General features: G+C 69.0%; 416 protein-coding genes, 6 tRNA genes, 5 pseudogenes and 2 riboswitches (2 of these 429 running past the window's edge). Of the genes and pseudogenes, 281 read left to right on the top strand and 146 right to left on the bottom strand.

The window, feature by feature from the left end; all coding sequences use genetic code 11:
* A protein-coding gene (locus tag ABI214_RS04790) for a helix-turn-helix transcriptional regulator (protein WP_348606650.1) crosses the window boundary here: on the bottom strand, positions 1 to 44 show its 5' end (the start). 823 nt of this gene lie to the left of the window's left edge; only the first 44 of its 867 coding nucleotides appear in the window; it begins with the start codon at positions 42 to 44; its stop codon lies beyond the left edge, outside the window.
* Between the two features lie 103 nt (positions 45 to 147).
* Between ABI214_RS04790 and ABI214_RS04785 the strand changes: the two genes are divergently transcribed.
* Entirely contained in the window at positions 148 to 1,773 is a 1,626-nt protein-coding gene (locus ABI214_RS04785) for an AMP-binding protein (RefSeq protein WP_348606648.1), read from the top strand.
* 139 nt (positions 1,774 to 1,912) lie between these two features.
* A complete protein-coding gene (locus tag ABI214_RS04780; protein WP_348606646.1) occupies positions 1,913 to 2,689 on the top strand; it encodes an SGNH/GDSL hydrolase family protein in 777 nt (258 codons plus the stop codon).
* 179 nt (positions 2,690 to 2,868) lie between these two features.
* On the opposite strand, the gene ABI214_RS04775 is transcribed toward ABI214_RS04780, so the two are convergent.
* On the bottom strand, positions 2,869 to 3,996 hold the full coding sequence (locus ABI214_RS04775; protein ID WP_348606644.1) for a TIGR03364 family FAD-dependent oxidoreductase: 1,128 nt from the start codon (positions 3,994 to 3,996) through the stop codon (positions 2,869 to 2,871).
* A 97-nt stretch (positions 3,997 to 4,093) separates the two neighbouring features.
* Between ABI214_RS04775 and ABI214_RS04770 the strand changes: the two genes are divergently transcribed.
* Complete coding sequence (locus tag ABI214_RS04770) at positions 4,094 to 4,624, top strand: HD family phosphohydrolase (protein ID WP_348606642.1); 531 nt, start codon at positions 4,094 to 4,096, stop codon at positions 4,622 to 4,624.
* On the top strand, positions 4,624 to 5,325 hold the full coding sequence (locus ABI214_RS04765; protein WP_348606640.1) for a GntR family transcriptional regulator: 702 nt from the start codon (positions 4,624 to 4,626) through the stop codon (positions 5,323 to 5,325). Before ABI214_RS04770 ends, ABI214_RS04765 begins: the two co-directional genes overlap by 1 nt.
* Here the strand turns inward: ABI214_RS04765 and ABI214_RS04760 are convergent, their stop codons facing one another.
* Entirely contained in the window at positions 5,326 to 6,165 is an 840-nt protein-coding gene (locus ABI214_RS04760) for an IclR family transcriptional regulator (protein WP_348606638.1), read from the bottom strand.
* On the bottom strand, positions 6,162 to 7,337 hold the full coding sequence (locus tag ABI214_RS04755; protein WP_348606636.1) for an acyl-CoA dehydrogenase family protein: 1,176 nt from the start codon (positions 7,335 to 7,337) through the stop codon (positions 6,162 to 6,164). Before ABI214_RS04755 ends, ABI214_RS04760 begins: the two co-directional genes overlap by 4 nt.
* A 385-nt stretch (positions 7,338 to 7,722) precedes the next feature.
* Between ABI214_RS04755 and ABI214_RS04750 the strand changes: the two genes are divergently transcribed.
* From ABI214_RS04750 to ABI214_RS04740, 3 genes are read left to right on the top strand one after another with little or no spacing between them, the layout of a single operon-like run.
* On the top strand, positions 7,723 to 8,181 hold the full coding sequence (locus ABI214_RS04750) for a nuclear transport factor 2 family protein (RefSeq protein ID WP_348606634.1): 459 nt from the start codon (positions 7,723 to 7,725) through the stop codon (positions 8,179 to 8,181).
* Positions 8,182 to 8,237: 56 nt separating this feature from the next.
* Entirely contained in the window at positions 8,238 to 9,011 is a 774-nt protein-coding gene (locus ABI214_RS04745) for an SDR family NAD(P)-dependent oxidoreductase (protein ID WP_348606632.1), read from the top strand.
* A gap of 59 nt (positions 9,012 to 9,070) precedes the next feature.
* A complete protein-coding gene (locus tag ABI214_RS04740) occupies positions 9,071 to 9,439 on the top strand; it encodes a nuclear transport factor 2 family protein (RefSeq protein ID WP_348606630.1) in 369 nt (122 codons plus the stop codon).
* A 204-nt stretch (positions 9,440 to 9,643) separates the two neighbouring features.
* Here ABI214_RS04740 and ABI214_RS04735 read toward each other — a convergent pair whose 3' ends face one another.
* Positions 9,644 to 9,973: a hypothetical protein gene (locus ABI214_RS04735; RefSeq protein WP_348606629.1), complete on the bottom strand. Its 330-nt coding sequence runs from the start codon at positions 9,971 to 9,973 to the stop codon at positions 9,644 to 9,646.
* A 176-nt stretch (positions 9,974 to 10,149) separates the two neighbouring features.
* Here ABI214_RS04735 and ABI214_RS04730 point away from each other — a divergent pair, with 176 nt between their 5' ends.
* Entirely contained in the window at positions 10,150 to 10,803 is a 654-nt protein-coding gene (locus tag ABI214_RS04730; RefSeq protein WP_348606628.1) for a hypothetical protein, read from the top strand.
* A gap of 69 nt (positions 10,804 to 10,872) precedes the next feature.
* On the opposite strand, the gene ABI214_RS04725 is transcribed toward ABI214_RS04730, so the two are convergent.
* Both ABI214_RS04725 and ABI214_RS04720 read right to left on the bottom strand, forming a co-directional pair.
* Entirely contained in the window at positions 10,873 to 11,895 is a 1,023-nt protein-coding gene (locus tag ABI214_RS04725; RefSeq protein WP_348606627.1) for a patatin-like phospholipase family protein, read from the bottom strand.
* A 685-nt stretch (positions 11,896 to 12,580) separates the two neighbouring features.
* Positions 12,581 to 13,597 carry a zinc-dependent alcohol dehydrogenase family protein gene (locus tag ABI214_RS04720; RefSeq protein ID WP_348606625.1) on the bottom strand — a complete coding sequence of 339 codons (1,017 nt, stop codon included), beginning with the start codon at positions 13,595 to 13,597 and terminating at the stop codon, positions 12,581 to 12,583.
* A gap of 88 nt (positions 13,598 to 13,685) precedes the next feature.
* Here ABI214_RS04720 and map point away from each other — a divergent pair, with 88 nt between their 5' ends.
* Both map and ABI214_RS04710 read left to right on the top strand, forming a co-directional pair.
* A complete protein-coding gene (gene map / locus ABI214_RS04715; RefSeq protein ID WP_348606623.1) occupies positions 13,686 to 14,543 on the top strand; it encodes a type I methionyl aminopeptidase in 858 nt (285 codons plus the stop codon).
* Between the two features lie 8 nt (positions 14,544 to 14,551).
* Positions 14,552 to 16,072, top strand: a complete 1,521-nt coding sequence (locus ABI214_RS04710; protein ID WP_348611267.1) for a cobyric acid synthase — start codon at positions 14,552 to 14,554, stop codon at positions 16,070 to 16,072.
* Here the strand turns inward: ABI214_RS04710 and ABI214_RS04705 are convergent.
* From ABI214_RS04705 to ABI214_RS04695, 3 genes are read right to left on the bottom strand one after another with little or no spacing between them, the layout of a single operon-like run.
* Positions 16,053 to 16,802: an ABC transporter permease gene (locus ABI214_RS04705; RefSeq protein WP_348606621.1), complete on the bottom strand. Its 750-nt coding sequence runs from the start codon at positions 16,800 to 16,802 to the stop codon at positions 16,053 to 16,055. The genes ABI214_RS04710 and ABI214_RS04705 overlap by 20 nt on opposite strands.
* Positions 16,799 to 17,719, bottom strand: a complete 921-nt coding sequence (locus ABI214_RS04700; RefSeq protein WP_348606619.1) for an ABC transporter ATP-binding protein — start codon at positions 17,717 to 17,719, stop codon at positions 16,799 to 16,801. Before ABI214_RS04700 ends, ABI214_RS04705 begins: the two co-directional genes overlap by 4 nt.
* Positions 17,716 to 18,078, bottom strand: coding sequence for a GntR family transcriptional regulator (locus ABI214_RS04695; RefSeq protein WP_348611264.1), 363 nt, complete (start codon positions 18,076 to 18,078; stop codon positions 17,716 to 17,718). The genes ABI214_RS04700 and ABI214_RS04695 overlap by 4 nt, the downstream gene beginning before the upstream one ends.
* A gap of 247 nt (positions 18,079 to 18,325) precedes the next feature.
* Here ABI214_RS04695 and ABI214_RS04690 point away from each other — a divergent pair, with 247 nt between their 5' ends.
* The 7 genes from ABI214_RS04690 to ABI214_RS04660 all read left to right on the top strand — a co-directional run bounded on the left by ABI214_RS04690 (position 18,326) and on the right by ABI214_RS04660 (position 26,975).
* The gene (locus ABI214_RS04690) at positions 18,326 to 19,549 is read left to right on the top strand and encodes a serine hydrolase domain-containing protein (protein ID WP_348606617.1); all 1,224 of its coding nucleotides are present in this window, start codon (positions 18,326 to 18,328) and stop codon (positions 19,547 to 19,549) included.
* A 41-nt stretch (positions 19,550 to 19,590) separates the two neighbouring features.
* Positions 19,591 to 20,157 (top strand): alpha/beta fold hydrolase, encoded by a 567-nt coding sequence (locus tag ABI214_RS04685; RefSeq protein WP_348606615.1) that lies wholly within the window; start codon positions 19,591 to 19,593, stop codon positions 20,155 to 20,157.
* Between the two features lie 157 nt (positions 20,158 to 20,314).
* Positions 20,315 to 23,053, top strand: a complete 2,739-nt coding sequence (locus ABI214_RS04680) for an aminotransferase class I/II-fold pyridoxal phosphate-dependent enzyme (protein ID WP_348606613.1) — start codon at positions 20,315 to 20,317, stop codon at positions 23,051 to 23,053.
* Positions 23,054 to 23,427: 374 nt separating this feature from the next.
* Complete coding sequence (locus ABI214_RS04675; protein WP_348606611.1) at positions 23,428 to 24,426, top strand: isopenicillin N synthase family dioxygenase; 999 nt, start codon at positions 23,428 to 23,430, stop codon at positions 24,424 to 24,426.
* A gap of 31 nt (positions 24,427 to 24,457) precedes the next feature.
* Positions 24,458 to 25,291 (top strand): MetQ/NlpA family ABC transporter substrate-binding protein, encoded by an 834-nt coding sequence (locus tag ABI214_RS04670; protein ID WP_348606609.1) that lies wholly within the window; start codon positions 24,458 to 24,460, stop codon positions 25,289 to 25,291.
* Positions 25,291 to 26,310, top strand: coding sequence for a methionine ABC transporter ATP-binding protein (locus ABI214_RS04665; RefSeq protein ID WP_348606607.1), 1,020 nt, complete (start codon positions 25,291 to 25,293; stop codon positions 26,308 to 26,310). The genes ABI214_RS04670 and ABI214_RS04665 overlap by 1 nt, the downstream gene beginning before the upstream one ends.
* Positions 26,307 to 26,975, top strand: a complete 669-nt coding sequence (locus ABI214_RS04660; protein WP_348606605.1) for a methionine ABC transporter permease — start codon at positions 26,307 to 26,309, stop codon at positions 26,973 to 26,975. Before ABI214_RS04665 ends, ABI214_RS04660 begins: the two co-directional genes overlap by 4 nt.
* Positions 26,976 to 27,148: 173 nt before the next feature.
* Here the strand turns inward: ABI214_RS04660 and ABI214_RS04655 are convergent, their stop codons facing one another.
* On the bottom strand, positions 27,149 to 28,417 hold the full coding sequence (locus ABI214_RS04655) for a lipase family protein (protein ID WP_348606603.1): 1,269 nt from the start codon (positions 28,415 to 28,417) through the stop codon (positions 27,149 to 27,151).
* Between the two features lie 310 nt (positions 28,418 to 28,727).
* Here ABI214_RS04655 and ABI214_RS04650 point away from each other — a divergent pair, with 310 nt between their 5' ends.
* Positions 28,728 to 29,009, top strand: a complete 282-nt coding sequence (locus ABI214_RS04650) for a hypothetical protein (RefSeq protein ID WP_348606601.1) — start codon at positions 28,728 to 28,730, stop codon at positions 29,007 to 29,009.
* A gap of 16 nt (positions 29,010 to 29,025) precedes the next feature.
* On the opposite strand, the gene mtr is transcribed toward ABI214_RS04650, so the two are convergent.
* Both mtr and ABI214_RS04640 read right to left on the bottom strand, forming a co-directional pair.
* Entirely contained in the window at positions 29,026 to 30,414 is a 1,389-nt protein-coding gene (gene mtr, locus ABI214_RS04645) for a mycothione reductase (RefSeq protein WP_348606598.1), read from the bottom strand.
* Positions 30,411 to 31,460 carry an alpha/beta hydrolase gene (locus ABI214_RS04640; RefSeq protein WP_348606596.1) on the bottom strand — a complete coding sequence of 350 codons (1,050 nt, stop codon included), beginning with the start codon at positions 31,458 to 31,460 and terminating at the stop codon, positions 30,411 to 30,413. The genes mtr and ABI214_RS04640 overlap by 4 nt, the downstream gene beginning before the upstream one ends.
* Before the next feature lie 221 nt (positions 31,461 to 31,681).
* On the opposite strand from ABI214_RS04640, the gene mqo reads away from it, so the two are divergent.
* The 7 genes from mqo to ABI214_RS04605 all read left to right on the top strand — a co-directional run bounded on the left by mqo (position 31,682) and on the right by ABI214_RS04605 (position 40,557).
* Positions 31,682 to 33,217: a malate dehydrogenase (quinone) gene (gene mqo / locus ABI214_RS04635; RefSeq protein ID WP_348606594.1), complete on the top strand. Its 1,536-nt coding sequence runs from the start codon at positions 31,682 to 31,684 to the stop codon at positions 33,215 to 33,217.
* Positions 33,218 to 33,333: 116 nt separating this feature from the next.
* Positions 33,334 to 33,427: riboswitch (adenosylcobalamin-variant (AdoCbl-variant) riboswitch) on the top strand.
* Between the two features lie 51 nt (positions 33,428 to 33,478).
* Positions 33,479 to 35,389 (top strand): magnesium chelatase subunit D family protein, encoded by a 1,911-nt coding sequence (locus tag ABI214_RS04630; RefSeq protein WP_348606592.1) that lies wholly within the window; start codon positions 33,479 to 33,481, stop codon positions 35,387 to 35,389.
* A 40-nt stretch (positions 35,390 to 35,429) separates the two neighbouring features.
* Positions 35,430 to 36,044 (top strand): cob(I)yrinic acid a,c-diamide adenosyltransferase, encoded by a 615-nt coding sequence (gene cobO, locus ABI214_RS04625; RefSeq protein WP_348606590.1) that lies wholly within the window; start codon positions 35,430 to 35,432, stop codon positions 36,042 to 36,044.
* A 13-nt stretch (positions 36,045 to 36,057) separates the two neighbouring features.
* Positions 36,058 to 37,437, top strand: a complete 1,380-nt coding sequence (locus ABI214_RS04620; RefSeq protein WP_348606588.1) for a cobyrinate a,c-diamide synthase — start codon at positions 36,058 to 36,060, stop codon at positions 37,435 to 37,437.
* The gene (locus ABI214_RS04615; RefSeq protein ID WP_348606586.1) at positions 37,430 to 37,804 is read left to right on the top strand and encodes a cobalamin biosynthesis protein; all 375 of its coding nucleotides are present in this window, start codon (positions 37,430 to 37,432) and stop codon (positions 37,802 to 37,804) included. The genes ABI214_RS04620 and ABI214_RS04615 overlap by 8 nt, the downstream gene beginning before the upstream one ends.
* 33 nt (positions 37,805 to 37,837) lie before the next feature.
* Entirely contained in the window at positions 37,838 to 39,064 is a 1,227-nt protein-coding gene (gene cobA / locus ABI214_RS04610) for a uroporphyrinogen-III C-methyltransferase (RefSeq protein ID WP_348606584.1), read from the top strand.
* A gap of 86 nt (positions 39,065 to 39,150) precedes the next feature.
* On the top strand, positions 39,151 to 40,557 hold the full coding sequence (locus ABI214_RS04605; protein ID WP_408586782.1) for an MFS transporter: 1,407 nt from the start codon (positions 39,151 to 39,153) through the stop codon (positions 40,555 to 40,557).
* On the opposite strand, the pseudogene ABI214_RS04600 reads toward ABI214_RS04605, so the two are convergent.
* A pseudogene (locus tag ABI214_RS04600) lies at positions 40,456 to 40,917 on the bottom strand (DUF6226 family protein); the annotation flags it as partial. The gene ABI214_RS04605 and the pseudogene ABI214_RS04600 sit on opposite strands and share 102 nt — an antisense overlap.
* 145 nt (positions 40,918 to 41,062) lie before the next feature.
* On the opposite strand from ABI214_RS04600, the gene ABI214_RS04595 reads away from it, so the two are divergent.
* The 3 genes from ABI214_RS04595 (at position 41,063) to ABI214_RS04585 (ending at position 43,145) form a co-directional block, all read left to right on the top strand.
* The gene (locus ABI214_RS04595) at positions 41,063 to 42,019 is read left to right on the top strand and encodes a carbon-nitrogen hydrolase family protein (protein WP_348606583.1); all 957 of its coding nucleotides are present in this window, start codon (positions 41,063 to 41,065) and stop codon (positions 42,017 to 42,019) included.
* Positions 42,016 to 42,459, top strand: a complete 444-nt coding sequence (locus ABI214_RS04590) for a hypothetical protein (protein WP_348606582.1) — start codon at positions 42,016 to 42,018, stop codon at positions 42,457 to 42,459. Before ABI214_RS04595 ends, ABI214_RS04590 begins: the two co-directional genes overlap by 4 nt.
* Positions 42,460 to 42,572: 113 nt before the next feature.
* Complete coding sequence (locus ABI214_RS04585) at positions 42,573 to 43,145, top strand: TetR/AcrR family transcriptional regulator (protein WP_348606581.1); 573 nt, start codon at positions 42,573 to 42,575, stop codon at positions 43,143 to 43,145.
* Positions 43,146 to 43,200: 55 nt separating this feature from the next.
* Here ABI214_RS04585 and ABI214_RS04580 read toward each other — a convergent pair whose 3' ends face one another.
* Positions 43,201 to 44,421 (bottom strand): FAD-dependent oxidoreductase, encoded by a 1,221-nt coding sequence (locus tag ABI214_RS04580; protein ID WP_348606579.1) that lies wholly within the window; start codon positions 44,419 to 44,421, stop codon positions 43,201 to 43,203.
* Positions 44,422 to 44,540: 119 nt separating this feature from the next.
* On the opposite strand from ABI214_RS04580, the gene ABI214_RS04575 reads away from it, so the two are divergent.
* A complete protein-coding gene (locus ABI214_RS04575; protein ID WP_348606577.1) occupies positions 44,541 to 46,163 on the top strand; it encodes an FAD-dependent oxidoreductase in 1,623 nt (540 codons plus the stop codon).
* Positions 46,164 to 46,186: 23 nt separating this feature from the next.
* A complete protein-coding gene (locus tag ABI214_RS04570; RefSeq protein WP_348606575.1) occupies positions 46,187 to 47,425 on the top strand; it encodes a cytochrome P450 in 1,239 nt (412 codons plus the stop codon).
* 11 nt (positions 47,426 to 47,436) lie between these two features.
* Here ABI214_RS04570 and yaaA read toward each other — a convergent pair whose 3' ends face one another.
* From yaaA to ABI214_RS04555, 3 genes are all read right to left on the bottom strand, one after another.
* Positions 47,437 to 48,180: a peroxide stress protein YaaA gene (gene yaaA / locus ABI214_RS04565; protein WP_348606573.1), complete on the bottom strand. Its 744-nt coding sequence runs from the start codon at positions 48,178 to 48,180 to the stop codon at positions 47,437 to 47,439.
* An 83-nt stretch (positions 48,181 to 48,263) separates the two neighbouring features.
* Positions 48,264 to 49,616, bottom strand: a complete 1,353-nt coding sequence (locus ABI214_RS04560) for a hypothetical protein (RefSeq protein WP_348606571.1) — start codon at positions 49,614 to 49,616, stop codon at positions 48,264 to 48,266.
* Positions 49,617 to 49,807: 191 nt separating this feature from the next.
* Positions 49,808 to 51,892: a hypothetical protein gene (locus ABI214_RS04555; protein WP_348606569.1), complete on the bottom strand. Its 2,085-nt coding sequence runs from the start codon at positions 51,890 to 51,892 to the stop codon at positions 49,808 to 49,810.
* A 290-nt stretch (positions 51,893 to 52,182) separates the two neighbouring features.
* Here ABI214_RS04555 and ABI214_RS04550 point away from each other — a divergent pair, with 290 nt between their 5' ends.
* Positions 52,183 to 53,577 (top strand): beta-propeller fold lactonase family protein, encoded by a 1,395-nt coding sequence (locus ABI214_RS04550; RefSeq protein WP_348606567.1) that lies wholly within the window; start codon positions 52,183 to 52,185, stop codon positions 53,575 to 53,577.
* Positions 53,578 to 53,817: 240 nt separating this feature from the next.
* On the opposite strand, the gene ABI214_RS25425 is transcribed toward ABI214_RS04550, so the two are convergent.
* Positions 53,818 to 54,702 carry an alpha/beta hydrolase gene (locus ABI214_RS25425; RefSeq protein ID WP_431357159.1) on the bottom strand — a complete coding sequence of 295 codons (885 nt, stop codon included), beginning with the start codon at positions 54,700 to 54,702 and terminating at the stop codon, positions 53,818 to 53,820.
* Between the two features lie 705 nt (positions 54,703 to 55,407).
* On the opposite strand from ABI214_RS25425, the gene ABI214_RS04540 reads away from it, so the two are divergent.
* The 18 genes from ABI214_RS04540 (at position 55,408) to nuoN (ending at position 76,912) form a co-directional block, all read left to right on the top strand.
* Entirely contained in the window at positions 55,408 to 57,153 is a 1,746-nt protein-coding gene (locus ABI214_RS04540) for a proline--tRNA ligase (protein ID WP_348606563.1), read from the top strand.
* 164 nt (positions 57,154 to 57,317) lie between these two features.
* Positions 57,318 to 59,042 (top strand): acyl-CoA dehydrogenase family protein, encoded by a 1,725-nt coding sequence (locus ABI214_RS04535; protein WP_408586785.1) that lies wholly within the window; start codon positions 57,318 to 57,320, stop codon positions 59,040 to 59,042.
* 9 nt (positions 59,043 to 59,051) lie between these two features.
* Complete coding sequence (locus ABI214_RS04530) at positions 59,052 to 59,738, top strand: O-methyltransferase (protein ID WP_348606559.1); 687 nt, start codon at positions 59,052 to 59,054, stop codon at positions 59,736 to 59,738.
* A 167-nt stretch (positions 59,739 to 59,905) separates the two neighbouring features.
* On the top strand, positions 59,906 to 60,523 hold the full coding sequence (locus ABI214_RS04525) for a YdcF family protein (RefSeq protein ID WP_348606557.1): 618 nt from the start codon (positions 59,906 to 59,908) through the stop codon (positions 60,521 to 60,523).
* Between the two features lie 59 nt (positions 60,524 to 60,582).
* Positions 60,583 to 60,996 carry an Rv3143 family two-component system response regulator gene (locus ABI214_RS04520; RefSeq protein WP_348606555.1) on the top strand — a complete coding sequence of 138 codons (414 nt, stop codon included), beginning with the start codon at positions 60,583 to 60,585 and terminating at the stop codon, positions 60,994 to 60,996.
* Between the two features lie 206 nt (positions 60,997 to 61,202).
* On the top strand, positions 61,203 to 61,574 hold the full coding sequence (locus tag ABI214_RS04515; RefSeq protein ID WP_348606553.1) for an NADH-quinone oxidoreductase subunit A: 372 nt from the start codon (positions 61,203 to 61,205) through the stop codon (positions 61,572 to 61,574).
* Positions 61,575 to 61,605: 31 nt separating this feature from the next.
* The gene (locus ABI214_RS04510; protein WP_348606552.1) at positions 61,606 to 62,181 is read left to right on the top strand and encodes a NuoB/complex I 20 kDa subunit family protein; all 576 of its coding nucleotides are present in this window, start codon (positions 61,606 to 61,608) and stop codon (positions 62,179 to 62,181) included.
* Positions 62,182 to 62,276: 95 nt separating this feature from the next.
* Positions 62,277 to 62,936 carry an NADH-quinone oxidoreductase subunit C gene (locus ABI214_RS04505; protein ID WP_348611262.1) on the top strand — a complete coding sequence of 220 codons (660 nt, stop codon included), beginning with the start codon at positions 62,277 to 62,279 and terminating at the stop codon, positions 62,934 to 62,936.
* On the top strand, positions 62,933 to 64,267 hold the full coding sequence (gene nuoD, locus ABI214_RS04500) for an NADH dehydrogenase (quinone) subunit D (protein WP_348606550.1): 1,335 nt from the start codon (positions 62,933 to 62,935) through the stop codon (positions 64,265 to 64,267). The genes ABI214_RS04505 and nuoD overlap by 4 nt, the downstream gene beginning before the upstream one ends.
* A complete protein-coding gene (nuoF, locus tag ABI214_RS04495; protein ID WP_348606548.1) occupies positions 64,264 to 66,351 on the top strand; it encodes an NADH-quinone oxidoreductase subunit NuoF in 2,088 nt (695 codons plus the stop codon). Before nuoD ends, nuoF begins: the two co-directional genes overlap by 4 nt.
* Positions 66,348 to 68,810, top strand: coding sequence for an NADH-quinone oxidoreductase subunit G (locus ABI214_RS04490; RefSeq protein ID WP_348606546.1), 2,463 nt, complete (start codon positions 66,348 to 66,350; stop codon positions 68,808 to 68,810). Before nuoF ends, ABI214_RS04490 begins: the two co-directional genes overlap by 4 nt.
* Before the next feature lie 11 nt (positions 68,811 to 68,821).
* Positions 68,822 to 70,120: an NADH-quinone oxidoreductase subunit NuoH gene (gene nuoH, locus ABI214_RS04485; protein WP_408586787.1), complete on the top strand. Its 1,299-nt coding sequence runs from the start codon at positions 68,822 to 68,824 to the stop codon at positions 70,118 to 70,120.
* Positions 70,113 to 70,661 carry an NADH-quinone oxidoreductase subunit NuoI gene (gene nuoI, locus ABI214_RS04480; protein ID WP_348606542.1) on the top strand — a complete coding sequence of 183 codons (549 nt, stop codon included), beginning with the start codon at positions 70,113 to 70,115 and terminating at the stop codon, positions 70,659 to 70,661. Before nuoH ends, nuoI begins: the two co-directional genes overlap by 8 nt.
* 13 nt (positions 70,662 to 70,674) lie before the next feature.
* Entirely contained in the window at positions 70,675 to 71,508 is an 834-nt protein-coding gene (locus tag ABI214_RS04475; protein WP_348606540.1) for an NADH-quinone oxidoreductase subunit J, read from the top strand.
* Complete coding sequence (gene nuoK, locus ABI214_RS04470) at positions 71,505 to 71,804, top strand: NADH-quinone oxidoreductase subunit NuoK (protein ID WP_280761128.1); 300 nt, start codon at positions 71,505 to 71,507, stop codon at positions 71,802 to 71,804. Before ABI214_RS04475 ends, nuoK begins: the two co-directional genes overlap by 4 nt.
* Position 71,805: 1 nt before the next feature.
* Positions 71,806 to 73,752 (top strand): NADH-quinone oxidoreductase subunit L, encoded by a 1,947-nt coding sequence (nuoL, locus tag ABI214_RS04465; RefSeq protein WP_348606538.1) that lies wholly within the window; start codon positions 71,806 to 71,808, stop codon positions 73,750 to 73,752.
* Positions 73,752 to 75,329 (top strand): NADH-quinone oxidoreductase subunit M, encoded by a 1,578-nt coding sequence (locus ABI214_RS04460; RefSeq protein WP_348606536.1) that lies wholly within the window; start codon positions 73,752 to 73,754, stop codon positions 75,327 to 75,329. The genes nuoL and ABI214_RS04460 overlap by 1 nt, the downstream gene beginning before the upstream one ends.
* A complete protein-coding gene (gene nuoN / locus ABI214_RS04455) occupies positions 75,326 to 76,912 on the top strand; it encodes an NADH-quinone oxidoreductase subunit NuoN (RefSeq protein WP_348606534.1) in 1,587 nt (528 codons plus the stop codon). Before ABI214_RS04460 ends, nuoN begins: the two co-directional genes overlap by 4 nt.
* A gap of 3 nt (positions 76,913 to 76,915) precedes the next feature.
* On the opposite strand, the gene ABI214_RS04450 is transcribed toward nuoN, so the two are convergent.
* Together ABI214_RS04450 and ABI214_RS04445 are read right to left on the bottom strand one after the other, a co-directional pair.
* A complete protein-coding gene (locus ABI214_RS04450) occupies positions 76,916 to 77,995 on the bottom strand; it encodes an isocitrate/isopropylmalate dehydrogenase family protein (RefSeq protein WP_348606532.1) in 1,080 nt (359 codons plus the stop codon).
* Positions 77,992 to 81,072, bottom strand: coding sequence for an NAD-glutamate dehydrogenase domain-containing protein (locus tag ABI214_RS04445; RefSeq protein WP_348606530.1), 3,081 nt, complete (start codon positions 81,070 to 81,072; stop codon positions 77,992 to 77,994). Before ABI214_RS04445 ends, ABI214_RS04450 begins: the two co-directional genes overlap by 4 nt.
* Before the next feature lie 276 nt (positions 81,073 to 81,348).
* Between ABI214_RS04445 and gabT the strand changes: the two genes are divergently transcribed.
* From gabT to ABI214_RS04420, 5 genes and pseudogenes are all read left to right on the top strand, one after another.
* Entirely contained in the window at positions 81,349 to 82,707 is a 1,359-nt protein-coding gene (gabT, locus tag ABI214_RS04440; protein WP_348606527.1) for a 4-aminobutyrate--2-oxoglutarate transaminase, read from the top strand.
* Positions 82,708 to 82,739: 32 nt separating this feature from the next.
* Complete coding sequence (locus ABI214_RS04435; RefSeq protein ID WP_348606524.1) at positions 82,740 to 83,933, top strand: acyl-CoA dehydrogenase family protein; 1,194 nt, start codon at positions 82,740 to 82,742, stop codon at positions 83,931 to 83,933.
* Between the two features lie 53 nt (positions 83,934 to 83,986).
* A complete protein-coding gene (locus ABI214_RS04430) occupies positions 83,987 to 85,453 on the top strand; it encodes an aldehyde dehydrogenase family protein (RefSeq protein WP_348606521.1) in 1,467 nt (488 codons plus the stop codon).
* Positions 85,450 to 86,556: pseudogene (locus tag ABI214_RS04425) on the top strand (CaiB/BaiF CoA transferase family protein); the annotation flags it as partial. The gene ABI214_RS04430 and the pseudogene ABI214_RS04425, both read left to right, overlap by 4 nt.
* Positions 86,557 to 87,011: 455 nt before the next feature.
* The gene (locus tag ABI214_RS04420; RefSeq protein ID WP_348611260.1) at positions 87,012 to 88,442 is read left to right on the top strand and encodes an amino acid permease; all 1,431 of its coding nucleotides are present in this window, start codon (positions 87,012 to 87,014) and stop codon (positions 88,440 to 88,442) included.
* Positions 88,443 to 88,568: 126 nt separating this feature from the next.
* Here ABI214_RS04420 and ABI214_RS04415 read toward each other — a convergent pair whose 3' ends face one another.
* Both ABI214_RS04415 and ABI214_RS04410 read right to left on the bottom strand, forming a co-directional pair.
* Positions 88,569 to 90,128 carry a PucR family transcriptional regulator gene (locus ABI214_RS04415; protein ID WP_348606518.1) on the bottom strand — a complete coding sequence of 520 codons (1,560 nt, stop codon included), beginning with the start codon at positions 90,126 to 90,128 and terminating at the stop codon, positions 88,569 to 88,571.
* Between the two features lie 133 nt (positions 90,129 to 90,261).
* Positions 90,262 to 91,851: a PucR family transcriptional regulator gene (locus ABI214_RS04410; protein ID WP_348606515.1), complete on the bottom strand. Its 1,590-nt coding sequence runs from the start codon at positions 91,849 to 91,851 to the stop codon at positions 90,262 to 90,264.
* A 118-nt stretch (positions 91,852 to 91,969) separates the two neighbouring features.
* On the opposite strand from ABI214_RS04410, the gene ABI214_RS04405 reads away from it, so the two are divergent.
* The 3 genes from ABI214_RS04405 (at position 91,970) to ABI214_RS04395 (ending at position 97,701) form a co-directional block, all read left to right on the top strand.
* Complete coding sequence (locus tag ABI214_RS04405; RefSeq protein ID WP_348606512.1) at positions 91,970 to 94,039, top strand: hydantoinase/oxoprolinase family protein; 2,070 nt, start codon at positions 91,970 to 91,972, stop codon at positions 94,037 to 94,039.
* A complete protein-coding gene (locus ABI214_RS04400; protein ID WP_348606509.1) occupies positions 94,036 to 96,006 on the top strand; it encodes a hydantoinase B/oxoprolinase family protein in 1,971 nt (656 codons plus the stop codon). The genes ABI214_RS04405 and ABI214_RS04400 overlap by 4 nt, the downstream gene beginning before the upstream one ends.
* A gap of 309 nt (positions 96,007 to 96,315) precedes the next feature.
* Complete coding sequence (locus ABI214_RS04395) at positions 96,316 to 97,701, top strand: purine-cytosine permease family protein (protein ID WP_348606507.1); 1,386 nt, start codon at positions 96,316 to 96,318, stop codon at positions 97,699 to 97,701.
* Between the two features lie 106 nt (positions 97,702 to 97,807).
* On the opposite strand, the gene ABI214_RS04390 is transcribed toward ABI214_RS04395, so the two are convergent.
* Positions 97,808 to 98,356 (bottom strand): TetR/AcrR family transcriptional regulator, encoded by a 549-nt coding sequence (locus tag ABI214_RS04390; protein ID WP_348606503.1) that lies wholly within the window; start codon positions 98,354 to 98,356, stop codon positions 97,808 to 97,810.
* 37 nt (positions 98,357 to 98,393) lie between these two features.
* Here ABI214_RS04390 and ABI214_RS04385 point away from each other — a divergent pair, with 37 nt between their 5' ends.
* The gene (locus ABI214_RS04385) at positions 98,394 to 99,089 is read left to right on the top strand and encodes a lysophospholipid acyltransferase family protein (RefSeq protein WP_348606500.1); all 696 of its coding nucleotides are present in this window, start codon (positions 98,394 to 98,396) and stop codon (positions 99,087 to 99,089) included.
* A gap of 34 nt (positions 99,090 to 99,123) precedes the next feature.
* On the opposite strand, the gene ABI214_RS04380 is transcribed toward ABI214_RS04385, so the two are convergent.
* Positions 99,124 to 100,722, bottom strand: coding sequence for a Na+/H+ antiporter (locus ABI214_RS04380; protein WP_348606498.1), 1,599 nt, complete (start codon positions 100,720 to 100,722; stop codon positions 99,124 to 99,126).
* Between the two features lie 65 nt (positions 100,723 to 100,787).
* Here ABI214_RS04380 and ABI214_RS04375 point away from each other — a divergent pair, with 65 nt between their 5' ends.
* A complete protein-coding gene (locus tag ABI214_RS04375) occupies positions 100,788 to 101,117 on the top strand; it encodes a UBP-type zinc finger domain-containing protein (RefSeq protein WP_348606493.1) in 330 nt (109 codons plus the stop codon).
* A 22-nt stretch (positions 101,118 to 101,139) separates the two neighbouring features.
* On the opposite strand, the gene ABI214_RS04370 is transcribed toward ABI214_RS04375, so the two are convergent.
* Positions 101,140 to 101,751, bottom strand: a complete 612-nt coding sequence (locus ABI214_RS04370; RefSeq protein ID WP_348606491.1) for a TetR/AcrR family transcriptional regulator — start codon at positions 101,749 to 101,751, stop codon at positions 101,140 to 101,142.
* 109 nt (positions 101,752 to 101,860) lie between these two features.
* Between ABI214_RS04370 and ABI214_RS04365 the strand changes: the two genes are divergently transcribed.
* On the top strand, positions 101,861 to 103,339 hold the full coding sequence (locus ABI214_RS04365; RefSeq protein WP_348606489.1) for an MFS transporter: 1,479 nt from the start codon (positions 101,861 to 101,863) through the stop codon (positions 103,337 to 103,339).
* A gap of 41 nt (positions 103,340 to 103,380) precedes the next feature.
* Here ABI214_RS04365 and ABI214_RS04360 read toward each other — a convergent pair whose 3' ends face one another.
* Positions 103,381 to 104,340: an NAD(P)H-dependent flavin oxidoreductase gene (locus ABI214_RS04360; RefSeq protein ID WP_348606487.1), complete on the bottom strand. Its 960-nt coding sequence runs from the start codon at positions 104,338 to 104,340 to the stop codon at positions 103,381 to 103,383.
* A gap of 35 nt (positions 104,341 to 104,375) precedes the next feature.
* Positions 104,376 to 105,950, bottom strand: a complete 1,575-nt coding sequence (locus ABI214_RS04355; RefSeq protein WP_348606485.1) for a class I adenylate-forming enzyme family protein — start codon at positions 105,948 to 105,950, stop codon at positions 104,376 to 104,378.
* Positions 105,951 to 106,047: 97 nt separating this feature from the next.
* Here ABI214_RS04355 and ABI214_RS04350 point away from each other — a divergent pair, with 97 nt between their 5' ends.
* The 7 genes from ABI214_RS04350 to ABI214_RS04320 all read left to right on the top strand — a co-directional run bounded on the left by ABI214_RS04350 (position 106,048) and on the right by ABI214_RS04320 (position 115,073).
* Positions 106,048 to 107,244, top strand: coding sequence for a thiolase family protein (locus ABI214_RS04350; RefSeq protein ID WP_348606483.1), 1,197 nt, complete (start codon positions 106,048 to 106,050; stop codon positions 107,242 to 107,244).
* A 43-nt stretch (positions 107,245 to 107,287) separates the two neighbouring features.
* Entirely contained in the window at positions 107,288 to 108,205 is a 918-nt protein-coding gene (locus ABI214_RS04345; RefSeq protein ID WP_348606481.1) for a winged helix-turn-helix transcriptional regulator, read from the top strand.
* Positions 108,206 to 108,437: 232 nt separating this feature from the next.
* Positions 108,438 to 110,096, top strand: coding sequence for an aldehyde dehydrogenase family protein (locus ABI214_RS04340; RefSeq protein WP_348606479.1), 1,659 nt, complete (start codon positions 108,438 to 108,440; stop codon positions 110,094 to 110,096).
* Entirely contained in the window at positions 110,093 to 111,298 is a 1,206-nt protein-coding gene (locus tag ABI214_RS04335) for a thiolase family protein (RefSeq protein WP_348606477.1), read from the top strand. The genes ABI214_RS04340 and ABI214_RS04335 overlap by 4 nt, the downstream gene beginning before the upstream one ends.
* A gap of 37 nt (positions 111,299 to 111,335) precedes the next feature.
* Entirely contained in the window at positions 111,336 to 113,075 is a 1,740-nt protein-coding gene (locus ABI214_RS04330; protein ID WP_348606475.1) for a class I adenylate-forming enzyme family protein, read from the top strand.
* A 3-nt stretch (positions 113,076 to 113,078) separates the two neighbouring features.
* The gene (locus tag ABI214_RS04325) at positions 113,079 to 113,540 is read left to right on the top strand and encodes a PaaI family thioesterase (protein ID WP_280761143.1); all 462 of its coding nucleotides are present in this window, start codon (positions 113,079 to 113,081) and stop codon (positions 113,538 to 113,540) included.
* A gap of 48 nt (positions 113,541 to 113,588) precedes the next feature.
* A complete protein-coding gene (locus ABI214_RS04320; RefSeq protein ID WP_348606472.1) occupies positions 113,589 to 115,073 on the top strand; it encodes a carotenoid oxygenase family protein in 1,485 nt (494 codons plus the stop codon).
* Positions 115,074 to 115,154: 81 nt separating this feature from the next.
* Here the strand turns inward: ABI214_RS04320 and ABI214_RS04315 are convergent, their stop codons facing one another.
* From ABI214_RS04315 to ABI214_RS04305, 3 genes are all read right to left on the bottom strand, one after another.
* Positions 115,155 to 115,643, bottom strand: coding sequence for a nuclear transport factor 2 family protein (locus tag ABI214_RS04315; protein WP_348606470.1), 489 nt, complete (start codon positions 115,641 to 115,643; stop codon positions 115,155 to 115,157).
* Positions 115,644 to 115,757: 114 nt separating this feature from the next.
* A complete protein-coding gene (locus ABI214_RS04310) occupies positions 115,758 to 116,204 on the bottom strand; it encodes a ferritin-like domain-containing protein (RefSeq protein ID WP_348606468.1) in 447 nt (148 codons plus the stop codon).
* Complete coding sequence (locus tag ABI214_RS04305) at positions 116,201 to 116,698, bottom strand: hypothetical protein (protein ID WP_348606466.1); 498 nt, start codon at positions 116,696 to 116,698, stop codon at positions 116,201 to 116,203. The genes ABI214_RS04310 and ABI214_RS04305 overlap by 4 nt, the downstream gene beginning before the upstream one ends.
* A gap of 234 nt (positions 116,699 to 116,932) precedes the next feature.
* Here ABI214_RS04305 and rimP point away from each other — a divergent pair, with 234 nt between their 5' ends.
* From rimP to truB, 11 genes are all read left to right on the top strand, one after another.
* The gene (rimP, locus tag ABI214_RS04300; protein WP_348606464.1) at positions 116,933 to 117,502 is read left to right on the top strand and encodes a ribosome maturation factor RimP; all 570 of its coding nucleotides are present in this window, start codon (positions 116,933 to 116,935) and stop codon (positions 117,500 to 117,502) included.
* Positions 117,499 to 118,530: a transcription termination factor NusA gene (nusA, locus tag ABI214_RS04295; protein WP_348606463.1), complete on the top strand. Its 1,032-nt coding sequence runs from the start codon at positions 117,499 to 117,501 to the stop codon at positions 118,528 to 118,530. Before rimP ends, nusA begins: the two co-directional genes overlap by 4 nt.
* Positions 118,531 to 118,574: 44 nt before the next feature.
* Complete coding sequence (locus ABI214_RS04290) at positions 118,575 to 118,943, top strand: YlxR family protein (protein ID WP_348606461.1); 369 nt, start codon at positions 118,575 to 118,577, stop codon at positions 118,941 to 118,943.
* Between the two features lie 181 nt (positions 118,944 to 119,124).
* Positions 119,125 to 122,013 (top strand): translation initiation factor IF-2, encoded by a 2,889-nt coding sequence (gene infB / locus ABI214_RS04285; RefSeq protein WP_348606459.1) that lies wholly within the window; start codon positions 119,125 to 119,127, stop codon positions 122,011 to 122,013.
* A 121-nt stretch (positions 122,014 to 122,134) separates the two neighbouring features.
* Entirely contained in the window at positions 122,135 to 122,425 is a 291-nt protein-coding gene (locus ABI214_RS04280) for a DUF503 domain-containing protein (protein WP_348606457.1), read from the top strand.
* A gap of 43 nt (positions 122,426 to 122,468) precedes the next feature.
* Positions 122,469 to 122,933, top strand: coding sequence for a 30S ribosome-binding factor RbfA (gene rbfA / locus ABI214_RS04275; RefSeq protein WP_348606455.1), 465 nt, complete (start codon positions 122,469 to 122,471; stop codon positions 122,931 to 122,933).
* A gap of 12 nt (positions 122,934 to 122,945) precedes the next feature.
* Positions 122,946 to 123,947, top strand: coding sequence for a DHH family phosphoesterase (locus tag ABI214_RS04270; protein WP_348606453.1), 1,002 nt, complete (start codon positions 122,946 to 122,948; stop codon positions 123,945 to 123,947).
* The gene (locus ABI214_RS04265; protein ID WP_348606451.1) at positions 123,910 to 125,349 is read left to right on the top strand and encodes an MATE family efflux transporter; all 1,440 of its coding nucleotides are present in this window, start codon (positions 123,910 to 123,912) and stop codon (positions 125,347 to 125,349) included. Before ABI214_RS04270 ends, ABI214_RS04265 begins: the two co-directional genes overlap by 38 nt.
* Positions 125,350 to 125,353: 4 nt before the next feature.
* Positions 125,354 to 126,277 carry a metallophosphoesterase family protein gene (locus ABI214_RS04260; protein WP_348606449.1) on the top strand — a complete coding sequence of 308 codons (924 nt, stop codon included), beginning with the start codon at positions 125,354 to 125,356 and terminating at the stop codon, positions 126,275 to 126,277.
* Positions 126,278 to 126,290: 13 nt separating this feature from the next.
* Entirely contained in the window at positions 126,291 to 126,962 is a 672-nt protein-coding gene (npt, locus tag ABI214_RS04255) for a 4'-phosphopantetheinyl transferase Npt (RefSeq protein WP_348606447.1), read from the top strand.
* 50 nt (positions 126,963 to 127,012) lie between these two features.
* On the top strand, positions 127,013 to 127,954 hold the full coding sequence (gene truB / locus ABI214_RS04250) for a tRNA pseudouridine(55) synthase TruB (protein WP_348606446.1): 942 nt from the start codon (positions 127,013 to 127,015) through the stop codon (positions 127,952 to 127,954).
* A gap of 4 nt (positions 127,955 to 127,958) precedes the next feature.
* Here truB and ABI214_RS04245 read toward each other — a convergent pair whose 3' ends face one another.
* Both ABI214_RS04245 and ABI214_RS04240 read right to left on the bottom strand, forming a co-directional pair.
* A complete protein-coding gene (locus tag ABI214_RS04245; RefSeq protein WP_348606445.1) occupies positions 127,959 to 128,369 on the bottom strand; it encodes a hypothetical protein in 411 nt (136 codons plus the stop codon).
* A gap of 56 nt (positions 128,370 to 128,425) precedes the next feature.
* Positions 128,426 to 129,103, bottom strand: a complete 678-nt coding sequence (locus tag ABI214_RS04240) for a metal-dependent transcriptional regulator (RefSeq protein ID WP_280761258.1) — start codon at positions 129,101 to 129,103, stop codon at positions 128,426 to 128,428.
* A gap of 156 nt (positions 129,104 to 129,259) precedes the next feature.
* Here ABI214_RS04240 and ABI214_RS04235 point away from each other — a divergent pair, with 156 nt between their 5' ends.
* The 5 genes from ABI214_RS04235 (at position 129,260) to ABI214_RS04215 (ending at position 135,819) form a co-directional block, all read left to right on the top strand.
* Entirely contained in the window at positions 129,260 to 130,267 is a 1,008-nt protein-coding gene (locus ABI214_RS04235; RefSeq protein WP_348606444.1) for a bifunctional riboflavin kinase/FAD synthetase, read from the top strand.
* 136 nt (positions 130,268 to 130,403) lie between these two features.
* Positions 130,404 to 130,673, top strand: a complete 270-nt coding sequence (rpsO, locus tag ABI214_RS04230) for a 30S ribosomal protein S15 (protein WP_127915894.1) — start codon at positions 130,404 to 130,406, stop codon at positions 130,671 to 130,673.
* A 272-nt stretch (positions 130,674 to 130,945) separates the two neighbouring features.
* Positions 130,946 to 133,216, top strand: a complete 2,271-nt coding sequence (locus ABI214_RS04225; RefSeq protein WP_348606442.1) for a polyribonucleotide nucleotidyltransferase — start codon at positions 130,946 to 130,948, stop codon at positions 133,214 to 133,216.
* 116 nt (positions 133,217 to 133,332) lie between these two features.
* The gene (locus ABI214_RS04220; protein WP_348606440.1) at positions 133,333 to 134,673 is read left to right on the top strand and encodes a M16 family metallopeptidase; all 1,341 of its coding nucleotides are present in this window, start codon (positions 133,333 to 133,335) and stop codon (positions 134,671 to 134,673) included.
* A gap of 39 nt (positions 134,674 to 134,712) precedes the next feature.
* Complete coding sequence (locus tag ABI214_RS04215; protein ID WP_348606438.1) at positions 134,713 to 135,819, top strand: zinc-binding dehydrogenase; 1,107 nt, start codon at positions 134,713 to 134,715, stop codon at positions 135,817 to 135,819.
* 18 nt (positions 135,820 to 135,837) lie between these two features.
* On the opposite strand, the gene ABI214_RS04210 is transcribed toward ABI214_RS04215, so the two are convergent.
* Entirely contained in the window at positions 135,838 to 138,225 is a 2,388-nt protein-coding gene (locus tag ABI214_RS04210) for an arylsulfatase (protein ID WP_348606436.1), read from the bottom strand.
* Between the two features lie 263 nt (positions 138,226 to 138,488).
* Between ABI214_RS04210 and ABI214_RS04205 the strand changes: the two genes are divergently transcribed.
* From ABI214_RS04205 to ABI214_RS04190, 4 genes are all read left to right on the top strand, one after another.
* Positions 138,489 to 139,361 carry an SAM-dependent methyltransferase gene (locus ABI214_RS04205; RefSeq protein WP_348606434.1) on the top strand — a complete coding sequence of 291 codons (873 nt, stop codon included), beginning with the start codon at positions 138,489 to 138,491 and terminating at the stop codon, positions 139,359 to 139,361.
* 94 nt (positions 139,362 to 139,455) lie between these two features.
* Positions 139,456 to 140,214, top strand: coding sequence for a 4-hydroxy-tetrahydrodipicolinate reductase (gene dapB / locus ABI214_RS04200; RefSeq protein ID WP_348606432.1), 759 nt, complete (start codon positions 139,456 to 139,458; stop codon positions 140,212 to 140,214).
* Entirely contained in the window at positions 140,211 to 140,678 is a 468-nt protein-coding gene (locus tag ABI214_RS04195) for a hypothetical protein (RefSeq protein WP_348606430.1), read from the top strand. The genes dapB and ABI214_RS04195 overlap by 4 nt, the downstream gene beginning before the upstream one ends.
* Positions 140,679 to 140,681: 3 nt before the next feature.
* Positions 140,682 to 141,164, top strand: coding sequence for a flavodoxin family protein (locus tag ABI214_RS04190; RefSeq protein WP_348606428.1), 483 nt, complete (start codon positions 140,682 to 140,684; stop codon positions 141,162 to 141,164).
* Here ABI214_RS04190 and ABI214_RS04185 read toward each other — a convergent pair whose 3' ends face one another.
* From ABI214_RS04185 to ABI214_RS04175, 3 genes are all read right to left on the bottom strand, one after another.
* Positions 141,165 to 141,824 (bottom strand): DUF3105 domain-containing protein, encoded by a 660-nt coding sequence (locus ABI214_RS04185; RefSeq protein WP_348606426.1) that lies wholly within the window; start codon positions 141,822 to 141,824, stop codon positions 141,165 to 141,167.
* Between the two features lie 7 nt (positions 141,825 to 141,831).
* A complete protein-coding gene (locus tag ABI214_RS04180) occupies positions 141,832 to 142,266 on the bottom strand; it encodes an SRPBCC family protein (protein ID WP_348606424.1) in 435 nt (144 codons plus the stop codon).
* Positions 142,267 to 142,384: 118 nt separating this feature from the next.
* Positions 142,385 to 142,861 carry a hypothetical protein gene (locus tag ABI214_RS04175; RefSeq protein WP_348606422.1) on the bottom strand — a complete coding sequence of 159 codons (477 nt, stop codon included), beginning with the start codon at positions 142,859 to 142,861 and terminating at the stop codon, positions 142,385 to 142,387.
* Between the two features lie 150 nt (positions 142,862 to 143,011).
* On the opposite strand from ABI214_RS04175, the gene thyX reads away from it, so the two are divergent.
* The 4 genes from thyX (at position 143,012) to ABI214_RS04155 (ending at position 147,251) form a co-directional block, all read left to right on the top strand.
* Entirely contained in the window at positions 143,012 to 143,764 is a 753-nt protein-coding gene (gene thyX, locus ABI214_RS04170) for an FAD-dependent thymidylate synthase (RefSeq protein WP_348606420.1), read from the top strand.
* Positions 143,765 to 143,831: 67 nt separating this feature from the next.
* Positions 143,832 to 144,740: a 4-hydroxy-tetrahydrodipicolinate synthase gene (dapA, locus tag ABI214_RS04165; RefSeq protein WP_348606418.1), complete on the top strand. Its 909-nt coding sequence runs from the start codon at positions 143,832 to 143,834 to the stop codon at positions 144,738 to 144,740.
* Positions 144,737 to 146,638, top strand: a complete 1,902-nt coding sequence (locus tag ABI214_RS04160) for a ribonuclease J (RefSeq protein WP_348606416.1) — start codon at positions 144,737 to 144,739, stop codon at positions 146,636 to 146,638. Before dapA (ABI214_RS04165) ends, ABI214_RS04160 begins: the two co-directional genes overlap by 4 nt.
* A 46-nt stretch (positions 146,639 to 146,684) precedes the next feature.
* Positions 146,685 to 147,251 carry a DUF1992 domain-containing protein gene (locus ABI214_RS04155; RefSeq protein WP_348606414.1) on the top strand — a complete coding sequence of 189 codons (567 nt, stop codon included), beginning with the start codon at positions 146,685 to 146,687 and terminating at the stop codon, positions 147,249 to 147,251.
* A gap of 3 nt (positions 147,252 to 147,254) precedes the next feature.
* On the opposite strand, the gene ABI214_RS04150 is transcribed toward ABI214_RS04155, so the two are convergent.
* Entirely contained in the window at positions 147,255 to 147,686 is a 432-nt protein-coding gene (locus tag ABI214_RS04150; protein WP_348606412.1) for a pyridoxamine 5'-phosphate oxidase family protein, read from the bottom strand.
* 97 nt (positions 147,687 to 147,783) lie between these two features.
* Between ABI214_RS04150 and ABI214_RS04145 the strand changes: the two genes are divergently transcribed.
* From ABI214_RS04145 to ABI214_RS04135, 3 genes are all read left to right on the top strand, one after another.
* Positions 147,784 to 148,407: a TIGR03085 family metal-binding protein gene (locus ABI214_RS04145; RefSeq protein WP_348606410.1), complete on the top strand. Its 624-nt coding sequence runs from the start codon at positions 147,784 to 147,786 to the stop codon at positions 148,405 to 148,407.
* A 99-nt stretch (positions 148,408 to 148,506) separates the two neighbouring features.
* Positions 148,507 to 151,266 carry a DNA translocase FtsK gene (locus tag ABI214_RS04140; RefSeq protein ID WP_348606408.1) on the top strand — a complete coding sequence of 920 codons (2,760 nt, stop codon included), beginning with the start codon at positions 148,507 to 148,509 and terminating at the stop codon, positions 151,264 to 151,266.
* Positions 151,267 to 151,484: 218 nt separating this feature from the next.
* Complete coding sequence (locus ABI214_RS04135) at positions 151,485 to 152,501, top strand: TerC family protein (RefSeq protein ID WP_348606406.1); 1,017 nt, start codon at positions 151,485 to 151,487, stop codon at positions 152,499 to 152,501.
* Between the two features lie 55 nt (positions 152,502 to 152,556).
* Here ABI214_RS04135 and ABI214_RS04130 read toward each other — a convergent pair whose 3' ends face one another.
* Both ABI214_RS04130 and ABI214_RS04125 read right to left on the bottom strand, forming a co-directional pair.
* Complete coding sequence (locus ABI214_RS04130; protein ID WP_348606404.1) at positions 152,557 to 152,841, bottom strand: YciI family protein; 285 nt, start codon at positions 152,839 to 152,841, stop codon at positions 152,557 to 152,559.
* Positions 152,842 to 152,870: 29 nt separating this feature from the next.
* Positions 152,871 to 153,359, bottom strand: a complete 489-nt coding sequence (locus ABI214_RS04125) for an amino-acid N-acetyltransferase (protein ID WP_348606402.1) — start codon at positions 153,357 to 153,359, stop codon at positions 152,871 to 152,873.
* A gap of 168 nt (positions 153,360 to 153,527) precedes the next feature.
* On the opposite strand from ABI214_RS04125, the gene pgsA (ABI214_RS04120) reads away from it, so the two are divergent.
* From pgsA (ABI214_RS04120) to pspM, 5 genes are all read left to right on the top strand, one after another.
* Positions 153,528 to 154,163, top strand: coding sequence for a CDP-diacylglycerol--glycerol-3-phosphate 3-phosphatidyltransferase (pgsA, locus tag ABI214_RS04120; RefSeq protein ID WP_348606400.1), 636 nt, complete (start codon positions 153,528 to 153,530; stop codon positions 154,161 to 154,163).
* A complete protein-coding gene (locus tag ABI214_RS04115) occupies positions 154,160 to 154,648 on the top strand; it encodes a CinA family protein (RefSeq protein ID WP_348606398.1) in 489 nt (162 codons plus the stop codon). Before pgsA (ABI214_RS04120) ends, ABI214_RS04115 begins: the two co-directional genes overlap by 4 nt.
* Positions 154,649 to 154,721: 73 nt before the next feature.
* Complete coding sequence (locus ABI214_RS04110; RefSeq protein ID WP_348606396.1) at positions 154,722 to 155,096, top strand: helix-turn-helix domain-containing protein; 375 nt, start codon at positions 154,722 to 154,724, stop codon at positions 155,094 to 155,096.
* Between the two features lie 183 nt (positions 155,097 to 155,279).
* Positions 155,280 to 156,104 (top strand): PspA/IM30 family protein, encoded by an 825-nt coding sequence (locus ABI214_RS04105; protein WP_348606394.1) that lies wholly within the window; start codon positions 155,280 to 155,282, stop codon positions 156,102 to 156,104.
* Between the two features lie 129 nt (positions 156,105 to 156,233).
* Positions 156,234 to 157,004 (top strand): phage shock envelope stress response protein PspM, encoded by a 771-nt coding sequence (gene pspM, locus ABI214_RS04100; protein ID WP_408586789.1) that lies wholly within the window; start codon positions 156,234 to 156,236, stop codon positions 157,002 to 157,004.
* Positions 157,005 to 157,007: 3 nt separating this feature from the next.
* On the opposite strand, the gene ABI214_RS04095 is transcribed toward pspM, so the two are convergent.
* The 3 genes from ABI214_RS04095 to ABI214_RS04085 are packed head-to-tail and all read right to left on the bottom strand — an operon-like array spanning position 157,008 to position 158,916.
* The gene (locus ABI214_RS04095; protein WP_348606390.1) at positions 157,008 to 157,613 is read right to left on the bottom strand and encodes an energy-coupling factor transporter transmembrane component T family protein; all 606 of its coding nucleotides are present in this window, start codon (positions 157,611 to 157,613) and stop codon (positions 157,008 to 157,010) included.
* Positions 157,610 to 158,290: an energy-coupling factor ABC transporter ATP-binding protein gene (locus tag ABI214_RS04090; RefSeq protein ID WP_348606387.1), complete on the bottom strand. Its 681-nt coding sequence runs from the start codon at positions 158,288 to 158,290 to the stop codon at positions 157,610 to 157,612. Before ABI214_RS04090 ends, ABI214_RS04095 begins: the two co-directional genes overlap by 4 nt.
* Before the next feature lie 14 nt (positions 158,291 to 158,304).
* Positions 158,305 to 158,916, bottom strand: a complete 612-nt coding sequence (locus ABI214_RS04085) for a biotin transporter BioY (RefSeq protein WP_348606385.1) — start codon at positions 158,914 to 158,916, stop codon at positions 158,305 to 158,307.
* A 231-nt stretch (positions 158,917 to 159,147) separates the two neighbouring features.
* Between ABI214_RS04085 and ABI214_RS04080 the strand changes: the two genes are divergently transcribed.
* Complete coding sequence (locus ABI214_RS04080; protein WP_348606383.1) at positions 159,148 to 159,324, top strand: hypothetical protein; 177 nt, start codon at positions 159,148 to 159,150, stop codon at positions 159,322 to 159,324.
* Here the strand turns inward: ABI214_RS04080 and ABI214_RS04075 are convergent, their stop codons facing one another.
* Complete coding sequence (locus ABI214_RS04075) at positions 159,325 to 160,206, bottom strand: LysR family transcriptional regulator (protein ID WP_348606381.1); 882 nt, start codon at positions 160,204 to 160,206, stop codon at positions 159,325 to 159,327.
* A 90-nt stretch (positions 160,207 to 160,296) separates the two neighbouring features.
* Between ABI214_RS04075 and ABI214_RS04070 the strand changes: the two genes are divergently transcribed.
* Positions 160,297 to 161,517, top strand: a complete 1,221-nt coding sequence (locus tag ABI214_RS04070) for an MFS transporter (RefSeq protein ID WP_348606379.1) — start codon at positions 160,297 to 160,299, stop codon at positions 161,515 to 161,517.
* 4 nt (positions 161,518 to 161,521) lie between these two features.
* Positions 161,522 to 162,235, top strand: coding sequence for a PIG-L deacetylase family protein (locus ABI214_RS04065; protein ID WP_348606377.1), 714 nt, complete (start codon positions 161,522 to 161,524; stop codon positions 162,233 to 162,235).
* Positions 162,236 to 162,249: 14 nt separating this feature from the next.
* Here the strand turns inward: ABI214_RS04065 and ABI214_RS04060 are convergent, their stop codons facing one another.
* A complete protein-coding gene (locus ABI214_RS04060) occupies positions 162,250 to 163,140 on the bottom strand; it encodes a diacylglycerol kinase (RefSeq protein ID WP_348606375.1) in 891 nt (296 codons plus the stop codon).
* Complete coding sequence (locus ABI214_RS04055; RefSeq protein WP_348606373.1) at positions 163,137 to 164,765, bottom strand: FAD-binding oxidoreductase; 1,629 nt, start codon at positions 164,763 to 164,765, stop codon at positions 163,137 to 163,139. The genes ABI214_RS04060 and ABI214_RS04055 overlap by 4 nt, the downstream gene beginning before the upstream one ends.
* A 20-nt stretch (positions 164,766 to 164,785) precedes the next feature.
* On the opposite strand from ABI214_RS04055, the gene ABI214_RS04050 reads away from it, so the two are divergent.
* Together ABI214_RS04050 and ABI214_RS04045 are read left to right on the top strand one after the other, a co-directional pair.
* Positions 164,786 to 165,373 carry a TetR/AcrR family transcriptional regulator gene (locus tag ABI214_RS04050; protein WP_348606371.1) on the top strand — a complete coding sequence of 196 codons (588 nt, stop codon included), beginning with the start codon at positions 164,786 to 164,788 and terminating at the stop codon, positions 165,371 to 165,373.
* 26 nt (positions 165,374 to 165,399) lie between these two features.
* Positions 165,400 to 166,908 (top strand): glycerol-3-phosphate dehydrogenase/oxidase, encoded by a 1,509-nt coding sequence (locus ABI214_RS04045; RefSeq protein ID WP_348606369.1) that lies wholly within the window; start codon positions 165,400 to 165,402, stop codon positions 166,906 to 166,908.
* Positions 166,909 to 166,934: 26 nt separating this feature from the next.
* Here the strand turns inward: ABI214_RS04045 and ABI214_RS04040 are convergent, their stop codons facing one another.
* Entirely contained in the window at positions 166,935 to 167,402 is a 468-nt protein-coding gene (locus tag ABI214_RS04040) for an SRPBCC family protein (protein ID WP_348606367.1), read from the bottom strand.
* 169 nt (positions 167,403 to 167,571) lie between these two features.
* On the opposite strand from ABI214_RS04040, the gene ABI214_RS04035 reads away from it, so the two are divergent.
* The 5 genes from ABI214_RS04035 (at position 167,572) to recX (ending at position 171,945) form a co-directional block, all read left to right on the top strand.
* The gene (locus ABI214_RS04035; RefSeq protein ID WP_348606365.1) at positions 167,572 to 168,555 is read left to right on the top strand and encodes an LLM class F420-dependent oxidoreductase; all 984 of its coding nucleotides are present in this window, start codon (positions 167,572 to 167,574) and stop codon (positions 168,553 to 168,555) included.
* Positions 168,556 to 168,612: 57 nt separating this feature from the next.
* Positions 168,613 to 169,761: a glycosyltransferase gene (locus ABI214_RS04030; RefSeq protein WP_348606363.1), complete on the top strand. Its 1,149-nt coding sequence runs from the start codon at positions 168,613 to 168,615 to the stop codon at positions 169,759 to 169,761.
* Positions 169,762 to 169,800: 39 nt separating this feature from the next.
* Positions 169,801 to 169,995, top strand: a complete 195-nt coding sequence (locus tag ABI214_RS04025) for a DUF3046 domain-containing protein (RefSeq protein WP_348606361.1) — start codon at positions 169,801 to 169,803, stop codon at positions 169,993 to 169,995.
* Positions 169,996 to 170,180: 185 nt separating this feature from the next.
* Positions 170,181 to 171,221: a recombinase RecA gene (gene recA / locus ABI214_RS04020; RefSeq protein WP_225022933.1), complete on the top strand. Its 1,041-nt coding sequence runs from the start codon at positions 170,181 to 170,183 to the stop codon at positions 171,219 to 171,221.
* A 61-nt stretch (positions 171,222 to 171,282) separates the two neighbouring features.
* On the top strand, positions 171,283 to 171,945 hold the full coding sequence (gene recX / locus ABI214_RS04015; protein WP_348606359.1) for a recombination regulator RecX: 663 nt from the start codon (positions 171,283 to 171,285) through the stop codon (positions 171,943 to 171,945).
* A gap of 35 nt (positions 171,946 to 171,980) precedes the next feature.
* On the opposite strand, the gene ABI214_RS04010 is transcribed toward recX, so the two are convergent.
* From ABI214_RS04010 to ABI214_RS03995, 4 genes are read right to left on the bottom strand one after another with little or no spacing between them, the layout of a single operon-like run.
* Complete coding sequence (locus ABI214_RS04010) at positions 171,981 to 172,904, bottom strand: amino acid ABC transporter permease (protein ID WP_348606357.1); 924 nt, start codon at positions 172,902 to 172,904, stop codon at positions 171,981 to 171,983.
* Positions 172,901 to 173,584 (bottom strand): amino acid ABC transporter permease, encoded by a 684-nt coding sequence (locus ABI214_RS04005; protein WP_348606355.1) that lies wholly within the window; start codon positions 173,582 to 173,584, stop codon positions 172,901 to 172,903. Before ABI214_RS04005 ends, ABI214_RS04010 begins: the two co-directional genes overlap by 4 nt.
* Before the next feature lie 15 nt (positions 173,585 to 173,599).
* Complete coding sequence (locus ABI214_RS04000; protein WP_348606354.1) at positions 173,600 to 174,445, bottom strand: glutamate ABC transporter substrate-binding protein; 846 nt, start codon at positions 174,443 to 174,445, stop codon at positions 173,600 to 173,602.
* A 20-nt stretch (positions 174,446 to 174,465) separates the two neighbouring features.
* A complete protein-coding gene (locus tag ABI214_RS03995; RefSeq protein ID WP_348611256.1) occupies positions 174,466 to 175,194 on the bottom strand; it encodes an amino acid ABC transporter ATP-binding protein in 729 nt (242 codons plus the stop codon).
* Positions 175,195 to 175,382: 188 nt separating this feature from the next.
* Between ABI214_RS03995 and miaB the strand changes: the two genes are divergently transcribed.
* Both miaB and ABI214_RS03985 read left to right on the top strand, forming a co-directional pair.
* Positions 175,383 to 176,900: a tRNA (N6-isopentenyl adenosine(37)-C2)-methylthiotransferase MiaB gene (gene miaB / locus ABI214_RS03990; RefSeq protein ID WP_280761202.1), complete on the top strand. Its 1,518-nt coding sequence runs from the start codon at positions 175,383 to 175,385 to the stop codon at positions 176,898 to 176,900.
* Positions 176,888 to 177,502 (top strand): Rv2732c family membrane protein, encoded by a 615-nt coding sequence (locus tag ABI214_RS03985; protein WP_408586618.1) that lies wholly within the window; start codon positions 176,888 to 176,890, stop codon positions 177,500 to 177,502. The genes miaB and ABI214_RS03985 overlap by 13 nt, the downstream gene beginning before the upstream one ends.
* Before the next feature lie 67 nt (positions 177,503 to 177,569).
* Here the strand turns inward: ABI214_RS03985 and ABI214_RS03980 are convergent, their stop codons facing one another.
* Positions 177,570 to 178,922 (bottom strand): DUF349 domain-containing protein, encoded by a 1,353-nt coding sequence (locus tag ABI214_RS03980; RefSeq protein ID WP_348606351.1) that lies wholly within the window; start codon positions 178,920 to 178,922, stop codon positions 177,570 to 177,572.
* A gap of 166 nt (positions 178,923 to 179,088) precedes the next feature.
* Between ABI214_RS03980 and ABI214_RS03975 the strand changes: the two genes are divergently transcribed.
* The 7 genes from ABI214_RS03975 to ABI214_RS03945 all read left to right on the top strand — a co-directional run bounded on the left by ABI214_RS03975 (position 179,089) and on the right by ABI214_RS03945 (position 187,169).
* A complete protein-coding gene (locus ABI214_RS03975) occupies positions 179,089 to 179,829 on the top strand; it encodes a hypothetical protein (RefSeq protein WP_348606349.1) in 741 nt (246 codons plus the stop codon).
* Positions 179,826 to 180,737, top strand: a complete 912-nt coding sequence (gene miaA / locus ABI214_RS03970; RefSeq protein ID WP_348606347.1) for a tRNA (adenosine(37)-N6)-dimethylallyltransferase MiaA — start codon at positions 179,826 to 179,828, stop codon at positions 180,735 to 180,737. The genes ABI214_RS03975 and miaA overlap by 4 nt, the downstream gene beginning before the upstream one ends.
* A 39-nt stretch (positions 180,738 to 180,776) precedes the next feature.
* Complete coding sequence (gene dapF / locus ABI214_RS03965; protein ID WP_348606345.1) at positions 180,777 to 181,646, top strand: diaminopimelate epimerase; 870 nt, start codon at positions 180,777 to 180,779, stop codon at positions 181,644 to 181,646.
* Between the two features lie 102 nt (positions 181,647 to 181,748).
* On the top strand, positions 181,749 to 183,239 hold the full coding sequence (hflX, locus tag ABI214_RS03960) for a GTPase HflX (protein ID WP_348606343.1): 1,491 nt from the start codon (positions 181,749 to 181,751) through the stop codon (positions 183,237 to 183,239).
* Positions 183,232 to 184,350 carry a hypothetical protein gene (locus ABI214_RS03955; RefSeq protein ID WP_348606341.1) on the top strand — a complete coding sequence of 373 codons (1,119 nt, stop codon included), beginning with the start codon at positions 183,232 to 183,234 and terminating at the stop codon, positions 184,348 to 184,350. The genes hflX and ABI214_RS03955 overlap by 8 nt, the downstream gene beginning before the upstream one ends.
* A 263-nt stretch (positions 184,351 to 184,613) precedes the next feature.
* Positions 184,614 to 185,867, top strand: coding sequence for a uracil-xanthine permease family protein (locus ABI214_RS03950; RefSeq protein ID WP_348611253.1), 1,254 nt, complete (start codon positions 184,614 to 184,616; stop codon positions 185,865 to 185,867).
* A 156-nt stretch (positions 185,868 to 186,023) separates the two neighbouring features.
* Positions 186,024 to 187,169, top strand: coding sequence for an acyl-CoA dehydrogenase family protein (locus ABI214_RS03945; RefSeq protein WP_348606339.1), 1,146 nt, complete (start codon positions 186,024 to 186,026; stop codon positions 187,167 to 187,169).
* A gap of 63 nt (positions 187,170 to 187,232) precedes the next feature.
* Here the strand turns inward: ABI214_RS03945 and lexA are convergent, their stop codons facing one another.
* The gene (lexA, locus tag ABI214_RS03940) at positions 187,233 to 187,961 is read right to left on the bottom strand and encodes a transcriptional repressor LexA (RefSeq protein WP_348606337.1); all 729 of its coding nucleotides are present in this window, start codon (positions 187,959 to 187,961) and stop codon (positions 187,233 to 187,235) included.
* 441 nt (positions 187,962 to 188,402) lie between these two features.
* Between lexA and ABI214_RS03935 the strand changes: the two genes are divergently transcribed.
* Both ABI214_RS03935 and nrdR read left to right on the top strand, forming a co-directional pair.
* Positions 188,403 to 188,738 carry a LysM peptidoglycan-binding domain-containing protein gene (locus ABI214_RS03935; protein ID WP_348606336.1) on the top strand — a complete coding sequence of 112 codons (336 nt, stop codon included), beginning with the start codon at positions 188,403 to 188,405 and terminating at the stop codon, positions 188,736 to 188,738.
* Between the two features lie 254 nt (positions 188,739 to 188,992).
* Positions 188,993 to 189,484: a transcriptional regulator NrdR gene (gene nrdR / locus ABI214_RS03930; protein ID WP_348611250.1), complete on the top strand. Its 492-nt coding sequence runs from the start codon at positions 188,993 to 188,995 to the stop codon at positions 189,482 to 189,484.
* Between the two features lie 41 nt (positions 189,485 to 189,525).
* Here nrdR and hrpA read toward each other — a convergent pair whose 3' ends face one another.
* Positions 189,526 to 193,473: an ATP-dependent RNA helicase HrpA gene (gene hrpA / locus ABI214_RS03925; protein ID WP_348606334.1), complete on the bottom strand. Its 3,948-nt coding sequence runs from the start codon at positions 193,471 to 193,473 to the stop codon at positions 189,526 to 189,528.
* Positions 193,474 to 193,614: 141 nt separating this feature from the next.
* Between hrpA and ABI214_RS03920 the strand changes: the two genes are divergently transcribed.
* Positions 193,615 to 194,841 carry an aspartate aminotransferase family protein gene (locus tag ABI214_RS03920; RefSeq protein WP_348606332.1) on the top strand — a complete coding sequence of 409 codons (1,227 nt, stop codon included), beginning with the start codon at positions 193,615 to 193,617 and terminating at the stop codon, positions 194,839 to 194,841.
* Between the two features lie 19 nt (positions 194,842 to 194,860).
* Here ABI214_RS03920 and ABI214_RS03915 read toward each other — a convergent pair whose 3' ends face one another.
* On the bottom strand, positions 194,861 to 195,112 hold the full coding sequence (locus ABI214_RS03915) for a hypothetical protein (RefSeq protein ID WP_348606330.1): 252 nt from the start codon (positions 195,110 to 195,112) through the stop codon (positions 194,861 to 194,863).
* A gap of 17 nt (positions 195,113 to 195,129) precedes the next feature.
* On the opposite strand from ABI214_RS03915, the gene ABI214_RS03910 reads away from it, so the two are divergent.
* Complete coding sequence (locus ABI214_RS03910; protein ID WP_348606328.1) at positions 195,130 to 195,828, top strand: hypothetical protein; 699 nt, start codon at positions 195,130 to 195,132, stop codon at positions 195,826 to 195,828.
* Between the two features lie 356 nt (positions 195,829 to 196,184).
* Entirely contained in the window at positions 196,185 to 196,775 is a 591-nt protein-coding gene (locus ABI214_RS03905) for a transglycosylase family protein (protein WP_348606326.1), read from the top strand.
* Between the two features lie 64 nt (positions 196,776 to 196,839).
* Here ABI214_RS03905 and ABI214_RS03900 read toward each other — a convergent pair whose 3' ends face one another.
* Positions 196,840 to 197,412: a dihydrofolate reductase family protein gene (locus ABI214_RS03900; RefSeq protein WP_348606324.1), complete on the bottom strand. Its 573-nt coding sequence runs from the start codon at positions 197,410 to 197,412 to the stop codon at positions 196,840 to 196,842.
* A 71-nt stretch (positions 197,413 to 197,483) separates the two neighbouring features.
* Here ABI214_RS03900 and ABI214_RS03895 point away from each other — a divergent pair, with 71 nt between their 5' ends.
* The gene (locus ABI214_RS03895) at positions 197,484 to 198,056 is read left to right on the top strand and encodes a TetR/AcrR family transcriptional regulator (RefSeq protein WP_348606322.1); all 573 of its coding nucleotides are present in this window, start codon (positions 197,484 to 197,486) and stop codon (positions 198,054 to 198,056) included.
* 12 nt (positions 198,057 to 198,068) lie between these two features.
* Here the strand turns inward: ABI214_RS03895 and ABI214_RS03890 are convergent, their stop codons facing one another.
* Positions 198,069 to 198,752 carry a PhzF family phenazine biosynthesis protein gene (locus ABI214_RS03890; protein WP_348606320.1) on the bottom strand — a complete coding sequence of 228 codons (684 nt, stop codon included), beginning with the start codon at positions 198,750 to 198,752 and terminating at the stop codon, positions 198,069 to 198,071.
* Positions 198,753 to 198,917: 165 nt separating this feature from the next.
* Here ABI214_RS03890 and ABI214_RS03885 point away from each other — a divergent pair, with 165 nt between their 5' ends.
* The 3 genes from ABI214_RS03885 (at position 198,918) to ABI214_RS03875 (ending at position 202,029) form a co-directional block, all read left to right on the top strand.
* On the top strand, positions 198,918 to 199,850 hold the full coding sequence (locus tag ABI214_RS03885) for a LysR substrate-binding domain-containing protein (RefSeq protein WP_348606318.1): 933 nt from the start codon (positions 198,918 to 198,920) through the stop codon (positions 199,848 to 199,850).
* A 60-nt stretch (positions 199,851 to 199,910) separates the two neighbouring features.
* Positions 199,911 to 200,696: a lipase family protein gene (locus tag ABI214_RS03880; RefSeq protein WP_348606316.1), complete on the top strand. Its 786-nt coding sequence runs from the start codon at positions 199,911 to 199,913 to the stop codon at positions 200,694 to 200,696.
* 154 nt (positions 200,697 to 200,850) lie between these two features.
* Positions 200,851 to 202,029: an acetyl-CoA C-acyltransferase gene (locus ABI214_RS03875; protein WP_348606314.1), complete on the top strand. Its 1,179-nt coding sequence runs from the start codon at positions 200,851 to 200,853 to the stop codon at positions 202,027 to 202,029.
* A gap of 64 nt (positions 202,030 to 202,093) precedes the next feature.
* Here the strand turns inward: ABI214_RS03875 and ABI214_RS03870 are convergent, their stop codons facing one another.
* Complete coding sequence (locus tag ABI214_RS03870; RefSeq protein WP_348606312.1) at positions 202,094 to 202,822, bottom strand: LysR substrate-binding domain-containing protein; 729 nt, start codon at positions 202,820 to 202,822, stop codon at positions 202,094 to 202,096.
* A 74-nt stretch (positions 202,823 to 202,896) separates the two neighbouring features.
* Here ABI214_RS03870 and ABI214_RS03865 point away from each other — a divergent pair, with 74 nt between their 5' ends.
* On the top strand, positions 202,897 to 203,328 hold the full coding sequence (locus ABI214_RS03865; protein ID WP_348606310.1) for a DUF5997 family protein: 432 nt from the start codon (positions 202,897 to 202,899) through the stop codon (positions 203,326 to 203,328).
* A gap of 27 nt (positions 203,329 to 203,355) precedes the next feature.
* On the opposite strand, the gene ABI214_RS03860 is transcribed toward ABI214_RS03865, so the two are convergent.
* From ABI214_RS03860 to ABI214_RS03845, 4 genes are all read right to left on the bottom strand, one after another.
* The gene (locus tag ABI214_RS03860; protein ID WP_348606308.1) at positions 203,356 to 203,655 is read right to left on the bottom strand and encodes a DUF1540 domain-containing protein; all 300 of its coding nucleotides are present in this window, start codon (positions 203,653 to 203,655) and stop codon (positions 203,356 to 203,358) included.
* A gap of 86 nt (positions 203,656 to 203,741) precedes the next feature.
* Positions 203,742 to 204,395, bottom strand: a complete 654-nt coding sequence (locus tag ABI214_RS03855; protein WP_348606306.1) for a DUF4203 domain-containing protein — start codon at positions 204,393 to 204,395, stop codon at positions 203,742 to 203,744.
* A 98-nt stretch (positions 204,396 to 204,493) separates the two neighbouring features.
* A complete protein-coding gene (locus ABI214_RS03850) occupies positions 204,494 to 206,998 on the bottom strand; it encodes a DEAD/DEAH box helicase (protein ID WP_348606304.1) in 2,505 nt (834 codons plus the stop codon).
* A 169-nt stretch (positions 206,999 to 207,167) separates the two neighbouring features.
* Positions 207,168 to 207,536 carry a DUF4267 domain-containing protein gene (locus tag ABI214_RS03845; RefSeq protein WP_348606303.1) on the bottom strand — a complete coding sequence of 123 codons (369 nt, stop codon included), beginning with the start codon at positions 207,534 to 207,536 and terminating at the stop codon, positions 207,168 to 207,170.
* 35 nt (positions 207,537 to 207,571) lie between these two features.
* On the opposite strand from ABI214_RS03845, the gene ABI214_RS03840 reads away from it, so the two are divergent.
* Positions 207,572 to 207,766 carry a hypothetical protein gene (locus ABI214_RS03840; protein WP_348606302.1) on the top strand — a complete coding sequence of 65 codons (195 nt, stop codon included), beginning with the start codon at positions 207,572 to 207,574 and terminating at the stop codon, positions 207,764 to 207,766.
* 2 nt (positions 207,767 to 207,768) lie between these two features.
* Here the strand turns inward: ABI214_RS03840 and ABI214_RS03835 are convergent, their stop codons facing one another.
* Entirely contained in the window at positions 207,769 to 208,806 is a 1,038-nt protein-coding gene (locus ABI214_RS03835) for an alpha/beta fold hydrolase (protein WP_348606300.1), read from the bottom strand.
* A gap of 180 nt (positions 208,807 to 208,986) precedes the next feature.
* Positions 208,987 to 209,934, bottom strand: coding sequence for a proteasome assembly chaperone family protein (locus tag ABI214_RS03830; RefSeq protein ID WP_280761229.1), 948 nt, complete (start codon positions 209,932 to 209,934; stop codon positions 208,987 to 208,989).
* Between the two features lie 249 nt (positions 209,935 to 210,183).
* On the opposite strand from ABI214_RS03830, the gene ABI214_RS03825 reads away from it, so the two are divergent.
* Both ABI214_RS03825 and ABI214_RS03820 read left to right on the top strand, forming a co-directional pair.
* Positions 210,184 to 210,879 carry a sensor domain-containing protein gene (locus tag ABI214_RS03825; RefSeq protein ID WP_348606298.1) on the top strand — a complete coding sequence of 232 codons (696 nt, stop codon included), beginning with the start codon at positions 210,184 to 210,186 and terminating at the stop codon, positions 210,877 to 210,879.
* 152 nt (positions 210,880 to 211,031) lie between these two features.
* Entirely contained in the window at positions 211,032 to 212,195 is a 1,164-nt protein-coding gene (locus ABI214_RS03820) for a DUF4192 domain-containing protein (RefSeq protein ID WP_348606296.1), read from the top strand.
* Here the strand turns inward: ABI214_RS03820 and galE are convergent.
* Together galE and ABI214_RS03810 are read right to left on the bottom strand one after the other, a co-directional pair.
* Positions 212,175 to 213,170, bottom strand: a complete 996-nt coding sequence (galE, locus tag ABI214_RS03815) for a UDP-glucose 4-epimerase GalE (protein ID WP_348606294.1) — start codon at positions 213,168 to 213,170, stop codon at positions 212,175 to 212,177. The two genes, ABI214_RS03820 and galE, sit on opposite strands and share 21 nt — an antisense overlap.
* A 41-nt stretch (positions 213,171 to 213,211) precedes the next feature.
* Complete coding sequence (locus ABI214_RS03810) at positions 213,212 to 213,898, bottom strand: metal-dependent transcriptional regulator (protein ID WP_348606292.1); 687 nt, start codon at positions 213,896 to 213,898, stop codon at positions 213,212 to 213,214.
* Positions 213,899 to 214,049: 151 nt separating this feature from the next.
* Between ABI214_RS03810 and ABI214_RS03805 the strand changes: the two genes are divergently transcribed.
* Positions 214,050 to 215,324, top strand: a complete 1,275-nt coding sequence (locus ABI214_RS03805; protein WP_348606290.1) for an acetoin utilization protein AcuC — start codon at positions 214,050 to 214,052, stop codon at positions 215,322 to 215,324.
* The gene (locus ABI214_RS03800; RefSeq protein ID WP_348606288.1) at positions 215,317 to 218,004 is read left to right on the top strand and encodes a GNAT family N-acetyltransferase; all 2,688 of its coding nucleotides are present in this window, start codon (positions 215,317 to 215,319) and stop codon (positions 218,002 to 218,004) included. Before ABI214_RS03805 ends, ABI214_RS03800 begins: the two co-directional genes overlap by 8 nt.
* Positions 218,005 to 218,110: 106 nt before the next feature.
* On the opposite strand, the gene ABI214_RS03795 is transcribed toward ABI214_RS03800, so the two are convergent.
* From ABI214_RS03795 to ABI214_RS03785, 3 genes are all read right to left on the bottom strand, one after another.
* Entirely contained in the window at positions 218,111 to 219,076 is a 966-nt protein-coding gene (locus tag ABI214_RS03795) for a sigma-70 family RNA polymerase sigma factor (RefSeq protein ID WP_348606286.1), read from the bottom strand.
* Positions 219,077 to 219,229: 153 nt separating this feature from the next.
* Positions 219,230 to 220,708 carry a DUF7059 domain-containing protein gene (locus ABI214_RS03790; RefSeq protein WP_348606284.1) on the bottom strand — a complete coding sequence of 493 codons (1,479 nt, stop codon included), beginning with the start codon at positions 220,706 to 220,708 and terminating at the stop codon, positions 219,230 to 219,232.
* A gap of 46 nt (positions 220,709 to 220,754) precedes the next feature.
* Entirely contained in the window at positions 220,755 to 221,111 is a 357-nt protein-coding gene (locus ABI214_RS03785; protein WP_348606282.1) for a DUF3099 domain-containing protein, read from the bottom strand.
* A 59-nt stretch (positions 221,112 to 221,170) separates the two neighbouring features.
* On the opposite strand from ABI214_RS03785, the gene ABI214_RS03780 reads away from it, so the two are divergent.
* A complete protein-coding gene (locus ABI214_RS03780) occupies positions 221,171 to 221,407 on the top strand; it encodes a DUF3039 domain-containing protein (protein ID WP_348606280.1) in 237 nt (78 codons plus the stop codon).
* Here the strand turns inward: ABI214_RS03780 and ABI214_RS03775 are convergent.
* Positions 221,380 to 222,507 carry a YihY/virulence factor BrkB family protein gene (locus ABI214_RS03775; RefSeq protein WP_348606278.1) on the bottom strand — a complete coding sequence of 376 codons (1,128 nt, stop codon included), beginning with the start codon at positions 222,505 to 222,507 and terminating at the stop codon, positions 221,380 to 221,382. The genes ABI214_RS03780 and ABI214_RS03775 overlap by 28 nt on opposite strands.
* A gap of 272 nt (positions 222,508 to 222,779) precedes the next feature.
* Between ABI214_RS03775 and ABI214_RS03770 the strand changes: the two genes are divergently transcribed.
* Positions 222,780 to 224,519, top strand: a complete 1,740-nt coding sequence (locus tag ABI214_RS03770; RefSeq protein WP_348606276.1) for a DEAD/DEAH box helicase — start codon at positions 222,780 to 222,782, stop codon at positions 224,517 to 224,519.
* A gap of 105 nt (positions 224,520 to 224,624) precedes the next feature.
* Here ABI214_RS03770 and ABI214_RS03765 read toward each other — a convergent pair whose 3' ends face one another.
* Entirely contained in the window at positions 224,625 to 224,837 is a 213-nt protein-coding gene (locus tag ABI214_RS03765; RefSeq protein WP_280763407.1) for a DUF7455 domain-containing protein, read from the bottom strand.
* 250 nt (positions 224,838 to 225,087) lie between these two features.
* Between ABI214_RS03765 and ABI214_RS03760 the strand changes: the two genes are divergently transcribed.
* The 3 genes from ABI214_RS03760 to ABI214_RS03750 all read left to right on the top strand — a co-directional run bounded on the left by ABI214_RS03760 (position 225,088) and on the right by ABI214_RS03750 (position 227,216).
* Positions 225,088 to 225,444 (top strand): DUF952 domain-containing protein, encoded by a 357-nt coding sequence (locus ABI214_RS03760; protein WP_348606273.1) that lies wholly within the window; start codon positions 225,088 to 225,090, stop codon positions 225,442 to 225,444.
* A 62-nt stretch (positions 225,445 to 225,506) separates the two neighbouring features.
* Positions 225,507 to 225,989: a cation:proton antiporter regulatory subunit gene (locus ABI214_RS03755; RefSeq protein ID WP_348606271.1), complete on the top strand. Its 483-nt coding sequence runs from the start codon at positions 225,507 to 225,509 to the stop codon at positions 225,987 to 225,989.
* Positions 225,990 to 226,010: 21 nt separating this feature from the next.
* Complete coding sequence (locus ABI214_RS03750) at positions 226,011 to 227,216, top strand: cation:proton antiporter (protein WP_348606269.1); 1,206 nt, start codon at positions 226,011 to 226,013, stop codon at positions 227,214 to 227,216.
* 14 nt (positions 227,217 to 227,230) lie between these two features.
* Here ABI214_RS03750 and ABI214_RS03745 read toward each other — a convergent pair whose 3' ends face one another.
* Together ABI214_RS03745 and ppgK are read right to left on the bottom strand one after the other, a co-directional pair.
* Positions 227,231 to 228,604 carry an RNA polymerase sigma factor gene (locus ABI214_RS03745; RefSeq protein WP_348606267.1) on the bottom strand — a complete coding sequence of 458 codons (1,374 nt, stop codon included), beginning with the start codon at positions 228,602 to 228,604 and terminating at the stop codon, positions 227,231 to 227,233.
* Between the two features lie 124 nt (positions 228,605 to 228,728).
* The gene (gene ppgK / locus ABI214_RS03740) at positions 228,729 to 229,493 is read right to left on the bottom strand and encodes a polyphosphate--glucose phosphotransferase (protein ID WP_348606265.1); all 765 of its coding nucleotides are present in this window, start codon (positions 229,491 to 229,493) and stop codon (positions 228,729 to 228,731) included.
* Positions 229,494 to 229,606: 113 nt separating this feature from the next.
* Between ppgK and ABI214_RS03735 the strand changes: the two genes are divergently transcribed.
* Positions 229,607 to 230,503 (top strand): inositol monophosphatase family protein, encoded by an 897-nt coding sequence (locus tag ABI214_RS03735; protein ID WP_348606263.1) that lies wholly within the window; start codon positions 229,607 to 229,609, stop codon positions 230,501 to 230,503.
* A gap of 21 nt (positions 230,504 to 230,524) precedes the next feature.
* Here the strand turns inward: ABI214_RS03735 and cei are convergent, their stop codons facing one another.
* On the bottom strand, positions 230,525 to 231,208 hold the full coding sequence (gene cei, locus ABI214_RS03730) for an envelope integrity protein Cei (protein WP_348606261.1): 684 nt from the start codon (positions 231,206 to 231,208) through the stop codon (positions 230,525 to 230,527).
* Between the two features lie 482 nt (positions 231,209 to 231,690).
* Here cei and ABI214_RS03725 point away from each other — a divergent pair, with 482 nt between their 5' ends.
* The gene (locus tag ABI214_RS03725; RefSeq protein ID WP_031939713.1) at positions 231,691 to 231,993 is read left to right on the top strand and encodes a DUF4193 domain-containing protein; all 303 of its coding nucleotides are present in this window, start codon (positions 231,691 to 231,693) and stop codon (positions 231,991 to 231,993) included.
* 19 nt (positions 231,994 to 232,012) lie between these two features.
* Here the strand turns inward: ABI214_RS03725 and ABI214_RS03720 are convergent, their stop codons facing one another.
* Positions 232,013 to 232,525 carry a DUF3093 domain-containing protein gene (locus ABI214_RS03720; RefSeq protein WP_348606258.1) on the bottom strand — a complete coding sequence of 171 codons (513 nt, stop codon included), beginning with the start codon at positions 232,523 to 232,525 and terminating at the stop codon, positions 232,013 to 232,015.
* A gap of 19 nt (positions 232,526 to 232,544) precedes the next feature.
* Between ABI214_RS03720 and dut the strand changes: the two genes are divergently transcribed.
* Positions 232,545 to 233,087, top strand: coding sequence for a dUTP diphosphatase (dut, locus tag ABI214_RS03715; RefSeq protein WP_408586631.1), 543 nt, complete (start codon positions 232,545 to 232,547; stop codon positions 233,085 to 233,087).
* A gap of 4 nt (positions 233,088 to 233,091) precedes the next feature.
* Entirely contained in the window at positions 233,092 to 233,943 is an 852-nt protein-coding gene (locus tag ABI214_RS03710) for a DUF3710 domain-containing protein (RefSeq protein WP_348606254.1), read from the top strand.
* A 15-nt stretch (positions 233,944 to 233,958) separates the two neighbouring features.
* Here the strand turns inward: ABI214_RS03710 and ABI214_RS03705 are convergent, their stop codons facing one another.
* Complete coding sequence (locus ABI214_RS03705; protein WP_348606252.1) at positions 233,959 to 234,663, bottom strand: alpha/beta fold hydrolase; 705 nt, start codon at positions 234,661 to 234,663, stop codon at positions 233,959 to 233,961.
* Positions 234,664 to 234,823: 160 nt separating this feature from the next.
* Here ABI214_RS03705 and ABI214_RS03700 point away from each other — a divergent pair, with 160 nt between their 5' ends.
* Both ABI214_RS03700 and ABI214_RS03695 read left to right on the top strand, forming a co-directional pair.
* Positions 234,824 to 235,201 carry an OB-fold nucleic acid binding domain-containing protein gene (locus ABI214_RS03700; RefSeq protein ID WP_348606250.1) on the top strand — a complete coding sequence of 126 codons (378 nt, stop codon included), beginning with the start codon at positions 234,824 to 234,826 and terminating at the stop codon, positions 235,199 to 235,201.
* A gap of 106 nt (positions 235,202 to 235,307) precedes the next feature.
* Positions 235,308 to 236,000, top strand: a complete 693-nt coding sequence (locus tag ABI214_RS03695) for a DUF3159 domain-containing protein (RefSeq protein ID WP_348606248.1) — start codon at positions 235,308 to 235,310, stop codon at positions 235,998 to 236,000.
* On the opposite strand, the gene ABI214_RS03690 is transcribed toward ABI214_RS03695, so the two are convergent.
* The gene (locus ABI214_RS03690; RefSeq protein ID WP_348606246.1) at positions 235,977 to 236,633 is read right to left on the bottom strand and encodes a potassium channel family protein; all 657 of its coding nucleotides are present in this window, start codon (positions 236,631 to 236,633) and stop codon (positions 235,977 to 235,979) included. The genes ABI214_RS03695 and ABI214_RS03690 overlap by 24 nt on opposite strands.
* Before the next feature lie 54 nt (positions 236,634 to 236,687).
* The gene (locus ABI214_RS03685) at positions 236,688 to 237,353 is read right to left on the bottom strand and encodes a potassium channel family protein (RefSeq protein WP_408586634.1); all 666 of its coding nucleotides are present in this window, start codon (positions 237,351 to 237,353) and stop codon (positions 236,688 to 236,690) included.
* Between the two features lie 190 nt (positions 237,354 to 237,543).
* Between ABI214_RS03685 and ABI214_RS03680 the strand changes: the two genes are divergently transcribed.
* The 4 genes from ABI214_RS03680 to ABI214_RS03665 all read left to right on the top strand — a co-directional run bounded on the left by ABI214_RS03680 (position 237,544) and on the right by ABI214_RS03665 (position 243,068).
* Positions 237,544 to 239,538 (top strand): APC family permease, encoded by a 1,995-nt coding sequence (locus ABI214_RS03680; RefSeq protein ID WP_348606242.1) that lies wholly within the window; start codon positions 237,544 to 237,546, stop codon positions 239,536 to 239,538.
* 7 nt (positions 239,539 to 239,545) lie between these two features.
* Positions 239,546 to 240,811, top strand: a complete 1,266-nt coding sequence (locus ABI214_RS03675) for a class I SAM-dependent RNA methyltransferase (protein ID WP_348606240.1) — start codon at positions 239,546 to 239,548, stop codon at positions 240,809 to 240,811.
* A 176-nt stretch (positions 240,812 to 240,987) separates the two neighbouring features.
* Positions 240,988 to 241,470 carry a MarR family winged helix-turn-helix transcriptional regulator gene (locus ABI214_RS03670; RefSeq protein WP_348606239.1) on the top strand — a complete coding sequence of 161 codons (483 nt, stop codon included), beginning with the start codon at positions 240,988 to 240,990 and terminating at the stop codon, positions 241,468 to 241,470.
* A 44-nt stretch (positions 241,471 to 241,514) separates the two neighbouring features.
* Complete coding sequence (locus tag ABI214_RS03665) at positions 241,515 to 243,068, top strand: MDR family MFS transporter (protein WP_348611247.1); 1,554 nt, start codon at positions 241,515 to 241,517, stop codon at positions 243,066 to 243,068.
* 135 nt (positions 243,069 to 243,203) lie between these two features.
* Here the strand turns inward: ABI214_RS03665 and ABI214_RS03660 are convergent, their stop codons facing one another.
* On the bottom strand, positions 243,204 to 243,986 hold the full coding sequence (locus ABI214_RS03660; RefSeq protein WP_348606238.1) for a DeoR/GlpR family DNA-binding transcription regulator: 783 nt from the start codon (positions 243,984 to 243,986) through the stop codon (positions 243,204 to 243,206).
* Between the two features lie 305 nt (positions 243,987 to 244,291).
* Here ABI214_RS03660 and ABI214_RS03655 point away from each other — a divergent pair, with 305 nt between their 5' ends.
* Genes ABI214_RS03655 through ABI214_RS03630 form a run of 6 tightly spaced genes read left to right on the top strand, consistent with a single transcriptional unit; the run spans position 244,292 to position 249,723 of the window.
* On the top strand, positions 244,292 to 245,353 hold the full coding sequence (locus tag ABI214_RS03655; RefSeq protein WP_348606236.1) for an extracellular solute-binding protein: 1,062 nt from the start codon (positions 244,292 to 244,294) through the stop codon (positions 245,351 to 245,353).
* A gap of 3 nt (positions 245,354 to 245,356) precedes the next feature.
* Positions 245,357 to 246,232 (top strand): ABC transporter permease, encoded by an 876-nt coding sequence (locus ABI214_RS03650; protein WP_348606234.1) that lies wholly within the window; start codon positions 245,357 to 245,359, stop codon positions 246,230 to 246,232.
* Entirely contained in the window at positions 246,229 to 247,083 is an 855-nt protein-coding gene (locus tag ABI214_RS03645; protein WP_348606232.1) for an ABC transporter permease, read from the top strand. The genes ABI214_RS03650 and ABI214_RS03645 overlap by 4 nt, the downstream gene beginning before the upstream one ends.
* Positions 247,080 to 248,174 carry an ABC transporter ATP-binding protein gene (locus tag ABI214_RS03640; RefSeq protein ID WP_348606230.1) on the top strand — a complete coding sequence of 365 codons (1,095 nt, stop codon included), beginning with the start codon at positions 247,080 to 247,082 and terminating at the stop codon, positions 248,172 to 248,174. Before ABI214_RS03645 ends, ABI214_RS03640 begins: the two co-directional genes overlap by 4 nt.
* A 5-nt stretch (positions 248,175 to 248,179) precedes the next feature.
* A complete protein-coding gene (locus tag ABI214_RS03635; RefSeq protein WP_348611244.1) occupies positions 248,180 to 248,908 on the top strand; it encodes an HAD family hydrolase in 729 nt (242 codons plus the stop codon).
* The gene (locus tag ABI214_RS03630; RefSeq protein ID WP_348606228.1) at positions 248,908 to 249,723 is read left to right on the top strand and encodes a metallophosphoesterase; all 816 of its coding nucleotides are present in this window, start codon (positions 248,908 to 248,910) and stop codon (positions 249,721 to 249,723) included. Before ABI214_RS03635 ends, ABI214_RS03630 begins: the two co-directional genes overlap by 1 nt.
* A gap of 4 nt (positions 249,724 to 249,727) precedes the next feature.
* Here the strand turns inward: ABI214_RS03630 and ABI214_RS03625 are convergent, their stop codons facing one another.
* From ABI214_RS03625 to glsA, 3 genes are all read right to left on the bottom strand, one after another.
* Entirely contained in the window at positions 249,728 to 250,558 is an 831-nt protein-coding gene (locus ABI214_RS03625) for an ABC transporter permease (RefSeq protein WP_348606226.1), read from the bottom strand.
* Positions 250,555 to 251,544, bottom strand: a complete 990-nt coding sequence (locus ABI214_RS03620) for an ATP-binding cassette domain-containing protein (protein WP_348606224.1) — start codon at positions 251,542 to 251,544, stop codon at positions 250,555 to 250,557. The genes ABI214_RS03625 and ABI214_RS03620 overlap by 4 nt, the downstream gene beginning before the upstream one ends.
* Positions 251,545 to 251,682: 138 nt before the next feature.
* A complete protein-coding gene (glsA, locus tag ABI214_RS03615) occupies positions 251,683 to 253,506 on the bottom strand; it encodes a glutaminase A (protein ID WP_348606222.1) in 1,824 nt (607 codons plus the stop codon).
* Between the two features lie 157 nt (positions 253,507 to 253,663).
* Between glsA and dxs the strand changes: the two genes are divergently transcribed.
* A complete protein-coding gene (gene dxs / locus ABI214_RS03610) occupies positions 253,664 to 255,607 on the top strand; it encodes a 1-deoxy-D-xylulose-5-phosphate synthase (protein WP_348611241.1) in 1,944 nt (647 codons plus the stop codon).
* Between the two features lie 6 nt (positions 255,608 to 255,613).
* On the opposite strand, the gene ABI214_RS03605 is transcribed toward dxs, so the two are convergent.
* Complete coding sequence (locus ABI214_RS03605) at positions 255,614 to 257,209, bottom strand: oleate hydratase (protein WP_348606220.1); 1,596 nt, start codon at positions 257,207 to 257,209, stop codon at positions 255,614 to 255,616.
* A gap of 390 nt (positions 257,210 to 257,599) precedes the next feature.
* Here ABI214_RS03605 and ABI214_RS03600 point away from each other — a divergent pair, with 390 nt between their 5' ends.
* Complete coding sequence (locus tag ABI214_RS03600) at positions 257,600 to 258,349, top strand: pentapeptide repeat-containing protein (protein WP_348611238.1); 750 nt, start codon at positions 257,600 to 257,602, stop codon at positions 258,347 to 258,349.
* A 1-nt stretch (position 258,350) separates the two neighbouring features.
* Here ABI214_RS03600 and ABI214_RS03595 read toward each other — a convergent pair whose 3' ends face one another.
* The gene (locus tag ABI214_RS03595) at positions 258,351 to 259,787 is read right to left on the bottom strand and encodes a sugar porter family MFS transporter (RefSeq protein WP_348606218.1); all 1,437 of its coding nucleotides are present in this window, start codon (positions 259,785 to 259,787) and stop codon (positions 258,351 to 258,353) included.
* A 126-nt stretch (positions 259,788 to 259,913) separates the two neighbouring features.
* On the opposite strand from ABI214_RS03595, the gene ABI214_RS03590 reads away from it, so the two are divergent.
* The 5 genes from ABI214_RS03590 (at position 259,914) to ABI214_RS03570 (ending at position 267,057) form a co-directional block, all read left to right on the top strand.
* Complete coding sequence (locus ABI214_RS03590; protein ID WP_348606216.1) at positions 259,914 to 260,282, top strand: SseB family protein; 369 nt, start codon at positions 259,914 to 259,916, stop codon at positions 260,280 to 260,282.
* Positions 260,279 to 260,896, top strand: a complete 618-nt coding sequence (locus tag ABI214_RS03585; protein ID WP_348606214.1) for a hypothetical protein — start codon at positions 260,279 to 260,281, stop codon at positions 260,894 to 260,896. The genes ABI214_RS03590 and ABI214_RS03585 overlap by 4 nt, the downstream gene beginning before the upstream one ends.
* A gap of 38 nt (positions 260,897 to 260,934) precedes the next feature.
* Complete coding sequence (locus ABI214_RS03580) at positions 260,935 to 265,950, top strand: putative T7SS-secreted protein (protein WP_348606212.1); 5,016 nt, start codon at positions 260,935 to 260,937, stop codon at positions 265,948 to 265,950.
* A gap of 2 nt (positions 265,951 to 265,952) precedes the next feature.
* Complete coding sequence (locus ABI214_RS03575) at positions 265,953 to 266,348, top strand: Imm50 family immunity protein (RefSeq protein ID WP_348606210.1); 396 nt, start codon at positions 265,953 to 265,955, stop codon at positions 266,346 to 266,348.
* A gap of 316 nt (positions 266,349 to 266,664) precedes the next feature.
* Positions 266,665 to 267,057, top strand: coding sequence for a hypothetical protein (locus tag ABI214_RS03570; protein ID WP_348606208.1), 393 nt, complete (start codon positions 266,665 to 266,667; stop codon positions 267,055 to 267,057).
* A gap of 95 nt (positions 267,058 to 267,152) precedes the next feature.
* On the opposite strand, the gene ABI214_RS03565 is transcribed toward ABI214_RS03570, so the two are convergent.
* Positions 267,153 to 268,169 (bottom strand): iron-siderophore ABC transporter substrate-binding protein, encoded by a 1,017-nt coding sequence (locus ABI214_RS03565; RefSeq protein ID WP_348606206.1) that lies wholly within the window; start codon positions 268,167 to 268,169, stop codon positions 267,153 to 267,155.
* A gap of 242 nt (positions 268,170 to 268,411) precedes the next feature.
* Here ABI214_RS03565 and ABI214_RS03560 point away from each other — a divergent pair, with 242 nt between their 5' ends.
* From ABI214_RS03560 to ABI214_RS03550, 3 genes and pseudogenes are all read left to right on the top strand, one after another.
* Entirely contained in the window at positions 268,412 to 269,695 is a 1,284-nt protein-coding gene (locus tag ABI214_RS03560) for a hypothetical protein (RefSeq protein WP_348606204.1), read from the top strand.
* On the top strand, positions 269,695 to 271,116 hold the full coding sequence (locus tag ABI214_RS03555; RefSeq protein ID WP_348606203.1) for a lipase family protein: 1,422 nt from the start codon (positions 269,695 to 269,697) through the stop codon (positions 271,114 to 271,116). Before ABI214_RS03560 ends, ABI214_RS03555 begins: the two co-directional genes overlap by 1 nt.
* A gap of 260 nt (positions 271,117 to 271,376) precedes the next feature.
* Positions 271,377 to 273,600, top strand: a pseudogene (locus ABI214_RS03550) (MMPL family transporter); the annotation flags it as partial.
* 113 nt (positions 273,601 to 273,713) lie between these two features.
* On the opposite strand, the gene ABI214_RS03545 reads toward ABI214_RS03550, so the two are convergent.
* The 3 genes from ABI214_RS03545 to ABI214_RS03535 all read right to left on the bottom strand — a co-directional run bounded on the left by ABI214_RS03545 (position 273,714) and on the right by ABI214_RS03535 (position 278,403).
* Positions 273,714 to 275,819, bottom strand: coding sequence for a 3-hydroxyacyl-CoA dehydrogenase NAD-binding domain-containing protein (locus ABI214_RS03545; RefSeq protein WP_348606200.1), 2,106 nt, complete (start codon positions 275,817 to 275,819; stop codon positions 273,714 to 273,716).
* Entirely contained in the window at positions 275,820 to 277,037 is a 1,218-nt protein-coding gene (locus ABI214_RS03540; RefSeq protein ID WP_348606198.1) for a thiolase family protein, read from the bottom strand.
* 121 nt (positions 277,038 to 277,158) lie between these two features.
* The gene (locus tag ABI214_RS03535; RefSeq protein WP_348606197.1) at positions 277,159 to 278,403 is read right to left on the bottom strand and encodes a ribonuclease D; all 1,245 of its coding nucleotides are present in this window, start codon (positions 278,401 to 278,403) and stop codon (positions 277,159 to 277,161) included.
* 120 nt (positions 278,404 to 278,523) lie between these two features.
* Between ABI214_RS03535 and ABI214_RS03530 the strand changes: the two genes are divergently transcribed.
* Positions 278,524 to 279,417: an alpha/beta fold hydrolase gene (locus ABI214_RS03530; RefSeq protein WP_348606196.1), complete on the top strand. Its 894-nt coding sequence runs from the start codon at positions 278,524 to 278,526 to the stop codon at positions 279,415 to 279,417.
* Here ABI214_RS03530 and ABI214_RS03525 read toward each other — a convergent pair.
* On the bottom strand, positions 279,362 to 280,789 hold the full coding sequence (locus ABI214_RS03525) for a WS/DGAT/MGAT family O-acyltransferase (protein WP_348606194.1): 1,428 nt from the start codon (positions 280,787 to 280,789) through the stop codon (positions 279,362 to 279,364). The two genes, ABI214_RS03530 and ABI214_RS03525, sit on opposite strands and share 56 nt — an antisense overlap.
* Before the next feature lie 117 nt (positions 280,790 to 280,906).
* Between ABI214_RS03525 and ABI214_RS03520 the strand changes: the two genes are divergently transcribed.
* Together ABI214_RS03520 and ABI214_RS03515 are read left to right on the top strand one after the other, a co-directional pair.
* Positions 280,907 to 282,118: an alpha/beta hydrolase gene (locus tag ABI214_RS03520; protein ID WP_348606192.1), complete on the top strand. Its 1,212-nt coding sequence runs from the start codon at positions 280,907 to 280,909 to the stop codon at positions 282,116 to 282,118.
* Between the two features lie 356 nt (positions 282,119 to 282,474).
* On the top strand, positions 282,475 to 282,684 hold the full coding sequence (locus ABI214_RS03515; protein ID WP_348606190.1) for a hypothetical protein: 210 nt from the start codon (positions 282,475 to 282,477) through the stop codon (positions 282,682 to 282,684).
* Between the two features lie 932 nt (positions 282,685 to 283,616).
* Here ABI214_RS03515 and ABI214_RS03510 read toward each other — a convergent pair.
* The gene (locus tag ABI214_RS03510) at positions 283,617 to 285,107 is read right to left on the bottom strand and encodes a DUF1254 domain-containing protein (protein WP_348606188.1); all 1,491 of its coding nucleotides are present in this window, start codon (positions 285,105 to 285,107) and stop codon (positions 283,617 to 283,619) included.
* A 174-nt stretch (positions 285,108 to 285,281) separates the two neighbouring features.
* Here ABI214_RS03510 and ABI214_RS03505 point away from each other — a divergent pair, with 174 nt between their 5' ends.
* Complete coding sequence (locus tag ABI214_RS03505; RefSeq protein WP_348606186.1) at positions 285,282 to 286,193, top strand: helix-turn-helix domain-containing protein; 912 nt, start codon at positions 285,282 to 285,284, stop codon at positions 286,191 to 286,193.
* Positions 286,194 to 286,360: 167 nt separating this feature from the next.
* Here the strand turns inward: ABI214_RS03505 and ABI214_RS03500 are convergent, their stop codons facing one another.
* Positions 286,361 to 286,954, bottom strand: coding sequence for a DUF3000 domain-containing protein (locus ABI214_RS03500; protein WP_348606184.1), 594 nt, complete (start codon positions 286,952 to 286,954; stop codon positions 286,361 to 286,363).
* A 118-nt stretch (positions 286,955 to 287,072) separates the two neighbouring features.
* Here ABI214_RS03500 and hemE point away from each other — a divergent pair, with 118 nt between their 5' ends.
* The 7 genes from hemE (at position 287,073) to ABI214_RS03465 (ending at position 294,470) form a co-directional block, all read left to right on the top strand.
* A complete protein-coding gene (gene hemE, locus ABI214_RS03495; RefSeq protein WP_348606181.1) occupies positions 287,073 to 288,140 on the top strand; it encodes a uroporphyrinogen decarboxylase in 1,068 nt (355 codons plus the stop codon).
* Complete coding sequence (locus ABI214_RS03490; protein WP_348606179.1) at positions 288,137 to 289,501, top strand: protoporphyrinogen oxidase; 1,365 nt, start codon at positions 288,137 to 288,139, stop codon at positions 289,499 to 289,501. Before hemE ends, ABI214_RS03490 begins: the two co-directional genes overlap by 4 nt.
* A gap of 4 nt (positions 289,502 to 289,505) precedes the next feature.
* Positions 289,506 to 290,201, top strand: coding sequence for a hydrogen peroxide-dependent heme synthase (gene hemQ / locus ABI214_RS03485; protein WP_127915754.1), 696 nt, complete (start codon positions 289,506 to 289,508; stop codon positions 290,199 to 290,201).
* 122 nt (positions 290,202 to 290,323) lie between these two features.
* The gene (locus ABI214_RS03480; RefSeq protein WP_348606177.1) at positions 290,324 to 290,758 is read left to right on the top strand and encodes a hypothetical protein; all 435 of its coding nucleotides are present in this window, start codon (positions 290,324 to 290,326) and stop codon (positions 290,756 to 290,758) included.
* A 50-nt stretch (positions 290,759 to 290,808) separates the two neighbouring features.
* Entirely contained in the window at positions 290,809 to 293,079 is a 2,271-nt protein-coding gene (locus ABI214_RS03475) for a molybdopterin guanine dinucleotide-containing S/N-oxide reductase (RefSeq protein ID WP_348611235.1), read from the top strand.
* Positions 293,080 to 293,115: 36 nt separating this feature from the next.
* Complete coding sequence (locus ABI214_RS03470; RefSeq protein ID WP_348606175.1) at positions 293,116 to 293,466, top strand: GntR family transcriptional regulator; 351 nt, start codon at positions 293,116 to 293,118, stop codon at positions 293,464 to 293,466.
* Positions 293,463 to 294,470, top strand: coding sequence for a DUF1648 domain-containing protein (locus ABI214_RS03465; protein ID WP_348606173.1), 1,008 nt, complete (start codon positions 293,463 to 293,465; stop codon positions 294,468 to 294,470). Before ABI214_RS03470 ends, ABI214_RS03465 begins: the two co-directional genes overlap by 4 nt.
* Here ABI214_RS03465 and ABI214_RS03460 read toward each other — a convergent pair.
* The 6 genes from ABI214_RS03460 to ABI214_RS03435 all read right to left on the bottom strand — a co-directional run bounded on the left by ABI214_RS03460 (position 294,416) and on the right by ABI214_RS03435 (position 299,754).
* Positions 294,416 to 295,147 carry a hypothetical protein gene (locus ABI214_RS03460; RefSeq protein ID WP_348606171.1) on the bottom strand — a complete coding sequence of 244 codons (732 nt, stop codon included), beginning with the start codon at positions 295,145 to 295,147 and terminating at the stop codon, positions 294,416 to 294,418. The two genes, ABI214_RS03465 and ABI214_RS03460, sit on opposite strands and share 55 nt — an antisense overlap.
* Positions 295,144 to 295,506, bottom strand: a complete 363-nt coding sequence (locus tag ABI214_RS03455; RefSeq protein ID WP_348606169.1) for a PadR family transcriptional regulator — start codon at positions 295,504 to 295,506, stop codon at positions 295,144 to 295,146. The genes ABI214_RS03460 and ABI214_RS03455 overlap by 4 nt, the downstream gene beginning before the upstream one ends.
* Positions 295,507 to 295,597: 91 nt before the next feature.
* On the bottom strand, positions 295,598 to 296,035 hold the full coding sequence (msrB, locus tag ABI214_RS03450; protein WP_348606166.1) for a peptide-methionine (R)-S-oxide reductase MsrB: 438 nt from the start codon (positions 296,033 to 296,035) through the stop codon (positions 295,598 to 295,600).
* A gap of 34 nt (positions 296,036 to 296,069) precedes the next feature.
* Positions 296,070 to 297,320 (bottom strand): glycosyltransferase family 87 protein, encoded by a 1,251-nt coding sequence (locus ABI214_RS03445; RefSeq protein WP_408586647.1) that lies wholly within the window; start codon positions 297,318 to 297,320, stop codon positions 296,070 to 296,072.
* Positions 297,321 to 297,371: 51 nt separating this feature from the next.
* Positions 297,372 to 298,934, bottom strand: a complete 1,563-nt coding sequence (locus ABI214_RS03440) for an alpha/beta fold hydrolase (RefSeq protein WP_348606161.1) — start codon at positions 298,932 to 298,934, stop codon at positions 297,372 to 297,374.
* Between the two features lie 22 nt (positions 298,935 to 298,956).
* A complete protein-coding gene (locus tag ABI214_RS03435; protein WP_348606159.1) occupies positions 298,957 to 299,754 on the bottom strand; it encodes a pyrimidine reductase family protein in 798 nt (265 codons plus the stop codon).
* Between the two features lie 22 nt (positions 299,755 to 299,776).
* Between ABI214_RS03435 and zapE the strand changes: the two genes are divergently transcribed.
* The gene (zapE, locus tag ABI214_RS03430; RefSeq protein ID WP_348606157.1) at positions 299,777 to 300,790 is read left to right on the top strand and encodes a cell division protein ZapE; all 1,014 of its coding nucleotides are present in this window, start codon (positions 299,777 to 299,779) and stop codon (positions 300,788 to 300,790) included.
* Positions 300,791 to 300,817: 27 nt separating this feature from the next.
* Here the strand turns inward: zapE and ABI214_RS03425 are convergent, their stop codons facing one another.
* A complete protein-coding gene (locus tag ABI214_RS03425) occupies positions 300,818 to 301,348 on the bottom strand; it encodes a GNAT family N-acetyltransferase (protein WP_348606154.1) in 531 nt (176 codons plus the stop codon).
* A gap of 63 nt (positions 301,349 to 301,411) precedes the next feature.
* Positions 301,412 to 302,632: an MFS transporter gene (locus ABI214_RS03420; RefSeq protein WP_348606150.1), complete on the bottom strand. Its 1,221-nt coding sequence runs from the start codon at positions 302,630 to 302,632 to the stop codon at positions 301,412 to 301,414.
* Between the two features lie 40 nt (positions 302,633 to 302,672).
* Here ABI214_RS03420 and ABI214_RS03415 point away from each other — a divergent pair, with 40 nt between their 5' ends.
* Positions 302,673 to 304,058, top strand: coding sequence for a GH1 family beta-glucosidase (locus ABI214_RS03415; protein WP_348606148.1), 1,386 nt, complete (start codon positions 302,673 to 302,675; stop codon positions 304,056 to 304,058).
* Between the two features lie 212 nt (positions 304,059 to 304,270).
* Here ABI214_RS03415 and ABI214_RS03410 read toward each other — a convergent pair.
* The 5 genes from ABI214_RS03410 to ABI214_RS03390 all read right to left on the bottom strand — a co-directional run bounded on the left by ABI214_RS03410 (position 304,271) and on the right by ABI214_RS03390 (position 304,773).
* Positions 304,271 to 304,345, bottom strand: a tRNA-Val gene (locus ABI214_RS03410).
* A 64-nt stretch (positions 304,346 to 304,409) separates the two neighbouring features.
* Positions 304,410 to 304,485, bottom strand: a tRNA-Gly gene (locus tag ABI214_RS03405).
* A gap of 43 nt (positions 304,486 to 304,528) precedes the next feature.
* Positions 304,529 to 304,603: transfer RNA gene (locus ABI214_RS03400), tRNA-Val, on the bottom strand.
* Position 304,604: 1 nt separating this feature from the next.
* Positions 304,605 to 304,675 (bottom strand) — tRNA-Cys (locus ABI214_RS03395).
* A 25-nt stretch (positions 304,676 to 304,700) separates the two neighbouring features.
* Positions 304,701 to 304,773, bottom strand: a tRNA-Gly gene (locus tag ABI214_RS03390).
* 627 nt (positions 304,774 to 305,400) lie between these two features.
* Between ABI214_RS03390 and ABI214_RS03385 the strand changes: the two genes are divergently transcribed.
* A tRNA-Val gene (locus ABI214_RS03385) sits at positions 305,401 to 305,472 on the top strand.
* A 67-nt stretch (positions 305,473 to 305,539) separates the two neighbouring features.
* On the opposite strand, the gene ABI214_RS03380 is transcribed toward ABI214_RS03385, so the two are convergent.
* Entirely contained in the window at positions 305,540 to 306,277 is a 738-nt protein-coding gene (locus ABI214_RS03380) for an SIMPL domain-containing protein (RefSeq protein ID WP_348606146.1), read from the bottom strand.
* Positions 306,278 to 306,501: 224 nt separating this feature from the next.
* Between ABI214_RS03380 and ABI214_RS03375 the strand changes: the two genes are divergently transcribed.
* The 9 genes from ABI214_RS03375 to ABI214_RS03335 all read left to right on the top strand — a co-directional run bounded on the left by ABI214_RS03375 (position 306,502) and on the right by ABI214_RS03335 (position 315,490).
* Positions 306,502 to 306,939 carry a TIGR02611 family protein gene (locus ABI214_RS03375; RefSeq protein WP_348611232.1) on the top strand — a complete coding sequence of 146 codons (438 nt, stop codon included), beginning with the start codon at positions 306,502 to 306,504 and terminating at the stop codon, positions 306,937 to 306,939.
* A gap of 110 nt (positions 306,940 to 307,049) precedes the next feature.
* A complete protein-coding gene (gene thrS, locus ABI214_RS03370; protein ID WP_348606144.1) occupies positions 307,050 to 309,101 on the top strand; it encodes a threonine--tRNA ligase in 2,052 nt (683 codons plus the stop codon).
* Positions 309,098 to 309,658, top strand: coding sequence for an HIT family protein (locus tag ABI214_RS03365; protein WP_348606143.1), 561 nt, complete (start codon positions 309,098 to 309,100; stop codon positions 309,656 to 309,658). The genes thrS and ABI214_RS03365 overlap by 4 nt, the downstream gene beginning before the upstream one ends.
* Positions 309,659 to 309,752: 94 nt before the next feature.
* Positions 309,753 to 310,451, top strand: a complete 699-nt coding sequence (gene pgsA, locus ABI214_RS03360) for a phosphatidylinositol phosphate synthase (protein ID WP_348606141.1) — start codon at positions 309,753 to 309,755, stop codon at positions 310,449 to 310,451.
* Positions 310,448 to 311,353, top strand: a complete 906-nt coding sequence (locus ABI214_RS03355) for a phosphatidylinositol mannoside acyltransferase (protein WP_348606139.1) — start codon at positions 310,448 to 310,450, stop codon at positions 311,351 to 311,353. The genes pgsA (ABI214_RS03360) and ABI214_RS03355 overlap by 4 nt, the downstream gene beginning before the upstream one ends.
* A complete protein-coding gene (locus ABI214_RS03350; protein ID WP_348606137.1) occupies positions 311,350 to 312,477 on the top strand; it encodes a glycosyltransferase family 4 protein in 1,128 nt (375 codons plus the stop codon). Before ABI214_RS03355 ends, ABI214_RS03350 begins: the two co-directional genes overlap by 4 nt.
* Positions 312,474 to 313,490: an NUDIX hydrolase gene (locus tag ABI214_RS03345; RefSeq protein WP_348606134.1), complete on the top strand. Its 1,017-nt coding sequence runs from the start codon at positions 312,474 to 312,476 to the stop codon at positions 313,488 to 313,490. The genes ABI214_RS03350 and ABI214_RS03345 overlap by 4 nt, the downstream gene beginning before the upstream one ends.
* Before the next feature lie 149 nt (positions 313,491 to 313,639).
* Positions 313,640 to 314,542 (top strand): pyridoxal 5'-phosphate synthase lyase subunit PdxS, encoded by a 903-nt coding sequence (gene pdxS, locus ABI214_RS03340; protein WP_348606131.1) that lies wholly within the window; start codon positions 313,640 to 313,642, stop codon positions 314,540 to 314,542.
* A 126-nt stretch (positions 314,543 to 314,668) separates the two neighbouring features.
* Positions 314,669 to 315,490, top strand: a complete 822-nt coding sequence (locus ABI214_RS03335; RefSeq protein WP_348606128.1) for an acyl-CoA thioesterase — start codon at positions 314,669 to 314,671, stop codon at positions 315,488 to 315,490.
* A gap of 15 nt (positions 315,491 to 315,505) precedes the next feature.
* Here the strand turns inward: ABI214_RS03335 and ABI214_RS03330 are convergent.
* Positions 315,506 to 317,293, bottom strand: a pseudogene (locus ABI214_RS03330) (APC family permease); the annotation flags it as partial.
* A 173-nt stretch (positions 317,294 to 317,466) separates the two neighbouring features.
* Here ABI214_RS03330 and pdxT point away from each other — a divergent pair.
* On the top strand, positions 317,467 to 318,072 hold the full coding sequence (gene pdxT, locus ABI214_RS03325; RefSeq protein WP_348606124.1) for a pyridoxal 5'-phosphate synthase glutaminase subunit PdxT: 606 nt from the start codon (positions 317,467 to 317,469) through the stop codon (positions 318,070 to 318,072).
* 26 nt (positions 318,073 to 318,098) lie between these two features.
* On the opposite strand, the gene ABI214_RS03320 is transcribed toward pdxT, so the two are convergent.
* Positions 318,099 to 319,079 (bottom strand): alpha/beta hydrolase, encoded by a 981-nt coding sequence (locus tag ABI214_RS03320; protein ID WP_348606119.1) that lies wholly within the window; start codon positions 319,077 to 319,079, stop codon positions 318,099 to 318,101.
* 292 nt (positions 319,080 to 319,371) lie between these two features.
* Between ABI214_RS03320 and ABI214_RS03315 the strand changes: the two genes are divergently transcribed.
* From ABI214_RS03315 to ABI214_RS03265, 11 genes are all read left to right on the top strand, one after another.
* Complete coding sequence (locus ABI214_RS03315; protein ID WP_348606117.1) at positions 319,372 to 320,124, top strand: YebC/PmpR family DNA-binding transcriptional regulator; 753 nt, start codon at positions 319,372 to 319,374, stop codon at positions 320,122 to 320,124.
* A gap of 115 nt (positions 320,125 to 320,239) precedes the next feature.
* Positions 320,240 to 320,599 (top strand): DUF1214 domain-containing protein, encoded by a 360-nt coding sequence (locus ABI214_RS03310; protein WP_348606114.1) that lies wholly within the window; start codon positions 320,240 to 320,242, stop codon positions 320,597 to 320,599.
* Positions 320,600 to 320,727: 128 nt separating this feature from the next.
* Positions 320,728 to 321,303: a crossover junction endodeoxyribonuclease RuvC gene (ruvC, locus tag ABI214_RS03305; RefSeq protein ID WP_348606111.1), complete on the top strand. Its 576-nt coding sequence runs from the start codon at positions 320,728 to 320,730 to the stop codon at positions 321,301 to 321,303.
* Positions 321,300 to 321,902 carry a Holliday junction branch migration protein RuvA gene (gene ruvA, locus ABI214_RS03300; protein ID WP_348606108.1) on the top strand — a complete coding sequence of 201 codons (603 nt, stop codon included), beginning with the start codon at positions 321,300 to 321,302 and terminating at the stop codon, positions 321,900 to 321,902. The genes ruvC and ruvA overlap by 4 nt, the downstream gene beginning before the upstream one ends.
* Positions 321,899 to 323,023: a Holliday junction branch migration DNA helicase RuvB gene (ruvB, locus tag ABI214_RS03295; RefSeq protein ID WP_348606104.1), complete on the top strand. Its 1,125-nt coding sequence runs from the start codon at positions 321,899 to 321,901 to the stop codon at positions 323,021 to 323,023. Before ruvA ends, ruvB begins: the two co-directional genes overlap by 4 nt.
* 206 nt (positions 323,024 to 323,229) lie before the next feature.
* Complete coding sequence (gene yajC / locus ABI214_RS03290; protein ID WP_348606100.1) at positions 323,230 to 323,559, top strand: preprotein translocase subunit YajC; 330 nt, start codon at positions 323,230 to 323,232, stop codon at positions 323,557 to 323,559.
* Between the two features lie 141 nt (positions 323,560 to 323,700).
* The gene (secD, locus tag ABI214_RS03285; RefSeq protein WP_348606098.1) at positions 323,701 to 325,419 is read left to right on the top strand and encodes a protein translocase subunit SecD; all 1,719 of its coding nucleotides are present in this window, start codon (positions 323,701 to 323,703) and stop codon (positions 325,417 to 325,419) included.
* A 2-nt stretch (positions 325,420 to 325,421) separates the two neighbouring features.
* A complete protein-coding gene (gene secF / locus ABI214_RS03280) occupies positions 325,422 to 326,609 on the top strand; it encodes a protein translocase subunit SecF (protein ID WP_348606096.1) in 1,188 nt (395 codons plus the stop codon).
* A 1-nt stretch (position 326,610) separates the two neighbouring features.
* Entirely contained in the window at positions 326,611 to 328,359 is a 1,749-nt protein-coding gene (locus ABI214_RS03275; protein WP_348606095.1) for an ABC transporter substrate-binding protein, read from the top strand.
* A gap of 8 nt (positions 328,360 to 328,367) precedes the next feature.
* A complete protein-coding gene (locus ABI214_RS03270) occupies positions 328,368 to 328,934 on the top strand; it encodes an adenine phosphoribosyltransferase (RefSeq protein WP_348606094.1) in 567 nt (188 codons plus the stop codon).
* An 82-nt stretch (positions 328,935 to 329,016) separates the two neighbouring features.
* Positions 329,017 to 331,353, top strand: coding sequence for a RelA/SpoT family protein (locus ABI214_RS03265; protein ID WP_348606093.1), 2,337 nt, complete (start codon positions 329,017 to 329,019; stop codon positions 331,351 to 331,353).
* A 77-nt stretch (positions 331,354 to 331,430) separates the two neighbouring features.
* On the opposite strand, the gene ABI214_RS03260 is transcribed toward ABI214_RS03265, so the two are convergent.
* Together ABI214_RS03260 and ABI214_RS03255 are read right to left on the bottom strand one after the other, a co-directional pair.
* On the bottom strand, positions 331,431 to 332,216 hold the full coding sequence (locus ABI214_RS03260; RefSeq protein WP_348606091.1) for a peptidylprolyl isomerase: 786 nt from the start codon (positions 332,214 to 332,216) through the stop codon (positions 331,431 to 331,433).
* Complete coding sequence (locus ABI214_RS03255) at positions 332,216 to 333,079, bottom strand: peptidylprolyl isomerase (RefSeq protein ID WP_348606089.1); 864 nt, start codon at positions 333,077 to 333,079, stop codon at positions 332,216 to 332,218. Before ABI214_RS03255 ends, ABI214_RS03260 begins: the two co-directional genes overlap by 1 nt.
* A 192-nt stretch (positions 333,080 to 333,271) precedes the next feature.
* Here ABI214_RS03255 and ABI214_RS03250 point away from each other — a divergent pair, with 192 nt between their 5' ends.
* The 5 genes from ABI214_RS03250 (at position 333,272) to ABI214_RS03230 (ending at position 339,676) form a co-directional block, all read left to right on the top strand.
* Positions 333,272 to 333,952 carry an MBL fold metallo-hydrolase gene (locus tag ABI214_RS03250; protein WP_348606087.1) on the top strand — a complete coding sequence of 227 codons (681 nt, stop codon included), beginning with the start codon at positions 333,272 to 333,274 and terminating at the stop codon, positions 333,950 to 333,952.
* Between the two features lie 15 nt (positions 333,953 to 333,967).
* Positions 333,968 to 335,248: a histidine--tRNA ligase gene (gene hisS, locus ABI214_RS03245; protein ID WP_348606085.1), complete on the top strand. Its 1,281-nt coding sequence runs from the start codon at positions 333,968 to 333,970 to the stop codon at positions 335,246 to 335,248.
* Between the two features lie 46 nt (positions 335,249 to 335,294).
* Positions 335,295 to 335,876 (top strand): hypothetical protein, encoded by a 582-nt coding sequence (locus ABI214_RS03240; RefSeq protein WP_348611229.1) that lies wholly within the window; start codon positions 335,295 to 335,297, stop codon positions 335,874 to 335,876.
* Positions 335,877 to 335,961: 85 nt separating this feature from the next.
* Positions 335,962 to 338,565 carry a helix-turn-helix transcriptional regulator gene (locus tag ABI214_RS03235; protein ID WP_348606083.1) on the top strand — a complete coding sequence of 868 codons (2,604 nt, stop codon included), beginning with the start codon at positions 335,962 to 335,964 and terminating at the stop codon, positions 338,563 to 338,565.
* 106 nt (positions 338,566 to 338,671) lie between these two features.
* Positions 338,672 to 339,676 carry a malate dehydrogenase gene (locus tag ABI214_RS03230; RefSeq protein WP_348606081.1) on the top strand — a complete coding sequence of 335 codons (1,005 nt, stop codon included), beginning with the start codon at positions 338,672 to 338,674 and terminating at the stop codon, positions 339,674 to 339,676.
* Between the two features lie 29 nt (positions 339,677 to 339,705).
* Here the strand turns inward: ABI214_RS03230 and ABI214_RS03225 are convergent, their stop codons facing one another.
* The 3 genes from ABI214_RS03225 to ABI214_RS03215 all read right to left on the bottom strand — a co-directional run bounded on the left by ABI214_RS03225 (position 339,706) and on the right by ABI214_RS03215 (position 342,149).
* Entirely contained in the window at positions 339,706 to 341,046 is a 1,341-nt protein-coding gene (locus tag ABI214_RS03225; protein ID WP_348606079.1) for a hypothetical protein, read from the bottom strand.
* Complete coding sequence (locus tag ABI214_RS03220; RefSeq protein WP_348606076.1) at positions 341,043 to 341,372, bottom strand: type VII secretion target; 330 nt, start codon at positions 341,370 to 341,372, stop codon at positions 341,043 to 341,045. Before ABI214_RS03220 ends, ABI214_RS03225 begins: the two co-directional genes overlap by 4 nt.
* A gap of 78 nt (positions 341,373 to 341,450) precedes the next feature.
* Positions 341,451 to 342,149, bottom strand: a complete 699-nt coding sequence (locus tag ABI214_RS03215; protein WP_348606074.1) for a TetR/AcrR family transcriptional regulator — start codon at positions 342,147 to 342,149, stop codon at positions 341,451 to 341,453.
* A gap of 241 nt (positions 342,150 to 342,390) precedes the next feature.
* Here ABI214_RS03215 and ABI214_RS03210 point away from each other — a divergent pair, with 241 nt between their 5' ends.
* From ABI214_RS03210 to ABI214_RS03180, 7 genes are all read left to right on the top strand, one after another.
* Positions 342,391 to 343,914 carry an amino acid permease gene (locus tag ABI214_RS03210; protein ID WP_348606072.1) on the top strand — a complete coding sequence of 508 codons (1,524 nt, stop codon included), beginning with the start codon at positions 342,391 to 342,393 and terminating at the stop codon, positions 343,912 to 343,914.
* Position 343,915: 1 nt separating this feature from the next.
* Complete coding sequence (locus ABI214_RS03205; RefSeq protein ID WP_348606070.1) at positions 343,916 to 344,797, top strand: urea amidolyase associated protein UAAP1; 882 nt, start codon at positions 343,916 to 343,918, stop codon at positions 344,795 to 344,797.
* Positions 344,794 to 345,459, top strand: coding sequence for an urea amidolyase associated protein UAAP2 (locus tag ABI214_RS03200; protein WP_348606068.1), 666 nt, complete (start codon positions 344,794 to 344,796; stop codon positions 345,457 to 345,459). The genes ABI214_RS03205 and ABI214_RS03200 overlap by 4 nt, the downstream gene beginning before the upstream one ends.
* The gene (locus ABI214_RS03195) at positions 345,456 to 347,438 is read left to right on the top strand and encodes a 5-oxoprolinase/urea amidolyase family protein (protein ID WP_348606066.1); all 1,983 of its coding nucleotides are present in this window, start codon (positions 345,456 to 345,458) and stop codon (positions 347,436 to 347,438) included. Before ABI214_RS03200 ends, ABI214_RS03195 begins: the two co-directional genes overlap by 4 nt.
* Before the next feature lie 154 nt (positions 347,439 to 347,592).
* Positions 347,593 to 349,077 (top strand): MFS transporter, encoded by a 1,485-nt coding sequence (locus ABI214_RS03190; protein ID WP_348606064.1) that lies wholly within the window; start codon positions 347,593 to 347,595, stop codon positions 349,075 to 349,077.
* A gap of 14 nt (positions 349,078 to 349,091) precedes the next feature.
* A complete protein-coding gene (locus ABI214_RS03185) occupies positions 349,092 to 349,649 on the top strand; it encodes a TetR/AcrR family transcriptional regulator (protein ID WP_348606062.1) in 558 nt (185 codons plus the stop codon).
* A gap of 32 nt (positions 349,650 to 349,681) precedes the next feature.
* Positions 349,682 to 350,101, top strand: a complete 420-nt coding sequence (locus ABI214_RS03180; protein ID WP_348611226.1) for a hypothetical protein — start codon at positions 349,682 to 349,684, stop codon at positions 350,099 to 350,101.
* 20 nt (positions 350,102 to 350,121) lie between these two features.
* Here the strand turns inward: ABI214_RS03180 and ABI214_RS03175 are convergent, their stop codons facing one another.
* The 3 genes from ABI214_RS03175 to ABI214_RS03165 form a co-directional block, all read right to left on the bottom strand.
* Positions 350,122 to 350,955: a F510_1955 family glycosylhydrolase gene (locus tag ABI214_RS03175; RefSeq protein ID WP_348606060.1), complete on the bottom strand. Its 834-nt coding sequence runs from the start codon at positions 350,953 to 350,955 to the stop codon at positions 350,122 to 350,124.
* Positions 350,956 to 351,083: 128 nt separating this feature from the next.
* The gene (locus ABI214_RS03170) at positions 351,084 to 352,040 is read right to left on the bottom strand and encodes a M56 family metallopeptidase (protein ID WP_348606058.1); all 957 of its coding nucleotides are present in this window, start codon (positions 352,038 to 352,040) and stop codon (positions 351,084 to 351,086) included.
* Positions 352,037 to 352,414 (bottom strand): BlaI/MecI/CopY family transcriptional regulator, encoded by a 378-nt coding sequence (locus tag ABI214_RS03165; RefSeq protein WP_348606056.1) that lies wholly within the window; start codon positions 352,412 to 352,414, stop codon positions 352,037 to 352,039. The genes ABI214_RS03170 and ABI214_RS03165 overlap by 4 nt, the downstream gene beginning before the upstream one ends.
* Positions 352,415 to 353,190: 776 nt before the next feature.
* Here ABI214_RS03165 and ABI214_RS03160 point away from each other — a divergent pair.
* Positions 353,191 to 353,559 (top strand): annotated as a pseudogene (locus ABI214_RS03160) (M23 family metallopeptidase); the annotation flags it as partial.
* A 78-nt stretch (positions 353,560 to 353,637) separates the two neighbouring features.
* Here the strand turns inward: ABI214_RS03160 and ABI214_RS03155 are convergent.
* The gene (locus ABI214_RS03155) at positions 353,638 to 354,003 is read right to left on the bottom strand and encodes a RidA family protein (RefSeq protein ID WP_348606054.1); all 366 of its coding nucleotides are present in this window, start codon (positions 354,001 to 354,003) and stop codon (positions 353,638 to 353,640) included.
* A gap of 106 nt (positions 354,004 to 354,109) precedes the next feature.
* Between ABI214_RS03155 and ABI214_RS03150 the strand changes: the two genes are divergently transcribed.
* The gene (locus ABI214_RS03150) at positions 354,110 to 355,135 is read left to right on the top strand and encodes an Rv2578c family radical SAM protein (RefSeq protein WP_348606052.1); all 1,026 of its coding nucleotides are present in this window, start codon (positions 354,110 to 354,112) and stop codon (positions 355,133 to 355,135) included.
* A gap of 6 nt (positions 355,136 to 355,141) precedes the next feature.
* Here ABI214_RS03150 and ABI214_RS03145 read toward each other — a convergent pair whose 3' ends face one another.
* The gene (locus ABI214_RS03145; RefSeq protein WP_348606050.1) at positions 355,142 to 356,293 is read right to left on the bottom strand and encodes an acetyl-CoA C-acetyltransferase; all 1,152 of its coding nucleotides are present in this window, start codon (positions 356,291 to 356,293) and stop codon (positions 355,142 to 355,144) included.
* A 190-nt stretch (positions 356,294 to 356,483) separates the two neighbouring features.
* Here ABI214_RS03145 and ABI214_RS03140 point away from each other — a divergent pair, with 190 nt between their 5' ends.
* Positions 356,484 to 357,602 carry an AI-2E family transporter gene (locus ABI214_RS03140; RefSeq protein ID WP_408586793.1) on the top strand — a complete coding sequence of 373 codons (1,119 nt, stop codon included), beginning with the start codon at positions 356,484 to 356,486 and terminating at the stop codon, positions 357,600 to 357,602.
* Positions 357,603 to 357,607: 5 nt separating this feature from the next.
* On the opposite strand, the gene ABI214_RS03135 is transcribed toward ABI214_RS03140, so the two are convergent.
* Both ABI214_RS03135 and ypfJ read right to left on the bottom strand, forming a co-directional pair.
* On the bottom strand, positions 357,608 to 359,149 hold the full coding sequence (locus ABI214_RS03135; RefSeq protein WP_348606046.1) for an AMP-binding protein: 1,542 nt from the start codon (positions 359,147 to 359,149) through the stop codon (positions 357,608 to 357,610).
* 69 nt (positions 359,150 to 359,218) lie between these two features.
* Positions 359,219 to 360,151 carry a KPN_02809 family neutral zinc metallopeptidase gene (gene ypfJ / locus ABI214_RS03130; protein WP_348606044.1) on the bottom strand — a complete coding sequence of 311 codons (933 nt, stop codon included), beginning with the start codon at positions 360,149 to 360,151 and terminating at the stop codon, positions 359,219 to 359,221.
* 168 nt (positions 360,152 to 360,319) lie between these two features.
* On the opposite strand from ypfJ, the gene aspS reads away from it, so the two are divergent.
* Genes aspS through ABI214_RS03115 form a run of 3 tightly spaced genes read left to right on the top strand, consistent with a single transcriptional unit; the run spans position 360,320 to position 364,339 of the window.
* Positions 360,320 to 362,098: an aspartate--tRNA ligase gene (aspS, locus tag ABI214_RS03125; RefSeq protein WP_348606042.1), complete on the top strand. Its 1,779-nt coding sequence runs from the start codon at positions 360,320 to 360,322 to the stop codon at positions 362,096 to 362,098.
* 51 nt (positions 362,099 to 362,149) lie between these two features.
* Positions 362,150 to 363,115 carry a DUF389 domain-containing protein gene (locus ABI214_RS03120; protein WP_348606040.1) on the top strand — a complete coding sequence of 322 codons (966 nt, stop codon included), beginning with the start codon at positions 362,150 to 362,152 and terminating at the stop codon, positions 363,113 to 363,115.
* Between the two features lie 48 nt (positions 363,116 to 363,163).
* Positions 363,164 to 364,339: a kinase gene (locus ABI214_RS03115; protein WP_348606038.1), complete on the top strand. Its 1,176-nt coding sequence runs from the start codon at positions 363,164 to 363,166 to the stop codon at positions 364,337 to 364,339.
* A gap of 3 nt (positions 364,340 to 364,342) precedes the next feature.
* Here the strand turns inward: ABI214_RS03115 and ABI214_RS03110 are convergent, their stop codons facing one another.
* Positions 364,343 to 365,128: a TetR/AcrR family transcriptional regulator gene (locus tag ABI214_RS03110; RefSeq protein WP_348606036.1), complete on the bottom strand. Its 786-nt coding sequence runs from the start codon at positions 365,126 to 365,128 to the stop codon at positions 364,343 to 364,345.
* Between the two features lie 118 nt (positions 365,129 to 365,246).
* Between ABI214_RS03110 and ABI214_RS03105 the strand changes: the two genes are divergently transcribed.
* The 12 genes from ABI214_RS03105 to aroQ all read left to right on the top strand — a co-directional run bounded on the left by ABI214_RS03105 (position 365,247) and on the right by aroQ (position 377,487).
* Complete coding sequence (locus ABI214_RS03105; protein WP_348606034.1) at positions 365,247 to 365,954, top strand: PIG-L family deacetylase; 708 nt, start codon at positions 365,247 to 365,249, stop codon at positions 365,952 to 365,954.
* A 108-nt stretch (positions 365,955 to 366,062) separates the two neighbouring features.
* A complete protein-coding gene (locus ABI214_RS03100; protein ID WP_280760717.1) occupies positions 366,063 to 366,221 on the top strand; it encodes a hypothetical protein in 159 nt (52 codons plus the stop codon).
* A 53-nt stretch (positions 366,222 to 366,274) separates the two neighbouring features.
* A complete protein-coding gene (locus ABI214_RS03095; RefSeq protein WP_348606031.1) occupies positions 366,275 to 367,684 on the top strand; it encodes a replication-associated recombination protein A in 1,410 nt (469 codons plus the stop codon).
* A gap of 174 nt (positions 367,685 to 367,858) precedes the next feature.
* Entirely contained in the window at positions 367,859 to 370,543 is a 2,685-nt protein-coding gene (gene alaS, locus ABI214_RS03090) for an alanine--tRNA ligase (protein WP_348606029.1), read from the top strand.
* A gap of 2 nt (positions 370,544 to 370,545) precedes the next feature.
* Positions 370,546 to 371,106, top strand: a complete 561-nt coding sequence (ruvX, locus tag ABI214_RS03085) for a Holliday junction resolvase RuvX (protein ID WP_348606027.1) — start codon at positions 370,546 to 370,548, stop codon at positions 371,104 to 371,106.
* On the top strand, positions 371,103 to 372,623 hold the full coding sequence (mltG, locus tag ABI214_RS03080) for an endolytic transglycosylase MltG (RefSeq protein WP_348606025.1): 1,521 nt from the start codon (positions 371,103 to 371,105) through the stop codon (positions 372,621 to 372,623). The genes ruvX and mltG overlap by 4 nt, the downstream gene beginning before the upstream one ends.
* On the top strand, positions 372,620 to 373,441 hold the full coding sequence (locus tag ABI214_RS03075; protein ID WP_408586670.1) for a shikimate dehydrogenase: 822 nt from the start codon (positions 372,620 to 372,622) through the stop codon (positions 373,439 to 373,441). Before mltG ends, ABI214_RS03075 begins: the two co-directional genes overlap by 4 nt.
* A gap of 110 nt (positions 373,442 to 373,551) precedes the next feature.
* Positions 373,552 to 374,130 (top strand): A24 family peptidase, encoded by a 579-nt coding sequence (locus ABI214_RS03070; RefSeq protein WP_348606023.1) that lies wholly within the window; start codon positions 373,552 to 373,554, stop codon positions 374,128 to 374,130.
* A gap of 71 nt (positions 374,131 to 374,201) precedes the next feature.
* Entirely contained in the window at positions 374,202 to 375,389 is a 1,188-nt protein-coding gene (gene aroC, locus ABI214_RS03065; RefSeq protein WP_348611223.1) for a chorismate synthase, read from the top strand.
* Between the two features lie 4 nt (positions 375,390 to 375,393).
* Positions 375,394 to 375,948 (top strand): shikimate kinase, encoded by a 555-nt coding sequence (locus ABI214_RS03060; protein WP_348606021.1) that lies wholly within the window; start codon positions 375,394 to 375,396, stop codon positions 375,946 to 375,948.
* Between the two features lie 4 nt (positions 375,949 to 375,952).
* The gene (aroB, locus tag ABI214_RS03055) at positions 375,953 to 377,062 is read left to right on the top strand and encodes a 3-dehydroquinate synthase (RefSeq protein ID WP_348606019.1); all 1,110 of its coding nucleotides are present in this window, start codon (positions 375,953 to 375,955) and stop codon (positions 377,060 to 377,062) included.
* Positions 377,059 to 377,487 (top strand): type II 3-dehydroquinate dehydratase, encoded by a 429-nt coding sequence (aroQ, locus tag ABI214_RS03050; protein WP_348606017.1) that lies wholly within the window; start codon positions 377,059 to 377,061, stop codon positions 377,485 to 377,487. Before aroB ends, aroQ begins: the two co-directional genes overlap by 4 nt.
* A gap of 103 nt (positions 377,488 to 377,590) precedes the next feature.
* On the opposite strand, the gene ABI214_RS03045 is transcribed toward aroQ, so the two are convergent.
* Entirely contained in the window at positions 377,591 to 378,208 is a 618-nt protein-coding gene (locus ABI214_RS03045) for a B-4DMT family transporter (protein WP_348606015.1), read from the bottom strand.
* A gap of 147 nt (positions 378,209 to 378,355) precedes the next feature.
* Between ABI214_RS03045 and ABI214_RS03040 the strand changes: the two genes are divergently transcribed.
* The 16 genes from ABI214_RS03040 (at position 378,356) to ABI214_RS02965 (ending at position 396,081) form a co-directional block, all read left to right on the top strand.
* Entirely contained in the window at positions 378,356 to 379,474 is a 1,119-nt protein-coding gene (locus ABI214_RS03040; RefSeq protein WP_348606013.1) for a M24 family metallopeptidase, read from the top strand.
* A gap of 17 nt (positions 379,475 to 379,491) precedes the next feature.
* Positions 379,492 to 380,055, top strand: a complete 564-nt coding sequence (efp, locus tag ABI214_RS03035) for an elongation factor P (RefSeq protein ID WP_225022298.1) — start codon at positions 379,492 to 379,494, stop codon at positions 380,053 to 380,055.
* The gene (gene nusB / locus ABI214_RS03030; protein ID WP_348606009.1) at positions 380,056 to 380,580 is read left to right on the top strand and encodes a transcription antitermination factor NusB; all 525 of its coding nucleotides are present in this window, start codon (positions 380,056 to 380,058) and stop codon (positions 380,578 to 380,580) included.
* Between the two features lie 169 nt (positions 380,581 to 380,749).
* A complete protein-coding gene (gene pyrR, locus ABI214_RS03025) occupies positions 380,750 to 381,379 on the top strand; it encodes a bifunctional pyr operon transcriptional regulator/uracil phosphoribosyltransferase PyrR (RefSeq protein WP_280760703.1) in 630 nt (209 codons plus the stop codon).
* Positions 381,376 to 382,317 carry an aspartate carbamoyltransferase catalytic subunit gene (locus ABI214_RS03020; RefSeq protein WP_348606004.1) on the top strand — a complete coding sequence of 314 codons (942 nt, stop codon included), beginning with the start codon at positions 381,376 to 381,378 and terminating at the stop codon, positions 382,315 to 382,317. The genes pyrR and ABI214_RS03020 overlap by 4 nt, the downstream gene beginning before the upstream one ends.
* A gap of 41 nt (positions 382,318 to 382,358) precedes the next feature.
* On the top strand, positions 382,359 to 383,678 hold the full coding sequence (locus ABI214_RS03015) for a dihydroorotase (RefSeq protein WP_348611220.1): 1,320 nt from the start codon (positions 382,359 to 382,361) through the stop codon (positions 383,676 to 383,678).
* A 2-nt stretch (positions 383,679 to 383,680) separates the two neighbouring features.
* Positions 383,681 to 384,232 carry a transporter gene (locus ABI214_RS03010; RefSeq protein ID WP_348606001.1) on the top strand — a complete coding sequence of 184 codons (552 nt, stop codon included), beginning with the start codon at positions 383,681 to 383,683 and terminating at the stop codon, positions 384,230 to 384,232.
* Entirely contained in the window at positions 384,229 to 385,389 is a 1,161-nt protein-coding gene (gene carA / locus ABI214_RS03005) for a glutamine-hydrolyzing carbamoyl-phosphate synthase small subunit (protein ID WP_348605998.1), read from the top strand. Before ABI214_RS03010 ends, carA begins: the two co-directional genes overlap by 4 nt.
* Positions 385,389 to 388,733, top strand: a complete 3,345-nt coding sequence (gene carB / locus ABI214_RS03000) for a carbamoyl-phosphate synthase large subunit (RefSeq protein ID WP_348605996.1) — start codon at positions 385,389 to 385,391, stop codon at positions 388,731 to 388,733. Before carA ends, carB begins: the two co-directional genes overlap by 1 nt.
* Positions 388,730 to 389,566: an orotidine-5'-phosphate decarboxylase gene (gene pyrF, locus ABI214_RS02995; protein WP_348605993.1), complete on the top strand. Its 837-nt coding sequence runs from the start codon at positions 388,730 to 388,732 to the stop codon at positions 389,564 to 389,566. Before carB ends, pyrF begins: the two co-directional genes overlap by 4 nt.
* A gap of 474 nt (positions 389,567 to 390,040) precedes the next feature.
* The gene (gene mihF, locus ABI214_RS02990; RefSeq protein WP_007535578.1) at positions 390,041 to 390,361 is read left to right on the top strand and encodes an integration host factor, actinobacterial type; all 321 of its coding nucleotides are present in this window, start codon (positions 390,041 to 390,043) and stop codon (positions 390,359 to 390,361) included.
* 96 nt (positions 390,362 to 390,457) lie between these two features.
* Positions 390,458 to 391,006 (top strand): guanylate kinase, encoded by a 549-nt coding sequence (gmk, locus tag ABI214_RS02985; RefSeq protein WP_348611217.1) that lies wholly within the window; start codon positions 390,458 to 390,460, stop codon positions 391,004 to 391,006.
* Between the two features lie 86 nt (positions 391,007 to 391,092).
* Complete coding sequence (rpoZ, locus tag ABI214_RS02980; protein ID WP_408586797.1) at positions 391,093 to 391,377, top strand: DNA-directed RNA polymerase subunit omega; 285 nt, start codon at positions 391,093 to 391,095, stop codon at positions 391,375 to 391,377.
* A gap of 14 nt (positions 391,378 to 391,391) precedes the next feature.
* Positions 391,392 to 392,651, top strand: coding sequence for a bifunctional phosphopantothenoylcysteine decarboxylase/phosphopantothenate--cysteine ligase CoaBC (gene coaBC / locus ABI214_RS02975; protein ID WP_348605987.1), 1,260 nt, complete (start codon positions 391,392 to 391,394; stop codon positions 392,649 to 392,651).
* A 174-nt stretch (positions 392,652 to 392,825) separates the two neighbouring features.
* Positions 392,826 to 394,037 (top strand): methionine adenosyltransferase, encoded by a 1,212-nt coding sequence (gene metK, locus ABI214_RS02970; protein ID WP_348605985.1) that lies wholly within the window; start codon positions 392,826 to 392,828, stop codon positions 394,035 to 394,037.
* A 22-nt stretch (positions 394,038 to 394,059) separates the two neighbouring features.
* The gene (locus ABI214_RS02965) at positions 394,060 to 396,081 is read left to right on the top strand and encodes a primosomal protein N' (RefSeq protein WP_408586799.1); all 2,022 of its coding nucleotides are present in this window, start codon (positions 394,060 to 394,062) and stop codon (positions 396,079 to 396,081) included.
* Here the strand turns inward: ABI214_RS02965 and ABI214_RS02960 are convergent.
* The 3 genes from ABI214_RS02960 to ABI214_RS02950 all read right to left on the bottom strand — a co-directional run bounded on the left by ABI214_RS02960 (position 396,078) and on the right by ABI214_RS02950 (position 399,236).
* Positions 396,078 to 396,425, bottom strand: coding sequence for an EthD domain-containing protein (locus tag ABI214_RS02960; RefSeq protein ID WP_348605982.1), 348 nt, complete (start codon positions 396,423 to 396,425; stop codon positions 396,078 to 396,080). The two genes, ABI214_RS02965 and ABI214_RS02960, sit on opposite strands and share 4 nt — an antisense overlap.
* On the bottom strand, positions 396,422 to 397,831 hold the full coding sequence (gene ftsW, locus ABI214_RS02955) for a putative lipid II flippase FtsW (protein ID WP_408586678.1): 1,410 nt from the start codon (positions 397,829 to 397,831) through the stop codon (positions 396,422 to 396,424). Before ftsW ends, ABI214_RS02960 begins: the two co-directional genes overlap by 4 nt.
* Positions 397,832 to 397,997: 166 nt before the next feature.
* A riboswitch (M-box (ykoK) riboswitch) is annotated at positions 397,998 to 398,169 on the bottom strand.
* A gap of 50 nt (positions 398,170 to 398,219) precedes the next feature.
* Positions 398,220 to 399,236 carry a magnesium and cobalt transport protein CorA gene (locus tag ABI214_RS02950; protein WP_348605980.1) on the bottom strand — a complete coding sequence of 339 codons (1,017 nt, stop codon included), beginning with the start codon at positions 399,234 to 399,236 and terminating at the stop codon, positions 398,220 to 398,222.
* Between the two features lie 179 nt (positions 399,237 to 399,415).
* Between ABI214_RS02950 and ABI214_RS02945 the strand changes: the two genes are divergently transcribed.
* From ABI214_RS02945 to ABI214_RS02935, 3 genes are all read left to right on the top strand, one after another.
* On the top strand, positions 399,416 to 399,865 hold the full coding sequence (locus ABI214_RS02945; protein WP_348605977.1) for a hypothetical protein: 450 nt from the start codon (positions 399,416 to 399,418) through the stop codon (positions 399,863 to 399,865).
* Positions 399,866 to 399,983: 118 nt separating this feature from the next.
* On the top strand, positions 399,984 to 400,979 hold the full coding sequence (locus ABI214_RS02940; RefSeq protein ID WP_408586801.1) for an esterase/lipase family protein: 996 nt from the start codon (positions 399,984 to 399,986) through the stop codon (positions 400,977 to 400,979).
* A 514-nt stretch (positions 400,980 to 401,493) separates the two neighbouring features.
* Positions 401,494 to 402,165 (top strand): GAF and ANTAR domain-containing protein, encoded by a 672-nt coding sequence (locus tag ABI214_RS02935; protein ID WP_348605975.1) that lies wholly within the window; start codon positions 401,494 to 401,496, stop codon positions 402,163 to 402,165.
* An 86-nt stretch (positions 402,166 to 402,251) separates the two neighbouring features.
* Here ABI214_RS02935 and ABI214_RS02930 read toward each other — a convergent pair whose 3' ends face one another.
* The 4 genes from ABI214_RS02930 to ABI214_RS02915 form a co-directional block, all read right to left on the bottom strand.
* Positions 402,252 to 403,007, bottom strand: coding sequence for an MspA family porin (locus ABI214_RS02930; RefSeq protein WP_348605973.1), 756 nt, complete (start codon positions 403,005 to 403,007; stop codon positions 402,252 to 402,254).
* 25 nt (positions 403,008 to 403,032) lie between these two features.
* Positions 403,033 to 404,097, bottom strand: coding sequence for a glycosyl hydrolase family 18 protein (locus ABI214_RS02925; protein WP_348605971.1), 1,065 nt, complete (start codon positions 404,095 to 404,097; stop codon positions 403,033 to 403,035).
* On the bottom strand, positions 404,094 to 405,029 hold the full coding sequence (locus ABI214_RS02920; protein ID WP_348605969.1) for an NAD-dependent epimerase/dehydratase family protein: 936 nt from the start codon (positions 405,027 to 405,029) through the stop codon (positions 404,094 to 404,096). Before ABI214_RS02920 ends, ABI214_RS02925 begins: the two co-directional genes overlap by 4 nt.
* A gap of 571 nt (positions 405,030 to 405,600) precedes the next feature.
* Complete coding sequence (locus ABI214_RS02915) at positions 405,601 to 405,807, bottom strand: hypothetical protein (protein ID WP_280760676.1); 207 nt, start codon at positions 405,805 to 405,807, stop codon at positions 405,601 to 405,603.
* Between the two features lie 107 nt (positions 405,808 to 405,914).
* On the opposite strand from ABI214_RS02915, the gene ABI214_RS02910 reads away from it, so the two are divergent.
* The 4 genes from ABI214_RS02910 to ABI214_RS02895 all read left to right on the top strand — a co-directional run bounded on the left by ABI214_RS02910 (position 405,915) and on the right by ABI214_RS02895 (position 411,110).
* A complete protein-coding gene (locus ABI214_RS02910; protein ID WP_348605967.1) occupies positions 405,915 to 407,633 on the top strand; it encodes an alpha/beta hydrolase in 1,719 nt (572 codons plus the stop codon).
* Positions 407,634 to 407,752: 119 nt separating this feature from the next.
* On the top strand, positions 407,753 to 408,676 hold the full coding sequence (gene fmt / locus ABI214_RS02905; protein WP_348605965.1) for a methionyl-tRNA formyltransferase: 924 nt from the start codon (positions 407,753 to 407,755) through the stop codon (positions 408,674 to 408,676).
* Positions 408,673 to 410,151 (top strand): RsmB/NOP family class I SAM-dependent RNA methyltransferase, encoded by a 1,479-nt coding sequence (locus ABI214_RS02900; RefSeq protein WP_348605963.1) that lies wholly within the window; start codon positions 408,673 to 408,675, stop codon positions 410,149 to 410,151. Before fmt ends, ABI214_RS02900 begins: the two co-directional genes overlap by 4 nt.
* Before the next feature lie 101 nt (positions 410,152 to 410,252).
* Positions 410,253 to 411,110: a mycofactocin-coupled SDR family oxidoreductase gene (locus tag ABI214_RS02895; RefSeq protein WP_348605961.1), complete on the top strand. Its 858-nt coding sequence runs from the start codon at positions 410,253 to 410,255 to the stop codon at positions 411,108 to 411,110.
* Positions 411,111 to 411,128: 18 nt separating this feature from the next.
* Here ABI214_RS02895 and ABI214_RS02890 read toward each other — a convergent pair whose 3' ends face one another.
* Complete coding sequence (locus ABI214_RS02890) at positions 411,129 to 413,492, bottom strand: phosphoketolase family protein (protein ID WP_348605959.1); 2,364 nt, start codon at positions 413,490 to 413,492, stop codon at positions 411,129 to 411,131.
* 250 nt (positions 413,493 to 413,742) lie between these two features.
* On the opposite strand from ABI214_RS02890, the gene ABI214_RS02885 reads away from it, so the two are divergent.
* The 15 genes from ABI214_RS02885 (at position 413,743) to tpiA (ending at position 430,249) form a co-directional block, all read left to right on the top strand.
* Positions 413,743 to 414,753 (top strand): zinc-binding alcohol dehydrogenase family protein, encoded by a 1,011-nt coding sequence (locus ABI214_RS02885; RefSeq protein ID WP_348611204.1) that lies wholly within the window; start codon positions 413,743 to 413,745, stop codon positions 414,751 to 414,753.
* Between the two features lie 74 nt (positions 414,754 to 414,827).
* A complete protein-coding gene (locus ABI214_RS02880; RefSeq protein WP_348605957.1) occupies positions 414,828 to 417,203 on the top strand; it encodes a glycoside hydrolase family 65 protein in 2,376 nt (791 codons plus the stop codon).
* 10 nt (positions 417,204 to 417,213) lie between these two features.
* Entirely contained in the window at positions 417,214 to 417,897 is a 684-nt protein-coding gene (gene rpe, locus ABI214_RS02875; RefSeq protein WP_348605955.1) for a ribulose-phosphate 3-epimerase, read from the top strand.
* Between the two features lie 13 nt (positions 417,898 to 417,910).
* A complete protein-coding gene (gene ribD / locus ABI214_RS02870) occupies positions 417,911 to 418,954 on the top strand; it encodes a bifunctional diaminohydroxyphosphoribosylaminopyrimidine deaminase/5-amino-6-(5-phosphoribosylamino)uracil reductase RibD (RefSeq protein WP_348605953.1) in 1,044 nt (347 codons plus the stop codon).
* Between the two features lie 63 nt (positions 418,955 to 419,017).
* Positions 419,018 to 419,638: a riboflavin synthase gene (locus ABI214_RS02865; RefSeq protein WP_348605951.1), complete on the top strand. Its 621-nt coding sequence runs from the start codon at positions 419,018 to 419,020 to the stop codon at positions 419,636 to 419,638.
* 100 nt (positions 419,639 to 419,738) lie between these two features.
* Positions 419,739 to 420,986: a bifunctional 3,4-dihydroxy-2-butanone-4-phosphate synthase/GTP cyclohydrolase II gene (locus ABI214_RS02860; protein ID WP_348605949.1), complete on the top strand. Its 1,248-nt coding sequence runs from the start codon at positions 419,739 to 419,741 to the stop codon at positions 420,984 to 420,986.
* The gene (ribH, locus tag ABI214_RS02855; RefSeq protein WP_348605948.1) at positions 420,983 to 421,480 is read left to right on the top strand and encodes a 6,7-dimethyl-8-ribityllumazine synthase; all 498 of its coding nucleotides are present in this window, start codon (positions 420,983 to 420,985) and stop codon (positions 421,478 to 421,480) included. The genes ABI214_RS02860 and ribH overlap by 4 nt, the downstream gene beginning before the upstream one ends.
* Positions 421,477 to 421,938 (top strand): PH domain-containing protein, encoded by a 462-nt coding sequence (locus tag ABI214_RS02850; RefSeq protein ID WP_348605946.1) that lies wholly within the window; start codon positions 421,477 to 421,479, stop codon positions 421,936 to 421,938. Before ribH ends, ABI214_RS02850 begins: the two co-directional genes overlap by 4 nt.
* Before the next feature lie 41 nt (positions 421,939 to 421,979).
* Positions 421,980 to 424,079: an excinuclease ABC subunit UvrC gene (gene uvrC, locus ABI214_RS02845; protein WP_348605944.1), complete on the top strand. Its 2,100-nt coding sequence runs from the start codon at positions 421,980 to 421,982 to the stop codon at positions 424,077 to 424,079.
* Positions 424,076 to 424,975, top strand: a complete 900-nt coding sequence (gene rapZ, locus ABI214_RS02840) for an RNase adapter RapZ (protein ID WP_408586688.1) — start codon at positions 424,076 to 424,078, stop codon at positions 424,973 to 424,975. Before uvrC ends, rapZ begins: the two co-directional genes overlap by 4 nt.
* A complete protein-coding gene (locus tag ABI214_RS02835) occupies positions 424,972 to 426,033 on the top strand; it encodes a gluconeogenesis factor YvcK family protein (protein WP_348605942.1) in 1,062 nt (353 codons plus the stop codon). Before rapZ ends, ABI214_RS02835 begins: the two co-directional genes overlap by 4 nt.
* The gene (gene whiA, locus ABI214_RS02830; RefSeq protein ID WP_348611195.1) at positions 426,030 to 427,007 is read left to right on the top strand and encodes a DNA-binding protein WhiA; all 978 of its coding nucleotides are present in this window, start codon (positions 426,030 to 426,032) and stop codon (positions 427,005 to 427,007) included. The genes ABI214_RS02835 and whiA overlap by 4 nt, the downstream gene beginning before the upstream one ends.
* Positions 427,008 to 427,224: 217 nt before the next feature.
* Positions 427,225 to 428,244 carry a type I glyceraldehyde-3-phosphate dehydrogenase gene (gene gap / locus ABI214_RS02825; RefSeq protein ID WP_348605940.1) on the top strand — a complete coding sequence of 340 codons (1,020 nt, stop codon included), beginning with the start codon at positions 427,225 to 427,227 and terminating at the stop codon, positions 428,242 to 428,244.
* Positions 428,245 to 428,248: 4 nt separating this feature from the next.
* Positions 428,249 to 429,460, top strand: coding sequence for a phosphoglycerate kinase (locus tag ABI214_RS02820; protein ID WP_348605938.1), 1,212 nt, complete (start codon positions 428,249 to 428,251; stop codon positions 429,458 to 429,460).
* Positions 429,461 to 429,463: 3 nt separating this feature from the next.
* Positions 429,464 to 430,249, top strand: coding sequence for a triose-phosphate isomerase (tpiA, locus tag ABI214_RS02815; RefSeq protein ID WP_348605936.1), 786 nt, complete (start codon positions 429,464 to 429,466; stop codon positions 430,247 to 430,249).
* Between the two features lie 77 nt (positions 430,250 to 430,326).
* Here the strand turns inward: tpiA and ABI214_RS02810 are convergent, their stop codons facing one another.
* On the bottom strand, positions 430,327 to 431,259 hold the full coding sequence (locus ABI214_RS02810) for a tyrosine-protein phosphatase (protein ID WP_348605934.1): 933 nt from the start codon (positions 431,257 to 431,259) through the stop codon (positions 430,327 to 430,329).
* A gap of 245 nt (positions 431,260 to 431,504) precedes the next feature.
* Between ABI214_RS02810 and secG the strand changes: the two genes are divergently transcribed.
* Genes secG through ABI214_RS02790 form a run of 4 tightly spaced genes read left to right on the top strand, consistent with a single transcriptional unit; the run spans position 431,505 to position 435,665 of the window.
* A complete protein-coding gene (gene secG, locus ABI214_RS02805; protein WP_348605932.1) occupies positions 431,505 to 431,738 on the top strand; it encodes a preprotein translocase subunit SecG in 234 nt (77 codons plus the stop codon).
* A 2-nt stretch (positions 431,739 to 431,740) separates the two neighbouring features.
* Positions 431,741 to 432,151, top strand: a complete 411-nt coding sequence (locus ABI214_RS02800) for a PPOX class F420-dependent oxidoreductase (RefSeq protein WP_348605930.1) — start codon at positions 431,741 to 431,743, stop codon at positions 432,149 to 432,151.
* A 52-nt stretch (positions 432,152 to 432,203) separates the two neighbouring features.
* Positions 432,204 to 435,002: a phosphoenolpyruvate carboxylase gene (gene ppc, locus ABI214_RS02795; protein WP_348605928.1), complete on the top strand. Its 2,799-nt coding sequence runs from the start codon at positions 432,204 to 432,206 to the stop codon at positions 435,000 to 435,002.
* Positions 435,003 to 435,038: 36 nt separating this feature from the next.
* Positions 435,039 to 435,665: an ankyrin repeat domain-containing protein gene (locus ABI214_RS02790; RefSeq protein ID WP_348611192.1), complete on the top strand. Its 627-nt coding sequence runs from the start codon at positions 435,039 to 435,041 to the stop codon at positions 435,663 to 435,665.
* 39 nt (positions 435,666 to 435,704) lie between these two features.
* Here the strand turns inward: ABI214_RS02790 and ABI214_RS02785 are convergent, their stop codons facing one another.
* Positions 435,705 to 436,613 carry a LysR family transcriptional regulator gene (locus tag ABI214_RS02785; RefSeq protein ID WP_348605926.1) on the bottom strand — a complete coding sequence of 303 codons (909 nt, stop codon included), beginning with the start codon at positions 436,611 to 436,613 and terminating at the stop codon, positions 435,705 to 435,707.
* Between the two features lie 70 nt (positions 436,614 to 436,683).
* Here ABI214_RS02785 and dapA (ABI214_RS02780) point away from each other — a divergent pair, with 70 nt between their 5' ends.
* Complete coding sequence (gene dapA / locus ABI214_RS02780) at positions 436,684 to 437,577, top strand: 4-hydroxy-tetrahydrodipicolinate synthase (protein WP_348605924.1); 894 nt, start codon at positions 436,684 to 436,686, stop codon at positions 437,575 to 437,577.
* Between the two features lie 91 nt (positions 437,578 to 437,668).
* On the top strand, positions 437,669 to 437,983 hold the full coding sequence (locus ABI214_RS02775; RefSeq protein WP_348605922.1) for a YciI family protein: 315 nt from the start codon (positions 437,669 to 437,671) through the stop codon (positions 437,981 to 437,983).
* A 79-nt stretch (positions 437,984 to 438,062) separates the two neighbouring features.
* Here ABI214_RS02775 and ABI214_RS02770 read toward each other — a convergent pair whose 3' ends face one another.
* From ABI214_RS02770 to ABI214_RS02760, 3 genes are all read right to left on the bottom strand, one after another.
* Positions 438,063 to 438,605 carry a hypothetical protein gene (locus ABI214_RS02770; RefSeq protein WP_348605920.1) on the bottom strand — a complete coding sequence of 181 codons (543 nt, stop codon included), beginning with the start codon at positions 438,603 to 438,605 and terminating at the stop codon, positions 438,063 to 438,065.
* A 4-nt stretch (positions 438,606 to 438,609) separates the two neighbouring features.
* Positions 438,610 to 438,924, bottom strand: coding sequence for a hypothetical protein (locus ABI214_RS02765; RefSeq protein ID WP_348605918.1), 315 nt, complete (start codon positions 438,922 to 438,924; stop codon positions 438,610 to 438,612).
* Between the two features lie 367 nt (positions 438,925 to 439,291).
* Entirely contained in the window at positions 439,292 to 439,774 is a 483-nt protein-coding gene (locus ABI214_RS02760; RefSeq protein ID WP_348605916.1) for a MarR family winged helix-turn-helix transcriptional regulator, read from the bottom strand.
* A 70-nt stretch (positions 439,775 to 439,844) separates the two neighbouring features.
* On the opposite strand from ABI214_RS02760, the gene ABI214_RS02755 reads away from it, so the two are divergent.
* A complete protein-coding gene (locus tag ABI214_RS02755) occupies positions 439,845 to 440,717 on the top strand; it encodes an alpha/beta fold hydrolase (RefSeq protein WP_348605914.1) in 873 nt (290 codons plus the stop codon).
* A 9-nt stretch (positions 440,718 to 440,726) separates the two neighbouring features.
* On the opposite strand, the gene ABI214_RS02750 is transcribed toward ABI214_RS02755, so the two are convergent.
* The 6 genes from ABI214_RS02750 to tkt all read right to left on the bottom strand — a co-directional run bounded on the left by ABI214_RS02750 (position 440,727) and on the right by tkt (position 447,955).
* On the bottom strand, positions 440,727 to 441,182 hold the full coding sequence (locus tag ABI214_RS02750; protein WP_348605912.1) for a DUF6389 family protein: 456 nt from the start codon (positions 441,180 to 441,182) through the stop codon (positions 440,727 to 440,729).
* A 302-nt stretch (positions 441,183 to 441,484) separates the two neighbouring features.
* On the bottom strand, positions 441,485 to 442,267 hold the full coding sequence (gene pgl / locus ABI214_RS02745; protein ID WP_348605910.1) for a 6-phosphogluconolactonase: 783 nt from the start codon (positions 442,265 to 442,267) through the stop codon (positions 441,485 to 441,487).
* Entirely contained in the window at positions 442,260 to 443,171 is a 912-nt protein-coding gene (gene opcA / locus ABI214_RS02740) for a glucose-6-phosphate dehydrogenase assembly protein OpcA (RefSeq protein WP_348605908.1), read from the bottom strand. Before opcA ends, pgl begins: the two co-directional genes overlap by 8 nt.
* Complete coding sequence (gene zwf, locus ABI214_RS02735) at positions 443,168 to 444,709, bottom strand: glucose-6-phosphate dehydrogenase (RefSeq protein WP_348605906.1); 1,542 nt, start codon at positions 444,707 to 444,709, stop codon at positions 443,168 to 443,170. Before zwf ends, opcA begins: the two co-directional genes overlap by 4 nt.
* A gap of 3 nt (positions 444,710 to 444,712) precedes the next feature.
* Positions 444,713 to 445,846 carry a transaldolase gene (gene tal / locus ABI214_RS02730; RefSeq protein ID WP_348605904.1) on the bottom strand — a complete coding sequence of 378 codons (1,134 nt, stop codon included), beginning with the start codon at positions 445,844 to 445,846 and terminating at the stop codon, positions 444,713 to 444,715.
* Between the two features lie 6 nt (positions 445,847 to 445,852).
* The gene (gene tkt, locus ABI214_RS02725; RefSeq protein ID WP_348605902.1) at positions 445,853 to 447,955 is read right to left on the bottom strand and encodes a transketolase; all 2,103 of its coding nucleotides are present in this window, start codon (positions 447,953 to 447,955) and stop codon (positions 445,853 to 445,855) included.
* 194 nt (positions 447,956 to 448,149) lie between these two features.
* Between tkt and ABI214_RS02720 the strand changes: the two genes are divergently transcribed.
* On the top strand, positions 448,150 to 449,145 hold the full coding sequence (locus ABI214_RS02720) for a heme o synthase (RefSeq protein ID WP_348605900.1): 996 nt from the start codon (positions 448,150 to 448,152) through the stop codon (positions 449,143 to 449,145).
* Between the two features lie 74 nt (positions 449,146 to 449,219).
* Here the strand turns inward: ABI214_RS02720 and ABI214_RS02715 are convergent, their stop codons facing one another.
* On the bottom strand, positions 449,220 to 450,185 hold the full coding sequence (locus tag ABI214_RS02715) for a quinone oxidoreductase family protein (RefSeq protein ID WP_348605898.1): 966 nt from the start codon (positions 450,183 to 450,185) through the stop codon (positions 449,220 to 449,222).
* A gap of 82 nt (positions 450,186 to 450,267) precedes the next feature.
* Here ABI214_RS02715 and ABI214_RS02710 point away from each other — a divergent pair, with 82 nt between their 5' ends.
* Positions 450,268 to 450,621, top strand: a complete 354-nt coding sequence (locus tag ABI214_RS02710; RefSeq protein WP_114722729.1) for a hypothetical protein — start codon at positions 450,268 to 450,270, stop codon at positions 450,619 to 450,621.
* Positions 450,622 to 450,693: 72 nt separating this feature from the next.
* On the opposite strand, the gene ABI214_RS02705 is transcribed toward ABI214_RS02710, so the two are convergent.
* The 5 genes from ABI214_RS02705 to mptB all read right to left on the bottom strand — a co-directional run bounded on the left by ABI214_RS02705 (position 450,694) and on the right by mptB (position 456,867).
* Positions 450,694 to 451,668, bottom strand: a complete 975-nt coding sequence (locus ABI214_RS02705) for a COX15/CtaA family protein (RefSeq protein WP_348605896.1) — start codon at positions 451,666 to 451,668, stop codon at positions 450,694 to 450,696.
* 106 nt (positions 451,669 to 451,774) lie between these two features.
* Positions 451,775 to 453,349, bottom strand: coding sequence for a hypothetical protein (locus ABI214_RS02700; RefSeq protein ID WP_348605894.1), 1,575 nt, complete (start codon positions 453,347 to 453,349; stop codon positions 451,775 to 451,777).
* Between the two features lie 67 nt (positions 453,350 to 453,416).
* Positions 453,417 to 454,214: an ABC transporter permease gene (locus ABI214_RS02695; protein ID WP_348605892.1), complete on the bottom strand. Its 798-nt coding sequence runs from the start codon at positions 454,212 to 454,214 to the stop codon at positions 453,417 to 453,419.
* Positions 454,211 to 455,134, bottom strand: coding sequence for an ABC transporter ATP-binding protein (locus ABI214_RS02690; RefSeq protein ID WP_348611187.1), 924 nt, complete (start codon positions 455,132 to 455,134; stop codon positions 454,211 to 454,213). The genes ABI214_RS02695 and ABI214_RS02690 overlap by 4 nt, the downstream gene beginning before the upstream one ends.
* A 59-nt stretch (positions 455,135 to 455,193) precedes the next feature.
* The gene (mptB, locus tag ABI214_RS02685) at positions 455,194 to 456,867 is read right to left on the bottom strand and encodes a polyprenol phosphomannose-dependent alpha 1,6 mannosyltransferase MptB (protein WP_348611184.1); all 1,674 of its coding nucleotides are present in this window, start codon (positions 456,865 to 456,867) and stop codon (positions 455,194 to 455,196) included.
* A gap of 146 nt (positions 456,868 to 457,013) precedes the next feature.
* Here mptB and ABI214_RS02680 point away from each other — a divergent pair, with 146 nt between their 5' ends.
* The 5 genes in view from ABI214_RS02680 to ABI214_RS02660 are tightly spaced (at most 59 nt apart) and all read left to right on the top strand, a layout consistent with a single transcriptional unit that may run on beyond the window.
* On the top strand, positions 457,014 to 457,760 hold the full coding sequence (locus ABI214_RS02680; protein ID WP_348605890.1) for a helix-turn-helix transcriptional regulator: 747 nt from the start codon (positions 457,014 to 457,016) through the stop codon (positions 457,758 to 457,760).
* A gap of 59 nt (positions 457,761 to 457,819) precedes the next feature.
* Positions 457,820 to 459,262, top strand: a complete 1,443-nt coding sequence (gene sufB, locus ABI214_RS02675; RefSeq protein ID WP_348605888.1) for a Fe-S cluster assembly protein SufB — start codon at positions 457,820 to 457,822, stop codon at positions 459,260 to 459,262.
* On the top strand, positions 459,262 to 460,446 hold the full coding sequence (sufD, locus tag ABI214_RS02670) for a Fe-S cluster assembly protein SufD (protein WP_348605882.1): 1,185 nt from the start codon (positions 459,262 to 459,264) through the stop codon (positions 460,444 to 460,446). The genes sufB and sufD overlap by 1 nt, the downstream gene beginning before the upstream one ends.
* 50 nt (positions 460,447 to 460,496) lie before the next feature.
* The gene (sufC, locus tag ABI214_RS02665; RefSeq protein WP_348605880.1) at positions 460,497 to 461,273 is read left to right on the top strand and encodes a Fe-S cluster assembly ATPase SufC; all 777 of its coding nucleotides are present in this window, start codon (positions 460,497 to 460,499) and stop codon (positions 461,271 to 461,273) included.
* Between the two features lie 5 nt (positions 461,274 to 461,278).
* A protein-coding gene (locus tag ABI214_RS02660) for a cysteine desulfurase (protein ID WP_348605878.1) crosses the window boundary here: on the top strand, positions 461,279 to 461,373 show its 5' portion. Its footprint extends 1,168 nt past the window's final position; 95 of the gene's 1,263 nt are visible here — the first part of the coding sequence; the start codon lies at positions 461,279 to 461,281; the stop codon falls past the right edge of the window.

Raw genomic sequence — 461,373 nt, 5'->3', positions numbered from 1 at the left:
TCACGGTCGCGTGGACGAAGAAGGGCCGTGGTGTCGATCGGCATCCTCTTCACCCCTTTCCGGGGGTAGTGGGTCGAGGCTGTGACTCGGATCATAGGGGGGATGAAGGCCCGATGGTGAGCTGGGCCCCGACGACGAGGAGTGACGATGACCGTCGACACCACCACCCGCGTGCGCGAGCTTCTGGCGCAGTACGACACCCCCGAGGCGTGCGCCGCGGAGCTGCTGTGCGATCGGCATCCGGCCGACGCGGTGGCGTTCACGGTCGTCGAGAGCGACCTGTCGTCGACCGATCTTACGTACGGCTGGCTGCGTGAGCAGTCCACCCGCTTCGCGGCGGCCCTTGCCGACCTAGGCGTCGAGCCCGGTGACTGCGTCGCGACGCTCATGGGCAAGTCTGCCGACCTGGTCGTCGCCCTCCTGGGCATCTGGCGTCGCGGGGCCGTCCACGTCCCGTTGTTCACCGCGTTCGCCCCGCCCGCCATCGCGTTCCGGCTCGAGGCCAGCGGCGCCAAGGTCGTGATCTCCGACGCGAACCAGGTCGACAAGCTCGCGCCCGGCGACGACATGCCGGCGAACCCCTCGTGGCGCGTCGTCGTCGCGGGCGGTGAGGCCGAGGGCGCTGTGGCGTTCGACGCCTTGGTGGCGGGCTACTCGGCCGACGACCCGCGCGGCGCCGCGGTCGCGATGGGCGGCGACGCACCGATAGTTCGTTTGTTCACCAGCGGCACGACCGGCACCCCGAAGGGTGTTCCGGTGCCGGTCCGCGCGCTCGCGGCGTTCCGCTCGTACATCGAGTTGGGTCTCGACGTGCGTGAGGACGACGTGTTCTGGAACGCCGCCGATCCGGGGTGGGCGTACGGGCTGTACTACGCGCTGCTCGGTCCGATGGCGTCGGGCATCCGCAGCATCCTGCTGCACGCGGGGTTCTCCGCGCCGCTGACGTGGCAGGTGATGGAGCGCTTCGGCGTCACGAACTTTGCCGCGGCGCCGACCGTGTACCGGAGCCTGCGTGCCGACGAGACCCCGGTGCCGGAGTCGGTGAAGCTGCGCCGTGCGTCGTCGGCCGGTGAGCCCCTCACGCCGGACGTCATCGCGTGGTCGGAGGCGGAGCTGGGCGTGACAGTCCGCGACCAGTACGGGCAGACCGAACACGGCATGTTCATCATCAACGCGTGGGCCGACGGTCTGCGCGAGGACGTCGTCCCCGGCTCGATGGGTCGCCCGCTGCCCGGTTGGAGCTGCGCGGTCCTGTCCGACGACGCCGACGAGATCGCCCCGCCGAACACCCCCGGCCGCGTGGTGATCGACACCACCGCGAGCCCGCTCATGTGGTTCACCGGCTACAGCGACGCCCCCGATAAGACCGCGGCGCGCTTCACGCCGGACGGGCGCTGGTACATCACCGGCGACGCCGGCCAGGTGGACGAGCAGGGCCGGTTCTTCTTCTCGTCCCGCGACGACGACGTGATCATCATGGCCGGCTACCGCATCGGCCCGTTCGACGTCGAGAGCGTGCTCGTCATGCACGACGACGTCGTCGAGGCGGCCGTCGTCGGCATGCCGGACCAGCTGCGCGGCGAGGTGCTCGAGGCGTTCGTCGTGCTGCGCTCGGGTGTCGAGGGCACCGACGAGCTCGAGAAGGACCTGCAGCAGCTGGTCAAGAAGAAGTTCGCGGCGCACGCGTACCCGCGCACCGTGCACTTCGTGCCGCACCTGCCCAAGACCCCCAGCGGCAAGGTGCAGCGGTACATCCTGCGTAAGGGTCAGTGACGATCGGCCTGAGCGCCCATTCCTCTTCTGTTTCCGCGGAATCCCGCGTACCGCAGCGAGGAATGGGCGCTCAGGCTCGCTAGGCTCGTCGCACCTTAGCGGCAGAGACGAAGGGGGGCCGACGGTGTTCAGTCGGTTCGTGGCGATCGGTGACAGCCAGAGCGAAGGACTCAACGACGGGGACGACTTGCGGGGCTACCGCGGCTGGGCGGACCGGCTCGCCGAGCGGCTCGCGGAGATCAACCCCGAGGTGCTCTACGCCAACCTCGCGATCCGGGGCCGGCTGGCCCGCCATGTGCGGGAGGAACAGTTGGCGCCCGCGCTGGCGCTGCAGCCCGACCTGGCATCCGTCGTCGCCGGCGTGAACGACCTGCTGCGACCGAAGTTCGAACCCACCGCGATCGCCGCCGAACTGGAGGTCGCGTTCGAGGCGCTGACCGCGTCCGGCGCGCGGGTGCTGACGATGGCGTTTCCCACGCTCGGCGCGGGCATGCCGGGCGGCCGCGCGATCATGGCCCGGATCTCGGCGCTGAACACGGAGATCCGGGCGGCCGCGGCACGGCACGGTGTCGCGGTGATCGACCTCGAGGCGTACCCGGTCGCGACGGACCCGCGGCTGTGGAGTTGGGATCGACTGCACCTCAACGCGGATGGACACGACCGGCTGGCCGCGGCCGCGGCCACGGTGCTGGAGGTCCCCGGCGCCGACTTGAGCTGGCAGGACAGCCTGGGTCCGCTCCCGCCGGTCACCGCACTGGGGCGAGTTCGTGCGGACACCGAGTGGGCGGTTCGGTTTCTCGGGCCGTGGCTCGGGCGCCGTGTGCGCGGAACGTCGTCGGGCGCCGGGCGCGTCGCGAAGCGTCCGGAACTTACTCGGGTCCGGCGGGCAGACGAGCCGGATACGACGTCGGCCTGAGCGCCCATTCCTTGCCTGATTTCGCGGAATCCCGCGCAGCGGAGCCAGGAGTGGGCGCTCGGGCCGAGCGGAATCAGCGCGCCGCGCCTCGCACGAGGCCGTCGTCGGCGACGGTGGTGCCGGCCATGTCGAGGACGGCGAGCTTGATGGTGGTCACGAGTGTCTCCTCGGGGTTTGGGTTACAGGCCGAGCTGGTCGGCGGTCTGCTCGGCGAGGGCCGGGCCGAGGGTCATGCCGCGTCCGCCCGGTCCGGCCACGACCCACACGCCGTCTGCGGGCTGGGCGCGGTGGACCAGCTGGGCGGGGTCGAGGCACTGGCTGTAGACGCCGGCCCAGCGCTTGACGACCGGCGGCAGGTGGCGGCCGAGGAGCTCCTCGACGACGCTGGTCAGGTGCCGGTACGGGGCCTCGTCGACGTCGAAGTCGAGCGGCTCGTCGTACTCGTGGGTGTCGCCGATCGTCAGGCCGCCGTGCAGGCGCTGCACGCAGAGCAACTGCATCCGGTGCTCGGCCGCGGTGGGCTCCTGCGGCTGCGCGTCGCGCAGGGCGTCGAGCGCGGGGCCGGCGAAGGCGGGGTAGTACCGCATGCTGTCGCCGTCGGCGATCGCGGTGGTGAGCGCCTCGCCGAGCGGTGCGGTCTGCATCATCTGCAGGCGCACCCGACGCAGCGGCAGGTCGCCGGCGAGGTCGCGCGCCAGTCCACCCAGGGTGGCGCCCGGGCACACGATGACGAGGTCGGCCTCGAAGGTGCGACCGTGGTCGTCGCGGATGCGCACCCCGGCCGCGGTGGTGGCGATCTCGCGGGCCTCGGTGCCGGCGTGGAAGGCGTACCGGCCGCTGGTCTCGAGGTGGCGGCGGATCGCCGGAAGGGCGACGCGCGACTCGACGGCTCCGTCGCGGGTGCAGTGCAGGCCGGCCAGGTACTTTCCGCGCAGCGCGGGGTTGACCGCGCGGACCGCGTCGGGCTCGAGGAGGCTGAAGCCGCGGACGTCGGCGTCGGCGCGCGCGGCCATGTCCTCGGCGACCGCGACCTCCTCGGGGGTGCGTAGCAGCGTCATCGATCCGGCCGCACGGAAGCCGACCTCGGGGACGCGTCGGGCGAGGTCGGCCCACAGTTCCCGGGAGCGCAGCGAGGCGTCGAGTTCGTGCTGGGCCCGACCGGAGACCCACACCAGTCCGAAGTTGCGTACGGTGGCACCGCGCGCTTCGAGTTCGCGTTCGAGATGGACGACGTCGTGTCCGCGTCGGATGGCCTCGTCGGCATGGGCCGTGCCGAGGATTCCGCCGCCCACAATTGCAATTCGCATGGACACAGCATGGGCATTGGTCTAGACCATCTGGGGGACGTTCGGGAAACGTCAGATGAACAATTGGTATAGACCGAATTTGTGTAGGCTGACGGGCATGAACGACGACTCGGCCGTGCTCGAAGAGGCTGCTGCACTGTTGGATTCGATGCGGGGGGTGTTCGACGGCGAAGCGGTCGACGAACTCGACCATGCGCTGCAGGCCGCCGGTCACGCGATCGCGGACGGGGCCGACGACGGCCTGGTGCTGGCCAGCGCACTGCACGATCTCGCGCGCAGCCCGTTGACAGCTGCCGACGCGCCGCACGACCGGATCGCCCGCGACTGGCTCACACCGCGGTTCGGGGAGCGGGTCGGCTGGCTGGCCGGCGCGCACGTCGCCGCCAAGCGTTACCTGGTGGCCACCGATCCCGCGTACGTCGGGGCACTGTCCCCGGAATCGATTGCGACACTGCGACACCAGGGCGGCCCCGCCGTCGAGCCGGAGTGGGCGTCGCATCCGTGGTGGTCGGATGCCGTTCGATTGCGCCGCTACGACGACCGCGCGAAAGTGCCCGGTGCGCAGGCGCCGTCGATCGACGATGTCCTCGTCGTGGCGCGTCGCGTGCGGGCCGGGATGGTGGCGTGATGACCGCCGAGAGCCTGCCCAAGCACTACGTGGTGCGGACCCACGTGGAGGATCTGCTCGCCGACCTCTCCGAGGGTGACCCGGTGCCCGCCGAACGGGAACTTGCGGCCCGCTGCGGGGTGTCCCGCGAGACGGTGCGGCAGGCGCTGCACGAACTGCTCGTGGCCGGACGCGTCGAGCGTCGGGGGCGGGGAACGGTCGTCGCGCGACCGAAGTTGGTCCAGCCGCTCTCGCTCGGCTCCTACACCGAAGGCGCCGTCAGCCAGGGCCGCGAGCCGGGCCGAATCCTGGTGCGGTGGGAGGAGATCGACGCGCACGAGAAGCTGGCGCAGATCCTGGAACTCCAGGTCGGCGATCCGGTGATCCACCTCGAGCGCGTGCTGCTGGCGGACGGCGAACGCATCGGGTTGGAGAGCACCTACCTGCCGCTGCACCGGTTCCCGGACCTCGCCGACACGTTCGACCCCGAGACCTCGCTGTACGCGGCGATCCGTTCGCGCGGCATCGCATTCACCTCGGCCACCGAACGCATCGAGACCGCCCTGCCCACCCCGCGCGAGGCGGCGCTGGTCGAATCCAGCACCGCGATGCCGATGCTGAAGTTGCACCGCGTCTCCCGTGACACCGACGGGGTGCCGATCGAGCGCGTGCGGTCGCTGTACCGGGGTGACCGGATGGCGTTCGTGACCGAACTGCGGTAATCAGAGCCAATCGTGTGCGTCGACGGTGTTGAGCACGCGGAGCATCGTCAAGTCGGCCCCGACAAAGGACGCTGTGGACTCCGCCGACGGGCTCGACATCCCGTTCCGGTCCAGGCGCACCTCGATTCGCCGAGCGGCCTCGCGGACAAGGGGAACCGCCCGGGCCAAGACCTCGGGAGGTGTGCGGCCACTGAGGGAGATTGCACTAGGTGCTGCTCCCGGAGACCGGACGGGCGCCCCTATGCAGTTGACGGACAACGAGAACTCCTCGTTGTCGTAGGCGACGCCGTGGCGTGCCCGAACATTGGCGAGCTCCGCGTGCAGCGTGGTTCTGCTGGTGATCGTCCGGGCTGTCCGATGGCCCAGCGTTCTCGGGACGATCGCGTCTGCGTCCTCAGGTGTCACTGTTGCAAGGACCGCCTTACCCATTGCCGTTGCGTGGGCAGGGAGACGATCTCCCACACTGGTCGGCACTGCTGGGGCGTGTCTGCCCGACACCTTGTCGAGAATCTGCACGTGATCGCCGTGGAGTACGCCGAGGTGCGCCACCGCGCCGGTCTCGTCGTGCAGGGCCTGGAGCAACGGCGCAGCGGCGGCGCGTAGGTGCATGTGATCTTTTTCGCTCGATGTCCGCGCAGCTCTCGGCCCGAGGCAGTAGCCGTGTGCCGTCCGCACGAGCCAGCCGAGCTGGATGAGTTGGTCGACCAGTCGGTGTGCGGTCGAGCGGGGGAGTCCGGACCGGTCGGCGATCGTGCCGATCGGTAGTTGCGACGTCCGGCCGTCGAAGGCCGAGATGATCGCCGTCGCTCGCTCGAGAATCGAGGATCGCCCCGTCGTCATATCACCGGCCGCACTTCCGAATGTTCGATGTCGAAGCCTAGTGCTGCTCGTGCGGAGATGGCGACGGCGTCGATTTCTCTGTTCGCGCGGTTGGATGCACCGGTATGTATATCCCGCCACGCCCGTTGTACGGGGTGATCCATGGTCACCCCATCCCTCCCGGCGACCTTCACCAGTCGGTCGACGGCGCCCTCGGCGAGTCGGACCGAGAGCACCTGGTTCCTTCGGACTCGCGTGAACGTGTCGATAGGCACCCGCTTGGATTTGGCGGCCAGGCCCTGAAGTTCTGTGAGGTCCCGTTCGAGGTGTAGTACCGCGGTTTCGATCTCGAAGGCCGCACGGCCAATCTCGGCGTGAATGGCCTCGGCCTCGACCATCATCCGGCCGGACTGAGTGAGCCTGTTCGCGACGTTCCACTGGTCCAGGACGGCCCGATACGCGCCCTGCGCAGCACCGATGAGGGGGACCGCGACGGCCGCACAGTACAAGGCGGTGACCGAGTGTCGGTACAGCATCGGAATCGAGCGCCGATGTCTCGCTTGCTCGGTCGCGGATCGGTGGCGTTGAGAGGAAACGCGCCAGAGCGGTATCCGAACGTCCTCGACGACGACGTCCTGGCATCCGACCGCGGCGAGACCGACCGTTCGGGGGGCGTCCACGAAGCGGACGTCGCTGCGCGGCACGAGAACCTGCGCGTGTTCGACGGGCGCGCCGTCGGCGTTGAGAACCAAGGTGCCGAGGACGAGCCACTCACAATGCGCGCTGCCGGTCACCGATCGCCACCGTCCGGACAGGTGCAGTCCCGTCCGGTCCCGGCGCAGTTGGCCTGTCGGCATCACCGCCGCAGCGACGAGGGCGTCTGGTGTTGCCTCCCAGACATCGCGCGCCGCGTCGTCGCCGAATCCGAAGATGAGCCACGCGCTGACGTTCGTCGCGGCAACGATCCAGCCCGTCGACGTACACGCCGAGGAGATCTCTCGAACTGTGGAGAACAACTCGAGAGGGGTCGACTCGCCGCCGCCGAAGGCCCGCGGTTGCAGCATGCGGAACGCGCCGGCGTCGACCAGGGATGCCATCACAGTGCGCGACGGGGTGCGTGTTCGCTCCGTCTCGACGGCGGCACCCGCGATGGCGGGCATCAGGTCGGCGATGGACTGGGTGGTCGATGGCACTTTCCGGTCCTCCGTCCCACGATTTCTCCGTCCGCTCGGTCATTTCACCTGGCCGGGAACGCGCGAAGTGACGGTATCCGTCCAGTCGGGCCGTCCCGTATCGGTGATCCCACGGAGAGGGAGGAAACGGCGGCGCCTGTATCCCGAGGGATGAGAGGTGATACCTGTTCACCTGGGGTGACACGTCCACGCTTGCGTCCGAGTGTGTCGGACGCGTCGGCCTCGTGTACTCGGTGTCTCGCAATTCGAGACACCGCCACCCGGTGATGATCGTCCTGAACCACTATGAGTCCTGTCACAGGCGGGCTGTCGGTGGTGCTCGCGACGCAGCGCTCCAGTCTCCCGTCAGCCGCCTTCGCCAACGAGATTCTGAGGAGAACTTCGGATGCCCACGCCCAACGAGGACGAACGCGAGATCTACCGGAGCATCGTGCGATTCGCGCGCGCGATGGACCAACGGGACTGGGCGGAGATCGAGACGATCGCCGCCGAGGACATGGAAGCCGACCTCGGTACGGGGAGGCTGGGTAGTCGCCGCGAGATGATCGCGCTCACGCGCAGCTTCCTGGACGACTGCGGGCCCACCCAGCACCTGGTCGGAAACGTGCTCATCGATATCGACGGCGATACCGCTCGCAGTCGCGCTTACGTGGCCGACATGCACCTCGGTACCGGCGAGCTCGAGGGCAAGTTCTTCCGGACGATCGGTGACTACCACGACGAGTGGCGCCGAACCGTCGACGGGTGGCGGATGGTCCGTCGGACTAAGCACAACCGCGGGCATCTCGGCGACTACGCCGTACTCGGACCGGGGCCGTCCAATTGGTCTGCCGCGCAGGGCTAGTCAGATCGCCCAATCAGATGGCACGGGTTGTCGAAGGAACTGGAGAAGGGATCGGGATGGGCAGGCTTGAAGGCAAGGTGGCGATCGTCACCGGAGGTGCACAGGGTATGGGTGCCGCGACCGCGCGCGTCATGGCCGCCGAGGGTGCTCGAGTGGTGGTGGCCGACGTTGCCGACGGCCAGGGCAGAGCCCTTGTCGCGGATATCGGTGACACGGCGAGCTACATGAGGCTCGACGTCACCAGCGAGACCGACTGGCGCGACGTGGTGGCGGCGACGATGCGGGAGTACGGCACTGTCGACGTGCTGGTCAACAATGCAGGGATCCAATACTTCGCCGGCGTCGAGGACGTGGAACCGGATCGGATCGCAACGATCCTTGCCGTCAATGTGATGGGTCCGATGATCGGTGTCAAGACGGTGGCGCCGATCATGAAGAATGCGGGTTCCGGTGTGGTCGTGAATATTTCGTCGGTAGACGGGCTTCGTGGTGTCAACGGGCTCAGTTCATACGTCGCGAGCAAGTGGGCGATCCGCGGCGTCACGAAGGCGCAGGCGCTCGAGCTCGGGCCGACCATCCGCGTGTGTTCGGTCCACCCGGGTGGGGTCGACACCCAGCTCGGCAATCCCGCAGGTGAGACCGGTGCGGAGTTGCAGCGCCACTACCGCAATGTTCCCCTCGGTCGGATCGGGCTGCCCGACGAAATCGCCCGCGTGACCGCGTTCGTCGCAAGCGACGAGGCCAGCTACATGACCGGTGCGGAGATCGCGGTGGACGGCGGTTGGGCCTCGGGCATCTACCACGCTGGTCTGCCGGGAGCACCCGTGTAGGTGGCGCCAGACGCTCCCTACCTTGCCGACGTTCACCACCCTCCGAGAGGACTCCGACAATGACCCAGGACGACATCGCGCGAACGATCAACCGATATCTCGAACTTGCCTCTGTCGCAGAAGGAGCGGATATTGCTGTGCTGTATGCGGACAATGCGACGGTCGAGGACCCGGTCGGGTCGACCCCGCACGTCGGAACCGCGGCGATCGCCGCGTTCTACGACTCCGTGAGATCCCCGAACCGAACAATCGACCTGATCACCCTGCGGGTATCCGGGGAGACCGCGGCGTTCCACTTCCGGGTGGTGACGGTCGTCGACGGTCGGACGATCACCGTCGAACCGATCGACGTCATGACATTCGACGATCGAGGACGGATCACCAGTATGCGGGCGATCTGGACTACCGAGGACATCGTCGTCAGCTGAACGAAACGGTCCGCGGCGGCGGTGGCTTCGGCGACACTCGCGCACCGTACACGGCTCGGGAGGCTCCTCTGACCGTCCGTGCGGGGGCCTGCGAGGGCCCTGCATGGTTGGTGGCAATCGACGACCTCGCCGATCGAGCGCGTCCGGTCGCTGTACCGGCGCGACCGGATGGTGTTCGTGACGGAACTGCGCTGACCGCCGTCGCTACCGCCCGACAAGTTCGAGCGTGAGTCGCACGCACAGGTTCACTTCCTCGACGGCGTACAGAACCACGATCTCGGCACTGTCGCCGTGATCGCCCCTGGCCGTCATCGTGATCCGTGGCGGCTCGGCATCGGCGTGGAGCAGCAGATCGGACTGCCTGCTCTGGCTGATGCGCTCGAATGCCCGGGCCCACTCCGGGTGGATATCGCCGTGGAGTTCGGCGTCGACGTGGACGATGTCGTCCGAACGGGTCGAGACGACCTTGCTGACCTTGACCGGAGCCCACCGACGTTCGGCGGCCCGCGACTGCTGGCCCATTGTCACCCTCACTTCTGACCAGGTTGACCGCTCACCATACCCACTTTCGTGGAAAGCGCATCCGTGCACCGGAAGCGCTGCGGTGCGGTCCGTTCTCGCATCCCGCCCGTGGTCAGTTTCGCGGTGATCGCGGCCCTGCCCGGGCCCGACTTCTAGCTCCATCGGGCGCGTTCACCGACAATTGCGGCATGTCTTCGCTCCTCGGCTGGGTCGGCGATCCGTCACCTGCCGCCGCGCTGTGGCTCGAACCGTACCCGTATCCGGACGCCGGCCCAGCGGGTGGATGGCTCGCGGACCGTTACCCGTATGTGCTGCGCATCCTCCACCCCGCCTATCGGGGCGAGGGCTGCGAGTCACATCGAGTGGGGTGGGCCGACATCGCCGCCTCCCGTGGTGTGAGCGTGGCGCCGGGGGTCCGCTTCCTCGACGTCATCGGGGCGAAGGATCCGAATGCGACGCTCGCCGGCGTCTTCGATGAACGACCCGAGATGGGCTCGCTGCCAGCGGAACTGGTCGACGTGGTCTACGGGCACTTCGACGACGCGGTCTCGGGACTGTTCTGGGACGGGTGGGGCCAGTTCCTCGACGAGCCGATCCGGGGCTGTGCACGGGTGGCGGAAGGGTCGCACGGGTTCTCCTACCAGGTGGTGACCGCCGCGCGATCCACCGAGGACCGGGCCGTCCGCATCCGCACGCCCAACTTCTGGTGGCCGGCCGACCGCAGTTGGTGCGCGGCAACGGGTATCGACGAGGAGGACACGGTCGTCGTATCGGCCGACCTGGCCAGACTCGAAGCAGTGCACCGGGATCCCCGTCTGGAGACGCAGCTGTACTCCCGGTGACGCCAGCTCGAACGTCGGTTCGGGGCCGCAGCAGCGTCTTGATCGCGCACCGTTGTCCGGCGAGTCCCGTTACGCCCGGTAGCGTTTGAGGTACGCCTCCCAATCCCACTCCTTCAGGAAGGCCTGCGCTGCCTCGTAGCCCTTCGCGTAGAGCGCCTCGGCCTTGGGCCTCGAGATATTGAAATCGACAACACCCACCTCGGTGGAATCCACGCGGATGGCGCGGTCATTCACCCATGGCTGGTTGAGGTATGCCTGGTCACGGCCGACCAGGATGGTGGAGATGATGAGCTCCAGCAGGTGCGGTGCTCCCAGCCGGGCAAGCCGCCCCAGTGGGGCCAACGGCCCTAGCGGGATGACCTTGTCGTCGCCCTCGGGCAGGTTGGGCAGCACGGTGATCCCGAAGGTAGGCCATCGCGGCTCCTCGCCGTCGGTTCGGTCGAGTGAGTCGATCGGGAAGTTCGACAGGAGGCCCCCGTCCACCAGCGTTGATGTCACCTTCGTCTTGTCATTGGTCAATCGGACCGGGCGGAAGAAGAAGGGGATGGACATCGACGCGCGGACAGCGTCGGCCACCGACTGTTCGTCGGGGTTCAGTCCGTAGAGTGACTCGTAGTCCCAGGGCAGCCGCACAAGTTGGCCGAGCGTGACGTCAGAAACGGTCACGACAAGCTTGTACCGCCGCTCGCGCGGCAGCCACAGATAGTCCTTGTCGTTGAGTTTGAGGTCACCGAACGTGTGGACGTTCCGTTTGGCCAGCTCATTACGAATCCACTCGTGGGCGTAGTCCCCCTTGTAGATGCCGCTGCCGCGCAGCACCGCCTGCGCCGGCCCGAGGACGGGGACACGCTCCAATGGCGCAGGGTCGCAGAACTGGGGGTAGGGCAGGTCGAGGGCGGTGTTCTTCAGTGCCTGGCCCGTCAGCCCGGACGCCACAAGCGAGCCGAGGACGGCGCCGGCGGAGGTGCCGGAGATTCTCTGTGGCTTGGCTCCGGACTCGGTCAGTGCGGCGACGGCTCCCGCCAGTCCGAGGCCCTTGACGCCGCCACCAGCGAGCACCAGGTCGGCTTCTGCGGGCTTGAGCGTGGTCACGCCGGTCTCCGGTCGCGGGAGGTACGGGTCTCCGTGTTCATGGTGGTCTCCAATCTCGGGTGACGGGAGTGGTGAGAGGGGGTTGTTCGCACCGGGTTGGATGATCGGCCGAGGCTGTGCGAATGACCGCGCCCAGAGGAGGGCGGGCGCCCGAGCGTCGGACCCGAACCACGGCCACGGTCGCGGAGCACGCCGCCGACGTGCGCAGCCGCCCCTGCCTCGACCTTTCGTGAGTCCTAGTGCTGATCTGGCCGGATCCGTGTTTCGTCGGGGATCCGGTGTCCACCAGTGATCGAGGACCCAACGCGGTCGGCTGTCGTCCATCCGCCCCAGCTCGAACGACCGTCTCGCAGGTCCAGTCTGGCCCCTCACGCGGAGGTGCGTCCAGCAGGATCGTGTAACGACCTTGACGCACCGGTGAGACCGGTCGGGCATGTCGCAAACGCGAAAGACCCTGAGAGAGCCCCTGGCCGATCAACTCGCCGCGGGCTGTCGGTGCGAAGGCCTCCACATCCGCACGCCCAACTTCTGGTGGCACGGCCGACCGCAGTTGCTGCGCGGCAACGGGTATCGACGAGGAAGCCACGGTCGTCGTGTCGGCCGACATGGCCAGACTCGAAGCGGTGCACGGGGATCCCCGTCTGGAGACGCAGCTTTACTCCCGGTGACCGCCCGGGGCAGCGGCTCAGGGGCGCAACAGCACCTTGATCGCGCGCCGCTCGTCCATGGCCCGGTACGCCTCCGCCACCTGATCGAGCGGCAGTGTCAGGTCGAAGACCTTGCCCGGCTCCATCCGGCCGTCGAGCACCCGGCCGATCAGGTCGGGCAGGAAGCGGCGCACCGGCGCCGACCCGCCGCGCACGCCGATGTGGGTTTCGAACAGTTCCCGGGCGGGGAACTCGGCGCCGTGCGGCACTCCCACGAAGCCGACGTTGCCGCCGGGACGGGTGCAGCGCAGTGCCTGCGACATCGACTCCTTCGTGCCGACGCACTCGAGCACCGATTCGGCCCCGACACCGTCGGTCAGCTCGGCGATCCGGGCGGCGCCCTCCTCGCCGCGCTCGGCGACGATGTCGGTGGCGCCGAACTCGACCGCCAGCTTCTGGCGGTTGGTGTGCCGGCTCATCGCGATGATCCGTTCCGCCCCCAGTTCCCTGGCGGCGAGCACGCCGGACAGCCCGACCGCGCCGTCACCGACGACCACGACCGTCGAACCCGGGCGCACCTCGGCGGCCACCGCCGCGTACCAGCCCGTCCCCATGACGTCGGAGAGTGCGAGCAGGCTCGGGATCAGGGCCGCGTCCGGACGGTCGGGAACCGTGACGAGGGTGCCGTCGGCCAGCGGGACGCGCACGTACTCGGCCTGGCACCCGTTGACGAATTCGCCTAGTCGGCAGGAGGACTGGTAGCCGTAACGGCAGTGCGGGCAGGTGTTGTCGGAGGCGAGGAACGATCCGATGACGAACTGTCCGGGCGCGACCGTGGTGACCGCGCCACCGACTTCCTCGACGACGCCGACGTATTCGTGGCCGATCGGGCGAGGCTCGTCGACCGGGGTGATGCCGCGGTAGCGCCATAGGTCCGAGCCGCACACGCACGTGGAGACGACTCGGATGATCGCGTCGGTGTCCTCGACGATCCGCGGGTCGGGCAGGTCCTCGAACCGGATGTCCCGCGGTGCGTGGATGACGGTTCCTCGCATGGGCGTGCTCCTCAGGTCGGGAAACGGTGCGTCCACCCTATGCCCGGCGTGCTCACGCCACGCTGGCGCGGCGGTCTACCCTGGACCCATGTCTGTTCGCACCGCTCTCGTCCCCGGAACCGTCTCACCCGTTCTCGCTGTCCCGAAGGACATCGAGCGCCCCGAGTACGTGTGGAAGGCGACGGCCCGCGAGGGCAAGGAGCCGTGGGTGCAGACGCCGGAGACCATCGAGAAGATGCGGGTGGCCAGCAAGATCGCCGCTCAGGCATTGCAGGAGGCGGGCAAGGCCGTCGCCCCCGGGGTGACCACCGACGAACTGGACCGCATCGCGCACGAGTACATGTGCGACCACGGCGCGTACCCGTCGACGCTGGGCTACCGCGGGTTCCCCAAGTCGTGCTGCACGTCGCTCAACGAGGTCATCTGCCACGGCATCCCCGACTCGACGGTGATCCAGGACGGCGACATCGTCAACATCGACGTCACCGCCTACATCGACGGCGTCCACGGCGACACCAACGCGACGTTCCTGGCCGGCGACGTCTCCGAGGAGAACCGCCTGCTGGTCGAGCGCACCCGCGAGGCGACGATGCGCGCGATCAAGGCGGTCAAGCCGGGCCGCGAGCTCAACGTCATCGGCCGCGTCATCGAGTCGTACGCCAACCGCTTCGGGTACGGCGTCGTCCGCGACTTCACCGGTCACGGCATCGGCGAGACCTTCCACAACGGCCTGGTGATCCTGCACTACGACCAGCCCAACGTCGACACGATCATCGAGCCGGGCATGGTGTTCACGATCGAACCGATGATCAACCTCGGCACGGTCGACTACGACATCTGGGACGACGGCTGGACGGTCGTCACCAAGGACCGCAAGTGGACCGCCCAGTTCGAGCACACCATCGTCGTCACCGACGAGGGCAACGAGATCCTCACGCTGCCGTGACCGCGGCGCTGAGCGGCGCGCTGCTGGTCGCCGGCACCACGTCCGACGCCGGCAAGAGCGTCCTGGTCGCGGGGCTGTGCCGGATGCTGGCCCGGCGCGGGGTGCGGGTGGCGCCGTTCAAGGCGCAGAACATGTCGAACAACTCCGTCGTCACCCTCGACGGCGGGGAGATCGGCCGCGCCCAGGCGCTGCAGGCCCGCGCGTGCGGGCTCGAGCCCAGCGTGCGGTTCAACCCGGTGCTGCTCAAGCCGGGCGGCGACCGCACGTCGCAGCTCGTGGTCCGCGGCAAGGCCGTCACGACGGTCGGCGCCCGTGACTACATCACCCACCGGGAATGGCTGCGCGGTGTCGTCGCCGACGAGCTGTCCGCGCTGCGCGACGACTTCGACGTGGTGATCTGCGAGGGCGCCGGCTCGCCGGCCGAGATCAATCTGCGGGCCACCGACCTGGCCAACATGGGGCTGGCGCAGGCCGCGCAGTTGCCGGTGATCGTGGTCGGCGACATCGACCGCGGGGGAGTCCTCGCGCACCTGTTCGGCACCGTCGCCGTCCTCTCGCCCGAGGACCAGGCGCTCATCGCCGGATTCGTGATCAACAAGTTCCGCGGCGACGTGAGCCTCCTCGAACCCGGACTCGACCAGCTCAGGGAGCTCACCGGCCGCCCGACGCTCGGCGTGATCCCGTTCGCCGAGGGTCTGTGGCTCGACGCCGAGGACTCGCTCGGCGTCGTCGGCGACGCTCCCGTCGGCCGACCCGGCGCCCCGATCGGTGACGAGTGGCTGCGGGTCGCCGCGATCCGGCTGCCGCGCATCTCCAACTCCACCGACGTCGAGGCCCTCGCGTGCGAGCCGGGCGTCTCGGTGCACTGGGTGAGCGAACCGTCGCGCCTGGCCGACGCCGACCTCGTCGTGCTGCCGGGCAGCAAGTCCACCGTCACCGACCTGGAATGGTTGCGGCGCAGCGGAATCGCCGACGCCCTCACCCGCCGGGCCGCGAACGGCGGCGCCACCCTCGGCATCTGCGGCGGCTACCAGATGCTCGGGACGGTGATCGACGACGGCGTCGAGTCCGGCGCCGGCGCCGTGCCGGGGCTGGGCCTGCTGGACCTCGAGATCGAGTTCGCGCCGGACAAGGTCCTCGCACAGGTCGACGGCGACGCGGACGGAATCGCGGTGCGCGGCTACGAGATTCACCACGGCCGCGTCCGCCGCAACGGCGATGCCCCCTGGTTGTGCGGGGCGGACGGCGCCAAGGAGGGCAGCGTGCGGGGCAGCGTCCGCGGCACCCACTGGCACGGTCTGCTCGAGAACGACGAGTTCCGTCGTCGCCTTCTCGCCGAGGTGGCGGAGACGGCGGGCCGGACCGGCTTCGTCGTCGCCCCCGACACCGACGTGGCGCAGGTCCGGGAGGCTCAGCTGGATCTGCTCGCCGACCTGGTCGAGCGTCACCTGGATGCCGACACGGTGCTCGGCATCCTCGCGGCCGGGGCGCCCGCGGACCTGCCCCGCATCACGTCGTCGCTCGCCTGACGATCGCCCACGAGGCGGCAAGCGCGGTCACCGACACCCCGACCGGGAGCGCGACGAGAACGAGCCCACGGGGTGCGTCGACAAGCCACGACCCCACCGTGGGCCACCAACCGGCCCAGGTCAGGACGACGGCAACGAGGCCGAGGAGTCCGACGACGGAGATGCCCGCGATCAGGAATCCCGTGGTCTTCCACCGCTGGTAGACGGCGCTGAACGCGATCGAGATCGCGGTGGTGAGCAGGAGGCTCGCGAAAAAGGTCGCGAACTCCAGCAGCGCCGAATCCGTGACGTAGCGCAGGATTCCGAACATGCGCATGTAGACGCCCCACCCGCCGGTAGCGGCCTCGATCGCCGACAACACCTGGAAGAGCACCGCGAATCCGAACGACTGCGCGACCGCGACCGCGACGGTCGCGACGAAGAACTGGCGCCGGGTCACGCCCAGGCCCAGCGCAAAGGGGAATGTCTGCGTCATCGCCTGCGCGTAGAACGCCACGACGAATCCGTAGAGCGAGAGGATTGCACCGGTGGGGTGGGTTTCGCCGCCGGAGTCGATGAGCGCGAAAATCGCGAAGTTGATCGCGAAGGTGAGCGCGAGGACCACCAGCGGTGAGGCGATCAGGATCGGCCACGCGACCACGTGGATGCGGGCGATGGCCAGGATTCGCCGGAACCCCGCGTGCGAAGCGGGCACCGGTTCGGCGGAGGTGGTGGAGATCGTCGCGGTCATGGCTTTGCCCCCTCGGGTCGGTGGGCCTCGCCGCCGACGGTGTTCCGAATAGTGATCTGCTGCAACGAGACCGGAGACAGTTCGAGTCCCCGGCGCGTTGCGTCCTCCCGGTCGGGGCCGGTGAGTAGGCCCTGGATCGTGGCCCGGGCGTGACCGCCGAGCTGCTCGTGGTGCAGGACGGTGCGGTGCGCGACGAAGGCGTCCACCGCCGCCGACGGCCCGCCGACCGTCGCGTGGCGGCCGAGGAGGGAATCGACGTCCTCGTCGACGACGGCTCGGCCGCCGTCGATCACGACGACGTGCTCGAGCAGATTGCTGACCTCGTCGATGAGATGGGTCGAGAGGACGATCGTGCGCGGATGCTCCGCGTAGTCGGCGAGTAGACGGTCGTAGAACAGTTGGCGCGCCACCGCGTCGAGGCCGAGGTAGGGCTCGTCGAACAGCGTCAGCGGCGCGCGGGACGCCAAGCCGATGACGATGCCGAGCGCCGACGTCATGCCGCGGGACAGCTTCTTGACCCGACGCCGGTCCGGCAGCCGGAAGTCGTCCATGAGGCGCCCGGCGAAGTCGCGGTCCCATCCCGGCAGCAACAGCTCGGCCGCGGTCAGCACGTGCTTGACCTTCATGTCCTCCGGATACTTCTGGCTCTCCTTGACGAAGCACAGGTTCCGCAGGACGTCAGCGTTCTCGAACGGGGAGCCCTCGAAGACGTTCACCGTCCCCGAGCTCGCCGCCTCCTGGCCGGTCAGAATCTTCATCAGGGTGGTCTTGCCGGCCCCGTTGCGGCCGAGCAGGCCGTAGATCTTCCCCGCCTGCAGATCGAACGAGACGTCATCGAGTGCGGTGACGTCGCCGTACCGCTTCCCGATCGCCCGCACCGAGACGATTGTGTCCCGGTCGATGTCCGTGATGCTCATGGACGTTCCTCCCATTGGTCCAGCATGGATTTGAGTTCGGCGATGCTCATCCCGAGCTTGTCGGCCTCGCGGACGAGGGGTGCCACGTACTGCGTCGCGAACTGCTCGCGCCTGCGGAACCGGAGCGCATCCCGCGCGCCCGTGGTGACGAACATGCCGATTCCCCTTCTCTTGTAAAGGATTCCGTCGTCGACGAGCTGGTTGAGCCCCTTCGCCGCGGTCGCCGGGTTGATTCGGTGGAAGGTCGCCAGTTCGTTCGTCGAGGGCGCTTGCGACTCCTCCGGCAGTGAACCGTCGATGATCGCGTTCTCGACAAGCTCCGCGATCTGCTGGAAGAGGGGCTTGCCCTCATCGCTCAGCATCGCCGTCCGATCAGCGCGAGGCTGATTGGTTCATTACTCATGTAATGAACCATAGAAGCGGGCGCGGACGCGGTCAACCGGAAAGGGCGCGGCCGGTTCGGTTTCACCTGTTCGCCCCGCAATGCGCGTTCCGCACGCCTAGGCTGCGGAGCGACGTCAGAAGCTCGACCGCCGATGTTGAGGAAGTGTCGACGTGCGCAACAGATTCGATGCGGGGACGAGCGTTCGTGTCGCATGCGGAGCGGTGGCCGTCGCACTGGCGATTGCGGGATGCTCGTCGAACGAGTCGCACGAGACCCACGAGACCCACGAGTCCGGCGCCGGGACAACCACGTCCGCGACTGCCGGCGCCGCGTCGTCGACCGTGGCGTTGCAGAAGATCGACGACACCGCGCTGAACGACATCGTGGCCGGCGTGGCGAAGGACCTCCAGATTCCGGGGGCCGTGGCGATCCTGAAGACTCCCGCCGGCGACCACACCGTCGAGTACGGCACCGGGGCCCGGGGGCTGGACTCGCCGGTCGACATCGTCGAACACATCCGCATCGGTTCCAACACCAAGACCATGACCGGCACCGTGATCCTGCAGCTCGTTCAAGAGGGCAAGATCGCGTTGACCGATCCGGTGTCGAAGTACCGGCCGGACGTGCCGAACGGCGACAACATCACGATCGAGCAGCTGCTCGACATGCGCAGCGGCCTGTTCAACTACACCGAGACCCCGCAGCTCAACGAGACCCTCGACAGCGATCCGCAGAAGCAGTGGAAGCCCGAGGAGCTGCTGGCGCTGGCCTTTGCGAACCCGCCGTACTTCCCGCCGGGGCAGGGCTACCACTACTCCAACACCAACATCGTGCTGCTCGGCCTCATCGCCGAGAGCCTGGACGGCAAGCCGCTTCAGCAGATCTTCCAGTCGCGACTCTTCGGTCCGCTGGGATTGACGGGGACGTCGTTCCCGGACATCACCGACAGCTCGATCCCGGCACCCCACTCGCAGGGCTACGTGTACGGGACGAACATGGAGACGCTGACCGACCCGGCGCTGTCACCGGACATGCAGGCCGCCGCGAAGAACGGAACCCTCCAGCCGAACGACGTCACCAACGTCAACCCGTCGTGGGCGTGGGCGGCCGGCGCCGGTATTTCCACCGCGAACGATCTCGTGACGTGGGTGCAGGCGCTGGTCGGCGGAAAGCTGCTCGACGCCGACCTGCAGGCCCAGCGGCTCGCCAGCGTGCAGCCCACCGGCCCGGACAGCGGCGCAGCTCAGTACGGTTGGGGCATAGCGAAAATGGGTCCGATGTTCGGGCACACCGGCGAGCTGCCCGGGTTCAACTCGTTCATGGGGCACGACCCGGTGAACAAGGTGACGCTGGTGGTGTGGGCCAACCTCGCGCCCGCCGCGACCGGTCAGGACCCGGCGACCACCATGGCCAAGGAGATCATCGCCAAGGTCTATCCCGGATAGGTGTCCGATTTCGTGACGTCGATCGCGTACCGTTTTCAGCCATGGAGTCGACGAACGTTGCGGTGGGTAGTGGGACCTTGACGGTCCGAATCGGAGGACCGGAGAGCCGGCACACGGTGTTGCTGCTTCCGGACGCGGGCGCCCCGGCCGACGTCTTCGACGCCGTGTGTTCACGACTGCACGACTCGGATCTGAGGACCGTGGTGCCGGAGAGCATCGTCGGGCTCGACGAGCCGTCGGTGATCGCGATGCTCGACGAGCTGAAGCTGCCGTGGGTGAACCTCGTCGGCGCCGGGGTGGGCGCGGAACTCGCGTGGCGGCTGGCCGCGAAGACGTTCGGGCGCTTCGCGAGCCTGATCGTCGCCGACCGCGGGCACCCCGCCGTGCCGGGTGCAGACGGGGCGGTGCTCGACGCCGCGTGTCCCGCCGTGGAGCTGCCGACCACCGTCGTAGTCGGCACCTCGCTCGGCCGCGCGTGCGCCGACGCGAGCGGCCGGTACGCCTACTCCGAGTTCCGGATCGTCCAGCTCGACGGCGTCGACGACGTTCCGCTGAAGGCGCCCGCGGAGCTGGCCACCGAGATCGTGCTGCGGACCGGCTCCTGGTAGGCGAGTCCATCCGCGCGAACCGAGATATCGGGCGCGCAACGTCTGCGGCCTCTTGCCTGTCCAGACGTGGGGGAGCAGGCTGAAATTGCTCGGCACGACCGCGCCGTCGCCGACCGACTTCTGGTGTGTCGGTCGTGACCGTGGCGTGGAGGCTGTGATGGCTGAGGTGAATCCGCGGGCCTACAACAGTATGTGGCAGTTCCGCGCGGACTCGTGGTGTCGACTGGAGGGGGCGAGCGCGCACCTGGCCGGTGACGCCGCCCGCGGGGCGCCGATCGGTCCGTTGCTCGCACGGGTCGAGAAACTGCTCAGCCAGCTTCGTCCGCTCGAGCGGTACTGGGCCTTTCCCGGGCCGCAGGTGTTCGCGCAGACACAGCGGCTGTTCACGGCCGGCGTGTACGACAAGTTCTCCCGCACCGTCACGCGGATCAACCGAGCGCTCGTCACCGGGTCCTACCGCAGCGGCACACCTGTCTCACCGCTCGACGGCGACATCGAGGTGGCGGGCCCGGACTCGTCGCGCCGCGACGAGTCCGGTCCCGACCGGTCCCGACCGCACTACTTCGAGGTGCTCGTGGTCGAGACCATGACCGACGCACAGGAGCGCGCACTTCGCCGGGAGCTGCGTGCCTGGCGTCGACCGGACGACCAGTTCATCTACGAACTGGTCGTCGTCGGCAGCGGTGACGACGCGGTCGTCGCGGCGCGGCTGAACGTGAACCTGCAGGCGTGCGTGATCCGCCGCCGCTTCTCCCACCAGTCAAGGCGAGATCTGTCGGCCCTGGCGAACTTCCTCTACACCGACGTCGCGGACAAGCTCGCCGGGCACACGCCCGAGGAGCGGACCCGGATCCTGGCAGAGGAGCTGACCGACACCCGGCCGGAGCTCGACCTGTATCTGATGACCGAGATCGCGGTCGAGGATCTCGCGGGCCAGCTCGGCCAGTACTTCCGCCGGGTCTTCCACGCCGGAGAGGGTTCGCTCGATCTGCACCTGAGCCTGCTCGAGGGGATCGCGGCACGGTTCCGGACCCCGTTCTTCAGTGCGCTGCGCGAATACAGCTCCCGCCCGACCGGGGTGTTCCACGCGTTGCCGATCTCGCAGGGCAAGTCGATCGTCAACTCGCACTGGATCTCCGACATGCTCGACTTCTACGGCCTGGACGTGTTCCTGGCCGAGACCTCCGCAACGTGCGGGGGCCTGGACTCGCTGCTCGAACCGACCGGTCCGCTGCGTGAGTCGCAGCAACTGGCGGCGAAGGCGTTCGGGGCGCGGCAGACCTACTTCGTGACCAACGGCACCTCGACGGCGAACAAGATCGTCGTTCAGGCGCTCATCGCCCCGGGCGACATCGTCCTGGTCGATCGCAACTGTCACCAGTCCCACCACTACGGCCTCATGCTCGCCGGCGCTCAGGTCACGTATCTGGACGCGTATCCGCTGAACCAGTACTCGATGTACGGCGCGGTGCCGTTGCGGGAGATCAAGTCCAAACTGCTCGCGCTCCGCGAGGCGGGAAAGCTCGACCGGGTCAAGCTGTTGATGCTGACCAATTGCACGTTCGACGGGGTCATCTACGACGTCGAGCGGGTCATCGAGGAATGCCTGGCGATCAAGCCGGATCTGGTGTTCCTGTGGGACGAGGCGTGGTTCGCCTTCGCCCGGTTCCACCCCGTCTACCGCACCCGCACTGCGATGCATGCGGCGCAGGCGGTGCGGCAGCGCATGCGTGACCCCGACTACCGGGCCGAGTATGCCGAGTACGCCGAGCAGGTGCGCGACGCAGACGACGAGACACTCCTGGAACGGCGCCTGATGCCCGACCCGGTCCGCGCCAAGGTGCGGGTCTACGCCACCCAATCCACCCACAAGACGCTGACGTCGCTGCGGCAGGGCTCGATGATCCACGTCTTCGACCAGGAGTTCGACCAGAAGGTCGAGGAGACGTTCCACGAGGCCTACATGGCGCACACCTCCACCTCGCCCAACTACCAGATACTCGCCTCCCTCGACATCGGGCGGAGGCAGGCGGACCTCGAGGGTGCCGAGTTGGTGCAGAAGCAGGTCGAGAACGCGATGCGGCTGCGTGACGCGGTCGACCACCATCCAATGCTGAGCCGGTACATGCACTGCCTGTCGACGGCGGAGCTGATTCCCGAGGAGTTCCGTCCCTCGCACATCGACCAGCCGCTGCGCGGCGGCCTGCGCGCGATGGTCACGGCCTGGCGGAGCGACGAATTCGTCCTCGACCCGTCGCGAATCACGCTCTACATCGGCTCGACCGGTATCGACGGGGACACCTTCAAACGGGCCGAACTGATGGATCGCTACGGCGTCCAGATCAACAAGACCTCCCGCAACACGGTGCTGTTCATGACCAACATCGGCACCACCCGCAGTTCGGTCGCCTACCTGGTCGAGGTGCTGGTCAAGTTCGCGCACGAACTCGACGAACGGCTGGCCGACATGAGCACCACCGAGCGGGCGTACCACGAGGCGGCGGTCACCAGGCTGACGAACCCCACCGCGCCGCTGCCGGACTTCAGTGGATTCGACCCGATCTTCCTCGAAAGGGACGGCGGCGCAACGACTTCCGACGGTGATCTGAGACGGGCCTTCTTCCTCGCCTACGACGACACCCGGTGTGAATACCTCACCGCGGACGAGGTCGAGGAGGCCATCGAGTCCGGACGGCCGGTGGTCTCCGCGACCTTCGTGACCCCGTATCCGCCGGGATTCCCGGTGCTCGTCCCGGGACAGCTGTTCAGTCGGCAGATCCTGTCGTTCATTCGCAGTCTCGACACTCGGGAGATTCACGGTTACCGGCCGCACCGCGGCTACCGCGTCTTCACCACCAAGGCCCTCGAGATGGCCGATCCCTCGGTCGGGGCGTGACCGCCGCGCCCCGCGGGTGCGACTGAACAGTTCCGACCGTTCGTCTCGCAAATGTCGCCGCTCGTCGTCGTGCGTATACGTTCGATTTGAACTATTCACCGCGGGCGCGTTAGCCTCCAACCACTGGCATGTCCGATCCGGCGCGCCGGTTCACGATCTCGTCCTGGAAGGACCCCGATGCGCGGCCCTGCAGCAACTGTCGCCATGACGCTCATGCGTGGCGGTTGTTGTTGCATGCGCCAGCGCTGAGACGAGACAGCTTCGCGCGACGGCACTGAGGCCGTCCCGCATCCCCGTGCGAATTCCTCCCACCGGGCACCCACACGTCACAGCGCCATCACTTCTTCGGTGCCCGTGGGGAAAGGATCCGTGCCATGTCCGCCCACTCGCTCCCGATCATCGATCTGGAGAATCTCGACCTCGATGCACTGCGCAAGGTCACGCACGAGATCGGCTTCTTCTACCTCACCGGTCACGGCATCGACCAGCGGCTCACCGACGACCTGATCGCCGCGGCGCGTGAGTTCTTCGCGCTCCCCGAGGCGGACAAGCTCGAGATCGAGAACAGCAACTCGCCGCACTTCCGGGGTTACACCCGCGTCGGCGGCGAGCGCACCCAGGGCTACATCGACTGGCGCGAACAGCTCGACATCGGACCCGAGCGGCCGGCGGTCGACCCGATCGACCCGGATCGCCCGTGGGACGTGCTGCACGGTCCCAACCTGTGGCCGACCCGTGTCCCGGCGCTGCGTGAGCTGGCGCTCGAGTGGTCGAGCCAGGCCCAGTCCGCGGGTCTGCGGCTGATCAGCGGCTGGGCGCAGTCCCTGGGCGCGCCGTCCGACTTCTTCGACACCGCGTTCGCCGACCCGGATCCACTGCTGAAGATCGCGCGCTACCCCGGCCACGACGGTTCGGTCACCGACCAGGGCGTCGGCAGCCACAAGGACGTCGGGGCCCTGACCCTGCTCTACCCGGAGCCCGACAGCACCGGTTTCCAGGTGGAAACAGACGGTGGTTGGCTCGACGTCGCACCGCTCCCCGGCTACCTGCTGGTCAACATCGGCGAACTGCTCGAGGTCGCGACCGGCGGCTATCTCAAGGCCACCGTGCACCGCGTGCTACCGCCGGCCGCCGGCACCGACCGCGTCTCGCTGCCGTTCTTCCTCAACCCCGGCTACGACCAGGCCCTGCCCACGGTTCCGCTGTCGCCCGAGCTCGCGGCCGAGGCCGCCGGTATCGGCCCCGATCAGCACGGCGGCACCCTGCACGCCCGCTACGGCCTCAACGCCCTCAAGTCGCGCCTTCGTGCGCATCCCAATGTCACCGAGCGGTACCACCGCGACCTGCTCGATCTGCCCGCTCTGCGCGGCTGACCATCTCCACAAGCACCGGAAGGTACCCTCAATGTTCTTGCGCCGCACCGCTGTTCTCTCCGCCGCCGCCCTGCTCACCGCGGGCCTGGCCGCCTGCTCGTCGGGTGGCGACGGCGAGAAGCTGGTGATCTCCGCGTCGAGCACCCCGCACGTCGAGATCCTCGAGCACATCGCCGACTCCGGCGTCCTGGGTGACGTCAAGCTCGACATCAAGCCCGTCACCGGCGAGATCGACCCCAACGAGCTGCTCGTCGCCGGCGACGTCCAGGCCAACTACTTCCAGCACGCCCCCTACCTCGCCGACTGGCAGAAGCAGAAGGGCGTGGACGACCTCGTCTCGGTCGCCACCGTCCACCTCGAGCCGATGGGCCTGTACTCGCAGAAGATCACGGCCGTCGACCAGCTCGCCGACGGCTCGACCATCGCACTGCCGAAGGACACCACCAACTTCGCTCGCGGCCTCTACCTGCTCGAGTCCGCCGGGCTGATCCAGATGGACAAGCCGTTCGCGCAGGCCGACCTGTCCATCGTCACCCAGGCGAACATCAAGGCCAACCCGAAGAACCTGAAGTTCGTCGAGATCGAGCGCTCGCAGATCGCCCGCAACCTCGGCGACCCGCAGATCACCGCGGCGGTCATCAACTCCAACTACGCGATCGAGGCGGGCCTGACCCCGGCGAAGGATGCGCTGCTGTCGGAGAAGGTCGAGAACAACCCGTTCGCGAACCTGCTCGTCGTCCGCGCCGCCGACGAGAACGATCCCGGCGTCAAGGCGCTCGCCGCGGCGCTCGAGTCCCCGGAGACCGCCACCTGGATCGAGGAGAACTACTCCGGTTCCGTCGCCCCGGTCCACCCGGCCAGCTGATGATCACCGTCGAGAACCTGGTCAAGACCTTCCCTGCCGCCGGTGGCGCGGGGGAGGTCTCGGCCCTGCGCGGCATCGACCTCGAGATCGCCGAGGGCGAGATCTTCGGCATCGTCGGCCCGTCCGGCGCCGGTAAGTCCACGCTGCTGCGGTGCCTCAACCTGCTCGAGCAGCCCACGAGTGGGCGCATCGTGCTCCGTGGCGACGACCTCTCCCAGCTCTCCGGCGCGGGACTGCGTCAGGCGCGTCGCCGGATCGGCACCGTGTTCCAGCAGTTCAACCTGCTGCACTCGCGGACGGTGCGGGCCAACGTCGAGTTCCCGCTCGAGCTCGCCGGGCTGGACCGCAAGCAGCGCCGGGCCCGCGCCGACGAGCTGATCGAGCTGGTCGGACTCGGCGGCAAGGAGAAGGCGTTCCCGTCGCAGCTGTCGGGCGGACAGCAGCAGCGCGTCGGCATCGCGCGGGCCCTCGCGTCGCAGCCGGACGTGCTGCTGTGCGACGAGGCGACCAGCGCTCTCGACCCCGACACCACCGACCAGGTGCTGGACCTGCTGGCCGAGCTCAACCGCTCGATCGGCGTCACCGTCGTGCTCATCACCCACGAACTGGGTGTGCTGCGCCGCATCTGCACGTCCGCGGCGAGGCTCGAGGACGGCCGGATCGCCGAGACCGGACGGATTCTCGACCTCGTGGGGACGCCCGGCTCCGCGCTGGGCGCCGCGATCGTGCCGGTCGGCGACGACCCGTCCGCGGGGGACAGTGCCGACACCGCGCTCGTCACCACGATCGGCGATGAGGCGCACGGGCCGTGGCTCGCACAGCTCGTCCGCAAGCTCGACGTCGACATCTCCGTCGTCGGCGGCAGCGTCGAACGGGTCGCCGGCGTCACCGTTGGTCGCCTCCGGTTGCGGTTCGGTCCCGATGTGTCCCGCGCGGACGTCGAGGCCTTCGTCGACGCGCAGCCAGGCACCACCCTCTCCTGGGGTCCCGAGTCCCGGATCGAAGGACGTATCGCATGAACAAGCTGTCCTGGAAGGATTCGCTCCCCGAGGTGTGGGAGGCGACGCAGGATACCCTCTACATGGTGGGAATCTCCTTCGTGCTCACCGTGATCGGCGGTGTGTTGCTCGGGGTGATCCTGCACGTGACCTCGCCGAGCGGGCTGTGGCCGCAACGCGCCGTCAACGCAGTGCTCGGCGCGATCGTCAACGTGTTCCGCTCGCTGCCGTTCCTGATCCTGATGATTGCGCTCATCGGCACGACCCGGATGATCGTCGGCACCGCGATCGGCCCGACGGCCGCGATCGTCCCGCTGACGATCGGCGCGATCCCGTTCTACGCGCGGGTCGTCGAGTCTTCACTGCGCGAAGTCCCCGTCGGCCGCGTCGAGGCCGCTCAGGCGATGGGTGCGAGCAACGCGCAGATCGTCCGAAAGGTGCTACTGCCGGAGTCTGTTTCGGGTCTGGTCGCGGGTGCGACGCTGACCGTGGTGCTGCTGGTCGGTTACTCCGCGATGGCGGGTGTCATCGGTGGCGGGGGACTGGGCGACTTCGCGATCGTCTACGGCTACCAGCGGTTCAACACGCCGGTACTGCTCGTCGCGGTCGTCGTGCTCGTCGTCCTCGTGCAGATCCTGCAGTCGATCGGCGACGGCGTCGTCAGGGCTTTGCGGCACCGCAAATAGGAGTCGACAGCCGATTCGTGAAGGATTCCTCTCGCCACGCGAGTCGAATCCTTCACGAATCGGGGATCCGGGGTGGGTGCCACGCGTGGCTGCCGGACAGCCGTGCGCGAACTCGGCTGCGTATACAACGCGATCCGAGGACCACCGAGCGTTGACGCGACTGTGCGTAGTGCTCAGTTCGACCCGAGCAGCCCGAGTGACCCGAGTAGCTGGAGCGATCCGGCCGACCCGAGTGACGCGAGCGACCCTCCGGAGTCCGGCCCACATGCACGTTCGTCCGATCCGGGTTCGCATCGGAACACCTTGTCGACGAAGGCGGCCGCGTCGGCCTCGCCGGCGTACATGCTGCCGATGTGATCGGCGGGGTAGACCTTGAACTCCGGGAAGGTGCCGGCCAGATTCATGTTCGCGACGAGCTTGAGCGTCAACGGCAGCGGCACGGTCAGGTCCTCGGTGCCCTGTTGGATCATCAGCGGCCGGTCGTATCCGTACGTCGGCACCTGCAGGTAGTCGCGCAGCGCGGCCAGTACTGCCGGGTCGTCGAGTGACCGCGAGAGCATCTGGGCTACAGAGACATTCGCGGCAAGTTGGGCGAACTGCGGGTACGGCATCTCGGGCGCCGCGTCGACCAGCGTGCGTCCGATCGGCGTCAGGTAGCTGTTCACGTCAAGCTCGGGGTGGGTGTCGCGGAGCCCGGCGATGACGAACGTCATGAAGTTGGTCAGCCCGGCGAGGCCCTGCGGCGGGAAGTTCGGTCCGGCCAGTGGCGCGATCGTCTCGATGTTCGACGGAACGCCGGTGGCGACCGCGCCGCGGTAGTCCAATTCGGGTGCGTACTCGGTGGCGGCGTGCGCGGTGAACACCGACGCCTGCCCACCTTCGGACAGACCGACGACCGCCCATGCCGGCGAGAGCCGGCCGTCGACGGCGCGGGCCGCGCGCACCGAGTCGATCACACTGTGCGCCGCGGCCTTCCCGTCCAGATAGGGCGGCACACCGGGGGTGCCCAGGCCGATGTAATCGGTGGCCGCGACGGCGTAGCCGCGACTGAGCCAGTTCGCCACGTAGCTACTGCTGGCCGAGTCGACGCCGTTGCGCGACGGGGCATCCGCGTCAGAGTCGCCGATGGTGCCGTGTGCCCACGCGATGACAGGCCAGCCGCCCGGCGGCGGCGAGCCGGCCGGGACGAACACCATTCCGGTGCAGGGGGTGCGGCCGCTCGGACCTGTGGTCTCGTAGGTGATCCGGTACGCGGCGCCTGTACCCGGCAGCCAGAACGACTGGGGCAGTGGGGCGGACTCGAGGACGGCCCCTGGAGCGCCCAGCGTCGGCGTGACGACGGGGACGGCTTGGGCTGTCGGAGTGAGGATCTGGGGTGCGCCCGCGAGCAGCGCACAAGCGATCGTGGTGACGATACGGCGGCCGATCCGGTTACCCGTCATGCGCCGAATCTAGCTGAGCGCCATCACTCGTCGGGCTTGTTCGCCGGAACCGGTCCCGGGGAAGGGGAGGGCAAGGGCGGAAAACGATGCGTCGCAGTGAAGTTCCGCAAGGGTCTGTGCCGAACTGGAAGGTGGCGTCGGCGGCGTCCAGACGCTGGCCCACGGCCTATAGCCTCCCGCGCCGATGGTGAAGGATTCCTCTCGGAATCCGAGAGGAATCCTTCACTATTCGACGATCCGAGAGTCGTGACCGGCCATTGCGCCCGCGCCTCGTACCGTCATCGTCGACGTGGATCGAGGAGGGGCCGAAATGCTGAACGTGATTCGGGCGGGATGGGTCGGGCTAGCGTGGATCTGCGCCGGGCTGGGAGTCCTCGCCGCGACGAGCCCGATGCTCCAGATCACCTCGTGTGAGCTGGGGTATCCCGACGCCGGCGTCATGCCAGGCGAGCAATGCGAGATGTCGATCGCGCGGTACTACGGACCACCGATCGTGGCCGCGTTGATCGTGCCGGCGGTGCTCGCGGTGCTCCTCGCGGGATGGCAGGCCTGGCTGCCGGATTCGGCCGAGCGATGCGCGCCGGTCGGGTGACCGGCGCGCGCACGACTCAGATGGCGAGACCGAGCAGCGCGTTCTCGACGACCTCGGGGAGGGCCGGGTGGATCCAGTACTGGCCGGTGGCCATGTCCCGGGCCGAGAGCCCGAAGCTCATGGCCTGGATGAGCGGCTGGATCACGGTGGGGGCCTGGGCGCCGACGACGTGCGCGCCGAGGAGGCGTCCGGTGCCGCGTTCGGCGATGACCTTGCAGAGGCCCTCGTCGTCCTCCATCGCCCAGCCGTAGGCGACGTCGCAGTAGTTCTGCAGCTTGACGGTGATGTCCAGGCCGGCCTCGCGGGCCTGCTCCTCGGTCATCCCGACGCTGGCGATCTGCGGGTCGGTGAACACCGCGGACGGCACGAACCGGTGATCGGTGCGGCGCAGCTTCGCGAGGGACCGCTCGGAGCCGTTCCAGGCGTCGTGCAGCAGATTGTGCTGCACGACACGCATCTCGTGGTTCGCGACGTGCTTGAGCTGGTACGGCGACGAGACATCCCCGAGCGCGAACACTCCCTCCGCGGTGGTGCGCTGGTACTCGTCGACGATCACCCGGCAGGACTCGTCGACCGCCACCCCACCGAGTGCGGCGTCGAGCCGGTCACCGTTCGGCGTGCGACCGACCGCGACGAGCAGTTCGTCGCCGGCCACGACGGTTCCGTCCGACAGTTCGATCTGGACGCCGTCGCCCACCGAACGGGCCGCGACCATCGGGTGGCACAGGTGGACGTCCCACTTGCGCTGCGCCAGTTCGGTGAACCAGTCGGAGACGTCGCGGTCGAGGTGCCGGAGCAGCCGGTCGCTGCGGGCGATGATCGACACCTGCACGCCGAGCGCGGAGAACACGTGCGCGAACTCGGCGGCGATGAACCCCGATCCGAGGATGACGAGGCGTTCGGGCAGCTCCGTCAGCCGCATGATGTCGTCGTTGGTGTGGTACCGGACACCGCTGGACTCGATCTCGGCGGGGATCGTCGGCCGCGAACCGGCCGCGATCACGACCTGGTCGGCGGTGATCACCTCGCCGGTTCCGGTGTCGATGGTCCGCGGGCCCACGAACCTCGCGTGACCGCGGAAGACGGTCACGTCGGCGCAGTCGTCGGTGCGGTACCGCTCGCCGCCCGCCGAGATCGGATCGATCCGGCCGAACACCCGCTTGACGATGTCGTGCCAGCGCACGTCGTCGAGTGTCGCGTCGATGCCGAGCTTCGACGACTCGGTGACCGCGCGGGCGACGTCGGCGGTGTAGACGAACATCTTGGTGGGGATGCAGCCGACGTTGAGGCAGGTGCCGCCGAAGGTGCCCTCCTCGAGGATCGCGACCTTCTTGCCGTCGTAACGCTGGTCGAGGATCGAATTGCCCGATCCGGTACCGATGATCGCGATGTCGAAGTGGGTCACTCGCGGGCTCCCGTCTCGGTATCGATGGTCGATGCCGGCTCAGTGTCCGCCGCGGCGAGGTGGTGGGCGTCGAGCCACGACAGCCACAGGTCCACCTCGTGGAACGCCGCCGCGAGCGGCCCTGCGGTGGAGAGGAACACGTCGTGGCGGGCGCCGTCGATGGGGACGGTCGTGGTGCGGTTGCCGAGGCAGCCCGCCCACTTGGCGATCTGGTCGACGTCGAGGACGGCGTCGGCGGCGTCCACGCTGGGGTTGTAGCGGGAGGCGAACACCGTGGTCTTCGAGCGCAGGACCAGCGACGGCACCCCGATGTCGAGTCCGCGGTGCAGGTGCGCGTGGCCGCGGCGGACGGCGCGCAGCCAGCCGAACGTGATCGGGAACCCGGTGAGCGGCTTCCAGTCGAGGTTGTACTCCCACTCGCCGTTGGCGCCGACGTGCAGGCTCGAGCCGTACGTGTCGAGCTTCTGCCCCGGTACCGGGGTCTTGCTGGACACCCGGCCCAGCGCGTCGATCGCGGCGGTGGTGCCGGCGTTGCGCAGCAGGGCGGGGCCCTGCAGGTCGAACCAGGGACTGTTGAGGATGACACCCGCCACACCCGCGCCCGCGGATCCGCCCGGTCGGCGCTCGACACGGTCGAGCCACAGCGGCACGATCAGGCCACCGGTCGAGTGGGCGACCAGCAGGACCTGACCGCCGCCGATCTGCTCACGCACCAGGCTCAGCGCCTCGTCCAGTTCGCGGTCGTAGTACTTCAGATCGGTGACGAAGTGCGGCGTCTGCCCCGGGCGCCGCGACCGGCCGCATTTGCGCAGGTCGAGGGCGAAAAAGGTGTATCCCTGCTCGGCGAAGTGCTCGGCGAGGTGCTGCTGGAAGAAGTAGTCGGTGAAGCCGTGGACGTAGAGCACCGCTCGGGTGCCGGTCATCGTCGACGGCTGATAGCGGACCAGGGTGGCCTCGACCGCGCCCTCCCCGTCGGGGTCCGACCCCAAAGGGATTGTCAGCTGCTGGTATCCGTCGCCCAGGACGTCGGGGGCCCAAGTAGTCACGATCACACTCTATTGGCACAACGGAGTCGTTTGCGAGGGGCACAATTGGGGAAGGTGACGCACAGGTAACCTAAGCGCCACAGGCGCGCGAAATGCGGTCTGTGCACGTAATGTCTCGAATGGATGCGATCGGTGTCGCAAGGCCGGTGAACGCGTGGGATCCGGGCGGGCGATGCGTGCAGAACAGGTCGCGTGTAACAGACAAGGAAGTCGATTCTCCAGTGTCAGACCAGAACGTAGTGGCGAAGACCGATGTAGTGCTCGTGGGTGCGGGCATCATGAGCGCAACGCTCGGCGCGATCCTGCGTCAGCTGCAGCCCGACTGGTCGATCACCACCTTCGAACGCCTCGACGCGGCTGCCGCCGAGAGCAGCGACCCGTGGAACAACGCAGGCACCGGCCACTCGGCCCTGTGTGAGCTGAACTACACGCCGGCCAAGGGCGACGGTGTGGACATCAGCAAGGCGGTCAACGTCAACGAGCAGTTCCAGGTCTCCCGGCAGTTTTGGGCCTACGGCGTCGACAACGGGATCCTCACCGATCCCAAGGAGTTCATCAACCCAATTCCGCACGTCAGCTTCGTGCACGGCGCCGACAACGTGAAGTACCTGCGCGCCCGCTACGACGCACTCGCCGGCCACCCGCTGTTCGCCGGCATGGAGTACTCGGAGTCCGAGGACTACTTCTCCGACCGCCTGCCGCTCATGGCCAAGGGGCGCGACTTCTCCGACCCCGTCGCCCTCAACTGGACCGAGTCCGGCACGGACGTCGACTTCGGCGCCCTCACCAAGCAACTGCTGGGCTACGTCGGCGCGTCCGGCGGCCAGGTGTTCTTCGGTCACGAGGTCCGCAACCTCACCAAGCAGTCCGACGGCAGCTGGCTGGTCAAGGTCGAGAACCTACGCACCGGTGCGAAGAAGACCGTGAACGCCAAGTTCGTGTTCGTCGGTGCCGGTGGCGGTGCCCTGCACCTGCTGCAGAAGTCCGGCATCAAGGAGGCCAAGGGCTTCGGAGGCTTCCCGGTCAGCGGCCAGTTCCTGCGCTGCACCAACCCGGAGCTCATCGCGCAGCACCGTGCCAAGGTGTACGGCAAGGCCGCGGTCGGTGCGCCTCCGATGTCGGTGCCGCACCTCGACACCCGCGTCATCAACGGCCAGCAAGGCCTGCTGTTCGGCCCCTACGCCGGCTGGTCGCCCAAGTTCCTCAAGAACGGCAAGGTCACCGACCTGCCCGGCTCGGTCAAGCCCAACAACCTCACCTCGATGCTCGGTGTCGGCCTCACGGAGATGGGCCTCACCAAGTACCTCATCGGTGAGCTGATGCAGTCGCCGGCCGACCGCATCCAGACGCTGCGCGAGTTCGTGCCGCGCGCCACCGGCGGCGACTGGGAGCTCATCACCGCCGGCCAGCGCGTCCAGGTCATCCGCAAGAAGGGCAAGGGCGGCGTCCTCGAGTTCGGCACGGCCGTCGTCAACGCCGAGGACGGCACCATCGCCGGCCTGCTCGGCGCGTCGCCGGGCGCCTCGACCGCCGTGCCCGCCATGCTCGACGTCCTGGAGCGCTGCTTCCCGCGCGAGTTCGAGGCGTGGAAGCCGAAGCTGCAGCAGATGGTCCCGTCGCTGGGTCAGAAGCTGTCGGACAACACGGCCCTGTTCCAGCAGGTGTGGGACTGGAGCACCCGTGCGCTCGAGCTCGGCGCCGCCGCCGACGCCTCCGCGCCCGCGGTCGACCAGGTGGTCGAGTCCGCCTCGGTCTGAGTTTCGTTCGTCGTTCGCACTGCCGCGGCGGGGGCTCTTCCCCCGGCCGCGGCAGTGTGCTGTCGGGGCACTGCAGGGTGCCGCCCGTGCAGCACGGTAGGGTGCTGCAACTGAAGGAACGTTTGCGGGGAAGTCCTGTGAGAATCAGGCGCGGTCCCGCCACTGTGAGGGTTCGATCCGATCGACCCGAGCCAGAATGCCGCGACGTTTCGTACCGCCAAGCTCTCGGCGCGGAGACCGAGGAGTGAAGGGATTCGATCGTTGCGTCACACCCACGAGGCCAGCCCTGGACCTGCAGGGTTCCCATTCAGTGCAATCGTCGGGCAGGACCGGCTCCGCCTGGCGCTGATCCTGTGCGCCGTCCATCCCGGTATCGGCGGTGTGCTGGTGCGCGGCGAGAAGGGCACCGCGAAGTCGACCGTCGTGCGCGCGCTCGCCGCGCTGCTGCCCGACGTCGAGCAGGCGGGCGAGCGCCGTCGGGCCCGGCTCGTCGAGCTGCCGGTGGGCGCGACCGAGGACCGCGTCGTCGGCTCGATCGACCTCGAGAAGGTGCTGCGGGACGGCGAACGCGCCTTCCAGCCCGGACTCCTCGCCGACGCGCACCAGGGCGTGCTGTACGTCGACGAGGTCAACCTGCTGCACGACCACCTGGTCGACGTGCTGCTCGACGCCGCCGCGATGGGCCGCGTCCACATCGAACGCGACGGCGTATCCCATTCGCACCCCGCGCGGTTCGTGCTGGTGGGCACCATGAACCCGGAGGAGGGTGAGCTGCGGCCGCAGCTGCTCGACCGGTTCGGCCTCGCCGTCGACGTCGCCGCGTCCCGCGACGTCGACGTCCGCATGCAGGTGGTGCGCCGCCGCCTCGACTACGAGCGCGACCCCGATGCCTTCGCCGCCCGCTACGCCGACGAGGACGCCGACCTCGCCCGACGGATCGCCGCGGCCCGCGCGACGGTCGACGCCGTCGAACTGTCGGACACCGAACTGCGGCGCATCGCGTCGGTGTGTGCGTCGTTCGACGTGGAGGGCATGCGGGCCGATCTGGTCCTCGCCCGCACGGCGACCGCGCACGCCGCCTGGCGCGGTGCCGACGCGGTCGCGGAGGAGGACGTGCGCGTCGCCGCGGAACTGACGCTGCCGCACCGTCGTCGCCGCGATCCGTTCGACGAGCCCGGCCTCGATCCGCAGCAGCTCGACGACGCGATGGACAAGGCCGACGCCGACGCCCGCGCGGACGAGGATCCCGAGCCCGACCCGGACGGCCCCGGTGGCGGCGAGACTCCCGCGGATGCACCGTCCGAGGCGCCGAAAACCGAGTCGGCCGAGCAGGATTCGCCGACTTCTGGTGGCGGCTCGGAGCGCCGGGCGGCCGCCCCCGGCCCCCAGTTCCAGGCGCGCCTGCTCGAGGTCCCCGGCGTCGGCGACGGCGCCCCCGGCCGCCGCTCACGTTCCCGCTCGACCCGCGGCCGCACCGTGCGCCCGACCACGGAACGCGGCACCGGACTGCACCTGGTGGGCACGCTGTTCGCCGCGGCCGAACACCAGACCACCCGCGGGCGGGTGAGTGGACCGATGCGATTGGCGCCCAGCGACATTCGTGGCGCGATCCGGGAGGGGCGCGAGGGCAACCTGGTGCTGTTCGTGGTGGACGCGTCCGGCTCGATGGCCGCACGCGACCGGCTCTCCGCGGTCACCGGCGCGGTCGTCTCGCTGCTGCGCGACGCCTACCAGCGGCGTGACAAGGTTGCCGTGATCACCGTGCGGGGTCGCGACGCCGAACTGGTGCTGCCGCCGACGTCGTCGGTGGATGTCGCGGTGCGGCGCCTGCGCGCCATGAAGACCGGGGGCCGCACGCCGCTGGCCGAGGGGCTCCTGCGTGCGCGGGACGTCGTGCTGCGGGAACGCGTGCGGGATCCGCGGCGGCGGGCGCTGGTGGTGGCCCTCACCGACGGACGGGCGACCGGCGGCAAGGACGCCGTCGCGCGCGCCAAGCGCGCCGCCGGCATGCTCGCCGACACCGGGGTGGCCTCGATCGTCGTGGACTGCGAGACCGGCATGGTGCGGCTCGGCCTCGCCGCCGAGATCGCGCGTGACCTGCGCGGCGGCTGCGTGCGCCTCGCCGAGCTGTCGGCCCAGCAGGTCGCCGGCGTCGTCCGCGCCGCCGCCTGAACCACCGCCCGAAAACCCAAGCCCGAGAAAGGGACTGCACATGCCTCAGGGCGTACCCGAGAACGTGCCCGCCGACGGGCTCACCACCCGACAGCGTCGCAACCAGCCGGTGCTCGCGGTCCACACCGGGCCCGGCAAGGGGAAGTCGACCGCCGCGTTCGGCATGGCGCTGCGTGCCTGGAACCAGGGCTTCGACGTCGGCGTCTTCCAGTTCGTCAAGAGCGCCAAGTGGAAGGTCGGCGAGGAGGCCGCGTTCCGCGCGCTCGGCGAGCTGCACGAGACCAGCGGCGTCGGCGGCGCCGTGCAGTGGCACAAGATGGGCGAGGGCTGGTCGTGGTCCCGCAAGCACGGGACCGAGGAGGACCACGCCGCGGCCGCACTCGAGGGCTGGCGTGAGATCGCCCGCCGCCTGGAGGCCGAGACGCACCGCTTCTACGTCCTCGACGAGTTCACCTACCCGCTCAAGTGGGGCTGGGTGGACACGGAGGAGGTTGTCGAGGTGCTGCGATCACGCCCCGGCAACCAGCACGTCGTGATCACCGGGCGCGACGCCCCGCAGGCGCTGATCGACGCGGCGGATCTCGTCACCGAGATGACCAAGATCAAGCACCCGATGGACGCCGGACGCAAGGGCCAGCGTGGCATCGAGTGGTGATGGTGGTGATCCGTTGAGTACTCCTGCCGTCGTCATCGCCGCGCCCGCGTCGGGCAGCGGCAAGACGACCGTCGCCACCGGTCTCGTGGGCGCTCTGCGAGCCGACGGCGACCGGGTGGCGCCGTTCAAGGTGGGGCCCGACTACATCGACCCCGGATACCACGCGCTCGCCGCGGGACGCCCGGGACGAAACCTGGACGCCGTGCTCGTCGGCGCCGACCGGATCGGTCCGCTGTTCCGCCACGGCTGCGACGGCTGCGACATCGCCGTCGTCGAGGGCGTGATGGGACTGTTCGACGGCAAGATCGACCCCGGTTCGACGGAGCCGTCGGCCGAGGGATCGACCGCGCAGATCGCCGCGTCCCTCGGTGCGCCGGTCGTTCTCGTCGTCGACGCGCGCGGCCACAGCCAGAGCCTGGCCGCCGTCCTGCACGGCTTCTCGACTTACGACGCGGCGGTGCGCATCGGCGGGGTGATCCTCAACCGCGTGGGCAGCGCACGGCACGAGCAGGTGCTGCGGCAGGCGTGCGAGCGGGTGGGTCTGCCGGTGCTCGGTTCGGTGCCGCGCCTGGCCGAACTCGAGGTGCCGTCGCGTCACCTCGGTCTGGTGCCCGCGGTCGAGCACGGCCGCGCCGCGACCGACGCCGTCGGCGCGATGACGGAACTGGCCGCCGCGCACCTGGATCTGTCCGCCATCCGGGCGCTCGCGCGTTCGTCTGTCGACGTGGCCGCGTGGGATCCCGTCGCCGAGATAGGGCTCGCGGCGACCGGACCGCGGCCGGTGATCGCGCTCGCCGGTGGCGTCGCCTTCACGTTCGGCTACGCCGAGCACCGGGAACTGCTCGAGGCCGCGGGGGCGGACGTCGTGACGTTCGATCCGTTGCAGGACGAGTTGCCCTCCGGGACAGTGGGTCTGGTGCTGCCCGGCGGCTTCCCCGAGGAACACGCCGTGGCGCTGTCGTCGAACACCGCTCTGCTGCAGCAGATTCGCCGGCTCGCCGCCGACGGCGCCCCGATCCACGCCGAGTGCGCGGGACTGCTGTACCTCACCCGCAGCCTCGACTGTCACCCGATGGCCGGGGTCATCGACGTCGACGCGCGGTTCGGGTCGCGCCTGACCCTCGGATACCGCGAGGCCGTCGCGGTCACCGACTCGGTGCTCTTCGACGCCGGAACCCGCGTGACGGGGCACGAGTTCCACCGAACCTCGCTCGAGGTCGGAACCGCCGACGGTTTCGGCCCCGCATGGGGATGGCGGGCCTGGGACGCCGGGGCGACCCGGGAGGGCTTCGTGGGCGGGCCCGCCGGCTCGGTGCACGCGTCGTATCTGCACACCCACCCCGCCGGGAACCCGCAGTCCGTCCGCCGATTCGTGGACGCCGCCCGTGGGTGAGCTGTGCGTGGGTGTGGGGGCCGGCAGCGGCGTGCGTGCCGCGGAGATCGTCGCCGCCGTCCGTGACGTGTGCGGCGACGAGCCGGTCGCCGTCCTGGCGACGCTGGACCGGAAAGCGTCGCTGTCGCCGTTCCTGGACGCGGCCCAGATCCTGGGGACCCGCGTGGTCGGCTACCCGCCGGAGCGTCTCGCGGCGGTACCGGTCCCCAACCCGGTGAGCGGGGTCGCCGACGCGGTCGGCACCCCCAGCGTCGCCGAGGCCGCGGCCATCCTCGCCGGCGGCGGGGGAGTGCTGGCCGTGACCAAGCGCGTCACGAATGGCGTCACGGTCGCCGTCGCCCGTAGTGTTTCGAAATCTGTCGAGTGAACATCCGCATGGATAGGGAGAACGGGGAGACGAGTGTCTGCTTCCGCCGGTGACGAGACCAGCTACCTGGTCGGGCTCAACCTGACGGACCGTCGTGTCGTGGTGGTCGGGGGCGGCACCGTCGCGCAACGTCGCCTCGGCCTGCTGGTCGCGTCCGGGGCCCGCGTCCACCTCATCGCCCGCGAGGTCACGCCGTCGGTCGAGGGCATGGCGACGTCCGGACAGATCACGCTGGAACTGCGCGACTATCGCGACGGCGACCTCGACGGCGCCTGGTACGCGATGGCGTGCACCGACGAGCCCGCGACCAACGCGGCGATCGTCGCCGAGGCCGAGCGCAGCCGCGTCTTCTGCGTGCGCGCCGACAGCGCCCGCGAGGGCACCGCGGTCACGCCGGCCACCGGCACCTATGAGGGGCTCAGCATCGGCGTGCTCGCCGGCGGCGCGCATCGTCGATCAGCGGCGGTGCGCACCGCGCTGCTCGAGGCGCTGCAGTCCGGCGCGGTCTCCGACACCGACGAGGCGCCCGCACCCGGCGTCGCGCTCGTCGGCGGCGGCCCGGGCGATCCCGACCTCATCACCGTCCGCGGCAGGCGCCTGCTCGCGCGCGCCGACGTCGTCGTCGCCGACCGTCTCGCGCCGCCGGAGCTGCTGGCCGAGCTCGCCCCGCACGTCGAGGTGATCGACGCGGCGAAGATCCCGTACGGCCGGGCGATGGCGCAGGAGGCGATCAACGCCGCACTGATCGACGGCGCGAAGGCCGGCAAGTTCGTCGTCCGGCTCAAGGGCGGCGACCCGTACGTGTTCGGCCGCGGCTTCGAGGAGCTCGAGGCGTGCGCGGCCGCCGGTGTGCCCGTGACCGTCGTGCCCGGCATCACGAGCGCGATCTCGGTGCCGTCCGCGGCCGGGATCCCCGTCACCCACCGCGGGGTGACGCACGAGTTCGTCGTCGTCAGCGGGCATGTGGCGCCCGACCACCCGGACTCGCTCGTCGACTGGGCGGCGCTGGCGAAGCTGCGCGGGACGATCGTGTTGCTGATGGCGGTCGAGCGGATCGAGCAATTCGCGACCGTCCTCGTCGACGGCGGACGCCCCGCCGACACCCCGGTCACGGTGATCCAGGAGGGCACGCTGCGTACGCAGCGGGTGCTGCGGGCCGACCTCGCGACCGTCGCGGCGCGGGTCCGCGAGGAGAACATCCGCCCGCCGGCGATCGTGGTTATCGGCACTGTGGCCGGATTCTCCGCAGACCCTCGGTAACGTGAACTCTCGTGTCTGACTCCACCGTCGTGAAGTACCCCGTGACCACGCGGGCGTTCGGCCTCGCGATCATCGTCCTCAGCGGCATGCAGCTGATGATGGTGCTCGACGGCACCGTCGCCTCGCTCGCGCTCGCTCGGATCCAGGAGGACCTGGGTCTCAGCGATTCGGGCCGAAACTGGGTCATCACGTCGTACGCGCTCACTTACGGCGGATTGATGCTGCTCGGTGGTCGCCTCGGCGATGCGTTCGGCCGCAAACGCGTCTTCATCGGCGGTGTCGCACTGTTTACCGTGACGTCGTTGCTGTGCGGGCTCGCGGTCAACGAGGCCACCCTCGTCGCCGCACGCGCCCTGCAGGGCGTCGGTGCGGCCATCGCGTCGCCGACGGCGCTGGCGCTGGTGGCCACGACGTTCGCGCCCGGACCGGTGCGCAACCAGGCCATCGCGATCTTCGCGGCGATGACCGGCGTGGGCTCGGTGACCGGCCTGATCATCGGTGGCGCGCTCACCGAGGTGTCGTGGCGGTGGATCTTCCTCATCAACGTCCCGATCGGACTGGTGATCCTGCTGCTCGCGTTCGGGGCGCTCGCCGAGACCGGCGCGGAGCGACTCAAGCTCGACGTGCAGGGCGCGATCCTCGCGACCCTTGGCTGCACCGGCGTCGTGTTCGGATTCACCGAGGGGCCCGAGATGGGCTGGGGCAGCCCGCTGGTGCTCGTCGGCCTGATCGGCGGACTGGTGCTGCTGGGCGCGTTCCTCGCCGTGGAGCGTCGCGCCGAGAACCCACTGTTGCCGTTCTCGCTGTTCCGTGACCGCAGCCGCGTTGCGACGTTCATCGCTATCGCACTCGTCGGCATGGTGATGTTCTCGCTGGCGCCGTTCGTTGCACTGTTCGTCCAGGACATCCTCGGCTATACCCCGCTGCGCGCGGGCATGGCCTTCGTGCCGTTCGCGTTCGGTCTCGGCGGCGCCGCGTTCGTCGCGTCCAAGCTGGCGGTCAAGGTGCAGGCGCGCTGGCTCGTCGTGGCCGGCACCATCCTGACGACCGCCGGCCTCCTGTACGGGTCCACACTCGATTCATCTGCGACGTACGGCGGGAACCTGTTCATGCTGGTCGTTGCGGTCGGCTTCGGCGTCGGCCTCGCGGTGGTGCCACTGCCGCTGTGCGCCATCGCCGGCGTCGGGCAGCACGAGATCGGCCCGCTGGCCGCGATCGCCCAGGTTGCTCAGACCCTGTTCGGCCCGGTCGGCCTCGCGATCGTCGGTGCGATGGCCACGTCGAAGACGCTGTCGCTCGGCGGTGTCTCGGGTGTCGCCGCCGCACGCATGACGCCGGAGCAGCTCTCGGCGCTGAGCGAGGGCTACACGTTCGCGCTGCTGGGCTGCGCGATCCTCGCCGCGCTCGCGGCAGTCGCCGCACTGTTCGTGCGCTTCACCCCCGAGCAGGTCGCGCAGGCGCAGGCCGCGGAGAAGGCGGCGCAGGAGGCCTGATCGTCTGCTGTCGCAGGCATCGCATCCACCATCGGGAATCGATGCCAACCTCACCGCCGGGTCGCCCGCCGCGACCGTGACGGTGAAAATATGGTCGCTGTCCACCGGTGTATGCGTCGTCAACACCAGGGGAGCTGCACCGTCGGCCGCCGGCTCGAGGACGGTGTCGGCTCCGCCTGAATCGAACGGGCGAAGCGCCCAGTCCACATGCGACGCTTCTCGCGCCCCGTCTCGGTCGAGGAGAACCCTTGTCCACGCGGGGAGAGCAGCGACTCGTTCCCGACCCAACCGGTTTCGCGTGCGCTGAGAATCCGATCGTTGTAGGCATCCCCCCAACGACGATTTCGGTTCGCTAGCCATCGACGGGACGCTACCCGCCGCGTCCGCAACATCGGTTACGTCCGATTCCTTTCGAATGCCTCTTGCGCCCGCCTCCCAACAATTTTAGAGTCAGACTCAGATTTGCAGTCGGGTTCAGAATTTGTGCGAACGATTGGATTTCGAGATGACGAGATCGACGCGCGTCGCTGCGCTTCAGATCGAGGCCGAGGTCGGCAACATCGACGCGAACCTGACGATGTGCTCGGGCCTGGTGGAACAGGCTGTCCGCGAGGGCGCCGAGTGGATCGTGCTGCCGGAGTTCTTCTCCACGGGCGTGGCGAACCGGCCGGAGCTGGCCCAGAGCGCGCCGGCCGCGGACGGAGCGCCCACCCGTCTGCTGCGGGATCTGGCCCGTGCACACGGCGTCCACGTCGGAGGTTCGAGCCTCGTGCGCGACGCAGACGGACACGTCCGCAACGCCTTCTTCCTGGCCGGCCCCGACGGTGACATCCTCGGGCGGCACGACAAGGACATCCCGACGATGTGGGAGAGCTCGCTGTACATCGGCGGCGGCGATCCGGGTCGGATCCCCGCCGGGGAGAACACGATCGGCCTGGCGGTGTGCTGGGAGCTGCTGCGCACGCAGACCGCCGAGCGGCTGGCCGGTCAGGTCGACCTGGTGCTGTCCGGGTCCGGCTGGTGGTCGATCCCCGCGCTGCCGCCGCGCCCGTTGACCCGATGGCTGCAGCAGCGCAACAACACCCGCGCCGTCGCGGCGCCGTCCGTGTTCGCGACCTACTGCGGTGCGCCGGTCGTGCACGCGGCCCATTCCGGGCCACTGAACTGTCCGATGCCGCTTCTCGGGATGGCCTACAGCGGCCACTATCAGGGCGGGGCCTCGGTCACCGCGGCGGACGGCACGGTCCTGGCGCTGCGCCGGCGCGACGAGGGTCCCGGGCTCGCGGTCGCCGACGTCGTGCTCGGTCGCTCGGCTCCGCGGCCGCTGCCGGACCGATTCTGGTTGCAGAAACGTGGCGTCCTTCCTGCCCTCGCGTGGGCCTATCAGAACCCCTACGGTCGGGCCCAGTACGCCCGGACCCGCGGACACCAGGCCCATCGGCCCGAGGGGGCCCTCCGATGACCGGCAGCGATGTCACCACAGCGTCGTCGGCGCTCGTCACCACAGCGCCGTCGGCCCTCGTCGTCAGCGGGCTGACCGAGCTCGCCGCGGGCGCGTTGTCGGGCTGGGTCTTCGCCGCGGTCAGGAGGAGGCCGGAGATGATGCGTGCGCTCGGTGTCCGTGCGCCACAACGGATCCGGCAGTGGCATCTCGACCTGGCGATGCTCGGCGGGTTCACGGCGATCTGCGGGATGGCGGTGCCCGCGGCGCCGCGCGTCACCACGACGGCGCTGGCGATCGGCGCCTGGACGAACGCATTCGCGTTTCTGCCGCTGGCGTTCAAACCCGACCTCGAGGACCGGCCGGCGTACCTGGTCTCGGTCGTCGGATCCTTCGTCGCGACGTCGATCGGGTTCTGCGGCATCGCCCGAACGGCACACCGGCGTTACCGCGCGAGGTAGCGTCACCGACAATTTCAGGCATGGACTCCGAGGCAGCAGACGCATCCGGCACCGCCCCCGGGCGTGGGGCCCGGCGTCCGGATCGTCGCCGTGCCCGTACGCGCGGGGCGATCATGACCGCTGCACGTGCCCTGTTCGCCGAGCGGGGCCTGCAGCGCACGACGATCGACGAGATCGCCGGGGCCGCGGACGTCTCGGTGGGTGCGGTGTACTTCCACTTCCAGTCGAAGGAGGGGCTGTACCTCGCGCTCGTCGACCAGGCTCTCGAGGTCAACACCGAGGCGATGACCTCGGTGGATCGGTCCCTCCCTCCTCTCGACCGCGTCCTCGCCGCCGGGCATGCGTACATGCGGTTCGCGCTCGAGTACCCCGAGCATTTCCGGATGGTCGCCTTGCGGGTCCTCGATCCGGTCGCCGACCCGGCGCTGGCAGAAATCGAGGATCGGGTCGCGGCCCGCGTCGAGGCACTCGTCGGGACCGTCGAACAGGATCTGATCGAGGCGATGTCCGACGGCAGCGTCGAGGAGGTGCCCCCGCGCGAGGTCATGCGGTTCCTCTGGGGGGCCTGGAACGGGGTGACCGCGTTGGGCTTCCGGCCGGATCGCCTGCGGCTGACGCCCGACGAGGTGCAGCACACCCTCGAGGTCGGCCAAGGCATCCTCGAAAGCGCGCTACGGCGGCGCTGAGCCCCGGCAATTTCCTCGCGTTGGAATTCGAGCCGGTCGATCCGCGGCTGTAGCGCTAGCGCCGCGCGGCGGCCGGGGGGTGCTCGCGTACCGCCCCGAAGGCGAAGAAGTACGCGGGCAGCCGCGAGACGCCGGGTATCGCGGTGGCGCGTCGGAGCACCGTCGAGACGTCGGCGCGTGGAGCGCCCGCCAGGGCGGGGGAGACGAGCCGGTTGTGAGCGAGCCGCTGCAGCGCCTGCGTCGCCGCCGCGGTCGGCCACCGTCGGACCTGGATCCGGCGCGTGACCTGTTCGGGAACGCTGTCGGCGGGAAGACGATCGGCGAGGTGCCGGGCCGCTGCGACGGCGTCCTCCACGGCCAGATTGATCCCGATTCCGAAGATCGGCGACATCGCATGGGCCGCGTCGCCGATGCACAGCAGCCCCGGGAGGTGCCACCGGCGCAGCCGGTCGAGTCGGACGTCGAGCAGCTTGACCTGGTCCCAGGACTGCAGGGCGCTCATGCGATCGCCCAGCCACGGCGCGGTGTCGAGGAACTGGTCCGCGAACCGGTCCAGGCCGGCGGCGCGGCGCTCGGCGTCCGATCCTTTGGGGATCATCGCCCCGCACTGCCAGTAGTCGCCGCGGTCGATCATCACCGATATGAACCGGTCACCGATGTTTCCGAGCAGCCCTTCCGGGTCCGCGGGGCGGCGGGGTAGCCGGAACCACCACGCGTCCATCGGGCACGGAAACTCCCGTAACCCCAGTTCGGGCAGTTCGCGGGCGAGCGACCCGCGCCCGTCGCACGCCGCCGTGAGCGTTGCGTGCAGCGTGCCGATCTCTCCGTCGGTGGTCCGGTAGCGAACCCCGCAGATGCGACGCCCGTCGTCGAGGAAGGACAGGGCCTCGGTGTTCATTCGGAGCGAGAACGTGGGTTCGGTGCGGGCCTCGTCGGCGAGCAGGTTGAGCAGGTCCCACTGCGGCACCATCGCGATGTAGTTGTGCTTCACCCGCAGAGCATCGATGTGGCCGACGGTCAGCGGCGCACCGCCCCGGCCCACCGGAAGCTGGACCGAGTACACGTGACGTTGGGGTAGCCGCGCGAACCGCTCGCCGAGACCGAGATCGTCCAGCAGGGCGAGCGTGGAGGGATGGACGGTGTCACCGCGGAAGTCGCGCAGGAAGTCGCCGTGCTTCTCGAGGACCGTCACCGGGACGCCGCAGCGGGCCAGCAGCAGCCCCAGAACCATTCCGGCGGGGCCGCCACCCACGATGCAACACGAGGTCCGTTCCATAGCGCTCCTCGTCCCTCAGTGTGCGCCTACCGACCGGACTGTGCGAGCGATGGTGAGGCCACACCCGCAGCGGTAGGCTCGGATCAATCCCGCGGGCGTCGGAACCCCGAGGAGAGCACATGCGGGTTGTTGTCGATCTGACGCGGTGCCAGGGATACGCGCAGTGCGCGTTCCTCGCTCCGGACGTATTCGAGATTCGCGGTGACGAGGCCCTTCTGTACGACCCGGAACCCGATGACGGTCAACGCCTGAACGTGCAGCGCGCTGCGGCGGCCTGCCCGGTTCAGGCATTGCAGGTCGATGGGCCGGGAGGCGACTGGTCGCCCGACGTCCCGGCCTCGGCGCCCGCGCCCTCGACCTCGACCTCGGCGACCGTCGACGAGTTTCGCCGCCACGGGCGGATCGTCGTCGTCGGCTGTTCGCTCGCCGGCCTCCGGGCCGCGGAAGCACTGCGTGCCGGGGGATTCACGGGGTCGCTCACCATGATCGGCGACGAATCCTGCGAGCCGTACGACCGGCCACCGCTGTCGAAGCAGGTCCTCACCGGAATGGTGTCGGCCGACCGCACCGCGCTACCGCACCGCGGTGACCTGGGCGCGGAGTGGCGGCTCGGCGTGGCCGCGACCGGGCTCGATCTGGCCGAGCGCACGGTGGAACTCGCAGACGGCGAACGGGTCCCGTTCGACAAGGTGCTGATCAGCACCGGTGTCCGCGCCCGGCCGTGGCCGGTGCCGGAGCAGGCGGCGCTCGACGGTGCGTGCGTTCTGCACACCCGCGACGACGCCGCCGATCTGCGGCGCCGGCTCGAGTCCCGGCCGGATCGGGTTCTGGTGGTCGGCGCCGGATTCACCGGTACCGAGGTCGCCTCGGCGTGCCGTGAACTCGGCGTCCCGGTGACGGTCGTGGCGTCGGGTCCGGCCCCGCTGTCCGGCGCGCTGGGCGCCGTGATCGGTGACGTGGCGGCCGGTATCCAGCGCGAGCACGGGGTCGATCTGCGGTGCGGTCTCACCGTCGACGCCCTCGAGGGTGACGACAGCGGGCGGCTGCGGGCGGCACGGCTGTCGAACGGTGACGTCGTCGATGCCGACGTCGCGGTGGTCGCCATGGGCGGAATCCGCAACGTGGAGTGGCTCGAGGGGACCGCGCTCGCGAGCGCGCGGTGGGGTGTCGCGTGCGACGCGGGCTGTCGGGCGTTCGACGAGAACGGTCTCGTCACCGACCACGTGTTCGTCGCCGGTGACGTTGCCCGGGCGCCGCACCCGCTGTTCGGATACCAGTTCCTCGCGCTCGAGCACTGGAGCAGCGCCGTCGCGGAGGCCGAGATCGTCGCCCACAACATGATCAGCGGCGAGACCGATCGGTGGCCGAGTCTGCACGTCCCGGCGTTCTGGTCGATCCAGTTCGACCACGACATCAGGTCCGTCGGGGTTCCGCCGATCGCGGACGAGGTGATGGTGGTCGACGGCTCGGTGGCCGAGCGTCGATTCGTCGCCGCCTACGGGTACAAGGGCCGACTGGTGGCGGCGGTCGCGTTCGACGCGGCCAAATGGCTCGACTTCTACCGTGAGGCCATCGAGGCCGCGGCCGCGTTTCCGCCCTCACGCCGCGCGACCGCGACGGGTGAACCGGCCGTTCCGGTGTCGCCGGGCTTCCCGCCCCCGCAGTTCCCGGTCCGGGACGCGACGGTGGTCGTCACCGGACACGAGCCGAGTGCGCGGCGGGCGCGACTGATCCGCCGCTGACGCCCATGCGAGGAGATTCGACGATGGCCGACGCGAGCCTCTTCCAGCAGGTCCTCGACTACCGCAACCGCGCCGACCCGTACCCGCTGTACGCCCGGCTGCGTGAGGAGCCGGTGGTCCGCGAGGCTGACGGTTCGTTCGTCGTCACCCGGTACCGGGCGATCGTCTCGCTGCTGCACGACCCCCGGATGAGCTCGGACATGCGCAATCGTGCCGACCGGTTCGCGGCGGGGCAGGAAGAGGAGCCCGACGAGGTGCCCGGCCTGCCCCCGACGTTCCTCCGACTCGATCCTCCCGATCACGACCGGCTGCGGCGACTGGCGATGCGCGGGTTCGGTCCGCCGCACGCACCGAGGTTGGTCTCCGGGTTGGAGGTCCGGCTCCGCGGCATCGTCACGGCGCTCCTTGACGGCGTCGTCGGGCGCGACCGCATCGATGTCGTCGACGACATCGCCTACCCCTTCCCGGTCGCCGTCATCTGCGGACTGCTCGGCGTGCCGCGCGAGGACGAGCCCCGCTTTCGCGGGTGGGTCGATGCCGTGGTGGGCAGCATGCTCATCACGACGGCCGAACAGCAACGGGCCCGCCGCGAAGCCGTGGCGGCGCTGCGCGGGTACCTGGGCGCGCTGGTGGCGGCGCGCCGCGAGACGCCCGGCACCGATCTGCTGTCCGGGTTCGCCGCCGACGACGGTCCCGACCACTGGACGGACGACGGCGAGCTGCTCGCGACCGCGGCGCTGCTGCTGGTCGCCGGCCACGAGACGACGGTCAACCTGGTCGCGAACGGGATGCTGACGCTGCTCCGGCACCCGGACGCGCTCGACAGGCTCCGGTCGGAGCCGGACTTCGCGATCCGCATGGTCGAGGAGTTGCTGCGCTACGAGCCGCCCGTGCAGCTGGTGTCGTGGCGCACTCCGCTCGAGGACGTCGAGGTCGCGGGCGTGCGCATTCCCGCCGGGGTGCCCGTGACGCTGCTGCTCGCGTCCGGCAACCGCGATCCCGCGCACATCGACGACCCCGACCTGTTCGTCCCCGACCGTCCGACGATCGAGCACCTCGGTTTCGGCGGCGGCATCCACTACTGCTTCGGTGCCCCGCTCGCGCGGCTCGAAGCGCAGGTCGCGCTCACCGAGCTGGCGCGGCGGCTCGAGCGTCCGCGCCTGGTCGTCGACCCGCCGCCCTATCGGCCGAGCCCAGTCTTGCGTGGTCCGCGACACCTGCTCGTCGACGTCGACGGGATCCGGCCGGCCATGTCGGTGTGACGGTGCGGCCGTCAGGTCAGGATGATCAGCTCCGACTCCGACGCCGTTTCGACCCGCAGCCCCGCCTTGGACGCGACGCGGGCGACTCCCTTGATGTCGGTCGGCTCGGCGCGGGTCACGGTGAGTGCCCGCGCGAGCAGTCCCTTGTGGTGCTTGTTGAAGTGGCTGACCACTTTTCGTGAACCGTCGGGCTGCTCGGTGAGGACGGTCGCGATCATCGCGCCCGGGACGGGGCCGAGCTGCTGGTAGGTGCCCGAGCGCAGGTCCACGACCAGTCCGCCGTCGGCCTCGGCGAGCAGTGCGTCGGACAGTTCCGGCCTCCACAGCGACTGCAGCGTGCCGAAGCCGGGCAGCCTGGAGCCGCCGGAGAGCCGGTACGCCGGGATCGGATCACCGGCGCGCACCGCGCCGAACAGGGCCGATCCCATCGCGAGGCGGCGAAACGCCTTCTCCCGCTGGACCTTCGTGAACGACGTCGCGTCGAGGGCGTCGAACAGCACGCCGGTGTACCGCTCGAGGGCGGGACGTGTGGGGGAGACCCACAGCTTGGCGTTGCGGTCGATCTCGTCGGCCTGCTTGGGGCCTAGCCCGAGTGTAAGGTTCGACGCCTCGGTGTCCGTCGACAGGTCGACGAGGGCCTGTGCGAGCAACTCGCGGGTCTCGGTCAGCTGCGGCATCGACAGCTCGCCGAGATCGAGCGGCGCCCCCTTGCCGCCGTCGGACTTCGTTTCGGAAGGGGGAAGCAGCACCAGCACGATAGGTAACCGTACCGGGGCCCCGGAAGCGGGTCCGGCCTCCGCCCCGAGGGGCGGAGGCCGGACCGTGTGCGGAAGTCGGATCAGGCGCGACGACGCAGCGCCAGCGCGGTCAGGCCGACCGCGAGGACGCCACCGACTGCGAACGGAGCGATCGGCAGGCCGCGACCGGCGTCGGGCTCGATGCTGGCGACGTTCTGGATCTCCGGAGCATCGACGACAGCGTTCGCGGCGGCCGGTGCGAAGGTGATCGGGGTCTTGGTGTCCTGGCTGCGGTCGGCGGAACCGTGGGCCATGACCGTGTAGATCGAGCACGCGTTGGCGACACAGTCGACGCCGCCCTGGATCGCCTTGAGGTTCAGCGTGGTGCTCCAGGCGCCGCCCACGATCTGGGTCGGTCGGACGAAGGTCTGTGCGCCCCAGGCGCTCGCGTCGGTGGGCGACCACTTGCCGTCCTGGATGACGCCGACATAGAGGCCGGTGCCGGTCGCGGCGCCGTCGAAGCCGGTGCCGGAGATGGTGATGTTCTCACCCGCGGCGGCGATGTTCGTGGTCTTCGACGCGGTCACCGCGGGTCCGCTGGGCACCACGACGGGCGGGGCGAAGGTGACCGGCGTCCGGGTGTCCTGGGTGCGGTCGCCCAGCGAGTAGTGGTCGGCGAGCGTGTAGATCGAGCACGCGTTCTCGAAGCAGTTCGCGTCGCCCTTGATCGCGGCGGCCTTCAGCGTGGTGGTGAAGCCGCCGTCGACGATCTGGGCGGCCTTGATCCACGCGGAGGAGTTGAAGGCGCTGCTGCTGCTCGGGGAGTACTTGTCGACCTGGGCGAGGCCGACGTAGACGCCCTGGCCGCCCGCGCCGAACCCCGTACCGGTGACGGTGAGGGTCTCACCGTCCGTCAGCCCGGTGGTCTTCGACACTGTCACAGCCGGACCGGCCGGCACCACGACCGGCGGGGCGAAGGTGATGGGCGTCTTGGTGTCCTGGCTGCGGTCGGTGGAGCCGTGGGCCATGACGGTGTAGATCGAGCACGTGTTGGCGACACAGTCCGCGCCACCCTCGATCGCCTTGATGTCGAGGGCGGCGCTCCACGCGCCGCCGACGATCTGGGTCGGGCGGACGAACGTCTGTGCGCCCCACGCGTCGGCATCGGTGAACGACCACTTGTCGTCCTGGATGACGCCGACGTACAGGCCGGTGCCGGCCGCGGCGCCGTCGAAGCCGGTTCCCGAGATGGTGATGTTCTCGCCGTCGGGGGTGATATCGGTCGACTTCGACACCGTGACCTTGGGTACGGGGTTCTCGGTGCCGGGGTCGCTCGAACCGAGGCTGCCGTGTGAGCCGAACGGGCTGCTCTGGGCAGCCGCAACGCCCATCGGGAGCGTGCAGGCGATCGTGGCGGCAACCGCCACGACCGCGGACTTGGTGAACGCGCGCATCTTCCTACTTTCTGGTGGGGGTTCGCCGTCACGGGCGAGATATTAGGTAAAGCTAGCCTTACTTGTGCTGGACGTAAAGGGGGTGACACCTCACCGACGTGTGGATGAATCGCGTTGCACGACAGGGATTCACGGCATGCCGGGGTGAGGGGCATCCGGCTCGGATGCCCCTCACTGAAGGCGAGATCGTGCTAGTTGCGGCGCCGCAGTGCGAAGGTGGTGCCGACCGCGAGCCCGGCTCCGAGCACGCCGCCGATCAACAGCGGGATGATCCACGCTGTGCCGTCGGCAATGGCATCGGACAGGTTGCGGAACGCGGAGGCAACCGAATTCGTCTCGTCCGACGACGAGCCTCCGTCGTCGTTCGATCCGTCGGCCGCCGCCAGTGCAACGTCCTCGGCCTTGTCGGCGTTGGGCGCATTGGGGTCGTCGCCGAAGCTGACGGGGGTCTGGGTGTCCTGGCTGCGGTCACTCGAGCCGTGCGCGGCGATCGTGTAGATCGAGCAGGCGTTCTTGGTGCAGTCCGAATCGCCCTTGACGGCTTGGACATTCATGGTGGTCGTCCACGCGCCGTCCTTGATCCTGCTCGGCGTGATGTACGCCGTTGTCATCCAGACGCCGGCGTCGGTGGTGGAGAACTTGCTCTCCTGGATGAGGCCGACGTAGATGCCGGGCTGCTCACCCGAGAAGCCGGTGCCCGAGATGGTGATCTCCTCGCCGTCGACCTTCAGCCTCTTCGCCTTCGACAGGGTGACGGCCACAGTGTTCGCGGCGCCGGGGGCGCTGGCACCGGTCAGCACGGGCGGGGCCGTGACCGTGCCCGGCGCGACACCGCCGACGAAGCTCACCGGCGTCTTGGTGTCCTGGCTGCGGTCCGAGGAACCGTGGGCCATGACGGTGTAGATCGAGCACGCGTTCCTGATGCAGTCGAAGGCGCCCGACGTGGCGACGAGATCCATCGGGATGGACCAGTTGCCGCCGGAGATCTGCTCCGGCTTGACGAAGGCGGAGGTCATCCACACCGATGCGTCGGAGGAGGAGAAGACATTGTCCTGAACCAGGCCGACGTAGAGGCCGGGGGCGGCGCCGGAGAATCCGGAACCCGAGATCGTCACCGACTCTCCGGACGGGTTGATCTCGCTCGCCTTCGACAGCGACACCGACAGGCCGGCGTTCGCGGTGTAGGTGGTGCCGGGCGCCGCACCGGCCGCTCCGCCGCCGGTGTTAGCCCCGATGCCTGTTCCGCCGCCGGGCTGCTGTGTAACCGGGGGAGCCGTGCCGACGAAGCTGATGGGGGTGACGGTGTCCTGGCTACGGTCGGACGACCCGTGGGCCGCGAGGGTGTAGATCGCGCACGCGTTCGCGACGCAGTCCCCACCGGCGAAGGCGCCGATGACCTCGAGGGTCTTCGAGAAGGAGCCGCCCGGCATGTCGCTCGGCTTGATGAACATCGCGTTGTGGAAGACCGAGGCGTCGGTGTACGAGTAGCGATTCATCTGCGCGACGCCGATGTAGATGCCCGGACCCGTGGTCGAGAAGCCGCTGCCGCGCACGGTGATCCGGTCGCCGGATGCATTCAGCCCGCTGGTCTTGCTCGCGTTGATCTTGGGGCCGTTGCTGGTCGCGGGCGGCGTCGTCGTTGCGGTCGTGGTCGTCGGGTTCGTGGTCGGCTTCGTGGTCGTTGTCGGCTTGGTCGTGGTCGTCGGCTGCGTCGTGGTTGTCGTCGGCGGCGCTGTCGTGGTCGGTGGTGCGGTCGTCGTGGTCGTCGTGGTCGTCGGGGTCGGCGTGGTTGTCGTCGGGGTCGTGGCCGCGAACGTCACTGGCGTCCGGGTGTCCTGGCTACGGTCCGACGAGCCGTGGGCGGCAACCGTGTAGATCGAGCAGGCGTTCACCGTGCAGTCCGAGTTGCCCGCGACGGCCATGACGTCGAGCGTGGTCGACCAGACGCCGCCGATGATTTGGTTCGGGCGGATGAACGCCGTGGTGATCCAGGCGTCGGCGTTGGTGGTCGAGAACTTGTCGTCCTGGACGACGCCGACGTAGATCCCGGGGCCGCTGCTGGAGAACCCGGTCCCCGAGACGGTGACGGACTCGCCGGCGGCCTTCAGGCCGGACGTCTTGGAGACGGTTGTGACCGGAGTGGCGGACACTGCTTGGAGGACGCTGCCTCCGTCCCCTGTCGAGGTGCCGGGGTCGGCAATCGCGATGCCGACCGGCGTCGTCAATGCCACGGCGACTGCCACGGTCGCGATGGCAGCCCTGCTGAACGCGCGCATCTTCCTTCTTCTTCCTGATCACGGCCGCGGTCGCAGCACCCTGGGGTGTCGCGAAGGGAAATGTAGGTGAGCCTAAGATTGCTCAGGCGAGCCTAAGCTACATCACCTGCGGTCGGTTTTGGGAAGTTACGAAATTGCGGCCTCGCCGAGGAGGTGGGCGGCGGTTGTCGATTTGCGGCGAGGATAAGCGGAATGCGATGCCGGTTTGACTGCCGCCGCGTGCCCGGAGGCGTCGGGGTTTCCGCTGGCCGCGCCGGTTTCTGGACGAATGTCCGTTATGTTTTGGTGTGGTGGCTGCCTTCCTGTGGCTGCTGCGCGCCCTGGGGAGGGGTGCGGACTGCACCCTGAAGGGCACATTTCCTATGGCCATCCTTGATGGATCACCTTCACCGACCCGGCGGGCTCGACTGTTCGCGGGTGTCGGCGCGGCCGCGTTCGCGGTCGCCGCACTCGTCACCGGGGCGGGTCCGGCTACGGCGGACACCGTCACCGACACAATCGCGGTCGGCTCGTCTCCGAATGGTGTGGCGGTCACCCCGGACGGGTCCCGCGCCTACGTCACCAACCGGACCAGCGGCACGGTGTCGGTGATCGACACCGCCACGAACACCGTCGTCGGCGCACCCGTCCCGGTCGGCGCGAATCCGATCGGGGTCGCGGTCACCCCGGACGGGTCCCGCGCCTACGTCACCAGCCAGTCCGGTGGCACGGTGTCGGTGATCGACACCGCCACGAACACCGTCGTCGGCGCACCCGTCCCGGTCGGCGCGAATCCGATCGGGGTCGCGGTCACCCCGGACGGGTCCCGCGCCTACATCGCCAACTGGGACAGCGGCACGGTGTCGGTGATCGACACCGCCACGGACACGGTGGCGACCGTCCCGGTCGGCTCAACTCCGTTCGGGGTGGCGGTCACCCCGGACGGGTCCCGCGCCTACATCACCAACCAGAGCACCAACTCGGTGTCGGTGATCGACACCGCCACGAACGCCGTGGCCGCGACCGTCCGGGTCGACGAATGGCCGGCCGGGGTGGCAATCACCCCGGACGGGGCCCGCGCCTACATCACCAGCTTTGACGGCGGCACGGTGTCGGTGATCGACACCGTCACCAATACCCTCGCCGCGACCGTCCCGGTCGACTCGCAGCCGTATGGGGTGGCGATCACCCCGGATGGGTCCCGCGCCTACGTCACCAACGATGGCAGCGGCACGGTTTCGGTGATCGACACCGCCACGGGCACCGTGGCCGCGACCGTCCCGGTCGGCTCGGATCCGGTCGGGGTGGCGGTCACCCCGGACGGGTCCCGCGCCTACGTCGCCAACCATGGCAGCGGCACGGTGTCGGTGATCGCGATCGAGCAGGCACCCACCCTCACAGGAACCCCCGCGGCCGGGGCCGTCGACCAGATCTACAGTCACGCCTTCACCGTCACAGGCCGACCCGCCCCGACCGTGACCGTCACTGCCGGCACCCTGCCCGACGGCCTGACCGTCTCCCCGGAGGGGGTGCTGTCCGGAACCCCCACCGTCGGTGGGCGATTCGAGTTCACCCTCACCGCATCCAACGGCATCGACCAGGATGCCTCCCTGCCGGTCGTCCTCGACATCGCCGTCCCCGCGACCGGGCCACTCGGATCGCTCGGATCGCTCGGATCGGTAGGCTCCCTGACCTGGACCTCCTGACCGAACAGGACCGCCGCACACGCGCAGTGGCCGCCCACCCCGACCGGGGTGGGCGGCCACTGTCCTTCGCGCCGACAGCGCAACAGGAAAGTGACGCTGTCCGCCACCGCACCGAAAGGCATTCGACCGGCGGTGCACGCCCCACATCAGCGACAGAGCACGACACGCCTGGAATTCGTCCAAGTGGATCAGCGTGTCCTGCCGATCCTCGCTGCATCGCGACGGCTGTGCAACGGATCGTCACGGAGCACCGGGCGTGTGGATCTGCGTCGCCAGCCAGGGCAACGCGTCGGCGAACCCCTGTGCGGCGAACTGCCACGTGTGACGGCCGTTCGATGTGTGCACGCTGCACGTGATTCCGACCGACTGCGCGGTCGCGCACAACTGTTCGGCGGCGCCGGTCTCGCCCGAGTCGTGGGTGCCGTCCTGTCCGCCGAGGCCGTCGCGTCCCGAACTCGGCGGTGGGGCGGACGGCGACGGACCGGGCCGGGGCGGAACGTCGCTGTCCTGGAACCAGCCCGTGACGCCCTGGTACGGGCCGTGCCCGATCATCACCTTCGTCGGGTCGAACCGGTCGCGCAGCGCGGCGTCGCCGCCGTAGAGCCGGTCGAGCGTCTGTTCGTCGGTACCGGCCGTGGGGCCGATGTCGCCGGCGATGTCCTCGAACGTCGTGAACAGGTCGGGGTGCATGACCGCCAGGTCGGCCGCGCACGTGCCGCCCATAGACCACCCGACTACCCCCCAGTTCGTGGGATCGGCGGACGCCCCGAACGTCGAGATCACGTACGGACGGACGTCGTCGACGAGATGCGACGCCGAGTTGCCGCGGGGCCCGTCCACACACTCGGTGTCGTTGTTGAAACTGCCGCCGGCGTCGACGAACGCCAGGATCGGGGCCTGCCCGCCGTGGGCCTGCGCGTAGTCGTCGACGGTCTGGATTGCGTTGCCGGTTCGCAGCCAGTCCGCGGCCGTGTTGAACTCGCCGCCGACCATCATCAGGACCGGCAGCTTCGGCGGTGCGTCCCCGGCGAACCACGCCGGCGGTAGGTACACGTACTCGGTGCGGTGCTTGAAGCCGCTCGCGTTGTCGGGGATGTCGACGGCGACGACCTTTCCGGTCGACATCGTCGTGCTCCGCAGGCCGGGCAGATCCGACGCAACCACCTGGTCCGGAACCGGTCCGGCCGTCGCAGCGGCCCACGCCACCTGCACAGTGGGGTAATAGCCGACCCACTGGTTCAGCGTCAACGCCACGCAGGTGAACGTCAACGGGACCAGCACGATCGACAGGGCGCGCCGCCACCAACGAGTGCCCCGCCAGCCCAGGACTGCGACGGCGAGCGACCCGACGAACACCGCAGACCACAGCCACAGCTGCATGGGTGCAGGATCCGACGCCAGGCCCTGCTGATCGACGAACCAGTGCGCTATCGCCGCGACCGCCACCCCGAACGCCGCGGTCACCGGCACCCACAACATCCACCAGCGCCGACTGCTCCGCACGAGTACGGCGATCAACACCACGACGGTGACGATCTCGATCGTCAGCGGCAGCCACCCGCCCAGCAGCGAGATCCCGGACGATCCGCTGTGGTAGCCGCCCGCCGGCGGTGCGGGCGCCGCGAGAGGGGCGGGTGACGAAGTGATCGCAGCCACTCCTCCAGTGTGGTGCGCAAACCTGGCAGCCCGCTGTGAACCTCCTTCCCGATCGCCGACAGCGCCCTCGATCGGTCTCACGAGCTCGACCACTGCGCCCTCGATCGGTCTCGCGAGCTCGACCACTGCGCCCTCGATCGGTCTCGCGAGCTCGACCGACTAGGCTGCTACAACGTGATCACCCGCATGTCGCACCTGTTCCTCCGCACGCTCCGCGACGACCCGGCCGACGCCGAGGTCGCCAGCCACAAGCTGCTGGTTCGCGCCGGCTACGTGCGGCGCATCGCGCCAGGCGTCTACTCGTGGCTGCCACTCGGCCTGAAGGTGCTGCGCGAGGTGGAGCGCGTGGTCCGCGAGGAGATGAACGGGATCGGAGCGCAGGAGATCCTGCTGCCCGCGCTGTTGCCGCGCGATCCCTACGAGACGTCGAACCGGTGGACCGAGTACGGCGACGGCCTGTTCCGGCTGAAGGACCGCAAGGGCAACGACATGATGCTCGGCCCGACGCACGAGGAGCTGTTCGCCCTCACCGTGAAGGGCGAGTACAACTCGTACAAGGACTTCCCGGTCACCCTGTACCAGGTGCAGACCAAGTACCGCGACGAGGAGCGTCCGCGCGCCGGCATCCTGCGCGGCCGCGAGTTCGTCATGAAGGACTCCTACAGCTTCGACCTCACCGACGAGGGCCTCGCCGAGTCGTACAAGGCGCACCGCGACGCCTACGAGAAGATCTTCCAGCGCCTCGGCGTCAAGTACGTGATCGTGTCCGCGACGTCGGGCGCGATGGGTGGCAGTGCCTCGGAGGAGTTCCTCGCCGAGAGCGAGATCGGCGAGGACACCTACGTCCGCTGCGTCGAATCCGGCTACGCGGCCAACGTCGAGGCCGTCAAGACGCTCGCCCCGGCGCCGATCCCGTTCGACGGCCTGCCGGAGGCCAAGGTCCACGACACCCCCGACACCCCGACCATCGATGCGCTCGTCGAGTGGGCCAACTCCGCGGGGCTGGGACGCACGATCACCGGCGCCGACACCCTCAAGAACATCATCGTCAAGACCCGCGTGCCGGGCGGCGAGTGGGAACTGCTCGGCATCGGCATCCCGGGTGACCGCGAGGTGGACGACAAGCGCCTCGAGGCGTCCCTCGAGCCCGCCGAGGTCGCGCTGCTCACCGACGAGGACTTCGCGAAGCATCCGTTCCTCGCCAAGGGGTACATCGGTCCGAAGGCGCTGCTGGACAATGAGGTTCGCTACCTCGTCGATCCTCGCGTGGTCGACGGCACGTCGTGGATCACCGGCGCCGACGTCGTCGGCAAGCACTACGTCGACCTGGTCGCCGGCCGCGACTTCACCCCCGACGGCACTATCGAGGCCGCCGAGGTCCGTGACGGCGATCCGTCGCCGGACGGTGCGGGCCAGCTGGTCGCTGCCCGCGGCATCGAGATCGGCCACGTCTTCCAGCTGGGCCGCAAGTACACCGACGCGTTCGCCGTCGACGTGCTCGGCGAGAACGGCAAGCCGGTGCGCCCGACCATGGGCTCGTACGGTGTCGGCGTCTCCCGCCTGGTCGCGGTCATCGCCGAGCAGCACCATGACGACAAGGGCCTCCGCTGGCCTGCGGAGGTCACGCCGTTCGACGTGCACCTGGTCATCGCGAACAAGGACGAGGCCGCCCGCGAGGGTGCCGAGGCGCTGGCCGCCGAGCTCGACAAGGCCGGCGTCGAGGTCCTGTTCGACGACCGCAAGGCGTCCCCGGGCGTGAAGTTCAAGGACTCCGAGCTGATCGGTGTCCCGCTGGTCGTGGTCGTGGGCCGCGGCTACTCCGACGGCAAGGTGGAGCTGCGCGACCGCTTCACCAGCGAGGCGCGTGAGATCGCCGCCGACGGAGCGCTCGCCGAGATCCTGGCAGCCGTCCGGGGCTGAACAACCAGCTCCTGACCCCGCGTTTTGCGCACTTTTCGGTCCCGATCGGGTGACCGTGACACCGGTTAGTGCGCAAAACGCGGGGTGGCGCCGTCCGATCCGGAGGACAGTGGAGGCTGCGACCTCGACCGGGGCGCAGACTCACGCTGCGGAGGGTGAGGACGGTGGACCGAGTGCTGCTGAATCCGCACGACTACGACCCGACGGTGTTCGACCCGAACACGCGCCGGTTGCTGCGGGCGACGATCGACTGGTTCGAGGCCCGCGGCAAACGACGACTCCTACAGGACGACCTGCACGCGGTGTGGACGCGGGACTTCCTGGACTTCGTCGGCCGCGAGAAGTTGTTCGCGACGTTCCTGACGCCCGCCGCCGAATCGGGCGGTGACCCCAACAAGCGGTGGGACGCGGCCCGCAACGCGGCGCTCAGCGAGATCCTGGGCTTCTACGGCCTCGCGTACTGGTACGTGTGGCAGGTGACGGTGCTGGGGCTCGGGCCGATCTGGATGAGCACCAACGCGGCGGCCCGCGAGCGCGCCGCCGAACAACTCGACGCGGGCGGCGTCATGGCGTTCGGGCTGTCCGAGCGTGAGCACGGCGCCGACGTGTACTCCACCGACATGCTCCTCACACCGGCCGAGGACGGAACCGCCGCCTTCCGTGCGAACGGCACCAAGTACTACATCGGCAACGGCAACGTCGCCGGCATGGTGTCGGTGTTCGGTCGCCGCACCGACGTCGAGGGCGCCGACGGGTACGTCTTCTTCGTCGCCGACAGCCACCACCTGCACTACCGGCTGATCGACAACGTCGTGCACGGGCAGATGTACGTGAGCACGTTCGCGCTGCGGGACTACCCGGTGCGCGAGGAGGACATCCTGCATACCGGCGCGGACGCGTTCTCGGCGGCGCTCAACACGGTCAACATCGGCAAGTTCAACCTGTGCACGGCGTCGATCGGCATGTGCGAGCACGCGTTCTTCGAGGCGATCACGCACGCGCACAACAGGATTCTCTACGGAAAGCGCGTCACCGACTTCCCGCACGTGCGCTCGAACTTCGTCGACGCCTACACCCGCCTGGTCGCGATGAAGCTCTTCAGCGCGCGCGCCGTCGACTACTTCCGCAGCGCCGGTCCGGAGGACCGTCGCTACCTGCTGTTCAACCCGATGACCAAGGCGAAGGTCACCTCCGAGGGCGAGGCGGTGGTGGCGCTGCTGCACGACGTCATCGCCGCAAAGGGATACGAGAAGGACACCTACTTCCGCGAGGCCGCCGAGCTGATCGGCACCCTGCCGAAACTCGAGGGCACGGTGCACGTCAACGTCGGGCTGATCCTCAAGTTCATGCCGAACTATCTGTTCAACCCCGTCGACTACCCGGCCGTCGGCACCCGCGACGACGCCGCGGACGACGTGTTCTTCTGGGAACAGGGGCCCGCGCGCGGCGCCGCGAAGGTGCAGTTCCACGACTGGACGCGCGTCTACACCGAGCACTCGGACATCCCCAACGTCGAACGCTTCCTCGAGCAGGCGCTGGCGCTGCGGGAGCTGCTGGCGACGGCCGGGCCCGACGACGCGCAGCGCGAGGATCTCGACTTCCTGCTCACCGTGGGGCACCTGTTCGAACTGGTCGTCTATGGGCAGCTGATCCTCGAGCAGGCCGACGTCGTCGACCTCGGTCGTGACCTGATCGAGCAGATCTTCGACGTGCAGATCCGGGACTTCTCGCGGTATGCCGTTGCGCTGCACGGAAAACCGTCGTCCACGGACGCGCAACAGCAGTGGGCGCTCGATGCGATCCGCAAGCCCGTCGTCGACTCCGAACGATTCGCGCGGGTGTGGGAGCAGGTCGCCGGCTACGAGGGCGCCTACGAGATGCGACCTTAGGCTGGGTTCATGGCTGATCCCGATAGCACCGAACGCACACAGTGGGCCGAGGTCGACGACTACCTCGTCGAGACCGTCGTGGGCGTGGACGACGACCTCACCGCGGCGCTGGGCGCGAACGCCGCGGCCGAACTACCTCCGATCGACGTGTCCCCGCCGCAGGGCAAGTTCCTGAACCTGTTGGCGCGGATGGTCGGTGCGACCCGGGTGCTCGAGATCGGCACGCTGGGCGGGTACAGCACCATCTGGCTCGCACGCGCGGTGGGCGAGGCCGGTCGCGTCGTGACGCTCGAGTACGAACCGAAACATGCCGCGGTGGCCCGGGCGAACCTCGATCGGGCCGGTGTCGGGAGCCGGGTCGACATCCGGATCGGTGCCGCACTGGACACGTTGCCGGGCGTCGAGGCCGACGGCATGGGGCCGTTCGACCTGGTGTTCATCGACGCCGACAAGGTCAACAACTCCAACTATGTGCGCTGGGCGCTGCGAATGTCGCGGCCCGGCACCGTGATCGTCGTGGACAACGTCGTCCGTGGGGGAGGGGTGTCCAATCCCGATCTCGACGACGAGGCGGTGCGGGCCAGTCGCGAGGTGCTGGGCCTGCTGGCCGACGAACCCCGCGTCGATGCGACCGCGTTACAGACCGTCGGGTCCAAAGGGTGGGACGGGTTCGCCTTCGCGCTGGTCGTCGACTGACGCCGGATATTGCAGCGAACTACCTGGTGATCGAGGGTGCGAGCCGTCCGTACCGCGGGCGGTCCTGATCCCAGGTCGCCGCCTGCGATGACGCGCGGGCGTTCCCCACGTATGGTGTGACGCGCGTACTGGACACCGACCGTCGAACCCGGAAGAGACACAGGCGAATGCAGAAGTTGAGAACCACACTTGTCGCGGCCGGCGTGGCCCTCCTCCCGGCCCTCGTCGCGGCTCCCGCGCAGGCCGCATCGCTGAACATCCCGGGCATCATCGGTCAGGGGCTCGACACCGTCGAGCACACCGCGGCCTCCGGAATCGGTGACACCGTCGCCTCGTTGGGACAGTACGGCGCCGCGCACGCCTACCTCACCGGCGACCCGGCCTCCCGGTACATCGTGGTGCTCGGTGCCCGTCTGAATCCCGACGGTCTGCTGCCCGCAGTTCTCAACGCGCGCCTCGACGCCGCGGCGGCGATCGCCCGGCTCCATCCCCAGAACAAGGTGATCGTGTCGGGCGGGCCGACGCAGCCGCTGCCGTACACCGAGGCGCAGGCGATGCTCGTCGGGCTCACCTTGCGGGGTGTCAATCCGGCCAGCATCATTCTCGAGAACGACTCGTACTCGACGGTCGACAACGCCCGGAACACGACCCAGATCCTCTCGGGCGCGGGTGCTGACGGAGCCGTCCTCGTCAGCTCGGCGTCGCACATCGATCGGGCGCTCGCGACCTTCCAGTCCGCGTCCGGGCGGTTCCACTACGTGCCGGTGTCCGTCCCGGGTTGGTGACATCGCGGGACGGGCTCGCCTCCCGACGCCGGAGCCCGGTCGGCCGTAGCATCGGCACCGTGGCCAATCCGACCGTCCGCTCCGATGATCCGGGTCCGCTGCGTGTGCTCGTCTACAGCAGCGACGCCTCGACGCGGGAACAGGTGATGCGCGCCCTCGGCACACGCCCGCACCCCGACCTGCCGGAGCTCGAGTACGTCGAGGTCGCGACGGAGCCGGTGGTGATCCGCACGATGGATGCGGGCGGTATCGACCTGGCGATCCTGGACGGGGAGGCGACCCCGGCCGGCGGGATGGGAATTGCCAAGCAGCTCAAGGACGAGCTCGACGTGTCCCCGCCGATCGTGGTCCTGACCGGCCGCGCCGACGACCGGTGGCTCGCGGACTGGTCGCGGGCGGAGGCGGTGGTGCAGCACCCGATCGAGCCGTTCCGCCTGGCAGAGGCCGTCGTTCCGCTGCTGCGGCGGGCGTGACGGAATCGGGTCCGGGCCGATGCGGGGCCGGCACCCGAAAGACTCGCGGGTAAAACCGAAGCCAAGCACGGGGACTATCCCGGTACGCTGAGTCGTAGATCACATTCGGCGGGTGGGTTTTCCTGATTGCGTGATTGTGCGTCTCCCGTGGCTACCCGCCGCGCGTGGTCACCTTGTGGGCTCGCGACGAGAGGAGCTGGGGCGCAATGAACGCGTACGTGCCGATTCTCGTGCTCGGGGCCATCGCCGTGGCATTCGCGGTGTTCTCCGTCATCGTCGCCTCGGTCGTCGGGCCCAGACGGCGCAACCGCGCGAAGCTCGAGGCCTACGAGTGTGGCATCGAACCCACGCCGCAATCGGCCACCGGCAGAGCCGGTGGGCAACGGATCCCGGTGAAGTACTACCTGACAGCGATGCTGTTCATCATCTTCGACATCGAGATCGTGTTCCTCTATCCGTGGGCGGTGCATTTCGACGCCCTCGGACCGTTCGGTCTGGCCGCGATGGCGGTCTTCGTCTTCAACGTGTCCGTGGCCTACGTGTACGAGTGGCGGCGTGGGGGATTGAGCTGGGACTAGGCGGTACCCGCGAGAAGGAGGTGAACCTGGCATGGGACTCGAGGAGAAGGTGCCGAGCGGTTTCCTGCTGAGCACCGTGGAAACCGTGGCCGGCTACGCCCGCAAGGGTTCGCTGTGGCCGGCCACGTTCGGCCTCGCGTGCTGCGCGATCGAGATGATGGCGACCACGTCGGGGCGCTTCGACCTGGCCCGGTTCGGCATGGAGGCCTTCCGCGCGTCGCCCAGGCAGGCCGACCTCATGATCGTCGCGGGCCGGGTCAGCCAGAAGATGGCACCGGTGCTGCGTCAGGTGTACGACCAGATGGTCGAACCCAAGTGGGTACTGGCGATGGGGGTGTGCGCGTCGTCGGGCGGGATGTTCAACAACTACGCCATCGTGCAGGGCGTCGACCACGTCGTCCCGGTGGACATCTACCTTCCCGGCTGCCCGCCCCGGCCGGAGATGCTCCTCAACGCAATCCTGGAGCTGCACGCGAAGATTCAGCAGATGCCGCTCGGCGTGAACCGCGAGGAGGCGGTGCGGGCGGCCGAGGCGGCGGCGCTCACGGCACGGCCGACCGTCGACCTCGGGATGCCGGGACGTGGAGCCGGGACGGTGGCGCGATGACGGACGACCACGACCACGTGCCGGGCGGTACCGATCCTGAGGCGACGGCCGGCCCCGAGGGCACCGTCCCGCCCGAACGCGTCGCGGGCGGCGAGATGATCGGCCTGCGTCAGGGCATGTTCGGGGTCGGCGGCACCGGGGACACCTCGGGCTACGGGCGTCTGGTGCGTCCGGTCACGTTGCCGGGCGGCACACCGCGGCCGTACGGCGGCTGGTTCGACGAGGTCGTCGACACCCTCGCCGACGCCCTGGACGCGGACGACGCGGGCGTGCTGTTCGACGACGCGGTCGAGAAGGTCGTCGTCTTCCGCGGCGAGCTCACCCTCCACGTGCGCCGCGAGTATCTGCCCCTGCTGGCCCGGCTGCTGCGTGACGTCCCGGAGTTGCGATTCGAACTGTGCCTCGGCGTGAGCGGCGTGCACTACCCGCAGGACCCGGGGCGGGAGCTGCACGCGGTGTACCCGCTGATGTCGATCACCCACGGCCGTCGGTTGCGGCTGGAGGTGGCGGTCCCCGACGCGGATCCGCACATCCCGTCGCTGTACCTGGTGTATCCGACCACCGACTGGCACGAGCGCGAGGCGTACGACTTCTTCGGGCTCGTGTTCGACGGTCACCCGGCGCTCACCCGGATCGAGATGCCCGACGACTGGGTGGGGCATCCGCAGCGGAAGGACTACCCCCTCGGCGGCGTCCCCGTCGATTACAAGGGGGCGAAGATCCCGCCACCGGACGAGAGGAGGGCGTATCAGTGAACCACTCTCGTGACTCCTTCACCCGGAACGGCGGTGGCGGTACGGAGTTCACCGTCTCCGGCCAGGACTGGGACGAACTCGTCGACGCGGCCACCGCGGCGCACGAGTCCGGTGCCGAGCGGATCGTCGTCAACATGGGGCCGCAGCACCCGTCCACCCACGGGGTGCTGCGACTGATCCTCGAGATCGAGGGCGAGACGGTCACCGAGGCCCGCTGCGGAATCGGATACCTGCACACCGGGATCGAGAAGAACCTCGAGTACCGCAACTGGACGCAGGGCGTCACGTTCGTCACCCGCATGGACTACCTGGCACCGTTCTTCAACGAGGTGGCGTACTGCCTGGGCGTGGAGAAGTTGCTCGACGTCACCGACGAGATCCCCGAACGCGCCACCGTGGTGCGCGTGTTGCTCATGGAGCTCAACCGGATCTCCTCGCACCTCGTGGCGCTCGCGACCGGCGGCATGGAGCTGGGCGCGATCACGCCGATGCTCTTCGGATTCCGCGAGCGCGAACTTGTTCTCGACATCTTCGAGATGATCACCGGCCTGCGCATGAACCACGCCTACATCCGCCCGGGAGGGCTTTCGCAGGACCTGCCGGACGGGGCGGCGGAGAAGGTGCGTGAGCTGCTCGACCTCATGCCCCGGCGGCTGCGTGACCTCGAGAACCTGCTCAACGAGAACCCTATTTGGAAGGCCCGCACGCGGGGCATCGGCTACCTCGACCTCACCGGCTGCATGGCGCTCGGCATCACCGGCCCCATCCTCCGGGCCACCGGACTGCCGTTGGACGTGCGCAGGTCGGACCCGTACTGCGGCTACGAGACCTACGACTTCGACGTCGTCACCGCCACCGGATCCGACTGCTACGGGCGCTATCTCGTGCGTGTTCGCGAGATGGCGGAATCGCTGAAGATCGTCGAACAGTGCCTGGATCGCCTGCGTCCCGGCCCGGTCATGCTGGCGGACCGGAAGATCGCCTGGCCCGCCGATCTCGCGCTCGGTCCGGACGGGCTCGGCAACTCCCTCGAATACATTCGCCGGATCATGGGCACCTCCATGGAGGAGCTGATCCACCACTTCAAGCTCGTCACCGAAGGATTCCGCGTGCCACCCGGTCAGGTGTACGTGGCGGTGGAGTCACCGCGCGGCGAGCTGGGCGTGCACATGGTGAGCGACGGCGGGACCCGGCCGTTCCGCGTGCACTACCGGGATCCGTCCTTCACGAATCTCCAGGCTGTGTCGGCAATGTGCGAGGGCGGGATGGTGGCAGACGTGATCGCGTCGGTGGCCAGCATCGACCCCGTCATGGGGGGAGTGGACCGATGAGCGAACCACGAACCACGGGACCGGTGTTCGTCGACCTCGGTCCGCGGCCCCGGGAACGGCCGTCCTATCCGGCCGACGTCGCCGACCGGCTGGCGGCCGATGCCGAGGAGATCATCGCCCGCTACCACGGCCGCGGGGACGAGTCGGAGCCCCCCGGTACGGCGCGCTCGGCGCTCCTGCCGCTGCTGCACCTGGTCCAGGCCGAGGACGGATACGTCTCGCCCGCCGGAATCGAGTTCTGCGCAGGGCAACTCGGACTGACCGCGGCCGAGATCACCGCGGTGGCCACGTTCTACACCATGTACCGCCGCGACCCGACCGGGACCTACCACGTGGGCGTGTGCACCAACAGCCTCTGCGCGGTGATGGGCGGCGACGCGATCCACTCGGCCCTGCGCGAGCACCTCGGCATCGGCGACGGCGAGACGACCGCGGACGGGGCGGTGACGCTCGAGCACATCGAGTGCAACGCGGCCTGCGACTTCGCGCCGGTGATGATGGTGAACTGGGAGTTCTTCGACAACCAGACGCCCGCGTCGGCCACCGAGGTGGTCGACGCGCTGCGGGCCGGGCAGACTGTGACGCCGACGCGCGGTGCACCGCTGTGCTCGTTCCGCGACACCGCCCGCATCCTCGCCGGATTCCCGGACCGACGACCTGGCGCACCCGAAGCGGGCGGCGGTGCCGGGTCGCCCACGCTCGCCGGCTTGCGCGCGTCCCGGGAAGACGCCGCCGCCGGACCGGCGTTGACGCCGGTGCTGAGCCGACACTGGGACGATGCCCGGTCGTGGACCCTCGACACCTACCAGCGCCACGACGGCTACACCGCGCTGCGCAAGGCGCTGCGGATGAACCCCGACGAGGTGATCCAGACCGTCAAGGACGCCGGGCTGCGCGGCCGCGGCGGAGCGGGCTTCCCGACCGGCATGAAATGGTCGTACATCCCGCAGGACCCGGCCAGCAGCACCGTCACCGGCACCGCGAAGCCCCACTACCTCGTCGTCAACGCCGACGAGTCGGAACCGGGCACCTGCAAGGACATTCCGCTGATGCTCGCCACCCCGCACGCCCTGATCGAAGGCGTCGTCATCGCGGCCTTCGCGATCCGGGCGTCGCGGGCGTTCATCTACCTGCGCGGAGAGGTGGTGCCGGTCCTGCGCCGACTGCAGGCCGCGGTCGCCGAAGCCTACGACGCCGGCTATCTCGGGCGGGACATCCTCGGCTCCGGCTTCGACCTCGACATCGTGGTCCATGCCGGGGCCGGCGCCTACATCTGCGGTGAGGAGACCGCGCTGCTGGACTCACTCGAGGGCCGACGCGGGCAGCCCCGGCTGCGGCCGCCGTTCCCCGCGGTCGCCGGGCTCTACGCGTGTCCCACCGTGGTCAACAACGTCGAGTCGATCGCGAGTGTCCCGCCGATCATCCTGCGCGGGCCGGAGTGGTTCCGCAGCATGGGCAGCGAGGCGTCCCCCGGATTCACCCTGTACTCGCTCTCGGGACACGTCACCAACCCCGGTCAGTACGAGGCACCGCTCGGAATCACGTTGCGGCAGTTGCTCGATCACGCCGGCGGTGTCCGGGCGGGCCATCGGCTCAAGTTCTGGACCCCTGGCGGTTCCTCGACGCCGATCTTCACCGACGAGCACCTCGACGTGCCGCTCGACTACGAAGCGGTCGCAGGCGCCGGGTCCATGCTCGGCACCAAGGCGCTCCAGATCTTCGACGAGACCACGTGCGTCGTGCGGGTGGTGTTGCGGTGGACGGAGTTCTACGCGCACGAGTCGTGCGGCAAGTGCACCCCGTGCCGGGAGGGCACGTACTGGCTGGTGCAGATCCTCCAGCAGCTCGAGCGCGGGGAGGGTACCGAGGAGGACCTCACCAAGCTGCTCGACATCTCCGACACCCTCCTGGGTAAGTCGTTCTGCGCTCTCGGTGACGGCGCCGCGAGCCCGATCATGTCCTCGCTGAAGTACTTCCGCGACGAGTACGTCGCGCACTTCGAGCACGGCGGCTGCCCGTTCGACCCGGACGAGTCGGCGCTCGTCGCGAGGGTCGCGGCCCATCCGGAAGGGGGGAGCGCATGACCGTCAACGTGGGTGCCGACGCGTCGGGCCAGCCGGTCCCGTCGGACCGGGTGACGCTCAGTATCGACGGCGTCGAGGTGACCGTTCCCAAGGGCACGCTCGTGATCCGCGCGGCCGAGGGCATCGGCATCCAGATTCCGCGCTTCTGCGACCACCCGCTCCTCGAACCGGTCGGGGCGTGCCGGCAGTGCCTCGTCGAGGTCGAGGGACAACGCAAGCCGCTGGCGTCGTGCACGACCGTCGCGACGGACGGCATGGTGGTGCACACCCAGGTCACGTCGGAGGTCGCGGACCGCGCGCAGAAGGGCGTGATGGAGCTGCTGCTCATCAACCATCCGCTCGACTGCCCCGTCTGCGACAAGGGCGGCGAGTGCCCGCTGCAGAACCAGGCGATGTCGAGCGGGCGCTCCGAATCCCGCTTCGGGGGTGTCAAACGCACCTTCCCCAAACCGATTCCGCTGTCCAGCGAGGTTCTGCTGGACCGCGAGCGCTGCGTGCTGTGCGCGCGCTGCACCCGGTTCTCGCAGCAGATCGCGGGCGACCCGATGATCGAACTCCTCGAACGCGGCGCGCTGCAACAGGTCGGAACCGGGGAGGACGAGCCGTTCGACTCCTACTTCTCCGGCAACACGGTGCAGATCTGCCCGGTCGGAGCGCTCACCGGCGCCGCCTACCGGTTCCGGGCCCGCCCGTTCGACCTGGTGTCGAGTCCGAGCATCTGCGAGCACTGCGCGAGTGGTTGCGCACAGCGCACCGACCACCGTCGTGGCACCGTGTTGCGCCGACTCGCCGGCGACGACCCGCAGGTCAACGAGGAATGGAACTGCGACAAGGGGCGCTGGGCGTTCACGTATGCGACCGAACCGGACCGGCTCGAGACACCGATGATCCGGGACGGCGCCGGCGATCTCGTGCCGGCGTCGTGGCCGGAGGCCCTCGCGGCCGCCGCACGCGGGCTCGCGTCGGCACCCGGCGGCGCGGGCGTCCTGGTCGGCGGCCGGGCCACCGTGGAGGATGCGTACGCCTACGCCAAGTTCGCGCGGACGGTCCTCGGCACCAACGACATCGACTTCCGGTCCCGGCAGCACTCCGTCGAGGAGACCGGGTTCCTCGCGGCGCGGGTCGCCGGCCACGTCCTCGGCGCCGACCCCACGGCGGTCACGTACGACGACCTCGAGCACGCGCCCTCCGTCCTGCTGGTCGCGTTCGAACCCGAGGAGGAGTCGCCGATGGTGTTCCTCCGGCTGCGCAAGGCCGTGCGCACCCGGCGTGCCGTGGTGATGTCGATCGCGCCCTACTCGACCCTCGGGCTCGAGAAGATGTCCGGCCGATTGCTGCGAGCGGTCCCGGGCGACGAACCGGCGATCCTCGACGAACTGACCGCGTCGGAGTTCCTGCGGTGCGCCGGCTCGGTGATCCTGGTTGGGGAGCGGGCCGCCGCGATACCGGGAACGCTGTCGGCCGTCGGGCGCCTGGCCGACGCGACCGGCGCGCGGATCGCGTGGATCCCGCGGCGGGCCGGTGAACGCGGCGCGTTGGAGGTCGGGGCGTCACCGGCCGTGCTGCCGGGCGGGCGGCCGGTCACCGATCCCGCGGCCCGGCGCGACGTCGAGACGATCTGGGACACCGCGAATCTGCCCGCGGGAACGGGCCGGGACACCTCGCTGATGCTCTCCGCGGCCGCCACGGGCACGCTGGGAGCGCTGCTGGTGGGCGGCGTCGAACTCGACGACCTCCCCGATCCCGCCGCCGCGAGGGAGGCCCTCGACGCGACCGGTTTCGTCGTGAGCCTGGAGGTGCGCCGCAGCGCCGTCACCGAGCGCGCCGACGTCGTGTTCCCGGTCGCACCGGTTGCGGAGAAATCCGGTGCATTCGTCGACTGGGAGGGCCGGGTACGCCCGTTCGAGGCGGCGCTGCGCGACACCGGTGCGGTACCGGACCAGCGGGTGCTGCACGCCCTCGCCGCCGAGATGGGCGTCGCACTCGGGCTGCCCGACGTCGCCGCCGCACGCATCGAGATCGCGCGGCTGGGCACGTGGAGCGGCGCGCGACCGCAGTCCTGGGAGATCCCGGCCCGGCCGGTGCCCGAGCCGCGCCCGGGTGAGGCGGTCCTGGCCACCTGGCGGATGCTCCTCGACGCCGGCCGGATGCAGGACGGCGAACCCTACCTCGCCGGGACGGCCCGCCCGCCCGTCGTCCGGCTGTCCGCCGACTGCGCCGCGGAGATCGGTGCGCGCGACGGTGACCCGGTGGCCGTCGAGACCGACCGGGGGGCGGTCACCCTGCCGCTTGTGATCACCGACCTGCCCTACCGCGTGGTGTGGCTGCCGATGAACTCGCCCGGTTCGGCGGTGCACCGGCAGCTCGGCCGACCCGGCGACGTCGTGCGGATCCGCCGCGCGGAGCCCGGCACGAACGGCGTCGTGGGACCCGCGTCCCGAGGGGAGGTCGTGCGATGACCGACACCGGGATGGTCACGGCCGCCGCCGACCTGTCGATGTTCGGCCACGACCCGTGGTGGCTCGTGATCGCGAAGGCGTTGGCCATCTTCGTTTTCCTGGTGCTGACCGTGCTGATCGCGATCTACGCCGAACGGAAGGTGCTGGCGTGGATGCAGATGCGGGTCGGCCCCGACCGCGTCGGCCCCCGGGGAATCCTGCAGACCCTCGCCGACGGCATCAAGCTCGCACTCAAGGAGGGCATCGTTCCCGCGGGCGTCGACAAGCCCGTCTACATCCTCGCGCCGATCATCGCGACGGTCCCGGCCTTCATGGCGTTCGCGGTGATCCCCTTCGGCCCGGAGGTGTCGATCCTCGGCCGGTGGACGCCCTTGCAGCTCACCGATCTTCCGGTCGCCGTCCTGTACGTCCTGGCGGTCACGTCGGTCGGCGTCTACGGGATCGTGCTGGCGGGATGGTCGTCGGGTTCGACGTATCCGCTCCTCGGCGGGCTCCGGTCGACCGCGCAGGTGATCTCCTACGAGGTCGCGATGGGTCTGACGTTCGCCGCCGTCTTCCTCGACGCCGGCACGATGTCGACGTCGGGAATCGTTGCCGCGCAGGAGGGCACCTGGTACGCGTTCCTGCTGCTGCCGTCGTTCCTCATCTACGTCACCTCGATGGTCGGCGAGACCAACCGGGCCCCGTTCGACCTGCCCGAGGCCGAGGGCGAACTCGTCGGCGGCTTCCACACCGAGTACTCGTCGCTGCGGTTCGCGATGTTCATGCTCGCCGAGTACGTGAACATGGTGACCGTCTCGGCGCTGGCGGCGACGATGTTCCTCGGCGGCTGGCACGCGCCGTGGCCGCTGAACATGTGGTCCGGCGCGAACTCGGGCTGGTGGCCGCTGCTGTGGTTCGTCGCGAAGGTGTGGGCGTTCCTGTTCGTGTTCATCTGGCTACGCGGCACGCTCCCACGCCTGCGCTACGACCAGTTCATGAATCTCGGCTGGAAGATCCTGATCCCGGTCGCGCTCGTGTGGGTCATGGTGGTCGCGACGGTCCGGGTGCTCCGCAACGAGGGGCACGAGGTGCGCTGGATCGTCCTGGTCGTCGGCGGCGTGATCGTGGCACTGGTGCTGCTGGCCCTGCTGTGGCGCCGCCTCACGGCCGCGCGCGGCGCGCCGCCCGAGGCGCAACCGGCCGCGGCCGAGGAGTTCGACCCGATGGCCGGAGGCTTCCCCGTCCCGCCGCTCCCGGCGGCTGCGCCGCGGACCGAGCCGGCGCTCGCGGCGTCCCGGCACCCCGGAAAGGAGGAGTTCGATGCCTGACTTCCTCGACTCCGTCGCAGGTTTCGGCGTGACGTTCTCGACGATGTTCAAGAAACCGGTGACCGAGTTCTATCCCGAGCAGAAGGCGCCCACCGCCGCCCGCTACCACGGTCGACACCAGCTCAACCGTCACCCCGACGGGCTGGAGAAGTGCATCGGCTGCGAGCTGTGTGCGTGGGCGTGCCCGGCCGACGCGATCTACGTGGAGGGCGCCGATAACACCGACGAGGAACGCTACTCGCCGGGGGAGCGGTACGGCCGCGTCTACCAGATCAACTATCTGCGGTGCATCGGCTGCGGTCTGTGCGTCGAGGCGTGCCCCACCCGCGCACTCACGATGACCAACGAATACGAGATGGTCGACGACAACCGCGCCGACCTGATCTACGAGAAGGACCGTCTGCTCGCTCCGCTGCAACCCGGGATGGAGTCGCCGCCGCACCCGATGGCGCCCGGCGCCACCGACGAGGACTACTACCGCGGCAACGTGATCGGTACGGTCGCCACCCCGCCTGCCCGACCCGACGAGACCGCGAGCTGAGGAGGCGATCGGGGTGGACGCTGTGACAGTGCACGCGACGGCGACTCTCGCCGCCGAGACCTTCACCCGGACGTCCACCGCCGAGGGTGTGCAGTTCTGGATCCTCGGCACCGTCGCGGTGCTGGGTGCCCTCGGGGTGGTGTGCGCGCCGAAGGCGGTGTACTCGGCGATCTTCCTCGCGATGACGATGATCGTCCTCGCCGTGCTCTACATCGCCCAGGGCGCGCTGTTCCTGGGTGTGGTCCAGGTAGTCGTCTACACCGGTGCGGTGATGATGCTGTTCCTGTTCGTGCTGATGCTCGTGGGCGTCGACTCGTCGGACTCCCTCGTGGAGACCCTGCGCGGACAACGCATCGCGGCGGTGGTGGCCGGCGTCGGGTTCGGGTTGCTGCTGATCGGTGCGCTCGGCAACGCCACCATCGGCGTCGCCCGCTCCGGCCAGGTCGGCTTCGTCGGGCTCGACCAGGCCAACGCCGGGGGCAACGTCGAGGGCCTCGCCGAGATCGTCTTCGTCCGCTACGTGTGGGTGTTCGAACTGACCGGCGCCCTGCTGATCACCGCGACCATCGGCGCGATGGTGCTGGCCCACCGCGAACGCTTCGAGCGTCGCCTGAGTCAGCGGGAGCTGTCGGAGCAGCGGTTCCGGGACTGGGGTGCGGGCGAGCCCGACGCGACCGCCCGCGTGACGCCCCTGCCCAGTCCGGGCGTCTACGCACGCAGCAACGCCGTCGACATGCCGGCCCGGCTGCCCGACGGCTCCTATGCGCGCGAATCCGTTGCCCGCGTGCTCGATCCGCGCGGAGTCCCACCGTCCGCTGCGGCACCGACCGGGGAGGAGACGCGATGAATCCCGACAACTACCTGTACCTGGCGGCGTTGCTGTTCACGATCGGGGCCGCCGGGGTGCTGTTGCGGCGCAACGCGATCGTCGTGTTCATGTGCATCGAACTGATGCTCAACGCCGGCAACCTCGCGTTCGTCACGTTCGCCCGCATGCACGGGAACCTCGACGGTCAGGTGTTCGCGTTCTTCACGATGGTCGTCGCCGCGGCGGAGGTCGTCGTCGGCCTCGCGATCATCATGACCATCTTCCGGACCCGTCGCTCGGCCTCGGTCGACGACGCCGACCTGCTGAAGTATTGACATGGACGGGGGGACGGGAATTCACGCGCTCATCTGGCTCCTTCCGGTGCTTCCGCTCGCCGGTGCGGCGATCCTCCTGCTCACCGGACGGCGCAGCGACCCGTGGGGGCACCTCCTCGGCTGCGCCGCCGCCCTCGCGTCGTTCGCGCTCGCGGCGGCGCTGTTCGTCGACATGGTCGGACGCGATTCCGCCGACCGGATCGTGACCCAGGACCTGTTCACGTGGCTGCCCGTCGCCGGACTCCAGGTGGACGTCGGCTTCAGGCTCGATCCGTTGTCGATGTGCTTCGCGCTGCTCATCACCGGTGTCGGCTCGCTCATCCACATCTATTCGGTCGGCTACATGCGCGACGACCCCGATCGCCGGCGCTTCTTTGCCTACCTGAACCTGTTCCTCGCCGCGATGCTGCTGCTGGTGCTCGCCGACAACTACCTCGGCCTGTACGTCGGCTGGGAGGGTGTGGGTCTCGCGTCGTACCTGCTGATCGGGTTCTGGCAGTACAAGCCGACCGCGGCGACGGCCGCGAAGAAGGCGTTCGTCGTCAACCGGGTCGGGGACATGGGCCTGGTCGTCGCGCTCATGATCATGTTCGCGACGTTCGGGTCCGTCTCCTTCCCGGCCGTCTTCGGCGGGGTGGACGCGGCGGGTGAGGGCACGTGCACCGCGATCGGGCTGGCGCTGCTGCTGGCCGCGTGCGGCAAGTCGGCCCAGGTTCCGCTCCAGTCGTGGCTCGGCGACGCGATGGAGGGCCCGACGCCGGTGTCCGCGCTCATCCACGCCGCCACGATGGTCACCGCGGGCGTCTACCTGATCGTGCGGTCGGGCCCGATCTTCGAGGCGGCCCCCGGTGCACAGGTCGCGGTCGTGGTCGTCGGTGCGGTGACCCTGCTGTTCGGCGCGATCATCGGGTGCGCGAAGGACGACATCAAGAAGGCGCTCGCGGCGTCGACGATGAGCCAGATCGGCTACATGGTGATGGCGGCGGGACTCGGCCCGGCCGGCTACGCGTTCGCGATCATGCTGCTGCTCGCGCACGGCTTCTTCAAGGCCGGACTGTTCCTCGGCGCCGGCTCGGTGATGCACGGCATGGACGACGAGACCGACATGCGCCGGTACGGCGGGCTGCGCACCCTCATGCCGATCACGTTCGCGACGTTCGGGCTCGGCTACCTCGCGATCATCGGCGTCCCGCCGTTCTCCGGTTTCTTCTCCAAGGACAAGATCATCGAGGCTGCGTTCGCGTCCGGTGGCGCCGGGGGCGCCGTGCTCGGCACGGTCGCGATGCTCGGCGCCGGCATCACCGCGTTCTACATGACGCGCGTGATGCTGATGACGTTCTTCGGCGAGCGCAGGTGGGCGGCAGGAGCGGAGCCTGCGGAGCGACCAGAAGACACTGTCGCGCACCCGCACGAGTCGTCGGGGGTGATGACGGTGCCGATGATCCTGCTCGCCGTGGGGTCGGTCGCCGCCGGTGGACTGCTCGCGGTGGGCGGCACGCTCGAACACTGGCTCGAACCCGTCTGGACCGAATTCGGTTCCGCGGCCGAACACACCGAGCCTGCCGTGCCGGTCTGGGTGATCACCGCCGCGACGCTCGCCGTGGTCGCCGTCGGCGTGGGGATCGCGTGGCGGCAGTACGGCACGCGGCCGGTCCCGGTCGTCGCGCCCGCCGAGGTGTCCGGCCTCACCGTCGCCGCCCGCCGCGACCTGTACGGCGACGCCGTCGACGAGGCGGTGTTCATGCGTCCCGGGCAGCGGCTGATCGCGGGACTGAAGGTGCTCGAGGACAAGGGGATCGACGGCGTGGTGCGGGCCGTGCCCACCGTCCTCGGCTTCGCGTCGGTGGCCCTGCGGCGACTGCAGACCGGATTCGTCCGCTCGTACGCGCTGTACATGTTCGTCGGCGCGGTCGTGGTGGTCGCGGCCGTACTGGTGGGGAGGGTGTGATGAACGGCTTTCCCTGGTTGACGGTGCTGTGGCTGCTGCCGCTGGCCGGGGCGGTCGCGGCGGTGGCCATCCCGGCCTACCGGCGCGTCCTCGCCCGGACGCTCGCCCTCGGGGCGGCGGTGGCGGCGCTCGCGGTGGCGGTGGTCCTGGCGGTCCGCTTCGATCCCACCGGTGACCGGTACCAGTTCGTCGAATCGCATTCGTGGATACCGGCTTTCGGTACCCGCTACGAACTTGGACTCGACGGCATCGCGCTCGCACTGGTCCTGCTCACGGCGGTCCTGGTGCCGCTGCTGCTGATCGCCGGCTGGCGGGACGTCGCCGCCGACGACCCGCGCCCGCGCGCGACCCAGACGTATGTCGCGCTGATCCTGGTGGTCGAGTCGATGGTGCTGATGTCGTTCCTCGCGCTCGATGTCCTGCTGTTCTACGTGTTCTTCGAGGCGATGCTGATCCCGATGTACTTCCTCGTCGGCGGGTTCGGCCAACCCGGCCCCGATCGGTCGCGGGCCGCGGTGAAGTTCCTGCTGTACAACCTCTTCGGCGGGCTGATCATGCTCGCGGCCGTCATCGGCCTCTACGTCGTCACCGCCGGCCCCGACAGCCCCTTCACCTCCGGGACGTTCGACTTCCGCGGGATCGTCGCAGCCATTTCGTCCGGTGACCTGGCGATCGACGCACCGGTCGCGAACGCGCTGTTCCTCGGTTTCATGTTCGCGTTCGCGGTCAAGGCCCCGCTGTGGCCGTTGCACAGCTGGCTGCCCGACGCCGCGGTCCAGGCGACACCGGTGAGTGCGGTGCTGATGATGGCGGTGGTCGACAAGGTCGGTACCTTCGCGATGCTGCGGTACTGCCTGCAGCTCTTCCCGGACGCCGCACAGTATTTCGCGCCACTGGTGATCACGCTGTCGGTGATCGGCATCGTCTACGGTGCGCTGCTCGCGATCGGTCAGACCGACGTCATGCGGCTCATCGCGTACACCTCGATCTCGCACTTCGGGTTCATCGTGTTGGGTGTGTTCGCGATGACGAGCCAGGGGCAGAGCGGCGGGGTGCTGTACATGGTCAACCACGGGATCTCGACCGCGGCGCTGATGCTCGTCGCCGGATTCCTGGTGTCGCGGCGCGGGACCCGCGCGATCGCCGACTACGGGGGCGTGCAGAAGGTGGCCCCGGTGCTGGCCGGCACGTTCCTGGTCGCCGGCCTCGCGACGCTGTCGCTGCCGGGGTTGGCGCCGTTCGTGAGCGAATTCCTGGTCCTGGTCGGCACGTACACCCGCTACCCGGTCGCGGCGGTGCTCGCGACGATCGCCTTGGTGCTCGCCGCGCTGTACGTGCTGTGGCTCTACCAGCGGATGATGACCGGCCCCGTCACGGACGGCAACGAACGCATCCGCGACCTCAGACGGCGTGAGCTGGTGGTCGTGGCCCCACTCATCGCGCTGCTGCTGGTCCTCGGCCTGTACCCCAAGCCGATCCTCGACGTCATCACCCCGGCGGTCACCGGGACGCTGACGACCATCGACCGGCCCGATCCCGCGCCGACGGTCGCCGAGCAGGATGGAGGTGCCCGATGAACACCGACACGGTTCTGCAGGCCCCGAGCATCGAATACAGCCAGCTCGCACCGATGCTCATCGTGTTCGCGGTGGCGGTCGTCGGCGTCCTGGTCGAGGCGTTCGCGCCCCGGCGGGCCCGCTACACGACCCACGTCGGTCTCGCGCTCGGCGGACTGATCGCGGCGTTCGTCGCGGTCGTCGCACTCGCCGGGACCCGTGCCCTCATCGCGGTCGGGGCCGTCGCGATCGACGGCCCGACGCTGTTCCTGCAGGGCACGATCCTGCTGGTGTCGATCCTGGCGGTCCTGCTGATCGCCGACCGGGGGCTCGACCGGGCGCGGGCCGACGCGGAGTCGGTCGCGGTCGGATCCCGCGGGGTGGACGCGTTCACGCCACGGGCGTCGGCGGTGCCGGGCAGCGCCGCCGAGAAGGAGGCCGCGAAGGTGGGCGTGACCCAGACCGAGGTCTTTCCGCTGGCGATGTTCGCCGTCGGTGGCATGCTGCTCTTTCCGGCGGCCGACGACCTGCTGACGATGTTCGTCGCGCTCGAGGTCCTGTCGCTGCCGCTGTACCTGCTGTGCGGCCTGGCTCGACGACGCCGGCTGCTCTCGCAGGAGGCAGCCCTCAAGTACTTTCTGCTGGGCGCGTTCTCGTCGGCGTTCTTCCTCTTCGGGGTGGCCATGCTCTACGGCTATGCCGGCACGGTCCAGCTCCCGGGAATCGGGCAGGCGGTCGAACAGCGTTCCGGCGACATCGTTCTCGCGCAGATCGGCCTGGCGATGCTGTCGGTGGGACTGCTCTTCAAGATCGGCGCGGTCCCGTTCCACTCCTGGATCCCCGACGTCTACCAGGGTGCGCCGACGCCGATCACCGCGTTCATGGCATCGGCCACCAAGATCGCGGCCTTCGGTGCGGCGCTGCGCGTCTTCTACGTCGCGGTCCCCGGACTCAGCGTCGACTGGCGGCCGGTGCTGTGGGCGGTCGCGATCCTCACGATGGTCGTCGGCGCGGTCCTCGCGATCACGCAGACCGACGTCAAACGCATGCTCGCGTACTCGTCGGTGGCGCACGCCGGGTTCATCCTCACCGGGGTGATCGCGGGAAACGACGCCGGAATCTCGTCGACGCTGTTCTACCTGCTCGCGTACGGCTTCAGCACGCTCGGGGCGTTCGCGGTGGTGAGCCTCGTGCGCGATCCGTCGGGCCACGAGGTGACGGACCTGGTGCGGTGGGCGGGCTTGGGGCGCACCTCCCCGGTCCTCGGTGCGACGTTCGCGTTGTTCCTGCTCTCGTTCGCCGGTATCCCGCTCACCAGTGGCTTCGTCAGCAAGTTCGCGGTGTTCCAGGCCGCCGCGTCCGGGGGAGCGGTGCCGCTCGTGATCGTCGGCGTGATCAGCAGCGCGATCGCCGCGCTGTTCTACGTGCGGGTGATCGTGCTGATGTTCTTCGCGGACCCGCCGGAGGGCGCCCCCGCCACGGTGGTCACCAGCGCCCCGACGGTCGTCGCCGTCGCCGTCGCCGCGGCGGTGACGGTGCTTCTGGGCATCGTGCCGCAACCGGCGCTCGATCTCGCGGACCGGGCCGCGAGCTTCCTGATCTGATGACTACGACCCCATCGCGGCGACCACAGCGTCGATGAATCCCGCGGTCGATGCCGTTCCGCCGAGGTCTGCGGTGCACACACCCTGCCCGATGACGGTTTCGACGGCAGCCTCGATCCTGCTTGCGGTACGGCCGAGAGCCGAATGCTCGTGCCGTGCGCCGAGGCAGCGCAGCAGCATGGCCGAGGAGAGGATCACGGCGGTGGGATTGGCGATACCGAGGCCGGCGATGTCGGGGGCGGCGCCGTGGGTTGCCTGGGCCATGGCCTTCGTCTCCGATGTGTTCAACGACGGAGCGTTTCCGATCGAGCCGGCGAGTTCGCCGGTCAGATCGGACAGGATGTCACCGAACATGTTCTCGGCGACGATGACGTCGAATGCGTCTGCGTGGCGAACGAGTAGCGCGGCAAGTGCATCGATGTGCTGATGGTCGACCTCGACCTCCGGGTACCGGTCGGCGACGTCGAGGCAGGTCTCGAGGAACAGGCCCGAGGTCATGGACAGCACATTGGCCTTGTGTGCGATGGTGACCCGTCGTCGGCGAGTCCGCGCCAGCCGGAACGCTTCGTGGGCGATCCGCTCACACGCCCGGCGGGTCACCACCCCGACCGCCATCGCAACATCGGGGGTGGGCATGAACTCGCCGGCGCCGGCGTACATGTTCCTGTCTGCGTAGAAGCCTTCGGTGTTCTCCCGCACCACAATCAGATCCATCTTCGGGGATACTGCCGCGGTGCCGGGAAAGGCGCGGGCGGGGCGGATGTTGGCGAACAGCTCGAACCGTTTTCGGATGGTTCCGCCGGGTGTCAGCTGTGTGCGCCACCGGTCCGGGTAGGAGGCGCTGTCATGGGGACCGAGGATCCACGCATCGAGTTCGTCGAGGACCTCCAACGTCTCCTCGGGCATCGGTGTCCCGTATCTGGAGATCGCCTCGTGACCGATCGCTAGTCGTTGCCAGGTGATCTTCACGTCGGGTCGGGAAGCGAGCGCCGCGTCGATGACGAGCTCGGCGGCGGGCACGACCTCGGGCCCGATGCCATCTCCGGGAAGTACTCCGATTCGAAGCTCAAGTGGTCGCGTCATGCCCTGATCTCCGCTGCTCGCGATACAGTGCTCCGCACCAGGAGCTCGAGCTCGGCACTGGCCGTGCATGCGCGGGCGACATCGACGTAGCCGTCGCGTCCGAGTTCCGTCATCATGCGCGAGAAGCGTTCAATGGCATCGGCAGTCAGCTCTTGCCAGGTGTGCACCAGATCTGTTGCCGACGTCGCGTGGAGGTCGAGGATTGCCGCGACCAGCGCGTGATGCCCGTCAGCGAGGTCGTCGCGAACGGCTGCGGCTGCCATCGAGTCCCACCAGTTGGTCATGATGTGGTTCTCGAACTGGCCGGTCAACCAGGCGAGCCCGAGCGCGGCGTCCGTGTGTGCGTGCACGGACGCAGCGACGGCGACCGGGCAACCGCGCTGCTGGGCTGTTTCGATCAGGTCGAATGTTCCCGCCAGAAAACGGAGTTCGGCCGTGGTGTCCTCGATCGTGGTCGGACGCGGCCGATTCTCCACGAGCTCGCGGACGTGGGGGCGGTACCGCTCGATCTCGGCGTTGACGTTCAGGGGCGCGGGCCGTCGGCGCAGGATCCATGACGCGGTGTGCTCGATGAACTGCTGGATGTGGTGCAGCAGAGTCCGGCGCTCGACGCTTCCGACGTCGGCGCGCTCTCGGGCGTTTGCCCACAGCTGATCGACGTCGAAGACTGCACGGACGACGGCGTACGCGCGCGCGACTGCGGGGGTCTTGACGCCGAGACGCTCTTCGAGTTGGTAGATCAAGCCGGGGCCGACGTGGTTGATCAGGTCGTCCGCGACTTTGGTTGCGATGATCTCGCGGGCGAGGTGATGGTTGCCGACCTCGTCGGTGAGCTGTTCGCGGATCCGGCGGGGGAAGTAGCCCGACAATGCCGAGGTGAAGACCTGATCCTCGGGCACTGACGAGTCGAGGAGATCCTGTTGCACCACATTCTTCGACTGTGCGAGGAGGACCGCGATCTCAGGTCGCGTCAGTCCCAGGCCTGCTCGAGTCCGTGAGCCCAGTTCATTTTTTGTGGGGAGCACCTCCGTTGCGCGGTTGATCCCGTTGTTGTGTTCGAGGTTGTCGATGAGCCGTTCGTGGCGGTTGAGGAGTTGCGGGGCATGCGATTCGGCGAGGCTGATGGCCAGTGCCTGGCTCTCGCTGTTCTCGAGGACTGCGTCGGCGACGTCGGCGCGGGAATCGGACAGCAGGGCGTTGCGTTCGCCGGCGGTGATTTTGCCTGCGCGAACGGCGACGTCGAGCGCGATCTTGAGGTTGACTTCGAGGTCGGACGTGGCGACGCCGGCGGCGTTGTCGATGAAGTCTGCGTTGAGCCGGCCGCCGCCGAGGGCGTACTCGATGCGCGCTCGCTGCGTCAGTCCGAGGTTGCCGCCCTCACCGATGACCGTGCAGCGCAGCTGGGCAGCATCTACCCGGACCGCATCGTTGACGGGATCGGCTGCGTCTGCGGGTGTCTCGGACGACGCATTGACGTAGGTTCCGATTCCGCCGTTCCACAGCAGTTCGACCTTTGATGTCAGGATCGCCTTGATCAGCTCGTTCGGTGTCAGCTGTCCCCGCGGCAACCCGAGCCGTGCCTGCGCTTCGGGCGAGAGCGCGATCCGCTTGGCGGTGCGCGGCCAGACGCCGCCTCCGGCCGACAAGGTGGTGCGATCGTAGTCGTCCCAGCTGCTTCCGGGAAGCGCGAACAGGCGCATGCGCTCGGTGTGCGAGAGCGCGGGATCGGGATCAGGGTCGATGAAGATGTGCCTGTGGTCGAAGGCGGCGACGAGCTTGATCGCCGTGGACAGCAACATGCCGTTGCCGAACACGTCGCCGGACATGTCGCCGATGCCGACGACGGTGAACGGGTCGCTGTCGACGTCCACACCCAGGTCGTCGAAGTGGCGGCGGACCGACACCCACGCGCCGCGGGCAGTGATTCCCATGGCCTTGTGGTCGTACCCACTCGAGCCTCCGGATGCGAAGGCATCGCCCAGCCAATACCCGGCCTCGAGGGCGATGTCGTTTGCGAGGTCGGAGAACGAGGCGGTGCCCTTGTCGGCGGCGACCACGAGGTAGGTATCGGGCTCGTCGTAGGTGACGGTCCGCTGCGGGGCAACGACGTTTCCGTCGACCAGGTTGTCGGTGACGTCGAGCAGACCCCTGATGAATATCGAGTATGCCTGCGCCGCTGCGATGTTCGGGTTCTTGCGAATGAACGCACCCTTCGCTCCGACTGGCACGATCGGCGCGTTCTTGACCGTCTGTGTCTTCATCAGGCCCAGGACTTCGGTGCGGTAGTCCTCGGGCCGGTCGGAGAATCGCAGCCCGCCTCGCGCGACGGGCCCGCTGCGCAGGTGGATGCCTTCGATGTCGTTGGCGTAGACATAGATTTCCCGGTAGGGAACCACGGGTCCGGTCAGTGTCAGTTTGCTCGAGTCGAGCTTGAACGAGGCGTGGGGTTTCGGTGCACCCGCGTCGTCGAGTTGATACCAGTTCGTTCGGACACAGGCGGTGACGAATGATTCCAAGGATCGCAGGATCTTGTCTTGATCCAGGGTGGTGGCCGCGTCCAGGTGTGCGCGCAGTGTCGCGCCGACGTTCGCGAGGGTGTGCTGTCGAGCGTTCAGGTCGGGGTCGAACCGTGCACCGAAGTATCGGACAAGGGTTTCGGTGAACTCGGGGTGGGCGAGCAGTGTGTCGATGACGTAGCTCTCCGAGAGGCCGAGGCCCGCCTGCCGGACGAATCGGCTTGCCGCGCGGATGAGGGTGACTTCCCGCCAGGACAGGCCGGCGGCGGCGATCAACTGTGCGTAGTCGTCGATCTCGAATCCGTGCAGCGCGTGCGCTTCGAAGGCCTCCGAGACTCGGCTGTGCGATTCGCTTCGCCACAGGTGCGGGGTCTGAAAGGTGAATCTGTGGAGCGCCGCCTCGGCCGGCATGCCGGCGGGCAGCGGTAGGGGGTCACGGTCGGCGACGCGCAGCCCGAAGTGTTCGAACACGTTGGCGGTGTCCGCGAGTAGGGGAGCTCCGTCCGGCCAGAAGATCACGGCCTCCGCGACACCCTCGGGGGTACCGGTGAGGAATGTCATGCGCGGGTTGCCCGAGCGATCGCACCTGGTGAGCAATATCCGGTCGACTGCCCCGCCTACGTCCACCCCGAGTGGTGATGCAAGTTGTTCTGCCGTTGTGGCGCCGTTGCCCATTGCAGCTTCCTTCCGTGGTCCAGTGCTGCAAGTGTGCGTGCCGACGCCCGAAACGCTGTTGGCCGAGTTGGATAACTACCTCTAGAGAATTATCCCGAGCGGCGATGTCTCGGAAGTGACTTGACTCATAAGGTTTCGGGTAACCCGACTGGAGGACAAAGCATGACTGCTGTGCACACAATCGTCGGCGGACCGCACCTCGAGCAGGTCCGCCGCATCGTCACCGACGTACCCGGACCTCGCTCGCAGGAACTGGCCGCCCGCCGTCGTTCCGCCCTTCCGGCTGGGTTGACCAGCGGGGCGAACGTCTACACCGCGGCGGCCGGAGGCGGGGTCCTCGTCGACGTCGACGGCAACTCGTTCATCGATTTCGGCAGCGGCATCGCCGTGACCACGGTCGGCAACGCAGCGCCGCGGGTCGTCGAGCGGGCCTCCCGCCAGCTCGAGAAGTACACGCACACCTGCTTTCTCGCGACACCGTACGAGCCGTACATCGAGGTCGCCGAGGCGCTCAACCGATTGGCCCCCGGCGATCACGAGAAGCGGACGGCGCTGTTCAACACCGGCAGCGAAGCGGTGGAAAACGCGGTGAAGTACGCGCGGGCGGCCACCGGCCGGCCGGCCGTCATCACCTTCGATCACGCGTTCCACGGGCGCACGCTGATGACCATGACGATGACGGCGAAGAATCAGCCGTACAAGAGCACGTTCGGTCCGTTCGCGCCCGAGGTGTATCGCGCACCCATGGCCTACCCCTATCGGTGGCCCAGCGGCGCCGAGCACGCGTCCGACGAAGCGTTCGCGCAGTTCGAAGTGTTGGTGGATTCGCAGATCGGTGCCGACGCGGTCGCCTGCGTCGTGGTCGAGCCCATCCAGGGAGAAGGCGGCTTCATCGTCCCCGCCGACGGGTTCCTGCGCAGGATTGCGGCCTTCTGCCGCGACCGCGGAATCTTGCTGATTGCGGACGAGGTCCAGGCGGGCATCGCACGCACCGGCACCTGGTTCGCCTCCGAGCTCGAAGGCATCGTGCCCGACCTGATCACGACCGCGAAGGGGCTGGCCGGCGGAATGCCGCTGGCGGCCGTCACCGGGCGCGCAGACATCATGGACATCGCCCACGCCGGCGGAATCGGCGGCACGTACAGCGGTAATCCGGCAGCCTGTGAGGCCGCGCTGGGCGTATTCGAGACCATCGAAGCCGACAATCTCCTCGAGCGCGCACAGGCCATCGGAGACATCATGTTCCGGGAGCTGCGCGATATCGCGGCCGGGACCGACATCATCGGTGACATCCGCGGCCGGGGTGCGATGGTGGCGATCGAACTCGTCCAACCGGGCTCCAAGAACCCGAACCGCGAGGCGGTCGCCGAGATCAACCGCTACTGCCTTTCGCAGGGGCTGCTCACCCTGACGGCCGGCACCTTCGGGAACGTCCTGCGCTTCCTGCCGCCCCTGACGATCTCGGATGAACTACTCGTGGAAGGCTTCTCGGTCCTTCGAGAAGCGATCGCCGCCCTGTAAGAACCACACCTTCGCTAAGGAGCGCCACCCGCATGACCACCCTGACTGTGCCCCGGAAGACAGGCCCGCTGCGCCCACTCGAGCTGTTCGGCACGGATGTGCTTCTCGAGGAGGACGAGCGCGACATCGCCGGCACCGTGCGCAAGTTCGTCGAAACCCGGCTGAAGCCGAACGTCGAGAACTGGTTCGAATCGGCCACGCTGCCCAAGGAGCTGGCCAAGGAGTTCGGGCAGCTCGGCGTGCTCGGCATGCACCTCGAGGGCTACGGCTGCGCCGGAACCAGCGCTGTGAGTTACGGTCTCGCCTGCCTCGAGCTCGAAGCCGGCGACAGCGGCTTCCGCAGCTTCGTGTCCGTGCAAGGCTCGCTGTCGATGTTCTCGATCTACCGCTACGGCTCCGAAGAACAGAAGCAGGAGTGGTTGCCCCGCCTCGCCGCCGGCGATGCGATCGGGTGCTTCGGCTTGACCGAACCCGACTTCGGCTCGAATCCCGCCGGCATGCGTACCCGCGCCCGCCGTGACGGCAGCGACTGGGTGCTCAACGGCACCAAGATGTGGATCACCAACGGCGGCCTCGCCGACGTCGCCACCATCTGGGCCCAAACTGACGACGGGGTCCGCGGATTCGTCGTGCCGACGGACACCAAGGGTTTCACCGCCAACAACATCCACAAGAAGCTGTCCCTGCGCGCGTCGGTCACCTCCGAACTGGTCCTCGACAACGTGCGTCTCCCGGCGTCCGCGCAGCTGCCCGAGGCGCGTGGGCTCAGCGCCCCGCTGTCGTGCCTGAACGAGGCCCGCTTCGGCATCGTGTTCGGCGCGCTCGGTGCGGCCCGGGACAGCCTCGAATCCGCCATCGCCTACGCCGGCTCGCGTGAGGTGTTCGACAAACCGCTGTCGAGCTACCAGCTCACCCAGGAGAAGTTCGCCAACATGACCCTCGAACTCGGCAAGGGTCTGCTGCTGGCACTGCACCTCGGCCGGATGAAGGACGACGGGGGAGTGTCGCCCGAGCAGATCAGCCTCGGCAAACTCAACAACGTTCGGGAGGCAATCGCCATCGCCCGAGAATGCCGCACGATCCTCGGCGGAAGCGGCATCACCCTCGAGTACCCGCCGTTGCGGCACGCCAACAATCTCGAGTCGGTGCTCACCTACGAGGGCACCAGCGAGATGCACCTGTTGTCGATCGGCAAGGCGCTGACCGGACACGCCGCCTTCCGCTGACCCGGCCGCGCCCACTCTCACCATCAATCCCCGCACCCAAAGGTGAACGTGACATGACCACACCCGTGCAACTGCACAACTTCGTCGAAGGACAATGGCTCGACGGTGCTGACGGCACCATCGTCAGCACCAGCCCGGCGGAGCCGGAACTCGTTGTTGCCGAGGGACGAATGGCAGGAACCGCGGAGCTCGACAGAGCTGTCGCCGCCGCCGCGCGGGTCAAGCGGGAGTGGGCGCGCACCCCCGCACACGAGCGAGGGGCGATTCTCGTTCGTGCGGCGGGACTGGTGGAGAACGCAGCCCAGGAGTGGGGCGCCGAACTCGCACTGGAGGAGGGCAAAACCAAGCCCGAAGGCATTGGGGAGGTTCTGCGCGCGGCGCAGATCCTGCGGTACTACGGCAACGACGCCGACCGCGACGCAGGCGAGATGTTCTCCTCGCCCCGGCGGGGCGAGCGCATTCTCGTCACCCGCAAACCCCTCGGCGTGGTGGGTGTGATCACCCCGTTCAATTTCCCCATCGCCATCCCGGCGTGGAAGATCGCCCCGGCCCTGACCTATGGCAACACCGTTGTGTGGAAGCCGGCCAGCACCGTCCCCCTCCTCGCGATGCGCCTGGCCCAGGCCCTCGCCGACGCCGGTCTGCCCGACGGTGTACTGAACCTGCTGATCGGCGGCGGCGCCGTCGGCAACCGCATCGTCGAACATCCCGGCATCGACGCCGTCACGTTCACCGGATCCACCGGAGTCGGCCGCAAGATCGCGGCCGCCGGCGCCGCACGGGGCGTGCCGGTGCAGGCAGAGATGGGCGGGAAGAACGCCGCCGTCGTCCTGGGCGACGCCGACCTCGACCTCGCCGCCGAACAGGTGATGTTCGGCGCGTTCCGCTCCGCCGGCCAAAAGTGCACCGCCACCTCCCGACTGATCGTCACCGACGACATCGCCGACGACTTCGTCGCCGAACTCGGCAAACGCGCCAGCGCACTCAACGTGGGCAACCCCTTGCACGACGGCATCGAAATGGGACCCGTGGTCAATGCAGCCGCGCGCACATCGATCCAGGCCGGCATCGATCGCGCACTCGACCAGGGTGCACGGCCCATAGCGGGCGGGCAGCCGTACTCCGACGGGGCGCTCGCCGCGGGCTACTTCGTCCCCCCGACCATCCTCGAACTGCCCTCGCAGTCGCCGGACGTCTGGCGCGAGGAACTGTTCGGCCCCGTCCTGGCGGTCCGGCGAGCCGCGAGTGTGGACGAGGCGTTCGCCCTTGCGAACGACAGCGAGTTCGGGCTCTCCGCGGCGATCTTCACCCAGGACCTGACCCGAACCCTCGATGCCATCGACGACATCGACGTCGGCATCTTGCACATCAACTCGGAATCGGCTGGGGCGGACCCGCATGTTCCCTTCGGCGGTGCGAAGAAGAGCGGGTACGGCCCGAAAGAGCAGGGCCGCTCGGCACGGGAGTTCTTCACCCACACCACCACGGTGTACCTACGGGGCGGGGAGGCTCGGAAATGAGCCGCGGCGCCCTCGACGGCATCGTTGTCGCCGACTTCAGCCGTGTCCTCGCCGGGCCGTACGCGACGATGCTGCTCGGTGATCTCGGTGCGGAGATCATCAAGATCGAACGACCGGGCGTCGGGGACGACACCCGGGCGTGGGGGCCGCCCTTCGACCACGAGGGAAACGCCACCTATTTCAACTCGGTCAACCGCAACAAGACCTCCGTGGTCCTCGACCTGGGCACCGAGGACGGGCGTGCGCGCGCCCGGGATCTGGTCAGCCGTGCCGACATCGTCGTCGAGAACTTCCGGGCCGGGACGATGGAGCGTCTCGGCCTGGGCTATGACGACCTCCTGGCGATCAAACCTGACCTGATCTACTGCTCGATCACCGGGTTCGGACGTGGGGGCGGCGCCGCTCTGCCGGGCTACGACCTTCTCGTGCAGGCCGTTGGTGGCCTGATGAGTATGACCGGCCCCGAACCTGGTTCCCCGACGAAAGTCGGTGTGGCACTGGTCGACGTGCTGACCGGCCTGCATGCGCTGACCGGCATACTGGCAGCGCTCAACCATCGCAACACCACCGGCCAAGGTCAACGAGTCGACACCAATCTTCTGTCGGTGCTTCTCTCGTCGCTGGTCAATCAGGCGTCTGGATACCTTGGTGCCCAAGCGGTTCCCTCGATCATCGGTAACCGGCACCCCAGCATCGCCCCGTACGAGGTGTTCCCGACCGCAGATCGCCCCATTGCGCTGGCGGTCGGGAACGACAAGCAGTTCGCCCAGCTCTGTGGTGCCCTGGGTATTCCAGAAGTCGCCGTGGACGGGCGATTCTTGACGAACACGTCCAGGGTGGCCAATCGCAGTGCCCTCTACGAGGTCGTCAGTGCTGGACTTGCTGCGCAAGGCGCGGACTACTGGTTCACGACGTTGACCGCCGTCGGCGTACCCGCCGGCCCCATCAACGACATCGCAGAAGCATTCGACTTCGCCGAGCAGTTGGGCCTGGACGCCGTGGTCGACGTGCCCGGCAGCCGCACACGGCAGGTCGCGAATCCGATATCGCTGTCAGCGACTCCGGTGCAGTATCGCAGCGCCCCACCGCGACTGGGAGATGCTGAGGACGTCGAGAAGCGAGTGTCGACCGTCGTCCCACTGCCGGGATACCTTCCGCAGCGTGCATGTGAGGTAGCCACCGAGTCGTAAACAACTGCAGTACAACCGGACCCTTGGGGGCCGGGCGCCACTCGATCAGCGAGCGGCGCCCGGCCCTCGTTTCGTTTCTGCCCCGCCTGAGGTGCGCGAGATGAAGTGGGCCAGGCCCACACGCCTGCGCGGTGCCAGCGACTAAGGAAGCTGACGACCCCACCCCTGCCGAGTCGGAATGCCGGATGAGCGCTCCTTCCTCGTGCTCGACGAGATGCGGAGCAGTTCCGGCCCACGGCGCGTACCGGAGACGATCCGGACCCTCTGGCCGGAGCGTACACATGTGCGACCAGTGTTGTACGGTTCGTCTATGGCATGGGTCACAGTGGGGATTTAGCCTCGAGCGATACCCGACGAACAGGAGCGGCATGCCCGAGCTATCGACCGACCACACCACTCTCCAAGCGGGATTGAAAAAGCGGCACCTGACCATGCTGTCCATGGGTGGGGTGATCGGTGCCGGCTTCTTCGTGGGACTGAGCGGAGTTATCGACCAGGCCGGTCCCGGCGCGATTCTCACCTGCGCCATTTGCGGATTCATCGTCTTCCTGGTGATGCGCATGCTCGGCGAGATGGCCGTGGCGAAGCCCTGTACCGGGTCGTTCACCGAGTACTCGCGCATGGCGCTCGGTGGCTGGGCGGGGTTTACCACCGGCTGGCTGTACTGGTATTTCTGGGTTGTCGTCGTCGGTATCGAGGCGGTCGTCGGCGCGACGTTGCTGGCCCGGTGGTTCCCCGGTGTTCCGTTGTGGCTGATGTCCGCCGCTCTGCTCATGGTCATGACCGTGGTCAATCTCCTGTCGGTCAGCAACTTCGGTGAGGCCGAATACTGGTTCGCCGGCATCAAGGTGGCCGTGATCATCGCCTTCATCGTGATCGCGTCCCTGTTCGTACTCGGCGTATGGCCCGGTAGCACTGCCGACTTCCACAACCTCACCGCCCACGGGGGCTTCCTCCCGAACGGGCTCGGCGTGGTGTTCGTCGGCGTCGTCACTGTCATCTTCTCGATGACGGGGGCTGAGCTGGTCACGATCGCGGCGGCAGAGTCGACCGAGCCGGCCCAGGCCATCCGACGGGCCACGAGCACCGTGGTGTTCCGGATCCTGGCCTTCTTCGTCCTGTCCACGTTCCTGCTGGTGACGATGATGCCGTGGGATTCGCTGGTGCCGGGCGAATCGCCGTTCATCGCCGCTCTGGATCTGCTCCGGATCCCGGGGGCCGCGGACATCTTGAACTTGGTGGTGTTGGTTGCCGTGCTGTCATGCCTGAACTCGGGCCTGTACACCGCATCCCGGATGCTGTTCGCGCTGTCCGCGCACCGGGACGCGCCGCGATGGATGACCCGGGTCAACAGCAGGGGCGTTCCGGTCAAGGGAGTCTTGTCGTGCACGTTCATCGGCTACTGCTGCATAGCCGCCGCCTACGTGTGGCCGGACACGATCTTCCTGTATCTCGTCAACTCCTCGGGGGCGATCTGCCTGTTCGTGTACGTGCTGATCTGCCTGTCCGAGTTGCGACTTCGCCGACGTTGGGAGAAGGACAGCCCGGAGATCCTGAAGTTCCGCGTGTGGCTGTTTCCCTGGCTGCCGATCGCGGTCACCGGAGTCATCCTGGCAATCTTGGTGGGGATGGGGCTCAATGCCGGAACCCGTGCGGAACTTGTCCAGAGTCTGATCGCCCTGGGCGTCATTCTCCTTGCCTACGTCGCGAAGCGTCGCTCCACCCGAGAAGGAACCCACGCGCCGCAAGCCGATTCCGAGACACCGTCGGAGGCAGTGCCGGCTGAGCGCCTCGCGTAGTCTCCGCCTTCTCGGGGGTGCGCAGTCCACTCCCGAGAAGGCGGAACCCGGTGGTGGTGGTCCCTCCCCGGTAAGTCCGCATTCATCGAGGTGAGCACCGGTCGGTCGATCGCGGCGAGTCGAGTCTCAACGCCGATCTTCCAGGGTTCCGAGCAGCTCCCGGGCGGTGACGGCGATCCATAGTTCTGCACGCACATGGGCAGAGTCGAGGTCCCGGCCGGTCAGCTCGACCACCTTGTTCAACCGGTTCCGCATCGTGTGGCGGTGAATGCCCAGGGCGGCCGCTGCGACTTCGGTCTGCCCGTTGTGCTCGAGGAAGGCGGCCACCGTGGCAATCAGGCCACTCGCGGACGAGTGTGCGTTGTCGTAGTCGTCGAGTGCGCCGAGCACCGAATGCGACATGGCCTGCAGCTCTTCGGTGCTCTGGGAACCGAGAAGCAGGGAAAACGTTCCCAGTTCGGCGAAATTGACGAACTTCTTGTCCTGCAGTCCGCCCGCGCGGGCGGCGACGGACGCTTGCTTCATACTGCGCGCTGCCGCGAATACCGTTGCGGGAAGCCCCAGTCCACCGCCGATGGATCGCTGCAGTTGGGCGCCTACCTGCTGATGAAGACGTGTACCGATCTCCGCCGACGCCTCTGCGGGAACGATGACCACAATCTCCGATTCCGTCGGTGTCATGAGGTACGGGGTTGCATCGGCGCCGAGCAGGGTCGTGGTGCGGCGTTCGGCGGCCAGAAGCGGGCCCACGTCGGTCAGGATGATGGCCGCGACCTGTGCGTCAGGCTCGAAGCCGAAGAACCGCAACAAGCTGACGTCGACGTGCTCTCCGAACGCGAGGAGTGCCTGGGTGACGGCGGCACGCAACCGATGCTCGGCATCGACCACCTTGGCGGGCTTGCTGAGCTCGATGGAGATCAGCGACACCGCGTGGGCCACGAGTAGTCGATCCGATGGCGCCAACGGTCCACGTGAGTTGACCGCAAGATATCCATGAAGGTCTTGTGCGGCGGAGATGCTCTGAATCGTGCAGTACCCGTGATCACCGGCGATGACCTTGCTCGTCGAGCGACGTCGGCTGGCCCCGGATCGTGCGGCATCTGCCACCGAGCGGGCGAGGGTGACGGCGTGGGGAGCGTCCGCACCGTGTACCGCGAGGATGCGCTGGTCGATGTCGATCACGGCCAGTGACGACGACAGGGCACGCCCGAGTGCCGAGATGACCGCGGGGATGCCACCTCGCAACGTGGCCCGGGCGAACGTCTCCTGTTGGTCGACGACGCTTTGTATCGCGCGGATCTGGTCGGCGGTCAGTTCGTCGATCACGGCGCGGGTGATGGCGATGAACGGGGTCGATGCAGGCACCGAGAGGATTGCCAGCCCGAGCGCGTCGCCCGCAGCGCGAATACCGTCGGGGACTCTCGCGAACGTCGTGCCGGTATCGAACGCGAGGGCTGCGGCGCCGGCCTGCACCAGGGAGGACACGTAGTTGTACTGTTCGTCCGCACTCGTACCGATCTTCAGTCCGGTGGTCATGACGAGCTCGCCCCCGGACAGCCATGGGGTCGGATCCACGAGCTCGATCGCATGTGCCCAATCGATGACGCGATCAGCGCCTTCGAGGCCTGCCACCAGCGACAGGCCGAGGTCGCTGATCTGAGTCAGTCGGCGAACAGTTATCGCCAATTTCGTCCCTCCCGCAGTTTTCCGGTCAGTGTATTTTGTCCAGCTTCCGGCGACCGCACGTGGACGCCATCGAGAGGCCCGGCCCCGGCCGTCGTACCGGCGTAGTCGACCGACGCTGATGTCGATCGACACGCTATGGCGTGGACGTCGCGGGCGCCGCCTGGGCCGGTGCGGCATCGGTTGGAGCGGAGGCGAGGTTGTCCAGGCTCAGGTGGATCTCCGTGATCACCGCGGGTGAGCGCAATGACGCGCGCAGGACCTCTTCGATTCGTTTGATCCGATAGCGCACCGTGTTCGGGTGTAAGGCGCACTGCTTGGCGGTGGCGGTCACATCGAGGTCGTTCGCGAAGTAGTCACGCAGGAAGTCCAGGAGTTCGGGATGGTCCTCGATGAGGGGCGTCAATTGGTCTGCTGCCTTGCGTGCGGTAATCGCTTGATCGCGACCTGCCAGGAGCCAGTCGCTGATCCCGACATCTTCGAATCGTATGGCGGTGGACTTGGCGCGTATCGCTGCCCGCCGTGCGCACTGTGCATCGCGTAGCCGCTCCGGTCCGGTGTGGAGGTCGTCGAACGGCTCGCTGAATCCGCAGACCACCCCCTCCCGTAGGTTCTGGAGCCACGTGTCGACCGAATTGTTCTCGGCCGGAACGATGCCGAGTAGCTCGCGCTCGCCCTGCGCAAGCAGAAGCGGCAGGCGCGAATCGTGGGCAAGGTCGACGACATCCTGCTCGACCGCGTCGAGCAATCGGTCCGCGCGGAAGGTCCACCGTCCGCCGTCATAGGTTCGCGGTGCGGCGAGGGAGACTATGCGGAGCTTCGGTCGTCGACCGAATCGCAGCATCTCCAATCTGTCGAGGACGGATTCGGGGTCGGGGACGTCGCCGGAAACCAGAATCCGCACCAGGGCAGCCCGAATCGCCCGGTTCTCGGTCGTGGCCCTGTGGCGCGCACGCTCGATGGTGTTGAGCAGTCGCAGCGCCACCTCTACTGCGGGAGCCGCAAGGGGATCCGGGATTTCGTGGCGTCTGGAGGCGACCGCCAACCAGTAGTTGTGTCCGCCGGGTGAGATGGAGTGGGCACTGACCATCCACCGGCCGACGCGGAATCGAAGCTGTCCGGTCCGACCGCGCAGCTGAGCACGGATCAGATGCAGGGGTGCTTCGCCGGCGGAGGCGACCACGTCTCCGACTTCGCTGTAGAGCACGACGCTGCTGCGCAGCAGCTCCGCCAACCGTCCGACGAGGTCTGCCTCGGGCGCCGGGGACGCCATCGCCTCGAGGAGATGGTTCTGCATTTGCAGCGTGCGTCTGAGAACCATGGAATCGGTTGTTCTCGTAGCGGCCGCGACTTGGGCAACCACGTCCATGAACCGCACATGCGCCGGTATGGAAATGATGGCGAAGTGATGGCGGTTCGCTTCATCGACAAGGGCGCGCGGCACCGTCTCGGTGATGACCCCGACGCCGTAGCCGAGAGCGGAGACACCGGCGGCGACCAGCTCGCGGACCAGTTCGCGCTGGGCGCGGGCGGCATTTTCATGCCCCGCGAAACGGGTCCCCGTGGTGAGCATGAGGGTGTGGGGTTCGAGCCACCGCGCGGGCGCTTCGATCTCGATCGGGTGTGCGCTGACCAGCTGTACGTTCGGGTCACAGTCACTCTCGAGCGTCAAGCCGAGGTCCTGCTCGAGCAGAAGGTCGACCAGGCGGAAATGGTCGGCTTCCATCGGGGGACTACTCACGTCTGGATGTTAACAACTCCAACAGTACTGGCGCGTAGTTTCACTTTCTCCAATTGATCGGCTGTCGGGCTGGACACATACTTGCCAAACCCGAACGAGGAGTATGGCCTTGATCACACCCAGTCCCGACCGAAATCTTCGAGTCGCTGTCGATGTCGGCGGAACCTTCACCGACGTCTGCATCTTCGACTCTCGCGCCTCGACCACCCGCGTGGCGAAGGTGCCTTCGACTCCGCACGACCCTATGGAGGCCGTTGTCGAGGGTGTTCGCAGCGCCGGTGTCGACCTCGCTGAGGTCGCACTGTTCTCACACGGCACGACAGTGGCCACGAACGCACTCATCACCCGGCAGTTCCCTGCTGCGGCGCTCGTGACGACCCGTGGGTTCCGCGACGTCCTCGAGATCCGCGACGGCACCAAAGATGAGCTGTGGGACGCATACTCGGATGTCGGAGCCCCCTACATTCGCCGCCGCGATCGGTACGAGGTCACCGAACGCATCGACTACGCAGGCGAGATCATCACCCCGTTCGACGAGGCGGGCGCCCGCGAGGTCGCGCGGATCCTGCGGCGGAAGCAAATCCAGACCGTTGCTGTGTGCTTCATGAACTCGTATGTCAATCGCGCCCACGAGAAGCGCATGCGGGAAATCCTCGAAGAGGAACTGCCGGGTGTGAGCGTATCGACGTCCAGTGAGATCCTCCCGGAGATCTTCGAGTACGACCGTGCGTCGACGACGGTGGCCAATGCGGTGCTCGCGCCCTTGGTCAGTGGTTATGTCAACCGGCTCGAGGAGCAGCTCCGTGCCGACGGATACGACGGTGATCTGCTGCTTCTGCACTCTGGTGGTGGATCGATGACGCCGACCATGGTTGAGCGATACCCGGTCCGATTGGCTGCCTCCGGTATCGCCGCCGGCGCGATTGCCGTCGCCGACATCGCCAACCGATGTGGATATCCCAACGCCATCGGCCTGGACATGGGCGGAACCAGCACCGACATCTCCCTCGTCTATGACGGAGAGGTTCGTACGACCAAGCAGTGGCAGGTCGAGTACGGATTCCCGATCTCGTTCCCGAGCATCGAAGTGCTGACCATCGGCGCCGGCGGCGGATCATTGGCCTGGATCGACGAGGCCGGTTCGCTGCGTAACGGTCCTGCCTCGGCTGGAGCTGCTCCCGGCCCCGCCTGCTACGGATGGGGTGGAGTCGAGCCGACCAACACCGACGCCAACCTCGTGCTGGGGCGTCTGGGGTCGTCGCTGGTCGGCGGTGGCCTGAGCCTCGACACCGAAGCCGCCGAGAAGGCGATCCGCCGGGTGATCGCCGACCGGCTCGACGTCGACACCGACATCGCAGCCAGCGACATCATTCAGGTCGCCAACGCCAACATGGCTGACGCGGTACGACTGCTGTCGATCCGCCGCGGATACGACCCCCGCGACTTCGTTCTCGTCGTCTGCGGCGGTGCCGGTGCGCTGCACGGCGCGGCGCTGGCCAAGGAACTGAACATTCCCACCGTCGTCGTGCCCCCGCACCCCGGAATCACCTCCGCGCAAGGGTGTCTGCTCGTCGACATTCGTCACGACCTGTCCGCGATGTTCCAGGGATTGGTCACCGATATCGATACGGCGGAGTTGGAGCGTGAGTTCGTCAGGCTCGAACGCGAAGGGCTGCAACGGCTCGAACACGAGGGAGTGCCCGCCGACCGGATGGTGCTCGACCGCAGCATCAGCATGCGCTATGCCGGGCAGTGGCGATCCTTGACTGTCACAGCCGGCAGCGGTGAAGGGTTCCTCGCGGAGGCGGTGGAGCGCTTCCACGAGGAACACGAGCGGGACTACTCGTTCCGCCGCGACGACACACCCGTCGAGATCTATCAGATCGGGTTGCGCGCGATCGGCACCACACCGAAGCCGCAGTTCCCCCAGCACACGGTGCCGTCCACTGTCGTGCCGACGCCGAGTGCGCACCGCTCGGTGTACTTCGACGAACTCGGCGAACGCGTCGGAACCCCGGTGTACGACCGGGACGACCTGCGCTACGGCGCCCGAATCGAGGGCCCCGCCATCATCTCCCAGCTCGATTCGACCACCGTGGTGCCGCCGAGGACGACCGCGGTGATCGACGAATGGGCCAACATCCGCATCAACATCTCGCAGGAGGCCAAGTGAGTACCTCGTCGACGCTCGACCGCACCCTCGACCCCGTAACCTTCGAGGTACTGAAGAACGCCTTCGTCACCTCCGTCGACCTGATGTCCGAGCAGATCCTGCGGACGTGCTATTCGTTCGTCATCTACTCTCGCGACTTCTCCTCCGCGTTGTGTGATGCCGAGGGCAATACCGTCATGCAGGGCAGCCAGGACATCGCCGTCCACGTCGGGACCCTGCACTTCCAGTGCAAGGCAGTCCTCGAGGAATTCGGTGACGACATCAATCCGGGCGACGTCTTCGCCATCAACGATCCCTACCGCGGCGGAACTCACCTCAACGACGTCAGCTTCATTCGACCCATCTTCGCCGACGGCACCCTGATCGCCTTCGCGCAGAACAAAGGTCACTGGGCCGACGTCGGTGGCAGCGTCCCGGGGTCGTTCGACGTCACCGCCACCGAGCACTTCGCCGAGGGACTGCGCATCACCCCGGTACGGTTGTGGCACGAAGGCAGATTCCTCGCCGACGTCGCCAAGCTGCTCGTCGCGAACACTCGATCACCCGAAATCAGCATGGGAGATCTGCATGCCCAGGCAGAAGCCACCGGAGTATGCGAACGCGAACTCCACCGTCTGGTCGACAAATACGGCCGAGGCACCGTCACCGCAGCCATGCAGCAGGTGCAGGACTACGTGGAACGCATTGTGCGCCAACGCGTCGCGGCGCTTCCCGACGGCACCTGGACCACCGAGGACCACCTCGACTCCGACCCGGCGAAACCCGAAGGCCTGGTGCCTATCCGGGTGACGATGACCATCGAGGGCGACCAACTGAGCTACGACCTCAGCGGAAGCGCCCCCGCGGTGGCCAGCTTCCTCAACTGCGGATACGGCACCGCCTTCTCCGGGATCGTGGCGGGAACGAAGACGTTCTTCCCCGACGTCCCACTCAACTCCGGTCTCTACAACGCCATCACCACCGAACTCGGGCCCGAGGGAACCGTGGTCAACGCGGGATGGCCGCATGCTGTGACCGGATTCTGTTCCGGGCCCTACGAGAAGATCATGAACGCGATCTTCGAGTTGTGGTCGAAGATCGTCCCCGAACGGGCCATCGCGTGCTCGTTCAACCTCGAGTACCTCCTCATCGGCGGCCGGGACGCGCGCGACGCTCAACACCCGTTCTTCATGTGGTACGACTGGATGGCCGGCGGATGGGGCGGCCGCAGCACCAAGGACGGCGCCACCGCCACGGCCCCGGTGTTCGGTGTCGGCTTGGCCGTACAGCCCTGCGAAGGGCAAGAACGCCTCACTCCGGTCCTGACCAGTGAACACTCGATCATCACCGACTCCGGTGGTCCCGGAACCCACCGTGGGGGATGCGGGCTGTCCAAGGGCGGCGTGCTCACCGACTGCGACAACACGGTGATGTCCTACTGCTGCGACCGCGCCCGATCGCTGACGTGGGGCATCGAGGGCGGACTGCCGTCCATTCCGCACGGCGTCTGGCTCAACCGCGGCACACCGGACGAACAATTCCTCGGCTCGGTCTTCTCCAACGTTGCCATCCAGTCCGGCGACTCGTTCGAAAGGCCCTCCGCCGGAGGCGGCGGCTACGGTGACCCGCTCGAACGCGAACCCGAGGACGTGGTCGACGACGTCATCGACGGCTACGTCTCGATCGAGCGTGCCGCACTCGACTACGGAGTCGTCATCGACGCCGTCGATCCCGAGATCGACCATTTCGTCGTGGACGACAGCAAGACCAGGCAACTACGCGCGAGCATTCGGAAGTCGCGCCGAAGCTGGCTCACCGCCGACCCTGCCGAAATCGCCGAACGCTACCGCAACGGCGAACTCGACATGCTCGACCTCATCCGCCGCTACGGGGTCATCGTCGACTGGGGGACCGGGGAACTGCTGCCCACCACCACAACGCAGTTCCGCGAACTCCTCCAGAATCGGGCTGCGCAGCACTGGAACTGACCTGATCAGGCGCCTTGGCGGGTTCCTCAACCTCGCCAAGGCGCCACTGCAGGCGCGACGGCATCATCGCGCTCGGTGCGAATTTCGTTTGGAGTCAACGACATCAGGGTTGCATCCCACCCTGATCATTAGAATCGCCGGCGCTCTCCGCGCGGGATTCCCATAGCTCGGAAACCGGCACCAGTCCGCCGGAACGCGATCACCGCCCGAGAGCCCCTCCGTCTTCTCTCCCGCATTTCTCTCGGCCTCCACGTCGAGAGACACGTCTCTACCTCGCTGGTACTCGTTCACAAGCAGAGAGATACCCCCATGCCCAAGCACGATATCGCGGCCCCGATCCCCACCGAATCCGCCGTTGCTCTCGAATCTGCGCTTCCTGACTCTCAACGCGTATCCCGATGGTCGCTGACAATGGCGTGGTGGGCCATGTTCAGTGCCATGTTCTGGCTCTACGTCGCGTCCGCCTCGGCCGATGCCGTGGGGGTGCCGAACACCGTCATCGGGATGGGCCTGTCGGTCGTCACCTACGGGATCATCAATCAAGTTCTCGCTCGGTACGCGGCACGAACCGGCCTGTCGGTCGAATCGTTGTCCCGCAAGATGTTCGGGACTGTCGGATCCGTCCTCGCCCCGCTGGTGTTCGCGGCCACCGCCCTCTACTTCGGTGTCTTCGAAGGCTCCATCGTCGCCGTCGCGCTCCAGGACGACTTCGGCGGAGACCTGCGTATCTGGTACCTGGTGTGCGTCGTCTACATGATTCCGCTCGTGATCGGCGGGGTCGCAACCTGGTTGGACAAGATCAATGGCATCCTTCTACCCTTCTACGTCGTCGGCTTGGTCGCGGTTGTCGTCGGCGCGACGATCAAGCGGGGGTACCCCAGTGGATGGCTCGATTCCGTCTCGACGACCGGCCCCCTCCCGGGCTGGATGACCTCATTCCTGATCTACATGGGTGTGTGGGTGATGATGATGTACACCTTCGACTACGCCCGCCTCGGTAAGCCGCGCGACGCAAAGTTCCACGGCACGGTCACCTTCGGGTGGGTTTTCTACCTGTTCACCTTCGGTGCGAACGGCCTGATCGGCATCTACCTGCTGAGCAGCTGGGGAATCGCGGGCAGCGAAACCGGCGTCGTCGAGGCCGTGATCAACTCTCTCGGGATCGCCGGCGTCCTGCTGATCCTCGTATCGCAAACACGCATCAACACGGCCAACTACTACCTTGCTTCGAGCAACCTGCAGGTACTTGCCGACCGGGCATTCGGAAGAGTCACGCCGCGAGCGGTGTGGGTGCTGGTGGCTGGAGTCCTCACCTACCTCTTCATGCTCACCGACGTCCTGGGATATCTCCTCACGGCTCTCGCGTGGCAAGGAGTTCTGGTCACCGCATGGGTGGCCATCGCGCTGGTCCACATCGCTCTCCGACAGCGGGACCACGAGGAAGTGGCCACCCGGATGATGGGCGGCGGGGCAGTGGCATGGTTGCTGGCCTCCGCGGTCGGTATCGCGGCGACGGTACAAACTGCATACCCGGTGGTTTCCCAGCTCGCACCGATAATCACGGTGGTGCTCGCGGCGGGTTCGTACTGGTTGGCGCGCACCTCGCGACTCCGCGGAAGAAGCCTTCCCCTGCCGGATCAGGACAGCCTGAACACTGACAACAGCCCGATCCATGACGAACCGCAGTCCGTCTGAACCGGTCTCGGTACTCGTGCGGCCTTCAGCCTGGCAGTGACCTGCTTGGGAACCGTTGCTGCCCAAGGGTTCGACTCACCGGGCCGCGAGCTTCCTCACCTGACGATCAGCCGACGCTGTTTTGTACGACGCGCTCGATCAAGTCGACCTTCTCCACGCCGGAGGTGGCGAGCCCGAGTGATCCGGTGGACGAGAGCACGGCGATACCGTGGATCCCGACCCACAGGGCGGCCGCACTCCCTTCGGGGTCGCGCGCGTCGGTGGACTGCTCGATCAGCTGCACCAGCCACTGGAACAGCGGGCGGGATACGTTCCGCAGCTCCGCGCCGGAGCCTGCGAGCAGGTCGTGACGGAAGATCAGAGTGAACATGGCGGGACGGCGACCGGCGAAATCCACGTAGGTGGTGGCCACCGAGACGAGACGGTTCTCGGGCTGTTCGGCCGCGGTGACCAGAGCTGCGGAGAGGTCCTGCAACCCCACCTCGGCAATCGCGGCGAGAAGGCTTCGGTGTGTGGGGAACCAGCGCCGCGGCGCGCCGTGGGAGACGCCCGCTCTCCGCGCGATCTCCCGCAGTCCGATGTCCGCGGAGTCGCTCTCCTCGAGCAGCTCGACGCCGGCTCGTACCAGTGCCGATCTCGTATCTTGACCTGTCACGTAGACAGTGTCTCCCATAATCGTGTAGACACTGTCTATGTCCCTCTGGATTCGCTGCTTCCACCGGCTGTGTAGATGCGTCCTCATCGGGCCGGCCCTGTACCTGTGGGGGCGTCCGAAGATCCTGGGCCGAAACAACATTCCGCGGACCGGGCCGGTCATCGTGGCGGCCAATCACCTCGCCGTGCTCGACTCGTTCTATCTGACGCTGGCGGCCCGGCGGCAGGTCACCTTTCTGGCGAAGCGTGAGTACTTCGATCGCGGCGGGTCGACCGGCCGACTCCAACGGTGGTTCTTCTCGGCTGTGGGCCAGATTCCGGTCGATCGACGAGGCGGCGCGAGAGCCGTGTCGGCCCTCGCGGCCGCGGCCGGGATCGTCGAGCGGGGTGGGGTGTGGGGCATCCACCCGGAAGGGACGCGTTCGCCCGACGGTCGTCTCTACCGCGGGCGGACCGGCGCGGTCCGCGTCGCGATGGACACCGAGGTCCCCCTGGTGCCGGTGGCGATCACGGGGACGCGGCCGGATCGTTCCGTCCCGTGGTGGCGGCGCAGGGTCGTGGTCGAGATCCTCGAGCCTCTGGACCTGACGCCGTTCCGAAACGAAGGTGCGGCCGGCGTTCGCGATGCCACGGATACCTTGATGCTCGCGATCGGAGCCCGAACCGGGCAGCGGTACGTCGACGAGTACGCGAAGGCGTGGACGATGCCAAGCGACCTGCCGGAGGCCGCCTGACGGCCGATTTCGAGCGGTCGAGAACGGCTCGGGCCTACTCCCGGTTCAGGGTTGCCTCCTCGAGGTCGAGTTCGCGCAGCACCTGGCGCAGCACCTCGTCGTCGATCCGTCCGCTGTCGCGTTCTGCGATGAAGATGCCCCGCTCCGTCTCCAGCATCTGCAGGCGCAGGGCGCGGAAGGCGGCGGACGGGCTCTCGCCCAACTCGGCCTCGCTGCGTCCCAGGCGCTCCCATGCCGCGTGGGCGCGGTGCTCGCTCCACGTGCGCAGGATCTCCGCGGCCCGCTCACGGACGTCGGCGGAATCCTCGTCGGCGTTCGCGACCAGGCTGTCGAGCAGTTCCGTCGCGGCCCGCGCGGCTTTGTCCTGCGCGGCGGCCAGCGTGACCGCGTCGTTGCGGCGTTCCTCTTCGTCGCCGACCCCGAGCCGGGTGATCAGCCACGGCAGGGTCAGCCCGTGCAGGAGGAGGGTGCCGACCACGACGGCGAAGGTGATGAACAGGATCATGTCGCGCCCGGGGAACGGCGCGCCGGAATTGACGGTCAGCGGGATCGCGAAGGCCGCGGCCAGCGAGACCACACCGCGCATGCCGGACCACGCGACCACGAACACCCCTCGGGGCGGCGGTGACGGCTCGCGCTCGCGGATCCGCGCCGACAGCAGCCGCGGCAGATAGGTCGCGGGGTAGACCCACGCCAGCCGGACCGCGATCACGGCGACGAGCACGGCAACGGAGGCGCCGACGACCTCGGCCACGCTGCGGCCGTGGAGTCCCTGTACGACACTCGGCAATTGCAGCCCGATCAGCAGGAACACGAACGACTCGAGGACCACGTCGATGGCCTTCCACACCGCGGTGTCCTGTAGGCGGGTCGCGTATCCGGCGCGCGTCGACCGCTGGCCCAGATACAGGCCGGCGACGACGACCGCGATCACCCCGGAACTGTGTATCTCCTCGGCCGCCAGGTATGCGACGAAGGGGACCACCAGTCCGATCGCGCTCTCCATCACCGGATCCGTGAGCCGAGAACGGATCGCGGCGACGACGATCCCCACGCCGAGGCCGATCAGGGTGCCGCCGATCGCGGCACCGAGGAACGTGCGCACCCCCTCCAGCAGCGTCACGCCGGCGCCGACCGCTGCAGCGAGGGCCACCCGGTAGACCGTGAGCGCGGTCGCGTCGTTGAGCAGGCTCTCGCCGCCCAGCAGAGTCATGATCCGCCGGGGTAGGCCGAGGCGTCGTCCGATCGCGCTGGCTGCCACCGCATCCGGCGGCGCCACGACCGCCCCCAGGACCAGCGCGGCGGCGACGGGAAAGTCGGGAATGGTCAGGTATGCGACCAGACCGACGACGGCGGTGGTGGCCAGCGGCAGGCCGACCGCGAGCAGCGCGATCGGGCGCGCGTTGCGGCGCAGCGCGAGCGAGGAACTGTCGAGTGCGGCCGAGTAGAGCAGCGGCGGCAGCACCACGTACAGCACGAGCTGGGGATCGAGTGCGGTGTCGGGGAGCCCCGGAATCTGCGACCCGGCCAGCCCCACCAGCACCAACAGCAGCGGCGCCGACCAGTTGAGGCGCCGCGCGAGGGCGGCGGTCAGCAGCGCCGCCACCGCGACGGCGAGCAGTGCCACGTTCACGGCGGTTCTCCGTCCGACGTTTCGGGTGTGGATATCGCTCCCTGAAGCATGCAGGATGGGAGGTGATGAAGAGAGTGCTCCGGCGCGCGGCCGACGCAATCCGACCCGGATCCCTGGATCCGGCCGCAGTCGAGCCCTGCGTGGAGCTGGCGGCGGCCACCGGCCCGGACCCCGAGGCGCGCACGCCCGGGGTGTGCGAGGAATGCACGGCGCTGGGCGAGGAGAACTGGGCGCACCTGCGGATGTGCCTCACCTGCGGGCACGTCGGGTGCTGCGATTCGAGCCCCCATCGGCATGCGACCGCGCATTTCGACCAGACCGGGCACCCGGTCATGCGATCGCACGAGCCGGGCGAGTCGTGGCGTTGGTGCTACCGGCACGCCGAGATGGGCTGACCTCGGAGGTCTGCCGGTGGTGTCAGTCCGCCTCGACGGCGGCGGCGTCCAGGCTGTTCCCGAAGGCGCAGACCGATAGTTCGGCGAGCGCGGGATCGTTGTCGGCGTTCTGGGGTGCCTCCATGGCGAGGAGGGTGTTGAGCAGCATGCCGTTGGCGATGAAGGTGCGTGCGTGTTCCGGCGTGCACCCTGTCCGCGTGCGGATCTGGGTGTAGATCTTCGACATCCAGTCGCGCGCCTGGGCGCCGATCTCGGGCATCGAGCCGGCGGCGAAGCCGTGCATCATCACCAGCAGCAGGTCTCGGTCGGCGAGCAGTTCGGTGTATGCCGCACCCATCTGCGCCCAGAGTTCCTCGTTCTCGGGATCCTCGGCGACCCTGTCGAGCGCGGGTTCGAATGCGTGCATGATCCGGCCTACCGCGTGCGCGAACACCTCGCGGAACAGGTTCGCCTTCGATCCGAACATCCGCACGACATACGGCTGCGAGACCCCGGCTTCCTTCGCGACCGCATCGGTACTGGTGCCGTGGAATCCGCCCCGTGCGAATGCCTTGGTCGCGGCAGCGAGAACGAGCTCGCGGCGAGCTTCGGCACTCATCCGCGCCTGCTTCTCCGTCTTTTCTGCCGTCGCCATGTTGACAGGTTATCACTCGATAACTTAGCGTCGAATCGCATAAGTAATCATTCGATGCTTACAAGTGGGTAGTTCCCGACATTCCCGTCCGCAGGCCTCAGGAGCCGACATGACGACCCTCACCGATCAACTCGATCCGCGATCCTCCGAACCGGGCACCGGGGCACCGCCCGGGCGCACCGTTCCCATCTGGCTGGCCATCGTGGCCGCCTCGATCCCGATGTTCATGGCCACGCTCGACAATCTGGTGATGACCAGTGCCCTCCCGGTCATCCGGACCGACCTCAACGCGTCGGTGGGGCAGTTGCAGTGGTTCATGAACGCCTACACGCTCGCGTTCGCGACGCTCATGCTGTCGCTGTCCACCCTCGGCGACCGGCTCGGTAGGCGGCGCGTATTCCTCTGGGGCATAGCGGTGTTCGCTGCCGCGTCGATAGCGTCCGCGCTGTCGACGACCCCGGGAATGCTGATCGGCGCCCGCGCCGTGCAGGGTATCGGTGCCGCGGCGATCATGCCGCTGTCGCTCACCTTGCTGGCGGGCGCCGTTCCGCTGGCCAAGCGCGCCCTCGCGATCGGCGTCTGGGGCGGAGTGTCCGGGCTCGGTGTCGCGCTGGGCCCGGTCGTGGGCGGCGCGGTGGTCGACGGCGTCTCGTGGCAGGCGGTCTTCTGGATCAATGTCCCGGTGGCCGCGCTGGCGGCGCCGTTGGCGCTGTACGCACTGCGCGAATCCAGGGGTCGGCGTCAGCCGCTCGACCCGATCGGTGTGCTCTTCTCGGGCGGCGCGGTGTTCCTCGGTGTGTGGGGGATCGTGCACGGCAACGACGACGGCTGGACCAGTGTCTCGGTGCTGGGCACGCTGGTGGCCGCGGTGCTGCTGTCGGTCGCGTTCCTGATCCGGGAACACCGTGCCGAATTCCCGGTGATGCCGCTGCGGCTGTTCCGGTCCCGGCAGTTCACACTCGCGAACGTCATCGCGCTCACGTTCACCCTCGGCATGATGGGGGCGGTGTTCCTGCTGTCGCAGTACCTGCAGATCGTCGCCGGCTACAGTCCGTTCGCGGCGGGACTGCGGACGCTGCCGTGGACGGCCGCACCGATGATCGTCGCGCCCATCGCGGGTCTGCTGGCTCCCCGGGTCGGCGTGCGGGCCCTTCTCGTGACCGGCCTCGTTCTGCAGGGGCTGTCGCTGGTGTGGATGGCGGCGCTGATCGAACCGGGAGTGGCCTACTCGACACTTGTTCCGTCGTTCGTCATGGCCGGCGTCGGAATGGGATTGACGTTCGCGCCCAATGCGACGGCCGTGCTCGCCGACATGAAGGAAGCCGACCACGCGACGGCCAGTTCGATCAACGCGACGCTGCGCGAGATCGGTGTCGCGCTCGGTATCGCCGTCCTGACCGCCGTGTTCCTCGGCGCCGGCGGCAGCCTCACCCCGACCGGGTATACGGACGCGCTGGCACCGGCGTTGTACGTGGGGGCTGGGTTCGTGGCGGTCGCGGTCGCCGCGGCAGCACTGATGCCACCGCGGCGAGCCGCGCAGAGTAGACCGCGGCGAGCCACGTCATCGTCCGGGCGCGGTTCCCGCTGACGCCCTGGTCGATCGGTCTCGAGACGACTTCCGTCCCCGCCTCAACGAACTGCGGCCGCGCGGTCCGACACCCGGCGGAGGGCGGAGTCGTATTCGTCCTCGATGCGGTCGACGATGGTGCTCACCGGCTCGACCGCGCGGATGGTCTGCAGACCCTGGCCGGCCGCCCAGACGTCCTTCCACCTCTTGAGCGAGGCCGTGCCGGCGGTGTAGTTCTTCTCGCCGGCGGGGGGCTCGAGGTTGTCGGGGTCCAGGCCGCAGGCGAGCAGGCTCGGCTTGAGCCACGACGCCGGAGTTCCGGTGATCGCGGGGCTCACGACGAGGTCGTCCGGTCCGTGGTCGACGACCATCTGCTTGTAGGCGGTTTCGGCCATGCTTTCCTCGGCGGCAAGGAATCTGGTGCCCATGTACACCAGGTCGGCTCCTGCGGTGACCGCGCCCGCGACTCCGTACCCGTCGCTGATCCCGCCGCCGATGATCACCATTCCGTCGAAGAAGTCGCGCACCGCCGAGGTGAAGGCGAACGGGGAGAGATGACCGGTGTGGCCGCCGGCGCCGGCCGAGACGCACGCCATGCCGTCGGCTCCCGCGTCCGCTGCCTTCCTGGCGAGTTTCATGTTGACGACGTCCGCGATGACGGTGCCGCCGTATCCCTTGACGACTTCCATGACGGGCCGGGGCGAGCCGAGTGCCGTGATGACGATCTGCGGCTTGTACTCGGCGATCAGGCGAAGGTCCTCGGCCAATCGTGCGTTGCTGCTGTGGGTTACGAGGTTCGCCGCCCAGGGGCCGACTGGGCTCGCGTCGTCGTTGCCGCCCAGGCTGTCGGTGATCGTGCCCATCCACGTGTCGAGATCGTCGACGGTTCGGCAGTTCTGGGTCGGGAAGGAGCCGACGATGCCCGATCGGCACGCCGCGACAACGAGGTCCGGCCCGGAGACCAGGAACATCGGTGCGGCGACGACGGGGAGACGGAGGGTTTCGAGGAGGGGATTCGTCATGGTGTCCTGCTCAGAAGTAGTTGGTACACAAGCGGTCAGTTGGTGGATCGGGTGGAGGCGTCCTGCGTGATGTGCTCGAGCATGCGTGTCGCGCTCGCGCGGTCCACCTTTCCCAGGGGGGTCAGGGGAAGCGCTTCGACCTGGTGGACCGATTTCGGGCGCTTGTAGTCCGGTAGCCGGCGTCGGCTCTCGCCGAGGACGATCTCGTCGTCGAGGGCCGCGCCGACGTCGACCGTGAATGCGGCGACGATGCGCTGTCCCCAGAGGGGATCGGGCAGCCCCACCACGACGACGTCGTTCACGCCGGCGATGGCGGAGATCGCTTCTTCGACCTCGCGGGGATACACGTTGTAGCCGCCGGTGATGATCATGTCCTTGCTGCGACCGGTCAGGTGAAGGTAGCCGGTGGCGGCCCGAAATCCGAGGTCGCCGGAGTGCAGGACTCCGTCCGCGTGGCTCTTGCCGAGATCCGTTCGCGCACCTGCGTTGTGGTAGCCGGGGCTGACCGCCGGTCCGCTGACCATGAGTTCGCCGATCTCCTCGTCGGCGACGGTACGGTCGCCGTCCCGGAACTCGATCTCGACTCCCGTGCAGGGGCGCCCGACCGAGCCGAGCAGGTCGGGATCATCGGTCACGCCGCGGTGGTGGTCGGCGGCGTCGAGCACGGTCAGAGGGGGGATCGCCTCGACCATCCCGTAGTACTGAACGAGATTGGGCGTGATCCGGTGGTAGGCCTGACGGATGTGCTCGACCGGCATCGGTGCTCCGGCGTACGCCAGCATGCGCATCCGCCGCATCGGCGTGAGCTCGGCGTCGTCGAGGTCGAGCATCCGGGCGACGACGGTGGGCACGAGCGCGGTGTGCGTCGCGGCGTGGCGTTCGACGGCTGCGATCACGTCCGCGGGACGGGCGTGATCGAGAAGGACCTGGCGCCCGCCCGCCTCGAGGAACGGGAGGACGAACAGCCCACTGGTGTGGATGATCGGTCCGGCGTGGACGAAGACCGGGGGCTCGGGCCCGTCCAGGGTGCCCGCCAGGACGTGCTCCCGCATTGCGCGAAGCGACGCGAGCCGGTTGGCGTGCGACCGCTGTGCGCCCTTCGGTACACCCGTCGTCCCGGAGGAGTAGTGGAGGGCGCAGAGGGACTGGGGGTCCGGGTCGGGCAGCGAGAAGCGCTCCGGTGCCCGGGCGACGACGCCGTCGAGCGTGTGATCGGCGCAATCGGCTTCGCCGGCCGCGATGACGATCTCGGCCGTCGATCCGGAGGCGAACTCGCGTGCGCCGGCGACCGCGGGATCGTAGACGAGTGCCGCGGGTGCGCAATCCTCCATGATTCGCGCCCAATCCCGTTCGCCCACCCGCGGGTTGAGCGCGACTCGAACGTACCCGCCGATGGTCAGGGCGAGGTCGACCTCGACGGCCGCCGTCGAGTTGGGCAGCAGTACGAGCACGGTGCTCCCGGGCGCAACCCCGACCTGGGCGAGCCCGGCCGCGAGGCGGTGGACGCGGTCGGACAGTTCCGTGAACGTGAGCGAGGTCGTGCCGTCCTCCACTGCGACGTCGGGACCGAAGCGTTCGGCTGCGACGCGCACCACACTGGCGATAGACATGTGAGCTGTACTCCTCCATTTCGCTACACTTATTGAAGTAGACAACGTCCGGCCCGGTTTGCGCAACAGTTCGGCGCCGGCAGGAGAGGAGAGCGTCATGACCCGACTCGCTACTTCGGCAGCGGATGCGCGGACACCGTGGGTGATCGACGCGGTCCGAACGCCGTTCGGTTCCGCTCGGGGTGCACTGTCGGGCATCCGTGCGGACGACCTCGCGGCGCTACCGATCGCGGACCTGGTCGGCCGACACCCCGAACTCGATCCCGCACGCATCGACGACGTCGTCTGGGGAAACGCGAACGGCGCAGGTGAGGACAACCGCAACATCGCCCGGATGGCCCTGCTGCTCGCGGGGCTGCCGCACACGATCCCGGGAGTCTCGGTCAACCGGTTGTGCGGATCCGGCGCCGAGGCGGTGCTGTCCGCCACGCGTCGGGTCGCGGTCGGTGACGCGGACGTCGTGATCGCCGGGGGCTCGGAGAGCATGAGCCGGGCGCCCTACGTCCTGCCCCCGGTCGACACCGCCTTTCCGCGTGCGCTCGACCTGGTGCCCACGACCGTCGGATGGCGCATGACCAACCCGCGGTTTCCCGCACCGTGGGTCGAATCGCTGGGCCGGTCGGCCGAACTGGTGGCCGAACGCCAGGGCGTCGGTCGCCTCGAACAAGACGAGTGGGCCCTGCGGTCGCACGAACTCGCGGCCCGGGCGTGGGCCGACGGTGTGCACGACGGATTCGTGACTGCGCAGGCCGGTCTGGAGCGTGACGAACCGATCCGCGCCGCCGACCGGGCCGCGCTCGCCGCGTTGCGGCCGGCGTTCTCGCCGCAGGGGAGCGTGACGGCGGGGAACTCCTCGCCGGTCAGCGACGGCGCGGTCGCCGCGCTGGTGGCGAGCGGGGCCGCCGCGGCCGATCTCGGTGTCGAGCCGCTCGGCAGGGTCCTGTCGTCGGCGGTCGTGGGTATCGAGCCGGAACTGTTCGCGCTGGCTCCGGTCGCGGCGATCGGGAAGGCCTTGGACCGGGCGGGGCGCAGGCCCGAGGACGTCCGCGTGCTCGAACTGAACGAGGCGTTCGCGGCGGTGGTCCTCTCGTGTCTGCGTGAGCTTCCCGGCATCTCGGCCGAGCGGGTCAACCCGTTCGGCGGGGCGATCGCGATGGGACATCCGCTCGGTGCGTCGGCCGCCCGGGTGGTCATCGACTGCCTGCGACACCTGCGCCGTCTCGGCGGCGGAATCGGCGTCGCCTCCGCCTGCATCGGGGTGGGGCAGGGCATCGCTATTGTGTTGGAGGCCTGACGCGATCGGTGCGGCGGGCGGCAGTTCGGGAAGGCGGGTGGCCGTGGTCGACGGTGCGGGGGCCGCTGTGGCGCCGAGTCCGGTGGCGCAGACCATCGACCTGCTCGGCGACCGCCTGACCGTCGCCGTCATCCGCGACGCGTTCGTCGACCACGTGCGTCGTTTCAGCCAGTGGATCGACCGGACCGGCGCCCCGCCCGCGGTGCTGTCGTCGCGCCTGAACGCGCTGGTCGACGCGGGGTTGATGGAGCGGCGCCCGCAGTCGGGAGGCCACGAGCGGCACGACTACATGCTCACCGACCTCGGCCTGGCGACGTGGCAATTCCTCGTCAGCGTGTGGTCGTGGCAGCGGGAATGGTCTGCCGAGGGTCTGCTCCAGCCCGAGATGGTGCACGTGGACTGCGGGCATCGGGGGCCACCGGAACTGGTGTGCCGGCACTGCGGGGAGGCGGTCAAGCCGCGGGACGCCCGGCTCGAGATGGACCGCGACTCGTTGGTCCTGGTGGCGCGGGGGAGCCGACGGCGGTCGACCCGGAACTCGCCGGCCCTGAGCCGGGCCGATCTCCAGTTCACCGAGGTGATGGAGGCGATCGGGGACCGGTGGAGCGCCCTGGTCACGGGGCTCGCGTTGTCGGGTGTCCGGCGCTTCGGTGAGTTCCAGTCCATCCTGAAGATCTCGCCCACGACCCTCACCGAGCGGCTGGCCCGACTCTCCGACGTGCAGATACTCACCCGCAGCGAAGGCGGACGCGAGTACGTGCTGACTCCCCGGGGGCGGGCGCTGTTCCCGATCTTCGCCTTCCTCCTCGCCTGGACGCTGACCGCGCACCCGGGCGTATCACCCGAGCAGCTGGGGCCCAAGCTGCGTCACGAGAGCTGCGGCAACTGGTTGCAGCCCGCTCTCCGTTGCCGCGGCTGCGACGCCGACCTCGAGCGCACGACCGTCATCTTCGAGTCCTGACCCGATCGGTTCGCCCGGCCGCCGTGCCCGTGGTGGCCGCCGGTTCGCGATCCCTCTGAGATCCCTGTGATCCCGGATTCTCCGAGCAGTTGACCGTTGACAACCGTTGCGTGGCTTGGTTCACTTCAATAACAGTAGTGACCGGCATGCGTGAACCGGATGCCCAGACCTCCGAAGCAGACCCGCCGATGTCGCTCAACGAGTCGCACCCCGTCGACAGGAACGAGCCTTCATGTTCTTCGAAACACATCTCGATCTGCTGCAGTCCGCAGTGGACGCCAACCGGACACGCTCGGCGTGGACCGGGTACACCGCCGTCACCCCGCCCGACTCCCAGCAGGCGGAAGCCTTCGTTGGCGCCTATGACGGTGCAACGCTGCATCTTTCGGCGCAGACGCAGACCTTCATCACCGCCGACGAGGTGTCGCCGTACACCGGTCGGGCGCTGAACGTCACGTACAGCGCTCCCTCCGCCGACGAAGCACTCGACGGCGCCGCACGGGCAGCGGCAGCCCTGCGCGACGCCGGCGTCGAGCAGCGGGTGGGTGTGTGTCTCGAAGCCCTGAACCGAATTCACCTGCGGGGCCAGGAATTCGCCGCGGTCACGTCCCACACCACCGGACAGAGCCTCAACATGGCCTGCAGCGGCAGCGGGACCAACGCCCTCGACCGCGGTCTGGAAGCCGTCGCGATGGCGTGGGCGGCCATGAGCCGCGTGCCCGGCCAGGTGACGTGGCAGCAGACGTTCGGGAAGTCGGATGTCACGCTGCGCAAGCGGTTCCGTCCGCGCCCCTTCGGCACGGCGCTCGTCATCGCCTGCGCGTCGTTTCCGGCGTGGAACGCCTACCCGGCGATTCTCGCCAACCTGGCCACCGGCAACCCGGTCCTGGTCAAGCCGCATCCTCGGTCGGTGCTCGCGACAGCACTGGCCGTGAGCATCATCCGGGACGTTCTGACCGAGGCCGGACTGCCCGCCGACGCGGTCCAGCTCGTCGTCGACACCGTGGACGAACCCATCGCCGCCCGGCTGGCCACGGACCAGGCCACGCGCATCGTCGACTTCACCGGCAGCCAGGCGTTCGGGACGTGGCTCGAGCGCAACGTCGAGAGCGCCCTCGTGTTCACGGAGACCGCCGGCGTCAACACCGTCATCCTCGACTCGGTCCGGGATCTGTCCGCCACCATGCGCACCCTGGCCGGCGGCCTCTCGCTGTTCAGCGGCCAGATGTGCACGACGCCCCAGAACATCTACATTCCGGACGCCGGTGTTCTCACGGACGCCGGCCGCGTCTCGCGTGACGACGTCGTCGCGGCGCTCCACTCGGCGATCGACGACCTCGCCGGGGCGCCGCGTCGCGCCGCCGCCGTCTGCGGAGCCCTCCAGTCGGAGACGACCCTGCAGGCGCTCGACGCACTCGCGGACCGGGCCGAGGCGGACGGCACCCTCGTCCGTCGGCCCGTGGCCTACGCCCACCCCGAGTACCCGAAGGCGCGCGCGGTGACCCCGCTGCTCGTCCGGGTCGACCCCCGGCGCGGGAACCAGCTGCCCGACGGTGAGCAGTTCGGCCCGGTGGCGTTCATCATCGACTGCGCCGATCGGGACGCGGCCGTCGAGCACGCGACCGCGAGCGTCCGCAGGCACGGCGCCATCAGCTCGTACCTCTACTGCACCGACGACGAGGCCGTCGACGCGATCGCCGACGCGTACGCGGATGCGGGCGCGTCTCTGTCGGCGAACCTGGTCTCGTCGATGCCGATGCAGTACGCGGCCGCCTACAGCGACTACCACGTCACCGGCCTGAATCCGGCGGGCAACGCGACGCTCACCGACGAGTCCTTCGTCGCCGGGCGATTCCGCATGGTCCAGGATCGCCGTCAGGTGGAGGGGTGAAGGTCGTGTCCCAGTTCTCCAACGGTGTCTTCGTGTACGACGCCGTCCGAACCCCCAAGGCCCGTGTCCGCCGACACGGCGGGACCCTCGCGGACGTCCCGGCCTACGACCTTCTGGCCCAGTTGTTCTCGGCCGTTCAGGAGCGTGGCCTGCCGCCGGATGTGGTGGACGACATCCTGATCGGGACGAGCACCGCCGTCGGGGACCAGGGCGGCAACGTCGCACGCTCTGCGGCCCTGTGGGCCGGATGGCCGGACGCCGTGGGCGCCGGTGTGGTGTCGAGACTGTGTTGTTCGGGACTCGACGCGATCGAGACGGCGTCCGCCAAGATCGCGTCGGGAATCGCCGATGTCGTCGTGGCCGGCGGCGTCGAATCGATGTCGCGCGTGCCGATGATGTCCGACCGGCCTGCCTTCGCGGACGACGCCGACCTCGGCGAACGAACCGGGTACGTCACGATCGGTGTATCGGCGGATCTCACCGCCGCGCAGTACGGATTCACGCGAGCCGAACTCGACGAGTGCGCCGTCACCTCGCACCGCCGGGCCCTCGCCGCACCCACGTCGGACTCGATCGTGCCGGTGCGCTCGGGAACCGGGACGATCCTCACCGCGGACGAAGGGCCCCGAGACGACATCAGCCTCGCCGGTCTCGCGGACCTGGCACCGCTGTTCGGTCAGGACCCGCTCTGGGAGCGGGTGGCGCGGCGGCTACCCGGCGCGCCGCGTCCCGCCGTCGGGCTGCACACCGCGGCGACCGCGCCGCAGCTGTCCGACGGTGCGGCGGTCGCGGTGCTCGGCACACGAGCTGCGTCGGCACGGATCGGCTCCGAGCCCGTGGCGGAGGTGGTCGGCGTCGCGCAGGCGGCGGTGCGCTCACCGTTGCTGACCGCCTCGGCGGTGGCATCGCGACGTGCCCTCGACAACGCCGGGATCTCCGCCGACCGACTCGATGTCGTCGAAGCGAACGAATCCTTTGCCGCCTCGGTGCTCCTGATGATCCGGGAGCTGAAGCTCGACCCGGACAAGGTCAACCCCAACGGCGGATCGATGGCGACCGGCCATCCCCTCGGTGCTGGTGGCGGCGTATTGCTGGTCAACGCACTCGACCAGCTGCGTCGCATCGACGGCGAGTACGCGCTGATCACCATTCCGGCGGCACTCGGACTCGGTGCAGCCGTCGTCATCCGGCGACTCGGATGAGCGCCCGCACCCTCGATCGTCCAAGGAAGTGGAACCAATGAACGTCACTGCGGACAACCTGTCCTCCAGCCGGTTACGCGCATGTCACCCGGACGACCGGGTCGACGCCTACCTCGCCCGCGGGTGGTGGCGCCCCGACACCGTGCTCGACCTTCTCGACGGGCACGTCGAGGCCCGGCCCGGCGCACCCGCGGTCACCGACCCCGGGAATCTGCCGGAGCTCGCGGGAATCGCGCCGGAATCCCTGACCTGGGCGGAGTTCGATGCGAAGGTCGACGACATCGCCGCGAAACTCCATGCGAGCCAGGTGTGCCCGGGAGACACCGTGGCAGTTCTGCTCCCGAACTCGGTTGCGCTCACCGCTACCTACTTCGCGTTGTGGCGGCTCGGGGCGATCGCGGCACCGATGCCGGCGTCGTACCGACGGCACGAGCTGAGCCGAATCGTGGCGGCGTCCGATGCGGTCGGCGTCGTGACCGCGACGAGTCTGCACGACCGGACGCCCCACCTCGAGGCTCTCTCCCTGGTCGGTGAGCTTCCCTCCCTGCGGCACGTCTTCACCTTCGGGTCGGCTGCCGACGGCGCCGGTGTGCCACTGGACCGCGACCCCGCGACCCCGGACGAGGTCGACGCGGTGCGTCGTGCGTATCGGCAGCTCGCGCGAACCGTCAACGACTGCATCACGATCTGCTGGACCAGCGGAACGGAGGCGGCGCCGAAGGGGGTTCCGCGGTGCCACGCCGACTGGCTGGCCATCGGGGAGGCAGTTCAGGACGGTTTGCAGACGGAACCGGATTCCGTCATCGTCGGGCCGTTCCCGATGGTCAACATGGCCGGGTTCGCGACGTCACTGCTGCCGTGGCTGCTCGGCGGCGGGCACCTCGTCCAGCACCACCCGCTCGATCTCGCGGTGTACCTCGATCAGATCCAGCGGCACCGCGCCACCCACACGAGCATGCCGCCGGCGATTCTCAGTATGCTGCTTCAGAATTCGGGCCTGCGCGCCACGTTCGACCTCTCGTCGCTGCGTAGGGTCGGCTCGGGCGGCGCACCGCTTCCGCCCGGCGTCGTCCGCGACTGGCAGAACGATCTCGGCATCGAGGTCCTCAACTTCTTCGGATCCAACGAGGGAGTCTGCCTGCTCGGCGCGCCGTCGGACACACCGGATCCCATGGTGCGCGCCGAGTACCTTCCGAACTACGGCGCGACCAGCAAAACCTGGGTCACGTCGGTGGCGGAGCGGACATCGGTCCGCCTCGTCGACGTGGCGACGGGTGAGGTGGTCACCGAGCTCGGCGGGCGCGGTGAGCTGCGACTGAAGGGGCCCACCGTCTTCGCCGGGTACCTCGCGGGCACGGCGGCGAGCAGCCCGTTCGACGACGATGGATACCTGTGCAGCGGAGACGTATTCGAGCTGTGCGGTGAGTCCGGCGAGTACCTGAAGTTCGTCGACCGCAGCAAGGAGATCATCATCCGGGGCGGGATGAACATCGCGCCGGCCGAGATCGAGGGACTGCTCCTCGAGCACCCCGCGGTCTCGGATGTCGCGGTCGTCGGCTACGACGACGTGGTCCTCGGCGAGAAGTGTTGCGCTGTGGTCGTTCCCGTGCCGGGGGAGGAGGTCGCACTCGACGACCTCGTCGGCTTCCTGCGTGCGAAGGACGTGGCGTCGTTCAAGCTGCCGGAGAAGCTCGTGACGGTCGACGAACTGCCCCGCAACCCGGTCGGCAAGCTGCAACGCCGCGAGTTGCGTGTCGAGATCGCGCAGAACGGCTGAACCATGGGTGAGAACACAACCCCGGTGGCCGCGCCGCGCGCGACACCGACCGGCGTGGACCGACCCCTCGCGGAAGAGTTGACCGACATGCTCGAGGGCCGCTTGCCGGGAACGATCGGCATGCGGGTCCTCGAGGCGTCCGCGGAGAAGGTGGTCGGGGAGCTGCCCGTTCTCGAAAAGGTGCTCGCCCCCAACGGATACCTCCATGCGGCCAGCGTCGTCGCGTTGGCGGACACCGCCTGCGGGATCGGTACCCGACTCGCGCTGCCGGCCGGCGCATCGGGTTTCACCACGGTGGAACTCAAGACGAACTACCTGGGCACCGCACGCTCGGGGGTCGTCACCGCGACGGCGGTCCGCGTGCACGGCGGTCGGCGCACACAAATCTGGGACGCGACTGTATGCGACGACGAGGGCCGGACGATCGCCCTGTTCCGATGCACCCAGTTGGTGTTCCACCCCTGAACTGCCCGTGAACCGGGCCACACGTCATTTCGACGAAAGGAACACTCGATGACGAATACGAAGTCATCGGCGGGCGAGGCTCCGATTGCCGTCGCCCGCCCGGTGAACAGCGGTGAGGAGAATCCCTACCTCCTCGGTGTGTTCGCGCCCGTGCAGGAGGAGCTGACGCTCGACGAACTGCCCGTGATCGGAGAGATCCCCAAGGACCTCAACGGCGTGTACCTGCGGAACGGTCCGAACCGTCAGTTCGCGGCCCCCGGCCGGTACCACATGTTCGACGGGGACGGCATGATTCACGCCGCCCACTTCGAGAACGGAAAGGTCCGCTACCGCAACCGATACGTGCGCACCCGTGCCTTCGCGGAGGAATCCGAGGCCGGCCGCGCGCTGTGGACCGGTCTGATGGAGAACCCGCAGAACAACCCGTGGGGTAACGGGCACGGCCTGGGGATCAAGGACGCCGCGAACACCGACGTCATCTTCCATCGCGGTCAGGTCCTCGCCACCTGGTACCTGTGCGGAACCCCGTACGGGATCGACCCCCTGTCGCTGGAGACGCTCGGTGCCCAGGACTTCCTCGGGACCTTCGCCGGCGACATGATGGCCCACCCGAAGGTCGACGAGTCGACGGGTGAGCTCATCTGGTTCGACTACGGCCCGGACCAGAACTTCCTGCGCTACGGCATCATCGGGCCGAACGGTCAGCAGACGCATCTGACCCAGGTCGACCTGCCGGCGCCGAGGCTGCCGCACGACATCGCAATCACGAAGAACTACTCGATCCTCATGGATCTGCCGTTGGTTCAGGATCAGGATGCGCGGAGGGCGGGCAAGTACCGCATCTTCTACGACCAGGAACTGCCGTCCCGCTTCGCCGTCATCCCGCGGCACGGCACCGGCGCGCAGGTGCGGTGGTTCGAAGCGAAGCCGTGCTACATCTACCACGTCGTCAACTCCTGGGAACAGGGCGACGAGATCATCATGGACGTCTGCCGCGTCAAGAACCCGCAGCACCAGACGACCTTCGATCATCCGCTGGCGAGCATGCTCGCCTACATGCGTCTCGATGCGCAGCTGTACCGGTACCGGTTCGACCTCCGGACCGGGGCGACGACCGAAACCCCGCTCGACGACGCGAACATCGAGTTCCCGAGCGTGGATTCGCGGATTATGGGGCAGTCGCATCGATACTCGTACAGCATGAGCCTCGGAAACGAACCGACGTTGCTCTTCGACGGCCTGGTGCGCTTCGACTCCCAGACCGGAACGAAGGAGGAGCACAAGTTCGGGCCGGGACGGTGGGGTGCCGAGGCGCCGTTCGCGCCGCGCGACGGATCGACCGGTGAGACCGACGGCTACCTGGTCTGCTTCGTGAACGACGAGGCGGAGGATCGCGGCGAGATCAACATCTTCGACGCCGAGGACGTCGCCGCGGGACCGCTTGCGCGAGTGCTGCTGCCGCAGCGGGTGCCGTCCGGCTTCCACGCGTGCTGGATCCGCAGCGATCAGCTCGCCGAGGCACACGCCGACTGACGGACAGAGGCGCGATCGGCCCGGGAGCCGTGGGGGATCCTGCGATCCGTCCACGGCGCCCGGGCCGCTCCGTCTCCCGGGTCAGCCCTCGGTGACGACGGTGCCCTCGGCGAGCGGTCGGGTCATCGACCACAGCGTGATCGACTGGCACTTCGACATCTTCCACTCGAAGTTCTCGATCACGTACTCGTCGATGTACTCGATCGAGCGGACGGTCTCGGTGTTGTCGATCAGGTTGACCTGGCGGAAGGCGAGCGTCCACTTGCCGTCCGCCACCTCGTCGCCGCGCAGCGTGATCGACGGGTGGAACGCGTGGTGCATGTCGAGGATGACGTGCTTGCCGTCGACCGTCTGCAGGGCGATGTTGCGGAACACCTCGGCGATGGGGTCGGCGTCGTCGAACTTGCCGAGCGGGCCGTAGTCGATCTGGGCGCCGCGATCGATGAAGCAGGCGCGGAAAGTGTCCGCGTCCTTGGCGTCACACGCGCGCAGGTAGCGGTGCTTGAGCGCCTTGATGGCCTCGATCCGCTCGAGGTCGGCGATGCGCTGCTCGATTGTGCGTTCGGTCATGGGACGTCCTCTCGGTCTCCGAGTGCTCGGAATGTCGCGGATGTTGTCGAAGAACTTAGGTCCCGCAACACATTCCGCGAGAGGCTTTCCCATTGAATGGATGATCGGGAGTGATCAGGGCTGCCCCGGGAACGCCGTCGTCGGTGGCGAGACGCCGAGAATGGCGCGCCAGTTCGCCGCTCGCACAGCGGCTTCCGTGAGAGCCGTGACGCCGACTTCGCGGGTGTGCTCGGACTGCGCGCGTTCGATCACCGACCGCCACGCGACCGCGGTGTCCGCCTCCACCTGGGCCGCCAACTGGGCCGCGGACGTCGGATCGGTCACCGGGAAGGGGACCGAGTAGCCGGCCTCGGGCGGCGGGGGCTCGACGCTGGCGGCGACCAGTGCGTCGATCGTCGCGTCGCGTCGGGCCCGGTGCGCGGCGGTGTTCACGGCGACGAGATCGGATCGGTTCGGGTTGGAGAACGCCGCCACCAGCCCGTACGCGAAGATCGCGGCGTACTCCGCGTGGAGCGCGTCGATCAGCGCCTGCTGCTCGGGACCGGGATTCTGATTGCTCATGCCAGCAACACCGCCTGCTGCGCGGCGCACGCCGCACTGATCGAACCGAGCAGCCCTGCGCGGTATCCGGATTGGGTGCGCGCCAGTCGGGCGGCTTCCTTCTGCGAGTCGGCGAGATCGGCCCGCAGCTGGTCGAGCGTCGGTGGCGCCGTCGCCGGCGGCGTCGCCGACGTGGTGCTCGACGGCGTGACGGTGGCGGCACGCGCGATCTCCGCGCCGAGCGCGTCGGCGTGCGCGGACCGTTCTGCCGCCACCACACCGAGCGCCCCGGCACGGTCCGGGAGCAGGGCGATCGCCGCGGTCGCGTTCGCGGCGTCGCGTCGTGCACGCTCGGCCTGCGTGGTCAGCGCGTCGACCTCCGCGGGGGAGTCGGCCGGTCCCGAATCCGAGCAGCCGGTCGTCAGCGCAAGTGCCGAGGCACCGAGTGCCGCGCGGCCCGCGACCCGCAGCGCGGCGCGGCGGGACAGTGGTTGGGTGAGGAAGGGCGTTCGCACCTGATCATGGTGCCAGGAGTGCACCGGATTCTCGGCACCGAGCCGTTCGAGACGGACCGCGGGGTCCGGACGGACGAGCCCGCGTGGTCACGGTCGGTCCAAATCCGCGATACCCTGAAGACTCCACAGTCCACCTCGTGGTGCGTCGAGTCCTGCGTCGATGAAGTCGACGGAACGGGACCGCGGGCGGCCACACGTCAGTCTTGACCACAACTGAAGCGAGGAGCGTCCCAGATGCCGGTGCCGTCGAGGGAGAGGGTGATCGAGCTTCTCGCCGAACACGTCGAGCGCGAGGGCTACGACCTCGAGGACGTGACCATCACGCTCGCAGGTCGGCACAGCTCCGTTCGCGTCATGGTCGACAGCGACGCAGGTCTCGAACTGGACGAAGTGGCTCGGCTGAGTCACGTGATCTCCGAGGTCTTCGAAGCGGTCTCCGATTTCGGCGAATCCCCGTACACCCTCGAGGTGACGTCACCGGGAATCGACCGGCCGCTGACCGAGGATCGTCACTGGCGGCGCGCCCAGGGCCGCAAGGCTCTCATCGAACTCGAGGCCGAGTCGGTTACGGGCCGGATCGGTCGGCTCGCCGACGGTGCGGTCGACGTGGTCGTGAAGGCCAAGGGTGGTCCGGCCGTGCGTCGGGTGGAACTGAAGGATGTCAGGAAAGCTGTTGTGCAGGTTGAGTTCTCGCGCCCCGACGCGAGGGAACTCGAACTCGCGGGAGGAATCCCGGAGGGCCGTGTGGCGCCTGCGGACGCGGAAGCGTCGAACGAAGAAGAAGTAGAGGGGTCGGACAAGTGAATATCGACATCACAGCGCTGCGCGCGATCGAAGCGGACAAGGGTATCTCCGCGGGGACGATCATCGCGGCGATCGAGACCGCTCTGCTGACGGCCTACCGCCACACCGAGGGCCATCAGCCCCACGCCCGGATCGACGTCGACACCAAGACCGGTGTCGTCCGGGTCATGGCGCACGACGTCGACGTCGACGGCAACCGCGTCGGCGAGGAATGGGACGACACCCCCGAGGGATTCGGTCGGATCGCGGCGACCACCGCCCGTCAGGTGATCCTCCAGCGCCTGCGCGATGCGGAGCACGAGCGCAGCTTCGGCGAGTTCTCCACCCACGAGGGCGAGATCGTCGGCGGCGTCATCCAGCGCGACACCCGCGCCAACGCACGCGGCATGGTGGTCGTGCGCATCGGCAGCGAGGCGAACGGCGCCGAGGGGCTCATCCCGCCGGCCGAGCAGGTGCCGGGGGAGACCTACGAGCACGGCGACCGGATCAAGTGCTACGTCGTGGGTGTGTCCCGCGGCCAGCGCGGGCCGCAGATCACGCTGTCGCGCACCCACCCGAACCTCGTGCGCAAGCTGTTCGCCCTCGAGGTCCCCGAGATCGCCGACGGATCGGTCGAGATCGTCGCTGTGGCGCGCGAGGCCGGCCACCGCTCCAAGATCGCCGTCCACTCCCGGGTTCCGGGGCTGAACGCCAAGGGCGCGTGCATCGGTCCGATGGGTCAGCGCGTGCGCAACGTCATGAGCGAGCTGGCGGGCGAGAAGATCGACATCATCGACTACGACGAGGATCCTGCGAAGTTCGTCGGGAACGCACTGTCGCCGTCCAAAGTGGTATCCGTCACTGTCGTGGACCCGGACGCCCGTGCGGCGCGCGTCGTCGTCCCGGACTTCCAGCTGTCGCTGGCGATCGGCAAGGAAGGGCAAAACGCGCGTCTGGCTGCGCGGTTGACCGGATGGCGTATCGACATCCGCAGCGATGCCGCACCGGGCCCGGAGTCACAGGTCGGTCGCGAAACGACAGGTGCTTAGGAACAGAATGCGGAGTTCACGGCGATACAGCGGTAGAGTGGTCGATGGTTCAGCGTGAACTGTCTGTGTTGACGCGTGCCCGAGCCGGTGAACCGGTGCGGACGTGCGTCGGATGCAGGCAGAAAGGGCTGGCTGCCGACCTGCTCAGGGTCGTGGCGCACCAGGCCGAATCCGGCGGATTCGTCCTCGCGCCCGATCCGAAGCGAAGGCTCCCCGGGCGGGGTGCATGGTTGCACCTCGACCCGAAGTGTCTGAGCGAGGCGGGCCGGCGCCGAGCATTCGGCAGAGCACTGCGGGTGTCCGGAAGTCTGGATTCCTCGGACCTCGACCGGCTGATGGAAGCGGCCGAGATGTCCGAGACATCAAGGGCGGATCACTCGGCCCTGTGGGAACAGGACAGTGATCACGCGTGACGCAGTACCACTCGGGACCTCTCGAGTCGCAATAACACTCGGGAACGACGAGCAGTACCTCAGAGAACAGGCACAAGCACTCATGAGCACACCGTGAAGCACCAGCGATGAACGTCCATCGGAGATAACCGAGGTCGTGCGGGCATCAGTCGCTCGCTCGACCTCTCAGTAGAGGAGAGCAGTGGCAGGCAAAGCCCGCGTGCACGAGTTGGCGAAAGAACTCGGTGTCACAAGTAAGGAACTACTCGCACGGCTCAAGGAGCAGGGCGAGTTCGTGAAGTCGGCGTCCTCGACCGTCGAGGCGCCCGTCGCCCGTCGTCTGCGGGAGTCGTTCCCGTCGGCGAAGTCCGAAGGCGGCAAGCCGGAAGGCTCGGAAAGCGCTCCGCGTCCGGCCGCGAAGCCCGGCGTGCCCGGTGCTTCCGCACCCAAGCCCGGTGCCCCGCGCCCCGGCCCCAAGCCCGCCCCGGCTGCTCCCGCAGCCCCGGCGGCAGCAACCCCGGCACCCTCCGCACCGGCTGCGCCCAGCGCACCGGCCGCTCAGGTCCCCGGTCCCCGTCCGGGTCCGGCGCCCACGCCGGGACCGAAGCCTGCTCCGCAGGCGCCTGCTGCTCCGGCCGCTCCCGCGGCCCCGGCGGCAGCAGCCCCGACCGCACCGGGCCCCAAGCCCGGTGGTCCGCGCCCCGGCCCCAAGCCGCCGCGTGTCGGTAACAACCCGTACTCGTCGGCTCCGGCCGACCGTCCGGCCCCGCGTCCGGCTCCCGGTGCACCCCGTCCGGGTGCTCCGCGTCCGGGCCCGCAGGGTGGCGCGCCCCGTCCGGGTGCTCCCGGCGCTCCGCGTCCGGCTGCCGGCCCCGGTGGTCCGCGTCCGGCGCCCGGCCAGGGCGGTCCCCGTCCCAGCCCCGGCTCCATGCCTCCGCGCCCGAACCCGGGTGCGATGCCTCAGCGCGCAGCCCGTCCGGCTCCCGGTGCGGGTCGCCCGGGTGGTCGCCCCGGTGGCGGCGCCGGTCGTCCCGGTGGCGGCGGCGGCGGTTACCGCGGCGGCGGTGGCGCTCCCGGTGCCGGTGCTCCCGGTGCAGGTGCAGGTGCCGGCGCTCCCGGTGGATTCCGGGGTCGCCCCGGTGGCGGCGGCGGTCGTCCGGGTGGTCGCGGCGGTGCCGCGGGTGCGTTCGGTCGCCCCGGTGGTGCACCGCGTCGTGGACGCAAGTCGAAGCGGGCGAAGCGCGCCGAGTACGAGAGCATGCAGGCTCCCGCAGTCGGCGGCGTGCGGCTGCCCCGCGGCAACGGCGAGACCATCCGTCTCGCCCGCGGCGCATCGCTGTCGGACTTTGCAGACAAGATCGACGCGAACCCCGCAGCACTGGTCCAGGCGTTGTTCAACCTCGGTGAGATGGTTACGGCCACTCAGTCGGTGAACGACGAGACCCTGGAGCTGCTCGGCGGCGAGATGAACTACGTCGTCCAGGTCGTCAGCCCGGAGGACGAGGATCGCGAGCTGCTCGAGTCGTTCGACCTGACCTACGGCGAGGACGCAGGCGACGAGGACGATCTCGCGTCCCGTCCGCCGGTGGTCACCGTCATGGGTCACGTCGACCACGGCAAGACCCGCCTGCTCGACACGATCCGCAAGGCCAACGTCCGCGAGGGCGAGGCCGGCGGCATCACGCAGCACATCGGCGCTTACCAGGTGCTGACCGAGCTGGACGGCAACGAGCGTCTGGTCACCTTCATCGACACCCCGGGTCACGAGGCGTTCACCGCCATGCGTGCCCGTGGTGCCAAGGCGACCGACATCGCGATCCTCGTGGTCGCGGCCGACGACGGCGTCATGCCGCAGACGGTCGAGGCCATCAACCACGCCCAGGCGGCCGACGTGCCGATCGTGGTCGCGGTCAACAAGATCGACAAGGAAGGCGCGGATCCGGCGAAGATTCGTGGCCAGCTCACCGAGTACGGCCTCGTCGCAGAGGAGTACGGCGGCGAGACCATGTTCGTCGACATCTCGGCCAAGCAGGGCACCAACATCGATGCCCTTCTGGAAGCAGTGCTCCTGACCGCGGATGCGTCTCTGGACCTGCGGGCCAACCCCGACATGGAGGCGCAGGGTGTCGCGATCGAGGCTCACCTCGACCGTGGCCGTGGCCCGGTGGCGACCGTGCTCATCCAGCGCGGCACGCTGCGGGTCGGCGACTCGATCGTCGCGGGCGACGCCTACGGTCGCGTCCGTCGCATGATCGACGAGCACGGCGACGACGTCGAGGAGGCTCTGCCTTCGCGGCCCGTCCAGGTGGTCGGCTTCACGTCGGTCCCCGGTGCAGGCGACAACCTGCTCGTGGTCGACGAGGACCGGATCGCCCGGCAGATCGCCGATCGCCGCAACGCACGCAAGCGCAACGCGCTCGCTGCACGCAGCCGCAAGCGCATCAGCCTGGAAGATCTGGATGCCGCGCTGAAGGAGCACAACGAGCTCAACCTCATCCTCAAGGGCGACAACTCCGGCACCGTCGAGGCGCTGGAAGAGGCCCTGATGGGGATCGAGATCGACGACGAGGTGCAGCTGCGGGTCATCGACCGCGGTGTCGGTGGCATCACCGAGACCAACGTCAACCTGGCGTCCGCGTCCAACGCGATCATCATCGGCTTCAACGTCCGTGCCGAGGGCAAGGCGACGGAGCTGGCGAACCGCGAGGGCGTCGACATCCGGTACTACTCGGTGATCTACCAGGCGCTGGACGAGGTGGAGAAGGCCCTCAAGGGCATGCTCAAGCCGGTCTACGAAGAGGTGTCGCTGGGCAAGGCCGAGATTCGCGCCATGTTCCGGTCCTCCAAGATCGGCAACATCGCCGGCTGCCTCGTCACCTCGGGCATCGTGCGCCGCAACGCGAAGGCACGTCTCATCCGCGACAACGCGGTGATCGCCGAGACCATGACGATCTCGTCGCTCAAGCGTGAGAAGGACGACGCGACCGAGGTCCGCGAAGGCTACGAGTGCGGTCTGACCGTCACGTACTCCGACATCAAGGTCGGCGACGTGATCGAGGCCTACGAGCTTCGCGAGAAGCCGCGCGACTAGTCGCACAGCAATGCGTCCCTTCCTGGCGGCTCCGGCCGCCGGGGAGGGACGCCCCGGCTCTGCCGGGAATCGACTCCCCGGCCGTGCCGGGATTCGATGCTGTTCACCGGAGGGAGGACTGGTGTATCTCGGCGCGCTCGAGATGGACATTCTGTTCGGCGACGTGCGGTCACTGAAGGAGAAGCGGTCGCTGGTGCGGCCGATCCTGACCGAGCTGCGTCGATTCGGGGTGTCGGCCGCCGAGACCGGCGAGCACGACCGCTACCGGCGGACCCTGCTCGGGGTCGCGATGGCGAGTTCGGGGGTCGATCATGTCCACGAGGTGCTCGATCAGTGCGAGCGGCACGTCGCTGGGCGACCGGAACTGCAATTGCTTGCAGTTCGACGAAGAATTTTCGGCCCCGAAGATTGAACGGGCTGACGTCGGGGACATCCCGGAGAGGAGACTGATTGCCATGGCAGATCCTGCACGCGCACGCAGGCTCGCGAAGCGCATCAGCACGATCGTCGCGACGGCGATCGACCACGAGATCAAGGACCCGCGTCTTGCCTTCGTGACCATCACCGACGCCAAGGTGACGGCCGACCTGCACGACGCCACGGTGTACTACACCGTCATGGGCGAGAATATCGACACCGAGCCGGACTTGGCCGGTGCCGCTGCAGGCCTCGAGAAGGCCAAGGGTGTGCTGCGTTCGAAGGTGGGGGCGGGAACCGGGGTGCGTTTCACCCCGACGCTGACCTTCGTCGCCGACACGGTGCCCGACACCGCGCGGCACATGGAGGAGTTGCTCGCCCGCGCGCGGGCCGCAGACGACGCGGTCGCACGGGCGCGGGAGAACGCGACGCCGGCCGGCGACGCGGATCCCTACAAGGAGCCGCGTCCGGCGGACGACGATTCCTCGTCCGAGGACGACTGACCCGAGGCGCCCATGACTCACTGTCCGCACACCGCGCCGCCGACGCTCGCACCGCACGACCTGCAGATGCAGGATGCGGTCGAGGTGTTGGACGCAGCGACATCGGTGACCATCCTGTGCCACGTCCAGCCCGACGCCGACACCGTCGGCAGCGGTCTTGCGCTCGGAATTGCCTTCGAACGCAAGGGGATTCCGGTGCAGGTCGCGTTCGCGTCGCCGAGTGAGCTGCCGGTGTCGATGGACGGGTTGCCGGGCACGGACCTGTTGACCCGGGTGGACGACGTCGCCGACGAGGTGGACCTGCTCGTCACCGTGGACTGCGGCAGCGCCGGGCGTCTCGGCTCGCTCGCGTCCCGGCTCGACGGGGCGCGGCGATCACTGGTGATCGACCATCACCGGTCGAACACCCGGTACGGCATGCTCAACCTGATCGACGACTCGGCCGAGTCGACGACGGCCGTGCTGGCCAAGCTGTTCGACCTGTGGGGCGTGACGATCGATACCGATCTGGCGCACTGCCTGTACGCGGGGTTGGTCACCGACACCGGTTCGTTCCGTTGGGGTCAGGCGGGCACCCACACGCTCGCCGAGCGACTCCTGGGCACCGGGATCGACGGGGCCGCGATCACCCGGCGCCTGCTCGACACCCATCCGTTCGGTTGGCTGCCGATGCTGGGGTCGGTGCTCAGTTCCGCCGTCCTCGTCCCGGACGCGGTCGGCGGTCGGGGTCTGGTCCACGCGGTGATCCGGTGCTCGGACTCGGCCGGGCTCGGTTCCGAGGAGATCGAGAGCGTCATCGACATCGTCCGCACCACCGCCGAGGCGGAGGTGGCCGCGGTGTTCAAGGAGTCGACGCCGGATTCGTGGTCGGTGTCGCTGCGGTCGAAGGACTCGGTGGACGTCTCCACGGTCGCCGAGCGTCTCGGCGGCGGCGGTCACCGCTTCGCGGCGGGTTACACCGCGTGCGGCTCGAGTGATGCCGTCGTCGCGGCGCTGCGCGAGGTCCTCGGCTGACTTGACGGGAACCGACGCCGACCACGAGTCCCGCGCAGAAGAGGCCGACGGCGGACCGCGCCGGATCCTCGGGCTGGCGCTGCCGGCGCTCGGGGTCCTCGCGGCCGAACCCCTCTACCTGCTGCTCGACATCGCCGTCGTCGGTCATCTCGGCGCCCTCGCGCTCGCCGGACTCGCGGTCGGCGGGCTGATCCTCGCCCAGGTGAGCACGCAGCTCACGTTCCTCTCCTACGGCACCACCGCACGCGCGGCGCGGCTGTACGGCGCCGGGCGGGAACGCGACGCCGTCGGGGAGGGCGTGCAGGCGACGTGGCTCGCACTCGGCATCGGCGCCGCCCTGGTGGTGGTCGTGCAGATGCTCGCGGGCCCGATCACGCGCCTGATCGCCGGATCCGGTGACATCGCCGTCGAAGCCGAACGTTGGCTGCGGATCGCGGTGTTCGGGGCACCGCTGATCCTGGTGGCGATGGCCGGCAACGGCTGGATGCGCGGCGTGCAGAACACGCTCCGCCCGCTGCGGTTCGTCCTCGCCGGTCAGGTGCTGTCGGCGGTGCTGTGCGTGCTGCTGGTGCACGGTGTGGCCGGTGCGCCCCGCTGGGAACTCGCGGGATCGGCCGTCGCGAACGTCGCGGGCCAGACGCTGTCGGCGGTGCTGTTCGTCGCCGCCCTGCTGCGCGAGCGCCGCTCGGCGGGCTCCGTGCCCGGTACCGGGATCTCCCTGCGGCCGCGTCCCGCGGTCATGCGCGCCCAGCTGGTGCTCGGGCGCGACCTCATTCTGCGCAGCCTCGCATTCCAGGCGTGCTTCCTGTCCGCCGCCGCGGTCGCCTCACGCTTCGGTGCGGCGGCGGTCGCCGCGCATCAGGTGGTGCTCCAGCTGTGGAACTTCGTCGCGCTGACCCTCGACTCGCTCGCCATCGCCGCGCAGACGCTCGTCGGGGCCGCCCTCGGCCGCGGCCAGGTGCGTGGGGCCAACCGGCTCGCGTGGCGCCTGACGCGGTGGTCGGCGGTGTTCGCGACGGTGCTGGCGCTCGCGTTCGCGGCGGGCAGCGCGGTGGTGCCGACGTTGTTCACCGACGACGCCGCGGTCCTCGACCAGGCGTCGATCGCGTGGTGGTTCTTCGTCGGCATCATGCCGGTCGCCGGGGTGGTCTTCGCGCTCGACGGGGTCCTGCTCGGGGCCGGCGACGCGGCGTTCCTCCGTACCGCGACGCTGGCCTGCGCGCTGGTCGGATTCCTGCCGCTGATCTGGTCGTCGCTCGTGTGGGACTGGGGGCTGGCAGGAATCTGGGCGGGGCTTACCGTGTTCATGGTTTTGCGGATGCTGGCCGTGCTGTGGCGCACGGCGTCGGGCCGGTGGGCGATCGCCGGCGCCGATCTCCAGGCGCAGGGGACGAAAGGGTAGGGGTGTGGCAGGCAAGTTGATGGCGGTGAGCGACACGCACGTCGGGCACCGGGGTAATCGGCCGATCACCGAGGAGATCTTCCCGGACTCGCCCGACGACTGGCTGATCGTCGCTGGCGACGTGTCGGAGAAGGCCGACGACATTCGCTGGGCGCTGACGCTGCTGAAGAGCCGCTTCGCGAAGGTGATCTGGGTGCCGGGCAACCACGAGCTGTGGACCACCGCGAAGGACCCGGTCCAGATGCACGGCAAGGCCCGCTACGACTACCTCGTCGACATGTGCCGCGAGATCGGTGTGCTCACCCCCGAGGACCCCTATCCGGTGTGGGAGGGCGCGGGTGGCCCCGCCACGATCGTCCCGATGTTCCTGCTGTACGACTACACGTTCCTGCCCAACGGGGCGATCGACAAGGCCGACGGGCTGCGGATCGCGCGGGACAAGAACGTCGTCGCCACCGACGAGTTCCTGCTGTCGTCGGAGCCGTACGCCACCCGGGACGCCTGGTGCCGCGCGCGCCTCGAGGAGACCCGGAAGCGCCTCGACGCGCTCGACCTGTCGATCCCGACCGTTCTGATCAACCACTTCCCGCTGGTGCGTCAGCCCACCGAGGTTCTCTACTACCCGGAGTTCGCGCTGTGGTGCGGCACCGTGGAAACTGCGGACTGGCACACCCGCTACAACGCCGCGTGCTGCGTCTACGGGCATCTGCACATCCCGCGCACCACCTACTACGACGGCGTGCGGTTCGAGGAGGTCTCGATCGGCTACCCGCGGGAGTGGCAGCGCCGCGGGCTCCCGGACAAGCTGCTCCGGCAGATCCTGCCGGTGCCCGAGTACGCGCCCGGCACGCTCAACAAGTTCGGTGGACACTTCAGGATCACCGCGGAGCAGGAAGCCGAGTACGAGCGCATGAGGGCGCAGCGATGACAGGGGAGTCGGATTGATCGAGAGCATTCTGCCCGCCGGCGTGGCTTCGGCCGAGTTGTTCGAGGACCCGCCGGGACTGCAGCCGCATCCGCAGGAAGAGTCACTGATCGCCCGCGCGGTCGAGAAGCGTCGCCGCGAGTTCATCGGCGCCCGTCACTGCGCCCGGGTGGCGATGGCGGACCTCGGAGTGGAGCCCGGCCCGATCCTGCGGGGCGACAAGGGGTCTCCCGTCTGGCCCCGTGGCGTCGTCGGGAGCCTGACGCACTGCGACGGCTACCGCGCGGCGGTGCTCGGCTACGCGATGCAGGTGCGCTCGGTCGGCATCGACGCGGAACCGAACGGCCCGCTACCCAACGGCGTGCTGGACGCCGTCAGCCTGCCCGAGGAGCGGGAGTGGCTCGCCACCGTCGAACCGGCGGCGGTGCACTGGGACCGGTTGCTGTTCTGCGCCAAGGAGACGACCTACAAGGCGTGGTTCCCGCTCACCGGCCGCTGGCTCGGCTTCGAGGACGCCCACATCACGTTCGCCGACGGCACCGAGACGGCCGACGGGATGACGGGCACCTTCCACTCGCGCCTGCTGGTGCCCGGCGACACCACCGACGGCGGAGCCCCGCTGGCGAGCTTCGACGGCCGCTGGCTGGTCTCGAACGGCTTGATCGTCACCGCCATCTCGGTGAGCTGAGCGGGGTGCCGAGTCGGTGAGCTGACCGGCGGCTGGCAGAATCGGACCACGTGCCCAAGTCTGAGAAACCGTCCTCCGGCCTCGTCGGCGCCGGTCTGCTGATCGTCGACAAGGACGCCGGGATGACCAGCCACGACGTCGTCTCCCGGTGCCGGAAACTGCTGAACACCCGCAAGGTGGGGCACGCCGGCACGCTCGACCCGATGGCGACCGGGGTGCTGATCCTCGGCGTGGAGCGGGCGACCAAGCTGCTCGGTCTGCTGGCGCTGACCACCAAGTCGTACAGCGCCACGATCCGGTTGGGTCAGAGCACGACCTCCGACGACGCCGAGGGCGAGACCCTCGCGGTGGCGGACGCGTCCGGGATCACCGACGAGCAGATCGCAGCCGAGATCGCCCACCTCACCGGCGACATCCAACAGGTCCCGGCCACCGTGAGCGCGATCAAGGTCGACGGCAAGCGGGCGCACGCGATGGTGCGGGCCGGCGAGGAAGTGACGCTCGCTGCCCGCCCGGTCACCGTCTCCCGGTTCGACGTCCTCGCACGGCGTGACGTGCCGGGGGAAGCGGGCGGGGAGCAGCCCGGGGGTTTCGTCGACATCGACGTCGAGGTCGACTGCTCGTCGGGCACCTACATCCGCGCGCTCGCGCGTGACCTCGGCGGGGCGCTCGGTGTCGGAGGCCATCTCACCGCGCTGCGCCGCACCGCCGTCGGGCCGTTCACCCTCGAACACGCCCGCACCCTGGCGCAGCTCGCGGACGATCCCGACGTCAGCCTCGACATCGACCAGGCCGCCCAGACCGCGTTCCCGCACCGCCGGATCAGTGCCGACGAGGCCGAGTCGCTCAGCCAGGGTCGCTGGCTCGAACCGATCGGCATGAAGGGTGTCTACGCGGCGATCGACCCCGACGACAACACCATCGCGCTGGTGCAGGAACGTGGAAAGCGGGCCAGTTCGGTGATGGTGGTGCGCCCGGCGACGCTGCAGTAGCGCGTCAGCTCCCGGGAATGAAGCCCGGGTAGACGAAGTGCCCCGGCCCGCCGCCGGGTTGGGAGGAGCCCGTCGAGCCCGGGAAGTCGAGCGGCAGCTGGACCAGCTTGTGCGGATTGCCCTGCAGATCGGCCTGCCAGCAGCTCAGCAGGACGCCGTGGAAGCCGGTGCACACGATGCGGGTACTCGTGCCGAACGGCGACGTCAGGCGATTCCGGCTGACGAACGGGTTCCAGTAGTCGAGATCCGTCGGGGTGAGGAAGTTGTAGTACTCGCCTGGTGCCGTCGGTGAGGGTTCCGTCGGGACCGGGGGCCACTCGTCCGCGCTGGCGACGCCCGCGCCGGCGACGGCGATGGTGGCCGCGGCACTCGTCGCGACGGCGAATCCTGCGATGCGTCGAACCGCTGTGCTCATGCCTGCCTCGTCTCGTCGAGAAGCTCGGGAGTGCGCGCGTGCGGTGCCGTCCGAGCCTAGACGAGCCAGATGGCTTGCGCGGCAGGGTTGCCGAGGTCGACGGTGCCGGCGTCCGGATCGGCGCCGAGCCGGATCGACACGGTGCCGGCGTAGTCGCGCCGCTCGACGACCGTGATGTCCGTGTCGAGTGCGATGCCCACCGAGTCGAAGTACCGCAGCATCGCCGGATCGGCGTCCGAGATGCGGGCGACGCGCCCCGAATCGCCGTCCTGGAAATCGCTGAGCTGCCGGGCCGGCGGCGTCGGAACCGAGCCGTCCGCCGCGGGGATCGGATCGCCGTGGGGGTCGCGTTCGGGGAAGCCGAGCTTGGCGTCCATGCGGTCGATCATGCGGTCGGAGACGGCGTGCTCGAGCACCTCGGCCTCGTCGTGGACCTCGTCCCACCCGTAGCCGAGCTCGTTCACCAGGAACGTCTCGATCAGGCGGTGGCGGCGCACCATCGACACCGCCGCCGATCGGCCGGCGTCCGTGAGCGCGATCGACCCGTACCGGGCGTGGTCGACGAGCCCCTGGTCGGACAGCTTGCGGATGGCCTCGGAGACGGTGGACGCCGACACGCCGATCCGCTCGGAGAGCAGCTTGGTGGAGACGCGTTCGCGGGACCACTCCTGGACCGTCCAGATCACCTTGAGGTAGTCCTGCGCCACCGACGACAGGGTCTCCGGGCGGGGCACCTCGCTCGGGGGATTCACGTCTGACTTCTGAGTGGCCACGGTTACGAGCTTAGGCAACCGTCACCCGGGACACACATCAACTCCCGGCGTCCCGAGTGTGCCTGCTTGTCCGTCCCGGGCGTGACCGGTGTCTGTCGTGGCCGTAGGCTGCCACCTGTGCAGAGATGGCGAGGTCTGGACGATGTGCCGGCGGACTGGGGGCGTTGCGTCCTGACGATCGGCGTTTTCGACGGCGTGCATCGCGGGCACGCGCAGCTGATCTCGAGGGCGGTCGACGCCGCTCGCGAGCGTGGAATCCCCAGTGTTCTCATGACATTCGATCCGCACCCGGCCGAGGTGGTGCGCCCGGGGAGCCACCCCGCTCAGCTGACGACGTTGCCGCGGCGCGCCGAACTGGTCGAGGAGTTGGGTATCGACGTCTTCTGCGTCATGCCGTTCACGACCGAGTTCATGAAGCTCTCGCCGGAGCGTTACGTGCACGAGATCCTCGTCGAGCGCCTCCACGTCGCGGAGGTCGTCGTCGGTGAGAACTTCACGTTCGGTCGTAAGGCGGCCGGCAACGTGGACCTGCTGCGGGAGACGGGCGCTCGGTTCGGATTCGCGGTCGACGGCGTCAACCTGCTCGCCGAGCACGCGGTGACGTTCTCGTCGACGTACATCCGTTCGTGCGTGGACGCCGGCGATGTCGCGGCGGCCGCGGAGGCGCTCGGGCGGCCGCACCGCGTCGAGGGCGTCGTCGTCCACGGCGACGGCCGCGGACGCGGCCTGGGCTTCCCGACCGCGAACATCGCCCCGCCGATCTACTCCGCGATTCCCGCGGACGGGGTGTACGCGGCGTGGTTCACGGTGCTCGGCCCGGACCCGGTGGAGGGTTCGCTGGAGCCGGGGCAGCGCTACAAGGCGGCGGTGTCCGTCGGAACCAACCCGACCTTTTCCGGCCGGACCCGCACCGTCGAGGCGTTCGTGCTCGACCGGGAAGCCGACCTGTACGGCCAGCACGTCGCGGTGGACTTCGTCGAGCGGGTGCGCGGCATGGAGAAGTTCGATTCGGTCGACGCGCTCATCGAGGAGATGGGGCGCGACGCGGAGAAGGCACGGAAGATCCTCTCCGAGGACGCGGCGGCGTCGGAGACCTCACCGGCCGCCGAGGCCGCCGGAGACTGAGCGCCGCAGGGCGCCTGGTAGGATTTTCCGCTGGTGTGCGCTGCGGTTCGCGGCGGCCACGCCCGTCGGGGTGTCCGGTACTGACCGGAGCCTCCGATTTCCATTCACGCGGACGTCAGTTACAGGAGTGCACCAAGTGGCATTGACCACCGAGCAGAAGAAGCAGATCCTCGGCGAGTACGGACTGCACGAGACCGACACCGGTTCGCCGGAGGCGCAGGTGGCCATGCTCACCAAGCGCATCGTCGATCTCACCGAGCACCTGAAGCAGCACAAGCACGACCACCACTCGCGTCGTGGCCTGCTGCTGCTGGTCGGACGTCGTCGTCGTCTGCTGAAGTACGTGCAGAAGGTCGACATCGCCCGCTACCGCTCGCTCATCGAGCGTCTGGGCCTGCGCCGATAAGACGCGCTCACGGCGAGTCACTTCGCCGACCTCATCGATAGCCAGCGAGGCAATGCTTAGACTGAGCCTCGTTGGCTATCGGTGTTTGCAACACCACCGCCGCCCGCCCCGACAGTCGTGGCGTCGGTCTTCGGTAGTGGCCCTCCGGATGTTTTCCGGCAGGCTTCGATCGACGGCCGCCTCCGCCCTGTGAGGGGAGCGCAGCCGCGACCAGGAGGGTCGTGGCGCCCGTGCGGGTACGGCAAAAGACGAGAGGGAAGAGAAGAAAAGCAATGACAGTCAATTCTGCGATCGAGGTCGAAGAGGGCGTGTTCGAGTCCTCCGCCGTCATCGACAACGGGAGCTACGGCACCCGCACCATTCGTTTCGAGACCGGTCGCCTCGCGCAGCAGGCCGCCGGCTCCGTCGTCGCCTACCTGGACGACGAGACCATGCTGCTGTCGGCCACCACGGCCAGCAAGCAGCCCAAGGAGCACTTCGACTTCTTCCCGCTGACGGTCGACGTCGAGGAGCGCATGTACGCCGCGGGACGCATCCCCGGCTCGTTCTTCCGCCGTGAGGGCCGTCCCTCCACCGACGCGATCCTCACCTGCCGCCTGATCGACCGGCCGCTGCGTCCGTCGTTCGTCGACGGCCTGCGCAACGAGATCCAGGTCGTCGTGACGGTCCTGAGCCTCGACCCCAAGGACCTGTACGACGTCGTCGCGATCAACGCCGCGTCCGCGTCCACCCAGATCGCGGGCCTGCCGTTCTCCGGCCCCGTCGGTGGCGTCCGCGTCGCGCTGATCACCTCGGACGAGAACAAGAGCGGCCAGTGGGTCGCGTTCCCGACCGTCGAGCAGCTCGAGAACGCCGTCTTCGACATGGTCGTCGCCGGCCGGATCGTCGCCGGTTCCGGTGACACCGCCGACGTCGCGATCATGATGGTCGAGGCCGAGGCCACCGAGAACGTCATCAGCCTCATCGACGGCGGCGCGCAGGCGCCGACCGAGGCGATCGTCGCGGAGGGCCTGGAGGCTGCCAAGCCGTTCATCGCCCGTCTGTGCGAGGCGCAGCAGGCGCTGGCCGAGAAGGCTGCCAAGCCCACCGGTGAGTACCCGGTGTTCCCGGCTTACCAGGACGACGTGTACGCCGCTGTCGAGGCTGCTGCCACCGACAAGCTGTCGGCCGCGCTGTCGATCGCCGGCAAGCAGGAGCGCGACGACAAGACCGACGAGGTCAAGGTCGAGGTGCTCGAGCAGGTCGCCCCGCAGTTCGAGGGCCGCGAGAAGGAGATCGGCGCAGCGTTCCGCTCGCTGACGAAGAAGCTTGTGCGCCAGCGCATCCTGCGCGACCAGTTCCGTATCGACGGCCGTGGCATCACCGACATCCGGTCGCTGTCGGCCGAGGTCGCCGTGATCCCGCGTGCGCACGGCTCGGCGCTGTTCGAGCGCGGCGAGACCCAGATCATGGGCGTCACCACCCTCGACATGGTCAAGATGGCGCAGCAGATCGACTCGCTGGGCCCCGAGACCAGCAAGCGCTACATGCACCACTACAACTTCCCGCCGTACTCGACCGGTGAGACGGGCCGCGTCGGTTCGCCGAAGCGTCGCGAGATCGGCCACGGCGCTCTCGCCGAGCGCGCTCTGGTGCCGGTGCTGCCGAGCCAGGAAGAGTTCCCGTACGCGATCCGTCAGGTCTCGGAGGCGTTGGGCTCCAACGGTTCCACCTCGATGGGCTCGGTGTGTGCCTCGACCCTGTCGCTGCTGAACGCCGGTGTGCCGCTCAAGGCTCCGGTCGCCGGCATCGCCATGGGCCTGGTCTCCGACGAGGTCGACGGCGAGACCCGCTACGTCGCGCTGACCGACATCCTCGGCGCCGAGGATGCCTTCGGTGACATGGACTTCAAGGTCGCCGGCACGAAGAACTTCGTGACGGCCCTGCAGCTCGACACCAAGCTCGACGGCATCCCGTCGCAGGTGCTGGCCGGCGCACTGAGCCAGGCGCACGACGCCCGCACCACGATCCTCGAGGTCATGGCCGAGGCGATCGAGAGCCCGGACGAGATGAGCCCGTACGCGCCGCGCATCACCACCATCAAGGTCCCCGTGGACAAGATCGGCGAGGTCATCGGCCCCAAGGGCAAGATGATCAACTCGATCACCGAGGAGACCGGTGCCAACATCTCCATCGAGGATGACGGCACGGTGTACGTCGGTGCGGCGGACGGCCCGTCCGCGCAGGCCGCGATCGACAAGATCAACGCCATCGCCAACCCGCAGCTGCCCAAGGTGGGCGAGCGCTTCCTGGGCACGGTCGTCAAGACCACGGCCTTCGGTGCGTTCGTCTCGCTGCTCCCGGGCCGCGACGGACTGGTGCACATCTCGAAGCTGGGCAACGGCAAGCGCATCGCGAAGGTCGAGGACGTCGTCAACGTGGGCTCCAAGCTCCGCGTCGAGATCGCGGACATCGACAACCGCGGCAAGATCTCGCTGATCCCGGTCGAGGACGAGAGTGCGGATACGTCCGCCGAGTCGGGCTCGGAGCCCGCTGCGGAGTAGTTCGCCGCTCGGTACCACCCGTTCCCGGCCCCGTACGGTTCGTCCGTGCGGGGCCGGGGCTTTGTCCCCGGTGTATCGTGGGTCGACGTTCAACGCAAGGAAAAACGAACCGCCACATGGCTCAATCCCTCCGCGAGAAGCCCCACCGCGGCTCCGCACTCGATACACATCCCCGCACCGGTGTGCAGCGCACCACGCTTCCCGGTGGTCTCCGGGTGGTGACCGAACACGTGCCCGGTGTCCGCTCGGCCTCTGTCGGCGTCTGGGTGGGCGTCGGTTCGCGCGACGAGCAGCCCACCGTCGCCGGTGCCGCGCACTTCCTCGAGCACCTGCTGTTCAAGTCCACCCCCACTCGATCCGCGCTCGACATCGCTCAGGTGATGGACGGCGTCGGCGGTGAACTCAACGCGTTCACCTCGAAGGAACACACGTGCTTCTACGCGCACGTCCTCGACGACGATCTGCCGCTCGCGGTGGATCTCGTCAGCGATGTGGTGCTGCGCGGTCGGTGCCGGTCCGTCGACGTCGATGTCGAACGACAGGTCGTGCTCGAGGAGATCTCGATGCGCGACGACGACCCGGAGGATCTGCTGGGCGACGCGTTCCTCACCGCGCTGTTCGGTGACCATCCCGTGGGCCGACCGGTGATCGGAAGCATCGATTCGATCGAGTCGATGACCCGTACCCAGCTGCACTCCTTCCACGTGCGCCGCTACACCCCGGACCGGATGGTGGTCGCGGTCGCCGGCAACGTCGACCACGAGCACACGGTGGAACTGGTCCGGCGGGCGTTCGTGGGCCATCTCGACCGTGACGCCGCGCCCGCACCGCGGCGCGAGGGCGCGATCCGGCTGCGCACGGCTCCGACGCTGAGCCTGACGAAGCGGGACAGCGAACAGGCGCACCTCGCGCTGGGAGTGCGGGCATTCGGTAGGCACGAGGGGCACCGCTGGCCGCTGTCGGTTCTCAACGCGGCAGTCGGTGGCGGTCTGAGTTCCCGTCTGTTCCAAGAGATCCGGGAGGAGCGGGGGCTGGCGTACTCGGTGTATTCCGGGGTGGACACGTTCGCCGACACCGGCGCGTTCTCCGTCTACGCGGGATGCCAGCCCGAGAACCTCGGCGAGGTCGCCACCCTGATCCGCGAGGTGCTCGCCAACGTCGAATCCGACGGCATCACCGATGCCGAGTGCGCCCGGGCGAAGGGATCGCTGCGCGGGTCGTTGGTCCTGGGTCTCGAGGACTCCGGGTCGCGGATGACCCGGATCGGCCGTAGCGAGCTGAACTACGGCAACCACCAGTCGGTCTCGGAGACGCTCGCGCGAATCGACGAGGTCACCACCGACGAGGTCCGGGACGTCGCCCGGGTGCTGTTGCAGCGGCCGTTCGCGGCCGCGGTGGTCGGTCCGTATCGGCGCAAGCGGGATCTGCCCGCCTCGGTGCGGGGGATCGTCCGGTAGCAGCAGATCCCGACGGGCGTCGGGAGAACGGGGAGCGGCATGCGGATTCGTGGAGCGGTACTCGAGGCGATCGGCGGGCCGCGACCCTATGCCGCGTCGATGCCGATCGTGGTCGCCGACCTCGAACTCGATCCACCGGGACCGGGTGAGATCCTCGTCCGGATCGAGGCGGCCGGCCTGTGCCACTCGGACCTGTCCGTCGTCGACGGCAGTCGCGTGCGCCCCGTTCCGATGCTGTTGGGGCACGAGGCGGCCGGGCGCGTCGAGGTACTGGGCGCGGGCGTCGACGACCTCGTGGTGGGCCGGCGGGTCGTCATGACGTTCCTGCCCCGATGCGGCGACTGCGCCGGTTGTGCGACGGACGGGCGGATGCCCTGTGGACCGGGCAGTGCGGCGAACAACGCGGGCGCGCTGCTCGGGGGTGGGATGCGTTTGCACCGAGGCGGTTCCGTGGTTCATCACCACCTCGGGGTATCGGGTTTCGCGACGCACGCCGTGGTGGACCGTCGATCGGTGGTGCCGGTCGACGACGACGTCCCGGCCGACGTCGCCGCCGTGCTCGGCTGCGCGGTGCTCACCGGCGGCGGGGCCGTTCTGAATGCGGGTCGCCCGGAGCCCGGCGATCGGGTGATGGTCATGGGACTCGGGGGAGTGGGGATGGCGGCGGTTCTTGCCGCGGTCGCGGCCGGCGTGCGGGAGGTCGTCGGTGTCGATCCGGTTCCCGAGAAGCTCGACACGGCAGGGGAGTTGGGTGCCACCGCGGTGTACACCCCGGACCAGGTCGTCGAACTCGGGGTGCGGGCGGAGGTGGTCGTCGAGGCGGCGGGCAGTGCGCGGGCTTTCGAGGCCGCGGTTGCGGCCACCGCGCCCGGCGGCACGACCGTCACGGTGGGTCTGCCGGCCCCGGACGCCCGGGCGTCCGTATCGCCCCTGACACTGGTTGCCGAGGCACGCACCATCGTGGGCAGCTACCTCGGCTCGGCCGTACCCGAGCGTGACATCCCCGTCTACGTCGATCTGTGGCGTAGCGGTCGGCTTCCCGTCGAGAAGCTCATCTCGGCGCGGATCGCGCTCGACGACGTCGATGCGGGCATGGATGCACTCGCCGACGGCAGCGCGCTGCGTCAGGTGATCGTCTTCGGGTGAGCGCCGACGCCGCCGTGTTCACTGCCGGTACATGGCCACCCGCACGACGTCGCCCGGATCGACGAGGTGACTGTGGTCGTCGTCGCCGACGTCGATCCGTACCCAGTGGATCCGACCGGTGAAGGCGTTGTCGCCGCGCGGATAGTCGGGCGTGACGGTCGACTGGCCGTCCCGCCCCACGTCGGTGAACTCGTAACCGAAGCCGATGGGTTCGGTGCGCTCGAGCCGTCCCGCACCCACCGGCCGGCCGTCGGTGAACAGCGTGATCGTGCCGCCCTTGCCGAGGCCACCACCGTCGTACGCGAATTCGACGCGCACCTGGTGCGTGCCGGGCGGCGCCGGTTGCTCGGCACGCACGTGCGTGCGCTCGAGGCCGAAGAGGTTGTAGCAGAACGTGGGTCGCCCGTCCTTGAAGTAGAACGCCCAGCCGCCGGCGTGCCCGCCGAGGGTGAGGATCACCCCCTTCGCGCCGGCCGCGGGGTCCTCGGGAACGTCGACCTGCGCGGTCAGCGACCACGACCGGTTGCGCCAGTTCACGATGTGCATCTCGAGCAGCCCGCCCATGCCGGGGAGCAGGACCTGCCGCTTGCCGGGGGCGAGGCTCGGCTTGCCCGAGATCTGCGGCAGCACCCGTTCGAACATCCGGTCGTCGAGGGGGAAGACGCTGTTGCGCGTCGCCTCGATGAGGAACAGCCGCTGCATCTCGTGCAGCCGATCGGGGTGGTCCCCCGACAGGTCACGGGCCTGGGTCCAGTCGGTGGTGCAGTCGTACAGCTCCCACACGTCGTCGTCGAACGCGACCCCGGCGGCGTCGACCGTCTGCCACGGCGTCCGGTGCTTGGTGACCGCCGTCCAGCCCCGGTGGTAGATCCCGCGGTTGCCGAACATCTCGAAGTACTGCGTGACGTGGCGGTCGGGCGCCGCGCCGTCGGGGAAGGTGTACGCCATGTCCACGCCGTCGATCGGGTCCTGCCGCACCCCCTTCACCGTCGTCGGCGCCGGGATCCCGGCCGCCGCGAGCACCGTGGGGAGGACGTCGATGACGTGGTGGAACTGGTGTCGCAGTTCCCCGCGCGCGGCGAACCCGTGCGGCCAGTGCACGACGGTCCCGTTGCGTGTTCCGCCCCAGTGCGACGCGACCTGCTTGGTCCACTGGTACGGGGTGTCCATCGCGTGTGCCCACCCCACCGCGTAGTGCGGTGACGACTCCGGCCCGCCGAGTTTGTCGAGCTGGCTGGTGAGGAACTCGGGCGTCTCGATCTCGGCCATGCCGTTGAGGCTGATCAGCTCGTTGAACGTGCCCTGGAGCGTCCCCTCCGCGGAGGCGCCGTTGTCGCCGATGATGTAGAAGACCAGCGTGTCGTCGAGCGCGCCGATCTCGTCGATCGCGTCCACCACCCGACCCACCTGGTGATCGGTGTGCTCGAGGAAGCCGGCGTAGTTCTCCATCTGCCGACGCAGCACCGGCAGCAGCGCCTCGTCCATGTCCTCCCACGCGGGGATGACCTCGTGCCGCCGGGTGAGTTCGGCGTCGGCCGGCACCACCCCGAGCTCCTTCTGGCGCGCGAATGTCCGCTCCCGCAGCGCGTCCCACCCGTCGTCGAAGCGCCCGCGGTACTTGTCGGCCCACTCCTCGGGCACGTGGTGCGGCGCGTGCGTGGCGCCCGGGGCAAAGTACAGGAAGAACGGTTTGTCGGGTGCGAGCGCCTTCTGCTGACGTACCCAGGAGATCGCCCTGTCCGCGAGATCCTCGGTGAGGTGATACCCCTCCTCCGGGGTACCCCACGGCTCGACCCGTCTGGTGCCCTCGTGCAGCGTCGGATACCACTGGTCGGTCTCGCCGCCGACGAAGCCGTAGAAGTACTCGAAGCCGTTGCCGGGCGACGGCCACCGGTCGAACGGCCCCACCGGGCTGGTCTCCCAGATCGGGACCTCGTGGCACTTGCCGACGTGTGCCGACGAGTACCCGTTGAGGGTGAGGATCTCCGCCAGCGGAGCGCACGTGTCGGGCCGCACCGACGTGTAGCCGGGCGACGACGTCGCCATCTCCGTGATCCCGCCCATGCCGACCCGGTGATGGTTGCGGCCGGTGAGCAGCGCGGCGCGGGTGGGGGAGCACAGCGCGGTGGTGTGGAACCGGGTGTACTTCAGCCCGCCGCCGGCCAGTCGCTCCGCGGTGGGGGTGGCGACGGGACCACCGAATGTGCTCGACGCCCCGAACCCCACGTCGTCGAGCAGCACGATCAGCACGTTCGGTGCACCCGCGGGCGGCCGCAGCGGGCGGATCGGCGGGAACGTTGCGTCGGGGTCTTTCGCGTCGTACAGGATCGTGCCCGGGTACGTCTCGGGTGGAATCGGAAGGATCTGCCTGCCGGTGTCCCTGCGGTATCCGTCGTTGGAATCCATCGCCGACGACCTCCCTCGTGACGCGCACGCCGTCGGCGTCCGGCGCCGAGCAGCGGCGTCACCTGGTTTCGACGGTACGTTCCCGGCGGGCGCTTTCGCAGGGGAATCTCAGCTTCGCGCGTGGCCCGGGAGTAGCCTGGAACTGGCGTCGGCCGGGGCCGAGAGTCCGGATCCAGGCCTGACCGTCGGTGCTGCAACGCGATCGAAAGACGTTGCACGGCAATCTTCTCCATTCGGATGATCGTGTCCTGGTGAGGTGCGAAATGAACGAACTTGCGGAATGGGACATCGTCACCGGTGTCGGGATCACGGCCCTCGGCGTGGCGGCCGGGCGGGCCATGGAGACCCATCGGGAGGACGGCCTGGTCTCCGACCCGTACGCGGAGGCGTTCGTGGAGGCGGCCTCGCCCCCTGTTCCGATGCCGACCAGGCTCGACGCGGCCGACGACATCGAGATCCCCTGGGAGGCGATGGCGAACTACATGGGCGTCCGCTCCCGCTTCTTCGACGACTACTTCGGTGCCGCGAGTCGCGCCGGCATCGACCAGGTGGTGTTGCTCGCCGCCGGCCTGGACGTCCGCGCATACCGTCTGGACTGGCCCGCCGGCACGACCCTCTACGAGCTGGACGCGCCCAAGGTGCTGTCCTTCAAGGACGGCGTACTGGCCGCCAACGACGCCCATCCGCGCGCGGACCGCCGTGTGGTGGCCGTGGATCTGCGTGAGGGTTGGGCGGTTCCGTTGCGGGAGAAGGGCTTCGATCGCAGCCGGCCGTCGGCGTGGCTGGCCGAGGGGTTGCTGCCGTTTCTCCCCAACGCCGCCAAGGAGCGGCTGTTCCGCTTCGTCACCGATCTCTCCGCACCGGGCAGCCGCCTCGAGGTCGAGCACGTCGACGACGTGCGGAGCCTCCTGCAGGAGGACCAGTTCCGGCACATGAGTGAACGCTTCGGTATCGACATGGCCACGCTGTGGCCCGACGAGGAGGACTTCGGCCCGGCCGCGTGGCTGACCGACCACGGCTGGGAGGTGGACGTCGTGCGCTCGGCGGACGTGGCCGAGCGGTGGGGCCGCACCCTCGAGAACCCCGACCAGGACCCGATGCGCTCGAGTGTGTTCATCACCGCCGTCCGCCTGTGACGGCCGAGCGTCGGGTGAGTGGGGCCGTCGTGCGCCCCGTAGGCTTGCGCCGAGCACATTCAGGGATTTACGGGATTTTGGGCGGAGCGTGTACGTGACTTCAGCAGCACCCATCAGGGTCGGTGTTCTCGGCGCGAAGGGCAAGGTCGGCCGCGCGATGTGCGAGGCCGTCGAGCAGGCTGACGACCTGGAACTGGTCGCCGGTGTCGACCAGGGCGAGCGCATCGAGCACTTCGTCGACCAGCGCACCGAGGTCGTCATCGACTTCACCCACCCCGACGTCGTGATGGACAACCTTCACTTCCTCATCTCGAACGGCATCCACGCCGTCGTGGGCACCACCGGCTTCGACGAAGCCCGGCTCGCGCAGGTGCAGTCCTGGCTCGACGAGAACCCGGGCGTGGGCGTGCTGATCGCGCCCAACTTCGCGATCGGTGCGGTGCTGTCGATGCGCTTCGCGGCCGCCGCCGCCCGCTTCTTCGACTCCGTCGAGGTCATCGAGCTGCACCACCCGAACAAGGCCGACGCCCCGTCGGGCACCGCCTACCGCACCGCGGCGCTCATCGCCGAGGCGCGTGAGAAGGCCGGTCGCGGACCGAGCCCCGACGCGACCACCACCGAACTCGAGGGCGCGCGCGGCGCCGACGTGAACGGCGTGCGCGTGCACTCCGTGCGCCTGGCCGGCCTCGTCGCGCACCAGGAGGTGCTGCTCGGCACGCAGGGCGAGACGCTGACGATCCGGCACGACTCGATCGACCGGAACTCCTTCGCTCCCGGCGTGCTCCTGGGCGTCCGCGAGATCGGACAGCGTCCGGGACTCACCGTCGGCATCGACCCCCTGCTGGACCTGTGAAGAATCAGTCCACCCGCGTCGTCGCGGCGATCGCTGCCATCGTCGTCGCGCTCACGTTCTACTTCGTGCTCCTCGGCCAGCGCGGCATCGCGCTGATCCAGGACGGCCGGGCGGTCCCGGTCGTGCTCGGCAGCGCGGTCCTGGTGCTGCCGTTCCTCGGTGTGTGGATGGTCGTCGCGACCATCCGGTCCGGCCTGGCGCACCAGCACCTGGCCCGCCGCATCCACGACGAGGGACTCGAACTCGACGTGTCCGACCTGCCGCGGCGCCCGTCCGGGCGCATCGAACGCGACGCCGCCGACGCGCTGTTCGCCCAGGTCAAGCAGGAATGGGAGGCCGATCCGGACAACTGGCGGAACTCCTACCGGCTCGCCCGGGCGTACGACTACGCCGGTGACCGCGGTCGGGCCCGCGACACGATGCGCCGCGCCGTCGCGCTCGAGAAGCTCGAGCGGGAGGGCTGACCGATGGCTGACGGGTCGCCGGCGGCGGAGAAGACACTCCTGGTGGTGCACCACACGTCCTCCCCGGCGACCCGTGAGCTGCTCGAGGCGGTGCTCGCAGGAGCGCACGACCCCGAGATCACCGGCGTCACAGTGCGTTCGGTGCCGGCGCTGCACGCGACCCCGGTCGACGTGCTCGGTGCCGACGGCTACCTGTTCGGGACATCGGCAAACTTCGGGTACATGTCCGGGGCCCTCAAGCACTTCTTCGACACCGTCTACTACCCGTGCCTGGACACGGTCGCCGGCCGGCCGTACGGGCTGTGGGTGCACGGCAACAACGACACCGCCGGCGCGGTGAAGTCCGTCCAGAAGATCGTGACGGGCATGGAACTCGTGCAGGCGGCGCAGATCGTCGAGGTCACCGGCCCGATCGACGCGGCCGTTCGCGAGGCCTGCTACGAACTCGGCGCCACCGTCGCGGTCACCGTCGCGGGCGATATCTGATCAGTTCATCGGGACGGTACCGGGCGCCCGGGGATCCGGCGGTCCCGGCTGGAACGGCGGCGGATTCGTCGCGTCGAACGACGTGGGCAGCGTCGCGCACGTCGCGCCTGGTTCGGGAAATGTGTTGCGGTTCAAGCGCAGTGCGTCGATGAAGTGGTCGATCCGCTCGTCCGAGGTGTTGTCGACCACCAGTTGGTGTCCCCACGACTGCAACGAGACCGGAACGGACAGGCCGGGATACGGCGACAGCATCAGGTAGGGCCGGCCCTGGACGCGTTCGACCAGGACGTTCAGCGCCGGGCCCGCGACGAGTTCCGGGTCGTACGTGATCCACACGGCGCCGTGCTCGAGCGAGTGCACCGCGTTCTCGCTGCGAATCGCCCTGTCGTACACCGTCCCCGTGCACGTCGCCCACGCCGCGTCGTGCGGTCCACCGAACGGGGGAGTGCGGTCGTAGGCGACGCGCTGATCCGGGCGCACGTGCAGACCGACCGGGTACTCGACGACGGTGATGCCCTCGATCCCCAGCGACGGATCGGGTTCGGCGGTGGTGGGCGCGTACGGATCGGCCACCGCCGTGCCGTCGACGGTGTCGGTGCACCCGGCGGCCGCCAGTACGACGACCGCCGCGGTCCCGACGGCCCGAACGAGGGCCCTCACCAGTGGTCTACTTCCCGTCGACGAACTTGGTCAGGCCCTTGCTGGCGGTATCGAGCGCCATGTTCCGCGCCTTCTTGAGCATGAAGCCCGGCAGCGGGATCTTCGGGTCGACGGTCAGTTCGAACCTCACGAGCGTGCCGTCGCCCTTCGGGGTGAGGATGTACGAGCCGTCCTGGCTGTTCTGCTGGGTGCTCTCGACAAGCGTCCACGACATCCGGGTGTCGCCGTCCCACGAGTAGTCGACCACCTGCTCGTCGTTGATCCCCATGATCGAGACGGTCATTCGCACGCGGTTGGCGCGACCGTCCGGGTGGGTGCTCTCGACGATGACCTTCTTGTGAGCGCCCGACCACTCGGGCAGGCGGTCGACGGCCGCGATCGCCGCCATGACGTCGGCCGGTGCGGCCTTGACCTCGAACTCCTTCGCCCCGGATACCGCCATGCTCTCCACTCCTCTTTACCGTGAACTTCCCCGCGAACGATGAGACGCAATTAGACCATCTCGGGGCCGGGGATTCCGGTAAGCGGACAACCGCGGGTGTGGAGAGCTGAGCGGCCGCTCAGGCGTCGTCGGGTCGGCTCCGGCGCATCTGGTCGCGCAAGGCGCCCTGAACGGCTTGCGAGACCCACGAATTGAGCGACATCCCGTCCTGCAGCGCGGCCTCCTCCGCGCGCGACTTGATCTGGTCGACCAGACGCAGCGTCACCCGGCTGATGTCACCGGTCATGTCCTCGAAGGTGCGGTAGGGGTCGGTGGTGTCGCCGTGCTGTCCGGCGGCGCCGTCGGCCTCGCGCCGGCGCCGCGTCGCCTCGACGGCCACGTCGGTGCCGTCGAATCGGACGTGGAGGGTCCGATCACCCAGTTCCTCGGACGCCTCGCGGGCCAGGTCGGACAACGCGGACACGAGCATGAGCTGTGCCGAACGTTCGACCGCCCCGGCCAGTGCCTCGGCGATTCGCTGGGTATCCGCGTCGCCGAGGGCCGCTGCCGCGGCCAGGTCGTCGCGCAGTCGGGCGGTGTACTCGGTGAGATCCATGACGCCAGTGTGACGCCACTTTGGTGTCATTTCAAGGCCGATATGACGTCTGGCTGGTGTCGCTCGGGTGTTGTGTCGCCCTCACGCCCGGGACTCCGCGGCGATATGGTGCGGTCGAAGCAAGCGACGACGATCCCGGGAGGATGAGCGGTGCGCAATACGGTGTCCCTGAAGGTGCAGCTCGTCGCGAAGACGGAGTTCGTCCCGCCCGCCGACGTGCCGTGGGAGACCGACGCCGACGGCGGTGAGGCGCTCGCGGAGTTCGCCGGGCGCGCGTGTTACCAGAGCTGGTCCAAGCCGAACCCGCGCACCGCGACCAACGCCGGATACCTGCGCCACCTGCTCGAGGTGGGGCACCTGTCGGTCCTCGAGCACGGCAGCGTCAGCTTCTACATCACCGGCATCTCGCGGTCGTGCACCCACGAACTGATCCGGCACCGGCACTTCTCGTACTCGCAACTGTCGCAGCGGTTCGTGCGCGAGAACGACGCCAACGTCGTGATCCCACCCGCGATCGCCGGCGACGCGCATCTCGAGGCGTTGTTCGAGAAAGCCACCGCGGCCAGTCGGGACGCCTACGCCGAACTGCTGGCCGCGCTCGAGGACAAGCTCGCCGACGTGCCGAACGGACCGATCCGCAACAAGCAGGCCCGTCAGGCCGCACGGTCGGTGCTGCCCAACGCCACCGAGACCCGCGTCGTGGTCACCGGCAACTACCGCGCATGGCGTCACTTCGTCGAAATGCGGGCCACCGAGCACGCCGACGTCGAGATCCGTCAGGTCGCCGTCGAATGCCTGCGGCAGCTGCAACACGCTGCGCCGAATGTGTTCGGAGACTTCGAAATCGTCACGTTGCCGGACGGTTCGGAGGTCGCGACGAGCGAGTTCGATTCGGTCGGCTGAGCGCGTCGGTGCGTGTGGGGTGCCGTCGTGTTCAGGTCTGCAGTGGTGACCGGGTAGCCTTCTGACCATGACCTACGGTGATTCAGCTGCTTCCGTCGAGCGTCCGTTCGGCACCGTCCTCACTGCGATGGTGACCCCGTTCACCAAGGACGGAAAGCTGGACGTAGATGCCGGCGTGCGGCTGGCCACCCACCTCGTCGACAACGGTTGTGACGGACTGGTGCTGGCCGGCACCACGGGCGAATCGCCCACCACCACCGAGAACGAGAAGCTCGAATTGCTGCGCGCCGTCGTCGAGGCCGTCGGTGACCGCGCCCGGATCGTCGCCGGGGCCGGCAGCAACGACACCGCGCACAGCGTCGAACTCGCGCGTGACGCCGCCCGCGCCGGCGCGCACGGCCTGCTGGTCGTCACGCCGTACTACTCGCGTCCGCCGCAGGCGGGCCTGTACGCGCACTTCACCGCCGTCGCCGATGCCACCGACCTTCCGGTGATGCTCTACGACATTCCGCCGCGCTCCGTGGTCCCGATCGAGACCGAGACTATCCGTCGCCTCGCCGAGCATCCGCGGATTCTCGCGGTCAAGGACGCCAAGGGCGACCTGAACGCGGGCGCCGAACTGATCGGCACCACCGATCTCGACTTCTTCTCGGGCGACGACCCGCTGAACCTGCCTTGGCTGTCGGTCGGCGCGATCGGCTTCGTCAGCGTCATCGGCCATCTGGTGCCGCAGCGCCTGCGTGCGCTGCACACCGCCTTCATGGAGGGCGACCTCGCGAAGGCTCGCGAGATCAACCTGAGCCTCGTGCCGGTCAACCGGTCGGTGGCCCGTCTCGGCGGCGTCAGCGCGTCCAAGGCCGGACTGCGGCTCATGGGCATCGACGTCGGTGAGCCGCGTCTGCCGCAGGTCGCCCCGACCACCGAGCAGATCGACATCCTGGCGGCGGACCTGCACGCCGCGGGGGTGCTGGCATGACCCGCCCCGCACGTCGCCGCAGCGCCTCCCGTCAGGCCGGCCCGCCGATCACCGAGTCCGAGCGGGCGCAGCGGGTCGAACCCGCCGCGCCGGCGGCCGAGAGCGGCGAGCGCGCTGCGCCGCAGCGGGAGTCGGCGCCCAAGGCCGGCACCCGGAAGTCGCAGTCGCGCCGGTCCGGGCGATCGAAGCCGCCCGCGGCGCCCGCCGTAGCCGACCCGACCGATCGGCTCGGACTCCCGCCGAAGGCTCCCGCGAAGGGCCTGCGGGTGGTCGCGCTCGGCGGCATCGGCGAGATCGGCCGCAACATGACAGTCTTCGAGCATCAGGGCAAGCTCCTGATCGTCGACTGCGGTGTGCTGTTCCCCGAGGACCAGCAGCCCGGCGTCGACCTGATCCTGCCCGACTTCCGGTACATCGAGGACCGGATGGACGACGTCGAGGCGATCATCCTCACGCACGGCCACGAGGACCACATCGGCGCGGTCCCGTTCCTGCTGCGCCTGCGTCCCGACATCCCGATCGTCGGTGCCAAATTCACGCTCGCGCTGGTCGCGGCCAAGTGCCGTGAGCACCGCCAGCGCCCCAACCTGGTCGAGGTGGTCGAGGGCGACAAGACCAGCCACGGTCCGTTCGACTGCGAGTACTTCGCGGTCAACCACTCGATCCCCGACGCGATCGCCGTCGCGATCCGCACCTCGGCCGGCCTGGTGCTCCATACCGGCGACATCAAGCTCGACCAGCTGCCGCTCGACGGCCGGCTCACCGACCTCGCCGGGTTCTCCCGGCTCGGTGACGAGGGCGTCGACCTGTTCCTGGTCGACTCCACCAACGCCGAGGTGCCCGGCTTCGTCACGCCCGAACGCGAGATCGGCGGCGTGCTCGACAACGTCATCGGCAAGGCCACCCAGCGGGTGATCGTCGCGTCCTTCGCCAGCCACGTGCACCGCATCCAGCAGGTCGTCGACGTCGCCAAGCGCTACAACCGCCGCGTCGCGTTCGTGGGCCGCTCGATGGTCCGCAACATGCAGATCGCGCAGGATCTCGGCTACCTGTCGGTGCCGGACGGCCTGGTCGTCGACATCGACACCGCCGCGAACCTGCCCGACGACAAGCTCGTCCTGATCTCCACCGGTTCGCAGGGCGAGCCGCTGTCGGCGCTGTCGCGGATGGCGCGCGGCGAGCACCGCCAGATCAACATCCGGGCCAACGACCTCGTCGTGCTCGCGTCGTCGCTGATCCCCGGCAACGAGAACTCGGTGTTCGCGGTCGTCAACGGTCTCGCCAAGCGCGGTGCCACCGTCGTCACGCAGCAGAACGCCAAGGTCCACGTCTCCGGGCACGCGTCCGCCGGCGAGCTGCTGTACCTCTACAACGCGGTACGGCCCACCAACGCGATGCCGGTGCACGGCGAATGGCGGCACCTGCGCGCCAACGCCGCGCTGGCCAAGGCCACAGGTGTGCCGGAGGACCGGATCGTGCTCGCCGAGGACGGTGTCGTGGTGGACATGGTCGACGGGCTCGCCGAGATCGTCGGACGCGTTCCCGTCGGGCACGTGTACGTCGACGGCAACAGCGTGGGCGATGTCGGTGACTCCACCTTGTCGGACCGACTGGTCCTCGGCGAGGGCGGCTTCATCTCGATCTCGCTGGCCGTGGACTCCGCGACCGGGCGCGCCGTCAGCACCCCCGAGGTGTCGGGCCGCGGTTTCTCCGACGATCCGGCCGCGCTCAAGGAGGCGGCGACGCTGGTCGAGTCGGAACTCGTCCGACTGGCGGGCGAGGGCATCACCGACACCCACCGCATCGCGCAGGCCGTGCGCCGCGTCGTGGGACGTTGGGTGGCGGAGAAGTACCGCCGCCGGCCGATGATCGTGCCGACCGTCATCGGGGTGCCGTAACCCGAATCACGCGGTCGCACACGACGGGTGAGGAGGATGTCCCGTCATGACCGAGCGCAAGCCCCTGCGCGCCACGTTCGAGTCGTGGGTCGAAACCCAGATCCGCGGCGCGTACGAACGTGGCGAGTTCGAGAACCTCGACGGGGCGGGCAAACCGATCCCGGCGGGTGGGGGCGACGACTGGTGGGTGCGCGGCTACCTCCGGCGCGAGGGGCTCTCGGCCGACGAGCTCCTGCCGGAACCACTCCGGTTGCGCAAGGACATCGAACGGCTTCCCGAGATCGTGCGGACCGCGCGCACGGAGCGCGAGGTCCGCGACGAGGTGGCGCGCATCAACCGCAGGATCGCGGTGTGGCTGCGCAACCCGTCGGGCCCGCAGGTGCCGATCCGCCGGGTCGACGCCGACGAGGTCGTGGAGCGGTGGCGGCAGGACCGGGCCGCCGCGCCGGTCGTGGACATCGGTGTCGTCGACGACGAGCAGCGCAGGGCCCGGCGGGCACTGGCCAGTGCCGCGCTCGCCGAGGCCGGATACGCCGAGATCCGCAGGGGCGAAGTGCGTTTCGGGCGTCGCCGATTCGAGTGGCCGTTCCGGCGGCGGCGTTCCACGGCGTGACCGTCAGGACTCCAGCTTCCCGTAGTCGACCGTGAACCACCGCTCCGGGCGCATCCGGATCACGACGGCCCTGTCGTTGAACGACTCGCCGATGAACGCCTCGGCTTCGGCGTCGGGCAGGTAACGGTGCACCAGTGGCCGCACGTCGTCCGCGGTGACGGCGTCCTGAAACGTGGCCGGACCCTCGACGCTCACGTACCGGTACGGCGGATCCTCCTGCTGCGCGCACAGGCTGAACCGGCCGCTCGCACGGATGAGCCGCTCCTTGACGGTGCCGTGTTCGGTCCACACCATGACCTCACCGCCGGGGGAGTAGTGGTACCAGATCGGCACGGCCAGTGGATCACGGCCGTCGCGTTCGGCGGCGATCACCCCAACGTGTTTGTCCGCGAGGAACTGCTCCCGCTCGTTCTCGGACATCGTGGTCTTCGACATTCGTCGCTCCTCTCGCCGCGTCCGGTCCCGCCTCCCACGGTAGAAGTCGGGGACGACGAGTTCGCGCGGTCGAGTCGAGATCCGGTTACGGTGTGGTGTGCCTTACGCCCGTGACGAACGCCACGCCCTCGTGGACACCATGCGCGCCGCCGGCCCGGACGCCCCGACCTTGTGCGGCGACTGGACCGCGCGCGATTTGGCCGCGCACCTGGTGCTGCGCGAGCGCCGACTCGACGCGTCGCCCGGGATCCTGGTCCCCGCGCTGTCCGGCCACACCGAACGCGTACAGCGAGGAATCGCGCGCAGGGACTGGAACGCGCTGCTCGAGGATGTGCGCTCCGGTCCTCCGCTGTGGTCCCCGTTCCGATTGGTCGACGAGCAGGCGAACCTCGCGGAGATGTTCGTCCACCACGAGGACGTGCGGCGGGCCCAGCCCGACTGGACGGTGCGTACGCTGCCGGCCGGCATGCAGAACAAGCTGTGGACCACCGCGTCCGGCATAGGGCGGCGCAGCTATCGCAAGTCCCCGGTGACGGTCGTACTCGAGCGCCCCGACGGTAAGCGCACGACGGTGCGCTCGGCGGGGGCGGCCACGGTCACCCTGCGCGGCGAGCCGGGCGAGCTGCTGATGCATGCGTTCGGTCGCGACGAGGTCCGCGTGGAGTTCGACGGCACGGCGGAGAACGTGGCGGCCGTCACCGCTCTCGATCGCAGCTTGTGACCCGGGGAGTCGTCCGCGCGGCGGTGTTGCGCCAGGTGAACGGGTGGGACGTGTGTTGCGGATGGTCCCGATGGGGCCGCAGCGACTAACCTGACCTGTATGGCAGGGAAGACGAGCGCCCGCGGATCGAGTTCGACAGCATCCACGTCGGGGACTCGTGCGCGCTCGACCACTGCTGCGCGGGGCTCCGCCGCATCCGGAAACCGGGCCTCCGGCCGCGCCAAATCGGCGTCGAGTGCGCGCAAGCCCGCAGGTCAGCGCAAGCCTGCCGCGTCCCGTGCGTCGGCGGCCCGCAAACCGGCGGCCCGCGGCGGCGCTGGTGGGCGTCGCCCCGCCGCCAAGTCCTCGCGCGGCGCCGGCACGCTGGCGTCGGTCGGCAGGGGCATCGGCGCCGGCTGGTCGATGGTCGCCAAGGGCGTGGGCGCCACCACCCGGACGATGGGCAAGGCCGCCGACATCGAACACGGCCACCGACGCGACGGCATCGCCCTCGGGCTGATCGCGGTCAGCGTGGTCATCGCGGGAGGCATGTGGTTCTCCGCCGGCGGCCCGGTGGGGGAGTGGATCGAGGCGGCGGTGCGTGCGGTCGTCGGGGCCGTGGCAGCGGTCCTGCCGATCCTCGGCGTCGCGATCGCGGTCGTGCTGATGCGGACCGAACCCAAGCCCGAGATCCGGCCCCGCCTGATCCTGGGCTCGTTGCTCGTCGGACTGCCTGCCGTCGGACTGTGGCACATCGCGTCCGGTTCACCGGCCACGTCGAACGGGTGGCCGGAGGGCGCCGGTGTCGTCGGTTACGTCGTCGCCGGTCCGCTCACCAACGGTGTGACGCAATGGCTGTCGGTTCCGCTGCTGCTCATGGCGATGTTCTTCGGCGTCCTGCTGCTGACCGGAACCACGGTGCGTGAGGTGCCCGGACGGCTGCGGTCCTGGTTCGGGACCTCGTACGACGACGACTACGAGTACGACCACGCCGACGATCCCGACTTCCACGACGACCACGACGGCGACCACGGACCCGACGACTACGACCCGAGCCTGTTCGACGCGGATGGCTACCCGGTCGACGGCGCGGTCCCGGCTCGGCCGACACGGCGCGCACCGCGCAGCCGCCGCGGCACTCCGGAGCAGAACTATCCGACCGACGAGGTCCACGCCGACACGGCCACCGAGGTGCTCGGCCTGTGGGATCCGGGCGATCCCGACCACGCTCCCGCCGCGCCGGAACCCGAACCCGAGCCGGCACCTGAACCGGCGCCTGCTCCGCCCGCCCGGCCCAAGCCGCGTGCGCGCGTTGCGCCGACGCCCCCGCCGGAACCGGTACCGCCGGCCGAAGAGGACGCCTTCGTCCCCGACCGGGTGATCGAGGGCGACTACGCGCTGCCGCCCCTGTCGTTGCTGGTCGAGGGTGACCCGCCCAAGACCGGCAGCAAGGCCAACGACGCCATGATCGAGGCGATCAGCGAGGTCCTGGAACAGTTCAAGATCGACGCCGCCGTCACCGGGTACACCCGCGGTCCGACGGTCACCCGGTACGAGGTGGAACTCGGTCCGGGCGTCAAGGTCGAGAAGATCACCGCGCTCGCCCGCAACATCGCGTACGCGGTGGCGACCGACAACGTCCGACTGCTGGCGCCGATCCCGGGCAAGTCCGCCGTCGGCATCGAGGTGCCCAACTCCGACCGGGAGATGGTCCGCCTGTCGGACGTCCTCGGGGCGCCGTCGACGCGCAAGGACCACCATCCGCTGGTGATCGGTCTCGGCAAGGACATCGAGGGCGACTTCGTCAGCGCCAACCTGGCGAAGATGCCGCACCTGCTGGTCGCCGGTTCCACCGGCTCCGGTAAGTCCAGCTTCGTGAACTCGATGCTCGTGTCGTTGCTCACTCGCGCGACCCCGGACGAGGTCCGGATGATCCTCATCGACCCCAAGATGGTCGAGCTCACCCCGTACGAGGGCATCCCGCACCTGATCACGCCGATCATCACGCAGCCCAAGAAGGCGGCCGCGGCGCTCGCCTGGCTGGTCGAGGAGATGGAGCAGCGCTACCAGGACATGCAGGCCAGCCGCGTCCGTCACATCGACGACTTCAACGCCAAGGTCAAGTCCGGGGACATCACCGCGCCGCTCGGCAGCGAACGGGTCTACAAGCCGTACCCGTACATCCTCGCGATCGTCGACGAGCTCGCCGACCTGATGATGACCGCGCCCCGGGACGTCGAGGAGGCGATCGTCCGGATCACGCAGAAGGCGCGTGCCGCCGGCATCCACCTCGTGCTCGCGACGCAGCGGCCGTCGGTCGACGTCGTCACGGGTCTGATCAAGACCAACGTGCCGTCCCGGCTCGCGTTCGCGACGTCGTCGCTCACCGACTCCCGGGTCATCCTCGACCAGCCGGGCGCCGAGAAGCTCATCGGCATGGGTGACGGCCTGTTCCTGCCGATGGGTGCGGGCAAGCCGATCCGCATGCAGGGTGCCTTCATCACCGACGAAGAGATCGCCGCCGTCGTCGACTTCACCAAGAACCAGGCCGAGCCCGAGTACACCGAAGGTGTTACCGCGGCGAAGGCGGGGGACAAGAAGGATGTCGACCCAGACATCGGCGACGACATGGACGTGTTCCTCCAGGCGGTCGAACTCGTGGTCTCGAGCCAGTTCGGTTCGACGTCGATGCTGCAACGCAAGCTGCGAGTCGGGTTCGCGAAGGCGGGTCGGCTGATGGACCTGATGGAGACACGGGAGATCGTCGGGCCCAGCGAGGGCTCGAAGGCGCGTGAGGTGCTGGTCAAGCCCGACGAGCTCGACGGGCTGCTGTGGTCGATCCGCGGCGGCGATCCGAACGCGGCCGAGACTGCGGACTGACCCGATCAGTCACGCAGGTTCGGTCCTCCGGGTACGCGTGTGGTTGAATGGAAAGTGCTTTTGGAGGGGAGTATCCCCGATCCTGCGACAGACTCGTCAACACGAGCGGCACCGTTGCCGCTCCGGTTCTGTCGGCTGATCCGTCACGGCACGCTCGCCGTCGGATCGGTGGGAGAGACCTCCGGTAGTGAAACGTACCTACCGGAGGGCTATCGCCGATGCACGTCTCCCCGCTCGTCTGGATTCTCACCTGCCTGGTGATCCTCGGACTCTTCGTCTTCGACTTCTTTGCGCACGTGCGCACCCCGCACGCCCCGTCATTCCGGGAGTCGGCCTTCTGGTCGGCGGTCTACATCGGTCTCGCGATCGTGTTCGGCATCTTCGTGATGGCGGTGTGGGGGACCACCTTCGGCGGCGAATACTTCGCCGGCTTCGTCACCGAGAAGGCGCTGTCGGTCGACAACCTGTTCGTCTTCGTGATCGTCATGTCGACGTTCTCGGTGCCCCGTGAGTACCAGCAGAAGGTGCTGCTGATCGGCATCGTGCTGGCGCTGGTCATGCGTGGTGCGTTCATCGCAGTCGGCGCTGCGGCGATCAACACCTACAGCTGGGTGTTCTACCTGTTCGGTGCGTTCCTGATCTACACGGCGGCAAAGCTGGTCAAGGACGCCGGGCACGGTCCGGAGGCCGAACAGGACCGCGAGAACAAGCTGGTCCGGACAGTCAAGCGTTTCCTGCCGACGACCGAGGAGTACGACGGCGACAAGCTGGTCACCAAGGTCGACGGCAAGCGGATGGTGACGCCGCTGCTGCTGGCACTGGTCGTCATCGGTTTCACCGACGTGCTGTTCGCGCTCGACTCGATCCCCGCGATCTACGGCCTCACACAGGAGCCGTACCTGGTGTTCACCGCGAACGCATTCGCGCTCATGGGCCTGCGCCAGCTGTTCTTCCTCATCGGCGGGCTGCTCGAACGCCTGGTCTACCTGTCCTACGGTCTGTCGATCATCCTGGCGTTCATCGGCGTGAAGCTGGTGCTGCACGCGCTGCACGAGAACACGCTGCCGTTCATCAACGGCGGCGAGCACGTCGCGGTACCGGAGATCTCGACGGTGATGTCGCTGAGCGTGATCATCGGCGTCCTCGTGGTCACCGCGGTCGCCAGCCTGATCAAGACCCGCAACGGCACGGGCGCCGACGACGGCTCGGACGCCGAGGCGCTCGCGGAGAAGTAGGCCGGAACGTAGCGGAACCCGCGGCGCCGACGGTGCCGCGGGTTCCGTGCGTGAGTTACTTGACGAAGACGCCGAAGACGGGGATCCATTCGCGCACGGTGCGGTTCTCGACCAGGTTGCGAGTGGCGAAGGGATCCTGGTCGAACAGGTCCTCCACGTCGCCGGCGGTGTCGGCCTCCACCATCATGAGGGCGCCGCTCCCATCGGCGAACGGGCCGGACGAGTGCACGATGCCGCGGCGGACCAGGTCGGAGAGCCAGGCCCGGTGGTCGGTCCGGTGGTCGTCGCGCAGGGCGGACTTCTCGGGAGCGTAGGTGTATTGGACGGCGAAGAGCGGCATGATTCCTCGATCCCGGGTTCTGGAAGGCGTCAGAGCGTCAGCAGCATACGGGTATTACCCAGCGTATTCGGCTTGACGTAGCTGAGGTCGAGGAACTCGGCGACGCCGGTGTCGTACGAGCGGCACATCTCGGCGTACACCTCCGCCGTCACGGGCGTGCCCTCGATCTCGGCGAAGCCGTGCTTGGCGAAGAAGTTCACCTCGAAGGTCAGGACGAACAGCCGCTCGAGCTCGAGTTCGCGAGCCACCTCGACGAGCTTCGCGACGACCAGATGCCCGGCGCCGCGGCCCTTCACCTGCGGATCCACCGCGACCGTGCGGACCTCGCCCAGATCGGACCACAGGACGTGCATCGCCCCGCAGCCGACCACGACGCCGGCCTCCTCGACGACCCAGAACTCCTGCACCGCCTCGTACAGCGTGACGAGGTTCTTCTCGAGCAGGATCTTTCCGGCGTAGATGTCGATCAGCCGCTTGATCTCCGGTACGTCCGAGGTGCGCGCGCGGCGCACCTTCATCCCTTCAGCCTCGTTCCTTCCAGCTGTCGGAGTCCCAGATGTCATGTGGTGCACAGTAGTCATAGGCGCAACCGATATTGTGGGCAGTGTGCCGCCCCGATCCATCGCCCCACACCACGTCCCGTTCGTCTCGGGTGTGCCTGGGCGAACCGTCGGATCGGTGCGGTCATGAGCACGCCGCGCCGCGACGTGACCGCCGCTCCTGACGCTCGCCCGGCCGAGGGCGTCGCGCCACACACTCCGGTTCCGCTGGTCAACATCGCAAACATTCTCACGGTGCTGCGCATCGTGCTGGTGCCGGTGTTCCTGGTCGCGCTGTTCGCCGACGGTGGTCATTCCACGGGTTGGCGGATCGCCGCCGCGTCGATCTTCGCCCTGGCGGCGATCACCGATCGCATCGACGGCCAGCTGGCCCGCAAACACGGACTCGTCACCGACTTCGGGAAGATGGCCGACCCGATCGCCGACAAGGCACTCATCGGTGCCGCCCTGGTCGGGTTGTCGATGCTCGGGGACCTGTCGTGGTGGGTGACCGGCATCATCGCGGCACGCGAACTGGGCATCACGCTGATGCGGTTCGCGGTGCTCCGGCACGGGGTGATTCCCGCGGGCCGCGGGGGCAAGCTCAAGACGCTCGTCCAGACGCTGGCGATCGGGCTGTACCTGATCCCGCTCCCGGACGGTTTCGCGCCGTTCAGCGCGACGCTGATGGGCCTCGCGGTTGCTCTGACCGTCGTGACCGGCCTCGACTACGTGGTCCAGGCGGTCCGGCTCCGGGCCGGGGTGAGGCGCGCGGGCGCATGACCGACCCGTTGACGGCTGCGGTGCCCGCCCGTGCCGTCATCGAAGCGCTGATCCGTCGCGGCGAGACCGTCGCGACCGCCGAGTCCCTCACCGCGGGTCTGCTCGCGGCGACGCTGGCCGGTGTGCCCGGCGCGAGCGCTGTGCTGCGTGGTGGGCTGATCGTCTACGCCACCGATCTCAAGGGCACCCTCGCCGACGTCGACGCCGACGTTCTGGCCACGGACGGGCCGGTCGCGCGTCGGACTGCGGCGCAGCTGGCGGAGGGCGCAGCGCGTCGGTGTGTCGCAGACTGGGGTGTGGGGCTCACCGGCGTGGCCGGACCGGATTCGCAGGACGGACATTCCCCCGGGACGGTGTTCGTGGGTGTATCCGGGCCGGACGGAACCGAGGTCACGGCGCTGGAATTGCGCGGCGATCGATGGGAAATTCGACTCGGTTGCGTTCACGCGGCGGTGTCGAGTTTGCTCGAACGTCTGGCGCGATAGGGTTTCGGGAACCAAGAACATGCACTCGTGCGTTTGTAATCACGAGTGGGGTTTCGGATGAAGGAGGAGCGAGATGGCGCTGCTATTGCGTGAGGCAATCGGTGACAGTCTTCGGCGCACCCGCGTTTCGCAGAGCCGAACCCTGCGAGAGGTGTCGAACAGCGCACGGGTGAGTCTCGGCTACCTGTCCGAGATCGAACGTGGACGCAAGGAAGCGTCCAGCGAGTTGCTGGCTGCGATCTGCGACGCGCTCGAGGTCCCGCTGTCCGACGTGCTGGTCGACGTGAGTGAGACACTGGCCGTCGGCGCCGCGCCGGCCGTCGGGTCGCGAGGCGCTGCAGAACGTGAGAACGTCGGTGCCGGCGCCCAGCCGGTGAGCGGACGCATCGCGCAGGACACCCGGGTCGTCATCCCGGCACCCACCGCGCGGGCGCTGGCTGCGGCGTAAGCAGTGTCGGCGGTCCACGGAAACCGATAGATTCGAAAGAAACGATCTCGGGTGCACCGAACATGCCGAACGGTGACTTCGTGATCGGGCGAGCAGGTTAGGGCAGGACCCGATTTCGGTGCGTGACGGTCGCGCATCGGGTCGCGCATCGCGCGGCGCAGCAGATGGAGGCAGGATCAACCCATGGCTAATCCTTTCGTCAAGGGATGGAAGTACCTGATGGCGCTCTTCAATTCCAAAATTGATGAGAAGGCCGACCCCAAGGTTCAGATTCAGCAGGCGATCGAGGACGCTCAGCGTCAGCACCAGGCCCTGTCCCAGCAGGCTGCGTCGGTCATCGGCAACCAGCGTCAGCTCGAGATGAAGCTCAGCCGCCAGCTCGACGAGGTCGAGAAGCTCAACGCCAACGCGCGTCAGGCTGTCACGCTCGCCGACCAGGCCGCCTCCGCCGGCGACAACGAGAAGGCGATCCAGTACACCAACGCTGCCGAGGCGTTCGCCGCGCAGCTGGTGACGGCCGAGCAGTCGGTCGAGGACCTGAAGGTGCTGCACGATCAGGCGCTGCAGGCCGCGGCGCAGGCCAAGAAGGCCGTCGAGCAGAACGCCATGACGCTGCAGTCGAAGGTGGCCGAGCGCACCAAGCTGCTGAGCCAGCTCGAGCAGGCGAAGATGCAGGAGCGCGTCTCCGACTCGCTGCGCTCGATGGATCAGACCCTCGCGGCGCCCGGCAACACCCCCAGCCTCGACGCGGTGCGCGAGAAGATCGAGGCGCGCTACGCCAACGCGCTCGGCGCTGCGGAGCTCGCCCAGAATTCCGTTCAGGGCCGCATGATGGAGGTCCAGCAGGCTAGCGTGCAGATGGCGGGCCACAGCCGCCTCGAGCAGATCCGCGCCTCCATGAAGGGCGACGCCCTGCCGTCCGGCAACAGCGCTGCCGCCCCGGCCACGCCTGCCCCGGCGGTGGAGCCGCCGGCGACGTCATCCAACGGCGAGACCGCCGCGCAGTAGCGAACCTCACGGCGACACGAAGACAGTTCGATGGGCAACACGAGAGGCGGCCGGTCCGGGAAGCAGTCCCGGCCGGCCGCCTCTGTCTTCGGTGACGGCTCCGGCTTCGCCTCGAGCGCGGCCGCAGCGATGGACAGCGCGCAGAGCGTGCTGCGAGAGGTCGGCGGGAGCGTCGCCGACACGATGCGGCGCTGGTCCGACCCGCGTGAACGGATGCTGCGCAAGCGTCGACGCGCCCGCAAGCGCGCCACGCGCTTCGGTATCGCGTCCGGGGCGAGCGTCGTGGGCGCGGCATCACTCGCGGCGGCGTCGGCCCCCGACTGGACGATGGTTGCCACCGGCGGCGCCGCGGCCCTGTTCGCGATCCCGGCCGTGGTCGCGGTCAGCACGTACCGCCAGCTGACGGCCACCCCGCTGCCTCCCGCGGCAGCGTCGCGGCGACCGCTGCCCCCGATCGGTTCCGCGGCACGCGCGCCGATGGAGCGCCTGGCGAGCGCCGAGAACAGCCTGCAGCAGCTGATCGGTGTCCTGACCCGGTCGGCGGTCGTCGACGTCGAGGAACTCGATCGCACCGGGGAAACCGCCCAGGCCGCATCCGCGGCGCTGCGGACGGTCGCGGGCGACGTCGTCGCGATGAAGAGCGCGGGTCGGGGAACGGCCGCGGCGGCCACCCACCTGGAGCAGTCGATCCGTGCGGCCGTCCAGCAGATCGACGTCGGCGTCGCACAGTACGAGGGGCTCGTCACGGCGGCGGCGAAGATGACGGCACCGGCGCAGTCGTCGTCGTACACGCTGCTCGGACAGCAGCGTCAGGACCTGCTGTCGGCGTCCGATCGGCTCGAGGGCTGGGCCGAGGCGCTCGGCGAGGTCGACGAGATCGACCGCCGCTTCCGCTCCTGACGGTCAGTCGTCGACTCCGCGGGCGGCGAGCGCGTCGCCCATCGCCTCGGCGGTCATCAGCGCCGACACCACCACCGGGACCGCCAGCGCCCGCAGCGAGAACCCGAGGCCGCGGGCCTTACGCGCGTCGGACACCTGCTGCACGATGCCGGTGAGGAGCGGGATGCAGCGCAGCGTCATCGCGAGCACGAGACCCGCGCGGTCGGGGTTCACCCCCACGTGGCGCAGCGGTCGCAGGGCGCGACTGATGGTGTCGAGCATGTCGGTCACCCGCGTGGTGAGCGTGACCAGGGCCGCGAGTGCGACGGCGAGCAGGATCGTGCCGCACACCACCAACGCCCGTGCCCAACCCGTGAAGACGACCTGGAACACCGCGATGAGCAGCAGCGCCCACAGCAGCGGCCGCAGCTGGGACAGCGCGACCCGTGCGGGGATGCGGGCGACGGCGTAGCACGCGGCCACCACGAGGACGGCGGGAACGAGCTGCCACGGGTGATGCACCAGGATCGTGACCGCGAGGATCGCCACCACCATCGCGATCAGTTTCGGTCCCGGAGACATCCGGTGAAGCAGTGACGTGCCGGGGGTGTAGAGACCGAGCGTCGTCATCCGATCAGCTCGCGATAGTGCGCTATCGCGTCCGCGGGGGCGCCGTCGGCGGCGACCCGACCGCCGTCGATCACGATCACGCGGTCGAAGTCGTCGAGCAGATCCAGGTGGTGCGTCACGACGACGAGTTGCTGACGCAGGCCCGCCAGCGTCGAGCGCATCAACCGCGCGTTGCGCAGATCCAGGAGCGTGGTGGGCTCGTCGGCGACGATGACGTCGGGCTCGGTGACCATGACCGCGGCGAGCGCCAGCAGCTGCTTCTGGCCGCCCGAGAGCAGGTGCGTGGGGTGGTCCGCGTGCCCGCCCAACCCGAAGTCGGAGAGCACCTGCGCGACCCGGTCGGCGCGTTCGTTCTTGCTCAGCGAACTGCGGCGCAGCGAGAAGGCGATGTCCTCCGACACCGTCGGCATGACGATCTGGTGATCCGGGTCGGTGAAGACGAACCCGACCTTCCGCCGCACCTGTCGGCCCTTGCGGGCGGTGTCGACCCCGTCCACGGTCACGGTCCCGGACGACGGGGCGACGAGACCGTTGATCATCCGCGCCAGGGTCGACTTGCCACTGCCGTTGGCGCCGATGATCCCGACGCGGGCCTCGGTGAGCGTGAGATCGATGCCGTCCAGCACCGTGCGCTCACCGTACGAATGGTGGACGGCCTCGAACCGGATCTCGCTCATCGTGCGGGGTGTGACTACGCGGCGTCGGCCCGGACCGGGACGGTCGGAACGCGGGAGGCCGCGAGGGCCGGGTACGCGCGGTGCACCTGGGCCGCGACGCCGGCGGCGACGACTGCCTTGATGACGTCGCCGGGCAGGAAGGTGAGGTTGGCCGCGAACGCGGCGGACACCGTCATGTCGGTCTTGAGCAGCATGCCGACGATGCCGAACGCGTACAGCACCACGACGCCGCCGAGCAGGTTGATCGCGACACCCGCGAACACGTTGTACTTGGGCAGCATTCGGTAGCTGAGCCAGCCGATGATCGCGGCGGTCGGCAACCAGCCGATGAGGAATCCGGCGGTCGGGCTGGAGAGGGACACCAGCGAGGTGCGTCCGCCGGCCAGGACCGGCAGGGCCAGGCCGAGGACGATGACCGTCAGCACCGCGAGGGTGCCCTTGCGCGGCCCGAGGAGGGCGCCGGCGAGCATGACGCCGAGGGTCTGGAGCGTGATCGGGACGGCGGAGCCGCCGATGTTGATCGTGCCGGGAAGCCCCAATGCGACGATGAGGGCTGCGAAGACGGCGATCTGTGCAAGATCACGAGCGGTGTTGCGGGGAGTGCCCGTGGGGGATGTCAGCTGCACGACTATCGACTGCTCCTCGTGTATTCGCGAACGGGACGGATCGGTCCAACCTGCCGAGCTTATGTCAACCGGCCCGCGAAGACGCATGCCAGGCCGGTTCGGGGGCGTCAGGGTGAACCCCCATCTTTCCCTGATCTTGCCGCTGAGCTGGTGATTTCCGAGTCTCCGCATGCCACGATCGAGTTGCCGCGGTCGTAGGATCGACGGTGAGGACCAAGCAGGAGGCACATCGTGTTCTGGAAGATTGTCGGCATCGTGGCGCTGATCTGGATCGCGTTCGCGCTGATCGGGGCCGTGGTGAAGGGGCTGTTCTGGATCCTGGCGGTGAGCGCGATCGTCTTCGGTATCTACATGCTGTTCAAGGCCATGTCGGGCAGCTCCGACACCGCTGACAAGCCCCGGCTGTAGCTAGCTGTCGCTCAGGTGCCGGTCGACGAGGTCGGTGAATGCCCGCCCTGGCGGCGTCACCAGGGTCGGCTTGCTGATCATGTGCACCGTGCGGATGGGTGCGTCCGCGATGCGGAGCAAGTGCAGTTCGGGCCGGGTGACGGCGTCGGATTCCGGTAGGAAGCCGACGCCGACGCCCGCGGCGGCGAGCGCGGCGACGAGTGTGGCCGACCCGGCCTGGGCGACGACCGTTCGGGGGAGGCCGGCCATCGCGAAGGCGTCGTCACTCTGACGTCGGGCACCGGTTCCCTCGGGGAAGTCGACGGTGGGCACCTCCGCGAGGTCGCGCAGTGTCACCGCGGCGCGGCCGGCCCACGGGTGGTCGCGTCCGACGACAGCGACGAGTTGCTCGGTGCCCAGCACGCGGGCCGTCAGGTCGGCCCGCGGGCGGGTGTGCCACAGGCCGATGAATCCGAGGTCGAGATCCCCGTTCTCGACCTGCTCGACGATCGCCTCACTCATCGACGACGTGACGTGCACTTCCACACCGGGGTGAGAGTCGAGGAACACCCGGATCAGTGCGGCGAGGTCGATCTGGGTGAGGGTCGTGATCGTGCCGATCCGGAGGGTGCCGGTGACGGGGCGCCCGGTCGCCGACACCTCTCCGCGCAGCCGGTCGGTGGCGGCGAGGACCTCCCGGGCACGGAGGACGAACGACTCGCCGGCGCCGGTGAGTTCGACGCGACGGTTGGTGCGGGTGAACAGGGGAGTGCCGAGCTCGTGTTCGAGCTGCCGCACCTGGTGGCTGAGCGCCGACTGGGCGACGTGCAGTCGGGCGGCCGCGCGGGTGAAGTGCCGCTCCTTGGCCACGGCGAGCGCGTAGCGCAGTTGACGCAGTTCCATCGGGTACCCAGCCGTTCATCGTCGATCACGATCGGTTCGATCTGATTCAGATGTTAGACAGATGATTCGTCGGGGTAAAGAATTCTCGGGGTGAGCGTCACCGAAACCCGAATCCCCACTCGCCCGGCCCTGTCGCCCGGGCTGCTGCTCGTCATGGCCGTCGCCACCGGCCTGTGCGTAGGCGGCAACTACTTCAACCAGCCCCTGCTGGACTCGATCGCCACCGCACTGGGCGTGGACCAGTCGACGGCCGCGATGACCGTCACGGTGTCGCAGGTGTTCTACGGCCTCGGCCTGCTGTTCCTCGTCCCGCTCGGTGACCTCGTCGACCGGCGAGTGCTCAGCGTCGGGTTGATGGTGCTCGCGGCGGTCGGGCAGGGCGTGTGCGGCGTCGCACCGTCGATCGGCTGGCTCATGGTCGGCACCGCGATGGCCGGTCTGTTCTCGGTGGCCGCGCAGGTGCTGGTCCCGTTCGCGGCCGCGCTCGCCGAGCCCGGTCGGGCGGCGACGGCCGTCGGGACGGTGATGAGCGGTCTCATGGTCGGGATCCTGCTGGCGCGCAGCGTCGCCGGCCTGCTCACCCCGTTCGGCGGGTGGCAGACCGTGTACCGCCTCAACGCGATCGCGATGCTCCTGGTTGCCGTCGTCCTGTGGCGGGCCCTCCCGAGTTCACGCGATCGGCACGGCCTCGGCTACGGCGCGATCCTCGCCTCGATGGGGACGCTGCTGCGCGAACAGCCGCGCCTGCGCACCGCCACGGCGATGAGCGCCCTCAGCTTCGCCGCCGCCAGCACCGTGTTCGCGGCCATGGCCTTCGTGCTCGCGGCCGAACCGTTCGACCTCGACGACGTCGCGATCGGTCTGGTCGGACTGGCGGGTGTCGCCGGCGCCGTCATGGCGAATGTCGCCGGACGCCTCGCCGACCGGGGTCTGGCCCGCGCCACCGCGGGCGTCGGGGCGCTCGTGTTGCTGGCGTCCTGGGTGCTGTTCGGGCTCGGCGCGAGCAGCCTGATCGCGTTCGTCCTGGCGGTCCTGGTCTCCGACGTCGCGCTCAAGTGTGTGCACGTGAGCAACCAGGGCGTCATCTACGCGCTCGCCCCGCAGGCGCGGTCGCGGGTCACCGCCGTCTACATGACCGGATACTTCGTCGGCGGCGCCGCCGGATCGGCGCTCGGCTCGCTCGTGTGGGCCACGCACGGCTGGGCCGGCGTCTGCTGGGCGGGCGCGGCCCTCTCGCTCGGGGTGCTGGTCGTGTGGTGGCTCGATATCCGCGTTTCCGCGCGTGCGGCCGCGGCAGCGGGGGCATGCTGAGCGCATGGAGCCGATTCCCGAGGACTGGCAGCGCGGGTTGGTGATCGTCGCCCACCCCGACGACATCGAGTACGGTGCCGCCGCCGCGGTGGCGCGGTGGACCGACCAGGGCAAGGACATCCGGTACGTCCTGGTCACGAGCGGTGAGGCGGGGATCGCGGGGCTGCATCCCCGGCAGTGCGGCGCGCTGCGCGAGGACGAGGAGCGGCGGTCGGCCGCGGTCGTGGGAGTGACCACGGTCGAGTTCCTCGGCTACCCCGACGGCCGGATCGAGTACGGCCCGCAGCTGCGCATGGACCTCGCGCGGGTGATCCGTCAGCATCGGCCCGAGATGGTCGTCACGGCGAACCACCGTGAGACGTGGGTGCCCGGCTTCCTCAACAGCGCCGATCACCGAGCCGTCGGGCTCGCGGCCCTCGATGCCGTCGCCGACGCCGCGAACGAGTGGATCTTCCCCGAGCTCACCGAGCCGCCGTGGGCGGGTGTGCGGTGGGCCGCGGTCAACGCGATGCTCGGGATCACCCACGCCGTCGACGTCACCGCGACGGTCGAGCGCGCGGTGGAGTCGCTGTGCGAGCACCGCGCCTATCTCGAGGCGCTCAGCGACGAGCCCGTCCTGGACCAGGCGGCCCGGCAGATCGAGATGTCCACCGGGCCCAAGCCTGGATTCGACGCCGAGCGCGCGGTCGGCTTCGAGCTGTACGTCTACGGCGGCTGACCGCGACCCGGTCGCTACCGCAGCGGCGCACCGACGATGACGCGGCCCGCCCCCGGCACCGCCTCGATGTCGATCGGCAGCTGCCCGACGAACTCGCCGTCGGCGTACGACGTCACCGGGGTGCCGGTCTCCAGTCGCAGCTTGCGGGTGCGGTACGTCTCGACCTCGTCGAGCTCCACGTGGGTGCCCTTGTAGACGGTGGGGAAAAGGCGGACCAGCTTGAGCCGGCCCCCCGACTTCACGACCGTGACGTCGAGCAGCCCGTCGTCGAGCACCGCGTTCGGCGTGATGAGCATGCCGCCCCCGTAGGAGGTGCCGTTGCCCACCGACACCATCGTCGCGTCGAGCTCGACGGTGCGGTCGTCGAGGACGATCCGGTAGGGGATCGGCTTGAGCTGCGCCAGCTCGACCAACATCGCGAAGTTGTAGCGCATCGGGCCCTTGGGCCAGCGCATCCGGTTCGCGCGATCGGTGACGAGCGCGTCGAACCCGCTCGACAGCACGGTCCCGAACCACCGGTCCCCGACCTTCGCCAGGTCGATCGTGGCGACCTCGCCGTCGGCGATGATGTCGGCGGCAGTGACCGCGTTGTCGACCGGGATGTGGAACAGTCGAGCGTGGTCGTTGCCGGTGCCGCCGGGAATGATGCCGAGCGGAGTCCCGGTCTGCGCCAACGCCTGCCACGCGATGCTGACGAGCCCGTCACCGCCCACCGCGACGAGCGCGTCGGTGCCGTCCGCGACGGCCTTGCGCGCGAGCTCCAGGGCCTCGTCGGCGGTACGGCCCTCGATCTCGGTGACGGTGACGCCGCGTTCCCGCAACCGCGTCACGGCGGCAGCGGCAACCCAGGGGGCGTGGCCGCTGCCGGCCGTGGGGTTCGTCAGAACTGTGACTGACCTCGTCATGGGATCAGCTTGCCAGGGTTGAGGATTCCGGCGGGGTCGATTGCGTCCTTGACCGCCCGCAGGACCTGCGCCCCGAGCGTGCCCACCTCGTTCTCCATCCACGGGCGGTGGTCGCGGCCGACGGCGTGGTGGTGGGTGATGGTGCCGCCGGCGGCGACGATCGCGTCACCCGCGGCGCGCTTGGCGGCCGCCCACTGCGACAGCGGATCCGCGGCCTGTGCGCACACGACCGTGAAATACAGCGACGCGCCCGTCTGATAGGTGTGCGAGATGTGGCACATCACGAGCGCCGGGGTGCCCTGGGCGCCAAGCGATTCGGTGAGCGCGGTGGTCACGGCGGTCCGTAGGTTCGCGAGATTGGACCAGCGCGTGGCGGTTTCGAGCGTCTCGGCGATGGCGCCGGCGTTCAGCAGCGCGTCGCGCAGGTAGGGTGCGTCGAAGCGGCCGTGCTCCCACGACTGCGCCGGACCCTCGCCCAGCGCGGTGCCGCCCGCTGCCGCGAGCAGCGCCGTGGCCTCCGCGTAGCGCGCGCGGACATGGGCGTCGGTGCCCTCGAACGTCGTGATCGCCAGGCACCCGGACGTCGGGCTGTCCCCGCCGACGTCTCCGGAGAGGGCCAGGTTGATGCCGGTCTCGGCCTCGTCGGACAGTCGCATCACGGTGGGGGCGGAGCCGGACTGCACGACGGCTCGCAGTGCGGCGGCGCCGGTCTCGAAGTCGGGGAACGACCACGCCTGGTAGGCGGTGTGCTCGGGGACCGCATGCACCCGCAGGCCCACCTCGGTGATGATGCCGAGGGTGCCCTCGGAGCCGACGAACAGCTCACGCAGGTCCGGTCCGGCGGCGGACGCGGGGCCGCGACCGAGGTCGAGCGTGCCTGACGGGGTCGCGACGCGCAGCCACTCCACCATGTCGTCGAAGCGGCCGTAGCCGGCGGACGCCTGGCCCGACGACCTCGTGGCGGCGAAGCCGCCGATGGTCGCGAACTGGAAGCTCTGCGGGAAGTGCCCGAGTGAGAACCCGTGCTCGCCGAGGAGTTGCTCGGCCTGGGGACCCGTCACGCCGGCCTGGAGCGTCGCGACACCGGAGACCGGATCGAGGTCGACGAGGGCGTCCAGTCGGCGCAGGTCGAGGGCGACGGCGGAGCCGAAGCGGCCGCGCGCGGGGTCGACACCGCCGACGACGCTGGTGCCGCCACCGAACGGCACCACCGCGATGCCCTCGGCCGCGCAGAACCGGAGCAGCGCCAGCACCTCGTCGTGCGAGCCGGGCAGCAGTACCGCGTCGGGTGCGTCCTGCTCGCCGGTGGACTTGCGGCGCAACAGATCCGGGGTGCTCTTGCCGCCCGCGTGTCGCAGCCGCGTCGCGGTGTCGGTGCGCACGTTGTCGGCACCGAGGAGGTCCTCGAGGGCGTGGATGAGCGGGGACCCGAGGGTGGTCGCGCGGACGATCACATCGGCTTCGGTGGGCGGCGGGGACTGTTCGGCCGACACCCCGAGCGCCTGCTGAAGGAGGGTCTTGATCTGCGGCGACAGGTGGCGGCGGGACTCGGCGACGCCCCAGGCGTCCCACTCCATGGTGGGAGCTTCGGTGGCGGGGAACTCGGGCACGAATGCTTGGGACATGCGTTACAGTGTTACACAAGATGTCTATCCGTAACGAGCTTTCCGATTCGCTGACCGTCGACGACCAGATCCTGGACGCGACGCGCTCGTGCGTGCTCGACTTCGGGCTGCGGCGCACGACGCTCGCCGAGGTCGCGCGCCGCGCGGGCGTGAGCCGGCCCACCGTCTACCGGCGCTGGCCCGACACCCGGGCCGTGGTCGCCGACCTGCTGACCCGCGAGATCCGCATCGCGATCCCCGACATGGACGGCGACGAGCCGGCACGAATCCAGGTGGTGCGGGCGGTGGTCGACGTCGCGACCGGGATGCGCGAGCACCCGCTGTTCGTGAAGATCCTGCGATCGGACCCCGACCTGCTGATGACCTACGTCGTCGACCGCCTCGGCGCGAGCCAGCGGGCGATCGTGGAGGCCGTGGCGCGGGCGGTCGCGGCCGGGCAGAGCGACGGATCGATCCGGGCCGGTGAACCCGTGCACATCGCGGCGATGGTGCTGCTGATCGCCCAGTCGGCCGTGCAGTCGGCGGCCATGGTCGCGGAGCTGCTCCCGGCGACCGAGCTCACCGCCGAGCTGGAGATCGCCGTCGACTCCTATCTCGCGCCCCGCTGACCACCAACCCAATTCCAGGAGGAACAGTGCAGGACAATCCGCAGTCGGCGCTCAACGCGGACCGCCGCCGTCAGGATCTCTCGGCCCTCGGCGACGACCGCGCCATCGACGTGCTCGTGATCGGTGGCGGCGTCACCGGTGTCGGGACGGCCCTCGACGCGGCGTCGCGCGGCCTGCGGACGGTTCTCGTCGACAAGCACGACCTCGCGTTCGGGACCAGTCGCTGGAGCTCCAAGCTCGCTCACGGCGGGCTGCGCTACCTGGCGTCGGGCAATGTCGGGATCGCGAGGGAGAGCGCCGTCGAGCGCGGCATCCTCATGACCCGGACGGCCCCGCACCTGGTGCGCGCCCTGCCGCAGCTGGTGCCGCTGCTCCCGTCGGTCGGAATGTTCGAGAAGACGCTGGTCCGGACCGGTTTCCTGGCGGGTGACGCGCTGCGCCTCACGGCCCGGACGCCGTCGTCGGTGCTGCCGCGGTCGCGGCGCGTCGGGGCCGAGAAGGCCGCCCAGCTCGCGCCCGCGGTTCGCCGGGAGGGACTGCGCGGCGGACTGCTCGCGTACGACGGTCAGCTCGTCGACGACGCGCGGTTGGTCGTGGCCCTGGCCCGCACGGCCGCCGCGCACGGTGCGACCGTTCTGACCCGCGTCGGCGCCTACGACGTGACCGGTGACTCGGCACGGTTGCGCGACGAACTGACCGGCGAGGAGATGACGATCCGCGCCCGCGCGGTCGTCAACGCCGCCGGCGTCTGGGCCGATCAGGTCGACCCCGACATCCGGCTCAAGCCCAGCCGTGGCACCCACCTGGTGCTGCCCGCGGAACTGCTGGGCAACCCGACGGCGGCGCTGACGGTGCCGATCCCGGGGGAGACCAACCGCTTCGTGTTCGCGTTGCCCGCGCAGCTGGGCCGGGTCTACCTGGGACTGACCGACGAGGCCGTCGACTCCGTGCCCGACGTCCCGGCGGCGTCGGACGGTGAGATCGACTTCCTGCTCGAGACCGTCAACACCGCGCTCGCGACGCCGCTCACGCGCTCCGACGTGCTCGGGACGTTCGCGGGGCTGCGGCCGCTGCTGGACTCGGGCGAGGGGAAGACCGCCGACCTGTCGCGCAACCACGCGGTGCTGCGCTCGTCCAACGGTGTCGTCAGCGTCGTGGGCGGCAAGCTCACGACCTACCGGAAGATGGCGCAGGACGCGGTCGACGCGGCGGTGGCGGCCGGCGGGCTCACCGCCCGCTCGTGCGTGACGACCGATCTGCCCGCGGTCGGGGCGTCGCGGACGGCGCCGCTGAACCTGCCGCCGTCGCTGGTCGCGCGGTACGGCGGCGAGGCCGGAGCGGTGGCCGCGGCCGGCGAGCTGACGCCGATCGCCGACGGCATCGACGTCACCCACGCCGAGCTGGCGTTCGCAGTCAGCCACGAGGGCGCACTCGACGTCGACGATCTCCTCGACCGGCGCACCCGGATCGGTCTCGTCCCCGGCGACCGGGAGCGGGCACTCCCGGCTGCGGAGCGGGCCCTGAGCGGGCGCTGATCGTTCGCGCGCGGCCGTGAGTTGAGCTACTCGGCTGCGATGTGCTCCTCGAGCAGATCGAGGTTCTCGCCGTGGTCGTCGCCGACCTTACCCAGCAGGCCGGTGGCCAGGAGCAGCCAGGACAGCAGCTGCGCACCCGGCTTGCCTCCGAGTGCCGGGCGGAAGCGGATGGTCTCGGTCACGATGTGACCGCCGTCCGTGGGTTCCATGGTGAGTACCACGGTCTGCCGGATGCCCCGCTGCTTGCCCGAGAACTCGAACACTTCGTTCGGCACGTGCCGGGCGATGGTCCACCGGACGACGTCGAAGTCGCATTCCTCGCCGTGCTTGCTCTCCCAGCTGTGCCCGGCGGCCATCGCGAAGTCGGGCGCGAGCACGGTCTCCGTCTTGTGCTCCTCGTACAACGCAGTCTCGACCGGGTGGGTGAATGCGTGCCAGATGACGTCCGGGTCGCCTTCCAGTCGCCGCCGGTTGGTGAACGATGCGTAGCCCATGACTGCCCCCTGATGATGTGGCCCGGCGCGGATTCGAACGGTGCCGGCGCAGGGCGAAGGTCGTTGCGCGACAGAGTAGCGTTCGGCGCTGTCGGGCAATCGCGACAACGCCACTGGGTGCCGCGGATTCCGACGTGCCGATCTCCGGCACCGGCGTAGCGTCGAGGGCATGAGTATTCGCCTGGGATACCAGATTCCGAATTTCAGCTATTCGACTCCCGTCCGCGACCTGTTTCCCACTGTCATCACCCAAGCTCGTGAGGCTGAGGCGGCCGGATTCGACGCCGTTTTCGTGATGGATCACTTCTATCAGCTGCCGGGTATCGGCGAGCCGGATGAGCCGATGCTCGAGTCGTACACGTCACTCGCCGGAATCGCCACGGCCACCGAGTCGATCCAGCTGTCGGCCCTCGTCACGGGCAACACGTACCGCAACCCGGCGCTGCTCGCCAAGACCGTCTCCACGCTCGACGTCGTCAGCGGCGGCCGCGCGGTGCTGGGCATCGGTGCGGGCTGGTTCGAACTCGAGCACCAGCAACTGGGGTTCGAGTTCGGCACCTTCACCGAGCGCTTCGAGCGTCTCGACGAGGCCCTGCAGATCATCGCCCCGATGCTGCACGGGAAGCGACCCACGTTCGCCGGCAAGTGGTACCACGTCGAGAACGCGATCAACGAGCCGCGCTATCGCGACGACCTGCCGATCCTGCTGGGTGGTGGCGGCGAGAAGAAGACGTTCGGACTGGCGGCCCGCTACGCCGACCACCTCAACGTCATCGCGGACGCCAGGGAACTGCCGCGCAAGCTCGAGGCCCTCGCGCAGCGCTGCGAGGAAGTCGGCCGGGATCGCTCGACTCTCGAGACCAGCTTCCTCGCGTTCGTCATGATCGACGAGGACGGTGACAAGGCGCGCGCGATGCAGCGAGACTTCCTGCTGTCGCGCGGTATCGACCTGTCGGTGCTCTCGGAGGACGAGCGAGCCGCCGCGACGGACCGTCACTTCGTCGGCAGCCCCGACGAAGTCGCCGAGCAGATCAAGACCCGGGTCCTCGACCAGGGCATCGACGGCATCATCATCAACCTCGTCGCCAACGGACATCAGCCGGGAATCGTCGAACTGGCCGGACACACCCTCGGCCCGCTCGTGCGCAGCTGAGGTAGCGGCTCGGCGCCGGTCTGTGTCGCGGCTCACCCCGTATGGCACGCTGGGCGGATGCGTGTCGCTGTCGTCGCCGGACCCGAGGCCGGTCATGCCGTCCCCGCCCTCGCGCTCTGTCGGAAACTCGTTGCCGCGGGCGACGATCCGGTGTTCTTCTCCGACGGGCGCTGGCTCGACGTCGCACGCGACATCGGGATCGAGGCGCTCAAACTCGGTGGCCTCGCGCCGCGGGACACCGACGACGACGACGACTCCGGTGCCAAGATCCACGGCCGCGCCGCGCACGTCTCGTCGGCGCTGCTGCCCGACATGCGAGCCGTCGCACCGGATCTGGTGGTGTCCGACGTCATCACCGTCGGTGGTGCCATGGCGGCCGAGCGGATCGGCGTGCCGTGGGTCGAGCTGTCTCCGCACCCGCTGTACTTGCCGTCGAAAGGGCTGCCGCCCATCGGATCCGGTCTGGCGCCCGGGTCCGGGCTGCGTGGCCGGATGCGTGATGCGGTTCTGCGTGCCATGACCGCGCGGTCCATCCGGAAGGGGCAGGTGCAGCGTGGTGAGGCGCGGAAGAGTGTGGGGCTTCCGGCCGAGGACCCCGGACCGGCTGCGCGGTTGATCGCGACGCTGCCTGCCCTCGAGGTGCCGCGGCCGGACTGGCCGTCGGATGCGCACGTGGTCGGTCCGCTCGTGTGGGAGCCCGCCGACAACGTGCTCGAACCGCCGCCGGGTGACGGCCCGCTGATCGTCCTGGCGCCGTCCACCGCCGCCATGGGTGCCGGCGGCATGCTCGACACCGCGATCCGGGCGCTCGACGGTATGGGCGTGCGGATGCTCGTGACGTTGTTCGAGACGCCCGACGTCGAGCTGCCCGACTGGGTGCGCGCCGGATACGGCCGGCAGGACGAGATGCTGCGGAACGCGTCCGCCCTGGTGTGCGGCGGCGGACACGGTGTCCTTGCGAAGGGCCTTCTCGCCGGGGTGCCCCTGGTGACGGTGCCCGGGGGCGGGGACCAGTGGGAGGTGGCGAACCGGGTCGCCCGCCAGGGCAGCGGCGCCCTGATCCGCCCGCTGACCGTCGACGCCCTCCGCGACGGGGTGCGGCGCGTCCTCGACGACCCGTCGTTCGCCGCGGCCGCACGGGAGGCCGCGGACGGCGTCGCCGACGTCGAGGATCCGGTCGAGGTGTGCCGCGCAGCACTGGGATGAGCATCCGGGCCGAGGTCGGCCTCCGCTACCGTGGCAGGTGTGCGACTGACCGAATTCCATGATCTCGTCCGGGAAGAGTTCGGACAGGTCCGCGGCGACTCCCTCCTCGTCGACCACGTGATTCTCAGCCTGGGCGCCAAGACCGCCGCCGACGCGATCGAGGACGGCGTCGACCCCCGGATCGTCTGGCGAGCGCTGTGCGACGAATTCGACGTCCCGCCGCGGCGGAGATAGCGGCGGCGGCCGCCGTTCGGTGATTGACTCGAACACATGTTCGCCTATGCTGGGGTTATCCGTTGCTGTCCATGAGTTACCGCTGGGTGCGGCAGTGTCGGGTCGTTCGGGTCGGCGAAGTTGTCGGTACCGGGCTCTAACCTGAACCACAGATCGCTGGACGAGACTTCGAAAAGAGGACCACGATGGCACCACAGGCACACGACCGCGACAAGGCGCTCGAACTGGCGCTGGCTCAGATCGACAAGAGCTTCGGCAAGGGTTCGGTGATGCGCCTGGGCGAGGAGGCTCGTCAGCCCATCGCCGTGATCCCCACGGGATCGATCGCGCTCGACGTGGCGCTGGGCATCGGCGGTCTGCCGCGCGGTCGCGTCGTCGAGATCTACGGCCCGGAATCCTCGGGTAAGACGACGGTCGCCCTCCACGCCGTGGCGAACGCTCAGGCTGCGGGCGGCGTTGCGGCCTTCATCGACGCCGAGCACGCACTCGATCCGGAGTACGCCCGCAAGCTGGGCGTGGACACCGACGCGCTGCTGGTCTCCCAGCCGGACACCGGTGAGCAGGCCCTCGAGATCGCGGACATGCTGATCCGTTCCGGCGCGCTCGACATCATCGTGATCGACTCGGTCGCCGCGCTCGTGCCGCGCGCCGAGATCGAGGGCGAGATGGGCGACAGCCACGTCGGTCTGCAGGCCCGCCTGATGAGCCAGGCGCTGCGCAAGATGACCGGTGCCCTCAACAACTCGGGCACCACCGCGATCTTCATCAACCAGCTGCGCGAGAAGATCGGCGTGATGTTCGGCTCGCCCGAGACCACGACCGGCGGTAAGGCGCTCAAGTTCTACTCCTCGGTCCGCCTCGACGTCCGTCGTATCGAGACCCTCAAGGACGGCACCGACGCGGTCGGTAACCGCACCCGCGTCAAGGTCGTCAAGAACAAGGTGTCGCCGCCGTTCAAGCAGGCCGAGTTCGACATCCTCTACGGCCAGGGCATCAGCAAGGAGGGCTCGCTGATCGACATGGGTGTCGAGCACGGCTTCATCCGCAAGTCGGGCTCCTGGTACACGTACGAGGGCGACCAGCTGGGTCAGGGCAAGGAGAACGCCCGCAAGTTCCTGCTCGAGAACACCGACATCCGCGACGAGATCGAGAAGAAGATCAAGGAGAAGCTCGGCATCGGCGCGGTTCTGACCGCGGACGAGTCCGACGAGTCGGCCGACTTCTAGGCCCACGACGATCGCCTCCGGCCCGGTCAGTAGGGGCCGGGCCGGAGGCGAATCCTCAGCCATGAGCGACGACTTCAGTCACGACGACAACAGTCACTACGACCGGTACGGCAGCGACGACGTCGCCACCGGCCGGCGACGCACCTCGAACCGGGGGCGCGGACGGCCCGTCGGCGAGAACGGCGAGCCGTTCGAGTTGAAGGGCAGTCCGGAGACGCTCGCGGCCCGGGCGAAGGACGTGTGCCTGCGGCTGTTGACCGACCGCGCCCGCAGCCGTGCGGAACTCGACCAGAAGCTCGTGCAGAAGGGCTACCCGCGGGCGGTGATCGACACGGTCCTCGACCGGCTCGCCGAGGTGGGGCTCGTCGACGACGCGGCCTTCGCCGAGCAGTGGGTCCACTCTCGGCACACCTACTCCGGGCGTGGTCGGCGCGCGCTCGCAACCGAGTTGCGCCGCAAGGGAATCGACCAGCAGACCTCCACCGAGGCGCTGTCGCAGATCAGTGCCGACGACGAGCACGAGCGGGCGGCGGAACTGGTCCGCAAGAAGCTCGCACGGACGACCGCCGCGGACATCGCGGACCGTGACGACCGGGACCGGCTGATGCGGCGACTCGTCGGCATGCTCGCGCGCCGCGGCTACCCGTCGTCGGTCGCGTTCAGCGTTGTGAAGACCGAACTGACGAACCTGGGTGCAGAAACCGACGGGCTCGCGGAGGACTGAGGTCCACCGCGAGCCCGTCGGCTCACTGGTGTCGGTCAGCGGGGTGGCTGCGGCTGCATCGTGTCACTGAAATCGTCGATGCCGGGGACACCGTCGAGCTCGGTGGTGTCGATCGGGATCACGGCCGGCCGACCACGCTTCTTGCTGCCGGTGCGCAGGCGCTTCTCGAGCCACGTCGCGAACGACGTCAGCGCGAAGTTGATGACCACCATGATCACGCCGACCACGACCAGCGCGGCGAAGAAGTTGCGGTAGTACGACGCCGCCTGCTGCCCACTGCGGATCAGCTCGACGTAGCCGATCTGGTAGCCGAGCGCCGAATCCTTCAGCGCGACAACCATCTGCGACACCAGCGCCGGCAACATCGTTGTGATCGCCTGCGGGAGCAGGATCAGCCGCATCATCTGGCTCTTGCGCATGCCGAGCGCGGATGCCGCCTCCGTCTGGCCCTTCGGCAGGGACAGGATGCCTGCCCGGAGGATCTCGGCGATCACCGAGCCGTTGTACAGCGTCAGGCCCACCACGACAGCGGCGAGCGCCAACTGGCTCGACGGGAAGATGCCGTACTGCGCGAACGCCTGGTAGGCGAAGATCATCAGGATCAGCACCGGGATCGCGCGGAAGAACTCGACGAACGCTCCGCTGATCCAGCGGACCCAGCGGTGGTCCGAGAGCCGCCCGATGCCGAGGACGGCGCCGAGGATCAGCGCGAACACGATCGACAGCGACGCCGCCAACAGCGTGCCCTTCAGGCCGGGCAGCAGGTACGTCGTCCACGTGAAGTGGTTCAGGAACGGCGACCACTTGTCGGCCTCGAGCTGTCCGTTGTCGGCCAGCACGTTGATCACATACGCCGCTACGGCGATCAGGACGATGCCGAAGACGATCGCGATCAGTCGGTTGCGGATCCTGGCCCGAGGGCCGGGGGCGTCGAAGAGAACACTCGCCTGCTGGGTCATCGCTTCACCGCCAAACGCTTGCCGAGATAACCGAACAGGAAGCCGACCGGCAGCGTCAGGATCATGAAACCGATGGCGAAGATTCCGAAGACGAGGAACAGCTTGTCCGCCTCGTTCTCGATCATCGTCTTCATGAGGAGTGACGCTTCGGCCACGCCGATCGCCGACGCGATTGTCGTGTTCTTCGTCAGCGCGATCAGCACACTGCCCAGCGGTGCGATGACCGACCGGAACGCTTGGGGGAGCACGATCATCCGGATGCTCTGGGTGAACGTCAGACCCAGCGAGCGGGCCGCTTCGGCCTGCCCCATCGGGACGGTGTTGATGCCGGATCGCAGCGATTCACACACGAAAGCTGAGGTGTAGACGATGAATCCGAGCACCGCGAGCCGGAAGTTGTTCTGGTCGATGAACGTCGGAGAATCCTCGGGGGCGAAGTGCACACCCAGGTTCTGGTAGAGCCCCACCGAGCAGAACACGATGATCAGCGTCAGCGGTGTATTGCGGAAGATGTTGACGTACCAGGTCGCGAAGATCCGCAGGATCGGCACGGGGGAGACCCGCATGCCGGCGAGGATCGTGCCCCAGATCAGCGCGCCGAGCGCCGACCAGAACGTGAGCTGCACGGTCGTCCAGAACGCACTGACGAGCTGGTCACCGTAGGTATCGATAAGTCCCATGTCACCTCCTCCGCGTCAGTACCGGTCGACCGTCGGGGGCGCCGGCAACGCGTAACCCGACTCGCCCATGGTCGCCTGCAACGCCCGTTCCCAGGCGCCGGTCGCGATCATGTCCTCGATCGCGTCGTTGATCTTCATGCGCGCTTCCGTGTCGCCCTTCGGTAGACCGACGCCGTACAGCTCGGTGGTGAACGGCTGACCGGCGAGTTTGAACTCGCCCGGGTACTGGGCCGCATAGCCCGCCAGGATGATGTCGTCGGTGGTGAGAGCGTCGACCTTGCCGCGGTGCAGCGCCTCGACGCACGACGAGTAGCTGTCGAACTGTTGCAGCTGGACGCCCGGATACGACTTCTTGATCTTCTGCGCGGGGGTCGAGCCCGACACCGAGCACAGCTTCTTGCCGCCTTCGAGGGAGTCCGCCCCGGTGATCGAGTCGTCGTCGGCGCGCACCAGCAGCGACTGGCCCGCGACGTAGTACGGGCCCGCGAAGTCGACGACCTTCTTGCGGTTGTCGGTGATCGAGTACGTGCCGACCACGAAGTCGACCTCGCCGTTCTTGATCAGGTTCTCGCGCTGCGCTGACGGCGCCTCCCGCCACGTGATCCCGCTCTCGGGGACACCCAGGTAGTTCGCGATGTACTTGGCGACCTCGACGTCGAAGCCGGTCATCGTCTTGTCCGGCTCGCGCAGCGCCAGCCCGGGCTGGTCGTACTTGGTACCGATCGTGAGGTGTCCGTCGGCGGCGTCGGCCAGGACGTCGCGCGGCTCGCTGCTGCCGCATGCGGACGCCGTGAGCACGACGGCCGTCAACGCCGCGACGACACCCAGGATGCGGGGCGATCTGATTCGTATGCGTCTCATGGTGGCTCTTCCGTCCCCGCTCAGTGTCCGAGGATCTTGCCGAGGAAGTCCTTGGCGCGGTCGGACTTCGGCGCGGTGAAGAACGTGTCCGGATCGGTGTCCTCGAGGATCGAGCCGTCCGCCATGAAGATGATCCGATCGGCGGCCTTGCGCGCGAACCCCATCTCGTGGGTCACCACGATCATCGTCATGCCCTCCTTCGCGAGGTTCACCATGACGTCGAGGACCTCGTTGACCATCTCGGGGTCGAGGGCGGACGTCGGCTCGTCGAAGAGCATGACCTTGGGGTCCATCGCGAGCGACCGGGCGATCGCGACGCGCTGCTGCTGGCCACCGGACAGCTGGGCGGGGTACTTGTCGGCCTGGGTCCGGATGCCGACGCGGTCGAGCAGCGCGAGCGCGCGCTCCTTCGCCTGCGCCTTGTCGATCCTGCGGACCTTGACCGGCGCAAGCATGACGTTCTCGAGCACCGTCTTGTGGGCGAACAGATTGAAGCTCTGGAACACCATCCCGACGTCGGAACGCAGGCGGGCGAGGGCGCGGCCCTCGGCCGGGACCGGCACACCGTCGATCGTCACGGTGCCCTGATCGATCGGTTCGAGGCGATTGATGGTCCGGCAGAGGGTCGACTTGCCCGACCCGGACGGTCCGAGCATCACGACCACTTGGCCGGCTGGGATCTCCAGGTCGATGTTCTTGAGAACGTGCAGGTCACCGTAGTGCTTGTTGACCCCCTTCATGGAGATCATCGACTCGGTTCCGGTAGCCGCTCCGGTGGTCTCAGGCTGCGTCATAACGGGTAACCCTAGCTGGACTTATTCCGTACCTGCCGGTCCAGCGCGCCCTGATCTTGAACGATACAGATCAGGGGGTTCGCGCAGACGGGCCGATGTGTGGCCCCAGCAGGCGGTTTTGCGCGGGGCCGTACCCTGGACGCGTGGAGACGATCGACCAGAACAGCGGGCGCAGCTACGAGGTCCGCACGTACGGCTGTCAGATGAACGTGCACGACTCCGAGCGGTTGTCCGGCCTGCTCGAGGACGCCGGCTACTCGAAGGCCGCGCCTGGGGAGCAGGCGGACCTGGTTGTCTTCAACACGTGCGCGGTCCGCGAGAACGCGGACAACAAGCTGTACGGCAATCTCAGCCACCTGGCGCCGGTCAAGGAGGAGCGCCCCGGCATGCAGATCGCCGTCGGCGGCTGCCTCGCCCAGAAGGACCGCGACACCGTCGTGAAGAAGGCGCCGTGGGTGGACGTCGTGTTCGGCACTCACAACATCGGCTCGCTGCCCGCGCTGCTCGAGCGTGCCCGTCACAACCGGAAGGCGGAGGTCGAGATCCTCGAATCGCTCGAGGCGTTCCCGTCGACGCTGCCGGCCAAGCGTGAGTCCGCGTACGCGGGCTGGGTGTCGATCTCGGTCGGTTGCAACAACACGTGCACGTTCTGCATCGTGCCGTCGCTGCGCGGCAAGGAGGTCGACCGCCGCCCCGGCGACATCCTCGCCGAGGTGCAGGCGCTCGTGAACGAGGGCGTCCTCGAGGTGACGCTGCTGGGTCAGAACGTCAACTCCTACGGCGTCTCCTTCGCCGATCCGGAGCTTCCCCGCGATCGCGGTGCCTTCGCGAAGCTGCTGCAGGCGTGCGGGCAGATCGAGGGTCTCGAGCGAGTGCGGTTCACCTCGCCGCACCCGGCCGAGTTCACCGACGACGTCATCGAGGCGATGGCCGCCACGCCGAACGTCTGCCCGCAGCTGCACATGCCGCTGCAGTCTGGCTCGGACCGCGTCCTCAAGGCGATGCGCCGGTCGTACCGCAGCGCCAAGTTCCTCGGCATCATCGAGAAGGTGCGCGCCGCGATGCCGCACGCGGCCATCACGACCGACATCATCGTCGGCTTCCCGGGCGAGACCGAGGAGGACTTCCAGGCCACGCTCGACGTCGTCCGGCAGGCCCGCTTCACCAGCGCGTTCACCTTCCAGTACTCCAAGCGGCCGGGTACGCCCGCCGCCGAGATGGAGGGTCAGCTTCCCAAAGCCGTTGTGCAGGAACGCTACGACCGCCTCATCGCGCTCCAGGAGGAGATCACGCTCGAGGAGAACCGCAAGCTCGTCGGCACCGAGGTCGAGTTGCTGATCACCGCCGGTGACGGTCGCAAGAACGCCGAGACCGCGCGCATGAGTGGCCGGGCCCGCGACGGTCGGCTCGTCCACTTCCGGCCCGAAGGCAACCTCGACGGCGACCTGCGTCCCGGCGACGTGATCACCGTCGTCGTCACCGCGGCCGCACCGCACCACCTCGTCGCCGACGACCCGATCCTCACCCACCGGCGCACCCGTGCCGGAGATTCGTTCGAACGAGGGGTCACACCCAAGACCCCGCCGATCGGCGTCGGACTGGGACTGCCCCAGGTGGGCGTCCCCGCTCCGCTGCCAGCACAGATGGGATGCAACGCATGAGCGAGCGCGGCGACACCGCCGGTGACGAGAACCTGCCCGGCGGGAACGGTCCGGACCCGATGGCGGAGTACCAGAAGGACTTCGAAGCCGCGGAGAAGAAGATCGCCGGCGAGATCGACCCCGGGGTGCGCGCGGTCGTTGTCGCGGTGTGCGTGCTCGTGCTGCTGCTGTCGTTCACCCTGCCGCACGCCGGATCGGCGAACGGCTGGGACGTTCTGGTCTATGCCCAGCCCGCGGTCGACGAGCACATCAAGCTGACGTCGCGGATCTTCGTGTGGCTCGCGCTCGTCTTCGGTGGTGTCTTCTCGATCCTCGCGCTCGTGACCCGTCGCTGGGTGCTGGCGTGGATCGCGCTCGCCGGCACCGCGGTGTCCGCGGTGTTCGGCATGCTCGCGATCTGGTCGCGGCAAACTCTCCCGCTCGCCGAGTCGGGCAGCGCCGGTCCGGGGATCGGCCTGATCCTGGGCTGGATCACAGTCATCGTCCTGACCTTCCACTGGATCAAGGTGGTGTGGAGCAGGACCGCGATGCAGCTTGCGGCCGAGGAGGATCGACGTCGGGCAGCCGAGGAGGACGCGGAGCGCGGCGACTGGACCGTCTGAGTCCGACGAACGAAAGAGGGGTGCGACGCCATCAGGCGTCGCACCCCTCGCTCGTCTACCGGGCGTGTCAGCGCTCGTTCACGGCACCCTCGGCGGCCGCGGCCCACTCGCGCCACTGCTGTGCCTGGGCGAGGGCCTTGTCCGCGTCCTTGGTGCGGCCCGCGGCGGTCGCCTTCGCGGCCTGCTCCTCGAACTGGGCGACGCGCTCGCGGAACTGGGCGGCACGCGCCAGCGCCTCGGGATCGCTTCGGCGCCACTCGGAGTCGGCCGCGTCGCGGACCCGCTTCTCGATCGCGCGCAGCTTGCCTTCGAGGTCGTGCATGCGTTCGCGGGGCACCTTGCCGATCTCGTCCCACTTCTCCTGCAGGTCGCGCAGGGCCGCGCGAGCCGCATCGAGATCCTTGTCGGGATCGATGTCCTCGGCGCTCTTCAGCAGCTCCTCCTTGGCGACCGCGTTCTGGGCGAACTCGGCGTCGCGCTCGGACGCGGCGGCGTTGCGGGCCGCGAAGAACACGTCCTGCGACTCCTTGAACTGCCGCCACAGGGCGTCGTCCGCCTCACGAGGTGCGCGACCGGCGGCCTTCCACTCGGCGAGCAGGTCACGGAACTGGGCCGCGGTCGTTCCCCAGTCGGTGGAGGAGGACAGTGCCGCCGCCTGGGCGACCAGCTCCTCCTTGCGGGACTTGGCGGTTGCGCGTTCGCGGTCGAGCTCGGCGAAATGCGTGCCGCGGCGCCGGTTGAACGTCTCGCGCGCCTTCGCGAACCGCCGCCACAGGGCGTCGTCGCTCTTGCGGTCGAGACCGCGGATGGACTTCCACTCGTCGAGGATTTCGCGCAGCCGATCGCCGGCGACCTTCCACTGGGTGGACTCGGAACCGATCTGCTCGGCCTCCGCCGCCAACGCCTCCTTGCGGGCGGTCTGTTCCTTGCGGGTCTGCTCCTTGTCGAGCTTGGCCTGCTCCTCGGCCTGCTCCGACCCCTCGATGATCACGGTGAGCCGGGCGCTGAGGGCGTCGATGTCGCCGATCACCGCGGCCGTCGGAAGCGACTCCGCGATGGCACGGGCTGCCGAGCGGGTCTTCTTCGCGTCGCCCGCGCCGGAGGCCAGCCGGGTCTCGAGGAGCGCCACCTCGGTCGCGAGGTCGTCGTAGCGGCGCCCGAAGTGAGCCAGCCCCTCGGCCGCGTCACCTGCCTGCCACGAGCCGATCTGCCGTTCGCCGTCCGCCGTCCGAACCCACGCGGTGCCGTCCTCGTCGACGCGGCCGAACCGGCTCGGGTCGCTCGGGGCGACGGCGGGCGTGGCGTGGCTCGGAGCCGGACCGGGCTTGGGTGAGCCGGATTTCACAGCACCGGGCTTGGCGCCCGGCTTCGGGGCACCCGGCTTGGGGGAACCCGGCTTGGGTGCGTTGCTCTCGGTCATAGCTCCTCGTCTCTGCCGCGCGTCACGGCTGCCTGATCGCACTGTCGCCTCCCGTTCGCGCCCGACCGGTCGTTCGGAATGGGCGGGAGCCTGCAGCGACTGTCAAGACTATTGAAACAGGTCTGACCCCGGGAAGGCGTCACCTCGTCGACTACCGTTGCGCAGTGTGTTGACCGTCGCCGCCTTCGTACCCTCGCCGCCGCTGCTCGTGCCCCAGTTGGCCGGTGCCGCAGCATCGGAAACCGACCGGTTGCGCAGGGCGGCGCTCGATGTGTCGACGCGCCTGGGTGTCTCGTGCGCGGAGTGGACGGTGATCGGTGTCGCTGAGCCCGGGATGCCGGTCGTCACCGACCTCGATCCCGAATCGTGCGGCACGTTCGCGGGATTCGGTGCGGACGTGCGAGTGTGCTTGTCGCCCGACGCATCCGACGATGATGTCGACCCCTCGATGCCTCTGGCGGCCCTGGTCGCGGGATGGTTGCGTGGTCAGTCGGCGCCCGAGGCCCGGCTGCGGGTGCGGACGCTGGCTCCCGACACCACGGCCGACGAGTGCGCCCGGGTGGGGGAGTCGCTGCGCCGTCAGCTCGACGCGCGCCCCACGCCGCAGGCGCTCCTTGTGGTCGCCGACGGCGCGAACACCTTGACCGACAAGGCCCCCGGTGCATTCGACGCCAGGTCGGCCGAAGTGCAGGCGACGCTGGACGCGGCTCTCGCCGAGGGCGACTGCGGAGCGCTGGACCTCCTCGATCCCGCACTGTGCAGTGCGATCGGGCTGCCCGGGCGTGCTGCGTGGCAGACGCTTTCGGCGGTGTTCGGCGGCGAGACCGGCGGTCCGAGCAAGTCGGAGTCGCTCTACACCGGCGCCCCGTACGGGGTTGGCTACCACGTCGGGATGTGGTGGCCGTGACCGAGCGGACCCCGATCGCCGTCGTCGGCCCCACCGCGACCGGCAAGTCGGATCTCGGCCTCGACCTCGCGGAGCGGCTGGGCGGCGAGATCGTCAACATCGACGCGATGCAGCTCTACCGCGGAATGGACGTCGGCACGGCCAAGCTCGCGCCGGCCGAGCGGCGCGGCATCGTCCACCACCAGCTCGACGTGCTGGACGTGACCGAGACCGCCACCGTGGCCCGCTACCAGGAGTCGGCCTCCCGCGACGTCGAGGACATCCGCGCTCGCGGTGCGGTCCCGATCATCGTGGGCGGCTCGATGATGTACGTGCAGTCACTGCTCGACGAGTGGTCGTTCCCCGCGACCGATCCGCAGATCCGTGCGCACTGGGAGACCGTGCTCGCCGAGAGGGGTGTCGCGGCGGTGCACGCCGAGCTCGCGCGGGTCGATCCCGACGCCGCGGCGTCGATCCTGCCGACCGACGGTCGTCGCATCGTGCGGGCCCTCGAGGTCGTCCAGCTCACCGGGCAGCCGTTCGCCGCGTCGGCGCCGAAGATCGGCGAACCCCGTTGGGGCACAGTGATCATCGGTGTCGACCGGGAGACCGAGGCGCTCGACGCCCGGATCCGGCTGCGCACCGAGCTGATGTTCGACAAGGGGCTCGTCGACGAGGTCCAGGCTCTGGTCGAGGTCGGGCTCCGGGAGGGCGTCACGGCACAGCGGGCCATCGGGTACGCCCAGGTGCTCGCGATGTTAGACGGCGAATACGACCTCGCGGAGGCACTCGAGCGCACGTTCATCGGCACCCGCCGGTACGTCCGCCGGCAGCGGTCCTGGTTCCGGCGGGACCCGCGGGTGCACTGGCTCGACGCCGCCGACCCGAACCTCGTGGACGACGCGCTGCGGTTGGTCGAGGGGAAGTGACGCGCGGGCGCGCCCGCGCGCCTCGCTAGAGTGGGCGCCATGGAATTCAGCAAGGGCCACGGCACCGAGAACGACTTCGTGATCCTCCCGGATCCCGATGCCGACCTTGTTCTTCCCGAGCACCGGATCGCGGCCCTGTGCGACCGCCGTCGCGGACTCGGCGCCGACGGCCTCCTGCGGGTCGCCCGGGCCGGCGCCCTGACCGCGGTCGGCGTACTCCGCGACCTCCCCGAGGGTGTCTCCGCCGACGACTGGTTCATGGACTACCGCAACGCAGACGGGTCCATCGCGGAGATGTGCGGCAACGGTGTCCGGGTGTTCGCGCACTACCTGCGGGCCACGGGACTCGAACTGCGCGACGAGTTCGTCGTCGGCAGCCGTGCCGGTTCCCGACCGGTCACCGTCCACGCCGCCGACCACGTGAACGGCGACGTCACCGTCGAGATGGGGCGCGTCCGCGAGCTCGGCACCTCGACGGCGACCGTCGACGGCCGCGTCCTCGAGGGGATCGGCATCGATGTCGGCAACCCGCATCTCGCGTGTGTCGACCCGGGGCTGACAACGGCGGCGCTCGCCGCGCTGGACCTGACGGTCTCGCCTGGATTCGATCCGGGGTTCTTCCCCGAGGGCGTCAATATCGAGATCCTCACCGCGCTCGACGGCGGCTCGGTCGAGATGCGTGTCCACGAACGCGGCGTCGGCGAGACCCGCTCGTGCGGCACCGGAACCGTCGCGGCGGCGGTGGCCGCGCTGCGCGCGCACGGCGACACCGACGGCAAGGTCGAGGTCCGGGTGCCCGGTGGCCGAGTGGAGGTGTCGGTCGACGGTGGGCACGCGGCGCTGCGTGGGCCGTCCGTGCTCGTCGCGGCGGGTCGGATCGACGACCGCTGGTGGACCGAACTGGGCTGATGCCCGGCTCGCCGGGGTGCTGATGCCCGGGCCCCTGGCCCCTGTTCGCCGTGGGGAAATCCGTGTGCACGCCCGTCGCGCTTCGTGGGACCATGAACGTGTATGACGAAATCACATCGCACCAAGTTCCCGTCCCTGTCGGAGTCCCCGGAATCGTCCGACCGATCGGCAGTGTCCGATCGAGACGAGTACTTCGACGACTCGGCTGCACCGTCCGTCGGTGAGATGCAGCTCGACGAGCGCAGCGCCCTGCGCCGCGTCCAGGGTCTGTCCACCGAGCTCACCGACGTCACCGAGGTCGAGTACCGGCAGCTGCGGCTCGAGCGCGTGGTCCTCGTCGGCGTCTGGACGTCCGGCACCGCCGCGCAGGCCGACGCCAGCCTGTCCGAGCTGGCCGCGCTCGCCGAGACGGCCGGGTCCGAGGTTCTCGAGGGCCTCGTGCAACGCCGCGACAAGCCGGACGCCGCCACCTACATCGGTTCCGGCAAGGCCGACGAACTGCGTCAGGTGGTCCTCGCGACCGGGGCCGACACCGTCATCTGCGACGGTGAACTCACCCCCGCGCAGCTCACGGCGCTGGAGAAGGTCGTCAAGGTCAAGGTCATCGACCGGACGGCGCTGATCCTCGACATCTTCGCGCAGCACGCCACCTCGAGGGAGGGCAAGGCGCAGGTCGCGCTCGCGCAGATGGAGTACATGCTCCCGCGGCTGCGCGGCTGGGGTGAATCGATGTCGCGGCAGGCCGGTGGTCGTGCCGGCAGCAACGGCGGCGTCGGTCTGCGCGGTCCCGGTGAGACCAAGATCGAGACGGATCGTCGGCGGATCCGCGAGCGGATGGCGAAGCTGCGGCGCGAGATCAAGGAGATGAAGTCCGCCCGCGACACCAAGCGCAGCCACCGGCTCCGCAGCGAGATCCCGTCGGTCGCCATCGTCGGATACACCAACGCCGGCAAGTCGAGCCTGCTCAACGCCCTCACCGGTTCGGGTGTGCTCGTTCAGAACGCACTGTTCGCGACGCTCGATCCGACGACCCGACGCGCGACGTTCGAGGACGGTCGGGAGTACGTCCTCACCGACACCGTCGGCTTCGTCCGGCACCTGCCGACCCAGCTGGTCGAGGCGTTCCGCTCCACGCTCGAGGAGGTGACCGACGCCGACCTGCTGCTCCACGTCGTCGACGGATCGGATCCGCTGCCGACCGACCAGATCAAGGCCGTTCGCGAGGTCATCACCGAGGTCATCCGCGAGAACGATACGGCCGCGCCGCCCGAATTGATCGTGGTAAACAAGATCGATGCGGCGGACCCGGTGGTCCTGACCCAGCTGCGCGGGCTGCTGCCCGGTGCGGTGTTCGTGTCCGCCCGAACCGGGGAGGGCATCGATGAGCTGCGCGTACGGCTGTCCGAGATCGTCCGGCGCCCGGAGGTCGAGGTGGATGTCCTCGTGCCCTACACGCGAGGCGACCTCGTCGCACGGATCCACTCCGACGGCCAGATCCTCGACTCGACGCACGAGGAGACCGGCACCCGGATGCGCGTGCGGGTACCGGAGTCCCTGGCGTCGGCCCTCGTCGACTACGCGGGGCGTGCCTAGGGCTCGCGCGGCGGCCCGGTTGGCGCTGGCCGGGGCCCTGGCCATCGCGCCGGCGCTGCTCGCGGCGCCGTCGTCGGGCGCCCAGAGCGCGGGATCGGGTGTCCTCGCGCCCCGCGCACAGTTCGAGCATGTGTGCACGCCCACCGATCCGGCGCTCGAGGAACTGTCCGGCCTGGCGATCGTCGGCGGGAACACCTATGGCATAGGCGACAGCGGCACCGACGAGTCCGTCACCGTGATGGACGGTGACTGCGCGGTGACCGGCACGCTGCCGGTCCCGGTGGACCCCTACGACATCGAGGACATGGGCGTCGGTCCCGACGGCCGGTTGTGGCTGTCGGACACCGGAGACAACGAGCGCGTGCGGCAGACGGTCGCGCTGATCAGCCTCGACCCGGCGTCCGGGAGCGGGCAGTTACACCGGCTCACGTATCCCGACGGCCCGCACGACGCCGAGACGCTGCTGATCCAGCGCGACGGGGTGCCCGTGATCGTCACCAAGGAAATCCTCGTCGCCAACGGGATCTACCGTCCCGTCGACGGCACCTCCCTGGACGGGCTCGCGTCACCCGGTCCCACCGCGCTCGAACGGGTCGGCGAGGTGCGCCTGGGGCCCACCGACACCCCAGGCGGCCCGGTGCCGGTCGGCGGCTCGACGCTGGTGACCGGTGGCGCCGTCAGCGCCGACGGCACGGTTGCCGCCGTACGGACCTACACGGACGTCTACCTGTACTCGGCTCCGGACGGTGACCTCGTCCGGGCACTGACCACGACGACGCCGGTACGGGTGGCCCTCCCGAACCAGCCGCAGGGCGAGGCGATCGCCTTCACCCCGGACGGGGACCTGCTGGCCGGATCAGAGGCCGCCGGCGGTGCGCTGCCGCCGATCGAGATTCTTCGTGGTGCGGTCGACCTGGCCCGCGACGACTCCTGGTCCGGGGGATCGGTGTCGCTGTCGGCGTCGGTGAACGAATCGGCCGCCGAAGAGGGGTCCGGTGGGGACACCGGTGCCCTGCGGTGGTCCACGCCTGCCCTCGTCGGCGGTGCACTGGCCGCCGGTCTCGCCACGTACGGCCTGGTGCGCCGTCGGTCACGGTCACATCGAGACTGACCGGAGGCGTCGTCGGGCGTCCGCGGCATCCTCGTCAGCGTCGTGATCAGCTGGGTGTTCGCCGCAACGCCCCTTCCTCGGTCTTCCAACAGTGCCCGCGGTGGCGACTCCGCTCGAACCGGACACCCGGTATGGATGTGATTCGGGTGGCGAGTACCGGTGCGGTGGTGTAACGGTGCAGGCGGTGGCCCTACTATTGGCCAACTGTGACGAGTACAGAGGACCACGTGCGACGCGCGTCCGAGCGGGAAGCCGGCACCGGGATGTTCGGATGGGCGCTCCACGGCGACGGGCGACGCATCAACGACGGTGCCGTGGTGGCGCCACACGAGCGGCTGTCGTGGCCGCGGACCATCGGCATCGGCATGCAGCACGTCATCGCCATGTTCGGCGCCACCCTGCTGGTGCCGACGATCACCGGGTTCCCGGTCACCACGACGCTGCTGTTCTCCGGTATCGGCACCGCGCTGTTCCTGATCATCACGCGCGGTCGCATCCCCAGCTACCTGGGCTCGTCGTTCGCGTTCATCGCCCCGCTGACCGCGGCCGCCGGCGAAGGACCCGCCGCGCAGCTCGGCGGCGTCGTCGCGGCCGGTGTGGTGCTCATGCTGGTCGGCGCACTCGTCCGGGCGATCGGTGCCCGGGTGATCGATGCCGTGATGCCGCCCGTCGTCACCGGTGCGGTGGTCGCGCTGATCGGCCTCAACCTCGCGCCCACCGCGGCGGGCTCCTTCCAGGCGCAGCCGCTGATCGCAGCGGTGACGCTGCTGGGCATCCTGCTCGCGACCGTGATCGGGCCGGGCATCATCGGCCGGCTCGGCATCCTGATCGGCGTCGTCGTCGGCTGGGTGTTCGCGGCGCTGACCGGCGGCCTCGCCGACGAGCGCGTCGACGCGCTGCGGGAGGCGGCGTGGTTCGGCGTCCCGCACCTGCGTGCGCCCACGTTCGAACTGTCGGTGATCCTGCTCGCCCTCCCGGTCGTCATCGTGCTCATCGCCGAGAACGTCGGACACGTCAAGGCCGTCTCCGCCATGACCGGCAAGCCGCTCGACGACCTCGCCGGCAACGCGCTGTTCGCCGACGGCCTCGCCACGACGCTCGCCGGCATCGGCGGCGGCTCCGGCACCACGACATACGCCGAGAACATCGGCGTCATGGCCGCGACCCGCGTGTACTCGACCGCGGCGTACTGGGTCGCCGCGGTCACCGCGATCGTCCTGTCCTTCTCGCCGAAGTTCGGCGCGCTGGTGTTCACGGTGCCGGACGGTGTGATCGGCGGCGCGACGCTCGTGCTGTACGGCCTGATCGGTGTCCTCGGTGTGCGGATCTGGATGGACGCCAAGGTCGACTTCACCGATCCCGTCAACCTCACCGTCGTGGCGACCGCACTGGTCGCGGGCATCGGCAACCTCACCCTGTCGATCGGTTCCGTCGAACTCGGCGGCATCGCGTGGGGTTCGGTCGGCATCCTGGTCGCCTACCCGGTGATGCGCTGGCTCTCCACGTTGCGTCGCTGACCGCCGCGAGCGCGGTTCGTGATGCGCATCACGCGGTCACGAATCGTGCTCGCCTCGGTCATGGATCGGTGCCGGTCCACGTCCTACGGTCGAGTCGAGGCAGTACGTCCGCCGCTCGCGGGCTGATTTCGATCTGTGGAGACAAGAGGAGACGGAGTGGAGCGCACCCTGTTCGAACCGGAGCACGATCTCTTCCGGGAGTCCTACCGCAAGTTCCTCGACCAGCACGTCGCGCCCTTCCACGACACGTGGGAAGAGCAGAACATCGTCGACCGATCGGTGTGGGTCGAGGCCGGCAAGCAGGGCTTTCTCGGGATGGCCGTTCCGGAGGAGTACGGCGGCGGGGGAGTCGACGACTTCCGCTACAACATGATCGTCACCGAGGAAACGACCCGAGGTGGCTACAGCGGCATCGGGTTCATGCTGCACAACGACGTTGTCGCGCCCTATCTGATCAAGCTCGCGAACGAGGAGCAGAAGCAGCGCTGGCTCCCGGGCTTCTGTTCCGGTGAGCTCATCACCGCGATCGCGATGACCGAACCCGGCACCGGCAGCGACCTGCAGAACATCAAGACTCGCGCCGTGCGGGACGGCGATCACTGGATCCTCAACGGCGCCAAGACCTTCATCACCAACGGCATCAACGCGGACCTCGTGATCGTCGTCGCGTGCACGGACCCCGACAAGGGCCCCCAGGGCTTCTCGCTGTTCGCCGTCGAGCGCGGGATGGAGGGCTTCGAGCGGGGCCGCAACCTCGACAAGATCGGTCTCAAGGCCCAGGACACGGCGGAACTGAGCTTCACCGACGTTCGGGTACCGGCCGAGAACCTCCTCGGCGAGGAGGGGATGGGCTTCATCTACCTCATGCAGAACCTTCCGCAGGAGCGTATGTCCATCGCCGTCGTCGCCGCGGCCGCCATGGAGTCGTGCCTGGACATGACAATCCAGTACTGCCGCGACCGCAAGGCGTTCGGCAAGTCGATCGGCAGTTTCCAGAACACCAGGTTCGTCCTCGCGGAGCTGGCCACCGAGACCACCGCGGTACGGGTGCTGGTCGACCGGTTCGTCGAGCAGCTCAACGCGGGCAAGCTCACCGTGCAGGAAGCCGCGATGGCCAAGTGGTGGACGACGGAGGCGCAGGTCAAGCTCATCGACCGCTGCCTGCAACTGCACGGCGGCTACGGCTACATGCGTGAATACCCCATCGCCAAGGCGTACATGGACTCCCGCGTCCAGACCATCTACGGCGGCACCACCGAGATCATGAAGGAGATCATCGGCCGGAGCCTCGACCTGAGCTGACGCCGACACGACACGAGGGCGGGCCCGCGGCATGATGCCGCGGGCCCGCCCTCGTCGTTCGGGTCAGAGCTTGCGCATGACGGTGACGACCTTGCCGAGGATCGCAGCGTCGTTACCCGGAATCGGATCGAACAGCGGATTGTGCGGCATGAGCCAGACGTCCTTGCCGGTGCGCTTGAACGTCTTGACCGTGGCCTCCCCGTCGATCATGGCCGCGACGATGTCGCCGTTCTCGGCGACGTTCTGCTGGCGGACCACCACCCAGTCGCCGTCGCAGATCGCGGCGTCGATCATGGACTCACCGACGACCTTGAGCAGGAACAGCGAGCCCTGCCCGACCAGTTCGCGCGGCAGCGGGAACACGTCCTCGACTGCTTCCTCGGCGAGGATCGGCCCGCCGGCGGCGATGCGGCCGAGCACCGGGACGAAAGTCGGGGCCGGCAGATCGTCGGCGGGCGTGAGGCTCGTCGAGCCGCCGTCGACGGATGCGACGGTGACACCGGCCTGGCCTGCCGCGGCGTCCAGGCCGCGCACGTCCACCGCGCGCGGGCGGTTCGGGTCGCGCCGCAGGAATCCCTTGCGTTCGAGGGTGCGCAGCTGGTGCGCGACGGACGACGTCGAGGTCAGGCCCACCGCGTCACCGATCTCGCGGATGCTCGGCGGGTAGCCGCGCTCGGCGACGGATGCGCGGATGACCTCGAGGACCTTGCGCTGCCGATCGGTGAGCTTGCCGACGTCGACGGACGGCTCGCGTCCGGTCTCGCTGGAGGTACCCGAGTTGTCGTCCTTCATGCCGTTCCCCTCTCACGGCTCCGCCGCATGCGCATCGGATTCGTGGTTCCGGTCTGCCGTCCGCCTGTATGTACTGCCACAAATCTATCCCGATCATTCCCCGACTTCAAACATCTGTTCGAGATTTGTCCGAGAAGGTGCTGACTTTGTCGGGGACGCGTGGTAAGAATCGAATATGTGTTCTATCGAACACGTGATCGAACAGATGGTGTTCGGACGACTCGTGTTGTGTCCGACGAGCGACAACGACTCGCTGGGAGGCTTCGGATGGGTATGGCACTTTCGGGGAATGGTTCGGCAGGTGTGATCGGCGACCGGGCGGCTGGCGGGGTGGCGCGCCGGGTTCGGCCGACACGTCCCCGGCGTGGTGACTCGGTGGGACCGCGCGCCGGGACCGTGCGCTACGACGCCGTTCCGCGATACGGGTCTCGTGGATCCCGAGTGTCGACGGCGTCGACTCGGTCGCACGACCAGCGCCCCGCGCGGCTGCGGCTCGCGGGGCTGAGCAATGTGGCCGCGGCGGTCGTGGTGACGATCGGAGCCGTCCTCGGGTTGGGTTCTCTCGCGAACCTGACTGCGGGCCCGGGTGCGGTGCCGACGGAGACCGCCGCGGTGCGGGTGCACGGTGGGGAGACGCTCAGCGACGTCGCGGCGCGGGTCGCCCCGGACGCGCCGGTCGGCCAGGTGGTCGACCGGATCATGGAGTTGAACGAGATGTCGAGTGCAGCAGTGCGGGCGGGTCAGACCCTGCTCGCCCCTGTGTCGCTCGAACGCTGAACCCCGGCGGAGGTCGGGGATGGAGGAGGCGTCCGAACATGACGCTGTCACGACGGCCTGACCATGCGCCGATCCGTCTCGGTACCCGGGAGTCGCTGCCGGTGTGGGTGGGGCGGGTATCCTCGGATCCTGTCAGTCACACCACATCGCGTGGTCGCGTCGATTTCGTTCCTGTTCTGCGTGCGCCGGTCCTGCTGGAACCGGCATCGGTCGAGATGCGGCGCAGCGGCCACGATGGCTACGAAGGATTCACCATGCACTGCCCGTTCTGTCGGCACCCTGATTCGCGCGTGGTCGATTCCCGTGAGGCCGACGAGGGTGCGGCGATCCGCCGTCGCCGTTCGTGTCCCGAGTGCGGTCGCCGGTTCACGACCGTCGAGACCGCCGTCCTCGCCGTGGTCAAGCGCAGTGGTGTCACGGAACCGTTCAGCCGCGAGAAGGTCGTGCGTGGTGTCCAGCGCGCCTGCCAGGGCCGGCAGGTGGACAACGATGCGCTGTACATGCTGGCCCAGCAGGTCGAGGACACCGTGCGCGCGGCGGGGTCTCCCGAGATCCCCAGCCACGAGGTGGGATTGGCGATCCTCGGGCCGTTGCGCGATCTGGACGAGGTGGCCTACCTGCGCTTTGCGTCGGTGTACCGGTCGTTCAGTTCCGCGGAGGACTTCGAGCGGGAGATCAAGGATCTGCGGGCGCACCGCGAGAGCCGCGCGGCCGAACTCGCCGACGCCGACACCGCGGCCGAGTAGGCCTGCCACTCCGATGCGAGCCCGACGGCGCCCCCAGGGGGCTACCGCCGGATCGCGTCGATGGCCTTGAGGACCCGCTTCTCCGACACCGGGATCGCGGTCCCGAGGGTCTGCGCGAACAGGCTCACGCGCAGCTCCTCGATCTTCCAGAGGATCTCGTTCACGTCGTCGTCGCCGCGACGCTCCTCCGGCAGTGCGGAGAGCATGCGGTCGTAGGCGGCGTACACGCGGTCCAGTGCGTCCATGCCGACCCGGTCGCGCTGCGCGCCCGCGGGCAGCGCTTCGAGCCGCATGGACGCCGCCGCCAGGTAGCGCGGGAGGTCCTTCAGTCGCCTCGAGCCGAGTTCGGTCACGAATCCGGGGAACAGCAACGACTCCCGCTGCTCACGCACGTCGTCGGCGGCCTCGCCGCTCGCCCGATCGAGGAGCACTGCCAGTCGGTGCGCCTCCGCGAGCGCCGGCAGCAGCAGGCGCAGCAACCGTGCCACCCGCGTGGCGAGCTGTGCTCGCACCGTGGATGTCAACTTCTCGAAGGCGGCCGGATCCTGCACCGGGCCACCGTTCTCGGCGATCAACTCGTCGATCGCGCAGGCCCGGCAGTCGTCGAGGAGCGCGTCGAAGCTGCCGTCCGGGTTCTGGCCGAGCGCGAGCCGGTCGGCGTTGCTCATGCCGTTCGTCACCGACTTGGCTTGGGTGGGAACCGCATTCAGCAGCAGCTGACGGGTGCCGGCCCGCATCGCGGCGCGCTGGGCGGCGGGGGTGGTGAGCACCCGCACCGCGACTCCGGATTCCTCGGCGACCAGCGCCGGGTAGCCGGTGACCTTCTGTCCGCCGATCGTGCGCGTGACGGACTCGGGCAGGGTGCCGAGCGTCTGCGCGGTCCAGACGAGTGCGGGCCGCCGCTCGGTGTTGGACGTCGCCTTCGCGACCTCGACCTCCACCCGCGGTGCCAGCGTGCGGCGCAGGGCCGTCAGGCTCTTGTCCTTCCCGAGGACCTTGCCCTTCTCGTCCACCGCAGCGAACGTCATGCGCAGGTGCGGCGGCAGTGAGGCGACGTCGAAATCGGTCGGCTCGATCCGGCAGTTGCCCAGCCGCGACAGCTCCCGGGCCATCGCATGCACCAGCGACTCCGAGCGCGGCTTCACGGCCGCGAGCGCGGCAGCGGCGAAGTCGGGCGCCGGGACCACCTGGCGGCGCTGTTGCTTCGGCAACGTCTTGATCAGTGCGGTCACCAGTTCGGTGCGCATTCCGGGCACCAGCCAGTCGAAGCCGACCGGACGAACCCCCGCGAGCAGGGCCACTGGGATCCGGGCGGTGACGCCGTCGTCCTCCTTGCCCGGCTCGAACTGGTAGGTGAGCGGGAACTGGATGTCGCCTTGACGCCACGCGTCCGGGTAGTCGCCCTCGAGCACCGCGGCGGAGTCGGCGTTGACGACCGTGGAGGTCGTGAAGTTCAGCAGGTTCGGGTTCTCCCGCCGCACCTTCTTCCACCACGTGTCGAAGTGCCTGGCGGACACGGCCTCCGGGCCGACGCGCTCGTCGTAGAACTCGAACAGCGTCTCGTCGTCGACGAGGATGTCGCGGCGTCGCGCGCGGTGCTCGAGTTCCTCGACGTCGTCGAGCAGCGCCCGGTTGGCATGGAAGAACTTGTGCTGGGTCTGCCATTCGCCCTGCACCAGGGCGTGCCGGATGAACAGGTCGCGGGAGACCTCGGGGTCGATCGAGCTGTAGGTGACGGGACGCTCGGTGACGAGCGGGACGCCGTACAGCGTGACGCGTTCGTACGCCATCGCGCACGCCCGCTTGGTGGACCAGTGGGGCTCGGAATAGGTGCGTTTGACCAGGTGCGGCGCGAGTTTCTCCGCCCACTCCGGCTCGATCCGGGCGGCCATCCGCGCCCACAGCCGGGACGTCTCGACCAGTTCGGCGGCCATCACCCAGCGCGGGGGCTTCTTGAACAGGCCGGAGCCGGGGAAGATCGCGAATCGGCTGCCGCGGGCGCCGAGGAAGTCGCGCTTCTCGCCCTCGCGCAGGCCGATGTGCGAGAGCAGGCCTGCTAGCAGCGACTGGTGGATCAGGGACTCGGCCGCCTCCGACGCTCCGGTATCGGAATCGGATGTCTCCCAACCGAGTCCGCGGGCGATCTGACGGAGCTGGCCGTGCAGGTCCTGCCACTCGCGGATGCGCAGCCAGTGCAGGAACTCGTTGCGGCACATCTTGCGGAACTGGTTGGAGCTCAGCTCCTTCCGCTGCTCACGCAGGTACTCCCACAGCTTCAGGTAGGCCAGGAAGTCGGAGTTCTCCACGTTGAAGCGGGCATGCTTCTCGTCGGCGGCCTGCTGGAACGCGGCAGGACGCTCGCGCACGTCCTGGATCGACAGGGCCGCCACGATCACGAGCATCTCGCGCAGGCAGCCGTTGCGGTGCGCCTCCACCAGCATCCGTGCCATCCGCGGATCGACCGGGAGTTGCGCGAGTTCGCGTCCGGTCGTGGTGAGCTGGGGGCCCGTCGGAGCCTGGCCGTCGCTCTTCGGGGGCTGCTTGCCGGAGGCGATCGCGCCCAGTTCCTCGAGCAGCGCGATGCCGTCGCGGATGGCGCGCGGGTCGGGTGCCTCCACGAAGGGGAAGGCCTCGATGTCGCCGAGTCCGAGCGCGGTCATCTGCAGGACGACCGATGCCAGGTTGGTGCGCAGGATCTCCGGCTCGGTGAACTGCGGCCGCGACTCGAAGTCGTCCTCGGAGTAGAGGCGGATGCAGATGCCGTCGGCGACGCGGCCACAGCGGCCGGCGCGCTGGCGGGCCGAGGCCTGCGAGATCGGCTCGATCGGCAGGCGCTGCACCTTCGTCCGCACCGAGTACCGCGAGATGCGCGCGGTGCCGGGGTCGACGACGTAGCGGATGCCGGGCACGGTCAGGGACGTCTCGGCGACGTTGGTGGACAGCACCACCCGGCGACCGGTGTGCGCGGTGAAGACCTTGTGCTGCTCGGCCGCCGACAGCCGCGCGTACAGCGGCACGATCTCGGTGTTCCGGAGCTTGCGGTCGCGCAGCGCGTCGGCGGTGTCGCGGATCTCGCGTTCGCCGGACAGGAACACCAGGATGTCGCCGTCGCCCTCCGCGGACAGCTCGTCGACGGCCTCGCACACCGCGTCGACGGGGTCCCGGTCGAACGTCTGGTCGCCCACCTCGACGGTCAGCGGGCGGTACCGCATCTCGACGGGGAACGTGCGCCCCGACACCTCGACGATCGGCGCGGGCACGCCGCCGACCTCGAAGTGCTCGGCGAACCGCTCGGGGTCGATGGTCGCCGACGTGATGATCACCTTGAGATCGGGCCGGCGGGGGAGCAGCTGCTTGAGGTAACCGAGGATGAAGTCGATGTTGAGGCTGCGCTCGTGGGCCTCGTCGATGATCAGTGTGTCGTAGCGGCGCAGCATCCGGTCGCGCTGGATCTCCGCGAGGAGGATGCCGTCGGTCATCAGCTTGACGAGGGTGGAGTCGGAGACCTGGTCGGTGAAGCGGACGGTGTAGCCGACGGTGTCGCCGAGGTCGCGGCCCACCTCCTCGGCGATGCGCTCGGCGACAGTCCGGGCCGCCAGGCGCCGGGGCTGCGTGTGCCCGATCATGCCGCGGATGCCGCGGCCGAGTTCGAGGCAGATCTTGGGGATCTGAGTGGTCTTGCCGGAACCGGTCTCACCGGCGACGATGACGACCTGGTGCGATTCGATCGCGGCGGCGATGTCGTCGCGGCGCTGCGTGACCGGCAGTGACTCCGGATAGGTGATCGACGGAACCTGGGCGCGGCGTCCCGCGATCCGCAGTTCGGCCGCGGTGATCTCCTCGTCCAGAGCAGTCAGCGCGGACGGGGACTTGGCGCGGTCGAGGCGTCGGCGCAGACGGTGCTCGTCACGAAGGGTGAGTGCGCCGAGTCGCTTCCTCGCTTCGCGGCGATCGAGCGTGGCCTCGGCTACTGATGGTGTTGTCGACATGCTCCGGACAGCCTATCGAAGCGCGCAACGGCAATTCTGGCTGGAACCGGCCATCGCGCGGCGCGGACGGCCACGAGGCCCCACGCGAACCCGTGGCATAGTCGCCGGAGAGAAGATGTGATCGGGACAGGGAGAGCGCAGATGAGTGGAGCACTGTGGCACGGATTCGCGGACATGGGAGCCGTCCAGCGGGAGGGTGCGTTCGTCGTCACTCGTGGTGAGGGCGCCTACATCTGGGACGACGGCGGCAACCGCTACCTCGACGCGACGGCGGGACTGTGGTTCACCAACGTCGGGCACGGACGCACCGAGATCGCCGACGCCGTCGCGGCACAGCTGTCGAAGGTGGCGCACTTCTCGAACTTCGGCGACTTCACCTCCGACGTCACCGTCGCGCTCGCGGACCGTCTGGCCGAGATCGCCCCGGTGCCGGGTTCGAAGGTGTTCTTCACGTCGGGCGGATCCGACTCGGTCGACTCCGCCGCGAAGCTGGCCCGCCGCTACTGGACTGAGGTCGGTCGGCCGTCGAAGAAGCTCGTCGTGGCCAGGCAGAAGGCCTATCACGGGATGCACGTGGCCGGCACCGCGCTCGCCGGCATCCCGGTCAACCGCGAGGGGTATGGCGAACTGATGTCCGACGCGCGCACCGTCGCGTGGGACGACGCGAAGGGACTGCTCGAGCTGATCGAGCAGGAGGGCGCGGACGCGATCGCCGCCTTCTTCTGCGAGCCGATCATCGGCGCCGGCGGCATCTATCTGCCGCCGGAGGGCTACCTGACCGAGGTCCGCGACATCTGCCGCGAGCACGACATCCTGTTCGTCGTCGACGAGGTGGTCACCGGATTCGGCCGCATCGGCGGCTCGTGGTTCGCATCGACCCGCTTCGATCTGCAGCCGGACATGATCACCACCGCGAAGGGGCTCACCTCGGGGTACGTCCCGATGGGCGCCGTCTTCGTCGCGCCCCGGGTCGCCGAGCCGTTCTTCGGGGGCGGCGTGTGGTGGCGCCACGGCTACACCTACGGCGGTCACGCCGGGGCGGCGGCCGCGGCGATGGCGAACCTCGACATCATCGAGCGGGAGAACCTGCTCGCGGACTCCAAGCGGCTGGAGGCGTCGTTGCACGAGCACCTGTCGCCGCTCGCGGCGCACCCGCGGGTCGCGGAGGTGCGCAGCGGGATCGGCGCGGTCGCGGCGGTGCAGTTGGCCGATCCGGCGGCGGCGCTGCCGTTCGTGAAGACGCTGCGCGAGTTCGGGATCTCGGGTCGGGCCGCCGGTCAGGGCGCGATGCAGTTCTCGCCGTCGTTCGTCATGACCGACGACCAGGTCGCCGAGATGGCGGCGGGAGTGGCCGCGGCGCTGGGGTGACTCCCGCGTGGGTGTCGGGTCAGCGGCGCCGACGCAGCCGACGCGACAGGCGTTGCCGGAGGGGCGGTTTCACCTCGACGAGGTCGACGGTGGTGCGGTCGGCCGCGGCTGACGCCTGCGCGTAGCGGGTGTGCAGACGGTCGCGGACCTCGTCGGGGGTGTAGGCGCGGCGCTGCCGTTCGGCCCTGGCCACGAGAACTCCGCCGGCCGCCACCCCGACCGCACCGGCCAGGCCGAGGGCCTTCCACGCATGTCTGCCGTTGAACCGCATCGCTCTAGGCTAGGTGGATGATTCGGCGACCGCATCCGACGGAGATCGACCTGGGCGAGGCGGTGGACGTCACCCGCACCGGCGACATCTGGATCTTCCGGGGGCACTCGGGGGCCGATCGCGCGATCCAGACCCTGACGAACAGCCCCGTGAACCACGTCGGCATGTCGGTGGTTCTCGACGACATGCCGCCGCTGATGTGGCACGCCGAACTCGGGCGCTCGCTGCCGGACATGTGGACCGGCAAGTTCCAGCGCGGTGTCCAGTTGCACGATCTGCGGGCGGCGGTGCAGGTGTGGGGAGCCCGCTACGGCCAGCGGGCCTGGCTGCGACAACTCGCCGAGCCGGTGACCCGCGAGCAGGAGGATGCGCTCCTGCGCACGATCGCGCGCCTGGACGGGACACCGTTCCCCTCCAGTGCGAAGCTCGCCTCTCGATGGTTCGGCGGACGGCTGCCCTCGTGGCGGGCCGGCCGGCGCCGGGACGAGGCCGTGGAACGCGCCGGCGTCGAGAGCGCCTACTGCGCCGAGGTGGTGGCGTCCACGTACGAGGCGATGGGGCTGTTGACGGCCGATCGCAAGACCAACTGGTACGACCCGGGCCGATTCTGGAGCGGTGACCGTTTGCCGCTCGCCCCGGGCGTGGCCTTGGGCGACGAAGTTGCGGTGCTTCTCGGCCCGGACGATCTGGCCGCGGGAGCCACTCCGCGTCCGTGAAAGCGTGACCGACGCCACTGGAATGGTGTGTTGGTTATCACGTAACGGATGGATAACGACCGGTCTGCCGACTTGCAGACACGCCGAATGCAACAGCGTAAACATCATCGCGTGACGTCGATTCTCGGACGTCCGTACCGAAAATTCACGTCGTGACCTTTCCGTGACCGATCGCTTACGGTCGTTACCGGTCCGAGACGAACGGACCACGCCGGATCGCCGCTGCGAGCACCTGTCCCCGCGATTCGGACACCCGATTCTTCGAGGGGGCAGGGGTGAGGCGGATCGGAATTCCGCCCGACACGGTCGGCGCGAGAGCGCCGTCTCACCGGCAGGAGCGGAGAGGATCTACCCGAATGACCAGCTTCACCATCAAGCGCGCCCTGGGCGCTGTCGTTGCCACCGGCGCCGTCGTCGCAATCCCGCTGGCGATCGGCACCGGCACGGCCAACGCGGCCGGTGGCCACGACTGGTCCGGCGTCGCCGAGTGCGAGTCGTCCGGCAACTGGGCGGCCAACACCGGCAACGGTTTCTACGGCGGCCTGCAGTTCACGCAGAGCACGTGGGAGGCATACGGCGGCACCGGTAGCGCCAACAACGCGAGCCAGGCCGAGCAGATCCGCGTCGCCGAGAACGTCCTCGAGGGCCAGGGCGTCGGTGCATGGCCCGTGTGCGGCCAGTACCTCAAGGGTGGCAGCACCCCGGGCGCTGCGGCATCCGTCGCGCAGCCGGTCGTCGAGTCGGCCCCGGCCGCGCAGGATTCCGTCTACCCGCAGCAAGTGAACGAGGTGGCGCAGGCCGTCAGCGCCGGCGTCGGCAACTACGTCGTCCAGCTCGGCGACACCCTCTCGGAGATCGCCGAGGCCCACGGTGTCTCGCTGGGCAGCCTCGCCGCCCAGGTTCAGAACCCCGACCTGATCTTCCCCGGACAGACCCTGTCCCTCTGATTCGGTCCACGACCGACAGCTCGCGGCCCCGCCGGTGATCCCCTCCCGGCGGGGCCGCGTCGTGTCACGCCCGCTCGAACCACGTGACGGTTCCGCCGTTGTCGAACGAGATCGAGTCCGTCCGGGTGAACGCCGTCGGCCGGAACGGGCCCGCGAAGGCGGGGATCCCCGCGCCCGCGACCACTGGGTAGCTCTTGACGATCAGCCCGTCGATCTCCGGCAGGAGCGCGCCCGCCAGTTGCCCGCCGCCGGCCACCCAGATGTCGAGGCCGTCCTCCTGCTTGAGCTTGCGCACCGCCTCGACCGGGTCGCCGGGGACGAGTTCGACCGCGGGGTCCGGGCTCGTCCCCAGGGTCGTCGAGACGACCAGTTGGCGCAGATGGGCGTACGGGCTGGTGATGCCGATCTCCAGCGCCGGCTCGTAGGTGCCCCGCCCCATGATCACGGTGTCGAACGCGCGATTGGCTGTGTTCTCGAGGCCCGCTTGCGGGCGTATGTGCGTCGGCACGGTATCCGGATAGCGCTCGTTGATCCAGGCCGCCATGGTGTCGGAGAGGGGGTAGAAGTCGATCTCGCCGCCGGGGCCGGCGATGTAGCCGTCCAGGGTCACTGCCACGTAGTAGATGAGCTTGCGCATGAACCACTCCGTTCGTAGTACTCTGAGTGAAGTGGTTGTGAAGTTAGTACTACGGATGGAGTGGTGTCAAGGTGCGGCGGAATACTGAGCGGCGGGCGGCGCTCGTCGACGGTGCGATCGAGGTGCTCGCCCGGGAGGGCGCGCGCGGTCTGACGTTCCGGGCGGTCGACGTGGAGGCCGGGGTGCCGCCCGGGACCGCGTCGAACTACTTCGCCAACCGGGACGACCTGCTGACGCAGGCCGGGATGCGCGTCTACGAGCGGCTGAAGCCGGACGACGCGACCCTCGATCTCAGCCTGCACGGCGCGCACGACCGGGACCACCTCACCGCACTGATGCGCGAGACCGTCGGCCGCGTCGCCGCGTTCCGCACCGGATTCCTCGCGCTGCTCGAGCTGCGGCTGGAAGCGACCCGGCGACCCGAACTGCGCGCGGTCCTCACCGAGCGGGTGCGGCAGGACCTGGACTTCAACATCGCCAACCATCTCGCGGCCGAGATGCCGGGCGACCCGACGACGGTGACGCTGCTTTACATGGCGTTGAACTGGCTGATCGTCGACCAGTTGACCCTGCCGGACCTGTTCTCGGACAAGGAGATCGACGACCTCGTCGAGGCTGCCGTCCGCCGCGTCGTGCCGGACTGACGGGCCGCGCGATCAAGCGACGATCGTGTGCTCGAATCGGACCAGGCCGCCGACCTCCACGCTGCCGTCGTCGCCGAATGTGGTGTGGATCCGCGAGCCGCGTCCCTGGGTGATGAACAGGGCCCGCCGCAGGTGCGCGGTGATCCGCACGGCCGCCGACCCCGTGGCCTCGTCCTCGGTGATGCCGAGGTCGGGGGCGAACATCCGGGACCGGATCCGGCCCTCGAGTTCGTCCTCCCACGCCCAGATGTAGTGGTGCCCGTCGGTGAAGTCGCGGGCCCGGGCGTGCGCGACATCCTCGACGTGCGGCATCGGGTGGATCGTGAACTCGGGGGCCCAATCGGGCTGTGTGCGAACCCATGTCGCGCCGTGCCGTGCGCGCGTCTCGACGCGGCCGGCCGGCACCTCGAGGGCGTCGACCTCGAATCCGCCCCGCTCGAGCCAGGCTGCGAGTCCTACGGTCGGATGGCCGGCGAAGCGAAGCTCGGCCGCGGGCGTGAAGATCCGGGCGCGTGCCGTGCGGGTGCCGGGTTCGGGGAGGTCGACGAACACCGTCTCGCTGAAGCCGAGTTGCTTCGCGAGGGCCTGGCGATCGGCGTCGTCGACGACGGCCGCCGCGTCGACGATGCCGAGTGGATTGCCGTGCTTCCCATCGGGATCGGTGAACACGCGGACGACATGGACCTCGGCTGCCATGGGGCTCAGGTTATCCCGGACGCGGCCGGAGTCCCGCCGGCGTGGCTGCGTGTCGACGGCACGTCGGGTGAATCGAGGTCCTGGGCGGCCGAGGATCGCCGTGCCTCCATGGTGCCGAAGCCTAAACGAAAGGTAAAGGTGATAGGTGGCCCTATACTGATAGGCATGGCTGATGGGACGTACCAACCAACACTGTCGCAGCTGCGGGCCTTCGTCGCGGTGGCCGAGTACCGCCATTTCGGCACCGCCGCAGCGCGTTTGAGTGTGAGTCAGCCCACTCTCTCCCAAGCCCTTGCATCGCTCGAGAACGGCCTGGGCGTGCAGCTGATCGAGCGCAGCACCCGGCGCGTCCTCGTCACGGCGGCCGGTGAGCAACTGCTTACACAGGCCAAGCTGATCCTCGATGCCGCGGACAGTTTCGTCGCCGCCGCGGCCGGGGTGGGGGACAAGCTCGTCGGCCCCCTGCGCATGGGTTTGATCCCGACCGTCGCGCCCTACGTGTTGCCCGCGCTGCTACCGGCGCTGCGCCGGGAGATGCCTGCGCTGGTTCCGCAGGTCATCGAGGACCAGACCGCGCGACTGCTCGAGGCGCTGCGGACCGGCGCGATCGACGTCGCCGTGCTGGCGCTGCCGTCCGAGGCGCCCGGGCTCATCGAGCTTCCTTTGTACACCGAGGACTTCGTGGTCGTCCTGCCCAAGGATCACGCGTTCGCCGGTCGCGACGACCTCCCGCTCGACGTGCTCGACGAGCTGCCCCTGCTCCTGCTCGACGAGGGGCACTGCCTGCGTGATCAAACGTTGGATCTGTGCCGCTCGGTCGACGCGCACCCGCTGTCCGGTGACACCCGGGCGACGTCGCTGGCCACCGTGGTGCAGTGCGTCGCAGGGGGATTGGGGGTGACCCTGGTTCCGGACTCCGCGGTGCCGGTCGAGACCCGTCGCGGCGATCTGGCGACGGCCCGGTTCTCCGAACCCGTGCCCGGGCGCACTATCGGGCTGGTCTTCCGAGCCTCGAGCGGGCGCGCCGAGAGCTACCGGCAGTTGGCCGAGCTGCTGCGCGAGGTCGCCCCGGCGGGAGCCGCCGCGGACCGAAGCTGACCGTTCCGCTCCTGCGGTGCGCCGCGGCGGGGGATGATCGGGTGGTCACGAGGAGGCGAGATGCCGATGGACACCGCGGTCGCTGCCGGATGGGGTCCGTTCGTGCAAGCGGCCTACGACCAGTTCTTTGCGGCCCCGGGTGTGGTGAATCCGGCATCGATGTCGCTGCCGGCGGGGTACTCGCTCGTTCGCACCATCCAGATGGACGATCTGTCGGGATCGACCCCGGTGTTCTTCGGGTTCCTCGCGGCCGGCGGGACGCCGACGGTCCAGGTGATCGCGCTTCGCGGCACCGCGACCCCCGCCGAGTGGGTGGACGATCTGCACTGGGCGCCGGTTCCGTTCGCGCAGGTGAGCGGCGGCGGGAGGGTGGCCGAGGGTTTCCTCGATCTCTACGACACCATGTCCACGATGCGACCGGGGGAGTCCGGCGTCGCGGCCGGAACGCGAGGTCTGGTGTCGGCGATCGACCCGGCGGTGCCGCTGGTCGTGACCGGTCACAGCCTCGGTGGCGCCCTGTCGACACTTCTCGTCGCCGATCTCGCGGCCAACGACGCGCTGAAGCCCCAGGCGTGGACGTTCGCGTCGCCGAAAGTGGGCGACGCGAACTTTGCGGCGCGATACGGGGAGCTCAGTACCGTGTCGTGGCGGATCTACAACATCGTCGATCCGGTCCCGTACTTCCCGCTCGACCCGCTCGACAACTATCAGCACGTCAACACCGGCTATGCGTTCGATTCGCTGACGTACGCCAGGTGGAGCCTGGGCTGTGCGCATTCGCTGAACACGTACCTGTACGGGCTCTCACCCGGAACCGTCACGCTGGACATGGCCTGCCGCAAGTGACTCGGCGTCCGAGGACGCTGCGGGCACGGCGCGGACGCCGGTGCTGACCGAGACGTCGACCGTCGCAGGTGCGAAGATTCACAGGTGCGAGCCGCGTCACGGTTCGGTGGGCGTGCTCGCACGGGATCCAAGAGAGACGAAGGAGTGAGCTGGCTTGAGCACCAGTGTCATCGTTGCGGGGGCCCGGACCCCGATCGGCAAACTGTCTGGGGCGTTCGCCTCCCTGACCGCCGTGGACCTCGGCGCGCACGCCATCGCGGCGGCGGTCGAGCGCGCCGGGGTGGGTACCGACGGCGTCGACGCCGTGGTGATGGGGACCGTCGTGCAGGCCGGCGTCGGCCCGAACCCGGCCCGCCAGGCAGCGGTCGGGGCGGGTCTGCCGATGACCGTGCCGGCGACCACTGTCAACAACCTGTGCCTGTCCGGACTCGAGGCGATCATGCAGGCCGACCGCCTGATCGCCACCGGCGCCGCCGACGTCGTGGTTGCGGGCGGCATGGAGTCGATGACCGGCGCGCCCTACGTGGTGCGCGGTGCCCGCCAGGGTCTGAAGTACGGTTCGACCGGCTTCGAGGACGCCCTCGATCGCGACGCGCTGACGTGTGCGTTCGACGGCATCTCGATGGGTGCCTCCACCGAGCGCTACCAGGCCGGGGAGAACATCACCCGCGCCGAGCAGGACGAGTTCGCCGCCCGCTCGCACCGCCTCGCGGCCGGCGCGACCGAGTCCGGCGCGTTCGCTGCGGAGATCGCACCCGTCGAAATCTCTTCCCGCAAGGGCACTGTCACCGTGTCCGAGGACGAGGGCATCCGCGCGCAGACCACCGTGGAGTCGCTCGGCAAGCTGCGTCCGGCGTTCGCGAAGGACGGCACCATCACCGCGGGCGCGTCCTCGCAGCTGTCGGACGGCGCGGCCGCGGTCGTCGTGATGCGCAAGGAGCTTGCGATCGAGCGTGGCATCGAGTGGCTTGCCGAGATCCGCTCGCACGCCCTCGTCGCGGGACCCGACACCTCGCTGCTGCACCAGCCCGCGAACGCGATCGAGGCCGCGCTGAAGCGCGACGGCGACACCACCGTCGCCGATCTCGACCTGCTGGAGATCAACGAGGCGTTCGCCGGTGTCGCGATCGCGTCCGTGCGTAAGCTCGGCGTCGACGCGGAGAAGGTCAACGTCAACGGTGGCGCGATCGCGCTCGGCCACCCCGTCGGCATGTCCGGTGCCCGCATCGCCCTCTCGTTGGCGCATTCGCTCAAGGCGCGTGGCGGCGGCAAGGGTGCCGCGGCGCTGTGCGGTGGCGGCGGTCAGGGCATCGCCATGATCCTCGAGGTGTAGAGACAGCTGCGCTGTCCGTGCGCGGTGGCCGAGTCAGCGGACTCGGCCACCGCGCACGGGCGCGTCAGCGCTTGCCGCGCCGGGGTTTCCGCGGTGGCGGCACCTTGCCTGCCTCCGCGCGGGCCGCACGTTTGGCCGCCGCCTTCTGCGAAGCGGTGCGCTTGGGCGCCGGTTCGGGCGCACCACGACCGCGGGAGCTGTTGATGCTGCGCCCCCGCACGATGCCGACGAACTCCTCCACCAGCTCGGTGGTCGACCCAGCCGGCCACGCCAGGGCGACGGGGGAGAGCGGGCCGTCGGTGACGGTGCGGTAGGTCAGGTCCTTGCGGTGGTGCAGTCGTGCGAGCGATTGCGGCACCACCAGCACCCCCACGCCGGCCGCGACGAGTTCGACGGCGTCGCCGGTGGTGTCGGGGCGGTGCAGTGCCGGCGTGCCCGGTCGGGTCGACCACTCGAGGGTGTCGTCGTGCGGGTCCAGCACGATCTCGTCCGCCAGATCCGCGGCGGACACGTCGTCGGCGGCGGTGACCACGTGGTCCTTCGGCACGACCACCACCGGAATCTCCTCGTACAGCGCGATGACGCTCAGCTCGTCGCGTTCGATCGGCAGACGCACCAGCCCGGCGTCCGCGCCGCCCGCGCGCAACAGCCCCGGGGCCTCGGCCGCGGTGGTGCTGACCAGCTCGAGCGGGACGTCGGGCATGCGTTCGCCCCAGATTCGCACCCACTTGGCGGGCGTCACGCCAGGGACGTACGCGAGCCGGAACGGTCGGGGGTCGGTCGCGTCGGTCACCCGGTCAGGCTACCCGCCGCCTTTCGGTGGCCCACCGATGCGGCAGCGTGGAGCGACCTCGTTACCCTTGACGTATGACGTCGCAGAAGACCCCCCAGACGATGAAGCCGGCCACCGCCGCGAAGAAGCTGGGTGTGTACCTCCAGGCCACCCCCGCCGAGTTCCAGGACGGCGTGGTCTCGCGCGACGAGTTGAACGAATGGCAGACCAACCCGCCGGAGTGGCTCGTTGCACTCCGCAAGGACGGTCCGCACCCGCGTCCCGTCGTCGCCGCCAAGCTCGGCGTCTCCATCGCGGGCCTGGCCCGCGGCGGGGTCGACGAGGCGCTCACCACGGCGGAGATCGACGCGCTCCTCGCCGATCAGCCCGACTGGCTGGTCGCCGAGCGGTCCAGCCTCGTCGAGGTCCGCAAGGAGGAGCAGCGGGTCAAGGAACTCCACGCCACCAAGCGTGAGGAGTCCAACCGCAAGCCGCGCAACGCCGGACCGTTCAAGCCTTACGCGTAGTCCTGCTCGAGCGCTTCGCCGTGACGATCAGCGTGCGGTGTAGGTGAGGCAGCGAGCCGCGTGTTCGCCTGAACCGGCACCGACTCGGATCTCACTGGCGGTGCACTCGAGGTCCCGGTTGTGGGCGCAGTCGGCGCGCTGGCACGCCCCGACCATGCTCGTCACGGTCTCGAGCCCGCCCTTGGTCGACAGCGGGATGAACGTCCCGCAGTCGGCGCTGCCGTTGCTGCCGGCGACGTTGATCGCGTAGGCGTGACAGCCGTCGTGGTTGTACGAACAGTTCGTGACTGTGCAGTCGGTGACGTGGGGCATTTCCATCGTGGTCATGTGGCCCTCCGGACATCTCGGCAGTTGTCCTCGTGCCCCTCACGGTATCCGCGGGGTGGGGTCCCGACCAGCCAGGATGGGCTGCCCTAAGCAGATTGAGCGTGCTCTGCGGTGGACGGCTGCCACTGCTCGCGGAGCGATCGCTCGCGCCCGAGCATCCGCAACTGTGCCACCATGCCGGCCACGACGAGGACCAGGTAGAGCGCGTACCACCACCAGCCGTCGCCGATGGTCTCGGTGGTCGACGTGTCGTCGAAGTCGGCGGTGTCGAGGACTCCGGTGAGGAGCATCGCGCCGCCGACGATCGCGACCGCTCCGCCGAGGACGCTCACCACCACGAGCAGTGCGGCCGGCAGGTCGACCGCGAGTGTGAGGACCGCCAGTGCCACACCGAGAATCACGCCGACGGTGACGATCACCCAGTCCCAGGTGACGCCCACGGCCACCGTCGCGGCCGTGCCGAGGGCGAAGCCGACCGACGCCATCATGAGCGTCACCGCCACCGCGTAATACAGGTAGGCGAGCACGGAGAAGAGGACGGCCACCAGGACGCCGACGATCCATCCGAGCACCGTGCCGAGGTAATTGTCACCCGTGATCGCGGACACCAGGCCCGCACCGAGATTCAGGCCGGCGAACGCGCCCCAGAGAGCGATCACGAACCGCATCGCGGGCACACCGCGGAAGCAGAAGACCGCGCCGACGACGATGGCCAAGATCCCGATCACGATGTCCGACATGCGGAAAAGGTACCCGGTTCGGCAGGTTTGCGCCGAGGTATGCGTCGCGCACCTTCGACGCCACCTCGGCCGGCCACACCACCGATCGCGAGGTGAGATCAGCCCTCCGCGACCTCGAACTCGTCGAAGATGACCTCGCCGGCCGCGTCGGACTCTGCGAGGTTGACCTCGCCGAGTAGGGCCCACCCGTGGTCGCCCTGGGGGTCCTCGAGTACCTGTCGGACCCGCCACAGCGTCGGCTCGACGGTGACCTGGAAGAGCAGCGGACCGCGGGCGGCCGGGCCGGTCCCGATCTCGTCGTACTCGTCGAAGTACAGCTCCATCAGATCGGCCCAGTCGTCGGCGTCGAGGCCGTCGCCCAGTTCGGCGAGCTCGTCCCAGCGCTGCCTCGATGCGAGCTCGACGCGCCGGAACATCGCGTTGCGGACCATCACCTTGAAGGCGCGGGTGTTCGCGGTGATCGGGCGCGGCGTGTCCGCGCCGAACGCGACCTGCTGGTCGTCGGACTCGGCACCCGGGTTGGTGAGCTGCTCCCACTCGTCGAGCAGGCTCGAATCCACCTGGCGGATCAGCTCACCCAGCCACTCGGTGAGGTCCTCGATTTCCTCGGTGCGTGCCTCGGTGGGAACCGTCTGCCGCAGCGCGCGATACGCGTCGGCGAGATAGCGCAGCACCAGGCCCTCGGAGCGGGCGAGGCCGTAGTGGCTGACCAGCTCGGCGAAGGTCATCGACCGCTCCACCATGTCCCGGACAACGGACTTGGGGGAGAGCGCGAACTCGTTCATCCACGGGTGACCCGCGCGGTACGTCTCGAACGCGGGGAACAGTAAGTCCGCCAACGGCTTCGGCCAGGTGATCTCCTCGAGGAGCTCCATGCGCTCCTCGTACTCGATGCCATCGGCCTTCATCTCGGCCACCGCCTCACCGCGCGCCGCGTGCTGCTGCGCCATGAGGATCTGCCGCGGATCGTCGAGCGTCGACTCGATCACGCTCACGACGTCGAGTGCGTAGCTGGGCGATTCGACGTCGAGCAGTTCGAGCGACGCCAGCGCGAACGGCGACAGTGGCTGGTTGAGTGCGAAGTCGCGCTGCAGGTCCACCGTCAGCCGGGCCATCCGGCCGTACTCGTCGGGCTCGTCGAGTTGCTGGACGATGCCGGCCTGCAGCAGTCCGCGGTAGAGGCGGATCGCCTTGAGGATGTGCCGGCGCTGCGCGGGACGCGGCTCGTGGTTGTCCTCGAGCAGGTGACGCATCGCCTGGAAGCAGTTGCCCGGGCGGGCGATCACGTTGAGCAGCATCGAGTTGCTCACCGAGAACCTCGAGCTGAGCGGCTCGGGGGACGCCACGATCAGCTTGTCGAACGTGCCCTCGCCCCACGAGACGAATCCCTCGGGTGCCTTCTTGCGCTGCACCTTCCGGCGCTTCTTCGGGTCGTCGCCCGCCTTCGCGAGCGCCCGCACGTTCTCGATCTCGTGCTCGGGGGCCTGCACGACGACCGTGCCCATGGTGTCGTAGCCGGCCCGGCCGGCACGCCCGGCGATCTGGTGGAACTCGCGCGCCCGCAACTGGCGGGTGCGGGTGCCGTCGAACTTGGTCAAGCCCGTGAGCAGCACGGTGCGGATCGGTACGTTGATGCCGACGCCCAGCGTGTCGGTGCCGCAGATGACCTTGAGCAGCCCGTCCTGCGCCAGCCGCTCGATGAGGCGCCGGTACTTGGGCAGCATGCCGGCGTGGTGGACGCCGATGCCGTGACGGACCAAGCGCGACAGCGTCTTCCCGAACCCGGTCGTGAACCGGAACGCGCCGATCGCCTCGGCGATCGCATCCTTCTCCGCGCGGGTGCACAGATTGACGCTCGTCAGCGCCTGCGCGCGTTCGAGCGCTGCGGCCTGCGTGAAGTGCACGACGTACACCGGGGCCTGGTGGGTGGTGACGAGTTCCTCGATCGCCTCGCCGATCGGGGTCTGCGAGTACGAGAAATGCAGTGGCACCGGGCGTTCGGAGCCCGACACCTCCGTCGTAGGTCGGCCGGTCCGGCGGGTGAGGTCCTCGCGCAGGTGCGTGACGTCGCCGAGGGTCGCCGACATCAGCAGGAACTGGGCCTGCGGAAGCTCGATCAGCGGAACCTGCCACGCCCAGCCACGATCCGGCTCGGAGTAGAAGTGGAACTCGTCCATCACGACCTGGCCGATGTCGGAACCCGGGCCCTCGCGCAGCGCGAGGTTGGCGACGATCTCGGCGGTCGCGCAGATGATCGGCGCCGACGAGTTCACCGACGCGTCTCCGGTCATCATTCCGACGTTGTCGGCCCCGAACACCTCGCACAGCGCGAAGAACTTCTCGCTGACCAGCGCCTTGATCGGTGCGGTGTAGAACGTCCTCCGGCCCTCCGCGAGCGCGAAGAAGTGCGCGCCCAGCGCGACCATGGACTTGCCGGAACCGGTGGGGGTGGCCAGGATGACGTTCGCCCCGGAGACCAGCTCCATGAGCGCCTCCTCCTGCGCCGGATACAGCTGCAGGCCACGTTCGCTCGTCCACGACGTGAAGGCGTCGAACAGGGCGTCGGCGTCGGGGCTGGCGGGAACGAGGTCTGTGAGGAGCATCGATACAGGCTATCGGTCGCCGGACGGGGCCTGCACCAGGTCGGTGCGGAAGCGTCGCGTTGCGGTCCTGCCACCACAGCGGCGCGTCGACGAAATGGTTGTCGTACTCGTCCTGCGCTGCGGAGAGTTCCTCCAGCGAGGCTTGTCTCCTAATCTGGTCGGTGAGGGGTCACACGGTGAGCAGGATGCCGGCGAGGATCATCGCGAGCGCGGTGGTCCCGTGGATTGCATACGCGGCCTTACGGTTTCCCTTGTTGCCGAGGATGATGAACATGTCGCCGACGGGGATGACGGCAAGTATCAGGATCAGCAGGGCGAGCTGGTCGCGCGCGGCGAAGCTGAAGACGATCACCAGCAGGCCCGTGGCGACGTCCCGGATTCCCTTGACCTGCCACCAGCCGCGTGCCTCGGGTGCGGGGCTGACGGGCAGGCCGAACCCTGCGGCGTTACCTTCGTTCCTGGCGAGGTACGCGACGCCGATCGCGATGATCCCGAGCGCCCCGATCCAGCTTATGACGAGTCCGATCCACGAGAGCATGTGCCTTCCTTTCGGCGGTAGGACTGCTGTCAGCGATGATGCGGGCGACGGTCGGCGTCGCAGAGGCCGGTCGCCTGACGGCGTTCGTCGAGGCATACCTGCGTTTCGCCGAGACCCGGGCGAGGTCTTCTGGAGCGCTGCACGGAATGTGCGTGTTGTCCGGCGGCCAGCGCCTCTCGCCCGATAACGCGCCCCGACGCGTCGCGGCGCTGGCGGAGCTGTTCGGCTGAGCTCAGGTGGCGCTGCGCTCGTCGGATCCCATCGCGTCGAGCACCGCCATGCGGGCCTCGGGCGCACCCGAGATGGCGCCCTCGCCGACGCCGTTCATCAGCAGGTTGCGCCAGCGGCTCTCGTCGAACTCGAGCGGGGCCGTCGACGTGAGGAAGTTCTCGACGACGGTCAGGAAGCGCAGCGGGTCGTCGCGGAAGGGGAAGTGGCCGGCGTTCTCGAAGATCTCGAGATGTGAGCCCGGCATGGCCGAGTGCGCGAGGCGGGCGTGGCTGACCGGGATCACCGAATCGCGTTCACCCCAGATGAGCTGCACCGGGAGGTTTTCCGTGAGGTAACAGCGGTCCAGCATCGTCACCACCTGACCGCGCCAGTCGACGACGGACCGCAGCGTCCGCAGGTACGCCTCGTACGCGGTGGGATCGGGCAACTCGCCGAGCACCCGAACCAGGTCCGGGGTGTCGTGCAGCATCGTCCCGGGGCGCAGCGGCGAGCCGTGGACCCGCGAGACCACCTCGCCGACGGTACGGACCGCCGTCATCGCGCCGGGAATCCGTAGCAGCTTGAGGGCCTCGTTGACTACCGGCATCGAGATGAGCCGCAGCAGCGGGTGGACGTCCCTCGTCACCCCGCCCGCCGACACCAGCACCAGGCGGTCGACCATGTGCGGGAACTGGTACGCGAACTGCATCGCGACGCCGCCGCCGAGCGAATGCCCGATGACGGTGACCCTGTCGATGCCCAGCACCGACAGCAGATCGCGCATGCCGTTCGCATATGCGGCGACCGAGTAGTCGGCACGCGGCTTGTCCGAGCGTCCGTGGCCCAGGAGATCGGGTGCGACGACCGTGTAGTTCTGCGCCAGGTGCGGGATGATCTCGCTCCAGGTCGACGAGTTGTCGCCGATTCCGTGCAGAAGGAGGACCGCCGGTCCCTCACCGGCGATCCGGAACGCGCGCCGGTACCCGTGGATGGTCCGGAATGCGAGCCGTGGCTCGGTGTCGGGTACCGGGCGGAGCATGCGCGTGCGAGAGTCGCTCATATCGCCTCCTGAAGCCGATGCCCGGCAGGCGGGCACCGCTCAGATGTTGATCGTCCGAGTATATCCGTGTACCGAGAGTGTAGGTATCCTACTTGTCGTCTATATGACGTCGGATAACGGATAGGTTACGCCCCCGACCATACCTGGACGGGCGACCAAATGACCGGCCGATCGACGAACTCAGTCGTCCTTTTCGTCCCCGTGATCGTCGTCGAGCCGTGCCTGTTCGGCCAGGAACCGTTCGAACTCCGCGCCCAGCTCCTCACCGCTCGGCAGGTCGTCGTCGGTGGCGAGGAGCGTCGACTGCTGTTCCTGGGCGGCGACGTACGAGTCGTACTGGTTCTCGAGCGCGCGGACCACGGCCTGCACCTCCTCGTTCGCCGCGATGTGCTCGTCGATCTGCTCGCGCACGCGCGCGGACGCCTCGCCGAGTGCGGCCAGCGGCAGCTCGAGATCGGCGATCTCCATGACGTTCTCGAGCAGGGTCTCCGCGGCGGCGGGGTAGTCGGTCTGTGCCAGGTAGTGCGGGACGTGCACGGAGAACCCGACCGACTCGTGGCCGTGCTGGCTCATCCGCAACTCCAGGAGCGACGACGCGCTCCCGGGCACCTGGAGCTCGCCCGACCAGCGGTGGTGATCCTTGATCAGGTCCTTGTTGGTCGAGTGCGCCGTCACGCTCAGCGGACGGGTGTGGGGAATCGCCATCGGAATCGCGTTGATCCCGACGGTCCGGCGCACCCCCAACTGCTCGGCGAGCAGACGCACCGCGGTCGTGAAGCGCTCCCAGCGCAGATCCGGCTCCATCCCGGCGAGCAGCAGGAACGGGGTCCCGGCAGTGTCGCGCAAGGCGTACAGGTTGAGCTCCGGGGCCTCGAAGTCGGAGAAGTGGTCGGCCTTGAACGTCATCGTGGGCCGACGCGACCGGTAGTCGATCAGCTCGTCGACGGCGAACGAGGCGACGAGCTCGGATTCGAGGCTCTCGCGCAGGTGCTTGGTGGCCAGCTTCACGGCGTGTCCGGCATCGGAGAATCCCTCGAGGCCGTGAACCAGGACCGGGCCCAGGCCGTCGGCGGAGGACAGATGCGGTGCCGGGAACTCCAGCTCGTACATCTTCGACTGCTCGTCCATGACGGCTCCTTTTCCTTCGAACGTCTGCTTCCAGTGTCCCTCACCACGTCCCGCGGACCGAAAAGGGGAGGAACGGGCACATCAACCGGCGCCGACCAAGATCATCGGACGGCGCCCTGCGAACTCCAACGCCCGGTGGCCGCCGACGATTCCCGTGGCGTCCACTCTTTGCCGTTCGAGGCGTGCGGCGGGCGTGGTGTGTCACGCTGTGCGTTGGATCGAGACGATCGACAGTCGGGAGGCTCGGGTATGTCGCAGCGGACGCGCGTCGCGCCCGGCCTGGTGCTCGGATCGATGCTGCTCGGTGCCGGGATGCTGGTCGCAGGATGTTCCACGGAGGTGCACGGTGCGGCTCAACCGGCCGACGTCGAGCCCGCCGGCTCACGGTCGCTCGGTGACTTGCTCCTCGAGCCGTCCACGTTCCCGCCGCAGTATCCGGCCGTCGTCCTTCCCCCGCAGGCGGTGTCGCAGGCCGCACCCGATCTGACCGGGATCGCACCGGGAGCGAGGGTCGATCCCGCGGGGTGCAAGCCGCCGTCGCAGGACTACGGCCCGGACGGCACCGCGATGGTCGTAGGGACCGACAGCGCGAACCGATCGACGATCACGATCGAACTGGTTCGCGTGGACACCCCGCTCTCCGAGTTCGCGGCGTACGTCGTCGACTGCCCCCAGGTGACGGCCACCCGGAACGGAGTCGACGCCGTCGTACGAACCGCCCTCACCCCGCCGCCGCAGATCGGTGCCGACGAGACGCTCGCGCTGCGGCGATCGGTGAGTTCGGGCCAGGGCGGACAGGCCGTCACGCAGTCGATGGTGACGCTCCTCGCGCAGATCGACGGAGTGCGGGTCCAGGCGACGGCGATGTCGTTCGGGGACGTGACCGACCCCGCGGTGCTCGGTGCCCTCTTCGCGTCGGCGGTCGCGAAGGTGCGGGCGGGATGAGGCGGCGAACCTAGCAGCGGGCTCCGACACCGACCGGCGCGGGAAGTGGTCCGTCGGCGATGTTGTACACAGTCCCGGGCGCCATCCACAGCTCCACGGAACTCCCAGGTCGTGAGCGGCTCGGTCGACGCCGTGCGCGGCAAGGTCGACGCATGACGACATCAGCCTTCTCACATGACTCGCACTCTCCTTCGGACCCGCACAGTGCCGGTTCGGAATTCGGCACCCGCTGCGCGGTGCGGATATCCGATCCGGGCGCGCTGATCAGCGCGGTGCCGGCCTTGCTGGGGTTCCATCCCCGCCGCTCCCTCGTGGCGATCTGCCTGACCGGGACGAGCGTCGGGGCCGTGATGCGGCACGACCTGCTCCTCGACGAGCCCGGACACGCGGGCGGGGTGATGGACCTGGTCCTCGACCAGTTCGCGGCCGTCGCGGTCCGGGAGGGCGCCGACCGGATGCTGGTGGTCGTCGTCGACGATCGGATCCCGCCCCACGCTCGGACCGCCGACCTCGCCGCTCACGTGGCCATCATGGAGAGGTTTCGGGAGTTGTTGCACCGCAGTGGAATCGATCTGTCCGCAGTGCACATCTGTTCGCGAATCGAGGCCGGGGCGCCATGGCGGGACCTCACCGGCGCCGATTGCGGAATCCTGCCCGACCCCACGGCCTCCGCGGTCGCGGCCGCTCAGGTCCTCGAAGGGCGGGCCATCCGCGGTTCCCGTGAGGAGCTCGAGGCCGTGCTCGATCCCTCCTCGCCGGAGGTGCAGGAGCGGATAGCCGACCTGATCGACACCGCGCGCGAAGACAGCGCGCGCCGCGTCGCCCTCACCCGCGCGGCCGCCGACCCGGACCGGGCCGCCCGTGACTGTCTCGAGTACGTCCTGACGCGGATCGCGCAGCACCAGTCGGGAGACGAGATCTCCCCGGAGGAGAACGCCGAACTCGCTCTTGCGCTCGAGAACCTCACCGTCCGGGACTCGCTTCTCGCGCTCTCGGCGGGGGAGCAGGCGTCCGCGGCCGAGCAGATGTGGGTGCATCTGGCCCGGACCCTGCCCGATCCCGAACGCGCCGAGCCGCTCGCGCTGCTCGGGTACAGCGCATACCTGCGCGGCGACGGGCCCATGGCCGGTGTCGCGTTGTGCGCCGCGCTCGCCGCCGACCCGTGCCACCGTCTGGCGGGCCTGCTCGACGACGCACTCCAGGCGGGGGTCAGGCCCGCTGCACTCCGAGACCTCGCGTCGGTCGGCTACCGGATCGCGCACGATCTCGGGGTGCAGCTGCCGCCACTCGAGCCGCTACCGCCGGGCGGCGTGTGACCGATCGCCCAGAGCCTGCAGGTACGTCCAGGCGTCGGCGACGATCTCGTCGAGATCGGTGTGCGCGGGGCGCCAACCGAGCTCGGCGATCGCGCGGTCGCTCGACGCGATGAGGACGGCGGGATCGCCCGCGCGGCGGGGCGCGTCCTCGGCTGCGATGGGGAGCCCCGTCACCCGCTCACACGCCGAAATTACCTCGCGGACAGTGAATCCCGCGCCGCTGCCCAGGTTGTAGATCTTGTGGCTGCCTGGCTCGGACGACTCGAGCGCGAGGAGATGGGCCTCGGCGAGATCCAGCACGTGGATGTAGTCCCGGACCGCGGTGCCGTCCTTGGTTGGCCAGTCGGTTCCGAACACCGAAATCTTCTCGCGCTGACCCAGCGCGACCTGGAGCACGAGGGGGATGAGATGCGTTTCCACGACACGGTTCTCACCGGCGCCCTTGTACGCGCCCGCAACGTTGAAGTAGCGCAGGCTCGTCGCCGCGAGCGAGTGGGCGTTCGCGTAGGACGTGATCGCGTGGTCGATCGCCAGCTTGGTGGCGCCGTACGGATTCGTGGGCCGGGTCGGATCGTCCTCGGTGATCGGCGTCCGCTCGGGCTCACCGTAGGTCGCGGCCGTCGACGAGAACACCAGGCGCGGCGTGCCGGACAGGCGCATGGCCTCGAGCAGTGCGAACGTGGTGACCACGTTGCCCTGCCAGTACTGCTCGGGCTTCTCGACCGACTCGCCCACGAGGGACTGCGCGGCGAAGTGCAGCACACCGTCGAAACGCGGTGCGCCGTCGCCGGACCCGAGTACGGATCCGGCGACGGCTGCGATGTCACCCTCGATGAACTCGGCGCCCGCGGGCACCGCGTCGGCGTTACCGGTCGACAGGTCGTCGACGACGACGACCTCGTGGCCGCGCTCGAGCAGGACAGTGCTGCACACACTGCCCACATAGCCGGCGCCGCCGGTAACCAGAAGTCTCACCGCTTGTCTCCTCATCCCGCCGAATCCGGCGGAGCGAGGCGTCAGACCTGCTTCACCTGGACGGCGTGGGCCATTTCCTCGGGAAGTTCGAATTCGTCGTGGCCGGACGCGGTGATCGTCACCGATCCGGGCCTGGTCTCGACTGTAACCCGAGCATCGGGGACCACGCCTGCCTCGCGAAGCTGGCCGATCAGGTCGGGATCCGACTGCACGTGCTCGGCGAGTCGGCGAACGACGACGGCCGTCGGCTTGCCCGCGGGGACGTCGGTGAGCCGGATCAGCGTCTCCGCGTTGGCGGAAGGGCGATCGAGACCCAGCTCGGACAGACCCGGGATGGGGTTTCCGTACGGGGACGTCGTGGGATTGTTCAGCACCTCGACGAGGCGTCGCTCGACGTCCTCGCTCATCACGTGCTCCCACCGGCAGGCCTCGGCGTGCACCTGGTCCCAGTCGAGCCCGATGACGTCGACGAGCAGCCGCTCGGCGAGGCGATGCTTCCGCATCACCGAGACCGCGAGGTTGCGGCCCTTCTCGGTGAGCTCGAGATGGCGATCGCCGGCCACCTGGAGCAGCCCGTCACGTTCCATGCGAGCAACCGTCTGGCTCACCGTCGGCCCGCTCTGATCGAGCCGCTCGGCGATCCGTGCACGGAGCGGGACAACGCCCTCTTCTTCCAAGTCGTAGATCGTCCGGAGATACATCTCCGTGGTGTCGACCAGATCCTTCACGCTTACACCCCTTCGTCTGGAGAGATTCTACCGGGCAAACCACATTCCAGGTTCCGGTCGGGCCTTCCGCGCGTTCCGGGCCGCGCACGCCTGATCGGCGCGTCTCGACGGCGCCTCGCGCGGTGGGCGCCGAGGGAAGTAACTTGAGTCCATGACCGCGCCGACAGGTCCCGCCCCGGGCATCCGAGCTACCGGAACCAACCGCGTCGTGGTGTGGAGCCCGGACTACCTCAGCTACCGGTGGAGTCCGCAGCACCCGATGAACCCGACGCGGCTCGAGCTGACGATGGACCTCGCTCGCGGACTCGGGCTCGTCGAGGGCGCCGAGTTGATCAGTCCCCAGTCGGCACCCGACGCCGAGTTGCTCCGCATCCACACTCCGGCGTACATCGACGCGGTGAAACGGGCCGGCTCCGAGTCGGACGGCGGTTTGCCACCCGAGATCGAGACCCGCCACGGGCTGGGCACCGACGACAACCCGGTGTTCCCCCGCATGCACGAGGCCAGCGCCATCCTCGCCGGCGGCACGCTCGCCGCGGCGAAGGAGATCGCGTCGGGTCGGGCGCGTCGCGCCGTGAGCATCGGTGGCGGGATGCACCACGCCATGGCGGACTGGGCGTCGGGCTTCTGCGTCTACAACGACGCGGCGATCGCGATCTCCTGGTTGCTCGACAACGGATTCGACCGGATCGCCTACATCGACATCGACGCTCACCACGGTGACGGCGTGCAGCACGCGTTCACCGGTGATCCCCGGGTGCTGACAGTCTCGATCCATCAGCATCCGGCGACGCTGTGGCCGAACACCGGGTGGTCGAGCGAGGTCGGGACGGGCGCGGCCGAAGGCACCGCGATCAACCTCCCGGTGCTCCCCGGGACCTCCGATGCGTTGTGGCTGCGGGGATTCCACGCGGTGGTGCCCGCCGCGATCGCGGCGTTCCGGCCGCAGATCGTCGTCAGCCAGTGCGGTGCGGACAACCATCGCGAGGATCCGCTGGCCGATCTCGCACTCACCATCGACGGGCAGCGGGCGGCGTACCTGGCGATGCGAGACCTCGCGGACCGCTACGCGGAGGGCCGCTGGCTCGCCGTCGGCGGCGGCGGGTACGGGCTCGTGCGGGTCGTGCCGCGATCGTGGACGCACCTGATCGCGACGGCGCTCGATCGCGAGATCGATCCCGCCACAGCGACGCCCGAATCATGGCGCGAGAAGGCGCACACGCTCGCCCCGAGCGTCGATCTCCCGACGACCATGGGGGAGGGCGGGGACACGTCGTACCTGCGATGGGATGGGCCCGGCGGCACGCCGGAAACCGGAGTGGCGTCGATGGATCGGGCGTTGACCCGGATCGACTCGGCGATCATCGCGACCCGTCGTGCCACGTTCCCACTGCTCGGACTCGATCCGGAGGACCCCCGTGACTGACGGCAGCCCCAAGGAAGCCGACCTCGACCGCGCGCGCAACTTCCCGCGTCACTGGCTCGCCGACGTCCTCGCCTCGGACGGCGGGGTCGTGCACCTGCGGCCGATCGTGCCGGAGGACGCGGAGAAGCTCGTGGCGTTCCACGGCAAGCTGTCCGAGCGCACCCGGTACCTGCGCTACTTCGGCCCCTACCCGACGATGTCGAAGCGCGACATCGTCAACTTCACCACCGTCGACCACCACAACCGGGTGGCGTTCGTGGCGATCCTCGGCGACGAGATCATCGCCGTCGGGCGGTACGAGCGCCTGCTCGACGTCGGCGACGGCCGCTCGGCGGAGGTCGCATTCGTCGTCGCCGACGCGCACCAGGGCCGGGGCCTCGGGCCGATCCTGCTCGAGCACCTGGCCGGGGCCGCCGCCGAAAACGGGCTGAACATGTTCGTCGCCGAGGTCCTCGCCGAGAACCGCAACATGGTGTCGGTGTTCCGCGAGGCCGGATACCAGGTCAGCCGCAGCTTCGAAGGCGGCGTGCTGCGCCTCGAGTTCGCGATCGATCCCACCGAAGCGCTTCTGTCCGTTCGGAATTCGCGGGAGCGGGCGGCGGAGGCGCGCAGTGTGCGCAACGTGCTCAGCCCGCGTTCGGTCGCGGTGATCGGCGCCTCCACCGACAGCTCCAAGGTCGGCAACGCGGTGCTGGTGAACCTGCTGCGCGGCAACTTCTCGGGGCCGGTGTACCCGGTCAACGCCGAGCACCGGTCGGTCCGCGGCGTCCGCGCCTACCCGACCGTTCGCGACATCCCCGACGACGTCGACCTCGCCGTGGTCGCGGTTCCGGCCGAGTCGATCGACGCGGTGCTCGACGACTGCCTCGCCAAGGGCGTCAAGGCGCTGGTCGTGGTCTCCGCCGGATTCAGCGAGACGGGTGCGCCCGGCCGCGACTCCGAACGCCGCCTCGTCCACGCCGCCCGGGCCCACGGGATGCGGCTCATCGGCCCCAACGCGCTCGGCGTCGCCAACAACGACGTCGCGGTGTCCCTCAACGCCACCCTGGCGCCGGTGCTGCCCACGCCCGGCAAGGTGGGCTTCTTCTGCCAGTCGGGTGCACTGGGTATCGCGATCCTCGACCAGGCCGCCAAGCGCAAGCTGGGGCTCTCGACGTTCGTCTCGGCCGGCAACCGCGCCGACGTGTCCGGCAACGACCTGCTCCAGTACTGGGACACCGACCCCGAGACCGAGGTCGTGCTGCTCTACCTGGAGAGCTTCGGCAATCCCCGCAAGTTCTCCCGGATCGCCCGCCGGGTGGCCCGGAACAAGCCGATCGTCGCCGTGAAGAGCGGTCGGCATGCGGTGCCGCCGGCGCTCGCCGCGACCGGCGTCGAGATGGACGACTCGATCGTGCGCGCGCTGTTCGAGCAGGCCGGCGTCGTGCAGGTGGGCTCGATCTCGCAGCTCTTCGACTGCGCGATGCTGTTCGGGTACCAGCCGCTGCCGGCCGGACCTCGCGTGGCGGTGATCGGCAACTCGACCGCTCTCGGGGTGCTGGCCGTCGATGCGGCGCGCCGCGAGGGACTGCAGGTGGGGGAGCCGGTGGATCTCGGGGCGCAGGCGACCCCCGAGGTGTTCGCCGACGCGGTGTCGACGGCCCTCGCGTCGTTCGACGTCGACGCCGTGATCGCCGTGTTCGCCCCGCCCGTCGCCGTCCCCGTCGAGCCGTACGCGCAGGCGCTGCGCGAGGCGGTGCTCGACGCCGACAAGCCGATCCTCACCACCTTCCTCGCGACCGAGGGCATCCCCGACGTGCTGGCGGTCCGCGGGCCCGACGGGCACCCGACGCGCGGCTCGGTGCCGTCGTTCCCCGGACCGGAACGCGCGGCGTTGGCCCTCGCGCGGGCCTGGCGGTACGCCGCGTGGCGCGGCCGGCCGGTGTCGAAGGTGGTGCGACCCAATGGCATCGACCCGGACCGGGCGCGGCAGCTGGTCGAGGGCTGGCTCGGCGAGTCGAACGGTCGTTGGCTGTCGGACTTCGAGGCGTCGCAGTTGCTCGAGTGCTACGGCATCCACGTCGTCGAGTTCCGCGCCGCGACCACCGAGGACGAGGCGGTCGACGCCGCGAACGAGCTGGGCTATCCGGTGGCGGTGAAGGCGACGGGCGAGTCGTGGCGGCACCGACCCGATCTGAGCGGTGTCCGGCTCGACCTGCTCGGACCCGACGCGGTGCGCGTCGCCTACCGGGATCTGGCGACGGCGTCGGGGGAGCCGCTGCTGCACGTCCAGAAGATGGCGACCAAGGGCATCGGCTGTGTCGTCGGGGTCCAGGACGACCCGTCGTTCGGTTCGCTGATCTCCTTCGGCCTGGCCGGGGTCATCTCGGACCTGCTCGGCGACCGTGCCTACCGGGTGCTGCCGCTCACCGAGGACGAGGCAGCGGAACTGATCGACGCGCCCAAGGCGGCCCCGCTGCTGTCCGGGTACCGCAGCGCGGTGCCGGTCAACAAGAAGGCCCTCGTCGACCTGGTGCAGCGCGTGTCGGCGCTGGCCGACGACCTGCCGGAGGTGCGCTCCCTCGCGTGCGAGCCGGTCCTCGCGTCCTCGCAAGGGGCGCAGATCACCGACGCCCGGGTGCGGATCGGACCCGAACCGAGCATGGCCGACCTGGGCCCGCGCCGGCTACGCGAGTGGTGAGCACGCACCCGACCGTCCGACCGGGTCCCGACGCATGAAAAACCCGGCCGGAGGCGGATCCCGAGGGGGAGGGACCCGCTTCCGGCCGGGGGCTGGGGGTGTTCGGTCAGCTGGCGTAGGCGCGCAGGCGGTCGGCGCGCTCGCCCTGACGGAGCTTGCCCATGACCTCGCGCTCGATCTGGCGCACGCGCTCACGGGAGAGCCCGAACAGCTTGCCGATCTGGTCGAGGGTGCGCGGCTGGCCGTCGTCGAGCCCGTAGCGCAGGCGGATCACCTGCTGCTCGCGCTCGTCGAGCGTCGCGAGCACGCTGCGGACGTCGCTGTGGAGCAGACCCGCGATGACCGCACTCTCCGCCGACGTCGCCTCGGAGTCCTCGATGAAGTCACCGAGCGGCGCCTCCTCGTCGTTGCCGACGGGCATGTCCAGGCTCACCGGGTCGCGGCTGTGGTCCAGCAGATCGGCGATCTTGTGCGCCGGGATGCCCGACTCCTGCGAGAGCTCCTCGTCGGTCGCCTCGCGGCCGAGTTGCTGGTGCAGTTCCCGCTTGATCCGGGCCAGCTTGTTCACCTGCTCGACGAGATGGACGGGCAGGCGGATCGTGCGGCTCTGGTCCGCCATGCCGCGGGTGATGGCCTGACGGATCCACCACGTGGCATAGGTCGAGAACTTGAAGCCCTTGGCGTAGTCGAACTTCTCCATCGCACGGATCAGCCCGAGGTTGCCCTCCTGGATGAGGTCCAGCAGCGGCATCCCGCGTCCGGTGTAGCGCTTGGCGAGCGACACCACCAGGCGCAGGTTCGCTTCGAGGAGGTGACGCCGGGCGGCCTCGCCGTCGCGGACGATCGTCGCCAGATCGCGCTTCTTCACAGCCGAGAGACGCTTCTTGGTCTCCAGCACGTGGGCCGCGTACAGCCCAGCCTCGATCCGCCGCGCCAGATCCACCTCGTCAGCCGCGGTCAGCAGGGCGGTGCGGCCGATCCCGTTCAGGTAGACGCGAACGAGATCCGCAGCCGGGCTCTGGCCGTCCAGATCGGAGTCGGTGCGGGGTCGAGTGGTGCTGGGGCTTGTCATGACGGGCCTCCTCGTCGGGGTGTCTCATATGCCTCAACGCTCCGACGGCCTGGGAAAGTTCCCGACAGAATTCGACCCGATGGTCCGTGACCTGCGGCTTTCCGCCCGCTCCCCTGAGAAGTTCCTGAGAAGCTAGGAGGCGGGGAACGCGCGTCAGGCCGGTGCGATCAAACCGTGGCGCACCAGCGAATGGACCAGCGGCACCGCTGTGGCCGCGAGCGCGTCTTCGTCCTCGTCGTGCGCGAACGCGAGGAGTGTGACGAGTTCTTCCAACGGCAACCCGTCCTCCCGCATTCCCGCGAGCAGTGCGGCAGTGAGGTCGTCGACCTCGTGCTGCCACCGCGGGCCGTTGCCACGGTGCACCCGCGCCACCACCTGATTCCAGCCGTCCTCGCCCGGCAGGTACACCCGCTCGAGCGCGGTCTCGGGCTGCACCGCGAACCGGGCCGACAGGACGTCGTGCTCACGCAGCCAGGCCAAGCGCTCGAAGTATGCGAGGGCCTCGTCGCCGAGGGGGTCGTCGAAGCCGTGGTGCAGGTCCTCGCACAGGATGTCGGACGGCGCGTCCGTCCGACGCAGGTACACGAACCCGAACCCGACGCCCTCGACCTCGGCCTCTTCGAGATGGTCGAGCCAGGCGTGCGCCCGCGCCGAGGTGGCCGGATCGCGCGGATCGGCGCCGCCGTCGCGCAGCCACGTCCCGACGTACAGCGCGGGATCGGCGACGTCGCGCTGGACGATCCACGCGTCGATGCCGTGGGCCGGCAACCACGACGCGACCCGATGGCGCCAGTCCTCACCCTCGACGTGCAGCCACGACGCGAGCAGCGCCGCGGTTCCACCCGGATTCAGGAAGTCGGCGGACCGGGAGATCATCAGTTCACTCGCCCCGTCCAGGTCCAGACCCGAATCGCGGTACGAGTGCGTGACGCGCGCCTCGCCGACGACGAACGGGGGATTGGCCACCACCTGGTCGAATCGACGTCCCTCGACCGGCTCGAACCACGAACCCTCGCAGATCTCGAAGTCGAGGCCGTTCAGTGCCGCGGTGGCCGCGGTCAGCGTGAGCGCGCGCGGGTTGATGTCCGTCACAGTGACCGTGCCCGCGTAGTCGGCGGCGCGGATCGCCTGGATTCCGCAGCCGGTGCCGACGTCGAGGACGGTGCCGACCGGGCGGGTCGGGGTTCCCCTCAGCAGCGACATCGACGCCTGTCCGACGCCGATGACGTGGTCGTCGGCGGTGGGGCGCGGGCGCATCGAACCGTCGAGGTCCGACACCACCCACTGGTTTCCGGTACCCAGGTCGAGGGGGCGCAGATCGAGTTCGGCGCGCACCGTGTCACCGGTGCGCGACAGCAGACCGGCGGCGACGGCGTCGTCGAGGCTCACGGGCTCCAGTGCCGCCGCGATGTCGGCCGCGGGGCAGTCGTCGCCCAACAGGAACAAGCGGATCAGCCGGCCGAGGTCTCCGCCGTTCTCGGACGCGCGGCGAGCGGGAACGGGCTCGTGCCGTCCGAGGGCGGCGTGCGCGTCGACGCCGAGAAGATCGACGATCGAGTCGATGTCGTACCGGGCGCGGGTGAGCGCCTCGCGCAGCGGGCCGCAGATGGACAGCAGGAGATCTCGGTTCACCCGAGCATTGTTGCAGCCTTCATGACCGGATCACCCGGCCCGCGGGTCATCCCTCGATGGTGCGGTGCTGCCGGGATTCGAGCGCGCGAGCCGCGTCGCGGTGGTCGTACCTGCTGGGTTCGTCCTTCGACCGCGGCGGTCGGTCGTTCGCGATGAGCACGGCCACCCACGGCAGCGGAATGGACAGGGCGATGATCCCCACCGAGATCCAGCCATTGCTGAACATGCCGTAAGCGATCGCCGCGAGAATCAACGCAGGAACCCGGAACGACATGATCGTGAGGTACTTCTTCACGCGCGCCCGGTGCTGATCCTCGATCGACTGCGCAGCCTCGGTGATCAACGCCGGGTTGCGGGGTGTGCCGCTCTCGGCGGACTCGCCGAACCCCGATGTTCTTGCCATAGGTCCACTGTTGCACTCTCGGGCGGCAATTGCACACGAGAGTGCGGCATCATTGACGTGTGAGCACTTTGACGAAGGAACGCCCCGACACCACCACCGAAGAGACGACCGACGACGACACGCCCAAGTTCTTCCACTATGTGAAGAAGAACAAGATCGCGGAGAGCGCGGTGATGGGCACGCACGTCGTCGCACTGTGCGGCGAGGTCTTCCCGGTCACGAAGTCCGCGAAGCCGGGCTCGCCGGTGTGCCCGGAGTGCAAGAAGGTCTACGACGGGTTGCGCAAGGGCGACTGAATCGGCCGGGTCTCGTCCCCGTCGGTGGACGCGTTGCGCTCGCACGCGTCCACTTTGTCGTCTCCGTCGCCGTCCGCGGACTGTGACCGATCAGACGTGAATCGGATAGGTCCGGTCGCCAGCCGGCGCGTCAAGCTCGTCATCGGCCCCGCGTCCTCGGACGCGTCGACCGCCGCCTGCGCGGCGATCCAGTCGCGGACCTGCTCGATTCTGGTGGCCCGGGCCGGCCAGAACTCCTGGATGGTCGCGTTGAACTCGGCGCCGAGCACGATCGCGAAGCCGAGAAAGAACGTGAACAGCAGGAACGCGATCGGCGTCGCCAGTGCGCCGTAGGTGTATCCGGTCCCGGTCACCCAGCTCAGGTACCACCGCAGAACCGTGCTGGCCGCCATGAAGAACACGCCGGCGACAAGTGCCCCGCCGAGGAGGCGGTGCCAGGGCAGGGATTTGGGCAGCGCCGCCTTGTAGAGCGTGGTCAGGCCGATGATGAGAAGCAGGCCGACAGCGGGGTAGTAGAAGGCGTCGACCATCTCGGTCCCGACCGCGTGCCAGGACTCCGGCAGTACCCGTCCGATCATCGTCGGCCCCAGCGCGACCAGGGGGAGCGTGAACACGGCGAGGACGAGGAATGTGACGTAGAGCAGCAGCGCGAACACGCGCTGCCACACCGGGTGCCGGGCATCCTTCTGGCCGTGCGCCTCGACGATCGAGTCGACGAACGTCGAGATCGCCGATGATCCCGCCCACAGTGACAGCAGGAATCCGGCCGAGACGATCTCCGGGCGACCCCGCCCGAGGACGTCGGTGACGGTCGGCTGGATGATCTGGTCGACAACGTTCTCGCTGAATGCGGTGTGGCTGAACGTGATGATCTTCGACTGGATGATCTCGACGGTGTTGGGGCCGAACCATCCTCCGACGTAGCCGAGACTGCCGAGCAGCGCGAGCAGCAGCGGGGGCAGCGAGAGCGTCTGCCAGAACGCTGCGGTGGCCGACTTCCCGAAGATCGAGTCGTCCCACGCCTTGACCGCGGTGCGTCCGACCACCTGCGCGCACCGGCGCAGGGGACGACGTTTGGTGACGGTCGGCGTCTTGTTCATGGTTCTTCCAGGATTCCTGACGACGCGCCGTCATGCGCGGTGGGGCATCGACGTGTCGCGACCGATTCTGCCACTGGAGGCGATTCCCACTCGGCCGGGCGTCGGCCCAGGACGCCCCGGCGTGTCTGCGGCTGATGCGGAAGCGGTCGGTCCCGGGCGCTAGGCTCCTCGGGGGTCGTCGCCGGACATCGGACCGGACGCGAGCGGCCGGTAACCCCGTCAGCGAAGCAAGGAGTGGGACCAACTGTGCGAACCCTGTGGCGAGGTGCGATGTGAGCGCTGAACCCGGAAGTGTCGAACGTGCACCTGCTCCCACCGGCTCCCTCCGAGCGTGGCAGCGCCGTGCGCTGACCAAGTACCTGGCAACCAAGCCGCGGGACTTCCTCGCAGTCGCGACGCCGGGCGCAGGCAAGACCACGTTCGCACTGCGGGTCGCGTCCGAGCTGCTGCGGGACCGCACGGTGGACCAGGTCACCGTCGTGGCGCCCACCGAGCACCTCAAGCACCAGTGGTCCGAGTCGGCGGCGCGCATCGGCATCGCGCTGGACTCGAACTTCTCGAACTCCACAGGCCAGACGTCGTCGGACTACCACGGTGTCGTCGTCACCTACGCCCAGGTCGCGTCGCATCCGTTCAAGCATCGGGCGCGCACCGAGGCACGCCGCACGCTCGTCATCCTCGACGAGATCCACCACGGCGGCGACGCGAAGAGCTGGGGTGACGCGATCCGGGAGGCCTACGGCGACGCCACCCGGCGTCTCGCGCTCACCGGAACGCCGTTCCGCAGCGACGACAGCCCGATCCCGTTCGTCACCTATGAGCCCGACAACGAGGGCCACCAGCGGTCGAAGGCCGACCACACGTACGGCTACTCCGACGCCCTTGCCGACAGCGTCGTCCGCCCGGTCGTGTTCCTGGCCTACTCGGGTGAGGCGCGGTGGCGCAACAGCGCGGGCGAGGAGTTCGCCGCGCGACTCGGTGAGCCGCTCAGCGCCGAGCAGACGGCGCGGGCGTGGCGGACCGCCCTGGACCCCGCGGGCGATTGGATCCCGTCGGTGCTCACGGCCGCGAACACGCGCCTCGGTCAGTTGCGGTCCGGTGGCATTCCCGACGCGGGCGGGCTGGTGATCGCCACCGACCAGACCGTCGCCCGCGCCTACGCCAAGCAGCTCGAGACGATCACCGGCGAGGCGCCGGCCCTGATCCTGTCCGATGACCCCACCGCGTCGAAGCGCATCGCGGAGTTCTCCAACAGCACCCAGGCCTGGATGGTCGCGGTGCGCATGGTGTCCGAGGGCGTCGACGTGCCGCGGCTCGCCGTCGGTGTCTACGCCACCAGTGCGTCGACGCCGCTGTTCTTCGCGCAGGCCATCGGTCGTTTCGTGCGTCTGCGGACGAAGGGCGAGACGGCGAGCGTCTTCCTGCCGTCGGTCCCGGTTCTCCTCGACCTCGCGGCCCAGCTCGAGGCGCAGCGCGACCACATCCTCGGCAAGCCGCACCGCGAGAAGGACGGTCTCGACGACGACCTGCTCGCCGACGCGAACAAGCAGAAGGACGAACCGGGCGAGGAGGAGAAGGCGTTCGTCTCGCTGGGCGCCGACGCCGAACTCGACCAGGTGATCTACGACGGCTCGTCCTTCGGTACCGCGACCTTCTCCGGGTCCGACGAGGAGGCCGACTACCTCGGTCTGCCCGGTCTGCTCGACGCCGATCAGATGCGGGCACTGCTGCGGCAACGGCAGCAGAAGCAGCTCGACAAGCCCGACAAGAACGCCGCCGAGCCGGAGCCGGTGCCCGCCCCGCAGATGGTGACCGAGCGTGTCGCCGCCGCCGGCCAGCTGGCGAACCTGCGCCGGGAGCTCAACTCCCTGGTCGCGATGCACCACCACCGGACCGGTAAGCCGCACGGCGTCATCCACGGCGAGCTGCGCCGGGAGTGCGGTGGCCCGCCCACCGCGATCGCCACCGTCGAGCAGCTCACCGACCGCATCGCCATGCTGCGCCAGCGGTAGGTGGGCCCGGAATGGCTCTGGAAACGCCGAAGCGGGCGACCACCGTGGTGGTCGCCCGCTTCGGGAACTGGGGACGGACGGGCGTCCGCCCGGAGGGCTGACGAGTCAGATTGTCGCCGCGGATGCTACGGACGCTTCCGTGTCGCTCACGATGGTCGCGTTCATCTCACGAAGACGATCGGCATGCTCGTTGGCGTGATGCTGGCAGAAGAGAAGCTCTCCTCCGCTCGCGAGCACGGCGCGCACGCGGGCTCCTGCGCTGCACCGGTCGCACCGGTCGGCAGCGGTCAACGGGGGGCTGGTCAGTGTTCCGGGCATGACTCCTCCGAACTGGCTACGGGTACGCACCCGCCGCCTGGGGTCTTCCGCCGCGTCGGGGGTGACGCGGTAGGTCCACTCTGTCAGACGTTCGACTTGACCGGGTTGTTCCCGATAGGCCGTCGGTGTGTTCTCTCTAACAGAGACCGTCCTGAACTCGGACAATGCGATTCGGGACGTTTCGGTGTTCGCTGACAGCTGAGCGTCGGCCTAGTGTGTCGGGGCGACGACCGGCCGAAAAGGAGCACCGATGACCGACCTCGAGCAGGTGCTGGTGCACATGTGCACCCGCGAGGAGTGGGCGAACGCACAGCGCGTGGGGCAGCGGATTCCGGACGGGTTCGCTGCCGAGGGATTCGTACACCTGTCGACACCCCGGCAGGTCCATCTGCCCGCCAACCGGCTGTTCGAGGGCCGTCGCGACCTGGTGCTCCTGCATCTGGATCCGGGCCGGCTGGGCGCCGAGGTCCGGTGGGAGCCCGGGGTCCCGTCCGACCCCGCGTCGATGCGGTTCCCGCATCTGTACGGTCCGCTGCCGGTCGCGGCGGTCGTCGAAGTGGCCGACTACCTGCCCGACGCTGCCGGGGTGTTTCCGCCCGTCGTGTGACACGGCGACCCGGGAACGGGTGTTCGTGGTTCGGCGTCGGAGCGTGGCGCTACCGTTGAGCCATGAACGTGGAAGTGACGCCGCTGCCCGGTATCGGAGTCCGCAAGGACTTCGCGCTGGCGACGGGTCGACGCATCGGTGTGGTCACCCACCGCGACGGCCGCACCGATCTCATCGTCTCCAAGGTCGACGACCCCGACGCCTGCATGGCGTCGATCCCGCTCGAATCGGACGAGGCATCGGTGCTGGCGAACCTGCTCGGAGCCCCGCAGCTCGTCGCGCAGCTGCGGGAGGAGCACCGGGACATGCCCGGCATCAGCACCCGCCAGCTCCCGATCACCGAGAATTCGCCGTGGGACGGCCGGACGCTCGGCGAGACCGCGATGCGCACCCGCACCGGTGTTTCCGTCGTTGCTGTGATGCGGGCCGGTCAGGTGGCGCCGTCACCGAATCCCGACTTCACCTTCACCGAAGGCGACCTTCTGGTCGCGGTCGGCACCCAGGAGGGCCTCGACCACGCCGCCAAGATCCTCGCGCACGGCTGAACGCGGCTCGATCCACACGCGATGACTGGTACTGCACTGGCACTCGTCGAACTCGGCGCTGTCTTCTTCACGCTCGGCGTTCTCGGTCGGCTGGCCGGACGCATCGGCATGTCGCCGATCCCGCTGTATCTGATCGGCGGTCTGTGCTTCGGCCAGGGCGGGTTCATCTCGCTCGGCGACATCGGAGAGTTCAGCCATCTCGCGAGCGAGATCGGCGTCGTCCTGCTGCTGTTGCTGTTGGGCCTGGAGTACACGGCGTCGGAACTCGTGACCGGCCTGAAGAGGTCCTGGTTCGCGGGTGTCGTCGACATCGTTCTGAACGCGGCGCCGGGCGCGATCCTGGCGTTCATGCTCGGATGGGGTCCCGTCGGGGCGCTCACGCTCGGCGGCGTCACCTACATCTCGTCGTCCGGCATCGTCGCGAAGGTGCTCGGCGATCTCGGTCGTCTCGGTAACCGCGAAACCCCGGTGATCCTGTCGATCCTCGTCTTCGAGGATCTCGCGATGGCGGTGTACCTGCCGATCCTCACGGCCGTTCTCGCGGGGGTGAGCTTCCTGGGCGGGCTCCAGGCCGTGGCGATCTCGTTCTTGGTCATCACCGTGGTGCTCGTCGTCGCCCTGCGCTACGGAAACGTCGTCTCCGCGATCGTGGACAGCACCGACCGCGAGGTGTTCCTGCTCAAACTGCTCGGCGCCGCACTGCTGGTCGCCGGCTTCGCGTCGTCGCTGCAGGTGTCCGCGGCGGTCGGTGCGTTCCTGCTCGGTATCGCGATCTCCGGATCCACCGCCCGGAACGCCACGCGGCTGCTCGAGCCGCTGCGGGACCTGTTCGCCGCGATGTTCTTCGTCGTCTTCGGTCTCAACACCGATCCGACGACCATCCCTCCGGTGCTGCTGCCGGCGATCGGCCTGGCGGTCGTCACGGCTGCCACCAAGGTGCTCACGGGTTGGTGGGCCGCTGGGCGGCAGGGCGTCGGAGTGATGGGCCGCGCCCGCGCGGGTGCCGCGCTGGTCGCCCGCGGGGAGTTTTCGATCGTCATCGCCGGTCTGGCGGTCTCCGCCGGTGCGGTCGAGGGGGAGTTGGCCGCGTTGGCCACCGCGTACGTGCTCCTGATGGCCGTCCTGGGGCCGGTCGGCGCCCGGGTGGCCGAACCGCTCGTTCGGCTGTTCCAGCCGCGGAGACCAAAAGAGGAAGGGGCCCCGAAGGACCCCTTCCTCACGACCTGACCGGTATCAGCCGGTTAGTCGAGGTAGTCGCGCAGCACCTGCGAACGCGACGGGTGGCGCAGCTTGGACATCGTCTTCGATTCGATCTGGCGGATGCGCTCACGCGTGACGCCGTAGACCTGGCCGATTTCGTCTAAAGTCCGCGGCTGGCCGTCGGTCAGACCGAAGCGCAGGCGCACGACACCGGCCTCGCGCTCGGACAGCGTCTCGAGCACCGACTGCAGCTGATCCTGCAGCAGGGTGAAGCTGACGGCGTCGACGGCCACCACGGCCTCGGAGTCCTCGATGAAGTCGCCGAGCTGGCTGTCGCCCTCGTCGCCGATCGTCTGGTCGAGGGAGATGGGTTCACGCGCGTACTGCTGGATCTCCAGCACCTTCTCCGGCGTGATGTCCATTTCCTTCGCGAGCTCCTCCGGCGTGGGCTCGCGGCCCAGGTCCTGCAGCAGCTCACGCTGGATGCGGCCCAGCTTGTTGATGACCTCGACCATGTGGACCGGGATACGGATCGTGCGGGCCTGGTCGGCCATCGCACGCGTGATCGCCTGCCGGATCCACCACGTGGCGTACGTCGAGAACTTGTAGCCCTTGGTGTAGTCGAACTTCTCGACCGCACGGATCAGGCCCAGGTTGCCTTCCTGGATGAGGTCCAGGAACGCCATGCCGCGGCCGGTGTAGCGCTTGGCCAGCGAGACGACCAGGCGCAGGTTCGCCTCGAGGAGGTGGTTCTTGGCGCGGTTGCCGTCGCGAGTGATCCAGTTCAGGTTTCGGCGATCGGCGGGGGAGGGCTTCTCGCCCTTCTCGGCCATCTCCGTCATCTTGAAGGTCGCGAACAGACCGGCCTCGATGCGCTTGGCGAGCTCGACCTCCTCCTCGGCGTTGAGGAGCGCGACCTTGCCGATCTGCTTGAGGTACGCGCGCACCGAGTCGGCGGACGCGGTGAGCTCGGCGTCCTTGCGGGCCTGACGGAGGGCCTCGGACTCCTCCTCGTCCCAGACGAAATCGCCCGACGCCTTGTCCTTTTCGGACGGCTCGGCGGTCTCTTCCTCGTCCTCCTCGACCTCCTCGACGACGACTTCCTCGTCGACCAGTTCGCCGTCGGCGACGTCGATATCGGCCATGTCGATGTCGTCGTCCTCGGCGATGTCGTCGCCGGCCTTGCTGGTGGCCTTTTTGGTGGCCTTCTTGGCGGCCGTCTTCTTGACGGCGGCCTTCTTTGCGGGTGCCTTCTTGGCGGCGGCCTTCTTCGCGGGTGCCTTCTTCGCGGCGGCCTTCTTTGCAGGGGCCTTCTTGGCGGCGGGCGCGCTACCGGTAGTCGCCTCGGCAGTGGGTGCAGGAGTCGCTGACTCCGGTGTGGAATCGGCGGTCTGACGCGTATCGGTGGCTGCCACGTACGCCCTTTCGTGACGGTGTCGTGCGGCGTCACGCCAGAGTGGAATTCCGGCGGAGAGGTCTGTCGGGTTTTCGCCGACTCACAGTCGGCCGCCATCCATTGTAACGACAGCTTCGAAATTGTTACGGAGCGATGCCCGTTTCCTGCCGGTTCGCCGCGCACATCGCGGCGCCGACGATGCCGGCGGTGTTCAGCAACGCTGCCGGAACGACCGGTGTTCGGTTCTCCAAGCGGGGAATCCACTTCTCGTGCTTGCGGCTGATGCCGCCGCCGGCGATGAACAGGTCGGGCCACAGCAGATCCTCGAACCGGCACAGGACCCGCGTCACCTCGGCGGCCCATTCCTTGTACGACAGCCCCTGTGTGTCCTTCACCGACGACGCCGCCCGGTGCTCGGCCTCGCGCCCGTCGACCTCCATGTGCCCGAACTCGGTGTTCGGCAGCAGAACGCCGTTGTGGATGACCGCGGAACCGATCCCCGTCCCGAACGTGAGCAGCACCACAACCCCGTCGGCGTCCTTGCCCGCCCCGTAGCGGTCCTCGGCGAGCCCCGCGGCGTCGGCGTCGTTGAGGACCGTGACTTCACGCCCACCGAGGGCGCGCGAGAACACCGCCCGGGCGTCGGTGCCGATCCACGACTTGTCGATGTTCGCCGCCGTGCGGGCGATTCCCGACGTGACCACGCTCGGCAGCGTGATGCCGACCGGTCCCTCCCATCGGGCGCGGGCGACGATTTCCGCCGCGGTCGCGGCGACGGCTTCGGGAGTCGCCGGATGCGGCGTCTCGATCTTGATTCGATCCTCGATCAGCTCACCGGTACCGAGGTCGACGATCGCGCCCTTGATGCCGCTGCCGCCGACGTCCACACCGAACCCGCGCGCACCCACAATCGGCTCCTTCCGTGAGATGACCGTCTGCGCCGAAACAGTAGTTGGTTTCGGGTCGTTCGGCTTTGCGATACCGGTGGTGTGGGGTCGTCTCGGTGTGGTGCGATACAGGCATGCGCGCCACTGACATCCCCGCCACCGACCATGCCACCTCCACCGACCCGCGTGTGCTCCGCGATATCGCGGTCACCGTCGCGGAAGCGGCCGCCGCCCTCGTCCGGGCCCGGCGCCCGGAGGTGTTCGGTGTGATGGGCGCCGAGCTGCACGCCACCGACGGTGGATCCGTGCAGGCCAAGAGCACTCCGACGGACCCGGTGACTGTCGTGGACACCGAGGCCGAGCACCTCATTCGGGCCCGGCTGGCCGAACTCCGCCCGCACGACGCCATCCTGGGCGAGGAGGGCGGCGGGGACGTCGGCGTCGAGGGAACCCGCTGGGTCGTCGATCCGATCGACGGCACGGTCAACTTCCTGTACGGCATCCCCGCCTACTCGGTCTCCGTCGCCGCCCAGATCGACGGCGTGTCGGTCGCGGGGGCGGTCGTCGACGTCGCCGGCGGCGTCACCTACTCCGCAGTAGCGGGAGGCGGGGCGACGTTCACCGACGTCGCGGGCGGCAGCGGTGTGCTGTCGTGTAATCCGGTGACCGACGCGTCGTTCACGCTGCTCGCGACCGGTTTCGGTTACAGCGCGCAGCGCCGCAGCGCGCAGGGGCGGATCATCAGTGAGTTGCTGCCGCACGTGCGCGACATCCGTCGCGTCGGTTCGGCGGCACTGGACCTGTGCATGGTGGCGTCGGGACGGGTGGACGCACATTTCGAGCACGGACTCAACCCGTGGGACTGGGCGGCGGGTGCCCTCATCGCGACCGAAGCCGGCGCTCGCGTACACCTGCCCGCACCCGACACGGGCAGCGCAGCGGGCGAGGTCGTGATCGCGATAGCGCCCGGCATCGCGGACGAACTGGAGTCCGTCTTCCGGTCCGCGGGCGTGTTCGACCCCGTTCCCTGAGCCGGACGTGCGGGCCCGGGCTCAGCAGCGAGCGGTCCGGGCCGCGCTCAGCAGGCCCGGATCGAGCGGAGCGGGAGTGGTCCCGGGCATCGGGTCCTTGAGGGTGTTGAGTACTTCCTCGGCGTCCGCGTTGGGCTTGACGTCCTTCGCGAAGTAGGTGCCCAGCGCGAGGTCGACTGTGTCGTCGGTGCGGCCGTCCTGAATGAGTTCGGCGCACGGCGCCACCAGCCAGAGCGCACTCGCGGCCGGCAACCCGTTCGGTCCGAATCGAAGCTGGCCGTGGCACTGGAGGTTCTGGTCCACGTACACCGGATCGTTCCCGACCTGGACGTCGGGTGCACTCGCGAACCCGTAGTCGCGCAGTTCGTTGGCGACGTCGGCTGCCTGGCCACGTTCGCCGTTCGCGTTGTAGACGCGGACCTGAGTCGCGGACAGCGGCGCGGGCTCGACGTCGAGGAGTGTGTTGCGACTCACCTTCTCGCCTAGCGGCTGCGGCGTCGGTGCGTCGGGGGACTTCGGCTTCACCGGAGGATTGCAGTCGACCGTGGTCGCGTAGACCTCGGGTTCGGTGAGGATGCGGGTCCACACCACGACCCCGAGCACTGCCAGGGCGGAGATGAGTGCGATCACCGGGACCGAGCGGCGGCGGCGGAACGGGCGGCCTTGGTCGTCGGTCGAGCTGCCATCGGTGATCAGTGAAACCACGGTGTGTCGACCTCTCCGTTGCCGAGCATGCGGCGGTGATCCGCAGGAAAAGAGTTGGTGTGGTTCCGGCCACGTCTGTCTCGCCGCCGCCGTCCCGCAGCCAACTGTAGATCCCCGGCCGGTCACCGTCCCGCACATGCCCCGTCCAGGAATGTCTCGGGTTGCTGTGCGGTTGGTGACAATTGACGGACAGTTTCCGGCAGTGTCCGGTTCGGTTGCCACTTTTCCTGGCGCGTCGGCTATTGTCTGGCGGCCCCAGTCGTGAGAACACACGATTTATACAGGGTCCGGATGGAGTCGAGAGTGAGGTGTAGGTCATGTTTTCCGGAGGGTGTTTCGGGCACTTCCGGGCGCACTGAGGCGTTGTTACAGCCACAGGAATGGATCTACATCACTGTCGGTTTCCCATGGATCGCCGCAACCGATCGGTTTCGGCGGCCCGGGCACCGGGGATACACGCAAGAGGACGAGGGGAAGAGGAAATGGCAACCGACTACGACGCACCCAGGCGATCGGAGACCGACGAGGTCTCCGAGGATTCGCTCGAAGAACTGAAGGCACGACGCAACGAGGCGCAGTCGGCGGTCGTCGACGTGGACGAGTCCGACACCGCGGAGTCGTTCGAACTCCCCGGCGCGGACCTTTCCGGCGAGGAACTGTCGGTGCGGGTGGTGCCCAAGCAGGCGGACGAGTTCACCTGCTCGAGCTGCTTCCTGGTTCACCACCGCAGCCGCCTCGCGAGCGAGGAGAACGGCGTCATGATCTGCATGGACTGCGCCGCCTGACCCTGTCGGGCAGGACGGACTAGCCCTTCGGGGCGGTCCCTCGGCCGATGGCGGCCAGCAGTTCGGCTGGCCGCCTCGTGCTGACCAACCAGTAGGGCGTGGGGTCCTCGGGATCGTCGAGGACGATCAGGACGGTGTCCTTGATCCACGACCGATTCTGAACGAATGCCGCCGGATCGAGCTGACGGCCCAGCGCCGCGCTCTTCGCGGACGGCGGAATGGCCGCTGTGCGCGAGATGACGGACAGCGGCAGGTGGGCCCGGCCGACCCCCAGCTCGCCGTCGGGGCCGTCGAAGACCGCGATTCGGTGCCGGGAGACCCACAGCAGGGCCCACACCGGGAACGGGAACAGCAGGACATACGGAAGCCAGGCGCGCACACCCGGGGATCCCATGTGGATCTCCGCGGCCAGCAGGCCTGCGATGAGCAATCCGGCGGGCCACCACCACAACGGAACCCACAGGCGCTCCGAATAGATCGGCACTCGGGTGCCGTCGGGCGTGGTAGCGGCGGGCTGAGACGATTCGGACACGTATTCCAGAGTAGTCTCGGTGCACGTGAGCGATCTTCCTGCCATCGCGCTGAAGCGACTGGACCCCGGTATCCCGCTGCCGCGACGGGCCCACGACGGTGACGCCGGCGTCGACCTGTGCACCACCACCGATGTCACGATCGAGCCCGGACGTCGGGTCCTGGTCGGTACCGGCATCGCGATCGCGCTGCCGATCGGCACGGTCGGCCTCATTCATCCGCGTTCCGGACTCGCCGCCAAGACCGGCCTGTCCGTCGTGAACACTCCCGGCACGGTCGACGCCGGCTACCGCGGCGAGATCAAGGTCTGCCTGATCAACCACGACCTCGAGACCCCCATCGAACTGCGTCGCGGCGACCGCATCGCGCAGCTGGTGGTGCAGCGGGTCGAACTGGTCGACTTCGTGGAGGTCGATTCCCTCGACGAAACCGTCCGTGGCGCAGGTGGTTACGGATCCAGTGGGGGACATGCGAGCCTCGTGACGCACAATGCCGATCAGGATTTCGACGGTACGGAAGGCCGCCCGCACGAGTTGACGAGGCTGCCGAGGGAAGGGGCCTGATCACATGTTCGGACGTCGCAAGAAGAATGACGCAGCTGCCGCGGACGATGCGGCGCACGTCGACACGGGAGCCGACGTCGAAGAGGACTTCGACGAGGACTCCGAGCTCGACGTTCCCGTCGGGGCGGTCGACGGCGGCCCGTTCGATGCGGGCGATCTCCCCGAGGGCGAGGAACCGGCGGCGACGCGGCTCGATCTCGGTTCGGTCCTGCTGCCGATGCCCGACGGCGCCCAGCTCCAGGTCGAGATGTCGCCGGACGGTTCTCCGCAGGCGGTCCACCTGGTGACCCAGTTCGGCCGGGTGACCGTGTCGGCGTATGCCGCACCCAAGTCGCCGGGCCAGTGGCGCGAGGTGGCGTCGGAGCTGGCCGAGTCGCTGCGCGGCGACAACGCGGAGGTCAGCATCGAGAGCGGGCCGTGGGGCCGTGAGGTGATCGGAGTCACCCCGAACGCGGACCTCCGATTCATCGGAGTGGACGGTCCGCGCTGGATGATCCGCTGTGTCGTCGCGGGGCCGTCCGGCAACGTCGCGGCCGGTTCGCCGCTGGTCGAGATCGCCCGCGGCGTCCTGCGCGACACGGTCGTCCAGCGCGGCACCGATCCGCATCCGGTGCGGACCCCGCTCCCGGTCGTGCTGCCGCAGGTCCTCGTCGAGCAGCTCGTGGCAGTTCAGCAGCAGCAGCTCGCGGCCCAGCAGCAGGCGGTCCAGGAGCAGCTCGCGGCCCAGCAGCAAGCTCAGCAGGAGCCGGCGGCACAACCGCAGCCCGAGCAGCAGCCCCCGCAGCATCTGGGGAACGGGTCCGAGCCGCCGCGTCGCGGCGAGTCGGGCTCGGCGATGCAGCAGCTCGGACTGTAGGGCCCGGCGACCTCGTCAGGCGATCCGGTCGAGTGCGTCGAGGCACGCTCGGCCGAGGGCGCCGGGGTCGTCCCCGACCTCGCTCAACGTCAGTTCGGTCAACTCCGCGTGCGGTAGCGTCGCCGCCCACTCCTTGGCGACCGTGAAGGGGTGGACGGCGTCGTCGACCGCGGCAGCGATGCCCACCGGGGCCTGGATGCGCGCGAGCGTCGCCGCGTCCGGTGCGTGGTAGCCGGCGGCCTCCTCGAGCGCCGACGGCAGATACGGCCATTGGTTGCGCCACGACCGCGTCAGCTCGTCGGCGAGCCACGGCGGGCTCGACGCGGTCATCTCCGCCGTCACCGCGTCCAACCCGTGGGCACGCAGCTGCGTCGCGGTGAAGGTGGCGCTCGCGGCCGCGGGCGCGTGCCTCGGCGAGCCGGTCCACGCGGGCAGCGCCGCGAGCACCGCGTCCACTCGGTCGGGGTGCGTGGCCGCCCACTCGAGCGCGACGGCCGCGCCGATCGACACGCCGCCGACGAGGATCCGGCCGTGGGTGTCCGCGGCTCGGTCCATCGCCTCCCGGTAGCTGTCGACCACCCGCCTGGGGTCCGGCTCGACGGCGATCGTCTGCACCCCCACCTGCGTCAATGCCGAACGGAAGGCGCGGTCGACGAAGTCCGCATCGGACCCGGTGCCAGGCAGGACGACAGCCACTGCGGGCCACGTACGTTGTTGCATGAGTCGATCTTGCACTGCCGCGTTCCGGGCCGTCCCACACGGCTGTGGTTGTCAGGTCACTTTGGGGTTACAGTGGCCATCGAGGGCCCGACTACGGGCCCTCGTACAAGCCTTATCGTGCGGCGCAAGACCTGCGCCGCCATTTGTCCAGGAGCGCGCTATGGCCCCCGCCGCGGCAGGTTACTTTCGCCGGCTGACTCGCAGACTCACCGAAGATCTCGAGCAGCTGGACGCCGAGGAAATGGTTGAGACCGCGCAGGCATCGGGCGCCAAGCGCGCCTGTGACTGCTCGCGCGGTGAGGAGGTCACGATCCTCGGGCGCCTGCGCAGCGTCGAGGCGTGTCCCAAGTCCGCGAACGCATCCGTCCAGGCCGAGTTCTTCGACGGAACCGACCCCGTCACACTGGTCTGGATCGGTCGCCGACGCATTCCGGGCATCGAGCCGGGAAAGACGCTGATGGTGCGTGGGCGGATCGGCGAGCGCGGCGGCCAGAAGGTCATCTTCAACCCGTATTACGAGCTGCGTGGAGATTCGTGATCGGCGTTCCTCTCGCCGCGGCGGTGACGGCTCACCGGCGCGCAGTGACGGTCCGCCGTCCGATCGGCCTTGACGGCTCGCCGTCGGAGTATGGCAATCTCGTCGCGTGACCGAAACGAAGCAACAGACGATCCTCGAACAGCTCGGTGGACTGAGTGGGCTGGTCTACTCGTCGCTGCCGGTCATCGCCTTCGTTCCGGCGAACAGCCTGTGGGGCCTGGGACCGGCCGTGTGGATCGCGCTGGGAGTGGCCGCGGCCATCCTCGTGTGGCGCATCATCCGTCGCGGGCCGATCCAGCCGGCCATCTCGGGATTCCTCGGCGTCGGCGTCTGCGCGTTCATCGCCTATCGCACCGGTGACGCGAAGGGCTACTTCCTCTTCGGCATCTACACGAGCCTGCTGTACGCGGCGGCCTTCGTCGTCTCGATCCTCGTACGGTGGCCCCTCGTCGGCGTCGTCTGGGGCTACCTGAACGGACACAAGAACGCGTGGCGGGCGCACAAGAGCGCGGTGCGCGCGTATGACATCGCGACGATCGCGTGGGCGTTGGTGTTCGGGGCCCGCTACCTGGTCCAATCGCAGCTCTACGACGCCGACCAGACGGGGTGGCTGGCGGTTGCCCGCATCGGTATGGGCTGGCCGCTTACCGGCGTCGTGTTGCTCGTGACGATCTGGGCGGTCCGCCGCGCGGATCGGGTCGTCGAACCGGCACCGGCCCCCGAGGACCTCGAGCAGATCGAGGGCGCCGGGGACGGCGCGGCCGACCGGCCCGAATCAGATGTCGACCGCGGCGCGTAGCTCGTCTTCGACCTCCACCGCGGCGACGAACAGCAGCTCGTCGCCGGCTTCGACCGGATCGTCGGGCTGCGGGACGATCACACGTCCACCCCGGATGATGGTGACCAGCGCCACGTCACGCGGCAACTGGATCTTCCGGACCGGCTTGCCCGCGAGGGGAGTGTTCTCGGGCAGGGTGATCTCGACGAGGTTCGCCTGACCCTGACGGAACGTCATCAGCCGCACGAGATCGCCCACCGTGACGGCCTCCTCGACGAGCGAGGCCAGCATGCGCGGTGTCGACACCGCGACGTCCACGCCCCAGGACTCGTCGAACAGCCACTCGTTGCGCGGGTCGTTGACGCGGGCCACCACCCGACCGACGCCGAACTCGGTCTTCGCGAGCAGGCTCACCACGATGTTCGCCTTGTCGTCGCCGGTCGCGGCGATCACGACGTCGTAGCTCTCCAACTGGGCGGCCTCGAGCAGGCTCAGCTCGCACGCGTCGGCGTGCACCCACTCGGCCTGGGGGATCACGTCGGGTTCGACGTGTTCGAGTTTGCGTTCGAGCAGCATGACGTGGTGGTCGCTGCGGACGAGTTCACGGGCGATGGAGCGGCCTACGGCGCCGGCTCCTGCGATGGCCACTCTCATCGGAGGCATCCAATCGGGTAGTCGATCGAGAAGGGGGTCATGACCGGTGCAATGTCAGTCGTCCGACGGGGGAGGGTTCCCCGCGAGCGCGACGGCCTCGGCGACGGTCCCGGACACGGCGGCGACGTACACCTGGTCCTGGGACTGGATCACGGTCTTGCGGTCCGGGAGGATTCCCGTCCCGAATCGGATGATGAACGAGACACGCGACGACGTCGCGGCCTCGAGTTCGCTGACGCTGCGGCCCACCCAGTCTTCGTGCAGGGACAGTTCGGTGACCACGACCGTGCCCGACGGATCGCGCCACTTCGAAATCTGGTCGTCCTGCTGCAGGGCGAGCATGAAGCGGTCGGTGGTCCACGGCACCGTCGCGATGGTCGGGATTCCGAGGCGCTCGTAGACGGCGGCGCGCTTGGCGTCGTAGATCCGTGCGACGACCCGATCGACACCGAACGTCTCGCGCGCGACGCGCGCGGAGATGATGTTCGAGTTGTCGCCCGACGACACGGCCGCGAATGCCTGTGCACGCTCGATTCCGGCCCGGACCAGTACGTCTCGGTCGAATCCCATGCCGACGACGGTCGTGCCGGTGAAGTCCGATCCGAGGCGGAGGAATGCGCTCGCGTCGCGGTCGATGACCGCGACCTCGTGGCCGATCCGGCTCAGTGCGGTAGCGAGGGACGAGCCGACCCGGCCGCATCCCATGACGACTACGTACACCCGTCCACTCCGTTCATTGCTCAGCGGCCGACGGTGTGCCGCCGGCATCGAATCGAACCGTACAGCGCCCACCGGGAAGAGCAAGCAGCCGCCGCCGATCGGTGGACTCCCGGGGTGATCGGCAAACCGGGAATCGCGGTGGGGGACGCCCTGATGTGGTGTGTGGCCGGGGACGGCTTACGCTTTGTCGGTGTCGAAGCTTTCCACCGCTGCGAAGCGGCTGATTTTGGGGCGACCGTTCCGAAGCGACAAACTCGGACACACGCTTCTCCCCAAGCGGATCGCGCTACCCGTCTTCGCCTCGGACGCGATGTCGTCGGTGGCGTATGCGCCGGAAGAGATCTATCTGGTGCTGTCGGTCGCGGGCATTTCCGCGTACGCGTTCGCGCCGTGGATCGGGCTGGCCGTCGCGCTGGTGATGGCCGTGGTCGTTGCGAGCTACCGCCAGAACGTGCATGCCTATCCGTCCGGTGGCGGTGACTATGAGGTCGCGACCGTCAACCTGGGGCCGAACGCCGGCCTGACCGTCGGCAGTGCGCTGATGGTCGACTACGTGCTCACGGTGGCGGTGTCGATCTCGTCGGCCGCGTCGAACATCGGGTCCGCGGTGCCGTTCGTGGCCGAGCACAAGGTCCTGTTCGCGATCGCGGCGATCGTCCTGCTGACCGCGATGAACCTGCGCGGCATCCGGGAGTCCGGGTCGGCGTTCGCGATCCCCACCTACGCGTTCATCGTCGGCATGATGGTGATGCTGGTGTGGGGCTTCGTTCGTATCTATGCCTTCGGTGACGATGTCCACGCCGAGTCGGCCGGGTTCACCCTCAATGCGGAGGACGCGCAGCTGCACGGCATCGCGTTCGCGTTCCTCATCGCGCGGGCGTTCTCGTCCGGCTGTGCGGCACTGACCGGTGTCGAGGCGATCAGCAACGGTGTGCCCGCGTTCCAGAAGCCCAAGTCGCGCAACGCCGCCACCACGCTGCTGCTGCTCGGTACCTTCGCGATCACGCTGTTGATGGGCATCATCATCCTGGCCCAGAAGATCGGCGTCGTGTACGCGCACGACCCGGCGATGCAGCTGACCGGCGCGCCCGAGGGCTACCAGCAGAAGACGCTCATCGCGCAGCTCGCCGAGGCGGTGTTCTCCGGATTCCCGATCGGCTTCTACTTCATCGCGACCGTCACCGCGCTCATCCTGGTACTCGCCGCGAACACCGCGTTCAACGGCTTCCCGGTGCTCGGGTCGGTCCTCGCGCAGGACCGTTACCTGCCGCGCCAGCTGCACACCCGCGGCGACCGCCTCGCGTTCAGCAACGGCATCCTGTTCCTGTCGGGTGCGGCGATCGCGTTCGTGGTGGTGTTCGGCGCCGAGGTCACCAAGCTGATCCAGCTCTACATCGTGGGCGTGTTCGTCTCGTTCGTGCTGAGCCAGACCGGCATGATCCGGCACTGGACGCGTCACCTGAAGGCGGAGACCGATCCCGCGCAGCGCCGGCGGATGAAGCGTTCCCGAGTGATCAACTCGATCGGCCTCGCGATGACCGGCGCAGTGCTCGTGATCGTCCTGCTCACCAAGTTCGCGGCCGGCGCCTGGATCGCGATCGTCGCGATGATCGCCATCTTCGTGGTGATGAAGTCGATCCGTCGCCACTACGACAGCGTCGCGGCCGAGCTCGACGAGCAGGAATGGGACGGCGTGCTGCCGAGCCGGACGCACTCGATTGTGCTCGTGTCGAAGATGCACATGCCGACGATGCGCGCGCTCGCCTACGCTCGGGCGACGCGTCCCGACACGCTCGAGGCCATCACGGTCAACGTCGACGAGCCGGACACCCGGGCCCTGGTCCGGGAGTGGGAGAACAGCGACATCACGGTGCCGCTCAAGGTAATCGAGTCGCCGTACCGGGAGATCACCAAACCGGTGCTCGACTACGTCCGCCGCATCCGGCGGGATTCGCCGCGCGACGTCGTGACGGTCTTCATCCCGGAGTATGTCGTCGGACACTGGTGGGAGCAGTTGCTGCACAATCAGAGTGCCCTGCGTCTCAAGAGCCGGCTGCTGTTCCAGCCCGGTGTGATGGTCACGAGCGTGCCGTGGCAGCTGAGTTCGTCGGAGAAGGTCAAGCGGGAGCGTGTCGACAACGCGCCGGGCGCGATCCGCCGCGGTCTCGATGTGGAAGGCAAGTGACCGGCAAGTGAGCGAGAACTGGGTCGGACGCCGGCTCGAGGTGGAACTGGGCAAGCCCGGGCACGGCGGGTTCTGCGTCGCCCGGCACGAGGGCCGGGTGCTGTTCGTCCGGCACGGGCTGCCGGGCGAGAAGGTGATCGCGCACGTCACCGAGGACCGCGGTGGATCGTTCTGCCGGGCCGACGCCGTCGAGATCGTCGAGGCGTCCCCCGACCGCATCGCGCCGCTGTGCCCCATCTCGGGTCCCGGCGGAGCCGGGTGCTGTGACTACTCGCACGCCACGCTCGCGGCGCAGCGGCGGATGAAGTCCGACGTCGTCGCCGAACAGTTGCGCCGCATCGCGGGCGTGGACATGGACATCGCCGTCGACTCGTTGCCGGGCACCGGCGACGGCACGGGATGGCGCACCCGGGTCCGGTTGGCGGTGGACGCGGCCGGGCGCCCCGGCTTCCATCGCTTCCGCAGCCTCGACATCGAGACGTTCCTGGCCTGCCCGCAGATCGATCCCGCCGCTTACGCCGGGCTCGCCGAGCGCTCGTGGCATCCGGGTGCGGAGATCCAGCTCGTGCTGGACGCGGCGGGCGAGCGGCACGTGGTGGAGATCGCGCCGCCCAAGGTGTCGCGCACGGGCCGGCGCAGCCCGGGCCGGCGCGGGGCGACGGCGCGGCGGGCGGCATCGGCGGGCAGTCGCGCGGAACACGTCGTGATCGGTTCGGGTCGGCCCGTCGAGCGGGTCGGCGACCGGGAGTGGACACTGTCGGCGACGGGTTTCTGGCAGGCGCACCGCAGCGCCGCCGAGACGTACTCGTCGGTCGTGGGGGAGTGGGCGCAGGCGTCGAACGGCGCGAACGTGTGGGATCTCTACGGCGGTGTCGGGGTGTTCGCGGCCACGCTGGCCGATCAGGTGGGCCCAGTAGGCCGGGTCGATTCGGTGGAGTTCTCGCGACAGGCCGTCGCCGACGGAACCGCGGCGTTGGGGGACCTGCCGCAGGTGTACCTGCATGCGGCTCGGGTCGAACGGGCGCTGCGCGACCTGTCGGCCCCGGAGGTCGTCGTCCTCGATCCGCCGCGCGCGGGCGCGGGCCGCGACGTCGTGGCCGCGGTGACGGCGGCCGGTCCGCAGCGCATCGTGCACATCGGGTGCGACCCGGCCTCGTTCGCGCGGGACGTCGCGCTCTACCGCGAGCACGGCTTCCGGCTGGCGCAGGTCCGGGCCTTCGATGCCTTCCCGCTCACGCACCACGTGGAGAGCCTCGCACTGCTCACACGCTGACGTTGGGAGTGGACCTCGACACACCCGACTCAGGCGCTGCTCGAGTTTGCGCTGGTCAGAGCCGTTGAAGTGCGGTATGTCGCTTTTGTGAAGTAATTGCTTGACGCACGCAACTATGCGTACCGTTGCGTTCTGCAAGTAATTCACTAGGTCTAATCGAGGATTCGGGGTATCCGATGGCTGTCCAGGCCGATACCGCGCAGGCCCTGGTCGATGCGATCTTCCTCTTCGGCCGCTCGCTGCGAAATGCGATCGCGAGTGCGGCGGATGATCCGGTCGCGCCGGCACTGGTGGCCGTGCTGGTCGTCCTTTCGGCTCGCGGCCCGTGTCGTCAGAACGAACTCGCGTCCGTTCTGTGCGTGAGCCAGTCCGCTCTCAGCCGGCAGATGACCGAACTGGTCGAGGCCGGACTCGTCGAGAGGCAACCGGACCCGGACGACAAGCGGGCCTTCCGCGTCCAGGTCTCGGCGGACGGGCACGAGGCACTGCGCGCCACCAAGGAAAACAGGTCCACGCGTTTGCGGGACATGCTCGGTGGTTGGAGCCAGGAGGAGGCGGCGGTCGCATTGACCACGATCGAACGTCTCACCGACTCGCTCACCGCGCGCTCCGAATCCTCACCTCTAGCAGCCGATCAATGTGGGAGAGCACTTCGATGACGACATCAGTGGGGGAGAGCCGGGCAGGCGCCGGCCAGCAGGCGATGACACATCGCCAGATTCTCGAGGTCCTCGCGGGCCTCATCGCCGCGCTGTTCACGGCGCTGCTCAGTACGACCATCGTCTCGACGGCGCTGCCGACGATCATCGGTGACCTGAAGGGCACCCAGACGCAGTTCGCGTGGGTGATCACGACGGCCCTGCTCGCGAACGCGGCATCGACCCCGATCTGGGGCAAGCTCGCCGACCTGTTCAACAAGAAGGTGCTGGTCCAGAGCGCAATCGTGATCTTCGTCGTGGGCTCGGTCATCGCCGGTTTCGCCCACAACGTGCCGGTCCTGCTTGCGGCGCGCGTCGTGCAGGGCGTCGGCATGGGTGGCCTGACCGCCCTCGTCGTCGCGATCATCGGCAGCATCATTCCGCCGCGCGACCGTGGTCGCTACTCCGGCTACATGGGTGCGGCGATGGCGGTGTCGATGTCGGGCGGCCCGATCCTCGGCGGTGTGATCGTCGACAGCCCCCTCGGGTGGCGCTGGTGCTTCTTCGTATGCGTCCCGTTGGCCGTGATCGCGCTGTTCCTGCTGCAGCGCACGCTGCACATCGCGACCGAGCGCAAGGGTGACGTCTCCATCGACTGGTGGGGCGCGATGCTGCTGACCGCGGGCGTCAGTGTCCTGCTGATCTGGGTGTCGTTCGCGGGCAAGGCCGACTACTACGGCTGGATCTCGAAGGAATCGGCGATGTACGTCGGCGCCGGTGTGCTCCTGCTGATCGCAACGGTGATCGTCGAGGCGAAGGCCAAGGCGCCGATCATCCCGCTGAAGATCATCACCGAGAAGACCACGGGTATCGCGATCATCGCGTCGATCGCCGTCGGTGTCGGCATGTTCGGTGCCACGACGTTCCTCGGCCAGTACTTCCAGACGGCGCGCGGGTACAGCCCGACGATCGCCGGTGTCCTGACCATTCCGATGGTGCTGGGCATGCTGGTCTCGTCGGTCGTCTCGGGCCAGTTGATCTCGCGCTTCGGCAAGTGGAAGCCGTTCATCGTCGGTGGTGCGTTGCTGCTCGTCGTCGGATTCGGTCTGCTCGGCACGATCGATCACGCGACCAGCCTGTGGCTGATCGGTGTCTACATCGCGATCGTCGGCGTCGGCGTCGGCAGCCTGATGCAGAACCTCGTTCTCGCGGTCCAGAACACGGTGAGCGTGGACAACATCGGCGCCGCCAGTAGCTCGGTCGCGTTCTTCCGGACCTTCGGTGGAGCCATCGGCGTCTCGGTGCTCGGATCCGTGCTCGCGACCCGGGTCGCGACCCTGTCGACCGAGGGCTTCGCGAAGCTCGGCATCGACACGCACTCGTCCGGTGGTGGCGGCAGCCTGGATCTGAACGCGCTTCCGGCGCCCATCGCGGAGGTCATACGGGTGGCGTACGGCGACGCGACCGGACTCCTGTTCGCGATCGCGGCCGGTGTCGCGGTGATCACGCTGATCTGCGTGATCCTGGTCCCGAACACGCCGCTGCGGAAGACCATCGACATCCAGAAGCCGGATGCGCCGACCGAGTCGGCGGCCGTGAGCGAGAGCGAATCCGCTTAGCCGCGGTGCGCCGTCGAGCACTCCAAGTGCCGGCTGCGGAACCCCTGTGAGCGCGAACGGGGCGGTGCGGGTCCATCGGACCTGCGCCGCCCCTTCCGCGTGCCGGGGGCCGACCCGCGCCGTGGCGGCGCGGAATCAACTCTCTTCGACGATCACCTCGATGTCGCGGGACCGCAGACCCGCGACGACATCCGCGGGGGCGCAGTTGTCGGTGATCAGTTGCTCGAAGTCGTCGAGCGGTGCCAGCCAGTGCAAGGCGGTTCTGCCGAGCTTGCTGCTGTCCGCAAGGATGACCCGGCGCGTCGCGGTCGCGAGCATGGCCCTCTTGGACGCCGCGACTTCCTGTTCCGGGTGGTAGACGCCGCGTTCGTCGATCCCGGCGAACGAGAAGAAGCCGATGTCGGCGCGGACGCGGCCGGCGGCGTCCTCGCAGGCGATCCCGTGCATGCTGGCGTGCCGCGCGTCGTATTCGCCGCCGAGAACCACCAACCGGACGTCCTCCCACTGCGATACCCGGGACACGACCGGGACGAAGTTCGTGATCAGAGTCAGCGGCCGAAGCGTCTCGAGCGGATCCAGTAGATGCAGATTCGTGGTGGAACTGTCCACGAGCACTGACATTCCGGGCTGGACCAGGTCCGCGGCCCGCGCCGCGATCGCGCGCTTCTCGTTCAGGGCCGCCCCGGTCCGGTACTCGATGCTGCTCTCGAACACGCTCGACGGCTGGGCGGTGACCCCTCCGTGGAATTTGCGGACGACGCCCTTTCGGGCCAGCGCGTCGAGGTCGCGATGTGCCGTCACCAGGCTCACATTGAATCGCTGTGCGAGTTCCTGCGCGGTGGAGGTGCTGTGTGTGAGCAGATAGTTCGCGATGTCCCGCTGGCGTTGCGCGGGTAGCTCCCCCCGTCCTGACGTCATGGTTCTCTCCTGGGGATGCGGTGGTTCGGTGTTCTGTCGTCGTGCGGCAGGAGGCTAGCACCGCTGCGGTGAAGCCGGATTCCGTTGTCGGGTGTCGGTTTTCGAGTTCTTGCTCCCGTAGTCGGTGCGTCATCTGCGTCGTCGACGGGCGAACATTGGCTTAACAAATGCCGGAAATGTCGTCTGGCGATGAAAACTGCGCACCTCGTGCGACATAGTTGCCGAAGTGCGTTCGTGAGGTCACCGTCAGAGGATCCCGGGGCGCGCATTCGATCCGAAATCCACACCACAGGAGCAGCATTCACATGCGCGTTGTCAGCCGGGCCCGGACGTACGGGGTGAGAGGAGTCGGTGCGCTCGCAGCCCTCGCGGTCCTGTCGGCGGCCGGATGTTCGAGCGTGGTCGGTGGGCAGTCCGACCAGGCCGCAGCAGGGACCGTCGTTCAGTACAACAGTCCGGACGAGTGGGCGAACTTCAAGGACGTCCGGGCCGCGTTCGCGGAGGAATCCGGGATCACCGTGCCCAACGACGTCAAGAACAGCGGCCAGACGCTCAGCGCGCTGGCCGAGCAGAAGTCCCACCCGCAGGCGGACGTCGCGTACTGGGGGTCCACGTTCGGCGTCGAGGCTGACAAGCAGGGGCTGATCGAGCCGTACGCGCCGGCCGGTGCGGAGGACGTGGCCGCCGACCTGAAGGCCGCGGACGGCTCGTGGACCGTCGCCCACTACGGCGTGGTCGCGATGCTGGTGAACAAGAAAGCGCTGGGCGGGCTTCCGACGCCCCGGACGTGGGACGACCTCCTGAAGCCGGAGTACAAGGGCAAGGTGTTCTACGCGGATCCGGGCAAGGCTGCGATCGGCTACTACACCGCGGCGGCGGTCAATATGGCGAAGGGCGGATCTGCGTCCGACTGGCAGCCCGCCCTGGACTACTTCACGAAGCTGAAGGCGAACGGCGCCCAGGCCCCCGTGAACACGACACCGGCGAAGGCCGGATCGGGTGAGTATCCGATCCTGATCGACGCCGACTTCAACGGTTACGCGCAGAAGTACAACCAGAATGCAGATCTCGACGTGGTCATCCCGTCCGATGGCACGGTCAAGGTGTCCTACGCGGTGAGCCTGGTCAAGAACGGGCCGAATCCCGAGGGCGCGAAGAAGTGGATGGACTTCCTCCTGTCCGACACCGGTCAGCAGTTGTTCGCCGAGTTCTACGTCCACCCGGTCCGCGGGTCCATGCCCGAGCACATTCAGTCGCGGATCGCTCCGGAGGCGGAGTACAACGCCGCGCGTAACGTCGACATCGCCGAGTTGGCAGCTGTGCAGGGCGATTTCGTCAAGGCCTACACGGCCGCGATCTCGGGCTGACGCATGTCCGTTGCGTCTGTCGGAGTGGGCGTTCCCAGGCTGCGCCTGCCGCGCAGCATGGGTAACTTCCTCCTCGTCGTTCCCGCGGTCACCTTCCTCGTGCTGTTCATGGTGGCGCCGCTGGTGTCGTTCCTCGTACGCAGCCTGACCGGTGTCGACGGCGAGTTCACGTGGCAGTACTACGTCGAGATCTTCACCACCGCGAACTACCGGGCGGCCCTGATCAATTCGTTGTGGTTGGCGATCGCGTCGACGGTTGTCACGATCGCGGTCACGTTCCCGGCGGCCCTGCATCTCGCCAGGCTCGAGGGCAGGCGGGCCATCGCCTACGACGCGATTCTCACCTTCCCGCTGTCGCTTCCGGGCCTGGTGATCGGCTTCTTCGTCATCGTGCTCTTCGGTCGTGCCGGGTTGGCGCAGTCGGCGAGTGTCGCGCTCACGGGTCAGCAGTCGCTGGTTCTGGCCTATTCGATGCCGGGCCTGTTGTTCGCGTACCTCTATTTTCAACTCCCGCGCACCCTGGGAATTCTGCGTGGTTCGGCCAGCGCGCTCGACCCGGACCTCGAGGACGTCGCACGCACGCTCGGCGCGTCGCCGGCTCGGATCACGGCCACCGTGGTGCTGCCGGCGATGTGGCCGGCGATCCTGTCGGCCGCGGGGATCGCGATCGCCAGCTCGCTCGGCGCGTACGGGACCGTCGCGGCGCTCTCCGAGGGCTTTCGGGTGTTGCCGCTCGAGATCGCCGAGCAGGGGACTGTCCTGCAGAACACCGCCCTCGCGGGAGCGATGGCCGTCGTACTCGCAGCGGTGAGCGTGGTGTTCACGGTCCTCAACAACCTGGGTGAGCGAATGATCGGGCGATCGGAGGTTCGCGCATGAGCGTGGAGGTGTCCACCGCGCGACCGGTGATCGTGGTCCCGGATCGGACCGCGCCGCGCGTCACACCTGCTCGGGGTGGGCGCCGATGGATCACGTCGTCCGCGGCCCGGTTCTGCATCGTCCTGTCGGTGCTGCCGATCGTGGTCACCGCACTGGTCGCCGTCACCGCCAACTGGAACAACGGTCCGCTCAGCGGCGGCGTGACGACCAAATGGATGGGCGAGGCGCTGACGACCTTCGTGCCCGCGCTGTCGGCCAGTGCCCAGGTGGCTGCCCTCACGTTGCTGATCGGGTTTCCGCTGGGGCTTCCGCTGGCGTTCCTCTTCGCGCGTGGTGGCATGCCGGGAACCTCGGTGATCCGGTGGATGGCAAGTCTGCCCCTCGCCGTCCCCGGCATCGCCGTGGGCCTTGCGCTCGGTGCGATGTACCCGCAGCTCCAGCGGTCCGGGTGGCTGCTGATCCTCGGGCATGTCGTGGTGACGATGCCGTTCCTCGTCGCCAGTCTCACCCCGGTCCTGCGGGATCCCGACCTGCGGCAGCTCGAGCAGGCGGCGGCGACATTGGGGGCGGGCGCCGTCAGGCGACTGTGGACCGTGACCTTGCCGCACGTCCGGCCGGCGCTGCTCGCGGGCGCAATGATGGTGTTGGCCTTGAGTTTCGGCGAGTTCAACCTGACCTACTTCATCGTCAACCCCGCCCAGCAGACGCTCCCGGTCGTCCTGTTCGGCGCATTCATCTACGGGCAGACCTCGGCCGGTGCGGCCCTCGCCCTGTGGTACTGCATCGCAGTCATTCCGCTGGCTGTCGGTCTGCACCTGTTCGGCACGCTCGCAGTGAGGAGACGCAAGTGAGATCGGAAACCGGATCGACCAGTCCGGCAGTCGAGGCGGTCGGCATGACGCGGCGCTACCCGAAGTCGGACCGTGCAGCGGTCCGGGAGGTGAGCTTCACAGTGTCCTCCGGTGAGGTGCTCGCGCTCGTCGGGCCGTCCGGCTGCGGCAAGTCGACCACCCTGAGAATGATCGCGGGCCTCGAGCCGCTGGACGGCGGCTCACTCGCGCTCGACGGCGTCGATGCGACGACCACCCGTCCGGAGGATCGCCGCATCGGATGGGTGCCGCAGAGCTACGGCCTGTTTCCGCACATGAGTGTCGCGGACAACGTCGGGTACGGGCTGGCCGCGCGCCGGGTCTCGAAGGCGGATCGGCGCGACATGGTGCGCGAGGCGCTGCGTCTCGCCCGAGTGTCCGAGCTGGCCGATCGTTCGCCCCGGCAGCTGTCCGGGGGTCAGCGGCAGCGGGTGGCCCTCGCTCGCGCGTTCGCGACCAATCCGCGAGTACTGCTGTTGGACGAGCCGCTCGCCGCACTCGATCCGCAGCTACGTGACGAACTGAGGACCGAGCTCGCCACGATCCTGCGCGCGTCCGGCCGGGCGACCATCCTCGTCACCCACGACCAGCAGGAGGCGCTCTCGCTCGCCGACCACATCGCGGTGCTGCGCGACGGCCGGCTGGAGCAGTGCGGACCCGCCGAGGAGCTGTGGCGCCGGCCGGTCAATGCCTTCGTTGCCGCGTTCCTGGGTCGGGCGACGATGCTTCGCGGTGAGGTCACGTCGTCGGGATGCGTGCGCGTCGCCGACGAGTGGGATCTGCCGCTCGACGTCCTCGACGGCCCGGTCCTCGCGCCCGGTCAGGGGTGCGAGGTGGTCCTGCGCCCCAAGGCATTTGATCGGGCGCCCGCCACCGGCGGGCTGCCGCTCCGGGTCCGGCAGTGCGAGTACCTCGGCGACACCGTGCGCCTGCACGGTTCGATCGGGCGTTCGGAGATCGGGCTTACCGTCGAGCTCCCGGCCGACGTGCCGGTGACGGACTGGGTCGGCCTGGCTCCGCGTCCCGGTGCCATTTCTGTTAATCCGACTGCGCGAGAGAAGGTTCCGGCGTGAGTGTGATGATCGATCGCGCTGCGCCGCGGGACGTGCTGGTGCTGTGGGACCTCGACCAGACGCTGCTCGATGCGGGCGGGGTCGATCGTCAGGTGTGGCTCGACGTCTGCGCCGAGCTCACCGGTACCGTCCTCGAGTCCGCGGAGGTCGTCCCGGGCAGTACCGTCCGGGCGCTGATGCGTTCGCTGCTACGGCAATCGGGACTCGGCGAGGACGACGTCGACGACGTGCTGCCGCGTGCGATCGGGCGTGAACGTGAATTGCTCGACGCGCGGCGCGAGCTGCTCGTCCAGCACGGGCGTGCCCTGCCTGGTGCCCGCGCCGCGATCGAGCACTTCGCTCGCGCGCCACACGTGACGCAGTCGGTCCTCACCGGCAACCAGATCGACGCGGCCCGGATCAAGCTCGAGGCCTACGGGCTCGCGGCCGGCCTCGACCTCTCGCGGGGCGCATTCGGTTCCGATACGGTCCATCGCCCGGACCTGGTCGTGCAGGCGCTCGACACGGCGCGGTGGCTCGGTCGGGCACTCGAGCCCGGCGACGTGCTGATGGTCGGCGACTCGGTCCTCGACGTCGAGGCCGCGCGGAGCCACGGGGCGCGGGTGGTCGCGGTGGCCACCGGCGAAACCCCCGCATCCGTCCTGCAGGACGCGGGCGCAGACCTCGTGGTTCCGGATCTCGTCGATCTGCTCCCCGCCATGAATTCCCATCCGTCTCTGAAAGGATTTCTGTGATGACCTACGACGCTCGCTACGAGCTCATCCAACTGTCCGACACTCATCTCGTCGCCGCCGGCACGCTGTTCGAAGGCCTCGACAGCCAGGCACACCTGGAGCTGGCCTGCGCCGCCGTCCGGGCCGCCGACCGGACGTTCGACGCGATCCTGCTGACCGGCGATCTCGTCGACGGTGGGGGTGTGGAGGCCTATCGGCGTCTGTCGGCACTGATCGACGCGCTGAGTGCGGAGGTCGGTGTACCCGCGATCTACGCCCCGGGTAACCACGACGACCCGGAGATCTTCAGCGACGTCCTCGGAACGCCGATCGGTCCGGACGGCACCATCGACTACGTGACGCACGTCGGTGGGCTGCGCATCGTGGTCCTCGACAGCAACGTTCGCGGGGCCGGTCACGGCGAACTGCGCCCGCATCAGTTCCAGTGGCTCGCGGAAACCCTGCACGAGCCGGCGGAGGACGGAACCGTGGTGGTCGTCCACCACCCGCCGTTGCCGGCGTCCTCGCCGTACCTCGAGGACTACATCCTCGATCCCGCGCACCGCGCGCAGCTGGCGGATGTCCTTCGGGGTACGGACGTGCGGATCATCGTCGCCGGCCACTACCACCAGCCGATCGGCGGGGTCCTCGAGGGAATTCCGGTGTGGGCGGGTGGTGCGGTCTCGTACACCGGCAGCGCGTTCGCCCCCGAGGGACTGCATCAGGGATTGCGGATGCCGACGATCTCCAAGATCCAGTTGCATCCCGACACGGCATTCGGGGTGGCGCATCCCCTCGTGACGGAACCGCCGGTCTACACGATGTCCACGACGTAGCGGGCTACGTCTTTCGGTTGTACAGGCGCATCGTCAGGGGACCGAAGACGACGATGAACCCGGCGCACCAGATCAGCACGACGGACAGCTGACCGAACTCGAACGACCCCGCGGACAGGGCCCGCAGCGCCGTCACGAGGTGGCTGATCGGGTTGACCTCGACGAATGCCTGCAGCCAGCCCGGCATCGTGGACGGGTCGACGAAGATGTTGCTCGCGAACGTGAGCGGGAACAGGATGAACATCGACACGCCCATCACGGCCTGCTCGGTGCGCATCAGCATCGCGAACATCGTCCACACCCACGACAGGCTGAACGAGAACAGCAACAGCAGCAGCACCGAAGCGACGACGCCGACGACGCCGCCCGCGGGTCGGAATCCGAGGATCAGGCCGAGGACGAGCACGATCACCGACGCGATGGTGTAGCGCACGATGTCCCCGAACAGCGCACCGACGAGCGGCGACGGCCGCCAGATCGGCAGCGAACGGAAGCGGTCGAAGACGCCCTTCTCGATGTCCTTGTTGAGGGTCAGGCCCGTGTACATCGTGATCATCACCACCGTCTGCACGAGGATGCCGGGGATGAGGAACTGGACGTAGGCGGTGGTCGATCCGGCGAGCGCGCCGCCGAACAGGAACGTGAACATCAGCGTGAACATGATCGGGAACATCGTCACGTCGAACAGCTGCTCCGGGACGTGCTTGATCTTGAGCAGCGCGCGCCAGCCGAACGACAACGACGTCGAGAGCGCGTTCGGGCGGGCGGGCCGCGGGCCCGGCATCTGGAGGACGTTCCCGACCGCCTGGGCCGAGGTGGTGATGGTCTCGGTCATGGGGTCGTCTCCTCGAATTCGGCGGTGTCCTCGGTCGGTTCGGCGCTGTGCCCGGTGAGGGCGAGGAACACCTCGTCGAGGCTGGGCTGGCCGAGGGCGAATGTCGTGACGGCGAGGTTCGCGTCGTCGAGGGCGGCGAGCGCCCGCGCCACCCGCTGCGGGTCGTCGATACGCGCGGTCAGCGCGGCCGGGTCCGATTCGAGCGTGACGGGAACACCGAGGACCGGTTCGAGGATCGCGGCGGCGTCCTGGCGGCGCGACGATTCCGCGACACGCACGTGCAGTGCGCCGGAGCCCACCGACGCCTTGAGTTCGCCGGTCGTGCCCTCCGCGATGACCTTGCCGTGGTCGATCACGGCGATCCGGTCGGCCAACTGGTCGGCCTCGTCGAGGTACTGCGTGGTGAGCAGTACGGTGGTGCCGCCGGCGACGAGGGCCCGGACGATCTCCCACACCTGGTTGCGGCTGCGGGGGTCGAGTCCGGTGGTCGGCTCGTCGAGGAAGATCAGCTCGGGTGTGACGATGATGCTCGCGGCGATGTCGATGCGCCGCCGCATACCGCCCGAGTACGTCTTGACCTGGCGTCCCCCGGCCTCCTCGAGTCCGAAGGCGACGAGCAGCTGCTCGCACCGGGACCGGGCCGCGGCCCGTGAATAGCCGTACAGCCGCCCCAGCAGGATCAGGTTCTCGGTGCCGGTCAGGTCCTCATCGAGAGATGCGAACTGTCCGGTCAGTGACACCTTGCTGCGGACCGTCTCGGCTTCGGTGGTGACGTCGTGGCCGAGGACACGCGCGGATCCGCCGTCGATCGGGAGCAGCGTCGCGAGCATGCGGATGGTGGTCGTCTTGCCGGCGCCGTTGGGTCCGAGGACGCCGTACACGCCGCCGGAGGGCACCGCCAGGTCGACGCCGGCGACGGCGGTGTTCGAGCCGAAGCGCTTGATCAATCCGGTGGTTTCGATGGCCAGTGCGCTGTCAGGTTTCATCTGTCCCCGTCGTCTGGTGTGAATGATGTCGCAACTAGACGGTCCCAGCCTGATGGATCGGCGGAGACCGCGCAATCGGTTTTCCCTCCTCCTGGGGGAGCGTTTTCTTCCACCTGGGGAAGGCTGACGGCACGACGTTCAGAGGCGTCCGTGCTGCTCGAACGTGCGGAGCAGCATCTCGAGTTGTCCGTACGCCGCCGTCGCCAGGCGTTCGAGCAGCGCCGACTTGATCTCCGGGGCAGCGGAGGTGAGCCGGGCGAAACCGTCCGGCGGGAGCAGGGCGAGCGTGACCGTCGTGTCGGCGCGCACGTCGTTGAGGATCGTCGAGTCCAGCAGGGTGGGCATCTCGCCGAAAGTCATCCCGGCCGACAGGGTCGTGATGCGGTGGATCGTGCCGTCGGCGGATGTCACCGTGGTGCTGGCGCGACCCGACAGGATGAGGAAGATTCCGGCCGCGGTCGCACCGCGCCGGGCGATCGTCTCACCGCGCGCGACGGTCCGCTTCTCGAGCTCGTCGGTGAACCGCTCGAACTGCTCCGGCGTGAGATCTGCCAGCAGCGGGTGCTGTTCGAGCTCGACGGATTCGGGTTGCCTCCCGATCGCGCAGTGCAGCGCCAGCAGGACCTCCTCGCACCACTGGGTCGCAGCGTCCAGGTCGGCGAACACCCGACCGTGCGGATCGTCCGGCGTGAGGCTCGACGTCGTGTGACCGAAGAGCCCGTTCGGGTCCACGAGGGCCGTCCGGCAGCCGTGCCGGGCGAGATCGGCCCACAGCGCCTCGATCATCCGCCGTGCGACGTCACTGACGTCGTCGACGCGTCGGACGTCGACGACGACGGCCTCGAGGTCGTCGCGTGCGCCGTCGATCTCCCGGACCGCGGTCTCGGCGCCGGTGAACAGCAGGTCGCCGTGGAGTTCGTAGATGCGAGCGCGGTCGCCGATCCGGTCGAGGGCGGCGCGTTCGGCGTCGGTGCGGCGGGTCCGGGACGGCGCCGACGCGACGCTGTAGCGGGCGCGGATCGACGACCGGGCCGCGCGGGTGACGTGCAGGAAGTGCAGCTCCAGATCGCGGGAGAGCTCCCGGCAGGCCCGCACCCCCCGCACGCTGTTGCCGTGCCGGTCCAGGCGCGGCGAGTAGACGGCGATCCCCAGCTGTCCGGGCAGGACGGCCAGCACTCCGCCGCCGACGCCGCTCTTGGCGGGCATGCCCACCTCGGTGACCCATTCGCCGGCGGCGTCGTACATCCCGCACGTGGTCATGACGCTGAGGACGCGTTCGACCAGCGCCGGCGCGAGCACCCGGTCCCGGGTGACGGGATTGATGCCGTTGTTCGCGAGCGTCGCCGCCATCAGCGCGAGGTCGTGGCACGTGACGTCGATCGAGCACTGTCTGAAGTAGAGGTCCACGGCCTCGTCCGGGTCGTCGGTGATGACGCCGAACGAGCGCAGCATGTAGCCGATCGCGCGGTTGCGGTGCCCGGTCTTCGCCTCGGAGGCGTACACCGCGTCGTCGAGTGCCAACTGCCGGCCCGCGCAGCGTGAGTAAAGCGATCGGATCCGCCCGAATCGTTCCTCGACACCGCCACCGGCGACCAGCGACGCGGACGTGATGGCGCCCGCGTTGATCATCGGGTTGCGTGGCCGCTCGGTGTCGGGGTCGAGGCTGATCTCGTTGAACGGCTCGCCCGACGGTTCGACGTCGATCTTCTCGGCGACCGCGTCCACCCCGCGATCAGCGAGCGCCAGCGCGTACGTGAACGGCTTGGAGATCGACTGGATGGTGAACGGCACGGCGGTGTCGCCCACCTCGTACACGTGCCCGTCGCTGGTGGCGACGGCGATACCGAACCGGTCGGGGTCGACGGCCGCGAGTTCCGGGATGTAGTCGGCGACCTCGCCGCCGCGGTCGCCGCGGACCACGTCGAACACTCGGGTGATGAACTCGTCGACCACGTTGCCCATGGAGCAACAGTAGGATGAGCGGACAGTCTGCGATGTGCGATCGGGCGCGCACGGGTGTGCTCGGATTCGATGCCGATGGGCATCGTCTCCGGTCGCTCCGTAGACTTGTCGGGCTGTCACGTGGCAGCGCGTGAACCTGCCGGAGGGAGCGATCTCGTTGGGTGTCCTTGCCCGCATCCAGACGCCTGACGACTTGCGTCAGCTCGATCCTGAGGAAATGAAGGAACTCGCCGCGGAGATCCGTGAGTTCCTGGTGCAGAAGGTGTCCGCCACCGGCGGCCACCTGGGCCCCAACCTCGGTGTCGTCGAACTGACGCTCGCGTTGCACCGGGTGTTCGATTCCCCCTCCGACCCGATCATCTTCGACACCGGCCATCAGGCCTATGTCCACAAGATCCTCACCGGTCGCAAGGACGAGTTCGACTCGCTCCGCAAGCAGGGTGGGCTGTCCGGCTACCCGTCGCGCGCCGAGAGCGAGCACGACTGGGTCGAGTCGTCGCATGCGTCGGCCGCCCTCTCGTACGCCGACGGCATGGCCAAGGCGTTCGAGCTGTCCGGCCAGCGGGGCCGTCACGTCGTCGCCGTCGTGGGCGACGGCGCGCTGACCGGCGGAATGTGTTGGGAGGCGCTCAACAACATCGCCGCCGGCAAGGACCGTTCGGTCGTCATCGTCGTCAACGACAACGGCCGCTCCTACGCGCCCACGATCGGCGGCCTGGCCGACCACCTCGCGTCGCTGCGCCTGCAGCCCGGCTACGAGCGGATGCTCGACAGCGGTCGGCGGATGGTCAAGAAGATGCCGTGGGTCGGCCGCACCGCCTACCAGTTGCTGCACGGGATGAAGGCGGGCCTGAAGGACGCCGTGAGCCCGCAGGTGATGTTCACCGATCTCGGGATCAAGTACCTGGGCCCCGTCGACGGGCACGACGAGGTGGCGATGGAGTCGGCACTGCGCCGCGCCAAGGCGTTCGGTGGTCCGGTGATCGTGCATGCCGTGACCCGCAAGGGCATGGGGTACGCGCCCGCCGAGAACCACGTCGCAGACCAGATGCACGCGACCGGCGTGATCGACCCGCTCACCGGCCTGTCGCGCGGAACGTCGGCGCCGGACTGGACGTCGGTGTTCTCGGCGGAGCTGATCGAGCAGGCCGAGAAGCGTGACGACATCGTCGCGATCACCGCCGCGATGGCCGGCCCGACCGGCCTCGCCGCGTTCGGCGAGCGCTTCCCGGAGCGGATGTTCGACGTCGGCATCGCCGAGCAGCACGCGGTCACGTCGGCTGCGGGGCTCGCGCTCGGCGGCATGCACCCGGTGGTCGCGATCTACTCCACCTTCCTCAACCGCGCGTTCGACCAGTTGCTGATGGACGTCGCGCTGCTGAAGCAGCCGGTCACGATCGTGCTGGACCGCTCGGGCGTCACCGGCGTCGACGGCGCGAGCCACAACGGCATGTGGGATCTGTCGCTGCTGGGGATCATCCCGGGAATCCGCGTCGCCGCGCCGCGCGATGCCGCGACGCTGCGCGAGGAGCTGCAGGAGGCCCTCGCGGTCGACGACGGTCCGACGGTGATCCGGTTCCCCAAGGGCGCGGTCGGCGACGACATCCCGGCGGCCCGGCGCCTCGACGGCCTCGTCGATGTGCTGCAGATGCCGGAGGGCGATCGCGGCGACGTCCTGTTCGTGGCGGTCGGTTCGTTCGCCGGCGTCGCGCTGGAGGCGGCCGAACGGCTCGGCCAGCACGGCATCACGGCGGCGGTCATCGACCCGCGGTGGGTGCTGCCGGTGCCGGAGTCGGTGGTCAAGCTCGCCGAGAACTTCCGGATGGTCGTCACGGTCGAGGACAACGGCCTGCACGGGGGTATCGGTTCGACGGTCTCGGCGGCGCTGCGCGCGGCCGGGGTCGACGTCCCGTGCCGGGATCTCGGTGTGCCGCAGCAGTTCCTGGACCACGCGTCGCGGGACCAGCTTCATCGCGAACTCGGACTCACCGCCCAGGACATCACGCGCCAGGTCACCGGCTGGGTCGTCGGGCTGGACCGCGCCGACACCGGCGGTGGCCTCGACAAGGGACTCGACAAGTCGAATCCGAGCGTCGGATAGCGGTTTCTAGCGGAACGCCGCCTCGAGCGCCTTGACCCCGACCTTGGGGTCGAGCAGCCCGTGGTAGATCGGCGGGATCGGCTTGTCGACGTCGAACAGCGTGTAGACGGCGTGCATCGCGCCGTGCACCGAGTACTCGACGGTGAACACGACGTCCTCGGGCAGGTTCGTGAACTGCCCGAGGAAAGCGAAGTTCTCTGCGCCGTCGGGCACGACCTCGGGGCGGTCGGCGGGGATACGGCGGCTGAACAGGGCCGACGCGTACGGCATCATCACCGTCGTCACGTCGGTGGTGGCCAGGACTTCGTCGAGCAGGTCCTCGAACCCGTACTGGTGGATCAACTCGGTGAGGATCTCCTTGCCGGTGGCCTGCGACATCTTCTTCCTGACGTAGTCGCCCTCGTTGTCGATGTCGAAGCCGTACCCCCACAGTGTGTAGATGTCCTTGGGCTGGGCGGGGAAATGGGGTTGGTAGGGGATAACCGTGGACAGGTGCCAGCCGGACTCGAACCAGGTGGTCAGCGCGCCGGTTCCGGGTTCGTTGCCGGTGTACTCGGTGATGCGCCGCAGCAACGTGTCGCCGCGCATCGTGAGAGTGAACGATTCCCACTTGTTCTCGTCGATGTTGCCGTAGAACGTGTTGGGGCGGCCGAAGTCCGGGGCCTTCTTGGCGATCTCCTCCCACAGCGACCAGCCGTGGTCGGCGCGGTCGCGGATCAGCGCGGGCACGTCGTCGTTTCCGCCGTAGGTCGAGTCCGAGGTGATCGAGCCGAGCGTGATGAACGCGTAGTCGCCCTCGCCCAGTTCGATCGTGGCGGGTCCGTCCGGGCCGACGACGTGCAGTCGCCGCGCCCGACGCGGCTGCCCGGCCTGCGCGAAGTCGACGTCGACGACGCGGGTCGCGAACCGGACGTCGACGTTCTGGGCCCACATCCATCGCTGCAGCGGGACGACCATCGAGTCGTACTGGTTGTAGGCGGTGCGCCGGACGCCGGACAGGGTGTGGATGCGCGGGAACTCCTGGACGAATCGCAGGAAGTACCGCCGCAATTCGGCCGCCGAATGCCACTTCTGGAAGGCGAACGTGGTGCGCCACATCTGCCAGAAGTTGGTGGTGAAGAAGTGCCTGCCGAACATCTCGTCGATCCTCCGCGCCCCGAGCGCGTGCTCCGGCAGGCCCAGCAAACGCATCATCTCGAGCCGGTCGCGGTGGTCGAGGCCCAGCTGCGAGGCGTCGATGATGGTGTGCCGTGAATCGATCAGCCGCGCCTTGTCGTTCGTTCTGACCTTGGCGTTGAAGTCCAGAATCTCCTGGCGGACGCTGACGTCCGGGTTCTCGAGCGAGGGAATCGACTCGAACAGGTCCCACGTGCACCGGTAGACCTCTTCCTCGAGCATGCGCCCACCGCGGGTGACCCAGCCGTCGGTGACGGCGGGGGAGCGGGTGCCGTCGAGCGAGCCGCCTTCGACGTCGAGTTCCTCGAGGATGTGGATGTGTTCTCCTGGCACCCCGGCATCGCGGATCGCGAAGGCGGTAGCGGCCATTCCGGCGATACCGCCGCCGATGATCCAGACGTGGGCCTGCTTCGGGTCGACGCTCATGGTGGTCCTCCCGCCACGGCGGCTGGACCGGTTCGAGACGGGCCAGTTCGGACGACGCGGCACTGTTCGAGCGGCACACCGACACCACACGCCCGGGCGACGCCGGGTGCCGCGGGGTGCGACGTCGCGAGGACCCACGACCAGTGTCGGTCCGGCCGTTCGCGGCCGTCAACCGGCGAGTCGACGTCCCGTGCGGTGCCCGCGAGTGTCGCTGCCCGGCAACCGGTTTGCGAGCGTGGTCCGGATCGTCGGGAAATGGTTGGCCTCGGCGGGCGCATGTCGTGCAGGATTGGGGGTCGGTCAGGTCAGGAGGTCTCGGTGTCGGAGCTGAATACACGCGTGTCGTCCGAACTCGTCTCGGATTGCTCGAACTGCTTCGGCTTGTGCTGTGTGGCGCTGCCGTTCGCGGCGTCGAGCGACTTCGCAGTCGACAAGGCCGGCGGGACGCCGTGCCGAAATCTGCTCGCCGACTTCCGCTGCGGGATCCACTCCCAATTACGGGAGCGGGGCTTTCCCGGCTGCACGGTGTACGACTGTTTCGGCGCCGGCCAGAAGGTCTCGCAGGAGACGTTCGCGGGCCGCGACTGGCGTGCTGCCCCCGACATCGCCCGCCCGATGTTCGACGTCTTCCCGGTGATGCGCCAGCTACACGAATTGTTGTGGTACATCGACGAGTCGTTGCTTATCGATACCGCGTCGCGCCTGCACGACGATCTCACCCGGTTGCGAGGGGAGACCGCCTCGCTCACGGCCTCCGACGCGACTCTGCTCGCCGGCCTCGACGTCTCCGGGCATCGGGAGCGGGTGAACGTGGTGCTGCTCGAGGTCAGCGAGCTGGCACGTGCGGCGGTGCCGGGGCGTCGCCGCAATCATCGCGGCGCGGACCTGATGGGCGCGAAGCTTGCCGGCAAGGACTTGCGGGGGGCGAACCTGCGCGGGGCATGGTTGATCGGCGCGGATCTGCGGAGGGCGGACCTGCGCAGCGCGGACCTCATCGGCGCCGATCTCCGCGGCGCCGACCTGCGCGGCGCGGACCTGTCGGACGCGTTGTTCCTCACGCAGTTCCAGGTGAACGCGGCGCGCGGCGACGGACGGACCCGGCTGCCGTCGGTGTTGTCGCGTCCGGCGCACTGGGCGTAGTTCAGCCGGCCTGTTCGAGCGTGCGGCCGCGGGTTTCGGTGACGAACCGGGTCACCACGACGATCGACAGCAGCGCCATCACGGCGTATCCGCCGTAGGTGAGCGAGAGGTTCCAGTCGGCCAGCGACGGGAAGGTGGCCGAGACGAGGAAGTTCGCGACCCAGTTGGACGCGGTCGCGATGCCGACGGCGGCGGCTCGGACCCGGTTGGGGAACATCTCGCTGATGAGTACCCAGACGACCGGTCCCCACGACAGCGCGAAGAAGAACACGAAGGCGTTCGCGGCGATCAGCGCGACGGTGCCGCCCGCACCGGTCAGGGTCGCGACCGACTCGCCCTCCGCGTTGCGGGTGATCGTTGCCGAATGGAAACAGACGGCGGCGGTGGCGAGCGACACCGCCATGCCGACAGAGCCGATCAGCAACAGCGGCCGGCGCCCGATCCGGTCGATCACGGCGATCGCGACGAACGTGCCGACGATGTTGACCAGGGCGCTGACGACGCTGATGAGCAGCGAGCGGTCCTCGCCGAAGCCGACGGCCTGCCACAGCGTGCTCGAGTAGTAGAAGATCACGTTGATGCCGACGAACTGCTGGAGGGCAGCCAGCGTGATGCCGAGCCACACGAGCCCGGCGACACCGGTGGACTTGGCGAACAGTGCCCGCACGCCCACCCGGGCGCGTTCGGCGCCGAGCGAGGTGCGGATCTCCTCGATCCGGTGCGATACGGCCTGCGGGTCGCCGCCCTCGAGTTCGCCGATGATCGCGCTGGCGTCGTCCTCGTGGCCGCACCGCACGAGGTGCCGGGGTGACTCCGGGATCGTGAACGTCATGGCCAGGTAGACGACGGCGGGAATCGACTCGATCGCGAGCATCCACTGCCAGGCCTCGATCCCGAGCAGTTCGCCGCGCCCACCGCCGGCGGCCGCGGAGATCCCGTAGTTCACCAGCTGGGAGACGGCGATGCCCAGGACGATCGCCAGTTGGTACATCGACCCGAGGCGGCCGCGGATGGAGGCGGGCGCGATCTCCGCGATGTACGCGGGCGCGATCACGGACGCGAGACCGACTGCGACGCCGCCCAATACGCGCCACAAGGTGAGGTCGACGATACCGAACGGGAACGCCGAGCCGAGGGCGCCGACGACGAAGAGTACCGCCGCGATCTGCATGACTCGGATGCGTCCGAGCCGGTCGGCGATGGTGCCCGCGACCCACGCGCCGAGCGCGGCGCCGAGCAGCGTCAGCGACACCGACAGTCCGGTCGCTCCGGCGCCGATGTCGTAGCGGTCGCGGATCGCGTTCACGGCCCCGTTGATGACCGCGGTGTCGTAGCCGAACAGGAAGCCGCCCAATGCTGCTGCGGCCGAGAACGTCACGGCCAGAACGGCCGAAGGCCGCGCTGTGGCAGGCCGGTCGCCGGAGTCGGTGTCGCTCATTGGTCCGCCCTCCTGTCGGAACGACGTCTGCAGTCGGGACGCTACGCCGAATTCATCGGTTCGGACGAGATGTGGCCGGGTAGTACTATTGCGCCGTTTCCGGGGGCTGGAACGAGGGGGAGTTCGGTGGGTGGGGGCTGCGCGGATCTCGATGCGGAGATCGACGCGTTCTACGAAGGATTCGGGCAGGCGGGCGCGCTGCACGCGGCGTTCTGTCGGGCGTCGTTGCTGGTTCCATTGACGGCCGATGGCCGCGTCTGGAGCAGCGAGATCCGCGATCTCGGATGGCTTCCCGCGTTCACCAGCGAACACGAGTTCGCCCGGCACGCGCTCGCGCGGGGAGAGCAGACCGAGGCGCGCTACCACACGCTGTTCGGCTGGCGGATCATCGAGCAGGTCCTGCCGCGCTTCGACCGGCCGACCGGGGTGGTCGTCAACGCCGGCGGCACTCGCCCGATGGCCTTTCCGCCCGATCTGGAGGCGGAGCGATCATGAGCGAGGAACTCGAGGTCGATCCTGCCGTCCTGCAACAGGCGGCGCAGGGAATCACCGCGATCATCGACTCGATGTCCGAACTCGGGATCGGTGAGACCGCCGCGGCCGGTCGCGGGTTCGCGATGCTGGCGCTGTCGCCGATGGAGGCCGGATCGCAGGCTGTCCAGAAGAGCCTCGAGGAGTACGCGGAGCGGTGGTCGTGGGGTGTGCGCCACCTCGTCCGGTCGGCGAACGAGATCGCCGAACTGCTCGATCTCCAGGCCGGGCGCTATCACATGATGGACGAGCAACTCTCGGACACCGTCAAGACCGCGTGGACTCACGTGGCGGGCAACCCGCACCTCAGCGAGGAAGAGATCAGCGAGCGGTCGTGGGGCGAGACCTTCGCGGACAACCCGATCAACGACGTACTCCATGCGGATTACAGCGGGGAGTCGTTCGACGCCGCGATGGACACGATCCGAACCAACAACGAAGTGATCTCGACGGTCGGCCCGCAGGCGCTTGCCAACGTGTCGCCGCTGGTCGCGGACGTCGTCGGCATCGACGCTGCGCCCGGCTACCACACCGGCGCTGCCGAGCAGGCAGCGTCGGTCATGAATGACCAGACCTGACCGACGGCCAGGGCTGAGGCACGGGCGGGGGAGAACAGATGGGCTATGGGTGGGACGACGTCATCGGCGGCCTGGACAAGGTCGGCGACTGGGTCGAGGACGCGGCCGAGGGGGTTGTCGAGAAGGCCGGCCAGGTGGCCGATGCAGGGCTCGACAGGTTGGCGGGTGTCGCCCGTGACTTGGGGGCGGACGGTGTCGCCGACGTCCTCACGGACCTCGGCGACCAGGTCGCGAGCATCACCGGCGGTGCGGTCGACGAGCTCGAACTCGGCCAGACCACGGATCCGCGGGAGCTGATCCGTGGCGATGCGGGGGCCGTCAACGAGGCCGTCACGACCCTGACCGAGCTGGGCACCAACATCGGATCCACGGGGACGGCGTTGCGGACGGTCGACGCCGCAGGCTGGACCGGTGAGGCCGCCGATGCGTTCCAGGCCGTCTTCGACCAGCAGCCGGGGCTGTGGCAGGACGCAGCCGACGCGATGGCATCCGCCGCGCAGACGCTGACGTGGTGGGCGAACACGATCGAGTCGGCACAGGCACGCGCGGCGGATGCGATCGAGCGTTGGGAGCGCGCCGAGCAGGAGGAGGCTGCGAGGAAGACCGCCTACAACGCGCTCAGCGGCGAGCAGCGAGCCGGGACCACCCTCGTCGACAGTTGGACGGCGATGTTCGGTGACGCCGTCGAGATCCTCCGTGGCGCGCGGGCCGAACGCGACAACGCCGCATCGCAGATCGCCGGTCAGTTGTCGGCCCTGACCGAATCGGCCCCCGAGGAGCCGCCGTTCACGCAGCGCATGGCCGCGAACCTCGGGGACCTGACCGACGTGATCGAGCACGGCAGCGTCAATTTCACGTCCGGTCTGGTCACCGGGCTCACCGGAATCGTGCAGTTCGTGCGACAGGTCAACCCCGTTGATCCGTACAACATCAGCCACCCGGCGGAGTACCTCGAGGGACTGAGCGACCTGACAACCGGTCTCGTCGTGGCCGCGGCGGATCCGGGTGCCGTAGTGGACGCGTTCCTCGCCGACGCCCGGGCCAACCCGTTCGAATTCGCGGGAGCGCTCACCGGAGACGCCCTGCTGGCGGCCGCGACGGGCGGCGCCGGCGCCGGTGTGGCCGGTGCGCGTACTTCCCTGCACGCGGTCGAGATCGCCGGTGATCTCGGGAGCGGTCTGCGGACCGCCGATCACGTGGTGGACGTGGGCAGGCATGTCCCGGCGCCCGAGGTCCCGCGGGTAGACGCGCCGAGAATCGATGCGCCGGAGATCGATTCACCATCCTTCCCGAATGGGGAGCCACACATGGGAGTCGACGATGCGCCGGCGGCGCACCACACCGACGCGGCGGCCGCGGACGGTCCCGCGCCCGAGCACGGTTCGCCCGCCGCGGGGCACGATCCGGGCGCCGCACACCCGCCGGAGGGCCCGAATCCGCGTCCTCAGGAGTTTGCCGAATCGGACTCCGGTGCGGGGCGGACCGCGGAGGACAACGGACCCGCGAGTGACCAGACGAGCAACCAGGTCACCGAGTGTCAGGACCCGGTCGATGCCGCCACCGGCGAGTTCCTGCTACCCGAAACCGATCTGACGCTGCCCGGCGTGCTGCCGCTCGTGGTCGGTCGGCGACACCGCTCGAGCTACGGGTTCGGCCGGTGGTTCGGCCCGAGTTGGTCGTCGACGATCGACATGCGGGTCGTGGTCGAGGAATCCGGTGTCACACTGCTCGCCGAGGACGGCGTGATGGTGGTCTATCCGCACCCGGAGGTGGGCGAACCCGTCCGTCCGAGACAGTCGCTCCAGCGCTGGACGCTCTCGCGGACCGAGACCGGCGGCTACGCGGTGCACGACCCGGACCGGTCGCTCACCTGGCACTTCGCCCCCAAACCCGAACTTGGTGGCGTCGATTCGGCGCTGGGCAACATCTCCATCAGCGCGATCACCGACCGGTTCCGCAACCGCATCCGGTTCCACTACGGCCCGGACGGTGCGCCGGTCGAGGTGTCCCACACGGGCGGCTACCGGGTGCTCGTCGACGCCCGCGGCGGGCGGATCGGCGCGCTGTCGGTGATCGACCCGGAGTCCGGTGGTGCCGTCGTGGTCCGCCGTTTCGGCTACGACGGCGGGCATCTGACCGCGGTCACCAACGGTTTCGGCGGTACGACCCGCTACACGTACGACGCCGACGGCCGGATGCTGTCGTGGCAGGACGCCAACGGCAACCGGATGGTCAACACCTACGACGCCGACGGACGGGTAGTGGTCCAGAACGGCACCGACGACATCATGTCCGCCCGCTTCGACTACGTGTCGACGGCCGACGGGTCGGGTTCGGTCACGGTGGTCACCGACTCGCTCGGGGCGCAGACCGCGCACGGGTTCGACAGCGACCTGCGTCAACGGGACCTGATGTCGCCGAACGGTTCTCGCACGCACACGGACTACAACGAGCGCCGCGAGCCGCTGCGCGTCACCGGTCCGGACGGGGCGGTGACCCGGTACCGTTACACCGCCGACGGCGACGTCGCACAGATCACCCGGCCGGACGGTCACTCGATCACCGTCGACTACGCCGGACCGCGAAGGCCGGTCGCCGTACACCAGGTCGACGGTACGGTCGTCCGCCAGGACTGGGACACCGCGGACAACCTGGTGGCCGTCACCGACGCCGGGGGCGCGCGGACCGAGTACACCTACCACCCGACCGGGGCGGTGTCCTCGGTCGCCGAGCCGACCGGCGCCCGCACTCTCGTGGAGTGTGACGACGCCGGGCTGCCCGTCGCCGTCACCGACCCGATGGGAGCGACGACGCGGATCACGCGCGACGCGTTCGGGCGGACCGCCTCGGTGACCGACCCGACCGGCGCGGTGACGCGACTACGGTGGTCGCCCGACGGCAAGCTCGTCGAGCGAACGCATCCGGACGCCGCGGTCGAGTCGTGGGACTACGACGGCGAGGGAAACCTCCTGCGGCACACCGATCCGGTGGGTGCCGTCACCTCGTACACGTACGGATCCTTCGATCTGTTGGCCTCGCGGACGGATCCGGACGGCTCGGTCACCGCGTACGCGTGGGACACCGAGCGGCGCCTGACGGCGGTTACCAACCCGCTTGGGCAGATCTGGTCGTACGAGTACGACGCGGACGGGCATCTGGTGGCCGAGTCCGATTTCAACGGTGCCCGAACCACGTACACGCACGATGCCGCGGGTCGCATCGCGACGGTGACGTCCGCGACCGGCGTGACGCGCCACCACTCGCACGACATCCTGGGTCGCCTGGTCGACGTCACCGCCGAGACCGGCGAGTTCCGGCGCTACACCCACGATCTGGCCGGACGGACGCTGTCGGCGGTCAGCGGTGTCGGTGGGGATCCGATCCACGCGGTCGACTTCGAGTACACGGTGGCGGGCCAGCTCGCGCGGCAGACCGTCGACGGAGCGGGCGAACTGTGCTTCGACCACGATCCGTTCGGGCGGCGCGTCGAGCGCCGTTCGCACACCGGCGGTGTCACCGGGTGGCGCTGGAACGCCGCGGGCCGCGTCGCCTCGGTGGCGGTCGACGGGCACTCGATCGCTCTCACCTACGACGCGCGCGGCGCGGTCACCGGGTGGAGAGCGGGCGAGTTGGGGGTCACCCGCGGCCACGACTCGCGCGGGCGGCTCACCACGCAGGAGGCGGTGGCGCACCCGGCGTCGTCGCTGAGCTTGGGTTTCGATTCCGGTCCAGCCTCCGCTTCGCGGGTGCTGCGGTCCGACGTGTTCGACTACCGTCCGGACGGCTATCTCGCCGGGCAGACGACGACCACCGACCGGGTGCTGCGCCGGCAGTTCGAACTGGATCCGGCTGGCCGCATTACATCCGTGGTCGACGACGGCACCGCGGTGGAGCGGTACTCGTACGACGCGTTGAGCAACATCGTGACGCAGACCGCGACGGCGGTAACCGACGACGAGGGCGGGCGCGAATACCGCGGAACGCTGCTGGTCCGGGACGGGCGAACACAGTTCCACTACGACGCCGCCGGCCGGTTGATCCGCAAGGTCACGACCAGACTGTCGCGGAAGCCGGACGTGTGGCAGTACCGGTACGACGCGTTCGACCAGATGGCCGAGGTGACGACGCCGGACGGGACGCGGTGGCGGTACAGCTACGACGCCCTGGGGCGCCGTACCGCCAAGTCACGTCTCGCCGCGGACGGGTCGGTGGCGGAACGGACCGTGTTCACCTGGGATGCAACGACGTTGGTGGAGCAGTCCACCTCCAATCGCGTCACCCGGTGGACCTATCGACCGGGAACGCACACGCCGCTGACGCAGGCCTCGGCACCGACGGCGGATCTGGCGGATCAGGTCTCGGTGGATACCGAGTTCTATGCCATCGTCTCCGACCTCGTCGGCACGCCGACCGAACTGGTCGATCCGGTGACGGCCGACGTCGCGGGGCGGTCGGCGATGTCGTTGTGGGGGAGCACGTCCTGGGCGGGCACCGCCGATACGCCGATCCGGTTCCCCGGCCAGTACTTCGACGACGAGACCGGCCTGCACTACAACCTGCACCGCTTCTACGACCCGGTCACCGCGCGCTACGCGACCATCGACCCGCTAGGACTAGCGCCGTCGCCCAATCCGAACAGCTACCCGCACAACCCGACGGTCTGGTCGGATCCGCTGGGGTTGGTACCGAAGGCATGCGAGGAGGTCAGTCGCAATGCGGCCCTGAATGAGGCAAAGCGGGATGCGGGGATTCCTCGGACTCAACACCCGTTTCAGGTAAATTCGGTAGATATGGTAGACAGATCCGAGCGAAGGATATTGGATGAAGGCGGTATGCCGATTAGAACTCGCGAATATTACTACCGTACCATCGATTCAAGTGTGATCGACCGCATGGGGGGCGATGTAGTAGTAATTCAGGAGCATAGCGCGGGTCATTATTACGGCGAGGGCGGAGTCGGAGATCAAGGCCCACATTTCAACGCTCGACCTGTCGATGACCGACGGAACGGCAACGTTCCGGGTACGCTCGACCATTATCCGTTCGGGAGGTAAGTATGGACTGGGTTGACTATCTGCACAATCCGGAAGGGATTCGTGCAGTTTTTGGTAATGAAGCCCCATCCTTGAATAACGTCGACATCAATTTTATTAGGCTGGATACCAGCGGTCCCGCTGTGGCTATCAACTTTGTGTTGGAAAAGTTCCCTGAACCGGCTCCGGCGAAATGGGTGGCTGCCGGAAAGAATGCTGTGATGCTGGAGTTGTCTTTTTTCGTTGTTGAGGATGTTTCCCTCAACGGGCTGGCTCGAAGTATGATTTGCGATCTACGGATCAGTAGGGATGCAGACGGTTTGATTGTCCTCGATATGGGGTCGATCCCCGAGATGAGGGTGGCGTCCCGGTATCTTTCGTTGGCGAAAATGGTTGCGTACGCCAGGGATGATCGCTGATTCTCCATCATTCACGTGCTGGCGGGAGGGTCTCACTTAATAGGGCATCGGCCGAATCGGTCCCTGTGCTCGACGCCCTTGCTCACCGACGTCCACGAGTCGGCGTCCTCGGCATCGAGGTCCGTCGAGAGGGATCGCAGTCGATTCCTGCGGCAGTCGCTGTCTCAGCCGACATACTGAGCAATGCTGTCTGCTCCCTTTTGGCAGGTCAGCGGTCCTTGTTGGAGTATCTCAGCCCTTTGCTCCCTTCAATCGACTCAGTGCTTTCAAGATGAGGCGTGAATCTCTATGGAATCGATGGGCGAACGATGGAGCAGTGCTGCCGCCCGGGGATCGGCACGATTTCCAGTTGACTCGGGACGACGACCGGTTGCAGTTCGGGGGCTGGTTGATGACCGATACGGCCAATCTTGTTGCTGCCGTGGAAGTCAGCCGCGAACGCTCAGCTATTTGCCTTCTGCTGCCCCTGGAATTTTCAATCGATGAACTCGAGCGACTGATCGAAGGAGTCCGCCGGGTTTCTGTCGACGGCAACTCGTTGGTGAGACATTTCGTCCCGCTTGTTCTCGAAGGCGCGAAGCTTGTTCGGGGTTTCGGGTCGTTCGACGATCGGGTGCTCGGAACCGACGTCTATGCGGAGGATGGGGTTCTCGATGCAATTCAGTTGCGTGTCGAACGCTGGATATCCGACAGAGAGGCAGAATCCTAGGTTGACAGGACGACCGCGCGCCGACACCGGACAAGATCTGGTGCCGGCGCGTTGCTGTGTTGCGGGTCAGTCGCGGTCACGTGGATGTCGCGGCGTCACGCTGCCCGCTTCGCAGCCTCGGTCAGCTGCGGGGTGAGCTGGTCGATCACCCACGGCGTCGCCAGGACGCTGGTCTGGCTCAGGCCGGCGATGATCTTGGTGTCGGACAGCGCCACCGCGGTGCCGCGCTTGACCGTGCCGAGGGAGGCGTAGGCGGGGTTCTTCGCGGCCTCGGCAGTGTCGGACACGAACACCACGACCACGTCGGCGTCGACCTCGGAGATCCGCTCGGCCGAGATATCGACGAAGAAGTTGTCGGGGTCGCTGGACGCGGCCAGCATCTCGACGCCGGGGGAGTTCACGAAGCCCAGCTGGGTGAGGATCTGGACACGCGGGTCGGTCGGCTTGTAGACGTTGACCTGCCGGTTCGTGGTGTCCAGGTTGATCACCGACAGCGTCTTGCCGGCGTACTCGGGGTGGGCGGCCGCGGTGTCGGCCAGCATCGTGTTCATGCCGTCGATCAAGTCGGTGGCCTCGTCGGACTTGCCCAACGCCTGACCGATCAGCTTCGTCTGGTCCTGCCAGGTGGTCTGCCACGCCTTGCCGGGGTACGCGACGGTGGGTGCGACGGCGGACAGCTGGTCGTAGGTGGCCTTGTCGAAGCCTTCGTAGGGCGCGAGGATCGCGTCCGGCGAGAGCGTTGCGATCGCCTCGACCGGCGTGGACGCCGCGGCGTCGAGAAGGGTCGTCTTGCTCGGATCGAACTTCTCCTGGAGCCACGGCATCACCCCGTTCGCCTCCGCGCCGTAGGTGTACTTCGGCATGCCCACCGGCGTCGCGCCGAGCGCGTACATGACGTCCTGCGCATTCCAGCCGAGGGTGACGAGGCGTTCGGGCGTCGCCTCGATCGTGCTGGAGCCGAACGTGTTCGCGATCGTGACGGGGAAAGCGCCACCCGACGAGGACGTCGATGTCGAGTCCGGGGCGGTCGACGAGCACGACGCCAGCAGTGCCGCCGCGCTGAGGGCGGCGACGGCCGTCACAACCTTGCGGCGGGTGGTGAGAGCGAACACGGAGGACTCCTTCGAGATCGAATGATAGGTGAGCCTAACCTATTCACGCCTCGTCGGAGGAAGGGGTCGCTGCGGGGTGTTCGGGTACTGGGGGTGGGACACTCGTCCCCTTTGTCGTGAACCCGGGGCAAGTGCAGTCGGAGGTATCGACGATTCCCGGCGATTTGAACCCGTCGGTAAGTAATGTCGGTGGAGATCGAGCATGTCGGGGTGGCCATCGTCGAGTGAGCCGTGGGGGCGACATGAGTGCTGGATTGGGGAAACGCTGGACTTCGCGTGCGTCCGTCGCGGGCGTGGTGGGGGTGCTGGCGGCAACGGCGATGACGATCGGGGGAGCGGTGACGGCACCAGCGGCCGCGTCCGAGACGGGCGTCGACCAGTATCTGAACCTGCCGATGATCAACCGGGATGCGGCGCACGGTCCGGGCGGCGTCAATCCGGCGCTGCCCACCGATCGCGCGACGCTCGCCCGAATCCTGGACGAGGCCCGCGCGAGCGGCGCAGCGCCACGTGAATACCAGGCACTGTTGTTCCAGTACTGGCTGGTGGAGGCCACCGACGTCGCCGGAATCGATCTGGCGGCATGGGATCCGCGCGCCGGGGTGGCGGTGAACCGGGAGAACCTGGTCAAGTCGTATCGCCTCTACGAGGACCTGCAACTGGCGCGCCGGGAACTGCAGTGGGCGGGAATGGGCGGCATGGTCGGTGCCGACTTCGGTGGCGGGCTCATCGACTTCGATCTCATGACGACCGCGTACGACCTTCCGCAGCTCCAGCAGTCCGCTCGGGCCGTCGTCGCGGCCGCCACCGACGTCGCGGGACCGGGGATCGTCGACTCACTCCCGGACGGGCTGCGCGCACTGGCCGATGCCGGAAGCGAAATCACCAGCGAGGACCTGCATTTCATCCTCGGAATGATCATGGTGATGCAGAAGAACATCTTCTCCGACCTGATGCCGATGCACCGTGCCTACGTCACCGGTGGGCTCCCCGCCCTCGCGGAGATGCAGCGCGCGGGACTCTTCGGTGACGACATCATGGCCGCGTGGCGCGACATCGCCTCGGGGAACCCGGATCGGATCGCGCGCGGCAACGGTGCGCTGTTGCAGCGTGAGCAGGGAGTGATAATCCGGGAGCAGTGGGACACCGTCCGCAACTACAAGGACACTGTCGGACAGGCTATTACGTACCTGTCCACCGTGGCCGGGTCGCCGTCGGTGGCCGGTGTGCTCCCGCCACGCTCGTTCCGTCCGATCGAGGTGAGCACACGCCTGCCCGACGGACGCAGCGCCACCGTCACCAGCCCACTGCCGGCATGGAACTGGTCCGTCTACGAGGAGCGATGGGACTACATCACCACCCAGCTGCTGCCGAAGTACAAGAACATGGTCGAGAACGATTGGACGCAACTGGAATCCGAGCTTCGCGTGCCCTACGACACGCAGCTCGAAACGCATCGGCCCCTGCTCAACGTTCTGCAGATCATGCAGTCCGCTCTGAACAACACGAGAGTGACGGTGTCCTGATGGCATCCAGCGTGACGCGTCGTCGTCGGCTACCCGCGGCAGCGAGGGTCCTGTCCTGTGTAGCGGTGGCCACCGCGGCGATGATGGTGGTTCCCGTGGCCGCGTCCGCCGAGTCGTCGGCTGGGTCGTCGTCGGCATCGTCGGACGGGTCATCGTCGGCGCAGGGCCAGCCGGCGGTGCGGACACCGCGGCCGAACGAGGTGTTCAACGGATTCGTCGTCGGTGCACTCGATTCCGGGACGGCCGCGTCGCGCGTCGAGGCGTTCAAGGCGCTGACCGCGCGAGACCCCTTCTACGACGAACCCCGGCTGACGGGGGCGGAGCGGCCGGGCACCCTGCTGAAGGTCAAGCCGGTCGACGTGATGTTCCTCGGCTACCAGCCGGGCAGCATCGACGCCTACAAGCTGATGTACGTGACCACCGGCCTCGACGGGACCACGCCCGAGATCAGCACCGGCATCGTGATGATCCCGGTCGACGGCACGCCCGCGTCGGTGAAGAAGGTGATCAGCTACCAGGAGGCCAACGACAGCGTCGGCGCGTACTGCCATCCGAGCAGCCAGTGGACGGGCCGGAACCCGCTCGACGGCTCGGCGTGGTCTGCGCTCGGACCGCTGGCGCTGATGTTCGGCAAGGGCTACGCGGTGGTCATCTCCGACGTCGGCAACGACGCCGATACCGACCCACACGGTGTCTTCGCCGGAAAGTACGCCGGCCACGCCCAACTCGACGCGGTGCGTGCCGCCCTGTCGGCGCCGAGCACGGGGTTGAGCGCAGGCGCCCCGGTCTCGCTGTTCGGTGTCGCGGGCGGTGGCGTCGGTGCCGGCTTCGCAGCCGAGTCGCAGGCGCAGTACGCCCCGGAGTTGAACGTTCGCTCCACCGTCCTCGAGGGCATGGTGGTCAACCAGCGCAACTTCATGCGGACGGCCGACGGGTCGATCGGATCCGGGTTCGCCTTCGCCACGCTGCTCGGTCTGGAGCCGAAGTACCCACAGATGCGCATCGACGAGAAGCTGAACCCCGTCGGCAAGGCACTGGCGGCCGCGTATCGGACGCAGTGCCAGACGCCCGCGTACTTCACGGCGCCGTTCGTTCCGCTCGAGACACTGTTCGTCGGTGGACAGAGCCCGGCCGACATCCCCGCGTTCCAGCCCGTCTACGACGACAACCTGCTCGGAACCAAGGCTCCGAGGTCGAAGGTCCTCATCACGTCGTGCGCGAAGGACGACTCGCCGATGTCTCTCGTGCCGGCGAAGGACTCACGCGAACTGGTGGAGAAGTACCGGGCCGGCGGAACCGACGTGACGTACGCGCCCAGCGACTGCAGCATGGGGCGGATGCTCACCGACCTCTACGGGTGGGGCACCGACCTGTTCGGGATGCAGACCATCGACTGGATCGAACGGAACTTCGCCGAATGAGCCACACGCTATTCGAGAACGAGAGGAGGTGACCGACGTGGTCGACGCCATGCTCACCGGGAGCGGCTACATGTTCTCCCTGGGACCTGTTGCGTTTCTCGAAGCCTTCGGACGCATCTTCGGATCCTGACCGAGAGTTGTCGGTTGCCTCCGAGGCGCCCACGGCGGAGCGCGATGTGAGGGTCTGCGCTCGAAGGGGTGATGGGGCAACCGCTCTCGTCCATCGTTGCGCTGCCCGTCGGGCGCTGAGGAGTTGATACGTGTTTGCTCGCTGGGGGGATCTCGTCTATCGAGCCCGCTTCACCGTTCTCGCCGTGATGGTGGCCGGGCTGTTGGCGCTGGGCGCCTACGGCTCCGGCCTGGGTGCGCACCTCAGTCAGAGCGGCTTGGACGATCCCGGTTCGGAGTCCGTGGCCGCCGCGAGACTCGCGGACGGCACGTTCGGGCGTGACACCACGGGTGACGTCGTGGCGATGTACACGGCACCGGAGGGCAAGACCGTCGACGACCCGGCGTTCGGCGCGAAGGTGTCCGACAGCCTGCAGCGTCTGGTCCAGAACCACCCCGACCAGGTCGCGAAGGTCAACGCCAGCTATTTCGCGGTGCCGAACGCCCCGCGCGTGGCGTCGCTGGCGAGCAAGGACAAGGCGCACGCGATCGCGAGTATCGCGCTGAAGGGCGACAACGACACCGCGATCACCAACAACTTCCGGGAGATCCGGGACGCGTTCGTGATCGACAGTGTCGAGGTCCAGCTCGCCGGCATGCAGCCGGTCGCGAGCGCCATCAACGACACGATCGCGAGCGACATCCACCGGATGGAGGTTCTCGCGATCCCGGCGGTCGCGGTGCTGCTGTTCTTCGTGTTCGGTGGTGTCATCGCCGCAGCGCTGCCGCTGATCGTCGGCGGACTGACCATCGTCGGCGCCAACGGCATCGTGCGGGTGCTCACGCATTTCACCGAGGTCAACTCGTTCGTCGAGTCGGTGGTGTCGCTGATCGGTCTGGGTCTGGCAATTGATTACGGCCTGTTCATCGTGAGCCGGTTCCGCGAGGAACTGGGCGACGGCTACGACACCCGCACGGCCGTTCGTCGCACCGTGATGACGGCCGGTCGGACGGTGCTGTTCTCGGCAACGATGATCGTCGCGAGTCTCGGTGGGCTGCTGTTGTTCCCGCAGGGCTTCCTGAAGTCGATGGCGTACGGAGCGATCGCGACGGTGCTGTTGGCGGCGTTCGCGTCGGTGACGGTGTTGCCGGCGATCCTGAGCATCCTGGGCCGGCGGATCGACAAGTTCGGGCTCGAGCGATTCGGCCAGATCAGGTCGACCGAGGAGATCGAGGCCGGCATGTGGGGCCGGCTGACGGTCTGGGTGATGCGCAACCCGCTCAAGGTCACCGTCCCCATCGTGATCGGGTTGTTGCTGCTGATGACCCCGTTGACGGGTATCAAGTTCGGTGGCATCAACGAGGAGTATCTGCCGAGCGACAACCCGACCCGCGTCGCGCAGGAGCAGTTCGACGAACTGTTCCCCGGCAACCGCACCGAGCCGGTCAAGCTGGTGATCCGAGGCGCCGAGGGCGCGCAGGTGGGCCAGATCATCAAAGCGGCAAGCGGCGCACCGGGTCTGGTCGAGAAGTTCTCTGTCACCGGACCGGCGAAGGACGGCGTCCAGGTCCTCAAGGCGGGCCTGGTGGACCGCAACGACTCGGCACCGACCATCGACTACCTGCGGTCGATGGACGTCCCCGACGGTGTGCAGGTGCTGGTCGGCGGCACGCCGGCGATCGAGCAGGACAGCATCGGCGCGCTGCTCGACAACCTCCCGCTGATGGTGGTGACGGTCGTGAGCCTCACGATCCTGTTGATGTTCCTGGCGTTCGGGTCGCTCGTGCTGCCGATCAAGGCCGTGCTGATGAGCGCGCTGGGTCTCGGCGCGACACTCGGCATCCTGACGTGGATCTTCATCGACGGCCACGGCGCCGGAGTGTTGAACTTCACGCCCGGGCCGATCACATCGCCGATGCTTGTCCTCATCGTCGCGATCATCTACGGCCTCTCGATCGACTACGAGGTGTTCCTCCTCTCCCGCATGGTCGAAGCCAGGGCGCGGGGCGCGAGTACGACGGAGGCCATCCGAGTCGGCACCGCGCACACCGGCCGCATCATCACCGCCGCGGCGCTGATCCTGATCGTGGTCACCGGTGCGTTCGGGTTCTCCGATCTGGTGATGATGAAATACATCGCGTACGGCATGATCGCGGCGCTGATCATCGACGCGACGCTGATCCGCATGTTCCTCGTCCCCGCGGTGATGACACTCCTGGGCGACGACTGCTGGTGGGCCCCGGCGTGGATGAAGCGCATTCAGAAGAAGATCGGGCTCGGTGAGCCGGTCCTCGAGTCCGAACTGATTCGGGACGACGTGCGCGACCCGGCGGCCGCCGGCGCCGCGGATGCCTCCCAGTCGGAAGTTGTCCGCACACGGGAGCCGCTCTCCGAGGATGCGATCTCCTGACCGGTTCCCGCCGACGAGAAGAGGAGCGCGTCCCCGGATTTCCGGGGACGCGCTCCTCTCGTGGATCGACGGGTCGCGCTAGACGCTCGCGACGCCCTTCGCCAGGAACGGCTTGCCGTTCACGGCGTCCGAGGTGCCGGTGCGGTCCAGGTACGGCGTGATGCCGCCGTTCCAGAAGCCGAAGCCACCACCCAGGATCAGGCACAGATCGATGTCCTCGGGGGCGGCGACGACGCCCTCCTCGAGCATGATCCGGATCTCCTCGGCGAACGCGCGGCGGGTGCGCTCGAGCACCTCCTCGGCGGTCGACGGCTTGTCGCCCTGCTGCCACAGTGCCGCGACCTCGGGGTCGACGACCTGGCCCTTGTCGGTCCAGGTCCACACGCCGGGCTTGCGCGCCTCGACGATCGCCTCGAGTCCCGGCGACGGCTTGAACCGCTCCGGGTAGGCGGCGTTGAGGGTCTCGCCGGTGTGCAGCGCGATGGCCGGGCCGACGAGCGCGAGCAGCGTGAACGGCGTCATCGGCATGCCGAGTTCGGCGATCGCGTTGTCCGCGACGTCGAAGGGGGTGCCCTCGTCGACCGCGTTCATGACCTCGCCGAGGGCGCGGATGAGCAGGCGGTTGAACACGAAGCCGGGCAGGTCCGCGCAGCCGACGGCCGACTTCTTCAGTGCCTTCGCGGTGGCGAACGCCGTTGCGAGCGTGGCGTCGTCGGTCTGCTCGCCCTTGATGACCTCGAGCAGCGGGAGCACCGCGACCGGGTTGAAGAAGTGGAAGCCCACGACACGCTCGGGGTGCTTCAGGTCCGCGGCCATCTCGGTGATCGACAGCGACGAGGTGTTGGTCGCGAGCACGGTCTCGGGGGAGATGTGCTCCTCGAGTTCGGCGAACACCTTCTTCTTGACGTCCATGTTCTCGAAGACCGCCTCGATGACGAAGTCGGTCTTCGCGAACGCGGCCTTGTCGAGCGAGCCGGACACGAGCGCCTTGAGGCGGTTCGCGCCGTCCTGCGACAGCCGGCCTTTCGCCTGCAGCTTGTCGATCTCGCCGTGCACGTAGCCGACGCCCTTGTCGATGCGCTCCTGGTCGATGTCGGTGAGGATCACCGGCACCTTGAGCTGCTTGACGAACAGCATTGCCAGCTGGCTCGCCATCAGGCCCGCGCCGACGATGCCGACGCCGGTGATCTTGCGCGCCAACGACTTGTCCGGTGCGCCGGCCGGGCGCTTGGCCCGCCTGTTCACCAGGTCGAACGCGTACAGGCCCGCGCGGAGCTCGTCGGTCATGAGCAGGTCGGCGAGCGCGTCGTCCTCGGCTGCGAACCCCGCGTCGAGGGACTTCGAGTCGGCGAGGTCGGTGGTGCGGGCCAGCTCGAGCAGCTCGACCGTGCGCACCGCGCCCGGCGCGTTGTTCTTGGTCTTGCCCTCGACGATGGCCTTGGCCCGCGCGATGGCCTCGTCCCAGCCGGCGCCGCGGTCGATCTCCGGGCGGGCCGGGGTGATGTCACCGGCGAGCACCTGCGCCGCCCAGGAGAGGGACTGCTCGATGAAGTCGGCCGAACCGAGCACGACGTCGGCGATGCCGAGCTCGAGCGCCTTCTTCGCATTGATCATCTTGCCGTTGTTGAGCGGGTTCTCGATCGCGACGGTGACGGCATTCGACGGCCCGATCAGGTTGGGCAGCAACTGCGTTCCGCCCCAGCCGGGGACCAGGCCCAGCATCGCCTCGGGCAGGCCCAGGGCGCCGACGTTGTCAGCGTACGTCCGGTAGTGGCAGTGCAGACCCACCTCGAGGCCGCCGCCGAGGGCGACACCGTTCACGAACGCGAACGTCGGGACCTCGGACTCGCGCAGGCGGCGGAACACCTTGTGTCCCAGGCGGCCGAGTTCGAGACCCTGCTCACGCGAGGTGATCGACGGGACGCCCTTGAGGTCGGCGCCGGCGGCGAAGATGAACGGCTTGCCGGTGACGGCGATCGCGGCCGGCTTGGCGGCGAACGCTTCGTCGAGCGCCTTGTCGAACGACAGCAGCCCGCGGGGGCCGAACGAGTTCGGCTTGGTGTGGTCGAAGCCGTTGTCGAGCGTGATCAGCGCCACCGGGCCGTCGATGCCGGGAACCGAGACCAGCTTGGTGAAGGCGTTGGTGACGACCTCGTCGGCGAAAGCGTTTGCGATGTCGGTCATTTACTTGACTCCCGCCTCGTAGTCGGCATGGTTGGGGTTCTCCCAGATGACGGTGCCGCCCATGCCCAGACCGATGCACATCGTGGTCAGGCCGTAGCGGACGCCCGGGTTCTGCGCGAACTGGCGCGACAGCTGCGTCATGAGGCGCACACCGGACGAGGCGAGCGGGTGACCACACGCGATCGCGCCGCCCCACTGGTTGACCCGCGGGTCGTCGTCGGCGATGCCGAAGTGCTCGAGGAACGCGAGAACCTGCACGGCGAACGCCTCGTTGATCTCGAACAGCCCGATGTCGTCGATCGACAGGCCGGTCCGGGCGAGCAGCTTCTCGGTGGCGGGCACCGGGCCGATGCCCATGACGGCGGGGTCGACGCCCTGGAAGGCGAAGCCGACCATGCGCATGCCGATCGGCAGGCCCAGCTCGGTGGCGGTGTCCTCGCCCGCGAGAATCGCGGCGGTGGCACCGTCGTTGAGGCCCGCGGCGTTACCGGCGGTGATGCGGCCGGCGGGGCGGAACGGGGTCTTGAGCTTGGCGAGGTCCTCGAGCGTGGTGCCCGGGCGCGGCGGCTCGTCCTCGGTGGCCAGGCCCCAGCCCGCCTCCGAGCGGGTCGCGACCGGCACCAGGGTGTCGGCGATGTAGCCGGCCTTCTTGGCGGCCTCGTACTTGTTCTGCGACGCGACGGCGTAGGCGTCGGTGCGCTCCTTGGTGATCGTCGGGAACCGGTCGTGCAGGTTCTCGGCGGTGTTGCCCATCACCAGCGCGCTGGGGTCGACCAGGCGGTCGGCGAGGAAGCGCGGGTTCGGGTCGGCGCCCTGGCCCATCGGGTGTCGGCCCATGTGCTCGACGCCGCCGGCGATGACGACGTCGTACTGGCCGAAGCCGATGCCCGACGCGGTGGTGGTGACGGCGGTCATCGCGCCGGCACACATGCGGTCGATCGCGAAGCCGGGCACTGTCTCGGGCAGGCCCGCGAGGATCGCGGACGTGCGGCCGATGGTCAGCCCCTGGTCGCCGGTCTGCGTGGTCGCGGCGATCGCGACCTCGTCGACCCGGGCGGGATCGAGCTGAGGATTGCGGCGCAGGAGCTCGCGGATGGCCTTGACGACCAGGTCGTCGGCGCGCGTCTCGGCGTAGATCCCCTTCGGGCCGGCCTTGCCGAACGGCGTGCGGATGCCGTCTACGAAGACGACGTTTCTCTGGTTAGCGGAAGCAGCCACGCTGGATTCCTCCTGGCGGGAACGATGCGGTCACGGCGGGTCCGAAGACCCGACAGGCACCACTGTAGCGCTAATTACCCGTCAGTAACATGTGGGGCGGCGGATGGGGGGTCTCCGCTGGTCAGGGCTTCGCCTGGACGGCCTCCGCGAGGACCGGCACGGTCAGTTCGCGCTGCCACGGGCGCGCGCCCGCCGCGGCGAGCACGCCGTCGATCGTCGCCGTCGTGCCTGCGTCCGCGTCCGGCCCGACGGCCGGCGGCTCCCAGCACACGCGCCGCACCAGTTCCGGGCTGAGCAGGTTCTCGACGGGCACGTGGACCCGCTCGCTCAGTTCGGCGATACCCGCCTTGGCCGCGGCCAGACGGGCGGCGGCCTCGGGGTCGCGCTTGGCCCAGCGGCTCGGCGGCGGTGGACCGGTGAACGGCTGGTTGACCGGCGGGAGTTCGGTCTGCGGAAGGGTGCGGGCGCGTTCGAGCGCGGAGAGCCACAGCCGCGACGACCGGCGCTGGCGCGGGCCCCCGAACACGGGCAGCGCCCGCAGCGTGTCGATGCTCTTGGGGTCGGCACTCGCGGCCGCGACGATCGCAGAATCCGGCAGGATCCGGCTGGGGGAGATGTCGCGCTTGCGGGCGACCTCGTCGCGCGCGGTCCACAGCTCGCGGACTGCCGCCAGCTGGCGGGGGCTCTTGAGGCTGTGGATCTGCGACGTGCGGCGCCAGCGTTCGGGCTTGGGCTGGGGCGGCCCGGCCAGTCGGACGTGTTCGAACTCCTGCTCCGCCCACTCGGTCTTTCCCTGCGCGGCAAGCTCTTTCGCCATCGCCTCGCGCAGCTCGAGGAGGACCTCGACATCCAGGGCCGCGTAGTTGAGCCACGCGTCCGGAAGGGGCCGGGTGGACCAGTCGGCCGCGCCGTGCCCCTTGCGCAGCTCCAGCCCGAGCGTGCGTTCGACGATCGCCGCCAGCCCGACACGCTCGAAACCGGCTAGGCGCCCGGCCAGTTCGGTGTCGAACAGTTTCGCGGGCGCGAGTTCGAGTTCGGCCAGGCACGGCAGGTCCTGGTCGGCGGAGTGCAGCACCCATTCGAGGTCGTTGATCGCATCCCGGAGCGGCGCGAGGTCGCCGGCGGTCGGGATGGGGTCGAGCAGGAACGAGCCGGCGCCGGCGCGGCGCAACTGCACGAGGTAGGCGCGCGAGGAGTAGCGGAACCCCGACGCGCGCTCGGCGTCCACCGCGAGGGGGCCGGTGCCCGCGGCGAGTCGCTCCGCCGCGTCGCGCACGCCCTCGGCGGTCTCGATCACCGGCGGAACGCCGTCGGCCGGGACGAGGAGTGGCACGGGGGCGGAAGCGGGCTCGGGGGTATCTGGCATAGGGGGCAACTCTACTGGTGGCGAGGAAGTGTGGATGCGATCTCGCGTTGACATTCGGGCGATTTCCGGTAATTGTGTCAAATGTTGGACAAGTGACCAAGGCCACGCGACGCGTCGGCTGTGGCACTCGTCTCGACGATCGGATCGGAATGGGGGAAGTCGATGCTCAATCTCGCGGCCGCCGTGGCTCCCGTCGGCGCAGTCCCGGTCGGATCGATGGTGGAACTGCCCGGTCGCGGGTCCACGTACGTCATCGATACCGGCGACTCTGCGGAGCACGACGGCAAGCCGACGCTCGTGCTCCTGCACGCGCTGGCCTGTACCGGATCGCTGACGTGGTACCCGGCGATCGACAAGCTCGCCCGGAAGGCGCGTGTGGTGATCCTGGACCAGCGCTGGCACGGCCGCGGGATCCGGTCCCGCCGATTCACCCTCGAGGACTGCGCCGACGACGTCGTCGCACTCGCCGACGTGCTGGGCATCGACCAGGTGGTCCCGGTCGGGTACTCGATGGGCTCGCTCGTCTCACAGCTCGTCTGGAAGCGGCACCGCGAACGGGTCGCCGGTCTCGTCCTGTGTGCGGGCGCGGCGCATTTCAAGCGGAACTCGCGTGAGCGAGTCGCGCTCGAGTCGCTGAGCTACAGCCTGGGCGCGCTCAGGCCGCGGCCCGGTCCCGTACCCGCCGGCGGTCCCATCCTCGGTGGCGACCGGGTGTGGGCGTACTCGCAGTTCCGCGAGACCAGCTACGGCGCGATCGGCCGCGCGACAGCCGAGATCGGCAAGTTCGACTCGACCGCCTGGGTGGGCGACATCGACGTCCCGACCGCGGTTGTGGTGCCGACCAGGGACATGATCATCCCGCCGCGGCGCCAGCGCTGGCTCGCCCGCCAGATCGCCGGCGCCGCAACGTACGAGGTGGACTGCGGTCACTCGTCGTGCGTCATGAACGCGGGACCGTTCACCGAGGGACTGCTGGCTGCTTCTTCTTCCGTGCTTGCGCGCGTGCGGCCTTGACCAGTTCGGCGAGAGCCTCGGGGAACGCGTCCGCCAGATCCCACAGGTGCGGTGCCAGTTCCTTGCACGAGACGAGACCCACGTCGACCCGTCCCTCGAGCGACATCACCGTCACGTTGAGGCCGGCGCCGTGGAAGACGGGTCCGAGCGGGTACATCTGCTTGATGCGCGCGCCCAGGAAGTACAGCGGCATCGGCGGGCCGGGCACGTTCGAGACCACGAGGTTGTGCACCACGGGGTGACGCTCGGCCAGCTTCAGCTTGGAGTACACGCGCATCGCGCTGCCGAACGTGGCCGGCGCCGCGAACTGTGCCCAGTCCTGCAACAGCGTCGCGCCCAGCGCCTCGTTGTGGTGGTCCTTGTTAATGGCGTTTCGTTCGGCGACGGTGTGCAGCCGCTCGACGGGGTCGGCGACGTCCGTGCCGAGCTGCGTGAACATGACCGAGATCTGGTTGGTGCCGGGCCGATCGGACTTGTCGTGGACGGAGACCGGCACCGTCGCGACCAGTGAGCTGTCGGGGAGCTCTTCGCGGTCCTCGAGGTACCTGCGGAGCGCACCGGCGCACAGCGTGAGCACGACGTCGTTGACCTTGACGCCGAAGGTGTTCTTCACGAACTTGACGTCGTCGAGGCTCAGCTCGGTGTACGCGATGGTCCGGCGACCGGTGATCGCACCGTTGAACGACGTCCGCGGCGCGGTGAACGGCGTCGGCATCGCCTCGCCCTTGCGGGCCCGCCCGATCCACCGGGGGAGCAGCGTCACGCTGTCCGGAAGCAGCTTCACCATCTTGAGCGGTCGCGACGCGAACGACATCAGGCCGTTGACGGCGATGTCGAGCGAGCTGGCGCGGCCGGCGCCCTCGGGCAGCTGGTCGAATTCGGGTCGGGGAGCGTCGGGTTCGAGGCCGCAAAGCTGAGACATCAGATTCGAGCCGGTGACGCCGTCGACGTTCGCGTGGTGCATCTTCGACATCACGGCGACGGAGCCGTCGTCGAGGCCCTCGATGACGAACATCTCCCACAACGGGCGGGAGCGGTCCATCGGCTGGCTGGCGATCGAGCTGCACAGCTCGGACAGCTCGTCACGGCCACCGGGGGCGGGGACGGCGATCCGGTGGAAGTGGCGATCGATGTCGAAGTCGGTGTCGTCGACCCACACGGGATGGTCGAGGTTGAACCGGGTGTCCTTCAGTCGTCGCTTGAAACTCGGCATGGCTTTCACGCGAATCGCGAGTTCGTCGCGCAGTTTCGCGAAAGAATAGCCACCGGGGATCGTGGACCCGTCGAGGATGATCAGGCCGCACACGTGGAGCATCTGGGTGGGGGTCTCGAGGTAGAGGAAGCTGGCGTCCATTCCACTTAGTCTCTCCATGCAGCTAACGGTAGAACCTGTTCTAGATTGACGCGGGCGATGTGAGAAAGGTCATGGTTGAATGGGTTAATGACGCACAGAAACCGGTTCCTGTTACGGCAGTTGGCAAATGCGGCAATGACGGCAAATGCGCTGCGGCCCGTCCCGGGCATGCCGTTGTCGGTGCCGACGTTCCTCTCCGGCTGGCTCACCGCGGAGCTTGCTCCGCAGTTGCTCGCGACCACCGTGGCCGACGCCGCGATCCACGTGGCGCGCCGGGGAATTCGTACGCGCGGTGACGTTGCCGGGTTGGCGGCCGCGGGGCTGTCGACCGCAGGACTGGCCGCGGTGATCGCGACCGGACGTGGGGCGCGGGCGGAGGTCGAGTCGGCGCTGACGTCGGCGCTGGGACCCGACTACCGATCCGTCGCGGGGCGTCCGGCGGCTGTCGCCGACGTGTCGTGGCGTCAGCTGGCGTTGCCGTTCCGGATGCGGCGCCCCGACGTCGTGCGGGTTCCGAATCGGGCCTACGCGCCCGGCGGGACCCGGTTCCGGGTCGACATCTATCACCGCCGCGACACCCCGGCCGACGCGCCGATCCTCCTGCAGATCCACGGCGGTGGCTGGGTCATCGGCAGCAAGGACCACCAGGGGATCCCGCTGATGCTGGAGATGGCCTCCCGTGGGTGGGTGTGCGCCGCGATCAACTACCCGCTCTCGCCGAAGGCGGTGTGGCCGGCGCACCTGGTCGCGATCAAGCGGGCGGTGGCGTGGCTGCGCGCGAACGCGGCGACCTACGGCGGCGACCCCGGTTTCGTCGCGGTCACCGGCGGATCCGCGGGCGGTCACCTGGCCGCGATGCTCGCGCTCACCGAGGGGGACCCGGCCCTGCAGCCCGGGTTCGAGGACGCCGACACATCGGTGCAGGCGTGCGCGCCGCACTACGGCGTCTACGACTTCGCGGGGGAGACCGGGATCAAGGCGACCCGCCAGCGGGTGGAGTCCGGCCTCATGCCGATGGTCCTCGGCAAGAACGCGCGATTCCCGGAGGACTACGAGGCCGCGTCGCCGCTGAACCACCTGCGGCCGGACGCGCCACCGTTCTTCGTCGTCCACGGCATCAGCGATTCGTTCATCCCGGTCGCCGAGGCGCGCGAGTTCGTCCGGCGGCTGCGCGAGGTATCGGAGAATCCGGTCGCCTTCGCGGAACTGCGCGGGGCGCAGCACGCCTTCGACATCTTCCCGTCGATCCGCAGCGCCGCCGTGGCACAGGGCGTCGCCGACTTCCTGGACTGGACGCGGGCCCAGCAACTCTCGGGTGCAGTGACCGCCACCGAGGCGGCGGGCTAAGCATCGCGGATGTGCTTTCATGCGAGGTGCTTGATCCCCTTTACGGTCTGATTCTGTTGGAACGGGACCCTGACGGCTCGCGGGTAACGGTCTCCGGCGATTCGATACCGACAGCGTCGATCAACCGCACGAGCGACACGGCAGTTCGGTCCGATGTGCCGATCGGCACCCGTGACGGTGGGCAACTCCGGATGACGCTCGACGGCAACGAGTTTGACGTCCAGCCGTCCCTCGGCCGATTCTCCCGCCGCTCCTACCGTGTCGAGGTGACCGGGTACGGACACTCGTGGCTCTTCACCCCCGCATCTCCGACTGCTCACCGGCTTGTTCAAGGTTCGCGGTATACAGGGCACAACATGATCGGCATGTTCACCGCGGACGACGATGTGGTGACAGTCGAGTGGGCGCAGGAGGTGCGGTTTGCCGGCGCGGCTGCGCGCAAGGTGGATTCGGCGCCGTTGGACTGCGCGCTCGGCTACCTGTTGGCCGCCGCTTTCGGTACCGGCGCCCAACTGATGCTGGCCGCGATCGTGACCGGCGCGACGGGCGCACTGTTTCCCGGCTGATCCGTCGGCCATAGCGGTTCTGTGAGCGTGGCGAACCGCTTCCAATTGTCGGATGCCTACGAACCCCGCGAGGCGGGGTGCTGGCCTGACTAAGTTGTGTGACGAGCAGAAGTGTCTCGTCAGACGCGTGCACGAGGGGAAACGGAATGGGTGGGCAAGTTCGGAAGTGAGTTCTCATCGCGGTAGCGGGTAGTGCTGTCTTGATGACGGCGTGTGGAACTCCGCCGCCGAGTTCCGAAAGTGGAGTTGCCAGTCAGGCCGGTGCCCAGGATGGGGAGCGGGCCCACATCGTTCCAGAGGGACCGAACCCGGACTTCGGCATCAGCCTGGTCTCCGACGCTCTCCTTGGGGGCGCTGAGGCCACCCCGATTCGGTCGTACAGCCGGGCAGGTGCCAGCGACGATCAAGTAATCGTTCACTTCATGCCAAGCACACGAGGATGTTTGGGGGCTCGCACGTCAGTGGTCGAGACAGACACCGCCGTGCGGATCTCGCTGGTCACCGGCACACCGGCGGAATCCAGTCGACATCCGTGTACCCAGACTGAAACCCTGGCCTCGATCGCCGTGCCGTTGGCAGCTCCGCTCGGTCTGCGTGACGTAGTCGACGGCTAAGCGATTGGAGCTGGATCTCGACATGCATCTCGGCCGATCGAAGTGGGACGTGAAGTACGTGAAGTAGGTCGGTCGGCGTGGCCACGAATGTGGGTGACGATGTCGCGGCGAGCCCGGATGCGCTCGGTGTCGGCCGGGTTGTCGGTCCACTTCGTGCTGATGTGGTGCGCCTTGCAGAAGGCTGCGACATCGGGCCCGAGGAGCGCCCGTGTCTGCCCGGTGCGGGTGGCTGCGGGGGATCCCGCGGCCACCCGCACACGTTCGACGGCACGGACCGCTGGCCGTCAAGCCCTGAGCTGGCAGTGCAGTCCGCTACCTCTACTTGTCAGAGCGGTTGGTCCTGCTGATGTCCGCAAGTGGCCACTTGCCGGCGTAGTAGTCCTCGGTCGGGGCATAGAGGCGGAAGAGGACCAGGAAGCCTTGCTGGGGAATGGTCTTGATCCAGTTCGACTTCAGCGGGTCTTCGGGTTCATTCGGGCTGAATACCAGGTCGATCGAGCCGTCCGGATTCTTGGTGAGGTCCTTCAGGGATGACAGGGACGGCTTTTTCTGGTCGGTGTCGATGAAGCTGAAGTCCTCGGCGTCGTAGAGCGACGCCGACCAGTAGCCGCGGATCGGCGCGTTGGCCGGGATATGGAGTCGGTACTCGTTCGAACCGTCGAGGAACACTCCGTCGCTGTCGCGGTAGGAGGTCAGATATGCGGCGCCGGTGTTGACCGGTGGAGTGGCGTTGGGGTCGAGGAATTTCTGCATCGCAAATCCGTAGCGGAAGAGTGCCGCACGTTCGTCGAGTTCCGTTGCGGCGCCGAGTTCCTGCGAGTAATGGGTCATGCCAGTCGGGTTGCGCCACTGGGTATTCGGATAGACACTCGGGCGATCGGTCCTCGAGTTGACCTCGAGGTTTGCGACCATCTTGCGGCCGGTGTCGGCTGCGCGCTCGAGGATCGCGCGAACCCGCTCGTCTGGCTCGAAGGCTTCTCCCGGCTTGATGCCGAGTGGCGCCAGCATCCCGTACATCATCCGGTCACGTTCTTCGGGCGCCTCTGTGCGGAGCGCCTTCGCCATCAGGGTGTAGTAGTCGAGCCCGCGGCGGGTCAGACCGTTGTAGTCGTCGTGGCCCATGTTGTGGTTTCGCGGCGCGGGCGGGTTGTCAACCTGGGAGTAGGGGTACAGGTTTGTCGCCCGCAGGCGGTCAGCGGCGCTGGCCACCGAGTCCCCGGGGCCCCGAACGGCGCGCAGGAAAAGCATGCCGGTGTTGGTCTTGGCCTGACTCACGAAGTACCCGTCCCTTGGCAGTGGCCCTTGGTAGCCAGGGGGAATGACGAGGTACTTGCCGCCGGCCCCGTGGTCGGGACCGACACCGCCGACGTCTTCGGTGGGCCGCTGCCACGCGTCGAGGATGACGCCATACTGGCCATTGGCTGGGATTTCGACGACCATGGGCCCGGTCTGTGACAAGTCGAAGTAGCTGAATGAGTAGACGACATCGTCGTTACCGGTCTGCAGCTTCTGGTTCACCTGTTCGAGCTGGTCGAAGATGAACAGTTCCATCGGCTCGATCCCGATCTCACGCGCGCCCTCGGCCATCGACGCGAGGCCGACGAGCGGCTGTGCCCATATGTACGACTGGACCGCGCGTTGGTAGTCGAGTTCGTCGTAGAGCGCCTGTTTGGTGGCTTCGCTGGGGTAGTTCGTCCTTTCCATGTCGAAGGTGGGGTGGGCGCTCGGAGATGCCGCTGACGCGCATCCGGCACTCACGAGGACCGATGCTGCAATCGCGCAGGACAGCAGCGCCTTGTTTCGTTTCACAGATCAAGCTCCTTCGGGCATCCTGTCCGCCGCCCGGATCCAGGTTTCCGAAATCAGGGATGTGGGCGGACACGATTCGTCACTGCGAACGCTCGCGCCGGGAGGACTGCGCATGCTAGAGTGACGAATATTCGTCATTTCGTCGCCAAAATATCGACGTACCCGGGATGGTAAATGGAAGCATTGGAGCAAGGCAATACCCGTGACCCATTGAGCCGTCAGGCCTCACCCCCAACCGATCGAGTTGTGGCGGTCGTGGAGTTACTCGCCACCACGCGCGAGCCAAGTTCGGTCGCCGCGATCGCATCGCGGTTGCATCTCAACCGCTCGACCGTCACGGCGATCCTGGAATCTCTTGACCGCGTGGGGTGGGTGCAACGACGGCAGGATCGCAAGTACACCCTCGGCGCCGGGTTGGTCAGCGTGGTCGAGGCCGTCCGGGTGTCCGTGCCGCTACTCGATGGGGCAGAGCAGCTGATGCAGGACCTCGCGCGGCGAACCGGGTGCGGTGCGGCGCTAATCCTTGTTGGCTCGACCCAGGTCACCTTCGTCAACATCGCCCGTGGCGGAGGCGGCATCCCTGCAGGAGTTGAGGTGGGCGTACACCTGCCGCTCGCCGCACCGATGGGTGCCACGGTGGTGGCCAACCGAGACGAGGATGAGCAGCGGGCGTGGCTCGCCACCGGACCCGAGAGTGAAAGGCCGGCGTTCGAGGGCCTGCTGAGCGAGGTCCGACGGCAAGGAGGTGCGGTATTCGGCCTGGGCGACACCGCCCCTCAGATCCTGAGTGTCCTGAGCGACATGGTCGACCTCCTGACCGAGCACCCGACACAAGCGCCCTTGCGCCGGAAGGTGTTGGACCTCCTCATGGGCCTGGGAGGTCGCGCCTACACCAAGGCGGAACTCGCGGTCGCCGACCCACTGCCGGTGAGCTATGTGAGCGTGCCGGTGTTCGACAATCGCGGGCGAGCACAGTACGAGCTGCAGGTCGGACCGCTGCGCACCGGCGTGAGCAAGGCTGAACGTGAACTGTATCTCCGCGAGATCCAACACACGGCAAGCGAGCTCGGCGCACTCCGACCGTAGGCGGGAAGGGATCCCCGACTCTTCGCTCGGCTTGGTGAGGACGGGGAGGCGTGGCACGACTTCGACTGGTTTCGACCGGCCGGGGCGACGGGTGGGGGAGGGAGCTAGCGGTCGCCTACCTCGTGAGCGAGCGGTTCGGGATCGACGCGGCGGAACGGGTGTGGGGTTCAGGGCCTCGGTCGGCGACCGAGCTTGGTGACCCCCGCGGGCGGAAGGCCGGCGGCGTACGCGAGGACGTCGCAGAACGCCTCGACGTGCGAGGCCAGCGCGGTGGACGTCGCGGTCCACGACGCCCGCAGCTCCAGTTGGTGCGCGTGCGGTGGGCCCGCGATGTCGCCGTACCGCACCGAGCTGGTGGCAGTGACGGTGCCGCCCAGCGCGACGATCTCGTCGGCCTTCTCGGCGAGCGCGTCGACCAGCCAGCTCCACGCGACCTCAGGGAGCAGGGGATCGGCGGCGAGGGCGGGTTCGAGGTCGGCCTGGATGTACGCGACCAACCGCATCGTGCCGTTCCACGCCTCGTCGCCGTCCGGGTCGTACAGCAGGATCAGGCGCCCGAACGCGTCCCCCTCGGTGTGCTCCGCGACGGTGCCGGTGTCGGCATGGCGCACCTCGGCACCAATCGCGTAGCTGAACGGCGCGAGTCGTTGCGGCGGGCGGATGGGCCCGAGCTCGATTTCCGGGTGAACCGCGGCCGAGTTCATCGCGTCGACTGCGGCGCGGAACTGGGCGGGTTCTTTCGGTGTTCCCGGGGTCGTCACAACTGCGGACGTTAGACGCAGCACCTGGTAGGGCGTCGGAGGCGCGCCGATTCTGCCGGGCGTCCAAGTCGTGGCAGCATGGAGCCCGATGAGCGGCTTGGAAGATACGAATGCAGGGATGAGCGGGCGCGCGGAATACCCCGCTCGGCGGGTGCTCGACGACGCACCGTTGTTGGCGGCGGCCACCGGCCGTCCGGTGAAGCATCGGCCCGTGTGGTTCATGCGTCAGGCCGGACGCTCGTTGCCGGAGTACCGGGAGATCCGGGCGGGCATCGGGATGCTCGAATCCTGTTTCGACCCGGAACTCGTCTGCGAGATCACGATGCAGCCCGTCCGGCGGCACAAGGTCGACGCGGCGATCCTGTTCTCCGACATCGTCGTTCCGCTCAAGGCGGCCGGCATCGACCTCGACATCGTCGCGGGGGTGGGCCCCGTCGTGGCGAACCCGGTGCGGTCGGTGGCTGACGTGGCCGCCCTGCCGCGGCTGGTGCCCGACGAGGTCGGCGCCGTCGCGCAGGCCGTGCGCCTGCTCACCGCCGAGCTCGGCGAGACCGCGCTGATCGGTTTCGCCGGTGCGCCCTTCACGCTCGCGTCGTACCTCGTCGAGGGCGGTCCGAGCCGCAATCACGAGCGCACCAAGGCCCTCATGCACGCCGACCCCAAGACGTGGCACGCGCTGCTCGGCCGCATCACCGACATCACCATCGCGTTCCTGCAGGCGCAGCTGCACGCGGGTGTCGACGCGGTGCAGCTGTTCGACTCGTGGGCCGGTGCGCTGTCGCTGGCCGAGTACCGCGAGTTCGTGCTGCCGCACTCCGAGCGCGTGTTCGTCGAGGTCGAATCGGCTGGCGTGCCGCGCATCCACTTCGGTGTCGGCACCGGTGAGCTGCTGGGCGCGATGGGCGAGGCAGGCGCCGACGTCGTCGGTGTGGACTGGCGCATCCCGCTCGACGTGGCCGCGCGGCGCGTCGGACCGGGCAAGGCGCTGCAGGGCAACCTGGACCCGGCGGTGCTGTTCGCCGGCTGGGACGCGGTCGAGAAGCAGGTCCGTCGCATCTGCCGCGAGGCGGACGCCGCGATCGCGGCCGGCGCGACCGGGCACATCTTCAACCTCGGACACGGCGTGCTGCCGGACACCGATCCGGCCGTCCTGACCGACGTCGTGGAGCTGGTGCATTCGTTGTGACATCTGGGCGCGTCTCGGTAGCGGTCGTCGGTGGCGGCGTCACCGGACTGGTCGCGGCGTACCGCCTGCGGCAGCAGTTCGGTGCCGACGCCGAGATCACCGTCGTCGAGGCGGCGTCCCGGTTCGGCGGCAAGCTGCGGACGGTGTCCCTGGGCAACGGTCCGGTCGACGTGGGCGCCGAGGCGTTCATCGCCCGGCGGCCCGAGGTCGCGGAGCTGATCGTCGAACTGGGCCTCGAGGACCAGCTGGTCCATCCCGCCGGACGACAGCCCCTCATCTGGTCGCAGGGGTCGCTGCACCCGCTGCCCACCCGCACACTCATGGGCGTCCCGTCGACCGCACAGTCCGTGGCCGGTCTCGTCGACGCCGACACCCTCGCGCGAATCACGGCTGAGCCGTCGGTGCCGCTGGACTGGGATCCGTCCGAGGACCTCGACGTGGCGACACTGGTGGGCAGCCGATTCGGCGAGCAGGTGGTGCGCCGGAGCGTCGACCCGCTGCTCGGCGGCGTCTACTCGGGCCTGTCCGACTCGATCGGTGTGCGGGCCGCGCTGCCGACCCTGGCGGCCGCGCTCGACGCGGGTGCGACGAGTCTCACGTCCGCGGTCACGGCCGCGCTGCCGACGCCGTCGCCCGGCCCGGTCTTCGGCACCCTGCGCGACGGTTACGGCGTGCTACTGGACGCGCTGCGCGACGCGGCCCGCCCGCACACGATCCTCGAGGCGCCGGCGACCGGCCTGCGCCGCGACGGTGACGGCTGGTGGCTCGACCCGGTCGGGCACGTCGACGGCGTGGTCGTCGCCGCCCCCGCCCCGGAGATGGTCCGTCTGGTCGCCGATGCGGCGCCGCGACTGGCCGCCGCCGCCCGCGGCATCGAACTCGCGTCGTCCGCGGTCGTGGCGCTCGCGCTGCCCCGCGACGCGGGCGTCCCGGAGAACTCCGGCATCCTCGTCGCGACGGGGGAGTCGTTGGGTGCCAAGGCCTTCACGCTGTCGAGCCGCAAGTGGCCCCACCTGGCCGAGCGGGAGGTCGCGCTGGTGCGTGCGTCGTACGGCCGCTTCGGTGACGCCGCTGTGGTCGACGCACCCGACGCCGAGCTGATCGCGATGGCGCGCGCCGACCTCGAGACCGTCACCGGGGTGTCGGCCGAACCGGCGGACGTGTTCGTCCAGCGCTGGCGCGGCGGGCTGCCGCAGTACGCGCCCGGTCACCTCGATCGGGTCGCCGCGATCGAGGGCGCTGTCGCCGAGGCGGACGGCCTCGAGGTGGCGGGCGCCTACCTGCACGGGGTCGGGGTCCCGGCGTGCGTCGCATCGGCCACGACGGCGGCGACACGGCTCGCGGCACGAGTGGCAGGATGAGGCCATGGCACGCCTCGATTTCGACAAGCTCAATTCCACCCTTCGCTACGCGATGTTCTCGGTCTTCCAGGCTCAGCCCGGCGTCCTCGGTGAGGACCGCGCCGCCGCGGTGAAGAACGCGCAGGACTTCTTCGCCTCCTACGAGGACACCGACACAGTCGTCCGCGGCATCTACGACGTCGCGGGTGTCCGCGCCGACGCCGACTACATGATCTGGACGCACGCGGAGCGCCTCGAGGATCTGCAGAAGCTGTACGCGGACTTCCGCCGCACCACCGACCTGGGCCAGGCCAGCGACCCGGTGTGGTCCAACGTCGCGCTGCACCGTCCCGCCGAGTTCAACAAGAGCCACGTCCCGGCGTTCATCGCTGGCGAGGAGCCGGGCGACTATATCTGCGTGTACCCGTTCGTGCGCTCCTACGAGTGGTACCTGCTGCCCGACGCCGACCGCCGCAAGATGCTCGCCGATCACGGCATGGCCGGCCGCACCTACCCGGACGTCCGCGCCAACACGGTCCCGGCGTTCGCACTCGGCGACTACGAGTGGATCCTCGCGTTCGAGGCCCCGAAGCTCGACCGCATCGTCGACCTGATGCGCGACCTGCGCGCGACCGAGGCCCGCATGCATGTGCGCGAGGAGACGCCGTTCTTCACGGGTCCGCGCGTGAGCGTCGAGCAGCTGGTCAACTCGCTGCCCTGATCCGACACCTAAACACCCCGCACCGGACAGGTGCGGGGTGTTTTCGTGCGTACGTCGACGCGAGGCGGGTCTGGCTTCGTATCCTGAGCACACACTTGCGGGCCCACGAGAGGGGCATTGCGATGCGGAGTGCACGACGGCTTCTCGGTGCGGGAGTAGTCACGGCCGGCGTCGTGGCCGGGCTCGCATCGGGCCCGATTCCCCAGGCGTCGGCCGCGCCCACGGTGAACACCTTCCAGATTCCCCTCGTCGTGAACACCGGCATCTGGGCATGCAGCGCGTATCACACGTTCTGCTCCTACACCCCGACGGCGATCACGGGTGAGACACCCGGGATGGTGACGTTCCCCGCCCGATACCCGGCCGAGCCGGGAGAGCCGACCGTCAAGGGCAGCTACTACATGCATTGGCGAAACCTCGCCACCGGAGCCTCCGGGATGCTGGTGGTTCCCAACAGCGAGGCGGTCAGCGTGTACACCGGTGCCGGTCCCGTGACCGCGTCGATGACGACGGGCTACGAGATCATCGCCGGAACGGGCGTCTTCGTCGTGCCGTGATCCCCGCTGGCAGACTGAGGTCCGTGAGTTCGGCGGCGCGGTACCAGCACATGGCGCACTGGGGCATGTTCGAGGTGGAGGCGGCCGACGGCGACGTGAGCGCGGTGCACCCCTACACGGGGGACTCCGATCCGTCCCCGATCCTGGGGAACCTGCCCGGGTCGGTGCGGCACCGCTCCCGCATCACCGGTCCGGCGGTCCGGCGCGGCTGGCTCGAGCGCGGCCCCGGCCCGTCCGACATGCGCGGCGCCGACGAGTTCGTGGCCGTGTCGTGGGACGAGTTGCTGGACCTGCTGGCGCGGGAGCTGCGCCGCGTCGTCGACGAGCACGGCAACCGCGCGATCTTCGGGGGCTCCTACGGCTGGGCGAGCGCGGGCCGGTTCCACCACGCGCAGAGTCAGGTGCACCGGTTCCTCAACATGCTCGGCGGCTACACCCGCTCGGTGCACACCTATTCGCTCGGCGCGACCGGCGTCATCATGCCGCGCGTCGTCGGCACGCACTGGAAGCTGTTCGCCCGCTCCACCAACTGGGACGTCATCGCCGACCACACCGATCTGATGGTGTGCTTCGGCGGAGTGCCGCTGAAGAACACCGCCGTCAACAGTGGTGGCACCAGCGAACACCCGACCCGCGGCGGTCTCGACCGCCTGCGTGAGCGCGGCGGCGAGGTGGTCTCGATCAGCCCCCTGCGCGACGACCTGCACGGACGGTGCGAGTGGATCGCGCCGATCCCGGGATCCGACGTCGCGATCATGCTCGGCCTCGCGCATGTGCTGGCGTCGGAGGGGCTGCACGACAACGACTTCCTCGACCGGTACTGCGTCGGCTACGACCGGTTCGAGCGCTACCTGCTCGGTACCGACGACGGCATTCCGAAGACCCCGGAGTGGGCGTCCGCGCTGTCGGGGGTGCCTGCACGTGACATCGTCGCGCTCGCCCGCCGGATGGTCGCGGGACGCACGATGGTCACCGTGACCTGGTCGCTGCAGCGCGTCCGGTACGGCGAGCAGGCCCCGTGGATGGGGGTGACGCTCGCCGCGATGCTCGGCCAGATCGGGCTTCCCGGAGGCGGATTCGGCCACGGCTACGGGTCGATGAACGAGCCCGGACTGGCCCCGGTGCCGTACCCGCTGCCGACGCTGTTCCAGGGCAGCAACCCGGTGCCCGACCTCATCCCGGTGGCAGCGATCGCGGATCTGCTGCTGCACCCGGGGGAGGAGTTCGACTTCGACGGCCGGCGCCTCACCTACCCGGAGACCCGCCTGGTCTACTGGGCCGGCGGCAACCCGTTCCACCACCACCAGGACCTGGCCCGGCTGCGGCGCGCACTGGCCCGACCGGACACGATCGTCGTGCACGAGCCGTATTGGACGCCGATGGCCCGGCACGCCGACATCGTGGTGCCGTCGACCACGTCGCTCGAGCGCAACGACCTCGCGTGCACCCGCAACGATCCGCTGCTGGTCGCCATGCACCAGGCAGCCCCCCGGTACGCCGACGCGCGCGACGACTACGACACGTTCTCGGCGCTCGCGCACCGTCTCGGGTTCGGGGAACGCTTCACCGAGGGCCGTAAGGCGCAGCAGTGGATCGAGCACCTGTACGAGCAGTGGCGCGGATTCGTGCTGGCGGACCCGGCGCATGTGGAGGCGCCCGAGTTCGACGAGTTCTGGCAGCGCGGGCACGTGCGGATGCGTACCGAGGATGGGCTGTCCCTCTTCTCCGAGTTCCGGGACGATCCGCAGCGCAACCCGTTGACCACGCCGAGCGGGCGGATCGAGATCTTCTCCGCCGACATCGACGGCTTCGGATACGACGACTGCGCCGGCCACCCGCGCTGGTACGAGCCCGACGAGTGGCTCGGCGGCGACCGCGCCCGAACCTTCCCGCTGCACCTGATCGCGAATCAGCCCAGGACCCGCCTGCACGGGCAACTCGACCACGGCGCCGCCAGCCAGGCGTCGAAGATTCACGGTCGTGAACCGATCCGGCTGCACCCGGACGACGCCGCCGTACGCGGATTGGCTGCCGGCGACGTGGTCCGGGTGTTCAACGACCGCGGAGCCTGCCTCGCCGGCCTCGTGCTCGACGACGACGTCCGACCCGGGGTGGTGCAGTTGTCCACGGGGGCCTGGTACGACCCGCTCGACCCGGCCGACCCCGACTCGATGTGCGTGCACGGCAACCCCAACGTGCTCACCGCCGACGTGGGCGCCTCGCGCCTGTCGCACGGGTGCACGGGGCAGCACGTCCTGGTGCAGGTCGAGCGTTTCGACGACGAACTTCCTCCGATCAAGGCGTTCGATCCGCCGCTCTGACTTGTTCTATTTGAACTAGAACAATATGGTGAGTGTGTGCTCATCCGTATCGATCAGTCGTCCGCCGTACCCCTGTACGAGCAGTTCGCCGCGTCCGTGCGCGGCGCCATCGCCGACGGTTCGGTCGCGGTCGGGGAGCGGTTGCCCTCCGCCCGTGACCTGGCGGCATCGCTGGACGTCAACATCCACACCGTGCTCCGCGGATACCAACTGCTGCGTGACGAGGGGCTGATCGAACTGCGCCGCGGGCGCGGTGCAGTGGTGGCCGCGGACGCTTCGGCCCGGAGTCGGTTGCTCGACGCGGTCCGCGGACTCGTCACCGAGGCCAAGCGGCACGGCATGAGTGCTGCAGACCTGCTCGACCTCGTAAAAAGGGAGATGGCATGACCGAATCGATTCAGGCGCAGAGGGTTTCGTGGATCAGGGGCCTCGCCGGCGCGTTGCTCGTCCCGGTGGTCGCGGCGGCAGGTTCGATCGCCGTGCTCACGGCATGGGCCGGCGACCTGCCCGATCCGGTCGCCATCCACTTCGGGTCGGGCGGGGCCGCGGACGGTTTCGCCTCACGCGCTGCGGCGCAGTGGTCGCCATTGCTGGGGCTCGTCTTCGCGGTGCTCCTCGGCGGAATTCTGTTGCTGCTCACGCGGCGTGACGTGCGTGCGGCCCGGATGGGGGCCGCGATCGCGTCCGGTACCGGCACCGCGGTCGCGGTCCTGCCGATCGGCATGCTCGTCGCCCAGCGCGGCCTCACCGACGCGTCAGAGGCCTCGTTCTCCGGATGGTGGCTCGTACCGACGGTGCTCGTCGGAATCGTCGCGGCGGTCGCCGGGTCCGCGCTGGTCGGGCGCCCCGATCCGGTGGGGGTGGTCGCCGTGGCCCCGCCGTCGGACGCGGCACGGATGGATCTCGCCGATACTGAGACCGTCGTGTGGACGGGGACGGCGGCGATGCCGCGCTGGCTCGCGACGGTACTCGCGCTGGTCCCGGTGGTGATCGTCGTGTCGGTCGTCTGGGCGGCGTCCGAGGACGCGGTGCCGATGCTGCTGGTCGCCGCGGTCGTCGGCGCGCTGCTGATGGGACTTACCCTCGCGCCCGTGCACGTCGTGGTGGACGGCCGTGGCCTCGAGACGCGGTACGTCCTCACCGGTGGCCGACGCCGGATCCCGCTCGACGAGATCGCCCGCGCCGACGTCGTAAAGATCGGGCTGATCAACCGCTACGGCGGCATCGGCTACCGGGTCGGTCCCGACGGTGTCGGTCTGCTGATCCGCCCGGGCGCGGCGCTGCGCGTGACTCGCGGCGACGGATCCAAGTTCACCGTCACCGTCGACGGCGCGGATCAGGCGGCAGCCGTGCTGAATTCGCTCGCGGCACGCGGACGCGTCGCCAGGTAGCGAGCAATCGCCACCGTCGCCACGAGGCTCACGCTCACGGCGACGATCACTGCGACGAAGGTGCGTGGCTCGGTGGTGAACCCCAGGATCCGTGCGACCCCGACGCCCGCCGCCGTTGCCACGGCGGCGCCGGCGGGCAGGGTGGCGGCGAGCCACCGGGCCGTGTCGGCAGCTTGGGGGTCGCGCACCAGGCGCAACGCTGCGAAACCTCCTGCGACGGCAAGTACGTAGGCGAGCACGCCCGTGACCGCGTAGATGCCGAAGATGAGATATGCGGGTTCGATCTGCAGGACGCTCGTCTTGCCGATCCCTGACAACTCCTCTGGGGTCGGGGTTTTGAATCCCGTGTAGAGGATCACCGCCAGCAGCGTGAAACCGACAGCGATGCCGCCGAGAACTACCGGAACGACCAGTGGCAGGCGCAGGGAGCGCCCCGACAGTTCGCGCTCGTCGGCCCAGGCCCGCAGTGTCTCTTCCCGATTGTTGCCGACCACCGAGCTCGCGGGCAGTCCGTCGGCGTCGGCTGCGGTCAGTTCGTCCGACAGTTCGGTGAGCAGAGCGCGGCGGTCCACGCGTCGAACCCCCGCTCTGCGCCAAATGCGCTTGGCGTCGCGCAGGATCTTCGGACCGTCTTCCGGCCCTGCCGGTTCCGTGCGTTCGATGCTTACCTCGATCATGCTGATTCCTCCCCTGATGTGGTTTCCGAGATCGGATCAAGTAGTGCGGTGACACTCTTGGCCACCGTGGACCATTCGGCGGTGCCCTCGGCAAGGGCTTTGCGGCCGGCGTCGGACAACGAGTAGTACTTCCTCGGCGGGCCCGATTCGGATCGGCGGCTTTCGGATTCGACCAATCCGGCCTTCTCGAGGCGGGCGAGCAGTGGGTAGGACGAACCTCCCGCGACCAGCAGGTCCCGCTCGGCCAGTCTCTCGGTGAGTTCGTAGCCGTAGACGGGTTGTTCCCGAAGCAGTGCGAGCAGGCAGATATCGAGCACGCCTCGGAGGATCAGGCTGCGGCGTTCGACCGATGGACTCATGCACAGCAAGGTAGCAGTACCTTGGTGAGCAAGGTAGTGAAACGAGAGATTGCCCCGGCGACTGGCGGCGTCGCCGGGGCAATCCTCCGTTCTAGGAGCCGTCGGCTGGCTGGAGCGTGAGCGAGATGCTGTTGATGCAGTACCGCTGGTCTGTCGGGGTGGGGTAGCCCTCGCCCTCGAAGACGTGGCCGAGGTGGCTGTGGCAGTTGCTGCACAGGACCTCGACGCGGCGCATCCCCAGCGAGTCGTCGGAGCGCAGGATCACCGCGTCGGAGTCGGACGGATCGAAGAACGACGGCCAGCCGCAGTGCGATTCGAACTTCTCGGTGCTGCGGAACAGCTCGGCGCCGCAGGCGCGGCACGAGTACACGCCCTCCGTCTTGGTGTTCGTGTACTCGCCGACGTGCGGCGGCTCGGTGCCGGCCTGACGGAGCACGTGATACTCCTCAGGTGTCAGGTGCGCGCGCCACTCACCGTCGTTGCGGCGAAATCGCGGTTCGGGGAGGCCGGAATCCTGTGTGGAACTCATGCCTCCACGCTAATACGACGCGGCGCGGGCCGCGTCACACCTTGGCGGGCGTCGGGGCGGCCGCGGTGGTGTCGGCGACGAGGAAGTCCGGGTCGATGCCCTGGTCGAGGCGACCCTCGCGCTTCGCGGTGAGGTACCGGTTGACCAGAACCGCGAAGATGACGATGAGCAGCAGGCTCCAGCCCATCGTGGGCTTGAGGTATTCGGCGGCTCGGCCGGCCTCCAGGAATCGGTGCGAGATCCACTCGTCCGCGCTGAGGCATCCGTAGAGCGCGAGCCATGCCGGCCAGTTCCGCATCACCGAGTTGCGCAGCACGACGGTCATGACGAGCGGGAAGAGCAGCATCGAGTAGTACATCTGGCCGAGCGACAACAGCAGGAACGACGCCGCCATCAGCACACCGGTCGTAGTCGCGACGAAGAACAGCTCGTCCTGCCGGTAGTACCGGTACAGCAGCCACAGCGACACCGCGACCATGGCGGCGAACGTGATTCGCAGCGCCCAGATCAGCGCGACCGGCAGGCCGTAGTAGGTGCCGTTGCCGACGATCGAGCTGTTGAAGTAGTCGCGCGACTCCGACAGATACGGCAGCGTGTGGGTGACGAAATCCATCGGATCGACCGACAACGGCCACGCCACCGCCATGAGGACGACGGGAATGCCGATCGCGGTGACGAACACCTTCCACTGGCCGCGCACCAACGGCAGCAACAGCAGTGGCGCGAGAATCGGTTTGACCGCCAACGTCAGTCCGATCGCGGCACCCGACCACAGGTCCTTCCGGCGAAGCAGCAGGAGCAGGAACGCGACTTCGCCGAGCAGGACCAGGCCGTTGACATTCGAGAACACGAGGGTGTTCGACACCGTCTCGGTCGAGAACGCCGCGAACAACAGGATGGGTGCGGCCACCGAGTTCAGCGTCAGGTCGAACATCTTGAGCAGCAGATACAGCGCGATGATGACGGCGATCGCGTTGGCCAGGATGAACAGCCAGCGCGACTTCTCGGGATCGATGAGCGCGATCGGCGACAGCAGCAGAGTGCCACTCGGCTGGTAGAGGTAGTGCGGGTCCACCGAATTGAAGTTGGCGGTGTAGACCTCGCGACGATTGAGGAACGCCAACGCCGCCTGGTACACGGGCGAGAAGTCGTCGGTGACGGATCCGTTGACCGCCTTGACGACTACCCGGTGGATCACCGTCATCACGGCGAGGGGCCAGAGCGCGAAGTTGATGACCTCGGCGGTGGTGCGGCCGGTACGCGGCTCGAATCGTCGAAGGAACACTACGGCACGGTACACCGCGCGGCGGTCGGGTCGGGTCGGCCACCCCGAGGGTCACGCCGGGCAGGCGCTCCCGTTCGTCGGCAGCGCGGCGGAATCCAGGTAGCGGACGAGAGATCGGCGGGCACAGTCCGAGTGCGTCGTGACCGGATGCCCGTAACCCGCCCAGGTCACGTTCGACCACGTGGTGTCCGCGCTCGTGAGGGTTCCGGTGACCGTGGCGACCCCGCCATCGCCGACGACCGGATCGGCGGCGCCGTTGAACACGAGGACCGGCACCGGGATCGCGCTCGGAAGCGGCGGCGGTGACATCGTCGGCCACGCGGAGCACCGCATGAGCCCGACGGCGGCGTCCGCGCCGAACACCGGATACCGCTCGGCCCATGTCCGTTGAAGTTCCTTCGCGCGTCCGGGTCCCGGCCACTGCTGGCCGTCGCTGCAGCGCGCCACGAACTGACCGTCGGTGCCGACGGCGGCCTCCGTCCGGCCGATCAGCCCCTGCAGCGGCGCAAGGTCACCGCGTCCGGCCGCCGCCAGCACGTCCGAGAGCTCGCGCACCCGGCCCACCTGATCACCGCGCGGTGACCCGAGGAACGACGAGACGGCGGTCAGCAGGGCGCTCGACGACACCGTCCCGAGTTCGCCCGCCGCCGCGCGGTCACGCAGTGCCACGATCGCGGCGGACGGGTCCGGGCCCAGCGAGCAGTTCAACGCGGCGCAGCGGCGGCTGAAATCGGCGAGGGCCGCCTCCTGACCCTGGACGCGCTGCTCGGCGGCGGTCGCCGCGTCGGCGGTGGTCGCGACGGGCGAGTCCAGCACCAGCCGGCCCACCCGGCTCGGATACTTCGCGGCGTAGGCCAACGCGACCGCGGAGCCGTTGCCGGTGCCCAGCAGGCCGAGAGCGTCGACCTGCCACAGCTTCCGGAGCTGCTCGAGGTCGTCGGCGGCGTGCGCGGTGTCGAACGCCAGCTCCTGCGGCTGAAGCGAATCGGTGCATGCCACGGTCGCGTCACGGCTCATCGCGGCAACCTCGTCGACGCCGGACGTGTCGCCGGGTGTGAACTGGCCGAGATCGGCGAGGCCGCGACGGTCGACGGTCCGACCGCAGTCGATCGGCGTCGACGCGCCGATACCCCGCCGGTCGACCGCGACGATCGGCTGCCGCTCGAGCAGCCCCGAACTGGGGCCGGTCGCCAGTGCGGCCAGCGTGCTCGTCGACGTGACGTCGGAACCCGACGTGAGGACCAGCGGCGCGGCGTCTGCGGGAGTCTGCGGCAGGCGGGCGCGCGCGGCGCCGACCTGGAGCGGGCCCGTTCCGCTGCCGCCGTCGATCGGAGCGACCAGGGTCGCGCACTCGAATGTCAGGCCCTCCGGGCCGGAGTCGAGCCCGAGCGCCCGGAGGGTGGCGTCCTTGCAGTCCGTCCAGTCGAGGTCCCGGACCGGGGTCTGCAGCTGCGGGATCCGGTCCGCCGTGTCGGATGTCGGTGCGGAGCCGCCACCGTGCTCGACCACCGCGATGTCGGGTCGATCGGACGGTCCGGCGCCGCACGCCGTGCAGGCGGCGAGCACGGCACCGGCGATCGCTGCGACACCGACCCTGCTCACAAGCGACTGCATGCCGGACAGCCTGCCAGGTCGGTCACTGATCACGCGTGCGCACCCATCGCGTCAGCAGGGTCCCGTCGTCGTCCCCGAGGACGTGCACACGGGTCATCGGCGTCGGATTCGCGTCGGGGGAGACCGCGATCCGTCCGGCCCGTCCGGCCACCAGTTGCGGGGAGGTCGTCAGGCACAGTTCGTCGACGACGCCGGCCGCGGTCAGGGTGCCGAACAGGCCGGGCCCGCCCTCGCACAGCACGCGGCGCAGCCCCCGCCGTTGCAGGGCCGCGACGACCGCGGTTCCCGTGACGTTCCCGTCGGAGACGATCTCGACGCGGGCGCCCGCGTCGCGCAGGCGGGAGAGGTCGCCGGCGTCGGCGCGGGCGGAGGTCAGCACCAACGGCGGGACGACGGTGTCGGTGAGCAGTCGCGACGTCGGGTCGACGCGGCCGCTCGCGGTGATCACGGCGATCGGCGGGACCTCGGACAGCCCGGATCCGAGCCGGCGCCGGGCGAGGGCCGGGTCGGTGCGTGCGCCGCCGTAGTTCTCGGTGCGGGCCGTGCCGGCGCCCACGACGATCACGTCGGCGAGTTCCCGGAGCACCGTGAACACCCGCTTGTCCGCGGGCGTCCCGAGGCCCCCGCTGGCGCCGTCGACGGTCACCGCGCCGTCGACGCTGGAGACGAAGTTGACGCGGACCCACGGTCGGTCGAGCGCGGCCGGATAGCCGTACAGTGAACGCAGGTCGTCGTCGCTCAGCTCCGGCGGCCGGCCGGTGCTGCCTTGGTCGCGTGTGAGGTAGGTCGCAATATCCAGACGGTGCACGTGTTCGATCACAGCACGTCGATACGCTCTGTGCATGCATGCACGTCTTGTCGATCGCAATCCGGTGGTGCCGGCCGATCAATTGGTTGCTCAAATGGTGCCCCCGGCGATGTTCGACGAGGTCAGCTTCGCGTCCTACATTCCCGACCCCAAGGAGCCCAGCCAGGCCGCCGCGGTGAGCAAGGCCGAGGAGTTCTCCCAGAAGGTCGCCAAGATCCGTGGCGGTGGCCGCCGCGGCCTGTTCGGCAAGAAGGCGCCGTCCACGGGCGCCGGTCTGTACCTCGACGGCGGATTCGGTGTCGGCAAGACCCACCTGCTCGCGTCGATCTTCCACAGCTCCCCGTCGCCCAAGGCGTTCGGCACGTTCGTCGAGCTGACGCACGTCGTCGGCGCGCTCGGCTTCAACCGCGCGGTCGAGGAACTGTCGTCGCACAGCGTGCTGTGCATCGACGAGTTCGAGCTCGACGATCCGGGCGACACGATGCTGGTGTCCCGCCTGCTGACCGAGCTGTCGGCGCGCGGCGTGTCGATCGTCGCGACGTCGAACACGCTGCCCGGACAGCTCGGTGAGGGCCGGTTCGCCGCGCAGGACTTCCTGCGCGAGATCAAGAAGCTCGGCTCGATCTTCGAGACCATCCGCGTCGACGGCCCTGACTACCGTCACCGCGACCTGCCGCCCGCCCCCGAGCCGACGGACGACGCCGATCTGCTCGAGCGCGCCGACGCGATCGAGGGCGCCACGCTCGACGACTTCGACGCGCTGTGCACGCACCTGAGCACGCTGCACCCGTCGCGTTACGGCAAGCTCGTCGAGGGCATCCCGGCCGTGTTCATCAAGGGTGTCCATCCCGCCGAGGATCAGTCTGTCGCCCTGCGCCTGGTGGTGCTCGCCGACCGCCTGTACGACGCCAGCATCCCGGTGACCGTGTCGGGTGCGAAGCTCGACGAGATCTTCACCCCGGAGATGCTCGCCGGCGGCTACCGCAAGAAGTACCTGCGTGCCACCTCGCGTCTGCTCGCGCTGTCGCGTTTCGAGGTCGCTGCCTGAGTCACGTCCGTGATGCAGCGCGGCAGATCAGATGCTGCGCTGCATCACGAAATCGTGGTGGGTTTGAGCGCCCACCCGGAAGGTCTTCGTGCCGACCTTCTCGAAGCCGTTCTTGACGTAGAACCGCTGCGCCCGCTCGTTCTCCTGGTTGACGCCTAGCCACACGCCCGCGCAGTTCGCGTTGCGCGCGTGGTCCACCGCCGCATTCATGAGCGCCGCCGAGACCCCCGAGCCGTGCCGGTCGGGCAGCACGTACAGCTTGCTGATCTCCGTCGTCGGCCGCAGCGACACCACCGTCTGGATGTCCTGGTCCTCGGGCGTGCCGTCCACCAACATCACGTAGCCGACGATCTCGCCGCCCGTAGTCGCCTTGAGGACCGTCCGCGTCGGATCCGTGAGGTACTCGCTGAACTTCTCCGCCGAGAGCACCTCGTCGATGAAATCCGCGATGTCCTCCTTGGTCGCGTGCGGCGGGCACGCGAGCGGGAACGTCACCGCCGCGACGTCGGCGAGCGCCTCGGCGTCCCACAGTCCGGCGCGGTCCACGGAAATCGTCACAGCTTCACCTCGGGTCCATCGGGTCCGTCCCGGTAAGTACACCACCTTCCGGGACGGTCCCGGTCACGCGCCGGTGGGTGCAGACTCGGTCTCGGCGTCGCCGGACCGGACCCGGGTCGGGGCGAAAGCGGGCGCGAGCAGGAACAACACGATTGCGAACAGCAGGGGTGCCACGAACCCGACCCGGAGGTCGGACAGCGCTGCGATCCCGCCGATGACTCCACCGGCGATGACCGTGCCCGCGTAGTTGAACAGGTTGATCCGAGCGACCACCGCGTCGGTCTGGTCCGGTGGCGCCAACCGTCCGGCGGCGCTGAAGCTGAGCGGCGCGATCACAGGCGCACCGAGGCCGACGATGAAGAATCCGGCGATGGCCACCGCCGGGGAGGGCGCCAGGACTGCGATCAGCAGACCGACCACGCTGATCGCGGCACCGACCCGCACCACCGGGATCTCACCGAATCGGCGCACCCAGTAGTCGCCCGTCAGCCGTGAGATCAGTGCGGTCACCTGGTACGCGCCCATGGCGAGCGCGGCGGTCCCCGCGTCGGACAGCAGCACCTCCTTGAGATACAGCGGCGAGTAGGTGCCGATACCGAAGTCGATCGCGTAGAAGAGCATCATCGCGATGCCGAGGGTGAGGAACGGGCGCAGCGGCACGGTCAGCGGCGCGGTGGCCGACGTCGCGGCGCGCTCGTGTCCGGTGCGCAGCAGCCGCGGCCCGATCCACGCGCAGATCCCCGCGACCAGTGCGGCCCCGATCATGACGGAGAGCTTGACCGACAGATCGACTGCGGAGCAGACCGCGACGTAGCCGGCACCGACGATCGCCCCGACACTCCAGGACGCGTGGAACGACGAGAGGATGACCCGGCCGTAGGCGTGCTGGATGGACACCGCCTGCATGTTGGCGGCAGCGTCGACGATGCCGAGTCCGATGCCGTACAGCGCGAACGCCGCGAGGAAAGCCGGTGTCGACGTCGCGAGCGCGATGACCGCGGCGCCCACGGCGATGACGAACAGGCCGGTGCGCAGCGTGGTCCGACTCGAGGTGGCCTTCGCGAGTTGTTCGGCCAGGACACTGCCGACGCCGGCGACGATGGAAATTCCGACGACCGTAACGGCGACGAGGGTGTCGCTGAAGCCGAGACTGTCCTTGAACTGCGGCAGCTGGGTGAGCAGCACCGCCAACAGGAACCCTTGCAAGCCGAACGCGACAGCCGCCGAGACGCGCGCCCCACTAAGGGTTTTCGTGTTTCGAATCACTGAACGAGTGTCCAACATTCGGCTCCGTTTCGTGGCGTTCTCTGCTTCACTGCTCATCATGGCGGCAGAGCATTCGATTCCAGAGTTCCCCGACGATTTCGTCTTCGGTGTCGCGGCGGCGGCGTACCAGGTGGAGGGGGCGGTCACCGAGGATGGTCGGGGCCGTTCGATCTGGGACGAATTCTGTTCCGTCCCGGGCAAGATCGTCGGTGGGGAGACCGGCGACGTCGCGATCGACCACTACCACCGCTACCGCGAGGACGTCGCCCTGATGCGCGACCTCGGCATCGACTCCTACCGGCTCTCGGTGGCGTGGCCGCGGATCCAGCCCGACGGCAAGGGCGACGTCAACGCGGCCGGCCTCGATTTCTACGACCGGCTGATCGACGAACTGTGCACTGCCGGCATCACTCCCGCGGTCACGCTGTTCCACTGGGATCTGCCGCAGGCGCTCCAGGACGACGGCGGCTGGCTGAACCGGGAGACGTCGTATCGTCTCGCGGAGTACGCGGCGCTGGTGGGGGAGCGGCTCGGCGACAGGGTCGGCATGTGGATGCCGCTCAACGAACCCGTCGTGCACACGCTGTACGGCCACGCCCTGGGCGTCCACGCTCCCGGGTTGTCCCTCGGGTTCGGTGCGCTGCAGGCGGCGCACCACCAGTTGCTCGGACACGGGTTGACCGTGCAGGCCCTCCGCTCCGCCGGCTGCGGCAACATCGGAATCGCGTCGAATCACGCTCCGGTGCATCCCGCGAGTGACGCCGAAGCGGACGTCGAGGCCGCGGACATCTACGACCACATCGTGAACTGGACGTTCGCCGACCCTGTCCTGCTCGGCAAGTACCCGGCAGACGAGCTCGCCGCGCTGCTGACCGGCCCGGTCGACGACGACCTGCGGGTGATCGCGCAGCCGCTCGACTGGTTCGGGATCAACTACTACGAACCCACCGTGATCGCCGCGCCCCAGGAGGGGGAGGGGACGGCCGGTGTCCTCGAGGTCGACCTGCCGCCCGGAATGCCGTTTGCGCCGGTCGCGCTGGAGGGATACCCGACCACGGACTTCGGCTGGCCGATCGTCCCCGACGGCCTCCGCGAGATCCTCACGATCTTCCGCGACCGGTTCGGCGCGGCGTTGCCGCCGGTCTACATCACCGAGAGCGGGTGCTCGTTCCACGACCCGGACCCGGACGCGTCGGGACGGATCCGTGACGAGCGTCGCATCGGGTACCACGCCGAGCACCTCGCGGCGGTTCGCGCGGCGATGGACACCGGCGTCGACGTCCGGGGCTACTTCGTGTGGTCGATTCTCGACAACTTCGAGTGGGCGGCCGGGTACCGGGAGCGTTTCGGTCTCGTCCATGTGGACTACGACACACTCGCGCGAACGCCGAAGGATTCGTACCTGTGGTTCCAGGAGCTGCTCGCCGCGAGGAAGCGGGTCTGAAGCGGGGCCGAAGCGGGTCCGGGGACCCGAGGACCGGGAAATGAACGAGCCCCAGCCGTGGATGGGGGGTCATGGCTGGGGCTCAACACCATCGGGGGGATGGCAAGGACGACGATACCTGAGGATTCCCTCATGTTCGAATCGGGCGGGCGGGGCGAACCGGCCTGCAAATACGAGAAGAGGCACCACCGTGTGGTGGTGCCTCTTCTCGGTGGTGCGCGATACTGGGATTGAACCAGTGACCTCTTCCGTGTCAGGGAAGCGCTCTCCCGCTGAGCTAATCGCGCGGGCCTTCAGATCGGAAACCCCGAGTTACCTCGGGGTCTCCTGATCGGCCACAGGGGCCGATCGTGGAGCGGATGACGGGATTCGAACCCGCGACCCTCACCTTGGCAAGGTGATGCGCTACCAGCTGCGCTACATCCGCATGTGTAACACTCAAGTTCTTCAGCAGCATACTGCCTCGAACTTGGTGCGCGATACTGGGATTGAACCAGTGACCTCTTCCGTGTCAGGGAAGCGCTCTCCCGCTGAGCTAATCGCGCGAGGTGGAGACGGGAATCGAACCCGTGTGCACGGCTTTGCAGGCCGTTGCCTCACCACTCGGCCACTCCACCATAAAAGGTCGAGTCCAACCTCTCGAGCGGATGACGGGATTCGAACCCGCGACCCTCACCTTGGCAAGGTGATGCGCTACCAGCTGCGCTACATCCGCATTTGCTCCGGCGGGGCGTTTCCGCTTCCCCGGTGCGGTGAGAACATTAGCGGACCATTTGAGAAAGGCACAAATCGCGAGGTCAGGACGCAAAACCAAGATCTCCAGCGGGACTTTTCCGTGGTGGTTCGGGGGAGCAGCTCGCGATAACCGACCCTTCTGGTCGAAAACCGTCGATTCGACGGTGTCAGGGTCGAGCGCGAGGGGGTGCCGGCCTCAGGTTCCGGCGACGGCTCGCCCCGCGCTTCGCGTATAGGCGCGGTGGCAGTCAGGTGCCGCACCCGGAGACTCCTATAGGGAGCGCGCTCGGGCGGCGCCCTCCAGGCATCGGCGTCTGCGCCTCTGTCGAGGGCCCCACTCCGGTGACTGCTCATAGGGGAAGCGGGGCGCCCCGGACTTCAGGTGTCGATGTGGGGTTCTCGGACACGATGTCGTCGATCGAGTCGGTCCCCTGATGGGGGTGTGTGGCGGAGCGCTGCTCGGAATCCGGACCGCCCGCCGCGAGGAAAGGGATGCGCCCGCGGCGCTGCCGGGCGCCGGAAACGAATGACAACCAGGGGATTCGTGTTCGGCGTGAGTTGGTGTTAGTGTTTCGTCTCGTTCGACCGCGAGTGTTCAGCGCGGTTCGGTCCCGTGGCTCAGTGGAAGAGCGTCCCGTTCACACCGGGGAGGTCGCTGGTTCGATCCCAGCCGGGACCACACACGAGAAGGCCCCGTCCGAGAAATCGGACGGGGCCTTCTCTGTTTCCCTCGGTAGGTCGCCTGTTCAGCCGATGTCGTACGTGACGGTGACGTTCACCGTCAGTTCCTGGTTTCCGGCCTCGATCGGTGTCGACGCGGCCGCTACCTGGTCGAAGGCCATCGGTGAGCGCATCAGCGGTGCCGGCTGGTTCGCAGGCTCCTCGACGATCGACCGCAGCGCCCCGAGCTTGACACCGGCCGCCTCGGCGATCTGTTTTGCCTGGTCCTGTGCCTGTCGCACCGCGCGGGCCCGCGCCTGCGCGCGCAGTTCGCTGTCGTCGGAGATGGAGAAGGTGGTCTGTTCGACTCGGATCGCATCGCCCGCGGCCGCGGCCGCCGCGTCGATCAGGGTGCCGGCCGACTCGATGTCGTGCAGGGTGGCGGTCACCCGATTCGTCACCTGGTAGCCGGTGATGCGGCCGGACCCGCCTTCGAAGGTCGGATTCACGGACAACCCGCTGGTCTGGATGTCGTCGGCCGGAATCCCTCTGCCCTTCAACGTGTCGATCAGCGCCGTCGTCTTCTGGGCGTTCGATTCGAGTGCGGACTTCGCGTCCGGCGCCTGAGTCTGGACCCCCAGGGCGACGGTCAGGGTGTCGGGCGTCCCCGTTGCGGTGCCGGTGGCCCGGGTGTCGATTCCTGTGGTGTCGCCGGGTGCGGGAGCGTTCGAGCCGTCGGATGCGCATCCGGTGAGGAGAAGCGCGCAGGTCGCGGTCACCGCGATCGCGGCGGACAGTCGTTTAGCTCTGCTGGTCGTGTGCATCGGATCACTATCGTGCAGGGCGTGCGGCGAGGTGCCCGAATCATCCGATCAGTTCGGTCCCGCGCGGCATCGCGGCAGGTCGCGAGTCCGGTGCCCCGATCGAGACCGTCGGTACGCTGGGAATCGTCGGCGTCGGACCGACACGAACGTCGACGCGACAGCGGGTACAGCTTGTGAGTGACCGAAGGGTGAGCGGTCGTACGGTCGGCGCCGACGCGTCGGTGGTGTCGCACGAGGACGGCTTCCATCCGATCGAGGCGCTCGAAGAGGCGGAGAGCAGATGGCGCCGCCGTCGCGCGCGGATCGCCGCGAACCCCTCCCTGAATCTGGCGTACCGGCTCGGTGTGGGCCTCGTCGGTGTGGTCGTGCTCGCGGTCGGGATCGTGACCGTCCCCTATCCCGGACCCGGCTGGCTGACCGTCTTCGCCGGGCTGGGAATCCTGGCGTCCGAGTTCGCGTGGGCGCACCGACTGCTGCACTGGGCCCGCGCGAGGTACGACCGGTTCATGGCCTGGTTCTCCCGGCAGTCCGGCGTCGTCAAAGGAACCGGAGTGTTGTTCACGTCCGTCGTCGTGGTGCTGACCCTCTGGATGCTGGGCACCTTCGGCCTCATCGGGACGTGGGTGGGACTCGATCAGGCGTGGCTGGAGAGCCCGCTGTAGCTGCGCGCCGACCCGACAGCGGGACGGCTCCACTGATGGCGACGCGGTGCCGATAACATGGGATCGCCCCTCATCCGGGGGCACACCTTCATACCTAGGAGCGCATCGCCGTGACCACGCCCGCATCCGTTACCCCAGCCGCACGCGTCCGAGTGCCCGCCGGGACTACTGCGGGCACGGCGGTGCGCGAGGCCGGGCTGCCCGGTAAGGGGTCCGACGCCATCGTCGTCGTCCGTGACGCCGAAGGCCAGCTCAAGGACCTGTCCTGGATTCCCGACGTCGACGTCGAGGTCGAGGCGGTTGCCGCGGACACCGAGGACGGCCGCAGCGTGATCCGGCACTCGGCCGCGCACGTGCTCGCCCAGGCCGTCCAGCAGGAGTTCCCCGAGGCCAAGCTCGGCATCGGTCCGCCGATCAAGGACGGCTTCTACTACGACTTCCAGGTTGACCGTCCGTTCACTCCGGAGGATCTGGCCAAGCTCGAGAAGCGCATGAAGAAGATCGTCAAGGACGCGCAGCGCTTCTCGCGTCGTGTCGTGGAGGATCTCGACGACGCCCGCACGGAACTGGCGAACGAGCCCTTCAAGCTCGAGCTGATCGACGACAAGTCCGGCATCGACGACCCGGAGGTCATGGAGGTCGGCGGCGGTGAGCTGACCATCTACGACAATCTGAACCCGCGTACGGGCGAGGTGATCTGGAAGGACCTGTGCCGCGGCCCGCACATCCCCACCACCAAGTACATTCCGGCATTCAAGATCACGCGCAGCTCGGCCGCCTACTGGCGCGGCGATCAGAGCCGTGAGGACCTGCAGCGCATCTACGGCACCGCGTGGGAGTCGAGCGAGGCGCTCGACAAGCACCTCGAACTGCTGGAAGAGGCCGAGCGCCGCGACCACCGCAAGCTCGGTGCGGAACTCGATCTGTTCTCGTTCCCCGACGAGCTCGGCTCGGGCCTGCCGGTGTTCCATCCCAAGGGCGGCATCATCCGCCAGGAGATGGAGAACTACTCCCGCAAGCGGCACGTCGAGGAGGGCTACGAGTTCGTCTACTCCCCGCACATCACCAAGGGGCATCTGTACGAGGTCTCCGGTCACCTCGACTGGTACAAGGACGGCATGTTCCCGGCGATGCACATCGACGAGGAGCTGAACGAGGACGGCACCGTCCGCAAGCCGGGCCAGGACTACTACCTCAAGCCGATGAACTGCCCGATGCACAACCTCGTGTTCGGGTCGCGCGGACGCTCGTACCGTGAGCTGCCGCTGCGCCTGTTCGAGTTCGGCTCGGTGTACCGCTACGAGAAGTCCGGCGTCGTGCACGGTCTGACCCGTGTCCGCGGCATGACGCAGGACGACGCGCACATCTACTGCACCAAGGAGCAGATGCGCGACGAGCTGACCACCACGCTGCAGTTCGTGCTGGGTCTGCTCAAGGACTACGGCCTCGACGACTTCTACCTCGAGCTGTCGACCAAGAACCCCGACAAGTTCGTCGGCGACGACGCGCTGTGGGAGGAGGCGACCAACACGCTCGCCGAGGTCGGCACCGCGTCCGGGCTGAACCTGGTCCCGGACCCGGGCGGAGCCGCGTTCTACGGCCCCAAGATCTCGGTGCAGGTGCAGGACGCCCTCGGCCGGAGCTGGCAGATGTCGACCATCCAGCTCGACTTCAACCTGCCTGAGCGCTTCGATCTCGAGTTCACCGGCTCCGACGGCACCAAGCAGCGCCCGGTGATGATCCACCGCGCCCTGTTCGGTTCCATCGAGCGGTTCTTCGGTGTCCTGACCGAGCACTACGCGGGCGCGTTCCCGGCGTGGCTCGCACCGGTCCAGGTCGTGGGCATCCCGGTCGCGGAGGCGCACGAGGACCACCTGTTCGACGTCGTCAAGCAGCTCAAGGCGATCGGCGTCCGCGCCGAGGTCGATGCCAGCGACGACCGGATGCAGAAGAAGATCCGCACCCACACCACGCAGAAGGTTCCGTTCATGCTCCTCGCGGGCGAGCGGGACGTCGAGGCCGGCGCGGTGAGCTTCCGTTTCCGGGACGGCACGCAGATCAACGGTGTGCCGGTGAAGGATGCCGTGGAGGCCATCGGGTCGTGGATCGCGCGGCGTGACAACGCCTCGCCCACGGCCGAACTTCTCGGCGGTGCCCAGTGACCGACCAGACGAACGGCAACACCGAGACCGGCGCGCTCGTCGACACCGGCCCGGGCGACCCGGACCGGCTGCAGCGGCTGTGGTCTCCGCACCGGATGTCGTACATCGCGGAGGCGCCCAAGACGTCGAGCTCGAGCGAGGGTCCGTTCAGCGAGATCCCGAAGATGAGCGACGAGGAGGGGCTGATCGTCGCGCGCGGCGAATCGGTGTACGCGGTGCTCAACCTGTACCCGTACAACCCCGGTCATCTGATGGTGGTGCCGTACCGCAGGGTCGCGGCGCTCGAGGATCTGACGCCGGAGGAGAGCTCCGAGCTGATGGCGTTCACGCAGCAGGCGATCCGCGTCATCAAGCGGGTCTCCCGTCCGGACGGGTTCAACGTCGGACTCAACCTCGGTGCGGCGGCCGGCGGATCGCTGGCCGAGCACCTGCATCAGCACATCGTTCCGCGCTGGGGCGGCGACGCGAACTTCATCACCATCCTCGGGGGAGCGAAGGTGATGCCGCAGCTGCTCCGGGAGACACGGGCACTGCTTGCGGGGGCCTGGAACGAGTGATTCGCCGACGTCGTCGGGGGCGCAGCATGGCAGGATCGGAACCCGGGTCTGCGAGGGCCCGGCACCACGACCGGATGCGGGAGGGGGGAGCAGGATGCTGAGTTTCTTCGGACGTGCCTCGGTGTCCAAGGTGACGGCCCCGATGGGCCGGGCCTTGGTGAAGACGGGGCTGACTCCGGACGCGGTCACGGTGATCGGCACCGTCGCGAGCATCGCGGGCGCGTTGACACTCTTCCCGTCGGGGCATCTGTTCTGGGGAACCATTCTGATCTGGTTCTTCGTCATGTTCGACATGCTCGACGGCGCCATGGCGCGTGCCCGTGGGGGCGGCACGCGGTACGGCGCGGTGCTGGACGCCACGTGCGACCGATTGGCCGACGGCGCGATCTTCGCCGGCCTCGCGTGGTGGGCCGTCTACCACGAGAACAGCAAGAGCCTGCTGATCGCGACGCTGATCTGTCTCGTCACCTCGCAGGTGATCTCGTACGCCAAGGCGCGCGCGGAGGCCAGCGGCCTGTCCGCCGACGGCGGCCTCATCGAGCGCCCGGATCGGTTGATCATCGTTCTGGTCGGTGCCGGACTCACAGGTATCGCAGGACATTTCGACATCGGGTGGCTGCACTGGTCCTTGCACGTGGCGATGTGGATCCTCGCGGTCGCGAGCATCATCACGGTGTTCCAGCGGGTGCTCGCGGTCCGCAACTCGGTCGGTGCCCGTGATCTGCTGCCGATCGCGCCGGGCGCGACTGAGAATCACGCCACCGAGAACCACGGTGCGGGGGAGGCCTCGTGAACATCTCGGAGCGGGCGACCGACCTCGGGTACGCGACCGGCTGGCGCGTCGTGCGGGCGCTGCCGGAACGGCTGGCGACCGCGATCTTCGACGCCGGAGCGGACTTCGCCGCGCGCCGTGGTGGCGGCCCGCAGCAGTTGCGTCGCAACCTCGCTCGTGTTCTCGGTGTGCCGCCGGAGCAGGTGCCGGACGATCTGGTCCGCGACTCGCTGCGCTCGTACGCCCGCTACTGGCGCGAGGCCTTCCGGCTGCCGTCGATGGACCTGGCGGAGACCAAGGCGAAGGTCGATCGCACCGTCGTCGGGACCGAGCACCTCGAGAAGGCGATGGCCGGCGGCAAGGGCGCGATCCTGGCGCTGCCGCACACCGGGAACTGGGACATGGCCGGGGTGTGGTGCGCGCAGACGTGGGGCGGACTGTCCACAGTCGCCGAACGCCTGAAGCCCGAATCGCTGTACCGGCGGTTCGTCGCCTACCGAGAGAGCCTCGGGTTCGAGATCTTCCCGCTCAGCGGCGGTGAGCAGCCGCCGTTCGGGGAGCTGGCGAAGCGGCTGCGCGAGAACAAGATCGTGTGCCTGCTCGGCGAGCGTGACCTGGCGGCCAAGGGCGTGCCGGTCACGTTCTTCGGCGAACCCACCCGGATGCCGGCCGGCCCGGCCAAGCTCGCGATCGAGACCGGCGCGGCCCTGTTGCCGGTGCACTGCTGGTTCACCGACGGTGGGTGGGGATTCTCGATCGCTGAGCCGATCGACGTCTCGGTCGGCGTCGAGGGGGCCACGCAGGCGCTGGCCGACCGCTTCGCCTCCAACATCGCCGCGCACCCGGCGGACTGGCACATGCTCCAGCCGCTGTGGCTGGACGACCTGTCCGAGGCCCGTCGCGCACGCATGGAGTCGCGATGAAGATCGGCATGGTCTGCCCGTACTCCTTCGACGTGCCGGGCGGTGTACAAGCGCACGTCGTGGAGCTCGCCGAGGTGCTCATCGAGCGGGGCCACAAGGTCAGCGTTCTCGCACCCGCATCCGACGGCACCGAACTGCCGGACTTCGTGGTGTCGGCCGGGCGCGCCGTCGCCATTCCCTACAACGGCTCGGTGGCCCGTCTGACGTTCGGGCCGGTGTCGTACGCGCGGACCCGGCGCTGGATCGCCGAGAACGACTTCGACGTCCTGCACATCCACGAGCCCAACGCGCCGAGCCTGTCGATGCTCGCGATGAAGATCGCTGAGGGCCCGATCGTGGCGACCTTCCACACGTCCACGACGAAGTCGTTGGTGCTCAGCACGTTTCAGGGTGTGTTGCAGCCGTACCTGGAGAAGATCAGCGGACGGATCGCGGTGTCGGAGCTGGCGCGGCGTTGGCAGGTCGAGTCGCTCGGCTCGGACGCGGTCGAGATCCCCAACGGCGTCGACGTGTCGGCGTTCGCGACCGCCGAGCCGCTGCCCGGATACCCGCGCCCCGGGAAGACGGTGTTGTTCCTCGGCCGCTACGACGAGCCGCGCAAGGGGATGGCGGTGCTGCTGGGCGCCCTGCCGGCGCTGGTCGAGAAGTACCCGGATCTCGAGGTCCTGGTGGTGGGCCGCGGTGACGAGGAGAAGCTGCTCAAGGAGGCGGGCCGTCACGCCCGCCACCTTCGGCTGCTCGGTCAGGTGAGCGACGAGGAGAAGGCCTCCGCCCTCCGTAGCGTCGACGTGTACTGCGCACCGAACCTGGGCGGTGAGAGCTTCGGCATCGTGTTGGTCGAGGCGATGGCGGCGGGTGCGCCCGTCGTCGCCAGCGAGCTCGACGCCTTCCGGCGGGTCCTGCGCGACGGCACCGCGGGCCTGCTCGTGCCGGTCGGCGACTCGGCGGCCCTCGCGGGGGCGATCGACACGGTCCTCGGTGACGAGGACCGGCGCCGGGCGCTGACCGACGTGGCCAGTGCAGTCGTGGCCGAGTACGACTGGCCGGTCGTCGCCGAGCAGATCCTGCGCGTGTACGAGACGGTCACGGTCGGCTCCACCGGCGTGAGCGAGGTCCGTTCGTGACCTTCTCCGCGATGACGATCCTGATCGTCGCGTTGGTCGCTGCGGTGATCGCGACGATCGGCGCATGGGCGTACGGCACAGCGAACCGGCTCGACCGGCTGCACGTGCGCTCCGACCTGTCGTGGCAGGCGCTCGATGCCGCGCTCGCGCGTCGCGCGGTCGTGGTCCGGGCGATCGCGGCGGCGATGGCGTCCACCTCGATGGAGAGCAAGCGGCTGTCGGTCCTCGCGGGCCAGGCCGAGCGCGCCGACCGGGCGCATCGGGAGACGGCCGAGAACGCGCTGTCGGGTGCGTTGACGACACTCGACACCCACACGCTCCCACCGCAGTTGGTGGCCGAACTGGCCGACGCGGAGGCGCGGGTCCTCATCGCTCGGCGCTTCCACAACGACGCCGTGCGCGACACCCTGGCCCTGCGCACCCGCCGTCCGGTCCGGTGGCTCCACCTGGGCGGCACCGCGCCGCTGCCGACGTACTTCGAGATCGCGGAGCGGGCGGAGCCGTCGGGACTGCAACTCGACGAGGTGCGCACGTCCGCGCGGGTCGTGATGCTCGACGGGCGCGGTCGCGTGCTGCTGATGCGTGGGCACGACCCGGCGACGCCGGAGACCACGTTCTGGTTCACGATCGGTGGCGCCGTGGAAACCGGGGAGACGCTCCGGGCCGCGGCGGTGCGTGAGGTGCGGGAGGAGACGGGTAGGACCGTGCCGCCCGAGGACTTGCGCGGACCGTTGTGGCGTCGGGTCGCGATCTTCCCGTTCGCGGGGGAGCTGATCCGGTCCGAGGAACTGTTCTTCGCGCTGCGGACCGACGAGTTCGTCCCGCACGGCGGCGGTTTCACCGAACTCGAACAGCGCACCATCACCGAGCACCGCTGGTGCACCGCGTCGGACATCCGCGTCATCCAGCAGTCCGGGGAAGCGGTGTACCCGCAGGATCTGCCGGATCTGCTCGAGGAGGCGAACCTGGCGGTGGTCAGGGTCGACGAGCCCGAGGTCCGGGCGATCCGTTGATATGACGGTTGCCACAGCAGGCCAGCTATCGGGCACTGGATATCGGGCCTGGCGCGGTGTCGTCCTAGAATTGCCACTGCGCTGCGGTGCCGTCAGGCCCGCATGTGCCAGATAGTCATCCGAAGCCGGCGAGAACCCAGGAGTTTGCTGTGAGCACCCCCGACACCACCCCCACTACCGGCACTGCACGCGTGAAGCGGGGCATGGCCGAGATGCTCAAGGGCGGCGTCATCATGGACGTGGTCACCGCCGAGCAGGCCAAGATCGCCGAGGACGCCGGTGCTGTCGCGGTCATGGCGCTCGAGCGTGTGCCCGCCGACATCCGCGCGCAGGGCGGCGTCTCGCGCATGTCGGACCCGGACATGATCGACGGCATCATCGAGGCCGTCTCCATCCCGGTCATGGCCAAGGCCCGCATCGGCCACTTCGTCGAGGCCCAGATCCTGCAGTCCCTCGGTGTGGACTACATCGACGAGTCCGAGGTCCTCACCCCGGCCGACTACGAGAACCACATCGACAAGTTCTCCTTCACCGTCCCGTTCGTGTGCGGTGCCACCAACCTCGGCGAGGCGCTGCGCCGCATCAACGAGGGCGCGGCGATGATCCGCTCCAAGGGCGAGGCCGGCACCGGTGACGTCTCCAACGCCACCACCCACATGCGCAAGATCCGCCAGGAGATCCGCCGCCTGACCTCCCTCCCGGAGGACGAGCTGTACGTCGCGGCGAAGGAACTGCAGGCCCCCTACGACCTGGTCGTCGAGGTCGCCAAGGCCGGCAAGCTCCCCGTCACCCTGTTCACCGCCGGCGGCATCGCGACCCCCGCGGACGCGGCGATGATGATGCAGCTCGGCGCCGAGGGCGTGTTCGTCGGCTCGGGCATCTTCAAGTCCGGCAACCCCGCCGAGCGCGCCGCCGCGATCGTCAAGGCCACCACCTTCCACGACGACCCGGACGTGCTCGCCAAGGTCTCCCGCGGACTCGGCGAGGCCATGGTCGGCATCAACGTCGACGAGATCCCGCAGCCGCACCGCCTCGCCGATCGCGGCTGGTGATCGGAGTCGGTCGATCCTGAGGGATCACTGGACACGGCGAACGCGGTGAGGACCCGGAAGGGACCTCACCGCGTTCGTCTTTCTGCGTTGCTAGCCTGAGCGGGCGTCCCTGGAAGGAGACCCCACATGGCGAAGATCGAACAGATCTTGGAACTCGAGCGGCTCGAGAAGGACATCTTCCGGGGGATCGCCAGCGAGACGCTGCTCCCGCGCACCTTCGGCGGGCAGGTCGCAGGTCAGGCGCTGGTCTCCGCGGTGCGCACCGTCGACGAGCACTTCCACGTCCATTCGCTCCACGGCTACTTCCTGCGTCCCGGCAATCCCGTCATGCCGATCGTGTACCTCGTCGACCGGATTCGCGATGGCCGGTCGTTCACCACGCGCCGGGTGACGGCCGTGCAGGACGGGCAGGCGATCTTCACGATGTCGGCGTCGTTCCACGTCCTCGACGAGGGGATCGAGCACGAGGACGTGATGCCGCCGGTGCCCGACCCGGAGGAGTTGCCCGACGCATCGACGCTCCGGTCCGAGGAAATGTCGTGGGAGTTCCGCGAGTGGGCCGACTGGGATCTGCGGTACGTGCCGGCCGACCGGATCGAGCGTAGGCCCGGTGTTCCTGTCCAGCAGCAGGTCTGGTTCCGGTCCCGTGAGGCGCTGCCGGACGATCCGGTGTTCCACATCTGCACGCTCGCCTACATGAGCGACATGACGCTGCTGGCGTCGGCCAGCACGATCCACCCGGACACGCCGATCCAGAGCGCCTCACTCGACCACGCGCTGTGGTTCATGCGGCCGTTCCGCGCGGACGACTGGCTGCTGTACGACCAGACCTCGCCGTCGGCCGGGTTCGGTCGCGCGCTCACCCAGGGCCGGATCTTCGACCGCAGCGGCAATCTGGTTGCGGCCGTTGTCCAGGAGGGCCTGACCCGACTGCTGCGCGCCGACTGATCGCGGTGCCAACTGCACGCGGCACACGACGGTGTCGGGGCGCCCACGCAGGGCCCGCCGCAGTTCCGCGGCGCGGGGACCGGGGATGAGGTTCTGCCAGCGGGACGTGGGCGCGATCTCTCCGACGACGGCGATCACGCGTCGCTGCGGGTAGGTGCGGCGGAGCCACTGCGCGATCGGGCGCCCGACCGATCCGTGCTCGTGGTCGAGCAGGACCAGGCGGACGTCGGGATGCCAGGCCTCCCACGCCTTGGTGAACGCGCGCACGGATCGGCCGGGTTCGGCGACGTGCACGGCGACGACGTCGCGTCCGAGTGCTGTTGCCATCGAGAGGGTTTCGCGGCTCGCTTCGGATACCTCGGCAACCGGAACGAGCACGAGTGGATCGAGGGGATCGGGTTCCTCGCCCCCGTCCAACGGTCGCCGCAGCGGCGCACTGCACCGGTAGGTGCGGTGCACCCATTCCATCGCGAACACGAGCGTGGGCAGGGCCAGCGCGATCAGCCACGCGCCTTCGGCGAACTTCATCGTCGCGGTGACCACCGCGGCGATCGCGGTGAGCGTGGCGCCGCACCCGTTGAGCGTGGCGCGCCATCTCCAACCGGGGGAGCGTACCGAACGCCAGTGCCGGACGAGGCCGGCCTGCGCGAGCGTGAAGCCCACGAACACGCCGATCGCGAACAGCGGAACCAGGGCGTTCATGCTGCCGCCGGAACCCACGAGCAGCATCCCGGCGGCTCCGGCCAGGCACAGCACGCCGAATCGGTACACCTCGCGGCCCGATCGTGCGGCGAACCGGTGCGGCAGGCAATCGTCGTCGGCGAGCAGTCGCAGCAGCGTCGGCAGACCGCCGAACGACGTGTTCGCGGCGAGCGCGAGTAGCACCACGGTCGCACCCTGGACCAGGTAGTAGCCGACGCCCCCGCCGAGGGCCGCCTCGGTGACCTGTGACAGCACGGTGGTGCCCTCGATCGGATGAACGTCGAACTTCTCGATCAGGACGGCGAGTCCCAGGAGCATGGTGCCGAGCAGCGCCCCGAGTGCGATCTCGGTCCGCTGCGCCGTCCGGACTCGTGGGCGGCGGAAGCTGGGCACGGCGCTCGCGACGGCCTCCACCCCGGTCAGGGCGGCGCACCCGCTCGAGAAGGCCTTGAGCAGCAGCAGCGCGCCAACTGTCGTGACGTTGGTGGCGATCGCCTCACCCTGCGCGACGGTGGCGGGTTCGGGCCGCAGCAGTCCCACGACGATCACGGTGAGGATGCCGATCACGAACACCGCCGTCGGGAGCATGAACGTGCGTGCGCTGTAGGCGATTCCGAGCAGATTGAGAGCGGTGACGGCGGCGAGGACGAGCAGGCACAGCCACGGCGTCCAGGGGAGGAGGGCCGGGACCGCCGACGTGAGCGCGGCGACGCCCGCCGCGATCGAAACCGCGACGTTGAGGACGTAGTCGAGGACGAGCGACGCGGCGGCGGTCAACCCTGCGCGGCGGCCGAGGTGTGTCTTGGCGACCGCGTACGCGCCTCCGCCGTCGGGGAACGCGGCGATCACCTGGCGGTACGACGCCACCAGGACCGCGAGCAGGAACGCGATGGAAAGGGTCACGGGCACCGTCATGCCCAGTCCGGCCCCACCGGCGGCGGCGAGGACCAGCACCACCGCCTCGGGGCCGTAGGCGACCGAGGCGAGGGCGTCGAGCGACAGGCCGGCGAGTCCGGTGGCGACGGTGAGCGTGTTCCGGTCGGTGCGATTGTTCCGTCGTCGGGCCGTTGCACCGCCCGCGAGGACACGTGTGTCGATCACACTGCCGATTGTGGGAGCCGTGGTCGGGGCCGCTGCGTCTGTTGACGCGGGTTTGACGCTGCCGGTGGGGTTCCTGACGTCGTCCGGTCGGCCCGGCCGCTCGATCGACCGGGGACCGGCGACTGATAGCGTTTCGGGGGTCAATAGCGTCGAATAGTGCAGGACTTTCACTCGTGACAAATCAACCGACGATCGGCGTGCTCGCGTTGCAGGGCGACGTTCGCGAACACCTCGCGGCACTCGAATCCTGTGGGGCCCGCGCTATCGGTGTCCGGAGGCTCTCGGAACTCGAATCCGTGGACGGACTGGTCATTCCGGGCGGCGAGTCGACGACGATGAGCCGTCTGCTGACCGTCTTCGAACTGCTCGAGCCGCTGCGTGCCCGGCTGAAGTCCGGTATGCCTGCCTACGGTTCCTGCGCGGGCATGATCCTGCTCGCGAGCGAGATCCTCGACACGCGGCCCGACGCCGAGCATCTCAACGGGCTCGACATCACGGTGCGGCGCAACGCTTTCGGCCGTCAGGTCGATTCGTTCGAGGCGGATCTCGACTTTGCCGGCATCGTCGGCGATCCGGTGCGCGCGGTGTTCATTCGTGCGCCGTGGGTCGAGCGTGTCGGACCGGGCGTCGAGGTGCTCGCTCGAGTGCCCGAGGGGCCCGCCGCCGACCACGTCGTGGCCGTGCGGCAGGGCTCGGTCCTGGCCACGTCGTTCCACCCGGAGGTCACCGGCGACCGCCGGGTCCACGGACTGTTCGTGGACATGGTGCGGGGGAACTGACCCCCGCACCCGTCACCGTCCGACGATCACCAGGCGTTCATGGCGTCGAGGATCTGCGGGCGTGACTTCCACAGCTCCTCGGACCAATACGCCCACGAGTGGGTTCCGGAGCTCGTGAAGTCGAACGTCGCCGGGATCCCGAGCGAGTTCAGCCGCAGCTGGAACGCGCGCGTGTTCGCCAGTGCGAGGGCCTCGAGGCCCATGGCGTTCGAGGTGTTGAACGACCCGACGGAGCCGACCGGCCGGTCGAACTCGCCGATCAGGCCGTTGCCCGACGAGATGTACAGGGACAGTCCACGAAGCTGCGGGGCGAACACGAACGGATCGTTGCGGAGCCACGCCGGGCTCCACGGCGGACCCCACATCGAGTCGACGTTGTAACCGCCCGAATCGAGCATCGCGATCCGGATGCCTTCGCGCATACCCGGCGCCGAGATGTTCAGGTAGCCGGAGAACGAACCGGCGTACTTGAACTGGTCGCGGTGGTACGCGGCGAGGGTCAGTGCGGCCGACCCGCCCATGGACAGTCCGGTTATCGCGTTGTTGGACGGGGAGACGCCGCGGGTCGCGAGGTAGGCGGGAAGTTCCTTCGTCAGGAACGTCTCCCACTTGTAGGTGATCTTCTGGCCGTTGAAATTGCTGGGCGCGTACCAGTCCGAATAGAAGCTGGACTGTCCGCCGACCGGCATCACGAGGGTGATGTTGTCGTCCCGGAACTGGTCGAGAGCATTCGTCTCGAACGACCACGCGTTGCGATCGTCACGTGCGCGGAGGCCGTCGAGCAGGTACAGCGCGGCGTTGCCGCCGCGCGCCGCCCACTGGATCTGGACCTTGATCGGACCCATCGTCGAGTTGACGAAGACTTCCTCGTAACCGCCGGACGGCGCTGCCGACGCGGTCGAGGTCCCGGCGACCACAGCGAGCGCGGGAAGCACGAGTACCGCTGCCGTCATGCCGATCAGACGTTGCTTGAGCCGTCTCGTGAAACCCGGTCTGTGAATGCGCATTCGTTCGCCCTTCCCCCAACGGTCGGCATCTGATCGTCCGCGCCCCCGCGCGAGACACCCGCCCCGTCGTTCTCGATGTCCATGTCCTGGATGTCACTGGAAGGGTCTATGGGAATGGACCGAGTGTCCTGGGAACGGGGCAACTTCAACCGGATCGTGACCTTTCGGGGGAGGCGGTGTATCCGGGGTGCCGAGGTATGCAGGTAGCATCGAACCTCCGACAAGTGTGCAGTCGATTGCCGTGGGATTTGTCGTATCTGCCACGGCACACTGCAGGAAGGGGCTCCCACGAATGAGCGGCCACTCCAAATGGGCCACCACCAAGCACAAGAAGGCCGTGATCGACGCCAAGCGCGGCAAGATGTTCGCGAAGCTGATCAAGAACATCGAGGTGGCAGCTCGTACGGGTGGCGGCGATCCGGCGGGTAACCCCACCCTCTTCGACGCCATCCAGAAGGCCAAGAAGAGCTCGGTCCCCAACGACAACATCGAGCGCGCCCGCAAGCGCGGCGGCGGCGAGGAAGCCGGCGGCGCCGACTGGCAGACCATCATGTACGAGGGCTACGGCCCCAACGGTGTCGCGGTGCTCATCGAGTGCCTCACCGACAACCGCAACCGTGCTGCCGGTGAGGTCCGCACCGCGATGACCCGCAACGGCGGCAACATGGCCGACCCGGGTTCGGTCTCGTACCTCTTCACCCGCAAGGGCGTCGTCGTGCTCGAGAAGAACGGGCGCACCGAGGACGACCTGCTGGAGATCGTGCTCGAGGCCGGTGCCGAGGAGATCAACGACCTCGGCGATTCCTTCGAGATCGTGTGCGAGGCGGGTGACCTGATCCCTGTCCGCACCGCGCTCGTCGACGCCGGTGTCGACTACGAGTCGGCCGACCCCGACTTCCGGGCCTCCGTCGAGGTGCCAGTCGACGCCGAGGGCGCCCGCAAGGTGTTCAAGCTCGTCGACGCGCTCGAGGACTGCGACGACGTGCAGAACGTCTACACCAACGTCGACGTGTCGGACGAGGTGCTCGCCGAACTCGACGCATAGTCGCAGAGCGAAAGTTCCTCCCGCTCGTGATCCGGCTGCCTCGGCGACCGGATCACGAGCGGGAGTTTCTGCATTGTGGGCGTTGCTGACCCGGACATGATCGACTGCGCAAGCAGTGGAGCCACCCTCGAAGTGTTGTTCCACTGGGTGGAGTCCTCTGGACGGGAAGAACCGCTACACGCTCACCTTCGACATCAACAACCTGCCGCCGACGACGGAGTTCTGGGAACTGCCGGTCTACGACTCGGCCGGGTACTTCATCGACAACCCGATCAACCGGTACAGCACGACCAGCGAGTTGTCGAAGGCCGGCCAGCACTCCGTCGTCGACGGCAAGCTCACCTTCTACCTCCAGCCCGATCGGCCGGCGGACGCCGAGCAGGCGCGCAATTGGCTGCCCACGTCGCGCGACGGCGGGTTCCAGCTGGCCGCCCGGTTCTACGGGCCGACCACCGGCCTGATCGACGGCTCCTAACCGATGCCCGGGATCGTTCGCGTCCAGTAGATCGGGTTCGTGTGCCGACCGCGTGTTGGTGCACGACCGCGCGCCCGCCTGCCGCTATGCTCGAACAGCTGTTCGGATGTGGTGCGAGAGGTGGGCGCGTGCGTGTTCTGGGTGTCGACCCCGGTCTGACGCGGTGCGGCTTCGGTGTCGTCGACGCCGGACGCGGACGCGAGGTGAAGCCGGTGGCGGTCGACGTCGTGCGCACCCCGCCGGACATGGAACTGGCGACCCGCCTCCTGGGGATCTCGGACGCGGCCGACGAGTGGCTCGACCGCTACCGGCCCACCGTCGTCGCGGTCGAGCGGGTGTTCTCGCAGCACAACGTGCGCACCGCGATGGGCACCGCACAGGCTGGTGGGGTCGTGGCGTTGGCCGCGGCCAAGCGCGGCATTCCTGTGTGCTTCCACACGCCGAGCCAGGTGAAGGCCGCGGTCACCGGCAGCGGCACCGCCGACAAGAAGCAGGTCACCGCGATGGTGACCCGGATCCTCGGACTCGACACCCCACCCAAGCCCGCCGATGCGGCCGACGCGCTCGCCCTCGCGATCTGCCATTGTTGGCGCGCGCCGATGCTCGATCGGATGGCTGCCGCCGAGGCCGCGGCGGCGGAACAGAAGCGGCGGTATGAGATGCGGCTCAAGGAGATTGCGGCCGGGAAGGCAGGGAAACGGTGATCGCTTCGGTGCGGGGTGAGGTCCTCGAGATCGGGCTGGACCACGTGGTGATCGAGGCCGCCGGCGTCGGGTACCGACTCAACGCGACCCCGGCGACGCTGGCGACGCTCCGCCGCGGCGACGAGTCGCGACTGCTGACGGCGATGATCGTCCGTGAGGACTCGATGACGCTGTACGGATTCGCCGACGCCGAATCCCGCGACCTGTTCGGGCTCCTGCAGACCGTGTCCGGTGTCGGCCCGCGCCTGGCGATGGCAATCCTTGCGGTCCTCGAGCCGGAGGCGCTGCGCAAGGCGCTCGCGGAGGGCAACGTCACCGCCCTGACCCGGGTGCCGGGGATCGGCAAGCGCGGCGCGGAACGCCTGGTCGTCGAACTGCGCGACAAGGTGGAGGCCGTCCCGGCCACCGGTGACGGGCCCGGCGTCGTGCCGGGAGCCTCGGGCGCCGTCCGGGACCAGGTGGTCGAGGCGCTGACCGGGCTCGGCTTCCGGCTCGATCAGGCGGAGAAGGCCACCGACACCGTTCTCGCCGCCGAGCCCGATGCCGCGACGTCGAAGGTCCTGCGGTCGGCGCTCGCGCTGTTGGGTAAGACGCGGTGAGCGACGCGGCCGGCCCCGACGGCCTCGACCTTGCCGACGACGAGTCCGCGGTGACCGCCGACTTCGTCCCGTCGGACGGCGAGATCGAGGCGAGTCTGCGGCCCAAGAGCCTCGACGACTTCATCGGTCAGCCGCGTGTGCTCGAGCAGCTCCAGTTGGTGCTCGCGGGTGCGAAGATGCGCGGCGGCACCCCCGATCACATCCTGCTGTCCGGGCCACCGGGACTCGGCAAGACGAGCATGGCGATGATCATCGCGACGGAACTGGGGACGTCGCTGCGGCTCACGTCCGGTCCGGCACTCGAGCGGGCCGGCGATCTCGCGGCGATGCTCAGCAACCTCGTCGAGGGCGACGTGCTGTTCATCGACGAGATCCACCGGATGGCCCGACCGGCCGAGGAGATGCTGTACCTCGCGATGGAGGACTTCCGCGTCGACGTCGTCGTCGGCAAGGGCCCGGGGGCGACGTCGATTCCGCTCGACATCGCGCCGTTCACCCTGGTGGGCGCCACGACACGGTCGGGCTCCCTCACCGGTCCGTTGCGCGACCGGTTCGGGTTCACCGCCCACATGGATTTCTACGAACCGCACGAACTGCAGCGAATCCTGCTGCGCTCGGCCGGCATCCTCGGCGTCGACCTCGGCGAGGAGGCGAGCGTGGAGATCGCCGGCCGGTCGCGGGGCACGCCGCGTATCGCGAATCGACTGCTGCGGCGCGTCCGGGACTTCGCCGAGGTCCGCGCGGACGGTGTCGTCACCCGCGACGTCGCGAAGGCGGCCCTCGCGGTCTACGACGTCGACCCGTTGGGGCTGGACCGTCTGGATCGGGCGGTGCTCAGTGCCCTGGTGCGCAGTTTCGGTGGCGGACCGGTCGGTGTGTCGACGCTCGCGGTCGCAGTGGGGGAGGAACCGAGCACCGTCGAGGAGGTGTGCGAGCCTTTCCTCGTCCGTGCCGGCATGATCGCGCGGACGCCACGCGGCCGGGTCGCGACCGCGGCGGCGTGGACGCAGCTGGGACTGACTCCGCCGCCCGATGCCGCGATCGGCGGGATCGAGGTTCGTGCCCGCGAACCGCAACTGGACCTCTTCGACGAGGGGACGTCGGCGGCCGGCGAGGCCTGACGCCGACCACGAACCGATCGGATGTTCGCGTCGATTACTCGCCGAGCCGAGCGCCGTGTTCGATATGAGCAGAATGCGATCAGTGACGAATTCCCGTTCGATCGACCTGGTGATGGCACACTGGGAGGGGCGCGGCACCGACCTGGCTCCGTGCGCGTAGCTCTGTGCAACACCCCTATGTGACGAAACCGAGGACTGACTTCCCGATGGAATTGCTCTTTCCGCTTCTCATCCTTGCTCTGCTGGTGCCGATGTTCCTCGGCATCCGGCGCCAGAAGAAGGAGATGCAGAAGACGTCCGATCTCCAGGACGCCCTGCAGATCGGTGACCGCGTGATGACGACGGCCGGCCTGCATGCGACCGTCGCCGGCCTCGACGACGGAACCATCGATCTCGAGATCGCGCCCGGCGTCGTCACGACGTGGTCCCGCATGGTCGTCCGTGAGCGAATTGTCGAGGACGACGCGACCGACGACGTGGTCGATCACACCGACGAGACTCCGGACGAAACCCAGCGGCGTCTGAACGGCGAGTAGTGCGGTAGCCGCCCTCGTCGGCAGGTTCGAACACCTGCCGACGAGGGCGTGCGCGCGCCTCGCTCGTCCGAGCGGCAGTGACGATCTGCCACTCATCGCGTCACTCACCTGAACCGCACGTATCGAGGAGACAGACAGACCGTGGCACCTTCGACAGGATCGGTGCATCCAGTGCGCTCGCTCACCGCTTTCGCGGTGATCGTGGCGGTTCTGTATGCGTTGGTCTTCTTCACCGGAGACAAGTCCGCGACCCCCGAACTGGGGATCGACCTGCAAGGTGGGACACGCGTCACCCTCACCGCGCGCACGCCGGACGGCAGCACGCCCAGCCAGGACAGCCTGCGCCAGGCCCAGCAGATCATCGAGACCCGCGTCAACGGGCTCGGTGTGTCGGGCTCGGAGGTCGTCATCGACGGTGACAATCTTGTGATCACGGTTCCCGGCGACGACAGCTCCCAGGCTCGTTCGCTCGGCCAGACGGCACGCCTGTACATCAGGCCGGTCATCGGTTCGCAGGCGGCGGCCGCGCCGGGAACGCAGCCCGCGCCCGTCGAGGCCCCCGCGACGCAGAACCCGGCGCCGGCGGCACCCGAGCTGACACCGGCACCGCAGGAGCGCCCGTTCCCGGCGCAGAACCCCCCGGGAACCACGGAGCCCGCTCCCGCCCCGACTGCGCCTGGCGCGCCCGCTACTCCTTCTTCGGAGGCGCCCACGCCCGGCTCGCCGGAGGCCGCGGCCGCCGAGATCGCGAAGGCCAAGGAGACCCGGCAGAGCCAGGACCCCGCCGTCCAGCAGCAGGCGATGGCGACGCTCGACTGCTCGGCTCCGGATCCGCTGCAGGGCAACGACGACCCGAACCTGCCGCTCGTCGCCTGCTCGACCGACGGCACCGCCGTCTACGTGCTCGCGCCGAGCATCATCGACGGCCAGGAGATCGCCGACGCGTCGTCCGGCTTCAACGCCCAGCAGTCGCGCTACGAGGTGAGCCTGAGCTTCAAGTCCGACGGCAGCTCGACGTGGGCGCAGTTCACGTCGTCGAACATCGGCAAGCAGGCGGCCTTCACCCTCGACTCGAAGGTCGTGAGCGCCCCCGTTGTCCAGGGAGCCACCCCGGTCGGCAGCTCCACGTCGATCACCGGCCAGTTCAATCAGAGTCAGGCCAAGGAGCTGGCGAACACGCTCAAGTACGGTTCGCTGCCGCTGTCGTTCTCGGCGTCGGAGGCCGAGACCGTCTCGGCGACCCTGGGCCTCGCGTCGCTCCAGGCCGGCCTCATCGCCGGTGCCGTCGGCCTCGTGCTGGTGCTGATCTACTGCCTGATCTACTACCGCATGCTCGGACTGCTCACCGCGCTGTCGCTGATCCTGTCCGGTGTGATGGTGTACGCCGTCCTGGTGCTCCTGGGCCGCTACATCGGCTTCACGCTCGACCTCGCCGGCATCGCCGGTCTGATCATCGGCATCGGCATGACCGCCGACTCGTTCGTCGTGTTCTTCGAACGCATCAAGGACGAGATGCGTGAGGGCCGCAGCTTCCGCTCGGCGGTGCCGCGCGGCTGGGCCCGTGCCCGCCGCACGATCCTGTCCGGCAACGCGGTCAGCTTCATCGCCGCCGCCGTGCTGTACGTGCTGGCGATCGGTCAGGTCCGTGGCTTCGCGTTCACCCTGGGTCTGACCACGATCCTCGACGTGGTCGTGGTGTTCCTGGTGACGTGGCCGCTGGTGTACCTGGCGTCCAAGTCCCGCTTCTGGTCGAAGCCGAGCGTCAACGGTCTCGGCGCCGTCCAGCAGGTCGCGCGGGAGCGCAAGATGGCGGCGGCTGCGGCCCCGGCATCGCAGGCAACGTCCGACATGGAGGCATGAGCATGACCGAGTCGAACACCTCCGCGACCAAGCAGGACGCGGCCCTGAGCGACGCCGGCGTCGACCAGGCCCTGCTGCCGCACCACAGTTGGCTGCAGCGGCTGTACACCGGCACCGGCGGCTTCGAGGTCGTCGGTCGCCGCAAGTTCTACTACTGGCTGACCGGCACGATCGTCGCGCTGTCGCTGCTGAGCATGGTTTTCCGCGGGTTCACGCTCGGCATCGAGTTCGAGGGCGGCACCCGCATCCAGTTCCCGACGCCGGAGGGCGTGACCACCCAGCAGGTCGAGGCGGCGTACTCGGACGCGCTCGGCATGGAACCGGTGTCGGTCCAGACCGTCGGCTCCGGCTCCAGCTCGTCGGTCGAGATTCGTTCCGAGGCGCTCGACACCGCCCAGGTCGCCACGCTGCAGAACGCGCTGTACGACCAGTTCCACCCCGAGGACAGCAACGGCAATCCGTCGAAGAACGCGATCAGTGTCGCCGACGTCAGTGAGACGTGGGGCGGGCAGATCACCAAGAAGGCGCTCATCGCGCTGGTGGTCTTCCTGGTCATCGTCAGCATCTACATCGCGATCCGGTTCGAACGCGACATGGCGATCGCGGCGATCATCTCACTGTTCTTCGACATGATCGTGACGGCCGGTGTCTACTCGATGGTCGGCTTCGAGGTGACACCGGCGACGGTGATCGGCCTGCTGACCATCCTCGGCTTCTCGCTGTACGACACCGTCGTCGTGTACGACAAGGTCGAGGAGAACACCCGCGGCGTTCTGCACCTGAACCGGCGCACGTACGCCGAGCAGGCGAACCTGGCGGTGAACCAGACCCTCATGCGGTCGATCAACACGACCGTCATCTCGATCCTGCCGGTGCTGGGTCTGATCGTGGTCGCGGTCTGGCTGCTCGGCGTCGGCACCCTCAAGGACCTCGCGCTGGTCCAGCTCGTCGGCATCATCGTCGGCGCCTACTCGTCGATCTTCTACGCGACGCCACTGCTGGTGTCGATCAAGGAGCGGTGGGGGCCGGTGGCCGCGCACACCAAGAAGGTGCACGCCAAGCGTGCGGCGGCCGCGTCTGGCGGCAAGCCGGTGGCCGAGCGCCCGGAGCCGCGTGTGCGCTCCACTGTGGGCACGGCACCGCGACCGGGGGCACAGCCGACGGGGAAGCGCAACAAGAAGAGGCACTGACATGCCGGGTACCAACACCCCCCGCGGATCTCGTCGTCGGGTGGTCAGGGTCATCGGTGCCCTGACCGCCGCGGTGGCGGTCGGGGCGACCGCCACCGCGTGCGGAGAGCCTGCGGACCAGGTCCCGTCCCTCGGGTACGCGATCGACAACGTCATCACGACGTACAACGGCAACACCGTGGAGGGATCCGCGACCGGTGCGGTCGCGGCCTTCGGCCGAGTGCTCACCGGGACGAACTACATCGGGCCGTCCGGCGGCCCGGTGGCGGACACCGACTTCGCGACCGCCAGTGTCCTGCCGGGCGACGCGCTCGCCGTGCAGTACCGGATCAACCCGGCCGCGGTGTATTCGGACGGCGTGCCGATCGCGTGCGACGACCTCGTGCTCGCGTGGGCGGCCGGCAGCGGGCGGTTCACCCGCTCGGCGGAGGAGGGGCACGCCCCGATGTTCGACGCCGCGACACGCGCGGGCTACGCGGACATCGATCGGGTCGACTGCGTCCCGGGCTCGAAGGAAGCGACGGTGGTGTTCAAGCCCGGTCGGTCCTTCCTCGACTGGCGGTCGCTGTTCGGGGCGACGGAGCTGATGCCCGCGCACGTGGCCGCGCAGGCGGCGGGGGTGCCGGACCTGGTCGGTGCGATCCGGTCGGGTGATACCGACGCGGTGCGCCGCATCGCGGAGTTCTGGAACACCGGGTGGCGGCTCGTCCCGGGCGAGCTGGACGTGACCAAGTTGCCGTCGTCGGGGCCGTACAAGATCGATTCGTACACCGAGGACGGCGGCCTGGTGCTCGTCGAGAACGAGCGCTGGTGGGGCACCAAGCCCGCGACGTCCCGAATCGTGGTGTGGCCCAAGGGGTCGGACGTGCAGTCGCACATCGGCGACGGTGACGTCGAGGTCGTCGACATCGGCTCGGGGTCGATTCCGGGGCTGGACCTCGGCAGCGGCTTCGAGGTGGTGACCGAACCCTCGCGCAGCGTCGAGCAGTTGGTGCTCGCGAACCACGGCGTGTTCGGCTCCGCCGACGCGCGGCGTGCGTTCGCGTTGTGCCTGCCCAGGCAGCAGCTCTTCGACAAGTTCGGTCATCCGGGCGTCGACGGGGCCGGGGCGCCTGGTTCGGGTGTCGTCGACTCCCGTGTCACCGCTCCGGACACGCTGTTCTACCGGTCCGCGGTCGCGGCCGAGGGCGGCCTGTACACCGATCCCGACATCCCGGGAGCGAAGGCGGCGCGGGAGGCGGCCGGGCAGTCGCACCTGACCGTGCGGATCGGATACCTCGGCCCCGACGAGCGGCGCGCGCAGACGGTCGAGCAGATCGCGGCGTCGTGTGCGGGTGCGGGGATCACCGTCGAGGATGCCGGTTCGCCGGACTTCTACCCGAGCGCCCTCGGGGCGGGTCAGGTCGACGCGGTCCTCGCGGGGACGGCGTCGGCGGCCGGCGCGGCCGGCACGAGCGTGCCGACCGACGCCGCGTTCGCGCTGCGGTCCGGCAACGGCGACAACTTCGGAGGGTTCGCGAATCGGCGGTTCGATCAGGTCGTCGACCAGCTCGCGGTCGACGGGTCGCTCTCCGCGCGCATGTCGCTGTCGGGTGAGGCCGAGGCGATCCTGTGGAACGAGATGCCGACGATTCCGCTGTTCGATCAGCCCCGGACCACCGCGCATTCGAACGGAATGCACGCGGTGGTACCGAATCCGACGAGGTCCGGTGCGGGCTGGAACATGGACAGGTGGATACTTCTGAGGTGATTTCTGCGATGGATGCCCCCGAAGACGTGACCCCCGATCTCGCCGATGCGCTGGACCGGGCCGGGTCGGCGGTGTCGCGGCTCACCCGGTGGTGCGACGACTTCCCGACGCCGGGCGTTCGGTTCGCGGACCTCACGCCGGTGTTCGCGGACGGCTCGGGATATCGCGCGGTGATCGAGGGGCTGGCGGCGGCCGGCGCCGGTGCCGACCTCGTCGCCGGTGTGGACGCCCGCGGCTTCCTGCTCGGCGGCGGCGTCGCGATGGAGCTGGGGTGCGGTGTCCTCGCGGTGCGCAAGGCGGGCAAGCTCCCTCCGCCGGTGCATTCGGAGAGCTACTCGCTCGAGTACGGCGCAGCGACGCTGGAGATCCCGTGCGACGCGCCCGACCTGACGGGTCGCCGGGTGTTCGTGATCGACGACGTCCTCGCGACCGGCGGAACCCTGCTTGCCGCGGCCGAACTGCTGTCCCGCGCCGGTGCGGAGGTCGTCGGCGTGGCCGTCGTCCTCGAGATCGAGGCGTTGGGTGGTCGGGAGCGGTTCGAGCGGTACCCGCTGACGTCGCTCGTCAGGGTCTGAGGACTACAGTTGTGCCTGGTGGTGTAGCAGCGCCGCCGGGTCCCGAGGGGCCGCCCGCAGCGCGGTGGCAGGAGGTGACGGCATGACCCAGCATCTTGATCGGTCCCAGAACACAGGTGCGAAGGACACAGGTGCGACGCCCCCTGCCGACAAGACCGCGCCGGTGCCGACGTCCGCGTCGCGCCGGGTACGGGCGAGGCTGGCGCGCCGCATCACCGGTCAGCGGAACGCGCCGATCCGGCCGGTGCTCGAGCCGCTGGTCACGGTGCATCGGGAGCTGTACCCGAAGGCGGACTTCTCGCTGCTGCAGCGCGCCTACGACGTCGCCGAGCGCCGGCATGCGACGCAGTTCCGCAAGTCCGGCGATCCGTACATCACCCACCCGCTCGCGGTGGCGAACATCCTCGCCGAGTTGGGGATGGACACCACGACTCTGGTGGCCGCGCTGCTACACGACACCGTCGAGGACACGGGCTACTCGCTCGAGGAGCTGACCGCCGAGTTCGGCGAGGAGGTGGCGCATCTCGTCGACGGCGTCACCAAGCTGGACAAGGTGGTGCTGGGATCGGCCGCCGAGGGCGAGACGATCCGCAAGATGATCATCGCGATGGCCCGCGACCCGCGTGTGCTGGTCATCAAGGTCGCCGATCGTCTGCACAACATGCGGACGATGCGGTTCCTGCCGCCCGAGAAGCAGGCCCGCAAGGCGCGCGAGACGCTGGAAGTGATTGCGCCGCTTGCGCATCGGCTCGGCATGGCGACGGTCAAGTGGGAGCTCGAGGACCTCGCGTTCGCGATCCTGCACCCCAAGAAGTACGAGGAGATCGTGCGGCTGGTGGCCGACCGGGCGCCGTCGCGCGACACGTACCTGGCGAAGGTGCGCGCGGAGATCAACGCGACGCTCTCGGCCTCGCGGATCAACGCGACCGTCGAGGGTCGCCCCAAGCACTACTGGTCGATCTACCAGAAGATGATCGTCAAGGGCCGCGACTTCGACGACATCCACGACCTGGTGGGTGTGCGGATCCTGTGCGACGAGATCCGTGACTGCTACGCAGCGGTCGGCGTCGTGCACTCGCTGTGGCAGCCGATGGCCGGCCGGTTCAAGGACTACATCGCGCAGCCGCGATACGGCGTCTACCAGTCGCTGCACACCACGGTGATCGGCCCCGAGGGCAAGCCGCTCGAGGTGCAGATTCGCACCCGCGACATGCACCGCACCGCGGAGTTCGGCATCGCCGCGCATTGGCGGTACAAGGAGACCAAGGGGCGGCACTCCAGCGACGTGGCCGAGGTCGACGACATGGCGTGGATGCGCCAGCTGCTCGACTGGCAGCGTGAGGCCGCGGACCCGGGGGAGTTCCTCGAGTCGCTGCGCTACGACCTGGCGGTCAAGGAGATCTTCGTCTTCACGCCGAAGGGCGACGTGATCACGCTGCCGTCGGGGTCGACGCCGGTCGACTTCGCGTATGCGGTCCACACCGAGGTGGGGCACCGTTGTATCGGTGCGCGGGTCAACGGCCGTCTGGTGGCCTTGGAGCGCACGCTCGAGAACGGTGAGGTCGTGGAGGTCTTCACCTCCAAGGCGGCCAATGCCGGGCCGAGCCGGGACTGGCAGTCGTTCGTGGTGTCGCCGCGGGCCAAGGCGAAGATCCGGCAGTGGTTCGCCAAGGAGCGGCGCGAGGAGGCTCTCGAGGCCGGCAAGGACGCCATCGCGAAGGAGGTTCGCCGCGGCGGACTTCCGTTGCAGCGCTTGATGAATGCCGAGTCGATGGCGGCGATCGCGCACGAGTTGCGGTACACCGACGTCTCCGCGCTGTACACGGCGGTGGGCGAGCACAACGTGTCCGCCCAGCACGTGGTGCAGCGGCTCGTCGCGCATCTCGGTGGCGTGGGTGCCGTCGAGGAGGAGCTGGCCGAGCGGTCGACGCCGTCGACCATTCCGACGAACCGGCCCCGGACCGGCGACGTCGGTGTCCTGGTGCCCGGTGCGCCGGGGACGGTCGCCAAGCTCGCGAAGTGCTGCACCCCGGTTCCGGGTGACGAGATCATGGGTTTCGTGACGCGGGGCGGCGCCGTGAGCGTGCACCGGACGGACTGCACCAACGCGAGTTCGCTTCGCGAGCAGTCGGAACGGATCATCGACGTGCAGTGGGCGCCGTCGCCGTCGTCGGTGTTCCTGGTGGCCATCCAGATCGAGGCGCTCGACCGGCACCGTCTGCTGTCGGACGTGACCAAGGCGCTCGCCGACGAGAAGGTGAACATCCTGTCGGCGTCGGTCACGACGTCGGGCGACCGGGTGGCGGTCAGCAAGTTCACCTTCGAGATGGGCGACCCCAAGCATCTGGGTCATGTGCTCAACGTGGTGCGCAACGTGGAGGGCGTCTACGACGTCTACCGCGTCACGTCAGCGGCGTAGCGCCCCCGAATCAGCTGAAGGGTCCCTTCACGCGCTGTCAGCGCGTGAAGGGACCCTTCAGCTTTCGGTCTGTGGTGTCAGCCGACCTTGGCGGCCTCGATGGTCACCGGATTGGTCGGTGCGCCGTCGCCGGGGGCGGTGGAGCCCTCGACGCCGGCGGAGGCGATCTTCTCGAGGGTGGTGAGGCCTTCCTCGGAGATCGTGCCGAAGACGGTGTAGTTCGGCGCGAGGACGGAGTCGGCGAAGACGAGGAAGAACTGGCCGCCGTTGGTGTCGGCGCCGGCGTTCGCCATCGCGACGGTGCCGCGGGGGTACACCACCGGCTTGCGCAGCGCCGGGTCGGACGGCGCGTAGGCGTTCGTGGGGTACTCGTTCGCGTACTGGTAGCCCGGTCCGCCGGTGCCCCTGCCGGAGGGATCGCCGCACTGCAGCATCTCGAGCCCCGGGGAGGTGGAGATGCGGTGGCACGGGGTGTTGTCGAAATAGCCCTGCTGCGCGAGGCTGACGAAGCTGTTGACGGTGCAGGGCGCCTTGGTGCGGTCGAGCGTGAGCCCGATGGGGCCGTCGTTCGTGGTCATCGCGACGGGGACGGTGCCCTCGGTGGACACGCCGGTCCCGTTGGGGGCCTGGACCGGCTTGGCGGCCTGGCCCGCGGCGGGGTAGCTGCAGTCGACGGTCGGTGCGGCCGGGGCGGCGACGGCGGGCAGGGCGCCGTACTTGGACATGTCGACCGTCGGTGCCGCGGGGGTGGTCCACGTGCCCGACGAGGTCGTCGACTCGGAGGATCCGCCGCTGTCGTTGGAGCAGCCGGTCAGGAGGAGGGCGGCGCCGAGCCCGGCGGCCGCGAGTGCTGTGCGCTTCATCAGTCCAACCTCACGCTCGTGATGTCGACGGGCAGGTTCGGCTTGCCGCCGCCCGCGGACATCGATCCGTCGTCGCCGGCGGCGGCGACCTTCTCGATGGTCTGGAGTCCGGTGTCGTCGATCTTGCCGAACACCGTGTACTGCGGCGGCAGCGTCGAGTCGCCGTAGACGAGGAAGAACTGGCTGCCGTTGGTGTCGGGGCCGGCGTTGGCCATCGCGACGGTGCCACGGGGGTACGTCACCGGCATCTGGGCGTTGGGGTCGCCTGCCGCGTACTGGTCGGTGGGGAACTCGTTGGCGAACTGGTATCCGGGTCCACCGGCCCCGGTTCCCGACGGATCGCCGCACTGGAGCACCTGCAGTCCCTGTCCGGTGACGAGGCGGTGGCAGGTGGTGTTGTCGAAGTAGCCCTGCTGAGCGAGGCTGACGAAGCTGTTGACCGTGCAGGGGGAGTCGGCGTTGTCGAGGGTGAGCCCGATGGGGCCCTGTGTGGTCTCGATGCTGGCGCTGACGGTCTTGACGGTGGTGTCGATGCCCTCGGCGCGGGGCGGCGTGTTGGGCTTGGCCGCGTCGCCGGTGGGGGTGTAGCTGCAGTTGACGAGATTCGGCAGTGCCTCGGCGCGGCCGGCGGGCAGCGCGCCTGCGGTCGGTGTCTCGGAGGCGGCGGTGTTCTCGGTCGAGTTGTTGTCGTCCTTGCCCGACAGCGTCACGACGACCGCCCCTACCGCGACGACGACGATCGCGCCGACGACCGACCCGGCGATCGTCATCTGCTTGCGCTTGCGGTCGCGCGCGGCGCGTCGTTCGAGCTGGCGTTCCAGCTTCCGTTTCGCCGCCTCCCGGCGCTGCTGATTACTCGGCACTACAGTCGTCCTCCCGTACGTCGTGTTCGGTATTTTCCGCACTCTACGCAGCCGGTCGCGCGGACCTGCCTCCGTCCGTCGGCGGCACAGAGTCTGCCACCGAATCCTGAGAGGATCCTGGAGGAGCGAACGCCTAGGCTGTATTCGATTCGTCTTCGGTCGTGATCGACCCGAACTCTAGGAGCTGACACCGTGCTCGTCACCGGATTCCCGGCCGGGATGTTCCAGACCAACTGCTACATCCTCGCGCAGGACGACGCGAAGGAGTGTGTCGTCGTCGATCCCGGGCAGGACGCGACCGAGCCGCTGGTGCAGTTCCTCACGCAGTCGGACCTCGAGCCCCGGGCGGTGTTGCTCACTCACGGCCACCTCGACCACACGTGGTCGGTGGCGCCGGTCTGCGAGCGGTACGGGATCCCGGCGTACATCCATCCCGACGACCGGTACATGCTGACCGATCCGGGGCGCGGGATCGGACCCTCGATGAACCAGTTCATCGCCGGTGTCGAGTTCCGTGAGCCCGCCGAGGTGATCGAACTCGCCGACAGCGACGAGTTCACCGTCGCGGGCATCGACTTCGTCGTCGACCACACCCCGGGCCACACGCAGGGTTCGGTGGTCCTGCGGACCACGATCAGCACCGACGACGGCCCGCTCCAGGTGGCGCTGACCGGCGACACGCTGTTCCAGGGGTCGATCGGCCGCAGCGACTTGCCCGGCGGAGATCACGAGCAGCTGCTCCAGTCGATCGCCCGCAAGTTGCTCGTGCTCGACGACACCACCGCGATCCTGCCCGGCCACGGCGGTGCGAGCTCGATCGGCCAGGAACGGGCCGCCAATCCGTTTCTCGTTGGACTGACCGCCTCCCAGTAAGGAAAAGTAAGCACAGTGAGTAAGTCAGGCGCCAGCACCTTTTCGGCCCCCAAGGGCATTCCCGACTACGTCCCGCCGCAGTCCGCGGAGTTCGTCGCCGTCCGCGACGGGCTGACCCGCGCGGCCCGGCTGGCGGGCTACGGGCACATCGAGTTGCCGATCTTCGAGGACACCGGCCTTTTCGCGCGCGGTGTCGGCGAGTCGACCGACGTCGTCTCGAAGGAGATGTACACGTTCGCCGACCGCGGTGACCGTTCGGTGACCCTGCGTCCCGAGGGCACCGCCGGCGTGATGCGCGCGGTGATCGAGCACGGCCTCGACCGCGGGCAGCTGCCGGTGAAGCTCAGCTACGCCGGCCCGTTCTTCCGCTACGAGCGTCCCCAGGCAGGCCGCTACCGGCAGCTGCAGCAGGTGGGTGTCGAGGCGATCGGTGTGGACGATCCGGCGCTCGACGCCGAGGTCATCGCGATCGCCGACGCCGGCTTCCGCGATCTCGGGCTTGACGGGTTCCGACTCGAGATCACCTCGCTCGGCGACGACACGTGCCGCCCGCAGTACCGGGAGCGCTTGCAGGAGTTCCTGTTCGCGTTGCCGCTGGACGAGGAGACGCGACGCCGCGCCGAGATCAATCCGTTGCGCGTCCTCGACGACAAGCGCAAGGATGTACGGGAGATGACGGCCGACGCGCCGCTCATGCTCGACCACCTCTCCGAGAGCGCCAAGGCGCACTTCGACCAGGTGCTCGCGCACCTCGATGCGCTCGGCGTCCCGTATGTGATCAACCCGCGGATGGTGCGGGGGCTCGACTACTACACCAAGACGACGTTCGAGTTCGTCCACGACGGGCTGGGCGCCCAGTCCGGTATCGGTGGCGGCGGACGCTACGACGGCCTGATGGCCCAGCTGGGCGGTCAGCCGCTGTCCGGCATCGGTTTCGGTCTGGGTGTGGACCGGACGGTCCTGGCGCTCGCGGCGGAGGGCAAGTCGGCGTCCACGCCGGCGCGCTGCGAGGTGTTCGGCGTGCCGCTCGGCGATGCCGCGAAGGCCCGGATGGTGAAGATCGCGCACGATCTGCGGACGGCGGGCATCCGCGTCGACATGGTCTACGGCGACCGCGGCATCAAGGGCTCGATGAAGGCCGCCGACCGGTCGGGTGCGCGGTTCGCGCTGGTGCTGGGCGACCAGGACCTGGAGGCGGGCACGATCGGCATCAAGAACCTGAGCACCGGCGACCAGATCTCGGTTTCACTGGAAGAGGTTGTCGCGCAGACAGGTTCACTTCTTGCCGGCGCCTGAGGGCAACGGTCGGGAGGAGCACTCCCTCGACCTGATCCCGGCGTCGATGCTGGCGCCCCGCATGCGGCGCGTCGCGCTGGTCTCGATCCTCATCGGCGTCGTCGTCGGCGGGATCGTCGCGATCTTCGCGAACCCGCTGATCGCGCTGGCCGTCGGCGCGGTGATCGGGCTGCCCACCGCGGTGTCGGCGCTGTTGGCAACGCGGCGGCGAATCTGGTTGGAGGGCAACACGCTTCACTCCTCCAACGGTGTGCGTCGGCGTCGGGTGGACGTCGCGCAGGCGGCGACGGTCGAGTTCGTGGTGCGGTCGGCGCGGATCAGCCAGGTCGCGATCCGCGTCGGCGACGCCCGCGCCGCCCAGTCCGTGCCACTCGCGCTCTACGCCGCCGGCGGGGGACGCGAACTCGACGTGCTGGGACTGCGCAGGCTCGCGGACGCGCTGTCGGCGAGCGAGCTGGTGCCCGCCGTGGCGGCCGCGTCCGTCCTGATCGAGCAGTTGCGAGCGGAGGCACGCGGTGCCGGGCTCGAAGAGCGCCCGTTGTACCGGGCGGTCGAGTTGATCCGCGACGCCGGCCGGGTCCCGCAGACGACGCTCACCGATCAGGAAGTGGCATCGCTTTCGAGCTGACTCGGACCGACCGGGCGGTAACTCCCCGGTTGCGGGTTTGTCTGATCGCTTCGCACTGTCGCCGCAGAGGATTATCGTTCGAAGCATGGTCGGTCTCTGGCCCGTTCTGGACCGCAAGACTGTGTTTCGGGGCGCAGAGGAACTGCTCCGTGACGGCAGGTCGTGCGGGGTGGTGCTGGTCGGTACCGCGGGCGTGGGCAAGACGACCATGGCCAGGGAACTGGTGGGTTCGCTCACTGGCGATGCCCGGTGGATCGTCGGCACCGAGTCCACGCAGAACATCCCCCTCGGGGCCTTCGCGCCACACCTCGCGCGCACGACGTCGCGCGACCCGGTCGTCGCGCTGCGCGCCGCCCGTGACGTGCTCGCCGAGGACGGGCTCGCCCCGGACGGCGGGGTGGGCATCGTCGGCGTCGACGACGCCCACCTGCTCGACGAGTTCTCCGCGGGTCTGGTCCATCAGTTGGCGGTCGGTCGCGACGCCCGCCTGGTCGTGACCGTCCGCAGCGGTGCCCCCGTGCCGGCCGCGATCGAGGCGCTCTGGAAGGACGGCCTGCTCACGCCGTTCGTGGTGCCCCCGTTCACCCGCGAGGAGATGGACGACGAGCTCTCCGCCGTCCTGGGGGCCCCGGTCGAGCGGTTCAGCGCCGACGCCATCTGGGAGGAATCGGAGGGCAACCCGCTCTTCCTGCGGCACCTGGTGGAGGGTGCGCTCGACGGAGGCACGCTCCGCAAGTCGGGTGGGGTGTGGCAGTTGCGCGGACAGCCGGCCATCTCCCCGGAACTCGCGTCGCTGCTCGAGTCGCGATTCGCGCGCACCCCGAAGGACGCGCTCGATGTCGTCGACTACCTCGCGTTCTGCGAGCCGCTCGAGCTCGAGGTGCTCAGTGAGCTGGTGAGCCGCCGGTCCATCGAGGAGGCCGAACGGATGGACCTGGTGCGGGTCCGCGACGTGGGGCACTCGCACGTCGTCCGACTTGCGCATCCGCTGTTCGGCGAGGTGATCCGCGACCGGGCCGGGGTGCTCGCGTCGCAGCGGATCAAGCGCCGTCTCGTCGAGGTGCTCCGCGAGTCGCCCGATCCGGGGGTCGTGACGTCGATGCGGATCGCGGAGCTCGCGATGGAGTCGGGCGTCGAGCCCGATCCCCAGCTGCTGGTACGCGGCGCCGAGGACGCGATCGCGATGTGCAGCCTCGAGCAGGGCGCCAGGCTGGCGACCGCGGCGGTGCGGCTCGGCGCCGGATTCGACGCGTCGTTCGCGTTGGGGCGGGCGCTGATGTGGCAGGGGATGGGTGACGAGGCCGAGTCGGTGTTCGCCGAGGTCGATCCCGACGAGTTGTGCGAGTACGACGTCGCGCGGTGGCTGCTGACCCGGGTGGCCAGCCTCTATCTGGAGGCGGGCCGTCCGCGTGAGGCCGTCGAGCTGTTCGAGCGTGAGCGGGGTCGGATCACCGATCCGATGCTGCGGGTGTCGGTCGTCGCGCTGGACGCGGTCCTGCACCTCTACGACCGCCGCCTCGGCGAAGCCATCGCGCTGGCGCGCGAGGTCGAGGCCGCGCCCGAGGCGCATCCGTGGGCCCGGGCCAGTGGTGTGTTCGCCGGGGTAGCCGCGCTCACCGTGTCGGGGCGTGGCTTCGAGGTCGGTGCGCTCGCGTCGTCCGCGTGGGAGGCGATCTCGCACGGAGACGGACTGCTGCGATTCCACATCGGCTACTTCGAGGTGCAGGCGCTCACCCTGGTCGGGCAGCTGGCCGCGGCCCAGGACACCGCGGCCCGGTATCGGGATCTCGCCGCCGGGCAGCCGAACAGTGCCGCCCTGGCCGACGTGGCCTCGGGCGTCGTGGAGCTGACGTCCGGCCAGCTGAACGACGCCGCCACCCACCTCACCGAGGCCCTGGCGGTGCTCGACCGGAAGACGCGGTCGGAGTGGATGCTGCTCGCCGCCGTCAGCCTGTGCCAGGTGCGGGCGGCGCAGGGCCGGCCCGAGGATGCGGCGGCGGCGCTCGTGATCGCCGAGCGGAACTCGGGACCCGAACTCGCCTTCTTCGATCCGCTCGTCGACGTCGCGCGCGCGTGGGTCGCCGGTGCGGCCGGCGAGGTGTCCGCGGCGGTCCACGCGGCGCGGCACGCCGCCGAGCTGGCCGCGCAGTCGGGGCAGTTCGCGGTGGAGACCCTCGCCCTCGACGTGGCCACGACGTTCGGTGACTACTCGACCGTCGAGCGCCTCGGGGCGCTCGAAGCCCTCGTCGACGGACCGTTCGCGAAGGTGGCGACCGCGCGTGCGCGCGCACTGGCGAAAGCGGACGGTCCGGCGCTCGACGCGCTCGCAGCCGAGTTCGAGCGGGTGGGCGCGCTGCTCGCGGCGGCCGATACGTTCGCGCAGGCCGCGACCGCGTACTCGCGGTCGAACGATCGGCGGGGCGAGTTGGCCGCCGCGGCGAAGGCCCACTGGCTGTCGTCGCGCTGCGACGGTGCGACCACGCCGGCACTGGCGAAGGCCGCCCGCCCGCTCCCGCTCACCGACCGCGAGCGGGAGGTGGCGGTGCTGGTGGGGCGGGGACTGTCGAACAAGGACATCGCCCGTCGTCTCGTCCTGTCGGTGCGGACGGTCGAGGGGCATATCTACCGTGCCTGCGAGAAGCTGGCGCTCAGTCACCGGAGCGATCTCGCGAAACTCGTCCAGGTGTGAGCGATCACACGTCGGGCGCCGGTCGTGGTGTGTGACCGACCTCCTTCTCCCGCCGTGCAATTCGTGACTAGCGTGGAAGCCGTCGACTACGACGCGAGGAGGCGGTATGAGTACTGCAGCTGTCGGTAGTGCACCGGTCACGGTCACCGTCACGGGGGCATCGGGTCAGATCGCCTACGGTCTGCTGTTTCGGATCGCGGCGGGCGACATGCTCGGCCCCGACACCCGGGTTCGGCTGCGGCTGTTGGAGATTCCCGCGGCCGTCCGGATCGCCGAGGGCGTCGCGATGGAACTCGAGGACGGCGCGTTCCCCTTGCTCGACGGGATCGAGATCACCGACGACCCGCTCGTCGGATTCGACGCCGCCACGATCGCGCTCCTGGTCGGAGCGCGGCCCCGTACCCAGGGCATGGAGCGTTCGGACCTGCTGAGTGCGAACGGGGCGATCTTCACCGAGCAGGGGCGGGCGATCCAGGCCCGCGCTGCGGACGACGTGAAGGTTCTGGTGGTGGGCAATCCCGCCAACACCAACGCGCTGATCGCGATGAACAACGCGCCGGACGTGCCACGCACCCGCTTCTCCGCACTCACCCGCCTCGACCACAACCGGGCGATCGCCCAGCTCGCGCGCAGGACCGGAGAGGCCGCCGCCGACATCCGGCGCATGACGATCTGGGGCAATCACTCCGCAACCCAGTATCCGGACCTGTCCCACGCGCTGGTCGGGGACAAGCCCGCCGAGGACGCGGTGTCCGACCGGACGTGGATCGAGAACGACTTCATTCCCACCGTGCAGCAGCGCGGGACCGCGATCATCGCGGCCCGCGGGTCGTCGTCCGCGGCCAGCGCTGCCAGCGCCGCCATCGACCACGTGCGCGACTGGGTTCGCGGCACCGCCGACGGGGACTGGGTGTCCATGGCGGTGTGCTCCGACGGCTCGTACGGCGTCCCGGACGGGTTGATCAGTTCGTTCCCCGTAACCTGCGCGGGCGGAGGCTTCCGCATCGTCCAGGGCCTCGACATCGACGAGTTCTCGCGAACACGCATCGATGTGTCGGTGGCGGAACTCGAACAGGAACGCGACGCGGTTCGGGGGCTCGGCCTGATCTGACGCGATCAGGCCGAGTGCCCGAACGGCGATCAGCGCAGGTCGTCGAAGCCGAGATCGTCCGGGTCGACGGCCCCGATCACGGCGGGTGCCACGAGCGGCAGGTCGCCGACCACAGTGTTGCTCGGTGCGACGCCCACGAGGTAGCCCGGAGCCGAGCGGTCGACGGTGTCGTCGTAGCCGGGCCGGGCAGCCTGCGACATCATCCCGGGCGAGGCCATCCCGCTGGACGGGGTGCTCACGGCTCCCGATCCTGCTGTGGGCACGGCCGACTGGCCGCTGCCCGTGGACGCCGGTGCCCCCGTGGACAGCTGGGCCGCCGAGGGCCCACGCGTGGCCGAACCTGACGCCGCGAAGCTGCCACCGATGCCACCGCCGAAACCACCGCCGACCGACGCCGGGATCGCGGTACCGGCCGCACCGGTTGCATGTCCGGCTAGGCCCGTCGCCCCGCGGGGCGCGAAGTCGCCGATCGTGGCGGATGTCGCGGCGGCGGCGTAGGTCTGCGAGGGCAGGTCCGTCGCGACCGAGTCGACCAGCGGCTTGCCGACGGCCTCGAGCAGTGAGGCCGCGACCGCGATCGGGGACGGTCCGGTCCCGGTGGTGAGTCCGGGTGCGGGGATCGGGGCGGGCGGTACCGGGACGGCGGTGCCCAGCGCCGCCATCGCGGCCTGGTGACCGGACAGCTCGGCCCGTGTCTTCGCCACGACGGACAGCGCCCGTTGCAGATGGTCGGCGGCGGCGGCGATGAGCATCGTCTGACCGGGAGGCGTGAGGGCGACGGGGCCCGCGGCGACCGCTGTCGCGACGAACGACTCGGCGACGGCGGTGAGTTCGGCGTTGCCGCGGGAGACCGTGCCTGCCGCCTCACGCGTGACCGCCGCGATCTCGTTGCCGCGCTCGCTGAGTTGCGTCCCGGCGACCTGCGTCTGCTGTCCCTGCGTCTGTGCGGCGACGGCGGCCTGGCCGTCCCAGGCTCCGTCGAGGGCCCGCAGTCCCGAAATGCCCATCGACAGTGCGGTGTCGATGATCGACGAGGACTGCTGCAGCAGCGCCGTCGGGTCGAAGCCGCCGATCGTGCCGGTGCCGAATCCGCCCGCCAGTTCGGACAACGGCTGGAGCAGCTGATCGATCCCGGGCAGTGGAGGAAGCGGCGGCAGCGCCGGCAGGGGCGGCAGTGCCGGCAGCGGGGGCAGTGCGCCCGCTGCGATGTCGGTGAACGGGGTGTCCAGCAGCGGCCCGAGGGGCGACGCCGCGAGCGCCTCCATCGGGGTGCGGGGGACCGGCATGTCCAGGATCGGTCCGGCGGGTGACGCCTGCAGCAGGTCGAGCACCGTCGGCTGGCCCGGCGGAGTCGCGTCGGGTGTCGTCATGCGTTCTCCCCCAGAGTGGTTCCTGCGGAGCCCAGCACCGCGCCGGTGGCCTGGTCCGCGGCGTCGTACGCGGCGGCGATCGCGTGGGCGACCGATCCGGTTCCGGCGAAGACGTTCGCCAGCGCGGCGACCGATCCGGCGTGTGTCGCCTGTGTCGCGGCGTAGGTCGCGAGGAAGTCGGCGCCGATGACGCCGAAAACCGGTGTCAGCGCCGCGACGTTCGCGGCGACGTCCAGCCCCTCCGTCGTGGCGATGTGCGCGGCAGCTCCCGCCGCGACGTTTCCGTACGCGCGAATCTCGTCGGGCGCAGCAGAGAATCCGTCCAAGATGACCCCCCAGTCGTCGAATTCGGATGACCGATTTCGGAAGACACTGTAACCGACGGGTGGTGGGGTGCACGCACGTCACTCGGTGGGCTGTGGACAACTCTCGGCAACGCGGTCGAGCAGCTCCGTGGCGCGGGTGGCGACCGGATCGGTGGGGCCGGTCCAGCCGAGTGCGTGCAGGGCGGCCGCGGCGATGGTGTGTCGGGTGAGGGCGGAGGTCGTCCCGTGCGCGGTGGCGTCCGACCGGGCGCTGATCGTGGCCTCGACGAGCCGGAACGGCAGCTCGGTCGTGCCGGGCCCGCAGTCGGTACCCCCGATGGAGTCCCGCGCGTCCTGGGCGAACGCGCGGTAGTGGGCCATGAGGTGGTCGCGCAGCGCGCGGAACTCGGCGAAGCGTTCGGTCGTCACCTCGGGCAGCAGGTACAGGGCGCCGAGATTCCATCGGGAGTCGGCGAGTTGGCCGGCGTCGAACAGCGCGAGGGCGTAGACGCGGACGATCGGGTCGTCGCAGGCTTCGCGCAGCCGCTCGGCGCACTCGACGGGTGCCGTGACCGTGCCGAGCAGCAGCGCCGCGAGAATGTCGTCCTTGGTCGCGAAGTGGTGATACATCGACGCCTGCCGGATCCCGACGGCGTCGGCGATCATCCGCGTGGACGTGCCGGTGAACCCGCGCGTCGTGAACAGCTCGGCCGCGGCGTCGAGGATCTCCTCGCGTGCGGTCGCGCCCGGGCGCTTGCGCATGGACAGCCGTGGCCGACCGGAACCCGTCGTCGTCATGCACCCATCCTTACAGGAAAGTGGCGCAGCGCCATTCGGCTCCACCTGCGGGTGTGAGCGGCCGGTCACCCGCGTGTAACCGGTGACATGCGTTCGCAACCGGAACGGCCGGTCCGGACCCACGATCGCAACCTGCACGACATCGGGCGTGTCGTTCCGCTCGGAAAACTATCGACTGACAGAAACCAGTGCCCCGGGATTCCCCGGAAGGTGACGATCTCCATCTCCCGCAGGAGGGTTCATGACGGCCACCGTGACGACGGCGTCGAACGACCGGGGCGACCTGGCCGAGTTCGGCTACGAACAGCAGTTGCACCGCTCCCTCGGGAAGTTCGGCTCGTTCGCGGCCGGCTTCTCGTTCGTCTCCATTCTCACCACGATCTTCCAATTGTTCGGTCTGGGTTTCGGTTTCGCGGGTCCGGCGTTCTTCTGGACCTGGCCCGTCGTCTTCCTCGGGCAGTTCATGGTGGCGCTGTGCTTCGCCGAACTGGCGGCCCGCTATCCGATCTCCGGCGCCATCTACCAGTGGTCGCGCCGCCTGGGCGGCGAGATCGTCGGCTGGTTCGCGGGTTGGTTCATGATCATCGCGCAGATCGTCACCGCTGCCGCCGCGGCGATCGCCCTCCAGGTGGTGCTGCCGTCGATCTGGAGCGGATTCCAGGTGATCGGCGACGATCCGGCGCTGACGTCACCGAGCGGCGCTGCCAACGCCGTCCTGCTCGGCTCGATCCTGTTGGTGGCGACCACCACCATCAACTGCATCGGCGTCAACTGGATGTCGCGGATCAACAGCATCGGCGTCACCTGCGAGATCGTGGGTGTGGTCGCGGTGATCGGCATGTTCCTCACCCATGCGCAGCGTGGTCCCGAGGTGGTGTTCGACACTGGGGTCGCCGGTTCGCAGCCCGGCTACATCTGGGCCTGGATCGTGTCGGGTCTGATGGCCGCGTACGTCATGGTCGGCTTCGGCTCCGCCGGTGAACTCGCCGAGGAGACCCACAACCCGCGCCAGGTGGCGCCACGGACGATCCGGCTCGCGCTGTCGGTCTCGGCGCTCGGCGGCGGTCTGATGATCGTCGGGGCGCTGATGGCGGCCCCCAGCCTCACCGACGGCCGCCTGGCCACCGAGGGTCTGCCGTACGTGCTGACCTCGATCCTCGGTTCGCCGTGGGGGACCGTTCTGCTCGTCGACGTCGCGATCGCGGTGTTCGTCTGCACGCTCGCGATCCAGACCGCGGCGTCGCGACTGATGTTCTCGATGGCCCGCGACGGCCGACTGCCCGCGAGCGAGATGCTCTCCCGGGTCAACCGCCGCACGGGGACTCCCATCGCGCCGAGCGTGCTGATCGGCCTGCTCTGCATCGGTGTCCTCGCGGTCAACGTCGGAAACTCGGCGATATTCGCGACCCTATCGAGCGTGTGCATCGTGCTGATCTACCTGGCGTACCTCATGGTGACGGTGCCTCTGTTGGTGCGGCGCCTGTCCGCACGGCCGTCGGGCGGACCCGGTGTCGACGCTGACGGGCGAAAGCTGTTCTCGCTCGGCGTGTTCGCGATCCCGGTCAACGTCGCCGCCGTCGCATACGGGGCTCTCATGGTCGTGAACCTGTCCTGGCCGCGTGCCGAGATCTTCAATCCCACAGGCGAATACCCGATTCTCCAGTGGGCCGCCCCGCTCACTGTCCTCGCCGTGGTCCTCGCCGGTGCCGCCTGCTACTCGTCCCGCGCCGAGCGCATCCCGAACCCCGTCACGATTGGAGCCTGATGTGACCACCAGCAAGCTGGCCGACCCGTCGACCGACACCTCCACGACCGGGACCGCCCGAGCGCATGCCCGGGCGCAGGCAGGAACAGGAACCGACGCGATGCCGGTGGTACCCGCCGCAACCTGGCCGACCCCGCCTGCGGGCGTCGTCGCCGACCGGCTCGTCTGGGCAGAAACGGTTCCCGGCGGCCGCTACACCTCGAAGGTGCTGGACCGTGGCACCCGACTGCGGCTGCGCGACCTGGACGGCAACGCGTGCGCGAACCTGCTTCTGCACCGCGCCGACGCGCCGTGGGAGCGCCTCAACGTCGCCGACACCGTCAAGGTCCCCTGGCAGGCCTATCTGGGCATCGGGCACCCGCTGCTCTCCGACGCCGGCCGCGTCCTGGCCACCGTCGTCGCCGACACCTCGGGTCACCACGACGCGCTGTGCGGGACCACGAGTGTGGCCGCGAACCTGGAGAAGTACGGGGCCGGGGCACCGCACTCGGCGTCGCCCGCAGGCCGTGCGCTGTTCACCGTTGCCGGCGCGAAGCACGACCTGCAGCCGCGGGACCTGCCGCCGTCGCCGTCGTTCTTCCACGGCGTACGGGTCGCGCCGGACGGGGCTCTGACCAGCACCGGAACCGCCGGAGCGGGCGTGTACGTGGACCTGCTGCTGCACCTGCCGGTGATCGTGCTGATCGCCAACACCGCCCACCCACTCGACCCGGCCCCGGACTTCGCGACGACCTCGCTCGAGGTGCTCGCGTGGTCCGCGCCCGACGAACTCGACACTCTCCCCGCCGGCGATCCCGAGTACCGCCGGGCCGTCCTCAACACCGAGGACGCCTGGGCCGCGTTGCACGGCGCCGCACTGCTCGAAGGAAAGGATGCGCGATGACCACCCTGCCTCCCGCCGCCCACGACCCGGCCCTCGTCTCGGGCGAGGTCGTCCTCGACGAGACCGTGGCCCCGCGCGGCCCCTGGTCTGCGGTCGTCGCCGCCGGCGACGTCCTGACCATCGTGGATCTGTGCGGCAACCAGGCCGTCGACACGCTGATCTACGCCGCCGGCGACCACTCCCGGCGCTACTCCACGGCCGCGACGGTCGTGGGGCAGCGCAACCTGTTCCTGACCACCGGCAGCGTGCTGCGCTGCGACGACGGTGACCCGCTCATGACGATCGTCGCCGACGAGGTCGGCAACCACGACACCGTCGGCGGCGCCTGCTCGCAGGAATCGAACACGCTGCGGTACGGGCACCACACCAGGCACCAGCACGCGTGCGTGGAGAACTTCCTGGCCGAGGGCGCGCGCTGGGGTCTCGGCAAGCGTGATCTGGTCTCGAACATCAACTTCTTCATGAACGTCCCCGTCGACCCGGACGGCGCGCTCGGCATCGTCGACGGGCTGTCCGCACCGGGCAAGCGGCTGGCGCTGCGCGCCGAAGTCGATGCACTGGTGCTGGTGTCGAACTGCCCGCAGATCAACAACCCGTGCAACGGCTTCGACCCCACCGCCGTCCGCATGATCGTCACCCGGCCGAGGGAGGTGCGACCGTGACCGCCAAGTGCACCGTCCTGCGCCCGGGCATGGCCACCACCGTCCAGGACTACCCGGGCCGGACCGGGTACTGGCAGATCGGGGTGCCGCCGTCGGGGCCGATGGACGACCTGTCGTTCCGCCTCGGCAACGTCGCCCTCGGAAACCCGGAGGGCGCGGCGGGATTCGAGGCCCTCATGGCCGGACCGGCGCTGCGCTTCGACGGGCCCACCGCCGTGTGCGTCACCGGGGCACCCACCCGGGTCACCGTCGACGGCGCCGTCGTCCCGCAGTGGCGCCCGGTCCGCGTCCCCGCCGGGGGAGCGCTCGACGTCGGCGCGGTGTCGGGCCCGGGGCTGCGGATCTACGTGCTCGTCGCGGGCGGACTCGACGTCCCCGAGTTCCTCGGCAGCGCTTCGACGTTCACGCTCGGTCGATTCGGCGGCCTCGACGGGCGCGCCCTCCGTGAGGGTGACGTGCTGGCGCTCGGTGACGCACCGGCGGTGGCGGGACCGGTCCCGTCCGACGCGGTTCCGGCGCTGTCGGACCGCTGGGAGATCGCGGTGACCGAGGGTCCGCACGGCGCCCCGGAGTTCTTCACCCGCACCGACATCGACACGCTGAACCGCACCGACTACGAGGTGCACTTCAACTCCGACCGCACCGGCGTGCGGCTCACCGGCCCCAGACCGGACTGGGCCCGTCCCGACGGCGGCGAGGCGGGGCTGCATCCGTCGAACATCCACGACAACGCGTACTCGGTCGGCGCGCTGGACTTCACGGGCGACACCCCGATCCTGCTGGGACCCGACGGGCCCAGCCTCGGTGGGTTCGTGTGTCCGGTGACGGTCGTCGCCTCCGACCGGTGGAAGCTCGGTCAGCTCGCGCCCGGCAACACGGTGCGGTTCGTGCCGGTGCGGTCCGCGCGGGCGGCGTCGAAGCGTGAGCTCGGGACGGGACGGCGCGCGTCGCTCCCGGCGGTGCTCTCGACCGGCGGAGACGGCGACGACGGCGTCATCGCCCGCCGGGACGGGGACACCGCGGTCACCTATCGCCGCTCGGGTGACGACAACGTCCTCGTCGAGTACGGCGACATGACCCTCGACCTGGCGCTGCGGGCCCGCGTGCACGCACTGCACCGGCGGCTCGCCGCGGAGCGGCCCGACGGTCTGCTCGACCTGACGCCCGGCGTCCGGTCGTTGCAGGTGCGGGTCGACCCCGACGTCCTGCCGGTGCCGACGCTGCTCGGGCTCCTCGCCGAGGCCGAGGACGGAATACCCGCCGCGAACGAACTGGTGGTGCCCAGCCGGACGGTGCGGATGCCGCTGTCGTGGGACGACCCGGCCACCCGCGAGGCCATCGCGCGGTACATGCACGGTGTCCGCGCCGACGCGCCGTGGTGCCCGTGGAACATCGAGTTCATCCGCCGGATGAACGGCCTGGACTCGGTGAACGACGTCTTCGACACGGTCTTCGGTGCCGACTACATGGTCCTCGGGTTGGGCGATGTCTACCTGGGTGCGCCGGTGGCCACCCCGCTCGACCCGCGGCACCGCCTGGTGACCACCAAGTACAACCCGGCCCGCACCTGGACGCCGGAGAACGCGGTGGGCATCGGCGGCGCGTACCTGTGCATCTACGGCATGGAGGGGCCGGGCGGCTACCAGTTCGTCGGCCGCACGACGCAGGTGTGGAACCACCGCCATCCGCAGTCGTCGGGGCCGTTCGAGGACGGGACGCCGTGGCTGTTGCGCTGCTTCGATCGGATTTCCTGGTACCCGGTGGAGCCGGACGAACTGCTCGAGCTGCGGGCCGATCTCGCGGCCGGCCGCGGGCCCGGCGGGATCGAGATCGCCGACGGCAGCTTCTCGTTGGCGGACCACGAGGAGTTCCTCGCGGACAACGAGGCGTCGATCGGGGCGTTCCGGGCAACGCAGGCACTCGCGTTCGCCGACGAGCGCCGCCGGTGGGCCGACGCGGGCGAGTTCACGCGCCGCTGACGACTCGATCACATCTCCCTGGGAGTGGGACGGCGATTTGCCCGCGCGCGGTGAATGGGTGTTCACTCCACGGTGAACGCCCATTCACCGTGGTTGTTCCGGAGGCCGTCCGTCGACGGCCGGCCGCCGCGCCCGCACGTTCGGAGATGATCCATTGGCAGCACGCCCCAGCACCACCGCTCTTCCTCGGGAGCAGGCCGGTCCGAGTCGGTCCAGTGCCCTGATCACCGCGGTGCTGTGTCTCTGCGGAACACTCGTCTCGCTGCAGCAGACGCTGGTGGTCCCGCTGCTTCCGGACCTGCGCCACATCCTCGACATCAGTGCCGACAACGCGTTCTGGCTGGTCACGATCACGCTGCTCACCGCGGCGGTGGCCACCCCGATCGTCTCGCGCCTCGCGGACATGGTCGGCAAGAAGCGGATGATGCTCGTGTCGATGACGGTGATGGTGAGCGGCTCGCTGCTCGCCGCGATCGGCGGCACCTTCGTGACTGTGCTCATCGGGCGCGGCATGCAGGGGTTCGCGTCGTCGCTCATCGCGGTGGGAATCGGAATCCTGCGTGACGAGCTGCCGCGGGAGAAGGTTCCGGCGGCGACCGCGCTGATGAGCGCGACACTCGGTATGGGCAGCGCCTTGGGGCTGCCGCTCGCCGGCGTCATCTACGCCCACCTCGGGTGGCACGCGATCTTCTGGATCTCGGCGGCGGCCGGCGCCCTGCTGCTCACGGCGGTCGCCCTCGTGGTCCCGGAATCGAAGGTCCGCACACCGGGGCGTTTCGACTTCCTCGGTGCGATCATCCTGTCCGTCGCGCTCACCGCACTGCTGCTGGGCATCTCGAAGGGCGGGTCGTGGGGCTGGGGCAGCGGGCGCACCGTCGGGTGCTTCGTGCTCGCGGCGGTGGTGCTCGCGATCTGGATTCCCTACCAGCTGAGGGTCACCGACCCCATGGTGAATCTGCGCACCTCGGCGCGGCGTCCGGTCCTGCTGACGAACATCGCGTCGATGATCGTCGGATTCGCGATGTTCGCGAACATGCTCGCGACCACGCAGCAGTTGCAGATGCCCAAGAGCACCGGCTACGGATTCGAGCTCAGCGTGCTGACCGCCGGGCTGTGCATGGTGCCCGCGGGGCTGTCGATGGTCGTCTTCTCACCGCTGTCGGCGAAGATCACCACTCGTTTCGGCGCGCGCATCACGCTCATCACCGGCGCGCTCATCCTGGCGGCCGCGTACGTCATCCGGTTCTCGTTCAACGGGTCGATCGCGCTGATCATCCTCGGCGCGATGGTGGTCAACGTCGGTACCGCGATCACCTACTCGGCCATGCCGATCCTGATCATGCAGTCGGTGCCCATCACCGAGACCGCCGCGTCGAACGGGCTCAACTCGCTGCTGCGGTCGATCGGTACCTCGACGTCGAGTGCCGTGGTGACCGCCGTCCTGACCGCGATGACGATAGATATCGCGGGCGTGCACCTGCCGACGCTCGACGCGTTCCGGACGGTGTTCGCGGTCGCGTGCGGCATGGCCCTGCTCGCGGCCGCCGTCGCATGGTTCATTCCGCGGATGTCGCGGTCGGTCCGGGTGTCGACCGTGGTCGAGACCGCGGCCGAGGCCCGGGTCGAGACCGCGTCGTGACTATGGTGGGCGCAGTGAGCGGAAAGTCCACGCGGGACAACATCATCGACGCCGCCCGTCGGCTGTTCGCCGAGCGCGGTTACACGGCGACGACGATCAAGGACGTCGCGGAACTGGCCGGCTACTCGCCGGCGATGGTGATGAAGATGATGGGGAGCAAGGCCGAGTTGTACAAGGCCGCGGCGCCGACGCTGCCGTCGGCGGCCGACGATCCGCACGTCTGCGAGGACGAGGCGCCGGGCTACCGCCTGGTGCGCAACATCGTCGAACGGCGTGACGCCGACGAGTCGGAGCCGTGGGTGATGATGCCCCTGCTGATCCACGAGGCGCCCGACCGGGAGTCCGCGCAGGCCGACGCGCGGGAGCGGTACATCCGCGGGATCGCGGGCAAGATCGGCGACACGTCCGACGACAAGTTGCCCACGCAGATGGTCGTCGCGGTCCTGCTCGGTCTGGCGAGCGGTATCCGTACGGTCGGGCTGCTGCCGGCCGAGGCGATCGACACCGAGAACCTCGTCCGGCGGTACGGCGCCGTGGTCCAATCGATCATCGACGGGATCGCGACACCGTAGCGGCCGTCGTCGGACTATAGGAGGTCGCCGTGATGAATGTCGTTCGCCGACTGGCCGTCTGCGCGGCTGTCGTGGCCGGTTCGGTCCTGGCGCCGGTGGCCGTCGCTTCCGCGGCGGTGACCGTTCCGTTCCAGATCGATCCGGCGCCGTTCGGGAACCCGAACGGCAGCTTCGACGCCCCCGCAGTCCGTTGTACGGCCGTGGTGGGCGAACAGCCCGGCACGGCGACGATCACCGGCGGCAAGGAAGGCCGGTGGGGATGCCTGCTCTCGTCCGAGGTGCGCTGGCTGAACCTGTCGACCGGGGCGTCCGGCGCCGCCCGACTGTCGGACGGGCTCGGCGGAGTCCCGGCCGAGGCTGCCCTGGACACGGGCACCGGGCAGGTCGTCGTGTCCGTCATGTCCGCGGCAGGAACGATCACCCCGGGCTTCGCGGTCTTCTACGTTCCGTAGGGCGTGCGGGCGGGGATCGGTCAGCGCAGCGTGTGCAGTTCCTGGGCGGTGGCTGCGTAGGCGGTCTCGTAGTCGAGCGCGGTCAGCGCCTCGACTGCGCCGACGCGGGTGAACTCCTCCCACGCGCGGCCGTCGCGGCTTCGCCACGCATTGCCGTCTACGTCGATGCCCCACAGCGACCCGTCGCGGCCGGCGGCGATCAGACCCAGGCGTGGCGCGCCGGCAACGGGCGTGAACGTCGCCGCGTCGTCGGTACTGACGAGGAGTCCGTCGGGGCCGGTCGCCCACACCCCGACGTCGTTGACCGCCAACGCCGACGCGGCCAGTTCCGCGCCGGGTGCCCAGGTGGAGCCGTCGTCGGTGGAGACCCGCAGTCCCGACGACGTGTCGAACCCGACGAGGATCTCGCCGTCCGTGGCGAGGGCGTGGAAGTCGACCTCGCCGACGAGCGAGCGCGGCTCCCACGTCACGCCGCCGTCAGAGCTGCGGGCCAGCCCCAGCGGGTCGGGTGCTTCGCTCGACGGGCCGGGATGGCCGGACGAGAACAGCGTGTCGGTGCCCGACACGCCGGTGAGCCCCATCAGGTCGTCGTCGGACGTGCCCACACGGGTGGTGTTCCCGGACCGGGCGAGTGCGAGCAGGCCCGAGTGCGTCCCGGCCAGGACCACTCCGTCGGCGTCGACGTGCAGGCCGTGCAGGTGGTCGAGTTCGGGGGTGAGTGAGATCGTCGCGCGGCGCGGATCGATCGGCGGCGTCGTGACCTCCGCCTCGGACTGCGTCTCGCTCGCGCAGCCGCCGACCACCAGCGCGGCAGCGGCGATGACGGGCATTGCGGCACTACGGAATCGGGGCATCGGGTTCTCTCGTCTTTCGGGGTGGGCGCGCTCGTGCCGGCGCCGAGAAACTACGTATCTACGTAGTAGGTTAGTAGATTCGGTTCGAAGGTGTCCGCGTCGTCCCGGAGTGCCCGGTCACGAGCGGTTCACACGAGTGCGGTGATGCACAGCATTCGGCCGGCGAGCATGAGGGCCGCCGCCGCGAGCGGAAGGCCGGCCAGCGTCGCGATGGCGGCCGTGAGGAGGGCGCGGGTACGCGCGCGGTCGAGTGCACGCGGCGGAGATGCGAGTCGTCCGGCGCGGTCGAGGACTGCGACGTTGCCGGCGCCGAGTGCGGCGGAGGGGGCGGGTCCGGTGAGCGCGATCAGTCCGCGCAGCAGGGCACGCGGGCTGTGGGTCCGCATCGCCCGATCGTCGGCGCACATCTCGAGCAGACGTGCGATTTCCGTTGCGCCGGTGCGCAACAACGTCGATCGCGGGACGGTGTCGGCGAGCGCCCGGACGACGGCGAGCACCTGTGGGTGCCGACCGGTGAGGTGGGCGCGCTCGTGCGCGAGAACCGCTTCGAGTTGTCCGTCGTCGAGCGCGTCGAGGGCCGCGCTGGTCACGACGATCGCATTCGGCCGGCCGGCGACGCAGTAGGCGGCGCGTTGCGGCGCATCCAGCACGACGGCGTCGTGCCCCACGAGCGGACGGCCGACGAGGCGGGCGGTGCGGGCGTGGCCGTGGGTGCTGCGGCGGCTCGCGGACAGGTGCCGGGCGAGCCGGACTCCCGTGAGCGCAGTGACGGCGACGGCGGCGGTCACGAGCGCGGCGGCCGCGTACTGCGAGGTGGGGTCGGAGTGTTCCCCGACGAGGATGCGCGCGAGCTGCTCGCACGCATGCATCAGTGACGTGCCCGGTCTGGAGGGCGAGCGGGCGAGGTCGACCACGGCGACGGTCGTCGCGGCGACCGCGGATGCCCCGACCGAGCCGATCGCGACGATCCATGCGACGACGCCCAGCCGGGGAGCGTTGCCCCGGCGGGTCAGCCGGATCAGCACGCGCGGCGCGGCGGCGGCGACGACCGCCGCGTACGTGAGCAGGCAGAGTGCCGCACTCATCGACCGTCCCCGGGCGGGGTCAACCGCTCGAGGGCGATCCGGAGGCTCGCGGACTCCTCCTCGCTCATCTGCTCGATGAAGTGGGTGAGCACCAGATCGGACCGGCCGCCGTCGTCGAATGCGTCCCGCATCAGGCGGGCGGTGTGCTGTTCCCGGGTGAGGGTGGGCCAGTAGCTGAACGCCTTGCCGACGCGTTCGCGTTCGAGCCAGCCCTTGCGGTGCAGGTTGTCCATCGTCGACATCACGGTGGTGTAGGCGATGTCGCGTTCCTGGGCGAGCTCGTCGAACACCTGTCGGACCGTCGCGGCGCCGTCCCGGCTCCAGAGCCGATCCATTACGACGGCTTCGAGCTCGCCGAATCCGCGAACACGCACGCTTGCCTCCCGATATCGTCGCTCCTCAGGATACGACGCCGGGTTTGCCCCGGATGCCGCACGAAGCGCGGGTGGAAATCCGGCCACGGACGTCCGATCGCGTTGTTACGGTCTACGTACGTAGATAGTAGATGGGGTGGTGTGCCAGATCGCCACCGTCCACCTCGAAAGGCGGATCCGCACGCATGCCGTTCCCACCACCTGCGTCCCGGTCGCACGGGACGGCGGCGATCCCGGCGCGGGGCGCGTCCCTCTCGGCGGGACGCGGCGAGCGGTTCGGCAAATATTGTTCCCGTCCGTCGTTCGGGCGCCGTGCCGCCGGAAACGCGCAGGTCGAGACGTTGCTCTCGGCCCAGCGGGGTCGTCGGCGGAGTCGTTCTCCGCGCCGTTCGAGTTGCGAGCGCCGTCCGGGTATGGGAGTTCTTCGTCTCGAGGATTCGTAACGAGTTTTGTCCGAGTCGGTTCCACCGAACCGATCAAACGCTCGACGAAAGGGTGTGGGAATGGGACGTTCGAAGTGGCAGTTGGGAATCCGGCGCGTGGTCGCCGGTGTCGTGTCGGCTGCGGGTTTGACGGGCGCACTCGCGATCGGTTCCGGATCGACCGCGGCGGCGCAGCCTGCGCTCCCGGCGATCGGGTCGGCCGAGGTTGCGCAGTTCTTGAACGACGCCGCCGGGGTGGTGGAGAGCGTGAACGGTGCCGTGCGGAGCCTGCAGAGCCTCGATTTCGGATCGAGCTCCGGACTGCCCCTCGGCAGCCTCGGGCTGGGCGGCGTGGTCAGGCCCGCGTCCGGCCCCATCACCACGCGCTTCGGTGGCGGACACCAGGGCATCGACATCGCCGCTCCGATGGGTGCGCCGATCCTGGCCGCGGCCGACGGCACCGTCATCAACGCCGGCCCCGCAGCGGGATTCGGTCTGTGGATCCGGATCCGCCACAACGACGGCACCGTCACCACCTACGGCCACAACGACGTCAACTTCGTCTCGGTGGGGCAGCGGGTCTCCGCCGGTCAGCGCATCGCGAACGTGGGCAACCGCGGCAACTCGACCGGCCCGCACCTGCACTTCGAGGTCGACCTGCCCGGCGGCATCAAGACCGACCCGATCCCGTGGCTCGCGGCGCGCGGCGTGTTCATGTTCTGACGCACGGATACTCGTCGTCGAAAGGCACGGGCCGCCCTCCGAGCGACGCTCGGCGGGCGGCCCGGGTGCCGTCGGCGGTCAGTCGGCGACGACGGCGTCGGCCTCGATCTCGATCAGCAGGTCGGAGTCGATGAGAGCGCTCACCTCGAGAATGGTGGTGGCCGGGCGGATTTCGCCGAACACCTCACCGTGCGCGAGGGCGGCCTCCTCCCACTTCGACATGTCCCGCAGGTACATCCGGGTGCGGATGACGTCGGTCAGCGACGCGCCGGCCTCGGTCAGGGAGGCCGCGATGGTCGCCAGCGCGCCGCGGGTCTGCTCCTCGAGCGTGGCGCCGGGCGACGTCGTGCCGGACACGGCGATCTGGTTGCCGATGCGCACCGCGCGCGAGTAGCCGATCTTGGGCTCCCACTCGGAACCGGACGAGATGTTCTTTCTGGTCATGGGCCAGATTCTGTCAGGCCGACGGGCCGACGCTGCGCGCGCACCGTTCGAACACGAATTCGACACTTCTGTTGACACCGGTTCGCACGCGTGTTCGACTGTCGTCATGAGGTGGCAGGGGCAGACGCTCGACGCGGACGACGACGCGCTCCCGGGGCTGGAACGAGCCGGGCTCATGCGCAGCGTCCGGACGCCGGAGTTCGACGGGATCACGTTCCACGAGGTGCTGTGCAAGAGTGCGCTGAACAAGGTGCCGGAGGAATCGGCGCTGCCGTTCCGCTTCACGGTCAACACCTTTCGTGGATGCACGCACGCGTGCCGATACTGTTTCGCGCGGCCCACGCACGAGTACCTGGACCTCGACTCCGGGAGCGACTTCGACACCCAGGTCGTGGTGAAGATGAACGTCGCCGCCGTGCTGCGGAAGGAACTGGCGCGGCGCTCGTGGAAGCGCGAGCACGTCGCGCTCGGCACCAACACCGACCCGTACCAGCGCGCCGAGGGGCGCTACCGGCTGATGCCCGCGATCATCGGTGCGCTCGCGGAATCGCGCACCCCCTTCTCGATCCTCACCAAGGGCACTCTGCTGCACCGGGATCTGCCGCTGCTGCGGCAGGCGGCCGAGCAGGTGTCGGTCGGCATCGGGGTGTCGCTCGCGATCCACGATCCCGATCTGCAGAAGGCGGTCGAGCCAGGTACCCCGTCCCCGAAGGCGCGCCTCGAGCTGATCCGGTCCGTCACCGACGCCGGTCTGCCGTGCAATGTCATGGTCGCGCCGGTCATTCCGTACCTCACCGACTCGACGGCGCACCTCGACGGCCTGCTGTCCGCGATCGCGGAGGCCGGGGCCACCGGCGTGACGATCTTCCCGATGCACCTGCGCGGGAGCACCCGCGGATGGTTCCTGAATTGGCTTGCGTCCGAACATCCGGCGCTGGTGCGGCGGTACCGGCAGCTGTACGGCCGGGGTGCGTACGTCACCCCGGAGTACAAGGCGTGGCTCAAGGCGCGGGTCGAGCCGATGGTCGAGAAGTACGGGCTGGGAGGCCGTTCCGAGCACCGGGACACCCCGGCCGCCCCGCACGGTGAGCTCGTCGGGGCCGGTGCAGCGCCGGACCCCACACTGTTCTGAGCGAGGTCAGCCCAGCCGTTCGACGATGAGCACGTTCGCGGTGCCGCCGCCCTCGCACATCGTCTGCAGCCCGTACCGCCCGCCGGTCCGCTCGAGCTCGTTCAGCAGGGTCGCGAACAGCTTGGTTCCCGTGGCGCCCAGCGGGTGTCCGAGGGCGATGCCGCCTCCGTTGACGTTGACCTTGGCGGGGTCGGCGCCGGTCTCGGCCAGCCAGGACAGCACCACCGACGCGAACGCCTCGTTGATCTCGATCGCGTCGAAGTCGTCGATGGTCATGCCGGTCTTCCGCAGGGCGTACTCCGTCGCGGGGATGGGCGCGCTGAGCATGAAGATCGGATCGGCGCCGCGGACGCTCATGTGATGGATCCGGGCCCGCGGAACCAGATTGTGGGCCTTGACCGCCGATTCCGACGCGACCAGCACCGCGCTGGCGCCGTCGCAGATCTGGCTCGCCAGCGCGGCGGTGAGCCGTCCTCCGGGCCGCAGCGGCTGGAGGCGTGACATCGCCTCGAGGCTCGTCTCGCGCGGGCCCTCGTCGACCGTGACGTCGCCGACCGGGACGATCTCCTGGGCGAACCGCCCCTCCGCGATCGCGGCGTGCGCCCGGTCGTGGCTGCGAAGCGCCCAGCGTTCCATGTCCTCCCGGCTGATGCCCCATTTCTCGGCGATCAGCTCGGCGCCATGGAACTGCGACACCTCCTGGTCGCCGTAGCGGCGCGCCCACTCCGTCGATCCCGACAACGGGTCGTCGAATCCGAACTCGCGGCCCACGGTCATCGCCGCGGAGATCGGGATCCGGCTCATGTTCTGCACGCCGCCGGCGAGGATCAGATCGGCGGTTCCGCTCATCACCGCCTGCGCCGCGAAATGTAGGGCCTGCTGACTCGACCCGCACTGTCGGTCGACGGTCGTGCCGGGCACCTCCTCGGGGAGTCCGGCCGCGAGCCACGATGTCCGCGCGATGTTTCCGGCCTGGCCGCCGATCGCGTCGACACAGCCGAAGACGACGTCGTCGACTGCTGCCGGATCGAGGTCCACGCGGCCCATCGCGGCTCGGATGATGGTCGCGCCCAGATCGATCGGGTGGATCGACGACAGCGCGCCGTTCTTCTTCCCGACGGGTGTGCGGACTGCGTCGACGATGTACGCCTCGGTCATGGGAACCCTCCTCGGCCGTTAATCAGTTAGATAATTTATCTATACCGCACACGGCGGTGTACGTCCAGGGCCCGGCCGGACGGATTCTCGGGCCGGGGAACCTCCGCCGAATCCCGGTGCGGCGGGTAGGTTCCCGCGGTAGGGCAGCAATCGTCACGGGGCGGAGGGTGCGATGGCCGACGACTCGAACATCGGTTCGGACGAGCCGGCGTCGACCGCCGACAACCACAAGGCGAATCTGCGCTCGCTACGGGTCGTGATCGTGTACGTCCTGCTCGCGGTCGCGGCCTATCAGATGGCGGGCTGGCTGTTCCACAACATCCGCGGCTTCCTCGGCGTGCTGTTCCTCGCGTGGCTGGCGAGCGTCACCATCGAGCCGGTCGTCGACCGCCTCGAACGAGCCGGGATGCGCCGCGGTGCGGGAACCGGATTGGTGCTGGTCGGGACGATCGTCTTCGCGATCGGGTTCATCGCGATCTTCGGCGCGCTGCTCGCCGAGCAGCTCGCGCAGTTGCTGGGCGCGCTGCCGGACGCCCTCACTCGCGTGACCGAGTGGGCCAATCGCACCTTCGGCACCGAGTTCGCCACCGGCAAGGACCTGATCAAAGTCACGCCCGAGACCATCCGGGACCTCGCAGAGCGGTACACTCCGGGTGTTCTCGGCGTGGTGTCGACCCTCGTCGGAGTGGTGTTCCAGGCGGCGACGGTGCTGTTGTTCGTCTTCTACATGTCGGCGCAGGGGCCGCAACTGCGCCGCACCATCTCGAGCTGGTTCCCGGCGCGGCAACAGAAGATCATCGCGACGGTATGGGAGATATCGGTCGAGAAGGCGGGCGGATACGTCGTATCCCGGGTCATCCTCGCGGCATTCAGTGCCGTCGGCACGGGAATCTTCTTCCTGGCGATCGGGGTCCCGTACTGGCTACCGCTCGCCATCTGGACCGGCATCGTCTCCCAGTTCATCCCCACCCTCGGCACGTATCTCGCGATCGCGCTGCCGGCGATCATCGCGGCGGCGGCGCACCCCCTCGACGGCGTGTGGGTGGTGCTGTTCGGGACTGCGTACCAGCAGATCGAGAACTACATCCTCCATCCGCGAATCACGTCCCGCACGGTGTCGATCCATCCCGCGGTCGCGTTCGGGTCGGTGATCGTCGGGGCCTCGCTGTTCGGGGCGATCGGCGCGCTGGTCTCGGTGCCGGTGGTGGCGGTGATCCAGGCAATCGTCGAAACCTACGGGCACAGGTACGAGCTCGTCCACGAGGAGGAAGCCGAGTCCGGCCCCGGCGCGGACGACGAGCCCGACTGATCGCGTCAGTGGGCCGTCCAGAACGGTGCCCGCAGGACGCGCTTGCTGATCTTGCCCATGGTGCTGCGGCCCAGATCGTCACGGAACTCGATGGCACGTGGCACCTTGTAGCCGGCGAGCGTGGTGCGGCAGTGCTCGACGAGGTCGGCGACGGTGGGCGGGTGGTCGGGTGAGCGGGGGACCACGAGCGCCAGGACGGATTCACCCATGTCCTCGTCGGGCACACCGATGACCGCGACGTCCGTCACGTCCGGGTGGGTGACGAGGGCGTGCTCGATCTCCGCCGGATAGATGTTCACGCCGCCCGAGATGATCATGTCGGTCTCGCGGTCGGTGATGAACACGAAGCCGTCTTCGTCGACGTAGCCGACGTCGCCGAGCGAGAACAGGCCCGGCCGGATCAACGCCTCCGACGTCTTCTGCGCGGCACCGAGATAGGCGACCGCGCGGCCGTCGCGTTCCTCGAACGCGAGCCTGCCCTCGGCGCCGGGCGGCAGTTCGTTGCCGTCGGCGTCCACCGCGACGGCGCGGACGAACGGCGGTCGCACCCGCCCGACACTGCCCGGCCGGGTCAGCCACTCGGCCGACGAGATCCCGCACAACGGCCCGGACTCGCTGCCGCCGTACGAGTCGAACAGCACCGGGCCCAACCAGTCGATCATCGCGCGCTTCACGTCGTGCGGGCACGCCGCGCCGGTGTGGGTGACCAACTTCAGCGAGCCCACGTCGTACCGGGCGCGGACGTCGTCGGGCAGCGACAGCAGGCGGTGGAAATGCGTCGGCACCATGAGCGACGTCGCGATCCGGTGCCGTTCGATCGTCGCGAGCACGGTCTCGGCGTCGAACCGTTCGAGCACCGTCACGGGTCGTCCGCACGCGACGAGGCGCACGCCCGCGAGCGGACCGGTGTGGTGCAGCGGGCCCACGACCAGGTGTCCGGGCCACTGCGCGAGCGGCAGCGACCGCATCGACCGCACGTAGTCGTCGACCGTCGCCCCCGGATCGGGGCTGCCCGCAAGGGCATTGACACCCTTGGGGGTCCCGGTGGTGCCGGACGTGTACGACAGGAACGGCAGCGCCGGCACGTCGGACGGCGGGTCGTCGGCAGACGCCTCCGCGAGCCACGCGTCCCACGGCGTGATCCCGCCCGTGGGGTCGTCGTCCGGGCGGCGCCAGCCCACCACGAGCGGCACCCCGGCGAGCCGTGCGGCCTCGGCGCCGACGACGGCGTTCTCCGGGCCGACGAACAGCGCCGCGGCCCGCGAATCCTCCAGGACGTAGGCGAGTTCCGGGGCGGTCAGGTGGTAGCTGGCCGGGACCGGGGAGCAGCCCGCGTGGACGATCCCGGCGTGCGCCAGGATCGTCTCGGCGCTGTTGCGGGCGAACACCGCGACCCTGCGTTCGGGCCCGAGCGCGATTGCCCGCAGCGCGTTGGCAATGCGGTTGACCGCCGCGTCGACATCGGACCACGACATCTCGACGCGGCCGTCGCGCAGGGCGACCTCGCCGGGCGCCTCGAGTGCGCGCTCGCGGTGCACGGTCGCCACAGGTGGCCTCCCCGGAAGTGTCGGCGGCGGTCCTCGGTGACCGCCTGCGGACAGGCTATGCGCGAGTGTTCAGCGCCGTCCGGCGGGACTGTCCAGATTGCGGGCCGAATAGGTGTCGCAGGCGCTGACCTGTCCGGTGTTGTAGCCGGCGAGGAACCACTTCTGCCGCTGGTCCGACGAGCCGTGCGTCCAGCCCTCCGGGTTGACCCGCGCACCGGCCGATCGCTGGATCCGGTCGTCACCGACGGCCGACGCGGCCGACAGCGCGTCGCGGATGTCGGCCTGGGTGAGCGGATTCAGCAGCGGCACACCACTGTCCGGGCGGGGCTGGGAGGACGCGTAGTGGGCCCAGATCCCGGCGTAACAGTCCGCCTGCAACTCGGTGCGCACCGCCTGGGACGTGGCCCCGCGCGGATCCTGCTGCGCTCGGCCGATGTCCCCGAGCTGATTCTGGATGTGGTGACCGAACTCGTGCGCGACCACGTACTCCTGCGCGAGCGCGCCGTCGTTGGCGCCGAACCGGTCGGTGAGGAGCTGGAAGAAGCTGGTGTCGAAGTACGCCGTCGAGTCGGCGGGGCAGTAGAACGGTCCGACGTCGCTGGTCGCGTTGCCGCACCCGGTGCTCACCGCGCCCGAGAACAGGCGCACGTGCGGCGCCTCGTACGCGACGCGGGTCTGGGCGGGCAGTTGGGTGCCCCACACGTCGTCGAGGCTGCCGACGGTGTACACGACGCGGCAGTCGACGTCGCGGTTGGCGTCGTCGGCGTTCTTGCACTTGGCGGCGAGGCCTCCACTCACGGCGCTGGTCCCGGAGTCGATCGGCGCTCCCGTCGCCCCGGAGAGCCCGCCGAGGATCGAACCGGGATCACCGCCGAGGAGCAGCGCGAGGAGCAGGACGACGAGGCCGCCCGCGCCGCCGCCCAGCACGAGCTTGCCGCCACCGCCGCCACCACCGACGGACACTCGTCCCGGATCGACGTGTGCACCATCGTTGAACGTCATCGCTAGCGCTCCCTTGTCCCGAACTGCCTGTGCTGGTCGTTACACCCTTCCAGCAATTCGGGACGCGTTTCCGATAACACGCGGTGCGTCCGTAGGATCGCAGCAGACAGAACACCGTGCTTGACGCACGCATCGACCATTGTGCTGGAAGTTTGTGAAAGGATTCCCGTGCTGCGCACCCACCTGGCCGGCTCGCTACGACCCGAGCACGCTGAGCAGACCGTCACCCTCACCGGTTGGGTGGCACGGCGACGCGATCACGGCGGGGTGATCTTCATCGACCTCCGCGATGCGTCCGGCGTCTCCCAGGTCGTCTTCCGCGCGGGTGACGTGCTCGAGCAGGCGCACCGGTTGCGCGCCGAGTACTGCGTCAAGGTCACCGGCGTGGTCGAGGTTCGTCCCGAGGGCAACCAGAACTTCGAGATCCCGACCGGCGCCATCGAGGTCAACGCGGTGGAGTTGGAGGTGCTCAACGAGAGCGCCCCGCTGCCGTTCCAGCTCGACGACCAGGTCGGCGAGGAAGCGCGCCTCAAGTACCGCTACCTGGACCTGCGTCGCGAGGTCCCGGGCCACGCGATCCGGCTGCGTTCCAAGGTCAACGCCGCGGCCCGCTCCGTGCTCGCGCACCACGAGTTCGTCGAGGTCGAGACCCCGACCCTCACCCGTTCCACCCCCGAGGGCGCCCGCGACTTCCTGGTTCCCGCGCGCCTGCAGCCGGGCAGCTTCTACGCGCTGCCGCAGAGCCCGCAGCTGTTCAAGCAGCTCCTCATGGTCGGCGGCATCGAGCGGTACTACCAGATCGCCCGCTGCTACCGCGACGAGGACTTCCGCGCCGACCGTCAGCCCGAGTTCACCCAGCTCGACATCGAGATGAGCTTCGTGAACCAGGAGGACGTCATCCTGTTGGCCGAGGAGATCCTGCACGCGGTGTGGAGGCTCATCGGCCACGAGATCACCACCCCGATCCCGCGCATGACGTACGCCGAGGCGATGCGCCGATACGGCTCCGACAAGCCCGACCTGCGTTTCGGCATCGAGCTCGTCGAGTGCATGGACTTCTTCAAGGACACGACCTTCCGTGTGTTCCAGGCCGAGTACGTCGGCGCCGTCGTGATGCCGGGCGGCGCGAGCCAGCCCCGGAAGCAGCTCGACGCGTGGCAGGAATGGGCCAAGCAGCGCGGCGCGAAGGGTCTCGCCTACGTCCTGGTGGGCGAGGACGGCACCCTCGGCGGCCCGGTCGCCAAGAACCTCACCGACGCCGAGCGTGACGGCCTGGCCGCGCACGTCGGCGCGAAGCCCGGCGACTGCATCTTCTTCGCCGCCGGCGCCACCAAGGCGATGCGCGCGCTGCTCGGTGCGGCCCGCGGCGAGATCGCCCGCAAGCAGAACCTCATCGATCCCGACGCGTGGGAATTCGTGTGGATCGTCGACGCGCCGCTGTTCGAGCCGACCGCCGACGCGACCGCCAGCGGTGACGTCGCCCTCGGTTACAGCGCGTGGACCGCGGTGCACCACGCGTTCACGTCGCCCAAGCCGGAGTCGATCGACACGTTCGACACCGATCCGGGTTCGGCGCTGGCCTACGCCTACGACATCGTCTGCAACGGCAACGAGATCGGCGGCGGCAGCATCCGTATCCACCGCAAGGACATCCAGGAACGCGTCTTCAAGGTGATGGGCATCTCCCACGACGAGGCCGAGGAGAAGTTCGGCTTCCTGCTCGACGCCTTCGCCTTCGGCGCACCGCCGCACGGCGGTATCGCGTTCGGCTGGGACCGCATCACCGCGCTGCTCGCGGGTCTCGACTCGATCCGTGAGGTCATCGCGTTCCCGAAGTCGGGTGGCGGCGTGGACCCGCTGACCGACGCCCCCGCGCCGATCACGGAGCTGCAGCGCAAGGAGTCGGGCATCGACGTCAAGCCGGAACCGGCGGCAGTCTCCGAGTAACACCTGGTCGGACCCGGACGGGGAGACCGCACAGAAACGGGGGAGCGGCACGTGCTGCACTTGCGGGTGATCTGTCCGGCGGATTGCACCGACGAGGTGCTCGCACTGCTCGATGAGGAGCCCGGCGCCACGCACATCACTGTGGCGCGGGGCTCCGCCGTCGAGCCCGAGGGCGACGTCGTCCACGCCGATGTCGCCCGCGAGTCGGCCAACGAGGTCCTGACCCAACTCCACGAGCTGGGCATCGAACGCACGGGTGCGATCACGCTCGTCCCGATCGAGACGGTGCTGTCGGAGTCGGCCCGGGCCGCGGAGCGGGCGGCGCCCGGCGACCCGAGCGATTCCGTCGTGTGGGAGGAACTGATCTCCCGCACGCGGGAGGAATCCACGCTCAACGTCACGTTCCTGGCGTTCCTGACCATCGCGTGTCTGCTGGCCGCGGTGGGCATCGTCACCGATTCGCCCGTCACGATCGTCGGCGCGATGGTCGTCGGACCCGAGTTCGGTCCGCTCGCGGCGCTTGCCGTGGCCCTGACCCGCCGCAAGTTCGGTCTCGCCCGGCGCTCGCTGATCGCCCTCGTCGTCGGGTTCCCCTTCGCGATCGTCGTCACCGCCGGTGCGACCATGCTCGCCGAGGCGATCGGGTGGGTGAACCTGGAGACGATCCACGACGTCCACCAGGTCGACTTCATCTACAAGGTCGGCCCGGCGTCGTTGGTCGTCGCCCTGCTCGCGGGTGCGGCCGGCATGCTCGCGCTCGTGTCCGCGAAGTCGGCGGCCCTCGTGGGGGTGTTCATCTCGGTCACGACGGTGCCGGCGGCGGGATTCGTGGCGGTGGCTGCGACCGTCGGGGAATGGCGCGTGGCGCTCATGTCGGCGCTTCAGCTCGGCGTCAATCTCACCGGCATCGTGATCGCCGCGGTGGCGGTTCTGATGCTGCAGCGGAAAGAAAAGGCCCGTGACCGAGCTGCAACACGAGATTTGCCGAGGTCAGCGGGTTTCGCAGCGCGCCGCTGATCCCGATTGCCCGGTCCTGACGGGCTCGTACAGGTAGGTTGGTGACCGATGACCGCAATATTGGCGGAACCCCTCTCCGAGGTCGTTGCCGCAGCAGAGAAGTTGCTCACCCGTCGGACCGGCGCACCGGTCCGTCTCGTCGACCCCGTCGACCTCGGGGGAAGCGGCCGTACCATCGTTGTCCGCGTCCGCGTCGCGGAGAACCCGTTCTCACTTCCGCGGACCCTCGTGGTCAAGCAGGTCCGCGAGACGTCGAAGAAGGCCACGGCGCAACGCATCGACTTCGACGTGCCGGACCATTCGACGGTCGACGTCGCGTTCCTTCGCGAAGCGGTCTCGTACCAGTTCGCGACCGCGCTGGCGACCGAGAGCCGCCCCGGGGCGGAGCTGCTGGCCTACGACTTCGAAGCGCGTTTGCTCGTGCTCGGTGACCTCGGCGACTCGACGCCCTTCGCGTCCCTGCTCAAGAACGCGGATCCCGACACCGTCACCAACTCGCTGATGGCGATGGCGCAGGCCCTCGGGCGGATGCATGCCGCGACCGTCGGCCGCGAAGAGGACTTCACGGCACTGCTGCGGCGTGCCGAGGTTGCGCACTGCGGCGACGTGGTCGCCGAACAGGCCGCGGCCTCGCTCGAGACGGTACCGACCCTGCTCTCCGAGCTCCTCGGCATCGACGTCTCCCAGGAGGTCCTCGACATCGCGGCGCGCGCAGGAAAGCTTTTCGGCGGCGGCCGGTTCCGTGCCTTCAGCCCGTCGGATCTGTGCCCGGACAACATCATCGTCAACGGCGAGGGTGTCCGGTTCCTCGACTACGAGTGGGGCGGTTTCCGCGACGCCACCCTGGACCTCGCGTACGCGCTCGTGTCGTTCCCGGCGTGCCTGTGCAGCATCGACCTGTCGTACGAGCGCGCCCGCGCGATGACCGAGGCGTGGCGCGCCGAGGTCGTCGGAATGTGGCCGGCCCTCGCCGACGACGACTACCTCACCGAGCGCGTCCTCGACGCCCAGCTCGTCTGGGTCTGGCTCAGCACATTCCTGTTCCTGCCGGAGGACTACACGCGGATCGCCGCGGTGCGTGGACATCAGCTGTCCGCGCCGCGCGCCGACGCCCTGCTCGCCCGGTGGGAGAGCCTGGCGACGTTCGCCGAGCAGTCGGGGAACCACGTCATCACCGAGCACGCGTCGCTCGTCGTGGCACGCCTGCGCGAGCGCATCCAGTAGCGGTCACTGGCGCCGCGGCGGCCGGGCGGCACCCGCGAGCAGCAGTTCGACCGACCTCCGCAGATTCTCCCGGGCGGCGCGTTCCATCACGGGTGTGTGGTGGTGGTCCGGGACGGTCGGGCTCCGGCGGTCGTCGGCGTCCATCAGTGCCGTGGAGAGCGGGAAACGGACGGCGAAGTCCGGTGCTGCGGTAGCCAGGGCGTCCATGCGCTCGGCCCACCATTGCTCGTCGTCCGAACCGGTGACGCCCGCAGCCCGGCGGGCATCGACGATCGTCCGCGCCGCTGCGGCCGTGAGCGAGAACGCGGACGATGCGATGGCCGCCACGTCACGGTGGGCGATGCCGGCGGGCAACAGCGTGCCCAACAGCGATTCGAAGACCTCCTGCTGGTGCGGTCCCAGCGCCGGGCGTGTGTGCGCGAGGTCGAGCATCCACGGATGCGCGACGTAGAGGCCGAGTAGCTGCTCCGTCCATGCGGTCACCGTCGTCGGAGTCTCGGCGGTGAAGCCCGCGTGCGCGCGGTCGTACATGACGTCGAGCAACTCGTCCTTGCCACCGACGTACGTGTACAGCGCCATCGCCGTGCAACCGAGGCGTTCACCGATCGCGCGCAGCGGGACCGCCGCGGTGCCGTGTTCGTCGGCAAGTGCGGTCGCGGCATCCACGATCGTCTCGAGTGTCAAGGCCGCCCCGTCGTCGGGGTCGGCGCGATCGTCGCGCGGGGGCGGCGACGCCCACAGCCGCGCCATCGTGCGGGCGGCGTCGTCGTGTCCGGCGTCGGATTCCATCTTGCTCCTTACGTTGTAAGGACCCAGTTCTCTGTGAACTATACGTCGTAAGGAGTGCTGGTGGAACTCGGTTTTCGGTGGATCGCCTCCGGTCGTCTCGCAGGTCCGGGAGACTGGGATGGAACGCAACGAAGGGGTGGTACGTGTGGGCGCGAACTCCGGAGAATCCCTGTTGCGTGAGGTGGCCTCCCGGGGCTCGGTGCTGGCGGTGGTGGCACATCCCGACGACGAGAGTTTCGGTCTCGGGGCGGTGCTCGCGGCGCTCGCCGCGTCCGGCTCGGACGTGCGGGTGCTGTGCCTGACTCGCGGTGAGGCCAGCACGCTCGGCGCGGGCGTCGACCTCGCGCAGGTGCGCCGCGCCGAGCTGGCGACGGCGGCGCAGCGCCTGGGTGCCGGCGGCGTCGAGCTGCGCGACTTTCCCGACGGTGGTCTGCACGAGGTGGATCCGGCCATGCTCGACGCGGTGGTCCTCGACACGCTGGGGGCCGCGTCGACACTCGTGGTCTTCGAGTCCGGTGGCGTCACCGGGCACCCGGATCACCGGGCGGCGACGGCGGCGGCGTTCCGGGTCGCGGCGGTCGAGGGACTGCACGTGCTCGAGTGGGGGGTCGCGCCGGACGTGGCGGACGCGTTGAACTCCGAGTTCGACGCGGGCTTCGGCGGCCTGACCGGCGACGGTGTGGTCGACGTCGAGGTCGATCGGGGCGTGCAGCTCGCGGCTATCGCGTGTCACGAGAGTCAGGCGACTGACAACCCGGTCCTGGCCCGGCGTCTCGAGCTGTCCGGACCCGTCGATCGCATCCGGGTGCACGCGCCCGAAGGCTGACCCCACACCGCTCGCACCGCGTCTCCACTGTGGGGACGAGCACATTGAATTGGATACCCCTGGGGGTATTCTTGAGGAAACCGTCAGCCACTCCCGAGGAGATTCATCGTGTGCTACCCCGTTACCTGCAAGACCTGCTCCAAGACCACGTGGGGAGGCTGCGGCCAGCACGTCGACAGCGTCATGCGCACGGTGCCCGCCGCGCAGCGCTGCAAGTGTGAGCAGCCGGCCAAGCCCGGCTTCTTCGCGTCGCTGTTCGGGCGCTGACCCGGTCGCGTGCGGCGCGGGTTCGCGTCGGGGCCGGCTAGTAGCGTCGGGGTGTGACTGATTTCTTCGGCGACACGGACGCGGGCGGTAGCGCGGCGGGACTGTTCGAGGCGCCGGCCGGCGAGTCGGAGCCCGCGCCGCTCACGTCGGTGCCCCCGCGGGCGTCGACGCCGAACCCGGGCGCCCCGCTCGCGGTCCGGATGCGGCCCGCCACCCTGTCCGAGGTGGTCGGTCAGCAGCACCTGCTGGCGCCGGGGGCGCCGCTGCGGCGCCTCGTCGAGGGATCCGGCGCGTCGTCGGTGTTGCTCTACGGCCCGCCCGGGACCGGCAAGACGACCCTCGCATCGCTCATCTCCGGTGCCACCGGACGCAAGTTCGAGGCGCTGTCCGCGCTGTCGGCCGGCGTCAAGGAGGTGCGCGGCGTCATCGAACTGGCCCGCCGTCGGCTACTCCAGGGCGAGCAGACCGTGTTGTTCATCGACGAGGTCCACCGCTTCTCCAAGACCCAGCAGGACGCGTTACTCGCCGCGGTCGAGAACCGCATCGTGCTGCTCGTCGCGGCAACCACCGAGAACCCGTCGTTCTCGGTGGTCTCGCCGTTGCTGTCGCGGTCGCTTGTGCTGCAGCTGCAGTCGCTGACCGCGGACGACATTCGTCTCGTCATCGAACGGGCCCGCGCCGACGAGCGCGGTCTGGCCGGGTCCGTCGAGATCGGCGACGACGCGCTCGAACACCTGGTGCGGCTCGCGGCGGGTGATGCACGGCGGGCGCTGACGGCCCTGGAGGCCGCTGCCGGGACGGCCCTCGACCGGACCGACGAGCGTCCCGCGCTCCTTGATCTCGGGACCGTCGAATCCAGCGTCGACAAAGCCGCCGTCCGCTACGACCGCGACGGCGACCAGCACTACGACGTCATCAGTGCGTTCATCAAGTCGATCCGTGGCTCGGACGTCGACGCCGCGCTGCACTACCTGGCCCGGATGATCACCGCGGGGGAGGATCCGCGGTTCATCGCCCGCCGGCTCGTCGTGCACGCCAGCGAGGACATCGGCATGGCCGACCCCACGGCGCTCCAGACTGCGACCGCCGCCGCGCAGGCGGTGCAGCTGATCGGGATGCCGGAGGCGCGACTCGCGCTGGCGCAGGCCACGATCCACCTGGCGACCGCACCCAAGTCGGGCGCCGTCATCGCCGCGCTCGGCGCCGCGATGGCCGACGTCGCCGCCGGCAAGTCGGGGCTCGTGCCGCCGCATCTGCGGGACGGCCACTACACCGGCGCCGCGCAACTCGGCAACGCCGTCGGCTACAAGTACCCGCACGACCATCCGGACGGCGTCCTGCCGCAGCAGTATCCGCCGGACGAACTCGTCGGCGTCGACTACTACGAACCGACGACGCACGGCGCCGAGCGGGAGATCTCCGGGCGGGTGGGGAAGCTGCGCAGGATCGTGCGCGGCCGCTGAGGTGCGCTGAGATCCGTGTCACGGCGGGCCTGGGGAACGACGGGCCGTCACATGCGGCGAATAACTGCCTCGCGCGAGCGCGTTAAGCTTGCCAATGGCCGATTCGCACCTCGAGGGTGATATCGGCGGCCGAACACTGTTTCACTCGACGGACATACGTTAGGACGAACCCCGGTGCAGACCCACGAGATCCGTAGGCGCTTCCTCGACCATTTCGTCAAGGCAGGCCACACCGAGGTGCCCAGCGCCTCGCTGATCTTCGACGATCCGAACCTGCTGTTCGTCAACGCCGGCATGGTGCAGTTCAAGCCGTTCTTCCTCGGCCAGCAGACCCCGCCGTACGACACCGCGACCAGCGTGCAGAAGTGCGTGCGCACCGGTGACATCGAGAACGTCGGCGTCACCACCCGCCACAACACGTTCTTCCAGATGGCCGGCAACTTCAGCTTCGGCGACTACTTCAAGCGTGGTGCGATCAAGCACGCGTGGGCGCTGCTGACCGACAGCGTCGAGGACGGCGGCTACGGCTTCGATCCCGAGCGCCTGTGGGTCACCGTCTACCTCGACGACGACGAGGCCCGCGACATCTGGAAGGAAGAGGCCGGCATCCCGGACGAGCGCATCCAGCGCCGCGGCATGGCCGACAACTACTGGTCGATGGGCGTCCCCGGACCGTGCGGCCCGTGCTCGGAGATCTACTACGACCGCGGCCCCGAGTACGGCGCCGAGGGCGGCCCCGAGGCCGACGAGGACCGCTACCTCGAGATCTGGAACCTCGTGTTCATGCAGAACGAGCGCGGCGAGGGCACCGGCAAGGACAGCTTCGAGATCCTCGGCCCGCTGCCGAAGCAGAACATCGACACCGGCATGGGCGTCGAGCGTGTCGCGTTCCTGCTGCAGGGCGTCGACAACGTGTACGAGACCGACCTGGTCCGCCCCGTGATCACCAAGGCGGAGGAGCTCTCCGGCCGCACGTACGGCGCCGAGGGCCCGGACGGATCCGCTGCTGACACACGTTTCCGCGTCATCGCCGACCACGCGCGCACCGCGGTCATGCTGATCGCCGACGGCGTCAACCCGGGCAACGAGGGCCGCGGTTACGTGCTGCGCCGCCTGCTGCGCCGCATCATCCGCTCGGCGAAGCTGCTGGGCGCCGAGAAGCCGAGCATGCGCGACTTCGTCACGGTCGTGCGCGACACGATGTCGCCCTCGTACCCGGAGCTCGCCACCGACTTCGACCGCATCGTCGGTGTCGCGGTGGGCGAGGAGACCGCGTTCCTGCGCACCATCGCCGCCGGCTCGAAGATGTTCGAGGCGGAGGCCGACGAGGTGAAGGCCGCGGGCAAGAAGGTCTTCGGCGGCAACGAGGCGTTCGTGCTGCACGACACCTACGGCTTCCCGATCGACCTGACCCTCGAGATGGCGGCCGAGGCCGGCCTGAGCGTCGACGAGGCCGGCTTCCGATCGCTCATGGCAGAGCAGCGCAAGCGCGCCAAGGACGACGCGCAGGCCCGCAAGCATGCGCACGCCGACCTGACGGTCTACAAGGAATTCGTCGACCGCGGCCCCACCGAGTTCACCGGCTTCAACGAGCTGGTCTCCGAGGCGCACGTGCTGGCGCTGATCTCGAACGGTGTCAGGGTGCCCACCGCGAAGGCGGGCGAGGACGTCGAGGTCATCCTCGACCGCAGCCCGCTGTACGCGGAGGCCGGCGGCCAGATCGCCGACCTCGGCACCATCACCGCAGCGGGGCTGCGTGTGCAGGTCAACGACGTCCAGAAGATCGCCAAGAAGGTGTGGGTCCACAAGGTCTCCGTCAAGGAAGGCCAGATCACCGAGGGCGACGTCGTCCTCGCGCAGGTCGACGCCGAGTGGCGCAAGGGCGCGACGCAGGGCCACTCCGGCACCCACATGGTGCACGCCGCCCTGCGACAGGTGCTGGGCCCCAACGCCGTTCAGGCCGGCTCGCTCAACAAGCCGGGCTACCTGCGCTTCGACTTCAACTGGCAGGGCCAGCTGTCGGAGTCGCAGAAGCAGGAGATCGAGGTCGTCACCAACGAGGCCGTCGCCGCCAACCACACGGTGAACACCTTCGTCACCGACCTGGACAAGGCGAAGCAGATGGGCGCGATGGCGCTCTTCGGCGAGAACTACGGCGACGAGGTTCGGGTCGTCGAGATCGGCGGGCCGTTCTCGATGGAGCTGTGCGGCGGCACCCACGTGCAGACGTCGGCGCAGATCGGTCCGGTCACGCTGCTCGGTGAGTCGTCCGTCGGCTCCGGTGTGCGCCGCGTCGAGGCGTTCGTCGGCCTGGACTCGTACCGCTACCTCGCGAAGGAGCGCGCGCTCCTCGCGGGTGTCGCGTCGTCGCTGAAGGTGCCGTCCGAGGAGGTCCCGGGCCGCGTCGAGGCGCTCGTCGAGCGACTGAAGGCGGCGGAGAAGGAACTCGAGGCCACCAAGGCGGCCGCGGTGCTCGCCTCCGCGGGCACGTTCGTCGACAAGGCGCACCGCATCGGTGAGGTGCTGCTGGTCGCCGAGCAGGCGCCTGACGGCGTCGCCGGTAACGACCTGCGCGGCCTGGTCAGCGACATCCGCGGCCGCTTCGGCACCCAGCCCGCGGTCGTGGTGCTGCTCGGCAGCGCCGACGGCAAGGTGCCGTTCGTCGTCGCCGCGACCAAGGCCGCCCAGGATCTCGGCATCAAGGCCGGCGAGCTGGTGTCGAGCTTCGGCCCGCAGATCGGCGGACGGGGCGGCGGCAAGGCCGACATGGCGCAGGGCTCCGGCTCGGACGTGTCGGGCATCCCCGCCGCGCTCGAGGGCGTGCGGGGACGGGTCGCCGAGCTGGCAGGAAACTCCTAGCGGTGCCCCCGGCCGAGTCGGGTCCCGACCGCCCTGCACCGTCGGGGCCCGATCACCCCGGGGTCGACGACCCCGGGCGCGGGCGCCGCATCGCCGTCGACGTCGGCAGCGTGCGGATCGGGGTCGCGTCGTGCGATCCCGACTGCATCCTCGCGACGCCGGTGGAGACGGTTGCCCGGTCCAAGGAGAAGGGGCCCGACGCGCCGGACATCCGGCGGATTGTCGCGCTTGTCCAGGAGTACGAGGCCGTCGAGGTTATCGTCGGTCTGCCGCAGACCCTGCGCGGCGAACGCGGCAAGGCCGCGGCAATCGCGTCTGCCTTCGCCCGGCGACTGCAGCGTGGCATCGACCCGATCCCGGTTCGCATGGCCGACGAGCGGCTGACGACGGTCACCGCGTCGCGGGCATTGCGCGAGAGCGGAGTCCGGGCGAAGGGCCAGCGGCCGATGATCGATCAGGCGGCTGCGGTGGCGATCTTGCAGGGATGGTTGGACGAGCGGAGCAGAGCGGTGAACGTGACGGACTCGGACAGTAGTGGCCGGCCCACGGAGGGCGGCCTGTGAACGATCATCGCCAACCGCCGGGCCGTCCCGAGTTCGAGTCGACCCCCGGTTACGCGGGTGATCACGGCTACTACGACTACGACCGATCCGCCGATCACGATCGCGGCGACCGGTACGGGTATCCGGCGGACCACGGCCACGAGGCCTACGGCGCCGATGGTTACGACGCCCACGGTTACGACGCCCAGGGCTACGAGACCGAGGGGTACGACACCCACGGTTACGAGACCCACGGTTCCGACGCCGGGTACGGCTACGAACCCGAGTACGACGAGTACCAGTACTCCGACGCGCGCCGCCGGGCCCTGCCGACCGCGGTCGGTGCCCAGCCGGTGAGCCGGGGTGAGATGCGGCGCATGCGCGAGGTGGCGCGTCGCAAGCGCCGTGGCCGGGTCATCGGCGTTCTCGCCGGTGCGGTCCTCCTCGGCGGCATGGGCGCCGCCGCCGTCGCCGTGTACGACCAGATCAGCGGCCGCGACGTCGCCGACTACGCCGGTCCGGGTGGCCCCGACGTGGTCGTCCAGGTGCACTCCGGCGACACCGCGGAGCAGATCGCGAACGAGATGGCCACCAAGGACGTCGTCAAGAGCGAGGGCGCGTTCTACCGGGCCGCGCTCCGCAACGACGCCATGAATTCGCTTCAGCCCGGCTACTACTCGATCGCCACCCAGATCTCGGGCGCCGATGCGGTGTCGGCGCTGGTCTCGCCGAAGGCGCGTGTCGGGCAGCTGGTGATCTCCGAGGGCCGGCAGTTGCACGACACCCGCGACGTCCAGACCGGTGCGGTCAAGAAGGGCATCTACACCCTGATCGCGGAGGCCAGCTGTGTCGGTTCGGTGAACGCCCCCAAGTGCATCAGCTACGACCAGCTCAACCAGGCGGGCGCCGGCGCCGACCTCACCGCGCTCGGCGTGCCGGACTGGGCGCGCGCACAGGTCGCGAACGTCCCGGACCGGGATCGTCAGCTCGAGGGGTTGATCGCCGCCGGCAGTTGGGATTTCGATCCCACGCAGACGCCGGTGCAGATCCTGCACCAGCTCGTGAGTGCCAGCGCGGAGAGCTACGAATCCACCGGCATCAAAACTGCCGGTACCCACGTCGGGCTGGGCCCGTACCAGATGCTCGTCGTCGCGTCGCTCGTCGAACGTGAGGGAATGCCCGCCGACTTCGACAAGGTCGCTCGGGTGGTCGTCAACCGCCTCGCGGTGAACCAGCCGCTCCAGTTCGACTCGACCGTGAACTACGCCCTCGACACCACCGAGGTCGCCACCACCGACGCGGACCGCGCCCGGGCCACACCGTGGAACACGTACGCCATGCCGGGCCTGCCCGCCACGCCGATCTCGTCGCCGAGCATCAATGCGCTTCGCGCCGTGGAGAATCCGGCTCCGGGCGACTACCTGTACTTCGTGACGATCGACAAGAAGGGCACCACGCTCTTCACCCGCGACTACAACGAGCATCTCGCGAACATCGAGTTGGCTCAGCGGAGCGGCATCCTCGACAGTGGAAGGTGATCGACGTGTCGGCGCGTAAGGCGGCGGTTCTGGGCAGCCCGATCTCGCATTCGAAGTCCCCGCAGCTGCACCTCGCGGCCTATGCCGCGTTGGGGCTTTCCGGCTGGACGTACGAGCGGATCGAGTGCACCGGCGAGCAGTTGCCCGGCCTCGTGTCCGGGCTGGGACCCGAATGGGTCGGGCTGTCGGTGACGATGCCCGGCAAGGTCGCGGCGCTCGAGTTCGCGACCGAGCGCACCGCGCGGGCCGTGACGATTGGGTCGGCCAACACCCTCGTCCGCATCGACGACGGCTGGCGGGCCGACTGCACCGACGTCGACGGCGTCCGTGGCGCTCTCGTCGACGGTGGCGTCGGCGACCTCACCGGGGGCTCGGCCGTCGTGGTCGGTGCCGGCGGAACCGCCCGCCCGGCGCTCGTCGCGCTCGCGGACATGGGGGTGGCGGCGGTGACGGTCGTTGCGCGGGACGCGGACCGTGCGCGGCCCACCCTGGTGTGCGCCGAGGCGGTGGGGCTGTCCGTGCGGCACGTGACGTTCGACGACGACCGACTCGGCGACCTGTGCGCCGACTCCGCCGCGCTGGTCAGCACCGTGCCCGCGGCGGGGGCGGCGCCGTACGCGGACGTGATCGGCCGGGCACGGTTCGTGCTCGACGCCATCTACAACCCGTGGCCGACCCCGCTCGCCGAGTCCGTCGAACGCGCCGGCGGCACGGTCGTCGGGGGACTGGCGATGCTGCTCAACCAGGCGTACGGGCAGGTCGAACAGTTCACGGGCATGCCCGCGCCGCGCGAAGCCATGGCGGCGGCGATCCGGTAGCCGGGGTCGGGCCTCCGGCGTCCGTCCACAGCCGCTCGTCCATCCACAGACTTGTTCTCCGGCGCCGTCGTCGGCGATCTCTCGTCCGGCCGGTGGACCATCCTCGCGGCATGTGGTGGATCGTCGTGGGGCTGCTCACCGGTGGACTGACCGGGTACGGAACCCGTCGGCTGCTGGCCGGGTTCACGCGCGACGCTCCGATCCCGGTCGGGTGGTGCGAGGGTGCGTGCGCCGTCGGGTTCGCGGCCGTCACGCTGCGGGTGGGATGGTCGCCGGCGCTGGTGCCCGCGCTCGCGCTCGTGTGGTGGATGCTGGCGGCGAGCGTCGTCGACCTGCGCGTGCGTCGGCTGCCGAACGTGCTCACCCTGCCCGGCGGCGCAGCGATCGTCGGGTTCGCTCTCGGCACGGGGGAGGCGCGGGGTGCGGTGGCCGGTGCCCTGATGCTGGCCGGGTCCTACCTGATGCTGCACCTGGTGGCGCCGTCCGGGATGGGCGCCGGCGACGTCAAACTCGCTGTCGGTCTGGGCGCCGTGACCGGGATGGCGGGTGCATCCGCATGGTTGGCCGCGGCCGCCCTGGCCCCGGTACTCAGCGCGCTCGTCGGCGTGGCGCGGCGGCGCGTCGGCGACCCGATCGCGCACGGTCCGTCGATGTGTGCGGCGACCGCGGTGGCCCTGTGGTGCCTGTGACAGGAGCGGCGGCGCGGCCGGGAACGGCCCACTGTCGAAGCGGGCGCTACGGACGTGGAAAGATGCTGGATGTGTTGCGCTGGATAACTGCTGGAGAGTCCCATGGTCCCGCCCTCGTAGCCATGCTCGAGGGGATGGTCGCCGGCGTCGAGGTGACGTCCGACGACATCGCGGCGCAGCTTGCGCGCCGCCGCCTCGGCTACGGCCGCGGCGCCCGCATGAAGTTCGAGGCCGACAAGGTCACGATCATCGGCGGCGTCCGTCACGGCCGCACCCTCGGTGGCCCGATCGCCGTCGAGGTCGGCAACACCGAATGGCCCAAGTGGGAGACCATCATGTCCGCCGACCCGGTGGACGAGGCCGAACTCGCCGGTCAGGCGCGCAACGCGCCGCTCACCCGTCCGCGTCCCGGGCACGCCGACTACTCGGGCATGCTCAAGTACGGGTTCGACGACGCCCGCCCGGTCCTCGAGCGCGCCAGCGCCCGCGAGACCGCGGCTCGTGTCGCCGCCGGCACCGTCGCCCGTCAGTTCCTGCGTCAGCTCTTCGGCGTCGAGGTCCTCTCGCACGTCATCTCGATCGGCGCGTCCGATCCGTACGTCGGCCCGGGTCCGCAGGCCGGTGACCTCGAGGCGATCGACGCCAGCCCTGTTCGGGCTTTCGGCGAAACGGCAGAAGCTTCGATGATCGCCGAGATCGAGGCCGCCAAGAAGGACGGCGACACCCTCGGCGGTGTCGTCGAGGTGGTTGTCCATGGCCTCCCGGTCGGGCTGGGCTCCTTCATCAGCGGCGCGGACCGCCTCGACTCCAAGCTCGCTGCCGCCCTCATGGGCATCCAGGCGATCAAGGGTGTCGAGGTCGGCGACGGTTTCGAGACCGCCCGCCGCCGCGGCAGCGCCGCGCACGACGAGATGCGTCCGGGGCCCGACGGCGTCCTCCGCTCGACCAACCGCGCCGGCGGCCTCGAAGGCGGCATGACGAACGGCGAGGCGTTGCGGGTGCGCGCCGCGATGAAGCCGATCTCCACCGTCCCGCGGGCGCTGTCCACCGTCGACATGTCGACCGGCGAGGAAGCAGTCGCGATCCACCAGCGCTCCGATGTCTGCGCGGTCCCGGCTGCCGGTGTCGTCGCCGAGGCGATGGTTGCGCTCGTCGTGGCGCAGGCGGCGCTCGACAAGTTCGGTGGCGACTCGATCGCCGAGACCCGCTCGAATTTCCAGCGGTACGTCGACGGCATCGCGGCGCGTCAGCCCCGGTGATCGGATGACACCGCGCGCAGTCCTGATCGGGCCGCCGGGCGCGGGCAAGTCGACCATCGGTCGACGGCTCGCGCTGGCGCTCGATCTCGAGCTGCTCGACACCGACGTCGAGATCGAGCGCAGGACCGGGCGCACCATCCCGGAGATCTTCGCCGCGGACGGGGAACCGTACTTCCGGGAGATCGAGGAGCAGGTGGTCGGGGAGGCGCTCGAATCGCACGACGGGATCCTGTCCCTCGGCGGCGGCGCGATCCTCTCCGAACTCACCCGTTCCCGGCTGTCCGGGCATACCGTGGTGTATCTGGAGATCAGCGTCGCGGAGGGCCTCAAGCGGACCGGTGCGACCACGGGACGGCCACTGCTGAACGGGGGCGACCCCAAGGCGAAGTACCACGCACTGATGCGCCGTCGCCGGCCGCTGTACCGGCAGGTGGCGACCATCCGGGTACGAACCGACAGCCGGAGCCCGAGCCGGGTGGTCCAGCAGTTGGTGACGAAGTTGACCGACGGGCCCGCACCGGGCGCCCCGGCACACGACGAGACAGAAGCGGAGCAGTAGAGAAGTGACCGAACCGGTACGCGTCGAGGTGGCAACGGCAGATCCCTACCCGGTGATCATCGGGCGGGGTCTGCTCGGTGAGCTCGTCGAGGAGCTCGAGGGCACCCGCACGGTGGCGATCTTCCACCAGCCGCCGCTCGCCGAGACCGCGGAAGCGGTGCGATCGGCTCTGGCGGAGAAGGGAATCGATGCGCACCGCATCGAGATCCCGGACGCCGAGGACGGCAAGGACCTCGCGGTCGCGGGCTTCTGCTGGGAGGTGCTCGGCCGCATCGGCCTGACGCGCAGCGACGCGATCGTCAGCCTCGGTGGCGGCGCCGCCACCGACCTCGCCGGTTTCGTGGCCGCGACGTGGATGCGCGGTGTGCGGATCGTGCACGTGCCCACGACGCTGCTGGCGATGGTCGATGCCGCCGTCGGCGGCAAGACCGGCATCAACACCGAGGCCGGCAAGAACCTGGTCGGCGCGTTCCATGAGCCGTCCGCGGTCCTGATCGACCTCGCGACGCTGGAGACCGTGCCGCGCAACGAGATCGTCGCGGGCATGGCGGAGGTCATCAAGACCGGTTTCATCGCCGACCCGGTGATCCTGGACCTCATCGAGGCCGACCCCGAGGCCGCACTGGATCCGACCGGAACCGTCCTTCCCGAGCTGATCCGCCGCTCGGTCGAGGTCAAGGCCAGGGTCGTCGCGGCGGACCTCAAGGAGTCGAGCCTGCGCGAGATCCTCAACTACGGTCACACGCTCGGCCACGCGATCGAGCGGCGTGAGCGCTACCGCTGGCGTCACGGCGCCGCGGTGGCCGTCGGCCTGGTGTACGCCGCGGAACTCGGTCGCCTGGCGGGTCGTCTCGACGATGCCACTGCCGACCGGCACCGGTCGATCCTCGAGCTCGTCGGCCTACCCACCACGTACGACGGGGATGCGTTCGCGGACCTGCTGAAGGGCATGCAGACCGACAAGAAGAATCGTGCGGGTCTGCTGCGGTTCGTCGTGCTCGACGGCCTTGCCAAGCCGGGCCGGCTCGAGGGCCCGGATCCGTCGCTGCTCGTCGCCGCGTACGGCGCGATCGCGCGGGACGCGAGCCCGAGCGGCGGGACGGTGCTGCTGTGAGGGTCCAGGTCGTCAACGGCCCCAATCTGGGTCGGCTCGGGAAGCGTCAGCCCGAGGTCTACGGTTCGACCACGCACGACGACCTCGTCGCGCTGTGCGAGCGGACCGCGAAGGAGCTCGGGATCGAGGTCGTCGTCCGGCAGTCGGACAGCGAGGGCGAGATCCTCGGTTGGATCCACGATGCGGCTGACGCCCGGGAACCGGTCATCCTCAATGCGGGCGGCCTGACCCACACGTCGGTGGTGCTGCGCGACGCGTGCGCGGAGCTGACCGCCGGGCTGGTGGAGTTGCACATCTCGAACGTCCACGCCCGTGAGGAGTTCCGCCACCACTCGTACCTGAGTGCGGTCGCGACGGGCTCGATCGTCGGACTCGGTGTCGCGGGTTACGCCCTCGCGTTGCGCTTCCTCGCGGAGCGAGGGTAGCGACACAGGCTCGCGGAGCGAGGCCGACCGGGCCGGGTCCCGGGTATGAACGGCGAAGGGGCCGAGGCGGATTCACCGCCTCGGCCCCTTCCTCGTGCTGCTCCTACTGTTCGGCGCGGTGCGAGCCGCCGGGCTTCGCGTCCGGATCGACCGGCGTGAACACCTCGGTGTCGGCGTTGTCGTCGCCGTGGCCGTGCTCGTACGACCACTCGCTGCCGGCGTAGGACTCGGCGGCCCGCTCCTCGACGTCGATGTCGGCGTCGTGCGGGTAGGCCACGTGGTCGTCGGCGCTGCTCGCGGCGCCGCGACCGGCGAGGAAGCGTCCGAGAGCGACCGCGATCATCGCGGGGACGAAGACGAGCAGGACGGTGAACGCCGCGCCTGACGTCACCTCGAAGAACAGTCCGCCGTTGGTGATCGCGATGTCGAAGAGGATGCCGACGAGCCAGGACGCTGCACCGGCGAGGATGCCGGCGACGAACGCGGCCTTGAGCCACATGATCGTCAGGTCGGCGCCGTCGTCCGGATCGGGATGGGCGCGCCGGTCACGGATTCCGTCGAGCGCTCCCCACAGGAATGCCGCGAGGATCACGAGGAGCAGCGAGAACCAACGCATGATGCTGCCCTGTTGGGGCCACTGCGTCACCGCAGCCCCCAGGAAAGTGCGCACCACGACGTGTACCAATGCGAGACCGAGACCTCGTACGACCCACCCATTCATGTGACACAGGGTAACCAGCAGGATTCCGGGCTTGTGTCCTAACCCACACAAACGGACCGAAGAGGCGTCGGACACGTTTTCCGTCCGGGCGGGGCGACACGGTTCGCGGTCTGTGTTCCGGCCGGGGCCGACCGGTAGTTTCGAGGTATGTCGATCGATCCGGTGACCGCTCCTACCGCCGCCCGGCGCGCGAATCTGCGCGAGCTGCTGCGTGAACGCGGCCTCGACGCCCTGCTGGTGACCGATCTGCTCAACATCCGCTACCTGACCGGGTTCACCGGATCGAACGCCGCGCTGCTGGTGTCCGCCACCGACGACATCGGCGCCGAGGACCGCACCGTGGTCTGCACCGACGGCCGGTACCTGGTCCAGGTTGCCGAGCAGGTGCCCGACCTGCGCGCCGAGATCGCGCGCGCGAGCGCGCCGCGGCTGCTCGAGCTCGCCGTCGCGTGGGGCGCCGGCAAGCTGGGATTCGAGAGCCACGTCGTGACGTTCGACCAGCATGCGGCGTGGTCGGACGCGACACCGGGCGTCGACTTCGTGCGGGCGCCGGGACTGGTCGAGCGGTTGCGGGCGGTCAAGGACGAGGGTGAGATCGCACTGCTGCGCCGTGCGTGCGCCGCCGCCGACGCCGCGCTCGCCGCTCTGATCGAGCGCGGCGGGCTGCGTCCGGGGCGCACCGAACGCGAGGTCGGTCGCGAACTGGAATGGCTGATGTTCGAGCACGGCGCGGACGGCATCTCGTTCGAGACGATCGTGGCAGCCGGCGCCAACTCCGCGGTGCCTCATCATCGCCCCACGGACGCCGTGCTGCGCTCGGGTGACTTCGTCAAGCTGGACTTCGGCGCCCAGATCGGTGGCTACCACTCGGACATGACGCGCACCTACGTCCTGGAGACGGCGGCTCAGTGGCAGCGCGACCTCTACGACCTGGTGTCGCGGGCGCAGGCCGCCGGCCGTGGGGCGCTCGCGCCGGGGGTGGTGGTCGGTTCCGTGGATGCGGCGGCGCGCTCGGTGATCGAGGACGCCGGATACGGCGACCTGTTCCTGCACGGACTCGGTCACGGTGTCGGGCTCGAGATCCACGAAGCGCCCGGGATCGGCAAGCTCGGCACCGGTACACTGCTACGCGGTGCGGTGGTGACCGTCGAGCCGGGTGTGTATTTCTCCGGGCGCGGTGGCGTCAGGATCGAGGACACGCTCGTCGTTCGCGAGCAGGAGCCCGAACTCCTCACTCTCACCAGCAAGGACATCACGATCGTCTGAAGGAGACGCGAAACCAAGTGGCAGATACCAGTGATTTCAAGAACGGGCTCGTGCTGAAGATCGAGGGCCAGCTCTGGCAGATCATCGAGTTCCAGCACGTCAAGCCGGGCAAGGGCCCTGCGTTCGTACGCACCAAGATGAAGAACGTCCTGTCCGGCAAGACCGTCGACAAGACCTTCAATGCCGGTGTCAAGGTCGAGACCGCCACGGTCGACCGCCGCGACATGACCTACCTGTACCACGACGGTAGCGACTACATCTTCATGGACGGCGACACCTACGACCAGATCCCGATCAGCGAGGGCACCGTCGGCGACGGCGCGCGCTTCCTGCTCGAGAACATGCAGGTCCAGGTCGCTACCCACGAGGACGCGCCGCTGTTCGTCGAGCTCCCGGTCACGGTCGAGCTCGAGGTCAAGCACACCGATCCGGGTCTGCAGGGCGACCGCTCCACCGGTGGCACCAAGCCCGCCACGCTCGAGACCGGCGCCGAGATCCAGGTCCCGCTGTTCATCAACACCGGCGACAAGCTCAAGGTCGACTCGCGTGACGGCAACTACCTCGGGCGTGTGAATTCCTGAGTGTCGGGCACGCATAAGAAACTCGGAGCACGTCACAAGGCCCGCAAGCGGGCCGTCGACTTCCTGTTCGAGGCCGAGGCGCGCGACGTCGACCCCGTCGACCTCGCCGAGGAGCGGTCCCAGCTCGCGGGCCGTGACGATTCCGTCGCACCGGTCGCCCCGTACACGGCGACGGTCGTCGAGGGTGTCGCCGAGAACCTGGATCGCATCGACCAGGTGATCGAGTCCCACCTGCAGGACTGGACCCTCGACCGGCTCCCCGCGGTGGATCGCGCGATCCTGCGCATCGCCGTCTGGGAACTGTTCCACGCGACGGACGTCCCGCCGGTGGTGGCCGTCGACGAGGCCGTCGAGCTCGCCAAGGAGCTGTCGACGGACGACTCGCCGGGCTTCGTGAACGGCGTGCTGGGACAGGTCGTCCTGGTGGCCCCGCAGGTGCGGGCCGCCGCGGCCGCGACCTCGCAGCGTGCGAAGTCGGACGACGCTGCCGCCGCCGGCGACGGTGCCGAAGATTCCGAGTCCTGAAGTGATCCTGCTGCCGCCCACCCCGAATCGGGGTGGGCGGCAGCATGTTCTGATCGCCTTCCGGACTCGGCCAACCCGGAGTCTGGCGCGGAGTCGGCCGCTGATAGGCTGAGCCGCGTCAGACATCCTTTAACGATCCGTCCAGAGAGGCGGAGAAGGAGGTCGCTGAATGCGTATGCCCGAAGGGCCCTCATCAGGTCTTCCCGCGAACGCTCGCGAACTGCTGTCCCCGGCCGACGTCGGCAGGACCGTCGCCCGCATCGCCCATCAGATCATCGAGAAGACCGCGCTCGACGCAACCGACGGTTCCGCACCGCGCGTCGTCCTCATCGGTATCCCCACTCGCGGCACCACGCTCGCCGCCCGCCTCGCCGACAAGATCGAGGAGTTCGCGGGTGTCCGGCCGCCAGTCGGTTCCCTCGACATCACGCTCTACCGTGACGATCTGCGCACCAAGCCGCACCGTCCCCTCGAGCGCACGTCCGTGCCCGAGGGTGGCGTCGACAACACGCTCGTCGTCCTCGTCGACGACGTCCTGTTTTCCGGTCGCACGGTCCGCTCCGCGCTCGACGCGCTGCGTGACCTCGGCCGCCCGCGGGCGGTCCAGTTGGCGGTCCTCGTCGATCGCGGACACCGTGAACTGCCGCTGCGCGCCGACTACGTAGGTAAGAACGTGCCCACCGCCCGCACGGAGGACGTCGCCGTGCTCCTCGCCGAGCACGATGGCCGCGACGGTGTCGTGCTGTCGAGCGGACAGGCGGACGAGGCTGCCGGGCACGCAGAGGAGAACCACCAGTGAAGCACCTGCTCTCCATCGCGGACCTGAACCGGGATTCCGCGACCGAGCTACTCGACGAGGCCGAGCGCTTCGAGCAGGCGCTGCTCGGGCGCGAGGTCAAGAAGCTGCCCACGCTGCGCGGCCGGACCGTGATGACGGTCTTCTTCGAGAACTCGACGCGTACACGGGTGTCGTTCGAGGTGGCCGGCAAGTGGATGAGCGCCGACGTGATCAACGTCAGCGCGTCCAGCTCGTCGGTCTCGAAGGGCGAGTCCCTGCGCGACACCGCGATGACGCTGCGCGCGGCGGGCGCCGACGCGCTGATCGTGCGGCATCCGGCTTCCGGTGCGGCGCACCAGATCGCGGCGTGGACCGGCGCTGCCGAGGACGGCGGTCCCGCGGTCATCAACGCCGGCGACGGCACGCACGAACATCCCACGCAGGCGCTGCTCGACGCGCTGACGCTGCGCCAGCGACTCGGTGACATCGAGGGCCGGCGCATCGTGATCGTCGGCGACATCCTGCACAGCCGCGTCGCGCGCTCGAATGCGCTGCTGCTGTCGATGCTCGGGGCCGAGGTGGTCCTCGTGGCACCGCGCACACTGTTGCCCGCCGGGGTCGAGACGTGGCCGGTGCGGGTGTCGCACTCGCTCGACGCCGAACTGCCCGGTGCGGACGCGGTTCTGATGCTGCGTGTGCAGGCGGAGCGGATGAACGGCGGGTTCTTCCCGTCGCCGCGCGAGTACTCGATCACGTACGGCCTGTCCGAGAAGCGCCTGGGGCTGCTGGCCGACCACGCGGTGGTCCTGCACCCGGGTCCGATGCTGCGCGGCATGGAGATCGCGTCGTCGGTCGCAGATTCACCGAAAACTGCTGTCCTGCAGCAGGTTACGAACGGCGTCCATGTTCGGATGGCCGTGCTGTTCCGGCTGCTGGTGGGAACGGAAGAGGTCGCGTGAGCGACCTGAACACAACGAGAAACGAGAAGGTGGCGCCGCAGATGTCCGCGAGCGGGAACGTGTTGATCCGAAACGTTCTGGTGTACGGGGAGGGCGAGCCGACCGATCTGCTGCTGGGCGACGGACAGATCCTCGAGATCGGGACCGGGCTCGCCGCGGCAGACGACGTCGAGGTGGTCGACGGGGCGGGCCAGATCCTGCTGCCGGGCTTCGTCGACATGCACACGCACCTGCGTGAGCCGGGTCGTGAGGACACCGAGACCATCGACAGCGGCTCGGCGGCCGCCGCGCTCGGCGGTTACACCGCCGTGTTCGCGATGGCCAACACCAGCCCGGTCGCCGACACGGCCGTGATCACCGACCACGTGTGGCGGCGCGGCCAGGAGGTCGGCCTCGTCGACGTCCATCCCGTCGGCGCGGTCACGGTCGGGCTCGCGGGCAAGCAGCTCGCCGAGATGGCGACGATGGCCGCGGGCGTCGGCCGGGTCAAGATGTTCTCCGACGACGGCCACTGCGTCGCGGACCCGCTGATCATGCGCCGCGCGCTCGAGTACTCGGCCTCGCTGGGTGTCCTGATCGCGCAGCACGCGGAGGAGCCGCGGCTCACCGAGGGCGCTGTCGCGCACGAGGGCCCCACCGCGGCCCGCCTCGGACTGGCCGGCTGGCCGCGCGCCGCCGAGGAGTCGATCGTCGCCCGTGACGCGCTCCTGGCCCGCGACGCCGGTGCCCGTGTGCATATCTGCCACGCCTCGACCGCCGGCTCCGTCGAGCTCGTCAAGTGGGCGCGTGGCCAGGGCATCGCCATCACGGCCGAGGTCACCCCGCACCACCTGCTGCTCGACGACTCGCGACTCGAGACGTACGACGCGGTCAACAAGGTCAACCCGCCGCTGCGGGAGGCCTCGGACGTCGCGGCGCTGCGTCGCGGGCTGGCCGAGGGGATCATCGACTGCGTGGCCACCGATCACGCGCCGCATGCCGAGCAGGACAAGTGCTGCGAGTTCTCGCAGGCGCGCCCCGGCATGCTCGGGCTCGAGACGGCCCTGTCGATCGTCGTGGAGACGATGGTGCGGCCGGGCCTGCTCGACTGGCGCGGCGTGGCCCGCGTGATGAGCGAGCGGCCCGCCGAGATCGTCGGACTCGACGACCAGGGACGCCCGATCGAGGTGGGGGAGCCGGCCAACCTGGTGCTCGTCGACCCCGACGCGGAGTGGACCGTGCACGGTCCCGAGCTGGCCAGCGTCGCGAACAACACCCCGTACGAGGCCATGACCCTGCCCGCGAAGGTGACGACCACGGTGCTGCGTGGCCGCGTCACTGCCCGGGACGGGAAGGTCCGGCCGCTCGGAGAGGAGCGCTGACGATGGAGCGACTTCTGTGGGTCGTCGGCTGTATCGCGGTGTGGGCACTGCTGGTGTTCCTGATGTACCGCGGCTGGAAGGGCCGGGCCGCTCGGCAGGCCGACCGGATCGGTGAGCTGCCGCAGGTTCCCGCCGATCTCGGCAAACAGCTGATCGCGCCGAGCACCGGCCTGTACGTGGGCAGCACGCTCGCCCCGAGCTGGCAGGACCGCATCGCCGTCGGCGACATCGGATACCGGGCGACCGGCGAGCTCAGCCGGTGGTCGCGCGGCATCCTGCTCGAGCGCAACGGCGCCTCGGCGATCTGGATCCCGGACGAGTCGATCCGCGCGATCCGGACCGAGCGAGGTCTCGCCGGAAAAGTGATGACGAAGGACGGAGTCCTGGTGATCCGGTGGGAGTTGCCCACCGGCACCGAGATCGATACGGGATTCCGTGGAGACGACAAGACGATGTACCCGACGTGGGTGCGCGAGACAGACAGCACGGACAAGACAGACACAGCGAATGCGGCGGGCTCTGGTGAGGTCGAGCAGAACGGAGAAGACGCATGAGCGGCTTTGACACCAATACGGCGGTCCTGGTTCTCGAGGACGGTCGGGTCTTCCGGGGAACCACTTTCGGTGCGGTGGGACAGACGCTCGGTGAGGCGGTCTTCAGCACCGGCATGACCGGCTACCAGGAGACCCTGACCGACCCCAGCTACCACCGCCAGATCGTGGTGTCGACGGCACCGCAGATCGGCAACACCGGCTGGAACGACGAGGACAACGAGTCCGTCGGCCCGACCGGCAAGTCGTCCGAGTCCAAGATCTGGGTCGCCGGCTACGTCGTGCGCGACCCCTCGCGCCGCACGTCCAGCTGGCGCGCCACGGGCTCACTGCAGGACGAGCTCGAGCGTCAGGGCATCGTCGGCATCGCCGGCATCGACACCCGCGCACTGGTCCGCCACCTGCGCACCCGCGGCTCGATGCGCGCCGGCGTCTTCTCGGGCGAGGCGCTCGCCGACGTCGACGTCCTGCTCGACCGGGTCAAGAGCCAGCCGACGATGCTCGGCGCCGACCTGGCCGGCGAGGTGTCCACCCCCAACGGCTACATCGTCGAGCCGGCCGGCGGCGAGGCCCGCTACACCGTCGCGGCCATCGACCTGGGCATCAAGACCAACACGCCGCGGATGTTCGCCGAGCGCGGCATGCGGGTGCACGTGCTGCCGTCCACCGCGACCCTGCACGACATCCTCGACATCAAGGCCGACGGCGTCTTCCTGTCCAACGGCCCGGGCGACCCGGCCACCGCGGACGGGGCCGTCCACCTCACCAAGGAGGTGCTGGGGCAGGGGCTGCCGCTGTTCGGTATCTGCTTCGGCAACCAGATCCTCGGCCGGGCACTGGGCCTGAACACCTACAAGATGAAGTTCGGCCACCGCGGCATCAACATCCCGGTCGTCGAGCACGAGACCGGACGCATCGCGATCACCGCGCAGAACCACGGCTTCGCGCTCGAGGGTGAGGCCGGTCAGGAGTTCGACACCCCGTTCGGTCGCGCCGTCGTCAGCCACACCTGCGCCAACGACGGTGCCGTCGAGGGCGTGCGCCTGCTCGACGGTTCGGCGTTCTCCGTGCAGTACCACCCCGAGGCCGCGGCCGGCCCGCACGACGCCGCGTACCTGTTCGACCGTTTCGCCAACCTGCTCGAGGGAGTCAAGAAGTAATGCCACGTCGTACAGATCTCGAGCACATCCTGGTGATCGGCTCCGGGCCGATCGTCATCGGACAGGCCTGCGAGTTCGACTACTCGGGCACCCAGGCGTGCCGCGTCCTCCGCGAGGAGGGCCTGCGCGTGAGCCTGGTCAACTCGAACCCGGCCACGATCATGACCGACCCCGAGTTCGCCGACTCCACGTACGTCGAGCCGATCACCGCCGAGTTCGTCGAGAAGGTCATCGCCCGTGAGGCCGCGAACGGCAACAAGATCGACGCGGTCCTGGCGACGCTCGGCGGCCAGACGGCGCTGAACACCGCCGTCGCGCTCCACGAACAGGGCATCCTGGAGAAGTACGACGTCGAGCTCATCGGCGCCGACTTCGACGCGATCCAGCGCGGCGAGGACCGTCAGAAGTTCAAGGACATCGTCGAGAAGGTCGGCGGCGAGTCCGCCCGCTCGCGGGTCTGCTACACGATGGACGAGGTCAAGGCCACGGTCGCCGAGCTCGGCTACCCGGTCGTCGTGCGCCCGTCCTTCACGATGGGCGGTCTGGGCTCGGGCATGGCCTACGACGAGGCCGACCTCGAGCGCATCGCCGGCGGCGGCCTGGCCGCGTCGCCCACCGCGAACGTCCTGATCGAGGAGTCCATCCTCGGTTGGAAGGAGTACGAGCTCGAGCTGATGCGCGACGGCCGCGACAACGTCGTGATCGTCTGCTCGATCGAGAACGTCGACCCGGTCGGCGTCCACACCGGCGACTCGGTGACCGTCGCCCCGGCGATGACCCTCACCGACCGCGAGTACCAGGAGATGCGCGACCTCTCGATCGCGATCCTGCGCGAGGTCGGCGTCGACACCGGCGGCTGCAACATCCAGTTCGCGATGGACCCGACCGACGGCCGCCTGGTCGTCATCGAGATGAACCCGCGCGTGTCGCGCTCGTCGGCGCTGGCGTCGAAGGCGACCGGTTACCCGATCGCGAAGATGGCCGCCAAGCTGGCCATCGGCTACACGCTCGACGAGATCGTCAACGACATCACCAAGGAGACGCCGGCCTGCTTCGAGCCGACGCTCGACTACGTCGTGGTCAAGGCGCCGCGCTTCGCGTTCGAGAAGTTCCCCGGTGCTGACGGCACGCTGACCACCACGATGAAGTCGGTCGGCGAGGCGATGTCGATCGGCCGCAACTTCACCGAGGCGTTCGGCAAGGTCCTGCGCTCGCTCGAGACCAAGCGCGCCGGCTACTGGACCGGCCCGGAGGTCGAGGGCTCGCTCGACGAACTGCTCGAGGCGATCAAGGTTCCGACCGACGGCCGCATGTACCAGATCGCGCAGGCGTTCGAGCTGGGCGCCACGCTCGAGCAGCTGTTCGACGCCACGAAGATCGACCCGTGGTTCCTGGACCAGATGCAGCAGATCGTGGAGCTGGGCGACAAGGTGCGCGCCGCCGAGAGCTTCGGCGAGGCCGGGCTGCGCTTCGCGAAGCACCACGGCTTCTCCGACCGCCAGATCGCGGCGCTGCGCCCGCAGCAGTTCGCCGACGAGGACGCGGTCCGCGCGCTGCGTGGCGAGCTGAACGTGCACCCGGTCTACAAGACCGTCGACACGTGTGCCGCCGAGTTCGAGGCCAAGACGCCGTACCACTACTCGACCTACGAGCTCGACCCCGAGGCCGAGACCGAGGTCGCGCCGCAGACCGAGCGTCCCAAGGTGCTGATCCTGGGCTCGGGCCCGAACCGCATCGGCCAGGGCATCGAGTTCGACTACTCGTGTGTCCACGCCGCGCAGACGCTGTCCGAGGCGGGCTACGAGACCGTCATGGTCAACTGCAACCCCGAGACCGTGTCGACCGACTACGACACCGCCGATCGCCTGTACTTCGAGCCGCTGACCTTCGAGGACGTGCTCGAGGTGTACCGCGCCGAGTGCCTGTCCGGCACCGTCGCGGGCGTCATCGTCCAGCTCGGTGGCCAGACGCCGCTGGGTCTGGCCAAGCGCCTCAAGGCGGCCGGTGTGCCGATCGTGGGCACCAGCCCCGAGGCCATCGACCTCGCCGAGGATCGCGGCGAGTTCGGCCGGGTGCTCACCGAGGCCGGGCTGCCGGCGCCGAAGTTCGGCACCGCCACCACGTTCGAGGGTGCACGCGACATCGCGTCGGGCATCGGTTACCCCGTGCTGGTGCGCCCGTCGTACGTCCTCGGTGGCCGCGGCATGGAGATCGTCTACGACGAGAAGTCGCTCGAGAACTACATCTCCCGCGCCACCGAGATCTCCGACGACCGGCCGGTGCTGGTCGACCGCTTCCTGGAGGACGCGGTGGAGATCGACGTCGACGCGCTGTGCGACGGCACCGAGGTGTACCTCGGCGGCGTCATGGAGCACATCGAGGAGGCGGGCATCCACTCCGGTGACTCGGCGTGTGCGCTGCCCCCGATCACCCTGGGTCGCGCCGACCTGGAGAACGTGCGCCGTTCCACCGAGGCCCTCGCGAAGGGCATCGGCGTCAAGGGCCTGCTCAACGTGCAGTACGCGCTCAAGGACGACATCCTGTACGTCCTCGAAGCCAACCCGCGCGCGTCGCGGACCGTGCCGTTCGTCTCCAAGGCGACCGCCGTGCAGCTGGCGAAGGCGTGTGCCCGCGTGATGATGGGCGAGACCATCGCCGAGCTGCGCGCCACCGGCATCCTCCCGGCCGAGGGCGACGGCGGCGCCGCGCCGCTCGACGCTCCGGTCGCGGTCAAGGAGGCGGTGCTGCCGTTCAACCGGTTCCGTCGCGCCGACGGCACCGGCATCGACACGCTGCTGAGCCCGGAGATGAAGTCCACCGGCGAGGTCATGGGCATCGACGCGGACTTCGGTACCGCGTTCGCCAAGAGCCAGACCGCCGCGTACGGGTCGCTGCCCACCAGCGGTTCGGTGTTCGTCTCGGTCGCCAACAAGGACAAGCGTTCGCTGATCTTCCCGGTCAAGCGGCTCGCCGACCTGGGCTTCCGGATCCTGGCCACCGAGGGCACCGCGGACGTGCTGCGCCGCAACGGCATCACATGCGAGCAGGTCCACAAGCAGTCCGGTGAGAGCCTGCCCGAGGGCGCGCGCACGATCGTCGACCAGATCAAGGGCGGCGAGGTCGACATGGTGATCAACACCCCGTACGGCAACTCCGGCCCGCGCGTCGACGGCTACGAGATCCGCAGCGCGGCCGTGTCGAAGAACATCCCGTGCATCACCACCGTGCAGGGTGCTTCCGCGGCGGTGCAGGGCATCGAGGCCGCCATCCGCGGCGACATCGGCGTCCAGTCGCTGCAGGAGCTGCACTCGCGGCTGCGTGATTCCGGGGACTCGCAGCAGTGACAGCGGACACGACGTTCGGGGCGCGGCTCCACGCGGCACTGGGTCGTCACGGCCCGCTGTGCGTCGGCGTGGACCCGCATCCGGAGCTGCTGCAGGCGTGGGGACTGCCCGAGACCGTGGACGGCCTCGAGAGGTTCTCCGAGCTCTGCGTCGAGGCGTTCGTCGGCCGGGTCGCGCTGGTCAAGCCGCAGGTGGCGTTCTTCGAGGCGTACGGCTCGGGCGGTGTCGCGGTTCTCGAACGCACCATCTCGGTGCTACGCGAGGCCGGCACGCTCGTCGTCGCCGACGCCAAGCGCGGTGACATCGGCTCCACGATGAGCGCGTACGCGCGGGCATGGCTGGGTGCGGGGTCGCCGCTCGAGTCGGACGCGGTGACGGTGTCGCCGTACCTCGGGTTCGGCTCCCTCGACCCGGTCCTCGACCTGGCCGAGCGCAACCACGGTGGACTGTTCGTGCTGGCCGCGACGTCCAATCCGGAGGGCGCGCAGGTGCAGCTGTCCACCGCTGCGGACGGGCGCAAGATCAGCCAGGTGATGGTCGACGAGGCGGCGGCCCGCAACGCCGGGGCCGACGTCCTCGGTTCGGTCGGTGTCGTGGTCGGCGCCACGCTGACCGACGCCCCCGACCTCGGCGCGCTGCACGGGCCGATCCTGATGCCCGGTGTCGGACATCAGGGCGGCACCGCCGACGACGTCCGGCGACTGGCGGGGGACTGCCTGCGCTCCGTCGTGCCCAGCGTCTCGCGTGAGGTCCTGCGCGCCGGGCCGTCGGTTTCGGCGCTGCAGGAGGCCGTGTCGCGGTCCGTGGAGGCGTTCGGGTTCCTGCAGGACTAGTTTCTCCGCCCGTCCGAGCGGCGGGTTCCGGCGAGGCCGGGTTCGGGGTCGATTCCCCGAGCCCGGCCTTGGTCGTTCGTGCCCAGGTGGCCGAAGATCGCCAGGTCCACGCCCGACACGCACTGGAACACGGAAGTTTTCGCAAATTTTTCGGGGTCGAACGGCTACCGTCCGGTGAACTGTGTGCCATGCCACGTCGGATTGCGGGGCACGTCCGGTTCCCGTGCGCCGGAAACCGCCCCCCACCTGCACCGACGTCGGTCTTTCGGGTACTCGGGCCGCTCGTCGCCGCGGGTTGGGGCGGTGCTGGGAGTCGTCTTCGAACGCACCGTCGAATCAGCACATAACGCACCCGTATCGGGCGCTGACGTCGGGGGGTGGGTTAGCAATCGGCGCCCGGCGTGAGTACGGTCGCTATCGCCCCTGGTTATCCGGGGGTTGTAGACCATGTGCACACGACGAGACGGAGGAACCGTGGCCCTTCCCCAGTTGACCGATGAGCAGCGCGCTGCTGCTTTGGAGAAGGCGGCTGCCGCCCGCAAGGCCCGGGCTGAGCTCAAGGAGCGCCTCAAGCGCGGCGGCACCGACCTGAAGCAGGTCCTGAAGGATGCCGAAGAGGACGAGATCCTCGGCAAGATGAAGGTGTCGGCTCTGCTCGAGGCCCTTCCCAAGGTTGGCAAGGTCAAGGCTCAGGAGATCATGACCGAGCTGGAGATCGCTCCGACCCGTCGCCTTCGTGGCCTCGGCGATCGGCAGCGCAAGGCTCTGCTCGCCCGGTTCGATTTCGAGGCCTGAGCGCGACAAGTGATTGCTGACGCACAACAGGTGTCAGGCAGCGAGACCACTTCGGCATCGGTCGAGAGTGGTGACGCAGTGCGGAGGGGCCGGCTGGTGGTACTGGCCGGCCCCTCGGCCGTCGGAAAGTCCAGCGTCGTCCGTCTGCTGCGTGACCGCATGCCCGAGGTCGTCTTCAGCGTCTCGGTGACCACCCGGGCCCCGCGGCCCGGTGAAGTGGACGGGCAGGACTACCACTTCATCTCGCGGGACGAATTCGACCACATGATCGACTCGGGTGACCTGCTCGAGTGGGCCGAGATCCACGGTGGCCTCCAGCGGTCCGGCACCCCGGCCGAGCCGGTGCGCCAGGCGCTCGCCGACGGCAAGCCCGTGCTGGTCGAGGTCGATCTGGTGGGTGCGCGGTCGGTTCGATCGGCGATGCCCGAGGCGGTTCTGGCGTTCATGGCACCCCCCAGCTGGGAGGTGCTGGTCTCGCGTCTGACGGGCCGCGGTACCGAACCCGCCGACGTCGTGGAGCGCCGACTGCAGACCGCGAAGGTCGAACTCGCCGCTCAGGACGAGTTCGACACCGTCATCGTCAACGAGGACGTCAGCCAGGCGTGCGATGAGTTGGTATCCTTGTTGGCTGGACGACAGCACTGAGTGCCGTCGCCCCTGATTCCGGCATTCAATTTGGCACTTTTCAAGTCCAGTTCAGGAGAAACCGAGTGAGCAGCACCGAAGCAGTAGTGTCCGACACCGCCGGTCGTGGCGCCCTGCCTGCCTACGACACCCCGCTCGGCATCACCAACCCGCCGATCGACGAGCTGCTCGAGCGCACGTCGTCCAAGTACGCCCTGGTCATCTACTCGGCCAAGCGTGCGCGGCAGATCAACGACTACTACAACCAGCTGGGCGACGGCATCCTCGAGTACGTCGGCCCGCTCGTCGAGCCGGGTCTGCAGGAGAAGCCGCTGTCGATCGCACTTCGCGAGATCCACTCCGACCTGCTCGAGCACACCGAAGGCGAGTGAGCGGAGCAACGCCCGTGTCCGATCGGGAATCCGATTCGGCGGGACCCAAGCGGATCGTTGTCGGCGTCGGCGGCGGTATCGCCGCGTACAAGAGCTGCGCGCTGGTGCGCAGCTTCACCGAGAACGGTCACCGCGTCCGGGTGATCCCCACCGAGTCCGCGCTGCAGTTCGTCGGTCGTGCCACGTTCGAGGCCCTGTCCGGCAATCCGGTGCATACGGGCGTCTTCGCCGACGTGCCGGAGGTGGCGCACGTGCGTCTCGGGCAGGAAGCGGATCTGGTCGTCATCGCCCCCGCCACCGCCGACCTCATGGCTCGTGCGGTGGCCGGGCGGGCGGACGACCTGCTGACCGCCACGCTCCTGACGGCGCGGTGCCCGGTCGTGTTCGCCCCGGCGATGCACACGGAGATGTGGGAGCACCCCGCGACCGTCACGAACGTCGCGACGCTGCGCGAACGCGGCAACATCGTCATCGAGCCGGCGTCGGGCCGGTTGACCGGCAAGGACACCGGTGCAGGGCGGATGCCCGAGCCCGAGGAGATCTTCGCGCTCGCATCGCTGCTGTTGGAGCGCCCGTCGGCGCTGCCGCGCGACCTCGCGGGCCGTCGCCTGGTGATCTCGGCCGGCGGAACTCGTGAGCCGCTCGACCCGGTCCGCTACCTGGGCAACCGCAGTTCCGGCAAGCAGGGATACGCGATCGCGCGCCTGGCCGCACAGCGGGGCGCCGAGGTGACGTTGGTCGCCGGCGCGACGGCCGAGCTGGCCGATCCGGCCGCGGTCGAGGTCGTGAACGTCCGCACCGCCGAGCAGATGCGCGAGGCGGTCATGAAGCATGCGGTCGACGCCGATGCGGTGATCATGTCGGCGGCCGTTGCGGACTTCCGGCCCGCCACCGTCGCGACGAGCAAGATCAAGAAGGGCGCGGACGAGCCGAACTCGATTCCGCTGATCAAAAACGATGACATTCTCGCCGGCCTCGTGCAGGCTCGGCGGGACGGCACTCTCGCTCCCGGCACCACGATCGTGGGATTCGCGGCCGAGACGGGTGACGCGTCGGGAAGTGTCCTCGACCATGCGCGAACGAAATTGGCGCGCAAGGGCTGTGATCTTCTCGTCGTGAACGCGGTCGGTGACGGCAAGGCATTCGAGGTGGACCACAACGATGGGTGGCTGCTCGGGGCCGACGGCAGCGAATCGGCGATCGAGCCGGGTTCGAAATCGCTGATGGCCAGCCGCGTGCTCGATGCGGTTGCGGGTTTGCTGGCCCCGAAGTAGCACGTCGCGACCACGGTGCCGCGCGGGGGGACTGTCTCCTGGCACCGTGGTCGTCTGCGGTATTGAATAGAAGTAGAAACGAAAATCAGCTCAGGTGTCGTAGCGGGGCCACGCGATTCGAGAATTCGAATTCGAGCGGAGTCGGCCTCGGACAGAACGTCGAGAGGGAGATCTGTGAGCACGTCCGGCAAGCGGCTATTCACCAGTGAGTCCGTGACCGAAGGTCACCCCGACAAGATCTGTGACGCCATCAGTGACTCCATCCTCGACGCGATGCTCGAGGCGGATCCGCACAGCCGCGTCGCGGTCGAGACCCTGGTGACCACCGGGCAGGTCCACGTCGCCGGTGAGGTGACCACGTCCGCGTACGTCGACATCCCGAAGATCGTGCGCGACAAGGTCCTCGAGATCGGCTACGACTCGTCCGCGAAGGGCTTCGACGGCAATTCGTGCGGCGTGAACATCGCGATCGGCGCGCAGTCGCCGGAGATCGCGCAGGGCGTCGACCACTCGCACGAGGCTCGCGTCGACGGCGTGACCGACGACGAGATCGACCGCCAGGGCGCCGGCGACCAGGGTCTGATGTTCGGCTACGCCTGCACCGACACCCCGGAGCTCATGCCGCTGCCGATCGCGCTCGCGCACCGGCTCTCGCGTCGGCTCACCGAGGTCCGCAAGACGGGTGTGCTGCCGTACCTGCGTCCCGACGGCAAGACCCAGGTCACCATCGAGTACGACGGCGACCGTCCGGTCCGGCTCGACACCGTCGTCATCTCCACGCAGCACGCCGCCGACATCGACCTCGACAACCTGCTCACCCCGGATCTGCGCGAGAAGGTTCTCGGCCACGTCCTCGGCGAGCTCGCCATCGAACTCGACACCGCCGACGTCCGGCTGCTGGTCAACCCGACCGGCAAGTTCGTCCTGGGTGGTCCGATGGGCGACGCGGGCCTGACGGGTCGCAAGATCATCGTCGACACCTACGGCGGCATGGCCCGCCACGGCGGCGGCGCGTTCTCCGGCAAGGATCCGTCGAAGGTGGACCGTTCCGCGGCGTACGCGATGCGCTGGGTGGCCAAGAACGCCGTCGCGGCCGGCCTCGCCGACCGCATCGAGGTCCAGGTCGCGTACGCGATCGGCAAGGCCGCCCCGGTCGGCCTGTTCGTCGAGACCTTCGGCACCGAGAAGGTGGACGTCGTGAAGATCCAGCAGGCGATCAGCGAGGTCTTCGACCTGCGTCCGGGCGCGATCATCCGCGACCTGGACCTGCTCCGCCCGATCTACTCGGACACTGCCGCGTACGGTCACTTCGGTCGCACCGACGTCGACCTGCCGTGGGAGCGCACCGACCGCGCGGACAAGCTGCGCGCGGCCGCGGGTCTCTGACCGCGACCGAAGAGTCAGCTCGCTGACCGGCACCGACAAGACAGCGGCAGCACACGCGCCTGTGGCGCGAGTGCTGCCGCTGCTTCCTGTTGCGCACCTGGACCGTGTGTTCGACTATCTGGTTCCGTCCGAGCTGGACGAGCAGGCCCGACCGGGGGTGCGGGTGCGGGTCCGGTTCGCGGGACGGCTCGTGGACGGCTTCCTCCTCGAGCGGATCGAGACGAGCGAGCACGACGGCAAGCTGGCCTGGCTCGATCGGGTCGTCTCGGCCGTTCCCGTCCTGACCGCCGAGGTGCACCGCCTGGTCGACGCGGTGGCACAGCGCTACGCCGGGACGCGCGCGGACGTGCTGCGCCTGGCGATCCCGCCGCGCCACGCGAAGGTCGAATCCGAGGAGGTCGTGCCGCGCCCGGCCCCGGAATCGCCGACGGTCGACCGGGACGCATGGTCCGCCTACACCCACGGCCTCAACTTCCTCGAGGCGCTGGAGTCCGGCCGTGGTCCGCGCGCGGCGTGGCAGGCACTTCCCGGCGAGGACTGGTGCGCGCGGCTCGCGGAGCTGGCCGGCGTCGTCGCGGCGTCCGGGCGGGGCGCGGTACTCGTGGTGCCCGACCAGCGTGACCTCGACCGACTGGTACGGGCGTGTGAAAGCCTGCTCGGCGCGGACCATGTCGTGGGTCTCGCGGCGGGACTCGGGCCGTCGGCGCGGTACCGGCGGTGGCTGGCGGCGCTGCGGGGGACGGCCCGCGTGGTCGTCGGGACCCGGGCGTCGGTGTTCGCTCCGACGCCGGACCTCGGCCTGACGGTCGTGTGGGACGACGGTGACAGCAGCCTGGCGGAGCCGCGTTCGCCGTATCCGCACGCGCGTGAGGTCGCGCTGTTGCGGGCCCACGACACGGGGTGTGCCGTGGTGGTCGCCGGACATTCGCGAACCGCGGAGGCGCAGGCCCTCGTCGACTCCGGGTGGGCGCACGATCTCGTCGCGGCCCGCGACGTCGTGCGCGCACGCGCCCCGAAGATCACCGCACTCGCGGACAGCGACCAGGCGTTGGCCCGTGATCCCGGCGCCCGTGCGGCCCGCCTTCCGGCGATCGCGTTCGCCGCGGCCCGGCAGGCGCTGGCGGCGGGAGCCGGTGTGCTGGTTCAGGTTCCGCGCCGTGGCTACGTGCCGTCGTTGGCGTGCGGGAAGTGCCGGGCGCCGGCGCGCTGCCGTCGGTGCAACGGCCCGCTGTCGCTGCCCGCGGCCGCCGGCCCGGACGGCGCCGGTTCCCCGACGTGCAAGTGGTGCGGCATCGCCGACACCAACCACCGCTGCCACGCCTGTGGGGCGCGGGCGCTGCGGGCGGTCGTCGTGGGGGCGGGGCGCACCGCCGAGGAGCTGGGTCGGGCGTTTCCCGGTGTCGCGGTGCACACCTCCGGCGGATCCGACGTGAAGGCCGAGATGCCGCCCGGCGCCAAGCTGGTCGTGTCGACGGTTGGTGCCGAGCCGGTGATGCCGGGCGGCTACGGCGCGGCCCTGCTCCTCGATGGGTGGGCGCTGCTGGGGCGTGCGGACCTGCGCGCCGCCGAGGAGACGCTGCGGCGGTGGATGACCGCGTCGGCGCTGGTGCGGTCGCATACCGACGGCGGCCAGGTCGTGGTGGTCGCAGACTCCGGAATTCCCACCGTGCAGGCGCTGGTGCGCTGGGATCCGGTGTGGCACGCGCGAGCTCAGCTCGAGGAACGTGCGGAGGTGGGATTCCCGCCCGCCGTGCACCTGGCCGCGGTCGACGGCACCGCGGCGTCGATCGGGGAAATTCTCGAGGCCGCCGGACTTCCGGATTCGGCCGACGTTCTGGGACCGGTGCCGCTGCCGCCAGGGGAGCGGCTGCCGTTCTCGAGTGACGAGCCGGAGCCGGAAGACGTGGAGCGCATGCTCGTTCGGGTTCCGCGCGGGGACGGGCGGGCGCTGGCGAAGGGCCTGGCGGAGGCCCAGGCCGTCCGCAGCGCCCGGCGATCGAACGGACCCGTCCGGGTGCAGATCGATCCGCTCCGGATCGGCTAGCTCTCCCGGACGTCGACGACGTACATCCGGGTGCGCGCGCGGTCGAGGAAGTTCTCCTCGTCGGCCGCGATCGCCGCCGCGACCTCGGGCCGGGCGTGAGTGGCGAGCATGTCCTCGTAGGCGGCCCGATCGTCGAAGACGAACTCGCTGATGACGTCGAAGTCGGGATCGGCCGCGCCGTCCGCGCCGATACCCGACGATCGGTCCAGGTAGTTGCGCCGGTAGTCGCGGATCTGCGGCATCAGGCTGCGGATCAGCTTGGAGTGGTTGTTCTCGTAGTAGTCGACGAGCTCGGCGTGCGACAGTTCCGGTTTGCGCGCCAGTAGTGCAACGGCCTTGATCATGACGATCTGCTCCCAGCGGTTCGAGTGGAGCGCGACCGTACCGTGGAAGTGCGATCGGACGGCACTGTCGATCCCGACCTCCGGGAAGATTCTCGACCGCGAGTCGTGTTCGGCGGCATGCTGTTCCGGCGGCGCTGCGCCCCGCGACCGTCGGTCGTCGGGCTCGGCTGCGGCATCGGCAGGCGGAGCAGTCGCGAGATCCGCCCGCCGCCCGACTTCTCGATCGCGGCGATCGCGCGAGGCTCGTGCCGCGCCGCGTTCGCGATGAGGCCGAAGACGAACAGCATCAGCGCCGTGGACGTACCGCCGTACGAGATCAGCGGCAATTGCAGTCCGGTCACGGGAAGCAACCCGGTGACGTAGCCGATGTTGATGGCCGCCTGAGCGCCGATCCACGTCGTGGCGACGGCGGTGACGAGCCCGAGGAACGGGTCGGCGCAGCGACGGGCGATCCTGAGGCCCAGCATCACGACCGCGGCGAACAGGGCGATGACCGACAGGCATCCGATGATGCCGAGTTCGTCGCCGATGATCGCGAAGATGAAGTCGTTGTACGCGTTCGGGAGATAGTTCCACTTGCTGGTCGACTGTCCGAGGCCCTCGCCGAACACCCCGCCGCTGGCGAGCGCGTACTTCGCTTGGCGTGACTGGTAGCCCAGGCCCTGCGGGTCGTCGCCGGGATTGAACAGCACCCGCACCCGGTTGACCCGGTATCCGGCGGTGAACGTCAGGATGACCGCGGTTACGACACCCGTGGCGACAATCGCGCCCAGGATTCGCAGGTCGAAGCCCACGAACCACAGCAGTGCCATCGCGATGATCGCGAGCGTGATGGCGGTGCTCAGGTTCGGTTGGAGCACCACCAGCACACACATGACGAGCGCACCCGGTACCACCGGGATCACGAGATCCCGCGTGGAGCGACCGACTCTGTCGCGAAGCGTGAGCATGTGCGCGCCCCACAACACGAGCGCCACCTTCGCGAGCTCGGACGGCTGGAATGAGATACCCGCGATGTCGAACCAGCGTCGGGAGCCCTGGATCTCGGTACCGATCCCCGGAATCAGCACGAGGATCAGCATCACGACCGAGACCACGAACGCGGGGAACGAGAGCATCCGGATGGTCCTGACGGGCAACCGCATCGCCAGATAGAAGGCGAACAGTCCGAGGAGGACCCCGAGCAACTGCTGCACGAAGAACGTGTACGCGGACCCTCCGCCGACATAGGACTCGACGGCCGATGCCGACAGCACCATCGCGAGCCCGAACGTCGTGAGCAGTGTTGTGAGACCGAGGATCAGGTGCAGCGACCACAGCGGCCGCTCGGTCCACTCGGCGAAGCGTCGGCGAAACGTCGTGCGCTCGGATTCCGTGGCGGGGGCCTGCCCCGACCGGGCGGTCACCGGCAGACCTCGAACCGGTAGTCGACGGGTCGGATGATCGTGGTGTCCATATCGGCTACCTCCGTACCTGAGCGGCAGCTGGTCCCAGGGCCGGCCGCGCGATTCCGCTGACGGTGCAACGCAGGGGTTTCGAGTCGGTCGCACATTCGATGGCGATCGTCCGGTCGGAACACCTCCACGTAAGAGCTTCGGCACTGCACGACGTATCCCACGTCGGTGGGAAGCCACTTGGGATCACCCCTTAATCCGGGGAAATCTGTCCTGATCTTGGGCGTCTCTCGACGTCGTGAGATCAGTGGCCTGTGTTCGTGCAGGAGCCTCGCCTAACGAGGTGCTGCACGATGAGGGTGCCAGCGGCTCTGCGTGGTGTCAACCGTGCGACGCGTGCTCACAGCCAGTGCTGGCGTTTGAAGACGTAGAACAGTGTCAGCGACGTCGCGACCATGAGCAGCAGGGCCATCGGGTAGCCGAACGCCCACCCCAGTTCCGGCATGTCGTTGAAGTTCATCCCGTAGACCGTGCCGACCAGCGTGGGCGCGAAGAGGATTGCGGCCCAGGCGGATATCTTCTTCACTTCCTCGCTCTGGTTCAGGCTCGTGACCGTCAACCGGCGCATTTCCTCGTTCTGTTGCTGAGCGACGAGGGTGGCGTGCACCGACAGTGCGGTCTGCAGGTGCGCGCGGGACGAGTCGGCGCGCTCGACGACCCGCAGCGTGTGGTCGAGCACGTCGCGCAGGTGGCGACGGAGTTCGAGGTCGACGTGGTACTTGTCCGATCCGCGTTCGAGAGCCTCGAGGATCGACACCAGCGGCCGCGTGGCGCGCTGGAAGTCGATGACCTCGCCGGACAGGTCGTAGATGCGTTTGGCGACGGCGGGGTCGCCGGTGAACACCTGGTTCTCTATTTCGTCGATGTCGTTCTCGAGGCCTGCTGCCACCGGTAGGTACTCGTCGACGACCTGGTCCAGAATCGCGTACAACACGGCCTCGGGGCCCAGGCGCAGCAGTCCGGGGGTGGCTTCGAGGCGGCGTCGCACCTGTCCGAGATCGGGAGACTCGGCGTGCCGGATGGTGACGACGAAGTCGGGTCCGACGAATACGTGCACCTCGCCGAACTCGACCTTCTCGACATTGTCGAGATAGCGGGCGGGCCGCAGCACCACGAACAGGGTCTCGTCGTACCGCTCGAGCTTGGGGCGCTGGTGGGCGGCGATCGTGTCCTCGACAGCGAGGTGGTGGAGACCGAACTCGCGCGCCAACGAATCGATCTCCGTGACGTCGGGTCGGTAGAGGCCGATCCAGGCCATCCCGCCGCGTCGGTTCATCGTGTCGTAGGTGCAGTCGAGCGTGCGTGGGGTGTCGACGCGAACACCGTCGACGTAGACGGCGTTGTCCACGATGGTCATCCGTACCCCGTTCCTGTCGCTCTTCGTCAAATTGCACCACGCATCGGCCCTGGTGGCAGGGATGTGGGGCGGGGGTCAACAGCGTGTCAAGGACGGTCGTCGGTGCGTCAGGAGCATGTCATGGTGCGTGCTCGGTCCCGAGCGGGCGCGTAGGTGTGGAGGGGAGCGAGGAGGCCATCATGACACTTCGGCACTTTCGGTCGACCTTCCGGGCGGCAGCACACCAGAACGTCTTCGCGCACATCGACAGCCGTGACCTTCTGGCCGAGTACGTGTACGACTCGATCCGTGAGATCGCAGCCTCGCCGGGCCTCCGCCTGGTCGGATTGTGCTGTGCTCTCCCGCCGCGTGCGTCCGCGGCAGACGTGCGTTCCGCCGTCCACGAGTCCGTGTTGCTGATGGAGCGCTTCCACGTCGATTGCGACATGGTTCTGACCCAATTGGTTCTCGAGGAATCGGAGGAAGACCTCGGCGTCCGGTCGATCCCGCTGCAGCATCGGCACGATCTTCTGGAAATGGTCGACGATGCCCTCGAAAGCGACTGCGAGCGAACTCGTTTTCCGCGCCCAACCCTGACTCTCATGGCGGATGTGCACTCCCGGGTCGGGAGCGGAGCCGGGGTCCGCTGAGTTTCGTTCCTCGATCGTTATCGCACGCACCGGCCGCCGCGGCCGCCGCGTGCCGCCGATCTTGATAGACACGGCGCACGGTTACGCGGGACCACGGGAGGTGCGTGTGGGTCTGTCGATGCGGGTAGGTGCGGTCGGGGCGATCACGGTCCTGGCTGCCGCTCTCGGTTCGTTCGGGGCGATCGCCGGCGCGGCCCCGGCGGATTCCGGATGGTCGCCCGGCTCGGGAGCGACCACGTATGTCGTACCGATCGTGCCCGGTCCGGTTCAGGCGGTACACGCGGACGCGTTGCGCTACGCCGAGCGGCACCCGGACTCCGCGCCCCCGGGGGCGAACGACTTCGGGTGCCGACCGGCCCAGGACCATCCGAATCCCGTCGTGCTCGTGCACGGGAGCGATTCGGACGCCTACACGGACTGGTCCGCGCTCTCGCCGATCCTCACTGCTCGAGGATTCTGCGTGTTCGCGCCGAACTACGGGTCGGACGGCAAACCCGGCAAGTACGCGCGCGGCGACATGGCCCGCAGCGCAGGCGAACTCGCGGACTTCGTGAATCGCGTCCGGGTGTCGACCGGGGCTGCGGAGGTCGATCTCGTCGGCTATTCACAGGGCGCGACGGTGGCGCGGTACTTCGTCAACAGACTGGGCGGCGCCGACGTCGTGGGCCGATGGCTCGGAATCGCGTCGCCGACGTACGGCGGGGTGATGTACGGAATCGTGCCGCTCCTGCGACTCCTGCCGTACCCCGAACGGATCGCCGAGGCGCTCACCTCCGAGGCGATCAGCCAGCAGATGCAGGGATCCCCGTTCCTCGTCGCGCTCAATGCGGGTGGCGACACCGTGCCCGGTGTCGGCTACACGACCATCGGGTCGCGCTACGACGAGATGATCCAGCCCTACACCAACATCGCGTTGCGGGACGACGGCGCGACGAACATTCTGGTGCAGGACGTCTGCCCGGAGAACCGCGGCGGGCACTTCAACATGGTGTACGACCCCTTCGCGCTCGGACTCGCGGTGCAGGCACTCGAGCCGACCGCGCCCGCCCCGGTGTGTACGCCGGTCCCGCTCGGCTCGGGCGTCGCAGAGATGATCTACGAAAGCAACTCGTGATAGAGCGCAACGAACTTTCCGGGACGAGCGCGTCGATGCCGGAGATGTCGCGATCGACGGGTCGGGTGGAACTACCGGCCTGTCATCTGTATTCACCGATAAAGATCGAATAAATATTGTCCGGATTTGCCGTGGAGTATCTTCGCCGGCGTGCTGATTCCGTGCATTTGGTGCAGTTTTCGCAGATCGTCCGCGGCAGGGTGAACGACCGGGTGAAGTCAACTACCCCCGGCCGATACGGGGCGGTGAATGCCCTGCGTCCGATAGCATTCCGGCGGACGTTCCTCTCGAGCGCGGACGCAGTCGCATCAGCCGTGCCAGGTGGGTGGTCGCGGTCGGAGGAACGGACGAACGACGGACAACGTAGGGATATCGAGCGAATCACGAATGGCTCAGGAGTATGTAAACGCCCCCGCGGGTCCGGGCGAGTGTCGAAATCTCCGAATGTCGGGGGGCTCCATTCCTTGAATGATGGGACGGTCGGTTGATTGATCAAGGTCAATTCGCTGTTGCCGTGGAGAGGTTCACGAGACTGCAGGCGGAGTCGTCCGAAACGGATGTCGTGCTGAGGGGTCTGGTCGAACTGCTCTCGGAGCTACTCGCCCTCGCCGGCGGGGGTGTCGTGACCGAGCTCGACGGATCGCCGGCACCGACGACGTCGACGACCGCGCCGGGAGTCGTTCTCGATCGCCTGGCACAACTGGTTTCGGACGGTCCGTGCGCCGATGCGATCGCGCGCGGGAGAATTCTGCACATCGCCGCGGTCGACGATCACCGCGAGACCTGGCCACAGTTCGTCGCGGAGGCGCGGCGATCGGGTTTGGTGGCGCTGGCGGCGTTTCCGCTCCGGCACGGCCCGCGTACGGTCGGCACGCTCGTCCTTGTCTCGGATCGCCCGCGGCGTTGGCTCGAGGGGGAGATCGCCATGGTCGGTTGTCTGGCCGAGATGGCAGCGGTGTACCTGAGCCAGAGGTCGGCGGTGAACCACTTCCAACGTCTGTCCGGGCAACTCGAGCAGGCGCTGACCACTCGTATCGTCGTCGAACAGGCGAAGGGAATCATCTCCAACGCGAACGGAATCGGCGTCGATGCCGCCTACCAGTTGATCCGCCGTCACGCCCGCTCGCACAACGCCAGTGTGCACGCGGTCGCGGAAGCGATAGTCACCCTCGAACTGCGTGTGTGACGTCTCCGAACGCGGCTCCCGAGCAGGACGGTCGCCACCGAACGAGTTCTCGCCCGCACGATGTCGTGCGGGCGAGAACTCAGTCGTCAGAGCGCGCGTGCGGTGCCGTACGTCGCGACCGAATGGCTCCCCCGAGCGGTCGTCACCGTGTAGACGGCATACGGGCGAACCGTCACACCGCCGATGCATCCGTCGACCTTGACGTGGACCGCATCGAACGACACCGCGGCGTCGGGTCCGTTCACCTCCTGCTTTCCGAGTGAAACGTCCTGATTGACACCCAGCTTGGGATTGATCTGAATCTTTGGCGTGATACCGAAGTTCATGCCCATTCCGGGAGTGGGGAAGATATTCAGCGACGGACCGGCCGTCGTCTCGATCGCGAGTTCCGGGCCATCGGAGATGTCGATGGGGCACCCGACCTGGTAGCCGACGTCGAGCGTGCTGCTGGTGATGTCTTGTATGCCAGCTCCGGTCGCACTCGCAACCGCCGTCGCGGAGATGAGGCCCTCGCTCGAAGTCGGCATGCTGTTGACCCTCGGAACCGATTCGACGGTGTCGTTCGTCAGCGTCACCGTCAGCCCACCGGCAGGTGTGGACGCAGTGCGCTCGGCCGCGGCTGCCGTGCTGGCAGTCGCGAAAAGCAACAGCGCTGCCATGGGCAGGATCGTGGCCGCCCCGGCTGCAGTCCGGCGGCGCGGTGTGGGGGTTGAGTTCGGGTTCATTGCGAAGGTTCCTAATCTGTCGTGCGGATACGGGGTGTTGCCGTGTGCCGGTGGTGCCTCGTGGTCCTCAGGTGATTTCGTTCCGAGGTTCGTGTTCGCCAGTCCACGGCGACGCACGCGGGTCGCCCGAGCTACGGAACGGTCACGGCCCCAGTCTCCAGATCGACGGGTCCTCCCCGCCGAGGCGCCACAGCGCGATCCCTGCGAGCCGGTGCCGCCGTGCGAGCTCGGTCTTGGCTTCGACACTGCGAGCATTCTCGAACCAGACCTCGTGGGCGATCCCGTCGAGGATGTAGCCGAAGTGCGGCGTCCGACTCGTCTCGTCCCAGTTCATTGGGGGTTTCGCGGTCGCCGCCACCGACATCACCTGGGTCCACGTGAGCCGGACGGCGGTCGATCCGACCCAGTCGTAGCCGTGGAGTCCGACACCGAGTACGAGCTTGTCGCGGGGAATCCGGGTGATCGCATGCCGGACCACTTCCTCGACCCAGTCGTACGGAGCGATCGGCCCGGCGGTGCGGGGCGCCCGGTGCCGGTCGTACGCCATCACGATCACCTTGTCGGCGCAGCACGCGATGGTGGCGTAATCGGTCGTCTCGTTGTGCGGCCGGCAACCGGCATCGTTCGGCTCGGCGTGCACGGCGACGTAGAGGACCCGGCCGATGCGATGCAGCGCGGCGCCCAGCTCGCCGACGAACGTCGAGAAGCAGCCGCGATCCGCGGACTCCAGGTTCTGGTAGTCGATCTGGACACCGTCGAAGCCGTGCGCGCGGACGAGTTCGGTCAGCGAGCGCACATGTGTCCGACGCAGGCCCGGATCCGACAGGACTGTCGCCACCGTGTCACGGTCCCACTCTCCGGAGGTCGTGTTCGTGACAGTAGGGATCGTTCGGATGTTTCTGTGGCTCACGCGTGTCGCGAGCACGGAATCGGCGCGCACGGCAATGCCTGCGGTAGTCGCCACGGTGCCGTCGGCGGTCATCGAGTACGACCAGGGGGAGACGACGTCGATGTGTCGGGCGTGGGTGTACATCGACATCAGTGCTGCGCCTCGGTCCCAATGTGGAATCGCACCGATCACCAGCGGCAGCTCGGGCCGGTGTGCGCCCCAGCCGTCCGAACCGAGCTGCGAGAGCGCGGCCGTCGCCGCGAGAGCGCCGCTCGTGCACGTTCGTGGACCGTCCCCACGCGTGAGGTGCTGCGTCATCGGCCTGCGACCATCTGTTCGCTGAGCCCGTGCGGATCCCACGCGGACAGTGCCTCGGCGACGCGCGTGATGATCTCGTCGAGGGGAGTCACGGGTTCGACGCCCACCAGCTCCGGCGCCCGCCGATCGTCGGGGACTCGGCAGCGCATGGCGTCGTCCCCCGCAGCCTGCTCGTGTGGCACCAGGATGATCGGACTGTCGGAGCCGAGTACTTCGATCACCCGCTCGGCGAGTTCGACGATCGAGATCTCCCGCGCCCCACCGAGGTCGAACGCCTGACCGTACGTGGCGGGCTCCGCGGCGATCGCGACCATCGCCGGCACCACGTCTTCGACGTAGGAGAAGTACCGGGTCTTCAGCCCGTCCTCGAACACCGTGATTGGTTCGCCTCGCAAGGCGTGTCCGACCAGCCACGGGACTGCCATCCCGTGTCGGCCGGTCTGCCGTGGGCCGACGATGTCGAACAGGCGAACCGTCGCCACCCGTAGTCCGAACTCGCGCCGGTACGCGTGTGCGAGTGCCTCCTCGATGCCCTTCATGTCGGAGCGGGCATCGGCACTGTTCCTGCTGTGGTTCTCGCTTGTCGACGCGAGTAGCAGAACGTTTCTCGCGTCGCGGCACGCGTCCAGGACGTTCTCGGTGCCCCGGAAGTTCGTGCGCCGGCGGCCCGCCGGACGGCCGATCCACCGCCCAGCGGCGGCCGCGAGGTGGAACACCCGGTCGGCGCCCGCGATCACGCTGTCGACCGTGTCGCGATCGAGGATCGAGCCTTCCACGAAGCGGAATCGGTCAGCGTTCGCGACGGGCGCGAGGTTGGCGAGTGTGCCGGTCGACAGGTCGTCGAGCACGACGACCTCGTCGCCCTGTCGCAGGAGGTACTCCACCAGGTGACTGCCGATGAACCCGGCTCCTCCGGTGACGGTGGTTCTCATCGTGCGCATTCCCTTCGTTCAGCGCGGTTCTGGATCGGTCGCTCCAGCGGGACTCGGCGTCCTCCAAAGGCGGTTGCAGGTCGGCGATGATCCGGGTCGACGAGATCAGCACGTGATCGGTCGCCGAATTTCATATCCACCAAAAGCGTGGCGATACCCCTTACCGGGAAGACATGTGTGCACGGACCGGTGGTGCAGCGGTGAACCTGCCGCGGTGCGGCGGCCGGCTCGCGCGAGGTTCGATCCCGAATCGGCCTGTTACGCAGGCAATTTCGTGCGACTCGGGACTGAGTCCGAAATCGCTCCAGGTTCGAAGAAGGGAGAAGTCACCGGTCTTCCGGGGTGGCTCCGAGATACCCTGTGCTGCCGGGGTTCTGGGGCAGTGGGTGAGTCGAAAGCTACCTCGAGCAATTAACTCGCGTTCGACAAACAAGGGAAATCGAAGGCTGACAATCGGCGTGGCGCTCCGGATTGCGGGCGAATCCGTGGTATCGGGCATCCGTATTGGTGTCGCCGGGTGCGGTCGGGCATGGACCCCTGCGCGACGTGCAGGTCAGGCCGCGGGTGCCGGCTAGTCGGCGAGGCGGGCGATGGCCTGTGCCCAGAGGAAGAACTTGTTCGTGCCGAGATCGCGGACCGTCCTGATCCCGAACGCGGCGCGCAGGTGCTCGGCGTCGGACTCGCTCAGTCCCCGCAGCGCCGTCACAGGGGCGTCGGCCAGGTCGTCGACCGGCCGGGACTCGAATGCCTTGTCGAACTTGCTCGCGATGCCGGACATGTCGACCTCCGAAACGGTGTAGCGGGAGTTGCCCCGTGGGTCCGGTGTACACGCCGTGGCGGGGCAGGTCTAGCGACCGCCGCTCGGTTGCACCTATCGTTCCGCGCATGACCACAGCTCCCGAGCGCGTCGACAACGGCCACGCCGACCCCGAGAAGACGGTGGCCCGCCGTAGGTGGGACGGACTGCGGGCCTGGGCGCGCCGCTCGAACGCGGTCGGGCTGGCGGTGGCGCTGGTCTTCTTCACGTGGTCGATCAGTCCTTCGCTGCTGCCCCGCGCCTGGTACCTGCAGGGCGTCGCGACGGGAATCTCGGTGGCCGCAGGGTACGGCGTCGGCTGCCTCGCGGCCTGGGTGGTCCGCTCGTGTGGGGTGACGCCGGCGTGGTCGACGCGCACCCGGAGGATCGGATGGTGGATCCTCGGGATCGCAGCGGTGATCCTCGTCCCCGTCTTCCTCGTGCTCGGGGCGGTGTGGCAGAACTACGTTCGCGATCTCGTCGGCATCGAGCACACCAGCCACGCCAACGTGCTGCTGGTGTTCCTCATCGCCGTCGCCGTGTGGTTCGTCCTCCTCGAGGCCGCGCGCGGGATCCGGGTCGGGACACGCAAGCTCACCGACCTGGCACGGCGCCTTATTCCGCGGCCGGCCGCGAACGTGGCGGGGCTGGCGGTTGCCGTCCTCGTCGCGGTGCTGGTCGTCAACGGCGCGCTGTACAACGGCCTGATCGCGTTCGCGAACTGGAGCTTCTCGGGAGCCGACACCGCGACCGCGCCCGGAGTGGAGCAGCCGACCGTGCCCGAACGCAGCGGATCTACCGCGTCCGCGCAGGCGTGGGACACCCTCGGGCAGGAGGGGCGCACGTTCGTCGGCCGCGGACCGGACGCCGCGGAGATCACGGCGGTGACGGGTCGGCCGGCGAAGGAACCGATCCGCGTCTACGCCGGACGGGAGTCGGCAGGCTCCGTGGACGAAGTGGCGGATCTCGTGGTCGCCGAGCTCGATCGCACGAAGGCGTGGGAACGGAAGGTGCTCGCGGTCAACACCACCACGGGGCGCGGCTGGGTGAACCAGGACGTGGCCTCCTCGCTCGAGTACCTCGAGGCCGGCGACACGGCGATCGCGTCGATGCAGTACTCGTTCCTGCCGAGTCCGCTCGCGTTCATCGCCGACCGGCAGACGCCGCAGGTCGCCGGGCGGGACCTCTTCAACGCCGTGTTCGCGCGGTGGATCGACCTGCCCGTCGAGACCCGCCCGAAGCTCGTCGTCTTCGGCGAGAGCCTCGGCTCGTACGGCGGTCAGAACGCGTTCGCCGGCTACCAGGACATGGCGGTGCGTGTCGACGGCGGGCTGTGGGTCGGCACCCCGAACTTCACCCCGCAGTGGCAGGAGGTCACCGCCGATCGCGACTCCGGCTCACCCGAGATCCTGCCGGTGGTCGACGACGGCCGGTCGGTGCGGTTCGCGGCCGACCCCGAGGACCTGGACATCGGCGGCGTCTGGGGGCCGCGCCGGGTGGTCTACTGGCAGCACGCGAGCGATCCGATCGTGTGGTGGTCGCCCTCGCTGCTGTTCCACGAACCGGACTGGCTGCGGGAACCGCGCGGCCGCGACGTCGACCCGAACATGACCTGGATGCCGCTGGTCACCTTCTGGCAGGTGACGCTCGACATGGTGTTCTCCGCGGACGTCCCGGCCGGACACGGTCATTCGTACGGGCCCGAGGCCGCGGGTATGTGGGCGCGGATTCTGCAGCCCGAGGGGTGGTCCGACGAGGACACCGCACGGGTGCAGGCGGCGCTCACCGGGGAGGGGAGCGCTCCGTAGAATCTCGGGGTGAACCCTCTTCCGGCGCCGCCGGGATTCAACGCTCCGGGAGCCGCCCTCGTGAACTCTGAGACCACCCGTCGGACCACCCGTTCCGTCCGAACGGAGGTCCGGCGCTGATGCGGATCGTCTTCGCGGGGACGCCCGAACCGGCCGTGCCGTCGCTGCGGCGGCTCATCGAATCCGGACGGCACGAGGTGGTCGCCGTCGTCACCCGACCAGACGCCGTCGCCGGCCGTGGCCGCAAGATCGCGCGCTCGCCGATCGGGCAGCTCGCCGACGAACACGGCATCGAGGTGCTCACGCCGAAGTCGGCGTCGGACCCGGAGTTCCTGGCCCGGCTGCAGGAACTCGCGCCCGACGCCTGCCCGGTCGTCGCGTACGGCAATCTGCTGCCGCGACCGGTCCTCGACGTGCCGCGCCACGGATGGATGAATCTGCATTTCTCGCTGCTGCCGGCGTGGCGCGGAGCCGCGCCGGTCCAGGCCGCGATCAATGCGGGTGACGAGATGACGGGCGCGACCGTGTTCGCGCTCGACGAGGGGATGGACACCGGGCCCGTGTACGGCGTGGTGACCGAGGCGATCCGTACCACCGACACGGCGGGTGAGCTGCTCGGGCGGCTCGCCGAGTGCGGCGCGATCCTGCTCGAGAACGTGCTCGACGGCGTCGAGGACGGTGCGTTGCATGCCGTCCCGCAGCCGCGGGAAGGCATCTCGCACGCGCCGAAGATGACGGTGGAGTCGGCCCGGATCCGGTGGGACCAGCCGGCACTCGCCGTGCACCGCCACGTCCGGTCGGTGACGCCCGCCCCGGGTGCCTGGACGATGATCGGCGATCTGCGGGTCAAGGTCGGACCGGTGACGCTGGTGGAGGAGACGCTGCCGCCGGGACGGATCGAGATCCGCAAGGACGGCTTCTACGTGGGCACGTCGACGACCGCGGTGCGGCTCGGACAGGTCCAGCCGCAGGGCAAGAAGCAGATGGCGGCGGTGGACTGGGCGCGCGGTGCGCGTCTCGACGGAGAGGTGCGGGCACAGTGAGTGACGAGAAGCGACCGGCGCGGCGGTCCGGCGGATCGGGTCGTCAGGGCGGACGCCCCGGCGGCCAGGGAAGGCACGGCGACCGCAGCCGGCCCCGGCAGGCCCGGCGCCCCGATCCGGCGCAGGCGTCGATCGATCAGCCGCGGCGCGCGGCCCGCGACGTGCTGCGGGCGGTTCGGGAGCGGGACGCGTACGCGAATCTCGTTCTGCCGGGACTGCTTCGGGAACGTCGCCTCGACGGCCGCGACGCCGCGTTGGCGACCGAACTGGCCTACGGTGCGGCCCGGGCCCGCGGCCTGCTCGACGCCGTCATCGCGCGTTGTGCGGGCCGTCCGATCGACGAGATCGACGGCCCGCTCCTCGATGTCCTGCAGCTCGGTACCTACCAGTTGCTGCGCACGCGGATCGCGCCGCACGCCGCGGTCGCGACATCGGTCGACCTGGTGCGCGCGGAGGCCGGCTCCGGCAAGGCGGGATTCGTCAACGCGGTGCTGCGGCGGGTGTCGGAGAAGACGGAGGACGAGTGGGTGGCCGAGCTGGCGCCCGACGCGGTCGCCGACCCGGTGGGCCATCTCGCGTTCCGGTACGCCCATCCCAAGTGGATCGCTCAGGCCTTCGCCGACTCGCTCGGCGTGGACGCGGGTGAGCTCCAGGACGTGCTGATCGCGGACGACGCCCGCCCGGCCGTCCACCTGGTGGCGCGGCCAGGGGAGATCTCGGCGGAGGAACTCGCGCTCGTCACCGGTGGCGAGGTGGGCCCGTACTCGCCGTACGCGGTGCACCTCGACGGCGGCGACCCGGGTCTGCTCGACGCGGTCCGCGAGGGTCTCGCGGGCGTCCAGGACGAGGGCAGCCAGTTGGTGGCCCGCGCGCTGACGCTCGCGCCGCTCGATGGCCCCGACGGCGGCCGCTGGCTCGACCTGTGCGCGGGTCCCGGCGGCAAGGCCGCACTGCTCGGTGCGCTGGCCGACATCGAGGGCGGCCGACTGGATGCGGTGGAGCCGGCTGAGCACCGCGCCGACCTGATCCGCAAGACGACCCGCGGTCTGCCTGTCGACGTCCACGTGGCGGACGGGCGCGATCCCGGACTGGACGGTGGCTACGACCGGATCCTCGTGGACGCCCCGTGCACCGGCCTCGGCGCGTTGCGCCGGCGGCCCGAGGCACGTTGGCGGCGGCAGCCGTCGGACGTGGCGGGCCTGGCGAAGTTGCAGCGTGAGCTGCTCGAATCGGCGCTGAAGCTCGTCCGGCCGGGCGGGGTCGTGCTCTATTCGACGTGCTCGCCGCACGTCGCCGAGACGGTCACGGTGGTCGCGGACGCGGTGCGCCGGCACGGTGCGATCCCGCTCGATACCCGCGAGCTGGTCCCAGGAGTTCCGGGCGTCGGGGACGGTCCGGGCGTGCAGCTGTGGCCGCACCGGCACGGTACGGACGCGATGTTCATGGCGGCGCTGAAGAGGCCGCTCGAGGGCTGAACTTCACCCGGAAAATGTGCCCTGCCTCACAGTGACACGTGTTCTAATTCACTGTGGGCGGCGATGCGCCGCCCACAGTGAATCGGCACGGAGGGCATCTGATGAATCGGGTTTCCGGGAAAGTCGTTCTGATCACCGGCGCCGCGCGCGGGCAGGGCCGCAGTCACGCCGTTCACCTCGCCGACGAGGGCGCCGACATCATCGCGTTCGACATCTGCGAAGACATCGAGACCAACGAGTACCCGCTCGCCACCCAGGCCGATCTCGACGAGACCGGGCGACTGGTCGAGAAGGCGGGGCGGCGGATCGTCACCGCGAAGGTCGACGTGCGGGACAGGGCCGCGCTCGAGCAGGCACTCGCGTCGGCCGTTGCGACGCTGGGACGGCTCGACGTCGTCGTCGCCAACGCGGGCATCTGCCCGCTCGGCAACCACGTTCCACCGCGGGGCTTCGTCGACGCGTTCGACGTCGACTTCGTCGGAGTCGTCAACACCATCCACGCGGCCATGCCGTACCTGAAGGCCGGGGCGTCGATCATCGCCACCGGCTCGGTCGCCGGCCTGGTCCCGCAGACGGGCATCAACGGCCAGCAGGCGATGCAGGGGCCCGGTGGCGACGGTTACGGGCTCGCGAAGAAGATGATCGGGACCTACACCGAGTCGCTGGCGCTCACCTTGGGGCCCAGTTCGATTCGGGTGAACGCCATCCATCCCACCAACGTCGACACCGACATGCTGCAGAGCGCGCCGATGTACAAGACCTTCCGTCCCGACCTCGAGAACCCCACCGCCGAGGACGCGAAGGTGACGTTCCCGTTCATGCAGGCCATGCCGACGCCGTGGGTCGATCCCGCGGACATCTCGCACGCGGTCGTGTATCTGGCGTCGGACGAGTCGCGCTTCGTCACCGGCCAGCAGCTGCGGGTCGACGCCGGGGCCGGGCTGAAGCTCGGAATCTGACCGCGGGTTGGTCGCGGGTCACACCGGCTCGGGCCACACCCAGCCCCGCACCTCTGGCATGTCCTCGAGGTGTTCGCGGACGTAGGCGTGGTGGCGGTCGAGCATCCGTTCGCAGTACCCCGTCAGCTCGGCCGCACCGTCCGACGTCCGACGGCAGCGGCGCAGTGCCTCGATCGCGAGGTGGTAGCGGCTCATGTGGTTGAGCACCACCATGTCGAACGGGGTGGTGGTCGTGCCCTGCTCGGTGTAGCCGCGGACGTGGAACCGGTCGGGGTTCGCCCGCCCGTGGAGCAGTTGATGGAATGCGCGGGCGTAGCCGTGCCACGCGACGACGACGTCGACGTCCGCAGTGAACAGTTCCTCGAAGGCGTCGTGCCGGCGCCCGTGCGGGTGGATGTCGGCCGGGGCCATCGACATCAGGTCGACGACGTTGACCACCCGGACCCGCAGGTCGGGTACGTGCCCGCGCAGTAGTGCCGCGGCGGCGAGGGTCTCCTCGGTCGGAACGTCGCCGACGCACGCCAGCACGATATCGGGTTCGCCGCCGTCGCCGCTCTCCGTCCCGGCCCAGTCCCACACCGACGCACCGGCCGCGACGTGCTTGCGCGCCTGCTCGAGCGTCAGGTACTGCGGGTGGGACTGCTTGTCCACCACCAGCAGGTTGACGCAGTCCCGGGACTCGAAGGCCCGTTCGGCGACCACCAGCAGCGAATTCGCGTCCGGGGGGAGGTACACCCGGGTGACGCCCCCGGACAGGGACAGGACGGTGTCGATCAGCCCCGGGCCCTGATGGGAGAACCCGTTGTGGTCGTTGCGCCAGCAGGTCGACGTCAGCAGGATGTTCAGGCTCGCCACCGGAGCACGCCAGTCGATGGAGCGCGAGCGCTCGAGCCACTTGGCGTGCTGAATGGTCATCGAGGCGCTGACCATCGCGAAGGCCTCGTACGTCGCGAACAGCCCGTGCCGACCGGTGAGGAGATAGCCCTCGAGCCAGCCCTGGCACAGGTGCTCCGACAGCACTTCCATCACCCGTCCGTGATGGCCGACGTGGTCGTCGCCCGGAATGAGGGTTCCCACGAAGCAGCGGTCCGTCACCTCGAACACCGCGCCCAGGCGGTTGCTGTTGGTCTCGTCGGGGCAGAACAGTCGGAAGTTGTCGGGGTTGGCGACGTAGACGTCGCGGAGGAACTCGCCGAGTGGCCGGGTGGTCTCGTGGTGGACCGCGCCCGGTGACGGCACCTCGACGGCGTACCGGTCCGCGGCGGGAAGTTCGAGCGCGCGCAGGAGTTGCCCGCCGTTCCCGTGCGGGTTCGCGCCCATCCGCCGGTCGCCGTCCGGTGCGAGCGCGGCGAGTTCGGGGACCAGCCTGCCCTGCGCGTCGAACTGTTCCTCGGGTCGGTACGAGAGCATCCACTGCTCGAGGATCCGCAGGTGCGTGGGGTCGTCGCGGACGTCGGCGACCGGAACCTGGTGCGCACGGAACGTGCCCTCGACTTCGAGGCCGTCGACGATGCTCGGTCCCGTCCAGCCCTTCGGTGTGCGCAGGACGATCGCCGGCCACCGTGGGCGTTCCGTGAAGCCGGATTCGCGGGCGTCGCGGCGGATCCGAGTGATCGCGGTGTAGGCGCGATCGACGGTCTCGGCCATGTCCCGGTGGACCTGCGCCGGATCGTCGCCGGCGACCAGCACGGGATCCCAGCCGAACGCGTGCAGCAGCGCCAGCACCTCCTCGTCCGAGCGGCGCCCGAGCACGGTCGGGCCTGAGATCTTGTACCCGTTGAGGTGCAGGATCGGCAGCACGGCGCCGTCGTGCGCCGGGTCGAGGAAGAACGGGGCCTTCCACGACGCCGACAGCGGCCCGGTCTCGGCCTCGCCGTCACCGACGACGCACGCGACGAGCAGGTCGGGGTTGTCCATCGCCGCGCCCGCCGCATGCGCGAGCGAATACCCGAGCTCGCCGCCCTCGTTGATCGATCCCGGCGTCTCCACACCGGAATGACTCGGAATGCCGCCGGGCGTGGAGAATTGTCGCGCCAACCGCCGCAGCCCGGCCTCGTCCGGCGTGACGTCCGGGTACAGCCGCGAATACGTGCCCTCGAGGTAGGTGTTCGCGACGACGGCTGGGCCGCCGTGACCGGGGCCGGCGATGAACAGGACGTCGGCGTCGGTGCGGCGGATGAGCCGGTCGAGGTGCACGTACACGAGCGACAGTCCGGGACTGGTGCCCCAGTGCCCGAGTAGCCGCGGCTTGATGTCCGGCGCCGCCAGTGGACTGCGCAGCAGCACGTTGTCACGGAGGTAGATCTGCGCCACGGTCAGATAGTTCGCCGCCATCCAGTAGCGGTGCAGTAATGCGAGATCGCCGTCGGGGCTGGTTTCCACGGGTCGACTCCTCCGATAGGGCGAAGGTGCCTCCATCCTGACCGCAGCGGGCGTCGGCCGCCAGCGCTTGGCGCGACGAGACCGGTTCCTCCGATTCCCCCTGTTGCGAGCGCGCCGAACCAGGCATCCTGGAAGAGACGACAACCGGCACCTCCGATGATGTCGCGCACTGGCCGTGACCATCGCCGACGACGAGTACGGATCCGGGATGCGGAGCGACACCTCACGAACCACGACGGCGACCACGACGATGCGCGCCTGGCGTACCACCAGACCCGGGCCGCTGGCGGATCGCCCACTCCGGATGGACCGCGAACTGCTCCCGCGGCCCACCAGCAAGGATCTGCTCGTCAAGGTCCTCGCGTGCGGCGTGTGCCGGACGGACCTGCACGTCGTCGAGGGCGAACTGCCGCCCCATCGGCTCAACGTGATTCCCGGCCACGAGATCGTCGGCGAGGTCGTCGGGGTGGGCGAGGACCTGGGAGAACACGCCGGGCGATTCGAGGTGGGCCAGCGAGTGGGAATCGCGTGGCTGCGGGGTACCTGCGGGCACTGTCGCTACTGCGTGCGTGGTGACGAGAACCTGTGCCCCTACTCGACGTACACGGGGTGGGACGCCGACGGCGGCTACGCCGAGTACACGACGGTGCCGGCCGACTACGCGCTCGAACTCCCCACCGGATATCCGATCGTGGAGATCGCGCCGCTGCTGTGCGCGGGCATCATCGGCTACCGGTCGCTGTTGCGCGCCGACCTGCCCGACGGCGGGCGCCTCGGGATCTACGGCTTCGGCGGCAGCGCCCACCTCACCGCGCAGGTCGCGCTGGCCCGCGGCGCTCGGGTCCACGTGATGACCCGCGGCGAGGAGGCGCGTGAACTGGCCTTCAGTCTGGGTGCGGCGTCGGTACAGGGCGCGGCCGACCCGCCGCCGGAACCCCTGGACTCGGCGATCCTGTTCGCACCGGCCGGCGACCTCGTGCCGCCCGCGCTCGAGGCGCTCGACGCCGGTGGCACGCTCGCGCTCGCCGGCATCCACCTCAGCGACATTCCGCCGCTGAACTATCAGCGGCACCTGTTCCGCGAGCGCCAGGTCCGCAGCGTCACCGCCAACACGCGGCAGGACGCGAGGGATTTCCTGGCGTTCGCGCAGCAGCACCGCCTGCGGGTCAGTGCCCACCGCTATCCGCTCGACGCCGCCGACAAGGCGCTCGCGGACCTCGCCGGCGGGGCGTTCGGCGGTGCGGCTGTTCTTGTGCCGTGACGGCGCGGGTGTCCTAGCGTGAACTGACGGGTCCGTAGTCGAAGGACCGGCAGGCGACTGGGAGGTTCGACGTCGTGATCACTCATCCCGCCTTTCCGGTCGAACCCTGGACACTGCGCGCGACGAGCCTCGATCTCGACGTCCTCGCGCAGACCGAGTCCCTGTTCACTGTCTCCAACGGCCACCTCGGCTGGCGGGGCAACCTCGACGAGGGGGATCCGCACGGACTGCCCGGCAGCTATCTGTCCGGCGTCTACGAGGTCCGCCCCATGCCGTACGCCGAACCCGGGTACGGCTACCCGAACTTCGGCGAGACCATCATCAACATCACCGACGGCAAGATCGTGCGGCTGCTGATCGACGACGAGCCGTTCGACGTCCGGCGCGGACAGCTCCTCAAGCACGAGCAGGAGCTGGACCTGCAGGCCGGGGTGCTGCGGCGCACCGTCGAGTGGTGCTCGCCCGCGGGTCGGACCGTCCGGGTGCGCACCACCCGGCTCGCGTCGTTCACGCAGCGCGCGATCGGCGCCGTCGACTACCGGGTCGAGCCGCTCGACGGTCCGGCCAGAGTGGTGGTGCAGTCCGAGTTGGTCGCCAACGAGCCGATGCCCGAACCGGAGGCGGATCCGCGCGCGGCGGCGGTGCTCGGGGAGCCTCTGGTCGGCGAGGAGAACTTCGATCACGATGCGCTGGTGCAGCTCATCCACACGACCGGCGAGAGCGGACTGCGCGTGGCCGTCGGGATGGACCACGACGTGTTCGGTTCGCACGTCCATGTCGAGTCCGAGAGCTATCCCGACCAGGGGCGGGTCACGATCGCTGCGGAGCTCGCGGCCGGCGAGCACGTACGGATGGTCAAGTACGTCGCCCACGGATGGTCGTCCCGGCGGACGGCACCGGCGATGCGCGACGAGATCGCCGGTGAGCTGACGATCGCGCGGGACAGTGGTTGGGACGGGCTGGTTTCCGAGCAGCGGACGTTCCTCGACTCGTTCTGGGAGCACGCCGACGTCGTCGTCGACGGCGACCCGGAGGTCCAGCAGGCGGTGCGGTTCGCGCTGTTCCAGATCCTGCAGGCGTCGGCTCGCGCCGAGGGCGTCGCGATCGCCTCGAAGGGGCTGACCGGGCGCGGCTACGACGGTCATGCGTTCTGGGACACCGAGATGTTCGTCCTCCCGGTGCTGACGTCCGTCTTCCCGCAGGCCGTCGCCGACGCGTTGCGCTGGCGGCACTCGACTTTGGAGACGACGCGGGACCGGGCCCGCCAGCTGGGATTCGACGGTGCGGCGTTCCCGTGGCGGACCATCACCGGCAAGGAATGCAGCGGGTACTGGCCGGCCGGGGCCGCCGCGTTCCACGTCAACGCCGCCGTCGCGCGGGCCGCCATCGGATACTTGCGGGCGAACGACGACACCGACTTCGAGCGCACGGTGGGCCTGGATCTGCTCGTGGAGACGGCGCGTCTGTGGCGATCCCTCGGCTACTTCGACGAGGACGCGCGGTTCCGCATCGACGGGGTCACCGGCCCCGACGAGTACAGCGCACTCGTGCGAAACGACCTCTACACGAACCTGATGGCGCGCGAGAACCTCACCGCCGCCGTCGGTGTCGTCGAACGCCACCGCGATCGGATGCCGGATCTCGGCGTCACCGACGAGGAACTCGGCGGGTGGCGCACCGCGGCCGAACACATGTTCGTGCCGTACGACGAGCGGCGCGGCGTGCACCCGCAGTCGTCGGGATTCACCGACCGCGAGGTGTGGGACTTCGCGGGGACGCCGCCCGAGCACTACCCGCTGCTGCTGCACTATCCGTACTTCGACCTCTACCGCAAGCAGGTGGTCAAGCAGGCCGACGTCGTGCTGGCCATGCAGTGGGTGCCCGACGCGTTCACGGCCGAGGAGAAGGCCCGCAACTTCGCGTACTACGAGCGGCTGACGGTGCGGGACTCGTCACTGTCGGCGTGCAGTCAGGCGGTGGTGGCCGCGGACGTCGGAGCGATGCACCTCGCCTACGACTACCTGGGGGAGACGGCGCTGATCGACCTGCTCGACCTGGAGCACAACACGAGCGACGGTCTGCACCTGGCGTCGCTGGCCGGCATCTGGCTCACGCTCGTCCAGGGCTTCGGCGGTGCGCGGCGCAGGCAGTCCGGGCTGACGTTCCGGCCGGCGCTCCCACGCGGCATCGACCGGCTCGCGTTCGGCGTCGCCGCCGCCGGATGCCGGTTGCGGGTCGAGATCGACCGGACCGAGACGCGGTACCGACTCGTGCACGGCGAGGAACTGACCATCCATCACGACGGCACGTCGGTGACGTTGCGCGGCAACGAGATTCGGGTGTTGCCGACTATCCGTCCGCCGGCGGGGCCGGAAGTGACCCAACCGGCGGGCCGCGAGCCGGCCCGCCGGTACCCCGGCAGCGACGGGCGACCGACGCCTGCCGACTAAACTCGCCCGCGTGGCAACCCCGATGATCGCTCCCTCCATTCTCTCCGCCGACTTCGCCCGTCTCGCCGAGGAGGCCGACGCCGTAGCCGGTGCCGACTGGCTGCACGTGGACGTGATGGACGCCCACTTCGTGCCGAACCTCACGCTCGGCCTGCCGGTCGTGCAGAGCCTGCTGAAGGCGACCGACATCCCGCTCGACTGCCACCTGATGATCGACGATCCGGGCCGCTGGGCGCCGCCGTACGCCGAGGCGGGCGCGCACAACGTCACGTTCCACGCCGAGGCCACCGACGATCCCGTCGCGGTGGCCCGCGACATCCGCGCCGCCGGCGCCAAGGCAGGGCTGAGCGTCAAGCCGAACACCCCGATCGAGCCCTACCTCGAGATCCTGAAGAACTTCGACACGCTGCTGGTGATGAGCGTCGAGCCGGGCTTCGGCGGCCAGTCGTTCATCCCCGCCGTACTGGACAAGGCGCGCGCCGTCCGCAAGCTCGTCGACTCGGGCGAGCTGCGCCTGCTGGTCGAGATCGACGGCGGCATCAACGCCGACACCATCGAGCAGGCCGCGGAGGCGGGCGTCGACTGCTTCGTCGCCGGATCGGCCGTCTACGGCGCCTCCGATCCCGCCGCCGCCGTCCGCGGGCTGCGTGCGCAGGCCGCCAAGGCGTCGCCGCACCTGACGCCGGCGATCTGACGGGTCGGTCGTGATGACGTCTGCGCGCGCCCACGAGGCCGCGATGCGGCTCGCGATCGACGCCTCGCACGTCGTCCGGGGCACCACGAGCCCGAACCCGCCGGTCGGGGCGGTGATCCTCGACGCGTCCGGCGAGATCGTCGGGATCGGCGCCACCCAGCCGCCCGGCGGGCCGCACGCGGAGGTCGTCGCGCTGACCGAGGCCGGGGAGCGCGCCCGGGGCGGCACCGCCGTCGTCACCCTCGAGCCGTGCAACCACTACGGTCGCACCGGGCCGTGTTCGCAGGCACTCGTCGACGCCGGGATCGCGGCCGTGCACTACGCGGTCGCCGATCCCAACCCGGCGGCCTCGGGTGGCGCCGAGACGCTCCGGAAAGCCGGCGTCGTGGTGTCGGGCGGCACCCTCGCCGACGACGTGGAACGCGGACCGCTGCGCGCGTGGCTGCACCGGCAACGAACCGGTCGGCCGCACGTGACGTGGAAGTTCGCGGCGACCCTCGACGGCCGCAGCGCCGCGGCGGACGGCACCAGCCAGTGGATAACCGGCCCCGAGGCGCGGGCGCGCGTGCACGCGGACCGGGCCCGGCTCGACGCGATCGTCGTCGGCATCGGGACCGTGCTCGAGGACGATCCGTGGCTGACGGCCCGACTGCCCGACGGCTCCCTCGCCCCGCACCAGCCTCTGCGCGTCGTCGTGGGGAACCGGGCGATCCCATCCACCGCGAAAGTCCTCGACGACGCGGCGCCCACACTGGTACTGCGCACGCACGACGTCGCGGACGTCCTGGCCGCCCTCGCCGATCAGGACGAGGTCCTGGTCGAGGGTGGGCCACGGCTGGCGGGGGCGTTCCTCGCGGCCGGGCGGATCGACCGGATCCAGGCGTACATCGCGCCCGTCGTGTTGGGTGCGGGGTCCCACGCAGTGGAAGGCACGGGGGTCCGGACCATCGCCGAGGCGTTACGGTTTCGGCGAGAGAGCGTCGAGACGATCGGCGACGACGTGTTGTTGAACCTGATCCCTGAATCGGGCCGCACCGCGGCGTGGGATCGCCTGTGACGTGATCCCGTTCGGGATCACCGCCTAACCGATCCTCCGGGATCCGAAGGAGTGAGCGAAGACATGTTCACCGGAATCGTCGAAGAACTCGGCGAGATCGTCGCCAAGGAAGACCTGGCGGACGCGGCCCGGTTCACCGTCCGTGGCCCCGTGGTCACCGCGGACGCCGGCCACGGCGACTCGATCGCGGTCAACGGCGTGTGCCTCACTGTCGTCGACGTCGTCGACGGCGAGGCGTTCACGGCGGACGTGATGCGGGAGACCCTCGTGCGGTCGAGCCTCGGCGCCCTCCAGGTCGGCAGCCGGGTCAACCTCGAGCGCGCCGCCGCGGTCAACAGCCGACTGGGCGGACACATCGTGCAGGGCCATATCGACACGGTCGGGACGGTGATTTCGCGCAGCCCGTCCGAGAACTGGACGGTGGTGCGGATCTCGCTCCCGTCGAGCATCTCTCGCTACGTCGTGGAGAAGGGATCGATCACGGTCGACGGGGTGTCCCTGACCGTGTCGGCGCTCGGCGGCGAACCCGGCGACGAGTACTTCGAGATCTCGCTGATCCCGACGACGCTGGCGCTGACCACCCTCGGCTCGGCGGAACCGGGGACCCCGGTCAACCTCGAGGTCGACGTCATCGCCAAGTACGTCGAGCGTCTGCACACCGCCGCCGCCCGACAGCCGGAATAACGACCTCGTATCGAGAGGTCGTACTGTTGAGGTGCATCTGAAGCGATGCACCGGGACATACTGGCGAGCACGCCAGTTCAAGATATTGGAGCCCAAGCACGTGACCAGGTTCGACAGCATCGAGCGCGCAGTCGCCGATATCGCCGCAGGTAAGGCGGTTGTGGTCGTCGACGACGAGGACCGCGAGAACGAGGGTGACCTCATCTTCGCGGCCGAGAAGGCCACCCCGGAACTCGTGGCGTTCATGGTTCGCTACACGTCCGGTTACCTGTGTGTTCCGCTCGACGGTGAGGACTGTGACCGTCTCGGCCTGCCGCCGATGTACGCGACCAACCAGGACAAGCATGGCACCGCGTACACCGTCACGGTCGACGCCCGCGAAGGCATCGGCACCGGTATCTCCGCGTCCGACCGCGCCGCGACGATGCGACTGCTCGCCGACCCGGACAGCGGTGCGAACGACTTCACCCGTCCCGGCCACGTCGTCCCGCTGCGGGCCAAGGAGGGTGGCGTCCTGCGCCGTCCCGGCCACACCGAGGCCGCCGTCGACCTCGCCCGCATGGCGGACCTGCGTCCGGCCGGCGTGATCTGCGAGATCGTCAGCCAGAAGGACGAGGGCCACATGGCCCAGACCGAGGAGCTGCGGGTCTTCGCGGACGATCACGGCCTGGCCCTCATCTCGATCGCGGACCTGATCGCGTGGCGCCGCAAGCACGAGAAGCACGTCGTGCGCGTCGCCGAGGCCCGCATCCCCACCCGTCACGGCGACTTCACCGCGGTCGGGTACAAGAGCATCTACGACGAGGTCGAGCACGTCGCCCTCGTCCGCGGTGATCTGTCGGTCGACGACGGCTCCGATGTCCTGGTCCGCGTCCACTCCGAGTGCCTCACCGGCGACGTCTTCGGCTCGCTGCGCTGCGACTGCGGCCCGCAGCTGGACGCCGCGCTCGACATGATCGCGCAGGAGGGCCGCGGTGTGGTCCTGTACATGCGCGGCCACGAGGGCCGGGGAATAGGCCTGATGCACAAGCTGCAGGCCTACCAGCTGCAGGACGCCGGCTCCGACACCGTCGACGCGAACCTCCAGCTCGGCCTGCCGGCCGACGCGCGGGACTACGGCATCGGCGCGCAGATCCTCGTCGACCTCGGCATCAAGTCGATGCGCCTGCTGACCAACAACCCGGCCAAGCGGGTCGGCCTCGACGGCTACGGTCTGCAGATCATCGACCGGGTCCCGATGCCGCTGCGTGCGAACGCCGAGAACCTGACGTACCTGCGCACCAAGCGCGACCGCATGGGTCACGACCTCATCGGACTCGACGAGTTCGAGGCCGGTGACGCACTGTGAGCGGAGTGGGACGCCCCGACCTCCAGCTCGGGATGGCGAAGGACCTCAGGCTGGCGATCGTCGCCGGGCAGTGGCACCCCGAGATCAGCGAGGCGCTGATCGCCGGTGCCAAGCGGGTGGCGAAGCAGGCGCAGATCGCGGAGCCGACGCTGGTGCGGGTCGCGGGTGCGATCGAGCTGCCGGTCGTCGCGCAGGAGCTCGCCAAGTCGCACGACGCCGTCGTCGCGCTCGGTGTCGTGATCCGCGGCGGCACGCCGCACTTCGAGTACGTGTGCGATGCGGTGACCGCGGGCCTCACCCGGGTCTCGCTCGACGAGGGCACCCCGGTCGGCAACGGTGTGCTCACCACCGACAACGAGCAGCAGGCGCTGGACCGTTCGGGTCTGCCCGGCTCGCTCGAGGACAAGGGTGGCGAGGCGTGCGCCGCGGCGATCGACACGGCGGTGACGCTGGCGCAGCTGCGACGCAGCCGGACGGGGTCGACGTCGCGATGAGCTCTCCGCAGGGCGAGTGGGATTTCGAGGTCCGGTCGAAGAAGTCGGCGCGGTACGCGTGGATCGCGGCCGGTGTGCTGGTGCTGGTGCACGTCACGCTGGCGATCCTGCTGCGGACGTCGGCGACCGGCGTGTACTTCCGGCTCTCCGATCAGTTCGCGATGGCGGGCATCGGCGTCCTGCTCGCCTGCGGTGTGCTGACGCTGACGCGGCCACGCCTGCGGGTGGGGCCGCGTGGCGTCGCCGTCCGCAACGTCCTCGGTGAACGCTTCGTCGAGTGGGATCTGGAGCAGGGCCTGTCGTTCCCGGACGGCGCGTCGTGGGCGCGGATCGAACTGCCTGACGACGAATACGTGCCGGTGATGGCGATCCAGGCCAACGACGGTGACCACGCCGTCCACGCCGTCCAGCGGTTCCGTGAGCTCGAGGCGAAGTACACGCGCTCGCGCACGGAGTGATGCGAGCGGATACCGTCGGTACCGCCGACTAGCCTTGAATCGTGCCTGATCCTTCGACGTATCGTCCCGCGCCCGGAACCATCCCGGTGGAGCCCGGCGTGTACAAGTTCCGTGATCCGCACGGCCGTGTGATCTACGTCGGCAAGGCGAAGAGCCTGCGCTCGCGGCTCAACTCGTACTTCGCCGACGTCTCGTCGCTGCATCCGCGGACCCGGCAGATGGTCACCACCGCCGGCAGCGTCGAGTGGACGGTCGTCAGCACCGAGGTCGAGGCGCTCCAGCTCGAGTACAACTGGATCAAGGAATTCGATCCGCGGTTCAACGTGCGGTACCGGGACGACAAGACGTACCCGGTGCTCGCGGTGACGCTGAACGAGGAGTTCCCACGGCTGTTCGTCTACCGCGGCCCTCGCCGCAAGGGTGTCCGCTACTTCGGTCCGTACGCGCACGCGTGGGCCATCCGCGAGACGCTCGACCTGCTGCTGCGGGTCTTCCCGGCGCGGACGTGCTCGGCGGGAGTTTTCAAGCGGCACAACCAGATCGGTCGGCCCTGCCTGCTCGGCTACATCGACAAGTGCTCGGCGCCGTGCGTCGGCCGCGTCACGGCCGTCGAGCACCGGCAGATCGTCGAGGACTTCTGCGACTTCCTGTCCGGCCGCACCGACCGGCTCGTTCGACAGCTCGAGACCCGGATGCAGGCGGCGGCCGAGGACCTCGACTTCGAGACCGCGGCCCGGCTGCGCGACGACGTCGGTGCGCTGAGGAAGGCGCTCGAGAAGCAGGCCGTCGTCCTCGGTGACGGCACCGACGCGGACCTGGTGGCATTCGCGTCCGACGACCTCGAGGTCGCGGTCCAGGTATTCCACGTCCGCGGCGGCCGCGTGCGCGGTCAGCGCGGTTGGGTGGTCGAGAAGGCCGGCGACGTCATCGAGCGAGACGCTGTGGCCGCCGATGCCGGAGACGAGTCCGAACTGGCGATCCTGGTGGAGCAGTTCCTCACCCAGTTCTACGGCGAGCAGGCTGCCCTCGACGCGGGCGGGAGTCCGGCGGACCGGCCGGCCAACGTGGTGCCGCGCGAGGTCCTGGTGCCGGTGCTGCCGCGGAACACCGACGAGGTCCAGCAGTGGCTGAGCGGGCTGCGCGGGTCGGCCGTGAAGCTGCGGGTCCCGCAGCGCGGCGACAAGAAGGCGCTCGCCGAGACCGTCGAGCGGAACGCGAAGGAAGCGCTGGCGCAGCACAAGCTGAAGCGGGCCGGCGACTTCACGTCGCGGTCGGCGGCGCTGCAGGGAATCCAGGAGGCGCTCGACCTGGACTCGGCGCCGCTGCGGATCGAGTGCGTCGACATCAGCCACGTGCAGGGCACCGACGTCGTGGCGTCGCTGGTCGTCTTCGAGGACGGGCTGCCGCGCAAGTCCGACTACCGGCACTACGCGATCAAGGAGGCGGCCGGTGACGGCCGCTCCGACGACGTCGCAAGCATCGCGGAGGTCACCCGCCGGCGGTTCCTGCGCCACAACCGGGACACGGCCGACGTGAGTGGCGGCGACCTCGCGCCCGAGGCCGCGCTGGACCCGCAGACCGGTCGTCCGCGCAAGTTCGCGTACCCGCCCAACCTGTACGTCGTCGACGGTGGTGCGCCGCAGGTCGCGGCCGCGGCGGAGGTGCTCGACGAGCTCGGCATCACCGACGTCGCCGTCATCGGCCTGGCGAAGCGCCTCGAGGAGGTGTGGGTACCCGGCGAGGAGGACCCGGTGATCCTGCCCCGCACCAGCGAGTCGCTGTACCTGCTGCAGCGGGTCCGTGACGAGGCGCACCGCTTCGCGATCACCTTCCACCGAAGCAAGCGGTCGCGGCGGATGACGGCGTCCGCGCTGGATTCGGTGCGCGGCCTGGGCGAGACGAGGCGCACTGCGCTCGTGAAGCACTTCGGGTCGGTGGCGCGGCTGCGCAACGCGACGATCGAGGAGATCACCGAGGTGCCCGGCATCGGTGTCGCGACGGCGCGGGCCGTGCTCGACGCGCTCGGCGGCGCCGCCGCGGAGCAGGACGCGGGGTCGGATGTCACTGCGGGAGCGCCGACGGTGGGGGATGATGTGACGGACATCGGTGTATCCGAACGAACAGGACAGAGTCTCCAGTGAACGACCAGCAGGAACGCGACGACGGCGGCATGGAGGTCGCGCTCGTCACGGGGTTGTCCGGCGCAGGGTTGAGCACGGCGGCCAAGGTCCTCGAGGACCTCGGCTGGTACGTCGTCGACAATCTGCCTCCCGAACTGATCACCCGGATGGTGGATCTCGGAGTCGAATCCGACCCGCCGATTCGTCGGCTGGCCGTCGTCGTCGACGTCCGCAGCCGTCCGTTCACCGGCGATCTCGCTCGTGTCGTCGCGGCCCTCGAGCAGATGCCCGTGCAGATGCGGGTGCTGTATCTGGAGGCGAACGATTCCGCGCTGATCCGCCGTTTCGAGCACGTGCGGCGCAGCCATCCGCTGCAGAGCGGCAGCAAGGAAGGCACCCTGTCGGAGGGCATCGCCGCCGAGCGTGTGCAGCTGGCCCACGTGAAGGCGGTAGCCGACCTGGTGGTCGACACGTCGTCGCTCGCGGTCCGTGAGCTGCGCGAGAAGATCGAGACCGCCTTCGGTGGCGAGGGCAGCAGCGAGATCCAGGTGACGGTGCAGTCCTTCGGGTTCAAGCACGGGCTGCCGATGGACGCCGACATGGTGTGCGACGTCCGGTTCCTGCCGAATCCGCACTGGATCCCGGAACTGCGCGAACACACTGGACTGGAGGAGGCGGTGCGGGACTACGTGCTGTCCCGGGGCGGGGCCGAGGAGTACCTCGACACGTACCTGCGCCTGCTGGAAATGACGACGGCGGGATACCGCCGGGAGGGAAAGCGCTACATGACGATCGCGGTCGGGTGCACCGGCGGCAAGCATCGCAGCGTGGCCATGTCGGAGGCGCTCGCGGCACTTCTGCGGAAGGAGGACGGTCTCGCCGTCCGTGTCGTCCACCGCGATGTGGGGCGCGAATGAGCGACGAGCGACAGCGCGGGAACGGCCGCGCGCCGCGGATCGTCGCGTTCGGTGGCGGTCACGGCCTGTACGCGACGCTCAGCGCCGCGCGGCGACTGAGCCCGGACGTCACGGCGGTGGTGACGGTCGCCGACGACGGCGGGTCCTCGGGCCGGCTGCGCAGCGAACTCGGTGTCATTCCGCCCGGTGACCTGCGGATGGCGCTGGCGGCACTCGCCGCGAGGGAGCCGAACGTTCAGGCGTGGACCGACACCGTCCAGCACCGTTTCGGAGGCACGGGCGCGCTCGCCGGCCACTCCGTCGGCAACCTGATCCTCGCCGGGCTCACCGAGGTGCTGGGCGACACCGTCGCAGCCCTCGACACCGTCGCGCGGCTGCTCGAGATCGAGGGCCGCGTGCTGCCCATGTCCCCGGTGGCGCTCGAGATCGAAGCCGACGTGGTCGGGCTCGAGACCGATCCGCGGGTCAGCCGCTGCATCCGCGGCCAGGTCGCCGTCGCCACGACGCCGGGGAAGGTCCGGAGGGTGCGGTTGTGGCCGGCGAACCCGCCGGCGTGCCCGGAGGCACTCGCCGCGGTCGACGTGGCCGACCTCGTCGTGCTCGGCCCGGGATCGTGGTTCTCGAGCGTCATTCCGCATGTTCTCGTGCCGGAACTGCTCGACGCGGTGAAGCACGCGTCGGCGCGGAAGGTGCTGATCCTGAACCTCGCGCCGGAGCCGGGGGAGACGGCCGGATTCTCCGCGGAGCGTCACCTCCACGTACTCTGCCAGCACGCACCGGATCTCCGTGTGGACCACGTCGTCGTCGACTCGGTGTCGGTTCCGGCCGGCCGGGAACGCGATTACCTGTGCCGGGCTGCCGAGCAGCTGGGTGCGGAGGTCGTGTACGCGGACGTCGCGGAGGACGGGAGCCACAAGCATCACGCGGGCAAGCTCGCCGCCGTGCTCGACGGGCTCTCCGCGTCGGCACCGGTCGGTGCCCGTCCGGACGTGCACGACGTGAACGAACAGGCAGCCGAACGGACAGCCGGGGGAAGGGAGAGCGCCACGTGGCGATGACAGCCGAGGTCAAGGACGAGCTCAGCAGGCTCACGGTCACACAGGTCAGCTGTCGCAAGGCCGAGGTGTCGTCGCTGCTGCGTTTCGCGGGCGGACTGCACATCGTCGGCGGCCGCGTCGTTGTGGAGGCCGAGGTGGACATGGGATCGATCGCGCGCCGGTTGCGCGGCGAGATCCTCGACCTGTACGGCTACCACTCGGACGTGCACGTGCTCAGCGCCGGTGGCCTGCGCAAGGGATCGCGGTACGTGGTGCGCGTCGCCAAGGACGGCGAGGCACTCGCCCGGCGGACCGGACTGCTCGACATGCGCGGTCGACCGGTGCGCGGGCTTCCCGCGCAGGTCGTCGGCGGCAGCGTCGGCGATTCCGAGGCGGCCTGGCGCGGCGCGTTCTTGGCACACGGGTCGTTGACCGAGCCGGGGCGCTCGTCGGCGCTCGAGGTCAGCTGCCCCGGCCCGGAGGCGGCGCTCGCACTCGTCGGTGCCGCGCGCAGGCTGGGGATCACCGCCAAGGCCCGCGAGGTCCGCGGCACCGACCGGGTCGTCGTGCGCGACGGTGAGGCGATCGGTGCCCTGCTCACGCGGATGGGCGCCCAGGACACGCGCCTGACGTGGGAGGAGCGCCGCATGCGGCGCGAGGTGCGTGCCACGGCGAACCGCCTCGCCAACTTCGACGACGCCAACCTGCGACGCTCGGCCCGCGCGGCCGTCGCGGCCGCGGCACGGGTGGAACGGGCCCTCGAGATTCTCGCCGAGGACGTCCCCGACCATCTCGCGGCCGCGGGCACGCTGCGCGTCAAGCACCGGCAGGCGTCGCTCGAAGAACTCGGTCAGCTCGCGGACCCGCCGATGACCAAGGACGCCGTCGCGGGCCGCATCCGCCGACTGCTGTCCATGGCCGATCGCCGGGCCAAGGAGTTGGGCATCCCCGACACCGAGTCGGCGGTGACCCCGGAGTTGCTCGAAGAGGCCTGACGCAGGCGGAACAGACAGGAAACCGACTCGTCGGACGCGCCCCGGTTCCGGTGACCGGGGCAGATGCGCGCCCGCACAGGTGCGCGCACTAGGGTGAGACACACATCGACCGATTGAATCCCGCGTTTCGATTCGATCGTCGTGGGTATCAACGTGCTCGCGGGGTTCGCGCGGGCGAAAACTGGCACACCAGAGTAGATGGGCAAAGGAGCTAACTGTGACGGTCCGGGTAGGCATCAACGGCTTCGGTCGTATCGGGCGTAACTTCTTCAGAGCGGTCGATGCGCAGAAGGCGCTCGGCACCACCGACATCGAGATCGTGGCGGTCAACGACCTCACGGACAACGCGACGCTGGCTCACCTGCTCAAGTACGACTCGATCCTGGGTCGTCTGCCGCACGAGGTCTCGCTCGAGGGTGACGACACCATCGTCGTCGGCGACACCAAGATCAAGGCGCTGGCGCACCGCGGCCCGCTGAACGAGCTCCCCTGGGGCGAGCTGGGCGTCGACGTCGTCGTCGAGTCCACGGGCATCTTCACGGACGCCGAGAAGGCCAAGGGCCACCTCGAGGCCGGCGCCAAGAAGGTCATCATCTCCGCGCCCGCCAAGGGCGAGGACATCACCATCGTGATGGGCGTCAACGACGACAAGTACGACGGCAGCCAGGACATCATCTCCAACGCGTCCTGCACCACCAACTGCCTCGGCCCGATCGCCAAGGTCCTCGACGACGAGTTCGGCATCGTCAAGGGTCTGATGACGACGGTCCACGCGTACACCCAGGACCAGAACCTGCAGGACGGCCCGCACAGTGACCTGCGTCGCGCCCGCGCCGCCGCGCTGAACGTCGTTCCGACCGGCACGGGTGCCGCCAAGGCCATCGGCCTGGTCCTCCCGCAGCTGCTGGGCAAGCTGGACGGCTACGCGCTGCGCGTGCCGATCCCGACGGGCTCGGTCACCGACCTCACCGTCAACCTGGCGAAGCCGGCCACGATCGCCGAGATCAACGCCGCGATGAAGGCTGCCGCCGAGGGCCCGCTGAAGGGCATCCTGAAGTACACCGAGGCTCCGATCGTGTCGTCGGACATCGTGACCGACCCGCACTCCTCGATCTTCGACGCCGGCCTGACCAAGGTCATCGACGATCAGGTCAAGATCGTCTCGTGGTACGACAACGAGTGGGGCTACTCGAACCGCCTCGCGGACCTCATCGGTCTCGTCGCGAAGTCCCTCTGACGCCGTGGCAGTCAAGACTCTGAAGGACCTGCTGGACGAGGGGGTCGAGGGTCGTACCGTGCTGGTGCGCTCCGACCTCAACGTTCCGCTGGACAACGGAACCATCACCGATCCGGGCCGCATCGTCGCGTCCGCGCCGACCATCTCGGCGCTGGCCGAGGCAGGCGCCAAGGTCATCGTGATGGCGCACCTCGGTCGCCCCAAGGGCGAGGTCGACCCGGCGCTGTCGCTGGCGCCGGTCGCCGCGAAGCTCGGCGAGGTGCTGGGGCGCAACGTCCAGCTCGCCGGCGACGTCGTCGGCCAGGACGCGCTCGCGCGTTCCGAGGGCCTGACGGACGGCGATGTCCTCCTGCTGGAGAACATCCGCTTCGATCCGCGCGAGACCAGCAAGGACGACGCCGAGCGTGAGGCGCTCGCGAAGGCACTCGTCGACCTGGTCGACGGTGAGGGCGCGTTCGTCTCCGACGGCTTCGGTGTCGTGCACCGCAAGCAGGCGTCGGTCTACGACATCGCGAAGCTGCTCCCGCACTACGCGGGCAACCTGGTCGCGGCCGAGGTCGAGGTTCTGCAGAAGCTGACCACGGACTCGGAGCGCCCGTACGCGGTCGTGCTCGGTGGCTCGAAGGTGTCGGACAAGCTGGCCGTCATCGAGGCGTTGGCCCCCAAGGTCGACACCCTCGTCATCGGTGGCGGCATGTACTACACCTTCCTTGCCGCGCAGGGCATCTCGGTCGGCAACTCGCTGTGCCAGGAAGAGATGATCGGCACCTGCAAGGACCTGCTCGAGCGGTACGCGGACGTCATCCACATCCCGCAGGACGTGGTGATCGCGGACTCGTTCTCGGCGGACGCCGAGTCGAAGACGGTCTCCGTCCTCGAGATCGAGGACGGCTGGATGGGCCTGGACATCGGACCGGAGTCGGTGGAGCGCTTCGCGGCGATCCTCTCGGGTGCCAAGACGGTGTTCTGGAACGGTCCGATGGGTGTGTTCGAGTTCGCGAAGTTCTCGGCCGGAACCAAGGGTGTCGCCGAGGCGATCATCGAGGCCACCGGCAAGGGCGCGTTCAGCGTCGTCGGCGGCGGCGATTCTGCGGCGGCCGTGCGTCAGCTCGGTCTGCCGGAGGACGGCTTCTCGCACATCTCCACCGGTGGTGGCGCCTCCCTCGAGTACCTCGAGGGCAAGACGCTTCCCGGCATCGCGGCGCTGGAGGACTGAGGCATGGCACGTAAGCCTTTGATCGCCGGCAACTGGAAGATGAACCTCAATCACCTCGAGGCCATCGCCCTGGTGCAGAAGATCGCGTTCTCGCTGCCCGCGAAGTACTTCGAGAAGGTCGACGTGACGGTGATCCCGCCGTTCACCGACATCCGCAGCGTGCAGACGCTGGTCGAGGGCGACAAGCTCCTGCTCACCTACGGTGCGCAGGACGTGTCCGCCCACGAGTCGGGCGCCTACACCGGCGAGATCAGCGGTTCGATGCTGGCCAAGCTGGGCTGCACCTTCGTCGTCGTCGGACACTCGGAGCGGCGCACGCTGCACGGCGAGTCCGACGAGACCGTCCTGGCCAAGACCAAGGCGGCGCTGGCGAACGGGATCACCCCGATCGTCTGCATCGGCGAGGGCCTGAACATCCGCGAGGCCGGCGAGCACGTGGCGTACAACGTCGCGCAGCTGAAGGGTTCGCTCGCGGGTCTGTCGGCCGACGAGATCTCCAAGATCGTCGTCGCCTACGAGCCCGTGTGGGCCATCGGCACCGGCAAGGTGGCCTCTGCCGCCGACGCGCAGGAAGTCTGCAAGGCGGTGCGTGACACGCTCGCCGAGCTGGCCACGCCGGAGATCGCGCAGGACGTGCGCGTGCTCTACGGCGGCTCGGTCAACGCCAAGAACGTCGGCGAGCTCGTTGCTCAGCCCGACGTTGACGGCGGCCTGGTCGGCGGAGCCTCGCTCAAGGCGGACGAGTTCGCCACCCTGTCGGCGATTGCCGCCGGCGGACCGCTCCCGTGATCGGGTAGCGACCGAACGAGCGCGGGGCGCGTGACCGGAAAGGTCACGCGCCCCGCGTTTTTCGTCGGTACCAGGATTCAGCCGAGCAGCTTCAGCGCGAGCTGGCCGATCGTCGCCTGGGACAGGCCCAGGCCGGTGTGGAGGTAGTTCTCGACGGTGCCGTACTGCGCCTTCAGCTCGTCGAGGCCGGCCTGCAGGTAGCTGGCGTCGACGCCGAGGAGCGGCCGGTAGACGTCGGCGACGGCCTGGCCCTGCGTTGCCGCGATGCCCTGGTAGGTCCGCTCGATCGAGGCGGCCGAGTACTCGTTGGTGAGCAGGTAGTCGTTCATGACCGTCTCGCGCGACACCCCGGCGATCCCGAGGAGCAGCGCCGACGTCCAGCCGGTGCGGTCCTTGCCGGCGGTGCAGTGGTAGAGCTGCGGGCCGGACGTGTCCGCGAGGTCGGTGAGCAGTCGTGCGAACCCGGCGCGGGCCGCGGGATCGGTGACGAACGAGCGGTTCATGTCCTGCATGAAGCGTCGGGCATCCTCGGGGGTCTTCAGCTTCGCGACGCCGGCGGCCAGGTCGCCGGACAGGATCGGGATGCGGACGTACTCGGCGCCGTCGACCGGCCGGTCGGGCTTCTGGGCGACTTCCTCGTCGGTGCGCAGGTCGTAGACGGCGGACAGCCCCAGCGATCCGAGCGTGGCGAGGTCCGTGTCGTTCGGCGTGATCGCATTGGCCCGGTAGAAGACGCCCGTGTTCAGGCGCAACCCCAGGGTGTTGGTGTAGCCGGGCCCGGCGACGTCCCGGAAGTTGTCGACCGACGGGAGACGGGGGGTCTCGACGGCGGACGGCGCGCTCGAACCGAACGCGGACGAGCCGAGGGAACCGAGGGATCCGAGGGAACCGAGGTCGAGGGAACCGGCCGCCGTGGCGGCAGCGGTCCCGGCGAACAGGAACGATCCGGACACGGCCAGGGTCAGGGCAGTGCGGGCGGTACGGCGCAGGGCGGCGTGGCGGTGCGTCATGGTGAAGCCTTCCTCACGGTGATGGGGTCGGACTGCTCGGAAGGTAATGCGGCACGTTGTGCCACATAAGTGAGCTGTCTCACTACACGGGAGGAAATGTGTCCGCAGTAATGCTCCGGTGGTCGGGAGAAGGCCGGTCCGTGGTCCGCCACGTTGACCGGTTTGCGACCGATCGCCCAGGTTGCAGGTAAGCTGGGCCCGCTAGTGGCCGAATCCGTCGTGCGTGAAGGGCAGCGAATACCGACATGGAACTGTTCCTGGACATTCTGCTGGTGATCACCAGCCTGCTGCTGATCCTGCTGGTGCTGCTGCACCGCGGTAAGGGTGGCGGTCTGTCCAGCCTCTTCGGTGGCGGTGTCCAGTCCAGCCTGGCGGGGTCCAGCGTCGTCGAGAAGAACCTCGACCGGCTCACGGTCTTCACCGCCGCGATCTGGTTGATCGCGATCATCGGCATCGGGCTCGAGATCAAGTTCGGCTGACGGTGGCGGGATACCAGAGTTCCACGGTGATCCCGGACGCCGCGGCGGCGTTGATCGACGCGCCCGAGTTCGCCACCCTCGCGACCATCGAACCGGACGGGCAGCCCCAGCTGTCCGTCGTCTGGCTCGAGCGTGACGGCGACGAGGTGCTGATCTCCACGGTGCGAGGACGACGCAAGGCCGACAACCTGCTGCGCGACCCACGGGCCACGGTGCTGATCTACCCGGCGAGCGGTCCCTACAGCTACGTCGAGATCCGCGGCACCACCAGCATCACGGACGATCCGGGCGGCACGTTGATCCACAAGCTGGCCAACAAGTACACCGGCGCCGAGCGGTGGGAGCACGACACCCCGGACACCCCGCGGGTCATCGTCCGGTTGAAGCCGTCCAAGGTGATCTGGAAGGGCTGACCGCCCGCTCCGTTGCCCTGCGGCCGACCGGTCGCCGGTCGATAATCGGGTCATGACCGGGATCCCTGCGTCGTCGCCCACTTCCGAGTCCACGTCCTCGGCCGCGTCGCGCGCGGCGACGGAACCGTTGCGCGAGGACATTCGCCTGCTCGGCGGGATCCTCGGTGAGATCGTGCGCGAGCAGTCGGGCGACGACATCTTCGGGCTCGTCGAACGGGCCCGTGTCGAATCGTTCCGGGTCCGCAGGTCCGAGATCGACCGGGCTGAGCTCGCCGAGATGTTCGCGCGGATCGACACCGCGGACGCGATCCCGGTGATTCGGGCGTTCAGTCATTTCGCACTGCTCGCGAACGTCGCCGAGGACATCCACCGCGAGCGTCGGCGCGCGATCCACGTCCGGGCGGGGGAGCCTCCTCAGGACAGCAGCTTGGCCGCCACGTACGCGAAACTCGATGCGGCGGACGTGGACCCGCCGTCCGCCGCCCGCGCGCTCACCGGCGCGCTGGTCGCGCCGGTCATCACCGCGCACCCCACCGAGACCCGCCGCCGGACGGTGTTCGAGACCCAGCACCGGATCATGGAGTTGATGCGGCGGCGGGAGTGGGCGGCCGGGGACCCGGCCGAGGTGCAGGCGGTGGACGTCCGGTTGCGCCGCCAGATCCTGACCCTGTGGCAGACGGCGTTGATCCGGCTGTCCCGCTTGCGGATCCAGGACGAGATCGAGGTCGGGCTCCGCTACTACGACGCCTCGCTGTTCGAGGTGGTCCCGCAGATCAACGCCGATCTGCGCGACGCGCTGCAATCGCGCTGGCCGGGCACCGGCGTCCTCGCCGATCCGATGCTGCGACCGGGTTCGTGGATCGGCGGGGACCGCGACGGCAACCCGTTCGTCACCGCCGATGTGGTGGGACGGGCGACGCACCGCGCGGCGGAGACCGCGATCGAACATCACCTGGCCGAACTCGAGGTGCTCGAGCGGGAGCTGTCGATGTCGGCGTGGCTGGTCACGGTGACACCGGAGCTCGACAGGCTCGCCGATGGATCCGGGGACGAGTCGGCGTTCCGGGCGGACGAGCCCTACCGCCGGGCGGTGCGCGGTCTGCGGGTCCGTCTCACGGCTACCGCCGCTCGGATCCTCGGGCATCCGGCCGTGCACGCGGTCGACGGTGACCTGCCGGGCTACGACGCCCCGGCCGAGCTGCTCGCGGACCTGGCGACCATCGACACCTCGCTCCGGTCCCACGGGGACGGCACCGTCGCCGACGACCGGCTCGCCCGGCTGCGGAACTCGGTGGAGGTCTTCGGGTTCCACCTGTGCGGTCTCGACATGCGGCAGAACTCGGAGGTCCACGAGACGGTGGTCGCGGAACTACTCGCCTGGGCGGGCGTGCACCCCGACTACCGTTCCTTGCCGGAGGACGACCGGATCCGGTTGCTGGCCGGCGAGCTCGCGACCCGCCGCCCGCTCGCCGGCCCGCACGCCGAGTTCAGCGACCTGACCGCGAAGGAGCTCGGCATCCTGCACGCGGCCGCGGACGCGGTGCGGCGGATCGGCCCCGAGGCCGTGCCGAACTACGTCATCAGCATGTGCGACTCCGTCAGCGACATGCTCGAGGCCGCGGTTCTGCTCGCCGAGGTGGGGCTGTTCGACCCGGACGGCGACGCCGGCCCCACCTGCCCGGTGGGAATCGTGCCGCTGTTCGAGACCATCGACGACCTGCGACGCGGCGCCGAAACCCTCACCGCCACACTGGAGGTACCGATCTACCGGGCACTCGTCGCGAACCGCGGCGACAGCCAGGAAGTGATGCTCGGATACTCCGACTCCAACAAGGACGGCGGATACCTCGCCGCCAACTGGGCCCTGTACCGCGCAGAACTCGACCTGGTTCGTGCGGCCCGCAAGACGGGAATCCGGCTGCGGCTCTTCCACGGCCGAGGCGGAACGGTCGGACGCGGGGGCGGTCCCAGCTACGACGCCATCCTCGCCCAGCCGCCCGGCGCGGTCGAGGGATCGCTGCGGATCACCGAGCAGGGCGAGATCATCGCCGCGAAGTACGCCGAACCGCGCCTCGCCCGCCGCAACCTCGAGGCGCTCGTCTCCGCCACGCTCGAATCGACCCTGCTCGACGTGGAAGGGCTCGGCGACGATGCCGCACCGGCCTACGCGATCCTCGACGAACTCGCCGAACTGGCGCGCGTCGCGTACGCCGACCTCGTGCACGACACACCGGGATTCGTCGAGTACTTCAAGGCGTCGACCCCGGTAGCGGAGATCGGGGCACTGAACATCGGGAGCCGACCGGCGTCCCGCAAGCCGACCGAGTCGATCTCGGACCTGCGGGCGATCCCGTGGGTGCTGTCGTGGAGCCAGTCGCGCGTGATGCTGCCCGGCTGGTACGGCACCGGAACCGCGTTCGAGCAGTGGGTGAGCGGCGACGAGGGACGACTCGCGACGCTGTCCGGCCTGTACGAGCGGTGGCCGTTCTTCCGGACGGTGCTGTCGAACATGGCCCAGGTGATGTCGAAGTCCGACATGGGCCTGGCCGCGCGGTATTCCGAACTGGTGCCCGACGACGCGTTGCGCGAGGAGGTGTTCGGCAAGATCGCGGCCGAGCACGGCCGCACCATCACGATGTACCGGGCCATCACCGGACACGACAACCTGCTCTGGGACAACCCCGCGCTCGACCGCTCGGTGCACAACCGCTTCCCGTACCTCGAGCCGCTCAACCACCTGCAGGTGGAGTTGCTGCGCCGCTACCGTGGCGGCGACGACTCCGACGGTGTCCGCCGCGGCATCCAGCTGACCATGAACGGGCTCGCGACCGCGCTGCGCAACAGCGGCTAGTTGCCGCCGGCCACGAGGTCGACGCTGCGACCGGTGATGCACCAGTCGCGGCACCGGACATTGTTTGCCGGTGCGGCGCACAAGGATGAGGGGAGTGCAGTGATGAGGAGCTTCTGGAAGCGTCGCGCCGAGAAAACCGTAGAGCCGGGCGAATACCGCGTCCACAAATTGGCCATGAAAGAAGACCCGTCGGGGTTGAGGAAACTGCTGGACGAGAATAGGGAAATGGTGAATGAAGCCGAGGAGGGTATGCTTCATACGCCATTGATGCTGGCGGTTGAAATGGAGCGTACGGAATCGGTCAGACTGCTTTTGGAGCATGGGGCGGATCCGAATCTGCAAAACATAGAGGGGCGGACGGCCCTGCACCTGCTTCCGGAACGTCAGCCAATCGCTTGGACGGGCATCGAGAACAAGCTGAAGATCGCGGAATTGCTGCTTCGGCACGGAGCGGACCTGGCCACATGCGATAGGTATGGAGGGCAACCGCTGTGGTATGCGGTCTTCTACGTCAAAGAACCGGAAGATGTGCAGTTGGTAGAGATGTACTTGGCGTACGGTGCGGATTCGAACTACAAGAACGAAAATAATGGGCAGAGTGCTCTGGATTTCGCCACAAAAGTTGCGTATCGGCCCTTGGTGGAAGTGTTGGAAGGCAAATAGTTCGGCAGTGAAGTCGGGCGGTTACCGGCGCGGCAACGGCTAGCTGTTGCGGGCTGCGAGGCCGGGGTCTCGGGCCGCGCGATGCAGTTCGGCGCTCACTGCGGCGAATGCGGGCTGCGATCGGCTGCCGCGGCGGTACGCGATCCGGGTCCGCCTGCCGATCGGGAGGGGCGTGAGTACCACCCCGGCTGGCACCTCGGTTGCCCCGAGTTGGGGGACCAACGCCACACCGGCTCCACCGGCGACGAGTCGGAGGACGGTCGCGAAGTCGTCGACCCGGTGGGCGACGCTTGGTTCGAAGCCGTGGGCCTGGCAGGTGCGTACGGCCATGGTGTGACAGAGCGTGCCGGGGTTGCCGACGATCCAGCGACTCCCGGAGTGATCGCGGATCCCTGCGGTGCCGGGCACCTCCGGTGGTGTGGGCGAGGCCAGGTAGACGACCTCGTCGAGCAACGGTTCGAGTTCGATTCCCGCCCCCACGGTCGAAGGCACGTTGTCGTATTCATGGACCAGCGCGAGGTCCAACCGACCCCCGCGGAGTCGGTCCGGCACTTCGGCGGGATCGACTTCGGTCACCGTCAACTCCAGGTCCGGTTCGGCGCGACCGATTTCCAGCATTGCTGGGAGCACGACAGTCCGGAGGGCGGTCGGAAACGCCCCCAGCCGAACCGATCCAGCCAGTCCAGATTCACTCGCGGCGAGCGCCGCCTCGGCTCGTTCCAGGTCGGCGAGAATCGCCTCGGCGTGCTCGACCAGCACGGCCCCGGCCGGCGTGAGGGCCACTCGACGTCCCGTCCGCGTCAACAGAGTCCGACCGGCCTCGCGCTCGAGAGCCGCCAGCTGTTGCGACACCGCCGACGGCGTGTACGAGAGCGCTTCGGCGACCGCCGCGATGGTTCCGCGGTGGGCAAGTTCGCGAAGAAGTCTGAGCTTGCGGACATCGAGCATCAGATCAGCTTACGGATGGCATCAGAAACAGTAACTGGATCTTGATTATGTGGCCGGTGAGACTGGGTGCATGACCTTCCAACCGTCAGGAATATTCGTCCCGCTCGTCACGCCGTTCACGGACGGTGGAGAACTCGCGGTGGCCGATCTGGAACGCCTCGCGCACAGCGTGATCGAGGAGGGAGCGGCGGGGATCGTCGCGCTCGGGACCACCGCGGAGGCGTCCACGCTGAGCCCGCAGGAACGTCGAGATGTCGTGGAGATCTGCGGCAAGGTCTGCCGTGAGCGCGGTGTTCCCCTGGTCGTCGGGGCGGGATCCAACGACACCGCCGGCACGGTCCGCGCCATCGAGGAGCTGCACGAAGACGCCGACGTCGCGGGCGTATTGGTGGTGGTTCCGTACTACACACGCCCGTCCGAGGCCGGTGTCGTGGCGCATTTCGAATACATCGCCGATCGCAGCCGACTCCCGCTGATTCTGTACAACGTTCCGTATCGCACTGGCCGGCAACTGGGTTGGGAGTCCATCGTGCGGCTGGCGGAGCATCCGCAGATCGTCGGCATCAAGCAGGCGGTCGGCTCGGTGGACACCGACACCGCGCTGCTGCTCGCGGAGATCGCCTCCGCGGACTCGTTCTCGGTCCTCGCGGGGGAGGACGCGCTGGTCTCGCCGCTGCTGGCGATTGGCGCGGCGGGCGCCGTCCTGGCCACGGCGAACGTGTGCGCTCGTGAATTCGTCGAACTGTTCCAGCTGTGGCGCAGTGAAAGATCCGAGCGCGCACGAGCTCTGGGCAGCCGACTCGTGGGCCCCGCCTGCGCGCTCATGTCCGAGCCCAACCCCACCGTCATCAAAGCGGTTCTTCACGCCCAGGGCCGGATATCGAGCGCGAACGTCCGGTTGCCGTTGCTGCCGGCCGAAGACGCTTCGGCGATCGTCGGTGCGCTCGAGAGCGTCTGCCGCTAGGTCGAGTCGATCAAGGAATTCCTCTACCTCGTCGACTCGGTCGCCGGATAAAATGATCGCGGCCGACAAACAAGTCGTGGAGTGGGTTCGAATGACGGCACAGCCGGTGTGGGTTCCGCACGTCGTCCTGCTGTATTACTCCGACGACGCGGCCCGCGCCCGGATCCCAGAGGTCTTTCCAGCGCACAGTGCGTACGCGGCCAAGTTCCGAATCGACCGGCCGGGCGCACTCGTCATGATCGGGCCGTTCGCCGAAACCTCGGAGGGACAAGCCGCGGCGATGTCGATCTTCACCTCGCTGGAGGCCGCGGAAGCTTTCGCAGCCGATGATCCGTTCGTCGTGGAGGGCATCGCAACCGAGAAGATCTTCCGGACTTGGCTCGTCTCGCCCGATCCCGAGGGCTGATCCCCAGCCGCCCCGAGGGTGTGACCGCCGTTCGCCCCGGTGCGGCTGATGTCCAGTTCGATCCGGCCGGTGCGTAGTATCAGCACAGCGTGGCGGCGAGGTTCGGCGTGTCGGTCTGCTCGGGCGGCCAGAGTCGTACGACACCTGCGGCAGCCTCGAGGATCGCGGAACCGTCGAGGATCAGCCGGTGCTCCCCGATGGACGCCTCCGGCAGCGCGAACGCGACGGTGAGAGGCCCGGGCGGCGGAAGTGGGCTGAGGAAGTGCCGGGCGTACGCGGACGCTTCTCCGCTGATCGCGCTGCCCGAAGATAGGTACGGCTGGTTCGGATCGTGTGGTGGTGAACGGAAGTCGACGGTGTTCGTGGCGAGGCGGCCGTCTGGGTACGCAACGGCCAGGTGGAGACGTGCGCCGTTCGTGTGCGGGTGGGTATCAGGGCCGAGCCCGAATACCTCGACCTGCGCCGCCGATCGGTAGCGCGCCCGGATCGTGAACTCGATGCCGGTCGAGAACACATGAATGTTGTCGATCCAGAGTGCGACGTCGTCGGTGCGGGCCGGGATACAGCCGCCGTGGAGGATCACAGGGATTTCGTCCTCGGGTACGGACGTTCGGTGCTGCACGGAATCAATCCTTCGGCCAGAGGCGCGTGACGCGAGTGGCGGCGTCCAGGATCGCGTCGGCCCCGATCTCGATCCGGGACGGCGGAATGCCGAACTCGGGGTAAGCGATCGTGACGACGAGGGAACCGGGTGGGGGCAGCGGACTCAGGTAGTAGTCCGCACCCGACGACCCGTGGCCGGTCTCGAGCCAGTGAACCGCGCTGTTCTTCGGAAATTCCTGTCGGGGAGTGGAATTCGGCAGGACGGTGCCGTCCGAGAGTGAAATCGTCAGTTGGATGGGCGCGGTCTCGCCCGGGCGGGGGTGACCCGCGAGGCACATCCGGGGACTCCTGTGCGGCTTCGGCTCACGGTCGGGTCGGTGTCGGCCTTGCAGGGTGAAGGCCACTCCGCTGCTGTACACAGTCAGGTCGTAGAGCCAGATCGCGACGTCGTCTGTCGTGGCGAGGGGAAGGACAAGGGGGAGGGTCGCAGGGATCTCGTTGTCGGGGGGTGTTCGCACCGGCAGATTCGGTTGTCGGTGAGGTCGCGCAGGCGTGGTGTGCTCGACCGCCGGCGTCTCGCTCGACGCGTCGGCCACGAACGCGAAGTTGACTCGCCGCACTTCGCCGGAGTCTCCGGATCGCTCCATGCCGTCAGCCTCCACGCGCGCAGAGGCTTTGGCAAGCGTGCGATTCATCGCTGTGGTTTCAGGGCGCGAGTTCGTCACGCGTAGCGGTGGCGGCCGTGGCCATCTGGACGAGGAAGCGTTCGACGGTGCTCCGCTCGTCCGGGGTGAAGCGCTCGATCGTCTCCGTCGCCGCGCCGATCAGTGGGCCGAAGAAGGACCATCCCAGTTCCACCGCGGACGGCGTCACCCCGAGCAGGACACGTCGGCGATCGGCGGTGTCCCGGCTGCGCCGGATGTGCCCGGCCTTCTCGAGTCGATCCACCAATGCCGTGGTCGACGCGGAGGTGAGCCCCAGTTCGTCGGACAGCAGGCCGGGCGTGGCGGGGACTCCGGAGCGATCGGCGTCGAGCAGGCAGATGAGGGCGCGAAGATCGGTGGTGTGCAACTGATTACGTGACGCGAACTCCGCTCCGAGCAGATGAAGCTCGACCGTCAGTGCCCTGAGGCGGTGGACGATGGGGTGTGCCGCGTCGTCCGGTCTCGTCGATTCCGGCAACTGCATTTCCTCTGGACCTCCATCTCTCGACAACCTAGTATCTCGACCATCGAGGAAAAAGTCGAGGGGGGTTCGCATGGGCGATAGCAGTGTCTCCGAGTTCGCCGCCACGGCGTCCGGACGCGCGTTCGACGACCGGTACGACCGCGTCCTGGGGAAGTGGGGTGCTCCGGTCGAGGGCGTCGACGTCACGACCCGTCACGGGACGACGCGCGTCAACGTGTGCGGTCCCGTGGCGGGGCCGCCGGTGATCCTGTTGGCGGGTGGCGGTGCGACATCGACCTCGTGGTTCGCGGTCGCGGGGGAGTTGGCGGCCACGCACCGTGTCTTCGCGGTCGATCACCTCGGTGACGTGGGGCGGAGCGTGATTCGTGAACCGATGCGCGACGTCGACGACCTGATGGAGTGGCTGGTGGACGTCCTCGACGCACTGGGCTTGGCCAGTGTGGCGATGGTCGGGCATTCGTACGGCGCGATGGTGGGACTCGCGTTCACGATCCGGAACCCGGACCGGGCCGATCGACTGGTACTGGTCGACCCGAACTCGTGCTTCGCCGGCTTCCGGGCCGGCTTTCTCGTCCGGGCGATGCCTCTGTTGATGCGACCCACGGCTGCTCGACAGCGCGCGTTGATCGATTGGGAAACAGCAGGAGTGGAGGTCGACCCGGAGTGGCTCGATCTCGTGGCGTTCGGTGCCGAGCACTTTCCGGCGACGAGGCCGGTGGTCCCGCGGCGACCGCGACCGAGTGAGCTGTCCGGCGTGCGGTGTCCGATGACCGTGGTGCTTGCGGGCCGAAGCCGCGTTCACGACATCCGCCGAGTTGAGGCGCGGGTACGGTCGTCGGTACCGGCGGCGCGAACGGTCGTCGTCGAGGCCGCGACGCACTACACGTTGCCGATGACAGCGGCCGCCGACCTGATCGCCGTCGTGAACGAGGCGCTTCGGTAGTGCCGAGGGCTACCGACCCGCCGGGGTGAGCAGCAGCGGGGTGACGGTGCCGTAGCCGTCCTCGCCCTCGACGTACCAGGGCAACGACGACCGACTCTGGCCGACGCGCGACCACAACTCGCCGACCCACGTCGCGGCTGCGTCGACGATCGCGTCCTGGATGCAGAAGGGCGCGTTGCTCGACCAGCGCGGGACGTCGGGTTCGAGCCCGTCCTCGGTGTAGACGATCCCGAACAGGTGGCGGTGGTCGGCGATGGGCTTGTTCAGCGCGAAGTGGTCCGGGCCGTCGAGTCGCGCCCAGACGTCGAAGGTTCCCTCACCGTCCTGGTCGGGGAACACGTCGAAGCACAGCTCGGTCGCCTCCGCGGGACATGCTGCGAGTATCGCCGTTATCTTCTCCGCCGCCGCATCGGTGTGGCGATCGAGGACGGTTCCGAGCTCCGAGATGTACTCCGCGCGTTGCACGCCGGAATGGTACCGCCGTACCACCCGCGGGGTCCGAGGGAACCGAACCGCGATTCCTGGCGTCCAACCCAGCGAACGGAACTGATGGCGGGACTGGCAGGGGAGGGTGTGCGCGGATGGATCGGAACCCGAGGGGTACGACGTATCGGCGGCTCGGAGCGCGTGCATCGAGCGGACCGCGCAGCGGCGCTCGGTTGGCGACCGGGTGCCGACCACGAACCGTCGTGGCCGATACCGGTGAGGCACCGCAGCCGTGGGTTCCCGGCGAACCCGCCGACGACCAGCCGGAATGACGGACGTCGTCAGGCGTTCGGGAGCTTGCTCGCGGCAGACTCGTCGAGCAGCCACACCGTGCGCTCGATGCCGCGCGCGCCCGCGGAGGGGATGTCCTCCGACGCAGCGCCGTCGACCGCCGCGGCGACCGCGTCGGCCTTCGCCTCACCTGAGACGATCAACCACACCTCGCGCGCCGACTGCACGGCGGGCAGCGTCAGCGTCACACGCACCGCCGGCGGCTTGGGGGAGTCGGTCACCGCGACCACCAGCCGCTCGGGCTCGCGAACCGCGTCGGTGTCCGGGAAGAGCGAATTGACGTGCCCCTCACCGCCCATGCCGAGCAGGTGGACGTCGAACAGCGGACCCGTGCGATCGGACGCGAATGCGTCGAGGACCTCGGCGTACGCGGCCGCCGCCGTCACCGGATCGCTGCCGTACGCACCGTCGGAGGCCGCCACGACGTGGACACGGGCAGGATCGACCGGAACGTGGTCGAGCAGCGCCTGGTGCGCCTGCACCTCGTTGCGCTCCGGATCGCCTGCGGGCAGGAAACGCTCGTCGCCGAAGAACACGTCGAGCGCCGACCAGTCGATGGCGCCCGGGTTGGTGCGCACGTGCTCGAGCAAAGCGATGCCGGTGCCGCCGCCGGTGAGGACGACCGCGGCAGACCCGCGCGCCCGCTGCGCCGCGACGACCGCGTGGACGAAGCGCTCGGCCGCCGCCCGCACCAGGGCGTCGGTGTCGGCGAAACGGTGGATTTCGGTACCGGCGGGCCGGTGGATGTCACTGTGGGCGTTCACGTCAGACATATTCCACCTTCGACAGTCCGGTCAGTGCGGCTTCGTACATCTGGTCGGGATCGAGTCGCCGGAGCTCCTCGGCCAGGCAGTCGCGGGTCTCGCGCCGAGCGAGCGCCACCAGCGCGTCCGGCTGTCCGGTGCGGCTCAGCGTCGCGGTGGTCTCGGTCTGCGGTCGGCTGATCGCGATGCGGTCGCCGTTGGCGAGGTGCAGTTCGACGAACAACGGTCCGGTCTGCCGGCGAACCGGACCCTCGATCCGGTCGGCCAGCCACCCCGCGAGGACGTCCAGCGCAGGCTCGGTCGCCAGGCCCGACACCGTCGCGGCGGAAATCTGCTCGTGCGGCGGCTGATCCAGCGCCGACGTCAGCAGCGCCCGCCAGTAGGTGATGCGGCTCCACGCGAGGTCGGTGTCGCCGGCGGTGTACGAGCCGAGGCGGCTCTTGATGGTCGCGGTCGGATCGGCGGCGCCGGTCGCGTCGGTGATCCGGCGGATCGCCAACCGTCCCACCGGATCCAGGGCAGGGACCGTCGGCGTGTCGTCCGGCCACCACGCCACCACCGGGGTGTCGGGCAGCAGGAACGGGACCACGACGCTCGCCTCGTGATCGGCGAGCTCGCCGTAGACGCGCAGAATCACGACCTCGGACGCCCCGGCGTCGCCGCCGACGCGGATCTCGGCGTCGAGATGGGTTTCCTCCGAACGCGATCCGCGGGCGACGACGATGACGCGACACGGATGCTCGCGGCTCGCCTCGTTCGCGGCGTCGATGACGTCCTCGGAGTTCTTGCTCTCGCGGGTGCACACCACGAGCGTCAGCACCCGGCCGAGAGTGACCGCGCCACCGGTCTCGCGCAGCTCGACGAGCTTCTTGTTGATCGCGCCGGTCGTGGTCGACGGGAGCTCGATGATCACGGTCTTCTCCATTCACGCCCGGTGCGGCGCATCATCTCCTGCGCCGACGGCGGTCCCCACGTTCCGGCCTCGTACGGCTCCGGCTTGCCCTGCTTCGCCCAGTGGTCGAGTACGGGATCGAGGATCTTCCACGACAACTCGACCTCGGCGTTCACCGGGAACAGCGACGGCTCGCCGAGCAGGACGTCGAGGATCAGCCGCTCGTACGCCTCGGGCGACGACTCGGTGAACGCCTGCCCGTAGCTGAAGTCCATGTTGACGTCGCGGACCTCCATGCTCGAGCCCGGGACCTTGGACCCGAAGCGCATGGTGACGCCCTCGTCCGGCTGGACGCGGATCACCAGGGCGTTCTGGCCGAGCTCCTCGGTCATCGTCGCGTCGAACGGCAGGTGCGGCGCGCGCTTGAAGACGACGGCGATCTCGGTGACTCTGCGGCCCAAACGCTTCCCGGTCCGCAGATAGAACGGGACACCGGCCCAGCGGCGGGTGTCCACCTCGAGGGTGATCGCCGCGTAGGTCTCGGTGGTCGAGTCCTGCGCGAACCCTTCCTCCTCGTGCAGGCCCACGACCTTGAGGCCGCCCTGCCAGCCGCCCGCGTACTGGCCGCGCGCGGTGGTCTCGTCGAGCGGCTCCGCGAGCCGGGTCGCCGACAGCACCTTGATCTTCTCGGCCTGTAGCTCCGACGGCTCGAAGCTCACCGGCTCCTCCATCGCGGTGAACGCGAGCAGTTGGAGCAGGTGATTCTGGATGACGTCGCGGGCGGCGCCGATTCCGTCGTAGTACCCGGCGCGGCCACCGAGGCCGATGTCCTCGGCCATCGTGATCTGCACGTGGTCGACGTAGTGGGCGTTCCAGATCGGGTCGAACAGCTGGTTCGCGAACCGCAGCGCCAGGATGTTCTGGACCGTCTCCTTTCCCAGGTAGTGGTCGATGCGGAACACCATGTCCTCGGGGAACACGTTGTTCACCACCGCGTTCAGCTCCCGAGCACTCTCGAGGTTGTGGCCGAACGGCTTCTCGATGACGACGCGCCGCCACTGGCCGTCCACCGACTTCGCCAGCCCCGACCGCGACAGCTGCTCGCACACCGTCGGGAACTGCGCCGGCGGAATCGAGAGGTAGAACGCGTGGTTGCCGCGCGTGCCACGCTCCCGTTCCAGCGTGTCGAGCGTGTCCGAGAGCCTGGTGAACGCGGACTCGTCGTCGAAGCTGCCCTGCACGAAGCGGATGCCCTTCGCGAGCTGCTCCCACACGTCCTCGCGGAACGGGGTACGCGCGTGCTCGCGGACCGCGTCGTGGACGACCTGACTGAAGTCCTGATCCGCCCAGTCACGCCGGGCGAAACCGACGAGAGCGAACCCGGGCGGCAGCAACCCCCTGTTGGCGAGGTCGTACACCGCCGGCATGAGCTTCTTACGTGCCAGGTCGCCGGTGACGCCGAAGATCACCAGGGCGCAGGGGCCGGCGATGCGAGGCAGTCGCCGATCCCTGCTGTCCCGAAGGGGGTTGATCCAACGGTCCACCGCGGGTTCGCTCACGGATCAGCTCTCTCGAGCAGCTGCGAGCTGCTCCGTGATCGTGTCGAGGAGCTCGTTCCACGAGACCTCGAACTTGTCGACGCCCTCGACCTCGAGCTTGTCGAACACCGCCGGGATGTCGATGCCGACCGCGGCCAGGTCGTCGAACACGGCCTGCGACGCCTCGGCGGTGCCGGTGATGGTGTCCCCGGTGACGGTGCCGTGGTCGGCGACCGCCTCGATGGTCTTCTCCGGCATGGTGTTGACGGTGTTCGCGGCGACCAGCTCCGTCACGTACATCGTGTCGGAGTACTCGGGGTTCTTCACGCCGGTCGATGCCCACAGCGGACGCTGGACGAGCGCGCCCTCGGCCGCCAGGGCCGCCCACCGGTCGCCACCCTCGAAGACCCTCAGGTACGACGCGTACGCGAGGCGGGCGTTGGCGACACCGGCCTTGCCGCGCAGCGCGAGGGCCGCGTCCGAACCGATCTTGTCGAGCTGCGCGTCGATCTCGGTGTCCACGCGGGAGACGAAGAACGACGCCACCGAGTGGATCTTCGACAGGTCGTGGCCGGCGGCCTTCGCGGCCTCGAGTCCGGCGAGGTAGGCGTCGATGACGGCCTCGTAGCGCTCGACCGAGAAGATCAGCGTGACGTTGACGCTGATGCCCTCGGCGATCACCCGGGTGATCGCCGGCAGACCCGCCTTGGTGGCCGGGATCTTGATGAAGAGGTTGTCGCGGTCGACGAGCTTCCACAGCTCGATCGCCTGCGCGACGGTCGCGTCGGTCTCGTGGGCCAGACGCGGATCGACCTCGATCGAGACGCGGCCGTCCACACCGGCGGACGCCTGGGCCTGCGGGGCCAGGACCCCGCACGCATTGCGGACGTCGTCGGTCGTGAGGGTGCGAACCGTCTCGTCGACGTCGGCGCCCTGCTCGGCCAGCTCCCGCAGCTGCGCGTCGTACGCGTTGCCCTTGGTGATGGCGCCCTGGAAGATCGTGGGGTTCGTGGTGACGCCGACGACGCTGCGGGTGGCGATCAGCTCCGCGAGGTTGCCGGTCTCGAGCCGCGTGCGGGACAGGTCGTCGAGCCACACGGACACGCCCGCCGCGGACAGCGCCGCGAGGTTGGCGTTCTGGGTTGCAGTGTCAGTCATGATGATTCATCCCTTCACACGTGCGAGGGTGCGGCGCGCCGCATCGGTGACCGCTTCGGCCGTGAAGCCGAACTCACGGAACAACGTCTTGTAGTCGGCGGAGGCGCCGTAATGCTCGATCGACACGGCCTCGCCGTCGCTGCCGAGGATCTTGTACCACGGCATCGCGATGCCGGCCTCGACGGTGACGCGGGCGCGCACCGACGGAGGCAGGACCTCGTCGCGGTAGGCCTGGTCCTGCTGCTCGAACCAGTCGAGGCAGGGGGCCGACACGACGCGGGTGGCGATGCCGTCCGCCTCGAGTGCCTCACGGGCGGCCACGGCCAGCTGCAGCTCCGAGCCGGTGCCCAGCAGGATGACCTCGGGGGTGCCGGTGGACGCCTCGGCCAGCACGTACGCGCCGCGGGCCACACCCTCGGCTGCCTTGTTCTTGGTGCCGTCGAGGACCGGGATGTCCTGGCGGGTGAGCGCGAGGGCGGTGGGGCCGGTCTTGTGCTCGAGCGCCGCCTTCCATGCGTGGGCGGTCTCGTTGGCATCGCCCGGACGGATCACCGACATGTTCGGGATCGCCCGCAGCGCCGCGAGGTGCTCGATCGGCTGGTGCGTCGGGCCGTCCTCGCCGAGGCCGATGGAGTCGTGCGTCCACACGTACAGCGCGGGGGTCTTCATCAGCGAGGCGAGGCGAACCGCCGGACGCATGTAGTCGCTGAAGACGAGGAACGTGCCGCCGTAGGCGCGGGTCGGCCCGTGCAGGACGATGCCGTTGAGGATCGAGCCCATCGCATGCTCGCGGACGCCGAAGTGCAGCGTGCGGCCGTACGGCTGGGCGTTCCAGTCCTTCGTCGAGATCGACGTCGGGCCGAACGAGTCGGAGCCGTCGATCGTGGTGTTGTTGCTGCCGGCCAGGTCGGCCGAGCCGCCCCACAGTTCCGGCAGGATCGGGCCGAGCGCGTTCAGGACCTTGCTCGACGCCTTGCGGGTCGCGACACCCTTCGCGTCCGCCTCCCAGGTCGGGAGGCTGTCGGCCCAGCCCTCGGGGAACTCGCCGGCGTGCAGACGGTCGAACAGCGCCTTGCGCTCGGGCTCACGCGCGGCCCAGGCGTCGAAGCCGACCTGCCACTGGGTGTGCGCCGCGGTGCCCCGACCCACGACCTGGCGGGCGTGTGCGAGCGCGGCCGGATCGACGTCGAAGCTCTTCTCCGGATCGAAGCCGAGGGCGCGCTTGACCCCGGCGACCTCGTCGGCGCCGAGCGCGGCGCCGTGCACGTCGCCGGTGTTCATCTTGGTCGGGGCCGGGTAGCCGATGATGGTGCGCAGCAGGATCATCGACGGCTTGTCGGTGACGGCCTTCGCGGCCTCGACGGCGTCGAGGATCGCCGAGACGTTCTCGCCGCCCTCGATCGTCTGCACGTGCCAGCCGTACGCCTCGTAACGCTTGGCGGTGTCCTCGCCGAGAGCGATCGCGGTGTCGTGCTCGATCGAGATCTTGTTGTCGTCGTAGAAGACGATCAGGTTGCCCAGCTCCTGGACGCCCGCGATCGACGACGCCTCGGAGGTGACACCCTCCTCGATGTCACCGTCGGAGGCGATGACGTAGACGAAGTGGTCGAACGGGCTGGTGCCGGCCGCGGCGTCCGGATCGAACAGGCCGCGCTCGCGGCGGGCCGCCATCGCCATGCCGACCGACGACGCGAGACCCTGGCCCAGGGGACCGGTCGTCATCTCGACGCCGACGGTGTGGCCGTACTCCGGGTGGCCGGGGGTGAGCGAACCCCACGTGCGCAGCGCCTCGATGTCGGACAGCTCCAGGCCGTAGCCCGACAGGTACAGCTGCAGGTACAGCGTCAGGCTGCTGTGGCCGCACGACAGGATGAAGCGGTCGCGTCCCACCCACTCGGGGTTCTTCGGGTCGTGGCGCATCACCCGCTGGAACAGCGTGTAGGCGAGAGGTGCGAGGCTCATTGCGGTGCCAGGGTGGCCGTTGCCGACCTTCTGGACGGCGTCCGCGGCGAGGACTCGTACGGTGTCGACGGCCTTGGTGTCCAGGTCCGTCCAGTCGGCGGGGTGGACCGGGTGGGTGAGGACGCGGATCTCGTCTGTGATCGACACGGGCAGATGTCTCCTGACATGGTTGTGCGTGGCGCCGTGAGGGTGCGGTGGGCGCTGGCGAGCCTCTTGTGCGTCTCTAGCCTAGTGTGCCCCCTGATTCGGGTCGATTCGGTTGCCGGGTATCGGCCGTCTACCATCGTCTGTAGTAGTGCAGTAGTCAGCAAGGATGTAGTCGCGTGGGGCAAGGAGACAGCGTGCGTACAGGGCATAGGCCGAGCGGACACGGCTTCGGCAGCCCCGGCGTCGCATCCGCTTCCGATTCGGAAAATTCTCGGGACACGTCGACGCTGCGAGGGCGTGTGATCTCGACGATCCTCGCGTACGTGGCGTTGACGAAGCCGCGTGTGATCGAGCTCCTGCTCGTCGCAACGATTCCGGCGATGCTGCTCGCGGACCGCGGCCACATCGACCTGGCACTCATTCTCAGCACACTGTTCGGTGGCTGGATGGGCGCGGCGAGTGCCAACTCGCTGAACTGCGTCGTGGACGCCGACATCGACAAGGTGATGAAGCGCACAGCGCTGCGTCCGCTGGCCCGTCAGGCCGTGCCGACGAGGAACGCGTTCATCTTCGGTGCGACGCTCGGCATCGCATCGTTCCTGTGGCTGTGGTGGCGGGCGAACCTGCTCGCGGGCTTCCTCGTCGTCCTGACGATTGCCTTCTACGTCCTCGTCTACACGATGGTGCTCAAGCGCCGCACCTGGCAGAACGTGATCTGGGGCGGCGCCGCCGGTTGCATGCCCGTGATGGTCGGCTGGGCCGCCGTCACCGGGTCGCTGAGCTGGGAGCCGGTCGTCCTGTTCCTGATCATCTTCTTCTGGACGCCGCCGCACACCTGGGCGCTCGCGATGCGCTACAAGGAGGACTACAAGGCCGCGGGCGTGCCGATGCTCCCGGTCATCGCCTCCGAGAAGCACGTCACGAAGCAGATCGTGATCTATACCTGGGCCACCGTCCTCGCATCGCTAGCGCTGGTGCCGGCCGCCGGATGGATCTACGCGGTCGTCACGCTGCTCGCCGGCGCCTGGTTCCTGTTCGTCGCGCACCAGCTGTACAACAGCGTCCGCGGCGGCACCCCCATCAAGCCACTCAAGCTGTTCCTGCAGTCCAACAACTACCTCGCGGTGGTGTGCTGCGGTCTGGCCGTCGACTCGGTCCTCGGCTGGCAGACCATCGCGCAGCTGTTCTGACGCAGCCAGTCGCCCGATCCTCGACGAGGGCCCCGGTCGTATTCGACCGGGGCCCTCGTCGTCGGTGTCGCGCGCTACGGCACCAGCACGATCGAACCGGTGGTCTTGCGCCCCTCCAGATCGCGGTGCGCCTGCTCGGCGGCGTCCAACGGGTAGCTCCCACCGACCCGGAGCTTCAGGGTGCCCGCCGCGATCGCGTCGAAGACGGCGCCCGCACGCCAGGTGAGCTCCTCGCGGTCGCGCACGTAGTGGGCCAGGGTCGGACGGGTCACGTACAGCGATCCGCCCGCGTTGAGGCGCTGCAGATCGAACGGGGGGACCGGTCCGCTGGCGGCGCCGAACAGGACGAGTGTGCCGCGGATCCGCAGCGACTCGAGGCTCGCGTCGAACGTGTCCTTACCGACGCCGTCGTAGACCGCCGCGACCCCTTCGCCGCCGGTGAGTTCACGCACCTTCTCGGCGAGCCCGTCACCGTAGCGGAGGACCCGCCAGGCGCCCGCCTCCCGTGACAAGGCCTCCTTCTCGTCCGTCGAGACCGTCGAGATGACCTTGACGCCCTTCGCGGCCGCCATCTGCGTGAGTAGGAGCCCCACACCGCCGGCGCCCGCGTGAACGAGGACCGTCTCCCCGGACCGCGCGGGGTACGCCGACTCGATCAGGTAGTGCGCCGTCATGCCCTGCAACAGCGCCGACGCGGCCTGTGCCGGAGCGACACCGTCGGGTACATCCACCGCCACGGCGGCCGGCACGACGACCTTCTCCGCGTAGCTGCCAGGTCCAGCGGCCCACGCCACGCGGTCGCCGACCCCGAACTCGGTGACGTCGGCGCCGACCGCGGTGACCACGCCGGTGCCCTCGTCGCCGGGGATGTACGGGAGATCGCGGGCGTAGGTGCCGTTGCGGAAGTACGTGTCGATGAAGTTGATCCCGATCGCCTCGGTGGCCACCACCAGGTCACCGGGGCCGGGTCGGGGATCGGACACCTCGGTGGGGGTGAGGACCTCGGGACCGCCGTTCTCGGACACCACGATTGCGCGCATGTTCTTGTTGTACACCCCGCCGTCCCACATCCAATGGGACTGCCGTGCCGGTCACCGGGCTACCGCACAGTAGTCTGTGGCCATGAGCACCGATACCCAGAGCACCGCTGCGGCCCCGGTCCTGCCCTCGGGCACGGTCGCCGCCATCCGGAAGTTCCTGTCCGAGCACGGCGGATCCGCGAGCGCGGTCATCCAGCCAGTGGGTCGCGCGGGCGTGCGGATCACGCTCGTCGGCGCCGACGGCATCCTCGGCGACCAGGTGGTCGACACGGTCGCGATCGCGAATGCGGTCGTCGCCTCCTTCGACGAGATCACCGTCTCGGAGTGGGACCGCGCGCTGACGAGTGTCGTGACCCCGCGCAAGGGCCACTTCGCGAAGATGGCGGGCTGGGTGGCCCACCAGACGCGCTTCCCCAAGGCGCGCAACGAACGCTGAAACACTCGAAGGCCGGGGTCCTGCACGTGAGCAGAACCCCGGCCTTCGTCGTTCCGTGGAGTGACGCCGGGGTCAGGCGGACGCGACTGCTTCGGTGTCGGCGCGTTCGCCGACCGGTTCGCGGACCCGGCCTGCCGCGTACAGCGCCGCGGTCGCCGCGGTGCAGGCGCCGGCGAGCGTCACGTGCACCGTGACCAGCGCGGCCGGCACGTGCGTCCAGAACTGCACCAGCCCGACACACCCCTGCACGACGACGAGCGCGATCACGACCTTCAGCCGCAGCTTCACCGCGGCGCTCGCCCCGACGGCGTACAGGCCGAACCCGAGGCCGATCAGCAGCGCAAGGTATCCGACGAGCATCTCGGCGTGCAGGTGCACGAGGTTGGTGATGTCCAGGTCGAGACGTTCGACCGTGCGCTCCGGTGTCTTGTCCCCGGCGTGGGGGCCGGCGCCGGTCACCATCGTGCCGGCCACCAGCGTTGCGCCCAGTGCGACGCCGGTGAGGGCCGTGAGCCAGCTCAGCTGCTTGGGAAGCGTGGTGACCTCGACGCCGTCGTCGGGCTGGGCGATCTTGTGGTAGAGCAGCACCGACAGCCACACCATCGCCATCGACACCAGCAGGTGCAGCGCCACCGTCCACCAGAGCAGCCCGGTCAGCACGGTGATGCCCCCGAGGACCGCCTGCGCGACGGTCGACAGCGGCATCAGCCACGCGTAGACCAGCACCTCGCGTCGGCGTCCTGCACGGGTGACGGCGAGGACCACCGCGGCGGCGGTCGCGATCACCAGGAACGTCAGCAACCGGTTGCCGAACTCGATCGACTGGTGGAACCACGGCGCGGTGGACGACGACGTCGGGACGAAGCTGCCCGGGTAGCACTGCGGCCAGGTGGTGCAGCCGAGGCCGGACGCGGTCACTCGGACCACCGATCCGGTGACCGCGATTCCGCCCTGGGACACGATCACCGCGATCGCGATCCACTTCTGGACCGCGAGGGACGGCAGCGGCAGACGGTTGACCAGGTTCACAAACCCGCGATACAGCACGCCCCGATGGTAGAGGGCCGTCCACTACACGCCGTCGTTGGGGTGCGCCTCCCGCGGGGAAACGTGCAGGTTATCCGGCCCGCGGGAGGCGCAATCGTGTGCGAGTTCACGATCCCGACGAGCCGCTCGACCCCCCGCTGCCGGGATTGACGGACACGATGCCCGAGATCGTTCCCTGCATGTACCGGCCGTCGTGGGTGATGAGCGCCGACATCTGCAGGGTGTCGCCCAGCATCGTCCCGGTGATCGTCTTGGTGGTCTTCACGGCACCGGTGTCGGGGTCGATCACCCCGTACGCGAAGCCGTCGAGCGGCGTCGTCATGTCGGCGCCCTGCCGGACCATCGTGTAGATGTTGCCGTCGGCCGTCGACAGGTGCGGCACGGCGGAACTGCGGACCTGGTTCTGCCACACGGTGGTGCATCCCTGGCCGTCGGCGTCGACGTCGACGCGCGTCATGCCGCCCCGGAACGGCGCGGACGCCGGCACCGCCTCGCCCGCCCCGGCCGGGACCGTCGGGTAGGGGTAGCCGTAGGTGCCCGCGACGAACACCGAACGCCCGATGCCGATCGGCGAGTTCTCGCTGCCGCTGCCCGAACCGGTGCTGCCGCTGACGCTGCCGGACAGGCTGCCGCCCGACCCGCCGGCGCTCCCGGTACTGCCCAGGCTGCCCCCGCCGTCGCCCGGCGGGAGGACCGGTTCCTTGCAGACCTCCTCGCCGGTGGCGGAGCGGTACACGAGCAGGTTCACCTGTCCGTCGGTGTTGTCGACGATCGTCACGTATTCCGACCCGGTCGACGGACCGAAGTAGGTGGGGGTCGATCCGGTGCCCCAGCTCAGCTGCCCGGGCTTGCGGGCCGAGCCGCGGTCGTAGGGCTGTCGCCAGACGATGTGGGGCTGGGCGTCCGGCCGGGCGCTCAGCTGGTACGTCGCGTGCGTCGAGGCGACCGACGTGCCGCCGGGCGACGTCGAGATGCTGTTCTGCACCTGCTCGCCGGCCGGCAGCGCCACCGTCCGGGCCACGCCGGCCGCATCGACGGTGCCGACGATGCCGCCGCCCGTCGCGAACCAGACGTTGCCGGCCCAGTCCGGTGCCAGGCCCGTGACGTTGTCCCCGTCGGGAATCGCGGCCGTCAGGTCGACGCTCGACTCGACGGCCAACGTCCACGTGCCGCCCGTGTGCGTGTGGCCGATCCGCAGCAGGTGCCGGGTGCCGTCCACGACAACCAGGCGATCGTCCGAGTCGAGGTAGGCGTATACGCCGCCGAGCAGGCTGCCCTTGGTGAGCTGGAGTTGGGCGAGCGTGCCGCCCGCGGGAACGGTCGGGGCGTTCGGATCCAGCAGGTGCACGGTCGGGTTCTGGCCGATCATCGTCGTGCACAGCGCGACGACCAGTCCGTCCGAGCCCTGCAGCAGCGTCGGGCACGCCGACGCGAGCGGGTACTGCGCGATCGAGACGGCTCCGGTGCCCGGCCCGGCGAGCGGCGTCGCATCGGACGATCCCGCGTCCTGATGCATCGTCGACGTGCCCTCCGGGCCCAGGTGCGGGTTCGGGGGAGCGAGTGGACCCCAGGCCGGGGCGGCGTCGGCGGTCATCGGTGCCAGCGCCAGGGCGAGCGCCCCGCACGCGGCGAGGGAGGTCCGGCGGAATCCGGTCATCAGAGAGGCGGTCACGCCGCACATTCTGATACTGGACGGTCGGACCCGGAAGCGTTTCGCCCGAGACGGGCCGAATGAACGAATACTCGTGTCAGGTGAACTTGAAAGTCCTGGTCGCGACGAATCCGGTCACGAGCGCCCACACCGCGAGCACCGCAATGCAGAACACGTTGATGCTGCCCGCGGTGGCGTCCTCGAGGGCTTGGGCGAGGGCGCCGGACGGGATCAGTTCCGCGGTGATCCGGACACCGGCGTGTAGTTGGTCGCCGAAGATGACGCTGCCGATGCCGGCCATCGCGAACCACAGGATGTTCGCGAGCGCGAGGACGATCTCGGCGCGCAGCGTGCCGCCCAGCAGCAGCCCCATCGCCGCGAACGTGACGGTTCCGAGGGCGATCACGACTGCGCCGAGGAGCAGTCCGACCACGCTGGGGCGCCAGCCCAGTGCGAATCCGATGGCGCCGAGCAGGAGGGTCTGCATCGCGACGACGATCACGACCGCGGCGCTCTTGCCGGCAATGATGCCCCAGCGCGGCAGCGGCGTGGCCCCGAGACGTTTGAGGGCGCCGTAGCGGCGGTCGAAGCCGACGGCGATCGCCTGACCGGTGAACGCCGTCGACATGATCGCGACCATCATCACGGCGGGAACGATCGTGTCGACGCGGTCGCTCCCGAAATCGCCGATCGGCAGCAGGGTCAGGCCGATCAGCAGGGTGATCGGGATGAACATCGTGATCAGCAACTGCTCGCCGTTGCGCAGCAGCAGCGTCAGTTCGAGCTTGGTCTGCGCGGCCAGCATCCTCCCCGGCGGCGCAGGCTGGGGGCGCGGGGCGAACGTGCCGTCGGCGAATCGGTTGTCGGCCAGGCGGTCGTGGTGCGTCACGCTCATCCCCTCAGATCCCGTCCCGTGAGTTCGAGGAAGACGTCCTCGAGGCGGCGCTGGTCGACCCGGATCTCCGTGGCCAGCGCGTCCTGTCCTGCGCACCACGACGTGACCGCCGCGACGACGTGCGGGTTGATCGCGCCGCGCACGACGTAGTCCCCGGACGAGACCTCCTGCACCTGGAACTCGGCCGGCAGCGCGGCGCGCAGCGGGGCGAGGTCGAGGCCGGGCGGTGCCACGAGACTCAGCCGACCCTCGGCGCCGGTGCGGGTGACCTCCGACGGCGTCCCGGACGCGACGATCCGGCCGTGGTCGATGATGACGAGTTCGTCGGCCAGCTCCTCGGCCTCGTCCATGAGGTGCGTGGTCAGCAGGACGCTGACGCCGTCGCGGCGCAGCGCGTCGATCAGCTCCCACACGAGCAGGCGCGCCTGCGCGTCCAGGCCCGCGGTCGGTTCGTCGAGGAACACGAGTTCGGGCCGGCCGACGAGGGCGCAGGCGAGGGACAGCCGTTGCTGCTGGCCACCCGACAGACGGCGGTACGGGGTGCGGCGGGCGTCCTGTAGGCCGAGGCTGCGCAGGAGCCAGTCGGGATCGAGCGGGTCCGCCGAGTACGACGCGACCAGGTCGAGCATCTCGCCGGCCTTCGAACCCGGGTACGCGCCGCCGCCCTGGAGCATGACCCCGATCCGAGGCCGCAGTGCCGCGGAGTCGGCGATCGGGTCGAGGCCGAGGACCCGAACGGATCCGGCGTCGGGCGCGACGAAGCCCTCGCACATCTCGACGGTCGTGGTCTTGCCGGCGCCGTTCGGGCCGAGCAGGGCCAGCACCTGCGCCTGTTCGAGGACGAGATCGAGCCCGTTGACGGCGCGGACGGTGCCGAAGGCCTTCTCGACGCCTTGGAGACGTACTGCCGGCGCACCCATACTCACGCCGTTTCCGACGTTCTGACAATCACGAGGAACCAGCGTAGGCCCCGACCGGATCAGGCTTGTCCGGTGGTCCCGGGCTGGGCCCGCCAGAGCAGCTTGTTGCGGGTGACGAGCATCAGCACGACGCTGGCGATCGCGGTGGCGACGGCGGCCTGGACGATCATGAACGGCTCGTACTCGGCGCCGTTGGGCATGAGGATCACGCTCACGAAGGACGAGAACGCGATCGCCGGGATCCGGAACACCGGGCGGGTGGCCCACGCCGCGAGCGGGATGACCGCCCACAGCAGGTACCACGGCTGCACGACCGGGAAGAGGAGGACGATCGCGCCCAGGGACACGCCGAGCGCCCCGACCGGATGGATCCGTCCGACCAGCACCGCGACCAGCATGCGCAGCGTGATGAAGGCGGCGATCAGTGACGCGATCGGCCGGGTGAGGCTCAGGACGGCGGTGGTGTGGTCGCCGAGACCGAGCAGCACGCCGACCAGGCCGGTACCGAGTCCGAGCAGTGTCGGGATCGACATCCAGCTGCGGACTTCCGTCGCGGTGCCGAGTGTCTGCGTCCAGCCCATCCCGAGCCCGCTCGCGACGCTCACGAAGACGGTCACCGTGATCGCCACCACCCCCAGTAGCGCCGCGGCGGACACGAGTGCCTTCAGGTTGGCGCCCCACCTGCGGGCGAGCGCCATTCCCACGAACCCGAGCGCGAGCAGCGAGGGGATCTTGATCGTCGAGGACAGCGCGATCAGGGTCGCGCCGGCCAGCAGCAGAAGCAGGGCCCTTCCGCGAATCGGATCGGTGCCCTCCACGGCCCGCAGGGCGAGCTCGACACCGGCGAGCATCAGGCCGATCATCAGGGCCTCGTTGTGGATGCCGGCGACGAGGTGGAAGAGCACGAGCGGGTTGAGGGCGCCGAGCCAGAGCGCGCCGACGGCCGAGACGCCGCAGCGCCGCGCGAGCCGGGGCAGGGCCCACACGATCATCGCGACGCCGGCGAGCGCGAGCAGTCGGTGCAGGAAGATCCCGGCGACGATGTTGTCGCCGGTGAGCCAGGTGATCCCGCGTCCCATCCAGAGGAACAGTGGGCCGTAGGGCGCCGGGGTGTCGCGCCAGATGGTGGGGACGGTCCGGGTCAGGACGTTGTCGACGCCGAGCGCGCCGGCGGGGCCGATCTCGTACGGATCGAGGCCGCGCGCGGTGATCTCGCTCTGCGCGAGGTACGAGTAGACGTCGCGACTGAACATCGGCGGCGCGACTGTGAGAGGTATCACCCACAGCAGCATGGTGCGGTCCAGCTGCGATCGACTCAGCTGCCGCGGCGGGCGTCCGCCACGGAGGCTGCCGACCGCGAAGCGGCCCAGCAACAGCCACGCGAGGACCACCATGACGGTGCCGGTCATGGCCATGCTCAGTGTTGCACTCGGCATGCGCGCCGGCAGTCCCAGCACGCGCAGGCCCTGGACGGGGTTCTGCAGAACCGGCTGCGCTCCGGCTCCCAGCGCGCCGACGGCCATGAGCACCGCGCCGGTGGCGCCGAACAGGCGTATCCAGTGCAGTTGGCGGGTTTCGGCCGCGTCGAGGCCGGGGGCCTCGGTCTCGTCGCCGTGGAGGGCGTCGGCTACCGACGGTCGGGGGGAGCGCCCGTCGATCCCGAGCGCACGCTTGGCGAAGAGCGTGGCCCGATCGACCCGGGACCGGGCCGGGGCTTCCGACTCGTGATCCATCTCGGTCTGCGGCACACGGTGCAGCGTAGCGGTGTGAACGGAGTGCTCCAGCCAGGGCTGAGCCGCCGCGGTCGCGGCCGGTGTGGCGCCGATTACAGAGGGCACCCTTCGTAGACCGGCGCGTCGAATTCCGTCACACTGGTGTTGTGAAATCGGAAGCGGCCCGACGCTCGAGCGGAGAAAGTGCAGGTCACGAACCTGTTCAGGTCTCCGCGGGTTCGTCGCTGCCCGTTACCGGCGCGCACGAAGGGCACACCCGCGCCGCGGTGGTGCAGTTGCTCCTCGAGGAGGGGCCGATCTCGGCCACCGACATCGGAGCCCGGCTCGGCCTCAGCGCCGCCGGTGTCCGACGGCACCTGGACGTGCTCATCGAGGCGGGCGAGGCGCAGGAGGCCAGCGCGGCCAGCTGGCGCCAGCGTGGCCGCGGTCGCCCGGCGAAGCTGTTCCAGATCACCGCGGCAGGTCGCGGGAAGCTCGGTCACACGTACGACGACCTCGCGGGTGCGGCGATGCGGCAGCTGCGCGAGATCGGTGGCGACGCGGCCATCGAGGACTTCGCTCGACGTCGGGTGCAGTCCATCGTCCGTGAGGTCGAGCCGGTGGGCGACGGAGAACCCGAGGACGTCGAGTCCACGGCGGAGGAGATCGCGGAGGCGTTCACCTCGGCGGGATTCGCCGCGTCGATCCGGCCGGTCGGCAACGGTGTGCAGATCTGTCAGCACCACTGCCCGGTGTCGCACGTCGCCGAGGAGTTCCCCGAACTGTGCGAGGCGGAGCGGGCGGCGTTCGCCGAACTGCTCGGACGCCACGTGCAACGTCTGGCGACGATCGCGAACGGCGACTGTGCCTGCACGACCCATGTCCCACTCGCAGTACCCCGCAAGACCTCCTAGATGTTCTCCCCGGTGGACAGCTCACACCGGTACGTAACAAGACTCCGGAAGGAGCTCGCATGACCGTCACACCAGACCAGGTGACACCCGAGGCGCTCTCTCAAGAAGAGACGATCGCCTCGCTGGGCAACTACGAGTACGGCTGGTCGGATACCGACGTCGCCGGTGCCAGTGCGCAGCGAGGGCTGTCCGAGGACGTCGTGCGGGACATCTCCGCGAAGAAGAACGAGCCCGACTGGATGCTCGACATCCGCCTCAAGGCGCTGCGCACCTTCGACAAGAAGCCGATGCCGCACTGGGGTTCGAACCTCGATGGCATCGACTTCGACAACATCAAGTACTTCGTGCGGTCCACGGAGAAGCAGGCCGAGAGCTGGGACGACCTGCCCGAGGACATCAAGAACACGTACGACAAGCTGGGCATCCCCGAGGCGGAGAAGCAGCGGCTGATCGCCGGTGTGGCGGCGCAGTACGAGTCCGAGGTGGTGTACCACCAGATCCGCGAGGACCTCGAGTCCCAGGGCGTGATCTTCCTCGATACCGACTCGGGTCTGCGTGAGCACCCGGAGATCTTCCGCGAGTACTTCGGATCGGTCATCCCCGCCGGCGACAACAAGTTCTCCGCGCTGAACACCGCCGTCTGGTCGGGTGGATCGTTCATCTACGTCCCGCCGGGCGTGAAGGTCGACATCCCGCTGCAGGCCTACTTCCGGATCAACACCGAGAACATGGGCCAGTTCGAGCGCACGCTGATCATCGTCGACGAGGGCGCTTCCGTGCACTACGTCGAGGGCTGCACCGCGCCGATCTACAAGTCCGACTCGCTGCACTCGGCGGTCGTCGAGATCATCGTCAAGAAGGGCGGCCACTGCCGCTACACGACGATCCAGAACTGGTCGAACAACGTCTACAACCTGGTGACCAAGCGCACCAAGGTCGAGGCGGGCGGTTCGATGGAGTGGATCGACGGCAACATCGGCTCGAAGGTCACGATGAAGTACCCGGCCGTGTGGATGATGGGCGAGCACGCCCGCGGCGAGGTCCTCTCCGTCGCGTTCGCCGGTGAGGGTCAGCACCAGGACACCGGCGCGAAGATGCTGCACCTGGCGCCGCACACGTCGTCGACGATCGTGAGCAAGTCCGTCGCCCGTGGCGGCGGCCGCGCGTCGTACCGCGGCCTGGTCCAGGTCAACAAGGGCGCCCACGGGTCGAAGGCGACCGTCAAGTGTGACGCCCTGCTGGTCGACCAGATCAGCCGCTCCGACACCTACCCGTACGTCGACGTCCGCGAGGACGACGTGACGATGGGCCACGAGGCGACGGTGTCGAAGGTCAGCGACGACCAGTTGTTCTACCTCATGAGCCGCGGTCTGACCGAGGACGAGGCCATGGCCATGGTGGTGCGAGGGTTCGTCGAGCCCATCGCCAAGGAGCTGCCGATGGAGTACGCCCTCGAGCTCAACCGCCTGATCGAACTGCAGATGGAAGGGGCGGTGGGCTAGTGAGCACCCCCGTGACGGGAGTACAGGGCGCGGCGGCCGGCGAGAACGCCGTCCCCGCAACCAACAAGGGTGAGGTCTTCACCTCGTTCGACGTGAACGCGTTCGAGGTGCCCGGTGGCCGCGACGAGGCGTGGCGGTTCACCCCGCTGCGCCGGCTGCGCGGCCTGCACGACGGCACCGCCGTCGCGTCGGGCAAGGCGACCGTCGAGGTCGTCGGCGACGTCTCCGTCGAGACCGTCGGCCGCGACGACGCCCGGCTGGGCCAGGGTGGCGTCCCGTTCGATCGGGTTGCCGCGCAGGCGTACTCGTCGTTCGAGTCGGCCACGGTCGTGACCGTCGGCCGCGAGACCGAGGTTGCGGCCCCGGTGCACATCAAGGTCACCGGCCCGGGTGAGGGCGCGGTGGCGTTCGGGCACCTGCAGATCCGGCTCGAGGAGTTCGCGAAGGCCACTGTCGTCCTCGATCAGAAGGGCAGCGGAACCTACGCGGAGAACGTCGAATTCGTGCTCGGCGACAGCGCGTCGCTGACCGTCGTCGCGGTCCAGGACTGGGCGGACGACACGGTCCACACCGCCGCGCACCACGCGATGCTCGGCCGCGACGCGGTGCTGCGGCACACGTCGGTGAGCCTCGGCGGCGACCTCGTCCGGATCACCCCGACCGTCAAGTACTCCGGCCCCGGCGGCGACGCCGAGCTGCTCGGCCTGTACTTCGCCGACGCGGGCCAGCACTTCGAGCACCGTCTGCTGGTGGATCATTCGCAGCCGCACTGCAAGTCCAACGTCGTGTACAAGGGTGCGCTGCAGGGCGATCCGGAGTCGGGCAAGCCGGACGCGCACACCGTGTGGATCGGCGACGTGCTGATCCGCGCCGAGGCGGAGGGCACCGACACGTTCGAGCTCAACCGCAACCTCGTGCTCACCGACGGCGCGCGTGCCGATTCGGTGCCGAACCTCGAGATCGAGACCGGTGAGATCGTCGGTGCCGGACACGCCAGCGCGACGGGACGTTTCGACGACGAGCAGCTGTTCTACCTGCGGGCCCGGGGCATCCCCGAGGATCAGGCCCGGCGGCTGGTCGTGCGTGGCTTCTTCCACGAGATCATCAACCGCATCGCCGTTGCGGAGGTGCGCGAGCGCCTCGAGGCCGCCGTCGAGGCCGAACTGGCCGCGGTCGGCGCCTGATCCGCCGCCTCTCCACCGATACTTCGCCGATAACCCGCATAGGAAATCGAATGTCTACGCTTGAAATCCGCGACCTGCACGTCAACGTCGCCAACTCGGACGAGAACGCCGAGCCGATCAACATCCTCAAGGGTGTGAACCTGACCGTCAGCTCGGGGGAGACCCACGCCATCATGGGCCCCAACGGCTCGGGCAAGTCCACCCTGTCGTACGCGATCGCCGGCCACCCCAAGTACGAGGTGACCTCCGGCTCCATCACCCTGGACGGCGAGAACGTCCTGGAGATGAGCGTGGATGAAAGGGCCCGTGCTGGTCTTTTTCTTGCCATGCAGTACCCGGTCGAGGTGCCCGGCGTCTCGATGTCGAACTTCCTGCGCACCGCAGCCACCTCCGTCCGCGGCGAGGCGCCGAAGCTGCGCCACTGGGTCAAGGAAGTCAAGGAGGCGATGACCGAGCTCGAGATCGATCCGACGTTCGGTGAGCGCAGCGTCAACGAGGGCTTCTCGGGCGGCGAGAAGAAGCGCCACGAGATCCTGCAGCTGGGTCTGATCAAGCCGAAGATCGCGATCCTCGACGAGACCGACTCGGGCCTCGACGTCGACGCCCTGCGCGTGGTCTCGGAGGGCGTCAACCGCTACAAGGAGCGCGAGAACGGCGGCATCCTGCTGATCACGCACTACACCCGCATCCTGCGCTACATCAAGCCGGAGTTCGTGCACGTGTTCGTGAACGGGCAGGTCGTCGAGTCGGGCGGCGCGGAGCTCGCCGACGAGCTCGAGGCCAACGGCTACGTGCGCTTCACCCAGGCTGCCGGGGCAGGGGCGTAGCCCGCATGACCATCACGGTGCCCGCGCTGGACGTCACCAGGATCCGGGAAGACTTCCCGATCCTGGGGCGGACCGTGCGCGACGGAAAGCCCTTGGTGTA

It is taken from the genome of Prescottella soli, assembly GCF_040024445.1.
GTDB lineage: Bacteria > Actinomycetota > Actinomycetes > Mycobacteriales > Mycobacteriaceae > Prescottella > Prescottella soli.
Note: the sequence above shows the minus strand (reverse complement) of the source record. Positions and strands in the feature narration are given on the sequence as shown.

Bases quoted from the DNA above. Each gene is read 5' to 3' on its own strand.
- recA (WP_225022933.1), top strand. From the start codon at position 170,181: ATGGCACCACAGGCACACGACCGCGACAAGGCGCTCGAACTGGCGCTG.
- ABI214_RS02950 (WP_348605980.1), bottom strand. From the start codon at position 399,236: ATGACCATCGTGGACAACGCCGTCTACGTCGACGGTGTTCGCGTCGAC.
- ABI214_RS03265 (WP_348606093.1), top strand. From the start codon at position 329,017: ATGACCCAGCATCTTGATCGGTCCCAGAACACAGGTGCGAAGGACACA.
- ABI214_RS03840 (WP_348606302.1), top strand. From the start codon at position 207,572: ATGATGCGGGCGACGGTCGGCGTCGCAGAGGCCGGTCGCCTGACGGCG.
- ABI214_RS02710 (WP_114722729.1), top strand. From the start codon at position 450,268: ATGAGCACCGATACCCAGAGCACCGCTGCGGCCCCGGTCCTGCCCTCG.
- ABI214_RS04215 (WP_348606438.1), top strand. From the start codon at position 134,713: ATGCGGATTCGTGGAGCGGTACTCGAGGCGATCGGCGGGCCGCGACCC.
- ABI214_RS03060 (WP_348606021.1), top strand. From the start codon at position 375,394: ATGACACCGCGCGCAGTCCTGATCGGGCCGCCGGGCGCGGGCAAGTCG.
- nuoH (WP_408586787.1), top strand. From the start codon at position 68,822: ATGGTCACGGCCGCCGCCGACCTGTCGATGTTCGGCCACGACCCGTGG.
- ABI214_RS03180 (WP_348611226.1), top strand. From the start codon at position 349,682: ATGAATGTCGTTCGCCGACTGGCCGTCTGCGCGGCTGTCGTGGCCGGT.
- ABI214_RS04700 (WP_348606619.1), bottom strand. From the start codon at position 17,719: ATGAGCATCACGGACATCGACCGGGACACAATCGTCTCGGTGCGGGCG.
- ABI214_RS04395 (WP_348606507.1), top strand. From the start codon at position 96,316: ATGCCCAAGCACGATATCGCGGCCCCGATCCCCACCGAATCCGCCGTT.
- ABI214_RS03175 (WP_348606060.1), bottom strand. From the start codon at position 350,955: ATGCCCCGATTCCGTAGTGCCGCAATGCCCGTCATCGCCGCTGCCGCG.
- ABI214_RS04525 (WP_348606557.1), top strand. From the start codon at position 59,906: ATGCAGAAGTTGAGAACCACACTTGTCGCGGCCGGCGTGGCCCTCCTC.
- ABI214_RS03580 (WP_348606212.1), top strand. From the start codon at position 260,935: ATGGGCTATGGGTGGGACGACGTCATCGGCGGCCTGGACAAGGTCGGC.
- ABI214_RS04115 (WP_348606398.1), top strand. From the start codon at position 154,160: ATGACCGACCCGTTGACGGCTGCGGTGCCCGCCCGTGCCGTCATCGAA.
- ABI214_RS04770 (WP_348606642.1), top strand. From the start codon at position 4,094: ATGAACGACGACTCGGCCGTGCTCGAAGAGGCTGCTGCACTGTTGGAT.
- ABI214_RS04125 (WP_348606402.1), bottom strand. From the start codon at position 153,359: ATGAAGGTGCGCCGCGCGCGCACCTCGGACGTACCGGAGATCAAGCGG.
- ABI214_RS03855 (WP_348606306.1), bottom strand. From the start codon at position 204,395: ATGTCGGACATCGTGATCGGGATCTTGGCCATCGTCGTCGGCGCGGTC.
- ABI214_RS03785 (WP_348606282.1), bottom strand. From the start codon at position 221,111: ATGGCAAGAACATCGGGGTTCGGCGAGTCCGCCGAGAGCGGCACACCC.
- secG (WP_348605932.1), top strand. From the start codon at position 431,505: ATGGAACTGTTCCTGGACATTCTGCTGGTGATCACCAGCCTGCTGCTG.
- ABI214_RS03380 (WP_348606146.1), bottom strand. From the start codon at position 306,277: ATGCACACGACCAGCAGAGCTAAACGACTGTCCGCCGCGATCGCGGTG.
- ABI214_RS03650 (WP_348606234.1), top strand. From the start codon at position 245,357: ATGTCCGTTGCGTCTGTCGGAGTGGGCGTTCCCAGGCTGCGCCTGCCG.
- ABI214_RS03480 (WP_348606177.1), top strand. From the start codon at position 290,324: ATGCGGAGTGCACGACGGCTTCTCGGTGCGGGAGTAGTCACGGCCGGC.
- hemE (WP_348606181.1), top strand. From the start codon at position 287,073: ATGAGCGGGCGCGCGGAATACCCCGCTCGGCGGGTGCTCGACGACGCA.
- ABI214_RS03320 (WP_348606119.1), bottom strand. From the start codon at position 319,079: ATGCGCATTCACAGACCGGGTTTCACGAGACGGCTCAAGCAACGTCTG.
- ABI214_RS02885 (WP_348611204.1), top strand. From the start codon at position 413,743: ATGCGCGCCTGGCGTACCACCAGACCCGGGCCGCTGGCGGATCGCCCA.
- ABI214_RS04290 (WP_348606461.1), top strand. From the start codon at position 118,575: ATGGTTCAGCGTGAACTGTCTGTGTTGACGCGTGCCCGAGCCGGTGAA.
- ABI214_RS03335 (WP_348606128.1), top strand. From the start codon at position 314,669: ATGGCGAAGATCGAACAGATCTTGGAACTCGAGCGGCTCGAGAAGGAC.
- ABI214_RS04595 (WP_348606583.1), top strand. From the start codon at position 41,063: ATGACGAGATCGACGCGCGTCGCTGCGCTTCAGATCGAGGCCGAGGTC.
- ABI214_RS03070 (WP_348606023.1), top strand. From the start codon at position 373,552: ATGTGGTGGATCGTCGTGGGGCTGCTCACCGGTGGACTGACCGGGTAC.
- ABI214_RS03585 (WP_348606214.1), top strand. From the start codon at position 260,279: ATGAGCGAGGAACTCGAGGTCGATCCTGCCGTCCTGCAACAGGCGGCG.
- hflX (WP_348606343.1), top strand. From the start codon at position 181,749: ATGACGAAATCACATCGCACCAAGTTCCCGTCCCTGTCGGAGTCCCCG.
- ABI214_RS03415 (WP_348606148.1), top strand. From the start codon at position 302,673: ATGGCGGCAGAGCATTCGATTCCAGAGTTCCCCGACGATTTCGTCTTC.
- ABI214_RS03655 (WP_348606236.1), top strand. From the start codon at position 244,292: ATGCGCGTTGTCAGCCGGGCCCGGACGTACGGGGTGAGAGGAGTCGGT.
- ABI214_RS03015 (WP_348611220.1), top strand. From the start codon at position 382,359: ATGTCCGCGAGCGGGAACGTGTTGATCCGAAACGTTCTGGTGTACGGG.
- ABI214_RS03905 (WP_348606326.1), top strand. From the start codon at position 196,185: ATGACCAGCTTCACCATCAAGCGCGCCCTGGGCGCTGTCGTTGCCACC.
- ABI214_RS04210 (WP_348606436.1), bottom strand. From the start codon at position 138,225: ATGGATTCCAACGACGGATACCGCAGGGACACCGGCAGGCAGATCCTT.
- ABI214_RS04775 (WP_348606644.1), bottom strand. From the start codon at position 3,996: ATGCGAATTGCAATTGTGGGCGGCGGAATCCTCGGCACGGCCCATGCC.
- ABI214_RS03845 (WP_348606303.1), bottom strand. From the start codon at position 207,536: ATGCTCTCGTGGATCGGACTCGTCATAAGCTGGATCGGGGCGCTCGGG.
- ABI214_RS04040 (WP_348606367.1), bottom strand. From the start codon at position 167,402: ATGGGCTACGCATCGTTCACCAACCGGCGGCGACTGGAAGGCGACCCG.
- ABI214_RS03755 (WP_348606271.1), top strand. From the start codon at position 225,507: ATGAACGTGGAAGTGACGCCGCTGCCCGGTATCGGAGTCCGCAAGGAC.
- ABI214_RS03240 (WP_348611229.1), top strand. From the start codon at position 335,295: ATGCTGGCGCCCCGCATGCGGCGCGTCGCGCTGGTCTCGATCCTCATC.
- ABI214_RS03575 (WP_348606210.1), top strand. From the start codon at position 265,953: ATGGACTGGGTTGACTATCTGCACAATCCGGAAGGGATTCGTGCAGTT.
- ABI214_RS03215 (WP_348606074.1), bottom strand. From the start codon at position 342,149: ATGACGACGACGGGTTCCGGTCGGCCACGGCTGTCCATGCGCAAGCGC.
- ABI214_RS03795 (WP_348606286.1), bottom strand. From the start codon at position 219,076: ATGACAAGCCCCAGCACCACTCGACCCCGCACCGACTCCGATCTGGAC.
- ABI214_RS04420 (WP_348611260.1), top strand. From the start codon at position 87,012: ATGCCCGAGCTATCGACCGACCACACCACTCTCCAAGCGGGATTGAAA.
- zapE (WP_348606157.1), top strand. From the start codon at position 299,777: ATGCATGCACGTCTTGTCGATCGCAATCCGGTGGTGCCGGCCGATCAA.
- ABI214_RS25425 (WP_431357159.1), bottom strand. From the start codon at position 54,702: ATGTCGACCGGAAAGGTCGTCGCCGTCGACATCCCCGACAACGCGAGC.
- ABI214_RS04265 (WP_348606451.1), top strand. From the start codon at position 123,910: ATGCCGTCGTCGCGGCGCTGCGCGAGGTCCTCGGCTGACTTGACGGGA.
- ABI214_RS04030 (WP_348606363.1), top strand. From the start codon at position 168,613: ATGCGTGTCGCTGTCGTCGCCGGACCCGAGGCCGGTCATGCCGTCCCC.
- ABI214_RS03625 (WP_348606226.1), bottom strand. From the start codon at position 250,558: ATGACCGAGACCATCACCACCTCGGCCCAGGCGGTCGGGAACGTCCTC.
- carB (WP_348605996.1), top strand. From the start codon at position 385,389: ATGCCACGTCGTACAGATCTCGAGCACATCCTGGTGATCGGCTCCGGG.
- ABI214_RS04680 (WP_348606613.1), top strand. From the start codon at position 20,315: ATGGCTGAGGTGAATCCGCGGGCCTACAACAGTATGTGGCAGTTCCGC.
- ABI214_RS02755 (WP_348605914.1), top strand. From the start codon at position 439,845: ATGGGCGATAGCAGTGTCTCCGAGTTCGCCGCCACGGCGTCCGGACGC.
- ABI214_RS04310 (WP_348606468.1), bottom strand. From the start codon at position 116,204: ATGAGCAATCAGAATCCCGGTCCCGAGCAGCAGGCGCTGATCGACGCG.
- ABI214_RS03505 (WP_348606186.1), top strand. From the start codon at position 285,282: ATGGAAGCATTGGAGCAAGGCAATACCCGTGACCCATTGAGCCGTCAG.
- glsA (WP_348606222.1), bottom strand. From the start codon at position 253,506: ATGGGCAACGTGGTCGACGAGTTCATCACCCGAGTGTTCGACGTGGTC.
- ABI214_RS04360 (WP_348606487.1), bottom strand. From the start codon at position 104,340: ATGACGAATCCCCTCCTCGAAACCCTCCGTCTCCCCGTCGTCGCCGCA.
- ABI214_RS03270 (WP_348606094.1), top strand. From the start codon at position 328,368: ATGGATGCCCCCGAAGACGTGACCCCCGATCTCGCCGATGCGCTGGAC.
- ABI214_RS04320 (WP_348606472.1), top strand. From the start codon at position 113,589: ATGACGAATACGAAGTCATCGGCGGGCGAGGCTCCGATTGCCGTCGCC.
- ABI214_RS04555 (WP_348606569.1), bottom strand. From the start codon at position 51,892: ATGCGCGCGTTCAGCAGGGCTGCCATCGCGACCGTGGCAGTCGCCGTG.
- ABI214_RS04095 (WP_348606390.1), bottom strand. From the start codon at position 157,613: ATGACGACGCTCGGTCTCTACACCCCCGGCACGTCACTGCTTCACCGG.
- ABI214_RS02920 (WP_348605969.1), bottom strand. From the start codon at position 405,029: ATGAGAACCACCGTCACCGGAGGAGCCGGGTTCATCGGCAGTCACCTG.
- ABI214_RS04220 (WP_348606440.1), top strand. From the start codon at position 133,333: ATGGCTCAATCCCTCCGCGAGAAGCCCCACCGCGGCTCCGCACTCGAT.
- ABI214_RS03900 (WP_348606324.1), bottom strand. From the start codon at position 197,412: ATGCGCAAGCTCATCTACTACGTGGCAGTGACCCTGGACGGCTACATC.
- ABI214_RS04130 (WP_348606404.1), bottom strand. From the start codon at position 152,841: ATGCCGCTCTTCGCCGTCCAATACACCTACGCTCCCGAGAAGTCCGCC.
- ABI214_RS02910 (WP_348605967.1), top strand. From the start codon at position 405,915: ATGACCACAGCTCCCGAGCGCGTCGACAACGGCCACGCCGACCCCGAG.
- ABI214_RS04450 (WP_348606532.1), bottom strand. From the start codon at position 77,995: ATGACGCGACCACTTGAGCTTCGAATCGGAGTACTTCCCGGAGATGGC.
- ABI214_RS02960 (WP_348605982.1), bottom strand. From the start codon at position 396,425: ATGATCAAGGCCGTTGCACTACTGGCGCGCAAACCGGAACTGTCGCAC.
- ABI214_RS04670 (WP_348606609.1), top strand. From the start codon at position 24,458: ATGTTCTTGCGCCGCACCGCTGTTCTCTCCGCCGCCGCCCTGCTCACC.
- ABI214_RS04110 (WP_348606396.1), top strand. From the start codon at position 154,722: ATGGCGCTGCTATTGCGTGAGGCAATCGGTGACAGTCTTCGGCGCACC.
- ABI214_RS03665 (WP_348611247.1), top strand. From the start codon at position 241,515: ATGACACATCGCCAGATTCTCGAGGTCCTCGCGGGCCTCATCGCCGCG.
- ABI214_RS04750 (WP_348606634.1), top strand. From the start codon at position 7,723: ATGCCCACGCCCAACGAGGACGAACGCGAGATCTACCGGAGCATCGTG.
- ABI214_RS03995 (WP_348611256.1), bottom strand. From the start codon at position 175,194: ATGATCTCCATGAAGGGGGTCAACAAGCACTACGGTGACCTGCACGTT.
- lexA (WP_348606337.1), bottom strand. From the start codon at position 187,961: ATGAAGGACGACAACTCGGGTACCTCCAGCGAGACCGGACGCGAGCCG.
- sufC (WP_348605880.1), top strand. From the start codon at position 460,497: ATGTCTACGCTTGAAATCCGCGACCTGCACGTCAACGTCGCCAACTCG.
- ABI214_RS03455 (WP_348606169.1), bottom strand. From the start codon at position 295,506: ATGAGTCCATCGGTCGAACGCCGCAGCCTGATCCTCCGAGGCGTGCTC.
- map (WP_348606623.1), top strand. From the start codon at position 13,686: ATGTCTGTTCGCACCGCTCTCGTCCCCGGAACCGTCTCACCCGTTCTC.
- ABI214_RS04730 (WP_348606628.1), top strand. From the start codon at position 10,150: ATGTCTTCGCTCCTCGGCTGGGTCGGCGATCCGTCACCTGCCGCCGCG.
- ABI214_RS04560 (WP_348606571.1), bottom strand. From the start codon at position 49,616: ATGCGCGCGTTCACCAAGTCCGCGGTCGTGGCGGTTGCCGCCACGATC.
- ABI214_RS03460 (WP_348606171.1), bottom strand. From the start codon at position 295,147: ATGATCGAGGTAAGCATCGAACGCACGGAACCGGCAGGGCCGGAAGAC.
- ABI214_RS03860 (WP_348606308.1), bottom strand. From the start codon at position 203,655: ATGACCACGATGGAAATGCCCCACGTCACCGACTGCACAGTCACGAAC.
- rbfA (WP_348606455.1), top strand. From the start codon at position 122,469: ATGGCAGATCCTGCACGCGCACGCAGGCTCGCGAAGCGCATCAGCACG.
- ABI214_RS04740 (WP_348606630.1), top strand. From the start codon at position 9,071: ATGACCCAGGACGACATCGCGCGAACGATCAACCGATATCTCGAACTT.
- ABI214_RS04350 (WP_348606483.1), top strand. From the start codon at position 106,048: ATGACCCGACTCGCTACTTCGGCAGCGGATGCGCGGACACCGTGGGTG.
- ABI214_RS04000 (WP_348606354.1), bottom strand. From the start codon at position 174,445: ATGAGACGCATACGAATCAGATCGCCCCGCATCCTGGGTGTCGTCGCG.
- ABI214_RS04655 (WP_348606603.1), bottom strand. From the start codon at position 28,417: ATGACGGGTAACCGGATCGGCCGCCGTATCGTCACCACGATCGCTTGT.
- ABI214_RS04605 (WP_408586782.1), top strand. From the start codon at position 39,151: ATGCAGCTGATGATGGTGCTCGACGGCACCGTCGCCTCGCTCGCGCTC.
- ABI214_RS03545 (WP_348606200.1), bottom strand. From the start codon at position 275,819: ATGACCGACATCGCAAACGCTTTCGCCGACGAGGTCGTCACCAACGCC.
- ABI214_RS04105 (WP_348606394.1), top strand. From the start codon at position 155,280: ATGGCTAATCCTTTCGTCAAGGGATGGAAGTACCTGATGGCGCTCTTC.
- ABI214_RS02810 (WP_348605934.1), bottom strand. From the start codon at position 431,259: ATGACGCACCGCCACGCCGCCCTGCGCCGTACCGCCCGCACTGCCCTG.
- ABI214_RS03155 (WP_348606054.1), bottom strand. From the start codon at position 354,003: ATGACCAGAAAGAACATCTCGTCCGGTTCCGAGTGGGAGCCCAAGATC.
- ABI214_RS04140 (WP_348606408.1), top strand. From the start codon at position 148,507: ATGGCAGGGAAGACGAGCGCCCGCGGATCGAGTTCGACAGCATCCACG.
- hrpA (WP_348606334.1), bottom strand. From the start codon at position 193,473: ATGTCGACAACACCATCAGTAGCCGAGGCCACGCTCGATCGCCGCGAA.
- ABI214_RS02865 (WP_348605951.1), top strand. From the start codon at position 419,018: ATGTTCACCGGAATCGTCGAAGAACTCGGCGAGATCGTCGCCAAGGAA.
- ABI214_RS03170 (WP_348606058.1), bottom strand. From the start codon at position 352,040: ATGAGTGCGGCACTCTGCCTGCTCACGTACGCGGCGGTCGTCGCCGCC.
- ABI214_RS04760 (WP_348606638.1), bottom strand. From the start codon at position 6,165: ATGACGACGGGGCGATCCTCGATTCTCGAGCGAGCGACGGCGATCATC.
- ABI214_RS04175 (WP_348606422.1), bottom strand. From the start codon at position 142,861: ATGGATCTCACCGAGTACACCGCCCGACTGCGCGACGACCTGGCCGCG.
- ABI214_RS03260 (WP_348606091.1), bottom strand. From the start codon at position 332,216: ATGAAGCGCACAGCACTCGCGGCCGCCGGGCTCGGCGCCGCCCTCCTC.
- rimP (WP_348606464.1), top strand. From the start codon at position 116,933: ATGCCGGTGCCGTCGAGGGAGAGGGTGATCGAGCTTCTCGCCGAACAC.
- ABI214_RS03950 (WP_348611253.1), top strand. From the start codon at position 184,614: ATGTTCGGATGGGCGCTCCACGGCGACGGGCGACGCATCAACGACGGT.
- carA (WP_348605998.1), top strand. From the start codon at position 384,229: ATGAGCGGCTTTGACACCAATACGGCGGTCCTGGTTCTCGAGGACGGT.
- ABI214_RS03225 (WP_348606079.1), bottom strand. From the start codon at position 341,046: ATGACGACACCCGACGCGACTCCGCCGGGCCAGCCGACGGTGCTCGAC.
- ABI214_RS02695 (WP_348605892.1), bottom strand. From the start codon at position 454,214: ATGAGCGTGACGCACCACGACCGCCTGGCCGACAACCGATTCGCCGAC.
- ABI214_RS03560 (WP_348606204.1), top strand. From the start codon at position 268,412: ATGAGTGCTGGATTGGGGAAACGCTGGACTTCGCGTGCGTCCGTCGCG.
- ABI214_RS04785 (WP_348606648.1), top strand. From the start codon at position 148: ATGACCGTCGACACCACCACCCGCGTGCGCGAGCTTCTGGCGCAGTAC.
- ABI214_RS03115 (WP_348606038.1), top strand. From the start codon at position 363,164: ATGACCGCAATATTGGCGGAACCCCTCTCCGAGGTCGTTGCCGCAGCA.
- ribD (WP_348605953.1), top strand. From the start codon at position 417,911: ATGACGTCTGCGCGCGCCCACGAGGCCGCGATGCGGCTCGCGATCGAC.
- ABI214_RS03920 (WP_348606332.1), top strand. From the start codon at position 193,615: ATGAGTGGAGCACTGTGGCACGGATTCGCGGACATGGGAGCCGTCCAG.
- ABI214_RS04650 (WP_348606601.1), top strand. From the start codon at position 28,728: ATGCTGAACGTGATTCGGGCGGGATGGGTCGGGCTAGCGTGGATCTGC.
- nuoI (WP_348606542.1), top strand. From the start codon at position 70,113: ATGCCTGACTTCCTCGACTCCGTCGCAGGTTTCGGCGTGACGTTCTCG.
- nuoL (WP_348606538.1), top strand. From the start codon at position 71,806: ATGGACGGGGGGACGGGAATTCACGCGCTCATCTGGCTCCTTCCGGTG.
- ABI214_RS04510 (WP_348606552.1), top strand. From the start codon at position 61,606: ATGGGACTCGAGGAGAAGGTGCCGAGCGGTTTCCTGCTGAGCACCGTG.
- pspM (WP_408586789.1), top strand. From the start codon at position 156,234: ATGGACAGCGCGCAGAGCGTGCTGCGAGAGGTCGGCGGGAGCGTCGCC.
- recX (WP_348606359.1), top strand. From the start codon at position 171,283: ATGAGCGACGACTTCAGTCACGACGACAACAGTCACTACGACCGGTAC.
- ABI214_RS03475 (WP_348611235.1), top strand. From the start codon at position 290,809: ATGGCGCACTGGGGCATGTTCGAGGTGGAGGCGGCCGACGGCGACGTG.
- fmt (WP_348605965.1), top strand. From the start codon at position 407,753: ATGCGGATCGTCTTCGCGGGGACGCCCGAACCGGCCGTGCCGTCGCTG.
- ABI214_RS03520 (WP_348606192.1), top strand. From the start codon at position 280,907: ATGACGGCAAATGCGCTGCGGCCCGTCCCGGGCATGCCGTTGTCGGTG.
- ABI214_RS03820 (WP_348606296.1), top strand. From the start codon at position 211,032: ATGACGACATCAGCCTTCTCACATGACTCGCACTCTCCTTCGGACCCG.
- ABI214_RS04075 (WP_348606381.1), bottom strand. From the start codon at position 160,206: ATGGAACTGCGTCAACTGCGCTACGCGCTCGCCGTGGCCAAGGAGCGG.
- ABI214_RS04435 (WP_348606524.1), top strand. From the start codon at position 82,740: ATGACCACCCTGACTGTGCCCCGGAAGACAGGCCCGCTGCGCCCACTC.
- ABI214_RS04090 (WP_348606387.1), bottom strand. From the start codon at position 158,290: ATGAGCGAGATCCGGTTCGAGGCCGTCCACCATTCGTACGGTGAGCGC.
- ABI214_RS04205 (WP_348606434.1), top strand. From the start codon at position 138,489: ATGAACGAACTTGCGGAATGGGACATCGTCACCGGTGTCGGGATCACG.
- ABI214_RS02790 (WP_348611192.1), top strand. From the start codon at position 435,039: ATGCACCAGTCGCGGCACCGGACATTGTTTGCCGGTGCGGCGCACAAG.
- ABI214_RS02940 (WP_408586801.1), top strand. From the start codon at position 399,984: ATGCGGGTAGGTGCGGTCGGGGCGATCACGGTCCTGGCTGCCGCTCTC.
- ABI214_RS03980 (WP_348606351.1), bottom strand. From the start codon at position 178,922: ATGACCGAGAGCAACGCACCCAAGCCGGGTTCCCCCAAGCCGGGTGCC.
- ABI214_RS03040 (WP_348606013.1), top strand. From the start codon at position 378,356: ATGTCGATCGATCCGGTGACCGCTCCTACCGCCGCCCGGCGCGCGAAT.
- ABI214_RS04150 (WP_348606412.1), bottom strand. From the start codon at position 147,686: ATGTCGAAGACCACGATGTCCGAGAACGAGCGGGAGCAGTTCCTCGCG.
- ABI214_RS03885 (WP_348606318.1), top strand. From the start codon at position 198,918: ATGGCTGATGGGACGTACCAACCAACACTGTCGCAGCTGCGGGCCTTC.
- ABI214_RS04055 (WP_348606373.1), bottom strand. From the start codon at position 164,765: ATGTCCCAAGCATTCGTGCCCGAGTTCCCCGCCACCGAAGCTCCCACC.
- ABI214_RS04385 (WP_348606500.1), top strand. From the start codon at position 98,394: ATGTCCCTCTGGATTCGCTGCTTCCACCGGCTGTGTAGATGCGTCCTC.
- ABI214_RS04490 (WP_348606546.1), top strand. From the start codon at position 66,348: ATGACCGTCAACGTGGGTGCCGACGCGTCGGGCCAGCCGGTCCCGTCG.
- ABI214_RS04355 (WP_348606485.1), bottom strand. From the start codon at position 105,950: ATGTCTATCGCCAGTGTGGTGCGCGTCGCAGCCGAACGCTTCGGTCCC.
- ABI214_RS03645 (WP_348606232.1), top strand. From the start codon at position 246,229: ATGAGCGTGGAGGTGTCCACCGCGCGACCGGTGATCGTGGTCCCGGAT.
- ABI214_RS03315 (WP_348606117.1), top strand. From the start codon at position 319,372: ATGAGCGGCCACTCCAAATGGGCCACCACCAAGCACAAGAAGGCCGTG.
- ABI214_RS02895 (WP_348605961.1), top strand. From the start codon at position 410,253: ATGAATCGGGTTTCCGGGAAAGTCGTTCTGATCACCGGCGCCGCGCGC.
- ABI214_RS03200 (WP_348606068.1), top strand. From the start codon at position 344,794: ATGACCACCCTGCCTCCCGCCGCCCACGACCCGGCCCTCGTCTCGGGC.
- pgl (WP_348605910.1), bottom strand. From the start codon at position 442,267: ATGTCTGACGTGAACGCCCACAGTGACATCCACCGGCCCGCCGGTACC.
- ABI214_RS04585 (WP_348606581.1), top strand. From the start codon at position 42,573: ATGACCGCTGCACGTGCCCTGTTCGCCGAGCGGGGCCTGCAGCGCACG.
- ABI214_RS03725 (WP_031939713.1), top strand. From the start codon at position 231,691: ATGGCAACCGACTACGACGCACCCAGGCGATCGGAGACCGACGAGGTC.
- ABI214_RS03705 (WP_348606252.1), bottom strand. From the start codon at position 234,663: ATGCAACAACGTACGTGGCCCGCAGTGGCTGTCGTCCTGCCTGGCACC.
- ABI214_RS03735 (WP_348606263.1), top strand. From the start codon at position 229,607: ATGCGCGCCACTGACATCCCCGCCACCGACCATGCCACCTCCACCGAC.
- cobO (WP_348606590.1), top strand. From the start codon at position 35,430: ATGCCTCAGGGCGTACCCGAGAACGTGCCCGCCGACGGGCTCACCACC.
- ABI214_RS03630 (WP_348606228.1), top strand. From the start codon at position 248,908: ATGACCTACGACGCTCGCTACGAGCTCATCCAACTGTCCGACACTCAT.
- ABI214_RS03145 (WP_348606050.1), bottom strand. From the start codon at position 356,293: ATGACCGAGGCGTACATCGTCGACGCAGTCCGCACACCCGTCGGGAAG.
- ABI214_RS02945 (WP_348605977.1), top strand. From the start codon at position 399,416: ATGACACTTCGGCACTTTCGGTCGACCTTCCGGGCGGCAGCACACCAG.
- ABI214_RS04060 (WP_348606375.1), bottom strand. From the start codon at position 163,140: ATGACGAGGTCAGTCACAGTTCTGACGAACCCCACGGCCGGCAGCGGC.
- ABI214_RS04580 (WP_348606579.1), bottom strand. From the start codon at position 44,421: ATGGAACGGACCTCGTGTTGCATCGTGGGTGGCGGCCCCGCCGGAATG.
- ABI214_RS04590 (WP_348606582.1), top strand. From the start codon at position 42,016: ATGACCGGCAGCGATGTCACCACAGCGTCGTCGGCGCTCGTCACCACA.
- ABI214_RS03760 (WP_348606273.1), top strand. From the start codon at position 225,088: ATGACCGACCTCGAGCAGGTGCTGGTGCACATGTGCACCCGCGAGGAG.
- ABI214_RS04370 (WP_348606491.1), bottom strand. From the start codon at position 101,751: ATGGCGACGGCAGAAAAGACGGAGAAGCAGGCGCGGATGAGTGCCGAA.
- ABI214_RS03110 (WP_348606036.1), bottom strand. From the start codon at position 365,128: ATGGAATCCGACGCCGGACACGACGACGCCGCCCGCACGATGGCGCGG.
- ABI214_RS04010 (WP_348606357.1), bottom strand. From the start codon at position 172,904: ATGACCCAGCAGGCGAGTGTTCTCTTCGACGCCCCCGGCCCTCGGGCC.
- ABI214_RS04570 (WP_348606575.1), top strand. From the start codon at position 46,187: ATGGCCGACGCGAGCCTCTTCCAGCAGGTCCTCGACTACCGCAACCGC.
- ABI214_RS04675 (WP_348606611.1), top strand. From the start codon at position 23,428: ATGTCCGCCCACTCGCTCCCGATCATCGATCTGGAGAATCTCGACCTC.
- ABI214_RS03525 (WP_348606194.1), bottom strand. From the start codon at position 280,789: ATGGAGAGACTAAGTGGAATGGACGCCAGCTTCCTCTACCTCGAGACC.
- dapF (WP_348606345.1), top strand. From the start codon at position 180,777: ATGGAATTCAGCAAGGGCCACGGCACCGAGAACGACTTCGTGATCCTC.
- yajC (WP_348606100.1), top strand. From the start codon at position 323,230: ATGGAATTGCTCTTTCCGCTTCTCATCCTTGCTCTGCTGGTGCCGATG.
- whiA (WP_348611195.1), top strand. From the start codon at position 426,030: ATGACAGCCGAGGTCAAGGACGAGCTCAGCAGGCTCACGGTCACACAG.
- pgsA (WP_348606141.1), top strand. From the start codon at position 309,753: ATGCTGAGTTTCTTCGGACGTGCCTCGGTGTCCAAGGTGACGGCCCCG.
- ABI214_RS02835 (WP_348605942.1), top strand. From the start codon at position 424,972: ATGAGCGACGAGCGACAGCGCGGGAACGGCCGCGCGCCGCGGATCGTC.
- ABI214_RS04135 (WP_348606406.1), top strand. From the start codon at position 151,485: ATGCACGTCTCCCCGCTCGTCTGGATTCTCACCTGCCTGGTGATCCTC.
- ABI214_RS02925 (WP_348605971.1), bottom strand. From the start codon at position 404,097: ATGACGCAGCACCTCACGCGTGGGGACGGTCCACGAACGTGCACGAGC.
- hemQ (WP_127915754.1), top strand. From the start codon at position 289,506: ATGGCACGCCTCGATTTCGACAAGCTCAATTCCACCCTTCGCTACGCG.
- ABI214_RS02850 (WP_348605946.1), top strand. From the start codon at position 421,477: ATGAGCTCTCCGCAGGGCGAGTGGGATTTCGAGGTCCGGTCGAAGAAG.
- ABI214_RS04315 (WP_348606470.1), bottom strand. From the start codon at position 115,643: ATGACCGAACGCACAATCGAGCAGCGCATCGCCGACCTCGAGCGGATC.
- ABI214_RS03235 (WP_348606083.1), top strand. From the start codon at position 335,962: ATGGTCGGTCTCTGGCCCGTTCTGGACCGCAAGACTGTGTTTCGGGGC.
- ABI214_RS03670 (WP_348606239.1), top strand. From the start codon at position 240,988: ATGGCTGTCCAGGCCGATACCGCGCAGGCCCTGGTCGATGCGATCTTC.
- secF (WP_348606096.1), top strand. From the start codon at position 325,422: ATGACCGAGTCGAACACCTCCGCGACCAAGCAGGACGCGGCCCTGAGC.
- pyrR (WP_280760703.1), top strand. From the start codon at position 380,750: ATGCGTATGCCCGAAGGGCCCTCATCAGGTCTTCCCGCGAACGCTCGC.
- ABI214_RS04515 (WP_348606553.1), top strand. From the start codon at position 61,203: ATGAACGCGTACGTGCCGATTCTCGTGCTCGGGGCCATCGCCGTGGCA.
- ABI214_RS03045 (WP_348606015.1), bottom strand. From the start codon at position 378,208: ATGAATGGGTGGGTCGTACGAGGTCTCGGTCTCGCATTGGTACACGTC.
- ABI214_RS04745 (WP_348606632.1), top strand. From the start codon at position 8,238: ATGGGCAGGCTTGAAGGCAAGGTGGCGATCGTCACCGGAGGTGCACAG.
- ABI214_RS04530 (WP_348606559.1), top strand. From the start codon at position 59,052: ATGGCTGATCCCGATAGCACCGAACGCACACAGTGGGCCGAGGTCGAC.
- dapA (WP_348605924.1), top strand. From the start codon at position 436,684: ATGACCTTCCAACCGTCAGGAATATTCGTCCCGCTCGTCACGCCGTTC.
- ABI214_RS03835 (WP_348606300.1), bottom strand. From the start codon at position 208,806: ATGAGCGACTCTCGCACGCGCATGCTCCGCCCGGTACCCGACACCGAG.
- ABI214_RS04430 (WP_348606521.1), top strand. From the start codon at position 83,987: ATGACCACACCCGTGCAACTGCACAACTTCGTCGAAGGACAATGGCTC.
- ABI214_RS03350 (WP_348606137.1), top strand. From the start codon at position 311,350: ATGAAGATCGGCATGGTCTGCCCGTACTCCTTCGACGTGCCGGGCGGT.
- ABI214_RS03775 (WP_348606278.1), bottom strand. From the start codon at position 222,507: ATGAACAAGACGCCGACCGTCACCAAACGTCGTCCCCTGCGCCGGTGC.
- ABI214_RS03700 (WP_348606250.1), top strand. From the start codon at position 234,824: ATGGCCCCCGCCGCGGCAGGTTACTTTCGCCGGCTGACTCGCAGACTC.
- ABI214_RS02765 (WP_348605918.1), bottom strand. From the start codon at position 438,924: ATGTGCCTCGCGGGTCACCCCCGCCCGGGCGAGACCGCGCCCATCCAA.
- ABI214_RS04245 (WP_348606445.1), bottom strand. From the start codon at position 128,369: ATGAGCACAGCGGTTCGACGCATCGCAGGATTCGCCGTCGCGACGAGT.
- ABI214_RS02690 (WP_348611187.1), bottom strand. From the start codon at position 455,134: ATGGGTGCGCCGGCAGTACGTCTCCAAGGCGTCGAGAAGGCCTTCGGC.
- ABI214_RS04460 (WP_348606536.1), top strand. From the start codon at position 73,752: ATGAACGGCTTTCCCTGGTTGACGGTGCTGTGGCTGCTGCCGCTGGCC.
- gabT (WP_348606527.1), top strand. From the start codon at position 81,349: ATGACTGCTGTGCACACAATCGTCGGCGGACCGCACCTCGAGCAGGTC.
- ABI214_RS04225 (WP_348606442.1), top strand. From the start codon at position 130,946: ATGACAGTCAATTCTGCGATCGAGGTCGAAGAGGGCGTGTTCGAGTCC.
- nuoF (WP_348606548.1), top strand. From the start codon at position 64,264: ATGAGCGAACCACGAACCACGGGACCGGTGTTCGTCGACCTCGGTCCG.
- ABI214_RS03805 (WP_348606290.1), top strand. From the start codon at position 214,050: ATGACCGCGCCGACAGGTCCCGCCCCGGGCATCCGAGCTACCGGAACC.
- ABI214_RS03275 (WP_348606095.1), top strand. From the start codon at position 326,611: ATGCCGGGTACCAACACCCCCCGCGGATCTCGTCGTCGGGTGGTCAGG.
- nrdR (WP_348611250.1), top strand. From the start codon at position 188,993: ATGCACTGCCCGTTCTGTCGGCACCCTGATTCGCGCGTGGTCGATTCC.
- ABI214_RS03660 (WP_348606238.1), bottom strand. From the start codon at position 243,986: ATGACGTCAGGACGGGGGGAGCTACCCGCGCAACGCCAGCGGGACATC.
- ABI214_RS02760 (WP_348605916.1), bottom strand. From the start codon at position 439,774: ATGCAGTTGCCGGAATCGACGAGACCGGACGACGCGGCACACCCCATC.
- ABI214_RS03690 (WP_348606246.1), bottom strand. From the start codon at position 236,633: ATGAGAGTGGCCATCGCAGGAGCCGGCGCCGTAGGCCGCTCCATCGCC.
- ABI214_RS04375 (WP_348606493.1), top strand. From the start codon at position 100,788: ATGAAGAGAGTGCTCCGGCGCGCGGCCGACGCAATCCGACCCGGATCC.
- mptB (WP_348611184.1), bottom strand. From the start codon at position 456,867: ATGGATCACGAGTCGGAAGCCCCGGCCCGGTCCCGGGTCGATCGGGCC.
- ABI214_RS04575 (WP_348606577.1), top strand. From the start codon at position 44,541: ATGCGGGTTGTTGTCGATCTGACGCGGTGCCAGGGATACGCGCAGTGC.
- ABI214_RS03750 (WP_348606269.1), top strand. From the start codon at position 226,011: ATGACTGGTACTGCACTGGCACTCGTCGAACTCGGCGCTGTCTTCTTC.
- ABI214_RS04365 (WP_348606489.1), top strand. From the start codon at position 101,861: ATGACGACCCTCACCGATCAACTCGATCCGCGATCCTCCGAACCGGGC.
- ABI214_RS03515 (WP_348606190.1), top strand. From the start codon at position 282,475: ATGATCGGCATGTTCACCGCGGACGACGATGTGGTGACAGTCGAGTGG.
- ABI214_RS03535 (WP_348606197.1), bottom strand. From the start codon at position 278,403: ATGCCAGATACCCCCGAGCCCGCTTCCGCCCCCGTGCCACTCCTCGTC.
- ppc (WP_348605928.1), top strand. From the start codon at position 432,204: ATGACCGGGATCCCTGCGTCGTCGCCCACTTCCGAGTCCACGTCCTCG.
- ABI214_RS04705 (WP_348606621.1), bottom strand. From the start codon at position 16,802: ATGACCGCGACGATCTCCACCACCTCCGCCGAACCGGTGCCCGCTTCG.
- ABI214_RS02700 (WP_348605894.1), bottom strand. From the start codon at position 453,349: ATGTGCGGCGTGACCGCCTCTCTGATGACCGGATTCCGCCGGACCTCC.
- ABI214_RS04190 (WP_348606428.1), top strand. From the start codon at position 140,682: ATGGCTGACGGGTCGCCGGCGGCGGAGAAGACACTCCTGGTGGTGCAC.
- nuoN (WP_348606534.1), top strand. From the start codon at position 75,326: ATGAACACCGACACGGTTCTGCAGGCCCCGAGCATCGAATACAGCCAG.
- ABI214_RS03230 (WP_348606081.1), top strand. From the start codon at position 338,672: ATGAGTACTGCAGCTGTCGGTAGTGCACCGGTCACGGTCACCGTCACG.
- ABI214_RS03915 (WP_348606330.1), bottom strand. From the start codon at position 195,112: ATGCGGTTCAACGGCAGACATGCGTGGAAGGCCCTCGGCCTGGCCGGT.
- ABI214_RS04160 (WP_348606416.1), top strand. From the start codon at position 144,737: ATGACCCGCCCCGCACGTCGCCGCAGCGCCTCCCGTCAGGCCGGCCCG.
- ABI214_RS04685 (WP_348606615.1), top strand. From the start codon at position 19,591: ATGGAGTCGACGAACGTTGCGGTGGGTAGTGGGACCTTGACGGTCCGA.
- ABI214_RS03850 (WP_348606304.1), bottom strand. From the start codon at position 206,998: ATGCTCCTCACAGACCTCGTTCCCGCCAGCCCCGACGCCGACGCCCTG.
- ABI214_RS04155 (WP_348606414.1), top strand. From the start codon at position 146,685: ATGACCGAGCGCAAGCCCCTGCGCGCCACGTTCGAGTCGTGGGTCGAA.
- ABI214_RS03710 (WP_348606254.1), top strand. From the start codon at position 233,092: ATGTTCGGACGTCGCAAGAAGAATGACGCAGCTGCCGCGGACGATGCG.
- ABI214_RS04660 (WP_348606605.1), top strand. From the start codon at position 26,307: ATGAACAAGCTGTCCTGGAAGGATTCGCTCCCCGAGGTGTGGGAGGCG.
- ABI214_RS03150 (WP_348606052.1), top strand. From the start codon at position 354,110: ATGAGGTGGCAGGGGCAGACGCTCGACGCGGACGACGACGCGCTCCCG.
- ABI214_RS04330 (WP_348606475.1), top strand. From the start codon at position 111,336: ATGAACGTCACTGCGGACAACCTGTCCTCCAGCCGGTTACGCGCATGT.
- dapA (WP_348606418.1), top strand. From the start codon at position 143,832: ATGACCTACGGTGATTCAGCTGCTTCCGTCGAGCGTCCGTTCGGCACC.
- ABI214_RS02915 (WP_280760676.1), bottom strand. From the start codon at position 405,807: ATGTCCGGCATCGCGAGCAAGTTCGACAAGGCATTCGAGTCCCGGCCG.
- ABI214_RS03910 (WP_348606328.1), top strand. From the start codon at position 195,130: ATGATTCGGCGACCGCATCCGACGGAGATCGACCTGGGCGAGGCGGTG.
- ABI214_RS03105 (WP_348606034.1), top strand. From the start codon at position 365,247: ATGGAACGCAACGAAGGGGTGGTACGTGTGGGCGCGAACTCCGGAGAA.
- ABI214_RS03210 (WP_348606072.1), top strand. From the start codon at position 342,391: ATGACGGCCACCGTGACGACGGCGTCGAACGACCGGGGCGACCTGGCC.
- ABI214_RS04410 (WP_348606515.1), bottom strand. From the start codon at position 91,851: ATGGAAGCCGACCATTTCCGCCTGGTCGACCTTCTGCTCGAGCAGGAC.
- ABI214_RS03595 (WP_348606218.1), bottom strand. From the start codon at position 259,787: ATGAGCGACACCGACTCCGGCGACCGGCCTGCCACAGCGCGGCCTTCG.
- ABI214_RS03880 (WP_348606316.1), top strand. From the start codon at position 199,911: ATGCCGATGGACACCGCGGTCGCTGCCGGATGGGGTCCGTTCGTGCAA.
- ABI214_RS03440 (WP_348606161.1), bottom strand. From the start codon at position 298,934: ATGCAGTCGCTTGTGAGCAGGGTCGGTGTCGCAGCGATCGCCGGTGCC.
- ABI214_RS03830 (WP_280761229.1), bottom strand. From the start codon at position 209,934: ATGGACGAGCAGTCGAAGATGTACGAGCTGGAGTTCCCGGCACCGCAT.
- ABI214_RS03825 (WP_348606298.1), top strand. From the start codon at position 210,184: ATGTCGCAGCGGACGCGCGTCGCGCCCGGCCTGGTGCTCGGATCGATG.
- ABI214_RS04340 (WP_348606479.1), top strand. From the start codon at position 108,438: ATGTTCTTCGAAACACATCTCGATCTGCTGCAGTCCGCAGTGGACGCC.
- ABI214_RS04505 (WP_348611262.1), top strand. From the start codon at position 62,277: ATGATCGGCCTGCGTCAGGGCATGTTCGGGGTCGGCGGCACCGGGGAC.
- ypfJ (WP_348606044.1), bottom strand. From the start codon at position 360,151: ATGACGTTCAACGATGGTGCACACGTCGATCCGGGACGAGTGTCCGTC.
- ABI214_RS02775 (WP_348605922.1), top strand. From the start codon at position 437,669: ATGACGGCACAGCCGGTGTGGGTTCCGCACGTCGTCCTGCTGTATTAC.
- ABI214_RS04005 (WP_348606355.1), bottom strand. From the start codon at position 173,584: ATGGGACTTATCGATACCTACGGTGACCAGCTCGTCAGTGCGTTCTGG.
- ABI214_RS04720 (WP_348606625.1), bottom strand. From the start codon at position 13,597: ATGCGAGGAACCGTCATCCACGCACCGCGGGACATCCGGTTCGAGGAC.
- tal (WP_348605904.1), bottom strand. From the start codon at position 445,846: ATGACTGACACTGCAACCCAGAACGCCAACCTCGCGGCGCTGTCCGCG.
- ABI214_RS04405 (WP_348606512.1), top strand. From the start codon at position 91,970: ATGGCCTTGATCACACCCAGTCCCGACCGAAATCTTCGAGTCGCTGTC.
- pgsA (WP_348606400.1), top strand. From the start codon at position 153,528: ATGAGCACGCCGCGCCGCGACGTGACCGCCGCTCCTGACGCTCGCCCG.
- ABI214_RS03985 (WP_408586618.1), top strand. From the start codon at position 176,888: ATGCAACGCATGAGCGAGCGCGGCGACACCGCCGGTGACGAGAACCTG.
- nuoK (WP_280761128.1), top strand. From the start codon at position 71,505: ATGAATCCCGACAACTACCTGTACCTGGCGGCGTTGCTGTTCACGATC.
- ABI214_RS04665 (WP_348606607.1), top strand. From the start codon at position 25,291: ATGATCACCGTCGAGAACCTGGTCAAGACCTTCCCTGCCGCCGGTGGC.
- ABI214_RS04270 (WP_348606453.1), top strand. From the start codon at position 122,946: ATGACTCACTGTCCGCACACCGCGCCGCCGACGCTCGCACCGCACGAC.
- ABI214_RS04180 (WP_348606424.1), bottom strand. From the start codon at position 142,266: ATGGCGGTATCCGGGGCGAAGGAGTTCGAGGTCAAGGCCGCACCGGCC.
- ABI214_RS03765 (WP_280763407.1), bottom strand. From the start codon at position 224,837: ATGCCCGGAACACTGACCAGCCCCCCGTTGACCGCTGCCGACCGGTGC.
- tpiA (WP_348605936.1), top strand. From the start codon at position 429,464: ATGGCACGTAAGCCTTTGATCGCCGGCAACTGGAAGATGAACCTCAAT.
- ABI214_RS04065 (WP_348606377.1), top strand. From the start codon at position 161,522: ATGGAGCCGATTCCCGAGGACTGGCAGCGCGGGTTGGTGATCGTCGCC.
- ABI214_RS03865 (WP_348606310.1), top strand. From the start codon at position 202,897: ATGACGTCGCAGAAGACCCCCCAGACGATGAAGCCGGCCACCGCCGCG.
- ABI214_RS02715 (WP_348605898.1), bottom strand. From the start codon at position 450,185: ATGCGCGCAATCGTGGTGTCCGAGAACGGCGGTCCCGAGGTCCTCACC.
- ABI214_RS04325 (WP_280761143.1), top strand. From the start codon at position 113,079: ATGGGTGAGAACACAACCCCGGTGGCCGCGCCGCGCGCGACACCGACC.
- ABI214_RS04445 (WP_348606530.1), bottom strand. From the start codon at position 81,072: ATGACATTCCTCACCGGTACCCCCGAGGGTGTCGCGGAGGCCGTGATC.
- ABI214_RS03010 (WP_348606001.1), top strand. From the start codon at position 383,681: ATGGAGCGACTTCTGTGGGTCGTCGGCTGTATCGCGGTGTGGGCACTG.
- ABI214_RS02785 (WP_348605926.1), bottom strand. From the start codon at position 436,613: ATGCTCGATGTCCGCAAGCTCAGACTTCTTCGCGAACTTGCCCACCGC.
- ABI214_RS03555 (WP_348606203.1), top strand. From the start codon at position 269,695: ATGGCATCCAGCGTGACGCGTCGTCGTCGGCTACCCGCGGCAGCGAGG.
- ABI214_RS03890 (WP_348606320.1), bottom strand. From the start codon at position 198,752: ATGGCAGCCGAGGTCCATGTCGTCCGCGTGTTCACCGATCCCGATGGG.
- sufB (WP_348605888.1), top strand. From the start codon at position 457,820: ATGACCGTCACACCAGACCAGGTGACACCCGAGGCGCTCTCTCAAGAA.
- ABI214_RS03605 (WP_348606220.1), bottom strand. From the start codon at position 257,209: ATGAGCGTCGACCCGAAGCAGGCCCACGTCTGGATCATCGGCGGCGGT.
- ABI214_RS03420 (WP_348606150.1), bottom strand. From the start codon at position 302,632: ATGTTGGACACTCGTTCAGTGATTCGAAACACGAAAACCCTTAGTGGG.
- ABI214_RS03635 (WP_348611244.1), top strand. From the start codon at position 248,180: ATGATCGATCGCGCTGCGCCGCGGGACGTGCTGGTGCTGTGGGACCTC.
- ABI214_RS04035 (WP_348606365.1), top strand. From the start codon at position 167,572: ATGAGTATTCGCCTGGGATACCAGATTCCGAATTTCAGCTATTCGACT.
- msrB (WP_348606166.1), bottom strand. From the start codon at position 296,035: ATGAGTTCCACACAGGATTCCGGCCTCCCCGAACCGCGATTTCGCCGC.
- ABI214_RS03620 (WP_348606224.1), bottom strand. From the start codon at position 251,544: ATGAAACCTGACAGCGCACTGGCCATCGAAACCACCGGATTGATCAAG.
- ABI214_RS03465 (WP_348606173.1), top strand. From the start codon at position 293,463: ATGACCGAATCGATTCAGGCGCAGAGGGTTTCGTGGATCAGGGGCCTC.
- ABI214_RS04765 (WP_348606640.1), top strand. From the start codon at position 4,624: ATGACCGCCGAGAGCCTGCCCAAGCACTACGTGGTGCGGACCCACGTG.
- ABI214_RS04050 (WP_348606371.1), top strand. From the start codon at position 164,786: ATGTCTATCCGTAACGAGCTTTCCGATTCGCTGACCGTCGACGACCAG.